This is a genomic window from Gorillibacterium terrae (assembly GCF_051594785.1).
Lineage (GTDB): Bacteria > Bacillota > Bacilli > Paenibacillales > NBRC-103111 > Gorillibacterium.
The window spans coordinates 1-417,940 of record NZ_JBPPGI010000004.1; the positions used below are offsets into that span (position 1 = coordinate 1).

A 417,940-nucleotide genomic window follows, 5' to 3' on the forward strand; every position below is an offset into this window, starting at 1 on the left:
CCCCCCTCAAGATGAGATTTCCCAATTCGTAAGACCCCTGGAAGACGACCAGGTTGATAGGTCCGAGGTGGAAGTGCGGCAACGCATGCAGCTGACGGATACTAATCGGTCGAGGGCTTATCCAAATGACACACCGGTAATAACATGTTCCACCGCGTTTGACTTCGCATCCGGTTTTCAGGGAATGAGTACCCCCGAAAGAACTTGTTTCCTTTTGGGACTAAACCTGATATACTGTCATAGTGTCACTAATCGAGTCCGTTCCCTGATAGCTCAGTTGGTAGAGCACTCGACTGTTAATCGAGTTGTCACAGGTTCGAGTCCTGTTCGGGGAGCCATATGGAGAGGTGTCCGAGTGGTCGAAGGAGCACGATTGGAAATCGTGTAGGCGTCAAAAGCGTCTCGAGGGTTCGAATCCCTCTCTCTCCGCCATCAACTCATTAGTGAAATTGAATAAGGCCCGTTGGTCAAGGGGTTAAGACACCTCCCTTTCACGGAGGTAACAGGGGTTCGAATCCCCTACGGGTCACCATATGGAGGCTTAGCTCAGCTGGGAGAGCATCTGCCTTACAAGCAGAGGGTCGGGGGTTCGATCCCCTCAGCCTCCACCATATGACTAACGCGGGGTGGAGCAGTCCGGTAGCTCGTCGGGCTCATAACCCGAAGGCCGCAGGTTCAAATCCTGCCCCCGCAACCAACTTATGATTATGAATCGTGGAGCCGTGGTGTAGAGGCCTAACATGCCTGCCTGTCACGCAGGAGAACGCGGGTTCGAATCCCGTCGGCTCCGCCATTTATAACCTAAGAAGGACAATTGTTGAGAAGGAATCCCATATGGCTCGGTAGCTCAGTCGGTAGAGCAGAGGACTGAAAATCCTCGTGTCGGCGGTTCGATTCCGTCCCGAGCCACCACTTGCGGATTCAAGCCGCTGTAGCTCAACTGGTAGAGCAACTGACTTGTAATCAGTAGGTTGGGGGTTCAAGTCCTCTCGGCGGCACCAGGTTTTTTATCGTGGAGGCTTAGCGAAGTGGCCAAACGCAGCAGACTGTAAATCTGTTCTCTGACGAGTTCGGTGGTTCGAATCCATCAGCCTCCACCACTTCAACCCTTTCCTTTATCTGTAGGGGCATAGTTTAAAGGTAGAACAAAGGTCTCCAAAACCTTTGGTGTGGGTTCGATTCCTGCTGCCCCTGCCAATTTTCATGCAGTGTCTTCATGGCGGTCGTGGCGAAGTGGTTAACGCATCGGATTGTGGATCCGACACTCGAGGGTTCAATTCCCTTCGACCGCCCCATTTCTAAGATGCTGGGGATTAGCCAAGCGGTAAGGCAACGGTCTCTGACTCCGTCACCCTAGGTTCGAATCCTAGATCCCCAGCCATATATTATGCGGACGTGGCTCAGTGGTAGAGCATCGCCTTGCCAAGGCGAGGGTCGAGGGTTCGAATCCCTTCGTCCGCTCCATTTTGTTTGTGGCGCCATAGCCAAGTGGTAAGGCAAAGCTCTGCAAAAGCTCTACCCCCAGTTCGAATCTGGGTGGCGCCTCCATTGTTTTTCTCATGTGTCTGCCCTGTGCCGGGGTGGCGGAATCGGCAGACGCACAGGACTTAAAATCCTGGGATGGGTGACCATCGTACGGGTTCAAGTCCCGTCCCCGGCACCAACCGAATATACTGTGTGCCCATAGCTCAGCTGGATAGAGCGTTTGACTACGAATCAAAAGGTCGGGAGTTCGAATCTCTCTGGGCACGCCATTATTAATTCAATAAGCCGGTGTGGCGGAATGGCAGACGCGCGCGACTCAAAATCGTGAGGGAAACCGTGGAGGTTCGAGTCCTCTCACCGGCACTTTATAAACGGAGCTGTAAAATTACTTAAAGTAATTTTGCAGCTCCGTTTTTTGTTTTTTCGATGAAAAATAGACTTCCGAACTTCCCTCGACGATTGTGTTTATTCCAGCAGGCCGAGGGAGACGTAATCGTGCATGCTGACGACCCCGTCGATGGGCAGGTCATGCTCTCTTTCGTACTTTTTCATCGCGTATTCGGTTAAGGCGTTGAATCGTCCGTTACAGACTCCTCCGTAATAATTTCCGGCCCGCAGCCGATTTTGCAGCAATAGCACCTCGCCGCCGATATCTCCCATCGCCAGTCTTCGGGGATCCCGGTGCGGTTCTCCCAATACATGCCCCAAAATGGAGACTTTCATCCCCACCTCCACATACTCGTAGAGCTCTTCCACGTGCCGGTTCAACATCCGAACGCAGCCATGGCTTGCGTCATGGCCAATGGAATCGGGGCGGTTGGTGCCGTGAATGCCGTAGGTACCCCACGGAACGTTCAGACCGATCCAGCGGGTGCCAAAGCCCGAGCCCCAGTTTTTGTGCTTGTTCACGACCACGTAGTCTCCGGTGGGTGTCGGAGTCCGGGGTTTTCCAAGGGAGATGGGATACTTCTTCAGGCGATTTCCGGCTGAATCCATAACCCAAAGTTCATTTTTGAGCGGATTAATCTGCAGGGTGGCGGCCGTGCGATCGGTGTCTGCTCGCGGCTTGGCAGGGACCGCATATGCGGGAGCTTGAAGACAGAAAGATAAGACTAGGATGACAATCCCCCAGCGCATTCGAGCCCCTCCATGTTCGGTAAATGATGCCTGTAGCCTTAACCTTTCGACTCACAAATATGCATCAAGCCGGTCCCCTCAACAGGCGAGGAAATCGGCTTGGATTTTCTAGACCCTCATGCAGAATCGGGCGATGGAAACGGCGACGAGGAGGAACGAGCCAAAAGCCGCAGACGTTCAGTCTTCCTTGGCCGCCCGTTCGTAGACCCGTACATAGTCGACGAGGAGGGCAGTCGGAAGCTTGGCCTTGGTGATATCGCCTCCCCAGGGACCGACCTCCGCCGAGATTTTCAGGTAAGCGGGACGCTCGGAAATGCCGCCTGCGTTGGTGCGCCAGATTTCTTGGTCATCGGCGAAAAAGATGTACTCCGTTTCGTTCCATTCCAGAGCAAACGTATGAAACCCTTCGTAGATCCCGGGAAGGTGTACGGCGCTTTCAACGGTCTGGTGATGCTCGCCGTAGCCGTTCCAATGGAGGGCGCAATTGATTTTGCTGTCGTGGAAATAAGGCGATTCAAAAATATCGATCTCGGTGCCGGTCTTGCCGTCCTCGGTCACTTCGAATACCCCGTCCGACATCAGCCAAAAGGCGGTCCAAAATCCTTCTTCGGCCGGAAGCTGGCAGCGGATCTCATAATAGCCGTAGGCCTGCCCAAACTTTCCTTTGGAGCGGATCGCGCCGGAATAGTAGCCGCCGTCCCGTTCGCTGATCCGGATGACCAGATGGCCTTCTCCGTCGACATAAGCGTCCTGATCGGACCATTTTCCTGTATGCCGCACTTCTTCGGGGCAGTGGGACCACTTGCCGGCGTCCAGCTCATGACCCTCGAACCGGTCTTCAAACGTGAGCGTCCAGCCTTTTTTGTTTGCGTTGGTAACGGATGACATGGTCGTTCCTCCTCTGAATGGATGGCTTAGCCGAGCACGATTTCGATGCGGTGGAGTTTTCCGTCTCCTTGGATCGGCAGGGTTGTGCCCGAAATCGCTTCGCCGTCTAAAGTAATTCGGGAAATACCGGATTGCACGCCATCCGGATTATGGATCACGATATCGTACACGTCTCCCCGGAAAGGCCGCCGGATGCGGCATTCCTTCCACTCGTGGGGAATAACCGGATTCACCGTGAAGGTTGCGTAGCCCGGATGAAAGCCGAGCATGTACTGCGTGGCCGAGCGGAATATCCAGCCGGCGGTTCCCGTGACCCAGGCGAACATCGTCTGACCGGCACGCGGGTTGTCTGGACCGAAGTACATGTTGGTCAGCGCGTAGGGCTCGCAGCCGGAGTGCTCGGACGGGTTATCCGGACTGTCCGGCATGATCTTGAGCATGGTCCGGTAAGCCGCGTCGCCCCGGCCGAGGCAGCAGTCGGCGACGATCTTGAAGGTGCCGCCGTGGCAGTAAGGCGCTCCGTTCTCCCAGATACCGGGAACGAAGCCGGTGAGCCGGCCGATCTCCGGTTTGTAGGAGGTATAGGTCGGCGAGAGCGTGAGCGGGCCGTAAGGCGAATCCAGCCGCTCGTCGATCGCCTTGAGGCAGGGAGCAATCCGCTCCTCCGGGGCGATCCCGGACATAAGGGCCCACGTCTGGCTGTTCAGGTAGATGCTGCCTTCGGCCTCGGTATGCGTGCCGACCTTGTCGCCGGCATCGTTGTACCCGGCCAGGTACCATTCGCCGTCCCAGCCGGTGTCGTTGACCGCCTCGCGAATTCGGGCGGCGCGCTCGCGCATTTCTGTAGCCGTGTGAACGTCGCATCGGATGGCTTCTGCCATCTCGGCCGTCTGGAGCAGCGCGTAATACAGCGCGATGGAAGTCCAGACGCTCTCTCCCTTGCCGCCGACGCCGATGCCGTTCAGTGAGTCGTTCCAGTCGCCGTCGTGCGCCCGCACCAGGCTACGCTCGCCGGTGTCTTCGGACGAATAGCGCACGGCGGTAAGGATATGTTCCCAAACCGTCGCTTCGCCTTCGTCGAGATAGGGGACTGTTTGATCCAAGAAGGAGCGGTCTCCGGTCTCCTTGAGGTAGGCGTTGACGGTCGGTGCGATCCAGGTGGGCCCATCGGAGTAGATATGCGGGTCCAGCGGCAGCCAGCCTCGGACGCAGCGTCCATCGGCATATTGGTAGCGCAGGGTTTCCAGGATTTTATCCTTGGCCAGCTCAGGGTTGAATGAAGCGATCGCCCAGGCGTCCTGAAGCTGGTCGCGGAAGCCTTTGCCGGTATCCCGACCCGCCTCGGCACAGAGTTGGACCTGCTGCTTGATCCAGGCGTTGACCAGATGATTGACTTTGGCATCGGGCGTCTCGATCACGATCGCTTCTCGAAGCGTTCTCCGCGATTCCAACAATTCGGCGAATTCGCGTTCAATGACGCCCGGAGCGAACAAGCTTTCCGCGAGCGCGTCGGCCCGCTCCATCGTATCCGTGGCCCCGATCAGCACATGAAAGCTTCGCTGTTCGCCCGGCTGAAGCGTGAAGGTATGTTCCAGAACGCCGATCAGATCCTCGTTGGAGGCAAGGCTGCCGCTGCAGCCGCCGCGTACCACTCCGTCGGGCGCGGCGAGGTGGCCGTAGGTACCGACAAAAGCTTTGCGCGACGAATCAAAGCCGCTTGCGGGCTCGCTGGCGGCCAGAAAGCCGCTGAACCAGCCATGGGTTCGGTCCTGCGTCGTGTTATGCGCCAGGATGAGATTGCGGCGGGGGTTAAATTCTGCGAACAGATTGGAGTAATAATTGCTGTAGATTTTGTAGCCGGTAAGCAGAAACTCGACGAAGGAATAGACCTTTACCGTCCGCTCCCGGTCGGACTGGTTGCCAAGCGTCAGCGTCCAGATCTCAGCCGGGTCCCGCTCATTGATAAAGACCCGGGCTTCCGCCGTGAGACCGGCCCGGGCGCCCGAGAAGCGGGAATATCCGAGTCCGTGAACACCCCGATACTCGTCCAGCTCCCGGCGAACGGGATACCAGCCCGGATTCCAGAACTCGCCGGTCTCCTCGTCGCGAATGTAGAAATAGCGGCTGCCGTTCTTCAGCAGGACGGCGCGACCCTTGCCCTCCGGGTCGATATAGGCGGCGGCGCGGTCTCCGTATGCGCCGAGGCCCCCGCCAGTCTGGTTGACGCCCGACAGCAGGCGAGAGTTCCAGAGGTAATTCAGCATCGGGCGGGGGGGATCAGGCCGGGTGAAGACAAACTCGGACCCGTCTTCGGAAAAATGGCCGAAATTCGGCATGCAAAAGCTCCTCCTTTGGAGTGGGGAACGTTCCCCATCGAATGTAAAAAAAGCGATCCTGCGCACTTGTCGCTTGATCGGGAGAAAGGGGTGAACGGCTTACGGCCGCTTCGGCGGGCAGCAGGAATTGCCTTCGCGGAGTTCGGGCGCAAAGAGGCGAGCGATCGGCGAGGACGGTTCGCCTCCTGTCGCCTCGGCGATCATCTCGACGGCGGCCTTGGCTACGTCGGAGAGCGGCTGGGCCACGGAGGTTAAGACGAGGGGGCCGGGTTTAAAGCTGAGCAAGCCGGCCAAGTGGTCGAAGCCCACCATGGACAGGTCGTCCGGAATGGAAACTCCGGCTTGCTGGAGTGTTCCCATCATCTCATAGGCGATGAGATCGTTGAAGACGAACAGGGCGGTCGGCCGTTCCGGCCGCAGGAGAAGCTCGCGGGCGGCAGCTTCGCCGCAGCCGACGGTACCCTCGGTGACGAGGACACTGGCAGGCGAAGGATCGAGGGCAAGCGTCTTCATGGCAGCCAGAAACCCGTCCCGCCGGTCGATGGCGACCCGGTGCCGAAGGTTGCCGGTGACATGCACGATGTCGCGGTGCCCGAGCCTGTGCAGATAACGGACGACCTGCGCCGCGCCATCCTGATTGTCCACCAGGACATTCGGGACGCCGGGCTGCTCGACATGGTTCTCGATCACGACAAACGGAAAGCTAACCGTCGTCAAATGCTCGATCACCGGAGTATCGGCCTCCGAGCTGCCGTAGAGAATGACGCCGTCGGCAGCCCCGCCCATGAAATACTGGATATAGTGCCGCTTCGCGTCCTGCCGCTCATTGCAGCTGCAGAAGACGAGGTGATACCCCGCTTCTTGGGCCCATAGCTCCAACTGAGCGGCCAGCTCCGTATAAACCGGCGACCGGAAGGAATCGTAAACCACTCCAATCACGCCGGTTTTGCTCGTAACCAGCGCCCGGGCGGCAATGTTCGGCGTGTAGCGGAGGGCTTCCGCGGCGGCCCATACCTTTTTGCGGGTTTCCTCGTGCACGCCGTATTGATGGTTGAGCACCTTGGAAACGGTGGTTTTGGACACACCCGCCCGCTTGGCGATATCCAGTATGCTGGCGATATCAAACACTCCTTTGAAATGGGACAAGCGTTTAGGGAACGTTCCCCATCCATAGTAAGTCAGAAGCCGGAAATACGCAAGAGGGGAAGGGCTAAGGGGCCTTGAACTCGAAGGACCCATGAATCGACGGACCAACGAATCGACGGACCAACGAATCGACGGACCAATGAATTGCAAATCGACCTGAAAAAAATGTCATAAGAAAACGAACTGCCGGAAACTTGCCGGTTCTGAACCGGGCTCGGCGCTATCTCCCTGCCGCTTCGCCTGCATCGACATAAAACAGCTCCAGGGACGGATGCTCGCCGTAATTGCCGAAGCCCCGACCGTACAGGGTCAGACCGCCCAGATGAAGGGCGTCGTCCTCGACGGAGAGGCGCAGGGTCCATTCCTTGCGGCGGATATCCACCTCGTTCAGGGTGATATCGGACAGCTTGACGCCGTCCATGAACGTGCCCGAATCCGTGAGGCGGAGCTGCTTCAGCAGGCCGTACTGGTTGGTGTGTGCGGGCCACCACGGAGGCGTGAATTTTCCCCGCCGGTCGCCGAAATCGCCGGGACTCGTCCAGGTGCCGAGCTTTACGCCATTGAGCGTAAAGGTGATGTCCGACGGATAATCCTCGCGGATTCCCGGAGCCTCCGAGCCGATCTCCATCCGCAAAAGTAATTCCTCGGGTTCCTGCGTGGACAGCAGGAAGTTGGGGGCTTTGTACTCGATAAAGCCCTTGCCGAACCAGAGGATCGCAGCGTGAATCCGTTCCGGGTCCCAGAAATAACGGGGGTCGTCAAAGCTGCCGATAATACGGTCGACGGTAGCCAGACCGCAGGTCGGCTCAATGTCAAAGTCCGCATAATGGCCGATCGGAATCGAGATCCGGTGGCTTTTGCGGATGCGGGCCTTGGACGCGGGAAACTCGACCTCGATGGAGTCGGCGGCGAGGGTGCAGATCTTTTGCAGACCGCTCTTGCCCGGAGCCATCCGCGTTTCGATCAATCCGGCGTCCGCCAGCTTGCGAACGTGCATCGTCATGATCGCGCTGGACAGGCCGGTCGCCGCAGCTAACTCCTTGATGTTGAGCGGCTCGTCGGCCAGCAGACGGAGGATACGGAGCCGAACCGGGCTGGCGAGCGCCTCGTAGACCGAAAGCGAGTGTTCGGATAAGTCGAGTTTCATGGAAATGCCGTCCTTTGCTGAGTATGATTAATAATTATATTACTCAAATGAATAGTATAAGGCAACTAAATCAGCAATCTTCCAGGTAAATTTGGATATTCGATTGACGAAGCGAAGAATGGGCTTTTATAATAGTTGTGTGATAGCTAAATTAATTAATATAATAGTTAACTAAAGGAGCGGAAACAGATGGCTTTGAAGGGTGTGCTGAACGCCGACGCCGGGAAGGGTACCATCAACCGGAATCTGTATGGGCATTTTTCCGAGCATTTGGGAAGATGCATTTATGAAGGGATTTGGGTGGGAGAGGATTCGGACATTCCCCACACGAACGGTATTCGCAACGATGTTGTGAAAGCGCTCAAACAGATCAAAATCCCGGTGCTTCGCTGGCCGGGCGGCTGTTTTGCCGATGAGTACCACTGGATGGACGGCATCGGTCCGAAGGAAACCCGCAAGCGGATGATCAACACTCACTGGGGCGGCGTGGTAGAAAATAACCATTTTGGAACCCACGAGTTCCTGGAACTCTGCCGCCAGCTTGAATGCGAGCCGTACATCAACGGCAATGTGGGGAGCGGAACCGTCCGCGAGATGTCCGAATGGGTCGAATACCTGACGTTCGGCGGAGAATCGCCGATGTCCGAGCTCCGCAAGCGCAACGGGCAAGAACAGCCTTGGGCGGTGACGTATTTTGGCGTCGGCAACGAGAATTGGGGCTGCGGCGGCAACATGCGGCCGGAATATTACGCTGACCTGTACCGCCAATACCAGACTTATATCCGCAACTATGACGGCAACCGGATTCACCGGATCGCTTGCGGCGCCAATTCGAACGATTACAACTGGACCGAAGTGCTGATGCGTCAGGCTGCTCCCTTCATGGATTCGCTCACGCTGCATTACTATACGCTGCCGACGGACAACTGGCAGGACAAAGGCAACGCGACGGGCTTCGGAGAAGTGGAGTGGTTCTCCACGCTGAAGCAGGCGCTTAAGATGGACGAACTGATTACCCGCCACAGCACGATCATGGATAAATACGATCCGGAACGCCGGATCGGGCTGATCGTGGATGAGTGGGGCACCTGGTACAATGTGGAGCCCGGCACGGTGCCCGGCTTCCTGTATCAGCAGAATACCATGCGCGATGCGCTGGTGACGGGCGTCACGCTGAACATCTTCCATGAGCACAACGAGCGGGTCCGCATGGCCAACATCGCCCAGATGGTCAACGTGCTCCAGGCGGTCATTCTGACGGAAGGCGAAAAGCTGCTGCTGACGCCGACCTACCACGTGTTCGACCTGTACAAGGTACATCAGGATGCCGAGCGGTTGGACCTGACGCTGGAGGCGGGCAGCTACACCCTGGATGGCCAGGAGCTTCCGGCCGTAACCGCCACGGCGTCCCGCGACGGCGAAGGCAAACTGCACATCAGCCTGTGCCACTTGAACCCGAACGCCGCCGCCACGGTGGAGCTCGATCTCCGCGGGCTCGCGGGCTCGTCGATGACGGCATCGGGAATAACGCTGAAGGGCAACTCGATCGATGCGCATAACACGTTCGAGCAGCCGGAAGCCGTGAAGCCGGAGCCGTTCGCAGACTTTGAGCTCCTGAACGGCAAGCTGACCGTCACCCTTCCGCCGATGTCGGTCACCGCGCTGGAACTGTCCCCCAACTGAGAAGGAGGAAGCGATGGCGAGGGAAACGGCCTGCAAGGCCTGCGGCGAGGAGTATCGCGTGACCGAGGAGCAGATCGCCCGTATCTTGGCTGCCCCGATGTTCTCCTCGGAGCTTTGCGTGTCCGAGGAGGAATACCGGGAGCGGCTCGAATGCTGCCGGACCTGCGTCAAGCTGGAGGGCGGCTTTACCTGCCGGGCATGCGGCTGCATCGTTCCGGTTGTCGCCAAGCTTAAAGGACGGACCTGTCCGCTCCCCGGCGGCGGCCGCTGGCCCAAGCCGATTGGTTGATCGCGCCGCCTACGGAGCGTGGAGTATAAGTAGAAACCGGACACCGCCGATGGAGGCGATGTCCGGTTTTATTGTTGGGGAGCGAGGCGGGTTTCTATGGGGAAGGCAACCCGGTAGGTAAAGCCGCCGGGAAGGGGCGATCATGCCGAAAAGCGCCTGACCTCGTAAGGTCAAGCGCTCGTTTCGCCAGAGTGTCGTCCCTTCGGCGGTCAGCCTTCCTCGCGGATCCAGACAAGCATTTCCTCGCCCGGCGACCGGTTGCCCCACAGGGTGTAGGGAACGGCCGTCACGGTCACCGGATGCTTTGCCGGCGGTGCAGAGGTGTAGAGCGAGTCTTCACGCTCCTCCAGCCGGAACCCCTCGGCCTGAAGGAAGACCGCCTCCGGACGCCAATCGCCCGCGATCTCGCGCAGCCCGCTGTCTGCCCGGAGGCTGAGCCCCGCCAGCAGCGGTCCGTTGTCCGCTTCTTCGAAGCAGTACACGAGCGGGCCGCGCTGCAGCGCGACACGGCCGACATCGGCCCGCACCTTCGGGCTCGCGTAGATCCGCCGCGGCGTCATATCCAGCGAAACCGTGAACCGGTCGCCTTCCTGCCAGCACCGCTTCAGGTAGGCGTACCCGTCGCGGATTTCCGGTTCGACCGGCTCTCCGTTCAGAGCGAAGGAAGTGCTCTGCGACCAGCCGGGAACGCGAATCGCCAGAGTGACGTCACCGGAGCCTTCCAGGGAGCTAACGGTAAGCCCCGCTTCGCCCTTCCAGGGGAGCTCACTGTTCAGCTTGACGGTCAGCTTGGTCCCGTCGAGCTCGCTGCGGGCTTCGCTGCCGATGAATAGATGCGTGTACAAGGTGTCGGCGGTTGCCGTGAACACATAGTGGGCCAGAGAAGCGAGCAGCCGGGCGACGTTCGGAGGGCAGCAGGCGCAGCCGTACTATTTCTGCCGAACGGCCTTGATGTGGTGTTTTCCGGGATTCTTCCGGCTGGCTTCGGGCCAGACCTCCATCGGGTTCACGTAGAAATAATGCTTGCCGTCGCCTGCGATTCCGGCCGTAACCGTGTTGTACAACGCACGTTCCAGGACGTCCGCATACTCGCCCTTCGCTTCCGCCTGCAGCATCCGGCGGGCGAAGAAGATCAGTCCGATGGAGGCGCAGGTCTCCGAATAGTTCGTGTCGTTGGGCAGATCGTGGTCGAAGGTAAAGGCTTCTCCGTGATGCGTCGAGCCGATGCTGCCGGTTACGTACATTTGCCGGTGGACGACGTTGCTCCACAGCCTCCGGCATGCCTCAAGCAGCTCCCGGTCGCCGCTCCGGATAGCCAAGTCGGCCATCGCCGTGTACATGTACACGGCCCGAACGGCATGTCCGGTGGCAACCTTTTGCTCCCGGACCGGCTTGTCGGCCTGAAGGTAGTCGAGTGCGGGCGGATGCGGCTGAACGACGCCGGGCGACCAGTGGGAGGTCTGGCCCCGTTCCTTCCACTCCTTGTGGAAGAAGCTCGGCTCCTGACCCCGCTCGTCGATCAGGAAGGCAGCGAGCCGGAGGTAACGGTCTTCTCCGGTAACCTCGTACAGCTTGACCAGAGCGAGCTCGATCTCTTGATGCCCGTCGTACCCGCGGACCTGGCCCGGCCCCGGCCCGAACCGGCGGTCGATGTGATCGGCCAGCTTCCGGGCGACCTCGAGCAGGGCGGTTTTGCCGGTGCTGCCGTAATAGGCCACGGCCGCCTCGATCAGATGGCCCGCGCAGTACATTTCATGGCAGTCGGCCAGATTGGTCCAGCGCTTGCCCGGCTCGGCCAAGGCGAAATAGGTATTCAGGTAGCCGTCCGGCTGCTGGGCGGCGGCGACGAGGGCGATGGCTTCGTCGGCGACCCGCTCCAGATCGGGATCGGGGGAGGCGGCGAGCGAGTAGCCGACGGCCTCCAGCCATTTATACAAATCGCTGTCCTGGAACACCCAGCCTCCAAAGGGGCCTTTCTCCAAACCGGCGGCCCGGCGGAAATTGGCGATGGCATGGCTCGGTTCCGCGTCGGGAATCCGGTCGTTCAGCGCCTCCCATTGATACGGGATGACGGTATCCCGGATGAGCGTCCGGTAAGGGGTCCAGTAAGGATCGTCGATGGCGATATCTTGAAGGCGCAGCGGTTTGGAGAAAACGGCAGGGTTGGCGGTATTCATGATTCACACTCCAATCGGATGGATAGGGTCTGCCTTCATGATAAAGGAGGAGTGCGGGTTTGTCGGTAGACAATCCGGTAGATAAGGTGTCAAAAAGCGATTTGTTTTAAGAGGCGCTCACTGCGCGATCGTCTGCCATCAGGGTGTTGTAAGCCGAACCGTCTGACCGGCGCCGATCTCCACCGGTTCGCCGTCGGCCGATACCCACAGCGTGATGGCGGAGGGATTGTGCAAGATGGTACCGTCCACCGTAAGCTGCAGACGGCCGAGCGCCTGCAGGTAGTCGACGATCTCGATGTTGGTCGCGTACCAGACGTCGAATCGGCCGGTCAACTTCGCGCAGAAGCGCTCGATGTCGTCCCAGTTGGCATTGTCCGCGAACTCGTAGCTGTGGCCCCATACATAGAAGAGGGACGGCTTGGTCATCCACGAGTTCGCCGGCTGATCCAGAAATTCGTCGGCCAGCTCCAGCATGTCGCGGTGATGGCAGGTCGGATGCCAGGTGAGCGGGTCCACGGGAAGATCGAAGCGTCGGGTCGCCTGAACGGTTCGGGAATACTGGATGCCGAGCGTTTTCAGAATGGATATGACGTCGGGGCTGTAGGTCCCGAAGGGATACGACATCCCGCGTACGGGGTAGCCGGCCAGGGCTTCCAGCCGGCGCCGGTCTTCCAGGACCTCGGTGATCACCTGCTCCCGGGGCGTCTGCTCCAGGAACGGATGGTTCACCGTATGAACGGAAATTTCATGGCCCCGGTAGAGGGCCTCCACCTCTTCCCGTTCGACGTAGCCGGGAAGGCCGAATTTGCCCGAATTGAGATGGAAGGTGCTTTTGATGCCGTGCCGGTTCAGAATCTCGACCAAACGGCGGTCGTGGGTTCTCCCGTCGTCGTAGCTGAGGGTCAGGGCTTTGGTAACCCCGCCGGGAAATCGGTTGAATGCCAGGTTCATGGGTTGTCCTCCTTATGTTTAGCCCCTTAAGGGGGCGGGTCTGCCTCAACGGGTGGAGCAGGCCGTCAATTCACCATCGCGAGAAATTGGCCGGCGCTGCCGGAAAGCGGAACGCTGCGCAGGGTCATGATGCCGATCCGGGTAGGCGGCAGCTTGATGTCGAGCCGGATTTCGAACAGCGAGCCGTCCTTCATTTCTTTTGCGGCAAATTCCCGGGTGACATAAGAGATGCCGAGCCCCCTCCGGGCGAACTCAATGAGCAGATCGACGCTGCCGACCTCAATCGCCGGCTTGATCGACAAGCCGTAGCTCTGTACAAGCTCAGTGATGGCTGTGCGCGCCCGACTGTTGCGGGAGAAGAGGATGATCGGGTAGCGGAGCAACTGTTCCAGCGACAGCGTCTTGCCTTTCAGCGCGGCATAACGGGCTCCGGCGACGAAGCACTCCTGCAGCTCAATCGTCTCCGCGACCGCGAGCTGGGGATCGACGATCGGCAGCCGCACCACGCCCATGTCGATTTGGCCTTCCTTGAGAAAGGAGATAATTTCCGGCGTCGTGCCGTGGTTCAGGTAGAGGCGGATGCCGGGGAACTGCTGGTGGTAGCGCTCCAGGTAGGGCAGCAGATAATGCTTGAACAGCGAATCGCTGCCTCCGATCCGCAGCTCGCCGCTCTCCAGATTTTTCAGCGCCGCCATCTTCTCCTCGGCCAAGGCGATGAGGAGCTGGGACTGCTCGATATAGGAATAGAGGACAGCCCCCTCCTGCGTCAGCGACACGCCTCGGGAGTTGCGCACGAACAGGGTCAACCCCATCCGGTCCTCGAGCTGCTTGATCGCGTGGCTCACACTCGGCTGGGTGAGGTACAGCTCCTTGGCGGCCTTGGACAGGCTGCCCGATTTGGCTGCCCGGAAAAAGACTTTGTAGAGCTCGTCATTATTTGCCATAGAAGTAATCTATACCTCCTCTGAAATCTATCGATTACGGGTATGGCTCTCACTCGTATTATAGTGGAGTTAAGAACCGCAAGCCAGCTATACCTTCGAAGCTCGAACACACGGGCTGTTTCGAGAACTTCACCGAAATTATCCGAAAGAAGGAACTTTACATGCCAGTTGTCCAAACCGTCGAGCAGTTGGCGGTCGATGCCATCCGTACGCTGTCCATTGATGCCATTAATGCGGCAAACTCCGGCCATCCGGGGCTGCCGATGGGTGCGGCGCCTGCCGCTTACGCCCTCTGGGCCGGAGTCTTGAACCATAATCCGAACCACGCCAACTGGTTCAATCGCGACCGCTTTGTTCTGTCGGCGGGCCACGGCTCGGCGATGCTCTACAGCCTGCTGCACCTGTCCGGCTATCGGGTGTCGCTCGAGGACCTCAAGCAATTCCGCCAGTTGAACAGCCTGACGCCGGGTCATCCGGAATACGGCCACACGGACGGCGTGGACGCCACGACCGGGCCGCTCGGCCAAGGCATCGGCATGGCCGTCGGGATGGCGATGGCTGAGGCTCATCTGGCCGCCCGCTTCAACCGCGAAGGCCTGCCGGTCGTCGATCACTACACCTACGCCCTTGCCGGCGACGGCTGCCTGATGGAGGGCATCTCCTACGAAGCCATGTCAATGGCCGGCCACATGAAGCTGGGCAAGCTGATTGTCCTGTATGATTCCAACGACATCTCGCTGGACGGTAAGCTGAACCTGTCGTTTGGAGAGGATATGAAGAAGCGCGCCGAGTCGGCCCGCTGGGAATACCTGCGGGTCGAAGACGGCAATGACGTCGGCGCCATCCGGCAGGCGATCGAGGCGGCGAAGCGCAACACCGACCAGCCGACCCTGATCGAAATTCGCTCCGTGATCGGATACGGCAGCAAGGTGGCGGGAACGAACAAAGCGCACGGCGCTCCGCTCGGCAAGGAAGAGGCGAAGGCCGTGAAGCAGGCGTACGGCTGGCCGACCGAGGAAGAATTCTTCGTACCCGACGAGGTCCGGCAGCACTTTGCGGCGCTAAAGGAGCAGGGAGCTGCCAAGGAAGCGGAGTGGAACCGCCTGGTCGAGCTCTACGGCAAGCTGCACCCCGAGCTTGGCCAAGCGTTCGCCCGCGCCGTGAAAGGCGACGTAGCGCTTGCGCAAGAGGACCTGCTGGCCTTTGATTCGGCCAAGGCTCTGTCCACCCGCGTAGCGAGCGGCGAAGCGATCAACCACTACCTGACCAAGGTGCCGGGGCTGTTCGGCGGCAGTGCCGACCTGTCCCACTCGACCATGACCCACATGAACGGGGAACCGGCCTTCGCGCTGGAGGATTATGCCGGGCGCAACGTATACTTCGGCGTGCGCGAGCATGCGATGGGCGCAGTCGGCAACGGCCTTGCGCTGCACGGCGGCGTCAAGCCGTTCGTCAGCACCTTCTTCGTGTTCAGCGATTACCTGCGCCCGTCGATCCGCCTGGCTGCCCTGCAAAAGCTGCCGGTCATCTACGTCTTCACGCATGATTCCATCGCCGTCGGCGAAGACGGTCCAACCCATGAGCCGGTCGAGCATTTGACCGCTCTGCGTACCATTCCCGGTCTGACGGTCATCCGTCCGACCGACGCCAACGAGACGGCGAATGCCTGGGCCTACGCTCTCCAGGAAGCGGAAGGGCCGGTGGCGCTGGTGCTCAGCCGCCAGAACCTGCCGGTGTACGAGTCGACGCGCGCCAATCTGGAAGGCGTGCGCCAAGGCGCGTATGTCCTCACCGAGACCGGCGGCACACCCGACGCCATCCTGATCGCCACGGGCTCGGAGGTCTCCCTTGCCGTCCGCACGAAGGCGGAGCTGGAGAAGGACGGGCTGTCCATCCGTGTCGTCGCGATGCCGAGCCGCGAGCGCTTCGAGCGCCAGTCCGCAGAGTACAAGGAAAGCGTGCTTCCCCGCTCGATCAAGAAACGTACCGTCATCGAGGCGGGCATCTCGCTCGGCTGGGAGAAATATGCCGGCTCCGAGGGAACGATTGTCTCGATCGACACCTTCGGCGCCTCCGGCCCCGGCGACGCCGTCATGGAAACCTTCGGGTTCTCGTCGGATCAGGTAGCCGCACGCGTCCGGGCAATGCTGAACGAGGACAAGTAAGCCGCTGATTGCTAGCCGTGCTCCTCAAACGGAGCCGGCTGCAACGGAGAATGAATGACAAATTCCCATAAAACCAAGGAGGTTGTTCCTATGAAGTTCTTTATCGATACCGCCAACCTGGCGGACATCAAGAAGGCGTACCGGATCGGCGTACTCTCCGGCGTGACGACGAATCCGTCGCTCGTCGCCAAGGAAGGCGTGAAATTCGAGGACCGCATCGCCGAGATTCTGCGCGAGGTTCCCGAAGTGGAATCCGTCTCCGCGGAAGTGACGCCCGACGCGCTGACCGCCGAGGAGATGATCGCCCAGGCGAACGAGCTGATCAAGATCAACGATTACGACAAGAAGATCACGATCAAGCTGCCGATGACGCTCGCCGGTCTCGAGGCATGCCGTTATCTGTCCCAGAAAGGCGTCAAGACCAACGTGACGCTGATCTTCACCGTCAACCAGGCGCTGCTCGCCGCGCGGGCGGGAGCGACTTACGTTTCGCCGTTCCTGGGCCGGCTCGACGATATCTCCGAGGACGGCGTCCAACTGGTGGCGAAGGTGGCCGAGCTGTTCCGCCTGCATCAGCTTCCCTCCCAGATCATTGCCGCTTCCGTCCGCCATCCCGACCATGTCACCCGCGTAGCGATGGCGGGCGCGCATATCGCCACCATCCCCTTCGCGGTGATCGAGCAGATCTCCAAGCATCCGCTGACGGATCAGGGCATGGAGAAGTTCGCCGCCGACTGGAAAAAAGCCGTTCAGTAATCGAACGGTCCTGCTTTACCGGGAAGGAAACAGCCAAGCCAAAGTAATCGGACGCTCCTGCTTTCCCGGGGGAAAAAACCAAGCTAACCAACCAAGGGTTCGCATGCGAATGTTGTCGCATGCGGGCTCTTTTTTTGTTAGGAAATGTCGAAATGTGTTATGTTATTTAACTAAAAATATTCAAACGTTAGGTTATTTAGGTTACCCGGACACCTCGCCCATGGGCTATAATGAGAACGGATACAGTTGTCCCAAAACGAATATCGGGAGGTAAACAAGTGAAATACGGTTATTTTGACGGGGAGCATAAAGAATATGTCATCACCCGGCCGGATACGCCGGCCCCCTGGGCGAACTACCTGGGCTCGCCGGAATACGGGGCGATCATCTCGGGGAATGCGGGCGGCTACAGCTTCGTCAAGTCGGGAGCCAATGGCCGGATCATCCGCTACCGTTTTAATTCCATCATGAGCGACCAGCCGGGCCGTTATATTTACTTGAGAGACCGGGAGAACGGCGATTTCTGGTCGGCTTCCTGGCAGCCGGTCGGCAAGAGCCTGGACCGTTATACGAGCGAATGCCACCACGGCACCGCTTATACGCGCATCGTATCGACGTACGACGATATTCAGTCGGAGACGCTCTATTATGTTCCGCTAAACAAGACGCATGAAGTCTGGCGCACCCGCATAACCAACACGGGAACGCGCCCGCGCAAGCTGTCGGTGACCGGCTACGTGGAATTCACCAACAGCGGCAACTACGAGCAGGATTCCGTCAACCTGCAGTACACCCTGTTCACCAGCAAAACGTATTTCCGCGGCAACAAGATTCTTCAGGCCATCAACGAAAATATCAAGGGCCACGCCGGTCCGGACGACAGCGACGAGAACGGAGCGGGCATCTGGCGGTTCTTCGGGCTGGCCGGAGCGGAAGCGGCGCGCTACGACGGAGACCGCGACATCTTCGTCGGCAACTACCGCGATTACTCCAACCCGTACGGAATCGAGAAGGGCTGCACGAACACTCTGAACTTCAATGGCAACTCCTGCGGCGCGCTGCAGTCGGACATCGAGCTGGCTCCGGGCGAAACCAAGGAGCTGATCTACCTGCTCGGCGCATACGCCGAACGCGGTGCGAACGCCATCCAGGCCCACTACCAGAATGCCGGCGTGGTCGACCGCGAATGGGAAGAGCTGAAGTCGTACTGGCATTCCCGTCTGAACCGGTTCCAGGTGAAGACGCCGTCGGATAACCTGAACCACATGGTCAATACCTGGAACGCCTACCAATGCTTCATCACCTTCGTCTGGTCGCGCGCCGCTTCCTTCCAATACTGCGGCCTGCGCAACGGCCTCGGCTACCGCGACACGGTGCAGGACATCCAGGGCATCATGCACCTCGATCCGGAGATGGCGCGCGAGCGGCTGACGCTCATGCTGTCCGCCCAGGTTTCGAACGGCGGCGGTCTGCCGCTGGTTAAGTTCGACCACAATCCCGGCCATGAGAAGACCCCGGACGATCCCGAATACGGAGCGGAAACCGGACATCCGGCTTACCGGGCCGACGATGCGCTGTGGCTGTTCCCGACGTTGATCCGCTATCTGAAGGAAAGCGGCAACTGGGGCTATGTGGACGAAGTGATTCCCTATGCCGACAAGGAAGCGGGCACGGTGTACGACCACATGAAGCGGGCGATCCAGTTCAGCCTCGACCGGATGGGTCCTCACAATATGCCGGCCGGCCTCCATGCCGACTGGAACGATTGCCTGCGCCTCGGCGCGAAGGGCGAATCGCTGTTCGTCGCCTTCCAGCTCTACATGGCCTACAATGTGTTCCAGGAGCTCGCCGAACGCAAGGGCAACGAGCAGGACGTCGCCTGGGCGATCAAGAAGCGCGAAGAGCTTGACCGGACCATCCAGGAGAATGCCTGGGAAGTCGACCAGTTCATCCGCGGCTTTATGGAGGAGGGCGGTGTCATCGGTTCCCGCGAGGACACGGAAGCAAGCATCTGGCTCGAACCGCAGACCTGGTCCGTATTGAGCGGAGCCGCCCGTCCGGAGCAGGCGAAGCTGGCCATGGACAGCGTCTACCAGAAGCTCAACACCAAATACGGCGCGATGGTCTGCTACCCGCCGATCAACCGCGACGGCCACCCGGTGCTGCTCATGTCCCTGTTCAACCCGACGACGAAGGAGAACGGCGGGATTTTCTCCCAGCCGCAGGGCTGGCTGATCCTGGCCGAATCCATACTCGGCAACGGCAACCGGGCATTCGAGTACTTCCAGGAGATCAACCCGGCGAGCATGAACGAGGAGGCAGACATCCGCAAGATCGAGCCTTATGTGCACGGCCAGTTCGTCGAAGCCGTCGACAGCCCGTTCTTTGGACGCGGCCATGTCCACTGGCTGACCGGTACGGCCTCGACCGTCATGGTTTCGCTGGCGGAAGGTATCATGGGCGTTCAGCCGCAGTTCGACGGCCTCAAGATCGACCCCTGCGTACCGGAGGACTGGAAGGAATTCAGCCTGTTCCGCGAATTCCGCGGCAAGGCGCTGAACATCCAGGTGCAGAACCCGCAGGGCGTTCAGAAGGGTGTGAAATCCATCGTGCTGAACGGCGAAGAGCTCTCCGGCAGCGTCATCCCCGAAGATCGGATGAAGGCGGAGAACGAAGTCGTCATCACCATGGGCTAGAAGGCGAAGATCCGGCTGACGCACGGCCGGAAGCGCCCGTTATGCAAACGCAAAGAACCATCCCCTCCGAGAGAAGGGAATGGTTCTTTTTGCTGTCGCTTGCGGCGAGCTCAGGATTCGCTGAGGCGGTTCTCCGGCTTCAAGCGCGGTTCGCCTGCGTCGCGCGCGGCGACGGACGGCCGAGTCAGCGAGTAGTACGCGCAGGCCAGGGCGAGCAGGACGACGACGCCGCCGACCCAGGCGGCGGAATGCACCGAGCCGGTGCGGCCGATGACGGCTCCGCCGATGGCCGAACCGAGCGAAATGCCGATCTGCAGCGCGGAGTTGCTGAAGCTCTGCTGGATGTCGGAATGGGCCGGATCGGATTCGATCAGGTAGCTCTGCTGCGCCGGCGACAGCGCCCAGCTCAGCGCTCCCCAAACGACCATAACGACGAGGAACAGCGGCAGCGAGAAGGTGGTAAACGGCAGCACGAACAGGATGAGGGCGAAGGAGGCGATCACGAGCAGGATGCTCTTGTGCGTGCCGATCCGGTCCGAGAGAGCGCCGCCGAACGCGCCGCCGCCCACTGCGGCGAGGCCGAACAGGAAGTACGCCGCGCTGATCCAGTCTCCGCTGAGACCCACCTGCTCCTTCAGGAATGGCGAGAAATAGGCGTACAGCGTGTAGTGGCCGGCCAGCGTGAACAGGGTTGCCAAGTGGGACGCGATGATCTTGCCGTTTGCCAACGCCTTCAACTGAACGGCGAGGGGCTGCGTCGCTTCGACGGGAATGGCGTCCAGGAAGAACGTGATCAGCAGCATCGATACCACGGCAAGGGCGGCGATCACGAAGAAAATGGTGCGCCAGCCGAAGGCGTTGCTGATGACGATGCCAAGCGGCACGCCCAGCACCAGCGAGGAGCTGATGCCCATATAGATCAGGCCGATCGCCCGCGCCCGGTGAGCGGGGGCGGCGACCTTGGCGGCCAAGGTAATCGAGAGGACGATGATGAGCGCCGTGCTCATGGCCGCGGCGATTCGGGCCGCCATCATGACGGCGTAATTCGGGCTGAGGCCGGTGGCGATGTTGGCGGCAATGAACACCAGAAGGGAAATCTGGTACAGCCGCTTGCGTTCGATCTTGGCCGTTAGAGCAAGCAATACCGGTCCGGCAATGGCGTAGATCAGGGCGAAGACGGTGATCAATTGGCCGGCCGTCGCCAGCGAGATGTTCAGATCGTCGGCAACAAACGGCAGAATGCCGCCTACGATCAGCTCGACCAGACCGGCGGATACGGCGGCGGCCGCAAGGACGATGACTCGGAAATTCATCGAAGCAACACTCCTTTCAAAGTTGAGGGCGCGCAAAAAATCCTGACTCCCCGAACCGGGCGGCACGCAGGCCGCGGTTCTTTGTAGTCAGGATGTATTGGTTCCTGGTAGAGACCCTCAAACCATATCTTTGAGGTATACAAATTGGAAGATGAGATTGTCTGAAAAACGCACTTACCTAAAATAGCATACCGGCCGGAGGATGGCAAGCCGATCGGATTGCCGTTTTCTTCCTTCCCGCCGCAGCAGGGACCCGGAAAATCGCCGCGCTCCGAAAGCAAACGGGTTGTTCTTTGCATGCGGATGCAAAAGTTGTCCAATCCTTGTATGATGGATGAGGAAGTGCAACTACCATTCCCAGGAGGATATGAGCAATGCCAACCCCCCATAATCAAGCAACCCAAGAAGAGATCGCGAAGATCGTACTGATGCCCGGCGATCCGCTGCGCGCCAAGTTCATCGCCGAAACCTATCTGGAGAACCCCAAGATGGTCAACCAGGTGCGCAACTGCTTCGCTTATACCGGCACCTACAAGGGCAAGACCCTTACGGTGATGAGCTCCGGCATGGGCATGCCCAGCATCGGCATCTACTCTTACGAGCTGTTCAAGTTCTACGGCGTGGAATGCATCATCCGGATCGGCAGCGCCGGTGCTTACACGGACAAGCTGAACCTGTACGACATCGTGCTTGCGGACAGCGCTTGGAGCGAATCCAGCTTCGCCAAATGCCAATCGGGCGACGACAGCGACGTTCAACTGCCGGATGCCGGCGTGAACGGCGTGCTCCAGCAAGCCGCCGAAAAGCGGGGCTATCCGATCACCACGGCGCGGATTCACTCCAGCGACGTCTTCTACGCCGAGGAGAACATGCCGACCTACAAGGAATACTACGAGGACAAAGCTTGCGTCTGCGTGGAAATGGAGAGCTTCGCCCTGTTCCACAATGCCAAGGTCACCGGCAAGAAGGCCGCCTGCATGCTGACGATCTCCGATTCGCTGGTCAATCACACGGCGACCACGGCGGAGGAGCGGCAGACCTCGTTCAACAAGATGATGGAAATCGCGCTGGACGCGGCCGCCGAACTCGCCTAAACGCAGGGAGGTGTGCCGCAACAAGCGGCGGGCCGCGCCAGGAAGTTCCGGGCGTCCGGCCGAAGGAAGAGAGCCGGACGCAGAGGACCAATGGACGGCTAACAACAGGTTGTTCCCAGTCGGCTTGAAGCGGCTTGGGGAACAACCTGTTTCTGTCTGTCGGGTTTTACTCGGGCGTCCGCAAAAAATTAAGGATTGACAAATGGGGAAGGGTGCCCCTAAACTGAGGTTGAAACCGGTCTCAAATTTTTTTAACGAAAAATGTTACCGATAACCCAAATTGCAGAAAGAGGAGGCATCAAGCCAACATGGGCGATGCCATCAGCATGCTGGCGGTCGATCTCGGGGCCAGCTCCGGGCGGGTGATCCGGGGAACCTTCGACGGAAAAGCTCTTCGCACGGAGGAGATCCGCCGCTTCGTCAACGAGCCCGTACGCGGAGAAGACAGCTTGTGCTGGAATGTGCCGCAGCTCTTCGAAGAGATCAAGGAGGGCATCCGGACCGCCTGCTCCTGCCGGGAGGCTCTTCCGGTGAGCCTCAGCGTAGACACCTGGGGAGTGGATTACGGACTCCTGGACCGGCAGGGGCGGCTCCTGGCCCCTCCCCGCCATTACCGGGACGGTCGGATGGAGCGCCACCGCCGGGAGCTGGAGTCTCTGCTCCCGCCCGAAGAGCAATTCCGGCTGACCGGCAATCAGCCGGCGGCGATCAACACGGTCTATCAATTGTTCGCCGACGCCCGGGAACGCGGGACGCTGGTCTCCGATGCCGACCGGCTGCTCCTGATGCCGGACCTGTTCCTGTATCTGCTGAGCGGCCGCGCGGCGGCGGAGCGGACGATTCTCAGCACGAGCGGCCTCGCCGATCCCCTTACCGGCGAGCCTGCGTCCGAGGTATTCGCCCGGCTCGGTCTGCCGGAGCGGCTAATCGCTCCGCGAGTCGCCTCGGGCACCGTCGTCGGCGAGCTGCGGCCCGAGCTGCAGGAGGAGCTCGGCTGCGGTCCGCTCCGCCTGATCGCCGGCGCTTCGCATGACACGGCCGCCGCCGTGGCCGCTCTGCCCGGTTCGGGCCGGGAGGACGCCGCCTTCATCAGCTGCGGAACCTGGTCGCTGGTCGGCATGGAGACCGAGCGGCCGCTGCTCCGCGAGGAAGCGTATCGCCGCGGCTTCACCAACGAAGGCTGCCACGGCGGCGGCAACCGCCTGCTGAAGAACATCACCGGCCTGTGGCTGCTGCAGGAGATGCAGCGGACGTGGGCGGCGGCGGGCGAGCCGCTCGGCTTTGGGGCGCTGGCCGAGCTGGCCGCCGCTGCGGAGCCGTCCAGCTTCCGGCTCGATCCGGATGACCCGCGGTTCGCGGCCCCCGGCGATATGCCCGAGCGAATCGCCGCCTGCTGCCGCGAGGCGGGGCAGCAGCCTCCGGCCTCCAAGGGAGCGATGGCCCGGCTGGTGCTGGAGAGCCTGGCCGATTCCTACAGCCGGGCCGTCCGCGAGCTTGAACAGCTGACGGGCCGGACCGTGCGTACCGTCCGGATGATGGGCGGCGGCGTTCAGAACCGGCTGCTCTGCCAGCTGACCGCCGACGCTTGCGGCCGGGAGGTCGCCGCCGGACCGGTGGAGGCCAGCTCGCTTGGCAACCTGCTTGTGCAGCTGGAGGCGCTGGGCAGGCTGAAGCCCGGCCAAGCCGGGGAGCTGGCCGCCGCCGCCGGTGTCGCGTACCACTCGCCGCGCCGCTGATCGGCGAAACGGCGTCGCACGAAGCCGTACCCGCAATCCCATACCACCTTACCTATAAAGGAGAAGTGCTTGCGATGGAGACGAAGCAGACGAACGATACGAAGGAAACGGCAGCCGAACGGGAGCGGAAACTGCGCCTCCTGATTTGCGACATCGGCCGCAATCTGTTCAACAAGGATTTCATTGCCGCCAACGACGGCAACATCTCGGCCAGACTGAACGAAGACGAAGTTCTCGCCACCCCGACCGGCGTCAGCAAAGGCTATCTCGAACCTCATATGCTGGTCAAGGTGAACCTGAACGGCGATATTCTGGAGGCTGCCGACGGATACCGTCCGTCCACCGAGGTGAAGATGCATCTGCGCGTCTATCGCGAACTGCCCGAGATGGGCGGCGTGGTTCATGCCCATCCGCCGTTTGCTACCGCCTTCGCGATCAAGGGCGAACCGCTGACCAAGATGATGATGCCGGAGTCGGTCATCGCCATGGGCGATATTCCGCTTGCGGCGTACGGGACGCCGTCGACCGAAGAGGTACCGGATTCGCTCGTTCCATTCTTCGGCAAGAAGTCGGCTGTGCTCCTGGAAAGCCACGGAGCCATCACCTGGGGCAAGGATGTCATGGCCGCCTATATGAACATGGAGCGGCTGGAATATACCGCCAAGCTGTCCTTCCTCACGCGCCTCATCGACGGCGAGCGCGAGCTGCCGCCGAAGCGGATCGAGGAGCTCATGGCGCTGCGGTCTTTCTACGGAATGTAACCGAATCGGAAAAGAGGAGCTCCCATGCTGAAGAAAATTCCGAAACAGCTCCCGCCCGAGCTGGTTAAGCGGATGATGGAGATGGGACACGGCGACGAGCTGGTGCTCGCCGACGCGAACTTTCCCGGTCATGCGCTGCATTCCTGCGTCGTCCGCTGCGACGGGATCGGCGTCCCCGAGCTGATGCAGGCGGTACTGGAGCTGATGCCGCTGGATCATTACGCTCCGCATCAAGCCGCCCGGATGGCGGTGGTGCCGGGCGATTCCGCTCCGGCCATCTGGGAGGAGTACCGCCGGATCCTGGCGGAGTACGACGCCGAGGCTTCCATCGGCGAGGAGGAGCGCTTTGCGTTCTACGAGCGGGCCCGTTCCGCCTATGTTGTCGTTCTGACGGGGGAGCAAGCCCCTTACGGCAATCTCATTCTGAAAAAGGGCGTCGTCACGCAGGACGTTTAACGAACGTCCTGCCCTTGTCTGCGCCAAACGGCTTTGCCGCTCTTTTTGACCACGCCGTCCCCGGCTTAACGGGGGCGGCTTTTTGCGTTTCAGGCGAAAAAGGAAATTCCTGCATACGAAGCGGCCCGGTGGAAATACTTAGGGGAAGCAAAGGGGGGGAGTCGGCATGGCGGAGCTTAAGCGCGATTTGCAGGAAAACCGGGCGCTGCTCACCTCTCTCATGGGAGAAAGCTCGGATTTTATCTTTCGCGGGTTCATGCTGTCCAGCGGACAGGAAGCCGCTTTGTTATACATCGACGGCTTAGTCGACAAGCAGACCGTTCAGGACAACCTCCTGACGGCTCTGCTCGAGTACAACTCGTCCGAGGAATTGACGGTTCAATCGGTGAAAAACCGGATTCTGGCCTTCGGTGAGGTCGCCGTAACCCAAACGGCGGAGGACGCGCTCGACCGGCTGCTCGCCGGCGGCGTCCTGCTCCTATTGAACGGCTCCGGGGAAGGGATCGTCGTCTCCGCTCCCGGCGTCAAGGAGCGCAGCATCAGCGAATCGAAGACCCAATCGATCGTGAAGGGGCCGCAGGATGCCTTTACGGAGGCGATCCGGACCAACACCGCTTTGGTCCGCAAGCGAATCAAGGATATCCGCCTCCGGCTGGTCAACATGCAGATCGGCGAGAAGACCAAGACCGACGTCTCGGTCATGTACCTGGAGGGGGTGGCCGATCCGAAGATTCTCTCCCGGATCATCGATCGGCTGCGGGCGCTCAAGAAGGATCGCATTCTCGAAGGCGAATACCTCGAAGAGCTGATTACCGAAGAAAAACGGCGGACGATCTTCCCGGTCATCTTCAATTCGGATCGTCCCGATGTGATTTCCGGAGGGGTTTTGGAAGGAAAAGTGGCGATCTTCATCGATGGAACCCCCTTTGTCCTGCTGGCTCCGGCGCTCTTTACCGACTTCATCCAATCCGCGGAAGATTATTACCAGCCCGCCTTGTTCAGCTCGCTCATCCGGATCCTCCGGTACGTCTCGCTCTTCATCAGCATGTTCGCCCCGGCCATCTACATCGCGCTCACCACCTTCCACCAGGACATGCTGCCGACGCAGCTTCTGCTGAGCCTGGCCGCGCAGAGGGAGGGCATTCCCTTCCCGGCCTTTCTTGAAGCCCTGCTGATGGAAATCACGTTCGAAATTCTGCGCGAAGCGGGCATCCGCATGCCGCGGACCATCGGCCAGGCCGTTTCGATCGTCGGCACGATCGTGGTCGGCCAGGCGGCTGTCGAAGCGGCGATCGTCTCGCCGGCGATGGTCATCGTGGTGTCCATCACGGCCATCGCTAGCTTTGTGATTCCCGCCTACAGCATGTCCATCCCCTTGCGCATGCTGCGGTTTGTGTTCATGGGCCTGGCCGCCGTCCTCGGCGTGTACGGCCTGACGATCGGCGCGATTTTGCTGACCGTCCATCTGAGCAGCCTGCACTCCTTCGGAGTCCCCTATCTGCGCCCGATTGCCCCGTTCAACAAGGAGGAGCAAAGCGATGCCGTTCTCCGGTTCCCGTTCCATAAGAAGACGAATTAAGCGCCTGCTCGCCCCGGCATTGGCGGCGATGGCTTGTCTTCCCCTTGCAGGCTGCTGGAACAGCCAGGAGCTGAACGACTTGTCCGTCGTGCTCGCGCTTGGCATCGACAAAGCGGAAAATGGGTATTCCGTTACCGTGCAGGTCGTCGATCCGAATCAGATGAGCCGCAACAAAAGCGCGAACCGGTCTCCGGTGACGGTATACAACGAGCAGGCCTCAACGATATTCGAAGCCCTGCGCAGAATGACCACCAAGGCTTCCCGCCGGATGTATATCGCCCATCTGCGGTTTGTCATCTTCAATGAAGAGATGGCGAGGAGCGGCATTGAGGAACCGCTCGATTTCCTGCTTCGGGATCACGAGGTCCGGCCCGACTTTTATATGGCCATCGCCAAAGGAAGCTGGAATGCCGCGGATGTGCTGAAGATGATGACGCCGACCGAGGTGCTGCCGGCGATGGATCTGTTCAAATCGCTGAAGGTATCGCAGCAGGCATGGGCGCCGACCACGGCGGTCAGTGTGACCGATTTCGTCGGGAACCTGGTCAAAGACGGCATCGATCCCGTATTGACCGGGCTCGGGTACATCGGCGATCTGGAGCAGGGCAAGACGGAAGCAAACGTGAAAGAACCGCAATCCCCTTTTGAATACAAGTACGAGGGCGTCGGCGTCATGCATGGCGATAGGCTGATCGGCTGGCTGAGCGAAAACGACAGCAAGGCGTACAACTACATTGTTAACCATATCACCAGCACCGTGGGAAAAATAACCAGTCCCGACAGCGGCAAGCCGTTCGATGTCGAGGTTACGCATTCGAGGGTCGAGATGGAGCCTTATCTCAAGAACGGCAAGCCGGCGATGAGGCTGAAATCGAAAATCGAAGGCGTGATCGGCGAGGTCGGCGGTCCGGCGAATCTCATGAACGAAGCGGTTCTGCTGCGCATGCAGGAGGCTGGGCGCATAAAATACGAGCAAATTTTGCAGCACTGCCTGGACCGGATACAGAGCGATTTCAAGGTGGATATCTTTGGATTCGGAGAGGCGTTTCACCGCAAATATCCCCGCCAGTGGCGGCGGTGGAAGGCCGATTGGCCCGACGAATTCGCCCGGATGCCGATCGAGCTGGAAACGGACTACGAGTTGAAACGAATGGGCAAGATTATCAGCCCGTTTCAGGGGAAGGAGTGAGCCGGATGCTGCTGGTCGTCCTAGCGGTTACCCTTGTCGCCGCGCTGGCCGAATACCGGAATTTGCTGAAACGGAAGCGTAAGCGCGACGTGGTTGTCAGCGCTTGCTTCCTGGCGGTCGGGGTGGCGGCGGGCCTTCTCGAGCAGGCGGGTATCCCCCTTCCCAGTCCGCTGGCGGGCATTGTCTTCATCTTCAAACCGGCGGGCGATTTACTCGACCGGATTCTTTCTTGACGCAAAAGAGGTTGGTGCCCATGCAGACCCTTTCCGGCAGACAAGCCGTCACGTGGTTTATGTTTTTTCAGATCGGGAGCTCCTTCCTGGTGCTGCCGTCCTCGCTCGCAGCCGCGTCCAGGCAGGATGCCTGGCTGGCGGTCCTCCTGGCCGCGGCGGCGCAGCTTCTGCTCCTTCCGCTGTACTATGCCATCGGAAAACAGATGCAGGGAGCGAGCTTCGTCGGGTATGTCGAATCCATCCTCGGCCGACGGGCGGGGCGGCTCGCAGCGGCCGCGGCGATCCTGCTGTACCCTTATCTCAGCATGGCGCTCACCCTGCGCAATCTGGGCGATTTCCTGGCGACGGATATCCTCGAAAATACGCCCCCGCATGTGACGTACGCCGTCATGCTGGCGGCGGTCATCTACGTGGTCCGCGGCGGCTTGTCCATCTGCGGGAGAACCTTCGAAACCCTGCTCGGGGTGGCGGTTCCGCTGCTTCTGCTCGTCTTCTTCGGCCTCGTGCCGAATGCCAAGCCGGAGAATCTGCTGCCCATCCTCGAGTTCGGTTGGAAGCCGGTCGTTCGGGGGGCATATCCGTTGTTTGCGTTTCCGTACCTGGAGACGGTCTTTTTCGTCTTTTTCGCGCCCCGTATGGATTTGGGCGTCTGGAAGAGGGCGCTGCTGCGGAGCATTCTGTTGAGCGGGGGAATCTATTTCCTCATGGTGCTCTTCTCTGTGGCGGTACTTGGCGCTGAGGTGGTGACGCGGTTAACCTTTCCGGTATATTTTGTCCTAAGGACTTTCGCCATCGGAGCGGTATTCGGACGTTTTGAGGTGCTCGTTTCCGTCTTGTGGTATATCTTCATTTTCGCCCGCTTGTCCCTTATGCTGTTCATCACCGTCTACGGGTTGGGCGAGGTGCTCCGTCTATCCTCTCCGCAGGTTCTGGCTATTCCGCTGTCCCTCATCGCTTTTCTCGCGGCGGAGCGGATCTGGCCCAACACGACCTATAATCTTGAGCTGCTTCCCGTTTGGTCGGCGTACGCGTTTGCACTGGGTTTTTTCTTCCCCCTGCTGCTGTGGCTGACGGGCCGCCTAAGGGAGCGGAAGAGGAGGGAGACGGCATGAAGCGCCATTCCGGACAGCAAAAAGGACCAGCAGCCGGCACCGGGCAGACGCTCTCCGTCCGGCAGGCGACCCTGTGGCTGATCATGTACGAGCTCAGCAGCGCCTTCCTGCTGCTGCCTGGGATACTGACGAAGGCGGCCCGACAGGACGCCTGGATGTCCGTCCTCGCTGCCCTCGGGTTGTATTTGCTGCTCGTGCCGGTCTATGCCGCAGCCTTTCGCCGACAGGGCGGGCAGACGTTCGTCGGCCGCGCCGTTCACTTGTTCGGAGGATGGGGCGGAAAGCTGTTCAGCGCCGTTTTCCTGCTGGCCTTTCCCTATTTGATCTTTGTCTTCACGCTGCGCGATCTCAGCGAGTTCATCGCGACGTCGGTGTTTCCGGAGACTCCCGCCCTCGCGATTGCCGGCGGCATGCTGATCGCTGTAATCTATGCGGTCCGGTCGGGCTTGCCCGCAATCGGGCGCACGGCCGAAGTCCTGTTCTTTTTGGTCCTCTTTCTCTTCGGTCTTGGGTACTTGTCGCTATTCCCGACGGCCCGGCCCGCCAATCTGCTGCCGATCCTGGAGTTCGGTCCGCTGCCGGTCTTCAAGGGGGCGATGGTTTTATTCGCTTTTCCGTATATGGAAACGACGATCTTCCTCTTCCTGGCTCCTTACCTGCGGGAGAGGCGGAAGTGGCCGTCCATTCTGATCCGCTGCTCTCTGGCAAGCGGCGGCATGTTCTTTCTCATGACCCTGCTGTCGGTCGCCGTCCTCGGCGAACGGGTGGTCGCCAATCTGGTCTACCCCAGCTATTTCGTCGTGGAAACGATCAGCTATCCGGATCTCTATGAACGGTTCGAGGTCATTGTGGCCGTCCTGTGGTACATCACGCTGTTCTTTCGGATGGCGCTCTTGCTGTTCATCACAGCGGAAGGGCTGGCGGAGGTCTTCAAGCTCTCGGACGGTAAAGCCCTGGTCCTGCCCCTCTCGCTGTTCGGCTTGGTTCTGAGCCTCCGGATCTGGCCCAATACCACCGCGCTTATCAGCGGCTTACTTGCCTGGTCCCTGTACGCCGTTCTATTTGGGATTCTGGTTCCTGTTCTGCTCCTGCTCGCTGGGCGGCTGCGAGGAAAATCCGGGAACGGGTAGAGGCGCAGGGGCACTTATCTCAAAAAGCCTGCCCCGCCGTGTCGGATTATTTTACATTGCCGGACGGCCTTGCGCTTACTATAATGGTAGGAAACGATAAAGGAGCGCCTTATGCCCATCAGCCGCAGCAAAATCGTCATCGTCGGCGCCGGCTCCGTCGGAGCGGCTGTCGCCTTTAATCTTACGATTAACCATACCTGCGACGATCTGGTGCTGATTGACCGCAACAAGCAAAAGGCTTGGGCGGAAGCCAAGGACCTGCAGCATTCGCTCGGCTACCGGGGCATTCGGATGAACGTCTCGGACGGCGATTACTCCGACTGCTCGGACGCCGATCTGGTGGTCCTGGCGGCGGCTCTTCCCTATGTGCCGGGCCAGAACCGTCTCGACCAGACCGAGCAGGCCGCCGGCGTCGTCCGCAGCATCGTCGAGCCGGTCATGGCGAGCGGCTTCCGGGGGATGTTCGTCGTGATCACGAATCCGGTGGACATCATGACCTACTGCGTCCAGAAATGGTCCGGACTGCCGGACAACCGGGTGATCGGAACCGGAACGGCGCTCGATTCGGCGCGCCTGAAGGTTCACCTGTCGGAGACGATGAACGTCGACCCCCAGAGCGTCTATGCGATCTGCATGGGCGAGCACGGCGATTCCCAGGTGGTGCCCTGGAGCCAGATCACGGTCGGCGGCAAGCGGTTCCTCGATATCCTGAAGGATAACCCGGACCGGTTTCCCGGTTTTGACTTGTCCGATCGAAGCCGGCACATCACGCAAATCGCTTACGATATCGTTCTGGCCAAGGGAGCGACCACCTTCGGCATCGCCGCCACCACGGTCCAGATCATCCAGGCTATCCTGCGGGACGAGAACAAGGTGATTCCCGTCTCCGCGATGCTGCACGGGGAATACGGAGAAAGCGGAGTATACGCCGGAATTCCGGCGGTTATCAACAATCAGGGCGTGAAGGAGCTCGTGGAGCTGCATCTGACCGAGGCGGAGCGAGCGGCGCTGAGCGAGTCCGTCCGGCTCATTCGCAGCTACTGCGAGAAGCTGGCTTAAAGCGCGCGGAGGGGGAGAAGCGATGATTTCGCAAGAGATGTACGAATTGGGCAGCAAACGGTCGGTGATCCGGGAAATATTCGAATTCGGCAAGCGGCGGGCCTCGGAGGTGGGAGCGGAGAACGTCTACGATTTCAGCCTGGGCAACCCGAATGCTCCCGCGCCGGCGGCCGTGAAGGAGGCGCTGCTGGCGCTCCTGAACGAGGAGGATTCGGTGGCGGTGCACGGCTATACCTCCGCGCAGGGGGATGCCGAGGTGCGCCAGGCCATCGCCGACTACTTGAACGGGCTGTATTCAACCGCGTACCGCGCCGATCAGCTCTACATGACCGTCGGAGCCGCAGCCTCGCTCAGCGTCAGCATGAAGGCGGTGGCCGAAGCGGGGGACGAGGTGATCGCGTTCGCCCCGTATTTTCCCGAATACAAGGTATTCGTCGAAGCGACCGGAGCGAGCCTGGTCGTCGTGCCGCCCAAGACGGACGATTTCCAGATTGAGTTCGGTGCGTTCGAACGGCTGATCACCCCGAAGACGAAAGCGGTGCTCGTCAACACCCCGAACAACCCGACCGGCGTCGTCTATTCCCGGGAAACGGTCGACCGGCTCTGCGCTCTACTGAAAAAGAAGGAAAGCGAATACGGCCATGCCATCTACCTGATCACCGACGAGCCTTACCGGGAGATCGTCTATGACGATGCGGAGGTGCCCTGGTTCCCCTCGCTCTACGCCAATACGCTCGTCTGCTACTCCTACAGCAAATCGCTGTCGGTGCCGGGCGAGCGAATCGGGTATGTGCTGGTCCCCGAAGAAGTGGAGGAGGCAGAGAAGGTTTATGCCGCCGTCTGCGGGGCAGGGCGGGCGCTCGGCTATGTCTGCGCGCCGAGTCTGTTCCAGAAGGCTATCGCCCGCTGCCTCGGCCAGACGGCCGACCTGTCCGTCTACCGCACCAACCGCGACACGCTGTACCGGGCGCTCGGCGAATACGGGTTCGAATGCGTGCTGCCCGAGGGAGCGTTCTACCTGTTCGTCAAGGCGCTGGAAGCGGACGCGAACGCGTTCTGCGAGCGGGCCCAACGGCACGACCTGCTGTTCGTGCCGGGCGACGGCTTCGGCTGTCCCGGCTATGTGCGCATCTCTTACTGCGTGCGCCCCGACACCGTCCGCCGGTCGCTGCCGGCTTTTGCCAAGCTGGCCGAGGAATACCGGACGGCCGTGAAGTAATGCGTCGAGCGGCCGCCCATGGCCGGGATTGCCCCTTATGCGGGCAGCCCCGGCCTTTTTGGCGTTTACGGGCCGAGCCCGCTCCGACTGCTGCGGGTGGTGGCGACGTCCGCCAGGCGCGGCTGTCAGACCCGAAGGCCCCTCAGCAGGGCGCGGATTCCCTGCGCGAGCTCGTCCTTGCCGGAACCGCGGACTTTCTGCTGGTAGAGATACAGGTCGGGGCTGACCACGGCGATCAGCGCGGTAGCGGCAAAATGCGGATCGACGGGACTCAGTTCCCCCTGATCCCGGGCTTGGGTCAGCAGGTCTTCCAAAAGCGCATGGAGCCGCTGAAAGAAGGGGTGCTCGAATTGGGTGAGCTGATGCTTGCCGGTAAATTCCGCTTTGATCGTCAGCAGCAGCCACGCATTGCGTTCAATAAAGCCGAGGATGCGGTCAACGGCCTGCAGCAGCCGCGCAAACGGCGAGTGCTCGGCAGAGGGCGGCAGCAGCTCCGTCTCCAGCTCGGTCAGGAAGCGGTCGGAGCTGTCCCGCAAGAGATCGGAGCAGATTTCGCCCTTATCGGCGTACCGCCGATACAGAGAGCCTTGGCCGATGCCCGCCCGCTGGGCAATGCCATACATGCTGGCGGCCTCCAGCCCGTCTTCCGCGAACAGCTCCCGGGCGGCCGCAAGGATGCGGTGCCGGTAGGGATCGTCGCCATGCGCTCGGGTCGTCCGCTTGCCGCGCGTGCGTGTGGACGCCTCCTTCGGTTCGGATGTCTTCTTCACGGGTACTCCTTCCTCCAATCGTCCGCTTCTCCAATCTGTAAAAATACGGATTGACACAGCGGACAATTGTCCGTAAACTGAATGATGCCATATCGGACAATTGTCCGCATTGTGAAATTCATTATACAGAGAAACCGGCGGACAGGTCAATGCGCGCTTCGCCGGTGTTCGGAGGAGGCAAGGAGAAGATGCAACAGACGGTTAAGGAGGAGGCGGAATTCCGCTTATCCGGCATTTTCGTTCCGCTGCTCGCCATCATCGCCGGCGTCTTCATGGTCGTGCTCGACAGCACCGCCATGAATGTAGCGCTGTCCAGGCTGGTTATCGATTTCAAAACGGACCTGACGACCCTCGAATGGGCGGTCACCGGCTATATGCTCGCCCAGGCTTCGGTGATTCCCCTCACAGGCTGGTTATCGGACCGCTTCGGAGCGAAGCGGGTGTTCCTGAGTGCGATCGTCCTTTTTACGATCGGCTCGATTCTCTGCTCCACGGCGAACAGCGCGGGGACGCTGATCGCCTTCCGCATCGTTCAAGGCCTGGGCGGCGGCTGCGTACTTCCGGTCGGCATGGCGTACGTCTATCGGCTCAGTCCCGTCAACAAGGTGGGTGTGGTGATGGGCATCATGGGCCTGCCGGTGCTGTTCGCTCCGGCGCTCGGTCCGGTCATCTCCGGCTGGCTGGTGGATTATCACTCCTGGCGGTGGATCTTCCTCTTAAATATTCCCGTGGGCATTCTCTGCGTGCTCATCGGCTTCTTCAAGCTTCCCGGTGCAAAGAGCAACCGCGCACTTCCAGGCATCGATAAGCTTGGCATGATCGTCGGACCGCTCGCCTTCGCCTCCTTGTCCTACGGCGTCAGCCAAGGCGCCCACGGCTGGGGCTCGGCGAGGACAATAATCGGACTCGCGGTCGGCGTCGCGCTGCTCGCCGCTTTCGCCGTGATCGAGCTGAGGGCCGAGAAGCCGCTGCTCGAGCTGCGCATCCTGCGGTCGGTCGATTTCACCGCCGGCCTCCTCGTCCAATGGATCGCCCAATTCGCCCTGTACGGCGGCTTGTTCCTGATGCCGCAGTTCCTGCAGCAGGCCCGCGGCTTCGGGGCCTTCGATACCGGCCTGACCATGCTTCCGCAGGCGATCGCGTCGGCCATTGTCATGCCGATCGCCGGCCTGCTGTTCGACCGGATCGGCGTCCGCTGGCTGGTCGTCTGCGGGCTGGGCTTGGTGTCCGGGGCGCTGTATCAATACTCTCATGTGGACCTGGCGACGCAGAGCCGCGATATTATCCTGCCGCTCGCGATGTGCGGCGCCGGGATGGGCCTGATGACGATGCCGATGAACACGCACCTGCTGAACAAAGCGCCCAAGGATCTGGTCAATCGGGTCACCTCGCTGACCAATTCCATGCAGCAGGTCATCAGCTCGCTGGCGGTCTCCACGCTGGTCACCCTGCTGACCCACCGGGCCGCCGTCCACACGGACGAGCTGAAGGCGGCGGCCGCTCAAGCCGGCAAGAGCGCTGCGGCGGCATCGCCGGAAGCCGTCGAGCGGGCGATGAAGACCGTGCTGGCGCAAGGCTTTGCCGATACGTTCCGGATCATGGTCTTCGTCGCCATCGGCGGTGCGCTGCTGGGGCTGCTGCTCCGCCGGGGGAAGAAGCCGGCGGAAGCGGCCGCGCCAGCCGCCGCCCAGCCGTCGGCGGCTGTCCGCTGATCGCGGGAACTCCTCCGCCAAGCCCGGCGGCCCGCTTGCAGGCGGTTAGCGTCGGCTCAGGAAGAGCTTTAAGCCGCAGCCTCCCCGGGGAAGCTGCGGCTTGTTCACTTATCTCCGCGTTGCCGGACGACGCAGACCGTTCTCCATCAGGAGAACCCGGCGGTCTTACCGGCCGCCCGGCTGCCAACCGCTGCCGTAATTCAAGGGATAATAAGCAGGCCCATATTCGTAAGGATACCCAGGCGGAGGCGGATAAGCAGCAGGGCCGATCATTCTCGCCTGAACCGCAGAGGCCGCACGGGTTGTGCCCGCGAGGGGCACGTTGGCAGCGGCCTGCATGCCTTGGACTTGACCGGCCGGAGTCAGCTTGCAGTCCTTCGGCGGTCCAATCACGACCGTTCCTTGAATCGGAGCGAGGGCTTCCTTGATTTTGGCTTCGTCCAGGCAGTACGAATGGGAGAGGATTTCCGCCGGAGTCAGGCGGAGAATATCGGAGCCGCCGATGAATTCCGGATACGGCGCGTCGAAGATGGCCAGTATGTGCGTATCGTCGGTTGTGGCGATCTCGTAATGCCACCAGCCCTGCGGAACGTTGGCCACCTGCTGCGGCTGCAGCGGAATGTTGATCAGCTTTTTGGTGAACGGGTTGATCAAGGAGACGACGGCGGAGCCGGAAACGAGGTAGACCAGCTCAGAAGCGTTCTGATGGAGGTGAGGCTCGACGATGTTGGACTTGCTGAGGAAGATATCCAGCAGCGACACATCGCCCAAGGTGTTGAGCTGCTTGCGGCCGAGCGCGTTGATATAATTGCGGCTGTCCTTGGTCATGAATCGGTTGCTGCGCAAATCATAGAAAAACTGTACGTCCGGTGAGGTAAAATCCATATAGGAGATCATGCGGGGGTGCCCTGCCTTTCCCTGTCCGCCGGTAGGCGGTTGCCTTGTTTTGGGATATCCTATGCGGACCGCCCAAGTTGGTGCCACTGGCCTACCCTTTCCATTGACGAAGGGCGCCCGCTGTGTAAAAATCAACCCATTGGCTTAAGGACGCTAGTCCACCGCCGCAGTCGGGAAAAGCCGTCTGGGGCGGCGAGCGGGATAGGTGGGAGTGAACAATCGTGGTAACCTTCGGTTTTGTCCGTCACGGCTTGACGGACTGGAATTCGGAATATCGGGCGCAGGGGCAGCATGACGTCCCGCTGAACGCAGAGGGCATCCGTCAGGCCCGGCTGCTCGGCAAGCGGCTTAAGGAGGAACAGTGGGACTGTCTCTACAGCAGCGATTTGGCGCGGGCGCGGGTCACGGCGGAGATCATCGCCGAAGCCATGGGCCTGCAGGTAACCGGCTTCGACCCGCGGCTCCGGGAGAAAACGCACGGACGGCTGGACGGGACGACCGTCGCCGAACGCATTGCCCTCTGGGGAGAGGATTGGGCCAAGCTCGATCACGGCGAGGAGAGCGTGGAGTCGATTCTCGAGCGAAGCATGGCGTTCCTGCGGGAGAAGGCGGAGCAGCACCCCGGCAAGCGGATTCTCGTCGTCAGCCACGGCGCCTGGATCGCCAGGACGGTGGAGCATCTGCTCCGGGTCGACGACATTCCCCATGTCGGCAATACCTCCATCTGCGTGCTGAGCGGCGGCGGTGAATCTTGGAGCTGCCTGCTGCCGCCCTGCGCCAAGCATCTGGACGTTCCCGCCGAATCCTCCGAGGACAGCTGCGCCGAATGAGCGAGCCTGCGGACGGACGAAGCCTGGCGAGCCGGGAGCCTTTCATCCGGCGGTTCGCGGCTGCTGCGGGAATCCGCCGGAGTGTTCGGCCGGACCGGCGAGTTTTGGAGCATTGCCGCAAAAGAGGGCCTTCCCTGGGGGAAGACCCTCTTTTTTTTGCGGCCGGCGGCTTAGCGGAAGCCGCCGTTATTTCTTCAGCACGTCGTGATCGACGTAACGCTCTCCGTTCAGCTCGCTCACCACGTTGACCGCGACCTTCGCACCGTCGCCCGCCGTGATGATCGTGTGGAGGCTCACGCCGGCGCAGCCTCCGGCCGCCCAGACGCGCTCCAGGCTGGTCTTTCCGGCGGAATCGGCCTGAATGACCGACTTGACGCGGGGCTCGGTTCCGGGCACTACGGCCGCACCCGCCGCCTCCGCCAGCTCGACGGACAGCCCGGTGGCCAGGATGACCTGGCTGGCTTCATAGGCCGCGTCCTCGGTGGCGACCTTGACGGCGGCCCCGTCCACGGTCAATCCCGTGGCTTTGGCTGCGATGAATTCGGCGCCGAACCGGGCCGCCTGTTGTTTGCCGGTCTCGACGAGATCGGGACCGCTGACGGCCGGCGCGCCGTAGTGATTTTCGATCCAGGCCCGCTTGGTGATGCTCTGGTCGCTGTCGATCACCAGAGTCTTCTTGCCCGCCTTGGCGGTGAACAAAGCCGCGCTGGCCCCAGACGGGCCCGCACCGATGACGATGACGTCGTACATGGCTGAATACGCCTCCTTGGATTCACGAAGAATAAGATACCTCGACAATCGTAGAATAGAACCGGAGCCGGGAAAAAGCAAGTTGGGAGAAGCCCCTATGCCGGAGGAGGCGGATTCGATATAATCAAGAAGGCGAGAAGCTTGCGTCAAGTATCCGGAGGTGAAGCGCATGCATGACTTTATGCTATTTTTGCATTTGATCGGGGTTGCGGTGTGGTTCGGTTCGCTCATCATGGCGGCCGTTCTGCTCACGCAGATGAAGAAACAGGCGGGAGAAGCCGAAGCGAAGATCGTCCGGACGGTGATCCGCGTCTTCAATACGCTGTCTCACCCGGCGGCGTTCCTCGTGCTGATCAGCGGATTCGGGATGCTGGGCACGGACGGCGGCCACGATGGCAAGGGAATGCCTTTCTGGCTGACTTACATGAGCTATGTAGGCACGATCGTCGTCCTGCTGTCCATGGCGGTTCTGTCCATCCTGGGCAGCAAGGTCGTCGCCAAGAAGCCGGTCGAGGGAGAGCCCTCCTTCCGCAAGGACAAGCTGTCGACCTTCCTGACCGTGGAGCTCGTGGTCATCGGGCTGATCCTGTCCATTCTGCTGATTCTCAGCTACCGGTTCTGACGGTGCCGCGGCAGCCGGCCAACCGCGGGCTGCTTCAGCATCGGGTTCCCCAAGACCGGCGGCAGCCGGTCTGTTTTCGCTTTGCACCGGGTTCTTCCCGGCAGCCTTAGATTGAAGGAGGAGCGGGCATGGACGAGATACGCAACCTGCGCAAGGACGAGATGGAGGAGTTTTTCCTGCTGTCGGAATTCGCCTTCCAATACGAATCGACCGAGGAGGAACGCCGGAGAAAGGCAGAGAAGCTGAATCCGGAGGATCTGTGGGGGTATTACCGGGAGGACAAGCTGGCCGCCAAGCTGGCGCTTATCCCGCTCGAGGTGGTCATCGGCGAACGCCGCCTTGCCATGGGCGGAATTGCATCCGTTTCCACCTGGCCGGAGCATCGGCGCGGCGGCCTGGTCGGCGAGCTGCTTCGGCATACGTTCCGGGTGATGCGGGAGCGGGGGCAGACCTTGTCGATGCTGTCTCCGTTTTCGTTTCCCTTCTATCGAAGGTTCGGGTACGAGATTTACACCGACGTGAAAACCTACGAGCTGGAGATGGCCCAGATTCCCCGGCTTCCCGCTCCCGGCGGCCGGTTCATTCGCACGCGCGACCTCCCCCTGCTCAAGGAAGTCTATGACGGGTTTGCCTGCGGCTACAGCGGCATGCTCGCCCGCAGCGACGACTGGTGGGAGGGTCTCCTGGAGGACCGCTCCCAGACGGTTGCCGTGTGGCTGAACGACGCCGGCGAGCCGCGCGGCTATCTCCGCTACCGGGTCCGCAACTCGGTGATGACCGTCCGCGAATGGGTCTACCGCGACGAGACCGCGAGGGCGGCGCTGCTCGCCTGGATCGCCAACCACGACTCCATGGCGGGGAAGGTGACGCTGAAGTCGCCGGCGGACGACGCGCTGTCCTTCCTGCTGCCGAACCCGCGCTTCAAGCAGGAGGCCGCTCCTTACTTCATGGCGCGGATCGTAGACGCGGAAGCGTTCCTGCGGCAGTATCCCTTCCGGCCGGGGACGCCGCTTGCGTTCCTCCTTCAGTTGGAAGATGAGCATGCGCCTTGGAACACCGGCCGTTTCCGCGTCGACATTGCCGAGGATGGTACGGCGGCTGTGACCAAGCTGGCGGATGGCGAGCCGAGTGCCGAGCCTTTGCTCAGTTGCGAGATTTCCACGCTCGCCGCGCTGTTCATGGGATACCTGGCGCCGACCGCCCTGCTGCGGCTGGGACGCATTGCCGTCGACAAGGAAACGGCGCTCCGCTTGGAAGCCCGGCTTCCCGGCCTCACTCCTTACCTGTCAGACCATTTCTGATCGCCCCGGCGGTCGATTCATCGAAATTTAATTTTCCTAATGAGGTGCCTCCGTGTCCAAATTATCCAAAGCCAAGGTACAGACCGCCGAGCCGGCGGATGGCTTCAGCAAGAGCGGCTTCATTCTCTCCGCGATCGGAAGTTCCGTGGGACTCGGCAACATGTGGCGATTTCCTTATCTCACGAGCGGCAACGGCGGAGCGGCCTTTTTTCTGCTTTTTATCATTTGTTTATTGGTCATCGGGCTGCCGCTCCTGCTGGCTGAGCTGTCCATCGGCCGGGGAGGCCGGGGCAACGCGGCTTCCTCCTTCCAGAACCTGTCCGGCAAAAAGGCCTGGGGCTTGTTCGGTCTGATCTCGGTGTTCGGTTCGGTGATCATCATGTCGTTCTACGGAGTGGTCACCGGTTGGACGCTGTACTACACCGTCCGCTCGTTCTCGGGCTTCCTCAGCCGGCAGACCGCCTATGCGGAAACCTTCCGCGCGTTCACCGGCTCCGGCTACGGTCCGGTGTTCTGGCAGTTGGCCGCGATGGCCCTCACCTGCTGGGTGGTGGCGCGGGGAATATCGGGCGGCATCGAAAAATTCAACAAGGTGCTCATTCCCGGCCTTGTGGTCGCTTTGCTCGTCCTGCTCGTCAACGGGTTGACGCTGTCGGGCGCCAAGGAAGGCATCGAATACTTCCTGAAGCCGGACTTTTCCAAGCTGACGCCGGAGTCGGCGCTCCTGGCCCTCGGCCACGCCTTCTTCTCCTTGTCGCTCGGAATGGGGACGATGGTGACCTACGGCGCTTATGTCAACAAGCGGCAATCGCTCAAGACCGCTTCCTTCGCCGTAGTCGGAGGCGATCTGCTCTATGCGCTCATCGCCGGCCTGATCATCTTTCCGACCTCTTTTACCTACGGGCTCCAATCGGAAGGAGGGCCCGGCCTCGTGTTCATCGTGCTGCCTGCGGCTTTCCACGCCATGCCGTTCGGCTCGGTGCTCGGCGGTCTCTTCTTCATCCTGCTGGCGATCGCGGCGCTGACCTCGGCCGTATCCATGCTGGAGGTGCCGGTCGCCTATGCGATAGAAAAATGGCGCTGGAGCCGGACCAAGGCGGCGGTGCTGACCACGGCGGTCTGCGTCTGCCTCGGCATTCCCGCCGCCCTCTCCGCAGAGGGGCCTTGGAAGGGATACGTCTGGCTCGGCCGCACCTTCTTCGATTGGCTTGACTATTCGGCCTCCAATATCCTACTCCCGTTCGGCGGGCTTCTCGTTACCCTCTTCGCCGGGTACGTCTGGAAGCACGCCGCCGAGGAAGCGGAGCTGCGGCCGCTTTGGGGCCGGATCTGGCGGTTTGTCCTGCGCTATCTCGCACCGGTGGTCATCGTGCTGATCTTCCTGTATTCCGCGGGTATCCTTAAGCTGTAACCTTTCGGCTCCCTCCGTCATAGTCTGGCTATAGCGGGCGGTCCCGCGCCGCTTCGGGCGCGTTCTTCACCGATTTGCCTCATTCCGCCTGCATATCCGAAGCCGGAGCCGGTTAAGAATCGGTAAAGGCGGAAGGAAGGAAGGATCGGATCATGGCGAAGGGACTAAACCCGGCCGACCGGACGGATCGGGTGCGGGAACAACAGGAGGACCGAAGCAAGCAGGCGACGCGCGTGCTTCTCGTATCCCTCGCGGGCATGCTGCTGACAGCGTGCGTGCAGGCAGTGATCTGCTTTTATTCGGGAAGCGCGGCGCTGCTCGCGGACACGATTCACAATTTCGGCGACGCGCTGACGTCGATTCCGCTGTGGGTCGCCTTCGCGCTCAGCCGGCGGCCGCCGTCCAAGCGTTTCCCCTACGGGCTCGGCCGCACGGAGGATCTGGCGGGACTGTTTATCGTCGCCGTCATCGTGACAAGCGCCGGACTGGCCGGCTACCAGTCGATCGAGCGGCTGCTTCATCCGTCCACCCAGACGCATCTGGGGGTCACCGCCGCCGCCGCGCTGATCGGCTTCGCCGGCAATGAAGTGGTGGCCGGCTATCGCATCCGGATGGGCAAACGGCTCGGCAGCGCCGCTCTCGTGGCGGATGGCCAGCATGCCCGGATGGACGGTATCACCTCGCTCGCGGTACTGGCAGGTGTGGCGGGCGCCTGGCTGGGCTACCCGCTGCTCGACCCGTTGGTCGGGCTGGGCATTACCGTCATGATCCTCTTCATCGGCTGGGATTCGGCAAAGCTGGTATTCACCCGGATGCTGGATGGCATCGAGCCGGAGACGCTCGACCGGGTTGCCCGGATTGCGGCGACGGTTACCGGCGTGCGCGGGGTCAGCGAGGTGAAGGCCCGCTGGAGCGGGCACGTCCTGCGCATCGAGCTGAGCGTCGCGGTGGCGACCGAGCTGAGCGTCCGGGATGGGCACCGCATCGCCCAGGAGGTCAATCATGTTCTCCTTCACGAACTGGAGCATGTGGGAACGGTGTACGTCCATATCGACCCCGAGGAGACCTCCGGCCCCGAATTCCACACCCATGAGATGCTGGATCGAAGCTGCCCCGGCGCAGCCGCCCTCTTGGAACGGGTGTCGGGCTGACGGGGCGGACATGTCCGCAGGCTTCGTGAGGGTCTGGAGATGACGAAGAAAGAGAACCGGCCTCTCGCGAGAGCGAGTCCACGGATAAACGAAGCGGAGTGTGCGGAGTCGTCCTGTAAAAGCGGCAGCGGTCGCCTTTGCCCACGGATTTCGACCGCGAAAAGCGGTTCCCATCAAAGAAATCCGGGGGCAACAGCGATGGAAAGGACGATCCGTATGCGAAGCGATGACGTTTTCAGTGGGCTTTCGCGGGAGCGGCCGGTTTTTTTGCGATTGGCGCGAAGTATGCTATCCTTTAGTAGGAAACTTACGAAAAAGGAGAGAGACTCGCGATGAAGAATGTGGCTTCAACGGTTAAGCTCAACAACGGAGTGGACATGCCGCAGTTCGGACTCGGCGTCTGGAGAGTCAAGGAAGGCTCGCAGGTCGTCGATTCGGTTAAGGCTGCCATCGCCTCCGGCTACCGCAGCATCGATACGGCCGCCGCTTACGGCAACGAAGAAGGCGTTGGACAAGCGATCCGCGAGAGCGGGGTTCCCCGGGAAGAGCTGTTCATCACCACCAAGGTATGGAACAGCGAACAGGGATACGAGTCCACGCTCGCTGCCTTTGAAGACAGCCGGCGCAAGCTGGGTCTCGATTATCTTGACCTGTACCTCATCCATTGGCCGGTCAAGGGCAAATATAAGGATACCTGGCGCGCGCTGGAGAAGTTGTATGCCGACGGCAAAGTGCGGGCGATCGGCGTGAGCAATTTCCATCCGCATCATTTGGACGATCTGCTCGCCGACGCCAAGGTCGTCCCCGCGGTCGATCAGGTTGAACTGCACCCGCTGCTCAACCAGGCCGAGCTGCGCCGCTATTGCGAGGGCAAGGGCATCCGGGTGGAAGCGTGGAGTCCGCTCATGCAGGGCAACCTGGACCACCCCGTGCTGACCGAGCTGTCCGTGAAGTACGGCAAGTCCCCGGCGCAGGTTATCCTCCGCTGGCACCTGCAGCACGGAATCATCGTCATTCCCAAGTCGGTGACGGAGTCGCGGATTCAAGAGAATGCCCGCCTGTTCGACTTCGAGCTGTCCGAGACCGATATGGCCCGCATCGACGGGATCAACGAGAACCGCCGGTTTGGCTCCGATCCGGACAACTTTAATTTCTGATACGCAATTGCCAAAAAGCAGCGCCTCCATTCGTCCACGACGGACCGGAGGCGCTGCTTTTGTTTCGCTTCAAGCCTTCGAACAAGCTTTTCGATCATGTCCCGCAGAGGGTCAAATTTCCTTGCCGCAGTGCGGGCAGAAGCGGAAGTCCTCCCGCAGCTTTCCGCCGCAGAAGGGACAGTAGCTGCCCTCGAACTTGCGGTCAGGGGCGGGGCGGGAATCCGATTCCGGCGAGGCTCCGTGCTCCGGATCGGCCCTGTTCGGATCGGCGGAGGATTGCGCCGTCCTCCATCCGGCATCCGCCGGCCGCTCTTGGGGATAGCGGTCGCTAACGAACCGGTCCAGCGGGTCGGGCTCCTCCCGCGAGTCCACGATGTCGAACAGCGACATCCGGTTCCGGCCGGAAGCGTTCTTGAAGTGATAGACCGCCTGGACGATCCCGGTCAGGATGAAGAGAACGCCGAACAGCGGAAAGATCAGGCTGATCGGTCCCGGCGCTCCCCGCGTGATGGAGAAGGCCATCACCGTCCAGAAAATGCCGAACAGCACCGCTACGATGCTGCCGATTCCGCTCAGGGCCGAAGGCCCTCTTCCAGGCTTAAAGCTTTTCATAAACCGAACCCTCCTGAATGCAGCGAATAGTATACATACTTGCTGATGATGGATAAAGTTTCAAAAACCTCCTGTTTCGCTTGTCCCCGGGTCCCGGCCTGGAGTAAGATAGAAGCGGAACGAACGCCTGTTCCGCGAATACCGCTCCCCAGGGGGTCAGCAGCATGCGATTTGACTTTCATCCCCGCGATTACCCGACCTCTCCCGGCTGCTATCTGATGAAGGACGAGGCCGGCACGATTCTCTATATCGGCAAAGCGAAGAACCTCCGGAACCGGCTCAGCTCGTACTTCCGGGGCACGCCGAAGCTGGAGCGAACCCGCAGCCTGGTGGCCGAGGTCGCCTCCATCGAAGTGGTTCTGGTTCATAACGAGGCCGAAAGCCTCTTTCTGGAGAACAACCTCATCAAGCTGCATAAGCCGAAGTACAACCGCGCCCTGAAAAAGGACAACAGCGGCTATGCCTATCTCAAGGTGACGAAGGAGCGGGTTCCCCGCCTGGACATTCATTACCGGACGCGGCGGTCAATGCCCGTTTCGGCCGGGCCGGGGGCAGTCGGCAGCCGGATGTTCGGTCCCTATCCGAACGGGAAATTCCGCAACGCCCTGCTCGAATTCGTCAACGAGCATTACGGGCTGCGCAGCTGCCAGCGGCTGCCCAAGCGGGTCTGCCTCTATTATCATCTCGGCAAATGCTCCGGCATCTGCGAAGGAATGATCAGCCGCGAAGCTTACCTGGAGCGGGTCGCCCAGGCGGAGCGGCTGCTCGCCAACCGCGAGAACGAGCTGATCGCCGAGCTGAAACGGGAGATGATGGAGCATGCCGAACGGCTTGAGTTCGAGCGGGCGGAGGGCTTGCGCCGGCAGATCGCTTCCTTGGAGCGGCTGCTGGTCAAGCAGGTGGTCGACCGCGACAGCGACGTCAACCAGGATGTGCTGTACTTTGGCGACGCGCATGTGATGATCGTCAGCCTCCAGGCGGGCATGATCCGCGCCATGTCGTTCGAGGCGCTCGACCGGGAGCCGGACCGGACAAGAACCGCGGAGCGGTTTCTCGCCGAGCGGTACGGCGGCGACCGGCCGCAGGAGCTGATCCTGTCCGGCTCCTGGGATCTGCGGCGGCTCAAGCAGGCGCTGAGGACCAAGGGAACGGCACCTGTGACCTTGACGGTGCCGAAGCGCGGGGACAAGCTGCGGCTGCTCGAGCTGTGCCGGCAGAATTACGAATACCGGGCCGCGGCGGCCGCTTCGGCGGAGCCAGAGGCCCGCAGCGCATTGCCCGGGAAATAGCTTCGCTATACAGATTGAACAAAAGAAAGCCGGAGAAGAGGAAGGTCGTGAAGAAGCGAAGCGTTCGCCTTTGATCCCGGATTTCCCCTAGAAAATGCATTCCGATAATCTGGGATCAACAGCGAATCGGAATGACATTCCATCTGCGCAGGCGTAAATAATAAGTTCAATCTATATAGGTTTATCGGTGGTTAAGCGGCAGGCTTCGCGGGTAATTTATGGCAGAAGCATGGCTTCAGCTATAAGCCAATCTGATTGCCGGGAGGCGTATGCGCAATGAAGGATGCGTCGAAGGAGCAGTACCGCAACGAGGATTTGAGAACGGTCGTGGAGCATGAAATCCTCGACAGCAGCGTGCCCGTCGAGGAGGCGGAGAACGGTTCTATGGCGCCGGACCTGGAGGATATGAAGCAGCTCGGCAAGGACATGGACCGAATGAAGACCAACCAGACCTTGAAGGAAGAAGGGCTTGTGCCCGATCCGGCGCAGGAGGAGTCCGAGTCGGAGAAATCGTAGACCCGTCGGGTCCAACAGACGAATAACCGACAAGTCCGGGACAACGGCCTTGCAGCACATGCTGCAGGGCTTTTTTATATTGACACCCGATATATCGCATGCTAATATAATGACATCAAATATATCGACATTAAGTATATTGACATCCGTTATAATGAAACCCGCAGAGGAGGCCGTGAAACGAACCGAAGAGCAAGCCATCGGAGAAGATCAACGGAGAAATCGACAACCCTTGGAATTACCGACCCGGAACGGCAGAGACCGTCGCCGGAAGAGCGGTTTGTACCCGTAGAAGAAAGGATGAGGTGCCCTGTGAAAAAAGATCCCGTCGAAGCCCTGCTTCCCTTAACCGAAGCTTTTTACTACATTCTGCTGGTGCTCCAGACCGGGCCTGCCCACGGCTACGGCATGATGCAGGAGGTTGAACGGCTGACGAACGGCCGGCTCAAGATCGGACCCGGAACGCTTTACACCGCGCTCAATACGCTGACCGCCAAGGGGCTGATCGAGAACACCCTGGAGTCCGATCCCGCCGACTCCCGAAGGAAGCTGTATGCGATCACGGCGCTTGGCAGGCGGACAGCCTTGGCGGAAATGGAACGGATGGAGGAGCTGGTGCGGCACGGCAAGCTCATTCTCGAAGGGAGAGACGAATCATGAATAAGAATGTGGTATACAAGAAGCGAATCTCGTTCGCTTGGGATTTCCGCAAGGAGGAAGAATGGATCAACCGCTGCTCGGAGGAAGGGTATCAGATGGACAAGATCGGGCTCACCCGTCGCCGGTTTCGCCGGGACGCCGAGCACCGCTACGTCTATCGGTACGACCTCCAGGACTTTAAGGTGACCGACCGGTCGAAATTCAAGCAGTACCTCGCCCTATACGCCGATGCCGGCTGGGACTATGTCGACAGCTTCCTGTGGTGGCACTGCTTTCGCAAGCCTTATGAGGAAGGCGTCGGCGAGGAGCTGTATACGGATTGGGCTTCCCGTCGCGATTTTTTTAGCCGGATCATCCGAATATCCCTCATGGTCGGATGGCTCAACCTGGGCATTTTTGCGCTGAACCTGATCCTTCTGCTGAGCATCGGCTCCGACTTGTCGGCCTGGGCCAATGCTTTCCGGGGCACCGTTATGGCGCTGAATGGCGGATTGGGGCTTATGCTCCTGGTGATCGCCCGAAAGCTGAAAACCGCCGTCTGGTAACCCGGCGGCATCCCATCAAAGCCGGGTAAGCCTCCTTTTCTATGAGAGAAGAGGAGGCTTTTGGCGTTTACGGCAGTCGATGGATGCACGTCCTTCCGTTCCCCGAAGGAGGTCTGAGCCCCTTCCCCGACCAAGGTCCAGTCCAAATACCGCCGCGGGTCCGTTTTGGCAAAACGCCGCATGACCTAGAATAAAGACATGAACAAAACGTCTTAACCACGAAAGGCGGTGAACCCATGAAACTGCAAAGCAAGAACACGTTCGCGCTTATCCTGATCGCCTGCGGCGCCCTGATCCTCTTCGGCAAGCTTGGACCGGTGCTCGGATGGTTTGTTAGCCTGCTCGTCCCGATCGCCCTGATCGGGTTCGGCTACCTCGGGATTCGGAACGGCAAGAAGCTGATCGGCGGCGTTCTTCTGTTCTTCGGCGCGATCATCCTGATCGGCCGGCTGACTCCCTTGATCGGCTGGGTCGTTGCGATTCTGCTGATCGCTTACGGAATCTCCGTGCTGACCAAGAAAAAGAGCTACTAAGAGCTGTTAATCCATAGAAATTGGAGTTGAGACCATGAGCGTCTGGAATCGGATGAGGGATATTACGGTGGCGACGTTGAACGACCGATTGGAGCAATCGGAAGATCCCGTCCGCCTGATCGACGGGTATCTCTCCTCCCTTAGGGAACAAATCCGCGAAGCGGAACGGCTGCACAGCGAATGCGCGAACCATGTGAACGCCGTACGCGGCCAATACCTGACGGCACTCTCCCTCAAGCAAAAGCGCGAGGAACAAGCGGTCATCGCCCTGAAGGCGGGAGAAGAAGAAATCGCCCGCATCGCCCTGCAGGAGAAGCTGCAGCAGGAAGAAATCTGCAATCAATACGGCCCTTTGTACCAAGAAGGCCAGGCCTCGCTCGCCGATCTGGAGAATCAGATCCGCCAGCTGAGGAACGACTACGATGAAATTGCCGCCCGCCGCAGCTACTACCAGGCGAGGATGGAATCGCTCCGGCTGCAGCGCCGGATGAACGAGCGGCTGACCGGCCTTGCCGGAAGTCCAACTCCCCGGGCCTTCCAGCGCCTCGATGAGCGCCTGAGCGACATGGAGCTGGAATCGCGCACCTTGAACGAAGTCCGCCGCTCCACCTCCCAGCCGTACAGCGGCTTCGGGAGCGGAAGCAGCCGGCTGGACGAAGAGATGAACCGGCTGATGCAGAAGCTCGGCAGCAAGCTGGAAGACAAAGGCGGCAAGCTGGAAGAGAAGCTGAGCCGGGAGATCACCAAGCTGGAGGAAACGCTGGAAGAAAGCCGCGTCAAGCTGGAGCAGAAGCTGGAAGAGAAGCTGTCCAAGCTGAACCGGATCAACTGAGCGCGTCTTCCGGAAGTACCGCACAGAAAGGCAGGTAGACATTCATGAACAAATTGTACCGGTCCCGCAGGGACAAGAAACTTGCCGGCGTCTGCGGCGGGCTGGCGGAATGGCTCAACGTCGACGCCACGCTGCTCCGCGTCGTGGTGATCATCACGGCCATCTTCTCCACGGGCTTCCCGGTCATCCTGATCTATTTCATCGCCAGCCTGGTGATTCCGAAGGAGCCGGGACCTTACGATCCGCCTTACCCGCCTGCCGGGTATTATGACCGCGACCGTTCGACCTATGGCGGCAACGGCGGCTTCGGCGGCAACGGCGGCCAGGGAGGTTTTGGCGGCTTCGGCGGGGGAAGCCCCGGCGCACCGGGAGGGAATGGCTCCTCCTACGGCAGCAGCAGCTCCTACGGCGGCCCGTCCGCTGCGGGAAGGCCGGCGGCCAAGGCCGACCAGCTGGATGAATTGATGAAGGAAGTCGAGAAGAAGGCCCTGCAGAAGGAAATTGAAGAACTCCGAGCCAAGCTCGGCCAATACGAAAACGACAAACCTAAAGGAGATGTGTAACCATGGGAGTATTCACCCGAATTAAAGATATGACGCGCGCCTCGATCAACGAAATGCTGGACAAAGTCGAAGATCCGATCGTGATGCTGAACCAATATCTGCGCGACATGGAAGAAGAGATCGCCCAAGCGGAGGTCACCGTCGCCAAGCAGATTGCCAATGAGCGCAAGCTGCAGCAGCAGCTGAAGGAAGCCGAGAAGCTGGCGAACGACCGCGAAGCCACGGCGCTCGCCGCCATGAAGAACGGCCAGGAAGCCGCAGCCCGCGCCGCGCTGGAAGAGAAGCTGTACTACGACCAGAAGGTGACGGATTACACCGGCCTCCATGCGCAAGCCAAGGCCCAAGCCGACGAAATTCTCAAGCAGCTGCATGAAATGAAGGATGAGTTCTACAAGATGCGCAACAAGCGCAACGAGCTGATCTCCCGCGCCCAACTGGCGAACGCCAAGAAGCAGATGGCCTCGGTTACCAATCAGGCCACGCTGGGCGGCGGCAACGCCTCCCGCGGCTTCCACCGCATGGAGGAGAAGATTCTGGAGCTGGAAGTGCAGGCCGAAGTGGCCCGTATGCCGTACACCCCCTCCTCCGCTCCCGGCACGTCCTTCAATGCCGCCGACGCGGTCAAGAAGGAGAAGATCGACGCTCAGCTCGCCGAGCTTAAGCAGAAGCTGAACAAGGCGGAGCCGGAACAGCCGGCCGGCGAATAATCGAGCGCGGCATCACTAAGGCGCGGCGGGTTTCTCCGAGACCGGCGGCGAGCGGTTGGCCCCCGTATCAAGAGCTCCTCTTGAACGGGGGCTTTTCGGCCGAATGCAAATGGTTCTTTTCCGGCCCGTCCGGTTTGTGATATGCTGTTGCGTGGCAGAGAAGGAGCAAAGAAGCCCCAGGCAGGAGGTGCGAGGATGGGAGATTCGCGAAACAACCGGCACAAAAACACGTATCTCGTCCTGATCGCGGCGGGGGGTTTCATTTTGTTCGAGCGCTTCATCGGCTTTTGGAACCTGGCCGGTCTTCTGCTGATCCTATACGGCATTCACGTTCTGCGCAGCGGACGCGGCGACAAGAAGGGCTATGCGCTCATCATCGCGGGGGCCTTCTTCGTGGCGGGCGGACCGCTCGCGCTATTCATCGGCATCGTGCTCATCTCCCTCGGATTGTTCTATAAGAAATCCAAGGAGTTTCACCAGGACGACAACTTCGTTCAGAAGCAAGGCCTGATCGGCAACCTCCGGTACGACCGGGAGCCTTGGGTGCTGCGGAATATGAGCGTCTGGCACGCCATCGGGGAGATGCGGTTCGACTTCTCGCTCGCGCTCCAGGAGGAGAAGGAAGTGACGGTGATCCTGCAGGGGCTGATCGGCACCTTGAACGTCATTCTGCCGGAAGACATGGCGGTTTCCGTCGAAGGCTCCGTGCAGGCGGGCTCGCTCAATGTCGGCGGCATGCGCAAGGACGGCATCGGCAACAGAGTGGTCTGGCAATCTCCGGGCTATGAAGGCGCCGATACCAAAGTGAAACTAATCGCCTCCTATCTCGTAGGAGAAGTGAACATTAAAGTGGTGTAATTCCAGAATCAGGACGCGAAAAGGAGGAGAATCCCGTGAATCGACGGTTGACCGGCATGGTTTGGCGAAGCTTGGCCGAATCCGTGCTCATCGGGTTTCTCCTCAGCGGCGTCCTGGTTTATTTTTTGTATACATACGGGCTTCTGAACACGGACGGGACGTGGGAGAAGGGGCTGCGCATCGGCCTCATTCTGTTCGGAACGGTCGCTTTGATCACGCTGTCCTATGGCTATTGGAGCGGGGCGCGTACGGCCCGCCGCCTGGATCAGCTCAGCGAGGTGATGCTCTCCTTGGAAAAAGGCAACCTCTCCCGCTCGGTGCCGCCGCTCGGCGAAGACGAGATCGGCGGGCTCGCCGAGCAGTTAAACCGGATCGGCCAGAAGTGGGAGGAGCAGGTGTCTTCGCTCCAGCGCCTCTCCAACAACAACGCCCAGCTCGCGGAGAAGGCCCGCTACTCGGCGATCATCGAGGAGCGGCAGCGACTCGCGCGGGATTTGCACGACGCGGTCAGCCAGCAGCTGTTCGCCATCTCGATGACGGCGACCGCCGTCGGCCGGATCATCGACAAGGATGTCGAGAAAGCCGCGCGGCAGATTCACTTGATCGAGGAAATGGCTTCGGTGGCGCAGTCCGAGATGCGGGCCTTGCTCCTACATTTGCGGCCGGTGCACCTGGAGGGCAAACGGCTGGCTCAGGGGCTGCGCGACCTGATCGCCGAGCTTCAGGCCAAGGTGCAGGTGGAGATCACCCTGGACATGGACGAGGAGCTGCAGCTGCAGAAGGGGATTGAGGATCACCTGTTCCGCATCGTCCAGGAGGCGCTCTCGAACGCCCTGCGCCACTCCAAGGCGTCCCGCCTGGAGATCCGGCTCTTCGTGGCCAGCGACAGCATCCGCCTGACGGTGCGCGACAACGGCATCGGCTTCGACCTGGACGAAGTGAAGCATGCTTCCTACGGCCTGGTGTCGATCCGCGAGCGGGTGACGGAGCTGGGCGGTTCGCTCAACATCGTGACCGCGCCGGACCGGGGCACGCGCCTCGAAATTCGCATTCCCTTTACCCTGGAGACGAAGGAGGACGAGAACGGTGGATAACGCAACCGGATGCGAATCGAACGAATCCATCAAGGTGCTCTTGGTGGACGATCACGAGATGGTCCGCATTGGCCTGGCCGCCGTGCTCAGCACGGAGGACGGCATTGAGGTGGTCGGCGAGGCCGGCAACGGCCTCGATGGCATCCGTCTGGCTCAGGAATACAAGCCGGACGTGATTTTGATGGACCTGGTGATGGACGGCATGGACGGCATCGAGACGACCCGGCGGGTGATGGGCATCTGCCCCGACTGCAAGGTGATCGTGCTGACCAGCTACCTGGATGATGAAAAGATGTATCCGGTGATCGAAGCCGGCGCTTTCAGCTACCTGCTCAAGACCTCGCGGGCGACGGAGATCGCCGATGCGATCCGCGCTGCGGCGAGCGGCCGGCCGATCATCGAGGCGCAGGTGGCCTCGAAGATGATGAACCGGTTCCGCCAGCCCCGCGCAGAGGCCGCTCCCCACGAGGAGCTGACCGAGCGGGAGATGGAGGTGCTCCGGCTGATCGCGAGCGGCAAGTCCAATCAGGAGGTCGCCGACGAGCTGTTCATCGGCATCAAGACGGTGAAGTTCCATGTGACCAACGTGCTGGCCAAGCTCGGGGTCGAGGACCGGACGCAGGCTGCCATCTATGCCATCAAGCACGGGCTTGCGGAATAGAGCGGGAATTTCGCGTCACGCTCTGCCCGGCTCACGAATCCGAAAAAGGTGTCCCCAAAGCCCGCTGCGGATGCAGGCTTCGGAGACACCTTTTTCTGTATGGAGCCTATGGCCGCTCAATCCGGCCCGCTTCCGACTCCATTAGTCCGCTTTCCGCGAAATCCACCAGGAATAGAAGAGGGGAATGACCGCGAGCGGAATCAGCGCGATGAGGATGACGGCCGGCATCCAATCGGTCGGCAACAAGGCGCCGATGGCTACCAATAAACCGGCGAGCACCCACAGCCGGCCGCCGAGCCGGTGGGTCTTGCGCCAGACCTCGGGGTCGCTCAGCGTCCAGGGCGTTCGGATGCCGATGAAGAAATTGTCCTTGATCTGCGGCATATAATTCCCCATGACGAGGAAGAGCAGGCCGATCCCGACCATGACGGAATTGGTCATGTTGATCTTGTGGCCGAGCCCGTAGAGGACGATGGCGACGAGCATGAGGTCGAGAAAGACGGCCAAGGCGATCCGAAAGATTCCGAAGGCGTTCTGGAACATGTCGTAATTGCCTTTGCGCGGATCGATGTGACGGGCCACGCCCAGCGCGATCGGCAGGAAGAGGCCCAGGCAAGCGAGAAAGCCGATGGCATTCAGCTTGCCGCCGTACCGGTCCACGTTGCCGTGGATGTCAAAATGCATCGGCAGCTGGTCCGGCAGCCGATTATAATTGACGACGGCAAACAAGATTGCGGCAAGCCCCAGGATGACGATCACCGTGTCCTGCCAGCTCCAGAATTGTTTTTTGTTCATGAATGAGGCTCCTCCTTATCGTTCTTCGAGGCATCCTTCCCGCCGCTTCCCGCCGACGTGACGGACAGGAACCAGCCGAGGACCTCTTGCAGAACGGTCATGTTCAGGGTATAGCGGATAAATTGCCCCTCCCGCTGATCCTGCACCAGGCCTGCGTGCTTGAGCGTGGCCAGATGGTGGGAGAGGCTGGGCTTCGACATGTCGAAGTGTTCGGCAAGCTCGCCCGCCGTCCGGTCCTTCTCGCGCAGAAGGTCGATAATTTTGCGCCGGGTCGGATCGGCCAGGGCTTTGAACGATTCGTTCATTCGGCCGGCCTTCTTTCTTTAATATTTAACTAATCGTCTAAATATAGAGTACCCGCCGGCTTGCTTTTTGTCAACATTTATGAAGAATGGGTAGTGACGACGGATTGGGTAAATGATGAACAAAGACACCGTTAACGGGAAGGAGGGTTTACCGTGACATTCGGAGCAAGGGTGCTCAAGACGGGAGTGGCGGTGACCCTGGCGCTCTACGCCAGCCTTCTGCTGGGGCCGAAGCCCTCGACCATCGCTGCGGTGGCCGCGGTATTCGCCATGCAGCCATCGATTTACCGCTCCTGGCGATATTTCTGGGAGCAGCTCCAAACCAATACGCTCGGCGCGATTCTCGCCGCAGTCGCCCTGCACTTTTTCGGCAATGCACCGATCGCCGTCGGGCTTGTCTGCATTCTGGTCATCATGCTCTGTCTGAAAATAAAGATGGAAGACACGCTGGGCCTTACCCTGGTGACGGTCATCGTGGTCATGGAGGCCCCGGCCGGCCAGCTCGATTTTGCGCTCAATCGGTTTCTGCTCAGCTGTATCGGCATCGCCTGCGCGTTCGCGGTCAATCTGGTGCTTCTGCCGCCCAACCCGCAAAAGCGGTATTCCGAGCAGCTTCAAAGTGTCTTCGACCGCATGTCGCTCCTGCTGCGAACGCTTGTCTCCGACGAGATCAAGGAGTCCGTCTTCCGCGAGGAGCGAAAAAAGTTGCGCGGGCAGCTGAAGGACCTGTCGGGCAAGTACGATCTGTTCGAGGAAGAACACCGAAAGCTGCGCCGTCCGAGCTACAGCAGCACCCGGCTGCTCGTCGTCTACAAGCAGATGCTGACGGCTTTGTCGCGGGGGGAGGAAATCCTGACGGTGGCGGAGGAGCATTATTTCCAGTCCGGCCGGCCGCAGAGGGCGGATGAGCGCTTCGACCGGCATCTCGAGCAGTTGATCAAGCAGCATGAGCTGATCCTGCTCCACTTCAACGGCAAGCTGAAGCCGGATGCGGCGAACGAGGCGTCGAACGAAGGAGCGAACCGCGAGTTCCTGCAGGAGATGCTGCGGCTGTCGACGGGTGGGGAGGCGACGGAGAGCGGAAATCCAGCCGCCTACGGGGAAGGTTCCGCTGCCGGCGAGGCCGCTGCCGCCGGAGAGCCGGAGCCGACGGACCGTGCCGAATCGGCCAGCCGTCTGCGGCTCGCGGTCGTGGCCGCCGCGGTCTACGATTACGGCTTCCAGATTGAGCGGCTGGGCCGGCTCGTCGGCCACGACCCCGGCGAAAGCGCCGCGGCGGCCGATCTGCCGCTGCTTAAGCGGTGGGGGTGGTGGAGGCGATGAATCCATCGAACGGGGGAGGATTGTCCCGTTACCGTGTCGTCCTCGGCTTCTTCTGCCTGTTGGCGTTCGCCGCGATCAGCGCGGCGATGCGCCGAAACTGGACGGAGCCGATGGACACGGCGGTGCGGGAGGCGATCCAGAGTGCGGCCTCCCCGGGACTCACCCGCTTTGCCCGCTGGCTCACGAATGCCGGCGAATTCACTTGGCAGCTCCTGGTCTGCTTAATGGGAGTCCTCTTCCTGCACTTTGCTACTCGCCGCCGAAGGCCGCCTTTGCTGCTGGCGGTTAACCTCGGCGGAGTCTGGCTGCTGAATCAACTTCTGAAGAACCTGTACCGCCGCGACCGGCCGACGATCCGCCATCTGGTGGAGGCGGGCGGGTATAGCTTTCCGAGCGGCCATTCCATGAGCTCGGCGGCCTTCTACGGCATGATCGGCTATCTGCTCTGGAACGCTTATCGGCGGAAGTGGCGAGGCGCCTGGATCTTCCCGCTGCTCGCCGTCGTTTTGACGGGGGCGGTCGGCTGGAGCCGAATCTACCTCGGGGTGCATTTCTTGAGCGATGTCCTCGCCGGTTATGCGGCGGGACTTCTCTGGCTGCTTCTGTGCCTGTCCGTCTACGAGCGCAATCCCGGGCGGGGCGGGTGACGGCCGGTGGCGTGGCACTCTCTTTTCCCGTGTGCTAAACTGAAGGTGTGAACGAAGTCACTCCACTCTTACATAAAGGATGATGAGCATGAGCGAGGTCAAGAAGGAAGCTGTCCGGTCCGAAGGGGCCGTCTTCATATTGTTCGGCGCGACCGGGGATCTTGCCAGCCGCAAGCTTTTCCCCGCCATCTACAGCCTCTACCGCGAGGGTAAGCTGTCGGACAAGTTCGCCGTGGTCGGGGTAGCGCGCCGTCCCAAGACGCGGGAGCAGTTCCGCAGCGACGTTTTTCATTCCATCCATGAATTTGCGCGCTACAAAGGCGTGGAGACCGATCCGGAGTGGATTCGCTTCGCCGAGCATTTCGAATACCTGTCCCTCGATACCAACGACACCGAGGGTTACGGCCGCCTGAACGCGATCACCCAGGAGCTGGAGGCCAAATTCGACATCGCCGGAAACCGGCTGTTCTACCTGGCGCTCGCGCCGAACCTGTTCGGCAGCGTAGCCCACAACCTCAAGGCGGGCGGCCTTCTGGACAGCCTCGGCTATCACCGGCTGGTCATCGAGAAGCCGTTCGGCTTCGACCTCGCATCGGCCACCGAGCTGAACGAGGAGATTCGCCAGGTGTTCCATGAGGAGGAAATTTTCCGCATCGACCATTACCTGGGCAAGGAAATGGTGCAGAACATCAACGTCATCCGGTTCGCCAACGCCATGTTCGAGCCTTTGTGGAACAACAAGCACATTGCCAACATCCAGATCACCTTAAGCGAGACGGTGGGCGTCGAGGATCGCGGCGGCTATTACGATCACTCCGGCGCGCTGCGCGACATGGGGCAGAACCACATGCTGCAGATGGTGACGATGATCGCCATGGAGGCCCCGGGACGGCTGCTGCCGGAGGATATCCGCGACGAGAAGGTCAAGGTGCTCCGCGCACTGCGCGGCTTCGCGGGTCCCGAGGAAGTGGCGAAGCGGGTCGTGCGCGGACAGTACGCCGCAGGCGAGATGAAGGGCGCGAAGAAGAAGGCGTACCGCGAGGAGGACAAGGTCAACCCGGACTCCGAGACGGAGACCTATTACGCGGCCAAGCTGTTCGTCGACAACTTCCGCTGGGCCGGGGTTCCGTTCTATGTCCGCACCGGCAAACGGCTGCCGGCCAAGACGACCGAGGTCGTCGTCGAATTCAAGAAGATCCCCGACAACGTGTATCTGGCGAAGAGCCAGAACCTGCTGCCGAACCTGCTCGTGTTCCGCGTCTCGCCGCTGGAGGGCATCTACCTGAAGATCAACGCCATGCAGCCCGGCTCGGAAGGGACGGTCATCCCGATCGCGATGGATTTCTGCCAGAGCTGCCAGGTGGGCATCAACACGCCGGAGGCTTACGAACGGCTTATCTATGACGCCACGCGCGGCGATTCGACCCACTTCACCCGGTGGGACGAAGTGGCGCTGGCATGGCAATTCGTCGACAGCATCGCCTCTGCCTGGGCCCAGGGCTCGGGCGAGCTGCTGCCCTATCCGGCCGGAACCTGGGGCCCGGAAGCGGCCGACCGGCTGCTGGGAGAGGACGGCTTCCACTGGTGGCCGGTCAGCGGCCAGGAGGAAAGCGACGTCATCTGGGTCGCTGCGACACCGATGTGAAGACGCAAGGGAGGGATACCGTGTTTACCTTTTACGACATTTCCATGACGATTAGGCCGGACATGCAGGTCTACAAGAACAAGGACGAGAAGCGCCCGGAATTTACCACGATGTCCGACCATGTGACGGGCAAGGCGCATGAGACGTGGATCGCCCTCGACGCCCATACCGGCACGCATATCGACGCTCCGCTGCACATGATCGCAGGCGGGGAGACGATCGAGACGATTCCGCTGGAAGCGCTCGTCGGCCCGGCCCGGGTGCTTGACCTGACCGGCGTCGCGGACGGCATCTCGAAGGCCGATCTGGAGCCGTTCGGCATTCAGCCCGGCGAATGGCTGCTGTTCAAGACGCGCAATTCCCTCTCCGACGAATTCGACTTCGAATTTGTCTATCTGAAGGAGGACGGAGCCGTCTACCTGAAGGAGATCGGCGTGAAGGGCGTCGGCACGGACGGGCTCGGCATCGAGCGCGCGCAGCCGAACTATGGCACACACCGTACGCTGCTCTCGGCGGGCATTCAGGTGGTGGAAGGGCTGCGGCTGGCCGAGGTGCCCGGCGGCTCCTACTTCCTGGTGGTCGCGCCGCTGAAGCTGACGGGAATCGAGGCGGCTCCGGCCCGCGCGTTCTTGCTCGGGAACTGAAGGGGCAGCCGGCTTCCGCCTAATTGAAAAGCCTCCGTGTCCGCCTAAGCGGATGCGGAGGCTTTCGTATGCGAGCATGCTAGGCGGCTTCAAGCGGTGAGCTGTCGGATGAGCGGCGAGCAGCACCCGAACCGGCCGGGAACGCCGGGAACAGCAGCCGGAGAAGCTGGGAACGCCGGGATCGCCAGGAATGGGAAGCCGGAGAAGAGGAGAACGGAAAAAGCGGAGAACCCCGGCGTCCTTTACCGTTCGGCGCTCTTGGCGGCCGCTTCCGCCGATTTCCCTCCGGGCCGGTAGACGAGCGCAATGCCGGAGCAGACGAGCAAGAGGGCGAACAGGTTCTTCCATTCGAGAATCGTCTCGCCGAGGAAGACGGCGGAGAGCAGAGCTCCGAATACCGGAATCAGGAAATTGTAGATCGATACCTGGCCGACCTTGTTGTGCTTGAGCAGCAGGTTCCACAAGCAGAAGGCGACCGAGGACAGGAGGGCCAGGTACAGAAGCAAAACGGCCGCGCGCGGCGGCATTGCGGCGATGCGGCCTCCGCCCAGCCATCCGGCCGCCGCGAGCGCGATCCCGCCGATCAGCAGGCTGTGCCCGGTCACCGCCATCACGTCGAGGCGGCGGGTCAGCCGTTTGCTGTAGATGGCGGCGATCGAGAAGATCAGCGCGGCCAGGATCACGAAGCCTTCCCCGTTCAGGCGAAAGGCGAAGTCGATCAGCCCCGAATGAAAATTGACGAGCACCACGCCGACAAAGCCGAGCAGGCAGCCGGCCAGCTTGTTCGCCGTCAACTTGTCGTTGGCATAGAGGAAATGGGCGAGCAGCACGCTGAAGAAGGTAGTCGTCGCATTCATGATCGAGCCTTTCACTCCGGTGGTATGCGCCAACCCGATATAGAAGAAGACGTATTGCGCTCCGGTCTGAAAGAGGCCGAGCGCCGTCACCCGCAGCCAATCCCGGCGGGCGAGACGGAAGACGCGGACGCCGAGCAGCCGGGCGGCGGCCAGGAGAGCGGCTCCCGCCAGGGTAAACCGGTATCCGGCGAACACGAGCTTGGCCGGAACGTCGTCCGTTCCGATGCCAAGCCATTCATAACCCAGCTTGACGCCGGGGAAGGCGCTGCCCCAGAGCAGGCAGCAGAGCGCCGCCGCGGCGGCGACAAAAGAGGTGCGGGTATAGAGAGTCTTGCGGGTCAATGGCGGTTCCTCCTTGCGGGTATCGGTAAGCACGGACAAGCTTCACCCATTATACGTCGAAGCCGCCGGGGTTGAGAAGGCGGATTCCGATCTTGACACGGTCCCGGGTTCGGTGCAATCTGGGAGGAGACCAAGAGGGGAGTCCGGACCCAAGGAAGATTCCGACAATCGGGCAGAGGGGGAGAAAAGAGGATGAACGATCAGATACAGGCGGAGCGGAGAGAGCCGGGGGGCCCGCCTTCCTCGGAGCATTCGGAGCATTCGGGGCATTCAAAGCATTCGGAGCATAAGGAAGAGCATTTTACCGCCTCGGATACGGTGCGGGACATCGTCATCGGCATGTCCGACGGCCTGACGGTGCCGTTCGCGCTGGCGGCCGGCCTGTCGGGAGCCTTGTCGCATACCTGGACGGTGGTCGTGGCGGGCCTCGCCGAGATCGCCGCCGGGTGCATCGCCATGGGGTTAGGCGGTTACCTGGCCGCCAAGACCGAGGAGCAGCATTACGCCGCCGAGGAGGCCCGGGAGCGCTGGGAGATTGTGCATCTGCCCGCGCGCGAGCGCCAGGAGGTGGAGGATGTCTTCCGCGAGTGGGGGCTGGAGGGCGAGGCGCTCGACAAGGCCACCGACGCCGTCATCGCCGACGAGGACCGCTGGACCGAATTCATGATGAAGCATGAGCTCGGCCTGGAAAAGCCGGAGCCGAAGCGCGCCCGCAACAGCTCGGTCACGATCGGCTTGTCTTATGTGGTCGGCGGACTCATTCCGCTGTCGCCGTATATCCTGATCGACGAGATGCACACGGCCTTGACCTGGTCGGTGATTCTGACGATCATCGCCCTCTTCGGCTTCGGCTTCGGAAAAGGAAAATTCATGGGCACACCCGTCTGGAAGAGCGCCTTCTCCACCACCCTGGTGGGCGGGATCGCGGCGGCGGTCGCCTTCGGAATTGCCCGGCTCATAGGAGGTTAATCGCCATGAACATAGCGGAATGGATCGATACGATTCAACACCGGGCGAAGGACTGCCCGTGCGGGAGCGAGCACCAGCCGGTGCGGCTTGAGGGATCCGTCCGGCGGGGCGCTCTGGACGACGTTCCGGGCTTCCTGCTCGGGCGGCAGGCCGGGCTCGTGACCCTGATTGCCGATGCGCGCACCTGGGAGGCGGCCGGCGCCCGGCTGGCGGAACGGCTCGAAGCGGCGGGGGTTGCCTGGGAACGGGTCCTCCTGACGGAAAATGCAAACGGCGATATCGCCGCCGACGAGGCGACGCTGGTCGAGGCCATGCTCGGAACGAGCCGGGAGAGCGAGGCGCTGCTTGCGATTGGCGGCGGCACGATCCACGACATCGTCCGCTTCGCCGCCGCGCAGACGGGCCGGTATTTTGTGTCCGTGCCGACAGCGGCTTCCGTCGACGGCTTCGTGTCGGCGGGCGCGCCGCTCCTTATCCGCGGCATGAAGACGACGATCCAGACGGCATCGCCGGAGGCGATCTTCGCCGACCTGGATGTGCTGGCGGCCGCGCCGCGGGAGATGACGGCGGCCGGCTTCGCCGACATGCTCGGCAAGTACACCTCCCTTGCCGATTGGCGCTTCTCCCGCGAGACGGCCGGCGAGCCGTTCTGCCCGCTCGCCTACGAGCTGACCGAGCAGGCGCTCCTCGACTGCGTCAGCCATGCGGACGAGATTGCGGCGGCCGACTTCGAGGGCCTGCGCATCCTCACCGAAGCGCTGATCGTCTCCGGCCTGTCGATGCAGCTCGTGGATCATTCGCGTCCGGCATCCGGCGGCGAGCATCACCTCTCCCACCTGTGGGAGATGGCGCTTCTGCGCGCGGGACGCCGCCAGATTCTCCATGGCGCCAAGGTAGGCGTGGCCAGTGTGATCGTGGCGGGGCTCTACCGCCGGTTGGCGGAGCTGGCCGGGCATCCTGCGGCCGACGGATCGGTCCACAGCCCGCATCTCGCGCTGTTCGCCGGCTTGCCCCGGCCGGAGGAGCTGGCCGCGCTGCTCGCCAAGGTCGGCGGCCCGTCCTCGATCGGCGAGCTCGGCATCACCCGGGAGCTGGCCGGCGAAGCGCTTGCTACGGCGCATAGCATCCGCAACCGCGCGACCGGCTTGCGCTACGCCAATGAACACGGCTTGCGTTTTCCGCTCGATGCCGGGTTGGAAGAGTGAGCGGTTCACGGTATAATGATGGGGTGTGTATTTTCTCAAGCGAAAGGATTTAACGGCTCATGACCAGTGCTTCCCATAAAGAAATCTCCCAGGAGGTCGCCAAGCGGCGGACCTTCGCCATCATCTCCCATCCCGACGCCGGGAAAACGACGCTTACCGAGAAGCTCCTGCTGTTCGGCGGCGCGATCCGCGAAGCGGGAACGGTCAAAGGGCGCAAGGCGAGCCGCCACGCCACCTCCGACTGGATGGAAATCGAAAAGCAGCGCGGCATTTCGGTCACCTCCAGCGTGCTGCAGTTCGACTATAACGGCTGCCGGGTGAATATCCTCGATACCCCGGGCCACCAGGACTTCAGCGAAGACACCTACCGGACGCTCACGGCGGCCGACTGCGCGGTGATGATCATCGACTCCGCCAAGGGCGTCGAAGCCCAGACGAAGAAGCTGTTCCAGGTGTGCAGCAAGCGGGGCATTCCGATCTTTACCTTCATCAACAAAATGGACCGCGAGGGCCGCGATCCGTTCGAGCTGCTGGAGGAGCTGGAGGAAGTGCTCGGCATCCGCTCGCATCCGATGAACTGGCCGATCGGTTCGGGCAAGCAGTTCAGCGGCGTCTACGACCGCGCCAAGACTCGGCTGGAGCTGTTCCAGGGCGGCGGCGGCGAGCATGTGAACGTGGAGGTCCGGAACGTCGAGGGCTTCCGCGATCCGCTCGTCAAGGAAATCGCCGGCGACTACCTGTACGGAAAGCTGTGCGAGGATCTGGAGCTGCTTGACGTGGCCGGCGATCCCTTCGACCAGGAGCGCGTGAACAAGGGCGAGCTGACCCCCGTATTCTTCGGCAGCGCCATCAACAATTTCGGGGTCCAGACGTTCCTGGAGAACTTCCTGGAGCTCGCGCCGACTCCCGCTCCCCGCGGAGTCGAGGGCGGCGGCTCGATCGACCCGCTCGCCGAAGGCTTCAGCGGCTACATCTTCAAGATTCAGGCCAACATGAACCCGGCGCACCGCGACCGCATCGCCTTCCTGCGCATCGTCTCCGGCAAGTTCGAGCGCGGTATGTCCGTGAAGCACGTTCGTGCCGGCAAGGAGATCAAGCTGTCGCAGCCGCAGCAGTTCCTCGCCCAGGACCGGGATATCGTCGAATACGCCTATCCCGGCGACATCATCGGGCTGTTCGATCCGGGCATCTTCCGCATCGGCGATACGCTGAGCCAGGTGGGGGACATCCGGTTCAACGAGCTGCCGACCTTCTCGCCCGAGCTGTTCAGCAAGGTAACGGTGAAGAACGCGCTCAAGCACAAGCAGTATCAGAAGGGGATCGAGCAGTTGACCGAGGAGGGCACCATCCAGGTGTTCCGGACGGTCAGCTTCGACGATACCATCCTCGGCGTCGTCGGGCAGCTGCAGTTCGAAGTGTTCGAGTACCGGATGCGCGGCGAATACGGCGTCGAGGTTCAACTGCAGCGGCAGACGTACCAGTTCGCCCGCTGGCTGGTCGGCGACGGCATCGACGCGTCCAAGTTCCGCGTCAACTCGATGCTGGTGAAGGACAAGAAGGACAACCCCGTCGCCCTCTTCGAGAACGAGTACGCGCTCCGTACGGCGATGGAGAAGCTTCCCGACGTGAAGTTCCTGGAGACGGCCCCCTGACGGGCGGTCGGCCCGGCGGCGACCAACCAATCAAATGCAACAGCGGCTCTCTCCGCTATAGCGGCTTTTCCCGGTTAGGGGGAAGCCGCTTTTTGGGTTATTGCGGGCGAACGTCCCCATGGATTTGGTAACCGCGGGCGAACGTCTCCGTGGGATTGACAAGTTTATTGTACTACACCTATAATACAAACAATGAAGAGAGGCGGTGAGGCCCTTGCTGGCATTCCACGAACTCAAGCTGAATACCAAGGACCCCGTCTACCAGCAGGTCGCTTTGTTCGTCAAGCGGCAGATTCTTCTCGGCCGGATCGCCTCGGGAGACCGGCTGCCCTCGCGCCGCGAAATCTCCGCGCAGCTCGGGATCAACCCCAACACCGTGCAGAAGGCGTTCAAGCTCATGGAGGAAGAGGGCTACGTGAGAACGGAAAGCACCCTCGGCTCGGAGATTTATGTCGATGCCGGTCTCCGGGAGCGGATCGAAGAGGAGCTGACGCGCGGCCTGGTCCAGGAGTTCATCGATTCGGCCAAGGAGATTCAACTGCCCTTCCAAAAGGTCGTTCAGCTCCTCAGCGAGCTGTGGGAGTAGACTCTCCGCCTGACGGCAAGACCGGGCACCGGGTTCGTCTATTCTTGTTGTATTATACCAATCATACAGATGGAGGGGATTCCATGACGCTTTACCGTTTGTACCGCTACGAATTCGGTCGGATGCTGCCGCTCGTGCTCGGGTTGGCCACCGCCACCCTCGTGCTTACTCCGTGGCTGGTCCGCGGACAGACGAAGGGCTGGAACCCGTACAGCCTTTTGACGCGCTATGAGGCGGTGCTGGCGGCCTCCGGAGCGACGAACCTGTTCTTCCTGCTCTTCGTTGTCCTGCTTGCCGGTTTTCTTGTGCAGGTCTACCGCGAGTATTTCCGCAGCAAGGGCGTCTACACCTGGATGACGCTCCCCGCCGATCGCTCCGCCTTGTACTTCGGCAAGCTGCTGGCTCTGATCACCGCCGCTCTCGTGCTGCTGGCCGCCGAGCTGTTGGCCGTGCGCCTCGGCTACGGGACCTTCAGCGACCGGATGCGGCAAGCGGCGGAGCGGGAGCCCATGACGAACGGGCTGTATCTCGCCTTCATCCGTTCCGATTATCTTCGGCTGCTGCTGCCGCTCACCCCGAGCCGGATTTTGTCCAGCGCCGCCTTGTTCTTCGTCCTCCTGACGGGCGTCTATTATGCGGCCCTGTGCGAGAGAAGCCGGGAGTGGAAGGGGCTTGCCGCGGTCATCGCCGTCCTGCTGTATGGCTTACGCCTTCTCTCCTACCGGCTGGCGGAATCGGGCCCCGCGCACCAGTACCAGCCCAGGACGCTCTATTCGAGCAGCCTGCTGCTCATCCTGCTCGCCGCCGGCTTTGTCGCACACAGCATCTGGCTGATCAAGAAAGGCGCCATCGCCTGAGGAAAGGAGCTGTCCACCTGATGGGCATCTGGAAAAAGTTCAAGAAGCACGCAGCGCTTCCGCTCCTGTCCGTATCCTTGCTGACCGTCGCATGGTCGGCCGTCGATGAGTACGGAAACCGCAACGGAGGCACGATTGAGCTGAGTGACCTGTCCGGGGACCGGCAAGAGCTAAGCGGTATGCGGCTATTGGGAGAGCTGGCCGACGGATACCAGAGAACGGCCTTTGCCGTCGGACGAGAAGGCGAGGCCACGGCGAGCACCCGGCTGAAGCCGCAGCCGGAGGCCGAGGAACCGGTCCGCTATTCGCCGGGAGCCCCGAAGTCCATCGGCCCATATCAATATACCGTTGCCGAAATGCAGCCGGTTCGCATCGCGGTGCGCTTGCTGGACAATCTCGGCTTGGTCTCCAATGTCAATCTGACAGCGGCTCTTGGCATCCGCAATCCCAAGACGGCCGGAACGAATTCCTCCCACTGGTCGAACCCCGCCGAATACGGCTTGGCCGGGAACGCCGCCAAGCTGTACTATACTCCGCCGGTAACGCGCGATTATGAAGGCACGACCGGGATATACGAATGGAATACCGCCGACTTCCGATTCGGGAAGAGCGGCGGAGGCAAGGACCTGCCGGCGGCGGTCGTGGCCGAATGGCCGCTAGTTCCGGCGAGCGAGGATGACGCAAAAGCGATGGATGTGATCGGCCTGGAGGCAGCGGGGGACCGGCTGGCGCTCCTTGCGGTCCAGAACGGGGAATTGCTGATCCGCGGTTACGATGCGGCTCGCCGTCAACCCATCGGCGAGCTGCGGATTCCCGATGCCCGTGTCGCGGAGGCGAGCGTGACGCCGGCTTCCCCTTCGGCCGGGACGATTCTGAGTGAACGGTATACCGCCTACGCCGATTCGGACAATCGGCTGCTTACGCTTGCGTTTGGACAAAACGCCGACCCGGAGGGCAAACGCGTGACGCGCTATTATACGATCAATTTGACGGACGGGGTCAAGCTGGTGAACGAGACCCGGATCATCCGCTCGGACCGATTGGAGGAAGCGTATTATCTGATCGGTGCAGGGACCGTCGCTTACCGGGAAGGGAAGCTGTATGTTGCCAGCCCCTTCGTGGACCGACGCGATGCAAAAACGGAATTAAAGCACATGATTTATTGGCCCAAGCTCTTCCTCGTCGAGGTTTACCGGGGGAACGACCCGCTGTACGAGGGCGAGCTGCTCACCGGTCTGCAGGAGGATTACGACTTCGCCTATCCGCAAGTGGATCAGGTTCAATACCGGCATCTGACGAACCTCCGGTTCGAGGCCGAGGGGAGGGAGGCGAAGCCATGATCGAGCTGACCCGCGCGCAAAAGCGTTACCGGGGCAGGGAAATCTCCTGCTACGTGGACCACTTGGTTCTGGAACGCGGCGAGATCGTCGGGGTGCTGGGCGATAACGGCAGCGGCAAGACCAGCTTTTTGAAGATGATCATGGGCCTGGGGCGCTTGTCGAACGGGACGGTCCGGGTGGACGGAAAGCCTCCGGCCGAGCAGTACGATCGGATGGCTTATGTGACGGAGGAAGGCAGCTGGCTGCCGGGAATGAGCCCGCGGGACTTCGGCGTTTTTCTCTCCGAATTCTTTCCCCGGTTCGATCCCGCCCGTTACCGGCGGCTGCTCGGTTCGTTCGAGCTGGAGGAGACGAAGCCGATCCGCTCGATGTCGAAGGGGCAGCGGGCCAAGGTGGAGCTGGCGGCCGGCTTCGCCAAGCGGGCCGATTATTTGCTGCTCGACGAACCGTTCCTCGGGGTGGACGGCACAACCCGGCGCCGGTTCCTGGGCGAGCTCGCCGCCGAGCTGACGGGAGAGGAGCTGGTGCTCGTGGCTACCCATTTTGTCGAGGACTTCGCCAATCTGTTCGACCGGGCGCTGCTCTTCCACGGAGGACGCATCCGCGAGAATATCCGCATTGACGATCTGCGGGAGCAGGGGGTGTCGCTCGCGGATCGGATGACCGAGGTCTCTCTCGGCAAGCGGGATCGAACCTATCTATAACCTTATCGGGCGCAAGCGGACGGTCTGCCCGGATCGTCCGCTTTTTTGGCGTTAAGGGGCAGCGGAACGAATCCGAGCCCTGGCCCGCATCGGGCCGCCTCCCGGCAAACTGAGGCGGGAGCCTTTCCACTTAAGCCCTTTCGGCGGCTTTGCCGCACTCATAAGATGGGGTGATGGGGAACGCGAGGAGGTTCCAGACTGCTTGCAGGGAGGCAAAAGTATGCGCATCCTGATGATCGCGCCGGGACCGATCCCGGTACCCCCTACCCGGGGAGGTTCGGTCGAAATCTGCATGAGCGCCATCGCCCGGCTGCTGAGGGAAGGCCACGATGTCGTCCTGGTGAGCCGGCAGTTCCCGGGCCTGGCATCGGTATCCCAGGAAGGGCGCTTGACCTTCCTGCGGGTGGTCGTCCCTCCAGGGGGCAGCTACATCCGTACGGTCATCCGCCGCCTGCGCGGCCAGAGCTTCGACCGCATTCAAGTGGATAACCGCCCCGTTTACGTACCGCTGATCCGCAAGGCATTTCCAGGCACGCCGGTCTCGGTGTTTCTCCAGTCGCTGACTTATACGCCGGCCGGCCGGCTGACCGCTTCTCGCCTCGGTCAGGCCGACCTCGTCCTTGCCAACAGCCGCTCGCTTCACCGACGGCTGGCGGCGCGGTTTCCGGCGATCAAGGGGAAGCTCCGCACGGTGCACCTGGGCGTCGAGTTCGAGCGGTTCCGGCCTCCCTTGCCGGAGGAACGGGCGGAGCTTCGGCGCATCCACGGCTTGGAGGACCGCTACGCCGTTCTGTTCGCGGGCCGGGTGATTCCGCGCAAAGGCCTGGACGTCCTGGTCCGGGCGGTGCGTGTCCTGCGCCGCACGGTGCCGAATGCGGTCCTGGTGATCGCCGGCACGAGCGGCGTGTCGGGCTATGGAAAATCCATCCGCCTGCTGGCCAAGCGGGAGCGGGTGCCGGTCCGATTCCTCGGCAAGCTGCCGCATACGATCATGCAGCATGCGTACTGGCTGGCCGACTGCTTCGTCTGTCCGTCCCAGCTGCACGAGGCGTTCGGGCTGGTCAATGTAGAGGCGATGGCGACGGGACTTCCGTGCGCCGCCTCGGCCATCGGCGGCATTCCCGAGATTATCGTCGACGGCGTGAACGGGTTGATCGTGAAGGAGTATCGCCGGCCGGAAGCCTTTGCCCGGGCGATCGCGCGGCTTGCAGCCGATCCGGCGCTGTCGGAGCGGCTCGGGATGGCGGCCTGCGCCACGGCGCGCGGGGCCTTCGGCTGGTTGCGGACGGCGGAACGGCTCGCGGAGCTGTACGGAGCGCCGGGGCCGCTCATCATGGCAAAGGAGGAGATGGTCTACCATGGAGAAACCGTCGAAGAAGAGGCCGAGGTACGTGGCGAGCAAATGGAAGAAAACGACGGCGCTGCGGGAATCGGAAGCGATCCGCCCCTATTTGCTGCCCCTTGAGAAAATGACCCGGAGCTCGGTCGCCGCCATGCTTGACAGGCATCGGACCGTATTCGTCAAGCCGGTATCGGGCATGCACGGCAAAGGAGTCGTCCGGCTCGAATGGGTGAAGGACGAAGAGAAGCCGTTTCGCTTTCAGGAAGGAACCAAAAAACGCTCCTTCCGGGAGCTGGATAGCCTTTACGATGCGGTCCGCGAGGTCGCGGCCGGACGCGCCTACCTGGTGCAGAAGGGCATCCGGCTTCTGCGCTACAAGGGACGTCCGTTCGATATCCGGGTGATGGTGCAGCAGAACCCGGCAGGCAAATGGGAGACGACCGGTATGCTCGGCCGCGTCGCCCAACCCGGGAAGATCGTCACCAATGTTCACAACGGCGGCAGGCTGGAGTTGGTTGAGACGCTGCTGAGGCCCTATGTCCCGGCCGACAAAATGGGGAGCACCGTTGCCCAACTGAAAAACCTGGGCCTTCGTGTGGCGGAGCACCTCGGACGCAAGTTTCCCGGCATCCGCGAGATTGGCCTCGACGTCGGGATCGGCTCCGATCTTTGGCCGTGGATCATCGAGGTCAACACCTCTCCGGCTTCCTTCATCTTCAAGCGGATGCCGGACAAGAGCGTATACCGGAGGGTCAGGGCGTACGCCATCGCCTACGGAAAGCTGCGCCGTAAACGGAAGGACGCCGGAAGGTCCGCAGGGGTGGGCAAGAAGGGAGCCCCTTCTTCACGAGCAACGTCGAAGAAGCAACGAGCCGCCAAGCTCATGCATCCCCCGCTGTCGAACAAAAGGACCGTCGGGGCGCTCCGGCGGCGATAGTGCTGCTTCTTCTGGGCAAACGAAAGGGGCTGCGGCTTGTGCCGCGGCCCCATCGTTTTAGGTCAGGCTTTTTTCCAAATGTTCGACCATGTGGGTCTGGAACTCAGGTTCGCTGTTCTTCCAGATATTCTCGAAGAGGACACCGAGACCCGGGAGCGCCTTTTCGTCGCCGTCGACGGAATCGGCGATCACCTCGCGCAGCTCTTCCTCCGATTTCCCTTTGACGCGCATGACGATGGCTTGCCGCAATGTGATGTTCATGGCAACCTCCGGTTCGAATGGCTTAACAACGTTATCGTACGGTAGCATACCCCGGTGCTAAGGCTTTTATCCGGACAAGCGATGGACCCGGCAGGCATGCTATAATGGAGCCTGATCAGGCAAGCGGCAGGAGGGACCAGTATGAAAAAGCAATTCGCCATCATCGGGATCGGCCGGTTCGGCTCCAGCGTCGCCCTTTCCCTCACCCAGCTCGGGTACGACGTTCTGGCGATCGATGCGGACGAAGCCAAAATCCAAAGCATCAGCCAGTGGGTGACGCACGCGGTGCAGGCGGACCCAACGGAGGAGGAAGCGCTTCGCGCGATCGGCATTCGCCATTTCGACGTGGTGGTGGTGGCCATCGGCCAGGACATTCAAGCGAGCATCCTGACGACGCTCATCCTGAAGGAGCTCGGGGTCCGAACGCTGATCGTCAAGGCCCAGAACGAGCTGCACGGCAAGGTGCTGCGGAAGATCGGGGCGGACAAGGTGATCTTTCCCGAGCGGGATATGGGCCAGCGGCTCGCCCATGCCCTCATCTCGCCGAATATTCTCGACTATATCGAGTTGTCTCCGGATTACAGCATCGTGGAAATTCGCGCGACGCCGCTGCTTATCGGCAAGAGCCTGAAGCAGCTCGACATCCGGGCCAAGTACGGCTGCAACGTCATGGCGATCAAAACCCTAGACGGCAAAATGAACATCACGCCGAGCGCCGACGATCTGATCCAGGCGACGGATATTCTCGTCGTCGTCGGCCGCAACGACAGCCTGAGCCGGCTGGAAAAAAACTATTCGGAATGAGGCGGAACGAACGATGAACATCACCTCGGCGCAAAATCCGCGTGTCAAGGAATGGAGCGAGCTGACGGCAAAGAAGGGACGCGACCGCCAGGGCCGCTTCCTGCTGGAGGGCGTCCACCTCATTCAGGAGGCGCTGGTGTCGGACATTCGGGTCAGGACCGTTCTGTATGATCTGGAAAAGGGAGTCTCGGAGGAGCTGCGACCTCTGCTCGACGGCCATCCGGAGGTCGAGCTGATCGGCGTAAGCCCAGCCGTGCTGGCCAAATGCTCCGAGACGGATACGCCGCAGGGCGCGGTCGGCATAGCGGACAAGCCGTCGTTCGGCCCGGAGGCGCTGTTTGCCGACCCGGCGGGCGTGGTCGTCGTGCTGGACGGCCTCCAGGACCCGGGTAACGTCGGCACGATCATCCGCACGGCGGACGCGGCCGGAGCCGCGGGCGTGCTGATCGGCCGGGGCTCGGCCGACCCTTACGCCCCGAAGACGGTGCGTTCCACCATGGGCTCGCTGTTTCACCTGCCCGTGGTGGAAGGAGCGCTGCCGCCGCTGCTCGAAGAGGCCGAGCGGCGGGGCGCCCTGGTGTTCAGCACCGGCATGGCGTCGGGGCTGACCTGCTACGACGCCGATCTGACCGGCGCCGTCTGGTTTGTGATCGGCAACGAGGGCCGCGGCGTCTCGGCCGAGGTCCGCTCGCATGTGCAGCGGGAGCTGTCCATCCCGATGCCGGGGCGGGCGGAGTCGCTGAACGCCGCCATGGCGGCGGGCCTGCTGCTGTACGAAGCGGTGCGGCAACGGCGCTCCTCTAGCTGACCCGCACGGCAACCAACGAACCAACAAAGGCGTGGACTCCCACTCGGAGAGTCCGCGCCTTGTCTTGTTATTCCGCCAATACCGTTCGCAGGTAGCGGCCGGTGTGCGAACCTTCCACCCTCGCAACCTGCTCGGGAGTTCCTTCGGCCACCACGGCGCCGCCTCCCGTGCCGCCCTCGGGACCGATGTCGATCAGGTAGTCCGCCGACTTGATCACGTCCAGGTGGTGCTCGATGACAATCACCGAGTGGCCTTTGTCCACCAGCTTATTCAGCGACAGGAGCAGCTTCTGGATATCCGCCAGGTGCAGGCCGGTGGTCGGTTCGTCGAGGATGTACAGGTTGTGCGAGCCCTTCTTGATCTTGGACAGCTCATAGGCCAGCTTCACCCGCTGCGCTTCCCCGCCCGACAGGGTGGTCGAGCTTTGTCCGAGCCGCATGTACCCGAGCCCGAGCTCGTCCATGATCTCCAGCTTATGGCGCAGGTAGCGGTTGTCGCGGAAGAATTCGCAGGCCTCCTCGACCGTCATCTCCAGCACGTCCGCGATGCTTTTGCCCCGGTATTTGATTTCCAGCCCTTCCTCCGAGAAACGCATCCCCTTGCACACCGGACAGATCGTCTCGATGTCCGCCATGAACTGCAGGCTGGTGACGATGATGCCGTCGCCCGAGCAATGCTCGCAGCGCGTCCCGTTCGCATGCGTCAGGCTGAAGTCGATCGGCTGATAGCCGCGGTCCATGGCCTCCGGCAGCGCCGCGAACAAATCGCGGATCTTGTCATAGATGCCGATATAGGTGGCCGGATTGGACTTGCTGTTGCGGCCGATCGGCGTCTGGTCGATGTTGATGATATGGTTCAGCAGGTCGGCCCCGAACAGGAAATCATGCTCGCCCGCCATGATCCGGGCGCCGGTCTTGTCGATCTTGAGCTGCTTGTAGAGGATCTCGTTGACGAGCGAGCTCTTGCCCGAGCCGGATACGCCGGTTACGCAGAGGAAGACGCCCAGCGGAATGTCGAGGTCGATGTTCTTCAGGTTGTTCTCCCGCGCTCCCTGGATGGTCAGGAAGTGGTCGCCCAGGTGGCGGCGCTTCTTCGGCACGGGGATCTTCGCTTTCCCGGACAGGTACCGTCCGGTTACGGACGCGGGTTCGCTTGCGATCGCCTCGACCGTCCCCTCGGCGACGATCTGTCCGCCGTGGATACCGGGGCCCGGCCCGATCTCGATGACATGGTCGGCGCATTGGATCGTCTCCAGGTCATGCTCCACGACGATTACGGTATTGCCGATGTCCCGCAGCTTCTTCATCGTCTCGATCACCCGCCCCGAATCGCGCGGATGCAGTCCGATGCTGGGCTCGTCCATGACGTACAGCATGCCCATCAGCTCGCTGCTGATCTGTGTGGACATCTTGATCCGCTGCATCTCGCCGCCCGAGATGGTGTCGCTGCGCCGTCCGAGGCTGATGTAATGCAGGCCGATTTCGATCAGAAGCGTGACCCGGGAATGGATTTCCCGGATGATCGACTCGGATACCTCGCGAACGGTTTCGTCGAAGTCGAGCGATTCCAGGAAGCGGTTCAGCTCGGGGAGCTGCATGCGGCCGAGCTCGTCGATGTTCTTGCCGCCGATCGTCACCTGCAGGCGCTGCTGCTTCAGCCGCGCTCCGCGGCATTCCGGGCAGACCTTCTCGATCATGCATTCCTTGATAAAGTTAGGCTCGAAGGCCTCGGTGGTCGTGCTTTTGCGAATGTAATTGCGGTACCAGCTCTCCATCTCGTGAACAAAGCCCCAGAACGGCCGGTCCCGGCCGACCAGCCAGTTGCGCTTGACCGAATTCGGCGGTTGGACCATCGGAACGACCTCGCCCTTTGTTCCGTAGAAGAGCAGCTCGTGAACCGCCTTGGGCAGATCGCAAAACGGCGTATCGAGGCTGAATTGGTACTTCTCGGCGAGGCTGTACATCATCACGCTGCGGTAGCTGTCTTTGCTGGACAGGTTGTAGACCGTATTCTTGAAGGCGCCGCGGTTGATGCTCTTCTCCGGAGCGACGACGAGAAAGCGCGGCTCCACCACATACGACATTCCGACCCCCATGCAGGTATGGCAGGCGCTGGCCGGCGTGTTGAAGGAGAAGTGGAACGGCTGCATGTCGCAGAGGAAATAGTGATGCTCGGGGCAGCCGAAGTTCCGGTAAAAGGAAGCGTCCGCACCGCCCACGACCTCGACCTTGATGAGAATATCCTCCTCCAGGGCGAGCATGGCCGCTTCGATGGTCTTGGTCAATTGGATGAACATGTCCGGCCGCAGGGTGAACCGGTCGATGACCAGTTCGATCCGGTAATTCCGGGATTCGTCCAGCTCCTTCTTCTCCGCCAGGGAGAACGGCTCCCCGTCGACGAGCAGCTGCTTGAAGCCCTTCTCCCGCAGCTGGTTGAAGGTATAGCTGTATTCTTCTCCAAATACCTTATGCACCGGGGCGCGCAGCTCGATGACGGTTCCGGTGGGCAGCGAGGCGGCATGCTCGGCGATCTGTGCGGCGGAAAGCTGCTTCAACGGGTGGGTGCATTCCGGGCATTGGCCGACGCCTGCGGTCGCATACAAGAGCCGCAGGTAATCGTTGATGTCGGTGACCGTGCCGACCGTGGAACGCGGGTTGTTGTTCAATTTCTTTTGTTCGATGGCGATGACGGGCGACAGGCCGCGGACGAAGTCCACCTTGGCCTTCTTCAACTGGCTGATTCGGCTCTTGGCAAAGGTGGAGATGGAGTCGAGGAAGCGGCGCTGGCCCTCTCCGTAAATGACGTCGAAGGCGAGCGACGATTTGCCGGAGCCCGAGACTCCGGTGATGACGGTCAGCTTGTCGCGGGGGATCTCGACGGAGATGTTCTTCAGGTTGTTCTGCTTGGCGCCGGAAATTTCGATTGTGCTGCGGACGGTCATGGTTCACTCTCCTTATGTAGGTAGGGCCTTACAGCGGCATCAGGGGATATATAAGAAGCCGATCTCCTCGACGGACGGCTTGCTCTTCGGGGTGATGCGGATCGTCTGGGACACCTTCTCGATCACGCCTTTGTCGGCGAGGTAGTCGAACAGCCCGATCAGGAAATGCCCGTCCGCATGGAACTGCTTGGACAACATGGTGACCGTCTTGATCTCCTGGTCGGCCATATACTCCAGGACCGGCCGCTTCACCAGATCGAGGCTGCGGTCCAGGTACCGGTCGATCAGCTCAATCCGGTTGCGGACTTCCTCCTCGTCGAAGTGGTGCGACATCGCCTCGCCGTATAACGGCTTCAGCCATTCGGGAGCGAGCTGAAGCGCCTTCTGGATCGACTCGCGCGAGGCCGGCTCGCCGCGCAGGCACAGCTCCATGTGCGCGATGGTCTCGGCTGCCTTGAGCAGGTAATACTGCGCATAGAGCGGGTCGCGGCGGGCGGTCAGCCACTTCTGGCACTTCTCGTAGATGCCTACAAGATCGGCCGCATAATAGAAAGCGGCCAGCGCCATGTCGTCGCTTCCGATGGCCTTAAGCTCCTCGAAGAATTCGGCCAGGCTGTCATCGGTGCAGTAAACGATCTTGCTCTTGGCGCTGAAGGAGTGGCCGAAAGAGCCGCCGATGTTGCGCTCCATCCCCCGGCGGAAGGAGCTGCGGGGCAGGACAGCCAGATTGAGCGTAATCCCGTCTTCCAGAATGCAATAGGACGGCTGCTTGATCGGCTGGTCGCGGATCACCACCGTCGTGTCGATATCGCTTTTCTCCCAGACGACGTCATACGCGACGCTGCCGCCGACAATGACGGCGATTACGTTCGGGTCGTCCTTAACCTTCTCCACAAAACTCTGTACCGCAGCTTGATAGCGTTCCTTAAGAAGTGCTTGCGTCCGTTCGTCCATACGGCTTGCTGATCCCTCCGTGTCTTCGAAATCGAGCATCTGTTCGCTTTTTCTCGGCTGTGGTAAGAGTATACAATAGGGAAAAAAGCCAAACCGGACAAAAATTGCTCAGTTAGGAGCTGCGAATGGACCACCGTCTGTATGAGATTCTCGTGCAAACCACCGAATTCATCGAAGATCACCTGCTGGAGGAGCTGAGTCTCGACCGGATCGCCGATCGGGTCAACGTGTCGAAGTTTCACCTGCTCCGTATCTGGAAGGGAGCCACCTCGACGGGACTCATGGAGTATGTCCGCCGCAGACGGATCGCTCTGTCGCTCGGAGACCTGCTCCGCGAATCCAGCACCTTGGAGTTTATCTCCTATAAGTACTCGTTCGGCTGCGAACGGACCTACACCCGCGTTTTCAAAGAGGAATATGGGATGAGCCCGGCCAAGTGGCGGCGAAATCCGTCGCCGGTCCGCATCCTGGACCGCTTCAATGCGGACTTCATGCAGCGGGCGGGGGAGGGCCTCATGTTCTTCCGGTCCATCACGGTGATGCCGGCCTTTACCATCGCAGGGCGGGAGCACCGGGTCGATGCGGAGGAGAACCGGAAGCGGTTCACCGCCAACCGGCTGGGCGTCGAGTTCTTTTACAACGAGCGGCTGCGCATCCTGAATCCGGTGAACAAGGACGTCTACATCGGGTACACGGCCGTCCCCGTGCCCTTCGAGGGTCATACGTTCTACCAGCCCTCGGTTCAGGTCGACAAGGCCAGCATCGTGCCGCCCGAGCTGAACGTCAAGCGGATCAAGACGCACAAATACGGCGTGTTCACCTATATGGGTCCGCATCGCCCCGAGGACATTACCGCGGACTCGCTTCAAACCATTTGGCAGCATGTGTCCGGTACGTGGATGCCAACCGTGAGGTTCGAGCTCGAACGCCCGTTTCATTTCGAACGGATCAATTACGCCCGGTGCAGCCGCCATTATTGCGAATGCGACCTGTACTACCCGATCGCGGAAGTATAAGAACAGCCAGGCGAACTATATAGACGAAACACAAGAAAGCCGGAAAAGTGGAAGGGCGTGAAGAAGCGAAGCGCTCGCCTTTGATCCCGGATTTCCCCTAATTATAGTTCATTCAGGAAACCTGGGATCAACAGCGATTCGGTTTGACATTCCAGCTGTGCAGGCTCAAAGGTTAAGTTCAGTCTATCTATATTCATGCCAATGTTTCCTTTTTGGAAGCGTTGGCTTTTTTGCGTCTGAAGCTCAATAGGCTAAACCATGAGCGAAAGAGGGCAAAAAATACCTTGATTAAATTATTACCTATCGTTAAAATAAATTTTAACGTTAAGCTATTTTTTTATTTAAGGGGGATGACCATGAAGGCTGCTGCAGGATGGAAAGAAGGTAACGGAGGACCGCCCGGGGAGGAGCGGCGGCAGGAAGGGAGTTCCGCTTCCGCAGGTGCCGCTTCGGCTGATGCTATGGGAAAAGGAGAAGCGGTTGAACCGGGAGCCGTGGAAACGGCTGAACCGGGGACCGCCGAAGCGGCTGCCGCCCGAAGCATGGCGGGAGAAGAGGCTTCGGTTTCTGCGGCAGAGTCCCTGCCCGCCGGCGTTTTGCCGGAGGAAGGCGACGAAGAAGCCAAAGTGGGCAAATCCGCTCTGCGGGAGCTGCTGCGCAATCGCGGCTATGTCACTCTGCTGCTGGCGAGCGTCATTTCCCGGTTCGGCGATTCCTTGGATTCCATCGCCTACAGCTGGATGGTCTATGAGCTGACCGGCTCCAAGGCGCTCATGGGCATCCTCTTCGGCGTCAACGCTTTGCCGAACCTGTTATTCGGCCCCTTCGCCGGCGTGCTGGTCGACCGCTGGCCGAATAAGCCGATCCTCATCGTCTCCGACCTCGTTCGGGGCTCGCTGGTATGCACGACGGCGCTGTTGTTCTTCACCGGTTCCCTGCAGGCGTGGCACCTGTTCGTGCTGACGATCCTGCAATCGACCATGGAAACCCTCTGCTCTCCGGCGGAAAAATCCCTGATTCCCGACCTCGTATCCAAACGGAGCCTGCTCGCGGCCAATTCTTACCTCTCCACCGCTTCGCGCATCTCCGAGCTGGCCGGACTCGGCGCGGCGGGGGTCATCATCGCCCTCCTCGGCATCTCCGGGTCCATCCTGGTCGACGGGTTCACCTTCCTCGGCTCCGCCGTCATCCTGCTGATCGGGCTCACCCGCCTCGCCCCCAAGAGCGGGGGCGGAGAAAAGCTTACGCCATCCCATTACTTGCACATGATGAAGGAAGGACTCCTGCTGATTCGCCGCAACCGGCTGCTCCTGGCCGCCGTCGTGACCGCCGCCTTCGTGAACTTTTGCCTGGTTCCGTTCAACGTGCTGATCCCGGCTTATTCCAAGGATGTGCTGCAGGCCGGTCCGACCGGTCTCAGTCTGCTGAGCGGAGGGCTCACCGTCGGCATGATCGCCGGAGGTCTCTGGATGGGCGCGCGCGGCAGCCGCTATGCCGGCTCCCGGCTGATTGCAACCGGGCTCATCGTCATCGGCGCGATGTATGCTCTCTTAACCGGAACGTTTTACTTGCCGCAGGCCGCCCGGCTGGCCGCCGCCGTCGCCGCCTGTTTCGTGATCGGCGCCGCCGTGCCCTTGGCCGGGACCCCGCTTACGGTGATGCTTCAGGACAAGACGCCGCGGGCGATGATGGGGCGGGTGATGGCGCTCCTGTCGATGCTCTGCTGCAGCGCCATGCCGCTCGGCGGCTGGTTCACGGCGGCGCTTGCGGACCTTATGCCGATGGCCGGCTTCTTCCTTATCATGGGCGGGCTGATCGTCGCTTCAGCCGTTCTCTTCCGCCGCAGCACCCGAGCTTTCTAAGCGCGTTCCGGTGAGGTATGATGGGGAAGAGGTGAAAGAGCTTGCCGACAAAACTGCTATCAAGCCTGGAAGAATTCAAAGCCATTTCCGATCCTTACCGCATGCAAATCATCGAGCTGTTAAGCGAAGCGAGCGAACCGATGACGGTCAGCGAAGTGGCTGCGAAGCTGGGCGATGTGCCCGCGAAGACCCATTATCATATGAAAAAGCTGGAGAAGGCCGGCATCGTCTCCATCGTCGAGACGAGAGAGGTGAACGGCATACTGGCGAAGTATTACCGCCCCACGGCGGATTCCTTTCAAGTGGATAAAACCTTTGGCCTGCTCCCGGGAGCGGAACGGATCTCCGCCGTCCAGACCAGCATCACCAGTCTCGTCAATACGTACAGGAAAGAGTGGCTCCGCCGCTTCGGCGACAAGGACCAGGTGTTCGGATCGGCTTACTATACCATGGTAAGTCTGACAGAAGAGCGGGCCCTCGAACTCAGCCGCCGCCTGGAAGGGCTGATGAAGGAATTCATCGGAGATGACAAGAAGGCGCAACCGAACGAGAAAATGTATCAGCTGTTCGTCAGCTTCTTCGGGGAAAAGCATTCCGGTGAAGCGCCGAATGAAGGGGACGACGGGCAAGACGGACCGAAGGCGAAGGAGGATTCTCCGCCGCCGACCGAGTGAGGCGAAGCTCCGGTCCTGTTAGTTCGCTTTCCTTGTCTGGTATCCCTGCCTAAACCGCTTCCCGCGAGACTACCGAAAAAGGCATTGCTTCGCTTTCGGATGGCCCCGTGGTATTTCCGTCCACTTGGCTTCGTTTCTCAGCGGCCTTGCCGCCTCCCGCCCGGGCCTTCTTTTCCCCGCCGACGCCGCATAAGGTAGAGATGACGGCCAGGTTGTCAGGCGGCGCGGGAGGAGGGGGACGATGAGCAGGCGCAGATGGAAGTCAAGGAGAACGCATGGGTCCAGCCGCAAGCGCATTGTTTGGATCGTCATGGCGGTGTTTCTCTTGTCCTTCGTGCAATCATTCGTCTTCATCGACCGCAACCTGAAACCGCCGCTGATGAACCTCGCCAAGGTCCGGCTGAAGCAGATGGCGACCCAAGCGATCAACACCGCCATCGCCGACCGGATCGCCCAGGAGACCAATTTCGATAAGCTGATCGATTGGCGAACGGACAAGGACGGCAAGGTAACCGGCTTCATGCTGAACTACACGGAGCATATGCGAATTACCTCCGACACGATCAACCGGGTGCAGAGCCTGCTGCTTGGTCTGAAACGCATGCCGGAGCATATTCCCCTCGGGATGGCGATGCACAGTCCGCTCTTCGCTTCGTTCGGTCCCGACATACCGGTTCGGCTGCAGCCGGCGGGAGCGGTAAAGGTAGACCTCAATACCCGCTACGAAAACGCCGGAATCAACATGATCCTGGTCGAGGTCTACATCCGGATTATCGCCGAAGTCAGCGTGATCATCCCGTTTGATTCCGAGCCCGAGACCGTCGAGACCGAGCTGCCGATCTCTTATCTGCTGGTCGTCGGAGATACCCCGATGTATTACTATGACAACAAAGGCAATCCGGTCGGCAATTCCAGTCCCCTGCCGCCGGGCGTCACGCTGCCCGGACTGACGCAGGGAAGCGGCTCGGGCTCCGCCGGTTCCGCCGCCTCCGGCACCGCTGCGTCGGGCAATACGGCAGGGGGGACGGGCGGTAGCGGCGGAGGGACCTCCATCCCGGCTACAACGGCCGGGAATGCCGGAACCGTACCGCTCCCGAACGCAGGCGGAGGAGCCGGAGCGGGAAGCGGCCGTCCTTGACCCCGATCCACCGGCGGAGCGCCAAACTCTGCGCACGAAGAAGACCCGATATCTGGATGATACCCAGACATCGGGTTTTTTTTGTCGGCTTAGGCGGTTCGGCCTGCCGGGTTATTTTGCCTTCAGGCGTTGGCGCTCCTCCCGCTCCCAACGGGCCAAAGAGGGATAAGGGTCAAAGGCCCACTCGGACCTGCCGGTGTCCTTGTAGAGCCCGTAGTGCAGATGGGGCGGGAATTTGCCGGAGGTTCCCGGCTTGCCGTACCCCGAGCTGCCCACCCAGCCGATCACCTGGCCGGGGCGAACCGGCGTGCCGATGTCGATCTCCTTGGAGAAGCCCGACAGATGAGCATAGTAATGGTAGACGTTGTTCAGGTCGCGGATGCCGATCCGCCAGCCGCCGTAATTGTTCCAGCCCTTCACCTCGATAATGCCGTAGCAGGTGCTTCGGGCGGGCACGCCGTAGCCGGCGAAGATATCCGTACCCTCGTGCATCCGTTGTCCTCCCCAGCCTCGGCTGGCGCCCCAAGTGCTCCGATAGGTATATTCGGAGCGCAGCGGGACGGGGAAGGCATGCTCCTGCAGATCGAGGCGTCCGAAGGTCTCGTAGATTTTGGCAAACTGGTCGATTCGGCCGATGCCGCGGTCGCCGAACGTCCGGTGCAGGGCGGCGTCCCACTGTGCCGCTCCTCCGGCGGAGGCGCTCATGTCCTGGACGAAGGCGAACAGGGTGTCCAGCTCGTTGCGCCGATCGGCCCGGCCGTCGCCGGATCCGTCCCGCCCTTTGCCGCCGAACAGCTCGATATGGACGGGGTCGGTATCGTCGGCGGAGGGGTTGAGCAGTCCGACCCACAGCGGCAGCGGGTACCGCCCATTCATTTCGGGCGGATTGCGCCTGCCGGAGGGGGCGGTCGCGCGATGGTATTGGTCGGCGGCGGCGAGCCGGTACCAGGGAATGCCGGTCGCCAGACTGAGCTGGTCGAGCAGCGCGCGCCGCTCTTCGGGAGTCGGCTCCTTTTCCGGTTCCGGCACGGCCGATTTCACTGGTGGAGCATGCACGGCGCTGGAGCTGGCCAGGGCTGCGCTGCCCGGAACGGCCGCGAAGGCAAGCAGACTGGCCGCGGCGAGAAGCACGGTTCGGCCGAACCGCCGTTCGGGTCGGTTGGTCATGGTTATCTCCTGCCTTTTAACTGAAAATCGGAACAAATCCGGTCTGTTCGTTAGCATGTTCAGGAGAAACCGAAATATCCCGAATAGCGGGTGCGGACGGGACGAATGGCTTTGGGAATTGCAGGAAGGACGGCTTGGGTGCCGGATGCAAACGTCAAAAACAAAAAAAGCCTCCTCCCGCCCCGAAGGTTCTCAAAGGGAAGGAAGAGGGATCGCGGAAGAAGGATCGCTTTCGTGCCTTGCATGGCCGGGGGCATTCGATACGCGGAAGCGTCCGTCAAGGAGCGGGAACCGGGTCCGGGCCATCCAGAATCAGCTGATAAAACTGGATATCGTGCCAGACTCCGAACTTCAAGCCCGTCTGCGGCAGAGTACCGGCCAGCCGGAAGCCGAATTTCTCGTGCAGCCGCACGCTGACTTCATTGCCGACGGTGATGCAGGCGATGACCGAATGGTACCCCAGGGCTTGGCCCCGCTGCAATATCTCGTTCAAGAGCGTTTTGCCGATTCCGCGGCCTAGACTGTTGGGGTCCAAGTAAACGGAGCTTTCCACGGTCGGCTTATAGGCGGGCTTGGCGCGGAAAACGGACAAGTAGGCGTATCCGGCCACCCTCCCGTCCGCTTCCGCGACGATCAGCGGGTAATCGCCGCCGTAGTGGGAGAACCAATCCAGCCGTTGCTCCAACGTCTGCGGCTCGAGGTCGAAGGTCGCGGCGGAGGCGGCGATGTAGTGATTGTAAATGCGAAGCAGTTCGGGCACATCCTCCCGGACGGCTTCCCGGATGACGATCGTCATGACTCATTCCCCTTTATGCGTGTAAAGCACTGAATTTCTCCAATTATACTCCGGTAGGCGAGAAAGTGGAATGTTGAATTTTTCATGGTATAATACGAGAAAGGAATTTGTCGGAAACCCCGGCGGGAGAGTGCCGGATGGAGGTGCGAGCTTTGTTTCACGTTGGCGGGAATGTCTATGAGCTTGTGAAGGAAAACAAGAACGGCTGGAACCTCGAAATGTTCCGCAACCGGTACAGCGAAGTGCTGGAACGCTACGATTACGTCGTAGGGGATTGGGGCTACAACCAGCTTCGCCTGCGCGGTTTCTATAAGGAGAACAACCCGCGGATGACCAAAGACTCCTCGATCGCGAATCTCGAGGATTACATTAACGAATATTGCAATTTCGGATGCGCTTACTTCGTGCTGGAAAAGGTCGGCCAAAGCGATCGCACCGCCGAGGAACAGGGAGAATCAGCCGTGGGCGAAACGCCGCCCCCGACGAATGTCTTCGAGGGCAGCACGCGGATGGACCGGCCGGACCGCTATAACCGCAGCGGCGAACCGCGGCAGGTCAAGATCGTCCGTCCGGAGAAGCCGGTCCGCGAGCGTTCGGACGGCGCGCGCGGCGGCCACGGCCGCGATGACCGCGGCGGCCAGTCGGGCGGAGCGGACCGCGAGTCGCGGCAGAACGGCGACCGCGTGCAGTGGCCCGACCGCAAGTCTGCGCGCACGGACGGAGACCGCCCGGGCCGCGCGCCAAGAGGCGGCCAGGACCGCCCGGACCGGGGCGGCCGGCAAGATCAGCGCGGCGGTCGGAACGATTCCGCCGCCCGGCCGAACCGCGGCGGCGATCGACCGCAGCAGGAGCGCCAGCAGCAGCGGCACGCCGACCGGTTTGACCGGGGAGCCGCCGAGCACGCGGCGGGCGATTCGGCCGTACGCGGCGAACGTTCGGACAAGCGTCCGCCGCGCCGCCCGAATCCGGAGCGGCCTTCCGGCGAATCGCCGGCCGTGGCCGAGACTTCTTCCACGGCCGAGCGCCGTCCCGGACCGTTCCGCAAGCGGCGGCACGGCGGCGGGCACGGCCCCGGGCACAACGCTTCCGGCGAGCCGGGCGGAGCGAATCCGCGCCCGCCGAAGCAGCAGCGCCCGCCGGGACCCGGCACCCCGCCAGGGTCCAGCCATTGACGTGACGCTTCCCTTGGAGGGAAAGCGTGGGGATTCCGGAGGCACGGCCGGCTGCTCCGGCCCTAGCCTTTGAGCCAACACAGCAGGCTCGCACCGTTTTTACCATAAGCATGTCAGACAAATTCAAACGGCCTTAGCCCTGAATGCCAAGGCTAAGGCCGTCTCGCTTTTCCTGCAGTTGATCTTTTCGCTCTTCCCTATTTCCCGGAATTCGAGCCCCCGCAATATTCAGACCCGAAGCGAGCCGCGAAAGCCTCTGGCGCCATAATAAGAGTCCGCGCCGTTGTGATACACGAAGACCCTTCCATAACGGAAATCGCCAAAGATAGCACCGCCGAGCTTGCGGATATCGGCAGGCGTTTTCAACCAGCTTGAGGTTTTCGTATCGAACTCCCCCAGCTTCTGCAGCTCCCGGTACTGCTCCTCCGTCAGCAGCTCGATGCCGAGATCGGCCGCCATTTCCAAGGCGCTGGTTTCCGGTTTGTTTTGCTTTCTGGCGTTCCGGGCTTCCGGGTCGTAGCAGACGCTTCTGCGCCCTTTGGGGCTTTCAGCCGAGCAGTCATAAAAAAGGTATTCGTTCGTCTCCGCGTCATACCCTACCACATCCGGTTCGCCGCCGGTTCGTTCCATCTTATAGAGGGAACCCCATTTTTCCGAATGGGCTTCCAGCTTGCGGAGGACGTCGGCCCATTCCAATCCCGCGTGGCGGTTTTTGTTTTTCTCAAACCGGGCCTTCAGCGCGCCAAACAGCTCGTCTTTTTGTTCGGCGGTTAACTCTCCTTTTTCACTTGCCATCCTAATCCCTCCTTAACCCCTTCTCGTTCCGGATATAAACAAACTCTCCTCCAGCAGCAGGATTTGTTCGTTAGCCTGTCTACAAGAAGGAGAGCCTGTCCCTTAACGGTGGGCTTGTTGATGGTTGGCTTGACTGGGAACGGCGTCGGCTAGAAATCGGTGGTCGGCTCCTGTCCGATGAACGCCCGCTGAACGCGGGTCCAGAACGGATAGGGGCGGTAGCGGGCGAAGCGGATCTTTTCTTCGGCCACGCTCGCTCGTATGGAGACCACGTCCTCGCGCTGCGAGCCGAGGTGGTCGAGCGACAGCACCATCCGCTTGCCCGCCTGCGGATAAATGTCGCAGTGGTGGTGCTTGGGTAGGACGAGCGGAGAACCGACCGTCCGGAACAGGCGGTTGTTGATCGAAGCGATCTCGGTGATTTGCAAACAGGGAATGGAGGGATGGATGACCGCTCCTCCCAGGCTCTTGTTGTAGGCGGTGCTTCCCGACGGACTGGAGATGCAGATGCCGTCTCCGCGGAACGTCTCGAAGATCACATCGTTCACGTCCAGTTGGGCGACCATCGTCTCTTCGATGCCCTTGAGGGTGAATTCATTCAGCGCCAGATGAGTTTCCAGCCCGGTCTTGGTGCGGATTTCAATCGAGAGCAGCGGGTATTCCACCATTCTCGTCGCGTTCTCTTCGAGCGGTCGGGCCATTACCCGGGCCATGGTCTCGAGTTCCTCCGGCTTCCAGTCGGCGAAGAAGCCGAGCCTGCCGGTATGCAGTCCGACGAAGGCCAGCCGGTCGAGCTGATCCTTGTACCGGTGAAAGGCCTGCAGCATGGTCCCGTCGCCGCCGATCGAGAGCACCGTATCCGGCTTGTCCTCGTCCAACGTCAGCCCAAGGCTGTCCGCCAGCCGGGTAAAGCGTTCGTGCAGCGCGACGGACACCCCGTCGCCGCGGTTGATGATGAAGTACTTCAAGCCCGCATCCTCCTTACCGAATCCCTTCTATCATAGCAAAAAGCGGACATAAAACAAACGCCGCCCGGAAAGGGCGGCGCGATAAGGCCTTTCGGGCGGTCAATGCACGGTAGAGAAGCCGAGCGGCAGCTCGAACCGGTGGGCGAACAATGGATGATTCGGACGCACCCGCACCGAGTAATGCTCCAGGTGATGCAGGTGGGAGGGGATTTCTCCCCGGAAGAGGGCTTTGCCGGGGCCATCCTCACCGAGCAGCGTCAGCGGTGCGTGTACCGGCTCCCAGATCCCCTGCGAATTATCCGCATAGTAGACGATCTCGGCATACACCGCACCTGCCGGAAGCTCGCCTAAGGCAAGCCCGACGTCCACCTTCTTCTGGCCGGGAGCGGCCGGTTCGGCGGGCCGATCCTCGACGAACGTTACGGTCACATTCGGCCACTCCCGGGCGGCCAGCTTCTTGTAGGCGGCGAGCTCCGCCGCGAGGACGTACCCGTCGGCCGCAAACCCGGCGAACCGCTCCATCGCGGGAACGTAGAATTCGCGGGTATAGTCCTGCACCATCCGGTGGGTGTTGTATTCAGGCGCCAGCGTCTCAATGGAACGCTTCATCTTCGCCACCCAAGCGTGCGGGCAGCCGGAATTCCCTTCGGCGTAGTAAAGCGGCACGATCTCGTTTTCCAGACGGGAATAGAACGAGTCGGCGTTCTGATATTCCTGGGCCTGCCAATCGCTGTGCGGGTCGGATTCGATCGCCCAGCCGTTGGTGCCGTCGTAGCCCTCCTCCCACCAGCCATCGAGGACGCTGAAGTTGAGAACGCCGTTCATGGCCGCCTTCTCGCCGCTCGTGCCGCTGGCTTCCAGCGGGCGAAGCGGATTGTTCAACCAGATGTCCACGCCCTGCACGAGGCTGCGGGCGAGCCCGATGTCGTAGTTTTCCAGCATGACGATCTTGCCGCGGAATTCGCTCAGCTGAGAGACGCGGTAGATCTCGCGGATCAAGTCCTGGCCGGGAATATCGGCCGGATGCGCCTTGCCGGCAAAGACGAACTGGACCGGGCGGGTCGGGTGGTTGACGATCCGGCTCAAGCGAGGCAGGTCCTTGAACAGCAGGTTGGCCCGCTTGTAGGTGGCAAACCGGCGGGCAAAGCCGATGGTGAGGGCGTCGGGATTCAGCAGCCCCGCGGCTTCCGCAACGCGCTCCGGGCTCTCTCCGCCGCGCTGCCGCTGTTCGCGCAGGTTCGCGCGGGCTACCTCGATGAGCTGAAGCTTCTTCTCCCGGTGGACATTCCACAGCTCCTCGTCGGGAATGGAACGGACCCCGTGCCAGTTCGCGGCGTCAGCCTGGTCGTCCCGCCAGCCCGCCGCCAAGTGGCGGTCGTAGAGCTCGGCCAGCTCGGGGGCGGTCCAGCTCTCGATATGGACGCCGTTCGTGACATGCCCGATCGGAACCTCGTCGACCTCGAAGCCGCCGAGGAAACCGTGGAACATCATCCGGGAGACATGGCCGTGCAGCTTGCTCACGCCGTTTCGCAAGGCGGCGCAATTCATCGCCAGGTAGGTCATGTTGAACTGCTGCTTCGCGGAATCGAAGCCGAGGGCGATCACCGCGTCCCGATGAGGGCCGAAGACGGGGAGGAAACCATCCAGGTAGCGGTGGAACAAGTCGGTCGGGAACGTGTCGTGACCGGCCGGAACCGGGGTGTGGGTGGTAAAGATCGTGCTGGCCCGCACCAGCTCCAGAGCGGTCTCGTAGGAGACGCCCAGCGCCATATACTCGCGGATGCGCTCCAGCGAGAGGAAGGCGGCATGCCCTTCGTTGATGTGATAGACGGTCGGATGAAGACCGGCTGCCCGCAGCGCGCGGACGCCGCCGACGCCCAGAATCAGCTCCTGGGCGATGCGCATCTCTTGCCCGCCGCCGTACAGTTGGGAGGTGAGCTCGCGGGTCTCCGGCCGGTTCTCTTCCAGATCGGCATCGAGCAGGTACAAGGTCACCCGGCCGATCTGCGCCGCCCACACCTTGAGCGTGACCGGTTCCTGCCCGATCAGCACCTGAACGGTCAGATCCCGGCCGTCGGCCGCTTTGACCGGAAGAACCGGATGATCGGCGAAATCGTGGTCCACCCGCTCGGCCGTCTGGCTGCCGGAGGAATCGAGCTTTTGCCGGAAGTAGCCTTTGCGGTACAGGAGGCCGACGCCGGTCAGCGGCAGCCCCAGGTCGCTCGCCGACTTCAGGTGGTCGCCGGCAAGCACGCCGAGACCGCCGGAATAGATCGGCAGCGATTCATGGAAGCCGAATTCCGCGGAAAAGTAGGCGATGCCTCCCGCCGTGGAGCCGGGGTATTGCTTCCGGTACCACGGATCGGCGGCTTTGTAGGCGGACCAGGCCGCCACAACCTCGTCAAACCGGGACAGGAAGCTCTCGTCGGCGGACAGTCTCTGCCAGTCTTGGTCGGAGAGTCGCTGCAGCAGCCGCACCGGGTTATACGAGACTTCCTCCCACAGAGCGGGAGAAGCCTGACGGAACAGCCGGGCGGCGCTTGGGTTCCAGCTGAACCACAAATTGCCCGCAAGCTCGGACAACGGCGCAAAGCGCTCCGGAATCGATTGTTCGTGGGCCATAACGGCGAACACCTCTTTCTCGTCGTGGTCCGATCGGTGACCGGAGTCTCCACAGGGATGATTTATTTTTGTCTATTATACATGCGATTCGAAAACCATTGCAAAACGACAAGGAAGCCAAGCAAAAGAAGGAGGGCGGTCAGCGCCGCGGCGGAAGCCGGAAAAGCGGCGAACCGGGTCAGCCGGAGAGCCGTTTCGCCCGGACCGGACCCGGACCAGAACGCGGGCAGCGCCGTCGTCCAGCCGGAGGACGGAGCCCCCTCCGGGAGAAGCGGTCCCGCGAGCAGGAAGACCAGCAGGACGGCGAGTATGCCGTGAAGGAGACGCGCAGCCAGGAACGGCCAGTAGCGCAGCGGCGTCTTGGTGAGCAGGCTCATGACCTGGGCATGGACGGACAAGCCCGCCCAGGACAGCACGAACGCGGCGGCCGCGATCCGGAAGACAAGCGGAACGCCGGCTGCAAGTCCCGCGGCGTTGGCGCCGAGGGTGACCTCGAACAGGCCGCCGGCGATCGAGTCGGCCAGCGTGCCCGGGAGACCGGCAGCGCCGAGCAGCGCGGCGAGCGGCCGGGTGAGGGCGAGGAGCAGGCCGCTTGCGCGCAGGGCGCCGAGAAGCGCCGAGAAGAACACCATCAGGCCGCCGACGACCAAGATCAGCTTGAGCGAGGACGCGACCGCGTCGCCGAGCAGTTGCCCGAGCGGCCGGCCGTCCCGAAGCCGGGCGGCATGCATGGCCCGGAAGGAGCGGACGAAGAGGCTCCTCCGCCGGAAGTCCTGCCCCGAGGCGGACGCTTGTCCGGACGGATGTATGGAAGCGGGCTCGGACCGGGCCGGCTTTCGCCCGTGGAACCGCATCAGCAGGCCGAGCAACAGGGCGGAGCCGTAGTGGGCCGCCGCCAGGAGCGGTGCGACCCGGGCATCGCCGAAGAAGCCGACGGACACGGCGCCGATCAGGAAGATCGGGTCCGAGGAGGTGGTGAAGGCAACCAGCCGCTCGCCCTCGTCGCGGTCGAGCAGCTTCTGCTCCAGCAGCTGGGAGGTCAGGCGGGCGCTTACCGGATAACCGGAGGCGAAGCCCATCGCCATCACAAAGCCGCCGATGCCGGGAATCCGAAACAAAGGCCGCATCAAGGGATCGAACAGCGTGCCGAAAAAATGAACGATGCCGAAGCCGAGCATGACCTCGGAGGCGAGAAAGAACGGGAACAAGGCGGGAAACAGAACGTCCCACCAGATGGCGGTGCCCTGAATGCCGGCCTTCAGCGTCGCCGCCGGGTCGGACAGGAGGAGGACCGCAAGCACGAGCAAGCCGATTGCCGCAAGCAGACCCGAGCGTTTGGGGGAGTGCCGCATGAACCAAACCACCTTCCAGCCTTGCCGAAATGGACAGCCCGGACCGGGCTGTCCTCTTCCATCTATATGACCGCGCCTGCGCTCCCATTCCGGCGGAAGGCCGTCTGTGCCGAAGCCGTTTCCTGTGATAGAATAGAACAGACGGCAGCCGCCGCCTGAGATTCGGCAACACGCGAGGAGCTGCAAGGGTCTGTTCCCGATCAACCGTCGAAGGCTTACAATAGCGGGCGATGGGGCGGGTCGGATTGAAGCAGCTTCGGAGAGGAAGTAACGGCAATGCTGGAACCTTTGTATCAAGTCACCGAGAAGTGCGGCTACTGCGAAACGGAATTCCGCACCTCCAAAGTCCGCTCAAGCTTCAAAAAGGCTTCGTTTACCGACACGGATTTCTTCTGCCGGTACAAGTCGATTAACCCCGATTACTACATCGTGGCCGTCTGTCCGTTTTGCGGCTATGCGTTCTCGGAGAATTTCTCGGACGGGCTGTCCCCGGCCTTCCGGACGAAGTTTGAGCTGACCGTCCGCAAGAACTGGCAAGGCGGCAGCTTCGGCGGCGAGCGAAGCTGGGACGATGCGCTGAGGACGTTCAAGCTGGCGCTCTTGTGCGCCCAGATCAAGCAGGAGAAGGACCGCGTGGCGGCCGGCCTGCTGCACCACATCGCCTGGCTATACCGGGAGAAGGGCGACGAAGAGCAGGAACGGCGGTTTCTGGAGCTCGCGCTCGAAGCGTATATCAAGGTCTACGAATTGGAGGGAATTAGCGTAAACAATGCCCGGCTGATGTATCTGCTGGGCGAATTGAACCGGCGGCTGGGCAATTACAACGAAGCGGTCCGCTGGTTCGACCGTGTGGTGAACGACAAGAAAATCCTGGATTCCGCCATGATCCGGGCAAGCCGTGATCAATGGGCGGCGACCCGGCAGGACATGCTGGAGCGATCGCAAGCGTCGGAAAATGCAGAAACGGGCCGTCCCTGAGGGGCGGTCCGTTTCTGCATTCATCCGAATTCTAGGTAAGGTTGACCCGGGCGGCTCCGTCGTCCAACGGATCGGCGTAGAACGTGAAGCGGTTTTTCCCGGATTTCTTGGATATGTATAAGGCTTTGTCCGCTTTTTCGATCAAGGCCTTCAAATCCTTGGTCACGCCGTCCGACAAGGCCACTCCGATGGAGATGGTGATGTTGCGGACGGAATACTGCTCCTCCAGCGAGAAGGTATGCTCCTCTACCGTTCGGCAGAGCCGCCCGGCGACCTCGCAGAGGCGCTCCGGGTCCTGCTCGTGGCAGAGGATGATGAATTCCTCGCCGCCGTAGCGCGCTACGTAATCGCCGATGCCGATGGTCTGCTGGAGGATCGTGCCGACCTCCCGCAGCAGGTCGTCCCCCTGCAGGTGGCCGAAGGAATCGTTGTAGAGCTTGAAGTCGTCGATATCGACCATGAAGATGGCGATCCGCTGGCGGCGGATGGCTCCCTTTGCCATATTCATGAAATTATACAGGTTAGGCAGCCCCGTGAGTCCGTCCTGGTTGGCCTGCAGCTCCAGACGCCGCTGGACCAGCTGGCTGCGGTTCTCGTCGTTGAACATGACAATAAGGATGACCAGCACGGCGGACGAGACGGCGAAGGCGATCAGATTCGAGGTTACCCACCACTGGGTCCGGACGCCGGAGTCGTAAGCCCAGTCGCTGAGGCGGACCAGCAGCAGCAGCCCGCTGATGGAGATCCCGTCGGAGACCCGCAGGGGGGCGGTCGGGTCGTTTCGGATCCCCCGGTGGAAGAGGGAGCTGATCAGCACCGGCAGCAGCAGCTCCCGAAGGAGCTGGAAAACGGTCATGTCCTGGACGGCTGCCCCGAACAGAGCGGGAACGATCACCGAGAGAAGTCCTGTCCCGAGACCGTATCGCATGGAGGCCATCACGAGTGGAGCGTACCCCAGGCTCAAGTCGATCCGGGCACCGGGAGGAATCATCATCACCAGCACGGCAGCGATGCCCGTGAAGAGCGGTACGGCGATATATTCGTATGCTTCCGTCCGTTTTTTCAATTTGACGACTAGATAGCTCATGGTGATCAGCGCGCAGGCGTTCGTTATCATGGATAGATAATCGTTCACGGCATCCACTCGTTTTACAGGGGATTTTTGGAAAAGGCTGCTGGCTTCTATTATATCTGATTTTCCAATGGGGAAAAAGTCCCAATAATAAAAAAGGGACGAATGGAAATCCGTCAATGGTCCTGATTCTGGGGATTTTTCCGCTTGGGAATCGTCCGATCCGCCAACAGGTAATCGCCGTCGGCGTCAACCAGCTTAAGCCGGTTGTAGCAGCAGGGAAAGATGAGCAGCTTCTTCTTGCCTTCCCGGAGTTCCTGCAGCTCCTCGGGCTTGAGGGGAAGCAGGACATTCCGCCGGGAGCAGAAAGGGCACTCCAGCACGTAGATATCGGAGCCGAACGCTTCGTAGGGCCAGGTTCGTTCGAAGGGGACCATCATTTAAGGTTCCTCGGGCGCGTCGGCGTCTTTTGCGGCGGCTTCGTCTCCGGAAGACGGGCGGGACAGCTCGGCCAGCTTTTGCAGGAGAATGTGCTGGGGCATATGCATGAGCTGCTCGACGGGCACCTTGAGCGCCGCGGACAGCTTGAGCGCCGTATCGGCGGAAATTTTGAGCGGTTGCATGAGAAAATCATCCTTTCGGCCAAGGCTGGCTTCATGCTCTCCATTAAAACATGGCTTGCCTTCGGTTTCAAGTCCGTTCATTTCCGTATTGCAGTCGGATGTGTTTTAATGGAAATGAGAATGAAAAGCCATGACGTCGGGCAAACGGATGTCGGAAGGGAGCATGCTATGCAAAACAAGCTGAATCCGGTGTGGGAGCTGGATAATTTCTTTCCCGGGGGTAGCGAATCCAAGGAATTTGAGATGTTCCTGAGCGAGCTGAAGGAGAAGGCCCTGGCCTTCCGCAGCCGTCTGGAACAGGCCGAGAGTCCGGTTACGCCGGAAGCCGCCGCCCCGTATGCGGAGCTCGTCGGGGAGCTGCAAACGATCATGGGCGGAATCTACGAGGGAGAGTCCTTTACGGGCTGCCTCGCCGCCCAGAGTCAAGCCGACCGCAAGGCCGTCGCACTGTCCGCGCGCGTGCAGGACGTCAACTCGGTGTTCCAAGCGGCGCTGGCTCAACTGGACCGCTTCTTGTCGGGAATCCCGGATGCGGTCTTCGAAGCGCTCGTGCGGACTCAGCCTTGGTCGGACGCCGCCTTCTACCTGCAGGAGCGCCGGCAGCTTTCCAAGGAAAAGCTGGCGCCGGAGCTGGAAGCGCTGGCGAGCGAGCTGGCCGTCGACGGCTATCACGGCTGGAGCGAGCTGTACAACACGACGGTGAGCAAGATCCGCATTCCGTTCGAGGAGAACGGCAAGACGGAGCTCTTGTCCGCCGGCCAGGCGTTCAACAAGCTGCACAGCCCGGATCGGGCCGTACGGACCGAGCTGTTTAAGCGCTGGGAAGCCGCCTGGGCGGAGCAGGCGGATTTCTGCGCCGACGCACTCAATCACATCGCCGGCTTCCGCTTGCGTCTCTACGGGCAGCGCGGCTGGACCTCCGTCCACCAAGAACCGCTCGCCATTAACCGCATGACGCCGGAAACCCTGGACGCCATGTGGGGAACCGTGACGAAGAACAAGGAAATCTTCATCCGCTTCCTGGAGCGCAAGGCAAAGCTGCTCGGCGTCGATCGCCTGGCCTGGTACGATGTCGACGCTCCGGTCGGCCAAACGGAGAAGAAGGTCAGCTACGAGGAAGGGGCGGCCGTCATCGTCGAGCAGTTTGGCACCTTCAGCCCCAAGATGGCCGAGTTCGCCAAGTTCGCCCTGGAGAACCGCTGGATCGAGGTGGAGGATCGCCCCGGCAAGCGGCCCGGCGGCTTCTGCACCTCGTTCCCGATCGAGGAAGAGACCCGCATCTTCATGACCTATTCCGGCACATCCGACAATGTCTCCACCCTTGCGCATGAGCTCGGGCACGCCTTCCATGACCACGTCATGAAGGGGATGCCGGTCGTCGCGAAGAATTACGCGATGAATGTCGCCGAGACGGCTTCGACGCTGGCCGAGACCATCGTCAGCGATGCGGCCATCCGCGCGGAGAAGGACCGGGAGGCAAAGATCGCCCTCCTGTCGGACAAGATTCAGAACGCTACGGCGATGTTCCTGAACATCCATGCCCGCTTCCTGTTCGAGACGAACTTCTATGCGGAGCGGGAGAAGGGCATTGTGAGCGTCGAACGGCTGAACGAGCTGATGACTGCCGCCCAAGAGGAAGCCTACTGCGGCGCGCTCAGCGAATACCATCCCTACTTCTGGGCGTCCAAGCTGCATTTCTATGCCACGGACGTGCCGTTCTACAACTTCCCGTACACCTTCGGCCTGTTGTTTGCCTCCGGCATTTACCAGACGGCCCGGGACGCGGGCGGCAGCTTTGAAGACCGCTACATCGCGCTTCTGCGCGACACGGGCAGCATGACGGTCGAGGAGCTCGCCTTGAAGCACCTCGGCGTCAACCTGCAGCAACCCGAATTCTGGCAGCGGGCGATCGATCTCTTTGCAGCCGATGTGGAGGAGTTCTTGGCGCTGACGGAAGAAGCGTAACCGTCCCGCGCTGCCCGCCGGGGAGAAAGGCGGGAAGAGAAAAGGCAGAACCGGACGGCCTTCGGGCCGGACGGTTCTGCCTTTTTGCACGCGGAAGGGATTCTTGCGCACGCTTGCTTGATTTAGAAGTTGAAGACTTCGATGGTCCGCTGAAGCTGCTTGGCTACGTTGGTCATCCGTTCCGACTGCTGAACCATGTCGTCCACCAGCTCGATCTGTTCGTTCAGCGAAGCGGACACCTCTTCGGTTCCGGCGGCCGATTCCTGGGTGATGGCGGCGATGCCTTCCATCGTCTTGGAGATAGCCTGGGCCTTGGACAGCATGGTATCGCTCTGGGCGGCGAAGTTGACGATCAGCTCGGTGACGTAGTGAATGTTGGTTGCGATTTCTTTAAACACGGTCTCGGTGTCCCGGATATGGGCGGTCTGCTCTTGAACGACCTCTTCGTTGATCTCGATGTGATGGATGGCTTCCTGAACGCCTTGCTCGATGTGCTTGACGAGGTTGAACACCTCCCGCGTCGATGCCGCCGATTCTTCGGCCAGCTTGCGCACCTCTTGGGCGACGACGGCGAAGCCCTTGCCGTGCTCGCCGGCGCGGGCGGCCTCGATGGACGCGTTCAGCGACAGCAGGTTGGTCTGCTCGGCGATATCGGAGATGGTGCGGGTGATGCGGGTAATGCCGCTCGCTTGCTTGGCCAGCTCGTTGATCGTCACGGCGACGTTGGAGGTGGCTTCCACATTGCGCTTCATGCCTTCGCCCTGGCTTTCCACGGCCTTTCGGCCTTTTTCCGCCAGGTCGACCATGGCTTTCGATTTTTCCTTCATATTGATGGAAGAATCGACATAATTCTGTACCGAATGGCGGATGTCCTCGATTTCTACGGTGATGTTGCCGACGCCCTCGGACACTTCGCCGGCGCCCGAAGCAATTTCGCCTGCAGAGATCGTTACTTGCTTCAACGCTTCGGTGATGGACTGGTTCTTCAGGTAGTTCTTATGGCTGGTGTCGGCGACCTGTTTGGTGATGCCGATGGTATCCTGAAGGAGGCCCTTCAGCTTGTCGGTCATCTTATTGAAGGAATCGCCCAGCTCCCCGATGCTGTCGTTCGTATGTATGGTCAGCTGCTTGGTGAAGTCCCCTTTGGCGATGTCGAGCGCGAGACGGGAAACGTTCTCGATCGGTTCTGTAAGCGCTCTCTCAAGATACAAAAGAAAAGGATACGCAGCGGCCAGGATCACCAGCACCACTCCGAGGTTCGCGACAAGGCCCAGCTTGGAGAAAATCAGGAAAACCACGGAATAAACCACGAGCATCGCGTAGCTTCCGGCGTAAAGCTTTTGTTTAAACGACATCTTCTCGAGCCAAGACGACATCATGCATCTCCCCTAACTTTTGGTAGAAATCGGAACGCGTTCATTATAGCACGCGAGGCTCAGAACGGTCTATGAATTTGGTCCCAACTTCTCAAGAAAGCCGGAGAATCGGCGAATATAATGGAGAAAATATGGTTTTTCGAGAGAAGGAGGCGTTTTGAGCGGTGCTCGTCAATTGCAAGCGTTGCGGCAAGCTGATGCTTCAGAATCCATCCTCCTGCTGCGAGAACTGCAGCCTGTATTACGATGAAACTTACCGGGAGATCCGCCGGTTTCTCTCGGCTCACCCGCAGGTGAACGCCTACGAAGTTCATCGGGAAACCGGAATCCCCTTGTCAGTGGTGCTTGAACTGATGCGTTCGTCCTGATCGGACCGATTGACCAAATTTGTAAGATATTGTTGAAGAACCGGGACTTTTATCATATAATAAGACTTAAGCCCCATGATTAGACATAATATTACATTTTTAGCCTTCTCATCTCACCCCATGACTGGAGGGAAATTAGTGATTGAAGAATTATCGCTCCCGAGGCAGATTGATTTTGTCTTTCGGGAGATTGGAGACGAGCTGATGCGGTTGTCTTCCGGAACGGTGTTCATTCAGATTCGCAACAACCTGGTCGGCAAGTTCGGCATCAAGCATCATCCCCTGGAAAGCCGCGACGGCCGCATGGAGCTTCACGACGAAGGCGGCCTGACCCGGGAGCAGGTCTCGATGTTCCGCCAGATGGCGATCGACGCCCTCCGCTTCAAGGCCAATTGGACACACGGTGAAATTTTCTATGAATTCGCCTTACAGAAGGCGAGGCTGTGCGCCAGCGTCCAGTATGAATCGAACTATAACTTTGCCAACATCCTGTCGCGCAAGGATTCCAAGAAATTCGGCTTCGTTCCGCTGCCTCAAAGCTGACTTCGCCCATGAAAAAAGTCCTGGTCCGCGTTTTCCGCGGCCAGGACTTTGTGCTTTGCTTAGCGGCTAAATCCGGAACCGGATTGGCCTGCCAGGGATTGCTCGGCGATCTCGACCAGTCGGCGGGTGATATGTCCCCCGATTGCACCGGTATCGCGCGTTGCCATGTAGCCATAATAACCATCCTGCGGAATCTGGATGCCCAGTTCCTGAGCGACTTCATACTTCAGTTGGTCCAAAGCTTGGCTGGCTTGTTGAACCACAAGGGTGTTGCTGTTGCGGCTTTGTCCTGCGCCCATCTCTTAATCACCTCCAGTAATGGGTAGTATGGACGAATTCCGGGGAAATACTCATTCGGGCGAAAATGAGTTGACGCTCCGGGGAACAGCGGATTATAGTTAGTTCATCCTACAAGGAAAACTTTAACATTGAGGTGTTTACTTCCACGTGAATTCATTCAGACGCTTCCTCTTGCCGGTCCTCTGCTTTGTCCTCCTCGCGGCGTCGGCGCCCGTATATGCCGACTCTTCGTCCGCCTCGCAGACCGATTCCTCCGCTTCGGCCTCCCGGATCGAGGACGTGCTCAAGCTGATCCAGAGCTACTACCTGCGCAACGTCACGGAGGAAGATCTTGTGAAGGCCGCGATCCAGGGCATGCTGGATGCTCTCGACGACCCGTACAGCGAGTATTTCACGGCCGCGGAAGCCGAAGAATTTTTCAATTACATAAACGGAACCGATTACGAGCTCGGCCTGTACCTGAAAGCGGTGGACAGCCGGATAAAAGTGACCGAAGTGCAGCCGGGATCGGCGGCGGAGAAAGCCGGCGTGCGGGCGGGCGATTTTGTCGTCTCCCTGAACGGCAAGAAGGTGACGGTCGACAACTTTGCCAAAGCGTATTACGAAGCGTTGCCCAAGGATAATTCGGGCAAGCTGACCGTCGAGGTGCTTCGCGGAATCCGCACCGTCACCTGTACGCTCGACTTAACCAAGGTGGAGTACCCGCTCGCCACGGCGTCGCTGTTTTCCGGCAATATCGGGTATATCTCCCTAAATTCGTTCGCTGAGCGCACCGTAACGGAGCTGGACAAGGGCCTCGCCGATCTGAGGGCGAAGGGCATGAAGTCGCTGATCCTGGATCTGCGCGGCAACGGCGGCGGCGATGTTCAGGCGGCGGAGGACATCGCCAAGCGCTTCATCAAGGAAGGTACGTTCGTATTCCTGACCGACAACACGGGCGAGCTGTACGAGGACAAGATCGAGGGGGGCACTCCGATCGGCGTGCCGGTTTACCTGCTGGTCGACGAGAATACCGCCAGCGCCTCCGAGATGCTGGCCGGAATGCTTCAGGATCACGGCGTCGCCAAGCTGATCGGAACGACCACGTACGGCAAGGGCGTCATCCAGCAGGTGCAGGAATTCGAGCCGGACGGCGCCATGCTGAAGCTGACCACCTATGAATACTTCACTCCGCTCAAGCACGAAGTCAATGAAGTGGGCATCACGCCCGATATCGAGGCGGACGATCCCTTGTCCCAGCTCTTCACCGCGCTGCGCGAAGCGGGCGCGGCCCGGTTCACGACAGAGATTCGGAAGGACAGCTATACGGTTAACGGGGTAAGCTTCGATCTCTCCATACCGGTCGTACAGAAGAACGGCAAGACGTACGTGATGGTTCGTCTTGCGGCCCCGGCCCTTGGCGCACGGGCGGAATGGAAGGGCGGCAAGTCGCAGACCCTGACGCTTACGAAGGCCGGTAAGACGGCCTCCTTCCCGCTCGCCTCGGGCAAGGCGATTCAGCAGAACGGCTATACCTTCCTGGATGTCAGCGAGCTGGCGAGGCTGTATCCGGGCTTCACCTGGAAAAAGACGGCCGACGGCTTCCTGTTGACCACCGCCAATTGACATTTGCCGGTCGAAGGGTATAATGAGACACAGTTTGGAATAGGTCAAAGCGATGACAGGAAAGAGTAGGCGGATGCGGTCTCTCCAGAGAGCCGGCGGCGGTGCAAGCCGGCGGGACGGTCCGAGCGAATGGGTCCTGGAGCTTTAAGCCGAAACGGAAGCTTTCCCCGGTATGCCTTGGGCACGGAGGGCTCTCGCAGTAGGCGGCGCGGTCGGGCTCTCCGTTAACGGAGCCGTTCAGAGGCTGGTTAGCGGCCGGGGCATGCCCCGCGGCCGATTGCAGCGAATGAGGGTGGCACCACGGTCTATCGTCCCTTTTAGCGGACGATAGGCCTTTTTTGCGTTCAGAACGACGACCACAGCAGGAAATCAAGATGAATCGGGAAAGGGGAACTTAGCATGAAACGGTTTCTTTCTGGCATTAAACCGAGCGGAGAGCTCAACATCGGCGGCTACGCGGGAGCGCTCCGGCAATATGTCGCTATGCAGCAGGAGAGCGACGCGGAAAATTTCTATTTTGTCCCGGACCTCCACGCCGTGACGGTGCCGCAGGACCCGAAGGAGCTGCATCAGCGCTCCAAGGAAATCGCGGCCTACTACATTGCGGCCGGTGTCGATCCGAAGAAGTCGGCCATCTTCCTGCAATCGCAGGTATCGGCCCACGCCGAGCTCGGCTGGTTGATGGAAACCCAGGCTTACTTCGGCGAACTCAGCCGGATGACCCAGTTCAAGGACAAGTCGGAGGGCAAGGATGCGGTCAGCTCCGCGCTGTTCACGTACCCGGCGCTGATGGCGGCCGACATTCTGCTCTACCAGGCGACGCACGTCCCGGTCGGCGAGGACCAGAAGCAGCATGTCGAGCTGACCCGCGACCTGGCGAACCGTTTCAACAACAAGTTCGGGGATGTCTTTACGGTGCCGGAGCCGATCATTCAGGAAGTCGGCTGCCGCATCATGAGTTTGGACGATCCAGGGAAGAAAATGAGCAAGAGCAACCCGAACAAGAGCAGCTACGTGCTCATGCTCGACGAACCGGATACGATCCGCAAGAAGCTGGCCCGGGCGGTGACGGATTCCGACATGCAGGTGCGCTACGACTGGGAGGCGAAGCCCGCGGTCAGCAACCTGCTGGAGATCTATTCGGTGTTCTCCGGCGAAGAGATTCCGGTCATCGAAAAGCGGTACGAGGGGCAAGGGTACGGGGCGTTCAAGAAAGAGCTGGCCGAAGCCGTCATCGCCAAGCTTACTCCCATTCAGGAGCGCTTCCGCGAAATCGTCGATTCCGAGGAGCTTGTCTCCATTTTGAAGGACGGCGCTGAACGGGCGGCCGCCATCGCGGACGAAACCCTGCGGAAGGCCAAGCAGGCGATGGGATTCGTCGTATTCTAGGGTTTCGGCCACATCCGAAATAAAAGCGTTCTGCCATCCCGGGAAAAAGCGGGTGGCAGAGCGCTTTTTGTGTTCGTGCGAGTTACCGGGAATCGACTAACCGCATCAGGCCGTGTCCGGACGAAGCTTCTTTTCCAGCCGGGAATCGCTCACCCAGCCGACATAGGAATACAGCACCTTATAGTCCTCATCCATGCGGAGCACGGCTATGAACGGGTACTGCTTGCGGTACTGATAGCGGACGTCGATCCACCGGACCTCATAGCCGCCGGGGCGTTCACGGACTTGCGCACAGGCGTAACTGGAGAAGTAGAGAAACGCGGCGACGTCCGGATGCGCCTTCGAGGCTTCGATGGCGGGATGGCTGTCGCAGGCAATTTTGTCGATCCACCGCAGCTTCCCGCCGCGGAGGTCGCCCACGACGAAGGTGCCGTCGGTGCGGCGTTTGACGACGTTCCAGGCGGTGTAGTTCACCGTCGGAAACAAGTGGATGCGGTCGCCCTCGTGAAAATCGGTGTCCTGCGCGGCCGCATACTTTTCCAGGGAAAAGTGCTGCAGGGTGCGGAACGCATAGTAAGCGGCGATCAGGCCGTACAGCACCGGAAAGATCGTCTGGGGCGGCGCCGCATGCAGCGCCCACAGCGCCAGCGCTGCGAGATGGGTGAAGAAGATGAACGGATCGAAGATGTGAATGATGTTCCAGGCGATCCATTTGTCGGTGAAGGGCTTGGCGGCCTGCGTTCCGTATGTGTTGAACATGTCGGTGAAGACGTGAAACGCGACCGCGCCGAGCACCCAAAGCCCGACGTGCCAAAGCGGCAGCGGCGGGAAGATCAGGCCGATGGCGCCGGTGATCAGAATCGACCACAGGACGAGGGCCGGCAGGGAGTGCGAGGTTCCGCGGTGGTTGCGGACATAGATGGCATTGCCGCGGAAGCGGAGCAGACCGTCCGCATCCGGAGCCTGCGAGCCCAGCACGGTCCCGAGCATGACAGCCACGGTAGCGGCGGTGCTGCCGGCAATCGCCGGATCGACCTGGGCGAGCCCGGCAAGGCCGAGCCCGATGACAAGGTGGGTTCCGGTGTCCATAATGAGCCTCCTGTCTGGGACTTTTCCGAGTATAGTGTATCATTTTCTTACCCAAAAAATGAAACTGCGAACGGCTCATTCTATGCGGCTGCCGGAAGGGCGGATCGGGGAGGGTGCCGGGGATCGGAGAAAATAAGAAAAACGCCCAGCCGGATAGGCGGGCGTTGCTTATAGCGGAGGCGCGGCTTCAGCGAGGCAGCGGAACACCGGGAGGATAGAAGTAATTCAGCGGTTCATCGAACGTGATGTAGTCGAGGTTGACCATGAGCAGCAGGTAGCGTCTGCCCGTCTCGGGGTCGCTGATGATGATGTGGTCGCGGCCGGCGGCCTCCAGCTTGCCCTTGAAGACCTTGGCGTTCCATTCTGCGTTGTTCTCGAACGTCATGTAGATGGTCGCCGTCTTGCCCAGATTCAGCCGGAGGATATTCTCGATGTAGGATTCCTCGACGTTGCCGGCGGAGAATGATCCGGGCGCCGAAGTGCCGGAGGGGGCGATCGGCGTTCCCGCCGGAATCATGGGAACCTGCCCCATTCCCGCCATCTGTTGGGCGGTCGCAGGCGTTCCTGCCATCTGGAGTGCGGCCGCAGGCGTTCCTCCATAGCCGGGTATGTAACCGGTCATGGCTTGATTGCCGGCGGCCGGTTGGCCTCCGTAGGGCATATAGCCCGCCCCCTGGGGCCGATACGAAAACCTTTCCGCATCATAAAAGCTCATTCTTCACGTTCCTCCTTTTTGGTTGTGCCTGCTGCCGCAAACGGCCCTGGCGGATTAGAAAACGTCCGGACTGTCTTCGGAAGCGGGAGAAGAAGCAGGGGCTCATGCCCTTGCCGGTGAACAACGGATGGTTTCCCCTTTACCAAGCATATGGGCTGCCGTCCCAAACCGTTCCTGCTCTGGAAAGAAAAATATTTCGAAAAGTGTGATAAATATTACAGATTTTCGACAGTTGGCCTTGGGAGTTTGTCAGGAGCCACCCTCGCTTGGTATGATGAAGGAAGAAGGATACAGAGAAGGAGGGCATTATCGGTGAGCCGCGATCTTAGTGCAATTAATCCGATTAACCTGGAACCGGCGGAGAATTCCGCATCGGCAAAGCCTTACACCTGGAAGGATTTTGTATATATTACCAAGCCGGGGATCCTCTTCAGCAACCTGATGACGGTCTTCGGCGGATTCTGGCTCGCTTCGCAATGGACGATCGACGGTCTACTGCTCTTATGGACGCTCCTCGGCACGACATTGGTTATGGCCTCGGGTTGTGTGCTGAACAATTACCTGGACCGGGAGATGGACAGCAAGATGTCGCGCACCAAAACCCGGGCGCTGCCGTCGGGCCGACTGACCGCGCGGGCGGTCGTCGCTTACGGCATCGTTCTCGGCGTGGGCGGACTCGCCATGCTGTATACGCTGGTCAGTCCGCTCGCCGCGCTTCTCGGGTTCATCGGGCTGTTCGTGTATGTGGTCGTCTATACCGCCTGGCTCAAGCGGACCTCGGTCTGGTGCACGACCGTGGGTGCGATCTCCGGCGCCATGCCGCCGCTCATCGGCTATGTCGCCGTGACCGGCAATCTGGACCTCATCGCACTCTTCTTGTTCGGGACACTGTTCCTGTGGCAGCCGCCCCATTTTTGGGCGCTCGGCATTCGCCGCAAGGAGGAGTATCGGGCCGCCGGATTTCCCATGCTGCCGGTAGTCCGCGGCACCGCCGCCACCCGCGTGAGCATGATCCGGTACGCCGTTCCGCTCGTGCCGGTATCGATGATGCCTTACCTGTACGGGGCCGTCGGGCCGGTGTATCTGGTCGTGGCCGCCGCGCTCGGTCTCGGCTGGCTGTATGTCATCGTCAAGGGCTTTAAGGTACCCGAGGCCGACGAGAACAAGTGGGCCACGAAGGTGTTCGTCTATTCGATCAATTACCTGATGATCTTGTGTCTCGTTATGGTGCTGGACACGACAGGCGGCTTCTTGGCTAACCTGTTCCAGTAAGGCAGAAAAACAACGGACCCGTCTCCCGCGGCCAGGCTCTTGATCCTGCGCCTTCTTGGGGAAACGGGTCCGTTCGTTTACTCTCCGCGCGTGCGGCGGGAGCGGCGCTCGGCTGGGTCCGGAATCGCGGCGGGCGGGATGTCCGCCAGGTAATCGCCTAAGCCGGCCTTGTCCAACTGCTGAACGAGGTATTCCTCCGGGGTCCCTTCCACGCCGGCATATCCGCGGCGGGTGTAAATCTGCTCGGCGTCGGGGAACGCGTCGTTCAGGAGGTAGCGAATTTTCTTGCCGGAGGAATCGTTGTCCGTAAACAGGTAGACCGGCCGATCGCCCGCCTCGCGGCGAAGCCGATGGAGCTGCTCGGTTCCGGGCGTCCCCATCGTGCAGAGAATTCGCACGCCCGGTTTCAGCACACGGGCGAGGCGGCTCCGGTCGTTCTTGCCTTCTACGATAATCACGATTTCCGGTTGCGGCGGGATCGTCATCGGCATCACCTCGCTTCTATCTTACCCCAGCCGGATGCGCATGGGATCACCGCCGACGGAAAAGTCAAAAAAGCCGCCCTCCCCGAGGGAAGGATTGTCCCGGGGATGCGGCTTTTCGAATGGACCGGTTTGGCGGGACTCGGGTCCCGCCAATTTGCCCGACCGGCGCTTTTCTTAGAACGCCAACGTGCGGAGGATAATCACCAGCAGGATGAAGAGAACCAGGACAAACGCGAAGTACGAACCTCCGAATCCGGCAACAGCGCCCATGAGCCACACCCCTTTCGCCGGCCAGCTAAGCCGTGTCTTACATCCTTAACCTATGCCGGCAGCGGCCTGTCCGCCTGTGCGCATACCTATGCGTCGGGTGCCCATCTTTGATGCGCCGGGAATGGGAGGCCGCAGGGTCAAGCGGGAACGGACCTTCGGATACGGCCGAGGGGCATCAGCGCGAGTCCCGTTATCAGGATGAGAAAGGCCAGGTAATACGGGGAAATTTCCGTCCGCCATTGCCCGGCAAGAACCGGTCCGCAGAAGGAGCCGATCGAGAAGGAGATCGACAACAGCGAGAAGGCTCGGCCGTATTTGCCGCTCGGGGTCATCTCGGCGAGCAGGGCGGCAATCGAGGGGAAGATCATCCCCTTGGCGGCTCCGATCAGGAACAGGGACACGGTCAGCGGCAGCGGCCATTCGACGGCGAGTCCGTAGAAAATAAGCGCGAGCGCCAGACCTCCGATCAGCGTCCGGCCGAAGGCCGAAAACCGATTCAGGAACAGCAGGCTGAGCGAAAACAAGGCACCGACGCTGACCACGGTGAACAGCATGCCGGTGGTCAGCAGCGAGCCGTTCGCGTGCGCTCCGAGGGGCAGTTCGAAGAAGAGGATGCCCTGGGCGCAGGATAAGCCGATCGGCATGCCGAAGAACAGCCAGGGAATGGGCGCATTCTCGGACGGTTCCGCCTCCGCGGCGGCGGCTGCGGGCCGGGAAGGCGCGCCGTGGACATGCGACAGCGGCGATGCGCGGCGCAGACCTTCGCCGTCGGTTGCGTCGCGGGTTGCCGGGAGCCTAACCTCCCGCAGCGAGAAGAGCGTAACGAGGCCGGTGACGATCAGCAGAACCCCAAGCAGGAAGAAGGAGCGGGTAAAGCCGAGCTTTGCCACCAGCAGCGCTCCGGCCGCCGGGGAGACGACGGAGGCGAGCGTGTGAACCAGGCCGTTGCCGGTCATGAGGCGGCTCTGCTGGACCTTGTTCCGCGCGAGGCCGGCCAGCATCGCCATGCTGGCCGGAGAGAGAAACGCAAGCACGAAGCCGCTCGCGGAACGGACCGCCAAGAGCTCCCAGGGGTCATCCACGCCCGCCTGCAGGATCAGCAGGACGCCGCCGCCGATCAGACTGGCGGTGATGAAGGCTTTGCTGCCGAACCGGTCGACGCCGTACCCCGCAAGCAGATTTCCGGGCAGGTGCGTGATCGAATACATCCCCATGATGAGCCCGATGAACGAGGGGACGGCGCCCATCGACAGGGCGAAGGGCGAGAGAATCGGATATTGGGCGTGGAGATCGAACATGGCGACGAAGAGGAACAGATACAGCCAAATCGCGGTTTTCATAAATCACCTGCCTGTTTGAAGGGTCTCTCTAAGATGTACGCCGGATTTTCGGGGGGTAGTACCACTTTTGGCCGTCTCCCCGGGGGGTTGCTCTTCCCGCCCGTATCGCTTAAAGGGAAAGCTACCGTTCTCCCCCCGCGGGATGATATGATAGAACAAATTCCCCCAAAAGGATGGGCTCATTCCATGGATCAATTCTCTTCGTTCCTCGCCGACCGCTGGTATATCGTTCTGATCGCTATCCTGGTCATTCTCCTGGTCCTTCGGCTGGTGAAAACGATCGTCAAGTGGATTCTGGTCCTGGCGATCGCGGCGGCGGCTCTGTATTACGGCTATCATTATGAAGGCAGTCTCGACACGTTGAAGCAAACCGTCGTGACGGAGGCTTCGCAGGCATTGCAGGAGCAGGCTTCCGCCCTGATGAAGAAGGAAGCGGCCTCCGCCAAGTATGTCAAAAACAAAGACGGCTCTTATACCGTTACGACGAATAGCTTGAAGGTGGAGGGCAAGCCCGGCGAAGACGAAGTGACGGTCACGGTGCTGAAGCAGTCGTTCCCCATGAAAGCGAGCGCGGTAAAGGCGTTCGTGGAAGCCGCAGCCCGGAACCAGCCTTGACCGCGGCCGTTCAACGCGGTTGGGCGTCCGGTCGCCCGGCGCAGGAGAGGAGGTATCCCCATCATTGACGATATAAGAACGATCTTCTTCGGCAATGCGGTTTCCGCCGTGCTCGTGCTGATCGTCCTGTTCTCCGCTCTGGCCGGGGCCGCCCGGGGAGCCAACGGCTCCGCCCGCCAGCTCATCCGGTTTGCAGTGGACACGGCCTTGACCGTTCTGGCGATGCTGATCGCCTGGAAGGCTGCGGAGACGCTCTCGCCGATGCTGGCCGAATGGCTGGCGGGGCGGAACATCCGGATTCCCGACGGGGAGATTAATGCGTTTCGCCAGTTCTACTATACGGCTGTCACGAGCGTGCGCGATTTTCCGCTGCTGCGGGGTGCCTTGCTGTTCTTCGTCGTTTATCTGATTGTCCGGGGTTTTCTCGGCAGCATGTCCTTCTTGGGCAGCGGCTTGACCCGCTCCCGGCGGGAGCGGGCAGTCCGCAGCAGCCCGGGCCTCGCCTCGCTCAGCAGCTTGACGGGCGCCATCCTCGGCGCGGTAACGGGTGCCGGCAGAGCGGTTCTGTTCGTGGCGATCCTGTTCGCTTACACCGCCCTGTTCCCGCAAACCGCCGCTTCCGACTATATTCAAGAGTCGAGGGTCTACCGGGAAGGTGCCGAGCGCATCGTGAGTCCGCTCACCGGCGATTGGCTGCAGAACCGCCTGCCCGTATTCACGGAATCCGTGAAGAACGAGATGTCCCAGATTCTCCAGCGACGGTATGAAGTCGAGGATGCCGCTGTCCCCGGCAATATTGCCGAGGCGGCAGCCCGGGTCACCGAGCGGGCGGATACCGACGAAGAGAAGGCTCGGGCGCTCTATGAATGGGTCGGCACGCGGGTCCGCTACGACTGGAACAAGTATAATTTGTATGTGGAGAAGCGGATTTGGCAAGAGCAGACGCCGGAGGACACCTTCCGCACCCGGGAAGGCGTCTGCATTGATTATTCCCGGCTGTATGCCGTCATGGCCCGATCGGCGGGGCTTTCCGTGCGCGTGGTTACCGGAATGGGGGCGGACGGAACCGGCGGCTACGGGCCGCATGCCTGGAACGAAGTCCGGCTCGAGGGCAAGGGATGGGTGCCGCTGGACACCACGTGGGTGTCGAGCGGGGGCAATTGGTTTAATCCGCCCGACTTCGCCTCGACCCACATTCCCGACCGCCAAATCTAAGGGGAGGTACGCATGGAAAATCCGATTGCAAGCCCATTGGCAAAGCCGCTAAGCGCCTATAAAGCGCTGTTCTTTGACGCGGGAGACACCCTCATTACCGTTCCCGGCGATCTGAACCTCTTTCATTCCTATCTGACGGGACGCTCTCTCTTCCGCGACGAGGAACGGGTCGGTCAGGCGCTGACCGCCGCCATCCGCAAGCATTACGTGGAGAAGCCGCTCGCGCTGGACGATGCCTGCTCGCCGGAATCGGACCGCTTGTATTGGACCGGCATCTACAAGGATGTGCTCGCCCAATTGGAGGCGTCTGCGGAATGGGACGAGCGGCAGATCGAGGAATGCAGCCTCGGGCTGTACGAGGAATTTTTGTCTCCGAAGCATTACCGTCTGTTTCCGGACGTTGCAGCCAATCTGGAGCGGCTTCGGGCGCGCGGCTTCCGGCTCGGGCTGGTGTCCAATTTCTCCGGCAGCTTGCGGGATATCCTGGAGGACAAAGGAGTTCTCGGCTATTTCGATCCGGTGGTGATCTCGGTCGAGGTCGGGATGGAGAAGCCGGGGCCGGGCATCTTCCGGCTGGCCCTTTCGCTTGCGGAGCTGGAGGCATCCGAGGTACTCTATATCGGGGATCACGAGGTAAACGACATCTGGGCCCCGGCTCAGGTCGGAATTGACTCGGTTCGGATCAAACGGTACGATTACCATACGGGAGCGGGGATTTCCTCGCTGGATGAATTGATTTAGAGGTAACGAAAGGAAGGACGCGGCATGCAGAACTCCCCCGAGCTTGACGACAATTCCCAAAAACGCGAAGGGAAGCTGCGCAGGCACTTTTCCATCCGCATCAATATGTTTTTCTTTGCAACCTTCCTTCTGTTCTCGACCTTGATCATCAAGCTGGCTTACATTCAGTTTGTCGAAGGGCCGCAACTCAAGGCGCAGAAGGACGACGCCACTCAGGTCCCCTTGTACATTCCTCCGGTACGCGGCAATATCTACGATGTCAAAGGCGCACCGATCGCCACTTCCCGCTCGACGGAAACCTTATTCATGCAGCTCTCCAAGGACGATACCCATGAGAGTCTCCTGCGCACCGCGAAGACGCTGGAGATGGTTTTCGCCAAGTACGGGGCGAAGACTACGGAGCCGCTCAAAGCCGAGGACATTTTCAACTTGATGGATACGTTCTTTACGTACGAGGGCGGCGAGCGGGCCCCGAAGGATTACTTTTATTCGCCGCGCCGGATCAAGACCAACCTCACCAAAGAGGAGATCGCCTACATTTCCGAGCATAGGGACGAGCTTCCCGGTCTGGACATCTCGGAGGAGAGCGTCCGCGAATACGAAGAGGACCCGAACAAGCAGGTGGCGGTTCAGCTCGTCGGATACCTGCGCAAGTTCAGCGGCGTCACCGGCACGGACAAAAAGGGGACACTGGCCGACTTTTACCGAAATAAAAATGAAGAGGGTTACGAAGACCGCGAATTCGTCGGCGTCGATGGCCTGGAATTTATGTATCAAGACGTGCTGCGCGGCGTCAACGGCAAGAAGGTCTACCCGGTCAACGCCAACAACCAGATCATCGGCGATCCCGAGATCACCTATCCGGTCAAGGGGCAGAATCTCTACCTGACCATCGACCGCGACGTGCAGCTCGCCGCGCAGAATGCCATCAAGGATACCTTGGCCACTCTGCAAAAGTCCAACAAAAAGTACGAGAAGGACGGCAACAATGCCAAGATGGGCTATGCGGTGGCGATGGAGGTCGATACCGGCCGGGTCGTGGCCATGGCGAGCTACCCGGATTATATGCCTTCCGATTGGGACAACATGACCGACCAGAAGTACATGAGCATCATGAACCTGATCCCGAATGGGGCGATCCGTGACCGGCGGATCAACTCACAGGACGAGAAGCTGCTCGCGCGCAGCGCGTCCTCGCTGGTGCCGCTCGGTTCGACGATCAAGCCGCTGTCGGTGCTGCTCGGCCTGCGCGAGGGGCTGTTTGGTCCAAATGATACCTATTACGATTCCGGAGAAATGAGATTCGGGAAAGACGGAAGCGGAGTCGTACACAATTCGGAACCGCACGGCAGTCAACTGCTCACGCCGTCAAAAGCCATCGAAGTCTCCTCGAATACCTTTATGGCGAAGATGATCGGTTTGAACCTGTACGAACGGTACACCTACTACCAGAACAAAGGAACCACTCCGCTCGATGTTTGGGACAAATACATGAAAGCCTTCGGTCTTGGCGTAAGCACGGAGAGCGGCCTCCCGTTCGAATCGGTTGGCATTCGCGATTATAAGGACGACACAAGCTCCAGTACCCAAAGCGTGTTGGTCATGTCTTCCTTTGGGCAAGGCGGCAAATACACGACGCTGCAGCTTGCCCAGTATGCGACGATGCTGGCCAATCGGGGCAATCGGATGAAACCGCTGTTCGTCGATAAAATCACCACTTACGACAACAAGGTTGTGCATACCTATAAAGACGATGTGAAGGTCTTGAACACAGAGAAGTTTACAGACCAACAGTGGAACACAGTCATCAGCGGCATGAAGTCGGGAGTTGAGGGGTTTGATGATTTCCCGATCTCGTTTGCCCGTAAGACGGGGACGTCGCAGTCCTTCATCGCCGGAAGAAGAGATTTGAACAACGCGGTATTCGTCACCTTCGCTCCGGTTGAAAAGCCGAAGCTGGCCATCGCCGTCGTGGTGCCGGAGGGCGGCTACGGACGGTATGGAGCCGCCCCGATCGCCCGCAAGATCTATGACGCATATTTCGGCTTCAAGCCGAAAACGGACCAGACCTCAGGAACGACCGGCACAGCGGGAGCGGCTGGAGCCGGTACGACCGGCGGCGGCCAGGGAACCGCCGGAGCCGCCGGCACCGGTGCAGGGACGACCGGAACCGGCCAGCAAAAGGTGGACGGCGTCACTCGCGTGAACCCGTAGGATTCCGTTGCTTTGCCCCTTTGCGATTGTTCAATCGGCGTTGCCGCTTGAGGCTCTGCGCAGTCGGGCTCAACCTAAAAAGCCTTTCCCGCTCAAACGGGAAAGGCTTTTTGTTCTCAGCGGCCGCGGAGCCGGGCCGTCTTATTTCAGAACGATCCGTTCGGACAAGGCATCCCAGCCGAGCGTCTTGCCGGTTAACCGGCTGAATGCCGCCAGCGGCAGATAGACCGTTCCATTATCGAGAACGACGGTGTAAGCGGCCGGTTGGCCGTTGAGCTTTGCGGTCAACGCCGTTTTGTCGATCTCGATAACGGTTTTGCCGTAGACCAGCTTGGAGGTCGTCGCCCCTCCCGCAGAGCTGGCCCCGAGCGCCTTGGCCAGGCTGGAAGCCGGGTACAGCACCTCGCCCGTACCGCTTGCCTTAACCTTCGGATAAAGGTACTTCGCTTGCAGCGCCGCGGATTGCTTGGCCAAATCGACGCCGGTCACGGCGGCCGCCCCCTTGGCAATCTGCGTGTTGTCGATCTGGCCCTTGACCTTGTCGGCAATCGGGCCGTACGCCCAGACCCCGACATCGACGGCGGAGTGGCCGTGGCCGGACCAGCCGACCAAGAGGCGCTTGGAGACGACCGCGTTGTAGGCGCCTTCCCGCTTGTAGGAAGAACCGTCTCCCGCCAGGATCGACTGGACCTCGTCGTCGCTCAGGTCGGTGAAGCCGTTGTTGTCGGCGACGATGCGGCGGATGTCCTCCGGCGTTTTGGCGGCCGCAAGCGCCCCGGCGATGGATTCGGACGAGTGCTTCTGCTTGTCCCAGAGGTCGATGTTCAGCTCGTAAATGTCGTCGCGGGACAGCGACAGCCCGCCGGTCTCATGGTCGGCTGTGACGACGACGTAGGTGTTTCCGTTCTTCTTGGCGAAGTCGATGGCGGTCTTGAAGGCGGCATCGAAATCGAGCACCTCCTGCACCAGCGTCGGCAGGTCGTTGGCGTGTCCGGCATGGTCGATCCGGCCGCCTTCGATCATCATGACGAAGCCGTCCTTGTCCTTCGCCAGGATCGACAGCGCCGAGGCGGTCATCTGGGCGAGGCTCGGGATGTCCGCCGTGCGGTCGGGGGTATAGGCGACGTGGGAGTTGCCGAACAGGCCGAGCGCCTTGGTTGTGGAGCTCGGCAGGGCCTTCAGCGATCCGGCGGTTTCCACGATGGCGTATCCCTTTGCCTTGAAGTCGGGCAGGATGTTTTTGTCCGTGCGCTTTCCCTTTTCGCCTTGGGTTACGAAGAACTGCTTGCCGCCGCCGAACAGCACATCCACGCCGCTGTCGAGGTATTGGGAAGCGATGGCCGATTCGTTGTCGCGGTTGCGCACATGGGAGGCATAGACGGCGGGAGTCGCATGGGTGATGCGGGCGGTGGTGACGAGTCCCGTCGCCTTTCCGCTCGCCTCGGCGGCTTCGATGATGGAGGCGAAGGGCTTGGCCACCTCTTCGTTCGATACGCTGATCCCGGCGTTGTAGGTCTTGTGTCCGGTCGCAAAAGCCGTTCCGGCGGAAGCGGAATCGGTGACGACCCCCGAGACCAGGGTCCCGCCGTCCTCGCCCTTGTCGGCATAGGTGGTGGCTTGTCCGACGTAATAAGGGTCGAGGGCCAAGTGCGGGATTTGCTTTTTATATTGCTGGTAGTACCGGGCTGCCGAGACTTGGGCCGGCCCCATGCCGTCCCCGATCAGAACGATCAGATTCTTCGAGGCCGGTTGGCCCGCTTTGCCGACCGCAGGCTCGGCCGCTTGCACCAGGCTGCCGGTAGAGAGGACGAGGCCGGCCAGTCCGCAGAGAACCGCTTTCTTTGACCAAGGTTTCATTTTTCCAAATCCCTCCTAATCGACTGATGGATCCTCTTCAGTGTAGGGAGCGATTGTTCTCGCGATGTAAACCGATCGGCAGGTTTTGGTAAAAGTTTTTCCGAAAACCGGAAGGGTCTGGAAATCGGCGTCCACCGAAACGACCCAGAGGACGCTTTCCCATCGTCCAAACGGGCAGGATTGAAAAATATGTGGCCGAATTTCCACCCTTCGCGGTGCCTGTGGTATACTTATGTATCGAAAAAATAGAGCCGGCGCGCCCGCCGGACCCGTCCGTTCCTGGCCTGAGCAGGCAAGGGCCGGACGGTCTGAATTGGAGAGTGGAGAGCGATGTGCGGAATTACCGGCATGATGCTGTTTAACGGCCTTGCCCCATCGAGAGAAACCTTGCAGCGGATGACAGACGTGATCGCCCACCGGGGACCGAACGACACCGGCTTCCTGACGGATGCGGGAGTGGGTCTCGGCTTCCGGCGGCTGTCCATCATTGATATCCGCGAAGGGCATCAGCCCTTGGCGAACGAAGACGAATCGGTTTGGATCATCTTCAACGGCGAAATCTATAACTACAAAGAGCTGCGTTCGATGCTGATCGACCGCGGCCATACCTTCCGCACGGCATCCGACACCGAGACCATCGTCCACCTGTACGAGGAATTCGGCGAGGACTGCGTGAAGATGCTGCGCGGCATGTTCGGCTTTGCCATCTGGGATATGAAGAAGCGCAGGCTGCTCGCCGCCCGCGACCATTTTGGCATCAAGCCGTTTTATTACCACCACACAGCGGAGCGGTTTGTATTCGGCTCCGAGATCAAGAGCCTTCTTCAAGCGGAAGGGATGGAGCGCTCCGTCCGTCCGGAAAGCCTGCTGAACTACCTGACCTTCCAGTACGTGCCGGAGCCGGACACGATGTTCTCGGGCATTCAGAAGCTGCGCCCCGGACACTACCTGACGGTGACCGAGGACGGCCGGATGAACGTGACGCGCTACTATGATCCAATGTTCGAGCCGGAGGACCGGCCGTTCGAAGAATACGTGGAGGAGATCCGCGTCCGCCTGAAGGATTCGGTCGAACACCATCTGGTGAGCGACGTCGAGCGCGGCTGCTTCCTGTCGAGCGGCATCGACTCGACCGCCATGGCCGCCCACATGAGCATGTTCGAGTCGATCCGGACCTTCTCCGTCGGCTTCGAGGGAGCGAACAATGAGACCGTGATCGCCGAGCAGACGGCGAAGGCGCTCGGCACGAAGCATTTCTCCAAGGTCATCACCGAGCAGGAATACTTCGACAGCCTGCCAAAGGCCGCCTGGCATCAGGACGAGCCGGTTGCCGACCCCTCGGCGATCGCCCTGTACCACCTGGCGGAGCTGGCCCGCCAGCATGTCACGGTCGTGCTCTCCGGCGAAGGCGCCGACGAGCTGTTCGGCGGCTACCGCATCTACCGCGAGCCGCTGTCTCTGAAGCCGCTCGCATGGCTGCCCGCGCCGCTCATGCGGGCGCTGCACCAGCTCGCCGCCCTCTTGCCGCAGGGCTTCACCGGCCGCAACTACCTGCTGCGCGGGACGACGCCCCTCACCGAGCGGTTCCTCGGCAACGCCAAGATCTTCACCGAGGACATGAAAGCCTCGGTGCTGGCAAGCCACGCCGATCTGCTCGGCACCTACAAGAACCCGATTCAGATCGCCGGCGACTACTACGACAAGACCCGCCACCTTGACCCGGTCAGCCGCATGCAGTACATCGACATGAATCTGTGGCTGCCCGGCGATATCCTGATGAAGGCCGACAAGATGACGATGGCCCACTCGCTGGAGCTGCGCGTGCCGTTCCTGGACAAGGAAATGTTCGAGCTGGCGCGGAGAATTCCGGTCAAATACCGGCTCGCCGAAGGCACCACGAAGTACATCTTCCGCAAGGCCATGGAGGGCATCATCCCGGACTTCATCCTCAACCGCCCGAAGCTGGGCTTCCCGGTTCCGATGCGCGACTGGATGAAGGGACCGCGCGGCACCCAGGTGCTGGAGCAGATCGAAGCCGGCAAGATCGGCGAGTTCGTCCGCTTCTCGGCGGTCGAGGAGATGCTGGCCAAGCACCGCAAGGGGCAAGGCGATTACGCCCGCCGCTTGTGGACCATCTACATGTTCGCGCTCTGGCATGAGACCTATCTGCTGCCGGGAAGCGCGGGACAAGGAGGAACCCGTGACATCAAAGTCAGCCAAGCCTTATAGTCTGATCGCGCTCGACATGGACGGAACCGTCCTGGACGAGAACAGCCAGATCACCCCGGAGAACCGCAAATGGATTCTCCGCGCGATCGAGCATGGAGTCACCGTGATGTTCGCCACCGGCCGGGGCCTGCAAAGCGTCCAGCCGTTTGTTCAAGAACTCGGACTCACCTCACCGATGGTCGCCGTGAACGGCAGCGAGGTGTGGGAAGCGCCGGGCCTCCTGAAGACCCGGCATGTCATGGACCCGGTCTGGATCAGGGAAATGGTCGACCTTGCGGTGAGACGGGACACCTGGTACTGGGGCTACGCGGTGGAAGGCTTGTTCAACAAGGAACGCTGGGTCGAGGACATCGGCAGCATGGAATGGCTGAAATTCGGCTTTTACGTGGAGGATGCCGCTCTGCTGGGCGAAATCCGGGCAGAGCTCGAGACGACCGGCCGGTATGAGCTGACCAATTCCCATCCGTTCAATATCGAGGTCAACCCGTCCGGCGTCAGCAAGGAGAGCGGCCTGCTCGAGGTCTGCGCCATGCGGGGCATCACGATGGACGAGGTCATCGCCATGGGCGACAGCATGAACGACCTGAGCATGATCCGGGCAGCCGGGCTCGGGATCGCCATGGGCAACGCTCAGGAGGAGGTCAAGGCGGCCGCCGATTACATCACCGCGCTTAACACCGAGGACGGCGTCGCGAAGGCGATCCGGAAATTCGTGTTTGGAGAAGAACGGTAGCTCGGAATCCATTCTTATCGGAAAAGAGGGATGACGCATGGCGGTTGTCGGTTGGCTGCTGATTATCGCGCTGTTTGTGATCGGGATGATCGGAACGGTTTATCCGGTGCTCCCGAGTGTGGTGGCCGTGTACTTCGCTTTCTTCGTGTACGGCTGGTTTTTTGGATTTCAGGAATTCGGCTTCTGGTTTTGGGCGCTGCAGACGGCTATTTTCCTCGGGATTTTCGTGGGGGATTATGTGATCAGCGCGCTCGGTGTCAAAAAATTCGGCGGCTCCCGCGCGTCCGTCGTCGGAAGCACGGTCGGGATCATCGTCGGCCCGTTCGTGCTGCCCTTTCTGGGGCTTATCCTCGGTCCCTTTCTGGGAGCGGCCGCCGGGGAGTTGCTGACGGGGGCCAGCTTCGGCAAATCGATGAAGGTCGGGGTCGGCTCGCTCGTCGGAATCTTTTCCAGTGCGGTGGTTAAGATTATCCTTCAGATCATCATGATCGTTCTGTTCCTCATTTGGATTCTTTAACCCGGCTTAAGTCCGGCCCAGCAGCGCCAACACTCTACCTGAGGTGAATTCGATGATTAACGTAACCGTCTGGAACGAATTCCTGCATGAAAAAGAACCCGGCATCGTTGCCGAGCTGTACCCGAAAGGCATTCACGAAGCCATTGCGGCGGGCCTCGCGGGCGACGAGCTGACCATCCGCACCGCCACCCTGGACCAGCCCGAGCACGGCTTGACCGAGGAAGTCCTGAAGGAGACGGACGTGCTGCTCTGGTGGGGGCACATGGGGCATGACCGCGTCTCGGACGAGATTGTGAACCGGGTTCACGAGCGCGTGCTGAAGGGCATGGGGCTGATCGTGCTCCATTCCGGCCACTTCTCCAAAATCTTCAAGAAGCTGATGGGCACCTCCTGCGATCTGCGCTGGCGGGAAGTCGGCGAGAAGGAACGGCTGTGGGTTGTCGATCCGGCGCATCCGATCGCCGAAGGCATCGGCCCGTTCTTCGAGCTGCCGCACGAAGAAATGTACGGCGAACACTTCGACATTCCGGCTCCCGACGAGCTGGTCTTCGTCAGCTGGTTCGAGGGCGGCGAGGTATTCCGCAGCGGCTGCACCTATCACCGCGGACAGGGCAAGGTGTTCTACTTCCGCCCGGGCCATGAAGCTTATCCAACCTATTACAATGAGAACGTGCTGCGCGTGCTGGCAAATGCCGTGCGCTGGGCCGCTCCCCGGCACGGAGCGAGCCCGATCTACGGCCACAACCAACCGCTCGAGGACATCCGCACCCCTAATCCGCTGGCCGAATAACCGCCGCTTTAGTTCAAGTTACGGCGGCGCACTCCGCCAGAAGGAAGAAGGTTGCTTGGCTTGTCGAAGAAGGATTCCTTGGTCAAAGGCACGCTGATCTTAACGCTGGCCGCGTTCGTCGCCCGGTTTCTCGGGTTCGTCCAACGCATTCCGCTGCAAAACCTGCTCGGCGACAGCGGCATGGGCACGTATACGATCTCGTATAACGTCTATTTCATTTTCTTTACGATCGCCACGGCCGGCTTTCCGAGCGCGGTCAGCAAGCTGGTCTCCGAGCGGATGGAGCTCGGGCGTAAAGCGGAGGCGGAGCGGGTGTTTCAGGCGGCCATCTGGTTTGCCGTGATTTCCGGCTGCCTGATGACGGTGCTGCTCTATTTCTTCGCGCCGGTACAGGCCAGTTGGAGCAAAGACCCGAGCGCGGTCGGCCCGATTCGGGCGATCGCTCCGGCGCTGCTTCTGTTTCCGCTCGCCGCGATCATCCGCGGTTATTTTCAAGGCCGCCAGCACATGATGCCGAACGGCCTCTCGCAGATTTTCGAGCAAATTCTTCGCGTCTCCACGGCGGTGTTCTTCGCTTACTGGTTTATCCACGTCGTCGATTGGGGACTGAACTGGGGCGTCACCGGAGCTTCGTTCGGAGGCGTAGCGGGAACCATCGGGGCAATCGCGGTCCTCTTGCTCTATCTCGTTCGGCTGCGCCGCAAGGATGAAGAGGAAGGCATGGTGCCGACCGAGCGGGAGCTGCTTGCGGCAAGCCGTATCCGCTATACCTCCATCTACAAAGCCCTGCTCATCATTTCGGTTCCGATCGTCGTCTATTCGGCCGCCGTGCCGATGGTCAACATCATCGATTCGACGATCGTCAAGCCGCTGTTGATCAGCAGCCTCGGCGACCAGCGGGCTCAGGACATCCTCGGCCAACTGGGCGGCCGGGCCCAATCGCTCGCCGGTCTGCCGATCGTGCTGGCGATCGCCATCAGCCAGTCGATCGTGCCGATCATCTCGGCGGCGTTCGCCAAAGGCGACAACCGGCTGGTCGCGAAGCAGGCGGGACGGGCGCTGCAGCTCGCCGTGCTCTCCGGCTTGCCGTTCGTCATCCTGATTACGGTCGGCGCGGCTCCGATCAACTCGCTGGCGTTCGGCAACGCCAACGGGACCAACCTGATCGCGTTCCTCACCGTGACGGCGATGTTCCAGATTCTCATGCAGACCTCCGGCGGCATTCTGACCGGTATGGGCGTGATGAAGCCGCTGGTCGGCCACGTGGTCATCGGCCTCGCCGTGAAGCTGGCGGTCAGCTACCTGCTGTCGCCGTTCATCGGCATCTACGGCATCATGGGCGGGACCGCGTTGTGCTTCATCGTCATGGCCTGGCTAAACCATCGCAGCCTGCAGCAGCGGGTAGAGGGCTTCCGCATCTTCACGCGCGGCCGCTGGACCCGGCTGTACTTCGCCACCGCGGTCGTGGCGCTGGCCGGATGGCTCGTCGCCTGGCTGTCGGGCAAGCTGATATCCGGACTTCCCTACCGGATCGATTTCTTCCTGCAGTCGGCGCTCGTCGGAATCGTCGTCATCGGCCTCTATCCGGTGATGCTCGGCGTGGCCAAGGTGGTCACGCGCGAGGACCTGGCCACTTACCCGGCTTCGGTGCAGCGGCTCGTGGCGAAGGCCGGTCGGCTGATCGGCTTCAAGGCTTAAGCGCTTAGCACGGGCAGCCGGCCCAAGCTCAGAGCTTGGACGGTGCGGCCCAAGTCTTGGCCGCGGCCGCCGCTTCCTGCGCCTTCAGCACCACCAGGTGCTCGCGGTCCATCATCCAGGACGCAGGGGCCTTCAGCGCGCTGAAATGAGCGAGCGCGCTCATATCGCGGAACCAATCGGCCGGAACGGCCGGCTCCACCGGCCGGTTCGGCCAAACGGAAGCAAGCGGCGGGCTGTAATAGCGCGCCGGCTTGCCGGACGCCTTCGTCTCCTCGCGGGACGGAGGCGTTTCTTTGTCCGGGGTGAAGACCTCCGGCCAGTAGTCCGACCGCGAGCCGGTGTGCGGCACGGCGTCCGCGAACTGCCGAGAGCCCTTTTGCACGGCGGTTACGCCGAACAAGAGAGCGTACAGCTTGCGGCCGAAGCGGATGCGCTCCTCCAGATTGGGGAAGTCCTCCAGAGCCATTCCCGCGAGCCGGACCTTGCCGGTGTCGGGCGCCACATAGGGGAAGAGCGTCTGGTTCACATGCAGCAGCGAATCGAGCCGGAAGAACGGCTGCTCCAGCACTTCCTTGGCGAAGAACGGGTTCTCGATCACCCGCCCCTGGATGAAGTTCTGCTCGTTGACAATCAGCCCCACAGTCAGGGGCACGGGGTCGCCGGTCTCGGCAAAATCGTCCCAGAGCGGCGGCATGAACGACGAGATGTCGAGCCGGCTGAGGAGCGGGGTCAGCCTTCGGCCGCGCCGCTTGCCTTCCTGGTACAGCAGGAGCTGCGGGTAGGCGTCCTGGAAGATGAGGGCGTTGGCCCGCTCCAGCATCTGATAGAGGGCGTCGATCTGCCGCCAGCCGAGCAGGCGGGGAAGGAGGCCGCCCTTCAGGTCGGTCATGTTCCATCCGGCATTGCGGGACACCATGTGGGCGAGAAAAGCCCAGTGCAGCTCGGGATGCCGGGTATACAGCCGATGATAAGCGAACGTGCGGGTGAGGTTGTTGCGGTTCATCCTCGCCGTTTCCTGGCGAATCCAGGCCAGAATCGCCAGATCGGCATCGCCGGAAGCCGGAAGGCTCCATTCGGAGGCGTAAGGGGGAGCCGGCGCTTCAACCGGCGACGGCGGCTCTAGAGCCCCATCGTCCGGATCGGCGGACGGGTCGGCCAGCTCGGCGGAGACTTCCATGGCCAGCGATTCCGATTCCTGGAAGACGTCCCGGCCGTCCCGGCGTGCGCGGGCGTCGAAGCGGAGGGACTGGGCGGTTTGCAGAGCGGAGCGCAGCCTGTCCTGAATCCGTTCGGCCGTCTTGGCCGTGAGGGTGACGGGAAGCGGCTCCCGGGTCGGTTTCCCGCCGTCGCTGCGCGGGCGGGAGGGAGCGGCATCGGGAGGACGGCGGTCCGGACGGCCTTCCGCTCTCGGAAGGCGCAGCAAGGCGGACAAGCGGCGGCGAAGCGGGCCAAATGGGTTCATAGTGCTCGGTTCCCTTTCCGTTGCGATTTTTGACGGTCCTTCGGTTATTTTTGCCAACTTTTCTCCATTTCATCAGTCAACGGGGTTATGGGCGGACCGGGTTTGACAAGGCAAGCGAATCGGTGCAAGATCATAGGGATAACCCATCAGGGAGGGATCGCGCATGCGCCAGATTCATCAAGAGGAAGAGTTCCGCAGCCAGATTGCGGAGGAAAAGCCGACCGTGGCCGTTTTCAAGGCGGTCTGGTGCGGGGATTGCCACTTCATTGACCCCTTTATGCCGGACGTGGAAGCGAAATACGGCGACCGGATTTCTTTCGTTCATGTGGACCGCGACGAGCTGCCCGAGCTTTGCAGCGAGCTGAACATCCTCGGCATTCCCAGCTTTATCGCGTTTGTCGGCGGACAGGAGCTCACCCGCTTCGTCAGCAAGCTGCGCAAAACCCGCGAGGAGATCGAGGACTATCTGGACAAGACGCTTCAGGTGGCCGACGCCTATCGGGGAACGGCAGGCAAGGAAGCGTAAGCTAGGACTGGGCAAGAATGAGGAACCGGCCTGGACCGCAACCCGAGAGAACCGCCGTCGGAACGGTTCGCGGCACCGCTGGAACGCAAGCTCATCCGCATCGCGGCAAGCAAGACGCCGTTCGGCTCCGCACAGCCGGGCGGCGTCTTGCTTTTTTTGAAACCGTTCGGCAAAACCGATATAATGAGCATGGTACCGCCCGGAGAACGGGCGAATTTCTTATTTGGCTCGGCTTCGAACAACGGCTTCGAACCGGGCCCGGACTACATACGCCAAAAGGAGCTCATCCATGCATCGTAACTTGCGTCAATATATTGAATTGCTGGAGCGGGAGAAGGAAGTGGCCATCATCTCGGCTCCGGTCGATCCCTATCTGGAGATCGCCGAGATCCATCGCCGGGTGATCGACGAAGGGGGACCGGCGCTGCTGTTCACGAACGTGAAGGGAGCCTCGTTCCCGGTCGTGACCAACCTGTTCGGCACCTCCCGGCGGATGGAGCTGGCGTTCGGAACCCGTCCGGAAAAGCTGGTTCAGCAGGCGGTCGGAGCGCTGGAACGCCTGCTGCCGCCGACGCCGCTCGCCGTTTGGCGGGAGAAGGGGCTCCTGTGGGAGCTGCTGAAGGTGGGCACCAAGAAGGCCGTCTCGGCGCCGATCTTGGGCGCGGTGCGGGAGACGGACCCGCTGAAGGGGCTGCCGGCGCTGACCTGCTGGCAGGAGGACGGCGGTCCGTTCGTCACGCTGCCGCTCGTCTATACGGAGAGCCCGGTCAGCGGCAACGGAAACCTGGGCATGTACCGGATGCAGATCTATGACGATGCCACCACCGGCATGCACTGGCAGATTCACAAGGGCGGCGGCTTCCATTACAGCGAGGCGGAGGCGCGGAACCAAGCGCTGCCGGTCACGGTCTTCCTCGGCGGACCGCCCGCCCTGGTGGCGTCGGCCGTAGCGCCGGTGCCGGAGATGATCCCGGAGCTCCTGCTCGCCTCGCTCATCCTCGGCGAGAAGCTCGGCATGACGGCCGCGCCGGACGGCGGCCACCGGCTGATCGCCGAGGCCGAATTCGCCATCCGCGGCCGGGTTCAGCCGCATGTCCGCCGCCCGGAAGGGCCGTTCGGCGACCATTACGGCTATTACTCGCTGACGCACGATTTTCCGGTGCTGTCCGTGGAGCGCATGTACCACCGCAAGGATGCGGTCTATCCCGCGACCATCGTCGGCAAGCCACGGCAGGAGGATTACTACCTGGGCGAATTCCTCCAGCGCCTCCTGTCGCCCGCTTTCCCCATGGTGATGCCGGGCGTGCGCGAGCTGTGGACCTACGCGGAATCGGGCTTCCATCCGCTCGCTGCGGCCATCGTCCGCGAGAGCTACCGCCGGGAAGCGCTGGCCAATGCCTTCCGGGTGCTGGGGGAAGGCCAGCTTACGCTGACCAAATTCCTCGTCGTCACCGACCAGCACGTTCCGCTCGACCGGTTTGACGTCCTGCTCGAGGCGGTGCTGGAGCGGTTCGACCCGGCCGAGGACCTGTTGATCTTCAACCACACGTCGCACGATACGCTCGACTACACCGGCCACCGCCTCAATCACGGTAGCAAGGCGATCCTGCTCGGCGTCGGCGAGCCGAAGCGGGCGCTTCCCGGCGAATACCGGGGCGGAGTCGTGCCCGGCATTCGCGGCGCGGAGGTGTACTGCCGCGGCTGCTTGGTCGTCTCCGGTGCGGCCTATGCCGAAGACCCGGCGCTGCCGGAACGGCTCGCGACCGAACAGGCGGAGGCCTTCGGCGATTGGCCGCTGGTTATCCTGGCAGATGACGCCTCGGTTGCGCGCAACCAGACTGCCTTCCTGTGGACCGTCTTTACCCGCTTTAACCCGGCTGCCGATATCTATGCCCGCACCTTCGTGGAGCGCCATCACATCGGCTACCGGCTGCCGCTCGTCATCGACGCCCGGATGAAGCCCGGCTATCCCGACGAGCTGTTTCCCCGGGAGGACATCGTCAAGCAGGTAGGAGAGCGGTGGAAGGAGTATTTTCCCCGGAGCTAATACCGGATACCGCGCGGAGGGGCGCATAGCGGCGACCGGAGCGAGGGACAATGAGGCTTTAGGGACAAACGGACAGCGAGGAGGAACGGCATGCTGCGCTTCATGTTCGGAGAACCACGAAGGCTCGATTCGGGCGAGCTGGCGGAAGCAAACCGCTGGCTGAAGCACTACCTGGAGGAACATCCGCCCGCAGACAAGAAGGAGGAGCGGCGGGCGTTTCGCCTGTCCGTCATGGCCAAGGGCCTGTACCGTTCGCTGGACGAGCTGGAGCAGAGTCTGTATGCCTGCCGCCGATTTACCGATCTCGTCACCAGCGCCTATATGGAAGAGATGGACGAATCGGAAGAAGACGATTATCACCGCTCGGTCTATTTCTATAAGAACGCGTTGATTCGAATCTTCTCCGTGCTCGACAAGCTGGGCGAATTCCTGAACGAACGGTTCGATCTGCACACGGAGGCGATCAAGGAAAGCTATTCGTATTTCACGGTGCTCCGGCGCATGCACGACAGCAAGACGGCAGCGGCGCTCGAGGAGCGGCTGTTCGAGGAAAAACAGCGCCATCAGGATGCGCTGCTCCGGTTGAAGAAAATCCGCAATCTGGAGATCCATGCAATCAACGAAGAGCTGACCGACGACCTGCTGCTCTTGCCCGGCTCGAAGCGGACGCCGGTGGAGAACCTGCAGGAGAAGCTGAAGGACTTGGAAGAAGGGTACGGAGCGGCCTGCCGGGCTGTGGGCGAGGTGTTTCGCTACCTCGGCAAAGGCCGGGCCTGACCGAAGCGCCGGCTCAATTCGGGAGGAGGGGACAGGGGAGAGTGGGGACTCGCAAAATCGCCCTGATCACGGGCAGCGCCCGGGGCTTAGGCAAGCGCACCGCCTTGACGCTGGCGGCAAGCGGCTGCGACATCGGCCTCAATTACCGGACGAGCGGCGACGAAGCCGAACGCCTGAAGGAAGAGATCGAGCGGATGCACGGCGTGCGCTGCTCGGCCGTGCAGGCCGACATGACCGTTCCGGGCGATCCGGAGCGGCTGGTGACGGAGACGGCCAACCGGCTCGGGCCGATCGACATCCTGGTGAACAATGCCGGTCCGTTCATCCGCGAGCGGCGGCTGTTCGCCGATTATACGCCCGAGGAGGTCCGGTATCTCTTGTCCGGCAACCTGGGCAGCGTGATCGAGCTGGATGCGCTGGTTCTGCCGGGGATGCGGCAGCGCGGCTGGGGCCGGATCCTGCATTTCGGCTTCGGGCGCGCCGCGGAGGCTCCCGCTTGGGTCCACCGGGCCGTATACGCCGCCGCGAAGGTCGGGCTCGTGTCCTTCACGAAGTCGCTGGCCGTCGAGGAAGCGAAGAACGGCATCACCGTGAACATGATCTGCCCGGGCGACATCAAGGGTGACAACAAGGAGCGGCTGATCCGCGAGGCGGAGCTGCTGCGCGACGAGGAATCGCCGCGCGGCCGGCCCGGCTCGGGCGAGGATGTCGCCCGCGTGATCGCTTTCCTGTGCCAGGCGGAATCGGATTTCATCACCGGCAATATCCTGGACGTGTCCGGCGGGCTCGATCCGATTCGCTCGCTGTCCGGCGGGATGCAATCCCGGGCGGACTGAGCCGCCGTTTGCGGCAAGGATGCTTGGCCGGGTGCATCCGGACAGGCGAGCCACGTCTGAACGCGCCTTGCCGCAGTCCTGGACACTCGCGCAAAAAAAGCCCGCATCCGGTTGGATGCGGGCTTTGGTATGGCGATCAGAATACCTGAACAACCTCTTCGATGCCTTCGACTTCCTCGACAAGGGCGCGTTCGATACCGGCCTTCAGCGTGATGGTCGAGCTGGGGCAACTGCCGCAGGCACCCTGCAGACGCAGCTTGACGATACCGTCCTCCACATCGACGAGTTCCACGTCGCCGCCGTCGCGCTGCAGGAACGGGCGCAGCTTGTCGAGCACTTCCTGTACCTGATCGTACTGGGTTTGGGTCGTTTCGCTCACTTGGATTCAACTCCTTTCCTTCGTTCCCTTATTATATTACAATGAGGGCGAAAAATAAAACGGGCCGGGAGGCAATCATGCGACCGATCATCGAATTTTGTTCCAGCAACATGCACCATGGCACGGACCGCGTGATGGCCGCCTTGGAAGCGAATCCCGAGTACGATGTGATCGAATACGGCTGCCTCGGCAACTGCGGAGAATGCTACGCCATGCCTTACGCGCTCCTGAACGGAGAGATCGTGGCGGCGGACAGCGCCGATGAGCTGCTGGAGCGCATCCTGACGAAAATCCGCGAGGCGGAAGAGCTGGAGAAGCTCTTTGGCGATTAGGATGCCCGCGTCAGCCGAAATGATGCCGGGACATCCACAGCACGCCGCTTTTCAGCGTGCGCGGAATTTTACCGACCAGCACCGTATGCTCGCCCATCACGCCGAAACCGGCTTTTTTGCCGAGCGACCCGAGAACGCCCTTGAGCTTGATTCTGTCGAGCCGGGGCGTTTCGTTGTTCCAGAGGGCGAGCAGCACCTCGGCGATCTGCTTGCCCTGGCCCTCGGCCGCCTGCGCGCTGGGAGAGAAGGCGAGGCTCGCGCAATCGCCCGCCACATAGACCTCCGGGTGACCCGGCACCTGGTGGAGCGCATTCAAGAGAATTCGCCCGCCGGCGTCCTTCGGCAGGTCCAGCCGCTGCACCGCCGGACTCGGCTGAATGCCCGCCGTCCAGACGATTTCGTCCGACTCGATCTCCTCGTCGCCGTTATACAGACAGCCCGGCTCCACGCGGCACAGCGACACCTGCCCGCGAAGCTCGACGTCGTGGCGGACAAACCATTCCCGCGTATAATGCTGCAGCTTGGCCGGAAACGAGGAGAGAACGCCTGCGCCTCGATCGAGAATGCGGATGTTCAGATCGGGCCGGCTCTCCCGGAGCTCGGCCGCCAGCTCCACGCCGCTTAATCCCCCGCCTACGATGGATATCTGCCCGTAGGGGCGGACGTCTCCCAGCCGCTGATAGGCCACGCGCGCCGCGCTGAAGCTTTGGATGCCGCAGGCATAGTCCGCCGCTCCGGGGACGCCGTGGTATTTGTCGGTGCAGCCGAGCGCGATGATCAGATAGTCGTAGTCCAGCGCATCCTGTCCGGCGAGGCGCACCTGCCGGGCGGCGAGATCAATCTTCTCGATCTCCCCGAACCGCTTGACGAGCCGGGGGTCGTCGGGAAACGCCACCCGAAGCTCGCGGTCCGCCACGGTGCCCGAGGCGAGCGCATAGTACTCCGTCTTGAGGCCCTGAAAGGGCATCCGGTCCACCAAAGTAATGCCGACATCGTCGGGCAGGCCCTTTTCCAGCAGCTCGTGGATCACCGTCAAACCGCCGTAACCGCCGCCCGCCACTAGCACGTTTCGCATCCGCTTATCCGTCTCCCTCCGCCGGGGGACGCCCGCGAGCGGACATCCCGCCTTGTCCGTTCGATCCGTTGCCTGGCTTACGCCTCGGGGGCGCAGCCTGCCTCAGTAAACCTTGACTTCCCCATAGAAGGTGTCCCGCTCCACCGGAATCCGATCGGCGGATTGGATCAGATGGATCAGGTCGTTCTTGGTCAGGCCTTCCGGCGACAGCGCGCCGGCCGAGTGGCTGACCCGCTCCTGCACGATCGTGCCGTGCACGTCGGAGGCGCCGAAGTGCAGCGCGATCTGGGCAATCTGCGTGCCCAGGTTGATGAAGTAGGCTTTAATGTGCGGGATGTTGTCGCACATGAGGCGGCTCACCGCAATGGTGCGCAGGTCGTCGTAGGCGGAGACGCGCCGCGTAAGGCCCATCGATTTCTTGGCGGGCTGAACCGCGTTGGGAATGAAGACCATGAATCCGTTTGTCTCGTCCTGCAGCTCGCGCAGCAGCATCATGTGGGTCAGCCGCTCCTCCAGCGTCTCGATGGAGCCGTACAGCATCGTGGCATGGGTTTTCATGCCCATTTGGTGGGCGGTCCGCTGTACCTCCAGCCACTGCTCGGTGGTCGCCTTGCCGACGCCCATCTTTTGCCGGTACCGCTCGGAGAGGATCTCCGCTCCGCCGCCGGTCAGCGTGCCGAGCCCCGCGTTCCGCAGCGTCTGCAGCACCTCCCGGTAGCTCAGTCCCGACAGCCGGGAGAAGAATTCGATCTCCGCTGCCGTATGGGCCTTAATCGTCACCTGCGGATAGCGCTCCTTGAGTGCGCGGACATACCCGACGAAATACTCGAAGGGAACGTGGGGGTTGTGGCCGCCGGTAATGTGAAATTCCCGCGTGTCCGGCCGGATGTGCTGGTCGATGTAGGCGAACATCTCCTCCGGCGTGACGGTGTAAGCGCCTTCCTCGCCCTCGTCGCGGCGGAAATGGCAGAAGGCGCAGTGCGCTTCGCACACGTTGGTGAAATACAGGCTCATGTTTTCGATAAAATAGACCTTTTTGCCGTTCTTGCGCAGATTAACCTTGTTGGCCAGCATGCCGAGCGTGGCCAGATCGTCCGATTGGTAAAGAAACAGCCCCTCGTCCAGCGTGAGCCGTTCTCCGTGCTCGACCTTTTCGGCAATGGCGGCCATGCGTTTTTCCGGTGTAGGAATTACGATGCTCATGATTACACTCCTTGCCTATCTTCCGACTTGGTAAAATCATCAATCTAGAATAATTATAAACGCCTCCGAGAGGAGGGGCAAATCAAAGCGGAGCCGCCTTGAGGGTGGAACGGAAACGGGGTATACTGAAATGAGAAGAATTATCAACAATAAGGAGGAAGCTCCCATGATCGATATATCGGCAACGGCCATCGACAAGATCAAAGAGATGCTGGAGGGCGAAGGCAACCCCAAGCTGTTCCTGCGCCTCGGCGTGAACGAGGGCGGCTGCAGCGGCTTCACGTACCAGATGGGACTCGACGACGAGCGCGGCGAGGGAGACGAGGCGATGGACTTCGACGGCCTGCCCGTCGTCGTCTCCAAGGCGGACCTGAAGTACCTGAACGGCCTCAAGGTGGATTACCAGGATGCCGGACTGTCCGGCGGCTTCACCATCGACAACCCCAACGCCGTCGCCACCTGCGGCTGCGGCTCCTCGTTCCGTACGCGCGAGGACGCGGGGCAGGCGGAGAAGTGCGATTGATCAATGGCTTTATAGCAGCGTTTGGCCCGTAATCGCCGATAAGGATGGCTTCGGGAAAAGCACCCGGAGGCAGCTTATGTGAGTTGAAAAACGCCGACCTAAACGGGATATCCGTTAAGTCGGCGTTCTTTCTTATCCTTTCTTCCGTTCTTTTACGTCGAGATACGATTTTAACGCGTCCTGCAGAATCCGCGAAAAGTTAACGTTGTTCTCTTCGGCCACATCATTTAACCATTTCGGTATCGTAAGCGTCTTTTTAACGGCCTTTTCCGCCATCTCATCGCGAAATGGCGGCATCCAAACCTCGATTAATGCAATAGTCTGGTTCATTTCGTTAACGATATCGACAGCGCGACTTGCGTCCGGAATATCTTCGCCGTCCTGCTCCATTCCGTATAGGTGCAGGGCTAAGCATTCTTTCGCCATTTGCAGCGCTTCCTCGTCGTTGTCCCCGCATGTTTGCGCGCCAGGTAAGTCCGGAAAGCTGACGGAGATACCTTCGAGTGCATAGTCGAATACGGCCGGATAGATATAGCGGTCTTTTGTCATCTCTTGTACCTCCATATACTTAGGGCTTTTAAAGCCCCGCCTGCTTCAAAATGCTTTTTACCAACCCTTGCGGATTCTTCGGGTGCGGCACCGTTCCTTCACCGGGCTCATGCATCCTGTCGTCTCCCGATAAACAAAGAATAGCACGTGCGAATACACGTGTAAATAACATAACCCGAGTTTTCTAAGAGAGTGAAAATCACAAGTTGACGAACGATCGGCTTGCTCTGCTATCTCCATTGTTTCTCCACATATTTGGTATAGTCTGGTTCTGCCATACATTTCCCTTTGGGAGGACCTCCGAATGAACATGACGCATTATATGTCCTTGCTCGCAGACAACCAGCCATGGAATCTGATTCTCTTCATGGCCATACCGGTGATCTTCGCCGAGACGATCACCGTCACGGAATTTGTCATCCTGTTCGGCAAACACCTGCACGGCCGGCTAAGGGCGTTTAACCGGGTATGCAGCATACTCGCCGGTCTCTACTTCACGGGCATCTTCCTCTACCTTTTTCCGACCGCCTTCGTGCCGCTGACGATGAACGGGGAATGGCACACCTGGGTCGACGTGGTGGCGGTGGGCTTCTACCTGAGCGGAGTTGTCTTCCTGCTCCCCCTGGCGCTTCTCGATCTCGGTCTCATCGGGCGCAAGCGCTCGGAGGAGTCGAGGATGAAGCTGCATTTTACCTTGGTCAGCGGTTTCTTGGTCGTTGCCCACATTGCCATGATCTTCGGCATGGTCAACCCTGAAATCGTCGGCGGCATGCCGGGGATGCACGGGATGTAAGCCTCGGATCGGCTCGCGCGTTCCAGCCATTCCCTCTGCCCAAGGGACAAGCCGCTCCCGTATAATAGGGGAACAGAATGCACACGCGCGTCGGCGCACGGAGGCCTTGCTATGAATGAGCGTCACCCTTCCCCCCGCTTGAGAACCGGAACGGCTTATCTCACCCGGGAGGGATTTCTTTTTGCCGGAAGCTATTATTCCGGTCCGTTTGCCATCCGCATGAACTGGTATGCCCAGGAAGAAGGGCGGGAGGTAGACGTGACTTACGACGAGAGCGCGTATCCCCCGGAGGAGCTGCTGCTCATGGAGGCGGTAAGCGAGGACGGCGAATCGGATACGCTGAGGCTGCTGGACAAAATGGGTCCGAATTCCGAGCGGATACGGGCCTATCAAGCGAAGCTTCGGCAGCTCATGGAGGAGCGGGCGAACCTTCGGTGAGCTTTCGGAGCGCGAGCTTCGCTGGCTTTTGCTGCAGCGGCCCGGTATACTTTTCCTTATGAACCGCCGAATGAACCGAGATAAGGAGAGTTACCCGTGCGCGAGTTGTCCGACAAGCTGTTCATGCTCTCGTTGTTCCTCTTGATCGTCGCTTTTCTGGTCGCCGGCTTCGGTCCCAACCAGGCCATCAAGGGCGATTCGGAGGATCAGGACGAGGAGCCGAGAACGCGATTCGAGAAAAAGCTGGAGAAACAGGACAAGCGGCTGAAGGCGGTCTGGAGGTCCAAGCTGCTGTGGATTGCCGTCGCCGGAATGGTTCTGTCCGTCATCGTCAGCTTTCTGTAAAAAAGGCCGGAGCCCCCGGCCTTTTTTCGCATCCTTCGGGTGCTTTGTCCGTTGCCTTGGCGCTTCTCATGCATACACCGTAGTAACGGGGATGGAAAAGGAGGGACAGCCATGACCCGACAGGAATTTATCGCGGCCATCGGACCCATTGCGGTGAAGCTGCGGCTGGACGGCTCCCCCGTCTTCGCTTCGCTGCGCGTGGCGCAGGCCTTGAACGAAACGGGAGGCGTCATTCCGTCCTGGAACAATGTGGTGGGCTTCAAGGTCGGCAGCGGCCAGGTTACCCCTTACTGGAAGGGGCGGTCCGTCAACACCCGAACCTGGGAGGTGGTGGACGGCGTCCGCTACAACGTCACCGCCAATTGGCGGGCGTACGATTCGGTGGAAGACGGCTTCCGCGATCAGGACCTGCTGTTTCGCCTGAGCCGTTACGAGCGGGTCCGCCGGGCGAAGACGCCGGAGGAGCAGGCGCTGGCGCTGCAGCTCGGGGGCTACGCAACCGACCCGGATTACGCGCAGAAGCTGATCCAGATCATCGCGAATAATAACTTGAAGCGCTTTGACGAGGAGGTGGAGGATATGCTGGAGGAATTGACCGCACAGATCGTCAAGCTGCAGGCCGATCTTCAAGCCACGCGGACACAGCTCGCCGCGGCCCAGTCGCAGCTCAAGGCCTTGCAAAGCCTGGAGCAGCAGGACCCTCCCGCTTGGGCCAAGGAAGCCATGGATGCGGCCGTCGCCGCCCGGCTGGTCGATACCCCGAAGGGAAGCTTGGATTTCTACCGGACCATCACCGTCCTGTACCGGATGAAGCTGTTCGGCCCCGGCAAGCCGGCAAGCTGATCTGCGGGAGAGTCATGAGGGAGGCAGGAGCGTTTCGCCGACAGGGACGGCGGGACGCTCTTTTCTTGTCGGCACCGGTTCGCTATGATAAAAGAAAACCGGATTGTCCCCAAAGGAGACCCGCGAGCCGCCCATGTCCGTATCCATCCTGGTCACCCTGAACTCCAATTACCTGCATCCCCTCAAGGTGATGCTGAAATCGCTGTTTCTGCAGCATCCCGAAACGCCGTTCGCCGTTTATCTGCTTCATTCCAGCATCCGCCCGGAAGAGCTTGCCGAGCTCAACCGCTATATCGGCGGCCACGGCCACGAGCTATTCGCCATCCGGGTGGAGAGCGGCTATTTCGCCGAGGCGCCGGTGGTGAAGCATTATTCCAAGGAAATGTACTACCGGATTCTCGCTTTTCGCTTCCTTCCGCCCGAGCTGGACAAGATTCTCTACCTCGATCCCGACCTGTTGATCCTGAACGACATCCGGCCGCTGTACGAGACCGAGCTCGGCGGGCACCTGTTCGCCGCCGCTTACCACGACCGGATTCCGCTGACCGAGCTCAACCGGCTGAGGCTGAAGGCGCAGGAGCTGCCCGCGTACTACAATTCGGGCGTGCTGCTGATGAACTTGCGGAGGCAGCGGGAGGCGGTGCGGGAAGAAGAGATTTTCGCGTATGTGAAGGAGAACAAAAAGCGGCTGATCCTGCCCGATCAGGACGTGCTGAACGCGCTGTACTCCACCTCGATTCGCGACCTGGACGAGGTTCGCTACAATTACGATGCGCGCTTTTACCGCTATTACAAGCTGGCGAGCGGCGGCAAGGTCGATATGGATTTCGTCGTTCGGCAGACGGCGATCCTGCATTTCTGCGGCAAGCGCAAGCCCTGGCTCAAGAACTATTCCGGCCCGTTTCATTCGCTGTACAAGCATTACGAGAAGCTGGCCGTTCCGGATTGACCGGATGAAGGGCTAAGCTGGAACGCGCCAAGAAAAGGCCACCGCTTGCTGACCGAATAAAGCAATGTGACCCTACTAAAAAACCTTTCGGCTTCGGGCCGAAAGGTTTTTTGGGCTTGAGCGCCGCATCGCGCCTCGGCCTCATCCGCTAGCCTTGGCTGACGCCGGAAAGCCCTCGATTCAGGAATCGCCGGCGGTTCGTCCGTTCACCAGCTTGCGCCCGGTGATCCAAGCCTTCGCCTTGTCGCGGTGCTCGTCCTTCACCTTGGTGGACAGCGTCTTGATCGCCCCGGCGAGAATCGCCGCATCGTCGGTCCAGCCGACCAAAACAAAGATATCGGGGATGACGTCGATCGGGAGAATGAAATAGGCCAGCCCGCCAAAGGCGACGGCTTTCGCCCATTTGGGCGTCTTCGGATCGATCGCGCAGTAATAGAGCGCGACGGCTTCCTGCAGGAACGGAAGCTTGGCCGCGTGGGTTTTCAGCTTGATCCAGAAATTGGCGCGGACGTACTCTTCGTCGGTCTGGCCTTCCGGCCGGACTGCGAGCGGTTGTTCTTCCTCCGGCAAATCCTCCACCCGGACGGGTTGCCTCGGAGCCCGGGAGAACGGGAAGCGGCCGCCTGCCGATGCTTTCATGGCATTCACTCCTTGAGAGGGATGGATGGGGCAATGCGGATGCATGGGCTTGCGCATCCTCCCTTTTTATCTCCTTACCCGTTTGGGCGATGGCCGCAAACAGGGAGATTCCGTCAATGCCCCTCCTCGGCTATATATACGGGAAAGGCATGGGCGCAGTTTCGGCATACGGCGACATGGGCGCAGGCTCCGAGCGTCAGGTCGGGCAGCCCGTTCGTGCGCGACACGTCCTCGATCGGCCGGTAGGGCGAGTAAGGGCCGAACAGATCGTTGTAGCGGCCTTGGTCCTCTGCGGCTTGACCGCAAATCGGACAGCGGGCCGAGAGCGTGCGAAGCCCGTTGCAGACGGGACAGACGGAGGCGGAAGCGGGAAGGTCCGGCAAGGTCGTCGCCTCCTAAGTCGGATCGGAATCGCCGCAAGGACGGCGTCCCTCCTAGTCTATCCCGCCGCAGCGCAAAAAAGCCGCTCCCGTTGTCGGGAGCGGCGGTTAACCGGCCGGATTACAGCTTCATGTTGCTGCTGTGCCCGGGGGAGAGCTTCGCGCTCGGATCGATGTACACCTTGGCGTTGTTGACGGCGGTCGGCGCTTCGCCGAAGCCGACGGCGATCAGCTTGAGCTTGCCGGGGTAGGTGGTGATATCGCCCGCGGAGAAGATGCCGGGAATGTTGGTCTCCATCCTTGAATCGACGACTACGCAGTGGTCCTCGATCTGGAAGCCCCATTCGGAGATCGGGCCGAGGGCCGAGACGAAACCGAAGTTGACGATGACGTCGTCCACCGGCAGCTCGGATTCTTCTCCGGTCTTGACGTTCTTCAGCGTCACGCTCTCGATCCGGTCGGCGCCGGTAAGCGCCGCAATCTCCGTCGGGGTGACGACGTTGACCTTGGACTTCATCAGCATCTCGACGCTGTGCTCGTGGGCACGGAACTTGTCGCGGCGGTGAATGAGCGTCACCTGCTCGGCGATCGGCTCCAGCATCAGCGCCCAGTCGACGGCGGAATCCCCGCCGCCGCTGATCAGCACCTTTTTGCCGGCGTAGGAGGCCAAGTCCTTGACGAAGTAGTGCAAGTTCTTCTTCTCGAACCGTTCCGCATCCGCCAGCTCCAGCCTCCGCGGCTCGAAAGCGCCGATTCCGGCGGTGACGATGACGGCGCGGGCGCGGTGTACGGCTTTGTCGGTGGTGATTTCGAAGAGCCGCTCCTCCAGCTTTTCCACGAGGGCGACCTTTTCTTCCAGCCGGACGTCGACGGGAAAATGGTTCATCTGCTCCTGCAGGTTATCGATCAGCTCTTGCCCGCGGATCTTGGGATAGCCGGCGACGTCGTAGATGTATTTTTCCGGGTAGAGGGCGGCGAGCTGTCCGCCCAGCTGCGGCATGCTTTCGATCAGCTTGACGGAGGACTGGCGCATCCCGGCATAAAACGCGGCGAACATCCCGATGGGCCCGCCGCCGATAATGGCGATGTCAACAATTTCTTCTTGCGTGGTCACGTGACTCTAGCACCTCCAGGGCGTTTGCGTAGGAACTCGAATTTATTATATACAATCCCCGCCGGGAAATGAAACCGAAGCGCCAATGCAGGTGTAAAATTCATCACAAATCACAAAGAAATATGGAAGGGCAAAGTTTGCTTTACTCCGGGCAAACGGGGTATGATGGAAGGGAAAAGTCTTGCTATTTTGCCCTTCAAGGGATATCATTTTTAGGATTGAAAAGGGGAACGTCGTACCGGCCGGGAGCCGGCTGTCATTCGGTGAAGTTCGGCCCGCCGGGAACCTTATAGAGAGAAAACGTTAGATTACATTGGGACGGAAAGGATTAGGAGAGATGAGCCGTATACCCCGCATAGTCATTCTCGGAGCCGGTTACGGAGGTGTGGTTACCGCAATTCGGCTGCAAAAGCATTTGAACTACAACGAGGCTGACGTGACGCTTGTCAATAAGCACGAGTATCACTACATCACGACGCATTTGCATATGCCCGCGGCCGGAACCGACAAGCCGGAGAATGCCCGGGTCGACATTTCCAAGCTGATCGACGAATTCAAGATCGACTTCGTGAAATCCACGGTGGCGCAGATTCGTCCGCAGGATAAAAAGGTGATTCTCGAGGACAGCACGCTGTCCTATGATTATTTGGTGATCGCGCTCGGCGGCGAGCCGGAAACCTTTGGGATTCCCGGGCTGAAGGAGCATGCGCTCAGCATTCGCAGCTTGAACAGCGTCCGCTACATCCGTGAGCACATCGAATTCCAGTTTGCCAAGTTCAAGCAGGAGCCGCAGCGCAAGGACTACCTGACCTTCGTCGTCGGAGGAGCCGGCTTCACCGGCATCGAATTCCTGGGCGAGCTGGCCGACCGGCTGCCCAAGCTGTGCCGCGAATTCGACGTCGATCCGTCGCTGGTTCAGATCATCAACGTGGAGGCCGCGCCGACCGCGCTGCCGGGCTTTGACCCGGAGCTGGTGGAGTATGCGACCAACGCCTTGAAGGAGAAGGGCGTGGTGTTCCGCCTCGCTACCGCCATCAAGGAGTGCACGGAGGACGGCGTGATTCTGGCCAGCGGCGAGACGATCAAGGCCGGAACCGTCGTTTGGACGGGCGGCGTCCGGGGCAACAAGCTGCTGGAGGACGCCGGCTTCGAGACCATGCGCGGCCGGGTCGTTGTCGACTCGTACCTGCGCACCAAGGAATACGACCATGTCTACGTGCTCGGCGATTGCTCGATCGTGCTGAACGAGCAGGGCAAGCCGTACCCGCCGACCGCCCAGATTTCCATTCAGCAGGCCGAGGTGTGCGCCCATAACCTGATCGCCACTATCCGCAATTCGCCGCTGAAGGAATTCGCTTACCACAACCGCGGAACCGTCGCTTCGCTCGGCAAGGGCAACGCCGTCGGCGTCGTCGGCAAGTACAAGATGAAGGGGTACAAAGCGGCGATGATGAAGAAAGTTATCGACGTCCGTTATCTCTATATCATCGGAGGCATCCCGCTGGTTCTCAAGAAGGGCCTCTAAGGAAGGAGGGCCGCCCATGCGGCATTGCAGCGTTCAGGTCCGGGGGCTGTTGACCCGCGACGAGCTCGACCGCTACAACGCTCTTCTCGAGGTCGGCTCGTTCCTGGAGTCGCAGAAGCGGTACGACCTGTCCTACACCGTTCAGCAGGAAGTCGACCGGTTGGTCCAACCCGCCATCGAGCGGTTGAAGGAGAAGGGCCGCCAGCGCGACCGGGCCGACGAGGAATACTTGGCCTCCTTAAGGGCGCAGGCGGAAGAAGCGGACGATTAGGCGCTCGCCCCGACATTGATGTCTTTACAAAGTAAAACGCGTTTCATCGGCAGCCTTCCCGGAAGGGAAGCTGGACGAGGAAACGCGTTTTTTGACGTTCGTGGCGTTTGTTTGATGTTCCTGAAAAAGGAAACTTTCGCTCCGCTTCAGTTTTTGAAGCTGTGGATCGGGGCGGGAATGCGGCCGCCGCGGGCGATGAACGGCTCGCAGCTGAATCCGTTCACGGCCATCACCGGCGCATAGCCGAGCAATCCGCCGAATTCGACCATCTCGCCGACGTCCTTGCCGATGACCGGGATGATGCGGACGGCGGTGGTCTTCTGGTTGATCATGCCGATCGCCGCTTCGTCGGCGATGATGCCGGAGATCGTTTCCTTCGTTGTGCTGCCGGGGATGGCGATCATGTCGAGTCCGACGGAGCAGACGCAGGTCATGGCTTCCAGCTTCTCCAGCGTCAGGGCGCCCTTCTGAACGGCCTCAATCATCCCGTGATCCTCGCTGACCGGGATGAAGGCGCCGCTCAGGCCGCCGACGTAGGAGGACGCCATGACGCCGCCCTTCTTGACGTTGTCGTTCAGGATGGCGAGCGCCGCCGTGGTGCCGGGCGCACCGGCCTGTTCCAGCCCCATCACCTGGAAGATCTCGGCGATGGAATCGCCGATCTCCGGCGTCGGGGCGAGGGAGAGGTCGATGATGCCGAACGGCACGCCGAGCCGCTTGGACGCTTCCTGGGCGACGAGCTGGCCGACGCGGGTAATCTTGAAAGCGGTCCGCTTGATCGTCTCGCAGAGGGTCTCGAAGTCCTGCCCCTTCGCTTCCTCCAGCGCCCGCTTCACCACGCCGGGTCCGCTGACGCCGACGTTGATGACGCATTCGCGCTCGCCGACGCCGTGGAAGGCTCCGGCCATGAACGGGTTGTCTTCCACCGCGTTGCAGAAGACGACCAGCTTGGCGCAGCCGATGGAATCGCGCTCGGCGGTCAGCTCCGCCGTCTGCTTGATGATCTCGCCCATCAGCTTGACGGCATCCATGTTGATGCCGCTGCGGGAAGAGCCGACATTGACCGAAGCGCAGACCCGATCGGTGACGCGGAGCGCCTCCGGGATGCTCTCGATCAGGATGCGGTCGCCCTTCGTACAGCCCTTCTGCACGAGCGCCGAGAAGCCGCCGATAAAGTTGACGCCGACCTGCTTGGCGGCGCGGTCGAGCGCTTCCGCCACCGGCACGTAGCTGTCCGTCTTGAGGCTGCCCGCGGCGATGGAAATCGGCGTCACGGAGATGCGCTTGTTGACGATCGGCACACCGAATTGCTTCTCCAGGTCCTCGCCGGTTTTGACGAGGTGCTCGGCGGAGCGGGTGATCTTGTCGTAAATGTTGTCGCAGAACACGTTGAGCTCGGAATGCGCGCAGTCCATCAGGCTGATGCCCATGGTGATGGTGCGCACGTCCAGGTTCATCTCGCGGATCATTTTATTGGTTTCCTGCACTTCCACCAGTGAAATCAAGGCGAACGAGCCCCCTTTGAATTTTAATAAAATCTGACGCTCGGCAAGCGCCGGACTCCGCAACCGAGCGAAATTCTGCCCGGCGAACGCCGGACTCCGCGGTCTAGTTCCGAAAAGCGCTCGGCCATCGCCGGATTCCGCAGTCTAGAGCGAGGTTCCGATCGCTGTTGTTTTGCGGGGCCTGATTGGAAGAAGAGCTTCAAGGTGGGCCCCGAAAAACAAAGGCGACCGCTGCGCTTCTCCACCCCGCTCCGACCGCTCCATCCTTATTCGCAGCAGTCGATTCTGCCCGACGAACGCCGGATTCCGCAGTCTAGAGCGAGGTTCCGATCGCTGCGCTTCTCCACCCCGCTCCGACCGCTCCATCCTGGTTCGCCGAATGCAATAGCGTCGCCGTTTCCGGCGGATCAGATCCGGTGCATGATGTTGAAGATATCCTCGTGCTGCAGCTTGATCTCTACGCCCAGCTCCTGACCGACCTGCTGCAAATCCTCGACGAGCGACTCCAGGCTCTTCGCCGCGTTCGAGATATCGACGATCATCATCATATTGAAATACCCCTGGATAATCGTCTGCGAGATGTCCAGGATGTTCACCTGCTGCTCGGCCAGATACGTGCAGACCTTGGCGATGATGCCCACCCTGTCTTTTCCCAGAACCGTGATAATGCCCTTCACCTGAATACAGCCTCCCTCGACGGATAAGCGATAGATGTCCACGCGGACACGCGCCTCCATATTTCAACCATTATGGCAAATGCGGCGGAAAGCTTCAACCAAGGATTTTTTGTCGGTGTGATGAATGGCGGCGATGGAGTGAAATCTGCGGGCTTCACGAGCGGCAAAAAAGCGCGGCACTTCCCCGCGAAGGGAATCGCCGCGCTGTTCTTGTCTGCCGGAAGGCTAATCGAGCCGCCTCCAGCCAGGCAATTATTTAATGCCGAGCCAATCGCCGAGGCGCCCGGAATCCAGTCGGTTGCCGACGTGGAAGCCGCCGAAGTCGCCGTAGCGGGCGCTCACCTCGTCGAAGCGCATTTCGTAGACGATCTTCTTAAACTGAATCGGATCGTCGGAGAACAGGGTGACGCCCCATTCCCAATCGTCGAGGCCGACGGAGCCGGTGATGATCTGCTTGACCTTACCGGCGTAATTGCGGCCGATCATGCCGTGGCTGCGCATCATCGTCCGGCGCTCCTCCATGCTGAGCATGTACCAGTTGTCCGAGCCTTGGCGGCGCTTGTTCATCGGGTAGAAGCAGATGTGCTCGGTCCGCGGCAGGGTCGGCTTGAGGCGGGCGACAATGTCCGGGTCCTCCATCGGATCGACGCCGGGCTTGGCCAGGTAGTTCGAAAGTTCGACGACGGACACGTACGAGTAGGTCGGAACGGTAAATTCGGCGATCCGCGACCGATTGAAGGCCAGCTCAACCTTCTCCAGCTCCTGCAGGGTCGGGCGCAGATGCATGAGGACGAAATCGGCCTTTTGGCCGACAATGCTGTAGAGGACGGTGCTGCCCTGGCGGGAAGATTCACTGAGCGCCCATTCGTCGAGCAGGTTTTTCCATTCGGTCAGGGCTTCCTTCCGGCGTTCGGCGGGAGCGGCCTTCAGCGCCGTCCAGTCGATCCGGCGGAAATCGTGTAGGGCGTACCAGCCCTCCAGGGTTAGAACGGCTTCATTCATCAGATAACACTCCTAACGGCTCAGGTTGACGGTAAACGTGCTATCCCGATTGTAGCGCAATCGCAGGAACGAGGGCAAACCGCCAGGGAGGCATGAGTGGGAAGGCCCGGTTCACACGCCAGGCGGAAAAGGCGGGAGGATTTTTTATCGAAGGCCGAATAAGCTTTGTGCTATGCTTGTGGTAAATCGAGGGAACGGGCCTTTTCGGTTTGGAAGAGGCTTCAAGTATTCGAGATAAAGGTGGAGCTTCTAGTGAAAAAAGGCGGGATCCATCTGTTAATGGCTGCGGTCGTGCTCATTAGCGGCTGTTCTTCAACCAAAAACCTCGACAGCAGCTCATTGAAAACCTTCCGCAAGCAGATGAACCGGGATATTCCCGGCATGACTTCCTTTAAAACGGTAGCCAAACCGACCAGGGTGCTGTTCCGGTGCGCGTTTAAGAAGGAACCCGAAGCCACGGTGCAAATGGATGTGGTCAAGCGGACGGATGACTATATGCGTACCGATGCTTTCAAGACGGAAGTGTTGGAAGCGTACTTTAAGTCATTCAGCAAAGACCGCATTCTCCCCGATATCGTCATTCCCATGGACACGGACCGGGACGGCGAAGCGAATTTTGAGTACTATGCCGCATTTGAAAAAAATGGCGAGTGGTCTTGGCATTATAACGATTATAAGGGCAAGCACCAGAAAATCGAATTACCTTAGCGCGAAAAGCTTAAACAAGAAGCCAAAGAATGAAAAAAGTAGCTGAGCGACCTTTCGCTTAGCTTCTTTGGTTTGGCTTCACCGTTGTCTTTTAATAGAAGGTTCTGAGCGGGAGAAAGTACCCGGCCTCCAGGCTTACATGGGACAAGCCTCGAAGCGGAAAATAGAGGAATAGGAAGATCCATAAACGAAAATCTATTTCCATAAAAAGCGTTTACATATATACAAAAGGAAATGGAAAATGCTAGAATAGAGTTAGCGGTAAACTTTGCTCCTGCAAGCGGTTTTGAGGTTTTCGTGAAGCCCGGCTGCAGGGTGTTTGATTAAACGGAAACGAGGTGAGCTGCAATTTTTTAAAGAGAATCACTGTCGTATAATCCAAATTTGAATGGAGGGCGTGGAAATGGTTTCGAAAAGAAAAGTAACTCCCGTTTGCCTGCTCGTCGCGGTATTGATGATCGTCTCTGGCTTATCCGGCTGGACTCCGACGGCAAAAGCGTTCGCTCAACTGAATGCTTCGCAGATCGTCCAGCAGATGGGGGCGGGCTGGAACCTGGGCAACCAGCTGGAGGCAAGCTCCAACGGAATTCCGAGCGAGACAGCTTGGGGCAATCCGACCATTACGAAAACGCTGATTCAAAAGGTAAAAGCCGCAGGCTTTAAAACGATCCGCATTCCGGTTTCCTATTTGAACTATATCGGGAGCGCGCCGAATTATACGATTAACGCGACGTGGTTGAACCGGATTAAGACGGTCGTAGACTATGCCTACAGCGAAGGCTTGTACGTCATTATCAATATTCATGGAGACGGTTACAATTCGGTACCCGGCTCCTGGCTGCTGGTCAACGGCGGCGATCAGACGACGATTAAGGCCAAGTATCAGAAGGTTTGGCAGCAAGTGGCCGCCACGTTCGTCAACTATGATGAGCATCTGATCTTCGAGTCGATGAACGAGGAGTTTGACGGGACTTATGGAGCGCCCAATTCCGCGTACTACGCGAACCTGAATGCCTATAACCAAATCTTCGTGGATACGGTTCGGAAGACGGGCGGCAATAACAGCGCGAGATGGCTGCTGATCCCGGGCTGGAATACGAACATCGATTACACGACTGGCAATTACGGCTTTGTGCTGCCGACCGACACCTATCGGTCCTCTACAGTGCCGAGCAGCGAGAAGCGGATCATGATCTCCGCCCATTACTATTCGCCCTGGGACTTCGCAGGCGAAGAGTCGGGTACCATCATCCAGTGGGGCGCAACCGCGACCAACCCGTCCAAGAAATCGACCTGGGGACAGGAGGATTACTTGAACGCCCAGATGAAGGCCATGTACGATAAGTTTGTGACGCAGGGGTATCCGGTGGTCATCGGCGAATTCGGCTCGATCGATAAAACGGCCCTCGACAGCACGAACAACACGTATCGGGCCGCCTATGCCAAAGCCGTCTGTGCGGCGGCCAAGAAATACGGGGCCGTTCCGGTCGTCTGGGATAACGGATACAACGGCCAGTACGGGTTCGGGCTGTTCAACCGCTCGACCAACACCGTCACGCAGCAGGGAATTATCAATGCGATCCTGAGCGGGATGAATTGATTCGCAGATTTAGAACCAAGGAGCCAAGCGGTTTGTTCTCGCTTGGCTCTTGTTTTTTTGCGTTCCGCGCCGGACCCACATCGTTTCTCCATATTCCGCTGGTACTCTAGATTCTGCAACAAGAAAGCGTCCTGAAAGGAGAATGGCGATGGATTGGTCCTGGCTTACCTTATTGGCTTGTCCGTTGATGATGGTCGTGATGATGCTGGGAATGATACGGGGGAAGGGACACGGCGCACCGTCGGACAACGCATCGCCGCAACCCGGCGTTCAGGCTCAGTTGGATGAGCTTAAGCAAGAGAACGAGCGGCTGAAGCAAGAGATGCGGAGGCTCACTCCGTAACAGAACCGGTACGATAATTCCCGAAGGAGGAAAAATCATGAACTGCTGCGGTCATTCCCACGACGCAGGAACTCACCAAGCGAACGGCCAGCCTGCGGGGCGGTCCCGCAAACGCAATTGGATCATGGGGATCGGCTGCGCGCTTCCGGCGATTCTTGTCGGACTCTATTTGGCCGTGAACGGCGGCGCGGGAGCCGGCGGCCCGGCGCGTTCGGTTCTGCCCTATCTGGTCATGCTGATCTGTCCGCTGTCCCATCTGGTTCTGATGCCGCTTCTGGCCAAGCGCCGCCGCTAGCCTTTTGTGCGGGAAGCAAGCGCGAGGCGGTCGTGGTATTATGAAGGGATAGAATTCAATCGGAAAAGGTGGGTGCCGCATGTCCCAGCTTCGGGTGCTGGTCGTGGATGACGAATGGAAAATGCGAAACCTGCTGCGGATTTTCTTGACGCGGGAGGGGTTCGAGGTCAAGGAGGCCACCAACGGACATGAGGCGCTGCAGCTCGCGCGGCAAGAAGCCTTCGATGTCGTCCTGCTCGATGTGATGCTGCCCGACATGGACGGATGGCAGGTGTGCAAGAAGATTCGCGAGAGCAGCCGAGTCCCGATTCTGATGCTGACCGCGCGTTCCGAGACGAAGGACAAGGTATACGGGCTTGGCATCGGAGCGGACGATTATTTGACCAAGCCGTTTGAACCCGAAGAGCTTCTGGCCCGCGTCTATTCGCTGATCCGCCGCTCCGCCAATCTGCCGGTTCCCGATACCCGGGAAGCCGCGCTGGAGTTTCCTCGGCTTCGGATCTTGCCGCAGGGAAGGGACGTCCTTATCGCCGGCCGTCCGGTCGAATTTACGCCGAAGGAATTCGATCTGCTCGTCATCCTGGCGAGCAGCGAGCACCGCGCTTTCACGAGGGACGAGCTGGTTCAGTTGATCTGGGGAGAAGAATACGAGGGAGAAGTGCGCGTCGTCGATACCCATATCAAGAACATTCGGGAGAAGGCGCAAAAGGCGGGGCTCGGCTACAATCCGATCCAGACGGTTTGGGGCATCGGCTACAAGTTCAACGGGACGGTTCCTGCGCATGGCGAAGAATAAAATCGGCCTCAAGCTGGGCCTCGTCATTCTGACCGCCTTCGCCGTGGTGATCCTTTTGCTCGGGTGGACGACCAACCGGATGTTCACGAACTTTTACACGGCGGAGATGCGAACCGAGGCGGAGGAGCTTACCGCCCATTTCGCCGCCATGAGCGAATCGCCGGAGCTGATGTCCGAGGAAGCGCTGCTGACCTTTGCCGATTTCTCCAACGTCCGCGTTCTGTATGTTTCCCGCCAAGGGCAAATCGTGGCGCATTCCGGCCCGGACGAGGCTTTGGACCCGATGCTCGTCAAGTCGGAGGAGCTCGCCCCTCTGTTCGCCGGCGGAAAGATGGAGCGGGAATATACCGATGCCAAGGGAGAGCGCTATTACCTGGCAGCCCGGGCGGTCTTGAACAAAACCGGAGAGCCCGGGCAAACCGCGGTATACGTCCTGTCCTCCACCCGGCATATGGACGAATCCATCGCAGCGGTCCGCCGGGTGCTGGCGCTTGCGGGGGCGGGGGCCTTTTTGCTGGCGCTCGGCATCACCTGGATCATCGCCATTCGGGTGTCGAGTCCGCTGCTGGCTATGCAAGCGGCCACCCGGAGCATGGCGGCGGGCGATCTGGAGACTCGGCTCGCGGTGCATGGCAAGGACGAGATGGGTGCGCTCGCGGAGTCGATCAATCACCTGGCGATCGGGCTGCAGCGGTACCGGGATTCGCGCCAGGAGTTTTTTGCCAACATCTCGCATGAGCTTCGAACGCCCATTGCGTACTTGGAAGGGTACGCCGAGGTGCTCCGTAAGGGCCTCTACGAATCGGAAGCGGAGAGAGACGCTTATCTCGATATCGTTCACGAGGAAGCCGTTCGTCTCCAGCGGCTGGTGGACGATCTGTTCGAACTGGCCAAGATGGAGGAAGGCAAAATCAGCTTATCTCTGGAATGGATCGATCTCGCCGAATTGGCGCAGAGCGCCGTTCAGAAAATCAAGCTGAAGGCCGACGAAAAGCGGCTGACGCTGCAAACGAAGCTCAACTCCCAGGTACCGCTTCTCTATGGAGACGGTCTCCGGATGGAGCAGGTTCTCTTGAACCTGCTGGAGAACGCCGTTCGGTATACGGAGAAGGGCTCCATCCTCGTCGAGCTGGACGAACGGCCCGAATACGCTTTTATGGCGGTGGAGGATACCGGGATCGGCATTCCCGAAGCGGAGCTTTCTAACATCTTTGAACGCTTCTATCGCGTGGAGAAATCCCGGTCGCGGCAGCATGGCGGGACCGGCCTCGGGCTGCCGCTCGCGAAGAAGCTGGTCGAGCTCCAAGGCGGACAACTGCTCGTATTCAGCCAACCGGGACGCGGAACCCGGTTTGAGATCCGCTGGGCGCCCGAGCGCGGGGAGGAACAACCATGAAAAAAGCGGACTGGCTGATCGCGGCCGGGTTTCTCGCCATGGGAACGGTTTGTCTATTCTTATCGGCTTCGTCGTTTCACGGGATGCCGATGAGGAGAATGGGGATGGGCCGGCTCCCCTGGGGCCGGGCTTGCCTGGCGGCGATGATCGTCGCCGGGATGGTCGGACTCGCTTATTGGATTTGGATTTCAATGCACAACAAAAAAAACGGTTCATGACATCCAGAGGAGGATAACGGATATGAAAAAGAAAAAAATTGGACTTGGCCTTGCGGCGTGCGCTTTGATTCTAAGCGCAGGGACGGTTGTGGCCTCGGCGGCTTCGGGAACAGACGGGGTCTTTTCCGCTCCGGGCAGCGGCGGTTCCTTCTTCGAACGGATGCTGCCGCATGCGAGGCAGATGCACCCGGCTCTCTCGGACGAGCAGCTTCGGGAGATGGCGGCGGGCTGCAGCCGGACGGGCGAAACCGGCCGATTCGGCATGATGAACGGACGCTGAACGAACTTAATGGGAACAGGGAAATAGCCCTCGCCTAGACCGCGGGGGCTTTTCATTTTATCCCCGTGCTTTGAGGCAAATCAGGATAGTCCTGCCTAAACCTGCGGAAAAGAGGAAAATCTTTTTTGTCGCCGCGCCCCCCTGACGTGTCGATTTGTGTGGTAGAATGGTAGAACGATATCTGCGCGAGAATGGGGTTTTGCTGTCATGCGCATGACCAATATGCTGCACTTTACCGAGAATCACCGGTTCTGCGTATTTCGGGACTTTTCCCTGAGCAGCCTGGATTATAAGATGCTGACCAAGATGTATCAGCCGATGGTCGGCGCGTTTGCCATCGGGGTTTATTCGACGTTGTACCAGCAGTTGGAGGGCGACCGCGTCGGCTTCTCCTCGCTGGAGCAGCAGCGGACGCTGTTCCTGTCGTTGGACCTGGAGCCGGGCGAACGCGGCCGCAAGATCTTCATTGAACAGACCTCGAAGCTGGAGGCGGTCGGCCTCCTGCAGACCGTGCGCCGCTTCTTGCCGGAAAGCGACGATTACGTATTCGAGTACCAGCTCTATGAGCCGCTGTCACCGGCGGAATTTTTCCGCAATCAGCACCTGACGTACCTCCTGCGGGACAAGGTAGGCAAGTTCACGCTCCTGTTCCTGAAGGACGAGCTGGTGGCGAGCGAGCCGGAGGGCTTCACGGACGCCAACGGCGAGAACTTGTCGGTGCCGTTCTACGAGCTGTTCCGGCTGAACACCCAGGTGTTCGACTACGAGCTGGAGCAGGGCTTCGCCGAGGCGGCGACGACCCGCGATTCGAAGGTCAAGCTCGACGTCGTCTCCAAGGGCTTCGCCTATGCCGATATCATCCAGCGCTTCCCGCGCGGATCGCGCAACCGCGATTACGTCGAAGCGCTCAAATACCGCCAGGACCAACTGGCGGAGATCAACATCATCGCCAAGAAATACGACCTGACGCTGCAGGAGACCTGCCGCCTGCTCGACGAGGACTCGGTCTTCGACGAGGACGGCTCGCTGCGCCATGATGTGCTGCAGTACAAGTCCAATCTCTATTTCCGCCAGGGCAAAAAACGCGAGGACGAGCTGGAGCGGACCTTGAACAAGGTGGTCCCGCTGCGCCCCGCCGAGGAAGACGGCGCCGAGGAGAAAGTGGTGGAGATGGCCTACTACCTCGAGGTGCCGACGATCTTCCAGGGCCAATGCGACCAGCACCAGTACAACATGATCATGCGCAACGACCCGTACACGAAGGTGCTGAAGCGGTTCTTCTCGCAGGGCAGCGTGCCGGACGGCGTGCTCGACGTGTTCGAGAAGATCGACCTCAACTACAAGCTGCCGGAGGAAGTCATCAACGTGCTGATTCATTACATGCACGTCAGCCGCCGTTCCTGGGCCAAGTCCTCCATCGAGGCGGTGGCGTCGGACATGCTCGGCAAGCAGGTGCTCACCTACGAGCAGGCCGTCGAGTATACGCGCGACCGGGCCAAGCTGAAGGAGCGGACGGAGACGGCGGCTTCAGGCAAGGGCGGCACGGGAGGCCGGGGATCCGGCGGGCGCGGCCGGGGCAAGCAGAAGCCGGCGCTGCCGACCGTCAAGAACGGCGGCAAGGCCGGAACGAAGCTGTCCGCCGAGGAATTCGAGGAAATGGTCAAGTGGGCCGAGAAGCTGGACGGAAATCCGTGATTTTCGGAAGAGCGCAATCGGTCGAAGCAGCGTAGAAAGGAGGGGCCGGCATGGAGTCGTTGTCGCACGCCCTGAAAGGAATGATCAAGCCGGAGTACCGCCGCATGGCAGAAGAGAAGAGCCGCGAGCTGATGGCCGATCCGCTGTTTCGGAAATGGAGCGCGCGGTACCCGTTCGTCACCGACGAAGACCTGAAGCCGCACCTCAACGCCGTCTATCAATTTCTGAAGGAATACAAGGTCTGCACGACGGCCTGTCCGGGTCTGGCGAATTGCCCCAATGATTTGCAGGGCCACTATACGACGCTCGTCGCCGAGCAGGACGGCGGGGAGACGAAGATCTACGACCAGCGCACGCCCTGCAAGCGATTCAAGGCCTTCGAGGCGCAGAACGCCGTGCGCCGCCGCATCCGCAGCTTTTATGTGGACGACCGGGCCCTCAACGAAGGCTATTCCCATTCGGAAATTCTCAAGATCGATCCCGACCGGGCGGCGGAAGCCAAGCGGATCATCGAATACGTGCAGACGACCAAGGAGAAGGGGCTCCAGCCGTACGGCCTCTATCTGGAGGGCGAGCACGGAGTGGGCAAGACCTTCCTCATGTGCTACCTGCTCTACGAGCTGGCCAAGTCGGAGCTCGGCGGGGTCATCGTCTACATGCCCGATTTTGCCGAAGACCTGAAGTCGATGTTCGAGGAGCCTCAGCGGCTCAAGGAAACCATCGATCTGCTCAAGGAGACCGACCTGCTGGTGTTCGACGACATCGGTGCGGAGAACCTCAACCCATGGCTGCGCGACCATGTGCTGGGCTCGATCCTGAATTACCGGATGGACCGCAAGCCGACGTTCTACACGTCCAATCATGACCTGGCTACGCTGGAACGGCATTTTGCCTTCACCAGCCGCGACGGCGAGGACGAATCGCGCGGCCGTCGGCTGATGGAGCGCATCCGCCCGTTCGTCGAAGTCGTCCCCCTGAACGGCAGCAACAAACGGGGCATGGGACGGACGCGGGGATAAGCGGCGCGAGGGCCATTCCGACTGAACGTAAAGAAGCTTCCCGAATCGCCAAGGCGGTTCCGGAAGCTTCTTTGTTATCGCCAGCAGGCCCGGGGCTTAGGAGAAACGGATGTCGGCGATGCGCCCCTTTTCCTCGAAGCCCAAGCTGCGGTATAGTAGGTTTGCCGCAGGATTCTTCACGTCCGCATACAGCGTCGGAATTAAGCCTTCGGCCAAGATGAGCGAACACAGACCGGCCACAGTGGCCCGGGCATATCCCTGATTGCGGAATGGCCGGGGAGTGTACACTTCATTGATTCGGGCCAGGCGCGGTCCGCGATGGGCGATTTGGGCCATGGAGACGGGGCGATTATCAACCCGCCAAAGATAGAGATTTCCCCTATGAATGGCATTCTCCGCCTTCGACCGCAGACTCTGTGGGTCATCTGCGATACCAAGTGCATCTGTCGAAAAGCCGGCCATGAATTGGGCGACTTCGTCGATATTCCGTTCTTCGGCCGGGTGCAGGCTGCCCTGGGTGGGCTCGGGCAGTATCAGCTTGGGACAAAGGTAAGACTCCGTAAGCAGATATAGGTGACCGCTGAGTCCAGTGGCTTGGCCGTAGATTCGGGAAAAGCGCTCGGCGGTATCCGGCTCTCCGATGATGCCGGGATGGCGAACTCCTGGGAAGTAAAGCAATTCCTGAACCCGTTCGTTCTTGTGCTCCTCCGTCAGCTCCTTTGCCAGCCACAGCCAGCCGCTGCGTCCTTTGTTCTGGACGAACAGCATTGTTTCATCGGGCGTTTTCAGGCACAGCGCGTCCTGCGCTTCACAGATCGGTTTGACCATCTGATACGGAATCTCGTCTCGGAGGAACGGAGCACGATCCAGCATCGGATCGCTCCGGTCGAAAGTTTGCAGCATCCCCAATTCGCTTCATCTCCCTTGATCTTTCAAAACATCCTTTGAGCCGCTGCACGGATCGAGCGGCCCCCCCTTTGCGTCGCTTCAAGTGTTTTCCATTCTAGTGCGGCCAAAATAGTCCGTCAACCCGAAAAACGGAGGAGATTTGCGCATGGACAAACGCCTCACCTTTAACGAAGATCCGGAGGCATACGAGAAATGGCGGCCGCGCTACGTCGGCGGCTTGTTTGAGGAGATTTTCGCTTATGCGAAGCTTGCGGCCGGGAGCATTGCCATCGAGGTCGGCATCGGAACCGGGCAGGCGACGGAGCCGTTCCTGAAGGCGGGCTGCCGGATCACGGCCATCGAGTTGGGCGAAGAGCTGGCGAGGTATTCCGCACGGAAGTTTGCCCGGTATCCTCATCTCCGCGTCGTTCAGCAGGCCTTCGAGGATTATGCCGGTCCTCTTGGCGAGACCGACCTGCTCTATTCGGGAACCGCCTTTCATTGGATTCCTGAGCCGCTCGGGTACGACAAGGCTTATGCGTTGTTAAAGCCCGGCGGCACACTTGCTTTGTTCTGGAATCATGCGACGGTCAGTCCGGCGAACCTTGCGCTGAAGCAGGCGGTGGATGAGGTGTACCGCGATTATTTCCCGAAGTCGTCCAAGCCCATCGAAACCCTGAGCGAACATAGCGAACGGATCGGCTTAGGCATCGAACGGGCGGGCTTTGCCGATTACCGGCTCAAGCTGTTCCATAGCGAGCGGCAGTTTGGCGTGGAGGAGTACGTCGGGCTGCTGCAAACCTATTCGGATCACCGCCATCTGCCGCCGGAGGCGAAGAGGCCCTTCGAAGCCGGATTGCGCGAAGCCATTCATGCTCACGGCGGGACGGTGATCGTCCGGGACACCATCGACCTGCATCTCGGACGCAAGCCTAGCTAGGTTCTTCTCGCGCCATCATCGCCAGCGTTCTTCGCTTGCCATTCCCGCGGTAATCCCTGACCCGAGCGACCATCCGCCGCAAGGCCCGGAGCGCAAGCGAAGTCAAATCTGCCTCAAGCACTCCGTGCTACTCTATGAGTGAAAGGAGGAAGCACTCTTGTACGAATGGAACGAGATGGTGCAGCTCATGGTCAATTGGGTCGATGAGCACTTGGGGGATACGGAGATGCCAACACTATTGCAGATGTCCGAGCAGCTTGGCTATTCGCCGTATCATTGTACTCGACGGTTCCATGAGCTGACCGGTATGACGCTCCGTGATTACATCTGGCAGCGTCGGATCAGCCGAGCTGCCATGGAGCTAAGAGATTCGGATGCGCGCATTCTCGACGTGGCGGTTCAATTCGGCTTTTCCTCGCAGGAGGCGTTTTCCCGGGCGTTCGTTAAAGCGTTCGGCCTGCCTCCAGCAGCCTACCGCCGGCTTCAGGTACCGATCCGCCTCGCCGTTCGTCAGGAGGTGTTCTCCCCTTATCACCATCAGATGAAGGAGCGAGAGGCAATGAGCAATCCGCAATTCGCAGCAAAGGAAGTCCAAATTCTTACGGAAACCATTCCGGCACACCAATTCGTCGGCATTTGGGACCCCGAGGTCAACAATTACGGCGATTTTTGGCAGAATGGCCATTCCATCGATGATATTTGCGGCCAACTGGAGAGCATGGCTCCCCGGTCGCTTCCCGGCCAAATTTCCCAGACGGCCGGGTGGTTTAGCCTTGGCGAGAAGACGGACCAAGGCCAAAGCCGAGGCTACCTGTACGGCATCCTTCTGCCCTTGGACGACAAGGGCGAACTGCCGGAAGGGATGGAAAGTCGGGAGTATCCCGAGTCGGACTATCTGGTGTTCTTTCACCCGCCGTTCGACTACCTTCGACGGAACGCGGAGGTCATGGCGGCCGTGGAGGACTTGGCTTGGTCTTATGATCCCGCCGAGCGAGGGTATGCCTGGGACGACTCGCGTCCTGCCTATCAGCGGCACTACCCGGAGGTCTACGGCTACGCGGTCGTGCGGCCGGTCAAGCGGCTTGGCTGAGTCAAGTGTCTGGTCGCAAGCCTTACCGTTCGCGTGAAAAGGGGCGAAATCCCGTCAATCTGCGGGACTTCGCCTTTCTTATGTCGCGGCGAGCAGGGATTTCAGGAGGAGAATAGAGATGAGAATCGAAGAGGCACGGGAGTATGCGGTACGGGGGTTAACCTATCGAATCCGTTCCGCGGCGCGGGAGGATGCGGCGGAATTGGCTCAGGTACGCCTGCAGATTGACGGAGAAACCGAGAACATGGATCGGGAAAGCGGCGAAGCGTACCTCGATCCGTCCGGCTTCGAAGCGCTGATCGTCCAGGACACTGTGCTGGAGCGCAACCTGTTCCTGATCGCAGAGGCCAATGGCCGAATCGCCGGGTTTTCCCGGTGTGAGGGGAGCTCCTTGAATCGGCTGAAGCACAAGGTCGAATTCGGTGTATGCGTCCTGCAAGCTTACTGGGGTCACGGGATCGGCCGAAGCCTATTGGCCGAATCGATTGCCTGGGCCGATGCCAACGGCTTGAAGAAAATCTCGCTGAGCGTGCTGGAAACGAACGAGAAAGCCATCCGGCTCTACCAAAGCCTGGGCTTCGAGATGGAGGGGTGGCTGAGGAAGGACAAGCTTCTGGCGGACGGCCGCTACTACGATACGCTCGTGATGGGGCGCTGGCGGGACTAGCGGTTCGCCCCAACAGTGTCCCTATGGCGGCGGGCCCCGATAGGCCGAAAGCGTCCTGCGCACGAAAAAAGACAAGCCGGCAGTACTTACGCGGCTTGTCTTTTGGGTTAGGGGCGCTGTCGATTAGACCTCGACGGCCGAGTCGGATTGCACCCGGGGCTGAATATAGCCTTCGGCCTTCAGCAGCTCGGCGATCAGCACGCCGCCGCCGGCGGCGCCGCGCAGCGTATTGTGCGACAGGCCGACGAATTTGTAATCGTAGAGGCCGTCTTCGCGCAGCCGACCGGCGGAGATGCCCATGCCGTTCTCGATGTCGCGGTCCAGCTTCGTCTGCGGCCGGTTCTCCTCTTCGAAGTAGGTGATGAAGGAAGCGGGCGCGCTCGGCAGCTTCAGTTCCTGCGGGCGTCCGGCGTAGGTTCTCCAGCGCTCGAGGATCTCTTCCTTGGACGGCTTGGTCTCGAAGGAGACGAAGACCGTGGCCAGGTGGCCGTCCGTGACCGGCACCCGGATGCACTGGGTGGTGATGACGGGTGCCGTCGCCTTGACGATCTCGCCGTTCTCGACCGTGCCCCAGATGCGCAGCGGCTCCTGCTCGCTCTTCTCTTCCTCGCCGCCGATATAGGGAATGACGTTGTCGAGCATATCCGGCCAATCGGTGAAGTTCTTGCCGGCTCCGGAGATCGCCTGGTAGGTGCTGGCGACGACCTGCGTCGGCTTGAAGTCGCGCAGCGCATGCAGCAGCGGAACATAGCTCTGGATCGAGCAGTTCGGCTTGACGGCGATGAAGCCGGTCTCGGTGCCGAGGCGCTCGCGCTGATGGCGGATGACCTCCAGGTGCTCCGGGTTGATCTCCGGCACGACCATCGGCACGTCCGGCGTCCAGCGGTGCGCGGAGTTGTTGGAGATCACCGGCACGCCGGCCTTGGCGTAAGCCTCTTCCAGCGCCTGGATATCCGCCTTCTTCATATCGACGGCGCAGAAGATCAGATCGACGTGCGGGGCGATTTCCTCCACCTTGGAGGCGTCCTGCACGACGATGGTTTTAACGGTTTCGGGGATCGGAGTGGAGAGCTTCCAGCGGCCCTGAACCGATTGTTCGTACGGCTTGCCCGCCGAGTTGGCGCTCGCGGCGATCGTCGTCACCTCGAACCAAGGGTGATTCTCCAGAAGCGCGATGAACCGCTGGCCGACCATGCCGGTGCCGCCGACGATTCCGGCTTTGAGCTTCTCTGCCATGAGGCTATTTCATTCCCTTCGCAAGCGGCTGTCTTCAGCCGTTTCATTGTACTGAATTGTAAAGGAAAAGCCGGGAACATACAACCCATAATCCTGCAAAATGGGCGGGAAAAGACTGGCTTCCCATCCCCGGGCCGCGGAACGTCTTGCTCCATGGCGGCAGCTACTTTGCGGCCTCGGCCAACTGGGCTTCGATGGACTTGTGTACCTCGTCGGATGTGAATCTTCCCGATGAGGGCAGACGGGACGTATCCTGAATGGCATGGACGAACAGCAGCGTTTTACCGTTCCAGTCAAAATAGCGCGTTTGAAGATCGAACAGCTCCGTCCGTTTCATTACCGGACGCGGGGAGTCGGCGGGCAGCGGCAGGCCGAAATAGTAATGGATTCGCATGGTAGGCCTGTTCTCGCCGCCGACGCCCGGTTGGACCAAGTCGCTCAGAGCATAGCTGTGTTCATTCGGAACGTCCAATACATAAGTGCTGAAAACCCCGCTCTCTTTCCAGAGGCCGAGCGGGGTTCGGTTTAAACCGATCACGCCGATGCGGTCGCGCGAGGCGAGCAGGATGACCCGGGTGTCGGGCTTGCCCATGATCGGCTCCCGCTCCTCCAGAAGGATATCGGCGGGCGAAAATCCGTACTGATGGAGCTGTCCGGCGAACGAGTGGCGATACAGGTAAACCGCGCTTTGCGCGACGACGGCGATCACGAGGATCGAGACGCTGAGGATGCGAAGTAGTTTCATCCGGGCACTCCTTGCCGGGAGGATTTGGCAATAGTTTACCATACCGGTGCCAAATGGGCGATAGGCGGCAGGCTGTCTTCTGCGGACCCGGTGCCGGTTTTTGGCGGGTGGGTTCCGGATCAAGCAAGCGTCGGACCCGATCCCGTTTGCCGAGCGAAACTCCCTTTAAGGCCTTTCGCGGACCCTTTTCGGCTTGCTTTACTTGTCTGCCGGAAATGGGTAAGATAGATAAGTAGCGACATCTGGAGCTTATCCTGCGATAGGCCCTTACTTTAGAAAAGGAGGATCAACCATGGCAATCGTCAACGTATCGGACCAAACCTTCGGCGGTGAAGTGGAAGGCAAAGGAACCGTACTGGTGGATTTCTGGGCACCGTGGTGCGGCCCTTGCAAAATGATTGCGCCGGTCCTTGAAGAGCTGGACCAAGAGTTTGGAGATAGCGTGAAAATCGCCAAGCTGAATGTGGATGACAACCCCGAATCCGCATCGCGTTTCGGAGTAATGAGCATTCCTACCTTGATCGTATTCAAGGACGGCCAGCCGGTCGACAAGATCGTCGGCTTCCAGTCCAAGGATGCGCTGAAGAACGTCGTCTCCCGCCATCAGTAAGAGCGGGCGGCTTCGGGCGCCGGTTGGAAGGGACTTTGCGGTCCCGCACTCCGGCAGCCCCGCGCTCAGGCGCAACCAAGCAGGCGGAGGACACCGGCGGTGAGGCCGGACGATTCCCCTGCTCTTTTTTATGAGAATGAGGTGAACATATGATCGCGTCCGTACCGGAGAACATCCGCCACAAGCTGGCTCTTTTGCCGGACCAGCCGGGCTGTTACCTGATGAAGAATCAGGACGGCAAAATCATCTACGTCGGCAAGGCCAAGGTGCTGAAGAACCGGGTCCGGTCTTATTTTACCGGCAGCCACAACGGCAAAACGCAGCGGCTGGTGAGCGAGATCCGGGACTTTGAATATATCGTCACGGCGAGCAACATGGAGGCGCTGATCCTCGAATGCAACCTCATTAAGAAGCATTCGCCGCGCTACAACGTGCTGCTGAAGGACGACAAGACATACCCTTACATCAAAATCACCAACGAAGAGCATCCCCGCCTGGAGGTGACCCGCAAGGTCGTGGGGGACAAGGCGAAATATTACGGCCCTTATCCCAATGCTTATGCCGCCCACGAAACCAAGAAGCTGCTCGACCGGCTGTATCCCCTGCGCAAGTGCCGGACGATGCCGCCGAAGGTCTGCCTGTATTACCACATCGGCCAATGCGTGGCTCCCTGCGAATTTGACGTCCCGCCCGAGACCTACCGCGATATGCTGACGGATATCCAGAGGTTCCTTTCCGGAGGACACCGGGAAATCCGCAAGGAGATCGAGAAGAAAATGCACGAGGCGGCGGAAAACCTTGAATTCGAGCGGGCCCGCGAGTTCCGCGACCAGATCGCGAGCATCGATGCCGTCCTGGAGCAGCAGAAGATCACCACGCTCGACCGGGTGGACCGCGACGTCTTCGGCTACGCCGTCGACAAGGGCTGGATGTGCGTGCAGGTGCTGTACATGCGGCAGGGCAAGATGATCGAGCGGCACGCTTCGGTGTTCCCTTATTACGGGGAGGAGTACGACGACTTTCTCTCCTTCGTGACCCAGTATTACAGCAGCAACCCGGCGATTCCGCGCGAGGTGCTGCTGCCCGCCGCCCCCGGGACGGAAGTGGCCGGGGAGGAGACCGAGGCGGCAGCCGGGCAGGCTGTCGAAGCGGACGGCGCTGACGCCGGAACAGCGGACGGCACAGAGCTTATTGTAGCGGCCGATGCCGCGGCCGACGATGCGCTCGCGGGCATCGACGAAATCGGTGAAATCAACGAGGAAGCGTTCGGAGACGAAGCGGAGGACGACGAGGACTCGGCCGAGGAAGCGGCCGAGGAGGCGGACAGGGAGGCCGCGGAAGGCGCGGTCCGCAGCACCGGCGACCTGAAGGAGCTGCTGGAGACCTGGCTCGGGATCAAGGCGCATATTCCCCGCCGCGGCCGCAAGCGCAAGATGGTCGCCATGGCGGAGAAGAACGCGCGGATGTCACTCGACGAGAAATTCCGCCTGATCGAACGCGACGAAGCGCGCACGGTCAAGGCGGTGGAGAACCTCGGCGAGTACCTCGGCACCGGGCCGATTCGCCGCATCGAGGCGTTCGACAACTCGAACATCCAGGGCAGCGATCCGGTCTCGGCGATGGTCGTCTTCACCGACGGCAAGCCCGACAAGAAGGAGTACCGCAAGTACAAGGTCAAGACGGTTCAGGGACCGGACGATTACGAGACGATGCGCGAAGTCGTCCGCAGGCGCTATGAGCGGGTGCTGAAGGAAGGGCTGCCGCTGCCCGACCTGGTCGTCATCGACGGCGGCCGGGGCCATATCTCTGCGGCCGCGGACGTGCTGGAGAACGAGCTGGGGCTGTTCCTGCCCGTCTGCGGGCTCGTGAAGGATGCCAAGCACAAGACGGCGGAGCTGATGGCGGGCGATCCGCCGCAGGTCGTGCCGCTGCCGCGCGACAGCCAGGAGTTCTACCTGCTGCAGCGGATTCAGGACGAGGTGCACCGCTTTGCGATCACCTTCCACCGCGAGATCCGCGGCAAGTCGATGGTCGTCTCCCAGCTCGACGCCATCCCCGGCATCGGCGAGAAGCGGCGCAAGCAGCTGCTCAAGCATTTTGGCTCGCTGAAAAAAATCCGAGAGGCCGCAGTCGAAGACTTTCGGCCTCTCGGAATCGGGGATAAGCTCGCGACGACCATCCTCCGGGCGCTGCGCCAGGAGGATGGCCCTGCGGGTTCCGAGGCGGGTCCGGATGCGGACCCGCCGGCGGAATAAAGGTAGCTAAGGGAGGGCCGGCGATCAAGCCGGCCCTTCCGCTTGTTCCGAAGAACGGCGATGAAACCGGCCGTGCAGGAAGCGGATGACCACGGCGACGAGCAGCGGCGTCGCCATATAGAAGAGGCCGAGCAGGATGGCGCCGACGGTCTTCTCCGCCGTCATATAGGACAGGCTCATGAGGATGATGTCCATCGAGACGTGTGCGAAGATGGCGGTATACAGACCGTAGCGGAGGAACACGTAGCCGAAGATGAGCCCCAGCGCCGTTACTTCGAACAGGCGCGTATAATTGGGGTAGAAGGCGTAAGCGGCATGGCCGGCCGCCCAGACGAGCGCCGGCAGCAGCACGCAGAGGAAGCGGACGAGCTGCCGGCCGACGCGGCTCTTGCCTTCCGGCAGCATCTTGCGGAACAGCGCGATCCCGAACAGCCGGAACGCCAGCTCTTCGCCGATCCCCGCGTACCAGGCTAGCGTCGGAAACAGCCAGGGCCAATAGAGGTTATCCAGCGACTGGGACGGGTCGCTGACGGAGAAGGTATCGAACGCCTCAAAGGCGAACAGGAACAGCACCTGCTGGACGCCCATGATAAAGATGCTGATCAGGTAACCGCGTCCCATGCTGGCATAGACGTGACGGCCAAACCCGTCGTCCTTCCAGCGCGGCCAGGGGTTCCAGCCCCTTTCCCGCCAGAGGACGTCGCCCGACACGGCGTTGAAGTAGACGGACACGGCGAGCAGCGCATAGATGACGAGGCTCGAGAAGAACAGCAGGCTGTCGCTGATCGAAGCGAGCTGACTCGGCGCGACGCTGGCCTTCTGGGCGGGCAGGCTGTTGTAGGTGTAGAGGCTGATCGCCGACAGGAACACCAGGCTGAACAGGATGCCGCGGCTGAAGCGGGCGTTCTTGCGCTTGACGATCATCAGAATGAGTCCGACCAATCCGAAGATAAAGGCGCCGGCCATGTAGAGGAAGCTGTAGACCGCAGCGCCCCGGTCCTGGCCGTTCAGCCAGGAGACGAAATCGGCGGGAAGCTGGAAGGAGGGAGCCGATTGGGTGATCCCGGTCTGGTTGGAATGGACGTTTACGACGACCTTGGCTTCGCCGATGGAAAGAGCTTTTGCCGTAAAGGGAATCTTGAGGGAAACGTTGCCGAATGAAGCGATCTCGGAATCCGGAACGCCCATCGTAAAGTCCGACGGATTGAAGCCGATGGCCCGCAGGCCGTTCTCCGCCTGATTGGGTGTGCCTTGCTCCACCACGGGAGCCTGCTCGGAAAAAGGCTTGGCGGCCTGGAAGCCGAACACGCGGGCTTCGTCCAAGCCGACCAGCACGTAGACCCGCTGTCTGTCTCCGACGGCGAGCTCGACCCGCCAGAATTCAAGCGGCAGCGTCTTCTTGAGCTTCTTGTCGTACTCGTCCAGAAGGTCGTTCTTGGCGAGATAGGCTTCCGTCTTCTTGTCGGTGATATAGACGGTTTCTTCCGCCCGGGCGGGCGGGCCGGACATGTGGCTGCCATACCATTCGAGGGCTTTGGCCTCCGCCGTTGCTTGGGTAACGGGGGGCTGGGAAGGCATGCTGTCGGGATTGTCTTCTCCCTGGATGCCGTACCAGGCGACCACGGAGAGGTACAGGGCGACGCCGATCAGCGCCAAAATCAGGAGCTTGCGGTTAAGCCGGATTGAGAACAAGCCTTTTCCTCCTTCAAGTCGTCCTATCGTCCTGAGAACACTTTCCTGTTTATTATAACCGCTGCCAATCGGCGGAGTCCATGACCGGCAAGCGCTCCCCTCTCGGGCGGCAGGCTTCGGCGGGACGCCTTCCGGAAAAGGCATTGGAAAATCGGCGGCTGCGGGCTATAATCTATTTCATTATGGATAAGAACGCAGTAGGGATAAATAAATGGAGACGGACCATCATTCCGAACGAAGGGAGGAGCAGCCCTATGGCCGTAAAATCTAGCCTAAGCCGCGGTGCGCGCCGCCTATTCGTCCGGCTGACCCCGCCGCAGATTCTGGTCACCGGCTTCGCCCTCATCATTCTGACCGGCGGATTTCTGTTGATGCTGCCCGCTTCATCCGCTTCGGGACAGGCTACTCCGTTCCTGGACGCGCTGTTCACCTCGACCTCCGCCACCTGCGTGACCGGGCTGGTCGTGGTCGACACCGGCCTGCACTGGAGCCTGATGGGCAAGCTGGTCATTCTGCTGCTGATCCAGGTCGGCGGGCTCGGCTTCATGACGATGGCAAGCCTCATCATGCTCGTCTTCCGCCGGAAGATTTCCTTGCGGGAGCGGCTGATCCTGCAGGAAGCCCTCAACCAGAGCAGCATGGCGGGCATCGTCCGGCTGATCCGCCGGGTGTTGCTCTATGCCCTGGTGGTGGAAGGGACAGGAGCGCTTCTGCTCGCGTTCCGCTTCTCCTTCGATATGCCTCCCGGACAAGCGCTGCTCTTCGGCCTGTTTCACGGGGTATCGATGTTCAACAACGCCGGGTTCGACTTGTTCGGGCCGCTCACCGGTCCGTTCAGCAGCCTGACCTCCTATGCCAACGATCCGCTCGTGAACCTCGTGGTCATGCTGCTGATCGTCATCGGCGGCATCGGCTTCGTCGTCATCGCCGAGCTGAACGATTACCGCGAGAGACGCCGTCTCTCGCTGCACACCAAGGTGGTGCTGACCTCGACGGTTCTTCTGATCGGGATCGGCGCTGTGGTGTTCTATGTCTTCGAATACACCAACCCGCTCACGCTCCGGCCGCTTCATCCGGGGGGCAAGGTGCTCGCCTCGTTCTTCGCCTCGGTGACGCCCAGGACGGCGGGAGCCAACACCATCGACGTGACGGGCATGCGCCAGGCCTCGCAGTTTTTTACCATCATCCTGATGTTCATCGGGGCGTCCCCCGGTTCCACCGGGGGCGGCATCAAGACCACCACCTTCTCGATCCTGATCGGTGCGATGATCGCCATGCTGCGCGGCAAGGAGGACATCGTCTTCTTCCGCAGCCGGCTGGCGAAGGACCGCATCTACAAAGCGATCACCCTGACGCTGTTTGCCCTCATGCTGGTGGTCGCCGTCGCGATGGTGCTGTCCACCACCGAGGATGTGAACTTCCTGCGCATCCTGTTCGAGGTGACCTCGGCGTTCGGAACGGTGGGGCTGTCCATGGGACTCACGCCTCACCTGACCCTCGTCGGCAAAATCCTGATTATCTTCATGATGTTCCTGGGCCGGTTGGGCCCCCTGACCTTGGCCTACGCCCTTCAGCCGAAGCCGGAGAAAGAACTGTTCCGGTACCCCGAGGGCAAAATAACGATCGGATAGCGGCCTGAACGCGCGGCAAGCGCATGGCCCCGAGATGAAAGCGGAGGACGAGCGAAATGGGAAAAAAGCAATTTGCGGTCATCGGATTGGGACGGTTCGGGGCCAGCCTCGCCAGAGAGCTGTTTCAATTGGACTATGAGGTGCTCGGCATCGACCGGGACGAGGAGCGGGTGAACGACATGAGTCCCTACCTGACCCATGCGGTGGTGGCGGACGCCATCGACGAGGGAACCTTGCGCTCCTTGGGCCTGCGCAACTTCGACTGCGGCGTGGTGGCGATCGGCAGCGATGTTCAGGCGAGCATCATGACCGCGATCCTATTGAAGGACATCGGCGTGAAGACCGTGGTGGCGAAGGCGGTATCGAAGATTCACGGCAAGGTGCTGGACAAGATCGGCGTGGACCGCGTCGTCTTCCCCGAGCGCGACATGGGCATCCGCGTTGCCCACCAGCTCGGCACGCCGAATCTGCTCGATTACATCGAGCTGTCCAAGGAGTATACGATCGCCGAGCTGGCGGCGACGCCGGAGATCGCCGGGCAGACGCTGCGCGAGATCAATCCGCGCGCCCGGTTCGGCGTCAGCGTCGTCGCGCTCTTCAACCGCAGCGGCCGGGTGGTCATCGCTCCCGAGGCGGAAGAGCGGGTCGAGCTTGAGGATGTCCTGGTCGTGATCGGCACGAATGAACAGATCGAACGGTTCGAGGTCGAGATCGCGGACCGGTAGGGAGCGACTGGCCGCAAAACCAAGGGATTGAGACGATCATCAAACGGTCAGAGGCAAGGAAGGGACCTTCGCGCGTTCGGCCCAGTAAGCCTGCGCCTTCTCCACAAAACGTTGCAAATGCGGCGAAGCGGCCGCCTCCTCGGTGAAGATGAGGGAGGTGGTGCGCTTCGCCGCTTCCAGTTCCGGAAGCTGGCGCAGCGCGAGCTCTCCCGATTCCAGGAGCTGCCGCCGCAGGTAGGACATCGGCAGCAGGGTAGCCGCCCGAAGCGACGGGACGAGCCGGAGGATCGCCTCGAAGGAATCGATCTCCATCCGCATGTCGGGCGTGAGGCCGTTCGCTTCGAACAGTTCATCCACCAGCGTCCGGTACCAGGTGCCGCGGGAGAACAGGATCATCGGCAGGCCGTTCAGGTCCTTCATTTCGATCCGGTCTTGGTCGAGGAGCGGATGGCCGGCGGGCAGCAGGAGCGCCAGATGGTCGTCGAACAGCGGCACCGAGCGGACGCCCGCCTGGTCGGCGCGGGAAGCGACGAGGCCGATGTCGACTTGCTTCTCTTTCACGAGCGCGATGATCTCATGGGTTTTGCCGGTCACCGCTTTGATCTCCGTCTCCGGATAAGCTTCGGCATACGCCGTGATCAGGTCGGGCAGCGTCGTTTGCAGGGTGGTCAGACTCGCCCCGATCGTCAGCGCCAGCGGGGCCGTGCCCTCGCGGATGCGGCCGAAGGCGTCCCGCAGCTCTTTTTCCAATGCTCGAATTTTGACGGCATATTCATAATAGATTCGCCCTGCCCGGGTCAGCCGCAGCCGCTTGCCCTCGCGGTCGAACAGGCGCAAGCCGAGCTCCTCCTCCATCGCCATGATCTTCCGCGACACGGCGGGCTGAGACAGGTTCAGGGCAGCCGCCGCCCGATTCACGCTGGCCTCCTCAACCACTGCGGCAAAGACCTCGAAATCGCTCACCGCCATCCTCCTCTCTTATGCCATTTGGTTATCATTCATTATACAAGATTGACATTTCCATTATAAGAGCAAAAGGAGTACTATGAAATTAGTCACAGCGAATGTTAACATTTTGACAATTCGGTGAACGCTGCATCAATTGCTTGCGGCAGGGTTATTTGTTGTAAGAGGGGATATGTAAGGATTTAAGAGAAAGTCGGAAAAGATGACCATGGACGCGTGGGAGGCGGAGCGATGAAGGGGAATTCGTATTATTTTCGCAAGATTCACTCGCTGCTCGGAGTAGTGCCGATCGGGTTCTTTTTGCTGGAGCATCTGATCACGAACTATTCCGCTTACAACGAGGGAGCCGAGGGCTTCAACGAGAAGATCGAATGGATCAACAGCCTGCCGCTCGTGCTCGGCTTGGAGATTTTGTTGATTTGGCTGCCGATTCTCTATCACGGAATCTACGGCTTGTATGTGGCGTTTACGGCCAAAAACAACGTCAAGCGCTACGGGTACTACCGCAATATCATGTTCATGCTCCAACGTGTAACCGGTGTCATTACGCTTGTCTTCATCGGCTGGCATGTCTACGAGACGCGGATTCAACTGGCGCTCGGCCATGTGACGCACGAAGAGCTCGGCATCCGGATGCACGAGATTCTGACGCAGCCCGTTTCTTTTGCGCTATACATAATCGGCACGATTGCGGCTTCCTTCCACTTTACCAACGGCATGTGGTCCTTCCTGGTGAGCTGGGGCATCACGGTGGGCCCTCGGGCGCAAAGAATCTCGGGCTACATCTGGTTTGCGCTGTTCCTCGTCATTTCGGTCATGTTCGTGTTGACGCTCGGCGCCTTTACCGGATCGGAGTTTGAAAAAGCAGCCACGGCAGCCGCGGCGTTGAAAGGACAGGTGATGTAGCATGGCGGCGAATAAACTCATCGTGGTCGGCGGCGGCCTCGCCGGACTCATGGCGACCGTCAAGGCGGCGGAGGCCGGAGTGCCGGTCGAGCTGTTCTCCTTCGTGCCGGTCAAGCGCTCGCACTCGGTTTGCGCCCAGGGCGGCATCAACGGAGCGGTCAATACCAAGGGCGAGGGCGACTCGACCTGGGAGCATTTCGACGACACGGTCTACGGCGGGGACTTCCTCGCCAACCAGCCGCCGGTGAAGGCGATGTGCGACGCGGCTCCCGGCATCATCCACCTGATGGACCGGATGGGCGTCATGTTTAACCGGACGCCCGAGGGCTTCCTCGATTTCCGCCGGTTCGGCGGAACGAAATACCACCGCACGGCGTTTGCCGGGGCGACCACCGGGCAGCAGCTGCTCTATGCGCTCGACGAGCAGGTCCGCCGCCACGAAGCGGCGGGACTGGTCACCAAATACGAATTCTGGGAATTCACCTCGGTTGTCCTGGATGACGAGGGAGTCTGCCGGGGGATCACGGCGCAAGACCTGCGCTCCATGGAGCTGCGGGCCTTCCCCTCGGACGCGGTCATTCTGGCGACCGGGGGCCCGGGGATTATTTTCGGCAAGACGACCAATTCGGTCATCAACACGGGTACGGCGGCCAGCGCGGCCTACCAGCAGGGCGTCTATTACGCCAACGGGGAGTTCATTCAGATTCACCCGACGGCGATCCCCGGCGACGACAAGCTGCGGCTGATGTCGGAGTCGGCGCGCGGCGAAGGCGGCCGGATCTGGACCTACAAGGACGGCAAGCCCTGGTACTTCCTGGAGGAAAAATACCCCGCCTACGGCAACCTCGTGCCGCGCGATATCGCCACCCGGGAGATTTTCGACGTCTGCGTCAACCAGAAGCTTGGGATTAACGGCGAGAATATGGTCTACCTCGACCTGTCGCACAAGGACCCGAAGGAGCTGGACATCAAGCTCGGCGGCATTCTCGAAATCTACGAGAAATTCATGGGCGAGGACCCGCGCAAGATTCCGATGAAGATTTTCCCGGCCGTCCATTATTCGATGGGTGGGCTGTGGGTCGATTACAACCAGATGACCAACATCCCCGGGCTGTTCGCGGCAGGGGAATGCGATTACACCGTCCACGGCGCGAACCGGCTCGGCGCCAATTCGCTCGTCTCCTCGATCTTCGGCGGCATGGTAGCCGGTCCGAAGGCGATCGAGTACATGCAGGGATTGGCGAAGCGCGCGGAGGATGTGTCTTCGCGGCTGTTCGAAGCCGAGCGCGACCGGCAGGCCGACACGTACGAGCAGCTGCTGCGCCTCGACGGCACCGAGAACGCCTACCAGATTCACCGCGAGCTGGGCGAGATGATGACCGAGAACATGACCGTCGTCCGCTACAACTCCAAGCTTCAGGCGACCTTGGATAACCTGGACACGCTCCGCCAGCGTTACCGGCGCATCAGCATGACGGACACCGCCCGCTGGAGCAACCAGGCCGTCGCCTTCACCCGCCAGCTCGGCAACATGCTCGTGCTGGCTCAGGCGATGACGAAGGGGGCGCTGCTCCGCAACGAGAGCCGCGGGGCGCATTACAAGCCGGAATTCCCGGAACGCGACGACGAGCATTTCCTCAAGACGACGAAGGCGCGGTATACGCCGGACGGCCCGGAGATCGAATACGAGCCGGTCGACGTCTCGCTGATCCCGCCGCGCAAGCGCGACTATACGACCGACAAGAAGAAAGGAGCGCACTGATATGGCAGACAGAACGGCAAACGCAGCCCGGCCGCAGGCGAGCATGGCGGAAGCGGCCCTTCCTCTCGAGCTGGAAGCGGTCGATGCCCGGGACCGCACGGGAACGCCGGCCGCCGTCTCGGCTGTCAAACGAACGGTCAAGCTGATCGTCACCCGCCAGGACGACCCGAAATCTCCAGCCTACACCGAAGAATTCGAGGTGCCGTATCGGCCGAATATGAACGTCATCACGGCGCTGATGGACATTCAGCGCAACCCGGTCAACGCCGGAGGCGCGAAGACGACGCCGGTGTGCTGGGAGTCCAATTGCCTGGAGGAGGTGTGCGGCGCCTGCTCGATGGTGATCAACGGCAAGCCGCGCCAGGCCTGCAGCGCGCTCGTCGACAAGCTGGAGCAGCCGATCCGGATCGCGCCGATGAAGACGTTCCCGGTGATCCGCGACCTGGTGATCGACCGCGGGCGGATGTTCACCGCGCTGAAAAAGGTCAAGGCCTGGATTCCCATCGACGGCACCTACGACCTCGGTCCCGGACCGAGGATGGCGGAGGCCAAGCGCCAATGGGCGTATGAGCTGTCCAAATGCATGACTTGCGGCGTCTGCCTGGAAGCTTGCCCGAACGTCAATGACCGCACGAGCTTCATCGGACCGGCCGCCATCTCCCAGGTGCGGCTGTTCAACGCCCATCCGACCGGCGAGATGAACAAGCACGAGCGGCTCGATGCGCTCATGGAGGACGGCGGGATCGAGGGCTGCGGCAACTCGCAGAACTGCGTCCGTTCCTGTCCGAAGGGCATCCCGCTGACCACCTCGATTGCGGAGATGAACAAAGACACGACCAAGCAATTATTCAAGAAGTGGTTGGGGCTGTAGGGCAAAGCGGACCGGAAGAGCAAGCCGGTCTGCAGAAGAAAGGCATGGCTCGGAGAAGAAAGCCGCAGCCCGGGGGAGAAGGCAAGCCCGAAGTAGAATGGCGCGGCTTGAAGGAGAAGGCCGGTCCGGAGAAGCGGGCCGCAGTCCGGGAGAAGGCCGGACCGGGCGATGGAAGAGGTCCTCGGAAAGACGAAAAGCGTTCTTCCCTTCGCGGATTGCGAAGGGGAGAACGCTCTTTTTGCTGCGAATCAAGCGGTTGTCCCATCGGCCGGCTGCTCGGTCTGCTTCGGTTGCGGCAGCAGACGGGAAGGCTCCCCGGCGCAGTGAACCTCCAGCCGGTGCAGGGCGCGGGTGGATGCCACGTAGAGCAGCTTGGCGTCCCGCTCCGTGGCTTCGTAATGGAGCTCATCGACGTCGGCCAGGATAACGGCGTCGAACTCCAGTCCCTTCGCCAGGTAGACGGGAACGACGGACAGCCCGCCCTCGTAGCGGAGGTTGCCCGCGTGGATCAGGTTGGCGGGCATGCCCCGCCCGGCCAGCTCGGCGTGGGCCCGGGCGGCTTCCTCCGCCGTGCGGGTGATCACCGCTGCGGTGTTGATGCCGCCTTCGGCGAGCAGGCCGGAGACCGCCTCCGCCAGAGCGGAGAGGCGCTCAGCCGGCTCGACCCGGCGAAGCCGCACCGGCTCCCCGGTGCGGAACACCGGGACGGCCAGCGAATCGCCAAGGCCGCCGTTCGTGAGCACGCCGTTGGCGAATTCGATGATCTCCGTCGTCGACCGGTAGCTGCGGTCGAGCCGGTAGAAGCCGCGGCCTTCTTCGGGGAACTGCTCGAGGAATTCCTCCCAGCGGTGAATGCCGCGGTAATCGTGAATCCCCTGGGCCAAGTCGCCCAGGATGGTGAACGAGCCGGTCGGCACATGCTGCCGGAGCACGGCAAGCTGGAAGGGGGAGAAGTCCTGGGCTTCGTCGATGACGGCGTGATCGAACCGGTCGTTCCCCTCCACGCCGTACCAGCGGTTATGGATATGCAAGAGGGGAGCGAGGTCCTCCTCGGCGACGGTTTTCTTGCGCAGCCCCTTGAGCGTCGGCTCCGCGATGCTGGCAGGAACTCCTGCGGCGGATGAACCGTCCGCCTCAAACAGCCGGGCGTAAAAGGTAAGCGGCGTATAAGCGGGCCACTGCTTCAGGTAGGTCTTGAGCTTGGCGTTCGCCTTGCCCTTGCGGTCCTTGCGCACCTTCGGATCGCCGATCTGGTCGAGCTGCATCTCCAGCCAGCGGCGGATGCGGGCTTCGCCGCGCTGGCGGCGTTTCAACAGCGGATAATGGCGGATTTCTTCATAGAACCATTTACGGATCTGCGCCGCCCGCAGCACCTTCCCCTCCCAGGGGCTGTAGTCCAAGTCGGGGATGTAGGACGCTTCATAGCGGTCGAGCTCGGCGTCGATCCGTTCCCGGAAGGCGAGAGAGCCCTTGAACCGGCCGGCGGGCGGTTCGGATGCGGCTGCCGGTTCGGCCGCGGTGGTCAGGGACTCGGGCCCGCCGTTCTCACCGGCGGGTTCGGCCGTCCGAGCCGCTCCGGCAGCGGCTTTGCGGCCCTTCTTGGCCGCAGCCGCGGCCGAGCTCCCCGGCAGCCGGAAATGCTCGTCGTACGAAGCGGCCGCGTCGACCAGCTTGAGCGGCTCGTTCAGCCGGTCGAGCGCCCATTCCGGGAAGGTGGTCTGCTTGATGTGGCCGACCCCGAGCTCGGGCAGCACGCCGGAAATGTAATCGAGGAACATCCGGTTCGGCGCAAAGATGATCATCCGCTCGGCCCGCATGCTCTCGCGGTAGCGGTACAGCAGGAAGGCGAGCCGGTGCAGCGCGACCGTCGTCTTGCCGCTTCCCGCGACCCCCTGGATGATCAGCGCCTGGTTGCGGTCGGCGCGGATGATCCGGTCCTGCTCCGCCTGGATCGTCGAGACGATGTCGCGGAGCTTGTTGTCTTTGTTTTCGCCGAGGCGATAGAGCAGGAAATCATCTGACACCCCGGCGCCGATCCCCTCTTGGCCGCGCACGAAGGCGTCGACCAGCCGCTGGAGCTCGCCTTGGCGGATCAGCAGGTTCCGCTTCAGGTGAACGTCGCCTTCGACGGTTCCGTCCGGCGATTCGTACGAAGCGGTGTCCTCGCCGCCGGTGAACGAGTAATACAGCTCGGCCACAGGCGCGCGCCAATCGATGACGAGCAGCCTGCCGTCATCGGAGCGCTCGAGGCCCCGCTTGCCGATATAGAGCGGCATCGGCTCGGGCTTGCCCTTCTCCTGGTAATCCAGCCGGCCGAAGTACGGCTCGTCGGCGGTTCTTGCCAGCTGCTGGCGGCTCTCCTCGCGGACGCCCTCCAGCACCTGCTCGGTGTAATCGTCCCCGCGGTACCGGGGGACCGCTTCCAGGCGTGCCCGCTGCGCTTGGATTTCTTGCGATGTCGTGCGCAGCCGCGACACTTCTTCCAGATAGGCACTTTGATTCGCGTCTGTCAAAATCAGTTACCTCCATGGATCATTCTTGCCGTTCCCTTGGAAAGACAGAAATTTACTATAGCACAACGGCAGCGGGCGAGCAACGGAATCGGGAGATTCGGACGCCCTTCCCCCGCGTCTTCGGTAGGCTGGCAGGTTGCGGTCTTTTCGCCGGACAGGGCTCCCTTTAGACGGTTGCGCAGACCGCTTCCGTAAACCGGCCGAGCAAGGGATGCTCTCCCTCCCGGAGGGTGACAAACTGGATAAACGGCCGCTCCAGCTCATCTGCCGGGAAGATTTCCGCCGGATAAGCGGGAGGCAGGACGCTGTAAGGCAGCAAGCTAATGCCCAGCCCCAGAGAGACGGCCTTCAGGATCGCTTCGACCGAATCCATGGCGAGCGTCTCCGGCTGTCTGGAGGTATGGCGCAGCGTCCAGGCCTCCAGGCGCTGCCGATAGGGACAACCGGGGAAATCGGCCACCACGATCGGCTGTCCGGCCAGCTTGTCCGGCGGCGTGCCGGGTGCGGCGATCAGCGCGAGCGGCTCGGGGAAGACGAGAATCGTCTGCAAGCGCGGGTGCTCGAGCCCGGCATGGACGAAGGCGCCGTCCAACTGGCCGTCGGCCACGGCTGCGGCCAGCTCGGATTGGGTGGAGACGGTGACGGACAGCCGCGCTTCCGGGCAGATTTCCTTGAGCCGCGCAAGCCAGCCCGGAAGCCGTCCGGCGGCGATCGTCTGAATCGCTCCGATGCGCAACACGGCGGCGTTCTTTCGCAAGAGGCTCTTGGCGTTATCCAGCAAGCCGAGAATCCGGTCGGCGTACCCCAGCAGCTCCTTGCCCTCCGCCGTCAACGTGACCCCTCTGCTGTGGCGGATGAACAAGGCTGTCCCCAATTCCTCCTCCAGCTTGCGGATATGTGCGGTGACTCCCGATTGCGCGTAGTTCATTTTATCGGCCGCGCGTGAAATGGACTGCGCATGGGCTACCTCCCGGAAGATGCGCAATTCCAAGCTTTCCATCCGGCTTCCTCCCATCTGCTCCCGTGATGCCCGAGATCGTTTTTTCTTATTATACCTTTTCCCTGCAACCCGGTACCCTGGAAGCAGACCTTACGAGATCCAAAGGAGGACGACGGAATGGAATATCGGGACAAGGTCGTGGTGGTTACCGGAGGAGCGACCGGAATCGGAAGGGCGATCTGCCGGAAGCTCGCGGAGCAGGGAGCCAAGGTGATCCTGAATTACGCCCATTCGGAAGCGGAGGCCGAAGAGACAGCGGCGCTCCTCCGGGAGTCGGGCGGCGAGGTGACGCTCATCCGAGCCGATGTGGCGGACGACGCGGCGGTGCGGGAGTTGGTCCAGCGGGCGTCTGCGCTCTACGGCGGCATTGACGCCCTGGTCAATAATGCCGGGATAACCCGGCAGTTGGAGTTGTCCGATCTGGAGGGCGCAACGGAGGAGATGTGGGATTCCCTCTGGAGCGTCAACGTCAAGGGAGCGTTCTATTGCGCCCGCGCGGCGGCTCCGGCGCTCAGGGAACGCAGAGGAGCCATCCTGCAGATGGGCAGCATTGCGGGGATTACCGGCTCGGGCTCGTCCCTGCCGTATGCGGTCACCAAAGCGGCTCTGCATGGGCTGACCAAATCGCTCGCCCGGGCCCTGGCTCCGGAAATCCGGGTGAACGCTCTGGCTCCGGCTGCCGTCGCGACCCGCTGGTGGCAGGGGGAGGAGGAGAAGATGCGCCGATTGAGCGGCAGCCTGCCGCTTGGACGCATTTCCACACCTGAGGATATCGCCGAGCTCGCCTTGGCGGTGCTGGCCCAGGAATCGCTGACCGGCCAGATCATCAGCCCCAACAACGGCATGGTGATCTGAGAAGCTCCCTCGTCAAAAAAAGAGCGCCCCGCCGGGACACCGGCAGAGCGCTCTTCTTCGTGGAAATCGGATGGAGGCCGGAAAGCGGCCGTTGTTGAAAATCGGGAATCGGGTCTGTGGATCGCCTCACCGGAAACTGGTATTGACCGCCTTCAGCAGCACGCGAATGTCGCGGTTGTACGGGGTTACCGGGGCGATCGGCCGCTTGATGCCCATCAGCGTGTAGACGGCGATGCGGGCGGCGCGGACGGAGTACTCCTCGGTGAAGACCATGTCCTCGGGGATTTCGACGAACTGGCTGATCAGCGCCAGGTTGGTCGAGCCCTCCGGCACGACCTTCGGCCGGTCGGTCATCTTGCGCGGCTGGAACAGGGCGTCGATGTACGGCATGTTGCAGGGAATCACATTGATGATATCCTCCATGAGGGCATCCTTATCGTCTTCCCAGTGCAGATGATGCAGCAGCTCGGTCAGCATCTCCTCGCCGGTGCAGTCAAGCATCGGCTTTTTGACGTAATCGCCGGGCTTCTCGGGGTACAAGCCATAGCCCCAGAAGATCGTTTGGTCGGCCGGCTGGTTGATGAAGTGGGGCTGGTGCGCCACGACGATCGACATCCGCCAGGTCGAGTCCTTGAAGGTCATCAGCGCGCCGCTGCCGGGCACGTTCCGCGAAAATTGCTCGATCTTCTTCAGCAGCTTGTTTCCCTTCGAGGTGACCGTGAACGAGGTCCAGCGGGTTTCCTTGTCGTTGCCGAAGAACGGCTGCGGGTTGCCGAGGCGCGGGCCCTTCTTGGCGACCAGGTTTGCCCACAGGTCGCCCGACAGCGGCCGCTCGGGGGTATACGGAGCCGGCGTATGCAGATCGCCGAGGGTGGCCGAGTCGGTGATGCTGGCGTTGGTGACGATGCACAGGTCGCCTTCGTTCAGGCGAAGGACGCCCGGGCCGTTCAGGCCGTCATAGCGGATCGCCGTCACCGTGATGCCGTCGCCTTCGGCAAAGTCGAGGTCGGTGACGCGGCAGTGCAGCGAGAAATCGACGCCGCGCTCCTCGAGGAACTTTTGCAGCGGCACAATGAGGGAATCGTATTGGTTGTACGGAGTGCGGGTTACGCCCTCCAGCGTGTTGATGCGGGAGAATTCGAAGATCATCCGGTTCATGTACCGGCGGAACTCGAACAGGCTGGACCACTCCTGGAAGGCGAAGGTCGTCTGCCACATGTACCAGAAGTTCGTCTCAAAGAACGAAGGATCGAACCAGTCGGAAATCTTCATCCGATCGAGCTTCTCTTCGGGCGTGCGGATGAGCTTGAGCATCGCCATCCGGTGGGCCATGGTGAAGCCCATGCTCGTCACGTCCAGCACCCGGCCGTCCTTGTCGATCAGCCGCGCATTGGCATGGGTCGGATGGGCGTGGTCGAAATCGAGAATTTCCTCGCTGACGGTCTTGCCCGGCTCGTAGATGGACGGGATCGAATGGAACAGATCCCAGAAATTCTCGTAGGTCTCCTCATTCAGCATGCGTCCGCCGCGGCAGACAAAGCCCTTCTGCGGAGTGCCGATGCCGTCGTTCGAGCCGCCGAGCAGCGGCAGGCCTTCGATGACATGAATGTTCCTGCCGTCCATTCCGGCGTCGCGGATCAGATAGACCGCCCCGGCCAGGGAGGCGAGGCCGCCGCCGACAAAATAGACTTGCTTCGCTTGCGTTTCGTTCGCCATGATGGATAACCTCCAATGGGTTTAGGTTGTCACGCTGCTTACATAACCCATCATAAGAACGGCGAAGCGCCGGGAAAATAGACAATCGGCGCCGGGTGTCCAAACTTTGAACACCGGGCGCCGATTGTCAAAAGGGTTTAGGGATGCGGTTGTTCAAGGGTGGAGGCGCCGGTGTCAAACTTCTCCAGGTTCCGGCGGAATTCTCCCTCCAGCAGGCGGCTGAGCCGGGCGATGAAGACGGCGGGCTCCTCGCGCATGTCGGCGCGAATCCAATCGAGCGCGAGTCCGACGAAGGCGTATTTGTAAAAGTCGGCGATGAAGGCCTTGTATTCGGCACTGACCTTCAGGCCGCTGGAGCTTTCGTCGATCACATCGAACAGCAGGCCGTGCGTCATGCGGTACAGGTACGTCTCCAGCAGTTCCCGGCCGAGCGACCGGTACGCGTTGACGGTGAACGCCTTGTTGGCCCGGGCGTATTCCAGCATGCGGAGGAAGCCCTCCTGCCAGGTGTCGTACGTCTTCTTGTCGCCCAGAGCCCGCTCGGCGTCCTGATCGAACAGCCAGCGAAGCAGATCGTAGACGTCCTGGAAGTGATAGTAGAAGGTCTGGCGATTCACGCCGCAGTCCTCCGTGATGTCCTTCACGGTGATCTTGTCCAGCGTAGTCTTCTCCAGCAAATGCTTGAGTGAGCCCGCGAGGGCTCTTTTGGTCGTCTGGGACATGACAGGACTCCTTGTCTGAGGAATGGTCGTTTAGGTATTGATGACAAAAACCGTCACCGTTGAGATATATACTGGTTATAAGCCCGCCGAGAGGACGAGGCATTCCTTTAAACGATAGGAGCGATCACGATGAGCATGCAAGCGACTCCCTTTATCCAGCTTGACGGCAAGGCGGCCGAAGCCATCCGGTACTACGAGAAGACCCTGGGGGCAAAGGCGGTCTTTGCCCAGACCTTCGGGGAGGCGCCGGACGGATCGGGCGAGCGTCTGCCGGAGGAAGCCCGCAGCCGGGTGGCGCATTCCGTACTGAAGCTGGACGGCGCGGACCTGTTCGTGGCGGACGCGGCACCCGGTCAGCCCGCCGAGACCGGCGGGCTGGTGCAGGTCTGCCTGACCGTTCCCGATGCCGAAGCCGCCAAGCGCTTGTTCGATGCGCTGGCGGAGGAAGGGCGGGTTCTGCTGCCGCTGCAGCCGGTGCATTTCAGCCCCGCTTACGGGATGGTGACCGACCCGTTCGGCGTGACCTTCCAGGTTTTCACCCGCCGCTGACCTTCGGTTCCGGCGGCGTCATTCCTCAAGCCGGGCTAAGCCCGGCTTTTTGTCATTGGAATCGGACGGCGAGCTCGCCGAGCCGCTGCCGGATCGCTTGCTTCAGCTCGTCCGGTCCGAGGAGAACCGCCTCTCTGCCGAGCACGAGAAACCACTCGGCAAAGAAAGGGATGTCGCTGCGGGCCATCTCCATGGCAAGCGTGCCGCTGCCGTCCGGATTCCGGCGGAGAAGGGGCGCGAGCCACGGCTCGCTCTCGCAGCGGGCCATCCCTGCCGGGGTAAGCTCGGCCTTTAAGAGGAGCGAGGATTCCCCTTCGTCCGCTTTGCGGCTACGGAGCCGATCGTCGTCCGCTGCAATCGGCTCCGTACCGGAGGCATCCTCCGCAGCATCCATGATGCGGTCGCAGCGGAACACGCGGAGGCCTTTGCGCAGGAAGCAGTAGGCGTGACAATACCAGAACCCGTTGCTTGCGTACAGGCGGATGGGTTGAATCATCCGACCCGACGGTCCTCCCTTGCTGACGTAAGTGACGGCGAGTACCTTGCCCCGAACGGCGGCGTCCAGCAGCAGGGGCAGGAACGGCGCTTCGGCGCCGCGTGCCGGAACCAGAAAGTCGACCCGCTCCTTCATCCGGTCAAGGCGATCCCGCATGTCGCCGGGCAGGTGCAGATAGAATTTGGACAGGGCAGCGGCCGATTCCGCCGTGAAGGGCAGCGAGGAATAGTGGCGCAGGGCATGCACGGCGAAGAAGACGGCAGCCGCTTCCTCCTCGGTGAACGCGATGGGCGGCAGCACCCGTTCCCGCAGCACCTGATAGCCTCCGTGCGGACCGGGCTCCGAATAGAGCGGGACTCCAAGCTCGCTCAGCTCCTGCAGATCCCGCAGGATGGTGCGCTTCGATACGCCAAACTCGTCGGCCAGCTCCCGCACCTTGAACCGGCGCTTGCGGTTGACCGTCATCATCAGCTCCAGCAGCCGCTTGGACTTGGGCATCTCGGGCACCTCCTTACCGGTTCAGCCTGTAAGCCTTCGGAGACAGCCCGAACACCTTGGAGAACTGCCGGGTGAAGTAATTGCTGTCGTTGAATCCGCATTGGTAGGAAATCGCCGTGATCGGAAGCTTGGTCTGCTTCAATAAAACGCCGGCGCGGTCCAGACGCAGCCGGATCAGATAGGACATGGGCGTCGTCTGATAATACGATTGAAAAATCCGATTCAAGTGCCGGACGGAGATCGTGGAATGGGCGGCGATACCTTCTAAAGTGATCGGTTCGAGGTAATGATCTTCAATAAACGAAACGGCATTCGCCAAATGCATCAAGTTGCCGGGCATGCTTTTCTCTTGGCTGTCGTATTGCCTGGACAGGTAGACGACAAGCTCCATAAACCGGGAAAGCAGCATCGTCTGATACCCTTGTTGCTTTGCGGTATACTCGTCGATCATGACCGAGATGAGGGAGGAGACGTAGTCCAGATCGGAGAGGGGAAGATTCAGCATGCTGGCGTACGGATGCAGATTGCGATAAAACGGTTCGATCACGAACAGGGCCTGATAGCCGTTGGAGACTCGAAGGTCCGGGCCGATGGAGCGCAGGATTTCGGGCTTGTACATAATATTGCAGATTTTGAATTCATGGGGGTCTTTGTACGCATGGACGGCTTCTCCGCTGACGACAAATACGTTCCCCTTCTTGATAAAATACGTTTCGCCGTTGACGATATGGGTGGCGTTGCCGCTCAGCACGATCACGAGCTCGGAAAATTCAAAATGCCGATGCGGGAACAAATCGTCGTCGTGTCCGCCGTATTGTATGAAGAAGGGGAATTGTTCATCTTTCGTAAACCAATCCAGGTAGACGTAGTGCATGACCGGTTCCCTTCTCACAGGCGAAATGACGTTATGTCTATATCATGCTATAGGGGAGTCCATAAAATCAAGGAGCCAAAGGCGGCATCGCAATAGACTGAACGTACGGCGATTGCTCGGCATGCCCGGATGGCCGCCAATATAACCAATGGAGGGAATCAGCAAGATGCCAAATCCTTATTTGCCCAACTGGGAGTATATTCCTGACGGAGAGCCGCGGGTATTCGGCGATCGGGTTTATGTATACGGCTCGCATGACTTGGCGGGGTCGGACCGGTTCTGCGATTATACCTTAAAGGTATGGTCGGCCGATATTCACGACCTGAACAACTGGACCTGCCATGGCGACAGCTTCCATACGCGCGCCGACCGGGACCACGATAGCGACACGCCTTGGACGGACCGCGAGCTATACGCACCTGATGTGGTCGAAAAGGACGGGAAGTATTATCTCTATGCCTATATCGTCGGATCGGAGGGTTGTGTGGCGGTAAGCGACAGGCCCGAGGGGCCCTTTAAGCTGATCTCCACCTATCGGGTACCGGAAGGCGCTGCGCCCATTCTGGAGGAGAGACAATTTATCGATCCCGGCGTCCTGGTCGATGACGACGGCAGGGTTTATATCTACTGCGGATACCTCAGTTCCTATATGGCGGAAATTCGGCCGGAGAATATGGCCGAAGTGATACCGGGTTCTTTTCGGCCGGATATTCTTCCCGTCGAGGAACCGTTCGGCTTTTTTGAAGCCTGCTCGCCTCGAAAGGTGGGGGAGACGTACTACTTGATTTATTCGCCCAAAATGGGCAGTCGGCTCGATTATGCGACGAGCGATTCTCCCGTCGGGCCCTTCACATACCGCGGCACGATTGTCGATAATGGGGTCGATTACCCCGGCGGCAACAACCACGGCTCCATCTGTGAGATCGACGGACAATGGTATATCTTCTATCACCGAATGACCAATAACACGGTCATGTCGAGACGGGGCTGCGTGGAGCGGATTGAGATTCTTCCGGATGGAAGCATTCCGCAAGTGGAGATGACTTCGTTAGGCTTCGATCAATCGCTCTCTCCTTACCGGTTCACCCCGGCGGATCTGGCCTGTGTCTTGACGGGCGGTTGCTTTATTACGGAGAAAAATGCCATCGATCGAGCTGTCGTCCAGATTACGAGCGGATGCGTCATCGGATTCAAGTATTATGACTTCGGAGTCGACTACTCCAGCAAAACCATGGACTTTACGGCCAAGCTCCGGGGATGCGGAAACAAAGGGAACTTGAAGCTTGTCCTGGATGACCCCGAGTGCGGCGAAGTCATCGGCTCTTGCAGCATCGGTCCGGACGATGCTGTCCTCCATGCGGCAGTTAAGGCGGTCACCGGCAGACATTCGCTGTTCTTCGTGTTCGAGGATGGGTACAGCGGATATTTCGGACAGTTCTTCGAGGGAAGGACGCTTTGCGAACTGGAAGGGTTTGTGTTCCACAAATAGCGCCGTCGCCCGGAAAGAAGGGGCGAAACGGATTGGGTTCCGCCGCCGCATCGGCAGCTGCCGCGCAAAAAAAAGATGCCCGCCAACGGGGCGGGCACGGAATGTATTGAAAAAAGGGGGTCTTGTTAGTTATTCTAACCCCGCCTTGTTAACCGGACGTAACAGCAGTATTTCAATTGTGTTACAAATGGACGGCTGTGGGGCAAGCCTCGCATCGCTTCGGGTCATCCGTTATAATGATGCCAAACCGGCAAGAGAGGGAGGACAACCAAATGGACGGAAAAATCATTAAATGGGGAATACTGGGCGCAGGCTGGATCTCCGGCAAGTTTGCCCGCGATTTGGCCTTTGCGGAAGGGGCGGAGCTGGCGGCGGTGGCCGCGCGGTCGCTCGACAAAGCGCAAGCGTTCGCGGAGGAGCACGGGATTCCCCGGGCATACGGCAGCTACGCGGAGCTGGCTATGGACCCGGAGATCGATATCGTCTATATCGGCACGATTCATCCCGCCCATAAGGCGGATCTGCTGTTGTGCCTGAACGCAGGCAAAGCCGTGCTGTGCGAGAAGCCGTTCACGATGACGGCCGCGGAAGCGGAGGAAGCGGCGAGGGCCGCCGAGGAACACGGCGTCTTCCTGATGGAAGCGATGTGGACGCGTTTCCTGCCGCCGATCCGTAAGGTGCGCGAGTGGCTCGACGAAGGAAGGATCGGCGAGGTACGGCTCGTCAAGGCCGACTTCGGGTTTGACGCAGGCTGGAATCCCGAGGGCCGGCTGCTGAATCCGCAGCTCGGCGGCGGGACGCTGCTCGATGCCGGCATCTATCCGATTTCCTTCGCCTCCTTTGTCTTCGGCGAACAGCCGAAGCGGATCGCAAGCAACGTCCGGATCGGCGAGACCGGAGTGGACGAGCAGTTCAGCCTGCTGTTCGACTATGGAGACGGCAAGACGGCCCAACTGAACGCGGCGGTGCGGCTGCCGATCGGCAACGAAGCCTGGATCGTCGGCACGAAGGGCCGCATTCACCTGTCCGGCTTCCTGAATGCCCGGACGGCGGAGCTGTATGCGGATGGAGAAGACCCGGCCGTGTTCACGGACGACCGGGAGGCGGACGGATATGCGTTCGAAGCGGAGGCGGCTATGGCTTGTCTGCGCGCAGGCAAGCGCCAGCATGAGGCGATGCCGCTCGCGGAGACGGTCGACATCATGCGGACGCTGGACCGGATTCGCGCGGACTGGAAGCTGACTTATCCCTTTGAATGAGAGCCCCTTCCGCGCTGAGCGGGACGGAGATCACCGATTCCTAGACAAACAGGCCAACCGGGCTTCCGGTTGGCTTCTTCGTTTGCTAGGGATTGTCTTGATGGAGGCGGCGATAGAAGGTGGGAGCCATCCCGAACTGCTTGGTGAACTGACGGGTGAAATAGTTGCTGTCGTTAAACCCGCTTTCATAAGAGAGCAGAGTGACCGGCAGATTCGTTCGCTTCAATAATTCGCTCGCATGCTCGAGGCGGAGCTTCTGAACGTATTCCAGCGGAGTGATCTGGTAATGCGACTTGAAGAGCCGGTTCAGATGGCGGACCGAGATTTGCGACTCGGCGGCGAGCTTCTCGATGGACAGCGGTTCGAGGTAGTGATCCTCCAGGTAGGAGACGACCCGGGCCAGGTGTATCAGGCGGCTTTCGCTGCCGCCGTTCTGCTTCTCATAGCGGCGGGACAGGTACACGATCAATTGCAGGAAGCCGGCCGACACCATGGTCTTGAAGGCTTGTTCCTTCTCCTCGTATTCCCGGACCAAAGCGGAGACGTGGGCGCTGACGAATTCCAGGCTGGTCAAATCCAAGCTGAGCCGGCTCTTAAAAGGCAGCTCCTCGCGATAGGCGGGCTCGATCACGAACAGTGCCTGATAGCCGATCGAGCGGTTCAGATCGCTGCCGAAGGAGTGCAGCAGTCCGGTTTTGTACATGATGTTGCAGATCTTAAAGCGCTGCGGGTTCCGGTACCCATGCGGGGTGGCGCCCTTGATGACGAAGACGTCTCCCTTCTTGACGAAGGTTTCCTCGGCATTCACGCTATGTGTGGCCGATCCGCTCAGGACGATGACCAGCTCGGAAAAGTCCGCATGGATATGCAGGTTCGTATCGTCTTCGTGACCGCCATACTGGATAAAAAAGGGGAATGAATCATCAAGCGTAAACCATTCCAGATACACCTTATTCCGCATGACGGTCTCCTTCCATTCCAAGGGTCCTAAGGGGTTGTCCGATTTGTGCTACTCGATGACTAATTTGTGAAGGCCGCCCGATGGCCGAATCGGTAAAATAACTTAGAAACAGCCGGCTGGTGCGAAGCAGAAGACGAGAACAATGGCATTGTGGAAGCGATTGCAGGAAAGAGGCGATTTAACCGAACGCTTATCCAGGTTCGGGTGATGATGCCAGTTATGAGAATTTTATCATGAACCACTGGAGACCTGCCAGACAAAATTGTTATCGGTAACAAAAAAGGGGGAATACCATGAAACCGGCTGTCGATACCCGGCTGCAGCCCGCACGCGCCAAAGGCGTTCACATTCCTGAGCGGTACCGGCTCTTCTTGTTTGCGCTGCCGCTCCTTGCGCTTGTGTTTCTGTTCAGTTATTTGCCGCTGTACGGATGGGTCTACGCTTTCTTCAATGTCCGTCCCGGTTATTCTCTGTGGTCCTCGGATTTCGTCGGGTTGAAGTGGTTCCGCTCGATCGTATCGAATCCGACCCAATCGAAGGAAGTCCTCCGCGTCCTGAAGAACACGATGGGGATGAGCTTCCTCGGGATCGCCACTTCCATTTTTCCCGTCATCTTCGCGATCCTGCTGACGGAGATCAAGTCCACCAAATTTAAGAAAGCGGTTCAAATCCTGACGACCTTGCCGAACTTCATCAGTTGGGTTCTGGTGTTCAGCATCGCCTTCATGCTGTTCTCGGTGGACAGCGGCCTGGTCAATCACCTGATGATCCAGTTGGGCTTCCAGGAGAAGGGCGTCAACTACCTTGCCTCCGGCAACCACATCTGGCTGAAGATGACCTTATGGGGGCTATGGAAGGGGCTCGGCTGGAGCGCGATCATGTACATTGCCGCGATCACGTCCATCGACCAGGAGCTGTACGACGCCGCCCGCGTCGACGGCGCGGGACGCTTCCGGCTGATGTGGCACATCACCGTACCCGGCGTCATGCCGACTTACTTCGTTCTGCTGCTGCTGTCCATCGGCAATTTCATCAACAACGGGCTCGACCAGTATTATGTCTTCCAGAATCCGATCAACAAGAATACGATCGAGGTCCTGGACCTGTACGTCTATAATGTCGGCTTGCTTGGGGCCAACTTCTCCTTCGCCACGGCGATCAGCATGTTGAAATCCCTGGTCAGCGTCACCCTGCTGTTCATCGCCAACCGATTGTCCAAGATCGTGCGCGGAGAATCGATCATCTAAACGGAAAGGAATGGGGGCTCCACATGGTTGAGAAACGCAGTGTCGGCGACCGTCTCTTTGAAGTCCTGAACCATCTGTTTTTCGCGCTCTTCACCCTGCTTTGCGTCTTCCCCTTTTACTACTTGTTCATCCAAACGATCAGCAACAACGATCTGAGCGCCCGCGGGCTCGTGACGTGGTACCCGAAGGGGCTTCATTTCTCCAATTATACGAAGGTGCTGGAGATTAAGGGCCTGGCCAACGCTGCCGGCGTATCCGTAGCGAGAACGGTGATCGGAACGGTGCTGACCGTCCTGGGCTCCGCCTTTCTCGCCTACCTGTTTACGAAGCGGAAGATGTGGGGGAGAACCTTCTGGTACCGGTTTGTCGTCGTGACGATGTATTTCAACGCCGGGATCATTCCGTGGTACATCATCATGATGAACCTGCATATGACGAATAATTTCCTGGCTTATATCCTGCCTGCGATCATCTCGCCGTTCTATGTCATTCTCATCAAGACGTTTATCGAATCCCTGCCGGGCGCCCTGGAGGAGAGCGCGGAGCTGGACGGGGCGGGCATCTGGACCCTGTTTACCCGGATCGTCTTCCCGCTGGTGACGCCCATTGCGGCGACGACCGCCATCTTTGCCGCCGTCGGCCAATGGAACTCGTTCATGGATACGGTATTCCTGATGACGAAGCCGAAGTATCACACCCTGCAATACGTGCTGCTGAAATATTTGAACGAATCCAACTCGCTCGCCGCCATTATCCGTTCCCAGGGGACGGCGAACGTCGATCTGACGAACATGCAGACTCCGAACTCGATCCGCACCACCGTGTCGATGATCGTTGTGCTGCCGATCCTGTGCGTGTATCCGTTCTTCCAGCGGTACTTTGTCAAGGGGATTCTGATTGGCTCCGTAAAGGGGTGACCCTGCGCCATTTCAAGGAGGTGAGGCCGGGACCGCTACGGAACGCAGTTCGGCTATCGGGCTTTGGCAACTCATTTAATGACTTATGAAAAAAAGGGAGGCAACACACGCGTGGCAAAGATGAAAAAAGCGGCAATGACGGTTCTTTCCCTGGCGCTCATGACTTCGCTGGCGGCTTGTAATTCCGGCAAGGACGAGGCTTCCTCCTCTCCTTCGGCTTCGGCCGGGGCGGCCACAGGCTCCGAAGCGCCCGCACGCCCGGAAATCACCCTGGACGTGTTCTCGCTGACGTCCAACTTCAGCGGCGAACAGCCCGGCTGGTTCGCCAAAGTGGTGAAGGACAAGTTCAACATTAAGCTGAATATCATGTCTCCGCAGCTGGAAGGCGCCGACGCCAAATTCAGCGCCCAGATGGCGTCGGGCAACCTCGGCGACATCGTCATCTTCGGCGGAGCCGACCAGAAGTGGCAGGATGCGATCAAAGCGGGTATGCTCCTCGACTGGACCAAGGATGGCCTGCTGGAGAAATACGGCAAGAACCTGCAGAAGTACGCCCCGAAGGCGCTGGAGAAGAATAAGGTCAACTACGGCGGCGGTCAGAGCATCTACGGAATCGGCATCGATGTTGGTCCGGAGCAGGAAGGCCCTTCCGAAGCGAAGGAGCTGAATGCGCATCCGAACCTGCGCTGGGATCTGTACCAGCAGATCGGCAGCCCCGAGATCAAGACGATGGAAGATTACCTGCCGGTTCTGAAGAAGATGCAGGAAGCCCAACCGAAGAGCGATTCCGGACGCCCGACCTACGCCTTCTCCCTGTGGGGAGACTGGGACGGCAACATGATGATGCATGCCAAAGCCTGGGCGATTCTGAACGGCTATGAAGAAGGCGACGGCTTCAACCCCGGCGGCTTCACGCTCGTATCCGCCGACAAGGACGAGGCTCAGGGGATTCTCGACGAAGGCGGCCTCTACCTGCGCGCCTTGAAGCTTTACTTTGACGCCAACCAGATGGGTCTCGTCGATCCCGACTCCCTCACGCAGAAGTTCGAAGACGCCTCGAACAAGATGAAGGACGGCCAAATCCTGTTCTCCATGTTCTCCTGGCAGGACGATGTCTACAGCACGCCGGAACGGCTTGCCGCGGGCAAGGGCTTCGAGCTCGTTCCGTTCTCGGAAGAACGCGACTTCTCCAATGGCTTTAACCCTTACGGCGGCGACCGTTTCTGGTCGATCGGCTCCAAGACGAAGTATCCGGAGCGCGTAATGGAATTCATCGATTGGATGTATTCGCCGGAAGGCTACATGACCTCGAACTATGGCCCCGAAGGCATGGTCTATGAGCTGAAGGACGGCAAGCCGGTATTGACCGCGCTCGGCGAGCAGGCGCTTCCGGCCAACGATACGCCGATTCCGAATGAGTTCGGAGGCGGCAACTGGAAGGACGGCCGCAACCAATTGACGAACAGCTTCAAGTTCACGGCCGTCAATCCCGAGACCGGCGAACCGTACGACTATCAGCTGTGGTCGTCTCAGCTGGCCAAGCCGTCCAACAAGGTCGACGAAAGCTGGACCAAGGCGATGAACGCCACGTCGGCCAAGGACTATCTGGAGAAGAACAACAAGCTGGCGATTCAGAAGGCGATCTTTACCGGCACGGCGCCGGCCACGTATCCGGATGACCTGGAGCAGAAGCGTGGTCAAGTGGCGACGGTCATCAAGGAATACTCCTGGAAGATGATCTTTGCGAAGGATCAAGCCGAGTTCGATAAGTTGAAGAAGGACATGATCGACAAAGCCAAGGGACTCGGCTACGACGACGTGCTCAACTTCAACCTGGAACAGAACAAGAAGGTATTCGAATACCGCAAGGCGAAATAAGCGGTTCATTCCGTTAAGCCTCAACCCATCACGGCCTTGGTCCGGAGATTCTTTCCGGATCAAGGCTTTTTTCGATGCTCGATGGGATAAGCCAATACCCCGCTAGGTTAATTTCAGTCTATGTAGCGGACGTGCTGGGGCTGCTGGCAAGAGGATCGTCTTGCGGCCCCCGATTGAATCGGCTACGATAAGGGATACAGGAAAAAATCGAACCCGGTCCGAATCTGCTAAGGGAGAGCTAGTTCATGGGATGGCGCAACAACCGGTTTTTACGCTGGCTTTATTGGCCCGATTGGCGCATGGAAGCCAAGATGTTTGTCGTGTTCCTGGTGCTGCTGATCATTCCGATCGGCATCGTGACCCAGCTTTCGGCCGAACGCTATTCCCGGTCGATTGAAACGAACACCGTCTCGTACACCTCCCAGATTGCCATCAAGATGCTGGACAAGCTGGACGACTACATCGAGGATATGAAGAAGATTTCGATCATTCCCTCCTACCTGGACGCCATTCAATCGGGGCTGCGCCAATCGAACGAGTTTTACGGCGATCAGAAGCAGGCCGGGACCCTCAATCCGGGCGCTGGGCTGGACACCGGGATGAGCAACAGCGTGCTCACCGACATGGAGCGCAGACGGCTGGATATGCAGGTGCAGATCGAGAACAGCATCTATTTCATCACCAACCTTAAGACCGGCACCAATACGGTTTATCTGTTCGATCTGCATGGGAATCCTTACTATGTAATGAAAAACAGCATTCCCCGCAGCGACCTGGCCAAGGCCTACCCGGACTGGAAGCGGATGGCGGAGACGGCCAACGGAGCCCCGAGGCTCACCAGCACGCAGGAAGTATCCGATGCGATCAACCGCAAGCGGATCGTCTTTACCGTCGTTCGGCAGATCATCGACACCTCCTTCTCGCCGATCGGCATGATCGCCATTGATGCCAATATCAGCGTGATCGAGAATATCGTCAAGGACCTGGACCTGACCACCCACGGCACGACGCTGATTCTGGACGAGCAGAACCGGGTCATCTACGACAGCCAAAAGCAATACCTGACGCAAAATCTGGGCGAACGCGAGGCCTGGACGCAGAAGCCCGGCTCCGAAGGAAGCTTCCATACGACGGTCAACGGTCAGAAGGAGCTCATCATCTACCGCAAGTCGCCGGAAACCGGTTGGCGAATCTTCATCAGCATTCCCCAGAAGCAGCTCATGGCGGAGGCCGACCGCATCCGCCGCAACACGCTGGTCGCCGGCACCGGCTTCGTCTCCTTCGCCATGCTGATCTCGATCATCCTCATCTATGCGCTGAACCGGCCCCTGCGGTCGCTCGTCGGCAAGATGAAGGAGGTCCAGCGGGGCAACCTGAACGTCATGTTTCCCGTCCGGCGCCGCGATGAAACCGGTATGGTCGGCATGGCCTTCAACCGGATGATTCAACGGGTCGGACAATTGATCGAGGAAATTCACCGGATGGAGCAGCGCAAGAAGAAGGTCGAGCTGGAATCGCTCCAGCATCAGATTAATCCGCACTTCATTTATAATACCTTGGAATCGATCCGCATGACCGCCGTCCTCCACGACGACACCGAGGTGGCGGATATGTCCCGGCTGCTCGGGAAGCTGCTTCGCTACAGCATCCACCAGGGCATGGAGACGGTCCCGGTGACGCAGGAGTGGGAGCACCTGGAGATGTATGTGGGGCTGCTCAACTACCGGTACGGCAACAACCGGTTCGAACTGACGCTTCCCGCCGACGACCTGTCACGGGTCCGGGTGATCAAGCTGATGTTCCAGCCGATTGTCGAGAACTCGATCAATCACGGACAGGATAATCAGAACTCGAAGATGGCGATCGTCATCGGCTATGAGCGGGAAGGAGACGACGCCGTGTTCACCATCACCGACAGCGGCGTCGGCATGAGCGAAGCAACCTTGGCGGAGCTCCGGGAGTCTCTGGACGGAGTGGATACGGAAGACGGCAAGCGCAAGGGGATCGGAATGCGCAACGTGCATGAGCGAATCCGGCTGCGCTACGGCAGCCGGTATGGGCTGTCGATTGACAGCGTCGTCGGGCAAGGAACGAGGGTAACGATTCGCCTGCCCTACGAGGATTCGAGCGGTTGAGGAGAGATGACAGCAATGTTGAACATCATGGTTGTGGACGACGAAGAGCGGATCCGCCTCGGGCTGGCCAAGTTGATTGAGCTGTCCGGCGACGAGTTCCGCGTCATAGGAATCTACGAGAACGCGCTGGAGCTTTTGGAGCATCTGGAGGAAGAAGAGCCCGATCTGGTCGTGACCGATATCAAGATGCCGCAAATGGACGGGCTTCGTCTGATCGAGCGGATCCGCGAGCGAAAGCCCTCGGTCTCGATCGCGATCATCAGCGGCTTCAGCGAGTTCGATTACGCCCGCCAGGCCATCCGGCTCGGGGTGGAAGAATACCTGCTCAAGCCGGTGGATACCGACGAGCTGAACGCCCTGCTGGAGCGGGTGCGGTTGAAGCGGATTCGGGAGCGGTCGCAGCAGATTACCGCCAAGGACGATTACATTCGGCTGCTTGCGATCAACGGGCCGGATAAGCTGACCGATGCGCTCAAGGCGGAAGCGGAAGCGGCGCTGACCGAGCATCCGCTCTTCCGCGACTATTACGCCTGTTTCGTTCTGCGTGCGTCCGCCGATCGCATCCAGGAGCGCATTCGCAGTTGGAGCTCCGGCCTCAACCGGGAGACCCGTGTGCTGTCCTGGGAGCTGAACGAGACGGTGCTGCTGGTGTCCATTCGCCCCGACGACAACACGGAGACGATCCGGTCACTGGGCGCCGGCCTCCTCGCCAACCTGCCCGTCAATGTGCATGTCCGGGCGGGCACAAGCGGCATCTATTCCAGCCCGCTCGCCCTGAACGAGAGCTACCACGAGGCATTGACCGCTCTGCACTACGCCTGGTACGAGGAGGGCATCCGGGTGCTGGCCTCGGCGGACAAGCTGGCGAAGCGCGCCGATGAGGCCAGCAGCACACTGCATCGGCTGATCGACCGGGATTTTCGCTCCGCTCTTCATACGCTGGACAGCGAGCGGGCGGAGGCGGCGATCAAGACCTGGATTCACGAAGCGGGGCAGACCCATTTGCCCTGGACGCTGCTGAATGAGCACAGCGCGCTCCTGCAGACGCTGGTTCGGGATGAGAAGGCGGAGCGGGGCTTCTCCCAGGAGGAGGAGACCGAGGCCATTTATCCGGCGGGCTACGCCGATTGGCATGAATTTGGACGGGCGCTGCTGCAATTTGTGCAGGAGCAGACCAAGCTGCTGAGCGAGCTTCAGCAGGACAATCGGATCATCGAGACGGTCAAAGGATACATCCAGGAGCATTACACGGAGGAGATTGAGCTCAGCAAGCTGGCGGAGCTGGTTTTTTTGACCCCCAGCTACCTGAGCAAGCTATTCCGGGTCAAGACCGGCGAGACGATTACCGATCTGATTATCTCGCTAAGAATCGAGCAGGCGAAACGGCTGCTCGCGACCGAGCTCAGTCTGAAGACCTATGAGGTGGGGGAAAGAGTCGGCTACGCGGACCCGGCATATTTTAACAAAGTGTTCAAGAAGATCGCCGGACTCACACCGAAGGAGTACCGCGACCGCGTCCGGATTTGACCGGTGAACTTGTTTTCGCGTTTGTTAGCTTAATTGAAGACAAAGAAAACAAACAAAATCCATTATAATATGCTGTAAAACAACTTATAATAAACGTGAAAGCGTTATCGGGCTTTCCCCGCAGGGAAGGTCTTTTTTTTCGCTCATTGGGTTCAGTATGTCAACGAAAGCGGGGTTAAATCATGTTCAATCTCAGCTACAAAGCACAGCGTACCGTGATCCTGGTTGGTTTTCTTATCATCCCGGTCGCCTTGCTGCTCGTGCTGTCGTACCTCCCGGCACTATCCCTCGTGTATTACAGTTTCACCGACTGGACGGGCGTCGGCTGGAACATGCACTGGGTCGGGTTCGACAACTACAAAGAAATCTTCACCAGGCCGGATATCTTCTCGGCATTTAAAGTAAACGCATACTATTTTGTCGGGGGTCTCATCCAAACCGCCCTGGCGCTTTTCTTCGCCGTCATATTGAGCGGCAAACTGAAGGGAAAGAACGTGTTCCGGGCGATTCTGTTCCTTCCGTATGTGCTGCACAGCGTAGCAACCGTTATCATGTTCAAGAACGTCTATCATATGGAATACGGTTCGCTCAATATCTTCCTCGGGGCCATCGGGCTGGATACCTTGCAGCAATCGTGGCTCGGCAATTCGCATCTCGTTAACTTCTCGCTCGCCTTTATCTCGATGTGGAAGTTCATGGGCCTCAGCATGATCATCTTCATCGGCGCGCTGCAATCCATCCCCGGCGATATGTACGAATCGGCGCGGATCGACGGAGCAAACTCATGGCAGCAGTTCCGGTACCTGACGCTGCCGAGCATCAAGAGCGTCCTCCAGCTGCAATTGATCCTCACCTTGACCGGTGCGCTGGCGGCATTCGAAATTCCTTACGTCATGATGCTTGGGGCGAACGGGACATCGACCTTCGTCATCCAGACGGTCGATATGGCCTTCAAGTTCCAGAAGGCGGGACTCGCCTCCGCGATGGGTGTCGTCCTCATGCTGATCGTCCTCATTGTCATCATGATCCAGCGCAAATTACTGCCGGGAGGAGAAGATTAAGATGGAGGTCAAACAATCCAAGGTCGTCACGACCCTTAAATACTTGCTGCTGATCGCCGCGGCGTTCATCGTTTTCTTCCCGATCTACTCCGTTATCATCGGCGCCTTCAAAACGCAGGTGGAGTATTATCAGTCCGGCATGGCTCTGCCGAAGAATTTCGGCAACTTCGCCAACTTCACCAAGGTTCTGAAGATCGGCAAGCTCATTCCGAGCTTCGGCAACACGCTCGTCATCCTGCTGATCTCGCTCGCCGGCAACATCCTGTTCGGTACCATGGTCGCTTATGCGCTCGGCCGCTTTAAGTTCAAGCTGCGGGGGCCGATCATGGGGCTCTATCTCGGCGCACAGCTGATTCCGACCATCACCACCCAGGTCTCCACGTTCAGCATCATCAAGTTCTTCGGCCTCTACAACACGATGGGGGCACCGATTCTCCTGTACCTGGGCGCCGATGTGCTGCAGATTGTCATCTACCTGCAGTTCATCAACAGCATCCCGAAGGACCTGGACGAGAGCGCGATGATGGAAGGCGCGTCCCTGTTCAAGATCTACCGGTCGATCATCTTCCCGCTGCTCGCTCCGGCGACGGCGACGCTGGTCATCCTGAAGACCATCTCGATCTACAACGACTTTTACACCCCGTACCTCTACATGCCCAGCCAAAAGCTGCGGGTGGTCTCGACGGCGATCTACTCCTTCGTCGGACCGAATGCGGCCCAGGTCAACGTCATTTCGGCGGGGATTCTGCTGATCTTCATCCCGACCGTACTGATCTTCCTCTTCCTGCAGAAGTTCATCTTCTCGGGAGTCACGAGCGGCGCCGTCAAAATGTAACCCGGTTCGGCCAAACGCCCTTATCCGCCAGTTGGTGGATAAGGGCGTTTTTATTGGTTCATACTAAGACCGTCGGCGGTGCTAACAACAAATGAAGTTAGCATAATTGATAACAAGAAAAACAAACGAAAACCATTTTTCTTCGCTTTGTAAACGCTTATACTGATCCATGAAAGCGAATTCAAAGCGCTTTTCAAAAAAAGCGCAAAATCCATGTTTGGGGGTTGAACAAGGAATGAATAAAAAAACCATTGGGGTAGGTATGGCGTCCGTGATGATGGTGTCGCTTCTGGCGGCCTGCGGCTCCAACAATTCCTCGGAATCGGCTTCACCGTCCGCATCCGCTCCTAGCGGATCGACCGCTCCTAGCGCATCCACGGCTCCTGCGAGCGATCTCAGCGGCAAGATCAAGGTATTGACCCACCGCACCGACATGGTCAACGACGGTACCCTTGACTCGTATGCCAAGAAGTTCAAGGAAAAATACCCGAAGGCCCAGATCGAATTCGAAGGCCTGACCAACTATGCGACGGATATCAAAGTCCGCCTGACCACCGGCGAAGCCGGCGACGTCAACATGCTGGACGGCGGCATGCCGACGAGCGAACTGCCCAAATACTACGAAGCCCTTCCGGAGGCGCTGTTTGAAAACGCGTACTTCGCCGACGTCCGCGAGCTGGACGGCAAGCGTTACGGGATCGCGACCGGCGTTAACACCCAAGGGATCGTGTACAACAAGAAAGCCTTCGCCGCAGCCGGCATCGACAAGGTTCCGACCACGCTCGACGAACTGTATGCCGACGCTCAGAAGCTGAAGGACAAGAACATCATTCCGCTGTACATGAACTACGGCGCGCAATGGCCGATGACCAACTGGGGCCAGAACTCCTACTGGTATGTAGCGGGCGACGCCAAGTACACCGATACGCTGGTTAAGACCGATACGCCGTTTACGGTTGACGGCCCCTACGGCAAGCTGATGACCATTGCCCGCACGTTCGTACAAAAGGGCTGGACGGAAAAAGACCTTTCCACGAACAACTGGGAAATGTCCAAGGGTGAAGTCGCTTCCGGCAAAGCCGCGATGTACTTCCTCGGCAACTGGGTCATCCCGCAGGTCATCACCGCCGGCGCCGCTTCCGAAGACATCGGGTTCTTCCCGCTTCCGTACGACAACAGCGGCAAGTACAATGTACCGCTGGGCGGCGACTACTTCATCGGCGTAAGCAAAGACAGCAAGAACAAGGAACTCGCTACGGCTTGGGTTGAATTCTTCGTCAAGGAATCCGGCTATGCCGACTACTCGGGCTTCCTGCCGGTCTACAAGGACAAGGAATCCAATGTAGCTCAGATGACCGAATTCAAGTCCTACAATCCGAACTTCATCGAAAGCACCGCAACCGATCCGAAGTTCAACGAAATCGCCAACAAGGCGGAAATCGCCGTCAGCACCGGCGCTGTTGAGCAAGAGCTGATCAAGGCCGCCGACCTGCAGAAGGCGTTCGATGGTCTGAACAAGAAATGGGCCGACGCTCGCAAGGCGCTCGGATACTAAACGAAGTCCGCATCAGAAAAGGCGGGCCAGCCGGAATCTTCCGGTTGGCCCGCTTTTTTTAACATGACGGGCGAAAAACTTTCGCTTCCGCCGCCGGTCAAAACATTGTATCCTTATCCGTAGCCCCTAGATGAAAGAGGAACCTCCCGATGAAATCCGGCTTAAGAACCCGCCTCGGACTGGTCGTCGGCGATACGGCTTGGAATAATTTTCGGCTCGATTTTCTCGCCACGCTCGTCTTCAGCCTGTTCAATATCGTCTACAACCAGTTTTATATGCCGATGGCCATCCGGCAAGGAGCCTCCGATCTGGAGATCGGGCTCTTGTCGGCTTCTCCCGCCATTGGCTTGTTGTTTTCCCCGCTTTGGACGGGGTGGATCGAACGGTTCGGACCGCGCCGGTTCTTCTTCCTGCCCAACCTGATCGGGCGGCTGCTCATCATCCTGCCCGCCTTGTTCGGTGCGCCTGCCGTATATGTAGCGACGGCGCTCGTCTTTCAACTGCTCATGGGCATGCAATCGCCCGCCTATGCTGCTCTGCTCACGCGAATCTACCCGGCCCGCCAGCGCGGCAAGCTGCTCGGGCTGGTGCGCGTCGGAATGAGCGTGCTGATGATGCCCATGGCGCTGATCATCGGCAGGTGGACGGATCACGCGGGCCCGCGGCCCGCGCTGCTTGCAGCCGCAATCGCCGGGGCGCTGTCGCTCCTCATTTTCCGCGGCGTCCGCAATGAGGACGGGGTGGAAGCGCCGCCCGTTCCGGCGGTGGCCGAGCCTCAGTCCGGGTGGCGGGAACGGTTCGCCATGCTTAAGGGAAACCGGCCGCTGATGGTCTTCTTTGCCGCGACCACCTTTGCCGGGTTCGGCAACATTCTGGCGAATCCGCTGTACCAGAAAATTCAGGTACAGGAGCTGGAGCTGACCAACAGCCAGATCGGCGTGGCCCGGCTCGTGTATTACGCCTTCCTGCTGATATCTTATTACCTCAGCGGCTGGGCGCTCGATCGGTTTCCGCCCAAGCGGACGCTGGTGTACGGCCTGGGCGCCGTCATCCTCGTCCCGCTGCTGTACGGGCTTGTCCCGAGCTTCGGCTCGGTGATCGCCGCGAGCGGCATTCAAGGCATCGCCGATGCCATCTGGGATATCGGCGTGTTGGCCTTCGTCTTCAAGATCGCCCCCGGGCGGGAAGCGAACGTGTTCAGCATCCATCTGATGCTGTTCGGCATCCGCGGCACGATCGGCCCACTGCTCAGCACGAGCCTGGTCGGAACCGTGCCTTACTCCGTGATTTTATCCGGTGCTTCGCTGTGCGGGCTCATCGGAACGCTTCTGCTCGTGCTGGTCAAGGATAAGCGTCCGGAAGCCGTTCAGCGCTCCCAGACATCGTGATATTCCGAATGGCGGCGGAATTGGGCGTCCGCATAGGAGCAGGCGGGAATGATTTTCTTGCCCTCCTCCCGGGCCAATTCCACCACCCGTTTGACCAGCTTCTCGGCGATGCCCTGACCGCGCAGACGCGGGTCTACAAACGTATGGTCCAGCACCAGCGTGGCGTCGCCGCTGGGGCGGAAGGTAACCTCCGCGATCACCTCTTCGCCCTCTCGAACGACAAATCCGTTTCCTTCTCGCACCATCTCATGGTCCTGCATGGGAATGCCTCCTTTGCGCGCTGCCTTTAGAAAGCGCGTTTTCCTTATTTTACACCTCAGCCGCCGGGATGACTCGCTTAGCGTGGGTAAGTTGGGCGGCAGTGGCGCATCTCTTGGACGATCAAGCCGGAAGGAGAGACAGGAATGATACGGGCCGTACTGATCGACGATGAAAAACTGGCCTTGCTTCAGTTGGAACGCTCGCTGAAGGAATGGGGCGACATCGAAATAGAGGCAACCTTCACCAATCCGATTCAAGCGCTGTCGGAGCTGCGGGAGCTTCGGCCCGATGTCATTTTCCTCGACATTGACATGCCCGGTCTGGACGGCTTACAGACGGCCGACCGTATCCAGCAGACCGATGCGGATGCGGAGATCGTGTTTGTCACGGCCTATGACCGGTTTGCCATAGAAGCCTTCGAGCTGAACGCGCTCGATTATCTGCTAAAACCGCTTGACCGCCGAAGATTGGCCAAGACGGTGGACCGGCTGCGGGAAGCCTGTGCCGAAACCGGCGAGGAGACGCCGCCTCCGCCCGGGATTGCCATCCGCTGCTTTGGATCGCTGCGCGTGGACACCCAAGAGGCCTCGGAGGAGCGGGTTCGCTGGCGGACCTCGAAGGGACAGGAGCTGTTCGCGTACCTCCTTCATTACCGGAAACAGCAGGTATCGAAGGAGCGCTTGATCGAACTGCTTTGGCCCGAGTCCGATCCCAAGAAAGCCTCGGCCCACCTGTACACGACGATCTATCAGGTGAGGCGAAGCCTGAAGCAGGCTCAGGTGCCGGCGGAAATTCGCAGCGTGAGCCGGGGGGATGGGTATATGCTGGTGCTTAACGGGATCGAGGTCGATGCGGAAGCCTGGGAGAGCGACATCCAGCGGTTGGGCCCGATCGACGAATCCAACTGGGCGGCGGCGGTTCAACTGCTCAACCGGTACGAAGGAGACTATCTGGGCACGAGCGGCTATCTGTGGGCCGAGAACGAACGGCAGCGGCTGCTCGCCCTATGGCTCGGCAAGGCCCTTCTCGTTGGAGCCTTTTTGGTTCACAACCGCAAACTCCTGCAGGCCGCCGTGGTGTACCGGCGGGTGCTGGAGCTCCAGCCCTTTTCCGAGGAGGGGCATCTGGGCATGCTTCGCACCTACGCCAGTATGGGAGAACGCTCGCTGGTCATCAGCCACTACCGGGATTGGGCCGACCTGATGAAGGAAGAGCTGGGCATTGCGCCGGACGGCAAGATCGCCAGGTGGTATGACGCCTGGATTCATAGTAAAGTATAGGCAAACGGCTGAACGGTTGCGGGAGGAGGATGCCCATGTGGAAAAAGTTTGCGTATCTGCTCGTCATCGCGGGTCTTATCCTCATGATCTGGCCGAAGGCAAGGGAATGGGCGGATGACTACCGGCAGCATCAATTGCTGGAAGAGGCGAGAGCGGCGATGGCGGATGCGGAAGATCCGCCATCGCGGGAAGCCGATTATGAGCAGTTGTCCCAATTGTTCGCTCAGGGGGCGGGAGAGGAAGGCAGCCCGGCGCCCTCTGCCGAGCCCGACCCTACGCCTGCGAAAGCGAAAGCAATCAAGGGGGCGATCGCCATTCTCCGCATTCCCAAGATCGAGCTCGAGCTTCCGGTACTGGAAGGGGCGACCAAGGCCAATATGAAGGTGGGGGCGGCTCATATGAGCGAGACCTCTCCCTTCGGCGAGATCGGCAATGCCGCCATCGCGGCCCATCGGGCCTTTACGAAGGGCCGGCTGTTCAACCGGCTGAACGAGTTGGAGGTCGGGGATGCCCTGGAGCTGGAGCGAAAGGGACAGGCCGAGGAATACCGGGTCTTCCGGGTGGTGCGGGTGCTGCCGACCGATTTGTCGGTGCTGGAAGGCAACGGCAAGGATCGCATCATCACCCTGATCACCTGCGATCCGATGGATACGGCCACGCACCGGATCATTGTTCAGGCGAAGCCTGCCCCGTAGGGGAGGTTCTGAGTAAGGGCAAGACTGAACAAATTCTGAACATTTTCGCCGCAACGCTGCATAAAAAAAACCGTCGGCGCTGCCGCCGACGGCTCTTCATGGCTTCCATTTCTCATAAACCCCATATCGGACCATCTCGTGATGGATCTCCGCCGGAAGGATTCCGGGAAGCTCATCCGGCTGTACCCACTTCCAATCCGTGTGCTCTTCGGACAACCGAACTTCACCGCCCTGGTGAAAAGCTTCGTATGTCAGTAGCACCAACTGCCGCTCGGGACCGGTGAAAAAAGTCGTCGCGTACAGCAACTCGCCTATGGTGACGGTCAAGCCGGTTTCTTCCTCGATCTCCCGGCGGAGCCCTTCCACCAGGGTCTCGCCGAATTCCAGCTTGCCGCCGGGCCATTCCCACGTTCCGGCTCCGACTTCGTCCTTGGGGGTTCTTTGGACGACCAAGAGCCCTTTCGGGGAGCGTATGATTCCTTTCATGGCTACGACAATCTGCCGCCGCTGCGTCATGGCCCGCCTCCTTGAATCTTCTGTCTTTCGGTTTCGCCTCCGCAGGATAACAGAAATTGGCCGTTCTGTAAAACCGTCATAACCGTGGCTTCTTCCGCAGAGAAAAGCTTGGTTGCAGAGAAATAAAGTGTTGATTTCGTCAATCGAGTATGGTATTCTATAAGAGTTGACGCGGGGTGGAGCAGCCCGGTAGCTCGTCGGGCTCATAACCCGAAGGCCGCAGGTTCAAATCCTGCCCCCGCAATTGAATCGCAGCCCTTCGCTTCGGCGGAGGGCTGTTTGCTTTTATGTGGCCTTATGGCCGGACAACAAGCGTGCAACGTTTAAGGAACCCTGCCTAAAGCCATGGGCGGGGACAAAAAAATCGAAAGAAGGATTGCCGGGTCTTGTGAATCCGGTTACAATAGAAATGCGCTTAATTTCCGGCAACGGCCGGAATGCGGGGGAACCAAGTCTTTGGGGCGAATTGCCGATTACCGGCATAGGGAACCATCCATCCCGAGCCCGTCAGCTAACCTCGTCAGCAGTAGATGGGTCCATACTCCTAATCGAGACCGCATGCGAAAAGACCCTCTTATGAAGGGTCTTTTTCTGTTTGCATCGGCCCTTCTGGCTGAGTTACGGCTGTCTCTTCGTTGTCCCTTAACGCCATTCCATGCGGGAAAGGAGGCCGGAACGGATCGGAGATCCACGCAGGCGCAGCAGGCGCATCACGCCCACGTGAGGAGGAACGATCCATGGCGAAAGCCGATTACATGCTTCGGTTGGACAAGCTTCGCAAGTATTTGCCGGAGGAGGAAATTCGCAAGCTGGCTCCGGTGGCGGACCGTTATGCGTTTCGAGCGAATGCCTATTACCTGAACTTGATCGATTGGGAGAACCCGGCGGACCCAATCCGCCGGTTGGTGGTTCCGAATGAGGGCGAGCTGGCGGAATACGGCTGCCTCGACGCATCCGGCGAGGAGGCGAACTACGTCGTACCCGGTTGCCAGCACAAGTACGGGGCGACCGCCTTGCTCGTCGTGTCCGAGACCTGCTCCGCCTATTGCCGGTACTGCTTCCGCAAGCGGCTGTTCCAGCGGAACGGACAGGAAGCGGAGACCCATCCGGAGCCGGGGCTTGCCTATATCGCCGAACATCCCGAGATCAGCAATGTCCTGCTGACCGGCGGCGACAGCCTGATGCTGTCCTCGGAAAGGCTGCTTCAGATTCTGGATAAACTGGCGGACATCCCTCATGTGCGCATCATCCGTCTGGGCTCCAAGCTGCCGGTGTTTCAGCCGATGCGCATCTATGAGGACGAGGAGCTGCTGAACGGAATCCGCCGGTACAGCACGCCCAGCCGGCGCATTTACCTGATGGCGCATGTCGATCATCCCCGCGAGCTGACGGCCGAAGCGATTCGCGCTTTCCGGGCGATGCAGGAGGCTGGCGCCGTTGTGATGAACCAGACGCCGATTCTGCGCGGCATCAACGACGACGCAGCGGTGCTGGGCGAGCTGCTGGACCGCCTGTCCTGGGAAGGAATCGCCCCTTATTATTTCTTCATTAACCGGCCGGTCGCCGGCAACCGGGATTTCGTCGTCCCGCTGGAGCGGGCGTACCGCCTGACCGAGGAGGCCAAGGCGAGAACGTCTGGCCTGGGCAAACGGGTGAGGCTGGTCATGAGCCATGCCTCCGGCAAGATCGAAATCCTGGCCATCGAGCACGGCAAGGCGTTCTTGAAATATCACCAGTCCCGTGACGGCCATTACGGCAAGCTGATGCTGCTCCATTGCCCGCCGGAGGCCGCCTGGTTCGACGAACTTCCGGGATCGGAGGACCATTGGGCTCCGGGCGGAAGGGACGATTTGGTTGAATCTCAGGAAGCGGAAATGGACATTTGAGTTAAGTCACGGGAAGAGCTATACCTGCAAACCGGCGAGGGATGAGAACACCAAAATATCTTTATCATAAAGAGATATGGACTTATGACGCTGTAAATGACACCATGACAGTAACTAATACTTTACAGCGAAATAATTAATGGAGGGATTAAACAGCTTGAAAATAAAAGTCGAGAAACTAAATGAATTTTGTGAAAACTCAACAGTGAGTTTTTCAACAGAATACGGAAATGCCACAGCTAATTGGGATGGTGACTTACCCGAAGAAGGAAAGGAATATTTTGCTGAAATCGAAATCGGTGAGACATTTGTATTAGGAACTAACTTGAAGCTATGTGACGAAAATAAATTCTCTATTGGGATGGAAAAGGAGTCTGTATTTCTTACTGGTTTTTTAGAATCAGTGGAAAAAGATGGATATGCAGTCTTACGAGTGGGAGATTCTATCGTCTCCATAGAAATTATGGATGCGATACCTCCTGAAAGTTTTGTCATGGTTATCTCAAATGAAGTGACTTTATTTGATGTAAAATATTAGTATTTAATATTATTAGACCTTGATAGGCTTCGTGCCTTTCAAGGTTCTCTTTTTTGGACGGGGTGGGTGACGAATAAACCCATCATTCAACCAATAACACATCTAACTCATGTAATACCCGTATAAAGATTTCTTGAAGACGTTTGTAGGTACGATAAGGCTTGAATTGTTAACCTAAATAGCGCTATACCGATACAAAAACCAGGTTGATTATGGTCAGATTCCACTATGATTGACCTGTTTTTTATTAGCTTCGTTTTCTGCGGGTTTTTCAAAATTCATCGCATCCGAACATTACCCTAACTCGATTTAGACGCTAAGAAGGCAATCCATCGAAAAGTCATTGCAACTAATCGGAGGGATAGCCCGACTTTTATAGTGTCAGGAAGCAACAAAACTTTTTTCAACGGGAAGGTCAAGTGTAAAGGCTAGCCACCGACAGACTCATTCCTATAATACAAGTGGTAAATCCGTCAAAAGTTTTGCCAGTGGGGGAACTATGAACAACGTACAACTTTCTGTAGATAAGATAGCTGTTCAGTATCAAATGTAACGGTAGATTTCTACAACCGAATAGCATTGTCATTCCGAGATTGATTCGTCATCCGTCATAAAGGATATGAATATCATTGGAATTTGGGCATGGGAGATGCTTACTTGTACTTGCGGTATCAGACTTGTTATTAGAAGAAGTCAAGGGAGTACACACTTTAAACGAATCCTGACTATTTGAATAAGTTTCACCGACTGCTAGATACCCTTTATGCTCACACACAGGAGGTTTACTTCTCTCGATGTAAGTTAATGACATATGACTTTCCGTATGCCATTGATTAAGAATGGATGGAAAGGTGTAACACCAGAGGGGATGGCCAAAAATACAAGTTCGAGGGAATACATTGAACCTGAAACTGGAATGAGAGTAAGATTTGACCCCGGCAAACCTGGGGCAAATGGATTTGAAGGAAAGGACCATTGTCACATATACAATCGTGATGGGTCTACGAAAGCAGATTATTCTCTTGATGTTAACAGCAATCCTGTTGCTAAAGGCTCAAGAGCATCTCACATCTTGCCATATTAGGAGGTGTTAATATTAAACCAATTGAATTTTTGATTACATACGACTTGCATGACAGCATTATTGAGAATATTGAATATCTTCCCTATGAGAAAAAAGTTAGAATTGAATTGGAGTTCTGTCTGTGGAAGCAAGTTTATTACAATGAATCTGAACCTGAAATGCAGAAAGGTTTATTAATCTTCACGGGTGTTGACTCGTTTCAAATCGACCCTCCGTCGTTTATGAGTGACAGTAATGAAATTCTTGAAGTAAAAATTCAGGATGAAAGTGGTATTGTCGAAATTATTGTTACGGACAACGGTGATGTTGGGAAGATCGATATTGTGGCTTTTGATGTTTTCTGGGAAGTTGCTAGCTAAAGTAGATTGCTGTATTTCTAAAGTACAGCCTGCGAAGACAAGAACACCCCCCGCTAAACTGAGCGGAGGGCGTTCTTTTCAGTTCGAACTAGGGCGTGTCTGAAACCTCATTTTCACGAAAAGTTTTTGAAGATGGTGGTGGTTTAAAGTTAATTGCGGTGGTGATAGAATACTGCAATACCATCCTGGAAGTAGATACCACGGAGAAATCATCAGGAAAAACAGGTACACAACGTTATGATACGCAAGGCAATTTAATAGGATGCGGTGAACTTATGGAGCTACATCAAAAAATTGAGCAAATATTCCTAGAAATGAATTTAAAAAGGTATTCCTAAATGGTAATTCACTGATGCGCCATAACGAAATATATTGCAAGATAAGCTTTATAAAGGGTTTTAGTTCATATGTTATTGAATTTGCCAATAGTTATGATGAAGCGGTTAATAATGTGTTTGAGGATGGAGATATTTATCCCGTTTCACTAGGTGAAAATGAACTGCTTAATAAATTACGCCATGATATAAAAATATATTATCTTAATGATTAGATTCAATAGGAACCTTGAATGGCTAAATGACTTTACTTCTACGGTTATTTCCAAGATTGAACACAACTGAACAATACCCCCTTAATTCTATGGGAAGCCAAAAAGTTGCACTTCTTTATTTGAGAAAGTAGGGGAGATAAAAATGCTGGAATCTGGTTTGCATGATATTCTGCAAAATTTTGATTTTACGGACAGTATTGTCACGGAAGTGAAGTGGGCCGATAATCTCATCGATTTGATTGTGAATGTTGATTATTATTGGGATTTGCAAGAAGGGAGGGATACTACCAGAGTATTAAAGCTTGTCTTCAAAGAATGCATAAGAGCAGATTTTCAACTTAACACAGAACTTCCTTTACTCAGTAACAAGGTTAACATCGACAGTCTCTTTACGATTGTTCTTATTAAAGAACTGTCAGAGCAAGAGACAATCACGGATAAACAAATCAGGGTGGGCATTTTTACCGCAGATTATTCAAAACCATGGTTGTCGGTAGTATGTACGAATGTAATTTTAGAGGAATAGCACTATCTTTGAACGTGTTTAACATCGTACCTGTACACCCGCAAAGACAAGAACGCCCCCCGCTAAACCGAGCGGAGGGCGTTCTTTGTAAGGCAGTCGTGTTTCGAAAGGTGATGGAAAGACGTTGATAAGTCAGACAATCCTGTAAGGCCTTCCTTAAAGGCCAGCTTTACAAACCCCGCCTACAGCGGAACCCGCTGCATGACCTTTTGCCGGAAGAAGACCCAATCGCGGTAGCCGATCTCGCGCAGCTTCTGCTGAACCTGCTCAAATTCGTCGCCGATCCGGGAGGGGTGATGCGAATCCGAGCCGAAGGTGATCGGAATGTGATAATAGAAGGCCCGCTCCAGCATCTCGTCGGACGGGTACCAGCCGCCGCAGTCCTTGGTCTTGCCGGAGGTGTTGACCTCGATGGCAACGCCGGCCTTTCCAATGGCGGCGAGCGCTTCGTCGAGCGCCTTGGACGGAATGGCGGAGAATTCGGGAAAGTAGCCCTTCAATCCGTCGGTGTGCCCGAGGACCTGGAACAGCCCGCTTTCCGCAGACTGCCGGATCAACCGGTAATAGCCTTCCTTGACCTGCGCCTTCTCAAAGTCGGACAGCCCGCTCCACCGGTTCCGGTTGAAGATGCCGACCCCGTCCTCCGTCTGGTGGACCGAGCCGATGATGTAGTCGAACGGGTAAGGCGCGAACGCATCGCGGTACAGCTCCGCATGCTTCGGGTAAAAGTCCGACTCCATGCCGAGCAATACCTCGATCCGGCCGCGATATTCTTCCCGCAGCTTCAGAACTTCGGAGATATAGGCGGTGAACTCGCTCTTGGCCATCGCCAAGCCCGGTGCGGGTTGATCCTCCTCGCGGGCAAAGTAAGGGGAGTGGTCGGAGATGCCGATCACCTGAAGGCCCTTGGCGATGGCCGATTCGATATAATCGCGGATAATGCCGTCTGCGTGGCCGCAGCGCTCATGATGGGTATGCAGATCGAATTTCAAAACGTAGAGGACCTCCCTTTATTCGCTGCCGAGAAACTGGGTCTGGGGCATGCCCTTCAGATCGTTCAGGAACTGGAGCATGGCGGAGCTCAGGTAGCGGCCTGTCTTATACATCACGACGACCGGCTGGCTCGTTTCGATCTCGTCGAGGTTCACGAGCCGCAGGGTTCCCATGCGCAGCTCGCTTGCGACGGTGTTCTTGGCGATGATCGCGGCGCCGAGGTTCAGCTCCACGACCCGTTTGACTTCCTCGCTGCTGGACAGCTCCATGACGACCTGGGGGTTGATCTCCAGCTCCCGGAACAGCTTGTCGGTAAACCGGCGGACCGCCGTGCCCGGCGTCATCAGGATGAGCGGCAGGTGATGCAGGTCGTTGGCGGTCGCGTGCCCGACCGAGGCGAGCGGATGGTTCGGCGAGACGACCAGCTCGAAGGTGTCATAGTAGAGCACGGAGGTTTCCACGGTCGAGCTCTTGTCGAACAGGTACGAGATGCCGATGTCGACGCTGCCGTTCTCGACGGCGCTCAGAATCTGCGAGGAGGTCATCGAATGGATCGACGGCTTGATGAGCGGGTACTGGTTCTGAAAATAAGACAGGACCCGCGGCAAAATCTGGACGGCGATCGATGCGGTGGTGCCGACGCTGATATTGCCCTGCGGCGTGTTCTCCATGTCCGCCAGCCGCTGCTTCAGATCTTCCACCGTGTGCAGAATCCGGTAGGCGTGCTCGAGGAAGACCCGGCCGCTGTCCGTCAGGGTAACCGGCTGGTTGCGGTCGACCAGGACCGTGCTGAACTCGTCTTCGAGGCTCTTGATCTGAGCCGATACAGCCGGCTGCGTCAGGTTCAGCAGCTCGCCCGCTTTACGAAAGCTCATGGTTTTGGAGATGGTGATCAGGGTTTCCAATTGGTTGATATTCAAGCAGCAGCCTCCCTTGCCTATAATCATTGATTATTATGATTTTGGGCTTCATAAATAATTCTTTTCGTTATTTGTATTATAGGGGATGGGCCGATCCCCCGCAATGAGGGCATTTTCAACATTTTATGAAGAAATCGCCTTACGCTCCGTCCGGCCAGTCCAGCAGATGCCGCAGAATCGCTTCCGGCCGGACTCCGGCCGAGCGCATCTGCTCGTCCGGGTCCGTACCGGCGGCGATGCCGGTGAGCACCCAGGCGGTCCGGCAGCCGGCCGCCAGGCCGCCGGCGATATCGGTGCGCAGGTTATCGCCCACCACCCAGATCTCGCCCGGCGGCAGGCCGAGCTTCTGCACCGCATAGTCCATGATGATCGGCGAAGGCTTGCCGATCCAGACCGGCTCGCGGCCGGATGCGGCGCGGATCGCGGCCGCGAGCGAACCGGAGCCCGGCGTCAGCCCGAGCTCCGTGGGCAGCTGCAGATCGGGGTTCGTGGCGATGAACGCCGCCCCGGCGCGGATCGCCGCGCTCGCCGCATGCAGCTTGGCGTAGCTGAAGGCGCGGTCGATGCCCTGGATGACCGCGTCCGGAGGCTCGGCGGCGGGATCGTCCACGAGGACGAGGCCGGCCGCCTTCAACGCCCGGAGCAATCCGGCCTCGCCGATGGCGTAGACGCGGCTGCCGGGAGCCGCGTCCGCCTGATAGCGGGCGGCGGCCTGAGCGGAGGTGAGCACGTCCTCCGGCTCGGCGGGAATCCTTGCGACCTCCCGAAGGTGGCGGGCCACTTCTTCGGGGGTGCGGGAGGAATTGTTGGTGACGAACAGGTAAGGCGAGCCTTCTTCCTTCAGCTTGGCCAGGAAGGGGGCGGCTTCGGGAATCGGTTCGGTTCCGGCATACAGGGTGCCGTCCAGGTCGATGATATAGCCAGGCACGGATGATCCATCCTTTTCGGGTTGAATGGGGAAACGGGTTTCCTATCCCTCCATCATACCAAAAAAACCGTCCGGGCGGGAAAACCGGACGACTCGCATGGGACAGGGCCGGCGCGCAGAAGAGAAACGGGAGTCAAGCTGCGCAGGACGGGTAAAAAGGTAATGAACCCGCGTGTGGCAATCTGGCTTATGAAACCGGAGGAGGGAATGAAGATGGAGAAGAGGAAATTCGGCAAGACCGATATGATGGTCAGCGTGCTCGGCTTCGGCGGAGCGGAGATCGGTTCGCTTCAGCCGGGCGATCCGGAAGCGGCGAAGCAGGTCGACCGGCTGCTCGGCAGCGCCATCGACGCCGGATTGAACGTCATCGATACGGCGGAATGCTACGGCAACAGCGAGGAGCTGATCGGCCAAGCCGTCTCCGGCCGGCGGCAGGACTACTACCTGTTCACCAAATGCGGCCATGCGGCGGGGCTTCCATATGAAGACTGGGACCCGAAGCTGCTGGCCGAATCCATCGACCGCAGCCTCAAGCGGCTGAAGACCGACTATGTCGATCTGATCCATCTGCACAGCTGCTCCGAGGAAGTGCTGAAGCGGGGAGAGGTAATCGAGGTGCTGAAGCGGGCCAAGGAGGCCGGCAAGACTCGCTACATCGGCTACAGCGGCGAGAACGAAGCGGCCTTGTACGCCATTCGTACCGGCGAATTCGATTCGCTGCAGACCTCGGTCAACCTGGCCGACCAGCGCGGCATCGACCTGATCCTGCCGGAAGCGCGCGAGCGCGAGATGGGCATCGTCGCCAAGCGGCCGATCGCCAATGTCGCCTGGGCTTCCGGAGCGGAGCCGCCGAAGAACGAATACGCCACGGAGTATTGGAAACGGCTCCGCAAGCTCGATTACGGCTTCCTGCAGGAGCATCCGCAGGACGCAGTGGCGACGGCTTTGCGCTTCACGCTGGCAATGAACGGCGTCTGCACGGCCATCGTCGGCACGAACAACCCCGACCGATGGGGCCAGAACGCCTCGCTGCTGGAAAAGGGCCCGCTCGCGCCCGGCATCATCCGCGAGATCCGCGAGCGTTGGGCAAACACCGCGGAGGACGGCTGGGTCGGTCAAGTCTAACGTTGACTCCTCCGCCTGTTCAGGGAAGCGAAGAGCGCAAGCCGCGACCGTTCCGCGATCGGGTTGCGGCTGCGCACCGCCCGGAGCCCAGGCCGACCGTCTGCCGAAGGGCAGCCGCAGCGGCTTGGCCGCCCCGGGCTTTTTGCTGCGTTTTATGCGGAAGCCGGGTGTTCATGCTATGATAGAGCCATCTGAACTCACATTGGCAAAAGGAGCTTGTGCAAGACATGACAACAGCATTCGAAACCTGGCCGCTTCCCCGGCGGTTTATCGACAATATGCGGAAGGCCGGCATCACCGAGCCGACTCCGATTCAAGAAGAAGCGATTCCGGTCATTCTGGAGGGCCGGGACGTCATTGCCCAATCGCAGACGGGCACCGGCAAGACGCTGGCTTATCTGCTGCCGGTGATGGCGCGCCTGGAGGAGGACGCGAAGGCGACCCAGGCCGTCATTCTGGTGCCGACCCGCGAGCTCGGCATGCAGATTGTCCAGGAAGCCGAGAAGCTGGCGGAGGGCACCGGCCTGCGTGTTCAGCAGCTGATCGGCGGCGCCTCGCTGTCCCGCCAACTGGAGAAGCTGAAGCAGCATCCGCAGCTCGTGGTGGGTACGCCCGGACGGGTGCTGGAGCTGATCACGAAGCGGAAGCTGAGCCTGCACCGCGTCCGGTCCATCGTCGTCGACGAGGTGGACCAGGTGTTCGACCTCGGCTCCAAGGCCGAGGTGGACAAGATTCTCGGCAGCGCGCTGCGCGACCGGCAGATTCTGTTCTTCTCGGCGACGATTACCGCTGCGATCCGCAGCTTGGCCGGGAAGTGGATGAAGGGGCCGGCGGAGCTTGCCGTGAAGCCCGAGGAACGGGCGGCTTCGACACTGACCCACTACTACCTGGTGGGGGACGAGCGCGACAAGATCGACCTTCTGCGCCGGGCGGTTCGCCATTACAATCCCAAGGCGGCGATCGTCTTCATCGGCGACACGGAGGACATCGCCGAGGTGGCGGCCAAGATCCGCTTCACCGGCTTGTCGATCGAGGCGCTGTACGGGGATTCCGGCAAGCAGGAGCGGGCCAAGGTGATGAACGGCTTCCGCGAAGGCCGTTTCCAGCTGCTGCTGGCCACGGATGTGGCGGCGCGCGGACTGGATTTCCCCGGCGTGACCCATGTCATCAATTTCGACCTGCCGGTCGATGCCGAGCATTACGTTCACCGCGCCGGACGGACCGGAAGAATGGGACGGACCGGTACGGTGATTTCCCTGCTGACAGAGCGTCAGCGCTTCATTGTGGACAAATACGCCAAGGCGCTCGGCGTTACGTTCGAGGAGCGCAAGCTCTACGGCGGCCAGTCGCTGGCTCCCGCAGACCTGCGCGGCGGACGCGGTCCGAGCCGCAGCGCCGCACGTCCGGGCAAGCCGGAGCGGGTTAACCCCGCCTCGGCCAAGACGGCCGGCCCGGCGAATACCGCAAGCGTTCGGCCGGCGCGAACGGCCGAACGGGCGGAGGAGCCGAAGGCGTCTGCGCCGGAGAAGCCCAAGCGGGCGGCGGCCGCGGGAAATTCTCCGCGGAGCAAGAGCACCCGAGATCGCGACCGCAAAGCGAAGGGCGCGCCCAAATGGCTTAAAGAGAAGCAGGAGCGGGACAAACGCTCCTAAAGCGAACGAATGACGGAACAGTGGAGGGCATCATGGATAAGCCGGTACTGCGGGAAAAGAAAATGGAATACGCGCTGATCGATTTCATCTTTCCGTTCTCGATCATTCCCCGCATGCAGAAGGAATTCAAACAGAAGCTTCTGGATGACGGGTTCGAGCGGTTCCAGCTGGAGAATTTGGAGCTGGAATCGCGCTATTACGGATCGGAGTTCCGCGTCTCGCACCGCAACATGGAGCGCTACTTTCTGCCGTTCACCAGCAATGTGCTGTTTCCGCACAGCGAGGACGAGGATTCCTTTCAACGGTACTCCCGCCGGATGGATACGGAATGCGTGCTGAAAAGCCTGTACAACAGCACGCCGTTCCGCATCCTGTCGGCCGACGTATTCCTGTGTCCCTTTTCGCTCGGCTTCATTACCGTCCGCACCCAAATCACCAAAGAAAACCTTCTCTACACGGAGGCGCTGGAATTTGCCAACCGGTTCCGCGTGCTGCAGGACATCAGCCTGCCCGACGACCTCACTTACTTGGAGTGCGGCGGAAAGGTATACAAAGAGGTCGAGGACTTTATCTTTAAGGTGGTGGCCGCAAGCACGCTGCCGTTTCTGGATAGCTCCGAGCAATCGGGGGCGTATTTCGAAACCATGCCGTTCTTCGTCGACGAGCGGATGTTTGTCCAGGCGTTCTACAACTTCGAGGAGGGCACCGAGATCGACCGGGAGGACCTGTACCGGGCGGCGAGGATCGACGGCCTCAGCCTCATGGGCAAGCCGAACATCAGCTCGAGCAACATGGCTTACATCAATGCCTACCTCGACGAGCACGCCTACGAGCGTTGGGCCCCCAACACGTATTACGCCATGGATGATAACTCCTTCTGCTGCCTGAGCAGCCGGGGCGGGTCGCTTCGGCAGATGCTGGTCGACCAGATGTACGGCGAGTACTATTACGGCCTCCTGCTGAACCTGTTCCACAAAATCGTTCTGCTTAAGCTGAGCAACTGCTACTCCTCGGTCCGCTATGACCGTAACCCGGACGACATCGAGGATTTGATCGGCCAGATCACCAAATTCTCGTCCAAGTACTTTTTCCTGGAGCTCGTCACCCAATCCCAGGGCCGGGAAATCTTCATCCAGCTTCGCCGTCTGTTCGGCAACAACGGCTTGTACGAGGAGGTCAAGCAGACCCTCAACGACCTCTACAAGTATCAGGCCGAAACCACCGACCGGCGCACCGGGAATCTGGTGATGATCTTCACCGTTTACACGGTCATCAGCGGGATCTACGGCATGAACCAGGTGATCGAGGACTTGAAGGGCCCCGTGATCGATTGGAGTGTGCTGCGCGACTATTCCGTCTTCCAGTACATCGCCCTCGTCGTGACCATGACGGGGGTCGTGACCGGGATCGTCCTCGGCGTCCGCATGGTGTTTCTCGCGACGCGGACCTGGCTGAAAAAGTATCGGCACGGCCCGTTCTGAAGAGACGGACTGCGTAGACGGCCCGAACGAGGTGTAAGAAGGAGTAAGGGTCCGCTCGAATAAGCGGCTTCCGCCCGGTCGATCGGGGCGGGGCCGTTTGGCGTCTCTGGCGAGAAAAGCGGACTCGACTAGCCAGCCTGTCGGGAGGGATCTGCGATGACCAAGCTGTCACTGAATACATGGAGTTTGCAAAAGGTGCTCGGTCCGCTGCGGACCGTCGAATGGGACGAGGAAGCCCAAGCGCATAAATTGGCGGAGGAGGACGCGCCGGAAGAGATGTCGCTCTTGGAGTTGCCGAAGGCGCTGCGGGAAAAAGGCTTTGCCGCCGCCGAAGTGAGCTATGCCCAATTCCGCGATACGTCGGAGCGTTATCTGACGGAAGTGGAGAAGGCGTTCACGGACGCCGGAGTGGAGTTCGCCTCGCTCCTGCTCGATTACGGCGACCTGTCGAGCGGCGATCTCTACCGCCGCAATGCCGATATCGCCTGGACGAGGGAATGGCTCGGCCGAGCTTCGCTTGCCGGAGCCAAGCGGGTCCGAGTCAGCCCGGGCGAAGCCCCGCCGGATGACGAGCTGGCGCTGGAGCGCTCCGGAGAGGCGCTTCGCGAGCTGTCCAAAGCCGCCGAGGAGCTTGGGGTGCGGCTTGTGATCGAGAACATCGGCCGGCTCGGCTCGACCGCCGTCAACTGCTTGTCGCTGCTCGGCCGCTGCGAAGGACGCCTCGGCTTCACCGCCGATTTCGGCAATTTCCCGGAGGACAAGTACCGCGAGCTGCACTACGTGCTGCCCCGGGCGGAGACGGTCCATGCCAAAGCGCGGATCCGGGAAGGAGACCGGATCGACGAGGAGGATTTCCGCAGGTGTCTGGAGCTCGCGGCCGATTCCGGTTTCGACGGCATCTGCTCCCTCGTCTACGAGGGACAAGGCGATCCCTGGTCCGGCATTGAGCGGATTCGCCGCTTGACGTCTCCTTTACTCGAAAAGAGCGGACAAAGCCACTCGCGGGGCTGAAAGCGGAAGCGTCCCGACGGGAGGAGTGGTACAGCCCAGCTATTAAAAAGTCTCTGCCATCCCTCGGGCGGGAAGGCAGAGACTTTTTTGCGGACACGGTGGGACGGTGCCGCACAGGAACGGGCGGAGTCCGTTTATGCTTGCGCGGAAGCGTCCTTCGCCGCTTCCAGGTCGAGCACGCCCCGGTGGATCAGATCGAACAGCTCCGGAACCGCCTCTTCCTCGATGCACGAGAAGGCTACGCGCAGATCGGTATCGCCGAGGGCGATCGTCCCGATGCCGTATTGCTCGAGCAGATGCCGGCGCAGCGGCTCCGAGGCGACCGTCTTCAGCTTCAGGCACATGAAGTAGCCGGAGTTAAACGGGTAGTAGTCCCAGGCGGCTTCGTACTTGCCGCTGTCGAGGACCTCCTTGACCCGGTTGGCGCGGCCCTTCATGACGGCGAACTTCTCCCGCCTCTGTTCCTCGAAGCCCGGCGCGTTCAGCGCCCGGAGAACGAAGGTCTGCGAGGGATGCGGGCCGCTGGAGATGGTGGCGCGGATGATGCCCATCGTCTTCTGCTCCAACGCTTCCAGGACGCCGGTGCTGTCGCTGCCGTAGGTGATGAAGCCGACGCGGAAGCCCCAGGCGTATTCTTCCTTCGTCGCGCCGTCGATCTTGATCGGCAGGATGCGGGGATGCAGGCCGCACAGCTGGCCGAAAACGGATTCGTGCAGAGAGTCCTCGAAGAACAGGCCGAAGTAAGCATCGTCGGTGACCACGACGAGGTTGATGCCGGCCTCGGCGCCTTCCCGGACCGCCGCGACGATGGCCCGGCCTTCCTCGGCGCCCGGCGTGTAGCCGGTCGGGTTATTGGGGAAGTTCAGCACGACGATGGCTTTGCCGCGGGGGGCGGCCGCGAGAATGGCCTGCTTCAGCCCTTCGTCGTTAAAGCGCCCGTCACCGTTATAGAGCGGGTATTCCACCATCTCGGCACCCCGGCGGACGCCGAAGGTCAGCTCGTAATTTTCCCAGTTCTTATCGGGAATGATCACCGCATCGCCGGGACCCGCGAACAGATCGGCCACGATGCTGAGGCCGTGGGTGAGGGCGTTCGTCACGATGGGATGGCTGAACGCTTTGCCCTCCATAGAGGGATTGTCGGCGACCATTTTCTTTTTCCAAGCGGCTCGAAGCTCGGGTTTGCCGGAAGCCGGAGCATAATCGTACAGGTCCTTCGGCTCGTAAGCGGACAGGGTATCTTGAATGACGCCCAGGTGCATGGCTTGACCGCCTTCGAGAGCGGTGCCGATCGTGGCATTGTAGCGGCCGGCTTTCGCCTTGGCTTCCGCCGATTGGCTGAGGATGCCCAGCTTGGGAAAGTAAATGTTTTGTCCCAGGTCCGATAGCATCTCGAACACGTGGGGATTGCCTGCGCGGAGCGTCTCATTCAACTTTGCGGCCTGCGGGTTCATGGGTTGGCGTCCTTCCTTCCGGTGAGTTCGTTCGGGGGCTAGCATATCGGCCTCCATTATAGCATCTTCACGGTAAAGCGTCACTTCGCCGTACGGCGGATTCAAGCTTCGGATTTCCGCTTTGCATGCGGGCAGAAGCGGGCCATCAGCTCCGCCGTCTCCGCATCCAGCGGCCGTCCTCGCCCGCGCAGCTTCTCCTGAATCGTCTCGCGCGGCCCTTCCTTCAGGTTCTGTCCGAATTTAAACTTGGCGCTGATGTCCGTCACGGCGATTTTCACGACCGCGACGGCCCGGAGAGCGGAAGCGTAGCGGGGATCGGAGGCGTCGATCGGGGCGTAGCCGCCTTCGGGCTGCAGCTTGCGCATGAAGGCGCCGAGAATCTCGGCCTTGCGGGGCAAGTCATCCACGGGACGGGCTTCGCCGCGAAGGAGGACCGATTTGAAAAAGGCGGTTGCCGGACAAGCGAGCTCGGGATCGCTGAAATAGGAAGGAATCAGGGCGTATTCCTCGGCCACGGCAAAGGTGACGCGGGGATCGGCAGCCAGGTTGGCCATCTTGCGACCCGCTTTGCTGCCGTGAAAGAACAGATTTCCTTCGTAATAGACATAGTTGAGCGGAACGATCTCCGGCCAGCCCTCCAAGCCGTTCATTCCCAGGTAGCCGAAGCTCTGAGCGGCCAGAAACTCCCGGATCTCCTCCTCTTCTTCGACGGAGAATTCCTTGCGGCGCATGCGCGTTCCCCCTTGGCGATCATTTTGCTTCACTATAGCAAAAAAAGGACCGTCCGGGAACAAGAAGTTCTCCGGGCGGTCCGAATGATTGGGGAGAGGTTTGCCTTGCGGCGTTTGCGGCAAAGGGACGACTTTGATAAGCTTAGATACCGGACGGCTTTCATCCGGCGCTTTGCGTCCTTGCCGGGTCCGGCAACGGTGCCGGCGAACAGCGAATCAGTTGGCTTCGTGCCAATCCCAGTGCTTCGCGTAAGAAGGGTTATGATAAGAACGCAGCGGGCCGAGAGCGGCTTCCGCCTGGTTCCGGGCATGTTGTCTCGCTTGGGAAAGCTCGTTGTAACGGTCCAAGGCAACCTTGTCTTCCGGGTAAAGGCCCAGGTGAAGGGTCAGCTGGAGCATGGAAACATCCGCGGTCTGCAGGTCCTTCAGCAGTGTCAACGGCTTTTGGGCAGTTTGTTTCATTCTGGAGGTCTCCTTTACCTGATTGGAATAGAAGCTCTTCATGCACTCCTTCGTCATGACCGGCTGCCGGATGCGAACGGTTTACCAAGCCTCCTCTCCTGAGGACTCGCCTTGCCGCAGCAGGCGGATGACAGAGGGTTAATTCTTGTTATTACCCGCATGAGCGGAGAATGAAACGGGTTTTTGCCCATTTTTCCATTTGTATGAAGCATTCGGCATTTTCTTTCCTGTCCCCGGCACAAATCCGGCTCGGCCGGGTAAATATAGAATGATCGGCGGCAGCCCGGCGGGATGGGCGAAGGGAGGCGGTTTCGGTTGCGTCTAAAAGTGATGACCTTCAATATTCATCACGGCCAAGGCATGGACGGCGTTCTGGATCTCGGCCGGATCGCCGAGGACGTCCGCCGCTCCGGCGCGGATGTGGCGGCCCTGCAAGAGGTGGACCGCTTCCACCCGCGCAGCCACTTCCAGGATCAGCTTCGGCGGATCGGCCGCAGGCTGGAGATGAAGCATGCCTTTTCCCCGAGCATCAATTTCGGATTCGTTCAATACGGCAACGGGATTCTGTCCCGCTATCCGGTTCTGAATAAGCAAGTTCTGTATCTGCAGGGAGTCAACGAACGGCGCAGCATCCTCTCGGTTCGCGTAGATACTCCCGAGGAGCCGCTTACCCTCGTCAACGTGCATTTTGGCGTGATGGAACGCGAGAAGGCACAGCAGTTCCCCTTCCTGCTGAACCTGTTAAAGCAGACGGAAGGCCGCTGTGTCCTGATGGGCGATTTCAATATGGGGGAGAAGCATCCCTTGATGGATATGCTGAAGCCCGTCTGGAACAAGGTTACCCCGGAGCCGTTCGCGCCGACGGTACGCTCCGGCCGGGAAATCGATCACATCTACTGCAATTTTCCGTTGACGCGGGCTTACGCCTATGTACAGCCGACGGAGGCTTCCGATCATCATGCCGTCGTGGCCGAATTGGGTTGGTAACGGGCGGATTCGGCAGTCGGCCGGGTCGGGCTTGGGGCGTAGACAAAAAACGGCCGCTTCCTTGGGATAGCGGTCTTTTCATTGATGGGAGCGGCGCGGACCAAGCTTCGATCAAATCCATGAAATGCGGATTGACGCTGCGCCGGGGAAGTGGTATGGTTGTAATACCAAGTAAACCAATAAGGATTTAATAAATAAATGCCATCCGGCCCATCCGGGAGAAAGAGGGACTTCCATGGAGACCACATTTCAAATTCGCCATAGCGAATGGACGCTCGCCGCGACCTTGCACCGTCCGGAACCAGAGGAGCGCCTGAGCGGCGCGGCGCTTACCCCGCTCGTCGTCATCTGCCACGGGTTTGTCGGCAGCCGGATCGGAGTCGATCGCCTGTTCGTCAAGACGGCGCGGGAGTTGGCGGCGGCCGGACACGCCGTCCTGCGCTTCGATTACGCCGGGTGCGGGGAGAGCGAAGGCGATTACGGCGCGGGCGGTCTTGACGCGATGGTGGCCGAGACGCGCGCCGTTCTCGATCACGCGCTCGCTATGCCGGGCATCGACAAAGAAGACATCACGCTGCTCGGCCACAGCCTGGGCGGCGCCGTCGCCATTCTGACCGCTTCGGTCGATAAGCGCGTGAGCAAGCTGGTGCTGTGGTCGCCGGTCGCGAATCCCTTCGGCGATATCGTGCGCATCGTCGGCAAGGACGTCTACGAGTCGGCCCTCGCAGAGGGGCGGGCGGACTATCTCGGGTATGGGCTGACCGCCGGCTTCTTCCGCTCGCTCAGCGCCCATCATCCCTTTCAGGAAGCCCGGAAGTTCAACGGGCCGATTCTCCTCGCCCACGGCACGGGCGACGAGGTGATTCCGGTCGATTACAGCTTCCTGTATCAAAAGATCTTTCGCATCCGGCGGGACGGCTGCTGCGACAAAGAGCTCGTTCCCGGCGCCAACCATACCTTCTCGTCGGAAGAGAGCGTAACGGCGGTCATCGAGCGGACCCGGAACTGGCTGGTGGGCCAGTCGGGACCGAAGAGCCGCATTATTTGAAGGGGGCCGGACCATGGCAAAACCGCTTGAAGTGGATGACGAGTGGAACGAGCGGATTCTATCCAGCTTAAACGGCATGGAATACGGGGCCGTGCAGATCATCGTCCATGACGGGAAGATCGTGCAGATTGAGCGAACGGAGCGCAAACGCTTCGACTCCGCTTCCGAGAAAAGGTCGGAAGCGGCGGCCCGGGAGGGGGCCAGAGGGCCGCGCTGACGGCCGTCTCCCCGCCGACACAGAAAAGCCCGCTTTCGCGACAGATCCGGTGAACCATCCGGATGCGGCGGAAGCGGGCTTTTTCGCGCTGTGCGGGACGCGGCTTACGAGAGGGCATCCCCCGACCACTCGCGCAGCTTGGCGTCGGAGGGCAGATAGTAGGTGACCACGCCGATCAGCGGCAGGAAGGAGCAGGCCTTCATGACGGCCGGAAGGCTGGTCAGGTCGATCAGCGAGCCGAGCGCGACGGCTCCGACCGCTCCGAGCCCGAAAGCCAGGCCGGTGATCAGGCCGGATACGGTGCCGATCTTGCCGGGAATCAGCTCCTGCGCGTAGACTACGGCGACGGAGAAGCTGGACAGCAGGATGAAGCCGATGATCAACAGCAGGACGAACTGCACCGGCGCGGAAGCGTAGGGCAGCGCGAGCGCGAACGGCGCAGCCCCCAGCATCGAGAAGAACAGCACCGCCTTGCGGCCGAACCGGTCGGCGAGCGGCCCGCCCGCGAAGGTTCCGACGGCGCCCGCCCCGAGGAAGGCGAACAGATAATACTGCGATGCGTTGTCCGACAACCCCCGATGCTCCACCAGGAACGAGGTAAAGAAATTCAGAATGCTCGCATGGTACCACGACCGGACGAAGACGAGGAAGATGAGCAGCCACAAGGCTGCGGCGATCTGCCGTTTACGTTCCTTCGTCATGACGACCGGGCGCGAGGAACGGGCCTTGCGCGCCCCGAGCGCCAGCTGCTTACCGTACCAGCGGGCGACATAGCACTGGACCAGCACGGCGAGTCCGGCAACCAAGGTGAACCAGATCGCTCCCGGTTGACCGAGCGGAAGCAGGATGAACAAGGTGAACACCGGGGCAAGCGCCTGGCCGCCGTTGCCGCCAACCTGGAAGATCGATTGGGCGAGTCCGCGCCGGGGACCCGCCGCCAGGTTGGCGACCCGGGAGCCTTCCGGATGAAAGACCGCGGAGCCGATCCCCACCAGCACAACCGACAGCAGCACCATCGGATAGCTGTGGGTTAGGGCCAGCAGCAGCATGCCGAGCAAGGTGGACACCATACCGAGCGGAAGCAAGAGCGGCATCGGCTTGCGGTCTGTGTACATCCCGACGATGGGCTGGATGATCGAGGCGGTGAAATTGAGCCCGAAGGCGATGAAGCCGAGCTGGGTATAAGACAGATGCAGCGATTCCAGGAAGATGCGATTCATCGCCGGAAAGACGGCCTGAATCGAATCGTTCAGGAGATGCACCAGACTGATCGCAAACAAGACGCGGTAAACGGTGGGATCGCCGGCCGTGCGGGCGGCGGCTTTCGATGCGGTCAAAGACAATCCAGTCTCCTCCTCCGGGTCGCTTAAGCCTCGCGCGAAGTCGTTCCGGCCCGGCTAAGACGGCCGAGCCGTTCGCCCATCTTCACGACGTTGCCGGTCATCAGATCGGCGCGCGGCTCGAAGATTCCGTTCTCGAGAAGGAGGACCACGGTCGAACCGAATTTAAAATACGCCAGCTCGTCGCCCGCGTGAAGCTGTTCGAGCAGCGGGCTTGCATAGACGATTCCGCTGACGTTGAGAGCGCCGACCTTGACGACGGCTACCTCGCCGTATGGGGTGTGCAGGTAGGTGACGAGGCGCTCATTGCGGCTCAGCACCCGTTTCATGTAGCGCAGGCCGAATTCGTTCACGGGGTAGACCCGCCCGGAGATGCGTTCCTTCTCCAGAATCCGTCCGTCCGCCGGGCAGTGGATGCGGTGGTAATCGGTCGGACTGAGATAAAGCACGAGGTAATACCCGTTGCGGTAATTGATCATTCGCGGAGAATGGTTAAGCAGCTCGTCCACGGTGTAATCCTGTCCCTTGATGTTCAGAAGCTGGCCGTCCTGCACCGGTCCCATGCCGGTGATCCGCGCATCGACCGGGCTGACGATCGCATCGGAGCCCGCTTCGACGGGACGCAGGCCGGGCTTCAGCCTTCTGGTGAAGAAGTCGTTCAGCGAGCCGTATTCCGTCCAGTCCTTTTCGGCATCCTCCAAAGGAATTCCGTAGGTGCGCGCGAACCAGGGAATGAGCCTGCGGCTCATGCGGGCTTCCGCAAACGCTCCGGTGATTCTCGACACGGTTTTGCGCGAGGACAGCTCGGTTAACAGTCGAAAAAAATGGTTGGACACAGTCTCACCCGTTTTCTGAAGTAGCATCCTTCAATCGCGTTCCTGCTTATCTTGCCACAGTTCTCCCTTCTCCGCAACGCCTCATAAAGAAAGGAACCCGCAGGCAACGGGCCGCGGGCTAACGAGAAATATATCATTAAAAGGGGGGTCGAGAATTAGTATATGCCCTGAACATTAAAGGGCGATTAAACGCAGATTACAGATGCGTTACAAATTTTTTCATCTTCCTCCGAGGGGCAATCACCCACGCGGGCGCATATGGTACAGGAGATTCTGTATGCGGAAGGGGAACCTCTATGGATAAAGGAAAACGGCGCGGAAAGGAAAAAGAGAAACGGATTCAGGGATATCGCTACGACGCCCGAACCCAGGAATTAAAATGGCTGGACAAGGCGATTCGCAGGAACCCGTGGGAGGATGAACTGAACGAGATCGCCTTGCCGGAAGAGCCGGCGCCCTCCGTTCAAGTGAGCGGTGAGTCGGTGCCGGCACCGTTATCCACTGTCGGCCGGTTGGAGGAAGCTCCCGCCGCCTCGGACACGGTGCAGGACGCCGCCCTCCCGCTTGAAGCAGCGGCGGCGGTTCAAGAAGCAACGGCGACTACCCCGCCTTTCGCCGTTCCGGTCCCCGAAATCCCGCCTGCCCCGGCCTTCGATGCCGCAGCGGTAAACCGGCCGCAGCTCGAAGCCATGCTCGCGGATCGCAAGCAGGAGTTCGATTTGGCGCCTCTCGTCTATACGGACGATCTGGTAGACGGGGCCGTGACGCGCGAGAAGCTGGCGGTCGGGGCGGTGGACGGCAGTCGGATCGCGGAGCAATCCCTGGACGCCGGGCATTTTTCCGACGCCAGCGTGGAAAGCCGACACTTGGCCGACGGGGCCGTTACCTCCTCGAAGCTGGCTGCCGATTCGATCCACGATCTGCATATGGCTGAGGGAACCATCAGCGGCAGCCGGCTGCGCAACCGTTCAGTCGGCGGGGATAAACTCGCGGACGGCTCCATCACCGGCGATAAGCTGGCGGACCGCGTGATCGGCCCGGAAAAATTGGCTTACGGCTCCATTACCTCCCGGCATCTGCGCGACAGCATCATCACGAGCGAGCTGCTTCAGGACCAATCGGTCACTTCGGAGAAGCTTCACAGCGGATCGGTGAACTCGGCCCATCTGGCGGCCGGATCGGTGAACTCGGCGAAGCTCTCCCCCGGGTCGGTGACGACGGAGAAGCTGCGGACCGGCGCCGTGACGGAGGAAAAGCTGGCCGAGAACAGCGTCGGCTTCGACAAGCTGAAAGCCCGATCCGTCTACGCCGAGCATATCGCCACCGGCTCCGTAGCGAACGAACACCTGGCGAGCGGCTCCGTAACCACCGAGAAGCTCGCAGCAGGCGCGGTCGGGCATTTGCAGCTCGCAGCCGAATCGGTAGCGGCGGAGCATCTCATCGACTTTGCCGTGGAAGAACGCCACCTGGCAAACGGAGCGGTAACGGCGTCGAAGCTGGCGGAAGAAGCGGTACTGACCCGCCATCTCGGTGAAGGCATTGTCGGGACCCGGGAGCTGGCGGAACGGTCCGTCACCGGCGACCGGCTCGCAGAGGAAAGCGTCACTTCATCCAAGATCGGCTCCGGAGCGATCGGCTCCCGCCATCTGGCCGAAGGCTCGATTGCCTCGTCCCACATCCGGCAGGGTGAGATCAAGCGGGAGCATCTCGCGGACCGCCTGGTCGACAGCTCCAAGCTCCAGAAGGAGGCCGTTCAGGCGGAGCATCTGGGAGACGGAGTTCTGGAAAGCCGCCATCTCGGAATGGAAACGATCCGCAGCCATCACCTGACGGCGGACGTGATCAAATCGCTGCATCTGAACGACCAGTCCGTGACATCCGGCAAGCTGGCGGATCGTTCCGTCGACGGCAGCAAGCTGGCGCCCGAGTCGGTCGCCACGGTGCATCTGGCCAAGGGAGCGGTAAAAGACGACATTTTGGCCGACGGCAGCATCGCTTCCCGGCATTTGTCCGAAGGCAGCATCGGTTCCGTCCAGCTCGCCGAAAATGCCGTGTCCGCGCAGCATTTGCAGCCGGGCGTCATCCAGACGGAGAAGCTGAAGGATTCGGCGGTCACGACCGCCAAGCTGGCCACCGGAGCCGTCACCGGCGAGAAGCTGGAGGTGGAAGCGGTGAGCTCCACTCACCTGAAGCCCGCCTCCGTCCGGTCGCGCCATCTGTCCCTCGGCTCCGTCCAAAACAGCCACATCGCCGCCAAATCGATTGAGGCAAAGCATCTCGGCTTGGACAGCGTGGGAAGCGAGCACCTGCAAGCGGGCTCGGTGGAAGCCCGCCACTTGGGCAAAGCCAGTGTGGGCGGCGACCGGCTCCAGCCGGAATCGGTGGAGATCCGGCACCTCTGCGCGGACAGCGTAGGCAGCGATCAATTGCGGGCCGGCTCGGTCGAAGCGCGGCATCTGCGGGTAGATAGCGTCGGAAGCGACCAACTGCTGGCGAATTCGGTCGCCACGCGGCATCTCGGAGCGGACAGCGTGGGCGGGAATCAGCTGCAATCCGGTTCGGTGGAAGCGCGTCATCTCAGCGCAGACAGTGTAGGGAGCGAGCACCTGCAAGCGGACGCGGTGGAAGCGCGGCACCTCAGCGTGGACAGTGTGGGCGGGGACCAGCTGCAATCCGGCTCGGTGGAAGCCTGGCACCTGAACGCCGACAGCGTAGGCAGCCGCCAGCTGCAGCCGAACGCGGTCGAGGCGCGGCACTTGAATGCCGGCAGCGTAAGCGGCGAGCATCTGCGGGAGGGCTCGGTGGAGGCGCGGCATCTCAGCGCCGACAGCGTAGGCGCCGATCACTTGCAAGCGGGCGCGGTCGAAGCCAAACACCTGAGCGAGGACAGCGTGGGCGGGGACCAATTGCAATCCGGCTCAGTGGAATCCTGGCATCTGAACGCCGACAGCGTGGGGAGCCGCCAGCTGCAGCCGGACGCGGTGGAAACGCGGCACCTGAGCGCCGACAGCGTGGGGAGCGCGCACTTGCAAGCGGGCTCCGTAGAAGGACGGCACCTCAGCGCGGACAGCGTAGGGAGCGAGCAGCTGCAAGCGGACGCGGTGGGAACGCGGCACCTCAGCGCAGACAGCGTAGGGAGCGAGCAGCTGCAAGCGGACGCGGTGGGAACGCGGCACCTCAGCGCAGGCAGCGTGGGAAGCGAACAGCTGCAAGCGGACGCAGTCGAGGCGCGGCATCTTGGCGCGGACAGCGTAGGGAGCGGCCACCTGCGTCCCGGCTCGGTGGAGCTGCGGCACCTGGCCGCGGACAGCGTGGGGAGCGAGCAGCTTCAGGCGGTCGCGGTGGAAACGCGGCATCTGAGCGCGGACAGCGTAGGGAGCGAGCAGCTGCAAGCGGACGCGGTGGAAGCGCAGCACCTGAGCGCGGACAGCGTGGGTAGCCGTCAGCTGCAGCCGAATGCGGTGGAAATGCGGCATTTGAATGCCGACAGCGTAGGCAGCGTTCAGCTGCAAGCGGACGCGGTGGAAGCGCAGCACCTGAGTGCGGACAGCGTGGGTAGCCGTCAGCTGCAGCCGAACGCGGTGGAAATGCGGCACTTGAACGCCGATAGCGTAGGGAGCGAGCAGTTGCAAGCGGACGCGGTGGAAGCGCGGCACCTGAGCGCGGACAGCGTAGGGAGCGAGCAGCTGCAAGCGGACGCGGTGGAAGCGCGGCATTTGAACGCCGACAGCGTAGGCAGCGTTCAGCTGCAGGCGGACGCGGTGGAAGCGCGGCACCTGAGCGCGGACAGCGTAGGGAGCGAGCAGCTTCAGGCGGACGCGGTGGAAGCGCGGCATCTGAGCGCGGACAGCATAGGGAGCGAGCACCTGCGTCCCGGCTCCGTGGAAATGCGGCATCTGAGCGCAGACAGCGTAGGCGGGGTTCAGCTGCAGCCGGATGCGGTGGAAGCGCGGCACCTGAGCGAGGGCAGCGTCGGAAGCGAGCACCTGCGCCCCGGCACGGTGGAGGCGCGGCATCTCGGCAAGGGGAGCGTAGGCAGCGTTCAACTGCAGTTGAACGCGGTCGAGGCCCGGCACCTGAGCGGCGAAAGCGTGGGCAGGGGGCAACTGCAAGCCGGGTCGGTGGATGCTCGGCATTTGAGAAGCGACAGCGTAGGCGGCGATCAGCTGCAGTCCGGTGCGGTGGACCTTGTTCATTTGGCGCCGCGGCTTGCCGCGATGATCGAGGAGGCCGTTCAAGCCGCCCTCCGTCTCACTGCCATCGAGGCGGCACCGGTGCCTGCCGAGCCGCAACACGCTGAGCTTCCGTTGTGCGGCTTGGTCGAATTCCGATTGGAAGCATGGGAGGAGCGAATGCTGATTCCGATCGCCTTCCCGAAGGAGTTCGACTCGCAGGGGGTTGTCGTGACCGCGAATTCCAGCAGCTCCTCCTGCCTTGTCGCCGTGAAGGAAACCTATTCGTCCGGCGCGATTCTCGAAGCGGTCCGGCTCGTCCCGGACGACGATCTGGAAGGGATCGTCCATTGGATCGCCATGGGCAGTCCGCTCACCGTTGCCTTGGTCCGGGAACCGGCAGAGGCGGAAACGGCGGTGATCTCCGCTGTCGAATCCGTTCCGGTCGAACCGGCCTCGACCGCAGGCTTGCCGGAGCAGGAGATCGAAGACTTGCTTCTCGGCGAGCAGGCCGAGGAAAGCCAGTCATGGCCGCAAGGGTTCCTGTTCGATGCAGAGACGGTCGAACTCCAGACCGAGTCGGAAGGCGCGATCCCGGAATCCGCACCCGAAGGCGTGTTACCGGAAGCCGATGCGGAAGGCAAAATACTGGAATCCGAATCGGAAGGTGCAATTCCGGAATCCGATGCGGGAGGTACGATACCGGAACCCGAATCGGAAGGCGCGATCTCGGAAACCGAGGTGCAAGGCGCGATTCCGGAAGCCGATGCGGATAGCACAATCCCGGAAGCCAACGGAGACGGTTTCGTCCCTTTCCCGGAAGCCGATCTGGAGGATGGCCCAGGCAACCGGGACTAGAATCGATGATTAACCGGCAGCCTTCCCGATAAAAAAACCGATCAACCAAAAGCGAGCGGTTCTCCGCTCGCTTTTTTTGCTTTTTCCGGCTTTCGGCCAGTCCCGATTCATTTGGGTTTTCCGCCCCGTCTGAATGCCGTGTCCGCATCCATCCCGGGACATACAATGGCAAAAAAGACCCACAGGCTCCAGCAAAGGAGAAGAGTGTCTTTGAAACCCACAGCTTCGATTCGAAACAAGGCCAGCCGCCCGGGAGGTGCGGTTCACCCGCATGTATCGGTCATCATCCCGGTGATGAACGAACGGAGGACGCTCGGCCGGGTCCTTCGCGAGGCCAAGCGGGTCCATCCGCGTACGGAAGTCATCGTCGTGCTGAACGGCTCGCGGGACGGCTCGGAATCCGTAGCCAGGCGGCACGGCGTTCGGCTCATCCGTTTCGGTCAGGCGCTCGGCCATGACGTCGGCCGGGCCGTGGGGGCCGAAGCGGCCCGCGGCGAGGTTCTGCTGTTCCTGGACGGAGACATTGCGGTGTCCGCCCGCGAGCTTAAGTCCTTCATCCGGGCGGTCGAACGGGGCGCCGATGTCGCCCTCAACGCTTACGGCGGTCCCGACGTGATCAAGCGTCCGCATCCGGTAAATGTCGCCAAGCGTGCGCTCAACGCCTTTCTTGGCTTGCCCGTCCTCCGCGGGTCGTCCATGACCGCCATTCCGCATGCCTTGAGCCGGCGGGCGGTCGCCCGAATCGGCAGCCGTAGTCTGGCGGTGCCGCCGTCGGCGCAAACGAAGGCGCTTCTCGCCGGTCTCTCCGTCGCCGTGGTTCGGCGGGTAGAGGTCGGCAAGTCCAATCCCTTGAAACGGCGTCCGAGCGGGACGCTGACCGCACTCATTCTGGGCGATCACCTGGAAGCCGTCCAGGAGCTGGTGGAGCAGAGAGGAGAGCGGGGGGGCTTTCCCGACGGAGGGCGCAAACGAAATTATCTGGTCTAATATAGGCCGTGTCCGCCATGAAAAAGGAGGTGCAGCCGCGTGGTCGCCAATCGTTCATCCGGCGGGAAAACCCGACCGAGCCGGGCAGGGAAAGGCGGAAGCCGCCGCCCGGCAAGATCCGCACTACCCGCTCGCCGGAGGTCGCGGGCTCCGGGAGCCCCCAAACCTTCGAACCGGCAGCGGACGACGCTGCCCATAGCCCGCTCCCCGATCGGGCTGTCGATCAAGCAGACCGTCAGTGCCATCCTGCTGGCCGACGGTCCGGGTCCGCTTGCGGCGATCACGGATCAACTTGCCCGGCTCCCCGTCGGAGAGATCCTCGTCGTTCTCGAAGGAGCCGGTAACGATTCGCTCCAACCGCTGCTCCATCATCCGGCGGGACCGCTCCTCCTTTCCTATCCCGAGCCGCTCGGCCCCGGCGTCGCCCGGTCGATCGCGGCCCGGGCGGCCGAAGGGGATCTGCTGCTGTTCGTAGGCGGCGCCTCCGTCATTCCCGCCGAGGAATTGGTTCCCCTGCTGGTGCAGACCGCTGCGGGCGCCGACCTGGCTCTGAACGATATCGGTCCGCGGATCGGGCCGTTTGCCGAGTGGGAACCCGAGGTCAACGCTCAGGCATGCCTCAACCGACTGCTCGGAAGAGCGGAGCTCGCCGCCAACTCGCTGGCGGTGCTGCCGCATGCGATCAGCCGCCGCGTGCCGGAAGCGGCGGGGTATCCCGCCCTTGCCATTCCGCCTCTCGCACAGGCTCTCGCTCTGCGCGCCGGTCTGCGCGCTTGCGCGCCGGCCAGCATCCGTTTGCCGGCCATGAGTCCGGCCGTTCGAAGGGAGAAGCAGCAGGTTGCGCTGGGCGATCACATCGAGGCCATATCGACGCTGATGCGGCAATCGGGAGCCCGGCTGAATTACCCGGACACCCTGCGCAAGCGGCATATCGGGGAGGCGATTCCATGATTCCGGGATGCATCGGTATCCTGTGGCTGGCATCGGGACTTGCACAGGAAGCGGAAGAAACCCTGGCTGCCATCGCCGCCCACACTCCCGAACAGCACGAGCTTCTGGCGCTGGTTCGCGGCACGCCGGAGCTGGCTGCCGCCTGTGCGGCAGCGAAGGCTCCCTTGCTTCGCGTACCCGCCGAAGAGACAGCCTGGCGGGCGGTTCGCCGGGCGATGAGGTTCCTTCCGGGGGAATACCTGCTGGTTCTGGCAGGAGGCATCCGACCGGAGCCGGGCTGGTTGGGATCGCTCCTCGCGCAGCTTGATTCCGAGCCGAACTCGGCTGCCGTCCTGAGCCGAAGCCCTGCCGGCGGGTCCGCGGAGGACCGGGAGCTCCCTTGGCAGTGGGTCCTCTTTCGCCGGGAGGCCTTGGCAAAGGCAGGGCTGCTGGCGCGGCAGACGGGCTTATCGCCGGAAGAAGCCGAGAACCGGCTAAGAGAAGCGGGGTACAGCATCATCTCCACCCCAAGAAAGGAGACCGATCAGTGAAGACGGAACGGATGCCGGTATCGGAGCAGGCGGCGGACGCCGACTGGTTGTCCATCCGCGACCGGGCGGTGAACGAAACGCTTCTGGAGAAAGGAAAGACCCTTCCGGTGCGCGCACCTTTGCAAGCCGCCGTCGCCGGCGGTACGCCCGCCGCATCGAGGGAGGCGGCGGGCGCTTTGTCGGCTCTGGTCTCCCGCTGCACCGTATGCGGCGGAGAAGAGGAGCCGGATCAAGCGTTGCTTGCTCTCTGTCCGCAGCTGGTGCTGCTGCTGGCCGGAGGGCGGCCGCCCCGTCCGGAGACCCTGCACCGGCTGCGGGAATCGGGCAGCCGCATCGCAGCTTGGACGGCCGGCCCGGCGGATGAAACGGAAGCCCGGGCCGGCGGCCGGTTGCCGGACGAGGTGCTGGCCGCTTGCGATTATCTGTTCCTCGCGGATTCTTCCCGCGAACGCGGCTTGATCCGTTCTGGCGGACCGGCGGCGTTTGAGCTTCCGCCCGCGGCGAATCTGCCGCTGTACGCTCCGGACGAACCGGGAGAGGCTTACCGCAGCGAGGTGCTCGTGCTGGGAGCGGAGGCGGTGGAGGCGGGACGCCTTGCTCGCATTCTGCAGCCCATGGCGATGCGGGTTCCCGGCCGCCGACTGCTCCTGCTGAACGGCGGCGATCTGCCGCCCGTTATGGGGTGGCGCCAAGTCGAAGCCGCGCCGCAAGAAGCGGCCCGGTATGTCAACGGCGCAGCCGTCGTCGTGAATCTGGCGCCGGATGAAGCAACGGGCCGCCCGAACGCCCGGACGCGCTACCTGCAGCGGCTTTACGACGCCGCGGCCTGCGGTGTTTTGCTGTTGACGCCCTACGCGCCGGAGCTGATGGCCCGGTATGCGCCGGGACAAGAGATCGCCGCGTATGCCTCGGTCGAGGAGCTCGTGCAGCTGACGGCGCACTACCTGGAGGAGGAAGAAGAGCGCCGGAGCCTGGCGCTCGCGGCGCTTAGGCGCACGTGGCGCTGCCATACCGGCAGCGAGAGGATGGAGCAGCTGCTGCTCTCGGCCTGTCCGGACCTCAGCCTCCCTGGAGAAGGTCTCTCCGTCCGGGGGGAAGCCGTCTCGCGATTCGGCTTCCCACTTGAGCCGGCACCTGCTGCTTCCGCAGCAAGCGGAATCCCAAGCCGTCCGGCCAAGCCGCGAAGGGCTGCCGGTCCCGTCAACCGCAAATCGGCGGCGGCCAAGCCAAAGCCGACAGCGAAGCCCAAGGCGAAGGCTCCGGCCGTTAAAGCCGTCCGCAAGGCATCCGCAGCGCAGGGCAAGGGAGGCAAGCCGCGCCGGAAGGCCGCTGCCGTCCCGGTTTCCGCTTCCCGTTCGCCCGCTTCCCGTGCGTCTGCTTCCCGTGCGCCCGCTTCCCGTGCGTCCGCCTCCCGTGCGTCCGCTTCCCGTACGCCCGCGGCCCGCGCCTTGCCCTCGGCCGCCGCCAAGCGCCCGGCTCCGGAAGCGATTCGAAAGGTTCGCGTTCCCGCCTCCGCCGGAAAGCACAAAGCCGGTTCGCCGCCTTTTCTCGCCAAGGGCTTGAGCCCGGTTGTGCGCAAGGCCCTGGTCGCGGCTTCTCCAAGGCGGCCCGAACCGGCCAACCGGGCCAAATCGGCGCGAAAAACGGCGTGACTCCGAGCTTGGACGGGCGGCTGCCTTTTTCCCGGTCTCCCCTCCAGGTGTCCTATACATCCGAAAGTGGCCCCGCATCCAATAACGGGAGACGACTTGCCGCTAAAGTCGTGCGAATGCGCCGGTTCGCCGGCAGACGGAGGAGTGTCCATGAGGATTGTCACGGTACTTGGAACGAGGCCTGAGGTGATTCGCCTCAGCCTGATCATTCAAAAGCTCGACCGGCTGGCCGAGGAGCATACCCTCGTCCATACCGGGCAGAACTTCACCCCGACGCTGCGCGACGTTTTCTTCGCCGAGCTCGGGCTGCGCGAGCCCGACTATTCGCTGATGCGGGCCGAGCAATCGCTCGGCGGCCAGTTGTCCGTGATGTTCCGGGAGCTGGAAGCCATTCTGCAGGAGAAGCGTCCGGACGCGGTGCTCGTCCTCGGGGATACGAACAGCGCCCTCTCGGCCATCCTCGCTGAACGAATGGGCATTCCCGTCGTTCATATGGAAGCCGGTAACCGGTGTTACGACAATGCGGTCCCCGAAGAGAAGAACCGCCGAGTCATCGACGCCATCTCCAGCTATAACCTGCCGTATACCCCGGGAAGCCGGGAAAACCTGCTGCGCGAGGGTGTCGCCCCGGGCCGCATCCTGCTGTCGGGCAACCCCATCTTCGAGGTTCTGACGCATTACGCGGAGCGGATCGCAGAGAGCTCCATTCTCGAGCGGCTCGGGTTGATTCCGGGTGAATATTTCGTGGCCACGCTGCACCGGGCGGAAAACGTCGACCACCCGGCCCGATTGGCCGAGATCGTGGGCGGGCTCAACCGGGTAGCGGCCGATCACGGCAAACGGATCGTCTGCAGCCTTCATCCCCGCACGAAGTCCCGCCTGGCCGCTTCTTCGCTGACCTTTCATCCTTTGATCGAGCTTCACGAGCCGTTCGGCTTCTTCGATTTCGTCCGGCTGGAGCAGGCGGCATACTGCGCCCTGACCGACAGCGGAACCGTTCAAGAGGAATGCTGTCTGTTCCACGTTCCGACCGTGACCATCCGCCGGACGACCGAGCGGCCGGAGACGGTGGATTGCGGCAGCAACGCGGTGTCCGGGCTTCATGCCGAACGAATCGGGCAGGCGGTACGGACGATGACGTCGCTGCCGCGCGCGTGGAGCATCCCCGCCGGCTACGAAGCTCCGGATGTGTCGGATAAGGTCTTCAAGTTCTTAAGCACATGCTGGCAAGGAGGCCTGAGGAATGTTTACCAATAAAAGCATCTTCATCACGGGGGGGACGGGATCTTGGGGGCATGAGCTGGTCCGGCAGATGCTGGAAAAGGACCCCAAGGAAATCGTCATTTTCTCCCGCAATGAGACGAGTCAGGTCGCCATGAAGCGGGAATACGAGGACCCGAGGCTGCACTTTGTCATCGGAGACATCCGCGACCGGGAAGCGTTGGTCTCCGCCAGCGCGGGCGCGGACTATATCTATCACCTCGCTGCGCTGAAGCACGTTCCGGTCTGCGAGGAGCAGCCTTACGAAGCGATCAAGACCAACATTATCGGAACGCAGAATGTAATCGAGGCCGCGATCGAGAACAAGGTCAAAAAAGTCATGTACATCTCGACCGACAAGGCATCGAACCCTTCCAACCTGTACGGCATGACCAAGGCGGTCGGCGAAAAGCTGATCATCCAGGCCAACCTGCTGAAATCGCAAACCCGGTTCGCTTGCGTGCGGGGAGGCAATGTGCTCGGAACCAACGGAAGCGTGATTCACCTGTTCCTCAAGCAGATACGGACGGAAAACCGGGTGGGCATCACCGACCGGCGGATGACGCGGTTTTTCCTGACGCTGGAGGATGCGATCGGTCTGTTGTTCAAAGCCACGGAAGACAGCCTCGGCGGCGAGACGTTCGTCCTCCTGATGCCGACCTGCCGGATCATCGATCTCGCCGAGGTGCTGATCGAAGCGCTCGGCAAGCCTAATGTGCGGATCGAAGAGACGGGCATCCGACCGGGAGAGAAGATCCACGAAATCCTCTACTCCGAGTTCGAAAGCCGCTCGACGGTCGTCTACGACCAGCAGTATCTGGTGGTTCTGCCTTCCCTGGATATTCCCGGCGTCAAGGAGCATTACCGCCACTGCCCGCAGGTGAACGAGGCCGTCTACAGCTCCGCCGACCTGCTGATGACCAAGGACGATATCCGCAAGATGCTGGTGAAGGGCAGGTTCCTTCCATGAAGCTGCTGATTCTGGGCGGCAGAGGGATGGCCGGGCACGTCATGGTGCAGTATTTTTCCGGCAAGCCGGACGTAACGGTGTTCTCCACCAGCCGCGACCCGAACGATCCGACGGGATTGTACCTAGATGTGAACGAAGAGAACGGAGTGGAGCGGCTGTTTGAGCTGGTCCGCCCCGATGTGACGATCAACTGCATCGGCCTGCTCAACGAGGATGCCGCCCGGCGCGAAGGGGAAGCCCTGCGGGTCAACGGGCTCCTGCCGCACCGTCTGCGCCGGCTGGCGGACCTGACCGGCGGCAAGCTGGTGCACATCAGCACCGATTGCGTGTTCAGCGGCTTGCGGGGAAGCTACGGCGAGAACGATTTGCCGGACGGCGAATCGGCCTACGCGAAGACGAAGGCGATGGGCGAGGTACGCCAGGCGCCCCACCTGACCGTCCGCACATCGATCATCGGACCCGAGCTGAAGGACGGCATCGGTTTGTTTCACTGGTTCATGCAGCAGCGGGGTACCGTCACCGGGTATCGTCGGGTGCCCTGGAACGGGGTCACGACGCTGGAGCTGGCCAAATCGGTCGAGCGGATGCTCGAAGAGGACATCGAGGGACTCGTGCATCTGACCGCACCCGCTCCGATCAGCAAGCATGACCTGCTGCTGTTGATCCAGGAGGTATTCGACAAGCGGGACGTCACCGTCGTCCCCCGCGACGAGCCGGTGCTGGACCGCACCCTGCGGAACACCCGGTGCGACTTTCACCCGCGGGTGCCGGATTATCCCGTTATGCTGGCCGAGTTGAAAGCCTGGATGGAGGCGGGGGCGAATGGCAAACGAAGCTGAGCCGCCGATTGCCTTGATCACGGGGGCCGCCGGATTTGTCGGCGGCCACGCCGTTTCCGGCTTCGCCGAGATCGGCTACCGGCCTGTGCCGGTTGCCCGCAGCGGCGGCGTAACCGACGCTTGGTCCTGCGATTTGACGGACCGGGCTGCGGTCCGGGAACTGATCCGCTCCGTTCGTCCCGACCGGGTGCTTCATCTGGCCGGACGCAACCACGCCGGAGATTCCTGGCGGGACCCTGCCGGATACCTGGAGAGCAACGTGATGGCGACGGTCTACCTGCTCGACGCGCTGCGGCAAGAAGGGAGCAATGCCCGTGTGCTGGTCGCCGGCTCGATGCTGAGCGTGCCGCTCGGCGCGCAGCCGCAGCCGCCCCATCCCTACAGCCTGAGCAAGTCGCTGCAGGAGCTTGCCGCCCAATCCTGGCAGCATCTGTTCGGCGGCGAGCTCCTGGTCGTCCGTCCTTCCAACCTGATCGGTCCGGGACCCTCCGGGGGGATCTGCACCCGGCTGGCTGCTTGGATCGCCGACCGCGAGAGGGGCGGCGAGGCGGCCTTCCGCCTGCAATCCCTGGCCGAGCCGAGGGATTACCTCGATGTCCGCGATGCCGTGCGGGCGTTCGGCCTCTTGCTGGAGCAGGGGAAGGCGGGCCGCGTCTATCCGCTCGGTTCGGGCGTGTCCCGCACGCTCGCCGATGTGCTGGCCGCATTCCGTGAGCTCAGTCCGGCCGCCGACGAGGTGCAGACGCCGGACTCCGCTATGCCGATGCAGACGCCGGACTCCGCCAAACGGTCCGCTTCTCCATCGGCAGCGGTGGAGGCCCGGGCGCTCCGGCGGCTGGGCTGGCAACCGACCATCCCCTTCCGGAAGTCGCTCCTGGATACCTTGACCGATTACCGAGGAGGGAAAGGAGTTCGCGTATGGGAGACCTCGTAACCATCGTCATTCCTTTTTACAACGACCCCTATGTGCCGAACGCCATCCAGAGCGCCCTCAACCAAACCTATCCGAATGTGGAAGTCCTCGTCGTCAACGACGGGTCGACCGCCTACACGGAGCTCATTACGCCTTACCTGCCTCGCATCCGTTACATCTCCAAGCCCAACGGGGGAACAGCCTCCGCTCTGAACGAAGGCATCCGCCATGCGAACGGCCGCTACATCGCCTGGCTCAGCTCCGACGACCGGTTTTATCCGAACAAGCTGGAGCGGCAGATTGCGTTCATGCAGGCGCGGCAGGCCCGCATCTCGTACACCAACTTCGACCGGATCAATGCGGTCGGCCGGGTTACGCAGCGTTCGGTGAGCGTCCGGTTCAAGTCGGCTGTCGGCTTTTACCAGCATTTTCTGAAGGGCAATCCGGTCAACGGCTGTACGGTGGTGGCGGAGAAGAGCCTCCTGCATGAGCTCGGGCTGTTCGACGAGAAGCTGCTCTATACCCACGACAACGACCTCTGGCTGAAGGTGCTGCTGAACCGGATTGACTTCTTTTTTCTCGATGAGCCGCTCACGCAGTACCGGATGCACGGAAGCATGGGCACGTACCGGTTTAAGCCCGCAATCCGGCAGGAGTTCCTCCGAATGCAGGCTCGGCACATTCCGCTTCTTCAAAAAGTCATCCGCGCGCTCAAGAAGGAACTGGGCATCCGGTAAAAACGAAGTCTACGGCACGGGATCAGCGCGCGCCGAGCTCCGTCGCCATGGCTATGAAGTTGCGCGCATAATCGGCAGGGGAGAACCGGCTCGCGACATGGTCGCGGGCCTGAGTGCGTATCGCCTCCCGCTTGGCGGGATTGTCGAACAGCTCGGACGCCTGGGCCACGGCGCTGTCATAGTGATCCTGGGGATAAAATTTGCCGGTGACGTCATGGATGACAAAGCTGCGCACCCCGTCCGAGTCGGAGGTGAGCACCGGACAGCGGCAGCTCATCGCCTCCAGCACGGCGAAGCCGAATCCTTCCAAGCGGGATGTGGAAATGAGGAGACCGCCGGAATCGCCGATTTGCGAGAGGTAGTGGGCCATGTAGGCATGGGGAACATTCGGAATGAGGCTGAGGCGCGGCGTCAATCCGAGCTGTTTGACCCGCTCGTAAAACTGCTTGGTCTCGCCGGGCAGGCTTAGGTTGGTATCGAGGAACATGTACAGCCGAAGCGTCGGATAGCGGGCGGCCAGCCGGCTGCCGATCTCCAGGAAGCCGCGCCAGTTCTTGTTCGGCTCCAGGCGGCCGATCCAGGCGGCGACCGGTGCGTCCAGCGGAGCGAGCGGCGTGTAGCCGAATTGTTCGGCATCGAACGGGTTGGCGAAGCTAAAGTGCCGCTTTTTCGGATAGATTTGCTGAAACAGCTCGATAAGGTGGGCGGTTGGCGGATACAGCAGGGCATTCGCTTCGCTCTTGACGGCGGGAGCCGCCAGATTGAGCGCGCGGGCGGCGGTCGGAGGATCGCCGAACCCCTGGCCTTCGAAGACGATCGGCCCTCGGTAGCCCAGACGGCGGAGCCTGCGCAGCAGCTCGGAATCGGACGTTACCACGATCAGGTTGAACTTTTCCCGCCGCAGCAGCCGCCGGATCGATGCATCCCGGTTCGTCACGTGAATGGGACAAGGCGCCGGGTTGGCCAGTCCGGCTCCTTTTTGCAGGTAGAGGAGCTGACACGAGACCCCGGCATTCTGCAGCGCCGTGGTCCGGATGCGGTTCAGCGTTTCCATCCCGCCGCTCGGAACATAAAACGTAAATAAGATTTTCATCGGTCTCCTCCAATATCCGGGTCTTCCTTGCGACTGCTCCAGTATATGTGGGGAAACGGCGGAGGTTGATTCCTTTCTCCTTCGACCGATTCTTCCCTTCCTGCATACCGTAAAGAGAGCGGAGCAGTCGGCAATTCCGCGGCTCAAGCGGCAGCGAAGGAGGAAACGAAAGAGATGGAAAGGCAAGTGAGCGAATTCATCCGTCACGCAGCCAAAACCCAGGCCAGGGTAGCCGATATTCTGGCCGCCGAGCAGCCGCTCACCGATCATGCAGCGTCTTTGATCGGAGCGCTGACCGGGCTTCCCGGCGAAACCGTCGAGGAGCGGCAGGAACGGGCGATGGCGTTGACCAAAAATTTGTCGGTCTACCTGAGCAGCCTGGCCGAACTCGAGCTGGCCCTGGCCGATCAGATGGAGATCATTCTCCGGGAGTGGAACAATCAGGAGGAGTGAGCAGGAGGACAGGGGGCAAACCGCATGGGAAGATTGAACGATTACGAGCAGATGCTCGACTCGGCCGGGCAAATGCAGGCCCTGATCGCCAAGCTGCTGAACGCGAAAGCGGGAGAAGCCAAGCTCAACCAAGGCTGGATTTCGGCCCAGCTGCTCGCCGCCGAGCTGCCCGGTCCGGACGAGGTGCACAGCCTGGCTCTGGAAATGCACGACCAGATGATCGAAATCTTGGACGGGATTACCAAGATGGAGGTCGGCTTGTCCCGCGGGCTTAAGGTTCTGCTCGGCCAAGAGGAGGAAGCGTCCGGCATGGGGGATGCGTTCGGAATCGGCGGCCGGCCGCCCGGCTGATGGACGCCCGCCGCCGGGAGAACCGGCTCCGGCTGCATCTGTTGCAGTCGCTGGCCATGAGCGAACGCGCTTTAGCCCGTCTTATGCTCCAGACGGCGGAGGCGCTGGAGGCGCATCCCGTGGCGGACCGGGGCGGGAGCGAAGCCCGCCGGGGGGCGAACCCTGCCGGTCTTGCCGGGCAGCCGGGACAAGGCGCAGCCGCCGATCTGCGCCGGATCGAGCGGCGGCTCCAGGCGATCTCGCGCAGCCAGGAGGCGCTCCTTGCCGGGATAGGCGGCATCCGGATCCGGCATCCGCGGCGAAGTCCGCCCGGCCCGATCTGGTTTCCGGGGCGGGACGCAGCCGAAAGCGGGACCCGTCCGCGCACGGTCCGGAAGTGACGGCGGAATGTGCCGCGGTAGAGAATCAAAGCGACGAAAAGCCGCATCCCGCCTATTTTTATCGGGGACCGCACCATCGATTTCACGCATTCATAAGATGGTTTGACTGTATCCCTAACCCTTGTAACCATCCAAATCCCGAGCAAGGAGGGGTGACATAATTGAAAGGCGACCATAACAGCAAGTTCCTGCTGACGCACCGCGAGCGCGAAGTATTCGAGCTGCTCGTCCAGGACAAAACGACCAAAGACATTGCCGGACAGCTGTTCATCAGCGAGAAAACCGTACGCAACCATATCTCGAACGTGATGCAGAAGCTGAACGTGAAAGGCCGTTCGCAAGCGGTTGTCGAGCTGATCAAGCTTGGTGAACTAAAAATCTAGCTTGTCCAACCGGCATTCGTCGGTCTCACCCCCGAAATCCCCCGCTAGCGTCTTCCCGCCGGAAGGAAGACCTTAGCGGGGGTTGTTCGTTTTGGCGCAATCGGCAACAATTCCGGTCGAAGGATGGGAGCGGGAGTGGTATCCTGATGACAGGGCGGAAGCGAGTCCGGCCCAAGTCACCCGAAAGGAAGCCTGTCATGAAGATTGTAGTGCTGGAACCGCTCGGAATATCCGAAGGATCGACCGCCGAACTGGCGGAGACCCTCCGGTCGAGAGGACATGAAGTGATCGTGTACGAAACCCGGACCGGAGAAGCGGAGGAGCTGATCCGGCGGGCGAAGGATGCGGATGCCCTGCTGATCGCCAATCTCCCCCTTCGCCGCGAGGTGATTGCCGAATGCCTGCGGCTCAAGTTCATCTCCGTGGCGTTCACGGGGGTGGATCATGTGGATTTGGAGATCTGCCGCGAGAGGGGAATCGCCGTCAGCAACGCTGCCGGTTACTCCACGCATGCCGTAGCGGAGCTGGTGTTCGGCCTGGCCATCGCCGTTCTGCGGAACCTGGTGCCCTGCGACCGCGAGACGAGGCGTGCCGGAACCAAGGACGGACTGATCGGCGGCGAGCTGTTCGGGAAGACCTTCGGCATCGTCGGCACCGGAGCGATCGGCCTCGCCGCCGCCGGGATCGCCGCCGCCTTCGGCTGCCGGGTGCTGGCTTACAGCCGGTCGCAGCGGCCGGAAGCGCTGGCGGACGGCATCTCTTATGTCAGCCTGGACGAGCTGCTGCAGGCGAGCGACATCGTCTCGCTCCATGTGCCGCTCACCGACGAGACCCGGACCTTGATCGACGAGAATCGGCTCGCGATGATGAAGCCGACCGCCGTTCTGATCAATACGGCGCGGGGACCGGTCGTCGACAACGCGGCGCTCGCCCGCGCACTGAACGAAGGCCGCCTCGCCGGGGCGGGCATCGACGTGTTCGAGACCGAGCCGCCTCTCGACCCGGGACATCCGCTGGCGTCCGCGAGGAATACGGTGCTGACTCCGCATGTGGCCTTCGCCACCCGGGAGGCGCTTCAGACACGGGCGCAGATCGCCTTCGCGAACGTGGAAGCTTGGCTGAATGGCGAGCGGGCGAACCGGATTCTGTAAGAAATCGGTCCGCCGCCCTTTCGTTCCATGCCGAAGACCCTTCCTTCCGACAGTCCGGGAGGAAGGGTCTTTGCGCTCCTAAGGATATCTCGGCGGCGATCAGGGATTCAGCTTCACCGAGCTGTCTTCGACGCCGTCCAGGTGGATGTAGCTGCGCTCGACGAGCTTGGCGACATTGGTGTCCTTCTTCAGCAGACCGAGACTCTGCAGGTCCTTGGCGGTGACTTCCAGCGCCTCCTTCGCCCCGCTGCCCGAAGGACGGAAGTCATAGGTGGCGAGCACTTCCCCGTTCAGTTTGGGGTCTCCCGGCACCCATTTCTTGTCGACTTGGATCTGCGCGGCTTCAGCGGGATGCTCCGCGACCCAATGCGCGGCCTTCTGGATGGCCCGGGCATACTTGGCGGCGGCTTCCGGATGCTGCTCAATGACATCCCGCCGTAGGTAGGCGACGCAGCAGTATTCGTTCTTGAAGAAAGGGTCCGTCGCGGTATTGAGCAGTTCAGTAAGGTTCTGATCCTTCTCGGCGACGATCGCCTGCGGGTCGCTGTGGGCGATGGCGTCCACCGCTCCGTTCTTCAATGCAAGCGGCAGATCGGCGGCCGAATAGTTGACGAATTCGACCTCCAGCTTCTTCTCGTCGACGCCTACGCCGGCTTTGGCGAGCGCTCGGCGGGCGACGACTGCGGGGCTGGAGGCGAGGCCGGGGACGCCGATCTTCTTTCCCTTCAAGTCGGCGAGGGTTTTTATCGAGCTGCCCGAAGGCACGAGAATCCGGATGCAGCCCGTATGGACGCCGGTGACGAACTGGATGTCCAGGCCGTTCTCGATCGGCTGGATCATCTTGGCCAGCAGGCCGAAGCTGGCGTCGATCTTCTTGGCAGAGATGAGTTCCAGCGAGGTTGCCGAATCCACCTTGGTGGTGGTGAATTTCAAGCCTTCCTCGGCGAAGAAGCCTTTTTCGATGGCGATGTGCAGCGCCGCTTCGCAGAGCCCGCCGCCAAAGCCGATCTGCAGAACGTAGTCGTCCTTAACCGGTGCGGCGGCCAAAGCGGCTCCGCTCGAGGCGGGCGAAACGGCGGCTCCCGTCGCCGCCGGAACGGAGACGCCGGGCGAAGGGCTCGGGTCGGCCGATTTGGCCTCCTTGGCGCAGCCCGCGAGGGTGGCGAATGCCAGCGTGAAGGCCAGGCCGAAGGCGGCCGCCTTGCGGATTCGCCGTACCCGCTTTTTTGATTTTGAGGTCATGGTTTAGTCTCCTTTTGATCCCATAGGAATAATGGGTTATGGGTCAGGCAGGAAGCCGGTAAGGTTCTTCCGAGGGTTCTTCCTGCCCGCTCAATGGCAGTCCAGCTTGGGCGTCGCTGCGGTGACGGGGCGACCGGTGTTGGAGGGGCCCGCGTCCAGGCCGTTGGCGGTCCCCGGCGATGCGGCGGCAGAGGAGACGGTGCCAAGGCTGGCGGAAATCCCAGCCGACGAATCGCCGGCCTGTGTGCTACCCCAGGCGGACGGCGCGGAAACGCCGGACGGCGGCGTCGGCTCGCCGGTTCTTATGCCCGATGCGCACCCCGCGGCCCCGAATACCGCGGCTGCGAGCAGCATACCGGCAGCGGCGAAACGGAGTGCCCGCGGCCGTCGGGCCGACTCGTTGCAGATGTTCATCCTGCGATTCTCCTTTCTATCGCCGAAGGCGGCTACAGGTAATAGGCGGGCTCCTCCACCCGGCCGGCAAAATCGAGAAGCTCCAGAATCCGCGAACGCAGCCGCAGGAATTCGGGGTTCCCCCGCGCCCGGGGCCGGGCGAATTCCACCGGAATCGCGGTCTCGATCCGGGCGGGCCGGGTGGTCATGACCAGAATTCGGTCGGAGAGGTAGATGGCTTCGTCGACGTCGTGGGTCACCATGACCATCGTCGTCCCGCGCTCCTTCCAGATGCGGAGCAGCTCCTCCTGCATGCTCATGCGGGTGAAGGCGTCGAGCGCGCCGAACGGCTCGTCGAGCAGCAGCACCTTGGGATGATTGACCAGGGCCCGGGCCAGCGAAGCCCGCTGCGCCATCCCGCCGGAGAGCTGGTGAGGGTACGATTTGCCGAAGCCCGCAAGTCCCACCAACTTGAGGAACCGTTCGACATCGGCCTTCTTCTCCCTGTAGACGCCCCGCGCCTTAAGGCCGAAGGCGACGTTGTCCAAGACCGTCAGCCAGGGAAACAGCGTCGGGTCCTGAAACACCAATCCCCGCTCGTAACCCGGAGAGCGGATGGGAGCGCCGTCCAGCGCGATTTCTCCCTCATCGGGTTGGAGCAGTCCGGCGATCAGCCGCAGCAGCGTGGATTTGCCGCAGCCGGAGGGGCCGATTAAGGAGACGAACTCGCCCGGCCGGATGACGGTATTGACCCGGCTGAGCGCGGTCACCTCCTCGCCCGAGGGCTGCCGGAAGACTTTTCGCACGTCCCGAATGACGATTTCTCCGCTTTCGCATCGGCCGCCTGATTCCGGCCGCTTCGGAGCGTTCACTACCATTTGATCACGCCCTTTTGCCACAGAAGCACCCGGTCGCGCAGCTTGAACAAGAGCGTGATGAGCACAGAGAAGCAGATGGCGATCAGGAGCAGTCCGGCATAAACGTTGGCGTAGGAGAGCATTTCCTTCTGCCAGTTGATGTACCAGCCGATGCCGTACTTGACGCCGAGCATCTCCGCGGTCATCAGGGCGATGAAGGAAGCACAGGCTCCGTTGAAGATGCCGATGAACATGCTGGGCATGGCGGCCGGAATCCCGACGCGGAAGATCTGATAGCGGGAGCCGGCGCCGAGCGTGCTGGATACCTCAAAATACGAATTCTGTACGTTGGAGACGCCGCTCGAGGTCATGACGGTGGTGGGAAACCAGACCGCGAAGGCGATCATGAAGACGCTGGCCGAATAGCTGGTCGGAAAGACCACGAGCACGACGGGAATCCAGGCGGTGGCCGGAATCGGCCCCAGTACCTTGATCAGCGGATTGACCCAATAGGCCCACGTCTTGCTGAAGCCGACGGCAATGCCGGTCGCGAGACCCGCCGCCGCACCGAAGAGGAAGCCGGTGAACAGCAGCTTGGCGGAATGGCCGATGCAGGTGAGGAGGAACCCGGCATCCTCGACGATGACCGCAAGGATTTTGTCGAGCGGCGGAAAATAGAGGGCCGGCAGCAGAGCGGTTTTGAGCGTAACGTAGTTGAGGGCGTTCAGGAAGGTGACGGCCCCGGCGAGGAAAAAAGCTTGGTGGCGGAACCCCGAGTTGGCAGGCCGACGGATCGTATCGCGCAGAGCGAAGCCGAGCGAGACAACCCCGAAGGCCAGCAGCAGGAACAGATAATAAGGGTGGGGCGGCGAATAAATTCCCTTCGACGGTACTGCCGTTTGCACGGCCACGGCCGCGGCTGCGGCGAGCGCCGGCAGCCATGACCGAAGACGAAGAGGCAGGCGGGGAACGGAGCGCGGCGCTGGGCGTTCCTCCTCGGCCCGAGGGGCGGGCTCGGTCTTGCCGATGAAGACGGGAACGGCGGCAGGGTCCGACGGCAGCGAAGCCCCCGCCTTCGGCACAGCCTCCGGGCGGGCTTCCGCCGGGGCGGACGCAGCTCCGGACGCCGCATTGCCGCGAAGCCGGTCGGCGGTCTCCTCGGCTTGAAGCGCGCCTTCTGCGGCGAGGGGAGAGGCGGTTGATTGGGCCATGACCGGAAATCACTCCTTTTTTACGGGATCGGACGGGCAGAAGCAGACTTGCAGGATCAGATTGGCAGCAGCGGACTTGCGGGAGCTTGCCGATTCCGACTTATACGAAGATCGGACCGGATGCGGGCCGGCTAAGCCTCATGCCCGGGCCGGGTCCTCCGCCGAAAGCGCGGATTGGTCGATGTACCGGAACGGATGCTCCTCGAACCAGGAGTCGCGGTAGGGCAGCTTGGCGTTCACGCCAAGATTGGCGTTGTACGCCGGGTTGCGCATCAGCCGGGCGACGCGGGAAGCGACCTCGAACACCCCTTGGTAGCCGAGGTAGTCGTTGCTCTGCCCGAACAGCGGGAAGATCGGGAAGCCCTGCTTGGAGGCTGTGCTGTTGCAGCCGCCGTGGCCGACGAACAGATCGGGCTTCAGCCGGTTTAGCAGGTTGGCCTGCTCGAATACCTGCCCCGCGCCGATGTTGAACGAAGCCTCCTTCGCTTCCGGTACGTCCTCGAGGAATTCGTCGAGCAGAAGCTCTCCGAATTTATCGAAATGATAGCCGCGCAGCCCGATCACTTCCATTCCGAGGTTATGCAGCAGCTCGGCGGTCGTCATGATGCGGATTTCTCCGCCGGTGAGAAACACCTTCTTGCTGGCGAGCTGCCGGCGATACGGAACGAGGGCCTCGTCGAGCAGCTTGGTCTCGGCGGCGATCAAGCGTTCCGCCCGCTCCTCAATGCCGAAGAAGGCGGCGATATCGCGAATCCATCTGTTGGTATTGGCGATGCCGATCGGAATCGTCCGCAGGACGAACGGGACGTTGTACTTGGTGAGGAAATGCTCGACGAAGTAATCGTCGTGCGTGGCGCAGATGCTGACATTGAGCGCGGCTTCGTAGGAATCGGCGAAGTCGTCCGGATGGCTGAAGCAGGGCAGCACCCGCACCTTCAGGTCGAGCGCGTTCAGGATGCGGATCAGCTCGACTTCGTCGACCCGGCTCATCGACCCGACGTTGAGCAGGTTGACCGTGCGGCCGATGCGCGCCTGGCGTTCGGCTTCGGCCAGCGGATCGGGACTGGGCTCGCGCTTGACCTTGAGCTTATCCTCGCCGACCAGGTTGCGCAGAATGCCGTGGTACACCGCGTCATAAGCGGTCGCCTGGATCTTGGTTCGGAAGCCTTCGCAGTGGATGGGGACGATGCGGGCGCTCACTTGCTGCTGCAGATCGTCGAGCACGCTGTCGATGTCGTCGCCGATCAGCGCGGGTACGCAGGAATTCATCACCAGAATGGCCTCCGGCCGGAATTCCTTCTCGGCCAGGAGCACGGCCTCGCGCAGCTTTTTCTCGCCGCCCTGGATGACGTCGACCTCGTCGAGGTTGGTGCTGATCCAGCGGAGCCCCCGGGCCGAGGCGCTGCGCATCTGCTGGAAGACCTTGTTGATGCCGGCCATCTGCAGCATATTGGCGCCGCAGCCGCCCGGACTGTGGACGATGACGACGGAGTCGCGCATCGAGGCGACCATGCCGAGGCTCAGGCTGAGCTGGCAGCCCTGCGTCTGGGAGAAGGTGCGCTTGGTGTTGAACAGGCAGCCGCCTTTCTTCGATTGGTCGGACAGGTCGCAGCAGGAGCCTCCGTACGCCCCGCAGGCGGCGAGCCGGTCCTCGCGGATGGGAGGCGCCTTTTGATCGAGGTAATCCATGGGTTTCTCACTCCTTCATATTGGGATGGGCGATAGGGTCGGAAGGCCGTTCAGCGGTGGGCGACGACCAGGCTGAGGATGTCCTCCGCCAGGGACAATCCGCCCTTATAGCCCGCGTAAGCCCGGTTCAACACGATGCGGTTGGTGATCGGGTAGCTGACGGCGAGCAACGGCACCTTGAACTGCTCCGCCACGTCGCGCTCCATGACGCTGCCGACCAGGAAGCCGGGGCTGAAGCCCTCGTAATACCGCTGCCCGTTCGACTGCGGCCAGTGGCGGTTGATGTGCTTGCCGACATTGTTGCCGTTCGGGTCGAACACGACCTCCGGAGCGAGGCCGGAACGGAAGCCCCCGAAGCGGGCCTGCAGCCGCTCCCGCTGCTCGGGCTCCAGCGGGTCGGTGACGACGGCGAGCTCCGGCAGCCAGCCGAGGTCGTCGGCGAGGAAGCGGGTAACGGCCTGCGCGTAGTTCACGTCTCCGACGACGACGGCATAGCGCTGAAAATCGAGGTCGTTGTAGGAGTCGGACAACCGCTGCAGGAAGTCGTAATACACCCGGCGCTCTCCCGCGACAACTTGGTCGACTTGGTCCGGCTCCAGCCCGAGCGCCTCGCCGACCGCGAGCAGGAAGGCGGCGGTGGCATGGTCGCCGATCGGCAGCGGCAGCGTCAGGAAGGGGACGCCGTGGACCTCCTCGTAGGTCTCGGCGGTGGCCTGGCCATAGACGTCGGACACGACGAGGTTCAGCGAAGCCCGCGCCGACTGCCGCAGGTTCTCGATCGTTTCCCCGGTGCCGAAAAAGGTATTGACGGTGAGGCCGAGCTTCTGCAGCAGCTCCTTCAGCGCGTCGAGGTTGCCCTTCCAGAACACGTCCTGCAGCGGGACGATGCCGAACAGGTTTACGGTCAGCGCATCCTTGGCGGCCGTAGGCTCGACGAAGTCGCGGACGAGCGCTTGCAGCACGTCGTCGTACCCTTGGTAGGAATTGCCCTTGAAGCTGGTCGTTTCGGTTCCATATACCGGATGATCGCTGTTTGCGAATTGTTTCACAACCGAATGCACATCGTCGCCGATCATTTCCACCATGCAGCCGGTGACCACGAAGTAGAGGTCGCCGTCCATGATCTTCAGCGTATTCTCGATCTGCTCGGAGAGCCGTTCCTCGCCGCCGAACACGATGTCGCGTTCGGAGACGTTCGAGCTCGGCAGCGCATTGCCGCCGCAGTAGCTGCCGCCGTGGTAGCCGGACGCTCCGCTCAAGGCTCCGGCCAGATTGCCGCCGCAGCCCGGCGAGCTGTGCAGGATCGGAATCGCCCGCGGCAGCGCCTGCACCGTGCCGATCGCGCCCCCCAGTGCGCAGGTGAATCTCGGCCGTTCGATCACTTGGCTCATCGGCTCGCGCTCCTTTCGGCGGGCTCCTGGAAGAGCACGGTGGAGAGGTAACGCTCGCCCGTATCGGGCAGCAGGACGACGATCGTCTTGCCGGCATTCTCTTTGCGCTTGGCCAACCGGAGAGCTGCGAATGCGGCGGCCCCGGAGGAGATGCCGACGACCAGCCCTTCCGTGCGGGCCAGCTCGCGCGCCGTATCCAGCGCTTCCTCGTTCTTTACCCGATAGATTTCATCGACGACATCCCGGTTGAAGATCTTCGGCACGAAACCGGCACCGATGCCTTGAATTCGGTGCGGGCCGGCAGCGCCGCCGGAGAGGACGGGCGAGTCGTCCGGCTCGACGGCGACCACCTGCACATCGGACTTGCGCTCCCTCAGTGCTTCGCCGACGCCGGTCACCGTTCCGCCGGTGCCGACGCCGCCGACGAACAGGTCGACTTCGCCGTCGGTATCCCGCCAGATTTCCTCCGCCGTCGTGCGGCGATGAACCTCGGGGTTCGCCGGGTTGTTGAACTGCTGCGGCACGAACGAGCGGGGCAGCTCGGTCGCCAGCTCTTCGGCGCGGCGGACGGCTCCGCGCATGCCCTCGGCTCCGGGCGTCAGCACCAGTTCGGCGCCGAGCGCCCTGAGCAGGTTCCGCCGTTCGATGCTGAACGTATCCGGCATGGTCAGGACCAGCCGGTAGCCGCGCGAGGCGGCGACGAAGGCGAGGGCGATGCCCGTGTTGCCGCTGGTCGGCTCGACGATTACGGTGTCCGGCGTCAGCAGGCCGTCGCGTTCGGCCGCCTCGATCATGGCGAGGCCGATTCGATCTTTGACGCTGCCCGCCGGATTGAAATATTCCAGCTTCGCGACGATCCGGGCGTGCAGCTCGTGGGAGCGGGCAAACCGGTTAAGTTCCAACAGCGGGGTGTTGCCGATCAACTCCGTGAGGCTTGCGGCGATTTTGGCCATTGCGAATCATTCCCTTCTATTACTAGAATCCTTGCGTGCAGGAGCGGCCCCAGGGGCGCTTCGGATTAGAGGTTGCCCACGGCCTGGGGGGTGACGACGCCGCTTTCCAAGGCCACCAGTTGCTCTTTCGTCTCCATCGGCTAGACGGAAAGAGCAACCAGTTGCTCCCCCCACTTAGCCGCCCATTCGCGCAGCTCACTCACTTCCATGGGGGCGGGAACCCGGGAGACCTCATGCTCGTCGATCTTGCGGGCGAGCTCGCGGTAGATCCTCGCCTGCTGCGAATCCGGCGCTGCCTCGATCGTCGTCTTGCCCTGCAGCTCGCTTTGCGTGACGGTGACGGAGCGGGGCACGTATTCCATCACCTGGGTCTTCGTCCGGGCGACAAAGTCGTCGATGATGGCCTTCGAGTAAGGAGCGTTGATCGAATTGGCGATCACGCCTCCGAGCAGGGCCCCGCCGGAATTGGAATACTTGTGGATGCCCTTGAACAGGTTGTTGGCGGCGTAGACCGCCATGAAGTCGGCGGATGAGACGGTAAACACATGCTCGGCGATTCCTTCGCGGACCGGCACGGCGAAGCCGCCGCAGACGACGTCCCCGAGCACGTCGTAGATGACGTAATCGAGATCGAGCTCCTCGAACACGCGCTGCTGCTTGAACAGCTGGACGGCGGTGATGATGCCTCGTCCGGCGCAGCCGACGCCCGGAGCGGGGCCGCCCGCTTCCACGCAGTAGATGCCGTTGAAGCCTTGGAAAATCACGTCGTGGGCATGGAGCTTGGTTTTTTCCCGGAGGGTGTCGAGGACCGTGGGGATGTATTCGCCGCCGCGCAGCGTGTTGGTCGAGTCGCTCTTCGGGTCGCAGCCGAACTGCATTACCTTGTATCCCGCGGTGGACAGGGCGGCGCTGATGTTGGAGGTCGTCGTCGATTTGCCGATCCCGCCTTTGCCGTAGATGGCGATTTGTTTAAGCTTCTTGGGCATGTTCTTCACTCCTTGGTTGTGGTCGGGTTGAACTGCAGAGGAATGGGGTTCACAAGAGCGGAGGAATCGGGGCTTGCCGGCGCTGTCCGGCTGCGGCTGCGGCTAAGGTGCGCAGCCAGCTTGCCGAGCGCGCTCTCCACCGGGCCGGCGGTCTCAAAAGCCAGCACGCCCCGCTTCGCCAGCGCCTTCTCGGCAGCCGGGCCGATTCGGGCGACGAGGGCGAAGCGGCAATCGGCGAGCGCAGCGGCCGCTGCGGCCAGCGCCTCCGTTTCATGATCGCCGTTGCCGCAGGCGCGACGGACAGGGCGGTCCTCCGCCAGCTCCGTGCGGCCGTCTTCTCCGATCCGGTAGATCAGGAACCGTTCCGCGCGGCCGAAATGCTGATTGACGGCGAGGCCGTCCACACTGGCGACGGCGACTTGAATGGTCATAACGCAGGGCTCCTCTCGGCTTGGTTGGTCTGCACATCCCTGCCGCTTCAGCCGTGGGAGAAGGTCTCCTCGAACGGCTGCCCGTAGAGCAGCGGTCCGAGGTCGCGCTTCGCCCCGGGAATGCCGCACGCATCGGCGCGGCACTGCCGGCAGTGCCGGAAGACTGGCAGATGCCGCTCGGCGGCGGCCCTTGCTTCCGCAAGCTGGAAGCAATCGGGGGCAGGGAACCCGCTCATTTTGTGCTGCGGGATGAGCGGGATAAGGTTAAGGAGCGTGGCGCCTGCGGCCCGGGTGCGGCGGGCGATCTCTTCCACATGCCCGTCGTTTACGCCGGGAATGAGCACCGTATTGATCTTGATCACGATGCCCGCTTCGGCGGCCCTGCGGATGCCGGCGAGCTGGGCGCGGATCAGCGTCTCCGCCGCTTCCCGGCCTTGAAGGAGCCGGCCGTCCAGCACGACGGCGGAGCAGATCCGTTCGAGAACGCCGGGATCGACCGCGTTCACGGTCACCGTAAGCGTCGCCACTCCGGCGGCGGCGATCCGTTCCGTATGGCGCTCCAGCAGGAGGCCGTTCGTGCTGAGACAGTAAATAAGGCCGGGGTGATCCCGGCGGATTCGCTCGAAGGTCTCAAGCGCATGCGGCGTCGCGAGCGTATCTCCGGGACCGGCGATCCCGGCCACCGTCAGCTCCGGACAGAGCTCGAGGGCCTTGGCGACGAGCTGGGAAGCCTGCTCGGGGGAGAGCAGCCTTCCCGCTACGCCGGGACGGTTCTCGATTTTGTTGAAGGCGCGCTTGCAAAACCTGCACCGGATGTTGCACGCAGGGCTAACCGGCAGGTGAATGCGGCCGCGGGTAAAATGCCCTTCCTCGCTGAAGCACGGATGCCTTCTGACCAAATGCCCGAAAAGGTCGGCCGTTTCCTCGCTTGCGGCTTGCGCCATGGTCCATCTCCCCATTCGGGCCGGCGGACTGGATGAAGCGAAAAGGCCGGACTCGCCGCTTCGATCAAGCGGTAGAGTCCGGCCTCTGGCGTTCCAGTCAGCGCGGCGCTTATTTAATTCCTACATAACCAATAAGATTATGGGGTTAATCGTAGTCGAGGGCTCACGCCTTGTCAACGGATGGAGTGGAAGTGTCACCAGTTTGTAAAAAGCCCAAAAAAAGTTACCCAAGTGTAAGAGTTGTCATTGCAAATCGCCGCTTGAACGCATTGAAGCGAGCTGCCCCATCATCGACGGCAGGCGTCCGACTTGCCTTGGGTTAAAGGCGCTTCGTCACAGGCTCCGAGACTTCGCGGCGAAGCAGGGCGATCTCGTGCCGGTAAGGGGCGTCCTTGTATTTGACCGGACCGATGGAGGGCGTCTCCAGCAGCATGGGGAGCCCGCTCAACTGCGGATGGTGAACGACATAATCGAGCGCCTTCAGCCCGATTCGGCCATGGCCGATGTTCTCGTGGCGATCCTTCCGTGAGCCTCGCTCGTGCTTCGAATCGTTGATATGGAGCACCTTGAGCCGGTCGAGCCCGATCACGCGGTCGAATTCCGCCAGGATGCCGTCGAAATCTTCGGCCACCGGATAGCCGGCGTCGTGAATATGGCAGGTATCGAGACAGACGGACAAGCGGTCGTTGTTCGACACCGCATCGATCATCCGGGCCAGCTCCTCGAAGCGGACCCCCAGCTCGGTGCCCTTGCCCGCCATCGTCTCGAGCGAGATTTGCACCTGGCTTCGCTCGGCCAGCACTTCATTCAAGCCCTCCGCGATTTTGCGGAGGCCCGCGTCCCCGCCCGCTCCCACATGGGAGCCGGGATGCAGCACAAGCTGGCTTGAGCCGAGCGCTTCCGTCCGAACCAACTCTTCCCGCAGAAAGGAGACGCTGTGGGCGAACACCTGCGGATTCACCGTGTTTGCGAGATTGATGAGAAAGGGGGCATGGACGACAATCTGCGAGATCCCGTGCCGGCGCATGTGCTCGTGTCCGGCTTCGAGGTTATAGGCCTCAATCGGCTTGCGCCGCGAGTTTTGCGGAGCTCCGGTGTAGATCAGGAACGTATTGGCACCATACGAGGCGGCTTCTTCGCTCGCTTGCAAGAGCATCTTCGGGCCGCCCATCGAGACGTAGGAACCGAGGAGTAAGGACATGTCGGGCGCTCCTTTCCAAAGACCTTCATTCTAGCACGGCAGCCGGTGACTTTTTAAGCGGGAAACGCTGGGTACCGCGAGGAAAGCGGAGAATACTCTAGCATTCGGGAGGAAAATCGCTGCAAGCTTTACAATAGTTTAAGATTTTGTGAGCAAATGCAGGCCGATTCCGGTTTTATCCCGGTTTTTGTCGAGTTTAATTGATATTGCCATCCATTATAGGTATAATCAATTTTGTTTGTTGGAAAGCACAGCCCTATTGAACTGGAGGAATGCTATTTTGGGTAAGGCGTTGATTATTGGCGCTGGCGGTGTAGCGAGTGTCGTCGTGCACAAGTGCTGCCAGAATCCGGACGTATTTGAGGAAATTTGCATCGCGAGCAGGACGAAGGAGAAGTGCGACGCCCTGAAGGCCAAGCTTACCGGCGGGCGCACGAAGATCCAGACTGCTCGACTGGACGCCGATAACACGGACGAGGTCATCGACCTGATCCGCAGCTTTCAGCCGGATGTCGTCATCAATGTCGCTCTCCCTTACCAGGATCTGAGCATCATGGACGCTTGCCTGGCAACCAAAGTCCACTACGTGGACACGGCTAACTACGAGCCGCCCGATACGCCGAAGTTCGAATACAAATGGCAATGGGCTTACAAGCAAAAGTTCGAAGAAGCCGGCATCACCGCTCTCCTCGGCAGCGGCTTCGACCCGGGCGTGACCGGCGTGTTCACGGCTTATGCGCAAAAGCACCATTTTGACGAAATTCATACCATCGACATTCTCGACGCGAACGGCGGCGACCACGGCTATCCCTTCGCCACCAACTTTAACCCGGAGATCAACATCCGCGAGATAACGGCGAACGGCCGCTATTTCGAGAACGGCGAATGGATCGAAACGGCTCCGCTGTCGGTTAAGCAATCCTACGACTTCGACGAGGTTGGACCGAAGAATATTTACCTTTTGTACCATGAAGAGCTCGAATCGCTGGCCGTTAACATAAAAGGCGTGAAGCGCATCCGCTTCTGGATGACCTTCTCGGACAATTACCTGACCCACCTGAAGGTGCTGGAAAACGTCGGCATGACCTCCATCGAGCCGATCGAGTTCGAGGGCAAGGAAATCATCCCGCTGCAGTTCCTGAAGGCGATCCTGCCGGACCCGGCCTCGCTCGGACCGCGCACGAAGGGCAAGACGAACATCGGCTGCATCATCCGCGGCGTGAAGGACGGCAAGGAGAAGACCTACTACGTCTACAACGTCTGCGACCATCAGGAAGCCTATGCCGAAGTCGGCTCCCAGGCAATCTCCTATACGACCGGCGTTCCGGCGATGATCGGCGCCATGCTGATCCTCCAAGGCGTCTGGAAGAAACCCGGCGTCTACAACGTCGAAGAGTTCGATCCGGACCCGTTCATGGACGCGCTGAACAAGCACGGACTGCCCTGGAAAGAAGACCTGGCGCCCGTCCTGCTGGACGAGGTGTAAGATGGACATCGATATCCGTTCCCTGCCTTCGCCTTGCTACCTCGTGGACGAACGGTTGATCCGGCGCAATCTGGAGATTCTGAAATCCGTCCAGGACCGGACCGGCGCCAGCATCCTGCTCGCGCAGAAGGGGTTCTCGATGTTCGAGCTGTACCCGCTGATCGGCGAATACCTGAAGGGCGTCACCTCCAGTTCCCTGTTCGAAGCCCGTCTCGGCTACGAGGAAATGGGCAAGGAGGTCCACGTGTACGCTCCGGCGTATGTGGACGGCGAGTTCGACGAGATGCTGACGTATGCCGATCACATCGTGTTCAATTCGTTCGACCAATGGAACCGGTTCAAGGATAAAGTCAAGAGCTATCCCGGCAAAACGATCGAATGCGGCATCCGCGTCAATCCCGAGTATTCGGAAGTGGCGACGCCGCTCTACGATCCGTGCTACGCCTATTCCCGGCTCGGCGTCACCCGGGCGAACTTCCGCCCGGACGAACTGGAAGGGCTGGACGGCCTGCATTTCCATGCGCTCTGCGAGCAGAACTCGGATACGCTGGAGCGGACGCTCGCAGCCGTGGAGGAGAAGTTCGGCGAGTTCCTGCCGGGGATGAAATGGCTCAACTTCGGCGGCGGCCACCACATCACCCGCCCCGATTACGACATCGAGCGGCTCGTCCGCTGCATCACGCACATCCAGGACAAGTACGGCGTCCACGTCTACCTGGAGCCGGGCGAGGCGATCGCGCTGAATACCGGCTACCTGGTGACCACGGTGCTGGACACGATCGACAACGGGATGAACCTGGCCATCCTCGACACCTCCGCCACCTGCCACATGCCGGACGTGCTGGAGATGCCGTACCGCCCGACGATCCTCGGCGCCGGACAGCCGGGCGAGTTCGCCCATACCTACCGGCTCGGCGGGCTGACCTGCCTGGCGGGCGACGTGATCGGCGACTATTCGTTCCCCGAGCCGCTGAAGGCCGGCGACAAGCTCGTCTTCACCGACATGGCCCACTACACGATGGTCAAGAACCACATGTTCAACGGCGTCAATCTGCCGTCCATTGCCCTCTATCGCGAGGGGGAAGGCAGCAAGGTCGTTCGCCGCTTCCAGTACGAGGACTACCGCAACCGGCTGTCATAAGCAATCGCAGGCGGGCTGGCGACAGTCCGTCGGCTGGCCGCAAGCAGACCGCAAGATAAGCGCAAACAGACCGCAAGATAAGCGCATGCAGACCGCGAGCTGAACAACCGCAAGCGCTCTAAAGCTTTGCGTGGTTCGAAGCGCCCTTTCCCCGGAATAGCCCGGGGGAAAGGCGCTTTTTGCCGATTTATTCGGACCGCATCCACCTCGGCCAGGGCCCCTCTTTGCAAACGAAAAGAAAAGGAGGTATAATCAATAAGAGAATTAGTACCAGGTACTAATACCAAATACTAAACTAGGCAGGTGGCAGAGATGGGATACGGCGCCAGAATCAGCGCGATCGGGTCTTATGTGCCGGAACGGCGGCTCGGCAACCGCGAGCTGGAGCAGATGGTGGAGACGAACGACGAATGGATCGTCCAGCGGACCGGCATCCGCGAACGGCGAATCAGCCGCCCGGATGAATATACGAGCGATTTGGCCTGCGCCGCCGTGCAGGATCTCCTCCGGCGTTATGGAAAGGACGCCGGCGACATCGATCAGATCATCGTAGCCACGAGCACGCCGGATTTCGCTTTCCCTTCGACGGCTTCCATCCTTCAGCACCGTCTGGGGATTCCTCTCACGGCGGGGGCGTTCGATTTGAGCGCCGCCTGCGCCGGCTTTGTCTATGCACTGCATATGGCCCATGCGCTTGTCGCATCCGGGCTGCACCGTAAGGTGCTGGTTGTCGGAGCGGACGCGCTGTCGAAGATCACGGACTACAGCGACCGCAGCACCTGCATTCTGTTCGGCGACGGGGCGGGCGCCGCGCTGGTCGAGACGGCCGAAACCGACCGCTTCCTGAGCCATCACCTGGGCAGTGACGGCAGCGGAGCCCAGCAGGTCTACCGCACCGGCTTGGCCAAGCAGGTCAACGGCGTGGAGCTGAATGACAGCGGCTGGCTGGTGCAGAACGGCCGCGAGGTCTTCCGCTGGGCGGTGCGGACGGTGCCGCAGGGAGTCGAGGAGGTGCTGCGCAAGGCCGGCATCGGCATGGAGCAGGTGGATTGGTTCATTCCGCACAGCGCGAACCTGCGGATGATCGAGCCGATCTGCGAGCGGCTGAATTACCCGCTGGCTCAGTCGCTGTACAGCCTGGTGAAATTCGGCAATACCTCCGCCGCCAGCATTCCGCTCGCGCTGGACCTTGGGGTCCGCGAGGGCAGGGTGCGAAACGGCCAACTCGCTCTGCTCTACGGCTTCGGCAGCGGTCTTGCTCACGCCGGGCTCTTGCTGAGACTCGATCTGGACGACAGCGTGGCGGCTCCGGCTCCCTTGTGACCGAAGGGGAGAGCCGACCGAACGAAGCTGCGATTCCAGACGGTGCGGCAGAACGTAAACAGTAAGAATCCCCGCCTTGTATGACCAGCGGGGATTCTTTCCGTCTTCCTTTAAAAAACGAGGATGACCCCTTCCACCCGAACTCCGCCCGTTCCACTATTGGCAATTCTGAGCCGAAACGTTCCGGGAGGAAGCACGAAGGGCAGGACGACGATGCGGGTTCCCGTCACCGTGATGCTGTTGGTCACCGGCAAGCCGGTTCCGGCATTCACGAGTTGATACCGGACGACAGGTGTGGCGGTACTTCCGGTCGCTCGGCTTTGAGATACAATCACTTCTCCGTTGTTTACGAGTTGGGTGACCCGGAACGATCGGGTCACGACCGACGTCCCCGGGAAAATCGTCGGGAACAAAAACGTGATCAGTTGACGGATGAGGGTCGTGCTCCGCTTAAGCGCCGTTCGAAGTGAACCTTTCACCGTATTCACCTCCCCTCCGCTTGGGATTGGGGACGGCAGCGCCGAACCTCTAAGACTATGCTATGTGCGTCCTTTTATTCGGTTTAGACTTGGGAGAAAGATAGATGACTGTTCGGAGCGGGCAGGTTGGAAAAGTGCAGAATCCCCATGCGAATATCGTTAGGGTAATGGGAGTATTGTTGGCTTTCCGCTGTTCGGCATTGTGAGTAAAATAAAGGTGAAACTTAACCTTCATCCCAATCGAATCCGAGGTGCAGCATGCCGAAAAAACTAACGTATACCCCTCCCGCCAACGGGTATCCCGAGTGGAACAACAACCCGGACCTATTCCAAATCGGCCGAATGGACGCCCATGCCTTTTTCCTGCCTTACCCTTCCGCGGAGGAAGCGCTGAAGAACGACCGGACCGCGACGCCGTTCGTGCGGTCTTTGAACGGCGACTGGAGGTTTCATTTTGCCGAGAATCCGGACAGCCGCCCTGCGGACTTCTATCGGGAGGACTTCGATGCGTCCGGCTGGGACACGATTCCGGTCCCCTCCCACTGGCAGCTCCAAGGCTACGATTTTCCCCAATATACGAATGTCGTTTATCCCTGGGTCGGCCACGAGGACTTGAAGCCGCCGTTCGCGCCGACGAAGTACAACCCGGTCGGCTCTTACCTCCGCACCTTTACCGTTCCGGCCGAATGGAGCGGCCAGCCGGTGTTCGTCAGCTTTCAGGGGGTGGAGTCCGCCTTCTACGTCTGGCTCAATGGGGAACTGGTCGGCTACAGCGAGGATACGTTCACACCGGCGGAATTTGACCTTACGCCTTATCTGAAGGAAGGCGAGAACCGGCTCGCCGTCGAGGTATACCGCTGGTGCGACGCGAGTTGGCTGGAGGATCAGGACTTCTGGCGGCTGTCGGGCATCTTCCGCGAGGTCTACCTGTATACGAAGAAGCCTGTGCATGTCTACGATTTCTTCGCGACGCCCGCGCTGGATTCGGTTTACCGGGACGGCTCTTTGCGGGTGAAGGTACAGGTGCGCAATTACGACGCCGCCAATCGGGGACGGCATAGCCTGACCGCCCGGCTGTACGACCGCAGCGGTAAGCCGGTGCCCGGTGCCGAGGCGCGCCACGGCTTCTCCGTGGATGACCGGGAAGCCGTCGAATTCGAGCTGACCTTGTCCGTGGAAAACCCGCTCAAATGGAGCGCCGAGCAGCCGCACCTGTATACGCTCGTGCTGGAGCTGACGGCCGAAGACGGCGAACGGCTGGAGGCGGCTTCCCACCGGGTAGGCTTCCGCACGTTCGAGCTGAAGGACGGGTTAATGCGGATCAACGGCGAACGGATCGTTTTTCTCGGCGTCAATCGGCACGAATTTTCCTGCGACAAGGGCCGTGCGGTCGGAGAGGCGGAGATGCGGCGGGATATCGAGCTGATGAAGCGGCACAACATCAACGCCGTGCGCACGTCGCACTATCCCAACCATCCGCTCTGGTACGACCTGTGCGACGAGTACGGCCTCTATGTGATCGACGAGACGAACCTGGAGACGCACGGCAGTTGGGCCTACGGGCAGCCTCCCCAGGAGGAGCGCGACACCGTGCCCGCCGGCAAGCCGGAATGGACGGCGAATGTGCTCGACCGCTGCAACTCCATGCTGCAGCGCGACAAGAACCATCCGTCCGTCGTGATCTGGTCGCTCGGCAACGAGTCGTGGGGCGGCCGCAACTTCGTCCTCATGCACGATTATCTCAAGGCCGCCGACCCGAGCCGGCTCGTCCATTACGAGGGCGTATTCCATCACCGGCCGAGCTCTTCGGCGAGCGACATCGAAAGCCACATGTACACTTCCCCTGAGCGGGTGGAGCAGTATGCCAGGATGGACCGGTTCGATCCCCAGCTGGAGCAGCTCGGCAACGGCACCGGCAAGAAGCCGTTCATTCTCTGCGAATACAGCCATTCGATGGGCAATTCGACCGGCGGGCTGTTCAAGTACGTCGACTTGTTCCACCGGTATCCGGTGCTTCAAGGCGGCTTCATCTGGGACTGGATCGATCAGGCGATCCGGTCGAAGACGCCGGAGGGAACGGAGTACCTGGCCTACGGCGGCGACTTCGGCGAGACCCCGCACGACGGCAATTTCTGCGGCAACGGGCTGATCTTCGCGGACGGCACCCCATCGCCGAAGCTCGCCGAAGTGAAGGCGGTCTATCAGAACCTCCACTTCCAGGCTGTGGATCTGCGCAAGGGCGCGGTGCGCGTCGAAAACCGCTACCGGTTCACCGACCTCGACGCATTCGAGCTCGTCTGCACTCTGGAGCGGGATGGCGAATGCGTTGCCGAGCGCCGCGGCAGCTATTCCCTTGCGCCGGGAAGCGCGGAGACGCTGTATTTCTCCTGGCCGCAGCCGGAGAATCCCCGGCCGGGCGAGGAGTATGTCGCGACGCTTTCCGCCGTGCTGAAGGAAGATACGCTCTGGGCAGCAAAGGGCCACGAAGTGGCGTTCGGCCAATTCGTGCTGCCGGTAACGCCGGCAGCGGCCGCCACGGAAGCCGCCGAAGGCGCATCCGTGGCCGAAGCAGAGGCCGGCGAACGTGCTGCAGCTGGTGACCGTGCCGATGCGGCGCGAGAGCCGCTGCGGATCGGCCGGCAGGGCGGCTGCGAGGTCGCCGAAGGCGCGGGCTTCCGGATCGCCTTCGATGCGGCGACGGGCAGCCTGGAGTCGTGGCAGCTCGCCGGAACCGAGCTGCTGGCCGATGGAGAAGGCCCGGCGCCGTACTTCTGGCGGGCCTATACCGACAATGACCGCGGCAACGGGCTGCCGGCGCGCGCCGCCGTCTGGCGGAGCGCCGGGGCAGAGCGCCTCGCCGTCGGCGCCTCGTTTGAACGAACGGACGGCGGACTCACCGTCCGTCAGGAGTTCCTGCTGCCGGAAGCCGCACAATCGCGCGTCCGCGTCGAGTACCGCGTCGCGGCCGATGGAACGGTCCGCGTGCGGCAGGAGCTGACGCCGGGGCCGGGGCTGCCGGAGCTTCCGGCGGTGGGCATGCGCTTCAGCCTGGACGGGAGCTTCGACCGGCTGGAGTGGTACGGGCGCGGTCCGGACGAGAATTACTGGGACCGCCGCACCGGCGCGCGCATCGGCAAGTTCCGGGCCTCCGTGGCGGAGCAGGTAACCCCTTACCTGCGTCCGCAGGAATGCGGCAACAAGACGGAGGTCCGCTACGCCCGGCTGACCAACTCGGCCGGAACGGGGCTGGAGGTGCGCGGCTGCCCGCTCGTCGAGCTGTCGGCGCTGCCGTACTCGCCGGAGGAGCTGGAGGCGCATGACCATCCGTATAAGCTGCCCGAGAGCCGAAGGACCGTGGTCCGTGTCAACGAGCGCCAGATGGGCGTCGGCGGAGACGATTCCTGGGGAGCGCGGACGCATCCGGAATTTACGCTGTATGCGAACCGGCCTTATGTCTATGAATATGAATTGAAGGGAATCCGGGACGGAAACGTCTGATTCTCACCCCGGACCGTCCCGCTTGTCGGAGTATAGGAACAAAAGAGGCCTTCGATTTTCGTGCTCTCGCGCGGAACCGAAGGCCTTTCTTCCTATTCCTCTACCGCAGCAGCGGGATTCTTGCTAGAATAGGACAATCGCTTAGCGAGGGAGAGGGGATGCAAGATGGAAATTGTTCAAGACGATTTAAGCGGAGCGGAGGTGCGCTCGCTCATCGAGGAGCATTTGCGGCATATGGCGTCCTTGTCGCCGCCGGAGAGCACGCATGCGCTCGATGTGGAGAAGCTGCGGCAGCCGGATGTCACCTTCTTCAGCGCCTGGGAGAATGGGGAGCTGCTCGGCATCGGAGCGTTGAAGGAGCTGGACGGCGGGCACGGCGAGATCAAATCCATGCGGACGGCGAACGGCCAACACCGCAAGGGAGTCGCCCGCAGCCTTCTGAGGCGAATTCTCGAGGAAGCCGGACACCGCGGCTACCGGCGGGTCAGCCTGGAGACCGGAGCGCGGTCGATCCCCGCGTTCCATGCCGCCCACGCGCTCTATGAGAGCTTTGGCTTCCGGGAATGCGGCCCGTTTGCCGCTTACTGGGACGACCCCAACAGCTTGTTCATGACGCTGGAGCTGAGCGGAGCGGCGGAAGGGAAGTCCGTCTCATAGAGTGGATGGGAGGAGAAGCCTCTATTCCCGCCTTCAAGAAGACAGAAAGGAGCTTGAGCGACAACGGGTCGCCCAGCTCCTTTTCTGTCTTCTATATGACCGCCGGTTACTTCTTGTCCTGCCGCAGGCTGCGGCGGAGAATTCGGTAACCGAGCGGATCAAGCGGAATCGACAGCTTGCCTTCGTAGGGAGTGACTTCCTCCCCGGACAGCGCATCGGTCCAGCCTTCCGCTTCGATCGGATGCTCGATGGTCGTCGGACCGATCGTGTTGTTCATCCAGATCAGGAAGTGGTCGTCTTCGTCGATCCGTTCGTAGACGATCCGCGTGTCGTTCATATCGGCCTTCAGGAAGCGGAACCGTCCGTCGCGCAGCACCTTGTTCTCCTTGCGCAGGTTGATGAGCAGCTTGTAGAAGTCATAGAGCTCGTTGTCCTGCTTTTCGGGGTCCCATTCCATGCACACCCGGCAGCCGGGATCGGGTCCGCCTTTCAGCCCGATTTCGTCTCCATAGAAGATACAAGGCGTACCGATGTATGTCATGAGGAAGACGATGGCGAGCTTCAGCTTGCGTTTGTCTTCGCCGCATACCGTCAGCGCCCGCGGGGTGTCGTGGCTGCACAGGAGGTTGAAGACGACCTCGTTGGCCTGCTGCGGGTAACGCATCAGCAGGCAGCCCATGTTGTTCGCGAACGTGAAGCCGTCGACTTGGCCGGAGACGAAGAACTCCAGCACCCGGTTGGAGAACGGATAGTTCATGACGGAGTCGAACTGGTCGCCGAGCAGCCAGTTGATCGAATCGTTCCAGACCTCGCCGATGATATAGGCTTCGGGATTGGCTTCCTTGACCACCCGGCGGAACTCGCGCCAGAAATGATGGTCGATCTCGTTGGCGACATCGAGCCGCCAGCCGTCCAGCTTGATCTCCTCGATCCAATAGCGGGCGACGTCGAGCAGATACTCCTTGACCTCGGGATTGGCCGTGTTAAATTTGGGCATGTTGCCGAAGAAGCCGAAGGTATCGTAGGTGGGAATCCCGTCTCTGACCGCGATGGGGAACTCCCGAACATGGAACCAGTCCGCATACTTGGAGTTCTTGCCCTTTTCCTGCACGTCCTTAAAGGCGAAGAAATTCTCGCTGCAGTGGTTGAACACGGCGTCCAGCACGACCCGGATGCCGCGCTTGTGGCATTCCTCCACGACCTTTTTCAACAGCTCGCTGTCTCCGAAGTGAGGGTCGACCTTCTTGTAATCGATCGTGTCGTACTTGTGATTGGAAGACGACTCGAACAGCGGCGTGAAGTAGATCGCGTTGATGCCGAGATCGCACAGGTAGTCGAGTTTGTCCAGAACGCCTTGCAGGTCACCGCCCATATGGTTGAGCGGGTCGGGAGGGGTGCCCCAGGGCTGAACGCTTTCCGGATCGTTGGACGGGTCGCCGTTGCAGAAGCGATCGGGGAAAATCTGATAGAAAATCGCATCCTTGGCCCATTCGGGAGGCGTGAACACGTCGATCTCATGGATGTAGGAATACTCGAAATACCCGCCCGGCGGAGTCGGTTCGTTATGGGTGATACCGGTCTCGATCATCCAAACCGTTTCATTGCCGGCCGAGATTTTGAAGCCGTAGTTCATTCGTTTGAATTCGGGACGGAACCGGCCCTCCCAATAGTCGAACATGGCATCGGAGGCGATTTTCTGCAGCGGATCGGTCTTGGTCGTTTTCCCCCAGTCGTATTTGTCCCCCCAGACGGCTTCGACGCGTTCGACGTCGTCCCGCTTCGTCCGGAGGCGCAGATGAATCGTGCGGTTGTCGTAGGCGTAGGCCCAACTGTCTTTGGTAAAATGATAAAAGGCTTCCAGATGCATCGGTCCTCATCTCCTCGGAGTGAATGAATCGACAATGGCGGTCATCGTATGCGTATGTAGGAAACCGACGTGCGCTTCCGTGACAGATTGCCTACCACCCTATTACCCCGGATGGATCAACTCAGAATCAGCGGCGGGGTTTGCGCGTCCGGTGCGGCGACCTTACAATGGGATTAAGAAGAAATTTACCGCGATCGGTCGCACAAAGAGGAGAATGAACCTTATGGCAGAGGCATGGTACGAGAAAAGCTTCGGGCAGGACTACCTGCTCGTCTACAAGCATCGGGATATGCAGGGGGCCCAGGCGGAGGCCAGCCGGATGGCGGGCTGGCTCACGCTTGCGCCGGGAGCAAACATCCTCGATCTGTGCTGCGGCATGGGGCGCCACTCGCTGGCGCTGGCCGAAGAGGGCTACCGGGTGACCGGCATGGATCTCTCCGAGGTGCTGCTCGCCGAGGCTCGCCGGCTGGACGAGCGCGGCCAGGTTGAGTGGGTCCGGGGAGACATGCGCCGGGTCCCTCTCCAGGGTCCCTATGACGGGGTAGTCAATCTGTTCACCTCGTTCGGTTATTTCGAGACGGATGAGGAGAACGGGGCCGTGCTTCGGGAGATCGGGCGGCTGCTCGCGCCGGGCGGCCGCTTCCTGATCGACTTCCTGAACGCCCGCTTCGTCGAACGCCATCTCGTGCCTTCCTCGGAACGGCAGGACGGAGCCATCACCATCCGGGAGAGCCGCTCGATCGAGAACGGCTATGTCTGCAAGCGCATCGTGCTGTCCGAGCCGGGCAAGCCGGACCGTTGCTACCGGGAACGGGTGCGGCTGTACGGGCTCGACGACTTCAGGCGGCTTCTGGCCGGAACCGGTCTCAAGCTCGATCAGGTCCACGGCGATTACGACAGCGGAACCTACTCCGAGGAGGAATCCAAGCGGCTCATTCTGGTCGGAACGAAGGAGGGCGCGTAGATGACGGAGCGCGTCCCTTACGACCGGCCGGGCGCTCTGCTGTTCGCCGCGACATCGCCCGCATCCCCGTCATCCTTAGCGCCGGGCGGCCTCAGCGGCGGATCGGGGCAGTCTCCGTCCGCCCGGCCGGAGGAAGAGAACGCAGCCTCTGCACGGCTTTTGCCTCCTGGCGAGGCGGGACTGGCCGGCTCGATCGTCCGCGTGCGGATTCCGCTCCCCTTCCCCCTGCGCTGGGTGAACAGCTACCTGATCCCGGACTCGTCGGAAGCGGGAGCGGACCGCGGCTGGTCGCTCGTCGATCCCGGCCTTCATACGCCCGAAGCAATAGCGGTCTGGGAGCGGGTTCTGGCGGAGCTGGATCTGAAGCCCGCCAAGCTCTCCCGCATCGTGCTGACCCACCATCATCCCGACCATTACGGGCTCGCCGGATGGTTTCAGCAGCGGAGCGGCGGCGCTCCCGTTCTCCTGTCGCCGGAGGGACGGCGGCAGGTCGAACGGCTGTGGGGACCGGGAACGCCGCTTGCCGGGGAGACGTTGCGGCTGTTTGAACAGCATGGGCTCGGCTCCGCCAGGCTGGCGGACATGCGGACCCATCTGGAGAGCTTCCTGCTGCAGGTCAACCCGCAGCCCGAGCTCACGGAGCTGCGGGCCGGCGAATGCGTCCGCATGGGCGGCGCCGATTGGCTGGCCATCCACACGCCGGGTCATGCGTTCGGCCACCTTTGCCTGTATCAGCCGGAGGAGCGGCTGATGCTCGCGGGCGACCACGTGCTGCCGCGAATCACGCCCAACATCAGCTTCATCCCCGGGGAGGACGGCGATCCGCTCGGTTCGTATCTGCGTTCGCTCGCCGAGATCGCCCACTATCCCGTGCAGCTTGCGCTTCCCGGCCACCGCGATCCCTTCCCCGACCTTCCCGGGCGCGCGGCCGAGATCGCCCGCCACCACGAGGAACGCCTGGCCAAGATGGCGGCGGCGCTCGCCGTGCCGCTGAGCGCGGCCGAGCTGTGCGAAGCCTACTTCGGAAAGGAACTGACGGTGCATTCACTGCGGTTTGCCCTGTCGGAGACCATCGCCCATCTGATTCGGCTGGAAGCGCTCGGTCTCGCCGAACGAGAGGAGCGGGACGGTCTCATCCGCTATCGGGCCTGCCGCGTCGGGGAAGGCCGGAAGTAGCGGACCGCCGGGCGGGCTGCCGCATTCACTGCACCGTCATCCATCCATTGCCTGCCTCCGGTGCGGGAAGCCCCAACGATTGCCGCGCCGCAGTTCAACAGCCGCTCCGCCGATCCTTCGGCGAAAGCGGCTGTTTTCAATCGGCGGGAGCGCCGTCCGCTCCGGTGAGCGAAGCGCCGACGGTTTCTCCGGCGCCCGGCAGGCCCGAGCGCTCCTGCTCCGCCTTGGCCTGCTGCCGGTGAGCAATATAGCTGCAGGCCGAAGCGGCCACCGCTCCGACGAGGTCATCGAGGAAGGTGTGGCATTCGTTGTCTGTTCGGTCGTTCAGCTTGGCCAGGATGCCCGGCTTCAGCTTGTCCAGGTAGCCGTAGTTGGTGAAGCCGATGCTTCCGTAGACATTGACGATCGACAGGGCGAGCACCTCGTCGCAGCCGAACAGCTTCTCGTCGTTCTCGATCAGCTCCTGCAGCGGCGAATCGAGCTGGCCCTTTTCGGCGAAGCGGTCGATCTGGATGCCGAGCAGGATTGCATTCTGCACCTCGCGCTTGGACAGAACGCGGTTGACCGCGGCGGTGCATTCGTCCGCGGTGAGCGCCGGGTAATATTCCTTCTGGGCGTCCAGCACCAGCTTGGCGATCTGCTCCGTTTGAACGCCCCGTTCGACCAGCCATTCCCGGGCCGCCCGCTCCACCTTGACGCTGTCCAGATTGTATTTGACGGTCATGAAGTCGCTCCTTCCTTTGGATCCGTGTTGCGCTTGACAATCTCTATCATTGTAGCCAATTCCCGGTATAAAATGCGCAGGGGCTCGTATACATAGAAGGGAAACCAGCTCGTACCATGGATATAAGGAGGAATCATCCGATGAAATTCGGCAAACCGGTCCGCATCCTGCCCGCCGCCTTCGCGATTCTCTTGGCCGCAAGCGGCTGCTCGCTGAAAACGCAGGAGTCGCAGGCGATCGATCCGCCCCCCGACGAAGCACAGGTGATGATGAACCAATCGGACGCGGCCGCCAAGGCCGGACAAGCCGCGGCGGGACAGGTTGTCCTCACGGGAGCGGCGGTGAGCCAAAAAGCGGGCTCGGCGGCGGAGCTCTATGTCAAGGACTCCCGGGGCTACGTGGTTCCGATCAGCGTGCCGCTGCCCGAGAGCGGGAATCGTCCGCTCACCGCCCTGCAGTACCTGGTGGAAGGCGGACCGGGAGAAGCGCTCTTGCCGGACGGCTTTACGGAGCTCGTACCGAAGGGTACCCAGGTGCTCAGCTTATCGGTGGACAAAAACCGGCTGGCAACGGTCAACCTGTCCGCCGAATTTACCCATTACAACGCCTTGGACGAACGGCGGATTCTGGAGGCGCTCACCTGGACGCTGACCGGGTTCCCGACGGTCGAGAAGGTGAAGCTCTTGGTGGAGGGCCAGCCGCTGCCCCAGATGCCGGAAGACGGCACGCCGCTCGATCAGCCGCTTGACCGCAGCATGGGCATCAACCTCGAGCTCGCTCCCGGCGTAAGCCCGATGCATTCCACGGCGGTCGTGCTCTACTTCACCAACCGGACGGAAAAGCAGTTCGCTTACTACGTGCCGGTCACGAGGCTGACGAGCCGGACGAACGACATCGCCAAGGCGACCCTGCAGGAGCTGGTCAAAGGACCGGACGTCGCTACGGGGCTTATGACCGCCTTGTCGGCGGAGACAAAGATCCTCGGGGTGAACGAGGCGGACGACAACAGCCTGATCCGCGCCGACCTGGGCAGCGCCTTCCTGGATCAGGACCAGAAGGCGACTCCCGAGGCGGTGGAGATGGTGGTGCTCTCGCTGACGGAGAACACGAAGGCCAAGCAGGTTCAGCTGTCCGTCAACGGCAAGCCGGCCGTCAGCGCCCTCGACAACACGGCCTATTCGCAGCCCGTAGAACGGCCGGAAGCGATTAACCCGTTCAAGAGCTGAAGCGGACCGGGAATAAATCGGGAGCCGGAATCCATAATGGGGAGGAGAGGAGTTTCCGGAAGACGGAGATGCTTTTCCTCCCCTGCTTTGGTAAAATAGCGAAAGAAACGCGGCCAGGCTACATACGGCCCGTACGGAAAGATGGAGGATCCCGATGAGACACGATGGAAGACAACAGGATGAAATTCGGCCGGTGGCCATTACACCGTCCTTTATCAAGCATGCGGAGGGTTCGGTGCTGATCGAGGTGGGCGACACGCGGGTCATCTGCACCGCGACTGTGGAGGAGCGCGTTCCTCCGTTTATGAAAGGACAAGGGAAGGGCTGGGTGACGGCGGAATATTCAATGCTGCCGCGCGCGACCCAAACCCGCAACCAGCGCGAAGCCGCCAAGGGCAAGCTCGGCGGGCGCACGATGGAAATCCAGCGGCTGATCGGCCGTGCGCTGCGCTCGGTCGTCGATTTGGACAAGCTCGGCGAGCGGACGATCACCCTTGACTGCGATGTCATTCAGGCCGACGGCGGCACCCGCACGACCTCCATCACCGGCGCATTCGTGGCGATGGTTCAGGCTCTTCATAAGCTGCACGTCCAGAAGCCCTTCGCCAAGTTCCCGGTGACCGATTTCCTCGCTTCGATCAGCGTCGGGGTCGTCGGTGAGACGCCTCTGCTCGACTTGAATTACGAGGAGGACTCCAAGGCGAAGGTCGACATGAACGTCGTCATGACCGGCGGCGGCAAATTCGTCGAGGTCCAGGGAACGGGCGAGGAATCGCCGTTCAGCCGCGAGGAGCTCGATGCGCTGCTCCGTCTGGCGGAGCAGGGGATCGGTTCGGCCATCGCGGAGCAGAAGAAGGCGCTCGGGCCGCTGGCCGAGCTGGTTGGGAGGTAAACCGGTGACGGAGAAGACAGCCAAGGCGATTCTCATCGCCACCCGCAACAAGGGCAAGGCCGGCGAGTTTGCGGCCCTGTTCGGCGCGCTGGGCTACGAGGTGCGGACCCTGCTCGATTACCCGGAGCTGCCGGATATCGTCGAGGACCAGGATACCTTCCTCGGCAATGCGCTGAAGAAGGCGCGGGAGATCGCCCAGCGTCTCGGCATTCCGGTGCTGGCGGACGACTCCGGCCTGGAGGCGGAAGCGCTGGGCGGCGAGCCCGGCGTCTATTCCGCCCGCTACGCAGGAGAGCCGACCGACGACGCGGCCAACAACGCCAAGCTGCTGCGCGAACTGGCGAAGCGGATGGAGGCCGCCCCGCTTGCGGAGGACGGCGGACCTCTCGTCTACGGCGCCGCCCGGTTCATCTCGGTGCTCGTCCTCTATGACCCGCAGGACGGAACCTGGATTCATGCCGAAGGAACTTGCCCCGGCTACCTTCTGGCCGAGGGCCGGGGAACCAGCGGGTTTGGTTATGACCCGCTGTTTTATCTGCCGGCCTACGGCAAGACGCTGGCGGAGATGACGATGGACGAGAAGAACCGCGTCAGCCACCGCGCCGCCGCGCTGGCCAAGCTGGCCGAACTGCTGAAGCGGGATTAACCGTCCCATTCGCTCCCAATTGGGAAAAAAAGTCTTGGAAGCCCTGCCCTGCCCGTTCCATAATGGAAGGGGAAACCGGCGAAGGGGCTCCAAGGCTTTTTTGTCGTTTCCTTACAGAAGGGAGTGGTTCTTGCATGAAAACTCTGGTGATTGTCGACGACGAACCGTCCGTCCTGAACGGCCTTACCCGATTCGTGGACTGGCCGTCGCTCGGCATCGAGCTCGCGGGCACGGCCGATGACGGCGACACGGGACTCGCCCTTATCCTGGATCGTAGGCCCGACATCGTGCTGACCGACGTGAAGATGCCCAAGCTGGACGGAACGGAGATGGCCGTCCGGCTGCGCAGCCAGCTTCCCTCCGCCAAGATCGTCTTCATCAGCGGACACAACGACACGGATTACCTCAAATCGGCACTGCAGGTGCAGGCCGTCGATTATATCTTCAAGCCGATCAGCCGCCGGGAACTGACGGAGGTGCTGAACAAGGTGGTCGCCGAGCTGGACGCCGAGGAGCGCGAGCGGGAGCTGGTGAACGAGATGCAGGTGAAGCTGACGCAGAGCATGCCGCTCCTGCGCGAAAAATTCCTGCTGTCCGCCATTACCGAGGGCGTCCAGGTAGCCCGATCCGAGGAAAGGCTGGCGTTCCTGGAGTTATCCTTTCTTCAGGCCGAGAGGTACCTCGTGCTGGTGGTGCTGCTCGACGACCTGGCCGACACGATGGAGCCCCGCTCGGAGCGGGACAAGCAGCTGCTGTCCTATGCCGTGCTCAATATCATTCAGGAGCTGATTCACCGCGAGACAAAGGGCATCGCCTTCGAGAAGGCGCTCGGCGAATACGTGGCCATCCTGACCGTCCGGGGAGGGGACGAGGAGGCGGAAGACGAAGCGTCGACCGAGAACGGGCTGCTCGCCCTGGCCGAAGCCATCCGCGGCAACCTCGGCCGCTGGCTGAAGCTGAGCGTCACCATCGGCGTCGGCGAGGAAACGGGCCGGCTCGCGGAGCTGCCGCTGTCGTACAAGCAGGCGAGGGAAGCGGCCAGCCAGAAGTGGTACCTCGGCAAGAACCGGATTCTCACCGTGGACAGCATGGAGGTGGCCGACAGCAGCCGTTTCCGGTTGGAAGCGGATACGGAGGAGGCGGTGCTGTCGCTGCTTCGCGCAGGCGACGCGGACGGCCTGCAGGCCCTGCTTGCCGGCATCTTCGAGCGCCTGGCGCACAACCGCTCTCCCGGCTTCGCCTACGAACGCAACGCCGCCCTGCATCTGGTGCTGCTCTCCGGCCGCGTGCTGCTGGAGGGAAACCTGTTGACCGAGGAATGGGAACAGCGGGAGCTTGCAGTGTGGGAGCGGGCGCTCAAGCAGGAGACGCTGCTGGATTTGCAGCGCCTGACCGAAGCCTACCTGCTGGAGCTGTGCGCGGCCGTGGGCCAGAAGCGCCGGGGCCGGGCGGGCAATGTGATCGAGCGGATCGAACGCCTCATCGGCGAACGCTACCGGGAAAACCTGACGGCGGCGGAGATCGCGGCCGGGGTCTACCTCAGCCCGACGTATGTCAGCCTGCTGTTCAAGCAGGAGACGGGAGAGACGCTGTTCGAGTACCTGACCAAGGTGCGGATCGAGCGGGCAAAGGAGCTGCTGCTCGACCCGCAGACGAAGTTTTACGAGGTCAGCGAAGCGGTGGGCTATTCCGATCCGAGCCATTTCAGCAAGGTGTTTAAGAAGATGACCGGACTGACGCCGAGCGCCTTCCGGGACCGCCAGATTTAGGAGGCTAACGCCCATGCCCAAACTGCCCGCCGCGTTCCGCCGAATGAAAGCCTTGCTGCTTGATCTCGCCCAGGGGCTGTTCGCCGCCAAGAACTGGATCATCGCTTACGTGCTCCTGATCTTCGTGCCGGCGACCGTGTTTCTGTTCTCGTACTACCAGCGCTCCTCGAACATTCTTGAGGAAGAGGTCACCGCTTCGATGCAGCAGACCGTCAAGCAGGCCTCGCTCAACCTGTCCTACAAGCTGGAGCATATCCGCGACACGTCCAATTCCGTGTTCATGAACCAGACGCTGTACAAGAATCTGGTCAAGCAGGAGCAGGTGGTGGCCCAGCTCGATCAGTTGGCCAATCTGCGCAATTTGGCCGAGACGGCCAAAGCCAACACCGATATCTACCGGGTCCGGTTCTTCGTCGATCCATCGCGTCTCTACGCACGGGATAACATCAACGTCTTTCCCTTCGATACGCTCGAAGCCTACTCCTGGTACCCGGAGGTCAAGGCTGCGAACGGGATGATCGTCTGGACGGGCGTCTACAAGCAGACCTATACGGACAGCGGCGAACAGAGCATCTTCTCCGCAGTCCGGCTGCTGCGTAACCCGCAGCGGTTCGACGAGCAGGTCGGCGTTCTCGCGGTGGACGTTCCCGAGCAGGTGCTCGGCACCATTCTCGGCGAGATGCGGTTTTCTTCCCGCTATGCCCCGTTCCTGCTGGATGCGTCGGGACGCGTGGTGTACCGGTCCGCCGCGCCGGAGGAGGCCGGCGATGTCCGCACCGAGCCGCCGTCCGAAGCCCTCGCGGCCGTCGGCCGGTCGCCGGAGGGCATCGCCGCCTTTGGAGACGGCGAGACCCGCGGCTACGCCATCTTCGCCTCCGTCGGAACCACCGGCTGGAAGCTGGTCGCCCCGGTTTCCAAATCCGAGCTGTCCCACCGCTCCGCTTCGCAGGGACAAGCGGCGGGAATCGCCACGATCATCGGCATGACCGTGCTGTATCTGCTGCTCGCGTTCCTGTTGTTGACCTTCACGGTGCAGGGGATGAAGAAGCGGGTGCAGACGATCATCGGCACGATCCGGCTGGAGGGGGTGGAGTGGCTGGAGGAGCGGCGTCCCGTGCCCCCCGGCGACTTTCGCCTGCTGGAGCGCAGCGTCGACCGCCTCGTCCGCCGGGTCAACGGCCTGATGGAGGAGTCCTACAAAGCCAAGGTTCAAGAGCGCGAAGCGCAGCTGCGCGCCCTCCAGGCCCAGATCAATCCGCATTTCCTCTACAACGCGCTCGATATGATCAATTGGTCGGCCATCGCCCACGGGGCGGAGGACACCAGCCAGATGATCGAGGCGCTCGCCCGGTATTTCCGTCTCAGCCTGAGCAAGGGGCAGGATACGGTCGGCATCGCCGAAGAGCTGGAGCTGGCCCGGGTGTATCTCGATATCCAACAGAACCGGTTTCCCTCTACCTTTGCCTACGAGATTCAAGAAGGGCCGGAGCTGAACGGCTACCGCATTCCGAAGCTGACGCTCCAGCCGCTGGTGGAGAATGCGCTCCTTCACGGCATCCGCAAATCTCCCGCCAAGCAGGGGACGATCCGCATCCGGGCGTGGCTGGATGAAGACGGCATCCGGCTCACGGTCGCGGACGACGGGACGGGGATGGACCCGGAATTCGCCCGGCGGCTGCTCACCGAGCCGCGTCCGGACCTGCGCACGGACGGCTCGGGAACCTCTTACGGCCTCTATAACGTGAACGAGCGGATTCGCTTTTTCTGCGGCGACGGCTACGGCCTGTCCATCGAGACCGCGCCGGGAACCGGCACGACGATTACGGTCCATCTGAAAGCAATTCCGATGGATGGCGAAGAAGCAGTAGCGAGAGACCAGAAATAGTAGGTTTACCCTCTACAGGCGTCCCGGGGAGCTTTCGTATAATGAGGCCATAAGCAACGGAGGTGTGCCTCGATGAATGCGGAAGTGCAAGTCCTGACGGAAAGCGGCGTCGGCCCGGTCGGCCGAAAACGCGCGAGAAAGCGCGAGGGCAGGTGGAGGTTCGCGTGGCGAAACCGCGATTACTACCTGCTCCTGATCCCCGGTCTGCTCTTTCTGTTGTTGTTCAAATACGCCCCGATGTACGGCATCGTGATCGCGTTCCAGGATTTCAATATTTTTGACGGAATCAAAGACAGCCCGTGGGTGGGGCTGGAGCATTTTCAAAAGCTCCTGCACTCGGAGGAATTCGCCGCCGTCTTCACCAACACGCTGCTGATCAGCGTCTATAAAATCGTCATCCTCTTTCCGATCCCGATCTTCCTCGCCCTGATCCTGAACGAGGTTCGCCTGATGGTCTTCAAGCGAACGATTCAGACGATCGTCTATCTGCCCCATTTTCTCTCGTGGGTGATCATCTCCGGCCTCTTTGTCACTATCCTGTCTCCCTCGGGCGGGCTGGTCAACCATCTGATCGAGGCCATCGGCGGCAAGCCGGTCAACTTCTTCATGAGCAACGACTACTTCCGCAGTCTGGTCGTCTTCACCGCCGGCTGGAAGGAGGTCGGCTGGAACGCCATCGTCTTCATCGCCGCCATCGCCGGGATCGAGCAGGAACAGTACGAAGCGGCGGCAATCGACGGAGCGGGCCGCATCCGCCGGATGATTCACATCACCCTGCCGGGCATTCTGCCCACGATCGCCCTCATGTTCATCCTGCGGCTCGGCTCGGTGCTGGATGCCGGGACGGAGCAGATTCTCACCATGTACAATCCGATCGTCTACAAGACCGGCGACGTCATCGGTACCTATGTCTACCGGGTCGGCCTCGGCAAGATGGATTACAGCTTCAGTACCGCCGTCGGCCTGTTCAACTCGGTGGTCGGGTTCATCCTCGTCGTCGCCGGCAACTTCGTCAGCCGCAAGCTGCTGAACCGCGGGATCTGGTAAAAGGAGGCCTCTCAACATGAAACGAACCGCAGGCGACTGGCTGCTGGATACGTTCGCTTACGTCTTTCTCATTGCAATCAGCCTGATGATGCTGCTGCCCATCCTGAATGTCTTCTCGAAGGCGGTCAGCGAGGAATGGGCGATCGTCTCCGGCAAGGTCGGGATTTTCCCCGTCGGCTTTCAGCTCGACACGCTGCGCGAGGTCGTCACCTCGTCCACATTCAGCCATGCGTTCCTCTTGTCCGTAGGCATTACCGTCGTCGGAACCGTGCTGTCGATTCTTTTTACCGCGGTTACGGCCTATCCGCTGTCCAAGCGGTTTCTTCCCGGAATTTCCTTCGTGATGGTGCTGTTCGTCTTCACCATGCTGTTCAGCGGCGGGCTGATTCCCAATTACCTGCTGATGCGCCAGCTCCATCTCATCAATAATCTGTGGGTGCTCGTTCTGCCCGGCCTCATCGGGGTCTTCAATCTGCTCGTCATCAAAAGCTACTACGAGAGCTTGCCGGAAGCGCTGGAGGAGTCGGCGCGCATCGACGGCGCGAAGACCTACACCATCCTGTTCCGCATCATCCTGCCGCTTTCCCTGCCGGTGATCGCGACCATTGCCCTGTTCTACGCCGTCGGCTACTGGAACGATTATTTCGGTCCGATGATCTACATCAACGAATCGACCAAACAGACCCTCCAGCTCTATCTGCAAAGTGTGGTCATGGAGGCCGACACGTCCACGGCGCTCAACAAGAGCGCAGAGGATATGATGAACATGTCGCCGGAGGGCATCCGTTCCGCAACCGTCATCGCGTCTACCGTCCCGATTCTGATCGTCTATCCTTTTCTGCAAAAGTACTTCATCAAAGGCGTTCTGATCGGCTCGGTCAAGGGCTGACCGGTCCGGTCTCCACCAGCAGTCTCTTCTTCCCGATGAACACGCTACCGCGGAGCGTTTCATACATCCGTTTTGCAGGCAAGATCACCACTGCATAGAACATGACATGAGGGGGATATCAAATGGCAATTGCGAACAAGAAATGGCTGACCTCGGCGCTGTGCGTCGGTCTGGCGGTATCCGTAAGCGCTTGCGGTTCATCGAAGAACGCTTCTCCGTCCGCCGATCCGTCGGCGTCTGCGGGAACGTCCGCCGCTCCGACCAAGGCCGCGAGCGAAGCCAAGCCACAGCTTCACGCGCTGAACATTTGGATGAACGAGGATTACAACACGTATCCGGTCGCCAAGCTGATCGAGGAGAAGACGGGGTACAAGGTCAAATACGACATGCTTCCCCAAGACAAAGTGAACGACAAGCTCAACCTGCTGATGTCTTCCGGCGAATCCTACGACCTCGTGACGATCAATGCCGACCGTTCCCTCTACGGCGATTATGCCAAGAAGGGCGCCCTGATCGACCTTGGACCGCTCATCGACCAATACGGTCCCAATATCAAGGCCAAGCTATCGCAGGAATCCTTGGACGCCCTGAAGATCGACGGCAAAATCTACGGCATCGGCAACCGCTCTTCGGCGTTCGCCAGCTACGGCCTGATGATCCGGACCGACTGGCTGGAGAAGGTCGGCTTGCAGGCGCCGACCACGGTCGAGGAATTCACGGCGGTTCTGAAAGCGTTCAAAGACAAAGACCCGGGCGGCAACGGCGACAAGGGCGCTCCCTTCACCATCACCGGCGAAAGCCCCATGGTGGCCAACCTCACCGGCGCCTTCAACCTGGCGAACTACTGGACGGACGTGGACGGCAAGCTGGTGCCGCCGCCGCTGAATCCCGGGTTCGAGGGCTACCTGACCTACATGTCCGGTCTGTACAAGGACGGCCTGCTGGATAAGGAATTTGCCGTCAACAAGGACGCGACGATGAAGGAGAAGTTCACCAGCGGCAAGATCGGCGTCGCCCCGATGGCCTGGTGGGACATTCCGACGGTGACCGACGCGCTGCAGAAGAATTTCCCCGATGCCAAGATCGCCTTCCTGCCGGCCCTGAAGGGACCGGACGGCAAGCAGGGACTCGGGATGAGCGCCGGTTTTGACCGAATTTCCTTCATCCCTAAATCTTCGGAGCATCCGGAAGACACGATCAAATGGATCAACGCCAAGCTCGAAGACAATCTGTTCAAGGAGATCGCCATCGGCGAAGAAGGCAAGCACTACACCGTCAAAGACGGCTCCTACAGCCCGATTCTCCCGGCGTTCAACGATGAACGCAACCAGGCCAACAACTACCTGACCGGCATCGACGAGAAGAATTACCCGACGTACTGGCAGGCCCGCGTGAAGAAGGACATGCGCTTGTTCGAAGGCTTCAATTACCTGAACAACGTGCTTCCGGCCGAAGCGCGCGTGCTCGATCCGACTTCGCTCGCTCCGTCTATGCCGATCAATTCCAAGAACGCGGCGTCCATGAACCAGATGCTCAACGATTACCTGGTCAAGGTCTTCGTCGGCGAAGAAAAGGTCTCCGGCTTGTCGGATTTCGTGAAGAAGTTCAATGCCGCCGGCGGTCAGGAGAATTATGACGAGATGAACGCCTGGTATACCACGGCGAACAAGTAAGGCAGTTTCCGTCCAATCGAAACGGTTGAAATGCGCTCCCCGGGAAGGTACGGCTTTCGTCCCCGCCCGGGGAGTTGATTACGGAAAGCGAGGGATGAAAGGCGCATGAGCAAGTACACCATGAAAAGCAAAGAAATTCCCTTCCACGATTCGTATGAGGTCATTGTCGTCGGCGGAGGACCTGCGGGCTGTACCGCCGCAGCCGCCGCGGCGCGCGAGGGAGCCCGGACCCTGTTGATCGAAGCCACCGGCAGCCTGGGAGGGATGGGGACGAACGGTCTTGTTCCGGCGTGGTGTCCCTTTTCGGACAAGGAGAAGATCATCTACCAGGGTCTGGCGCAGAAGGTATTCGATTCGCTGAAGGCCGTCATGCCCCATGTCCGCAAGGAGCAGGTGGACTGGGTGCCGATCGATCCGGAGAAGCTGAGGCGGATCTACGACGATCTGGTCACGGAGGCTGGAGCGGAGGTCCTCTTCCAGACGATGCTGGCGGGAGTGGAAACCGACGGGAACGGCGGAGTCGAAGCGCTGCTCGTCCTCAACAAAGGCGGCTTGCAGGCCTATCGGGCCGACGTCTATGTGGACTGCACGGGCGACGGCGACGTGGCCGCCTGGGCGGGAGCGGACTATCAGATGGGCGACGCGGCGACCGGCGATCTGCAGCCGGCCACGCATTGCTTCGTGCTCGGCAATGTCGACGAGTACGCGTACTTGAACGGGCCCAATCTGCACGGGGAAAATCCGGACAGCCCGATCTTCGGGGTGCTGGCCTCCGGCCGGTATCCGCTGATTCCGGATTCTCACCTGTGCAACAACCTGATCGCGCCGCGCGCGGTCGGCTTCAACGCCGGCCATCTGTGGAAGGTCGACAACACGGATGCCCACTCCCTCTCCAAGGCGCTGATTCAGGGCAGGAAGATGGCCGAGCAGTACCGCGAAGCGCTGGCGGAAGCCCGGCCGGCGGCGTTCGGGGCTTCGTATGTGGCGAGCACCGGCACGCTGATGGGTACGCGCGAGTCCCGGCGGATCATCGGCGACTACGTCCTGACGGTCGAAGACTACGTCGAGCGCCGCAGCTTCGCCGATGAAATCTGCCGCAACAGCTATTTCATCGACGTGCACGGCACGGAGGAGATGGAGAAGCACTCCGACCGCGCAACGCTGCACATCAAGCATTACGGGCCGGGCGAATCGCACGGCATCCCGTACCGCTGCCTCACGCCCCGCTCGCTGCGCAACCTGCTCGTCGCCGGTCGCTCGGTATCGTGCGAGCGGCGGGTGCTCGGCAGCGTGCGGGTGATGCCGGTCTGCCTTGCCATGGGCGAGGCGGCGGGTCTCGCCGCAGCGCTCGCAGCCAAGCTGCCGGGCGGCGATGTCCACGCCGTCGACGTCCAGCTCCTGCGCCGCCGCTTGAAGGAAGAGGGCGGCTACCTGCCCGATGTCGAGCAGGCGGAGCCGGCCGGGCGGTAACAGCCGGGCGATACCGGCGGCGTTATCCGCGGAGCGAAGGAAGAGTCCGGATTTGCCGAAGAGGTCCGGACTCTGCTTTTCCATCTTTATGTAACCGCTTTCCCTATTGAAATTTGCCGAGACTGCCTCATCGCCTTTGCCAGAGATTCCAGAAAGCGACTTCCGTAGAAAAGAGGGATGGTATGGGTAAAGCAAATCGCATCTGTTCGAAAGCCGCCATGGGGTTCCTTGCGGCTTGCACGCTCTTGTTCGGCTTACCGCTTCAGTCTGCCGCTGTTCATGCGGAGGATTTGCCCCTGCCGTCGTCCGGCAATTCCGTCTCGCAGGACCCCTATGAATGGAGCCCGGTCGCCATCGGCGGAGGCGGCTACGTGACCGGGATCGTAGCGCATCCGAAGGAACAAAATCTGGTTTATATCCGGACGGACGTCGGCGGCCTGTACCGCTGGAACGAAGCGGACAAGAGCTGGCGGCAATTGATCGGCTTTGCCGACCGCAGCCAGGTCAACCTGTACGGCGTGGACAGCATCGCCATTGACCCGAACAACCCCGATCTTCTGTATGCGGCTCTGGGCAAGTACGATTACTATTCGCCGAGCGATATCTACAAATCGGCCGATAGAGGGGAAACCTGGACCCGGACCGGACTCCTGGCAGAAGGCAAGGACGTGCCGATGTATGCCAATGGCGCGGGCAAAACGGCCGAGCGCTTGTCGGTGGACCCCAATGACAGCAACGTCGTATATTACGGCTCTCACACCAAGGGGCTGTTTCGCAGCGAAACTGCGGCAGACGGCGGCTGGACCAAGGTAGATTCCTTCAGCGCCTATACAAGCGACAACTCGAAGAACGGCGTCACCTTCGTGCTGTTCGATCCGGCTTCGGGCGGCAAGGGACAGCGAAGCCAAGTGCTGTACGCAGGCGCCTACAATTCGGGGATCTATGTCAGCCGGGATGCCGGGGGTACCTGGAGCCTGCTGCCGAACAGCCCGGCCAAGCCGAACCGGGCGCTGCTCGGACCGAATGGCGACCTGTATGTGGCGCACAGCCTGGGGCTGGCCCGTTATGACGGGAAGACATGGACCGACCTCACTCCTTCCGGGGAGAAGGGAAAGAACTTCGGTTCGGTCACGATCGATCCGCAGAACCCGCAAATCCTGATGACGGCCCGAAAGCTGAGCGAGCACAACAACCCCATCTACCGGTCAATCGACGGAGGAGCCACTTGGACGAAGGTGAATTATACGCGCGACATTAAGACCAAATGGATGCCGGATTGGCATTGGTCGTCCGATACGTCCGCGGTGCTCATCGATCCGTTCGATTCCAACCGGGTATGGATGACCGATTGGTACTATGCCTGGAGGACGGACGACATCACGGCTTCTCCCTCCGTGTGGACGAACGACGCCGTCGGCCTGGAGACGACCGTCAATGTCGCCAATCTGACCAGCCCGCCGGGAGGAGAGGTCCTTCTCCACAGCGGAGTCGCCGATGTCGGCGGCTTCGACCATCGCTCCTTGACGGAGTTTCCCGCCTCCTCGTATTTTGCAGGCTCGGGAGGTTTGAATCTTCTCACGACGACCGGCGTCGATGTCTCGGAGAATAACCCCGATCATGTCGTGCGAGTCGGAACCTACGGGTGGAACGGGGACGGCCGTCCCGATCCCGGGAACGGCGGGATTTCGCTGGACGGGGGCCAGACGTATAAGCCGTTCGCGACCCTGCCGTACCCCGCTGCCCAAGGCGGAAAGGTGGCGGTGTCGGCTTCGAACCCGAATAATATTGTCTGGATGCCGCAGCGAAGCGACGTATACGTGACGATGGATGCCGGCAAGAGCTGGCAGCGAAGCGCCGGAGCTCCGGCCGGGCTATTGACCGGCACGGATATTTTCGGAAACTACTATCAGCCTATAGCCTCGGATAAAGTGAATGGCAGCTTCTTCTATCTCTATGACAAGACAGGTCAATTCTACAAGAGCGTGAATGGCGGAATCTCATGGAAAGCGGCCGGCGCCCTGCCGCAGCAATCGACCGCCTGGCACACGGTGGAAGCCGCGCCGGGAATCATGGGTGAGGTCTGGGTCGGCTTGAATGAACAAGGGCTCTACCGCTCCGGCGATGCCGGCGAATCGTTCGTCAAAGTGGCGGGAGTGGAGACGGCTTTTCTGTTCAGCTTCGGCAAGAGCGCTCCGGGCCGGCTCAATCCCTCCGTGTTCGTCTACGGCAAAGTAAAGGGATATGCCAAAGAGGCGATTTTCCGATCCGACGATATGGGAGAAACCTGGGTGAAGGCGAGCGTGGATGAGCCGTTTCCCGGTAACGATCCCAATGCGATGACCGGCGATCGGCAGGTTCATGGCCGGGTCTATGTGGGGACCAACGGAAGCGGGCTGCTCTACGGAGCGCGGACCGAGCCGGTCGCCCCGCCCGTTTACACGGAAACCGAGCCGCCGTCCGTTCCCGAAGGGCTGAGGGCAACGGCCTCCCGGAAAACCTCGATTGACCTCGCCTGGAATCCTTCTGTTGATACCGGAGGCTCCGGGATTAAAGGCTACCGAATTTCGACCGGCGATGGCCGGGTCCTCGCCGACACCTATGGCACAGCCTACAGCGTATCCGGTCTGGAGGCGGAGAGCGCGTATGCCTTCAAGGTGCAGGCGATCGATTACGCCGGCAATCTTTCGGAAGCCAGCGCTCCGCTGTCGGCAGCCACCGGAGAGGCCGTGGACACGAATCCGCCCGCGACACCGACCGGGCTCCGCGCGGTTCAGTCCACCGTCGTTCGCATCGACCTCGCCTGGGACGCCGGGCTCGACGCGGATCTGCTCGGGTTCACCCTTTACCGCGGGTCGACTCCCGATTTCGTTCCGTCCGAGAGCAACCGGATCGCTCAAGAGCTGCCGTCGCCCCGTTACACGGACAAGACCGGCATAGAGCCGGAGCATACTTACTATTACAAGGTGCAGGCGGTCGACATTCAGCGGCAGGTGTCCGGGTTTACGGATGCGCTGGCCGTAAGGACTCCGGCGGACGAGCGCGTCGATCTTATCGTCGACAATCTGGACGCCGGCTTTCAATCGGAGAGCCCCTGGTCGGTTAGCAGTTATTCGGCTTCGCGCTTTGGCTCCAATTATTTTCACGATGCCAATACTCCCAACCGTTGGGCGAAATGGACTCCCTACATCACCGTCCCGGGGGAATACAACGTCTATATGCTCTGGAACGCCGTAGGGGACCGGGGACATGATCTGCCGCTTGAGATCGCTTATGACGGAGGAGTCGATACAACGAAGAAAATCACCCAACAGTACAACGACAACCGATGGGTGCTGATCGGAACCTATCGCTTCCAGCCGGGGTCTGGCGGTTACGTCAAAATGACGACGAATGGAACCGGTTTCGCCATTGCCGATGCGGTGAAGTTCTCGCTTGCCTCGGCGGACCCGTTCGGAGCTACCCACGACAAGGAGAATCCCGGTACGGGCACCGCGCCGGTCATCCGGCTGGATCAGCCGTCCGGAACCGTCACGGATTCCGTCTACCGGGTATCCGGACGGACGAAGGCAGGGGTTCTGCTGAACCTTGCCTTGAACGGCGAAGAGTTCGCCACCCCCTACAAGCAGGCTTATGTCAATGCTTTCGAAGTGCTGCTGCCGCTTAAAGAAGGAGCCAATACGTTGACGGTGGAGGCGGTCGACCGAAACGGCTTGAAGTCCTCGGCCTCCTTGTCTCTGCAACGCGAAAAGCCGGAGACGCCGGTAACCGGAATCGAGATCGATGCGAAGGAAGCGCCCAAGCCGGTCAAAGTCGGAGACCGCTTCCCGTTGTCCGCTTCCGTCTTGCCCGCGAATGCGACGAACCGGAACCTCGTCTTCACGTCCAGCCATCCCGAGGTCGCGACCGTTACGGACGCGGTCTATCATCCGGAGGACGGTCGGACGAGCGTGTGGGTGACAGCGGTAGGAGCCGGAGAGACCGACATTGAGGCCCGCAGCTCGGAAGGAGGCTTCCTTGCGGTCTACGGAGTCACGGTGGAGGCGGGTGATCCATCGAACCCCGGCAATCCCGGCAATCCCGATGAATCGGCTCCGGGAGAGGTCGAGAACGTTCGGGCCATTGCCGAAGACGGCGCTTTGACCTTGACCTGGACGGATCCGACTGCTCCCGATTTGGCCACGATTCGAATCGTGGAAGAAGGAGGTTCTGTCGCGGATGCGGTGTATGCCGCCCCGGGCGAACAGCGCTACCGGATCGCCGGGCTGATGAATGGGAAGGCCTATTCGTACCGCATTGCGGCCTTTGATGCGGCCGGGAACGGTTCGAAGGGCGTAATGGTATCCGGAACACCGGTGGCTTCTCCGGTTGTGCCGAATCCGTTCCCCGTCATTCTCCCTCCCCAAGCGGAGTCGATTAAAGACGGGGTCTTGACGGTCAAGGCCGTCCTCTCCGCCAATGGGACCGCTGAGCTTGTGCTCCAGGCAGATGAGGTAGAGAAGGCGGCTGCGCAGGCGGCCGCTCTTGACGGGGTGCTGACGATTGCCGTGTCCGCTCCCGAGGCCTGGAAGGCATTGAGCGTGGAGCTGCCCGTCGGCATTTTGAAGGGAAGCTCCATGGATGCGATCAAAACCATGAAGGTAGATACGGGAGGCACTGCCGTGTCGACAAGCGCTTCGCTGCTTCATCGGAGCGAGGGATTGCCGCGGAAGGCGACGTTGACTATCGGCAAGGCAGAGCCGACGGAAGGGTCCGCCAAGCTTCCGGGACAGGCGGAAGCGCTGAGGGTGTTTGACCTTGCCTGGAGCGCGGACGGCGCCCCCATTGCCGCATTTGGCAGCTCCCAGGTAAATGTCGAGCTGGCGGTGCCTCTTGCCTCCGGACAAGAAGCGCATAAGGTGGTCGTCTACCGTCTGGATGAACCGGAAGGCGCTCGAATGGTCGCGGGCAGCAGGTATGAGTTGTCGGCGGCGAAAGTCCGGTTCGAGCCAGCTCACCCCGGCCGCTATGCCATCGCCTATCGGGAGCTTTCCTTCTCCGATCTCGGCAAATTCGCTTGGGCGAAGGAGAGCATCGAAGCCCTCTTGGTCCGGGATGTCGTCCGCGGAACCGGTTTGGGCCGCTTCCAACCGGGCGAGCCGATCACCCGCGCCGAATTCGTTTCCATGCTGGCGAATGCTTACGGGCTCATCGATCCGAAGGCCGTCACGAGCTTCGGGGATGTGGATGCAGGCAGCTGGTACTATGCCGCCGTCGCCTCCGCCGAGCAAAGCGGTCTCGTGCTCGGTAAGACGGACGGCAGCTTCGGAGCGGAGGAAGCGATCACCCGCCAGGATGTGGCGGTGCTGACCGCTCGGCTGCTTGACCGAATGGAAGGGCCAGCCGTCGAGGCGGCGAGCGACAGCTCCGATTCCGCCTTTGCCGATTGGGCTTCCATCCGGCCATATGCGCTCGACGCCGTTCTCAAGCTTCAGCGATTGGGCCTCGTTCAGGGGCTGCCCGATGGGCGGTTCGCTCCGCTCTCTCCGACCACCCGAGCGGAAGCGGCAGTCCTGCTGTATCGTCTGCTTGTACACTTCTAAACTCGTTTGCCCGATTTGCGGCCTTGGTCCTGAATGGCAGGGACTGAGGCCGTTTCTTTTCGCTCGCGCAGGTGAAATGTCATTCCAATCACGGTCGATCCCGGATCAAAGGCGAACGCTTCGGTTCTTCACCAAAAAAATTTTGCTATTGCTTCACCGACTAATGCGTGATACTATATAGTGGTAGTAAGTAATACAGAATATCAGTCACACAGAATAGCAAGGGGTGTTGGCGCTGGAAAACTTAACGGAAATGCTCAAAGGCGTGCTGGAGGGCTGCGTCCTCGAAATCATAAGCCGCGAGGAAACCTACGGCTACGAGATCACGCGGCGGCTGAACGCGCTCGGCTTCACCGATGTGGTGGAGGGAACGGTATACACGATTCTGGTCCGGCTGGAAAAAAGCAAGCTGGTGGAGGTCGCCAAAAAGCCCTCCGATATGGGACCGCCGCGAAAGTTTTTTACGCTCAACGAAGCGGGGCATGAGGAATTGCGGAGGTTCTGGGGGAAATGGGAATTCGTCTCGTCCAAAATGAACGAATTAAAGGAGAAGAGACCATGAACTTTTGGGAAAAAATCACCGGCAGCGACATGACCAAAGAATATAAAGCTTATGAGGCGCGGGCCCAAAAGCTGCCGGGCGATTATCAAGCGGCGTGGGAGCAGATTAAGACCCAGCTTTGGCAGCACTCGGACTTCACCGGCCGCAACCTCATGCCCATCCTGGACGGCGTGCTTGGCTTGCTCGAAGAAACGGCGGCGGACGGTCAGGGTGCCCAAGAGGTGTTGGGCGACGATATCCAGGGCTTCTGCTCGGCTCTGGTCGGAGAAGAAGGGGCAAAGTCTTATCGCGACAAGTGGCGCCGGCAGCTCAACGCAACGATCGCCAAGAAATTAGGCAAATAGGAGGGATAACATGAACATACGGGATATCCTCGAAGGCAAAAGAGAATGGCGGGCGCACGTCGCGCGCGTCAAGGCGCTTCCGCAAGAGTATCAGATTGTCTACAAAGAGATCCAGAAGTATCTCTTTAAGGTGGGTCCGGTCGAACTGACCGAGGGGACGGATTTGCTCTCGGGGATTGTCGATCTGTTTGAGGAAGGGGCGGCCATGGGCAAAGGCGTGCTCGACGTGACGGGCAGCGATGTAGCGGCTTTCTGCGACGATCTGATCAAGGATTCCAAAACCTACGCCGACCTGTATCAGGAATCGGTGAATCAAAAAGTGAACGAGGCCATGAACAAAAGCATGGGCCCTAAATTGAAATAAGGGGGGGACGGGATGGATAAAGCGGTAGAAGTAAAGGGCCTGCGAAAGGCTTACAAGGACGCGGAGGTTCTGCGGGGCGTCGATTTGGCCGTAAAGCGCGGCGAGATTTTTGCCCTGCTCGGCGCAAACGGCGCGGGGAAGACGACGATGGTCAAGATTCTGACCACGCTGCTTAAACACGATGGAGGCAGCGCTGCCGTAAACGGCTATGACGTCGCATCGCAGCCCGAGCATGTCCGGCAGTCGATCAGCCTGACCGGGCAGTTCGCCGCCGTGGACGAGATTTTGACCGGTCGGGAAAACCTGGTCATGATCGCCAAGCTGCGGCATCTCAAGAACCCGCGCCAAATCGCGGAGGAGCTGCTGAACCGCTTTGGGCTGACCGATGCGGCCGAACGCAAGGTGTCCGCTTATTCGGGAGGAATGCGCCGCAGGCTCGACATCGCCATGAGCCTGATCGGTCAACCGCCGCTGATATTCCTCGACGAGCCCACCACCGGGCTGGACCCCGAGGCTCGCCTTGAGGTTTGGAAGACGGTCAAAGAGCTGGCCGGCCAGGGCACGACGGTATTCCTGACCACGCAGTACTTGGAGGAAGCGGAGCAGCTTGCCGACCGGATTGCCATCCTGCATGAGGGCCGCATTATTGCGGAGGGCACGCTCTCGGAGCTCAAGCAGCGGTTTCCGGCCGCGAAGGTGGAATACGTGGAAAAGCAGCCGACCTTGGAGGAAATCTTCCTCGCTCTCATCGGCAAAAAGGAGGCGGTGTAAATGGAAGCGGCCAAAAGACACGGTTTCAGCGATATGGGAGTGATGCTTGGACGCTCGATGCGCCACATTTTCCGCAGCATGGACACCATCTTCACCGTCTGCCTCACTCCGGTTGCGATGATGCTGCTGTTCGTGTATGTGTTCGGCGGCGCCATTCAAGCCGGCACGGATCATTACGTCAATTATTTGCTGCCCGGCATTCTGTTGATTGCGATCGCGAGCGGCATCGCCTATACGGCTTACCGCCTGTTCCTGGATCGGCAGAGGGGGATCTTCGAACGGTTCCATTCCATGCCGATTGCGCGTTCCGCCGCTCTCTGGGGGCATGTGCTGACTTCGCTGGTATCGAATGCGATCTCGGTTGCCGTCATCCTGCTCGTTGCGCTCCTCATGGGCTTTCGCTCATCGGCGGGCCTTCTCTCCTGGCTTGCCGTGGCCGGTATCCTCGCCCTGTTTACCCTGGCCCTGACGTGGATCGCCGCCATTACCGGCTTGACCGCCAAAACGGTGGACGGCGCAAGCGCCTTTTCCTATCCGCTGATCTTCCTTCCCTTCATCAGTTCGGCGTTCGTGCCGACCGAATCGATGCCGGCGGCCGTTCGGGCCTTCGCCGAAAATCAGCCGGTGACGGCCATCGTGGAAGCCATTCGCGCGCTCCTCGCGGAGCAGCCCGTCGGAAATGAACTTTGGACGGCGCTCGCATGGTGCCTGGGGATTCTGATCGTCGCCTATTGGGTTGCGATGCGTCTCTACAACCGGAAAGCCGCGTAAGGGTCGTGCGAGCGAGCCTCCCGCCCAAGCGTAAGCATCGCTCAGCTCAAGCAACCTCCCGCATGGACGTGGAGTAAACACCCGCTCCATTCAAGCAAGCCTCCCGCGTCGGCAGGAGGCTTGCTTGTTCGCGGGACTAGATCCCGAGATAATCGCTTATTCACCGCCTCGCTTTACACGATCCGCACCCGATAAGCGCGGAGCCAGGTGTCCATCTGCCCGAGGTAGGCAAACAGCTGCGGGCCGCTCATCAGTTGGCCGAACCAGGGAATGTGGATCGCCGTGTCGGACGATTCGGCCAGGCTGCGGACATGCTTCACGTCGATCAGCGGCAGGAGAGGCGAGGAGGCATCGTCGAGGATCTCCAGCACCCATTGCTTCACCGCAGCGGTATAGGAAGGGTTGTGCGTCTTCGGATACGGGCTCTTCTTGCGGTAGAGGACGTCATCCGGCAGCACGCCGGTGAGCGCCTTGCGAAGAATGCCCTTCTCCCGGTCGCCCGCCGTCTTGATTTCCCAGGGAATATTGAACACGTAATCGACCAGCCGATGGTCGCAGTACGGCACGCGCACCTCCAGGCCCGCCGCCATACTCATCCGGTCCTTGCGGTCGAGCAAAGTCGGCATGAACCGGGTGATGTTGAGGTAGGACATCTCGCGCATCCGGTTCTGCGCCTCGGTCTCTCCGGCCAGTCGGGGCACCTCGGCGATGGCCTGCCGGTAGCGGTCCAGCACATACTCGCGCGGGTTCAGCTGGGCCGCGAGGTCCGGGTTCAGCACCGAGACGCGGGTATCCATCTGCAGCGACCAGGGGAAGGTGCCGGCGTTCAGCGCCTCCTCGCGGTGGAACCACGGGTAGCCGCCGAAGATTTCGTCGGCCGCTTCGCCGGAGACCGCCACGGTCGCATGCTTCTTGATCTCGCGGCAGAACAGCAGGAGCGAGCCGTCCACGTCCGCCATGCCGGGCAGATCGCGGGCGAGCACGGCGTCCTTCAGCGCTTCGACCAGCTCCGGCGTGTCGAACTCGACGTTGCGGTGATCGGTGCCGAGATGGGCGCTGATCCGCTTGATCCAGGGCGCGTCGGGATTCGGCTGGAACGCGCTCGACTGGAAGTGCTTATCGTTGTCGACGTAATCCACCGAGAAGGTCGGCACGATCCCCTGGCCGGTGCTGGCGTAATACGACACGGCCAGCGACGTCAGGGCGCTGGAATCGAGCCCGCCGGACAGCAGGGTGCAGACCGGCACGTCGGAGAGCAGTTGGCGCTCCAGCGTGTCTTTGAGCAGCTCGCCGATTCTGGCGGCGGTGGCGGCGACATCGTCCTCATGCGGACGGCTTTCCAGCTTCCAATACACCGAGCGGGTGATTCCGCTGCGGCTGACGGTCATGCAATGGCCCGGCTTCAATTCGCTCAGGCCCCGGTAGACGCCATGGCCGGGCGTACGGGCCGGGCCGACGGCGAATACCTCGGACAGCCCTTCGGCGTCGACCTCGGCCGCAAAATCCGGGTGGGCGAGAATCGCCTTCGGCTCGGAGCCGAAGAGAAAAAACTCGCCCATGTCGGCATAAAACAGCGGCTTGACGCCGAGCCGGTCGCGGACGAGAAACAGCTCCTCCTCCGCCTCGTCCCAGATGGCGAAGGCGAAGATGCCATTGAACCGGTCCACGCAGGCCTTGCCCCACTCGATATAAGCCTCCAGCAGCACTTCGGTGTCGCAGGTCGTGCGGAAGCGGTGGCCGCGGGCGAGCAGCTCCTGTTTTAACTCGGGGGCGTTGTACAGCTCCCCGTTATACACGACGATGCAATCCTTGTCGCCTTTCGGCCGGATCATCGGCTGAGCGCCGTTTTCCGGGTCCATGACGCTTAAGCGGCGATGCCCGAAGGCGCAGCGGGGGGAGAGCCATTCGCCCGCCGCGTCCGGCCCCCGGGGCGCGAGCGTGTCGGTCATCGCCTCCACCGTTTCGGAGAACCGGGTCAAATCACGCCGCCAGTCCACCCATCCCGTGATTCCGCACATGAGCTTCCATCCTTTCCGCGAAGCGGTTTTATCCATATTTGTCCGTGAAAAAGCCATAGACCTCCGAAAGGAGCTTTCGGCGGTTCTGCTCTCCCAAGGTATGCGGAAAATGGGCGAATGTTGTCTGTCCCAGGCAGGCGGGACAACCGGCGCACAGCAAAAAAGACCGCCAAGGGCGGTCTTCATCTCGCTATAGACGCAGAAGCGTCATAGAATATGAAACTCGCAATCGCTTCGGGAATAATCGACTCCGTTCACGCGAACGCGCTTCGGGTCAAAGCGCTCCAAAATTCCCGGGAAGACGAGCGTGACGTGATTGCGGCGCTGAAGGACCAGGACCTTCCAATCCAACAGGGCGGCGGCAAACAGCTCGGAATCGGTCACGAGCAAGCGGGGAGAGGAATTCATGGCGGACCTCCAATTTAACCTGTCTATTACCCTATTCTACCGAACCCGAACCGGGAATAGAACCTTTTTTCTGAAATGTTCACAAATTGGCGACAAGCAAACGGAATATTTTTCCAGAATCAGATGCGGCAGGTGTAGCCGAACCGGACAAGATCATGGTATGATCGGCATGGAAAAAGAATGGAAGGGGTGTAGGCGGTGGCCCGCAAGCAAACGCGCAATGCCAATGGGAAGTATTTTATACCGGCTTTTCTGGGAGGGTTGATCGTTCTTCTCGGACTTCTGATCTTCCTGAACCGGTACACCGAGGCGAAGGATACCAAGGCGCAGGCCGATCTGCTGAAGGACATGCCCAACTGGACGCAGATTCGCGGCGACATCGACATCTCGAAGGGCATCGAGTACGACAAGCAGCCGTATCTGGGCAGCCCCGACGCCAAGGTCAAGGTGGTGGAAGCCGCCGACTTCAAGTGCCCGGCCTGCGCCAACTGGACGACCGGCGACATGAAGAAGTTTAAGGAAGCCTACATCGATACCGGCAAGGTACAGTTCTTTTTCATGAATTATCCGTTCATCGACCGGGATTCGATTCTGGCTGCGAGCGCAGGCGAGGCGGTGTTCCATCAGAGCAACGAGGCCTTCTGGCAGTTCACGGAGAAGCTGTACGCCCAGCAGGGGGACGAGAAGACCATCTGGGCCACACGCGACTTCCTGACCGACTTCGTCAAGAAGAACGTGACGGGCATCGATTACGCCAAGTTCGAGGAAGACTTGAAGAACGACACGTATATGCTGGATGTGAAAAAGGATTTTAAAACCACCGGAAGCATGGGCGTCAACGGCACCCCGCAGTTCTTCGTCAACGGCGTCCATCAGCCCGCTCCGGCGAGCGGCGAGAAGAAGACGACCTACGAGCGGCTTACGGAAGCGGTGGACGCTGCTCTGGCCAAATAAGAGCGGCGGAAGCGGTCGGCGCGGAGTTTGGCCAAGGGAGAGCGATGGACTCAAGCGAAAGCGAAGGTCGGCTCTTGCGCGGACATCGGCTGGCGAATGGGGTTGGAGCGTAACCGGGTCGGTTGAGCTACTCGAAGTCCGCGGCAGTGCGGCGGGGACGAGCCGGTTGAAATCGCGTCGGAGCAGAGCATCTGCTTCGGCGCTTTTTCCTGTCAAGATGGTCAAAGATGGTCAAATGTGCTGAAAGCATGAAATTGTGCCAACCCGGGAACCGGAAACCGGGGAGAATCAACCGTTTTGCCGGAAGAACGCCGTTGTCCGGAACCGAGCGCGGTCTTATAATGATGCTAAAGGTCAATAAAGGTCAAATCATTGCCGCCCAATGCCGGACTTTGGATTCCGGCAAACGGGTAATGCTAGGCATAGAGATTCGAGCAAGCATGGAGGGATGGATATGGACATCAATCAATACACCCAGAAGCTGCAGGAAGCCGTCGCCTCGGCTCAGACGCTCGCCGCGTCGAACGGCCACGCAGAGATCGACAGCCTGCACTTGCTGAAGGCGCTGCTGGGTCAGACGGACGGCGTGCTTCCCCGGCTGCTGCAAAAGCTGGAGGTGTCGCCCGGCGGACTGGCCCGGCGGACGGAAGAGCGGCTTGCCAAGCGGCCGAAGGTCAGCGGCTCCGGCGGCGACGTCCGCCGCTATGCGTCCGCTTCGCTCGTCCGCGTGCTGGAGCAGGCCGAGGAGGAGGCCCGGCGGATGCAGGACGAGTACGTCGCGGTGGACCACGCCGCGCTCGCTCTGGCGGCGGAGGCGGAAGCGGGCGGCAGCCGCGAGCTGCAGGAGCTGTTCCGCGCCGACGGCCTCACCCGCGACAAGCTGCTGAAGGCGCTTGCGGAGATCCGCGGCAGCCAGCGCGTGACGAGCCGCGATCCGGAGGCGACCTACGAGGCGCTCGCCAAGTACGGGCGCGACCTGGTGGCGGAGGTGCGCGCCGGCAAGCTCGACCCGGTGATCGGCCGCGACGCGGAGATTCGCCGGGTGATCCGCATCCTCTCGCGGAAGACGAAGAACAATCCGGTGCTGATCGGCGAGCCCGGCGTCGGCAAGACCGCGATCGTCGAGGGCCTGGCGCAGCGGATCGTCCGCCGCGACGTGCCGGAGGGCTTGAAGGACAAGACGGTCTTCTCGCTCGACATGTCGTCGCTCGTCGCGGGGGCCAAATTCCGCGGCGAGTTCGAAGAGCGGCTGCAGGCGGTGCTGAAGGAGATCAAGGAGAGCGACGGCCGGATCATCCTGTTCATCGACGAGCTGCATACCATCGTCGGCGCCGGCAAGACCGAAGGCGCGATGGACGCAGGCAACATGCTGAAGCCGATGCTCGCGCGCGGCGAGCTGCACTGCATCGGCGCGACGACGCTGGACGAATACCGGACGTACATCGAGAAGGACCCGGCGCTGGAGCGCCGCTTCCAGCAGGTGCTCGTGGCCGAGCCGGACGTCGAGGATACCATCTCGATCTTGCGCGGACTGAAGGAGCGCTTCGAGGTCCACCACGGCGTGAAAATTCACGACAGCGCGCTGGTGGCGGCAGGGGTGCTGTCCAACCGGTACATCGCCGACCGCTTCCTGCCGGACAAGGCGATCGACCTGGTCGACGAGGCCTGCGCCATGATCCGCACCGAGATCGACTCGATGCCGTCGGAGATGGACGAGGTGACCCGCCGGATCATGCAGATGGAAATCGAAGAGGCGGCGCTCAAGAAGGAGACCGACGAAGCGAGCGGGCGGCGGCTGAACGCCCTCCAGCGGGAGCTTGCCGACCTCCGGGAGAAGCATCTCGCCATGAAGGCCCGGTGGGATAAGGAGAAGGAATCGATTCAAGGCGTCCGGGCCATCAAGCAGAAGCTGGAGCAGGCGAGGAAGGCGCTGGCCGACGCCGAAGACCGCTACGATCTGGAGAAGTCGGCCGAGCTCAGCTACGGCATCATCCCCGGCCTAGAGAAGGAGCTGAGGCTGGCGGAGGAGGCCGCCCAGCAGGAGCAGGATAGCCGGCTTCTGCGGGAAGCGGTCACCGAGGAGGAGATCGCCGACATCGTCTCGCTCTGGACGGGCATCCCGGTAAGCCGCCTCGTCGAAGGCGAACGCGCCAAGCTGCTGCAGCTGGAAGCCCATCTGCATGAGCGCGTCGTCGGCCAGGACGAAGCGGTGGGGCTCGTCGCCGATGCCGTGCTGCGGGCCCGGGCGGGGATCAAGGACCCGCAGCGGCCGATCGGGTCGTTCCTGTTCCTTGGCCCCACGGGAGTCGGCAAGACCGAGCTGGCCAAGGCGCTGGCCGTTGCGTTGTTCGACCGGGAAGAGAACCTGATCCGCATCGACATGTCGGAATACCTGGAGAAATTCAGCGTCTCCCGGCTGATCGGGGCGCCTCCGGGGTATGTCGGGTATGAAGAGGGCGGACAGCTGACCGAAGCGGTCCGCCGCCAGCCGTATTCCGTCATCCTGCTCGACGAAATCGAGAAGGCCCATCCCGACGTCTTCAACCTGCTGCTGCAGGTATTGGACGACGGCCGTCTGACCGACTCGCAGGGCCGGGTCGTCAATTTCAAGAACACGATTCTCATCATGACGTCCAACATCGGCTCGGCCCACCTGGTTCAGGGCACCGACGCAGACGGCCGTCTCTCCGAGGAGGCCCGGAACCGGGCGATGGGCGAGCTGCGCGCGCAGTTCCGGCCGGAATTCCTGAACCGCGTCGACGATATCGTGCTGTTCAAGCCGCTTGCCCTGCCGGAGATCGAGTCGATCGTCGGCAAGCTGACGGCCGAGCTGGAGGCCCGCCTCGCCGAACGGCAGATCCGGCTCGTGCTGGATGCCGATGCCCGCCGGCTGATTGCCCGCCAGGGCTTCGATCCGGTCTACGGCGCCCGGCCGCTCAAGCGGTTCATCCAGCGTCACTTGGAGACCCGCATCGCCCGGGCGCTCATCGCGGGGGATGCCGCGGACGGCTCGACGCTGACGGTGCGCGCCGAGGGCGGCGAGCTTGCCATCGCGATCACCCGCCCCGATCCGGAATCGGCTTCCTCCTGACAGCGTGCAACCGATCGGGTCTCTCTTGCCGGATGCCGGTTTATTTCCTTCCCAACGCCTTGTCTCCAACTTTTTTGGAGACAAGGCGTTCTTTTTTTGCATTCGAAGCGGATATCCCTAATATCTTCCATTGACATCGTCCCAAAAGCGGCTACAATAATTTTAATTAATCCAATAAGGTTAATCGGATTAACGCTTTGTTCCGATGGTCATTCGTCTGAAGTGTCGGCCTGGTCCGGATTCATCTGCCCGGATAAGGCGGCGCTCGTTAGGTACAAAGGGGGAGTCGGGTTCAGCAAGCAATGGAAGATGGAAGGTTGCCGCCTGTTCATACGTTTCACCCTTACTAGAATCCATGGAGGTGCGAGACATGAATCGCAGAACACTCATCATCACCCTGGGCGCGCTCGCCGTCGCGATCAACGTGATCGCCGGCACGGTCGTCAGCAGCCTGAAAATCCCCTTCTTGTTCCTCGATACGGTCGGCACAATCTTCGCCGCTGCGGTCTTCGGTCCGTTCTGGGGAGCGCTCGTCGGGTTGATTACCAACCTGGTGTTGGGCGTTACCTCCGGCTATACGGCGATCCCGTTCGCGCTGGTCAACATCATCGTCGGTCTGGTGGTCGGCCTCTTGGCCCGCCGGGGCGGCTACCGCTTCGGCCCCGCCCTCGTCTCCGGCCTCCTGCTCGGCGTTCTCTGCCCGGTCGTCGGAACCGCCATCGCCATCGGCCTGTTCGGCGGGCTCACGGGCGGAGCCCAGGACGTCTTCGTGCTCTGGTTGAAGCAGGCGGGGTCCAGCGTCTTCGCCTCCGCGTTCCTGCCCCGCCTCGCGGACAATCTGATCGACAAGGTCTTATCGGCGCTGCTTGTGTACTACGTTGTGAAAAACCTGCCGCAAACCCTATTGAAGCCGCAGACGGCGAGAAAGCGGGTCGGCCGTGCAGCGTAGCCGGCGGATTCTGGTCGCTTCGCACTGCGTCATCAACCAAAACGCGGTGGTCGGCGGAGAAGCCCGCAGCCCCGGCATCATGAAAGCGGCAGTCGATTGGGCCGACGAACAGGGCTTCGGAATCTTTCAGTTGCCATGTCCGGAATTTACCTTCCTCGGACCGGAACGGCCGCCGATGACCGTCGAGGAATACGACACGCCGGAATTCCACGCCCATAACCGCCACATTCTCCTCCCGGCGGTGGAGCAATTGAAGACTTACCAGGATTACGGCTATACGATCGTAGGCGGACTCGGCATCGCGGGCAGCCCGTCCTGCGATCCGGGCAAGGGCGTGTTTATGAACGATTTTCTGGCGCTGGCCGACGAGCATGGCGTCCGGATCGACTTCTTCTGGCAGATTCCGAATACCGCCGAAGGGCGTTTCGATCCTTCAGACGAGGAGAGCGTGTTCGGACCGGTTTCGGCGGGAGGGCGTCTTGACGGCGTCCCGCCGTCCGGGAAGAGCGGGACCGGCGAAGGAGGGGAACGCGAATGATCGATGTGCGGGAGGTGACCTTCTCCTATAGGGAACCGGTGGACGAGGAAAAGCCGGAGCGGCCGGCTCTGTCCGGGGTATCGCTCGAGGTGCGGCCGGGCGAATTCGTGGCGCTGCTCGGGAGGAACGGCTCCGGCAAGTCGTCGCTGACGCGGCTTCTCAACGCTTTGCAGCAGCCCGCCGAGGGCACGGTGCTCGTGGAGGGGCGGCCGACCTCCGACCCGAAGCTGACCCAGGCGATTCGCCGCACAGTGCAGATCGTGTTTCAGAACCCGGAGAATCAGCAGGTCGGGCTGACGGTGGGGGAGGACATCGCCTTTGGCCTCTCCAACATCGGGTGGCCCCAAGCCGAAATGGCCGAGCGGATCGCCTGGGCGACCCGGCTGGTCGGCCTCGCCGCCGGGGAGGACCGGCCGGTGAGCGGACTGTCCGGCGGCGAGAAGCAGAAGCTGGCGCTCGCCTCGGTGCTCGCCCTTGCCCCGCGCTGCCTCATCCTCGACGAAGCCACCTCGATGCTTGACCCGGTAGCCCGCCGCCAGTTCGTCGAGACGCTGCATCGGGTGCGGGAGGAACAGCCCTTTACCTTGATTTACATCACCCATCATCTGGAGGAAGTGATGGCGGCGGACCGCTGGTACCTGTTCCGCTCCGGCGAGATCGAAGCCTCGGGCACACCCGCCGAGCTGGCGGACCAACCGGCGTTGCTCGCGGCCTGCGGGCTGGAGCTGCCGTATGCCCGCCGTCTCTCCTTCCTGCTCCGCAGCCGCGGCATTCCGGTGTCCGCCAATCCCGATGCGGAGGAACTGCGGAGGCTGCTATGGAAATCGCGCTGAACGAAGTCAGCTTCAGCTATGCGGCGGCCAAAAAGCGCGCCAAAGCCGGCGTCGAGCTTCCCTGGGTTCTGAGAGACCTGAGCGTCGAGGTGCGCTCGGGGGAGATGCTGGCGATTGCCGGCCGCTCGGGCTCAGGCAAGTCGACGTTCCTGCAGCTGCTCAAGGGCTTTCACGTCCCGACGCGCGGGCAGGTGCTGTTGGGCGGTACCGATCCCCATCAAGCCCGACAGCCCGAGCGGTTCGACCGGATCGGGTTCATTTTCCAGTATCCGGAGCACCAGCTCTTCGCGAACACGGTGTTCGACGACATTGCCTTCGGCCTGCGCAGCCGGAAGCTACCGGCCGCCGAGGTGGAGCAGCGGGTGAGGCGGGCCATGGAAGCCGTAGAGCTGGATTATGAGACCTTCCGCAGCCGCAGCCCCTTCGAGCTGAGCGGCGGGGAAAAGCGGCGGGCCGCCATCGCCGGGGTCGTGGTGCTGGAACCGGAGGTGCTCATTCTCGACGAGCCGACCGCCGGTCTGGATCTGCAAGCCCGTCGGGCTCTGTTCCGGCTGCTTGGCTCGCTCCGGGAGAACCGGGGGACAACGGTCATCTGGGTGAGCCATCAACTGGAGGAGATCCTGGAATACGCGCCGCGTCTCGTGGCGCTCGCGGACGGCCGGTTTTTGGCCGACGGCGAGCCCCGTCGGCTGCTGACCGACCCCGGCCTGCTGGCCGCTTTCGGCTGGGAGGAGCCGCTCGCTTTGGCGCTTTCCCGGCTGCTCCGGGAGTTCGGCGACGAAGCCGAATCGGCCCTCCGCGAAAGGGCGGACGCCGGAGGGGCGGGCTGGACGCCGACCCCGGAAGAAGCGGCGGACGCGATCGCGGCGCTGCTTTCGCCGGCCAAGCGGCCGGCGGTGCGATAGACGAGGAGGGGATGAAGTTTGGCTGCTGCTTTTTTGTTGTACCAGAAACGGGGATCGGCGGTCGAGGGCTGGGACCCGCGCGTAAAAATCACCGCCTCGCTGCTGCTCGGAGCCGCCCTGTTGATCACGAAAGAGCCGGCTGTCAAGACCGGCCTGCTGGCGGTGCTCGTGCTGCTCTGGGGCCTGGCGAGGCTGCCTTGGAAGACGCTCGGCTACACCCTGCTGACGTTGACGCTCTTTTTCGCTTCGACGCTGATCTTCCAAGCCGTTCTGTCCGTCCGGCCGGATGAGACGCTGATCCGCTGGGGCGCAATCCGGTTTTCCGCCGAAGGGGCGCTTCGCGGCGTGCTGCTGTGCGAGCAGATTGCCGGGATCGTGCTGCTGCTGTCGCTGCTCGTGCGCACCACCTCGCCGATCCATCTGGCGGAGGGGCTGGAGCTGCTGCTGAAGCCGCTCGCCCGCCGGCGCCTGCCGGTTCATGAGGCGGTGATGATGTTCCAGATCGCGCTGCGGTTTCTGCCGATTCTGGCGGACGAATTCGACAAGATCAGGAAATCGCAGCTCGCCCGCGGCGGAGGCTTTCACCGAGGCGGTGTGCGCGCCCGTTTCGGCGGGGTGTTTCCGATGCTGATGCCGCTGTTCGTGACGTCCATCATGCGGGCCCAGGACCTTGCCGTGGCGATGGAATCGCGCTGTTACCAGGGCGGCGACGGTCGAACGCCGATCCGTGCCTATCGGTTCGCCGACGCCGATTACGCGGTGCTGGCGGCTGCCTTTGTTGGACTTGCCGCTGCGGTTGTTTGGTAACGGGAAAGCCCGCTCTCTTCCTTTTTGGGTGGGGGCGGGCTTAGACCGGTCGATTCGGCTCAAAAAAAGGTTGCTTCCTCTGTCGGCAATGTGCTATTATAATCCTGTTTCGCTTAAGGTGCATGCGGGTGTAGTTCAATGGTAGAACGCCAGCTTCCCAAGCTTGAGGCGAGGGTTCGATTCCCTTCACCCGCTCCATAATGAATGATTCGGTTGTGGTTTGCTCTCGTCCGGTACCCCTTAAGCGTCTATCCGATGTCCCAGTAGCTCAGTTGGATAGAGCACACGCCTTCTAAGCGTGTTGTCGGGGGTTCGAATCCCTCCTGGGACGCTCTATGCACAACCGCAAATTCGATATAAAACCAAGCAAATGGAAGACTCCACTCCGCGCTATCGGCGGATTCGGAGTCTTCTTCAGTTAGGAGGGCCGCCGGCGATTTTTTTTCGGTCCCCATGCTTTGGCCGGCACGAGGCTTTGCTTTTTTGCCCGCAAACGGCTACGATCTTGTCTAGGACAGACCTGCGTAAGAGAGCATCGGCAAGAAACGGGGTGAGTTCCATCACAGACAGAGGAAAGGAAGACCGGGGACTGTCCGCGGAGCGGGACCGGATGGACAATGTGGTTCTGTTTCCGCCCACGGTCGATTACTACCAAATCGAGCTGACCAAAATGCTGGAGACGGAGCGCTATCAGGAGGCGTCGGAGCTGCTGCGGTTTCTGCTGCGGGTGGAGAGCGGCGACCCCCGCAACCGCGAGGAGTGGGAGACGCTCCTCGAGTGGATCACCACCCTCATGGCCGAGGCGGACGAGGCCGGAAGAAGCGTGGAGGCGAACGCCGAGGCCGAGTCGGAGGAAGAGCAGATGCGCCGGGAGACCGAGCGGCGAAGGACGGCGGACGAAGGCTATGTCGGCCGGCTGCTGGAAACGCTGAGAACCGCGGGCTCCCTGGACCAGATTCTGCTGGCCCTGGGGCAGCTCGTCTACGTCCAGCATCCCGATATCAATCCCGCCCTTGTGCAGTGGCTGGAGACCGCGCGGCTGCATCCGTACATTCACTTTCGGGCGCTGCAGACCTTGAAGCGGCGGGGAGCGACGGGGCCGGTGCGGATTCAAACCCAAGGGGAAACCCGAGAGCTCGCGATCGAAGACACGCCGCTCGGCGTCTGGGAATTTCCCGAAGCCATCACTGCGGTGCTGAAGCGGGTGCAGGAGCACAGCGAGATCGGCGAGCCGGCGCTCGGCTTCTTCGCCGAGGAGACCTGGGCGGAGTTTCTGGCCTTCGTGTTCGCCTCGCCGCTATACGGCCGTCTGACCGAGCTCGACGAAGACAGCCGGGAGGCTTGGGCGGCGGCGCTTCATGAGTCCCTGCGCCGGGCGATGGACGGCGGGCCCGGCGAGGGAGAGGCACTGAAGCAGTACCGGGTGACCGAAGCGCGGACGATGGAATACAAGCAGGCCGAGCAGGCACTGGGCGCCTTCATGCGGCTGCAGAGCCGCCCCTGAGTCGCGCTTCGGAAAGAAGGCTTCGGGATATTTTATCCGAAATGGCGCACGGCCGCAGAACTTGTCTTGAAATGGCAAGGGCTTATGTTTATAATGGAATGGTTAAAGACCGAACGAAAAACGACGCAGGTACATTTTTTGGAGGGGAAAGCATAAAATGAAAGCAAGCTGGGAAAAAATAGAGAAGAATCAGGGCATCCTGACCGTTGAAGTCGAGGCGGAGCGGGTTGCCGTTGCGTTAGACAAGGCTTTTAAAAAGGTTTCCGGCAAGGTTTCCATTCCCGGATTCCGCAAGGGCAAAGTGCCCCGTTCGCTGTTTGAAGCCCGTTACGGCGTGGAGAGCCTGTACCAGGACGCCCTGGACATCCTGCTGCCCGACGTCTACGTGGAAGCGATTGAAGAGACGAAGATCGAGCCGGTCGACCGTCCGGAGATCGACGTACAGGAAATGGCCAAGGGCCAAGCCCTGAAGTTCACCGCCAAGGTAACCGTCAAGCCGGAAGTCGAGCTGGGCGAGTACAAGGGCATCGAAGTTGAAGAGAAGACCTCCGACGTTACGGCGGAAGAAGTCGAAGCCGAGCTGAAGCGGATGCAGGAGCGCCACGCCGAGCTGGTTGTGGCCGAAGAAGGCGAAGAAGCGAAGAACGGCGACATCGCCATCATCGACTTCGAAGGCTTCGTCGACGGCGTCGCGTTCGAAGGCGGCAAGGCCGAGAAGCACTCCCTGGAGCTGGGCTCGAACAGCTTCATTCCGGGCTTTGAAGAGCAGGTCGTCGGAATGAAGAAGAACGAAGAGAAGGACATCAACGTCACCTTCCCGGAAGAGTATCACTCCGAAGACCTGAAGGGCAAAGCCGCCGTCTTCAAAGTGCTGCTCCATGACATCAAGCGCAAGAACCTGCCGGAGCTGGACGACGAGTTCGCCAAGGACGTCAGCGAGTTCGATACGCTGGACGAATACAAGGCCGACATCGAGAAGAACCTCAAGCAGCAGAAGGAAGAAGCCAACAAGCGCGACCGGGAAAACGCCATCGTGGCCAAGGTAGCCGAGAACGCAACCGTGGACATTCCGGAGATCATGGTCGACAACGAAGTGGACAACATGTTCAAGGATTTTGCCAACCGCCTGCAGCAGCAGGGCATGAACATGGAGCTGTACACCCAGTTCACCGGCCAGACGGAAGACGTGCTGAAGGGCCAGATGCGGACGGACGCGGAACGCCGCGTACGCAGCAACCTGGTGCTGGAAGCCGTTGCCAAGGCTGAAGGCATCGAAGCCGGCGAAGAGGACCTCGAAGGCGAGCTGTCCCGCATGGCGGAAATGTACCAGCGCAGCGTGGAAGAAATTCGCTCGATCTTTACGGCGAACGGCATGATCGACAGCATCAAGACCGATCTCGCCATCCGCAAGACGATCGATTTCCTGGTGGAAAACAGCAAGACCGCCGCATAAGGAGCCTTCCCGTCTAACAGGTGTCCCGAAGAACTGAATGCTTATGCCGGCCCCAAGCGGGCGCGGTTCATCCGGAAAGGCGTCGCGGGGCGGCGCTTTTCTTGCAGAATCGGGGAGCTAGCAAGCTCCGAGACGTTTATTCCGGGCGACTTCGGGTAAGAATGACAGAGGCATCCAAACATGATAAGATGAACATGTAAATCTGGCTGATTTCAAGCGAAGGGGTTGCTGTCGATATGAGTCTGATTCCTATGGTTGTGGAACAAGAGGCCCGCGGCGAGCGGTCCTACGACATCTATTCACGTTTGTTGAAAGACCGGATTATCTTTATCGGAGACGCCATTGACGACAACGTCGCCAACCTGGTCATCGCGCAGCTCTTGTTCCTGCAAGCGGCCGATCCCGAGAAGGATATCAGCCTGTACATCAACTCCCCCGGCGGCTCGGTTACGGCCGGAATGGGGATTTACGACACCATGCAGTTCATCAAGCCCGACGTATCCACCATCTGCGTGGGGATGGCGGCCAGTATGGCGTCCCTCCTGCTTACCGCCGGCGCCAAGGGCAAGCGGTTCGCTCTTCCGAACAGCGAAGTGATGATTCACCAGCCGCTCGGAGGCGTGCGCGGACAGGCGACCGACATCAAGATTCACGCCGATTGGATCATCAAGACGAAGCAGAAGCTCAATCAAATTTATGTCACGCATACGGGTCAGCCCTACGAGAAGATCGATCGGGATACCGATCGCGACAACTTCATGTCTGCTGAGGATGCCAAGGCTTACGGGTTGATCGATGAGGTCATCACCCGAAAAGATATTGTTTAACAAGGGGTGATCCAATGTTTAAATTCAACGAAGAGAAAGGCCAGCTGAAGTGCTCGTTCTGCGGGAAATCCCAGGATCAAGTGCGCAAGCTGGTAGCGGGTCCGGGTGTCTACATCTGCGACGAGTGCATCGAACTCTGCACGGAGATCGTGGAGGAAGAGCTCGGCCACGACGAAGAGCTCGACCTGAAGGACGTGCCGAAGCCCAAGGATATCCGCAACATCCTGGATCAATATGTGATCGGACAGGATACCGCCAAGAAGTCCTTGTCCGTTGCCGTATATAATCACTACAAGCGCATCAATACCCAGGGCAACAAGGATGAAGTGGAGCTCGCCAAGAGCAATATTCTCCTCCTCGGACCGACGGGCAGCGGCAAGACGCTGCTGGCGCAAACCCTGGCCAAGATTCTCAATGTACCGTTCGCCATCGCCGACGCCACGTCGCTGACGGAAGCCGGATACGTCGGGGAGGATGTCGAGAACATCCTGCTCAAGCTGATCCAGGCGGCCGACTATGATGTGGAGAAGGCGGAGCGCGGCATCATCTACATCGACGAAATCGACAAGGTGGCCCGCAAGTCGGAGAATCCCTCCATTACCCGCGACGTCTCCGGCGAGGGCGTGCAGCAGGCCCTGCTGAAGATCCTCGAGGGCACGGTCGCTTCCGTTCCCCCGCAGGGCGGACGCAAGCACCCGCATCAGGAGTTCATCCAGATCGACACGACGAACATCCTCTTCATCGTGGGCGGCGCCTTCGACGGGCTGGAATCGATCATCAAGCGCCGCATCGGCAAGAAGGTGATCGGCTTCGGCACCGACGGACACAAGACCGATCTGAAGCCGGGCGAGTACCTCTCGCTGGTGCTGCCGGAGGACCTGCTCAAATTCGGGCTCATCCCCGAATTTGTCGGCCGGATTCCGGTCATCTCCACGCTGGAGCCGCTCGATGAGGCTGCGCTGGTGCGCATCCTGACCGAGCCGAAGAATGCGCTCGTCAAGCAGTACCAGAAGATGCTGGAAATGGATAATGTGAGCCTCGAGTTCACGCCGGAGGCCCTGGACGCCATCGCGAAGGAAGCGATCAAGCGCAGTACCGGCGCGCGCGGACTCCGCGCCATTATCGAAAGCATCATGCTGGATGTGATGTTCGACGTGCCTTCCCGCACCGACGTCTCCAAGTGCGTCGTCACCAAGGAAACGGTGCAGGAGAAGGTTTCGCCGCTCATTACCACCAAGGATAACAAGAAGAAGGAAGAGAGCGCCTAAGCGCTTTATTCCTGATCTGATTAAGCCATCCACACCCTCCGTTTCGGTCTGCCCCTCGGGCTTCCGGAACGGAGGATGTTTGGCATAGGGGGAGAATAATCGGATGGTTCATCGCAAGGATACAAGACCGGTGCGTGTGGGGAACCTGACCATCGGGGGCAGCGACCAGGTGGTCATTCAGAGCATGTGTACGACCAAGACGGCCGATGTCGAGGCCACGGTGGCCGAGATCCTGCGGCTCGAGGAAGCGGGCTGCCAGCTCGTCCGCGTGACCGTCAACAACATGGAGGCCGCCGAGGCGATCAAGGAGATCAAGCAGCGGATTCACATTCCGCTCGTGTCCGATATTCATTTCGATTACCGGCTCGCGCTGAAGGCGATCGAGAACGGGATCGACAAGGTGCGGATCAATCCGGGCAACATCGGCAAACGGGAAAAGGTCGAAGCGGTGGTCCAGGCCTGCAAGGAGCGCGGCATTCCCATCCGGATCGGCGTGAACGCGGGCTCGCTGGAGAAGCATCTGCTGGACAAGTACGGGTATCCGACAGCCGACGCCATGGTGGAAAGCGCCCTTTATCACATCGGCATCCTGGAGGAGCTGGATTTTCACGATATCATCGTCTCTCTGAAGGCCTCCGACGTTCCGATGGCCATCGAAGCCTACACCAAGGCCGCAGCGGCGTTTAACTATCCGCTTCACCTCGGCATCACCGAGTCGGGTACGTTATTCTCCGGCACAATCAAGAGCTCGGCCGGCCTCGGCGCACTGCTGTCGCTCGGAATCGGCTCGACGGTGCGGGTGTCGCTCAGCGCCGACCCGGTGGAGGAGATCAAGGTGGCCCGCGAGCTGCTGAAGGTCTTCGGCCTCGTGTCGGACGCGCCGACGTTGATTTCCTGCCCGACCTGCGGACGGCTCGATATCGACCTGTTTGCCATTGCCAATGAAGTGGAAGCCTACCTGGCCAGTATCCGCGTGCCGATTAAGGTCTCGGTGCTCGGCTGCGCCGTCAACGGCCCGGGAGAAGCCCGTGAGGCCGACATCGGCATTGCCGGAGCCCGGGGAGAGGGCCTGCTGTTCCGCTACGGAGAAATGATCCGCAAGGTGCCGGAGGCGGAGCTGGTCGCCGAGCTGAAGCGGGAGATCGACAAGATTGTTCGGGAATACGAGGAGACCGGGGAAATCTCCGGCCGCCGCCATAACAAAGAAGCGGCCGTCCGCCCGTAGGCGCCGGCCGCGGGCGTCCTTCGACGCTCCAGGTGGAACGGGAGATTCCGTTCCTCAGGAATCGGGAAGGCAGCGCTCCAGCAGCAAGTAACCGGATATCGCGGAGGCCAAGGCTTCCGCGATTTTTTTTTGTTCGGCGGGATCGGTTAATCGGGCGCGGTCCGACGGGTTGGAGAGGAAGCCCATCTCGACGATCACGGTCGGCGCGTTGATTCGCTTCAGCAGGTAGTAGGTCTTGCCGGGAAAGGGAGCCAAGTGAGTACCGGCGGAACGGTTCAACGATTCCTGCAAAACGCGGGCCAGGATCAGGCTCTTCGGGTTATTTGGCTGGTAGAGGACGATCGGACCTTTGCGCGAGGGACGACGGGCCCAGTTGACATGGAGGCTGACCACAGCGGAAGGCTCCAGGACGCTCGTCAGGCCATAGCGCTGGCCGAGATCGCGCAGATGCCGGGAGCGGGTTCGCTGCCAGCGGTTTTCCTCGCTTAGGGCATAGTCGCCGACCCGATTGAGCACGCAGTCGATCTTGCGGGCTTTCAGTTCCTTGCGCAGGAGCAGAGCCACCTGCAGGTTGATGTCCTTTTCCAGAATGGTTCCTTCGAAGGTTCCGCCGTCAATGCCGCCATGGCCGGCATCCAGCAGCACCTCGGCGGAGGGCAGAAGCGGGTCGCCGCTGGAGGAGGGGAGCGAATGCTCCGGCGCAGGGGTTGCCAGCGCCTCGGAGGGAACGGAGGAAGCAAAGGCAATCAGGATGACGGCGATCCCCAGGAATGAGCGCAGAAAAGGGTTTTTCAAGGCGGTTCCTCCTTCGGCAGAAGCTGCCGGACTCGGCCGGCTGTCATGGGGTTAGTGTATCCTTCGGGCCTGATTTCATGAGCGAGCCAGACTCGGTTTTCCCGCATCCCCTGGGCTCTGCCTTTCCGCAGGCGGGCCCTTTCCTTTTGCAAAGCAGGGTTATCGTGGAAAGCGGCGGGAAATACTAGCCATAGAAGCCTCGGCCGAACCGGGGAATGGCGATTTGAAGGAGGAAGCCTTATGGGACTCAGTTTGGCGCTCATGATCATTCAGGTGTTCTTTGCCGTGGTCATCGGCCTGTACTTCTGGAATCTGCTGCGAGGCCAGCAAACAAACCGGAGCGCGGTAGACCGCGAATCCAAAAAGGAGCTGGAGAAGCTGCGCAAGCTGCGTTCAGTGTCGCTCTCCAAGCCTCTGTCCGAGAAGACGCGGCCGAGCTCGCTGGATGAGATCATCGGGCAAAAGGAAGGATTGCGGGCGCTGAAAGCGGCCCTATGCGGACCGAACCCCCAGCACGTGCTCATCTACGGGCCTCCGGGAGTGGGCAAGACGGCGGCGGCGCGGGTGATTCTCGAGGAAGCGAAGAAGAACGCTTTCTCGCCGTTCCGGCAGGACGCCAAATTTGTGGAGACCGACGCCACGGTGGCCCGCTTCGACGAGCGGGGCATCGCCGATCCCCTGATCGGCTCCGTCCACGATCCGATCTACCAGGGAGCGGGAGCCATGGGGGTCGCCGGCATTCCCCAGCCGAAGCCGGGAGCGGTCTCCAAGGCGCACGGAGGGATTCTGTTCATCGACGAGATCGGCGAACTGCATCCGGTGCAGATGAATAAGCTGCTGAAGGTGCTGGAGGACCGCAAGGTGTTCCTCGAGAGCGCCTACTACAACTCCGAGGACGCCAATATTCCGGGGCATATCCACGATATCTTCCAAAACGGCCTGCCCGCCGATTTCCGGCTGGTCGGCGCGACCACCCGCACCCCGCAGGACATTCCGCCGGCGATCCGCTCGCGCTGCATGGAGATTTTCTTCCGGCCGCTCACTCCGGATGAGATCGGGGTGATCGCCGAGAATGCGATCCGCAAGATCGGCTTCCCCGACCGGCCGGAAGCGGTCGAGGTGGTGAAGCGCTATGCGACGAACGGCCGCGAAGCGGTCAATGTGATCCAGCTCTCCGCCGGGCTGGCCCTCACGGACAAGCGCAGCGACATCACGGCGGCCGACGTTGAGTGGGTCGTCAACAGCTGCCAGATTCCGCCGCGCCCGGAGCGCAAGGTGCCGAACGAGCCTCGCCCGGGCTTCGTCAACGGGCTGGCGGTCTACGGCCCCAACCTCGGCGCGCTGCTCGAGATCGAAGTGACGGCGGTTAAGGCGGCGGTTCCCGGGGCGGGAACCTGGAACGTAACCGGCGTCGTCGACGAGGAAGAGCTCGGCGGAGGCTCGCGCACGCTGCGGCGCAAGAGCATGGCGCGCGGCTCCGTAGACAATGTGCTGACCGTCCTGCGCGGCCTGGAGTTCCGGCCGCAGGATTACGACCTGCACATCAATTTCCCCGGCGGCACGCCGATTGACGGACCTTCCGCCGGAATCTCCATGGCGACGGCGATCGTATCGGCGATGCTGGATATCCCGGTCGATAACCGGCTTGCCATGACCGGCGAGATGAGCATCCTCGGCAAGGTCAAGCCGGTGGGTGGGGTCGTGCCGAAGGTCGAGGCCGCCTTCCAGGCGGGAGCCGACAAGGTGATTATCCCGAAGGAGAACTGGCAGGAGCTGTTCAGCGGCCTGGAGGGCGTCCGCGTCGTCGCGGTCGACACGATCGAAGAAGTTCTCCAGGAGGCGCTCGGGGTGAGCGTCCGCACGGAGAAGACATCGGGCTTCGCGTCGTTCGCCGAGCCATCGATGCCGACGGCGCTGCCCTTCCTGCAGGCGGAACGCTTGAAGGGGCTCGGCCGCGGATCGGATACGACGACCTCCGGCTGACCGGCTTATCGTCCGGAACCGGGGGCGTTAACCGGACAGGGACGGCTCGACCCGGGAACGAGCGGCCCGACAACAGGCGGGAGGACGCGGCCGTTTGCCGAAGGTTCTCCTGCCTGACCCGTCTCCGGCGGGCGAAGGGGCGAAGGCGCGCGTTGGTGTTTTACCGGGACATCTGATAAAATAATCCTACATTCAGAGGACTGCGCAGAACCGCATGCCGGAGAAACACAGCAGAAACGCGCCCCGGCCGGGGCACCGGCGATAAAGTCCTGAAAAGGAAACAGGACGCAGATCCTAAAGCCAAAGACCACTGGAGGTGTAGCATGGGGCAGAACAAGACGAAGGCGAAGCGCATGCCTTTGCTGCCTTTGCGGGGGCTCTTGGTATACCCGAGCATGGTCCTGCATCTGGACGTCGGGCGGGAGAAATCGGTGAAGGCGCTCGAGCAGGCCATGGTCGAGGAAAGCCTGATCCTCCTGTCCTCGCAGTCCGAAATCAACATCGAAGACCCGACCCAGGAGGACATCTACCGGATCGGCACCGTGTCGAAAGTCCGGCAGATGCTCAAGCTGCCGAACGGAACGATCCGCGTGCTCGTGGAAGGGCTTATCCGGGCGGAAGTGCTCGAATACCTAGACAATGAAGATTACTACGAAGTGCTGCTGCAGGAGCTGCCGGAGGAGACGCAGGTCGACTCGGAGGTCGACGCCCTCATGCGCACGGTGCTGACCCAGTTTGAGCACTATATCAATCTTTCCAAGAAAGTCACACCGGAGACGCTGGCGGCGGTGTCGGATATCGACGAGCCGGGCCGGCTCGCGGACGTCATCACGAGCCACCTGTCCCTGAAGATCAAAGACAAGCAGGACATTCTCGAGACGGTGGACGTCAAGGACCGCCTCGGCAAGCTGCTCGATATCCTCGGCAATGAGCGCGAGGTGCTGGAGCTGGAACGCAAGATCGGCCAGCGGGTCAAGAAGCAGATGGAGAAGACGCAGAAGGAATATTACCTGCGCGAACAGATGAAGGCGATTCAAAAGGAGCTCGGCGAGAAGGAAGGGCGCGCCGGCGAGATCGAGGAGCTGCGCGGCCAGTTGGAAGAGGCCGAGCTTCCCGAGAAGGTCCGGGAGAAGATCGAGAAGGAGATCGACCGCCTGGAGAAAATGCCCGCCGCCTCCGCCGAGGGCGGGGTGATCCGCACCTACATCGATTGGCTGCTGGCGCTGCCCTGGCTGAAGCAGACGGAGGATGACCTCGATCTGGCGCGGGCGGAGGAGATTCTGAACGAAGATCACTACGGGCTGGAGAAGCCCAAGGAGCGCGTGCTGGAGTACCTGGCCGTGCAGAAGCTGGTGAAGAAGCTGAAGGGGCCGATTCTCTGCCTCGTCGGCCCTCCCGGTGTCGGCAAGACCTCGATCGCCCGCTCGATCGCCCGCTCGCTCGGTCGGGAGTTCATCCGCGTCTCGCTCGGCGGCGTGCGGGACGAGGCGGAAATCCGCGGCCACCGGCGCACGTATGTCGGCGCCATGCCGGGCCGCATCATCCAGGGGATGAAGAATGCCGGAGCGGCCAATCCCGTCTTCCTGCTCGACGAGATCGACAAGATGGCGAGCGATTTCCGCGGAGACCCCGCGGCGGCTCTCCTCGAGGTGCTCGATCCCGAACAGAACAGCACGTTCAGCGATCATTACATCGAGATGCCGTTTGATCTGTCGAACGTCATGTTCGTGACCACCGCGAACGCGGTGCACAACATTCCCCGTCCGCTCCTCGACCGGATGGAGATGCTGCACATTCCCGGCTACACGGAGGTGGAGAAGCTCCACATCGCCGAGCGGTACTTGCTGCCGAAGCAGAAGAAAGCGCACGGCCTGGAACCGGAGATGCTGCAGATCGGCCAGGATACCCTGCTCGCCGTCATTCGCAGCTACACGCGGGAGGCCGGCGTGCGCAACCTGGAGCAGCAGATGGCCAGCCTCTGCCGCAAGACGGCCAAGGAGATTCTGCAGAACGGCGGTGCGGCGGTTACGATCCGGCCCGAGGATCTCAAGGGCTACCTCGGCGCCGCCAGGTTCCGCTACGGCATGGCCGAAGCGGAGGACCAGATCGGCGCCGTCACCGGCCTCGCCTGGACCGAAGTCGGCGGCGACACGATGGTGATCGAGGTCAGCGTAATGCCGGGAACCGGCAAGCTGACGCTGACCGGCCAGCTCGGCGATGTCATGAAGGAATCCGCGCAGGCGGCCTTCACTTACACCCGGTCGCACGCGGAGGAGCTGAAGCTGCCGGCAGATTTCCACGAGAAGCATGACATCCACATCCATGTGCCGGAGGGGGCGATTCCCAAGGACGGTCCATCGGCCGGAATCACGATGGCGACGGCGCTCATCTCGGCCTTGACCCAGGTGCCGGTCTCCCGCGAGGTCGCCATGACCGGCGAGATCACCCTGCGCGGCCGGGTGCTGCCGATCGGCGGTCTCAAGGAGAAGTCGCTTGCCGCCCACCGGGCCGGAATCAAGACGATTCTCTTCCCGAAGGACAACGAGAAGGACCTGGAGGAGATTCCCGAGAGCGTTCGCCAGGACATCCGGTTCATCCCGGTCGGGCAGCTTGCCCAAGTACTGGAGCATGCGCTGGTGCAGGAAGTCCGCGTGCATTGACGCGCAAGGTCGATAAGAAGCCGGATGACAGACGGCCGGCTTGAATAAAACGAAAGTCATTGGTGAAAGAGGGACAGGAATGAAGGTCAAACAGGCGGAATTCGTCATCAGCGCCGTTGGACCGGGCCAATATCCCGAGGACGCCCTGCCGGAGATCGCTCTAGCGGGGCGTTCGAATGTAGGCAAGTCTTCGCTGATCAACCGGCTTCTCGGCCGGAAGAATCTGGCGCGGACGAGCTCCCAGCCCGGAAAGACACAGACGCTCAACTATTACCGGATTAATGATTTCTTTTATTTCGTCGATGTGCCCGGGTACGGGTACGCCAAGGTATCCCGTTCGGAGCGCGCCGCTTGGGGCCGGTTCATCGAACGCTACTTGCTCGGGCGCGAGCCGCTGCGCAAGGTGCTGTTAATCGTCGATGTCCGCCACCCCCCGTCCAAGGACGATCAGGCGATGTACGAATGGCTGGCGCACAACGGCCTGCCGATTGCCGTAATCGCCACCAAGGCGGATAAGATTCCCCGGAGTCAGTGGCAGAAGCACGTCAAGCTCGTTCGCGAGACGCTGGGCATGCCCAAGGGCGATCCGGTGATTCTGTTCTCCTCGGAGACCGGGCAGGGCCTGGACGAGCTGTGGAAGCTGCTGGATGAAACCGTGGATTGGACAGATCAAGAAAAACCCGAAAACGAGCCGAAATAAGCGCTTTCATCATGAAAACGGGCGCTGCCCGCTCCTGCCGATCCTGCAAGCCCCTGCGGCGTATAGTATAATAATCCCAATGACCATGACCGCAAGTGAGGGATCGGGAAATGGCGGAAGGGATAGCAGCGATCTATGTAAAGGCTAGGCTGGAAGTCACGGAACGGGAGCTGGACGGCTTGATCGCGCTCTTTCGGGAGCGGAGAACGTACCCGGAGGTCCGGGTGCTGGAGAACGGCAGCCAGGAGATCGCCTTTCCGCGCAGCGAACGGCCGGATGCACAGGAGGGGCCGGTGCTGGAATTCGAGAAGGAGGACGGCAGGTACGTCTGCCAAATTTCCTGTCGTCTGGTCAATGCCCGTTTGGCCGGCGCGCTAAGGCTGGCCGTCACCAAGTACAAGGGAAACGGACTCTTTCATCGCTACGGCGACGGCTTCATGATGGCGTATGAATACCGGCTGGGGACGGTCGTCAAGATCACCGAGGTCAAGGGCGGCATCGCGACCGTTCTCTATCAATATAACGCGGTGGAACGCGAGCTGGAGGACCTGTTCCGCAGGGACAGCGTCGAACGGGAAATCGTTCTGCTCCGCCTGGAAATCGACCGGCTGCTCGATCTGCGCACCCGCCTCGGCACCGCCGAGGCCAAGCGGATCATCGACCGTCAATTGTGCGGGCTGGCCGCTTCCCTGAATCGTTTGGAATCGTAGGATAACTCATGTCGTTTCGCCCAAAAAGAACAGCCCCTGCTTTTTCAACTCCGCACTCGAGTGCGGGGATGAAGAAGCGGGGGCTTTTGACGTTCTGGCGGACGGGAGGGCGAGGTACGGTCATCGCGCACCGGAACGAAGCTGCTTCAAGCCGGAAGCGTAGGCGGCGAGGGCAAAGCGGAAGGATGCGTCCGGGTGCTGGGGGAGACCGAACCCGCCTTGCTTCTCCAAGAGAACGAAGCCGTGGAGCAGGCTGCGGATACCGCGGACTGCATGGATCGCTTCATCCGGAGACAACCGGTAGGGGGCCAGGGCCTTCAGGCCGAGGCCAACCACCTGCTCGGCAGCGGCTTGAAGCGGGGGATCATCGGGCGCGGGAGCCCGCTGGATGGCCTCGTATAGGCCGGGATGCCGGCGGGCAAAGGCCAGATACCCCTCACCGTACCGGTAAACCGCCTCTTCTCCGGCTGCCTCTTCTTCCAGCCGGCGGGTCAATTGTTCGGTGAGCCGGGTCAAGCCGTCCAGCGCCAAGAGCCTTCTCAGCTCCGGCAATCCGGCAATGTGGTTGTAGAGCGACGGAGGGCGGATGTTCAGCTTGTGGGCGAGCGTCGCCAGCGTGAGCGCTTCGAAGCCTTGGGAATCGGCGAGCTCCGAAGCCGCGGCGAGGATCGCCGCTTGATCAAGGCCGCTGCGCGGTGACATGGCTCGCTCCTCCTCGCTTCGCGGCGAATTCGGCGATAGCCCGCTCCATGGACGGAACCGGATGCGCGAGCATCGAGCCGTGGCCGACGGCAAGCAAGGTGGGCCGGAGCGCAAGCAGCTTGCGGGCGGAAGCAAGCGCGGCGTCGGCGTTCCAGGTGGCAAGCGCCGGAAAAGGGAACCAGGGACGCAGATGGCCGCTGACGGCCAGTCCGCCCCGGATTTGAAAGGCATCTCCGACGATCAGGGAGCCACTTCTGGTATCGAGGAACGCCATGGAGCCCGGCGTGTGGCCCGGAGCCGCGACGGCGAGCAGCGATCCGATCCGATCCCCATCCTGCAGCCGGACGTCGGGGCGAGTCGTAACATGCTTGGGCAGATCCCCCCGAATGGGGGTCTGCGGCTCATCGGCATCAAGCGACCGGTCTCCCTTCAGGAGCCGCTCATCCCGTGCCGACAGGTATACCTGTGCGCCGGGATGAACGGCCTTTACCCGGTCGAGCGAGCCGACATGATCGCCGTGGGCGTGGGTGAGCACGATGCGTTCAATCGGTTTGCCGATTCGCTCTGCGGCTGACAGAATGCCGTTTCGGCTGAACGGCATGCCGGTATCAATCAACGTCAATCCGTCCGCTTCCTCGACGAGGTAGACATTGACCGGGAACAGGCGGGGGAGAAACGTCAGTTGGTGGACGGTTCCCAGGGTTATGGTTCGCATGGAGATCACTCCTTTAAAACTAATGTCATTAGCATAATCATAACTATGACCATTAGTTTTTGTCAAGCGTAACCAAGCGAACAAAGCACGACTAAATTCCTACTTTACAAATCGGGATACATAAAATTATAATAGCCATGCCGGCTTAATTCGAGTTATTTTATCGGAATTATGTTTATTTCACACAGTTGAATCGTTGGGGGAGGCCTATCTTAAAAATGAAGAAACGTTGGATTGCCTTGTTATCACTTACTTTGGCTCTGTCTGCGGCCCTGTCGGCCTGCGGAAAAGACGGCGGCAGCGCCGCCGGAAACAGCTCTTCGCCCGCAGCCGGCACGGCCGGGGCGACGACGGCCGCGAGCGCAGCGCCTTCGGCCAGCACGGCTCCCGCCGAAGCGGCGAACGGCCTGCAGCTGGCTTCGGATCTATCCAAGCTGCCGGAAGCCGCCAAGAAGCGGACGGACACGGTCATCGTCGGCCTCACGGACCCGAGCGGCGCTTTTACCCCGTATTTCACCCAGAGCGGCTATGACGGTAACGTCAACTCGCTGCTGTTTGCTCCACTGGTCACGGTCGACAACAAGGGCGTGCCGGTGGCTGCTCTCGCCGAGAGCTGGGATATCTCTCCGGACCAGCTCACCTACACCTTCCATCTCCGCAAGGATGCCAAATTCAGCGACGGCTCGCCGCTGACGGCGGACGACGTGGCGTTCACCTGGACTCTCTTGCACGACAAAGCGTATGACGGCGACACCGACTTTTCGCTGGTGAAGGTCAAGGGCGGTTCGGCCTACAAGGACGGATCGGCCACGAGCGTCGAAGGCATCAAGGTCATTGACCCCCAGACCATCTCGGTGACCCTGGAGCAGGTCAACGCGACCGCGCTTCTGTACTTGGGCGGCGAGGTGCTGCCGAAGGCGTATTACGGCAAGGACTACAAGCAGGGCAACCTGGACGCACTGAAGGCCCTGATCACCAAGCCGCTCGGGAACGGCCCCTACAAGCTGGAGAAATTCATCCCCGGCCAGGAAGTCCGCTTTGTCGCCAACGAGAACTATTACGCGGGCAAGCCGAAGATCGAGCACTTCATCTATAAGACGACCGACGGCGATACTTGGCAGTTCATCGAGACGGGCGAGCAAGACTTCGGCGGCTTCTCCGCCACCCAGGACAACATCGACAAGCTGAAGAAGCTCGGCTTCCTCAACCTCCAACCCTACATCGCCAACAACTACGGCTACATGCAGTTCAACCATGAGCACGAAGCGCTGAAGGATAAGCGGGTCCGCCAGGCGCTCACCTACGGCCTTGACCGGAAGACCATCTACGTCGACTCCAATCAGGGAGCCGCGCAAGTGGCCAACATCCCGGCTTCCCCGGTGTCGTGGTCCTATACGGAGGACGGGATCAACCCTTACAACTACGATCCGGAAAAAGCCAAGGCCCTGCTGGACGAAGCCGGCTGGACGGTGGGATCGGGCGGCATCCGCGAGAAGGACGGCAAGAAGCTGACGATCCATTTCATCGGCTCGAAGAAGAAGACGACCGACGTGCTGATCGCGGTGGCCAAAGAAAACTACGCCGCCATCGGAGTGGACTTTCAGCCGGAGCAATTCGCGGACTTCAACGCCCAGATCACCAAGTACGACAGCGGCGATTACGACTTGGTCGCCTTCTCCACTTCGCTGTTGACGGACCCGGCCGACGGGGTTGTGGATTTCCTCAACGGCAACGTCAAGGGCTACGACAACCCGAAGGTCAAGGAGCTGTACAACAAAGCGATCGCCACGACGGACATCGAGCAGCGCAAGGCGATCTACAAGGAGCTGTACCAGGTCGTGAACGACGATCTTCCGTACATGTTCACTTCCTACAACAAATCGGTCTACGGCTACAACGGACGCATTCAGGGCATCGAAGTAAATCCGTCCCGCGGCATCTCGGTCAGCTTGCCGAACTGGACGCTGAGCCCGGCCAATTAATCAAGCGGACATCCCCTGCCTCGTCAACGGGAGCAGGGGTTGTCTTGTGAAGGAGCCGAAACATGAGCACCTATCTGACACGGCGCATCGGCTATATGCTGTTGATTCTCTTCGCCGCCTCGCTGATGATCTTCCTGTTGTATGCCTTGACGCCGGGCGATTTCGTCACGAGCAACATCAAGCTGACGGCCGCCCGCAAAGCGGAGCTTCGGGAACTGTACGGACTGAACAAGCCGGTGCTGGAACGCTACGGCATCTGGATCAAGAATGCGTTTCACGGCGACTTCGGCTTCTCGCTCGCCCAGCAGAAGCCGGTGCTGACGCTGTTTCACGAGTACATCTGGAATTCGTTTCTCCTGGCCGCCACGTCGACTTTCTTCACCTGGGTGTTGGCAGTCATCATCGGCGTCGTCTCCGCCTATAAGCAGTATTCCTGGTTCGATACGCTCGTGATGATCTTCATCTTCGCGGCGATGTCGATTCCATCGTTCTTCATCGGGCTGTTCTTGATCAAAATCTTCGCCGTCGACCTGAAATGGCTGCCGCCCGGCGGCATGCTGACCACGGGCAGCAACGCCGAGGGCATGGCGTACGTCCGCGAGGTGCTGCGCCACATGACGCTGCCCGTCGTCGTCATGACCCTGCTCGGCATCGGCTCGCTGACCCGTTATTTCCGCAGCAATATGATCGACGTGATCAAGCAGGACTTCATCCGCACCGCCCGGGCCAAAGGGATGACCGAGCGGACCGTGCTGTACCGGCACGCCCTGCGCAACGCGCTCCTGCCGGCGATCACGCTGATCGGCTTCGAGCTGCCCGGCCTGTTCGGCGGGTCGCTGATCATCGAGAAAATCTTCAATTGGCCGGGGATCGGCCAGCTCTACATGCAGTCGTTCAGCGTCCGGGATTACCCGCTCCTGATGGGGTTCACGATGTTCATCGCCATCCTCACGGTCATCGGAACGCTGCTGTCGGACATTCTCTACCATGTCGCCGATCCGCGGGTGAAGCTGTGAGGAGGAACCGCTAACCATGTCTACCCTTCCGGCTATGGGCCGAACCGAAGCCGGCCGCAGCAAGCCGCCCGCGCCGCGCTCCTCGCTCTGGCGGCAGTCGATGCGCCGGCTGATGAAGAACAAGCTGGCCGTCTCGGGGCTTGTCTTCCTGATCTTTATGTTTCTTATCTGTTTCCTCGGGCCGCTCTTCTCGCCCTACGCCGACAACAAGATCAACACGACGGTCATGAACCATGCGCCGTACGCCAAGCATTGGCTGGGCACGGACCTGCTCGGGCGCGACGTCCTGACCCGCCTGTTGCAGGCGGGCCGCATCTCGCTCACGGTCGGCATCGCCTCGATGCTCCTGTCAGTGTTCATCGGCTCGCTGCTCGGGGCGATCGCCGGGTATTACCGCGGCGTCGTCGATCAGGTGATCATGCGGATCGCCGACCTCCTGCTGACGGTGCCGAGCCTGCCGATCCTGTTCATCTTCGGCGCTCTCTTGTCCGAATGGAAGGTGCCGACGGATTACCGCATGTACATGGTCATGCTGATGCTGAGCTTCGTCGGCTGGCCGGGGCTCGCCCGCCTCATCCGCGGGCAGATGCTCAGCCTGCGCGAGCGCGAGTTCATGCAGGCGGCCACAGTGCTCGGCCTGCGCGACCGGCGCAAGCTGATCCATCACCTCCTGCCCAACCTGTTTCCGCTGATCATCGTGGTCGCCACGCTCAACATCGGCGGAGCGATCCTGAGCGAATCGGTGCTGAGCTTCTTCGGGCTCGGGGTGATGCCGCCGACGCCGACCTGGGGCAACATGATTGACGCGGCCAATACCATCATCGACTTCGAGAAGCACCCGTGGCTGTGGATTCCGCCCGGCGTCTCGATCTTTCTCACCGTCATTGCCATCAATATTTTCGGGGACGGCCTGCGGGATGTGCTCGACCCCAAGCAGAAAAAGTAGGTGAATCGCAACATGTCCAATGTTATCGAGGTGGACAACCTCAGCACGCGGTTTGAAACGGAAGACGGGGTGGTCAAAGCCGTCGACGGGGTGAGCTTCCGGGTCCGCTCTGGGGAGACGGTCTGCATCGTCGGAGAATCCGGCTGCGGCAAAAGCGTCACGGCCATGTCCCTGCTCGGCCTGGTGGAAGGCACCTCCGGCCTCGTTACCGGCGATCGCGTCGCTTTCGGTGACCGCGACCTGCTGCGCGTGAGCCCGAGCGAGCTGCGCACGATCCGCGGCCATGAGATCGCGATGATTTTCCAGGAGCCGATGACCTCGCTCAATCCGGTGCTGACTATCGGCGAACAGCTGATGGAGCCGCTGCGCGAGCATTTGCGGATGAGCCGCAAGGCCGCCCGGGCCAGGGCGATCGAGCTGATCGGGCGGGTAGGCATTCCCCGCGCCGAGCAGATCTTCGCCTCTTACCCGCACGAGCTCAGCGGCGGGATGCTGCAGCGGATCATGATCGCCATGGCGGTGTCCTGCGGCCCGCAGCTGCTCATCGCCGACGAGCCGACCACGGCGCTCGACGTGACCATCCAGGCGCAGATTCTCGACATGCTGCGCGAGCTGAAGGACGAGACGGGGATGTCCATCCTGCTCATCACCCACGACCTCGGCGTGGTGGCGGAGATGGCGGATTACGTCATCGTCATGTATTCGGGCAAGATCGTCGAGGAGGGCGAGGTGAGCGAGCTGTTCGAGCGGCCGCGCCACCCGTACACGCAGGGGCTGCTGCGCTCCAAGCCGGTGCTCGGCCAGCGGGCGGAGGAGCTGTACTCCATCCCCGGGCAGGTGCCCGATCCGCTCGAGCTTACGCCCTCCTGCTATTTCCACGACCGCTGCGCCCACTGCATGGACATCTGCACGCGCCGCGAGCCGGAGCTGAAGACGCTGGCGGGCGGGCAAAAGGTCGCATGCTGGCTATACGAACCCGCGGAGGTGGAGACCCATGGCTGAGGCGCTGCTCGAAGTCGAGCACCTCAAAAAATACTTCCCGGTGAACGCCGGATTTCTCGGCCGCACGGTCGGTCAGGTGAAGGCGGTGGACGATGTCAGCTTTCACATCCGCGCCGGCGAAACCTTCGGCCTCGTCGGCGAGTCCGGCAGCGGCAAGAGCACCGTCGGCCGGACGATCCTCCGGCTGACCGACAAGACGGCGGGCGAGGTCCGCTTTCGGGGCCGCGACCTGCACCGGATTCCCGAGCCGGAGCTGCGCAGCCTGCGGCCGAAGCTGCAGCTGATCTTCCAGGACCCGTACAGCTCGCTGAATCCGCGCGTCCGGGTAGGCGACGCCATCGGCGAGGCGCTCTTGGACCACGGACTCGCGCCGAGGGGCGAGATCCGCGAGCGGGTACTGGAGACGCTGGCCGCCTGCGGTCTGTCGTCTTATCACATCGACCGCTTCCCGCATGAATTCTCCGGCGGCCAGCGGCAGCGGATCGGCATCGCCCGGGCGATCATCCTGAATCCCGACCTGATCGTCGCCGACGAGCCGGTGTCCGCGCTCGACGTGTCGATCCAGGCGCAGATCATCAACCTGTTCCGCCGCCTGCAGGAGACGCGAGGGCTGACGTATCTGTTCATCTCCCACGACCTCAGCGTGGTCGAGCATCTCTGCTCCCGCATCGGCGTGCTCTACCTCGGCACGATGATGGAAACGGCCTCGCGCGACGAGTTGTTCGAGCGGCCGCTGCATCCGTACACCAAGGCGCTGCTGTCGGCGGTGCCGGTGCCGATACCGAAGCTGAAGCGCGAGCGGATCGTGCTGAAGGGCGACATTCCGAGCCCGGCGAACCCGCCTTCGGGCTGCAAGTTCCACACCCGCTGCCCGCTTGCCGTCGGCCGCTGCCGCGAAGAAGTTCCCGAGCTGCGGAACGTCGGAAGCGAGCATTACGTGGCTTGCCATCTGGTCTGACGGAAGGGCTGGAGCCGGAACGGCGCTCGAAGAAACGGAGAGTGCGTGCCATCCCAGCGCGTTCATGGCGTACCGGCCTCGCCGCCTTTATCCAATCACACCCTCACCCGACCCTTCCCGCCTGCGGCGGGAAGGGGTTTGGCGTTGAATCGTTATCGGCCAGGCCGTTCGTTAACCGGCTATCCGCATGCCGTTCGTTAACCGGCTATCCGCATGCCGTTCGTTAACCGGCTATTCCGCCACGCCGTTCGGCAAGCAAGCGGCTCCCGGCGTCATGGCTTGCCCTCCCGGTTCATACCTATGGGGTAACGAGACATGGGAGGCGACGGAAGATGCGTCGAAGAAGAACGGGGAGAAGCGGCTTGCTCGCCGCACTGGTGCTGATTCTGCTGACGGCGTGGACGGCGGCGCGCGTCTACGAATGGGCCGGGTCGAGCGAGCGCGAGCCGAAGGCGGTGCTGTATCTGCTGCAGGTGTCGGCCTTCCAGCAGCAGATGCTGGCGGGCGAGCTGCAGGAAGCGGGAAGCCTGCAGGAAACCGGGCAGCTCGCCGCGCTGAAGCGCGCGGTTTACTCCGCCCAGTACAGCCACGAGCGGCTGCTGCGGGCTGCCGACAATTCGGCCGCTCCGCCGGCCATGGGGTTGTACCGCGAGCTCCTCTCCTGCCTGACCGGCTTGGAGCTGTCCGGCCGCCGGCCGCTGACCGAGGCCGAGAAAGCCATGCTGACCGGAGCGGCGGAGCCGGTCAAGGCGCTTGCCGGAGCTTATGCCGCCATGCTCGGCGAGGACCGGGAATGGAACCGCAAGGAGATGGAAGACCTGAAACGGCGGGATGCCGAGCTGGTGGAGTATCTGGAACGCAGCGCGTTCAAACTGGAATCCGCATCATAAGGGATCGGAATCGTCAAGGACTTTGGACACATCTTTTTCAAAAAGTCGGTCGAAAACCGCAAACTTTGCTTTTTTGTCTATGATATAATGAGGAAACAACCACGAAAGCAGGTGAATGACGGTTTGCATATCTTAACGGTGGGACTTCATTATCGGACAGCCCCTGTGGAGCTGCGGGAGAAATTCGCCTTGTCCGGCGCCGACCTGCCGGAGGCGCTGCAGGATCTGAAAGAGACGCCCAGCGTGCTGGAATGCGTCATCCTGTCGACCTGCAACCGGACGGAACTGTACCTTGTTGTCGACCGCAAGAAAATGTGCGGTAACTATATACGCTCGTTCCTGGAACGCCGCTTCGGCGTCTCCCGGGAGGAATTCAATCCCCATCTGTTCATTCTGGAGGAAGAAGCGGCGGTCCGACATCTGTTTCAGGTCGCCTGCGGCCTCGATTCGATGGTGATCGGCGAGACGCAGATTCTCGGCCAGGTGAAAACGGCCTTCCAGTGCGCCCAGGCGGAGAAGACCACCGGCACGCTGTTCAATCGGCTGTTCAAGCAGGCGGTGACGCTGGCCAAGCGCGCTCGCACGGAGACCTCGATCGCGGACAACCCTGTGTCTGTCAGCTACGCGGCAGTGGAGCTCGGCCGCCGGTTCTTCGGCACCTTCAGCGGCAAGCGCGTGCTGATTCTCGGCGCCGGCAAGATGGGCGAGCTGACGGCCAAGCATCTGCAGAGCGGCGGAGCAGCGGAGCTTGCGGTGATGAACCGCACCTTCGAAAAGGCGGAGGAGCTGGCCGCCCGCTTCGGCGGCCATGCGGTGCCGATGGCTCTGCTCGGCGAAGAGCTGGCGGCGGCGGATATCGTCATCAGCTCGACCGGCTCGAACGCGAACGTGCTGTCGCGGGCGGACGTCGAGGCGATCCTGCCGGGTCGCAGCGGCCGGTCGCTGTTCCTGATCGACATCGCGGTTCCCCGCGATATTGACCCGGCTGTTGCCAAGCTCCCCGGCGTGCGCCTCTACAACGTGGACGATCTGGAATCGATCATTGAAACCAACCTGGAGGAGCGCCGCAAGGCCGCCGAGCTGATCGAAGAGATGATCGGCGGGGAATGCGCCGACTTCGAGCACTGGCTGAAGACGCTCGGCGTCGGCCCGGTGATTCACGCCCTGCAGGAAAAGTCGGGGCGCATCCACGAAGATACCGTGGACAACCTGCTCCAGAAGCTGCCGCATCTGAGCGAGCGGGATCAGACGGTTATCCGCCGGCTGACCAAGAGCATCGTCAACCAGATGCTGCGAGACCCGATCATGCGGATCAAGGAGATGGCCGGCGAAGAGAGCGGGCCGGAGGCGATCCGGCAATTCGTCAAGCTCTTCGCTCTGGAGGACATGCTCCATGAGCGGGAGGACGGGGAGACCCGGGAGGCCGGGCCCTCGAGGTTCGCTGCGGAGGCAGACCAGGCGAAGGCGGAGCTTGCGCCCTTGACCGAGGAAGCGGCGGCCGGCAGCATGGTGATCGCATAACCCGTTTAAGCACAAAGAAACCTGCCTCTCGCGGGAGACTGCCGAACGAATGCAGATTCGTTTCGGGGCCTTCGCCAGTCGGGCAGGTTTTGTTGTGTCGATCAGATGCCGTCCATCCGGCGCTCCAGATGATGAACGTGGCGGGAGCGGACGATGAGGAAATAGACGAGCTGGGCCCCCGCAAAGACGACGGAAGCGGTCAAGAGGGGAGGCAGAGACAGCGGTAGGTTGGCGCTCTGCAGAATCGGCCGCAGCACCACGAAGGTCTGGATGGTCGAGATGGCCGTGGGGAGGAAGAACAACAGCGCGATCTGCGTCGTCACCGACCGCTTCATCTCCGAGACGGCGAGCCCAATCCGCGACAAGGAGCGGTAATTCTGTCCGTCCCGGGACAGCTCCGCGAACAGCTTGAAATAAAGGAAGCTGGCCGAGGAGACGGAGAAGATGGCCGAGATAAAGAGACAGATGAAGCCGATCATCGACATGGTTTCCTGGGTATACAGGTAGGAATCAGCTCGCATGCGATAGTAGCCCCTCTCCTGGGCAGGCTTCTTCGACCAAATCTCTGCAAGCTTTTGGCTGAACTCGACCTCCGGATGATGCCGGTCGGGATAATCGAGCCCGTCCCAGGCCGGGACGTGGTAGCTCGTCACAGTGGTCATGCTCAACCGGCGGTCCTTTTTCTGGGCATCGACCAGCTTGGCGAACAAGCCGTCTTCCACAATAAGCAGGTTAGAGAAGGACGGGTAACCGCCCAGCCGCTTGATCGGAAGCTCTTCAACCCGAAGGAGCATGCGAGCGGCCTTCAAATCCACGGAGCGGACTGCGAGCGCCGGGTTTGAGCTTCCCTTGATGTAGAGACTCCGGTCTTCGGACCAGCCTCCGGCGGGCTTCGGCGGAGCCGGGTTCTCAGCGCTTGCCGGAAGCAGGGGGTAGAGCCGCTCGAAGTCGCTGCGGGACATGAACGACACATAACGCGAACGGCCGGAGACTTGGATCGGGTACATAAAATCTCGGGTAGTCGCCTTCTGGAAGGCGATGTGTTCCTCCGCGAACAAGGCTTCGATTTCCTTTTGCTCCGCGGCTGTTTTCGCCGAAGGCGAGTAGTCCGGATAGGTCAGGGCGAAGGGGGCGTTTCGGTAGAGCTGGCGATTCTCATACCGGGCGGACAGGACCAGGCTGATGCTCATGCAGGCGATCGAGATGGCAACCGTGACCATGAACAGCATGCGGGCATTGTCCTTCAGCTTGTAGGTGAACTCCGAAATCCACAGCAAGTTCGTCCGTTTCCAGAACAGACGGCGGCTCCGGCGAAGCACAGTGAAGATCAGGACGGAGAGCTGGGTGTAGAAGAAGTACGTTCCCGTGATCCCGAGAACGGCTGCCGCCAACATGGCTTCCGGGGTAAAGCCATATTCGTACAGGAAATAGAGCGCCGACCCCAGCAACAGGACGGTCAAAAGAGACAGGAGCACCGAGGCGCGCGGTTCTTTTTTCGGCCGACTCGTACCCGTCAGCAGCTCGACCACCCGGCTCTTGCGGATGAACATCAGGGTGAACAGGGATAGAAAGAAGAACAGCGCAAGAAACGCGCTCGAGGTGAGCAGGATGGCTTTTCCGGGCCAATAGAACGGCAGGTCCTCGAGCCCCATGAAGCGGGAGCTGAAGAGCAGGAACAGCTTGGACAGCAGCAGCCCCGCGGCCATGCCCGTCACGATGGAGGCGGCGCCGATGATCATGTTTTCCAGGAAGATGAGCCGGTTAAGCTGCCCGGACGAGGCGCCCAGGATCGTGAGCAGGCCGAATTCGCGGTTGCGCGCCTTAAGAAACACGCTGATCGAGTAGAGGACGAACAGAAACGAGAAGACGAAGACGATCCATTCCGCAATGCGGATGCCGGCCTGCGTCATCTTGCCCATGTCGGACTCCGCCACACCCGGATGATAGAGAAATACGGCGTACGAGAAGAAGATCGTCACCATGAAGGCGCTGCTCAGAAAATAGGCGAGGTAGGCGCGGCCGTTGCGCCGGACGTTATGAAAGGCGAATTGAGGAAAGTTCATTCGCATTCCCTCCCCAAAACGACAGCATGTCGATGATGTTCTGGAAAAACGCCTGGCGGCTGTCGCCCCGGCAGATTTCGCCCGCGAGTTTGCCGTCCTTAATGAAGACGACGCGGTGGCAGTAGCTTGCCGCGAGCGGATCGTGGGTAACCAGCATGAGGGTCGTTCCGTCGGAGCGGTTCAGCTCCTCCAGCGTCTCCATGACCGTGCGGGAGGCGTTCGAATCGAGCGAGCCAGTCGGCTCATCGGCCAGCACCAGCGAGGGCCTGGCGATGATTGCCCGGGCGATGGCCGTCCGCTGGCGCTGCCCGCCGGATAACTCGTAAGGACGCTTGTTCAGAATCGCTTCGATCCCGAGCCGTTCAGCGGCTTGCTTCAGCCGGACTTCCATCTCCGCCGGCCGTTTTCCTTCCAGCGTGAGCGGGAGGATGATGTTCTCGGCGACGGTCAAGGTGTCGAGCAGATTGAAGTCCTGGAAGACGAATCCGAGCTCGGTCCTCCGAAAGACGGCCAACTCCTTGCGCTTCATGCGATGCGGGTTTTTCCCGTTGATGAGCACCTCGCCGGCGCTCGGCGAATCGATGGTGGAGACCAGATTGAGCAGGGTGGTCTTGCCGCTGCCCGATGGCCCCATGATGCCGACGAATTCGCCCGGGTCGATGGACAGATGGATATCGGACAGCGCCTCCGTGGCAACTTTTCCCGGATAGACCTTGCTGACCGAGGTAGCTTTCAGGATTTCCACGTTTATCAAGCTTCCTTTCGTAAGCCGTTCAAGGGTTGATGTCGGCTGATGTCCCGTTCAGTGTACATAACCGCCCGGGCGGCCCGCTATGGAACAGGCTTACGATTTCCTTACAGCTTTGTAAGGTTGTCTGCGGGAATCGGAGAGTGCGGAAATCGGAGGGTGACAGTGGTGCCCGCTCCAAGCTCGGAAGCGATCGACACCTCATGACCGAGCCGGTTGCAGATTTCCTTCACCAAGTATAGGCCCATTCCGGTGGACTCCGTATACTCACGGCCTCTTTCTCCGGTGTAGGAGGGGGAGAATACCCGTCTCAGGTCCTCCTTGGCGATGCCGATCCCTTCGTCGCGCACGGTGAGCTCGGTGAAACCGTCCGGCTCCGCCGGATTTCGGGCGCCGATGGTCACGGTTTTGCCGGGACCGCCGGAATAGTTCACCGCGTTGGTGAGAATCTGTCCGAGCAGGAATAAGAGCCATTTCTCGTCGCTGTAGACCTGCAGTTCTGGATCGATTATCAGGTTCGCTTGAATTCCTTTGCGGATGAAGAGGCTGCGGTTCTCCTTCACCGCTTGGGCGGCTGTACGCAGAAGCGGCACGGGGCGGATGGCGAAATCCTGCTCGAAGCGCTCAAGCCGCGCCGTATACAGCACCATCTCCAAGCCTTTTTTCAGGCGATCCAGCTCCTCCTGAATGCTGTCTCCGGTGTCGTCGTCCATCTCCCGGGCGGTCAGCTGGAGGACGGAGACCGGAGTCTTCATCTGGTGGACCCAGCGGTGGACGAAGGCCAGGTGCAGCTCCATGCGGCTTCTCTCGGCGGTCAGCTCGTCCCGGTAGTGCTTCTCTTGCAGCAGGAGCAGGCGGTCCATCGCTTCGGGCAGCGGGGCCGTGTCGCTCTCCCGGAACAGGGCTCCGTTCCAGTCTCCGTCGAAGTCTTCGGCGCTGAGCCGATTGTAGAAGCTCCGGTGCGTCAGGTAGCGGAACGCCAGGTAGACGACGAGCACGGAAAAGCTGAGCAGCAGCCCGTAGAGCACGAGCCGAATCTGAAAATGCACGTCGAGCAGGGCGTAGAGCAGCGGAATCAGGAAGGCTTGCAGGGCGTAGAACGACAGGAGCGGGATATGCTCCTTCCAAAACAGCTTCATGGGAGCCTCCCGGACAGGTCGGGCTCATCCGTTTGGAAGCGATAGCCGGACCCTCGCACGGTCTCGATCGAATGTTCCCGTCCGAGCTCCCTCAGTTTCTTGCGGATGCGGGTCACGTACACGTTCAGTGTGTTGTCGTCGACGAAATGCTGATCCTCCCAGAGCAGATCGAGCAGCTTCTCTCGGCTGACGACCCGGCCGGCCCGCTCCAGGAGGGCGAGCAGGAGCAGGACTTCCTTCTGGCTTAGCTCCACCTCTCCGGCGTCTCCCTTCACGAGCAGCCGCTCGGGATATAACCGCAGACCGGCCGCTTCCACCAGCCGTTCCTCCTGGCGGGCGGACAGTGAGCCGTAAGCCCGGCGAAGATGGCTCCCCACCTTGGCGGTGACGAGCTCGTAATGAAACGGCTTGGTCAGGTAATCGTCGGCTCCGTTCTCGAGGGCAAGGACCTGGTCGAGATGGCCTTCGCGGGCGGAGATGAACAGGATCGGGCAAGTCGTCTCCGCGCGGAGCTGGCGGCACCAGTAAAAGCCGTCGAAGCGGGGCAGGTTGACGTCAAGCAGCACGAGATGCGGCGACACGGCCCGGAAGGTCTCCATCACCTTGCCGAAGTCCTCGACTCGCTCTACGCGATATTGGTATTTTTCCAGATGCTTTTGCAGCATCGCAGCCAGCTTCCTATCGTCTTCCACCAGCAGCAGGGTAAACAAGCCGGATTCCCCCTTCCGTACTATCCAATCTTCAGGGTACACGATCCCCGCCGAAAGCAAAAGCTTGTCTTTCGAGCAGGCGCGAGTGCGGGTGGAGAAGCGGAATTAAGGTGTGCGGGGCTGACTCGGGACGAGGACGAGGCGTAGGACGAGGCGAGAGGTGAGGCGAAGGACGGACGCGGGCGGGACGAGGACGACGCGTGGGGTGAGGCGAGGGACGGACGCGGGGCGGGACGAGGACGACGCGTGGGGTAAGGCGAGGGACGGACGCGGGACGTGGGACTTGGGACGTGGCGTGGGACGAGGCGAGAACGGGCGTGGGATGAGGCGAGGACGGACGCGGGACGGGACGAGGACGGACGCGGGGCGGGACGAGGACGACGCGTGGGGTGAGGCGAAGGACGGACGCGGGTCGGGAGGGCCGCCTGCCGGAGCGTGCAACCGGCAAATCGTTTGTGGTATCTTGAGGACAAAAGGACAGGAGGCGGCGGAATGGAAAACGGCGGCTATCCCTTGGTTTTGCGGCTGGCAGGGAAGAAGGTGCTGGTGATCGGCGGCGGTCCGGTCGCCGAGCGCAAAACAGCGTCCCTGCTGGCCTCCGGAGCGGACGTTGCGGTGATCGCGCCGACGGTGACTCCGGCGCTGGCGGACTGGGCGGCAGCGGGGAGGATCGCCTGGCAGGCGAGGGAATACCGCAGCGGTGACGCGGCCGAGAGCGGATCGCTGCTCGTCTTCGCCGCCTGCGGGGACCGCGGCGCAAACCGCCGCGTCTGCGCCGAGGCCGAAGCCGCCGGTCGGCTGTGCAACAATGCCGACGAGCCGGAGGAAGGCAGCTTTACGGTACCCGCCGTCGCCCGGCAGGGCGGGCTCACGGTTGCGGTCTCGACCGGAGGGGCGAGCCCGACGGCCGCGCGGATGATCGCCGCCGAAATCGCGGACCGCTACGGCGGGGATTACGCCGTCTATATGGCGTTCCTCCGCGAGGTGCGGGAATGCGTATTGGCGGCGACCGGAGACCGGGCGCTTCGCCGCCGGCTGCTTCGGGAGGCCGCCGACGCAGCGGCGCTCGCCGCGATCCGGGACGGTACCTTCCCGGATTACCGGGAAGCGGCACTGCGCCGTATCCGGAAGGAATTAGGGTGCTAAGCGGGCCGGCGGCGGGGGGCCGCGCGATTCGGCTTTCGCCTCGGAATCAGGTATAATGGAATAATTATCGGGAAGGAGCCGGCTATGCGAACCATCAAGGTAGGGACGCGGCAGAGCGCACTGGCGCTCACGCAGACCGGTCAAGTCGTCGACAGGCTGCAGCAGCTTGCGGCGGAGACCGGCTTCGAATGTCGCTTTGAAATCGTGAAAATCGTTACAAAAGGCGATCGGATTCTCGACGTCACCTTGTCCAAGGTGGGCGGCAAAGGCCTGTTTGTCAAGGAAATCGAACAGGCGCTCTTGTCCGGCGAGATCGATATGGCCGTTCATAGCATGAAGGATGTCCCCTCGGAGCGCCAGCCGGGTCTCGTGCTCGGAGCCGTGCCCAAGCGGGAGGACCCGCGCGACGTTCTGATCACGAACGGCCCGAAGGAGCTTGACGCGCTGCCGCAAGGTGCCCGCGTCGGCACGAGCAGTCTCCGCCGCCAGGCGCAGCTCCTGGCGAATCGGCCCGACCTGCGGGTGGAGCCGGTGCGCGGCAACATCGATTCGCGGCTGCGCAAGCTGGAAGGAGAAGGCTTCGATGCGATCGTGCTCGCCGCCGCCGGGCTAGCCCGGATGGGCTGGGGCGATCGCATCAGCGGGTATTTGCCGCCGGAGCTGTGCATTCCGGCCGTCGGTCAAGGGGCGCTCGGCATCGAATGCCGCGCCGACGACGCCGGCCTTCGCGGGCTGCTGGCCCAGCTGCAGCATGAGCCGACGGCGCTGGCCGTCCGCGCCGAGCGCGCGTTCCTGGCCCGCCTGAACGGCGGCTGCCAAGTGCCGATCGGCGCGCATGCCGTGCTCCTGGAGCCGGACGCGGCAGGCTCGGCCTCGCCGGCTGCGGAAGCCGCACCGGCGATCCGGCTGGTCGGCATGGTCGGCCGACCCGACGGCAGCGAGCTGTACCGCAGCTCGGTCAGCGGGACGGACCCCGAGCGCCTCGGCCGGGAGCTGGCCGAAGAGCTGCTCGCAAGAGGCGGCGGCCGCATCCTCGCCGAATACGGGCTGGCAGCGGAGGAATCCGAGACTTCGCCGGAGGAGGTCTGACCATGGAGCCTGACAAGGAGAACCGCTTGAAGAACGCTTCCGCGCCCCTTAAGGGCAAGGTCTACCTGGTCGGCGCGGGTCCCGGCGACCCGAAGCTGATCACCGTGCGCGGCCTGGAGGCCATCGCCAAGGCCGACGCCGTCGTCTACGACCGGCTGGCCAACCCGGCGCTGCTCAAGCATATGAAGCCGGGGGCGGAGCGGGTGTATGTGGGCAAGCGGCCGGACCGGCATACGCTACACCAGGAGGCGATCAATCAATTGCTCGTCGATCTGGCGCTCTCCGGCAAGACGGTGGCGCGGCTGAAGGGAGGCGACCCGTCCGTGTTCGGGCGGGTGGGCGAGGAGGCGGAGCTGCTCGCCGAGCACGACGTCGCCTTCGAGATCATCCCCGGCATCACCTCAGCGATCGCCGTTCCGGCGTATGCCGGAATCCCGGTGACGCACCGCGATTTCACCTCGTCGCTCGCCGTCGTGACCGGCCACGAGTGCAAGAAGCTGACCGACACCAACATCGATTGGTCGAAGCTGTCGACCGCTACGGGCACCCTGATTTTCCTGATGGGCGTGAAGAGCCTCGGCATGATCCGCGATACCCTGCTCGCGAACGGCAAGCCCGAGGATACGCCGGTGGCGGTGATCCGCTGGGGCACCCGCCCCGAGCAGCGGACGCTGACCGGGACGCTCGCGACCATCGTCGGGCAGGTCGAAGAGGCGGGCCTGGAGTCGCCGGCGATCATCCTCGTGGGCGAGGTGGTGACCCTGCGCGACAAGCTGGCCTGGTACGAGAAGAAGCCGCTGTTCGGCAAACGCATCCTGGTCACCCGCACCAGGACACAGGCGAGCGGACTCGCCGACCGGATCGACGAATGGGGCGGCGAAGCCTTGGAGCTCCCGGTCATGCGTCTGGAAGCGCCGACGGACCCGGCCGTTCTCGCCGAGCTGGACGCGGCATGCTCGCGGCTCGCCGAGTACGATTGGGTCTTCTTCACCAGTGCCAACGCCGTCGATTTCTTCTTCGAACGGCTGGCCCGGCTCGGCCTCGATATCCGGGCCATGGCCCGCGCCCGCGTGGCGGCGGTCGGGTCGAAGACGGCGGAGGCCCTGCGCGAACGCGGAATCGTCGCCGACCTCACGCCGGACAAATTCCAGGCCGAGACCCTGCTCGCGGCGGCGGCTCCCGAGCTGAAGGCCGGGCAGAAGGCGTTCCTGCCTCGCTCCGGCCTGGCCCGCCGCGTCCTGCCGGACGGCTTGCGGCAGCTTGGCCTGGAGGTGATCGAAGCGGACCTCTATGTCCCGGTTCCCGCCAGCGAGAGCGGCGAGGACCTGCGCCGCACGATTGCGGACGGCGGCCTGACGGCGGTGACCTTCACCAGCTCTTCGACGGTGAACAGCTTCCTTCAGCTCGTCCGGGCGACGGAGGATGAAGCTCTGCTCGCCTTGGCGCTGGCCGTTCCCGCCGTCTGCATCGGTCCCATCACCGAACAAACCGCCCGCGAAGCCGGCTTCCGAACGGTTCTTACTTCGAAGGAAGCGACCGTGGAATCGCTGGCTGACGCTTTGCAAAACCTGTAAAGAAGGAACCGAGCTGAGTCGGTTCGGTCCTTTTGGCCCCATCGTGCTTGTCCAATCCCAAGGAGGTTGTATACGTGAGTTTCCCCGTTGTTCGTCATCGCCGCCTGCGCACCTCTGCGGCTCTCCGCAACTTGGTTCGCGAGTACGCGTTTACCGTTCACGATCTCATCTATCCGCTGTTTGTCACCGAAGGCACCGGCATTAAGCAGGAGATTTCGTCCATGCCGGGCGTCTATCACTTCTCGCTGGACCGCCTGGATGAAGAAATCGCCGAAGTGGCGGCCCTGGGCATACCGGCCGTTTTGCTGTTCGGCATTCCCGGCTCGAAGGACGCCGTCGGCTCCTCGGCCTACGACGAGGAAGGCATCGTTCAGCGGGCTACCCGCCAGATCAAGGCTGGCCACCCGGAGCTCCTGGTCGTCGCCGATACTTGCCTCTGCGAATTCACCGACCACGGCCATTGCGGAGTGGTGCACACCGACGAATGCACCCACGAAGCGGTGATCGACAATGACGAATCGCTGACGCTTCTCGCCCGCACGGCCGTATCCCAGGCCCGCGCCGGAGCGGACATCATCGCCCCGTCCAACATGATGGACGGCTTCGTCCAGGCGATCCGCACCGCTCTCGACGAGGCGGGCTTCGTTCATACCCCCATCATGTCCTATGCGGTCAAGTACGCCTCCGCCTATTACGGACCTTTCCGCGAGGCCGCTCAATCCGCGCCGAAGTTCGGCGACCGCAAGACGTATCAGATGGACCCGGCCAATGCCCGCGAGGCGCTCCGCGAGGCGGAGTCCGACGTGCTGGAAGGGGCGGATATGCTGATCGTCAAGCCGGCGCTCGCTTACATGGACATCGTCCGCAGCGTGCGGGAGAATTTTGACCTGCCGGTGGTGGCCTACAACGTCAGCGCCGAGTATTCCATGGTCAAGGCCGCGGCGCAGAACGGCTGGATCAACGAACGGGCGATCGTGCTGGAAACCTTGACCGGCCTGAAGCGGGCCGGAGCCGATATGATCATCACCTACCATGCCAAGGACGCCGTCCGCTGGCTGAAGGAAGGCTGACTATGGCCTTCAACGATTCGTTCCTGCGGGCCTGCCGCCGCGAACCCGCCGACCGGGTCCCGGTCTGGTATATGCGGCAGGCGGGCCGCTACGATCCCGAATACCGGGAGATTAAAGAACGCTACAGCCTGCTGGAGATCTGCCGAAAGCCGGAGCTGGCCGCCCGCGTCACGATGATGCCGGTGAACAAGCTCGGCGTGGACGCGGCGATTCTCTATTCCGATATCATGAACCCGGTCGCGTCGATCGGCATCGATTTCGACATCGTCCGCGACGTCGGACCGGTGGTGCATAATCCGATTCGCAGCAAGGCCGATGTCGAACGGCTGAAGCCGATCGACGTCGAGAGCGACCTCGGCCATGTGCTGCGCACGATCGAGCTGCTGAGCCGGGAGCTGACGGTGCCGTTGATTTCTTTTGCCGGCGCTCCGTTCACCATTGCCAGCTATCTGATCGAAGGCCGCCCCGCTAAGAATTACCGACTGACCAAGCAGATGATGTTCGGCGCGCCCGAGGTTTGGTTCGCCCTCATGGACAAGCTGGGCGATATGTGCATCGCCTATCTGCGCTCCCATGTCGCCTCCGGCGCCAAGGCGTTTCAAGTGTTCGACAGCTGGGTCGGTGCGCTCGCGCCGCAGGACTTCCGGACGTTTGTCCGCCCGACGGTCGAACGCATCTTTGCCTCGCTGGCCGATCTGCCGGTGCCCAAAATTTATTTTCCCGGCGTAGGCTCCGGCGAATTGCTGCCCGAGCTCACCTCTCTTGCCGCCGACGTAATCGGGCTTGATTGGCGCGTCTCGGTTGCGGAAGGACGCAGGCGGACGGGACATGCGTTCGCCGTTCAGGGCAACCTTGACCCTTACGTGCTGACCGCGCCGATGGACGTGATCCGCGAGCGGACGAGGACGATCCTGGACGAAGGGATGCGCGAGCCCGGCTTCGTCTTTAACCTGGGCCACGGGCTGTTTCCGCAGGCGGATCTGGGCAAGCTGAAGGAACTGACGGCTTATGTGCACGACTATTCCCGCGAGCGCTTAGCGGCAGAAGCCGCAAGAGACACGGACAAACGGACGGTGGCAAGCGAATGAGCGTTAGACGGATCGGCGTATTGGTTATGTCCTACGGAACGCCGGAGAGCATGGATCAGATTGAAGCGTATTATACCCATATTCGGCACGGCCGGGCTCCGAGCCCGGAGCAGCTCGCCGAGCTGACCGCCCGCTACGAAGCGGTCGTCGGCGGCGTTTTCCCGCTTCGGGAGAACACGAACCGGCAGGTGGAGCAGCTGGAGCGGATGCTGAATGAAACCGGCGGCGAGGACGTAGAGTTCATCTGCCGCCAGGGACTCAAGCATGCGTACCCGTTCGTTCCGGACGGCGTAGAAGCCCTGTTCCGCGAAGGCGTCTCGGAAGCCGTCGGCATCGTGCTGGCGCCGCACTATTCGCGGATGAGCGTAGGCGGCTACATCCTGGAAGCCCGGACGAAGGCGGAGGAGCTGGGCCTGCCGATTCGCTTTGTGGAGAGCTACTACGATCACCCTTCGCTCATTCTGGCCCTGACGGAACGGGTGCAGGCCAAGCTGGATGAGTTCGTTCAGGCGGGGTATGCCCGCGAGGACGTGAAGGTGCTGTTCTCTGCGCACAGCCTGCCCGCCTCGATCGTGGAAGCGGGGGATCCTTACCCGCAGCAACTTCTGGAAACGGCAAAGCTGGTCGCGGATGCGGCCGACGTGAAGGACTGGTCCTTCGCGTGGCAGAGTGCAGGCCGAACGCCGGTTCCCTGGCTCGGACCGGATATTCTCGAGGTGCTGCCGAAGCTGGCCGAAGCCGGCGTTCGCGCCGTGCTTGACTGTCCGGCCGGTTTCGTATCGGATCACCTCGAGGTGCTGTACGACCTCGATATCGAATGCGTCCGCGCGGCGGAACAACTCGGCATCCGCTTTGCCCGCACGGAATCGCTGAATACCGACCCGCTCTATCTCGGGACGCTCCGGGACAAGATTGAAGAAGCCGTCGCGGCCAAGGCCGACGCCGGTTCCGGCCGCTGAAGCGAACGTGGCGCCGGAGAAACGAAGGAGGGGTTTGAGGTGAAGAGTGAACCATCCGCGAAGCAGGTGGTCATCGTCGGCGGGGGAATCACCGGACTGACCGCGGCCTTCTATGCAAGCCGGTACGCGGCGGACGCGGGACTGCCCGTCGCCGTTACCGTTCTGGAGAAGAGCGGCCGCTTGGGCGGCAAGGTCCAGACCGTCCGGAAGAGCGGCTTTACCATTGAAAAAGGGGCGGATTCGTTCCTGACCCGCAAGCAGCCGATGATCGACCTGATCCGCGACCTCGGCATCGAAGACAAGCTGGTCGGTCAGGGCAGCCGGGGCAAGCGCTCGTATTTCCTGCACCACGGTCAATTTTACCCCGCTCCCTCGGGTATGGTGCTGGGCATTCCGACCGACTTGTCCGCCTTCATGGAGACGGGTCTGGTCTCGCCGGACGGCAAGGCGCGGGCGCTCGAGGACCTGTCGCTGCCGAAGCGGGAGGACGACGGCGACGAGTCGCTCGGCGGGTTCCTGGAGCGGCGGCTCGGCGCGGAGATGGTGGCGAGCGTGGCGGAGCCGCTGCTCGCCGGCATCTATGCGGGGGATCTGTACAAGCTGAGCCTGGACGCGACGTTCCCGCAGTTTAAGGAAGCCGAACGGCATTACGGCAGCGTCATCCAGGGCATGCAGGCGAACCAGGCAAGCGGCCGCAACCAGCCGTCGAATCCGCCGAAGGCCGCAGCCGGCAGCGCGTTCCTGTCCTTCGGCAAGGGGCTCGGCACGGTCATCGACAAGCTGGAGCAGGCGGTGCTGGACAGCGGAGCCGTGATTCTGCGCGAGACGGACGCCGTGCGGCTGGAGCGGATCAAGGGCAAGCCGGAGCTTGGGACGCCGGGTTACCGCGTGCACCTGAACCGGGGGGATTACCTGGAGGCCGATGCGGTGATCGTGACGCTGCCGACTTACGAATACCCCGGCCTGCTGCCGCACCTGCCGGGACTCGTCCGGCTCTCGGAGCTGCCCTATGTGTCCGTGGCGAACGTGGTGCTCGCCTTTAACGGCGACGACGTGCCGCCGACCTTCGACGGCTCGGGCTTCGTCATTTCCCGCAAGGAAGGGCGCTTTATCACCGCCTGCACCCTGACCTCGCTCAAATGGGAGAACACGGCTCCCGCCGGCAAGACGCTGCTGCGCTGTTATGTCGGCCGCGCCGGCGACCAGGACTGGGTCAAGCTGTCGGACGAGGAGATCGTAGGGCGGGTGCGCGCCGAAGTGAGGGAACTGCTCGGCATCGAAGCCGAGCCGCTCTTCCACGAGCTCACCCGTTTGTATCGGTCGATGCCGAACTATCCGGTCGGTCATCTGCAGCATATTAAGTCGGCCCGCGAGGAGCTGGCCGGGACGATGCCGGGGGTCCATCTCACCGGAGCGGCGTTCGACGGCGTCGGACTGCCGGATTGCGTCCGGCAGGGACGGGAGACGGCCGAGACGGTGGTGATGCAGCTTCGTAAGCAAGCTGCCGCCGGTTCCGTCCGCGAGAATTAACGAGAGATTTGCATGAATACAGCGGGTAAAGGAGGTTGTCTGATGGCTGGACGCATCGATACGAAATCGCGCGCGGCATTCGAGGAAGCGAAACGGGTGATCCCGGGAGGGGTGAACAGCCCGGTCCGTGCGTATAAAGCGGTGGGGCTGACGCCCGTTTTCGTGGAACGGGCCGCCGGAAGCCGAATCTATGATATCGACGGTAACGTCTTCATCGATTATATCTGCTCGTGGGGGCCGCTCATTATGGGCCATGCCCATCCGGAGGTGGTTGCCGCGCTGAAGCGGACGGCGGAGAACGGGACGAGCTTCGGCGCGCCGACCGAGCTGGAGACGGCAATGGCCAAGCTGGTCGTCGAACGCGTGCCGTCCGTGGACATCGTCCGCATGGTCAACAGCGGCACGGAGGCGACGATGAGCGCCATCCGGCTCGCCCGCGGGGTGACGGGACGCAGCAAGATTCTCAAATTCGAAGGCAGCTACCACGGCCACGGCGATTCGCTGCTGATCAAGGCGGGGTCCGGCGTCGCCACGCTCGGCTTGCCCGACAGCCCCGGCGTGCCGGAAAGCATCGCCCAGAACACGATCGCCGTCCCTTACAACAATCTCGATGCCGTCCGGCTCGTCTTCGAGAAATTCGGCGAGGAGCTGGCCGCCGTCATTGTCGAGCCGGTCGCCGGCAACATGGGGGTCGTTCCGCCCCTGCCCGGCTTCCTCGAAGGCCTTCGCGAGCTTACCCGCCAATACGGCGCCTTGCTGATCTTCGACGAAGTGATGACCGGCTTCCGCGTCGACCGCGGCTGCGCCCAGTCGCGGTTCGGCATCACGCCCGATCTGACCACCTTCGGCAAGGTGATCGGCGGCGGTCTGCCCGTCGGCGCTTACGGCGGCCGCCGGGACATCATGGAGCGGATCGCCCCGAGCGGACCGATCTACCAGGCGGGAACGCTGTCGGGCAACCCGCTCGCCATGGCCGCCGGTTTCGCGACCTTGAGCCTGCTGACGCCGGAGGTGTACGAGCGGCTGGAGCAGGCGTCCGCCCGCCTCGCCGAGGGCTTCCTGGCCAACGCCAAGGAAGCGGACATCCCACTGACGGTCAACCGCGTCGGCTCGATGGTCTGCCCCTTCTATACGGAAGGCCCCGTGATCGATTATGCGACCGCCAAGGCGTCGAACACGGAGCGGTTCGTTAAGGTTTTCGCAGGTCTCCTGGACCGGGGAATCAGCATCGCGCCTTCGCCGTTCGAAGGCATGTTCGTCTCCGCCGCGCATAGCGACGAAGACATCGAGGCAACCCTCGATGCCCATCGCGCCGCCCTGCTGGCGCTGTAAGCTTTAAGCCGTCGCCGCAATCGACGGCGTTTTGGCCGGCCGCCGTTTACCCGGCGGCGCGCGGCCCGACCGAAAGGATGAAGCCCGTGAACCTCTTGACCAAATACAACTTTTTCGGCTTGCCGCTCGGCCTTTTGCTCCTGATGGCGCTGTTTGGAGTCGCCTTGCTCATCCTGACCTTCCGGAAGGGGGAGCGGGGATGACGGAATACGGCAGACGGGCAGGCGAATGGCTCGAGCTTCCGGCTCCCCTGCCTCCAGACCGGGAGCTTGCCTCCTGGCTTCTGGAGGATCTGGGCTTTCAGCCGCAGGAACTGCGGCAGCTGGCCGTTCCCGACGCCGTCCGGTTGAAGGGCAGCCGGGTCTACCTGAGGCTGTTTCCCGGCGAAGAAGCCCAATACGAACCGGAATGGGACCTTCCCGAGCCGGAAGTGCTGTTCGAAGACGATTTTTGCCTGGTGGTGAACAAGCCGGCAGGCATGCCGGTCCATCCGGTCGAAGCCGGGGCGCGGGGCTCGCTGGGAGGAGCCGTCGCCGCTTATTATGCGGCGAGCGGCCAGGCCGTCCGCATCCGTCACATCCACCGGCTCGACGCGGACACGACCGGCCCTGTGCTGTACGCCAAGAATGCGTTCGCCCAGAGGCGGCTCGACGAGGAAATGCGGGCGAAGGCGGTGGAGCGCTTCTACCTGGCCGTCGTCCAGGGAGTTCCCCGGCGAAGGAAGGGCACGATCGACGCCCCCATTGGAAGGGATCGCCACCGATCGGGCTATCGCCGCGTCTCCCCGACGGGAGAGAAGGCCGTCACCCATTACGAGGTGATGGAAACCTACCACGACGCAAGCCTGATCAAGCTGCGCCTGGAGACAGGCCGCACGCACCAGATCCGCGTCCACCTGGCGCACATCGGCCATCCGCTCGTGGGGGACAAACCGTACGGCGGGCGGCCGGACGCGCTTAACCGCCAGGCTCTGCACGGGGCGGAGCTCGCCTTCCGGCATCCGTTTACGAGAGAGCCGGTTCGGGTCGTTGCTCCCTATCCGGCCGAATTTGCCGCGCTGCTCGAGGAGCTGCGGCGCCCCTCCGTCTAAAAAGTTGGCATGCTCTCTTCCGCGGGTCCATATAATGGGTAGGGAAAGGATAGCACGATGCGGGAGGGAGGAGGAACGGATGACGGAACAGGGTTCCGGACTGCGTTTCGATATCTATGAGAGGGTGCATTTGCCGGAAGGACTGGACGGCATCGAAGAGTTAGAGGAAGCGGAGCTGGTTCCCCACATTCAGGTGGTGGAAGAGGACGATTATGCGGTCATCAAAGGCAATCTGTGGCTGACCGGCGCCTACCGCGGGGACAGCGGATTGTCCGGCCAGACCCTGGAGCATCTCATCCCCGTGGAGATCACCATGCCGCAGAACCGGATCAGCCGGCTGGAGGATGTCCGGGTGGAGATCGACCAATTTGATGTGGAGCTGCTCACGGGCCGCAGCCTGAATGTGACCGGCGTGTTGTCCCTGCACGGCTTGGAAATGCTGTCCTATACGGAACGGGCGGACGAGGAAGGCTCGGAGGAAGAAACGGTGTTTTCCTATGAAATTCCCGTGCCGGACCGGGCTTATGCGGCCGTTCGGTCGGAGGAACCGGCGGGAAAGGCCGAAGAGAACGAGAACGCCGGGCTTGTTGAGAACGCGGAGAATGAGGAGAACGAAGAGCCGGAAGGCTTCGCGGTCGATCCGGCCATTCAGGAATGGGTCGTCGAGGAAGCGGACAACTTGCAGCCCTTGTTCGTTCAGCCGGAGGCGGAGAAACCGAAGAAGGCGGCTCCCGCTGCGGAGGACAAGACCAACTCGGACAACGGAGGACTTTTCGGAAATCCCGTATTCACCGGCGAGTCGGAAACGGAGAACGCGGAGAACGAAAACCCGCCGGGCCTTTGGGGAGCGGAGGCGGCGGAGAACGAGGCCGCCGAACCGGCTGACCGTCAGGAGGTCAAGGTGGCGATCTCGGCCAAGCCGAACGAGCTGTCCCATCTTCATGCGCTGGTCCGGCCCGAGGCTCCCGCCTCGACGGCAGAGAACGTCAAGGAACCGGCCGTCAGCGCATCCGAGGCGGTCGAGTGGAAGAAGCTGTTCATTCGCGAGAAGGAAGTAGGCGCGTTTAAGCGCATGCGCATCTGCATCGTCCAGAAGGAAGAGACCATCGAAGACATCGCCGATCGCTATAAGCTGAGCGCCCGCGAGCTGGCGTTCTACAATCAGCTCGGCGGCCAGCCGGTGGGCGAAGGGCAGGTTCTGGTCATTCCGTCCTGACTCTCCCGGGCGCTTGCCGAGCTCTTGCCGGTTTCTTGCTAGGATGCTTTAACCGCAAAGCGACAAAAGGTACTAGTGTCCTCATCTCCTTGAGGAACAGTACCTTTTTCGATGAATCGGCCCTTTTTTCAAGAGCCGCAGGTCTGGACTAGCGTTCAATACACGTTGAACAAGAAGCCCAAATAGGCGAGAAAGAACACGAACATCAGGAACACATCGAAGGGATTGGGCAGAAACAGCGTGCGGATGAATTGGATGCAGATGATCGGAAACAGGGCCGCTTGCAGGGTAAAGCGGATTTTCCACCACCATTTTCGCATGGGACACCTCGATTTTGGGCAAGATGGGTAGGGGAGCGCGGATGCGTCAAAGGCCTTGATAGGCAGGGGAAACGTTGACTCCTCTCTGAAATATGTATATGATAAATGAAACGGAAAGACCTCATAAACCCAATTTGCAAGGAACGGGAAGAGTAGGCGAGGGAGAGTCCCTTCAGAGAGCGGACCGGCAGGTGCTGGAAGGTCCGCAGGGAGCATCCGCCGAAGGTCGCCCGGGAGCATGCGAGAACGCGGCAGTGCGTACCCTATGCGCCGACTGTCGTCGTTACCCGCCGGCCGCAGCCGTTATCTGCGTCGAGTGCCGTGGGCAGCCGGTTGGAATCGGTTTGGTCGCGGAATGAAGGTGGTACCACGGAGAGCAGAAGCGCTTCGTCCTTTTGAGGACGCAGGGCTTTTTTTTATTTTCCTTAAGCTTATTACAGGAGGTCGCCAGACTATGACGGAACATCAGCAAACGGCCGCGCCGGGCACCGCCCCGGACGAGATGCCGACCACGTACGATCCCAAGCGGGCAGAAGAAAAATGGTATGACATTTGGGTGAAGGAAGGCTACTTTCAAGCGGGGAAACGCCCCGAGGCTGAGCCCTACACCATCGTGATTCCGCCCCCGAACGTGACGGGGATGCTGCACATCGGCCATGCCCTCGATCTGACGCTGCAGGACATTCTCATCCGCACCAAGCGGATGCAGGGCTTTGACGCCCTGTGGGTGCCGGGGATGGACCATGCGGGAATCGCCACCCAGGCCAAAGTGGAGCAGAAGCTGCGGGAGGAAGGCAAATCCCGCTACGACCTCGGCCGCGATAAATTCCTGGAGGAAGTCTGGAGCTGGAAGGACAAATACGCAGCTCGGATCCGCGAGCAGTGGGGCAAGGTCGGCGCTTCGCTCGATTATTCCCGCGAACGCTTCACCCTGGACGAGGGGCTGTCGGCCGCAGTGCGCGAGGTGTTCGTCCGGCTGTACGAAAAAGGCTTGATCTACCGCGGCAAATACATCATCAACTGGGACCCGGCCGCCCGCACGGCGTTGTCGGACATTGAAGTGGAATATAAGGAAGTCCAGGGGGCGCTCTATCATCTGCGCTATCCGCTCGCGGACGGCAGCGGCTCGATTGTCGTCGCCACCACCCGCCCGGAGACGATGCTCGGCGATACGGCGGTCGCCGTCCATCCGGACGACGAACGGTACCGGCATCTGATCGGCAAAAAGCTGATCCTGCCGATCCTCGGCCGGGAGATTCCGATCATCGCCGACGAGTACGTCGAGAAGGAATTCGGCAGCGGCGCGGTGAAGATCACGCCGGCGCACGACCCGAACGACTTTGAAGTGGGCAACCGCCACGGGCTGGAGCAGATCCTCGTCATGGACGAGACCGCCGTCATGAACGCGAATGCGGGACCGTATCAGGGCTTGGACCGCTTCGCCTGCCGCAAGAAGCTGGTCGAGGACCTGAAGGAAGCGGGTGTGCTCGTCAAGATCGAGGAGCATGTCCACCAGGTCGGCCACAGCGAACGCTCCGGCGCGGTCGTCGAGCCGTACCTGTCGACGCAGTGGTTCGTCAAGATGAAGCCGCTGGCCGAAGCCGCCATCGCCGCCCAGAACGAAGGACGCGGGCCGGTCTTCTGGCCGGACCGCTTCGAGCGCACCTACCTGCACTGGATGGAGAACATCCGCGACTGGTGCATCTCCCGCCAGCTCTGGTGGGGACATCGCGTTCCGGCTTGGTACTGCGAAGCATGCGGCGAGATGCACGTCTCCCGCGAGGACCTCGCGGCCTGCCCAAGCTGCGGCAGCGGCCAGCTGCGTCAGGACGAGGATGTGCTCGATACCTGGTTCAGCTCGGCGCTCTGGCCGTTCTCGACGCTCGACTGGCCGCAGCAGACGGCGGATCTGGCCCGGTATTTCCCGACCCAGGTCCTGGTGACCGGCTACGACATCATCCCGTTCTGGGTATCGCGGATGATCTTCAGCTCGCTGGAGTTCACGGGGCTGAAGCCGTTCGACAACGCGCTGATTCACGGCCTCGTCCGCGACGCCGAAGGCCGCAAGATGTCCAAATCGCTCGGCAACGGCGTCGATCCGCTGGAGGTCATCGAGCAGTTCGGGGCCGATGCGATGCGGTACATGCTGTCCACCGGAATTACCCCGGGCCAAGATATGCGCTTCCGTATCGAGCGGGTGGAGCAGGCCCGCAACTTTGCGAACAAGATCTGGAACGCTTCCCGGTTCGTGCGCATGAACCTGGGCGAGCTGCAGGCCGATCAGATCGACCTGTCCGGCCCGCTCGGAACCGCCGACCGCTGGATTCTGCATCGGCTGAACGAGACCGCCCGCGAGGTAACGCGGTTGATCGACGCCTACGAATTTGGCGAAACCGGCCGGGTTCTGTATAATTTCATCTGGGATGATCTCTGCGACTGGTACATCGAGTTCAGCAAGCTTTCCCTGTATGGACAGGACGAAGCGGCCAAAGCGGCGACCCGCTCGGTGCTGGCCTTCGTGCTGGACCGCACGCTCCGGCTACTGCATCCGTTCATGCCGTTCCTCACCGAGGAAATCTGGCAGCACTTGCCGCACGAGGGCGAGACGATCACGCTCGCGGCTTGGCCGACCTACGACCCGGCCTTCGAGGCGGCGGACGCCGTCCGCGAGATGGAGCTGCTCATGGACGCGATCCGCGCCGTGCGCAACATCCGCGCCGAAGTGAATGTGCCGATGAGCAAGAAAATCGACCTGCTCGTCCGCCCGGCCGACGGCGAGAGCGCCGATATCCTGACCCGCAACGCCGATTACCTGCGGCGCTTCTGCGGCACGAACGCGTTCGAGATCGGCCTTGAGCTCACCGCGCCCGACAAGGCGATGAGCGCCGTGGTTACCGGCGCAGAGCTGTACCTGCCGCTGTCGGGGCTGATCGACATCGCCCAGGAGGTCGCCCGTCTCAGCAAAGAGCTGGACTCGCTGCAGGGCGAAGTGGACCGCATCGAGAAGAAGCTGGCGAATGAGGGCTTTGTCTCGAAGGCGCCGGCCCGTGTCATCGAAGAGGAAAAAGCCAAACTCGCCGATTACGCCGAGAAGCGGGCCAAGGTAGCCGCCCGGATGGCGGAGCTGAAGGCTTAAGGAAGGATCGGAATGGAGCGGAAACCCCGGTTTTTCCGCTCCTTCCCCATGAAAAACCGGACCGAACCAAGCGGAAGCTTCATATAGATATAAAGGATGCGAGGCAGATGAACGGAACTTCAGAAGAAGGGGCGGACAAGGCCGAATCCGCTTGCTTCCAAACGTACGGCGAGGCCGTCGACTGGATCAACAGCCAGGTCCCGCTGCTCGGCATTCGCCAAGGCTTGGGCCGAATGGAGCGGCTGATGGAGCTGCTCGGCCACCCCGAGCGGCGGCTGCGGTTCATCCACGTCGCCGGCACGAACGGCAAAGGCTCCACCTGCGCGTTTCTCACGGAAGCGCTGCTGCGAAACGGGTACGACGTGGGCACCTTCACGTCGCCGTATATCACCAAATTCACCAACCGTCTGCAGTATAACGGTCGCGACATTTCCGAGGAGGACCTGCTAAGGCTGGCCAATCGGGTGAAGCCGCTCGCCGACGAGCTGGCGGCGACCGAGCTCGGGGCGCCGACGATGTTCGAGCTGGTGACGACGATCGCGGTCCTGTATTTTGCCAGCGTGGTGTTTCCCGACTACGTCGTCTGGGAAGCGGGGCTCGGCGGAAGGCGCGATTGCACCAACATCGTCACTCCCGTGCTGTCGATCATCACGAACATCGGGCACGATCACATGGAGATCCTCGGCGATACCGTCGCCAAGATCGCCGAAGAGAAGGCCGGCATCGTCAAGCCGGGCGTTCCGCTCGTCAGCGCAGTCGAGCAGGAGGATGCGCTGGAGGTAATCCGCGGGGTTTGCCGGGAGAAGAAATCCACGCTCTATCTGCTGAACCGCGATTATCGGTATGCCGCGGAAGAAACCGAGGCGGGCAAGCAGCGGATGACCTTCGAAGGCCCATTCCGCCGCTATCCGGCGCTGCCGGTTTCCCTGAACGGGCCGCATCAGTTCAAGAATGCGGCGGTGGCGATGATGGCCCTGGAGGTCCTGCGTCAATACCAGGCGGTTCAATTGGAAGAAGAGCCGCTCTATGCGGCGTTCGGACACACCCGCTGGCCGGGACGGCTGGAACGCGTGAGCGACCGGCCGCCGCTCCTGCTGGACGGGGCGCACAATCCGGAAGGCGGAGCCGCGCTGGCCGAGGCGTTGCGCGAATCGTTCCGGTACCGCAAGCTGCATCTGATGCTGGGCATGATCGCGTCGAAGGACCATGACGGCTTTCTGCGGCAGGTGCTGCCGCTGGCGGACACCGTTGTGTTCACGGAACCGGACTATCACAAAAAATTGCAAGCCGCCGCTCTAGCGGAGAAGGCGGACCGAATCCTTCGCGAGCTTGACCTGGCGCCGAAGGTATCCGTTCACTCGGATTGGAAGACGGCGCTGGACGCTCTCTTGGCCGAATGCGAAGAAGGCGATCTCGCGGTCGTGTCGGGCACGCTCTATCTTATCTCCGACGTGCGAAGCTGGGTCCTTCATCGGTCCGAATCAGAAAAAGGTTGGTGAGCTTACGTGAATCAATTGGAGCATGTTCATTTTATCGGAATCGGCGGGTACGGCATGAGCGCCATCGCCAAGGTCATGCTGGAGATGGGGTATGAAGTATCCGGCTCGGATCTGGTTCAGCAGGAGCTGACGGAGAAGCTCGCCGCCAAAGGAGCCCGCGTGTTCATCGGCCATGAGGCCGAACATGTCCGCGGCGCCGATCTCGTTGTTTATTCCACGGCGCTTTCGAACGACAACGTGGAGAAGCGGGAAGCCGAGGAGCGGAACATTCCGATCCTGCACCGTTCGCAGATGCTTGCGCGGCTGATGAACGAACGCAAGGGCGTGGCGGTTGCCGGCGCCCACGGCAAGACGACCACCTCCTCGATGCTGGCTCTCGTCCTGGAAGCTTGCGGACAGGACCCGACGTATATCATCGGCGGCGAAGTGATGAACCTTGGCAGCAACGCCAAGGCCGGCAAAGGCGATTACGTCGTCGCGGAAGCCGACGAGAGCGATGGTTCTTTTCTCCAATACCATCCGCAGCTGGCGGTTGTGTTGAATATCGAGGCCGACCACCTGGAGCATTACGACGGCAAGTTCGAGAACCTCAAGCAGGCGTACCGCAAATTCCTCAGCCAAGTGAAAGACGGCGGCTACGCGGTCGTCAACGCGGACGACGTCCACCTGCAAGCATTCTTGCCCGAGCTGGACGGCAAAGCCATCACCTACGCCCTGGAGCGGGAAGCGGACTTTACGGCCCACAACCTGGAGCTCGGGGACCGCAAGAGCACCTTCGAGGTGCGTCATAACGGCAAACCGCTCGGAACCTTATCGCTCTCCGTTCCGGGAAAACATAACGTCTACAATGCGCTCGCTACGCTGATCGTCAGCCTGCAGGCCGGCTTGACGTTCGAGCAGGTCGCTTCGGCGATCGTGCAGTTCCGCGGCGCCAAACGGCGTTTCCAGGTGCTGGGCGATACCGACGGCATCCTGGTGATCGACGATTACGCGCACCACCCGACGGAAATCCAGGCGACGATCAGCGCCGCCAAGGCCACGGGCAAGCGCATTATCGCCGTGTTCCAGCCCCAGCGGTATACGCGGACCTACTTCCTGTTCGAGCAGTTCAGCCGGGCATTCCCGGAAGCGGACGAGGTGATCATCACCGACATCTACAGCCCCGCCGGGGAAAAGCAGATCGAAGGCATCAGCTCGGCCAATCTGGTGGAGCTAATCCGCAAGAACAGCAACGAGCATGTCCGCCATATTCCCACCAAGGAAGGCGTGCTCGACTTCCTCAAGGAGCACGTCGAGAGCGGCGACCTGGTGCTGACCATGGGAGCCGGGGACATTTGGAAAGCGGCCGACGGGCTCGCTTCCTGGCTCGCCAACAAATAATCACCGGCTTCTCCTATGCGCCGTTTCCCCCTTTGCTCGCGGGGAAACGGCGTTTTTTGGGTTGGCGCATTTGCTGTCGAATTACCGAGCGGTCTATGGTACGATAAGGAAAATTCCATTCCCACGAAAAGGAAAACCCGCCATGATGCCTCGTTCGATCCAGTCGATGTGCTTGCTGTTAATTCTCGCCGTCGGGCTGTCCGGCTGCGCTCCGCAAAAGGCCCGCGTCGAGACACCGCTGACCTCCATCTCCAGCTTTCAACCGGTGGGAGATGCCATTTGGGCGCTCGACTTCGACCACCGGTTCCTGATTCGGTCCTCGGATCAAGGGAAGCATTTTGCCAAGGTAACTCCCCCGGAACTCGGCAAGGAACGGATGCTCAGTTTGTTTGCTCTTAACGGCAAGCAGGCCTGGGTCCTGGATAGCGCGGGCAACGTCTATCGGACGCTGAACGGAGGCAAGGATTGGAAGAAAGCAAAAGGCTCGCTGGCGGTAAACGATAATATAGCCTCTGTGCCGTCCCTGTTTTTCCTCGATGTTCTGCACGGCTGGATTCAGACGGGCATTCAGCTCTATCGCAGCGACGATGGAGGCGACTCTTGGAACCAGATTCAATCAAACCTGCCTTTCGGCTTTGGCCTGGTCTTCACTTCTTCGGAGAATGGCTGGCATTCACGTACAGACGGGCTGTTCCGAACGGCGGATGGCGGGAGCAATTGGGAGCAGGCGATGCAGGCCGACGAGGAGACTCTTGCGCAGCAGGCATTTTTTTTCGGCAAAAAGCATGGGCTTCTATTAAGCTATCAGGCCGGAGGTGACCAGAAGCTGTCCGCAACCTCCGACGGCGGCAACACCTGGAAGCCGACAGCGGCCGTACCGGTCTTATCCGCAACGGCCGGCGAGCCGATTTCCCTGTCTTATAGCCTGACGGACGCCGATCACTTCGCCGCCTATTATCATGACGATAGCCGGGTGCTCGGCTTGTTCGTCACCTCGGATCAGGGAGCAAACTGGCAAGCGGTCAAGCTTCCTGGGCAGACGGAGCAGCGGGTTCCGCTTCTGCTGCAGAACAAGGTGCTGCTCCTGCATCTCGAAGCAAATGGCCTTGAGATCGAATCGCTCCGCTTGGATAAGAAGAATGCGGACTGGGAGACATACCGTCCGATGATCGTCGAGTGAACGGGGAAAGGAGCCGATAAGCAATATGCGAATTCGCGTTTGGAGACAAACGGCGTGGCTTGTTCTGTTGACGGTCCTGTTCCTGGCGGCCTCGGCGGGCTGTTCCCGGACCAAAGAAACCGAAAAGCCGCTCGCGGCTTTGTTTCCGGTGTATGCGGGAACAGACGCCATCTGGGCGGTGGACGAGCAAGGGCGGATTCTGCGCTCCACAGACCGGGGAAAGCGGTTCTTTCGGTCAGGGCCGGTTGAGATGCCTGCCGAAAAGCCGAAGGATGTTTATTTTCTTTCTTCCAAGAAGGGATGGATCATCGATGCGGGCGGGCAGCTTTACCGCACCTTCGACGGCGGAAGCCATTGGAAGAAGCTGAGTGATCTGAGCCGTCTGGGTAAGGTGATGTCGGTAGCGGACTTCTCGTTCTATGACGCTTTGCACGGGTGGATCAACCTCGGCGGCAGCCTGCTTCAAACCGAGGACGGCGGAGAGACCTGGGTCGAGCGGGTCGACCAGTTTTCCGGCTGGACCCTGAAGTTCACCACCATCCTAGAGGGCTGGTCCCTCTCCGACCTGGGGCTGATGAAGACGCAAGACGGCGGCCGCAACTGGAAGCTGGTGCAGCCCCGCACCGGGGACGAGCTTCAGAGCGTGAGCTTCTCCGACCGCCGCCACGGCTCATTGACGACCTACCCCACAACGGGCATGGACCAGGCGGCGAAGAATCTTCTCCTGTTAACCTCCGACGGCGGACAGACCTGGAGTGCCCCGCCGTCTCTGCCTGCCGAACTGGAAGAAAGCGAGTCGACGATGCCGGCTATCCGGTTTTGGGGAGCTTATGGGTTTGCCGAATCTGGCAGCGGCAAAGCGCGGCAGGCCTATTACACGGCGGATGGGGGAGCCCACTGGCGGGCATTCGATCTTCAGGCGGGTACGGAAGCGACCCTACCTTGGATTCTGGAGGATGGAATGCTTCTGTTCCTGGTCCAACAACCGGCAGGAGCTTCCTTTGCCGTTTGGAATCCCGGTGCGAAAGCTTCCGGATGGTCGCAGTACCGTCCGGTTCTCGTTGAACCCGCCCCCTAGCATATTTAGCAGGCTTGTTTCATATACATCTGTTCTATATGAGACAAGGGAGCGAGAAGGATGAACAAGGCCAGACTCACCTACCGCTTTGACCGGACAGGCTTGAAGGAAGAAGGGACCCAGACGGCTTCTCCGAAGGAACCTTGGTACCGGGACGGAGAGCCGGAGGAGGCCCGCGGGCCGATTCAAGAGCCTCGCTCGACCCATGCGGCTTCCCCGAAGGGCGGCGATTCTCCGTTCCCGGCGGAATGGCGGTCGGAGCAGGAACGGGAAGCGGCGGCGTCGGAGCGGCGGCGGGAGCGGGAAGAGGAGCTGCGCCGAAGCCGTCAGGAGGCTTGGGAGTGGTCCGACTCGCCTCAAAGCCGCCGCAGTGAAGCCGGGCAGCCGAGCTACGGGTCGTATGAGCGAGAATCCGGCCATGCTCCGCGCCGGGACGAATCGGAACCGGGCCCGAGCCGGTCCGGCAAGGTGGTTCCTCTTTACGATGAGGAATGGATGAGCCACGAGCCTACCCGTCGCTATCCTTCGGACCCGACGCCGGGCGAACGGCACCGGGAACGGAGCCGCGCCTACGAGGAGGAAACCTTCCGTATCGAGAGCCTTATTCGGGAAACGGAGCAAAAGGCTCGCCGCGACCGGGACCATTACTCCTATGAATCCCGGGAGCACGGCTCAGGCTGGAGCGACTCCCCGCCCCCTGCTCCTCGCCGGTATCCGGATTCGCGGGTATCCGAGGATCGATACGGCTCTCCAGGCGAATACGGTCCTTCCAAAGACTACGGCTCCTCCCACGACTACGAATCTTCCTTCGACTACGAACCGCCTCGCAGCTACGGTTCCTCCGGACGCTACTCCGATTACCCGAGGCCGGAGATCGAGGAGTCGCTGCTCTACCCGGAAGCCCGGCGGGTACGCCGCCGCAATCTGGCCTGGCTGAAGGTGACGGCGTCCTTGGCCGGTGCGCTTCTGGTTGGCGGCATGCTCGGCTATTACGTGCTTACGCTGTTCAACGGTTCGTCCGTCAAGGACGATGTGGCGCCGACAGGCGGCAGCGGGGCGGCGATCGTTCAGACAGACCCGGCGAAGGAGGGAGCAGCTCCGGACAGCGCTTCAACCGGCGGCGATTCGGCTGCCGCCGCTGTCCAGGCCAACGTCTCCATTCCCGAGAAGACCTTCGTCCTGCTGCAGAACGGCAAGTTCACTACGGCGGATACCGCCGATTCGGCCGCCAAGGCCCTGGATGGAGGCGGGTATGCCGCCGCGACGGAGACGGGCGATTCCTATTTTGTCTACGCCGGCATCGCCGGGGACCGGGAGAGCGCCCGGATCCTGGAGAACAAGCTGAAGGCCAGCCGCTTCGACGTCTATGCGAAGGAATATAAGCTTCCGGCGCTGAGTCGGGTCGAATGGAACGGAGATACCGCACCGCTCGAAGCCTACCTCGCCGAAACCAACCGCGTTGCCCAGATGATAGCCGGGCTGACGCTGGTCCATCTGGACGAGGAGTCGGCCACGCCGCTCGACGCAACCTCGCTCGCTGCGATCAAGAAATCGCACCAGACCTGGACGCAAAAGGCGGCTGCGGTCAAAACGGGAGCTCCGGAGAGCGCGAAGCCCCTGCTGCAAAAGATGGACAATGCCGTCAATACGGCGGAAAAATCGCTGGAGGCCTACAGCAAGAATCCCTCGACCTCGCTGCTGAATCAAGCCCAAGCCAATCTGATGGCCTGCATTCTCGCGGAGCATCAGCTGCTGGACGCCATCGGCGGCTGATGAGCGGAGCGCGTTATCCTCCTAGGAACAGCCGGGACCGCCTGAAGCGGGTCCGGCTGTTTTCATGCGTTGATTGTCAGACAGTTGAATCCTCCGTATAATAGACGAGGACTCATCTGACAATATTCTACATATTTCCGAATGGCGAGGCGGCGCATGAAAAAGACGAATTTTACCCTCACCCTGTTTCTGATCGTGGGTCTGATGACCGGATTGATCCTGACGGAGCTGCTCGCGTCGGTCAAGGGCATCGCGTTCCTGACGAACACCGCCCAGATCGACTGGCACCCGAAGGCGGACTTTCACGTGCTGAAGTACGACATCAACCTGACCATCCGGCTGAATCTGCTCTGCATCGCGGCTATGATCGGGGCCTTTCTGGTATATCGCAAACTATAAGTGGACCGGAGGCGGACTTTTTGACAACCAACCGAACGCTCTATTTGGCATCCTCTTCACCTAGACGGCAGGAGCTCGTCCGGATGCTTGGCCTGCCTTACGAAATTCGTTTCAGCGATGCCGATGAAACGACGGAGCCCGGACTCGCGCCTGCCGCGATCGTCGAATCGCTCGCTCTTCGCAAGGCGCTGACCGTCCACGCGGCGGCTCAGACGGGACCGGGGGCTATCCTCGGAGCGGACACCATCGTCGTGGTGGACGGAAAGGTGCTGGGCAAGCCCAAGGATGACGACGAGGCCTGCGCCATGCTGGCGTCGCTTCAGGGGCGAACCCACGAAGTATACAGCGGCGTCGCCTTGGTCGAAGCCGGCTGGGACGGAGCCGACGGCCTCGACAGAGCCGAGGTTCGAGTCCGCTTGGCCGAACCGCCGGATGAAACGGTCGGTCCGTTCGCCGGCTTCCGCAGGCTTGCGGCCGATGCGGATTCTCCGGGAAAGCCGCTGATGCTCAGCGGCCATTCCGTCAGCCGGGTGACGTTCCGGCCGATGAGCGGTGAAGAGATTCGGGCCTACGCGGCCACCGGCGAGCCCCGGGATAAGGCCGGGGCCTATGCGGTACAGGGCATAGGCGCAATTTTTGTGGAGCGGCTCGAAGGGGATTTCTTCAGCGTAATGGGCCTGCCGCTCAGTCTTCTCTACCCGATGCTGCGCCGCTTCGGGTTTCATCCGCTCGCTTGACCGAACGGGGTTACAAGGAAGCCTCCTTCTTGACCGGCTGGGAAACGCCGGGTTATCAAGAAGGAGGCTTTTTTCACAGGATTTGCTCCATTCCAACGGGCTGCTTCGTCTCATCTATAGGTCGCCTTCCTTGCTTGGCCGGGAAAAGCGCCCGACCACGGCGGTCGACTCCACCATGTTGATGAACGCGGAGGGATCGACGGTCAGCACCTGGCGCTTCAGAGAAGCAACCTCATACCGGGTGGTCACGGTCATGAGCATCGAGTTGCCTTCCTCGCTGTATCCGCCGCGCGTCTCCATGCAGGTGATGCCGTGAGGAAGACGGCGCAGGCAGGCGAGCATCTCGTCCCGCCGTTTGGTGATGATGAAGCAGGTGATTTTGATGTGCCGCACGTGGATGAGGTCGACGAATTTTCCTTTGATGTAGATGGAAAGCATCGAGAACAGAGCCAGGTCCCAATTCTTGTAGAACCCGAGGATGAGAATCACCGCCCCGTTCAGCAGCAGGAGAACCGTTCCGAGCGGGAAATCGCGCTTGCGGGTCACCGCTGAGCCGATGATGTCAAAGCCGCCGGTGGAGCCGCCGGCCCGCAGGGAAAAGCCGACGCCGATCGCCGTGATAATACCGCCGAACACCGCCCCGAGCAGCGGATCGCGGGTAAGCGGATAAGCGGGAATCCACTCCATGAACCAGGTGGTGGACAGGACGGAGATAAGCGAGAGCAGGATGTAGCGGCGGCCTACGGCACGCCAGCCCCAGACGACGAGCGGTACGTTCAGGATGAAGTAGAGCAGGGAGATGTTCCAGTCGGTCACATAGCCGATGATCGACGCTACGCCGGCGACTCCGCCCGACAGGAGCTGATGCGGAATCAGAAACAGCTCAAGCCCGGCTGCCAGCACCAGCGAGGAGACGAGCACGATGAGGACTTCGCGGACGATGACCCATGGGCTCTCCCCGCCTGCGACTTGTTCGGACCACCGTTTCATAGCTCACCCTCCATCTGCCTAATGCGAAGATTGACCGGATCAAAAGTCAGTCCGTGGCTTTCATTAGTGTAAGCTTTGGACGCTTGCCGTATCCGCCGACAGGGTCATTCGCTCGGAGACGGCGGCCGAAAAGGGGGCGGAGCGCTTCTTTGACGATTAAGGGGGAGGGTCCGGAGCTTGGGCGATTTTGGGATTTGTAACCGTCTCACTTCATGCTATAATAAATAGATGTTTTCAAGGACAAAGGCCAAAACCATGAGAAAGAGGGCTTTCATGGACAACCTTACGGTCATGCATACGACGCTGCGCGAATCCCCGCCGGACGAACGGCCGCGGGAGAAAATGCTGGAACGGGGGCCGGATGCGCTCAGCAACGCCGAGCTGCTCGCCATTCTGCTGCGGACGGGTTCCGCCCGCGAGACAGCGGTCGGTCTGGCCGGCAAGATCCTGAAGGAATGCGGATCACTCCGCAGCCTGGTGAACATGAGCGTCGAGGAGATGACCCGCATCAAGGGCATCGGTCCCGTCAAGGCCGTTCAGATCAAGGCGAGCCTGGAGCTGGGCAAGCGCGTTTCCCGGCAGCAGGCCTTTCATGATTCGCCTCTCATCCGCTCTCCCAAGGACGTAGCGGCGCTCCTGCTTGAGGACATGCGCTATTTGCAGAAGGAACATTTCGTCTGTCTGTTTCTCAACACCAAAAACCGCGTCATTGCGCAGGAAACCTTGTCCATGGGCAGCCTGAACGCTTCCATCGTGCATCCGCGCGAGGTGTTTCTTGCTGCCATCAAACGGAGCAGCGCCTCCATCATCTGCGTACATAACCATCCGAGCGGCGATCCGACGCCGAGCCCCGAAGACATTGATTTGACCGTACGGCTCGTCGAAGCGGGCGAGATTATCGGCATCGACGTGCTCGATCATATTGTGCTGGGTGACCAAGGATTTGTAAGTTTGAAGGAAAAAGGGTACATGTAATATAATGAGACTAGCAATCGAGGATTGCGCCAGAAGGGAGCTTGCTGTTTATGTTTTCGACGAAGGATTTGGGGATTGATTTGGGAACGGCCAATACCCTGGTATATGCCAAAGGAAAAGGAATTGTCGTGAGGGAGCCCTCCGTGGTCGCCCTCCGTACCGATACGATGAAAATAGAAGCGGTCGGCGAGGCCGCGAAGAAGATGATCGGACGCACGCCGGGCAACATCCGCGCCGTTCGGCCGATGAAGGACGGGGTCATCGCCGATTTCGAGACGACGGCAATCATGATCAAGTATTTCATCAACCAGGCTCAGAAGCAGCGGGGCATGTTCAGCCGGCTGCCTCATGTCATGGTCTGCGTACCTTCCGGAATCACCGCCGTCGAGAAGCGGGCCGTCGAAGACGCGACCAAGCAGGCGGGAGCCCGCGAAGCCTATACGATCGAGGAGCCGTTTGCCGCGGCGATCGGAGCCGACCTGCCGGTATGGGAACCGACGGGCAGCATGGTCGTGGACATCGGCGGCGGTACGACGGAGGTCGCCGTCATTTCCCTCGGCGGCATCGTCACCTGCAAGTCGATCCGCATCGCCGGGGACGAGATGGATGAAGCCATCACCCAATACATCAAGCGGATGTACAACCTGATGATCGGCGAACGGACCGCCGAGCAGATGAAGATCGAGATCGGCTCCGCGCTGCCGATGGACAAGGGCGAGACCATGGAAATCCGCGGCCGCGACCTGGTAAGCGGCTTGCCGAAGACGATGACGATCACCTCCGACGAAGTGACCGAAGCGCTGGCCGATACGGTCAACGCCATCGTCGACGCCGTGAAGGTGACGCTGGAAAAATGCCCGCCGGAGCTTGCGGCCGACATTATGGACCGCGGGATCGTGCTGACCGGCGGAGGCGGCCTCCTGCGCAACCTGGACAAGCTGCTGTCGCGCGAGACCGGCATGCCGGTGATGGTGGCGGAGAATCCGCTCGACTGCGTCGCCATCGGAACGGGACGCGCGCTGGACAACATCCACCTGTTCAAGAACAAAGGAAACCAGACCGGACGCTCGAAGCGCTAATTTGGGCTCCGCCGCCCGGCGGATGCCTTGCGGCGGGGTATCAGCAAACAGAGGGTGACCGCATTGTACAAGCTTATGGGGAATAAGAGGCTGCTCGTGCTGATGGTCTCCCTGATTCTATTCTTCGTCCTGTTCGGACTGACCCTTTCCCGGGAGAAAATCACCGGTCCGGAAAAGTTTCTTCGGGATACGGTGGCCTGGACGCAGAGCCTCTTCAACCGGCCCGCCCGCTTCGTTGCGGACGTGGTTCAGGATATTCGCGACATCCGCACGCTCTATGCGGAGAACAAAACGCTTCGGCTGACGCTCACGCAGTATGCGCGGGATACCATGAAGCTGAACGAGCTGGAGGCCCAGAACCTCAGGCTGAAGGACCTGCTCGGCTTCACCGAGAAGCAGAAGGCCGCCAATAACTACAAATATCATCCGGCCGAGGTCACGGCGTACAGCTCAGACCCGTACAGCAAGGTGATTACCGTAAACGTCGGCGCCCGCGACGGCGTGAAGAAGGACATGGCCGTCATTTCGATCGACGGGCTTGTCGGACGAGTCATGGACACGGCGGATTTTACCTCCAACGTCCAGCTTCTGACCGCGATTGACTCGGTCAAGGCCACCGACAGCGCCTCCGACAAAGCGGAGACGTCGGCGCCGACGAAGGCGATTTCCGCGACGGTGAAGGGGAAGGAGTCCGATTCCTTCGGCGTCGTCAGCTACGATCCGGATTCCGGACTGCTCGTCATGTCGAAGATCAGCCCGAGCGACCCGATCGCCAAGGGCGATACCATCATCACATCGGGAATCGGCGGAGTCTTTCCGAAGGGGATCGTCATCGGATCCGTGCTGTCCAAGGAAGTGGATAAGCTGGGGATCAACTACATCGCCTACGTTCAACCGGCTGCGGATTTCATTCATCTCCGGGAAGTCCTCATCGTTGAGATACCCGAGTAAGGAGGTCCCATGCGCCGCAGTCTGCTCGTTCTCATCATGCTGGCGGTTTTTCTGATCGAGGGGACCTGGGTGAACTGGCTGCTGCCCGCCGATTGGCAGTCCCGCATCCTGGTTGCTCCTCATCTCGTTCTCTTGCTCGTCATCTTTATCGGCGTCTACTGGAACCGGCACTACGGGCTGTTCTTCGGCCTCGGGTTCGGTCTTTTGCATGATATCGTCTTTTACGGTCCGATGATCGGCACCTTTTGCTTCGGGTATGGCCTTGTCGGCTATGCGGCCGGACTCTTTCCGTTTCGCACCGAGCGAAACATTCTTACCACCCTATTCATAGTGGCCGCGGGGAATTTCGGATTCGAGTGGCTGATCTACGGCATCTACCGGCTGATGAACGTCATTCACACCCGGCCGGAATGGTCGTTCCTCCACCATATCCTCCCCAGTATCGCGGCAAACCTGCTTGTGGCGATCGTCTTCTACGTTCCGTTGCGCAAGCTGATGGAGCGGGTTCGGCGGCCCTTGCAGGTAAAGGAGCAGGAATGAACAAACCGATGAAGGGCAAACCGCAAAAAGATCCGCCGGCCGCTTCGGCGGCCGCCGGAAAACGGGCCGTCACCATCAAAGGCGTCAAGGACGGCCTTGTTTTTCATTTTGACGACGCCTGCCGATACACGGAGCTCGTGGAGGATCTGCGCCACAAGCTCGGCAAGACGCATGATCAGATTCTCAGCGGTCCGCCGATTCAGGTTCGGATCAAGCTCGGACGCAGGCGGCTGAACGAAGCCGAACGGGCGGAAATCCTGGAAATCATCGCCGGCCGGGAGAATTTGATCGTGCAAGCGATCGAAACCGATCCGGAAGCACCGGCGCCGTCCGATCCGATGAAGGAGTTGAAGATCATCAAGGGCGTCGTCCGGTCGGGTCAGACTGTCGAGCATGATGGACACCTCATGCTGCTCGGCGATGTCAACCCGGGCGGAGCCGTGCTTGCGGCCGGCGATATCTATATCCTCGGAGCTCTGCGGGGCATGGCCCACGCCGGCTACCAAGGGGATCGCAGCGCCATCATCGCCGCCTCGCTGCTCGGGCCGACCCAACTGCGAATCGCCGGGATCATCAGCCGGCCGCCGGACGAATGGGGATTCGACCGGGAGAAGGAGTCGACCATGGAGTTCGCCTGCATCCGCGAGGACGTCATGGTGATCGACAAGATCAACCAGCTTCAACGGCTCCGGCCGGATGCGCAAAACATGCTGTTGAATGGGGAGTGAGCATATGGGAGAAGCGATCGTGGTCACCTCGGGGAAAGGCGGCGTCGGCAAGACGACGACCTCGGCCAACCTGGGGACGGCGCTTGCGCTGATGGGCAAGAAAGTGTGCATGGTGGACACGGATATCGGCTTGCGCAACCTCGATGTCGTCATGGGGCTGGAGAACCGCATCATCTACGATCTCGTCGATGTCGTGGAAGGCCGCTGCCGCTTGCCCCAGGCGCTCATTAAGGATAAACGCTTCGACGAGCTGTACCTGCTGCCCGCTGCCCAGACCAAGGACAAGAACGCGGTGTCTCCGGAAAGCGTACGCGAGCTGATTCTGGAGCTCAAGAAGGATTTTGATTACATCGTCATCGATTGCCCCGCCGGCATCGAACAGGGCTTCCGCAATGCGGTAGCCGGGGCGGACAAGGCGATTGTGGTGACCACGCCGGAAAACGCGGCGGTCCGCGACGCCGACCGCATCATCGGACTTCTTGAGAAGGAACGGCAGATCGAATCGCCGAAGCTGATCATCAACCGCATCCGCCCGAACATGGTCAAGAGCGGCGACATGCTCGGCATCGACGACATCTGCCAAGTGCTCGCCATCGATCTCGTCGGGATTGTGCCGGATGACGAGTATGTCATCAAGGCGGCCAACTCCGGCGAGCCGACGGTCATGAATCCGAACTCGCGGGCTGCCATTGCGTACCGCAACATAGCCCGGAGAATTCTCGGCGACACCGTGCCGCTTATCTCGCTGAACGAGAAGCCCGGAATGATGACCAAGGTCAAGAAATTCTTCGGGATCGGATAAGGCGTCGCCATGACTTTGCTGAATAAGCTCAAGAAACTCGATTGGACGATTGTCTTTATTCTGGCGCTGTTTGCCGTCATCGGCACAATGATGATATACAGCGCTACCTTGAATAGCTCAAAATACCACAGCCTGCCCAAGAAGAATGTTCTGTTTTTCATAATGGGTCTGGTGTTGATGCTGGGTACGTCTCTGATCAATTACCGCCATCTGTTCAAATGGTCCTGGTGGATTTACGGCATCGGCATCGCCCTGTTGATCGGAGTATATCCCCTTGGGAAGGTCCAGGGAGGAGCCCACGGCTGGTATGATCTGAAAGTCATCCAGCTGCAGCCGGCCGAACTGATGAAGTTTATCCTCATCATCTCGATCTGCGCCTTCCTCATCAAGCGGCAGGGGGAGAAGCTGGAATTCCTGCGGGATGTCGTGCCGATCGGCTTGATCGGCGGATTGCCGTTTGTGATCATCGCCATCTATCCCGACTTGGGGAACGCCGTTATCCTGGCGGTGCTCATGCTGGGGCTGTACTGGATCGGCAACATCAAGCTGTCCCACCTGCTGATCGGCGTGTCGGTGCTCGCGCTGCTGCTGGGCGGATTCTTCTACGCCTTTAAATACCACCATGACGCTTCGGCCAAAGTCGTGAGCGATTTGGGGTTTCAGCATTTTGTCAAGCGGATCGATACGTTCATCAACCCGGACGACGAAAGCAGGAGCAAGACGGAGAACTATCAATCGAAAAACTCCCTCAAAGCCATTGGCTCCGGGGGGATTACCGGCGACGGCTTTACCGAAGGCAGAATGGTCCAATCCGGGAGCATTCCCGTCGTCTACACCGACACGATCTTCGTCGTGGTCGCGGAGGAATTCGGGTTCGTGGGTTCGGCGGCGCTCTTGATGCTGTATTTTCTTCTGCTGTACCGGATGATCATGGTCGCGATGGAAAGCAAGGACCGAGGCGGAGGCTATCTGATCATCGGCATCGTAACACTGTTTGCCTTTCAGATATTCCAGAACATCGGCATGCTGCTCGGGCTGATGCCGATTACCGGCATTACCCTGCCGTTCATCAGCTACGGCGGCTCCTCGCTGCTCGTCAACCTGCTGGGCATGGGGCTCGTCCTCAGCGTACGGATTCACCACGATCAGCCCATCGACAGCGAAGAAGCCTTATAGCGCCACCCTGTATCGTTATCCAACAGCCAAGTCCCCGGACTTGGTTTTTTTGTTGTCCCCGAACGGAACGATGCTCCTGTTTCCCTGGACCGCCTTCGGCTCTGTCCGGCGGAACGCTTGCCCATTTTGGCGAAAAGTCTACGGCGCGTACCTCGGTGCTGAATATGGTGTACCGAAGAGGGGGAATGAAACATGCGCGTCGACTTGGGCTGCGGACGAAGCGTTCACAGGGGATGCGTCGGACTGGACCGCACGGCCTTCGAAGGGGTGGAGGCGGTGCACGATTTTCGGGAGCCGCTGCCGTTTCCGGACAATTCCGTCGATTTCCTCATCGCGAGCCGCAGTCTGGAGTATGCCGACGATCTTCCGGCTGTGCTGAAGGAGATCTATCGGGTTTGCCGCCATCTGGCTGTCGTGTGCATCCTGGCGCCGCATTCGGCTTCATCCTTTCATCTGGCCGATCCCGGTTCGAAAAGCCGCTTCAACGAGTTTACACCGTTTTACCTGACGCCGAGCCAAAACCACGGCGAGCTCTATTTCCCGAGGGATTATGCCTCCCTGCCGCTTTATCTGGAGCCCGATGCGTTCTCGAATCGGGAGGACCCGGATTATGATTTCCGGCTGCTGCGGATGGAGGTGTTCTATCTCGACGACTACGCCAATCCGCTGTTTGATGCGGAGGAGCGGCTGCAATTGCTGCAAAGCCAGTGGAATGCGGCGGGCGAGATTCTCTATCATTTTGCCGTGGTCAAGGAACCGCTTGCTCCCGGCGATCTGATGCGCCTGATCGTCGGCGGTTTCGAAGAACCCGACCGGGTGGCCGAGCGCCGCCGTACCGATTCGGCAGGAGCCGTTCCGGTGTCCGGCGAGCCGCCGCTTGCGGCAAATGGAGGCGCCGCGTCGGAACCGGGCAGCCCCCTGCTGCGCGAGGAGGCGAGGATCGGGCCGGCGCCGCCCGCGCGAAGGAAGAGCAGCCGCCCTTCTGCGCCGAAGAAGCGGACTAGGCCCCCTGTGCCGGTTCGGGCTGGCTCGGGGCCGAAACCGCGTCCGGCCCAAAAAACGGGCTCGAAAATAGGAACCAAAAGCCGCAAACGCCCCTGACCGAAAGCCGCTTCCCCGCCAAGCCCTCCGTTCCCCCTTGCTGCGATCTGTCATGGCCGCCGACCGGGCTTCATAGGATGATATAAACAAGCCTGCAGGGGGGAATTGCGGTGGCACAATCAGAGGGCCCCAATCGCAATCGGCGTGCGGAACGCACCGGTCCGGCGAGCGATTGGGGCAATGCAGCGAACCGGACGGAGGAAGGGGAGCGCGGCGGGAACGGGAGATCGGAGGGGCGGCCGAGAAGGCCGTGGACCGACGACGAGATTCGCGAAGCCCAGTCTGTGCAGCAGCGGCTTCGGGCCGGATTCATCCGGGAGGAAGGCTATCTGATTCCCCCGGAAGAACCCGTGGAACGCGACCCCGAGGCGGTCTGGAAGGAGAAGGAGCGCCAGCTGTTTGGCGCCGGGGGAGGAGGCATGCTCACTCCCGGAGGGGACGAGCCCGGAAGCCGACTTCGCCTGGGGCATACGCTGCGGATTCAACTGGCCGCGAGCCTGGTGCTATTCGCCGCTGTATGGGCTATCTTCCAGGTAAATACGGCCAAAACGGAACCGGCGCGGCAAGCGGTGCGGGTTATCATGACCAAGGAATGGAATTTTACCGCTGTCTCGGCTTGGTACGAGAAGCGTTTCGGTACGCTGCCGTCCTTCCTGCCCGCCTTCCACGGCAAGGAGAACGAGGCCGCCAAGGTCAATGCCGGACAGGCGGAGCCCTTTGCCGTGCCGGTAACGGCAGCGCTCGATTCCCGGTTCACCGACGATACGCCTTGGGTGGGGTTGGCCGCTGCGGCCGGAACGCCGGTCAAGGCCATCGACGGAGGAATGGTCGTCCGCGCAGAAGAGGAGGCGGACGGGGAGCTCAGCCTGACGCTTCGCCATGCGGGCGGAATCGAATCGACGTATACCGGACTCGAAGAGCTGAAGCTGCAGAAGGGCGACTGGGTCCAGAAGGGGGAGACGGTCGGCCGGATTTCCCGCAACGCCAATACCGGACAAGGCGCTTTCCGGTTCGCATTGAAGAAGGACGGGCTGTTCGTCGACCCGGCGGAGTGGGTCCATTTTGATTAAATGCTTCGGAACGGTATACCGGGTCCACCCGCTTTTTGTGCTGCTGATGCTGCTGTCCGCCATGACCGGCTATTTCCTGGAGCTCCTCACGCTGTTCGGCGTCGTCTTGATCCATGAGCTGGGACATGTCGCGGCGGCCAAGTCGTTCGGGTGGCAGGTGCAGGAAGTGAAGCTGCTCCCCTTCGGCGGAGTAGCGGTCGCCGACCCGGGTTCGGGTGCGCCTGCCCGGGAAGAATGGATCGTCGCTCTCTGCGGACCTCTGCAGAATGCGCTGATGATGGGCCTCTCGCTCGCGATCCTCGCGGCAGGCTGGGGCGACTCCGCCTGGTGGGCCTATTTTCTCCAGGCCAATCTCCTGATCGCTCTCTTCAACTTGCTGCCGATCTATCCGCTGGATGGGGGAAGGATTCTGCTGGTCGCCTTGGGCAAGCTGGTTCCTTACCACCGAACTCTGGTTCTCGGCACCCGGATCAGCTTGGGGCTCAGCCTGCTGCTCGTTCTGGCTTCGCTCACGCCGAAGCTATCCGGCGGACTCAACCTCAATCTGCTCGCCGTCGGCCTGTTTCTCGCCGCCACCAACTGGTACGGCTTGAAGCAGCTTCCCTTCCTGTTCCTCCGCTTCCTGATGGGACGCGAGGCGGCAATCCGGCGCTTCTTGGACGGAGGGACCGAGGTGGAGCATGTGGTCGTGGAAAGCCGCTGCACGCTGCTCGGGGCGGCCAAGCAGCTCATGCGGGACAAGTATCACCTGATCTGCATCCGCGGCAGCGGCGGGAGGGTGGAGCGTATCATCCCGGAACAGGCGCTTCTCCAGGTGTTTTTCGACGGGGAAAAAACCGACCGTGCGGTTTCCGAGGTGTTCCTGTAAAATAGGGAGAGATTCGTACCGAGGTGAACCGATGAACAAGCTAGTCGTGGAATGGGACAAGGGCGTAAGCCGGGTAGCGCTTCTGGAAAACGGGCGCCTGGCGGAATATTACCTGGAGGGGCCGGAAGAGAAGGAGCGGGCGGGCAACATCTTCAAGGGGCGGGTCGTCAACGTGCTGCCCGGAATGGATGCGGCGTTCGTGGATATCGGGCAAGGCCGCAACGCCTTTCTCTACCGGGACGACCTGTTGTCTCCCCACTACGAAGGAACCGAAGGGCGCAAGCCGGGAATTAATCAGCTCGTCCGCGTGGGCCAGGAACTGCTCGTGCAGATCAAGAAGGAGGCGCAGGGCAGCAAGGGTGCGCGGGTAACGACGCGCTTTACGATTCCGGGCCGGGCGCTGGTCTATATGCCGGAGGCGGGCTACACGGCCGTCTCCCGAAGAATCGCCGCCGCCGAGGAACGCCAGCGCTTGAAAGCCGCCGGCGACCGCTTGCGGCGGGACGGCGACGGAATCATCCTCCGGACGGTCGCCGAAGGCGTCTCCGAAGAGCGGCTGGAGCGCGAATGGGAGTTGCTTCGCGGGCTGTGGCGGACGGCGGCCGACAAGGCTCGGACGCAGTCGGCCCCGTGTCTGGTCTACCGCGATCTCGATCTTATCCCCCGGCTGGTCCGCGATCTGTTCACCGACCGGGTGGACGAGCTCGTATTGGACAATGCCGCGCTCGCCCAGCATTTGATCTCGCTGCTGAAGGCCATGGCGCCCGAGCAGGCGGCGAAGGTCGTCATTCACCGGGACAAGCGGCCGCTGTTCGAGTCTTATCCGATCGAACGCGAGCTGGAACAGGCCATGCGGCGGAAAGTTCCGCTGGCGAGCGGAGGCTATCTCATCGTCGACAAGACGGAAGCGATGACGGTGATCGATGTGAATACCGGCGGCTTTACGGGCCATGTCGATTTGGAGGAAACCGTCTTCCGCACCAATCTGGAGGCGGCGGAGGAAGTCGCCCACCTGCTCCGCTTACGGGACTGCGGCGGCATGATTCTGGTGGATTTTATCGATATGCTGCAGGAGGAGCACCGCCAGGCGGTCAGGGACAAGCTGGAACGGGCCGCGGAGCATGATCGGGGCAAGCTCCAACTGCTCGGCTGGACCCGGCTCGGGCTGTTCGAGCTGACCCGCCGTAAGCGGCGCCAAGGACTGGATTCGCTTTTCCACGAGATTTGCGCCGCCTGCGAGGGAACCGGCCGAATCCCCCGCGGGCAGGGGAGCGGTCTTCCGTCGCGCCCCGGGCATTGACGGCTTTTCTTGCCGATTTTCCTTGCAGATTATCGGGCGAATGTGATATCATAGATCAGTGTGTTGCAAAACATGCCCCAACCGCACGAAACGGGTTCAAGCGCGAACGGCGGATTTTCCGCGAAGTTGCCACCTGTTATAGGCGAGTCTTAGACATGAGGAGGTGCAACAAGATGTACGCGATTATCGAAACCGGAGGCAAGCAGTACAAAGTCCAAGAGGGCGATGTGCTCTTCATCGAAAAGCTGACGGCTGGCGAAGGCGAGTCCGTTACCTTTGACCGCGTCCTGGCCGTATCCGGCGAAGCCGGCCTTACGATCGGCGCTCCGCTGGTAGCCGGTGCTACCGTATCCGCCAAGATCGAAAAGCACGGCAAGGGCAAGAAAATCCTGGTTTATAAATACAAAGCCAAGAAGAACTACCGCCGCAAGCAAGGTCATCGTCAACCCTACACCAAAGTTGTGATCGACAAGATCCAAGCATAAGGCTGGGACCAGCGATGATTCAAGTTCGCGTTGAACGCAGCAAGGCCACCGGCGCTATCCTCTCGTTCCGGGTCAAAGGACATGCCGGCTATGCCGCACCCGGCGAAGATATCGTCTGCGCCAGCGTATCGGCCGTCACGGTCGGAACGGTCAATTCGATCGAGAAGCTGACCGGAGTCGTGGCCGATGCCCAAGTCCAGAAGGGATTCTTGAATGCCCGATACGCTCCCGAGCTGTTCGGCGAAGATCATCCCGAGGGGGCGCAGGTCCAATTGCTGTTGGAGTCCATGGTAGTCATTCTTCAGGAAATCGCTGAATCGTACGGTGACTATATGGCAGTAACCATTCAATCTCGGTAAGAAGGAGGTAGACCCAAATGTTGAAACTTGATCTTCAGCTGTTTGCGTCCAAGAAGGGCGTAGGCTCTACGAAGAACGGCCGCGACAGCATCTCCAAGCGCCTTGGCGCCAAGCGTGCGGACGGCCAAACGGTAACCGCAGGCAGCATCCTGGTGCGTCAGCGCGGAACGAAGATTCACCCGGGCAACAACGTCGGCATCGGTTCCGATGACACGCTGTTCGCACTCGTGGAAGGCGTTGTGAAATTCGAACGCTGGGGCCGCGATCGCAAGAAAGTGAGCGTCTACCCGGCAGCGGCAGCTCCGGTTGCCGCAACCGTCGAACGTTAATCGATAGGAACGTGAAGCGCCTCGGCTGAAGAGCCGAGGCGCTTTTTGCACCGGGAGCGACAGCGGCGGCCTGACGTGAGTTTGTCTATCCTTTCCAATCTCGCCTATGGTATACTTTGGGAAGTGTGTTTTTGATGCCGTCATCGAGCGGGAGAGGGATTATGGCGATGGGAAAAGACAAGGCGTGGCAGCTTCCGGCCATTCTGACCGGAGGACTTGGCCTCACGGTCGGATTGCCGTGGCTGCCCGGAAGAGCGGCGGCTGCCCTCCTGACGGCCGGTGCGGTCTGGTGGCATGCGCGGCGATCCGCCGCCGAAGAGCGAACTCGGCAGGATGACCGACTGCTTCGGGTCCTGTCCGTCTACCGGCATGACTGGATGAATCACATCCAGGTGCTGATGGGTTACATCCGTCTGAATAAGGTCGAACGTTTGACCGATTATATGGACAAGATAAGCGGGAAGGTCTTTGAGGAAAGCTACCTGTCGAGGATGGGGGTATCGGAGCTCGCGGTGTATTACTACGAGTTCCGGGCGGAGAAGCGGCATCTGGAGCTCGAATTTGAGATCGAGCGGGACATCGATCTGTCCCGGCTTCCGTTAAAGGGCCGTCCGGCCGCCGCCTTTATCCGCGATGCGGTTGAGTTCTTTTCCGGGGAAGCCGCCAACGATTGCGCCGACTCGGGCTCGCTCAGTCTGGCTTTCGACGAGGAGAACGAGTGCCTGCTGCTCGATTTTGCTTATTCCGGCTGTTTGAGTCCGGATGCGAAAGCGCAGTTTGCCGGCTTGCTGGACAATCATCGGCGCCATGGCTTGCAGGCGGAGCAGGAATGGAGGGAGAAGGAAGCGGCGGTTGCCGTAATCCTTCCCTTTTCAGGGAAATGAGGAGATCACATGTTTGTCGATAAAGCGAAAATCTATGTAAAAGGCGGCGACGGCGGCGACGGAATCGTGGCCTTCCGCCGGGAAAAATACGTGCCGGAAGGCGGACCCGCGGGCGGCGACGGCGGTCGGGGCGGCGATGTCATCTTTGTGGTGGACGAAGGGCTGCGCACCTTGATGGATTTCCGCTACCAGCGCCATTTCAAAGCGGAACGCGGCGTCAAGGGCCGCAACAAGAACATGCACGGCGCGAATGCGGAGCATCTGATCGTGAAGGTGCCGCCGGGCACGCTCGTCCTGGACGAGGACACGGGCGAATTGGTCGCGGATCTTACCCGCCAGGGCCAGCAGATGATCGTCGCCAAGGGCGGCCGCGGCGGGCGGGGAAACACCCGCTTCGTCACGACGGCGAACACCGCCCCCGAGATCGCCGAACGCGGCGAGGAAGGCGAAGAGCGCAACCTGATCCTCGAGCTGAAGGTGATGGCCGACGTCGGCTTGGTTGGTTTCCCCAGCGTGGGCAAATCGACGCTGCTGTCGGTCGTTTCGGCGGCCCAGCCGAAGATCGGAGCCTATCACTTTACCACCATTACGCCCAACCTGGGCGTGGTGGACGTCGGCGACGGACGCAGCTTCGTGATGGCGGATCTTCCGGGGTTGATCGAAGGCGCCCATACCGGGATCGGGCTCGGCCATGAATTCCTGCGCCATGTCGAACGGACTCGCGTCATTATCCACGTGGTGGACATGTCCGGCTCCGAAGGCCGCGATCCGTTCGAGGATTGGGTGAAGATCAACGAAGAGCTCAGCCTCTACAACGAAAAGCTGAAGGATCGGCCGCAGATCGTGGCCGCCAACAAGATGGACATCCCGGAAGCGGCCGAGCTTCTGGCGGAATTCCGCGAGAAGGTCAAGCAAGCCGGCCATGCCAACCTGGTGATCCTGCCCATCTCGGCGGCTTCGCGCGAGGGCATTCAGGAGCTCCTGTACAAGGCGGCGGATCTGCTCGACGCCATTCCCGACGAGCCGGCCCTGGAGGCGATTGAAGAGCTGGACGAGCGGAAGGTCTACCGGTACAACCGCAAGGACGAACCGGACGATATCGTCATCCGACGCGAGAACGATCTCTTTATCGTCGAGAGCCCCAGCTTGGAGCAGGTGCTGAAGCGGATGCAGCTGCACACCCAGGACGCGCTGCTCCGGTTCGACCGGATTCTTCGCAGCCGCGGCGTCAACGAAGCCCTGCGCAAAAAAGGGGCGGAAGACGGCCATTTTGTCCGGATCGGCGATTTCGAATTCGAGTTTGTGGAGCACGAATAAAGCTTCGCTGGCGGAAAGAGGATTTCTGCTTTCCAGATTCCGCTTGTTGGTCTATACTAAGGAAAGCCATGGAAGTTTGTCATCTGGCAAACAGGGCTCAGTTGAATTCGAACAGACGGAAGCACCGTCTTTTTCTCCGCGACGAGCGGGGAGGAGGGCTGTGCTTTTTTTGTTATCACGCGGTGTCGATTCCGGAGGAATTTGTGCGAAATGGCACCGGGGACGAAACGGATTTTGTGCTATGATCGGATGGATGAACCTGACGGAGCATCCATGAACTGCAAGGGAACTTCAAATGCCTATAGGAGTGAATGAAATGAACAACACCCACCTGCGGACGAAGAAAATAGCCAAGGCGGGAGCCGCGCTGCTCCTGGTCGCCAGCGTCACCCTGACGAGCGGAGCCGCCGTTACCGCAAGCGAGCCGGGCGGCGCAGCCGTCTCTGCCGTTTTAGCCGGTTCAGCCGCCGTTCAAACGGGCAGCTTCTCGGACATCGCCAAGCATTGGGCGAAATCGTCCATCGAGCAAGCGGCGAAGAAGGGATACGTGAACGGGTACGAGGACGGCACCTTCCAGCCGAACCGGCAGATCAGCCGGGCGGAGTTCACGAAGATGCTGGTGAGTGCGCTGGGGTTGACCGTGGGAGAAAAGAGAGACGGCGAGCCGTGGTATGCGCCGTATTTCGCCGCGGCTTCGAAAGCGGAGATCGCCTCGGCGTCGGAGTTCAATAACAACGTGGACAAGCCGCTGACGCGGGTGGAGATGGCTCGGCTGGCGATGAAGGCGCTGGGGAAGAAGCTGACGGGGTATGAGCCAGAGAGATTTGAAATAGGTCATACCTTCGACGAATTCAAGGCATATGGCGATGATCACTTCAATCCGAAGAAGTATTTGTATTACGCTACACAAGCTGGGGTCATCGGTGGTGTAGCTCGTGGTGTGATTGCGCCAGATAACTCCACGACTCGTGCGGAGTCGATAACCGTGATCGAGCGGGTTCTGACCGTTAAAGGCGGCGGTAAATTGGCGGTGGACAAATATGCCGTACAAGCAGCTGAATTATACTGGCACAAAACCAATGTATTCAGTGTGATGCCGGAATTTTTTATATCTAAAGATGCGACAGTAAACTATGATCCGAACAAGCTCGTTGTGGAATCGGAAGACAAAAATTACAAGTCGGTGATCGACTCAATCGTCGCCATCGACCTTGCTGATCCGAATGATCCCAACCTGAAGCTACTTCCTTCCGTGAAAAAACTGAGGTGGTATGCAAGACCAAATAAACCAGGTATTCCTTTGGATAAGTTCATGAACAGCTATCTTCTTTTCATTCAGGGGCATGTCGTTAAGGCAGATGGTAAATATGCTAGATATGCGGGTTCAAGTAAGATTGATACCTACATTGATCGTCCTTTTACTGCGAATATTGAAGATTTTTGGAATGGGAAGCTGGTCAATATTGCTTCAGTTTTTGTGGAAGGTGGACAGATTGACGATCGAGAGTTGTACCTCTTTCCCAAGAAGGGATTAACGTATGACCCCACAGAAGGTTCACTAACAATTTATCTTGAAGTTCCCGGAACCGGGATCATTCAACACGATTCAGTTCTCAGCGGTTGGCCAAGCTTCTGAGTGGGGGAATTTGGATGACCGGAAAAAAGCAACTTGGAATTGGGATCGCTGCGCTTGTAATTATCTCCATTGTGGCTCAGCTACTCGTTCAATGGGCCGGAGGAAGTGTGGCCCATGCGGAATCCGTTAGTGTTCCTATTCAATATGACAAAGTTAATCGGCTGGATAATGGAAGCTTCAGTGCAAACAATTCAGCAAAAGGTCAAATATCCTATACTCCAAAGTCTGGGTATACAGTGAAACAAGCTTATTACAAGGATCTAAAAACAGGTAACAATGTACAACTTATTTTAAATGACTCCGATTCAACCTCCGTTACGATTCAAGGCGTCCCGATCACAGTTACATCAAAGAGTAACGACAATCTCAGTTACTATGCTTGGGATCGTTACAGCGGATCGTCTTCGAATGTATGGAGAGCTACGCTAGATGGCCAAGCTGTCTCAGCTCCGGTTACCTCTGAGACGAGCAGGCTGAAGCCGGCCGGCACGGTATCGTATAGCATTGTAGACGGTTATAAGGTTCCGGATTATCCCGGCGTGATCGGAAAGGGACTAGAATTTCCCAATAAGATTTCGGAAGAGTATAAAGTAGACGAAGGGCAAAGTATTCAAAAAAATACGGTCATTGACTCATCTGTCGTCGCGATGCCAACGGTAAAGGACATTGATGCTAACCCTGACTATTACCGTGAGTTGAAAGTAATTATTAATGGCGTATATGAAATCAAACAATTCATGAATATCCCACAATCAAAAATATTAAATCAGCGTATTGTTCCGGAAAGTAGCACACGATACAAAATCGTCTTCGATCTGCAGATGGACTTCCAGGATAAGTACCGCCCACTTGACGCACCGGCAGCGGCAACTATGTACTACATCATGGGCTATACCACGACGGTGAAGTCCGTCACCTACCGATACCCCTACGATGTGACCGTGGAAATCGTCAAAGAGGATAAAACGGAGACTTCGCCGCCAACCACAACGGCTCCTCCCGGCAACACGCCGGAGCCAGCTAGCATCACCGGTGATTTCGATATCCTTCCCGGCAATTCCATCACCTACCGGGATTCTGTGGCCCTTCAGCCGAGGGACATCAAGACGACCGGGAATTGTACTTATCGGTATCAAGAGTTCTACTTGGAGAATGGGGTCACCTGGTCGTCAGGAAAACAGACGGACAAGGAGAAGCGAATAACGTTCACCTACCCGGATAATTACCCGGCGGCTATCAGCGCCGGCACGGTTACGGTGAAAATGAAGGTGACCGGAACCAGTTGCTCGTCCGACTGGATTACCAAGAGCTTCACGGTCAAAGCTCCGGCGAATAACAGCCCCCCGGACTTCAAGGTAGGCTGGGTCGATCCAGCCAATCCAAAGAAGATACTATCCCAGGCCATTGTCGGTCAAAAGCTGGACCTGATCTTCATCAATGACCCAGACGTCCCCACGCCCATTGACCCGGACGGGGACGAAATTTATTGGGACGGGTTCGACTTCACAGGTGCAACACAGCCATGGGTGAAGGACATCCCCAACAAATCGCATGAGTACATCGATGGCAACCATGATCTCGTCATGGACACGCCAGGCTACTTTTACGTGAAGGCTTCGATGCACGACTCCCTGGGAGCAGCGGCGACCCGGCAGGCAACGATTATGGTTGTGCCTCCCAATCCGGTCCCCGTCATTGATGGACCCAGCTCGGTGGTGGAGGGGCGTCCGATTAACCCGAATTTTAATGCAGACCGAAGCTACAGTCCCATGGGACGAACGATCGACCACAGCAAGGATGTATGGGGCAACAAAAAATCGGTCTATCCCACACCCGGAACCGAAACGATCACACTGGACGTGACGGACTCGGATGGACTGAAGTCGCTTCCGGAAGCGCAAGCGAAATTCAATCTGACCGTCAAACCGGACCTGCCCCCGGTGCCGCGGCTCGACTATCCGTCCATGTCCTTACGGAACATGGATGTGAAATTCACCGACACCTCGTACAGTCCGGACAACGACCAAATCGTCGAGCGGAGAGTGAGCTATTGGTACGACGCCAACAACGATGGAAGGCAGACGGTGGAGGCGACCGTTCCCGTCACGCTGGACGCCAACAATTCGTTTACGCTGCACCCGAACCGGATCGGCAAGTACTACATTACCTTGTACGAGAAGGAAGACTGGGGACGCAGCGCGACGCAGACCTTCGTGTTCGATGTGATCAACGACAGCCCGATGGTCTCGTTTGATGTGTACTCGGTGGTGCAGGAGCCGACGGTCATGCCGAACGTGCCGATCAGCACGGATACCATGCTGAACTGGAACAGCACAAACTTGATTGGAGATAAAGCATATAAAGGGTGGGCCAAGCTTTCTGATGGTTCTTTGGGGTCAGTGAGTCCGTTCGCAATATATGATGATCAGCGGTACCCTGCATTGTACACATCGGTAAGACCGGACAATTATCGTGTGCTAGGTTCTTATTCTTACACTAAGACTCCTCATGGGTGTCAGGGTATCAGAGGTTCGGAAGCAATTTCTCCCGATTACTATTACTCCTACTCGACATGTCGATATACAGGCAGTACAGGCGGCACTGGGGAGATTCGCCCCTTCGATTCCAGTAAACCGATAACATCGTTTAGATGGAGCGACTCCTGGCACACGTGGTACATGGATATACCCAACAATACCATCTCATATGAGGATGAATATGGGTATATCATGGGATATCGCTTGTCAACTATTTTCGGGCCTAGGAATTACGGCGAATATCCGGATCCGGATATTCGCTACGAGAGTAGGTATCTCACCGATCCCAGTACCCCGGCTGCAGACGGCAATCCTTTTTCGACAAAAGGCTTCAACGGCGTCGAGTTCAACACCTCTTTTTACTCTGTCGATCCCTATTTTAACAACAATCCCGATTATTATAAGCGTACGTACTCCTGGTATGACCGGCTTAATCCAACGTCACAAACTTATCTTAATCCGGAGAGTTATTTGAAAATAAATTTTAATTCCATCATCATGCCAGACGGCGGCGTATTAACCATTTCTTACAAGAGTACCGGCACCTACAGCGGAATAAACTACCTAAACCGCTACGATAAAGATCTCAATCTGGTCTGGACCGTTCCATTTCCGTCAGGAGTTAACATGAATAACGGTTATTCCATATTTCCGACAACGGATGGATCAAAAATTTACCTCAGCGGCGGTTATTTGAGTGCCGGCTATTCCGTATTCGTTCTGGATGCTGCCACCGGATCGACGCTGACCACGAAAGCCATGCCGGCGAGTGGGACTTGGGGAACCGCACCTGCTCTAGGGAAATGGGCTCAGTATTTCACCTACGTCACAACGGACGCAACGTATCCTTATGCGAGGACACAATACATCATGGACCAGGATTTAAACATCATCCGGTCGTACCCTGTGCCGGCGGGAGTGGGTTACTATCTATTCAGTGCTGGTTCGGACGGAGTCGCGACAGTGATGAACCGTGGACAACTGACAAGCTACGATTTTCTAACAGGAAATATTATTGCAACGGCCGATTTCTCTAGTTATCTTCCTGACGTTTCGTATATTTCCTCCTCTTCGATAGCTGCTCTATCCGATGGGTACGCGATGATTCATATGTCCGGAGATGAGAGGTCGAATTCTAACTACACCAATTACGTCGATATTTACATTAAATCTGACTCAGCTGTAGGTTCAGCTCAACTCACGGAAAGTGATCTATGGTCTCCCAGTTCCGCTTCCCTGTCCGACTTCAGCCTTTCTTATAAGATGCAGACCAACCCGAGGACGTACGACAACATGGAAATGTTGAAACGTCCCTCCGGATTCAACTTCCGCATTCAGGACCGGTTGAATATGTACCGGGTCGAGCAGATCAACAACACGCTGAATTTGGTGAAGATCGTAGGCGGCAACCGACAGGTGCTGCAGACGGTGAACTACAATTTCAAGTACGGAACGTACTATACGTACAAAATCACAGCGATGGGGAACAACATCAAGGTCTATATCGATGGGGTTCCGTATATGGAGGTCACGGACAATCAGTTCGCTTCGGGGAAGTACGGACCGTTTACCCAAGCGGAGCGGGTCCGGTTTAAGGACGTTTCGTATATGGACTTGTCCTCCATGTCCGGGAGTTCAGCGAATTCGGCCGGCGCGGTCGTCGTCGGCGATGGCATTCTCTACAACAAGTACCTGACCGATACGGAGAATGACCCCGAGGCCGCGCCGCTGGCGCAGTGGACGTACACCCAAACCTCGCAGCGCTTCCTGGATGCCGGGGATGGCAAGTCGGGCGTGTCGGCTTACAGCGGCAGATCGTTCAATTTGCCGCTGACCGCTCTCGACAAGGTAGGTCTCTATGCGATCACGTGGAAGGCGACGGACGATCCCCATCCCGATTACCGGTATCCGTCATCGGTGTTCGGTGATTACCGGAAGGGTTCGAACACCTACACGGCTTACCTGAACGTTCACCGGCGGCCGATCGCCAAGTTTACCGTGAGCGTGAACAGTTCAGGCTCGTTTGTTTGGAACGACCAGAGCTATGACCCTGACCGCTGGCTCAGTTCGACGAACTACTCGACGGAGAATACCGGTATCAACTATGCGGCAACCCGCGGCATTACCGAGTACCGGTATCAATACACGTCGCCAAGCGGACAAGTAGGGTATGGCAAGGTGATCCATCCTCAAGAAGTGGGAGCGTACACCCTGGGGACGGCCGTTAAGGACGAATTCGGTGCATGGAGCGACTGGGCTTACCAAACGGTCGGTGCGCCGAAGGTGATACCCAACACACCCCCGACGGCCACGCTGACGTATCCGACTGGTACCCAGTCCAATCCGACCATCGTTGGCCTGAGACCGACGCTTACCTGGATGCAGCAGGACGCCGACGCCGGCACCACTTTCTCGGCCTACCAGGTGGTGATCCAGAACGCATCGGGAGGCACCGTCCTAGACACGGGATCGCACCCGCAAGGGACCACCTCCACAAGCGGCTTCTATGCGTTGACTCAGGACCTGCCGACTTCTACGCCGCTGAACGTACAGGTGCGGGTTAACGACGGGGAAGCCTGGTCGGGATGGTCCAACATCGGCTGGATGAAGGTGAATGTTGCTCCGACGGTGCAGCTCACGAGCCCTGCGGGTACGCAGTCGGCTCCGCAGAAGATCCTCGACAACCTTCGGCCTAAGCTCATGTGGAATGCGGCCGACGTGGACGGCGATCTGACGAAGGCTTATCAGGTCCTTATTACGGGTGAGGATGGGAGGACGGTCTATTCTTCCGGCTCCGTCTCCGTCAACTGGTCGCTCGGCAGCCAATCGATGACGGTACCGACCGACTTGCCGACGAATGTACCGCTGAAGGTCATCGTGCGGGTTTACGATGGGCGTCTCTGGTCCGACTGGTCCAACGAAGGCTGGCTGTTCATCAACCGCAGACCGTTCGCCCTCATCACCTACCCGAGCGGGACAGCCAGTGCACCGACCGTGGTTTCGCGTTATCCGTCCATCGTCTGGACGCAGAGCGACCCCGACCCGGGGGCGACGTTCCCGCTGTTCCGCGTCCAGGTCTACGAGCTTAACGGAACCCGCGTCTATGACTCTGGGAATCTCGCCGGCGAAGCGGGCAGCGATACGTGGAGCACGCGGGCCCATGAGCTGGCCAAGGCCCTGTCGCCTGGGACGGTCTATAAGGCCCAGGTTCGGGTGTATGATGGCTACGACTGGGGGGAAGATTCGCCCTTCGCCTATATGCGGATCAACCAAGCGCCGTCGGCAACGCTCGCCATTCCCGCTCCCATCTATGAGCAGGATACGCCTACGTTCTCACTTGCCGTATCCGATCCCGACGGCGATGATCTGCGTGTGCGGGTGGAGGGGATTCGGGACGGTCAGCCGGAAGAACTGGTTCAGTGGGCGTTTGTCCGGTCGGGATCGACCCAGACGTTCGAGTATGGACCGCTGACGGCGGGCATGCAAGCGATCCGAGTAACCGTCACCGATCCGCTGGGGGAGACATTCACGAAGACGTGGAGCTTCCCGGTGCTGCCGCTCGGGATCACGGGAACCGTCCGCCATACGCCAGACTGGGAGGCCATCCGGCAAAATTGGAATGCCAAGCATCCGCAGGCGATCCGGTCCGCGTCGACCTTCTGGGCAGGGGAAGCGCTGGTACTGAGCGCTTCTGTAACCGACACCGGAACCGTAACCCGGCCGGTCCGGGTGACCGCGAAGCTGCGGACGAACGGCCTCTCCCTGACGCTAAAGGGAAGCGATGGAGTCCATTTCGGCGGGACGCTGAACGATCCGGCGCTGACCCGGCTTCAGGATGGAGAACATTGGCTCCGCTTTACGGCAGAGTGGTCGAATGGTGCGGTGACGGCAACGGATGTGGCCTTTACCGTTAAAGGCAGCCTTTACGAGGCTGTAGTGAATCAGACCCGACATTGACCGCTATGGAGCAATCTTGGGCAAACGGCCGCTTCCTCGGAAGCGGCCGTTTGCGGTTCATTTCTGGATAATTCCGAACGGTCCTCGGGAAGCTTCCAGGTCCTCGGTCTCTTTTAAACCCTTTTGTTTTCGGAGATGGCTTCGACAGGATCAGGCAACACGAGGGACAAGCATAATGTCCATTTCCCACCTAAGTAGACGGAACAAAAGAAAGTCCGAGAAGGGGAAGGCCGTGAAGAAGCGAAGCATTCGCCTTTGCTAGCGTTCTTTCCCATAAACAAGTTCATTCAGGAAATTAGGGATCAACCGAGATCGGAATAACTTTCCCTCTGCACAGGTAGGTGTTACGTTCCGTCTAGTTAGCTAACAGCGAGCAGCAGCGAGGCGGAGTGCATATGCACCATTGGAAGTCCCGACCGCGTTCAAATCACCTGGGGGTCCAGCAAAGGGATCCAGCGGATGCCGGGAAGAGCCTGGTCCACCCCTTGCGCCTCCAACGGGCCCTGTGCCTCCAACGGGCCCTGCGCCTTAAGCGGCCGCTGCCCCTCAAGCGGCCCTTGCCCCTCTTTGGGCTCCGACCAGCCGGCCGTACCGACCCAGGGATGCGGGGCCGGCCCGAATTCGAAGTAATGGGCGAGCAGCGCCCGGAATACAAAGGCCATCTCCCGATCCTCCCGCAGAACCTCTTCCCGGTGAATCCAGTGCAGCGTTCCTTCCCGCGTATCGGTATAATCCCGGCGGTGCGTCGCCGAGGTGAAGAAGAATTGCTGGCGCAGCTCGTCTTCCTTCAGCCTCAACAGCACGTATTGCAGCCGGACGTCCGTTAAGTCATCCGGCCGAAAGCCGGTCTCTTCTTCGGTCTCGCGGAGGCACGCGGCGAGCGGATCGGACAGTTCTTCCGGTTCCAAATGACCGCCCACCGCCCCCCACATGCTGGGGTGGAGCAGGCGCTCCGGAGCGCGCTTCATCAGCAAGAGATCGTTTCCATTAAAAATCAGATTGACGGCCATGAGCCGAAGCTTCATCGCAGGTCGCTCTCCTTTCCGTTCGGCGGTTGTTCCGACCCTGCCGTTTTTCGTTCACCCAACCTCCGGTTTGTCCGCTTCCCGTGGACATGAGGTTAGGTTCGAATGGACTCTCTCCATTTTACCACACCCGGCCGATTTCGCCGCTTGCAGCCGTTTTTGTCAGTCCGCCAAGAAAAAGTGATTGCGGCCTCCCGTTGTCTTCCGCTATAATGTCCTCTAAGTATAAACAAGAGTCTTTTCGAGGAGGACGTCGACCGGGTGGAACCGCAAGGAAAGGAACGCTACTATCTCGTAAAAGAAGATATTCTGCCCGAAGCCCTGCTGAAGACGATTCAAGCCAAGGAGCTGCTCGTCCGGGGAAGGGTGAAGACGGTCGGGGAAGCGGTGGACCGGGTTTCGTTGAGCCGAAGCGCCTTTTACAAGTATAAGGACGGCATTCACTCGCTCAGCCAACTGGACCGGGAGAATCTGGTAACGTTGTCGTTCGATCTGGAGCACCGCTCCGGCATCTTGTCCCGCGTGCTCGGAATGATTGCCGGCCGGGAGGCCAATGTGCTGACGATCCATCAGTCCATCCCGTTGCAGGGGATGGCGAACGTCATGATTACAGCGGAGATTTCGCAGATGAAGGGAGAGCTGGACGATCTTCTGGCGGCGGTCCGGGAGATTGACGGCGTGAAGGCATCGGCGGTTATCGGCCGAGGATGATGGAGGCGAAGGGGAGTCGAGGGGCATGAAACCGATAAAAGTAGGACTGCTCGGCCTGGGAACGGTCGGCACGGGCGTAGTCCGCATTGTGGAAGGCCATCAGGAGGATTTGGTGCGGCAGATCGGAACAGGGGTCGAGATCAGCCGTATTCTTGTGAATGACGTAACAAAAAACCGGACCATTGCCATTCGTCCGGAGCAGTTGACCGAGAACGTCGAAGATATTTTGACCGACCCGGAGATCGACGTGATCGTCGAGGTCATGGGCGGACTCGATCCGACCAAGGACTACGTGATGCGGGCGCTCGCAAACGGCAAGCACATCGTCACGGCCAACAAGGACCTGATGGCGCTTTGCGGCACTGAGATTCTCGCCCAGGCGCAAGCGTACAAGCGCGACATCCTGTACGAGGCGAGCGTCGCCGGAGGCATTCCGATCATTCGGACGCTGACGGAGGGTTTTTCCTCCGACCGGATCTTAAAGATCATGGGCATCGTCAACGGGACGACCAATTACATCCTGAGCAAAATGAGCCGGGAAGGCGCCGTCTACGCGGAAGCGCTGCGGGAGGCGCAAGAGCTGGGCTATGCGGAGGCGGACCCGACCTCCGACGTCGAAGGGCTGGACGCGGCGCGCAAAATGACCATTCTCTCGCGGCTCGGCTTCCATGTCAACGTCGAGCTGGCGGACGTATCCGTGCGGGGAATCTCCCGGGTGACGCGGGAGGATATCGCCTACGGGAAGACCCTTGGCTACGAGGTCAAGCTGCTCGGCATCGCGGAGCGCACGGAAGAAGGGGTCAGCGTCAGCGTCGAGCCGACGATGGTCCGGCTGAGCCATCCGCTGGCCAGCGTGAGCGGCGTGTTCAACGCCGTGTATGTCTTCGGCGAGTCCGTCGGCGAGACGATGTTCTACGGGCCGGGAGCAGGCGAACTGCCGACAGCCACCTCAATCGTCGCGGACCTGGTGGCGGTCGCCAAGAACCTGCGGCTCGACGTGAACGGCGGCCAATTGCCGCCCAGTTACCAAGAGAAGCGGCTGCGGACGCCGGAGCAGATCGTCTCCAAGTATTTTCTGCTCCTGCATGTGGCCGATAAGGCGGGGGTACTCGCGCGCATCACGCAGATCTTTGCCGATCACGAGGTGAGCCTGGAGTCGGTCTTCCAGCACCCGAACGCAGCGTCGCCGCACGCCGAGATCATCATCATCACCCACAACGCCGTCAAGGCGGGCATGCAGCAGGTGCTGGCCGATTTCGAACGACTGGATGTCGTTCATGAGATCCGCAGCGTCTACCGGGTGGAAGGATAAGGAGCCCGCATGAACAGTCCAATGGAAAACAATTGCATGGCCGAAGAGCGGAAGCTTGCGGCTGTGAACGAGGGAGCCGGACATCCGGATCACGGCGCCGTTATCGTCCGAGTGCCGGCAAGTACCGCCAATCTGGGGCCGGGCTTCGATTCGCTGGGCATGGCGCTGGAGCTGTATGCTTGGGTAGCGATGAGCCGAGCGGCGGAAACCGTCGTCCATCTGCACGGCAAAGAGATGGAAGGGCTGCCGACCGGCAAGGACAACCTGCTCTACGAGGTGGCCGCCCGAGTGTTCGAGCGGGCGGGCCTCGCCGCGCCGGAGCTCGAAATCTCCGCCTACAGCGAGATTCCGCTGACGCGCGGGCTCGGCAGCAGCGCTTCGGCGATCGTCGGCGCGCTGGCCGCCGCGAATTCGCTGCTGCCCGAGCCGCTGCCGCAGGAGGAGCTGTTTCGCCTCGCCTGCGCCTTGGAGCATCACCCCGATAACGTAGGCGCGTCGCTGTTCGGCGGTCTCGTCGTGGCCTATTGGGATGGCGCATCGGCGCGGCATCTGAGCATCGAACCGCTTCCCCACCTGGAAGCGTTCGTCGCCATCCCGGCCTTCGAGCTGTCCACCCGCAAGGCGCGCGAGGTGCTGCCCGAGAGCCTGCCGATGAAGGATGCCGTGTTCAACATCGGCCATTCGAACCTGCTTGTGGCGGCCTTTTGCACCGGCCGCTACGAGTTGATCGCGGACGCCATGCAGGATGCGCTGCATCAGCCCTACCGGGCGGCGCTCATCCCGGGCATGCCCGAGGTGCTCGCCGGCGCGGCCCGCCACGGGGCGCTCGGAGCGGCGCTGTCGGGCGCCGGCCCGACGCTGATCGCCTTCGCGGATGCCCGCGAGGGCCGGGCGGACGAGCTGATCGGCTTCCTAAGGCAGACGATGGCCGCGCACGGCATCGAGGTGGACATCCGGCGGCTGAAGCCGAGCCGGGAGGGCGTTCGCGTGTTGACTCGCGCGGGCAATCATCGTACATTTATGGAAACCGTTCGGAAGGGGTAGCAGGGAATGAAGCGCATTGCCGTATTGGGGCCGTTCGGAACGGTGACCGACGAATCGGCCCGGTATTTTTTCCGGGGGGCGGAGGGGGATTACGAATTTATTCCCTACAAGCAGATCTCCGAGGTCTTCCGGGCGACGGCAAAAGGAGAGACCGACTGGAGCGTCATTCCCATCGAGAATGCGATCGACGGCTCGGTAAGCCTCCATATGGATTACCTGATCCATGAGAACAGCCTGCCGATTCAAGCGGAATGGATTTACCCGTCGATCCAGAACTTGATCGGACGCAGGAATACGACGGACCGCGAGAGACATGGTGGCACCGGCGTCGCGATGGACGAACCGTCCGCGGAGGTTGGGGGCGAGCCGAAGCCGTATGCGGACGTCCGCAAGGTGATTTCCATTCCGGTCGCCATCGCCCAGTGCCGCAAGTTTCTCGGCACCGAGCTGCCGGATGTGGAGCTGGAGCATGTGGCGAGCACGGCGGAGGGAGTCCGCCTCGTGAGCACTTCGGAGGACGCGAGCGTTGCTGCAATCGGCACCCGGCTTGCGGCCAAGCTGTACGGGCTGGATATTCTCGCCTCGGATATCACCGATCATCAGAACAACTACACGCGCTTCGTGCTGGTGGGAGAGGAAGCTCCGGCGCTGCCGGAAAGCCCGCTCCGCAAGACGACGCTGATCGTTACGCTGCCGGAGGATTTTCCCGGCGCCCTCCATCAGGTCCTCGCCACCTTCGCTTGGCGGCGGATCAACATGACGAAGATCGAATCGCGGCCGACGAAGCTGAAGCTGGGCAATTATTATTTTTACATCGATGTCGAGGAAACGCTGGATTCGGTACTCTTGCAGGCGGCGCTCGCCGAGATCGAGGCTCTGCGCTGTCAGGTCAGGGTGATGGGCTCGTACCCCACCTATCCTTATCAATCCGCCGCCCGCGAGGAAACATCCGTCGCAGAAGGTTGAATAAGATCGGAACGGGGAGCTTTGCGGTTCTCCTTCCCGTCCAGACGCCAGGCATCCCGTTATGGGGTGTCGGCGTTTTTTTGCGTTGGGCGTCTGTCCCGGCTTGGAGAACGGCCGATTTATTACGCGATGAGGGGAATGGCCCGAAATTTTTGGGCATACGGATGTCAAATGCCCAGTTTCGCGCATAGACTGTAATGAAAATCTGGGCAGGAACCCGCAAGCACGCTGGACCGAACGCGCCGGCCTCCGCCTGCATGCCGACCTTACCGTTTCCATAACCGAAGGAGGGAACTGTGTTGAAAATCCATGTGGTGAAAGCCGGGGATACGCTGTTTGAGCTGGCCAAAAAATACAATGTCAACCTCGACAAGCTCATTGCCGCGAATCCCGGGTTGGCCGATCCCGACAAGCTGGAGATTGGCATGAAAATTAAAATTCCGTCGGGCTCGGTACCGGTCACGCCGGAGGGCATGCACGCCCATACCGTAAAGCAAGGGGATACGATGTGGAAGCTGTCCAAAGCGTTTGGAGTCTCGCTGAAAACGCTGATCGACGCCAATCCTCACATCGCCAATCCGAACATATTCATGACCGGCCAGGTGGTCCATATTCCCAAGCAGACCTCGGCGGGCGGGTCGAACGCCGCTCCGAACGCCAATTTGTCTCCGGCCGAAATGGTTCCGAAAACCAATACCGCGCCGATCGTCACCGGACCGAAGGCGAACACGGCGCCGGTCGAACAACCGAAGGCCGAAACGGCCCCTGCCGAGCAGATCCCGAAAGCGAACACGGCCCCGAAGGCGAACACAGCCCCGAAGGCGAACACGGCTCCCATCGCGGAAGCTCCCAAGGCCAATACCGCGCCGGTCGAAGAGAAGCCGGTCGAGAACGTGAAGGCGGAGGAAACCAAGCCGGTTGAGAACGTGAAGGCGGAGGAAACCAAGCCGGTCGAGAACGTGAAGGCGGAAGAAACCAAGCCGGTCGAGAACGTGAAGGCAGAGGAAACCAAGCCGGTTGAGAACGTGAAGGCGGAAGAGACCAAACCGGTCGAGAACGTCAAACCGCAGGTGAAACCGATCGAGAACGTCAAACCGACGGAAAACCTGAAGCCCCAGGTTAAGCCGATGGAACCCTCAAAGCCGTCCGTTTCGCCGGCCTCGACGGCGAAATCTTACGGCGCGTCCCCGGCCTCGACGGCAAAGCCTGCCGCCAGCATTCAGCTTCCCCAGCTTCCGACGATGGCGGACCTTCCCTCGTATCCCGAGAGCACGTCCCCTTCCGCCATGTCTTCGGGAACGCCGTCGAGCTTCTATCACTCGGAGCAGTTGTTCATGCAATATCAGGTACCGGCGGTGGAAGCCTTCGCCGAATCCGGCCCTTCGACGGCTGCCAATAACGCAGGCTGGCCCGGGATTTCGCCATACTCGGCCAATTCGGTGAACCCGCTTGCCCAGGGAGGCATGCCTTCCAAGGAGAACGCGGCGATCTCGCCGTACGGGTACGGCCAGCAGATGCTGTATTCCGCCGACCAAACGCCCGCTCCCGGAGCCTGCGGCGAATATCCGACCCAAATTTCGCCTTATAAGACCTTCGCGGGCGGCTGCGGCTGCCAAGGAGGGGCATCTCCTTACAGCTACAGCTATCCGCAGGCGAGCGTTTCCCCGACTTCGTTCTATCCCTGGACGGACGGCGGAAACAACGCGTTCCAACCGCAGGCTGTAGCAGGCATGGAAAATTCGCCGTACATGGCCCAATCGGCGGAGAACAACGCCTGGTACACGCCGCAGGCCGTAGCAGGCATGGAAAATTCGCCGTACACGGCCCAATCGGCGGAGAACAATGCTTGGTACACGCCGCAGGCCGTAGCAGGCGCAGAGAATTCGCCGTATTCGCCGTACTCCGGCGGCTACGAGCCGAATTACTCCAACTCGGCTCAAGCGACTCCTTACAGTCCGTATGGGGCCTATTCGGATAACGGGGCGGCCCAGTCTTACTCGCCTTACGGCAATCAAGTTTCCCCGGCCGCGATGACGGGCAAACCCGAGTGGGGCTCCGCAGGTGCCGGGAGTGCGGCAACCGCGGACACTTCTTATGCCCAGTCCGGCTGGGGGCTGCCCGCCGGGTATCCGGCCGGGTTCCCCGGCGCCTATTCGCCGTCGGCTTATCCGGGGGCGGGAATGTTCCCGGGAAGGGTGCCGGGCGTCTACAACCCGATGTCCGGCCCGATTCCCTATCCTTCCGGCGACTACGGCTTTCAGCCGGGCTTCCGCGAAGAACCCGCTGCAAGCTCGCAGCCCGCTGCAAGCACCGAGCCCGCCGTGTTTACGGACGCGGTCGAGAGCGGCAAGAAACCCGCTTCCCGCAAGCGGAAGGCTCCGGCGAAAGCCTCGGTTCACGCGCTGGTTCGCCGGAGCAAAAAAGTGCCGGCGAAACGGGAAACGGCCAATACGCCCTGGATCAACCAATACCGCTAAGCCGGTATTTGCGGCGGTCTTCCCCTAAGCGGGAGCGATAAACCATGGAATACATCCCCTTCCTCCGGGAGAAGCTAAGAAAAACACCGGAAGAAGGGGATTCGCCATGCGGATGTCCAACTGGATGAAGAAAATCAAGAAGCAGCTCCGTTCCCGCAAGCGTTCCATTTCACTTGCCGCTTTCCTTCTGCTGCTCGGTGTGTCTTGGAGCGGGAGCGGTGGGAGCGCTATGGCCGAGCCGGCATATACCGAGCCGGGCCCCGTCGGCACGCAAGCGCTCGAGGAAATCGCCCGGGACGACCTGGCCCGCCAAGCGGTGCTGAGGCGGATTTATGTCTGCGGCGAAGAGACGATCGCGCTCGGAAGCCTGACACGGCGCGAGCTGCTGGAGTATGCCGCCCGGCACCCGGCGTACGTCCCGGCGCTTCAGCCGGATGGGACGGCCGTTTTCACGGAGACGGTCCAGGATTTGTCGCCCGATTGCAAGCTGAACGCGTTCTTCGGCATCGACGCCGATGGCAATCTGAGCCTCTTTAGCGGCCTGCCCGAAGAAAAGCGCGTGATCCGGACTTTTTTTCAGCTCAATGTGGAGGATGTGCTGAGCAGCCTTCCCCGGGAAGCCTGGGACCAGCTCCATTCCGGCATTCCGGTGCGGGATTTGGAGGAATACAACAGCGTGCTGTCTACGTTCAGCGACTTTGCCGCGGGCGCGTAGGACTATATTTCTTTTGAAGAAATGCAGGAGAACAACATCATTCCGGCTTTGAGGCCGCTCGGTGCGCATCGCTTTCGGATGCCTTTCGGGCTGCCTTTTTTGTGTAAAAAAACATGGGGGTTCCTGCAACTGCGAAGGGAGAAGGAACGTTTTATTCTTGTGGAGCGGCCGAGAACGGGCGAATTGCCGGTGTGAGTTTGACGGCCACCTGCAAGTCAATGACATTTTCGTATGCCCAGTATCCATATCGGGAGGCGGTTGGGATTAAAATCAAGAGAGGAATTTGGCTGCTTTTTGCGTTCATTCTCTGCGCCGTTATGGTTTCCGCATGTTCCCGCTCGACCACTACGGTTAAGGCAACCAGCCCCAGTCCCGGACAAACGCAAGCGAATTGGCTGTCCCAAAAGATCGGGGATTTCACCAAGAATACGTTCCGGTTTGTCGAAGAGTTTAAAATCGACCAGCAGCAGGACTCCTATACGATTACCCTCCGCTTTGTTCCCGAGGTGGGCTCGGCTCCGGCAAAAGAAGACATCTACCGCTCCATGGCCGAATACGCGTGGAGCATTCATCGGTTTTTCCCGGAGGTGCACCGGTATGAATTCCATGTGCTGTGGGATGAAAAAACCAAGCAGGATGCCATCGAGGCGGTCCTTGAAGAGAACGAGGTTAAGCAGCTGGATTCACGCTTCTATGACGTGAAGATGAGCCAGCAAGCGCAGCCTGCGGTTTCTTGGCGCACGATCTTTACAACCATAACGGAAAGCGCCACGGCTAAAAAATGGCATGATAAGGAAACGGGGGCTTGAAGGAGAACCGGGTACTGTCCACCGCAAGAGGACGGTGCCCGGTTTCTGGTTTGATGGCCGCAGGAGCGAGAGAAGAACGCGCGAACCCGAAAACGCATTTGGCGTTCTATTCGCGGTTGCGATCTGTTATAATGAGGGATACATATGTTCGCTTCACGAGGGAGAGAAGGGTTTTGCGCATATTGGGAATCGATCCGGGCTATGCCATCGTGGGCTTCGGATTCATTGACAAGAACGGAAGCCGGCTCACGCCGGTGCAATATGGCAGCATCCAGACGGAGGCGCATACCGATCCGAGCCAACGGCTGAAGGACATTTACGAATCCGTGGTGCACCTGATCGACAAATACCAGCCGGAAGCGCTGGCCATCGAGAAATTGTTCTTCAACCGCAACGTCACGACGGCCATGACCGTAGCCGAAGCGCGGGGAGTCACCATTCTCGCCGCTGTCCAGAAGGGTCTGCCGGTCGCCGAATATACGCCTATGCAGGTCAAGCAGGCGATCGTCGGCTACGGCAAGGCGGAGAAGAAGCAGGTGCAGGAGATGACCCGGATGTTTCTTAATCTGGCGCAGGTACCGAAGCCGGACGACGTGGCGGACGCGCTGGCGATCGCCATCTGCCATGCCCATTCCTCGACGCTGACCGATAAAATCAACGGGGTGCTCGGACGATGATCGATTATTTAAAGGGGATATTGGCCCACCGGGAAAACGACTATGTCGTGGTGGATGTGAACGGCGTCGGGTACCGCGTATTCTGCGCCAATCCGTACGGCATCGAAACCGGACCCGATTCGCGGGTAACGCTGTATATTCATTACCAGGTCCGCGAGGACGCCCATCTCTTGTTTGGCTTCTCCAGCCGCGAGGAGCAGGCCCTGTTCCGCAAGCTGCTGGACGTAAACGGCGTCGGACCGCGGGTGGCCCTCGGCATCCTGTCCGCCGGGCAGCCCGCCGCGATCATCTCGGCGATCTATCAGGAGGATATCACGTTCCTGACGAGGCTGCCCGGCATCGGCAAGAAGACGGCGCAGCGGATCATCCTGGATCTGAAGGACAAGCTGGGCGACCTGTCCGCGGGCGGGCTGGAGACCCTGGGACTGGGCGCCTCCGCTCCCGCGGGCAAGCCCGCCGCCGGGCCGTGGGGCGAGGCCAAGCAAGCGCTCATGGCGCTCGGCTATACGGAAGCGGAGGTCGACCGGACGCGTCCCGCCGTGATGCAGAATGCGACCGGCGACGAGACGGTCGACGCGCTGATCAAACGGGCGCTGACGGCGCTGTTCCGGGGATAGCCGGACCGCCGGAGGAAGGAGGAACGCGAAGTGGAAGACCGCATTATATCCGCCAACCTGATGATGGAAGACCAGGGCATGGAGCTCAGCCTCCGCCCGCGCTACCTGGCCGAGTACGTCGGTCAGCAGCAGGCGAAGGAAAACCTGAAGGTCTACATCGAGGCGGCCAAGCAGCGCAAGGAAGCGTTGGACCATGTGCTGCTGTACGGACCGCCGGGACTCGGGAAGACGACCTTGTCGAACATCATCGCCAACGAGCTCGGCGTGAACGTCCGCACCACCTCCGGGCCTGCCATCGAGCGGCCGGGGGACTTGGCGGCGATTCTGACCAATCTGCAGAGCGGCGACGTTCTGTTCATCGACGAAATTCACCGCCTGCATCGCACCGTGGAAGAGGTGCTGTATCCGGCGATGGAGGATTTCGCCCTCGATATCATCATCGGCAAAGGACCCAGCGCCCGGTCGGTACGGCTTGACCTGCCGCCGTTCACGCTGGTGGGGGCGACGACGCGGGCGGGGCTCTTGTCGGCGCCGCTGCGCGACCGCTTCGGCGTGGTTTGCCGCCTGGAATACTACACGAGCGACGAGCTGGAATTCATCGTCAGCCGCTCGGCGGACATCCTTCAGGTGGAGATCGTCGGAGAAGCGGCGCGGGAGATCGGCATGCGCTCCCGCGGGACGCCCCGCATCGCCAACCGGTTGCTCAAGCGGGTGCGCGATTTCGCCCAGGTGATCGGGGATGGCATCATCACCCTCGACATCGCCCAGTCGGCGCTCAAGCTGATGCAGGTCGATCCGCTCGGACTCGATCAGATCGACCACAAGATGCTGCGCTCCATCATCCTGAATTTCAAGGGCGGCCCCGTCGGGCTCGACACCATCGCCGCCACCATCGGCGAGGAGAGCCAGACGATCGAGGACGTCTACGAGCCGTATCTGCTGCAGATCGGCTTCCTGCAGCGGACGCCGCGCGGCCGGACGGTGACGCCGCTCGCTTATCGCCATCTCGGCCTGCAGCCGCCGCACGACGCGGCGGGAGGACAAGCGTCATGGAACCTCTGACGCTGTTCTACGACGGCCGCTGCCGGCTGTGCCTGCGCACGGTAGCCGCGCTCGGCCGTCTGCATCTGCGCGTCCGGCTCGTGCCGATCCCGCTGCAGGAGGCGCGGGCCGAGCAGCTTCCCGCCGGCGTGACGCGGGACCAGCTCCTGGCCGAGCTGCACGCGGTGGACGCGTCCGGCCGGCTCTATCGCGGCGCGGACGCCGTGACGCGCATCCTGCGCGAGGCCCGCGGCCTCGGCTGGCTTGCCGCCGTCGGCCGTTGGCCGCTGTTCGCGCCGCTGGCCGACGCCGCGTACCGGTGGCTGGCGAAGCACCGCTACCGGCTGTTCGGCACGGTGGACGAATGCGCCGACGGCTCGTGCGAGGTGCACGGCCGCGGTACGCGCCGGTAAAGGATTTTTCATCGCCGATTAGCCCTTTTTTAGCGCCAAGATTCGACCGTTTGAAGAGGAGTCCGCCGTGCGGACTCCTCTTTGTTTTGGCAAAAGAAAGCAACTTTTGCCGGAAGCCGGCGTCTAATGTTGGGGAGCAGGCGGGATAAGTCTGCCCCCGTTGCCCATTGCCAGTATTCACCTTGTACATACGAAGTTTCGAACGCCGGTCCGGTCCTCGGCTGGACCGGCTGCCCAATAGACCAGCAGGAGGAATGCGAGCATGATGAATTCGCAACGAGAGACGAACAGCGGACGCAAGCCGCTGATGAGACGGATGGCCGTCGGCTGCTTGGCGGCGGGCCTCATCGCCACCTCCTTCGGAGCGGGACCGATCGCGCCGCCTGCGGCCGTCGCCGCATCCGCCGTGACCGTTCCGGATCTGTTCCGCGTCGCCCTTTATATCGATTCCGGGAAATTCCATACCACGATTCCGACCGCCGGGTTTACGGCGGACAAGGGATTGAAGGTCGGCGTGCGGGGGGCGGCGGGTACGCCGACTTGGCTCACCGTTCCGGCCGGAACCGTCTTCCGGGCGGGGCTCGACCAATACCGGGTGGCGGTGCTGACCACTTCGACCTTCTCTCAAGCGAAGTCGGCCGCGACCGCCCTCGGGAGCAAGTATTCGCCGTCGATTTACCGCAACGGTACGGCTGCCGCTCCGGTCTATCAAGTGTTGACCGGCGGGTACGCCACCTCTGCGGCGGCCGCCGCCGCCATGGCCGAGATCGCCAAGCTGCCCGCCGCGGCTTCCTGGTCGGCGGGACTCGCCGTCACCGGACCGCTCCGCCTGAGCGCCGGTACGTTCGGGACGGAGAAGGAAGCGCGCGACAACGCCGCTCTCCTCAAGAGCGCCGGGCTGCCGGTCGATCTGGCGATCACCGGAACGGGCGACGGCAAGCTCAGCTATTCGCTGTGGGCAAGTGCGGCGTCCGCCGCCGACGCCGCCCGCCAAACCGCTATGAAGGGCCAGTTGGAAGCCGCTGTTCCCGGAATCTCGTTGACTCCCGTCGATACCTCCACCCTGCCTTACCTCATGGAGAAGGAAGACGTCACAACCACGGCGGCGGGTTCCGGCGGCGCCATCGTCGATTTATTCAATCCGAACGCGCAGAAGCTGCTCCTCTCCTCCGCCGGCGGCAAGATCACGATGAAGGAGAAGGGACTTTCCTACAACGGAACCTTCGAGCTGTCCCAGTGGAACGGCAAGCTCGCGGTCATCAACGAGCTGCCCTTCGAGCAATACCTCAATTCGGTGGTGCACGCCGAACTCGGCCCCGGCTATCCGATCGAGGCGCTCAAGGCGCAGGCCGTTGCGGCGCGCACCTACTCCGTCAAGGCGGGCATGCGCTATGAGATCGCCAATCTCACGGATACCACGCTCGACCAGGCTTACTACGGCAAGGAAGCCGACGATGTGACCAAGGCCGTCCAGGCTACCGCCGGAGAAGTATTGATGAGCGGCGGAACGCTGATCGACGCCCTATTCTCGTCCAATGCGGGCGGACAGACCGCGGACGGGACCGAGGTGTGGGGCAATGCCGTCGGCTACCTGAAGAGCGTTGCGAGCCCCGATACCTATCCGAACCAAGGCAAGCTCCCCTGGTTCCGGATCGTAACCTCCTCCGGAACGAGCGGCTACGTGCGCTCCGACCTGCTCCAGGCTGCCGGGGCCAAATCGCTCGCGGGCTTGCCGCTCTATAACGCGGTTACGACCGACAGCGTCAACATCCGCACGATTCCGTCCGCCACGGATTCGATCAGCCCGGTGCTCGGCAAGCTGTCTCCGGGCGAGCAGGTCGCGGTCATCGGCCAGGCGGCGGAATCGACCGCGTATTCGTGGACCCGGCTGTTTACGGCCGCCCAGCTTGCGCCGAAGATCAACGCATACAGCCCGCTCGCCAGCCTGAGCACTCTGCAGGTGAGCCGCACCGGCGTGTCCGGCCGGGTCCTGGCGCTGCAGGTGAACGGCGCGGAGGTGGCGCTCAAAACGCCGGACAGCTACCGGACGATGCTGAACGGGCTTCCCTCCACCAAGTTTGAAATCGAAGAGACGGGACGATATACTGTAATAGGCGCGAACGGAGCCCGGCGGGATTATGCCGGAACCGGAGCCGCTCTGACGGCGGTGAACGCCCAAGGGACCAAGCAGGCCGCAGGCTCGCAATTCCTCGTGCTGAACGGCCAGGGAAAAGCGCGTCTCGCCACGGCGGACGCTCAGTTCCTGTTCACCGGCTACGGCTACGGGCACGGCCTCGGAATGTCCCAATACGGGGCGATCGGGTTCGCGCAGCAAGGCAAGGATTACAAGTATATCCTCGCCTATTACTACAGTGGCGCCACAATCGTTAAGCCATAAGGAAGGACATCCATGAACGTCGATCTGTTTGATTACGACCTGCCCGAGGAGCTGATTGCCCAGACTCCGCTGGCGAACCGCACGGAGTCCCGGCTCATGACCTTGAATCGGACGACGGGCGAGGTCGGGCATCACCGTTTCTATGAGTTGGATCAATTTTTGAAAGCCGGGGATTTGCTCGTGTTGAACGACACACGGGTGATTCCAGCCCGGCTTTTTGGTTTGAAGGCCGACACCGGAGCGAAGGCCGAGGTTCTCCTGCTCCGCGAGCTGGGGGAGAACCGCTGGGAGGCGCTCGTGCGTCCCGGCAAGAAACTGAAGGCCGGCGCCCGGATCGTCTTCGGCCTGGAGTCGGAGGAACTCGCGGCGGCAAATGCTCCGGCTGCGCCGGGCAATCCGCCGCAGCCCCTGCCCTCCCCAAAAGCGCCGCTTGTCGCCGTGGTCGAAGAAGAGGGCGATATGGGCGGGCGCATCATCCGGTTCGAATACGAGGGGATCTTCCCCGAGATTCTCGACCAGCTGGGCCAGATGCCCCTGCCGCCTTATATCAAGGAGCGGCTGGAGGACAAGGAGCGCTACCAGACCGTCTACGCCAAGCATGAAGGCTCGGCCGCCGCACCGACCGCCGGGCTGCATTTCACCAAGGACTACCTGCGGCATCTGGAGGAGCGAGGCGTCCAGATCGCCTACCTGACGCTTCATGTCGGGCTTGGCACCTTCCGCCCGGTATCGGCCGACAAGGTGGAGGAGCATGACATGCACGCGGAGTATTATGTGCTGCCACCGGAAACCGCCGAAGCCTTCAACCGGACGAAGGCGGCGGGAGGACGGGTGGTCGCCGTCGGCACGACCTCGGCGCGCACGCTGGAGACGGCCGCCCGGGACGCGGCGGCGGCGCAGGGAGAGGAGGGCTTTCGGCTTTCCGCCTGCTCCGGCTGGACGGACATTTTCCTCTATCCGGGTGTGCCGATCCGCGCCATCGACGGGCTGGTTACCAATTTCCATCTGCCGAAATCGACGCTCCTCATGCTGATCAGCGCTCTCGCCGGGCGGGAAAACGTCCTGCGCGCCTATGAGGAAGCGGTGAAGGAGCGCTATCGCTTTTTCAGCTTCGGGGACGCCATGCTGATCTATTGATTCGGCCGCTGCAACGTGAAAATTCAAATAAGATGAGGGATTCTGCCATGGCAGCCGTTACCTATGAATTGATCAAGACCTGCAAGCAAACCGGAGCGCGGCTCGGCCGGCTCCACACCCCGCACGGGGTCATCGACACGCCGACGTTCATGCCGGTCGGCACCCAGGCCACCGTCAAGACGATGAGCCCGGAAGAACTGAAGGAGATGGGCGCCGGGATTATCCTTAGCAACACCTACCATCTCTTCCTGCGGCCGGGCCACGAGCTGATCCGCCAGGCGGGCGGTCTGCACAAGTTCATGAACTGGGACCGCGCCATCCTGACCGACAGCGGCGGCTTTCAAGTATTCAGCCTAAGCGACATCCGCAAGATCACGGAGGAGGGCGTGCATTTCCGCTCGCACCTGAACGGGGACAAGCTGTTCCTCTCGCCGGAGAAGGCCATGGAAATCCAGAACGCCCTCGGCTCCGATATCATGATGGCCTTCGACGAATGCGCGCCTTACCCGGCCGAATACGAATACGTCAAGCCGTCGATGGAGCGGACCACCCGCTGGGCCGAACGCTGCCTGAACAGCCATACCCGTCCGCATGATCAGGCGCTGTTCGGAATCGTCCAGGGAGGCATGTACGAAGACCTGCGCAAGCAGAGCGCCAGGGATTTGACTTCCCTGGATTTTCCGGGGTATGCTATTGGTGGTCTGAGCGTTGGCGAGCCCAAACCGCTCATGTACGAAGTTCTGGAGACGACCTTGCCGCTCATCCCGACGAACAAGCCGCGCTATCTGATGGGCGTCGGTTCGCCGGACGCTCTGATCGAAGGAGCGATCCGGGGCATCGACATGTTCGACTGCGTGCTGCCGACGCGGATTGCCCGCAACGGCACGGTGATGACGAGCGGGGGACGGCTGATCATCAAGAACGCCAAGCATACCGACGATTTCGGACCGCTCGATCCGGAATGCGATTGCTATACCTGCCGGAATTATTCCCGCGCGTACATCCGGCACTTGATCAAAGCGGACGAGACCTTCGGCATCCGCCTGACCACGTACCACAACCTGCATTTCCTGCTGAACCTCATGAAGCAGGTCAGGCAGGCGATCCAGGAGGACCGGCTGCGGGACTTCCGGGATGAGTTTTTCGACAAGTATCAAATGGATGAAAAAGGCTTCTAACCGACACGAGATCCAGCATTCAGAAGGAGGACATTTGTATGTATTTAGCAGCAGGCACCGCCAACTCGGCGGGCTATTGGTCCATTCTCTACATCGTGGCAATGTTCGCGGTGCTGTACTTCCTCATGATTCGTCCGCAGCAGAAGCGGCAGAAGAAAACCGCAACCATGCTGAACAGCCTCAAGAAGGGCGACAAGGTTGTCACCATCGGTGGCTTGCACGGCACGGTGCTCGACATTCTGGACGACACGGTCGTCCTGCGGGTGAACGAAGCGACGAAGATGACCTTCGACCGTTCCGCGATCCGGACGATCGCTTCCTCCTCGGCGGAAGGCAAATAAGAACCGCTCTGCGGCGCGGTTCGCAGGATATGGCAAAACCAGGACACCCCCGAAAGCCTTGCGCTTCGGGGATGGGTCCTGGTTTTTGCTTTCGGTGCGGCTTGTGTCCGCTTCCGAAGGCTTACTTCTTGAGATTGACGCCGACCATGCCGCCGACGGCCCCCACGGCAAAAGCGACGGCCACCGCCGCCAAGGCGGACATGTGGAAGCCGCGGTCGAATCCCAGGAAGCCGATCAGGTAGAGGAGCAGGGCATAGAGGAGCCCGGTCGCTCCTCCGGCGTACCAGCCCTTGGAACCCGAATGCTTGCCCGCCGCCCCGCCGCCAAGGATGGCGGCAATCAGGTGGATGACGACAGCGGCGGTAGGCAGCGAGCTTTCCTTCTGGCCGCTGAACGCCAGGATCAGCGACAAGATGAGCGCTCCGGCGGCCATGAGGCCGAACGCCCAGATGAGCCCTCGTACAATGGGAAGCCCGAGCCGATGCTTTTCGCTATGAACCATGTTCACGAATGTTTCCTCCCCGGCTGCCGCCCGCGGGCGGCGCGCATTCTTTTCCCTACATCATATGGGCAAGCCATCGTGCTTATGACAAGCTTTCCGCATCACCGGGGCCCCCGCCGGTTGAAGAGGGGCAGCTTCCGCATATCGTCGCGGTCGATGAGCCGAACGAGCGGCAGGGAGAACAGGTAGACGGCGGAAGCGGCGGTTATGGCGAAGAGAAACCGCAGGAGGGGGCTGTCAATGAACGGCGCGTCCATCCCCCACTTGCAGATGAAGCCCGTCACGGCGATGAGCAGGCTCACCTTGAGAAAATCCCCCGAAGGCATCGAGAACCGGAGGAGCCGGGCCAGGCTGTTCCAATGAAGGATCGTCACCAGCATCATGTTGAAGCTGATGGCCAGCACGGCGCCGAGGATTCCAAACTGCGGCCGGGAGGCGAGGAAGAAGATCAGGCCGAGCTTCACCACCGACCCGATCAGCGTGTTGACGAGCGCTTTGCCGGGCTGGTTCAGGGCTTGCAGCGAAGCCTGCAGCGGACCTTGGCAATAGAGGAACAGGGCGGCGGGAGCCAGCATTTTCAGCATGACGCCGATCTCGCTGTCGCCGTAAAGGTAGTAGCAGATCGGATCGGCCAACACATACAGGAACACAGCGAACGGCGCGCCGCTGACCAGCGCCAGCTTGATCGATTGGTAGAGCCGGGAATGGATCGTCTTCACATCGCCGCGGGCATTCGCCTCCGAGAGAGTGGGGACGAGCGAGACCGCAAGGCTGTAGGTCAGGACGCCGGGCAGGAAGAGAACGGGCATAATCATTCCCTGCAGCGCCCCGTATTGCGAGGTGGCGGCTCCGGCGGCGATGCCGGCGAGGGCAAGGCTCTGGACCGTCAGCACCGACTCGATAAAATACGAGAAGGAGCCGACCAAGCGGCTGGCCGTGACCGGCACCGAGACCTGAATCAGGCGGGTCAGCAGGCTTTTTGACCCCTCGTACCGGGTTCGCCCGCCGGCTGCGGGAGCGGAGGGCTCGGCCGGTTCTGCGGCGCGGCCCCGCTTGCGGTCGCGGCGAAACTGGAGCAGCAGAACGGCAATGCCGCCGACCTCGCCGATTAGCGTCCCCGCCATCGCTCCGCCTGCGGCGTATTCGATCCCGTACGGCAGCAGGAGATAAGAGAATACCAGCATCCCGACAATCCGCGTCAGCGTCTCCGAGAGCTGGGAGGCGGCGGTGGGGATCATATTCTGCTTTCCCTGAAAATACCCGCGCAGGACGGAAGAGACCGCGGCGATGGGGATGATCGGACACATCCACATGAGGGGATAGCCGACCCGCCGGTCGGTGAACAGGCTGCCCGCAAGGGTGGGAACCAGCGCCAGCACGGCGAGGGCGGCCGCCGCGCCGAACAGGAGCGTGAAGAGCACCGAGAGCCGCAGGATGCGCGCCACCCGTACCTTGTCGCGGCGCGATTCCGCTTCGGCGACGAGCTTGGCCACGGCAAGCGGAATTCCGCCCGTAACCAGCGTGAGCACGAGCATCAGGAAGGGGAAGGCCATCTGATAGAGGCCGACGCCTTCCGCGCCGACGACCCGCGGCAGAACGATGCGGGGGATGAACCCGAGCAGCCGGTTGATGATGCCTGCGGCCAGCAGGATCATCGTTCCTTGGATGAAGCTTTGCTTAACCTTTTCCACGAGTTTTCTCTTCCTCCCATCCGCAAAGTAGAGTATAGTGGGATGGGGGCCAGGACATGCGCTTGGCTTATCCCTATACCGGATACTACAGCGTATGCGGGACCTGTCCTTTCTCATGCCGATAATTCCGGACGAGGGAGGAATCCGGCGCGTGCGCGTCGAATCTAGAAGCTACATAGGGAGTTGCAAGGATGGGAGGGATACGGGCTTGGAAGCGGACGAGCAGGTGCACGACGGCCGGGAAGACGAGCTCCTCGGCATCGCGGAGAAGCTCTGCCGGATGAAAGCCGCCGAATTCGCCATGCTGGGGTATGACCAGGTCACCCCGGACGATGTCTGGGCTTGTATCAGCGCCCGGTATCAAAAAAACGGCTTTCCGATGCTCCACCGGATGGTCAACGATATTTTGTCGCTCAAGGCAACCGAGTTTATGAACTGGATGACCATGCAGGCGTTCAAAGGCGCTCTTTTTTAAGCCAAGCTCAGACACAATCGACCGAGCAGGCCGGCCCAACCCGTGACGGTTTCCCCGCTGCGGGGGCTTTTTTTTGGCGGACGCATCGACGGGTAACGCTTTCACTTGGAAATTGACGGGTTTTTTGCAGGTGAGTATAATAGGAATATTGGATATTGAAGGGAGCTTGTACCGTAGAACATGAATAAGAAAAAGTTTGTCACCTTTCTCGTTACCATCATTCTGATCCTGGCCGTCGTTGCGGGGACGTCCCCGTCCATCGTCAAGAATGTGCGGCTCGGTCTGGACTTGAAGGGCGGCTTTGAGATTCTGTACCAAGCCAAGCCGCTGGAAGCCGGGCAGAAGGTCACGCCGGAGAGCTTGAAGGAAACGGCCCACAGTCTGGAAGACCGCGTAAATGCTGCCGGAGTCGCCGAACCGGAAATCACCACGGAAGGCTCGGACCGCATCCGCGTCCGCATCGCCGGCGTGGTCGATCAGACGGAAGTGCGTAAGACCCTGAAGGAGCCGGCCCGCCTGACCTTCCGGAACTCCGCCGGAGACATCGTGATGGACGGCAGCGATTTCGTGCCGAACGCCGCCAAGGTCGTATTCGACCAATACAACCAACCGATCATTACGATCGAAGTGAAGGACAAGTCCAAGTTCGCCAAGGTCACGAAGGAACTGACCGGCAAGCCGATGTCCATCAACCTCGACGAACGCTCGCTCGGCGCACCTGTCGTACAGGGCGAAATGACGGAGGGCAAAGCGCAGATCACCGGCTATTCGCTGGACGAATCCAAGAACATTCGCGATACGATCAATCTGGGCGCGCTGCCGCTGCAGTTGACCGAGAAATATACCAACGCCGTCGACGCCACGCTCGGCAAGCAGTCGATGAACAACACGCTGCTCGCGGGCGGCATCGCCTTCGTGCTGATTCTGCTGTTCATGGCCTTTTACTACCGCGTCCCCGGACTTATCTCCTGCGTGACCCTGATCGTCTTTACCTGGCTGCTCCTCGTGGTGTACCTGCTCCTGAACGCCACGCTGACCTTACCCGGAATCGCGGCCTTCATCTTGGGGATCGGGATGGCGGTCGACGCCAACATCATCACGGCAGAGCGGATCAAAGAAGAGCTTCGTTCCGGCAAGACGATTATGTCCGCATTCCGCGCCGGCTCGAAGAACTCGTTCCGCACCATTATCGACGCCCACGTCACTACGGTCGTCGCGGCTGCCGTTCTGTTTACGCTCGGAATCGGTACGATCAAGGGCTTCGCTCTGACACTGATCTTCAGTATTCTCATGAGCCTGTTCACGAACGTCTTCCTTTCCCGCCTTCTGATACAGATGCTGGTTAAGAGCGGCGCCGTCAAAAAGTCGACTTACTTCGGCGTTAAGGAGGACGAAATCCATGCACTTTAAGTACAACTTCCACATCGACTTCATGAAGCACAGCAAGAAATTCATGCTGTTCTCCATCATCGTGACCTTGCTCGGCGTCGTGTTCTTATTCTCGGAGGGACTCAACCGGGGCGTCGATTTTAAGGCGGGAACCACGCTCGATATCAATGCCGGCAAGACGATCGAGAAGGCCAAGGCCAAGGAGATCATCACGAACGCCGGAGAACCCACCGGCATCATCACTCCCGGCGGCGAACGCGTCTCGATCCGCTTCGACAAGGTGCTCTCCCAGGACGAAGTCATCAAGATCAAGCAAGGCTTCGTTACCGCCTATGGCGATAAAGTCAGCCTGGAAGAAAATACGGTCGATACCTCCCTCGCCGATGAACTGGCTCAGAAAGCCATCTATGCGGTTCTGATCGCCTCGGTGTTCATCATGATCTATGTGGCGATCCGGTTTGAATGGCGGTTCGCGGTGTCGGCCATCGTCGCGCTTCTCCATGATGCGTTCTTCGTCATCAGCGTGTTCTCGATCTTCCACCTCGAAGTCAATCTGACCTTCGTCGCGGCGATCCTGACCATCGTCGGCTATTCCATCAACGATACGATCGTTATCTTCGACCGAATCCGCGAGAACCTACGGTTCGCGAAGATCAAGAACTACGACGATCTCAAGCATCTGGTCAACGCCAGCGTCTCTCAGACGCTGACCCGTTCCATCAATACCGTGCTCACCGTCTTTGTCGGCGCGCTCTTGCTCTTCATCCTGGGCGGCGAATCGATCCGCAACTTCTCGCTCGCCATGCTGATCGGGCTGCTCTGCGGAGCGTACTCGTCCATTCTGATCGCAAGCCCGCTGTGGGCCATGCTGAAGAAGAACTCGCTTCACTCGGGCCGCAAGACGGCAGCCCCCGCCAAATCCTAAACGATTCGGTTTGAAAGAGGGACGCAGGGAGATTGGCTTCTGCCTGCGCCCCTTTCCTGTTCTTATTTTTCGGATTTTTTGATCGATAAGGGGTGCAAGCTGGCAATGAAGCGGAAGCATCACAGGGCTCGTTCCGCCCGAACCACCGCAATCCGCACCGTCGTTCTCGCCGCCGGCAAGGGGGCTGCCGGACTGCTGTCCGGAAGCATGGCGCTTCTCATGGACGGAATCGGCACGCTGTCCCACAGCCTGGCTCCGCTCGCGCGGTTTGCTTCACACAAGAAGGGGCCGGTTCGTTCGGAATCGTCGCTGCTTCGGACTCTGCCGGTGCCGTTTGTTATGGCCATCGCCGTCTACCTGTTTCTCGGCTTCGAGGGTGTAACCCATTCCCTGGAATCGCTGCTATCCGACGCGCCGGCTTCCCATTCGCAGACCTACCGGCTGATCGGTCTGGCTGCGGCGGCCGTTTGCTCCGTGCTGCATGGAGCGGCTTGGCTGCGCGGCGACAAAAAATCCTCCGAGATGGCCCGGGTATTGAGAGCCGGGCTGCTGCCGTCCCTGCTGGCGCTTCTCGGCAGCATGGGCCTCGTCTTCTCCGATTCGCTCGGCAACGGCGGCGCTTACCGGCTGGATGCGGCTTGCGGGCTGGCTATCGGGATGCTGATCCTGGTAAACGGATGGAAGCTGGCTACCCGGCAAACGTCCGATTCGATTCTGCCCGGCCGCGGCCATCGGGACGTGGAGGAATTGATCAAGGCCGCCCAGGAGGTTAGGGGCATCATTATGGTGGATGCCCTGGAAGCGAGAGAGGACGGCCATTATGTGGCTGTGGTGGTGACGGTGAGCGTCAACCCGCACATTTCCGTCTTTGAGGGACAGGAGATCGCACGGGCGCTCAGCAGCCACCTGACCCATGAGTTCCTGCATCTGTCGGAGGTGACGGTGATCGTCCACCCGTACGACAGAGGCTATCCTTACAATAACGGCATCGGCTCGGAGCATCCTGTCTTTCCTCCGATGGTGCACTAGAGAGAGTTGGGTAAGCGATGATACCGTCAAGAGCAAGATGGAAGATCGGTGAGGCGGACGAAGCCGCTGCGAACGAGCTGTCCGCCCGCCTTGGCGTGGATGAACTGGTGGCGCGGCTGCTTGCGGCCCGCGGCTGGACCGACCCCGAGGAGGCGGCCCGTTTTCTGGACGCGGAAGGGGAAGACCTGCACGACCCTTATCTCTTGGACGGCATGACCGAGGCCGTCCGGCGCATCCGGTCGGCGATGGAGAAGAAGGAGAAGATCCGCATCTACGGCGATTACGACGCCGACGGGGTCAGCAGCACCGCGCTGATGTCCCGTCTGTTCCGGTCACTCGGCGCCGACTTCGACGCGTACATTCCCCACCGCGTGAACGAGGGGTACGGCCTCAACCGCCAGGCGATGAAGCTGGCCGCCGAAGCGGGAATCTCGCTGATCGTCACGGTGGATACCGGCATCAGCGCCCGGGAAGAAATCGCCTATGCCGGGGAACTCGGCATCGATGTGGTGGTGACCGACCATCACGAACCGCCCGCCGAACTCCCGGACGCCGTCGCCGTGGTCAACCCGAAGAAGCCCGGCTGCCCGTATCCGTTCAAGGGGCTGGCCGGAGCGGGGGTAGCCTTTAAGCTTGCCCAGGCGCTCGTCGGCCGGGTCCCCGATGAGCTGGCGGATATCGCGGCGATCGGAACGGTGGGCGACCTCATGCCGCTCACCGGCGAGAACCGCAGCTTGGTGAAACGGGGGCTCGCGCGCATGCGTTCCGGCTCCTATGCGGGAATCAAAGCCTTGTTCGAGGTGGCGGGCATCGACCGGAATGCGGTCAATGCCGGTCACCTCGCCTTCGCCCTCGCGCCCCGGATCAACGCCAGCGGCCGCCTGGAAGCGGCTGATCCCGCGCTTCGCCTGCTGGTCACCGATGATTCGTCGGAAGCGGGCGAGCTGGCCATGAGCCTCGATCTGCTGAACCGCGAGCGGCAGCGGATCGTCGACGAGATTGCAGCGGAGGCGCTGGAGCTGGCCGGGCGTGAGGCTGAGCCGAGTGGCGTGCTGGTCGTCGCGAAGGAAAGCTGGAACGTCGGCGTGATCGGCATCGTCGCCTCGAAGCTGCTGGAGCGCTTCTATCGGCCGACGATCGTGCTGTCCATCGATCCGACCACCGGCATGGCCAAAGGCTCGGCGCGGTCGATCGCCGGCTTCGATCTGTACGAAGCCCTCACCGCATGCGCCGACCTGATGGATCACTTCGGCGGCCATCAAGCCGCCGCCGGAATGACGATCGCCGCGGCCAACCTGCCCGCGTTCCGCGAGCGCCTGGGCCGGATCGCCCGGGAGAAGCTCTCGGCCGAGGATTATCAGCCGGTCCTGGCGGCGGATATCGAATGCGGCCTGGAGGACGCGACACTCGGGCTGATCAAGGAACTGGACCGGCTCGCTCCCTTCGGAGCCGGGAATCCCGCTCCGCGCTTCGTGTTCCGGAACCTTCGCATCCTGGATCAGAAGTCCATGGGCAAGGAGAACCGGCACCTGAAGCTGCAGGTGGTTCCTTGGACGCCGAAGGGCAGCCAGAAGCCGGTCGCCGTCGATGCCGTCGGCTTCGGCAAAGGCGAGCTGCTGGACCGGCTGTCCGCCACCGACCGGCTGGAGCTGCTCGGCGAATTGTCGCTGAACGAATGGAACGGCAAGGTCAAGCCGCAGATTCTCATTCAGGATTTGCGGGTGCCGGGCGTCCAAGTGTTCGATTTCCGGGGCGCGGCGCGGAGCGACCGCCGCTGGGCCTCCGTCGCCAAGGAGGCCGGGATCGGCGTGGTGCTGTTCTCGCCGGAAGAGGCCGAGACGGTTCCCGAGCCGCTTCGGCGCACGGCTTCGCTCTGGTTGTACCAGCGGGACCGCGGAATGCGGCTGCTGCAAGAGGCTTCGGCTTCCGCGGATTCCGGGCATCCCGGCTTCGACGAACTGAAAGGGCTGGTCTTCCCGGCTTTGCCGCCTTCCCGCAGCGCCCTGAAATTCGTCCTGCAGGAGGCGAAGCAAGCGGACCGGCTCTATCCGGTGTTCGCCTTTTCGGACGAAGCCTCGGTTCTGCCGAACCGGGAGATGTTCAAACAGATTTATTCCACCCTGCGCCGGGAAGGCTCGGCGCGCCAAGGGGGGATCGAGCCGATTCCCTACTTGAGCCGACGGGCCGGGCTTCCGGTCCCGACGGTAAGATTCATCCTCGACGTGTTCGAAGAGCTGGAGCTGATCGAGCAGGTGAGCGGCGATTATCGCTGCTCGGTCTCCCCCGCCAAGCGGGACCTGGCAGAATCTTTGCGCTACCAGGAGCGCCAGCAGCTGCGCCGGGTGGAAGAGGAATTGCTGTACAGCACCGCGAACGATTTAACCCGGCTGCTCACCGAGCTTCGGGAGGAACGATAAGCGTTAGGCATGAAGGTTGAAAAACCATAACGGAGGGAACCCCCATGGAGTTGAAAGAGTACATTCGCAATATCCCCGATTTTCCGCAGCCGGGCATTCAGTTCAAGGACATCACCACCCTGCTGCAGAACGGCGCGGCTTATCGCCAAGCGGTCGATGAGTTCCGCGATCATTACCGCGGGAAGGGAATCGAAGTAGTTGCCGGTCCCGAGGCCCGCGGCTTCGTCGTCGGCGCTCCGCTCGCCTATGCGCTGGAAGCCGGCTTCATTCCGATCCGCAAGAGCGGCAAGCTGCCGTACCAGTGCATCGAAGCCGAATATTCGCTGGAATACGGCAAGGATAAGCTCGCTATGCACATCGACGCGATTAAGCCGGGGCAGAAGGTGCTGATCGCCGACGACCTGCTGGCGACCGGTGGCACCATCGCCACCACCATCGAGCTGGTCCGCCGTCTCGGCGGCGACATCGTCGGAGCGGCGTTCCTGATCGAGCTGGAATACTTGAACGGCCGCGAGAAGCTCGACGGCATTGAAGTCTTCTCGTTGATGAAGTTCTAAGTCATCCAAGCGAGTGGAATCTCTCAAAGGACGAAACCCAAAGATGCTTCTAGACCCACAGTCGTGATATGCTCCCCGAAAGGTAGACAGGTGAAATATCAAAACCTGTTACCTGTAGGGGAGCTTCTTTGTGTCCACAAAAGAATATAGTGTGGAATAAAAATACACGATTCTTCAAGAGATCGAGAGTAGGCACGTGGGGCTGAGAAAAGCCGCATATATTACAAGTGGTTCAATCACCGAGCCAGCTCACGCGAACTAGCTTAATCATGCGAAAATATTAATTACGTATCTATCAGACGTTCGAGCAGTTCCCAAAAGATGTCCATGACTACATTCGTTTTTCAATTACGAACGACCTCAGGCAAAATTAAACGGCCTCTCTCCCATGGAATTCAGGGCGAAGGCCGTTTAACCGATTTTTATTTTTTGTGCTGTCTACCTGACGGGGGGCAACTCACTTTCAATACAATTTTGCACGCTATTGCGTTTTTTCGATTAGTGCCCGTAATTCCTTATAGTTGCTCTGGTTATCCTTTGCCCATTTTGCATAATTTGAGGGTGAGATTTTAGCGAATTCCACCTTTTGGTCCGGTTCGAGGAGACTCTCCAAGGCTGGAACGAGGGAAGTGTTGCCTTGCTCCATTTGATCAAGAATGAGGGGGATAACCGGGATACCGAGTTTGGCAATTTCATCGGAACCTTTCTTTTCGGCAACAAGTTTGTTGAAGTTCTCCGGCAAATCGCTCAAATGAGTTTTCCAACGACTCGACCATTGTTTTGCGTTTACCCAACCGAAGTGGTCTCCTTTCAAGTCCACTTTGGCAATCCGTTCGCCTGCGATCGCAAGAATGTACTCGCGCAATCCGCTTTCCTTACTTTCATCCACGAGTTTTTCCAAAACAGGTAAAGCAGCCGGACCTATGTTTACGATTGCGTTGAATTCTTCGTTGTCTTTCACATAATCATAAGGGTTCGAACTGGAAGCGAGAGCAGGATTGGTTACTTTAAGTTGATCAATTCTCTCCATCATGGCATTCACGTTTTTGTTGACTTCTTTTTCAGCTGCGGAAACATGTGAACGGGTGAACAAAGTGAACGATAATAAGGCAATTATGACCACGCCAACAGAAAACAAAATTGTCTTTTTAGTCCTCAATATTACCCCTCCTGAATTAATAGTACCCCATAACCCATGCGCCATAATAGGGATTGCCTAGAGCGGACCATTGATCCGATCCAGTGTTATAAGGCGCCCAGCTTCCATGCTTGAACCGCTCCAATCCTCCCCACTTTGCAATAGTGCTTGATCCTAAAGCAGCTGAGGATCCCTATCAAAAAAAATGGTTGATTCCGTATACTCATATAGACAACTGTGTGCATCCTTTTGTTAACCATATTTTTTTCTTTTTCTTTAGTCCCGGAGGTTCAGGACGCTTGCCTTCACGGCGATCAACTCCGTTTATACGCATGTCCCGTAAAGGTATGCCCGCTGATAATACCCCCATCGAATCATTCCGCGCTTACCTAAAGACGGAAACGTTTGCAATTCTCATTCAAGCGAAACGAAACAACCTGTCGCCGAATGGGTTTCGGCGACAGGTTGTTTTGTTGGTTAAGTACTTTTATTTGGGGGCCAGTTCCGTTTCCTCCGTGAGCCCACAGCTCTTTTTTCAGAAATTCGAAAACCTTACCGTTCTTCGTTATCCAGCTTCAGCACTTCGAACAGCTTGAACAGCAGGCTCAGGATAATGGCGACGACGGTGGCGAGCGCCATGCCCTTCAGCTCGAAGTGGCCCAGAGTGAACTTGGCGCCGCTGATGCCGATGACCAGTACGACGGCGGTGAGGATCATGTTGATCGGCTTGTCGTAGTTGACTTTCGATTCCACCAGCATCCGGATGCCGGAGACGGCGATGATGCCGAACAGCAGGATCGAGACGCCGCCCATGACCGCAGCCGGAATGGCCATGATCAGCGCGGCCAGCTTGCCACAGAAGGCGAGGACGATGGAGAAGAGGGCGGCACCCCCGATCACCCACGTCGAGTAGACCTTCGTCATGGCGAGCACGCCGATATTTTCTCCGTACGTAGTGTTGGGAGTCGAACCGAACAGGCTGGACAGCACCGTAGAAATGCCATTGCCAAGCAGCGAGCGATGCAGGCCCGGGTCTTTGTTCAGATCCTTGCCGACGATGTTGCCGGTAACGACCAGGTGCCCGATATGCTCGGCGATGACAACGAGGGCTGCAGGCAGGACGATCAGGAAGCTGGACAGATCAAAATGCGGGGTGTAACGGGTGGGAAGGTCGAACCACTTGGCATTCTGTACGAGATCCCATTGGACCAGGTCGAAGAAAACGGGGGCGGACAGAATATAGCCGACGATGATCGCGATGAGGATCGGAATGATCTTCATGAAGCCGCGGAAGAGGATATTGCCGAAGATGATGATCGCCATCGTGATGACCGCGACGATGACGGTGTGGGGATCGATATGGAAATCGGCCGCTTTGACGCCTTCATCGGGGATGAATCCCGCCATGCGGGCCGCGACGGGAACGAGCTCAAGGCCGATGACGGCGACAATGGCGCCCATGGCTGCCGGCGGGAAGACGACGTCGATCCAGCCGATGCCGACTTTGCCGACCAAGAGGGCGACGATGATGAAGATGACGCCGACGCCCATAAAGCCGAATAACGCATCTTCGTAGGAACCGGTGCCGCCGGGGCCGAGAATGACAAAGACGGGAGAGAGAAAGGCGAAGCTCGAACCGAGGTAAGCGGGGATTTTGCCTCTGCAAATGAAAAGATAGAGGAGAGTGCCGATGCCGTTCATCAGCAAAATCGTGGCGGGATTTACATGGAAAAGATTGGGAACCAGAACATTCGAGGCAAACATGGCGAACAGATGCTGCAGGCTGAGCGGAATGCTCTCGACCAGCGGTGGTCTTTCATTCACTTGAATCACGCGCGACAAAATACTTCCCCCTTAAGATCATAATTTGTTGCCGGGTATCGAAAAATATGCCTCGACTATCTTAGCAGAAAACCTTAGTCCGTGCCTAGTGTCTAATTTATGCCCAAATTTTCGGCAGGAACATCGGTTTTCTTGACGAAGCGGGACGGCAAGGGCATAATTGAAGCTAAACCAGTTATCCGGGAAAGGGTCTCAGCATGGGCATTGAGCAACTGATTCAGAAGGCATCCGCCTATATCAAGAACAGCGACCTCGTCCGCATCCGGGAAGCCTATGAGTTTGCCGACCAGGCGCATCAGGGGCAGCTCCGCAAGTCGGGCGAGCCTTATATTTTGCATCCGCTTGCGGTGGCCGACATCCTCATTAACATGCAGATGGATGCGACCTCGATCATCGCGGCCCTCCTCCATGACGTCGTGGAAGACACCACCGTGTCGCTCGATGCCGTGCGCCAGCAGTTCGGACCGACCTGCGCTTCCATCGTGGACGGCCTCACGAAACTGGAGAAGATCAAGTTCAAGTCGAAGGAAGAACACCAGAACGAAAACTACCGGAAAATGTTCGTGGCCATGGCCCAGGACATCCGGGTCATTCTCATAAAGCTGGCCGACCGCCTGCACAACATGCGCACCCTGAAATACCAGTCGGAGGAAAGCCAGCGGCGGATCGCCGAAGAGACGCTGGAGATCTTTTGCCCGATTGCGCACCGGCTCGGGATTTCGGCGATCAAGTGGGAGATGGAGGACATCGCCCTCCGCTACCTGAACCCTCAGCAGTATTACCGGATCGCCAACCTCATGCAGAAAAAGCGCACCGAGCGCGAGCAGTACATCGAGAACGTCATCGGCATGATTCGCGAGAAGGTCGGCGAGATGGGCATCGAGAGCGACATTTCGGGGCGTCCCAAGCACATCTACAGCATTTATAAGAAAATGTCGGAAAAAAGCAAGCAGTTCAACGAAATCTACGACCTGCTCGCCATCCGGGTGATCGTCGACAACATCAAGGATTGTTATGCTACGCTTGGTATCATTCATACGCTGTGGAAGCCCATGCCCGGACGGTTCAAGGATTATATCGCCATGCCCAAGGCGAACATGTACCAGTCGCTCCACACCACCGTCATCGGCCCGAACGGGGAGCCGCTCGAGGTACAGATCCGCACCTGGGAAATGCATCGCACGGCCGAATACGGGATCGCGGCCCACTGGGCCTACAAGGAAGGAACCGTCGTTCCCGACGGCACCTTCGAGGAAAAGATGAACTGGGTGCGGGAAATCCTCGAGCTGCAAAGCGAAGCCAAGGACGCCTCGGAGTTCATGGAATCGCTGAAAATGGACTTTTTCTCCGACCTCGTCTTCGTGTTTACTCCGAAGGGCGAGGTTATTGAGCTGCCCGCCGGTTCGGTGCCGCTCGACTTCGCGTACCGGATTCACACCGAGGTCGGCAACCGGACGATCGGAGCCAAGGTCAACGGCCGCATCGTGCCGCTCGACTACAAGCTGAAGAACGGCGACATCGTCGAGATTCTCACCTCCAAGCACTCCTACGGACCGAGCCAGGACTGGATCAAGATGGCCGGTTCCTCCCATACGCGGAGCAAGATCAAGCAATACTTCAAGAAAGAGAAGCGCGAAGAGAACGTAGAGAAGGGCCGCGAGGCCGTCGAACGGGAGCTGAAGCGCCTGGGCTTCGATCCGGGGGCGCTCATGACCGACGACAAGCTGCAGGAAGTGGCCTCGAAGTACAACTTCAACGACATCGACGATATGCTGTCCGCTGCGGGCTTCGGCGGCATCACTCCGGCGCAGATCACCACCCGACTGACCGAGAAACTGCGCCGGGAAGCCGAAGCGGACAATCTGCTCCAGCTCACGAGCGAGCTGAAGGAGGTCAAGTCGGCGCCGGAGAAGGAGAAGAAGAGCCGGCCGACGCACGGCGTGCGGGTGAAGGGCGTGGAGAACCTGCTGGTGCGCTTCGCCCGCTGCTGCAATCCGGTTCCGGGCGACGAGATCGTCGGCTACATCACCCGCGGCCGCGGCGTATCGGTACACCGCGCAGACTGTACCAATCTGCCCTCCACGACGGACGATGAGAACCGTCTCATCGAGGTGGAATGGGCCGAGGATGCCGAGGCCAACTACACAGTCGAGATCGAGATCACCGGCCACGACCGCCGTGATCTGCTGCGCGAGGTGCTGCAGGCGGTTTCGGAGACGAAGACGACGATCTCCGCCGTCTCCGGCCGCTCCGACAAGAATAAGCTGGCGCTGATTCACATGACGATCCTGATTCACAACATCGACCACCTGACTTCGGTCGTGGACAAGATCAAGCGGATCCGCGATGTCTATTCGGTGCAGCGGATTATGCAGACGTAATCGATTCTGGAGGGAAGCGGCTCATGAGAGTGGTGATCCAGCGCTGCAAGCGGGCGCGCGTTACCGTGGAAGGAAAGGTGACGGGGGAGATTGGGTCGGGCCTGATGGTGCTGGTCGGCGTCACCCATGAAGATACCGAGAAGGATGCGAAGTACCTGGCCGACAAGGTGGCGGGGCTGCGCATCTTCGAGGACGAGGAAGGCAAAATGAACCGTTCGGTAACGGACGCTGGCGGCAGCGTGCTGTCGGTGTCCCAGTTCACCCTGTACGGGGACGCCCGGAAAGGCCGCCGCCCGAGCTTCATTGAAGCGGCAAGGCCCGAACAAGCCGAGGGCTTGTACGAGGCCTTCAACGCGTTCGTCCGAGCGAATGGCCTGGAGGTTCAAACCGGCGTATTCGGAGCCGACATGGACGTGGAGCTGGTGAACGCAGGACCGGTGACGATCCTGCTGGACAGCCGGGAGTGAGCATGGAAGACTTTCAGGATCGCCTTTGGCTTCCGCGAGTCCCGTTTTGGCGGGATACGCGGACGCAGGCGGTCCTTTTTTTATACACCGGGAACCGTTCCGGGGCTTAGGGTGTCTATATCGGCAGGGGGGAGTCCATTGGAGGAATACGAGCATCTGCTGCACGCCGGGAAAATGGACGCCATCACGTTCGACCGCCTGATGAAGGAATTCGGGCAGGACGTGTGGAGCTACGCCTATTTCCTCACCCGCGATTATCATTTTGCGAACGATATCTCGCAGGAGGTCTTCCTCCGGGTCTACCGCAGCTTCGCCTCCTTCCGCGGCGAGAGCTCGATGCGGACCTGGCTGCTGAAGATTACCCGCAACCTCAGCCTGAATTACCGGCGGACCGCCTTCTTTCGGCGGGTGCGGGTTCAGGCTGAAGTGGAGCCGGGCATTCGCTCCCGTTCGGCCGAGGAGGAGTTCATCGAGCAGGAAATCCGCGATGAACTCTGGAAGGTGATCCTGGGCTTGCCTGCCGGCTTCCGGGAGGTGCTGCTGCTGGAAATCCGTTATGGCTTTACGATGAAGGAGATCGCGAAGCTGACCGGCGTATCGGAAGGCACCGTCAAGTCGCGGCTCTCGCGGGCGCGGCGGAAGGTGTCGGCGGCGGTTCAATCAGCAGAGCAAAAGGAGGGCGAGCGGGCATGAACGACGAAAAGCCGGAATGGTACGAGCGGATTGCGCCGGAGCCGTTTGCGCATCCGCCGTTTACGGATGCGGCGGCCCGGCAAGTGAAGGCGCGCCTGTCGGGCAATCGACGCGGCAGGCGTCCGGCCCGGCGGACCGTCTGGGCGAGCGGTGCCGGGCTCCTGATCGTGCTGCTGCTCGCCGGATTTTGGGCGAACGAGCGGCTCCAACACAGCGCCGCAGGCGGGCCTTCCCCGGGGGCTTCCGCTGCGATTGCCGGCAGCGTCGGCCAGCGGACCGGGCAAGCGGCAGTGGAGTATGTGCGAAGCCGGGTGAACGCCGTTCGCAGCGTGGAGGAGCTGGAGGCGCTCGTGGGAAACCGGTCCCAAGCGGTAACGGAGCTTTCGATCGGCGGGAAAGCGGCGGATCAAGGAACCGGAGTCTGGCCGAATCTGCTCGGCCGGAAGAACGCGGGCACCTACCGCTATGATTTCGGTGTAGCGGAGGGGTACTCGCCGCAGGCAGCTACTCCTTCTCAAGACTGGTACGACTATGAAGGGCTGGAGTCCGGCAAAGTTGCCGGTTCCTTGCTGGTCCAAATTCAGGGCAATGAGGTTATCCCGCTGAGCCTCGCGTACACGCCCTCCAATCAGCATGGAATTGTTAAGGAGAGTCTGCTCGACTCCTCCGCATCCGAACCGCTGGCGTCCTCGCCTCCCGGAGACAGCGGAGAGCCAACCGGCGAGTCTCCCTCTGCATGGGATTGGGAATGGGGCATGACGGTGAGCGCCGCCGATTTCCCGGATGAGCTGAAAGGCCTTCATATGCTGGACGAGCGTAAGGGCTGGGCTTACGGCATGGCCCTCTGGTTCACGGAAGACGGCGGGGAGCACTGGACGAAACGCTCTCCCAAAGAACTGGGATTCGGATACACAGCCATCGATCCGGCCTTTGTCGGTTCTTCGCATGCTTGGTATGTGACGCCCAATTCGGCCCTCGAATCCAGAATGCCGACGCTGGTCGTGCACCGGACGGCGGACGGCGGCAAGACCTGGGCGAACGCCGATTTGCCGCTTACGGAGCCCGGGGGCGAATGGAAGACCATCCGCATCGTCTTCGCGGACGAGAAGAACGGATGGGTTCTCTTGACGGGTCAGACGGAAGCGAATGCCGGGACGAAGAAGGTGCTCTTCCGGACAACTGACGGCGGAGCGACGTGGGCCCGGAGCCTGCAGACGGAAGGCGGAAGCGATTCGCTCGAAGGCGTGCAGGGCGTTCCCAATGGAATCGTGTTTCGCACTGTGCTCGAGGGATTTTTGACGACCACCGGCTTCGACGCGCCCTATGTTTACCGAACCGCCGACGGAGGCCTTTCGTGGAATCGGGAACAGGCCGGATTCCAAAGCCAGCGGGGAGACGCGCTGCCTCCGATGTTCTTCGGGGAAGATCGGCTGGAAGGCGTGCTGCCGGTTTGCCAGTTCGGCCAAACCTGGTTTTATCGCACTTCGGACGGAGGACAAACATGGGGGAGTCCGGTCTCCGCTCCTGCCGTCTTCTCCCCTTCCCATCCCGAAAGACTAATGTTCGCCGATGCCGACCACGGCTTTTATCTGGAGGACAACGGGGGCTTCAGTTCTTTAATGGCAACGACGGATGGGGGCGGCTCCTGGCGGAACATGGGGATCACACTCATCGGCGAACAACCGTCGCTGCAATTTATTTCCCCGGAAATGGGCTGGTTGACAAGCGACGCCTCACTCGTGGGCATTACTCATGGCGGAAATGCGTTTCACACCTACCGGAACCGGACGCTGAAGTGAAACCGGGCGGATGCCTCCGCCGATCATCGGGCATACTGTTGCCGAGGTCAGTCTCGCGAAGGAGGAGCCGTCCGTGCATCTCTCGGCGAAAGAACGGCAAATTCTGGCCGCTTCCCGGCGGGTGATCGGGATCAATCTGCAGGAAGCCCACAATGCCGAAGCCTCGAATGACTTCGGCAGCCTCGGCGATCCGGCGACAAGCCGCCGCAAGCCCAAAGGCGAAGGTCCTTATCCCGGTCGATAGATCGAACAAGTCCGCTCTTCCCCGTGAAGAGCGGGCTTTTTTTGACGTAGGCTTCCCATTCCCTTTGACCCTGGGCAGGCCGTTCGCTACAATGGAGAGACGATCTTTTTCAAGCGAGGAAATGGAGTTGGATAAACCGCATGAACATCCTGGTGAGACGAACCGGCTTCGCCGATCATCAATTGGAGTTGTTTCACCTCGTTAAGCAATTTTTCGAGGAGGCCGAACTGTTCTACGATCCCGAGCCTGGGGCGGAAGTGCCCGAGTGCGATCTGGAATTGACGCTTCATGCCGCGGTACAGGAGGAGGCAGTCACGGTGAGCGCGACGCTCCGTGCGCTGACCGAACGGGCCGGGTTTGCTTCCGAGCCTCCGTTTACCGCAACCCATACCAGGCCTTTGCCGGCTCGGGAGCAGGAGGAGCTTCGCCGCACGGTCAAACGGGCCGTAGGGTATGTCTCCGCTCTGCTTCTTCAGGAAGCTACCGGCATCCGACTGCCGTGGGGCATCCTGACCGGCGTCCGCCCGACCAAGCTGCTGCATAATCTGCTGCGAAGCCAGACCCGCGAGGAAGCCCTTCGCATTCTGCGCGACGATTACCTCGTGACGGAGGAGAAGGCGCGTCTGGTCACCGAGATCGCGGAACGCCAACTGAGTGTCATCCCCGACCTGTTTCACCTGGACGATGAGGTGAGTGTCTACATCGGCATCCCTTTTTGCCCGACCAAATGCGCGTATTGCACCTTCCCGGCCTATGACATCCGCGGCAACAACGGGTCCGTCGATGGGTTCCTGGAGGGGTTGAAGTATGAAATCCGCGAGACCGGAGCCTGGCTGAAGGAGCGGAAGCTCGGCATCACCACCCTGTACTTCGGCGGCGGCACGCCCACCAGCATCGAAGCGGATCAGCTCGATTTGCTGTTCGAGGAGCTGCACCGCTTCTTTCCGGGAATGGAGTCCATCCGCGAGTTGACGGTCGAAGCGGGCCGTCCCGACACGATCACGCCGGACAAGCTCGCCGTACTGAACAAGTGGGGCGTCGACCGGATCAGCATCAACCCGCAGAGCTTCACCCAAGCGACGCTGGACACCATCGGGCGGCATCATACCGTCACGGAAACGGTGGAAAAGTTCGAGCTGGCGCGCGGGCTCGGCATGTCGAACATCAACATGGACCTCATCATCGGCCTGCCGAACGAAGGGCTCGACGAGTACCGCCATTCGTTGAACCGGACGGAGGAGCTGCTGCCCGAGTCGCTGACCGTGCATACCCTGTCGTTCAAGCGCGCCTCGCGGATGACTCAGAACAAGGAGGACTACCGCGTAGCGGAGCGGGATGAGGTGCAGGCGATGATGGACCTGACGAACGAATGGACCGCCGACCACGGATACGTGCCTTATTATTTGTACCGCCAGAAGAACATCCTCGGCAGTATGGAGAACGTCGGCTATTCGTTCCCGGGCATGGAGAGCCTGTACAACATCCTGATGATGGAGGACCGCCAGACCATCGTCGGCCTCGGCTGCGGCGCGGTGAGCAAGCTGCTCCATCCGGCGGCAAGCGACGAGCAGCGCGGGCATGAAAAGATCGAGCGGTTCCCCAATCCGAAGGAACCGCACGCGTACAACGAGCATTACCGGGAATACACGGAAAAGAAGCTCAGGCTACTCGATCAAGGCTACGGCCATCGGGCGGACGCGGCAAAAAGCGTTTTGTAACGCAACTGTAATCTGTCCTTCATGTTCCTTTAATGTCGGGCGTCTATACTAAACCCATGACCCCCTTTTGAATAGAGTACGGCTTAGAGGCCGGCGGCGCGGTGCCGCTTGGCCTCCTTTTTTTGCAGTTGCAGGCGGGCATCCGGGAAGGTCCCAAGCTCCCGCAAAATTGACGGCTTGACTTTCCTTTCGGGTAACGTATACAATCGTATACAATAACAAAAGCTGACACACCGATTCGACGATGGGACAAAGTAATCCGGTTGACGGCCTCTACAGAGAGGAAGCCTTGGCTGCAAGCTTCTGTGGCGCGTACGGATGAAAGACCTCCCGTAGAACCGGCGGCGAACACCGGAAACGGACCCGGCCCTTAAGGCGGACGTTTGGAGGACCAGTAGCCGTCTGGCGCACACCGGGCGTTAACCGGACAATGAGGGAACGTCCCGGCCGTCGAAGGCTCTCGTTCGCGTCTGGTTCCAGACCGCGGCGCGAGAGGCGGCGAACGTTCCGAATCAAAGGTGGTACCACGGGTGACTGCAACAGTCCTCGTCCTTGGCGAATGTCAAGGGCGGGGGCTTTTCTTATCCCCGGATAATCTGGCGGAAGTTGAGCAAGTATGGAGGGAGTCGACATGAATTTCCAGAAGCCGAAAGGCACCCCGGATTTCCTTCCGGGCACCGTAGAGAAATGGCAATACCTCGAGAACACGGCGCGCGGGCTGGCCGAGCTGTACCGATACCGCGAAGTACGCACCCCGATCTTCGAGCACACCGAGCTGTTTAAGCGGGGCGTGGGCGAGACGACGGACGTCGTGGAAAAGGAAATGTACACGTTCGCGGACAAAGCCGACCGCAGCATCACACTGCGGCCGGAGGGAACGGCGGGCGTGGTCCGCGCTTACGCGGAGAACAAGCTGTACGCCGACCCGGACGTGACCAAGCTGTATTACGCCGGGCCGATGTTCCGCTACGAGCAGCCGCAGGCGGGACGGATGCGCCAGTTCCACCAATTCGGCATCGAGGCGCTCGGTTCGGCGTCGCCCGCAATCGACGCGGAAGTCATCGCGTTCGGCTATGACTACTGCCGCAAGCTCGGCATCCGCGAGGTCCGGGTGGAGATCAATTCCGTCGGCACGGCGGACATTCGGGCCCGCTTCCGCTCCAAGCTGCTGGCGTTCCTCGAGCCGATGAAGGAGGAGCTGTGCCGGGACTGCCGGAGCCGGATGGAGCGGAATCCGCTGCGCGTGCTCGACTGCAAGATCGACCAGCACCGCTTCGACGGCGCGCCGTCGATCCTGGACGAGCTGGATGAGGACAGCCGGACGCACTTCGAGCAGGTCCGCGGCCATCTGGACGCGATGGGTGTACCGTACGAGGTCAACCCGCGGCTCGTGCGCGGCCTCGATTATTACACGCTCACCGCGTTCGAGTACAAGGCGGCCGGAATCGGCGCCATCGACACCATCGGCGGAGGCGGCCGTTACAACGGCCTCGTCGGCCAGATCGGCGGCGAGGAGCACGATCAGCCCGGCGTCGGCATGGCGCTCGGCCTGGAGCGCGTGCTGCTTGTGCTGGAAGCGCAGGGAGCGGCGATTCCCGACTACGCTCCGCTCGACTTGTACCTGATTGGCCTGGGCGAACGCGCCGAAGCCGAGACGGTCCGGCTCCTGCACGAAGCGCGGGCGGCGGGGCTCGCGGCCGACAAGGATTACCAGGGCCGCAAGATGAAGTCGGCGATGAAATCGGCCGACCGGCTGGCGGCACGCGAGGTGGCGATCCTCGGCGACGACGAGCTCGACGCCGGCGAGATCAGCGTCAAGAATATGGCAAGCGGCGAGCAGCGCAAGCTGCCGTTGAACGAGTTTATCCGCGTCCTGGCGGAGGCGAAGCGGCAAGCCGCCGACGAAGGGCGCTCCTAACCCGGTTAGCTTCGGGAATAGACCAATCCATAATTGTGGGGGAGAACCAACATGACATTGGCAAGAACGCATCAATGCGGCCTGCTCACCAAGGAGCAGATCGGACAAGAGGTTACGCTGAACGGCTGGGTGCAGCGCCGGCGCGACCTCGGCGGCGTACTGTTCATCGACCTGCGCGACCGCAGCGGAATCGTGCAGATCGTCTTTAACCCGGATTATTCCGGGGACGCCCTGAAGATCGCCGACCGCGCCAGGACCGAGTATGTCCTGGCGGTCAAGGGCACGGTCATCGCCCGCAGCGCCGACACGGTCAACCCGAACCTGAAGACCGGCGATATCGAGGTGCGCATCACCGAAATCGAGATTTTGAACTCGGCCAAGACGCCTCCCTTCTTCATCGAAGACGGTGTCGAGGTGGACGAGGCGCTGCGGCTGAAATACCGCTATCTCGACTTGCGTCGTCCGGAGATGCAGCGGACGCTGTACCTTCGCTCCAAAGCGGCCAAGGTGTTCCGCGACTTCCTCGACGAGAACGGCTTCCTCGAAGTGGAGACGCCGATCCTGACGGCCAGCTCGCCGGAAGGCGCACGCGATTACCTCGTTCCGAGTCGCGTGCACGAAGGAGAATTTTACGCCTTGCCGCAGTCGCCGCAGATTTTCAAGCAGCTCCTGATGGTCTCCGGCGTGGAGCGCTACTACCAGATGGCCCGCTGCTTCCGCGACGAAGACCTGCGCGCCGACCGGCAGCCGGAGTTCACCCAGATCGACATTGAGACCTCGTTCATGGATGAACGCAAGCTCCAGGACATGATGGAAGAGCTGATGGTCCGCCTGTTCCGGGAAACGAAGAACATCGAGATTCCCCGTCCGTTCCAGCGCCTGACCTGGGCGGAAGCGATGGACAAATACGGCTCCGACAAGCCGGACCTGCGCTTCGGTCTGGAGCTCGCCGACGTGTCCGACCTGGTGAAGGACAGCGGCGTCAAAGTATTCGCCTCCGTCGTGGCCGGCGGCGGCATCGTCAAGGCGCTGAATGCCAAGGGCTGCGGCTCCTGGAGCCGCAAGGAGCTGGACGATCTGGCTCCGTTCGCCTCCCGGTACGGCGGCAAGGGCCTCGCCTGGATTCAGGTCAAGGAAGGCGAATGGAAGGGGCCGATCGTCAAGTTCCTCACGGAAACGGACATCGCCGCTCTGACCGAACGCCTGGGAGCAGAAGAAGGCGACGTGCTCATCTTCTCCGCCGATAAATTTAAGGTCGTCAACGATGTCCTCGGCAACCTGCGCCTGAAGATCGGCCGCGACCTCGGCCTGATCGACGAATCGGCGTACAAGTTCGCCTGGGTCGTCGACTTCCCGCTGCTCAGCTACGACGAGGAAGCCGGACGCTATGTGGCCGAGCATCACCCGTTCACCCGCCCGAAGGACGAGGATCTGCACTACTTCGACACCGAACCGCTGAAGATTCGCGCCCAAGCCTACGATATCGTGCTGAACGGCTACGAAGTCGGCGGCGGCTCGCAGCGCATTTACCGCCGGGACGTCCAGGAGAAAATGTTCGACGCCCTCGGCTTCACTCCGGAGCAGGCGAAGGCCAGCTTCGGCTATCTCATGGAAGCCTTCGAATACGGCACCCCGCCGCACGGCGGCATCGCCTTCGGCTTTGACCGGTTGGTCATGCTGCTCGCCGGACGCACCAACCTGCGCGAGACGATCGCTTTCCCGAAGACGGCCAGCGCCACCGATCTCTTGACGAACGCGCCGACTCCGGTCGACGACAAGCAGCTGGAGGAGTTGTCCATCCGGATCGCCTTGAAGCAGGCGGCCGCCAAGCCGGCCGCGAACTGAGTCAGGCTGCAGGTTCCCGGCCGGAAGCCGGAGCGTAAGCTTCGCGGCCGGAACCGACTGGACCCCGATCACCGCAAGGAGGTTAAGAGAAGCCCATGCTGCACCAATTTTCCCGCAACGAGCTGGCGATGGGGCCGGAGGGCCTCGCCGTCCTGAAGAACTCCACGGTGGCCGTGCTCGGCATCGGCGGCGTCGGCTCGTTCTCCGCCGAGGCGCTGGCCCGCAGCGGCATCGGCCGGATCATCCTGATCGACAAGGATGTCGTCGACATCACCAACGTCAACCGGCAGATTCATGCGCTGCTGTCCACCGTCGGCCAGCCGAAAGCGAAGCTGATGCAGGACCGCATCCGCGACATCAACCCCGACTGCGACGCCGTCGCGCTGCAGATGTTTTACACGGAAGAAACTCACCGTGACCTGTTCGACAATTACAAGCTCGATTACGTCGTCGATGCCTCCGATACGGTCGAATACAAGATTCACTTGATTATGCAATGCCTGGAGCGAAAAATCCCCGTGATCTCCAGCATGGGAGCGGCCAACAAGATGGACCCCACCCGCTTCCGGGTGGCGGACATCTCCAAGACGACGGTCGATCCGATCGCCCGGGTCATCCGGCATCGGTTGCGCAAGGCCGGCATCAAGAAAGGCGTCAAGGTGGTCTTCTCCACCGAGGAGCCGATCATTCCGCGCGAGGACATCACCCAGCAGATCGCTCCGGCGAACGCGAAGACCCGCAAAGCGAAGATGCCGCCCGCGAGCAACGCCTTCGTGCCGTCCACGGCGGGGCTGATCATGGCGAGCGTGGTCGTCCGCGAGCTGCTCGCCCAGGCCGGCGGCGATTGGATGGCCGAGCGCAAGGGCATCCAGCGCGACTAGAGACGGGGCGGGCAAGCCGGAACCCGTCCGAACATGGTATAATGCAAGCATGCAGCGGTTCTGCGCCCGAAGCGCGCCGCGCATGCTTTTTCTTTTTTTAGGATACGAGAAGGCGGTTGAGAGCGAATGGATTTGTTCAGCTATCAGGCGGAACAGGAGCCTGCGGGCAAGCTGCTTGCCGATCGCATGCGCCCGGAGACGCTGGAGGACTATATCGGACAGGAGCATTTAGTCGGCCAGGGCAAGCTGCTGCGGCGGATGATCGAGGCGGACCGCATCTCGTCCATCCTGCTGTACGGGCCGCCCGGGACCGGCAAGACGACGCTCGCCCACATCATCTCGCGCCGGACGAACAGCGATTTCGTCAAGCTGAACGCCGTGGATGCCTCCGTCAAGGACGTCCGCGAGGTCATTGAGCAAGCGCAGTCGAACAAGGCGCTCTACGGCCGCAAGACGATTCTGTTCCTCGACGAGGTGCACCGCTTCAACACGGCGCGGCAGGATGCCCTGCTGCCGGCGGTGGAGCAGGGCACGATCATCTTCATCGGCGCTACGACCGAAAACCCGTTTCATCATGTAAACGGGGCGCTTCTGTCGCGGTCGACGCTGTTTCAACTGCACGCGCTCAACGAGGAGCATTCGTATATCGCCTTGAAGCACGCCCTTGCGGATAAAGCCAGGGGCCTCGGCTCGCTGCCGATCACGGCGGACGAGGAGGCCCTGCGGCACATCGCCCGCATGGCGAACGGCGACATCCGGCGCGCGCTGAACGCGCTGGAGATCGCCGCCCTCACGACCCCGCCCGAGGCGGACGGGGCCGTCCGAATTACCCTGGCGGCCGCGGAGGAATCCGTCCGCCAGCCGACGGTCAAGGCGGACCCGTCGACGCAGTACGACGTCTTGTCCGCCTTCCACAAGAGCGTACGCGGCTCCAGCGACGCCGCGCTGTTCTGGTTCCTCTATGCCGTCGAGAAGCTCGGCATGGACCCGATGACCTTCTTGCGGCGGCTGATCGTCGCCTGCAGCGAAGACATCGGCCTGGCCAACCCCCAGGCGATGGTCCAGGCCGTCACGGCCATGGACGCCTACCACAAGATCGGCTGGCCGGAAGCCAAGTACAACGTCGCGCAGGCGATTCTCTTCGCGGTGGAGAGCCCCAAATCGAACAGCGTCGCCATGACCATCGGCAAGATCGAGGGCGCGTTCGAGCAGGTCGGCACCGCCGAGGTGCCACTGCATCTGCGCGACGCCCATTACCGGGGAGCCGAGAAGCTCGGGCATACCGGGTACAAATACCCGCATGATTATCCGGGGCACTATGTCGAGCAGCAGTACCTGCCCGAACCGCTCAAGCATGCGGTGTTCTTTCAGGCGAGCGGACAGGGCACGGAGGAGAAGATGCGGCAGAACCAGGAGCGCCGCCGCCGGTCGGGGCCGGAGTGAGGCTCGCATCTGGCTCTTAGGCGTCATCTGGGGAGGGAGTGAGGCTGGCATCGTCCGCCGTGCCCTTTGGCCGCTTCCCGTATAAACGACGTCACGTGGACTAGCTTCATCCGTTCGGCCTAATAAACAACCCCCTGCGACGGTTCGCAGGGGGTTGTCTGTGTGGTGATCCGGGCGTCCGAAGCCGCGCCGGGGTTATTTCAGCTTGACCACCCGGTCGATCGTGCCGCCGCCGAGGCAGACCTCGCCGTCATAGAAGACGACGGCCTGCCCCGGGGTTACCGCTTTTTGCGGCTGGCCGAAGACCACGTGGATCGTGCCATCCGGCAGGGTCTGGACATGGACCTGCTGATCCGGCTGGCGATAGCGGAACTTGGCCGTGCAGGCGAAGCCGGCGGCGGAGCCTTCCGGCGGGTAGCCGCCGATCCAGTTGACGCCCGTCGCCGTGAGCGAGGTGGAATAGAGCCGGTCGTCCTGCTCGCCCTGGACCACATACAGCACGTTGTTCTCCAGATCCTTGTCCGCCACGAACCAGGGCTCGCCGGTGCCGGAGCCGCCGATGCCGAGGCCCTGGCGCTGGCCGAGCGTGTAATACATCAGCCCGTCATGGCGGCCCTTGACCTCGCCCTCGTAGGTCTTCATCTCTCCCGGCTGGGCCGGCAAGTATTGGCTCAGGAACTCGCGGAAATTGCGTTCGCCGATAAAGCAGACGCCGGTCGAGTCCTTCTTCTTCGCCGTGGCGAGCCCGGCCGCTTCCGCGATCTCCCGGACCTTGGGCTTCGGGAGGTGTCCGATCGGGAACATCGCCTTGGACAACTGGTACTGATTCAGCGCGTTCAGGAAATACGTCTGGTCCTTGTTGCCGTCGACGCCGCGCAGGAGCCGGTAGAGGCCATCCGCCCCGCGTTCCACCCGGGCATAGTGGCCGGTCGCGATATAGTCGGCTCCGAGCTCCAGCGCTTTCGCGAGAAATTCGCCGAACTTGATTTCACGGTTGCACATCACGTCCGGATTGGGCGTGCGGCCCTTGCGGTATTCGTCCAGAAAATAGCTAAAGACTTTATCGTAATATTCCTTCTCGAAATTGACGGTATAACAGGGGATGCCGATCTGGGCGCATACCCGGCGGACGTCGGCGGCATCCTCTTCGGCCGTGCAGACGCCGAACTCGTCGGTGTCATCCCAATTCTTCATATAGATGCCGATGACCTCATAGCCTTGCTCCTTGAGCAGCAGGGCGGCGACGGAGGAATCCACGCCCCCCGACATGCCGAGCACGACCCGGGTCTTGCGGTTGTCTGACATCGGTTTTTCCTTCCTTCCCAAGAGACTCGCCTCATTGTACCACATTCGCAGCGAAAAGTTAGCCCGGTGCATTTTCACCTGCCGCCGTTTATGGTAACATATCCGATAGGCATTGATGGTCTTCAGACAGCCGAGCGCGTTAAAACCGGTGAATTTCGGCCAAAATGAGGAGAGCGGGCCATCCGCAGATTTCCTCCCAACTTAATCAAACGAGGTGCCATTTTGAAAATATCGACTAAAGGACGATACGGACTCACCATTATGATGGAGCTTGCCGCCCGAACCGGCGAAGGACCGACCTCCCTCAAAAGCATTGCCGAGCGGAACAACCTGTCCGAGCATTACCTGGAGCAGTTGATCGCTCCCTTGCGCAACGCCGGGCTCGTCAAGAGCATCCGCGGCGCTTACGGCGGCTATATCCTGTCGAAGCCGGCCGCCGAGATCACGGCAGGAGATGTTATCCGGGTGCTCGAAGGGCCGATCAGCCCGGTCGACTTCACCGATGAGGACGACCCCGCCAAGCGCGACCTCTGGATGCGAATCCGCGACAGCATCGCCGAAGTGCTGGATTCGACCACGCTGCAGTCGCTCGCGAACTACCACGACGAAGGCAAGTATTCGAATTACATGTTCTATATCTAGAAAATGGAAAGACCCTTCGAGCCATCTGCGGCTTTGAAGGGTCTTTTGCCTATAATCGATTGAGCTTGCTTTCAGGGGCTTCGCCACGCTCGACAAGTCTTATATTCTCGATAAAGAAATCATATCTTTTCTTATGAAATTTCCGGCCATCGGGCATTCCCGCAGTATGGGGAGTGAGGATCACATTGCCCAGATTCCGCAGCTCACTGTCGACCGGAAGCGGTTCCGATTCATATACATCCAGGCAAGCGCCTGAAATATCCCCGTTTTTTAAGGCATCGATCAAGTCTCTTTCGTTGACAATCCCGCCGCGGGCTGTGTTGATAAAAAGAGCGCTGCTCTTCATTTTCTCAAATGCCGCTTTGTTGATCAACTGTTTGGTTTGTTCATTCAGAGGTACATGCACACTGACTATATCCGATGTGCTTAGAAGAGTATCGAAATCCGTCATTTTCACAAACCCGTCGGTTTGAAAAGCGGCCTTTCTTGCATAAGCCTGTACATTCATATCAAACGCCCTGCAAAACGCAGCGACTTTTTTCCCGATGGCACCCAAACCGATAATCCCGACCGTTTTGCCCGTTATCTCACTCCCTGTGTACTCCAGTTGATTCTCATCCCTTTTGTTTTTCATGAAGCTATCAAGGAATGGTATGTTTTTATAATAAGACAAGATCAGGGCCATTACATGCTCGGCCACGGCCTGTGCATTCACTCCTGCCGCGTTGGCTACCCAGATGCCGAGCTCTGTACAGGCAGGGACATCGACATTATCAAATCCTGCACCCGTCTGTACTAATTTTAATTTTTTGGCGTTAGACAGCAGGCTGTGATCCACTTTAATATGTTCAGGGATGAGGACCTGACAGTCTTCAATATGGTGAAGCATTTCCTCTCCGGGCGGGACAATAACCACGTTCCATTCTTGCGGAAAATGCCTTGCAATCTTTGATTGTGCGGTCTCGTTAAAATGGCCGACGATGAGAATCTTCATGGCTAAACCACCTTTCACGTTGAAGCAAACCGGATAGGCTGGCCCCTTGTTATTGTAATGACAATTTTAAACATAAAGATTAATGATGTAAATTCTGCAGCTTGCCAGGGCGGCCTTCTTCTTGTAGAATACTGAATAAACGTTCAGGATCTGGAGGGGACGACCGTGAACAAGAAGCAGCTGCAGACGGAGCAGACGAAGAAGAAGGTGGCCGATGCGGCCCGGGCGCTCTTCATCCAAAAAGGCTATAAGGCCACCTGCGTCGACGAACTGGTGAAGGCGACCGGCTGCAGCGCCGGCAACATCTATTATCACTTCAAAAGCAAGGAAGGCTTGTTTCTCTACCTGATCGACGAGTGGAACCGGGAGTGGGAGGAAGCCTGGGCGGCCAAGCAAGCGCATTACCCGACCACGGCGGCCAAGCTGTACGGCATGGCGGAGGATCTGGCGCTTGATCAGGTCAACCACCCGCTGTCCAAGGCGGCGGATGAATTTTTCAATCAGACGGACAAAGTCTCGGATGCGGTGGAGCATATCGAGCGGCTGGTTCAGGGCTATATCGACTTCAACATCCAATTGCTCCAGGAAGGAATCGACCGGGGCGAATTTGAGGATCGGGATGTAAAAGGGCTGGCGATCGTGCTGGACAGCCTGTTTTCCGGGCTCGGCCAGCATTCGCGCTCGATGAAGCGCGAGGAGACGCTGGCAGCCTACCGGCTCGCGATGGATGTGTTTCTGCACGGGGTCGCGAAGAAGGAGCGCCGTTAAGGTCACTGAAAAATGCAGCGAAGTGTCCGGAATCGTCCTGTTAAAGCGGCAGCGGTCGCCTTTGCCCACGGATTTCAACCGCAGAAAGCGGTCCTATTGAAGAAATCCGGGGGCAACAGCGATTGAAAGGACGATCCGGAGGCGAAGCAACGATTTTTAAGTGTCCTTTTCCCATGCGCTCGCTTTTTTACAAAGATTTAGAACGAATATTCAGTATGGTTCAGACCAAGCGGGGGGATACCAACATGACAATCTTGTTTAAGCAGCGGGGAGCGATCCTCATCTTGATGCTGAATCTGTTTCTGGTCTTCACGGGAGTCGGCCTGATCATCCCGATCATGCCCAAATTCATGAGCATGCTGGGCATCAGCGGCAGCGTGGTCGGCCTGCTCGTCGCCGTCTTTTCGCTGACGCAGTTCCTGTTCTCGCCGGTGATCGGCCGGCTGGCGGACACCTTCGGCAGGAAGCGGATGATCGTCATCGGCATGATTCTGTTTGCCGTCTCCGAATGGATGTTTGGCTTTGCGAACAGCCGGGAGCTGCTGACGGTCTCCCGGATGCTCGGCGGCGTCAGCGCCGCGATGATCATGCCGGCGGTCATGGCCTACGCGGCGGATATTACGACCCCGGAAGAACGCGCGACCGGCATGGGCTACATCAACGCCGCCATTACCACGGGCTTCATCATCGGCCCCGGCATCGGCGGTTACCTGGCCGAGCTCGGCATCCGCGTGCCTTTCTATGCCGCTGCGGGCGCAGGTCTGGCCGCGGCCGCCATCACCCTGTTCGTTCTTCGCGAGACGCTCTCGGCGAAGGAGGACGGCTCCGAAGCCGCCCCGGACGCGGGACCCCGGGTCGGCCTGTTCGCCCAATTGAAGAGCTCCTACCGCGAACCGTATTTCATCAGCTTGATCATCGTGTTCGTCATGTCCTTCGGACTGGCCAATTTCGAGACGGTATTCGGCTTGTTCGTCGACCACAAGTTCGGGTTTGAGCCGAAGGATATCGCTTCGATCATTACGTTCGGCTCGATTGCCGGGGCGGTGGTCCAACTGACCGCCTTTGGCTGGATCCTGCAAAAGTTCGGCGAGAAGCGGGTCATTTCCGTCTGTCTCCTCGTCGCCGGCCTGTTCATCCTGCTGACGCTGTTCGTTCACCGGTATTTCTTGATCTTCGCCGTCACGTTCATCGTGTTCCTCGCGACGGATATTCTCCGTCCGGCGATCGGAACGCAGATGTCGATGCTGGCGAAGGACCAGCAGGGGTATGTGGCCGGCCTGAACTCGGCCTTCACCAGCCTCGGCAACATTGTCGGTCCGCTTGCGGCCGGTGCGCTGTTCGACTGGAACCTCAACTTCCCTTACACGCTCGGCGGGGTGGTCCTCCTCCTCTGCTTCGGCCTGTCGCTTCGCACCGGCGGCAAGCGGCGGCGGGCCGCGGCGGGCAACCGGCTGCCGGTGTAAAGGCAGCCCCGGACAGATACCGGGAAATCCGCCCCGGATTGCGGGTTTAAGCCGATTCTGCTACACTCTTTTCGATATGAACCGCGACAAGCAAGCGGGGAGCAGACTCTCCGCAAGTTCGATCAGACGGCTTGCCACGAAAGCTGGAGGCTATCCTATATGGAAAAACCCATTTATCTGGACCATGCCGCCGCGACTCCGATGCATCCGGAGGCGCTTCAGCGCATGTTACCCTATATGACGGAACAGTTCGGGAACCCCTCGAGCGTTCATTCCTTCGGCCGCGCCGCCTTGGCGGCCGTGACGGAAGCGAGAGAGAGCATCGGCGCCGCCCTGAACGTATCGGGACGGCGCATCCTGTTTACGAGCGGAGGAACGGAGAGCGACAACCTCGCCATCTTCGGCCTGGCCGCCCGAAAGGAGTACCGCGGGCATGTGATCACTACCCGGACCGAGCACCACGCCGTGCTCCATGCCTGCGAACGACTGGAGCAGCTCGGCACAGACGTCACCTACCTGCCGGTCGATGCGACCGGACGGCTTCAGCCCGAGCAGGTTCGCGCCGCGCTGCGTCCCGACACCTTCCTGATCACGGTGATGCTCGCCAACAACGAGACCGGGACGCTGCAGCCGATTGCGGAGATCGGACAGATCGCCCGCGAAGCGGGAGTGCCGTTTCACGTCGATGCCGTGCAGGCGTTCGGCTCGCAGAAGATCGACCTGGCCAAGCTGCCGGTCGATCTGCTCAGCCTGTCCGCCCACAAGATCGGCGGCCCCAAGGGGATCGGCGCTCTGTATGTGGGGGACAAAATTCGGCTTCAGCCGCTGCTCTACGGCGGAACCCAGGAGCGCAGCCGGCGGGCGGGAACCGAGAACGTCCCCGGCGTCGTCGGCTTCGGCACGGCGGCGGCCCTCTCCGCCGGGCATCTGGAGGAGCGGCGCGCTTACCTGGAGAGCCTGCGGACGCTCATGCTGACCGAGCTCGCGCGGCTGCTGCCGCCCGACTCGTTCGCCGTCAACGGCCATCCGTCGGAGCGGCTGCCGCATATTCTCAATCTCAGCTTTCCGGGCCACCCGGCGGAGACGCTGCTGATGAACCTCGACCTGGCCGGCGTCTCGGCGGCCAGCGGTTCGGCGTGCACCTCCGGATCGCTCAAGCCCTCCCATGTTCTCACCGCCATGGGATTGCCCGCTTCGCGGGTGAACTCTGCGGTCCGGTTCAGCTTCGCTCCGGTCACGACGGAAGAAGAAATTCTCCGGGCCTCGCAAATCGTTGCAACTTTCCTACGGCGTCGTTCGTAGTTAAATAAAATGGCTTTTTTTGAAACCCGGCCATGAAAGCCGCATAACTTTCCCCCGGACAAGGCAAGCTAGGGATGAATTTTCCAGCCAGGAGCCGAGGGAGGGGTGCCGGTTGTTTAAGGGCCGCGATCTTGTCGGTCTGCCCGTCATCGAGGTAGCCTCGGGACAGAAGATCGGAACCGTGCAGGATCTGATGTTTGACCGCTGGACCGCCTGTTGCCTACTGCTGGAGACGCGCGTCTGGTTCAAGTCGCCGCGGGCGGTGGAATGGAAGGAAGGCGTGTCGGTGGGCGAGGATGCCGTCATCCTGCCGCGGGGTATGGTCGTCCGCGACTGTCCCGCATCGACGGAGACTACGTTTTTTCTGTTGAAGGAACGAAATATCACCGGAATTCCCGTGTTGTCAAGAAATGGACAAGAATTAGGTGTGATTGAAGATGTTTATATCGCTTCAGAATTGGATAAAAGAATATTAGGCTTTGAATTGTCGGAAGGCTTTCTGACGGATGTGACGGAAGGGCGGAAATGGCTCCCTTTTCCCGACAAGATTACATTCGGCAAGGACGCCGTGATCGTCCCGGTGCAGAGTCGCCAGGACATTAAACCGCTCACTACTGAGGAGATAGGGTGATTAAGGAATGCGTTGTCCAAATTGCAATTCCAAGGATATCGGGAAGATCGGCTCCCACCAGTTCTACTGCTGGGGCTGCTTTATTGAACTCACCGTCAACGGCGAGAAAATGTCGGTGTATCAAGTCGAGGAAGACGGAACCTTGAGCTCGCTCGACGACCTGTTCTTCGAGGAAGTGCCCATCATGACGCAGATCCAGGCCAATGGCTAAAACGGCAGTTTTGGCCTGCGCATTCCAGGCGCTCGGGCTCTGAAAGGCGGTTTGCCGACGGCAAGCCGGTTTTCCGAACCCGGGCGTTTTTCCTGTGTCCGGATTTCCTTCGCGGCCCGGGAGAGGCCTCTGCCGAAAGGGATTAACCGGACAAGATTCCACATATACTGTAAAGCAGGCCAGTCTTGTCTGCCGGAGGTGTGTCGGAGTGGAATCCTTGCCGAATAACCGTTGGTTCAAAATTCTCGTGCTGGTCCTGCTCGGGCTGCTCATCGTGTTCATGCTCGTTCAGATCAAGCCGCTGCTGCTCTCGATTTATCATTTTTTAAGCGCCGTGCTCGCTCCGTTCTTGATCGCCATGATCATTTCGTACGTTCTCAATCCGATTGTCTGCCTGTTGAACGAGCGGAGCAAGGTGCCCCGCAGCATGGCGGTGCTGCTGATCTACGCCGCCTTCATCACCTCGTTCGCGGTCATCATGGCGAACCTCATTCCGATGTTCGTCCGTCAGTTGACCGAGCTGAACGAGCATCTGCCGCAGTTTACCGCCAAGGCCCAGAACCTGATGGCCCAGTTCAACGACAACCGTTACGTGCCCGACAGCGTCCGCGCGGGCATCAACCGCTCCCTCGGCAAGCTGGAAAGCGGCATTTCCGCCGGGATCTCCGGGTATATCGACCGCATCGGAACGACGCTCAACACCGTGTTCATCGCCTTCATCGTGCCGTTCCTGGCTTTCTATATCCTGAAGGACTTCGGGAGCATTCAGCGGGGCGTGCTCACCTTCGTACCGAAACGGCACCGCCGCCACGCCGTCCGCTTGCTGTCGGAGGTCGATGAAGCGCTGGGCAGCTATGTCCGCGGGCAATTCCTCGTCTGCATCATTGTCGGCGTGATGGCATGGGCGGGGTTCTGGCTGATCGGTCTGCCGTATCCGCTGCTGTTTGCCTCGGCCGTCGCCCTCACCAACATCATCCCGTACCTTGGCCCGTATATCGGCGCGGCTCCGGCCCTTCTGTTCGCCCTCACCCTCTCGTGGAAAATGGTGCTGTACGCCGCGCTCGTCAACTGGCTCGTCCAACTGCTGGAGAGCAACGTCATCTCGCCGCAGGTGGTGGGACGCACGCTGCACATGCATCCGCTGACCATCATTCTGGTGCTGCTCGCCGGAGGGGAGATTGCGGGGGTGTTGGGACTGATTCTGGCCGTCCCGTTCTATGCCGTCGTCAAGGTGCTGGTGCAGTACCTGCTGCAGTATTACATCCGGCGAAAAACCGTCTAAAGCCGCTTGCCGGAAGGGGAGCCGCTTCTCCGATGGAGGAGCGGCGTTTTGACGCGGGGCTGCGACCGGGCCGATATTGTCCCATTTGACTCGCTTCTTCGAAAAGGGCTATAATCGAGAGTGGATTAATTTCTCTTTTCGGGGAGGAGACCGGTTATGAGCAAGGATTTGAAGGCCAACTCGTATAAGTTTATCGTGACGGGGGACTCCATCTCCAAGGGAGTCATCTACGACGACATCAAGGGCAAATACCGCGTGCTGGAAAACAACTACGTTTCCATTCTCCAGAATAAGCTGAAGGGCATGGTGCAAAATACCGCCCGGTTCGGCAATACCCTCATCAAGGGCGTGGGGCGGCTTAAGCACGACGTGGAGAACGAGAATCCCGATATCGTCCTGATCGAGTACGGGGGCAACGATTGCGACTTCAATTGGAACGAAATCGCCGACGATCCCGAACGGGAGCACAGCCCGAAGACGGATTTCCATCTGTTCGAGCAGATGCTTAAGGAAACGATCCAGTTCCTCAAGAACAATAAAATCATTCCGGTGCTCATGACCCTGCCGCCGCTGAATGCGGAGCGGTATTTCAAATGGGTCAGCAAGAGCGATCCGAACGCGGAGCAGAATATCTTGCAGTGGCTCGGCAGCGTAACCAAGATCTACTGGTGGCAGGAGCGCTACAACTCGATGGTCATCAAGGTCGCGGAGGAGACGCGGACCAAGTGGATCGACATTCGCGGCGCTTTCCTCCAGGACCCCGACTACAGCAAATACCTCTGCGTGGACGGCATTCATCCCAACGAGGCGGGACACCGCATCATCGCCGACAAGGTGCTGGAATACGTCGGCAGCCGGTACGCCTATCTGCTGAAGGAAGGTGCGGGACCCGCTCCGGCCTAGAGGCTCGGGCGGCTCGCCGTTGACAAGCTTTCGGCATCCCGCTATAATTCTTACGATACGCAATAGGTGGAAATCGAAGATGAAACCCATACGGCCATTGCCCGTCCGGCAGAGAGAGAGCCTCGCCCGGAACGGATTCGACGCCCTGCCAGCCGGCCGGTGCGAAGTCCGTCCGGTCGGCTGAGAAGGCTCTTCGGCGAAGGATGCCCGTGCCAGTTTTGGAGAGTGAAGACCCTTCACCGGTTGGACCCGTTAGCGTCCTTGAAGGAGACCGGACGACGCGCGCCTGCCGCGGCGGAAGAGCCGGTAACCAGGGTGGTACCGCGAACGCAATTCGTCCCTGCTGATAAGCAGGGGCGTTTTTTGTTGTTATCCGATTCAATTCGATTTTATCCATTCAAGGAGGAACGAACCAAGATGAAAGCCAGCGTCATTCGCCAGAAGTGGGTCGACTTTTTTGCCGAGAAAGGCCACAAGATTGAACCGAGCTCGCCGCTCGTGCCCGTGAACGATCCGTCGCTCCTATGGATCAACGCCGGGATGGCTCCGCTGAAGCCGTACTTCGACGGCCGCGTGAAGCCGGAGAATCCGCGGATCGCCAACGCCCAGAAGTGCATCCGCACCAACGATATCGAAAATGTCGGCAAAACCCGCCGTCACCACACGTTTTTCGAGATGCTGGGGAATTTCTCCATCGGCGATTATTTCAAGACGGAAGCGATCGCTTGGGCTTGGGAATTCCTTACCGGTCCCCGGTGGCTGGGCCTCGACCCGAACCGGATCTCCGTCACCGTCTACAAGGACGACGAGGAAGCCTTCCGCCTGTGGAACGAGCAGATCGGCATTCCCGCCGAGCGGATCTACAAGCTGGATGACGACAACTTTTGGGATATCGGCGAAGGCCCCTGCGGTCCCTGCACCGAAATCTTCTATGACCGCGGTGACAAGTTCGGCGATCTGAACGATCCCGAATGCTGGCCGGGCGGCGAGAACGAGCGCTTCCTGGAGGTCTGGAACCTCGTCTTCTCGCAGTTCAACCACAACAAGGACGGCAGCTACACGCCGCTGCCGAACAAGAACATCGACACCGGCGCCGGCCTCGAGCGGTTCGCTACCGTTCTCCAGGACGTCGATTCCAACTTCGACACCGACCTGTTCCTGCCGATCATCGAAGAGACCTGCCGCCTGGCCGGCGTACGCTACCATGAGGACGCCAAGACCGATGTCGCCCTCAAGGTGATCGCCGACCACATCCGCTCCGTCTCCTTCGCCGTCGGCGACGGCGTGCTGCCCTCCAACGAAGGGCGCGGCTACATCATCCGCCGCCTGCTCCGCCGTGCAGTCCGCTACGGCAAGACGATCGGCTTGGACAAGCCGTTCCTGTATTTGCTCACCGGCAAGGTCGCCGAGATCATGGGCGTCTATTACGGCGAAGTCGTCGACAAGCAGGAATTCATCGCCAAGATCATCCGCGGCGAGGAAGAGCGGTTCCACGAGACGCTGAGCGACGGGCTGGTACTGCTCGCCGGTCTCGCCGAGCAGGCGAAGCAGGACGGCCTCGGCGCCATCTCCGGCCAGGAAGCCTTTAAGCTGTATGACACCTACGGCTTCCCGTTCGACCTGACGGAAGACTTTGCCGCCGAGCACGGCCTTACCGTCGACCGCGAAGGCTTTGACGCGGCGATGGCCGAGCAGCGCGAACGCGCCCGTTCCGCCCGTCAGGAGACGGAGAGCATGAAGGTGCAGGGCGGTCCGCTCGCCGATTACACGGAGAAATCCGAGTTCGTCGGCTACGGCGAATGGAGCGTGGAGACCCAGGTACAGGCAATCGTGTTCGGCGGCGAGCTGGTGGACCGCGTGACCGCCGGCAGCGAATGCGCCGTCATCCTCGACCGGACGCCGTTCTATGCGGAGAGCGGCGGCCAGGTGAGCGACCGCGGCACGCTGAGGACGGAGACGCTGCGGGCGGAAGTCACGGATGTGGCGAAGGCCCCGCACGGTCAACATGTGATGACCGTCAAGGTGCTCGCCGGCACGCTGGCGAAGGGCGACACGGTCGAAGCTGAGCTCGACCGGGCGAGCCGCGCCGACATCGTCAAGAACCATACCGCGACGCATCTCTTGCACAAGGCGCTCAAGGAGGTGCTCGGCGGCCATGTCAACCAGGCGGGCTCGCTCGTTGCACCCGAGCGGCTGCGCTTCGACTTCTCCCATTTCGGTGCTATAACTGCCGAGGAGCTGAAGGATATCGAAGAGCGCGTTAACCGCCAGGTGTGGCTCAACACCGCGCTGAACATTTCCCAGAAGCCGATCGACGAAGCCAAGGCGATGGGCGCGATGGCCCTCTTCGGCGAAAAATACGGCGATGTCGTCCGCGTCGTCCGCATCGGCGATTACAGCCTGGAGCTGTGCGGCGGCTGCCACGTGAACTCGACGGCGGAGATCGGCCTGTTCAAGATCGTCAGCGAGAGCGGCATCGGCTCCGGCGTCCGCCGGATCGAAGCCGTTACCGGCCGCCACGCCTACCGCTATCTCGAAGAGCAGCTCGGCCTGCTGGACCAGGCGGCGGCGCTCCTGAAGACGAACGTGCCGGACGTGCCGAAGCGGATCGAAGGCCTGCAAGGCCAAATCCGCGAGCTGAGCCGCGAGAATGAATCGCTGAAGGGCAAGCTGATGAGCGCCGAGGCCGGTTCGCTCACCGATCAGATCAAGGAGGTCGCGGGCATTCGCGTATTGGCCGCCCGCGTCGACGCCCCGGACATGGACGCGCTGCGGACGCTGGCCGACCAGCTCAAAGCGAAGCTCGGCTCGGGCATCCTCGTGCTCGGCTCGGGCAGCGCCGACAAGGTCAACCTCGTCGCGCTGGTAACGCCGGATCTGACGGCGAAGGGCTTCCACGCCGGCAAGATCGTCAAGGTGGCGGCGGCCGTATGCGGCGGGGGCGGCGGAGGCCGTCCCGACATGGCCCAAGCCGGCGGCAAGGATGCCTCCAAGCTGGCCGAAGCGCTGGACCAAGCGCTGGCCGCCGTCGAGGCCCAAGCCTCCGCGCAGGCGTAACGGGGAGGCTCGGCAGGACAAATCGGCGGAGGACTTGGGCCTCCGCCGGTCTCCTGTGGGGGCAACCGGGAAAATTCGGAACGATTTTTCCAAGAATTATGCCCTTTTTTGCTCGGGAAGACCGATTTTTATGGATATAACGGGAATAAATGCTTTAATATAGACGTAGGGAACTCCCTTGCGATTGCCCAACCATTTTCCCGGGAGGTGCCGGTGATGAGCTCAATGGATAAAACGATGAAGTTCGATGTCAAGGCGGATGCGGTCGAAACCTCTCCGCGGGAAGTGCTGCTGTCCGTATACGAGGCGCTTCAAGAGAAGGGGTATAACCCGATCAACCAGATCGTCGGGTATCTGCTGTCCGGCGACCCCGCCTATATTCCGCGGCACAACAACGCCCGCAGTCTCATCCGCAAGCGCGAGCGGGATGAGCTGATCGAGGAGCTCGTCCGCTCCTATCTGAAACAGGAGAAGCAGCCGAAGTGAGAATAATGGGTCTGGATTATGGAGATAAAACCATTGGAGTCGCCGTGAGCGACGAGCTGGGCTGGACCGCCCAAGGCGTCGAGGTCATCCGCAGGAAGAGCAAGGAAGAGGACCGGGAGCGGCTCGCCGCGCTGATCCGCGAATACGGCATGGACGAGATCGTCGTCGGTATGCCGAAAAACATGAACGGGACCATCGGGCCCAGGGGCGAGGCGAGCCGCGAATTTGCCGAACGCCTGCACGCCTGGTTCGGTCTTCCGGTGCATCTGTGGGATGAACGATTGACTACCGTGGCCGCACAGCGTACATTAATAGAAGCGGACGTGAGCCGCAAGAAGCGCAAAGGCGTCATTGACAAAATGGCGGCGCAGCTGATCCTGCAAGGCTTTCTCGATTCTAAGACGAAGAGGTGACGTTCACGATGGAAAACGACGACCTGAAGAATGCCGGTCCCGACGCAGGGGACAGCACCGAAGAACCGGAAATTATCTACATTCCGGATGAGGACGGCAACGAAGAAGAATTCGAAGTCATCATGAAGTTCGAGGTCGACGGTTCCGACCGCCAGTACATGATGGTCGTGCCCGTGGATTCGGCCGACGACGAAGAAGCCGAGGAAGTATACGCCTTCCGCTATGAGGAAGACGGGGATGATCTGAAGCTGTTTACGATCGATGACGAGGAAGAATGGGATATCGTCGAAGAGACCTTCAATACGCTGATGGCGGAGCTGGAGGAAGAGGAGAACGGATGATGAGCGGCTATCGCCCTGAAGACGTCAAACGGCTCTCCCTGGTGAAGGATGCCTTCGGCGAGACGGTCGAGCTCGAGGATGAGGCCGGCCGCGGCCAAGTCTTTCAGGTGCTGGACGAATTCTCGGTCGGCGGCTCCGCATATGCCATCGTGCAGGACGAGCGCCTGCAGAAGGATGAGGAGTTCGAGGTATTCCGGATTCTGCAGAACGCAGACGGGAGTCTGGAGCTGGAGACGGTCGACGACGATGAAGAATGGGAAGCCATCGCCGAGCTGTACGATGAAATGACGGTTTCCTTCGAAGATTGAAGAGTCAAGAACGCTGCTTTTTCGAAAACGCTATCAATGAAATTTGCGGAAAGAGCGGCCGCTGCCGCTCTTTCTCCATGTCTACCTTGTTCATGTGGAGGTTCTCTATGGCCCGTACACCCAAACCGCGGCGCAAGCGGCGAGCTGCCCGCATTCTACTGTCACTGTTCCTTCTCCTCCTGCTGCTCGCCGGCGCAGGGGCGCTTTACCTATGGAACGGCCTGCAGCCGACGAAGCCGGCTGCGGCCGTGCGCGTGGAAATTCCGTCCGGCACCGGTACGTTGAAGATCGCCGAAATCCTCGAGACGAACGGCCTCATTCGCAATCGTCAGCTGTTTGCCGTCTATCTCAAATACAAGGGAGAGGGCTCCCGGTTCCAGGCCGGGATGTACGACCTGACTCCCGGCTCCACGCTGGATCAGCTCATCGCCAAGCTGAACGCCGGGGACACCGTGAAGGCGGAGATGATCCGCTTCACCATCCCGGAGGGCTACACGGTCGAGCAGATCGCGTCCAAGCTGGAGGAAGCGGGCTATGTCAAAGCGAGCGATTTGCTCGCGCTCGACAAAGCCCCGGCCAAGCTCAAGCTGAAGCTGCCGCAAGGCGCGGATGTGACGGGCGCCAAGCTGCGGTTCCCGCTCGAGGGGTATCTTTTCCCCGAGACGTATGAGATGAAGAAAGGCAGCACGGCAGCGGAAATCCTGGAGCGGATGGCGGAGGAGACGGCGGACAAGCTGGCGGCGATTCCCGACCTGGACAAGAAGCTGGCCGAGCGCAAGCTGACCGTCCACCAGCTGCTGACCGTCGCTTCGCTGGTGGAAAGGGAAGCGGCGGTTCCGGCCGAGCGGCCCCAGATCGCGGGGGTCATCTACAACCGCCTGAAGCAGGACATGCGGCTGGAGATCGACGCCACCGTACAGTACGCCCTCGGCGGGACGAAGGAACGCTTGTACGAGAAGGACCTGCAGGTCGAAAGCCCGTACAATACGTACCGCAACACGGGGCTGCCGCCCGGTCCGATCGCGAACCCCGGCCTCGCCTCCATCGAGGCGGCACTGAATCCGAAGGCGTCGGAGTACCTGTTCTACGTGACGAAAAAAGACGGCTCGCGCGAGCATCTGTTTGCCAAGACCTACGCCGAGCATCTGAAAAACATCGAGGAGAGCAAGAAGCAGGCGGGCGAGTAAATCGCCGCTGCGCGCCTCAAACTTACCGGCCGCCCGGGACGTTCGTCCCACCGGGCGGTTTTTTTTCGGCCGGATGCTTCGCGATGTGTGGCATGAAATTGTGACATTTGTTATAGTAGAGGATATGTTTTTGCACGAGGAGGAGGCAGCAGCGTGGCGAAGAAACCGGAATTGGTGACGCCGGCCGCGGATCTGGAACAAGCGGCCAGGTTTCTGCGCGCGGGCGCGGACGCCGTTGTGATGGGAGACGAACGGTTCGGCATGCGATTGCCGGGCCGGCTAAATATAGCCGACATGGCCGAGGCGGCCCGGCTGGTGCACAGCCTGGGCGGCAAGCTGTACGCGGCTGCAAACGCCCTGCTCGTAAACGAGGCGGCGGATGACCTGCCGGCGTATTTGCGGCAGGCCGCGGAAAGCGGCGCGGACGCAATCGCCTTCGGGGATCCGGCGGTGATTCAGGCGGCGCGGGAAGCGGGGGTGACGCTCCCCCTGCATTGGTACGGGGAGACGTTGTCCACCAACTACGAGACCGCCAACTATTGGGGAAATCGTGGGGCAACCCGGGCCTTCGCGGCCCGCGAACTGAGCCTGGAGGAGCTGACGGAGTTCAAGCGCGGCAGCCGGATAGAGGTTCAGGTTCAGGTGCACGGCATGACCAACATCTATCATTCGAAGCGTCCGCTGGTCGGCTTGTACCGCGAGCACCAGGGCTTGAGAGACCCGGACGAGGCGTTCGGCCTGGACCGCAACCTCTCGCTGATCGAAGCCGAGCGCCCGGACGAACGCTTTCCCGTCTACGAGGATGCAAGCGGCACGCATATCATGAGCTCGGACGACCTCTGCTACCTGGAAGCTCTGGGCGAGCTGATGGAAGCGGGAATCGACAGCTTTTACGCCGAGAGCCTCTTCAAGTCGGCCGACTATCAGGAGAAGGTGCTCAGCGTTTACCGCCGGGCGATCGACGCCTGGGCGCTCGACCCGACGGACTGGCTTCGCGAGGAATGGCTGGATGAACTGGAGCGGCAGCAGCCCGACGAGCGGCCGCTCAGCTTCGGCTTCCTCTACAAGCAGCAGGTGTATTGAAGAAAGGGGATGGAACGAATGGCTTTGGCTCAGCCGGAAACGGCAAACGGCGCTAAGGAGAAGCCGGCTCTGCGCAGACCGGAGCTGCTCGCGCCGGCCGGCAATCTGGAGAAGTTGAAATTCGCGGTCCGCTACGGAGCGGACGCGGTCTATATCGGAGGGCAAAAGTACGGGCTGCGGTCGAACGCGGACAACTTTACCCTGGAGGAAATGAAAGAGGCGGTCGAGTTCGCCAAGCCTTACGGGGCGCGGGTGTTCGTCACGACGAATATCATCGCCCACAACGAAGACATCGCCGGAGTAGAGGACTACCTGCGCGGGCTGGAAGCGGCCGGAATCTCGGCGATCATCGTCGCCGACCCGATGATCATCGAGACCTGCCGCCGCGCCGCGCCGGGACTGGAGGTTCATCTCAGCACCCAGCAGTCCACGCTCAATTGGCGGTCGGTCCGCTATTGGAAGGACGAAGGGGCGGACCGGGTCGTCCTCGCCCGCGAGACGAGCTTTGCCGAGATCGCGGAGATCAAGCGGCATGTCGACATCGAGATCGAGACCTTCGTGCACGGAGCCATGTGCAGCTCGTTCTCCGGCCGCTGCGTGCTGTCCAACCACTTTACCGGCCGCGATTCCAACCGAGGCGGCTGCTGCCAATCGTGCCGCTGGAAATACGATTTGTACGCCGGCGAGGAGGCACTGTTCGCCGAAGGCGACGATCCGTTCGCCATGGGCGCGAAGGACCTGTGCATGCTGGAGCACATTCCCGAGCTGATCCGGTCCGGGGTGGACAGCTTCAAGATTGAGGGCCGCATGCGGAGCATCCACTATGTCGCCACGGTGGTCAACGCCTACCGGCAGGCCATCGACGCTTACCTCGCCGATCCGGAGCACTACCGGACCGACCCCAAGCTCGTCGAAGAGATCGCCAAGGCGGCCAACCGTCCGGTGAACACCGGCTTTTATTTCGCTGAACCGGGCCATGCGGACCATATCTACACGCCCGAGGAAAAAGGCGTGCCTTACGATTTTGCCGGCCTGGTGCTGGAGTACGACGCGGCGAACGGTACGGCTCTGATCGAGCAGCGCAATCACTTCAAGCCCGGACAAGAGATCGAATTCGTGGGACCGGGAGGCTTGTTCTTCCGCCAGCGCGTCGAGGACCTGCGGGACGAGGACGGAAATCCGCTCGACGCGGCCCGTCACCCGCTGCAAAAAGTGCGGTTTCCTGTCCAACAGCCGGTCCGTCGGTTCGACATGATGCGGAAGAAGAATCCGAACTGATCGGGATTCCCGTTTGAAGAGCCCCCTTCAGGGGCTTTTTTTGCTTTCTTTGACCTGACGCGCGGTTCCGGATTTTTGAGGACTGTGGGGGAGGAAGGGAGGAAACCGACGAAGGCTGTCGAATAGATTAGGTGCAAAGGCTAGGTTGCGAATCCTGTCGTTTTCGTTAAATGGGCTGCGGATCGGCGGGAAAGAAGAACTAAATGTAGGACGGTGGGCAGGTATGAGTCAGAAAGAAGAAAAGAAACGCGGAGCTGAAAAAGTCAAAGAGTTGAAGGCGAAAGAGAAAGCGCTTACCAAAGGGGTTAAGGACAAAATGTCCCTCAACCCGGCCCGTTCGGTTGGAGTCAAGCTGTTTCTCGCGTTTTTCAGTGCCATCTTCATCATTGTGCTCGCGGTCGGTCTGTTCTCTTATGCTCAATCGAAGAAGATCATCCAAGACAAGGTGGATCAGGCCAACCGGCAAACGATCACGCAGGTGGCGGACAAGCTGGAGCTCGGCCTCGGCATGTACGAGAGCGAATCGATGAAGATCATCGCCGATACGGATATGGCCTCGCTGCTGTCCCAATGGAAATCGGCCGGAGAGAAAGGCGACAACGACAGCGCGTATACCCAGTTGACGACCGTGCAGGCCATCGGCAAGAAGCTGTCCTCCATCGTTCTCGCGAACAATACGATTTCCAGCATTCACATTCTGCCGATGAGCGATCTCCTGCCGATCAGCACCGGCTCCTTCGGCGGAGCGGCGGGCAAGGGAGACTACCAATCCGAAGACTGGTTCAAGCGGACCCTCGATGCCGGCGGCCGCGTGGTTTGGCTGGATGCCAAAGAGAAGGGCTATTCGAATATGTCGCCTAACCCGGCGGTGGGGATGGCCCGGCAGTTGACGATCACGAGCACGGGGGACCGGGAGCAGGTGCTGATCTTTGAAATTCCGGTGTCTGCGCTCGGAAGCTATCTGTCCAATATCAACTTCGGCGAGTCGAGCCATACGCTGATTGTCAGCGATTCCGGCAATGTCGTTTATTCGGCCGACCCGGCCCAGATCGGGAAGGCGGCCGCCGTCAAGCTGGACGCGAACCTGCTGGAAGGCAGCACGGAAGCGGCGGGCAGCAAGACGATGACCGTCGACGGCAAGCAGCAGTTGGTCGTCTTTAAGAAGATGGCCGATAACGGCTGGTCCATCATCTCCACCGTTCCGGTATCCGAGATGCTCAAGGACACGAAGGCGATTCGCAACATTATGTGGCTGTCGGTGCTGGCCGCAGTGCTCGTCGCGATCGGCGTCGGCTTCCTGGTGGCGAACATGATCGGCAAGCCCTTGCGGGTCATGCGCACCCTGATGCACCAAGCGGAGCAGGGCGACCTGACGGTAGCGGTGAAGGGACGCCCCCGGGCCGACGAGATCGGCCAGCTCGGCAAGAGCTTCAACCAGATGATGGGCCAGATCACGAGCCTGGTGGACCAGACGAACAAGTCGGCCTCGCAGGTGCTGTCGACGGCGGGCGAGCTCTTGAACGCGGCAAAGCAGACGACGACGTCTGCGAAGGAAATCGCGGTGGCGACCGAAGAGATCGCGAATGGAGCGTCGAGCCTGGCGGTCGAGGCGGAGCGCGGGAATAACCTGACGCACGACATCGGTGACAAGATGAAGCAGGCGGTGACGACGAACCGGCG

At 60.7% G+C, this 417,940-nt stretch carries 375 protein-coding genes, 20 tRNA genes, 1 rRNA gene, 1 pseudogene, 2 riboswitches and 1 other annotated feature; of the genes and pseudogenes, 295 read left to right on the top strand and 102 right to left on the bottom strand.

Translation table 11 applies throughout. From position 1 onward, the window contains the following. The 18 genes from ACSEXS_RS14960 to ACSEXS_RS15045 all read left to right on the top strand — a co-directional run. Positions 1-125, top strand: a 23S ribosomal RNA gene (locus ACSEXS_RS14960); the annotation flags it as partial. 137 nt (positions 126-262) lie between these two features. Further along, positions 263-338: transfer RNA gene (locus ACSEXS_RS14965), tRNA-Asn, on the top strand. A 3-nt stretch (positions 339-341) separates the two neighbouring features. Beyond that, positions 342-432 (top strand) — tRNA-Ser (locus tag ACSEXS_RS14970). 25 nt (positions 433-457) lie between these two features. Continuing rightward, positions 458-532 (top strand) — tRNA-Glu (locus ACSEXS_RS14975). Positions 533-535: 3 nt separating this feature from the next. Then, positions 536-611 (top strand) — tRNA-Val (locus ACSEXS_RS14980). Between the two features lie 9 nt (positions 612-620). Beyond that, positions 621-697 (top strand) — tRNA-Met (locus tag ACSEXS_RS14985). 19 nt (positions 698-716) lie between these two features. Then, positions 717-793 (top strand) — tRNA-Asp (locus ACSEXS_RS14990). A 43-nt stretch (positions 794-836) separates the two neighbouring features. Beyond that, positions 837-912, top strand: a tRNA-Phe gene (locus ACSEXS_RS14995). Between the two features lie 13 nt (positions 913-925). Beyond that, positions 926-1,001 (top strand) — tRNA-Thr (locus ACSEXS_RS15000). A 13-nt stretch (positions 1,002-1,014) separates the two neighbouring features. Continuing rightward, positions 1,015-1,100 (top strand) — tRNA-Tyr (locus tag ACSEXS_RS15005). Between the two features lie 23 nt (positions 1,101-1,123). After that, a tRNA-Trp gene (locus tag ACSEXS_RS15010) sits at positions 1,124-1,197 on the top strand. Positions 1,198-1,219: 22 nt separating this feature from the next. Further along, positions 1,220-1,295: transfer RNA gene (locus tag ACSEXS_RS15015), tRNA-His, on the top strand. A 12-nt stretch (positions 1,296-1,307) separates the two neighbouring features. Continuing rightward, positions 1,308-1,381: transfer RNA gene (locus tag ACSEXS_RS15020), tRNA-Gln, on the top strand. A gap of 8 nt (positions 1,382-1,389) precedes the next feature. Next, positions 1,390-1,464: transfer RNA gene (locus tag ACSEXS_RS15025), tRNA-Gly, on the top strand. Positions 1,465-1,474: 10 nt separating this feature from the next. Then, positions 1,475-1,548, top strand: a tRNA-Cys gene (locus tag ACSEXS_RS15030). A gap of 26 nt (positions 1,549-1,574) precedes the next feature. Beyond that, positions 1,575-1,663, top strand: a tRNA-Leu gene (locus tag ACSEXS_RS15035). A gap of 14 nt (positions 1,664-1,677) precedes the next feature. Beyond that, positions 1,678-1,754 (top strand) — tRNA-Arg (locus ACSEXS_RS15040). Between the two features lie 15 nt (positions 1,755-1,769). Further along, positions 1,770-1,848, top strand: a tRNA-Leu gene (locus ACSEXS_RS15045). Positions 1,849-1,950: 102 nt separating this feature from the next. On the opposite strand, the gene ACSEXS_RS15050 is transcribed toward ACSEXS_RS15045, so the two are convergent. The 5 genes from ACSEXS_RS15050 to ACSEXS_RS15070 all read right to left on the bottom strand — a co-directional run bounded on the left by ACSEXS_RS15050 (position 1,951) and on the right by ACSEXS_RS15070 (position 8,139). After that, positions 1,951-2,622, bottom strand: a complete 672-nt coding sequence (locus ACSEXS_RS15050; protein ID WP_438434055.1) for a L,D-transpeptidase family protein — start codon at positions 2,620-2,622, stop codon at positions 1,951-1,953. Positions 2,623-2,799: 177 nt separating this feature from the next. Then, positions 2,800-3,510, bottom strand: coding sequence for a glycoside hydrolase family 16 protein (locus ACSEXS_RS15055; protein ID WP_438434056.1), 711 nt, complete (start codon positions 3,508-3,510; stop codon positions 2,800-2,802). Positions 3,511-3,536: 26 nt separating this feature from the next. Further along, positions 3,537-5,846 carry a GH36-type glycosyl hydrolase domain-containing protein gene (locus ACSEXS_RS15060; RefSeq protein ID WP_438434057.1) on the bottom strand — a complete coding sequence of 770 codons (2,310 nt, stop codon included), beginning with the start codon at positions 5,844-5,846 and terminating at the stop codon, positions 3,537-3,539. 99 nt (positions 5,847-5,945) lie between these two features. After that, positions 5,946-6,992 carry a LacI family DNA-binding transcriptional regulator gene (locus ACSEXS_RS15065; protein ID WP_438434058.1) on the bottom strand — a complete coding sequence of 349 codons (1,047 nt, stop codon included), beginning with the start codon at positions 6,990-6,992 and terminating at the stop codon, positions 5,946-5,948. Positions 6,993-7,212: 220 nt separating this feature from the next. Beyond that, entirely contained in the window at positions 7,213-8,139 is a 927-nt protein-coding gene (locus ACSEXS_RS15070; RefSeq protein WP_438434059.1) for an ArsR/SmtB family transcription factor, read from the bottom strand. 189 nt (positions 8,140-8,328) lie between these two features. On the opposite strand from ACSEXS_RS15070, the gene ACSEXS_RS15075 reads away from it, so the two are divergent. Both ACSEXS_RS15075 and ACSEXS_RS15080 read left to right on the top strand, forming a co-directional pair. After that, on the top strand, positions 8,329-9,822 hold the full coding sequence (locus ACSEXS_RS15075; RefSeq protein ID WP_438434060.1) for an alpha-N-arabinofuranosidase: 1,494 nt from the start codon (positions 8,329-8,331) through the stop codon (positions 9,820-9,822). 13 nt (positions 9,823-9,835) lie between these two features. Then, positions 9,836-10,111 carry a hypothetical protein gene (locus ACSEXS_RS15080; RefSeq protein ID WP_438434061.1) on the top strand — a complete coding sequence of 92 codons (276 nt, stop codon included), beginning with the start codon at positions 9,836-9,838 and terminating at the stop codon, positions 10,109-10,111. Positions 10,112-10,320: 209 nt separating this feature from the next. Here the strand turns inward: ACSEXS_RS15080 and ACSEXS_RS15085 are convergent. The 3 genes and pseudogenes from ACSEXS_RS15085 to ACSEXS_RS15095 all read right to left on the bottom strand — a co-directional run bounded on the left by ACSEXS_RS15085 (position 10,321) and on the right by ACSEXS_RS15095 (position 14,183). Continuing rightward, positions 10,321-12,288 (bottom strand): annotated as a pseudogene (locus ACSEXS_RS15085) (glycoside hydrolase family 127 protein). Between the two features lie 138 nt (positions 12,289-12,426). Beyond that, complete coding sequence (locus ACSEXS_RS15090) at positions 12,427-13,239, bottom strand: polysaccharide deacetylase family protein (RefSeq protein ID WP_438434062.1); 813 nt, start codon at positions 13,237-13,239, stop codon at positions 12,427-12,429. Positions 13,240-13,304: 65 nt separating this feature from the next. Continuing rightward, a complete protein-coding gene (locus ACSEXS_RS15095; protein ID WP_438434063.1) occupies positions 13,305-14,183 on the bottom strand; it encodes a LysR family transcriptional regulator in 879 nt (292 codons plus the stop codon). A 161-nt stretch (positions 14,184-14,344) separates the two neighbouring features. Between ACSEXS_RS15095 and tkt the strand changes: the two genes are divergently transcribed. The 3 genes from tkt (at position 14,345) to ACSEXS_RS15110 (ending at position 19,800) form a co-directional block, all read left to right on the top strand. Beyond that, positions 14,345-16,348 (top strand): transketolase, encoded by a 2,004-nt coding sequence (tkt, locus tag ACSEXS_RS15100; RefSeq protein WP_438434064.1) that lies wholly within the window; start codon positions 14,345-14,347, stop codon positions 16,346-16,348. 90 nt (positions 16,349-16,438) lie between these two features. Next, positions 16,439-17,104, top strand: coding sequence for a fructose-6-phosphate aldolase (gene fsa / locus ACSEXS_RS15105; RefSeq protein WP_438434065.1), 666 nt, complete (start codon positions 16,439-16,441; stop codon positions 17,102-17,104). A 278-nt stretch (positions 17,105-17,382) separates the two neighbouring features. After that, positions 17,383-19,800, top strand: a complete 2,418-nt coding sequence (locus ACSEXS_RS15110; RefSeq protein ID WP_438434066.1) for a glycoside hydrolase family 94 protein — start codon at positions 17,383-17,385, stop codon at positions 19,798-19,800. 110 nt (positions 19,801-19,910) lie between these two features. Here ACSEXS_RS15110 and ACSEXS_RS15115 read toward each other — a convergent pair whose 3' ends face one another. After that, positions 19,911-21,113: an MFS transporter gene (locus tag ACSEXS_RS15115; protein ID WP_438434067.1), complete on the bottom strand. Its 1,203-nt coding sequence runs from the start codon at positions 21,111-21,113 to the stop codon at positions 19,911-19,913. A 64-nt stretch (positions 21,114-21,177) separates the two neighbouring features. Further along, a riboswitch (purine riboswitch) is annotated at positions 21,178-21,276 on the bottom strand. A gap of 211 nt (positions 21,277-21,487) precedes the next feature. Between ACSEXS_RS15115 and deoD the strand changes: the two genes are divergently transcribed. From deoD to ACSEXS_RS15170, 11 genes are all read left to right on the top strand, one after another. Continuing rightward, positions 21,488-22,207, top strand: a complete 720-nt coding sequence (gene deoD, locus ACSEXS_RS15120; RefSeq protein ID WP_438434068.1) for a purine-nucleoside phosphorylase — start codon at positions 21,488-21,490, stop codon at positions 22,205-22,207. Between the two features lie 308 nt (positions 22,208-22,515). Further along, positions 22,516-23,943 (top strand): rhamnulokinase, encoded by a 1,428-nt coding sequence (locus tag ACSEXS_RS15125; protein WP_438434069.1) that lies wholly within the window; start codon positions 22,516-22,518, stop codon positions 23,941-23,943. Positions 23,944-24,017: 74 nt separating this feature from the next. Beyond that, positions 24,018-24,704 (top strand): class II aldolase/adducin family protein, encoded by a 687-nt coding sequence (locus tag ACSEXS_RS15130; protein ID WP_438434070.1) that lies wholly within the window; start codon positions 24,018-24,020, stop codon positions 24,702-24,704. Between the two features lie 24 nt (positions 24,705-24,728). Next, on the top strand, positions 24,729-25,160 hold the full coding sequence (locus tag ACSEXS_RS15135) for an RbsD/FucU family protein (RefSeq protein ID WP_438434071.1): 432 nt from the start codon (positions 24,729-24,731) through the stop codon (positions 25,158-25,160). A gap of 166 nt (positions 25,161-25,326) precedes the next feature. Then, complete coding sequence (locus ACSEXS_RS15140) at positions 25,327-26,739, top strand: spore germination protein (protein ID WP_438434072.1); 1,413 nt, start codon at positions 25,327-25,329, stop codon at positions 26,737-26,739. After that, on the top strand, positions 26,699-27,928 hold the full coding sequence (locus ACSEXS_RS15145) for a Ger(x)C family spore germination protein (protein WP_438434073.1): 1,230 nt from the start codon (positions 26,699-26,701) through the stop codon (positions 27,926-27,928). The genes ACSEXS_RS15140 and ACSEXS_RS15145 overlap by 41 nt, the downstream gene beginning before the upstream one ends. A 5-nt stretch (positions 27,929-27,933) precedes the next feature. After that, on the top strand, positions 27,934-28,161 hold the full coding sequence (locus ACSEXS_RS15150; protein WP_438434074.1) for a hypothetical protein: 228 nt from the start codon (positions 27,934-27,936) through the stop codon (positions 28,159-28,161). A 20-nt stretch (positions 28,162-28,181) separates the two neighbouring features. Further along, positions 28,182-29,273 carry a GerAB/ArcD/ProY family transporter gene (locus ACSEXS_RS15155; RefSeq protein WP_438434075.1) on the top strand — a complete coding sequence of 364 codons (1,092 nt, stop codon included), beginning with the start codon at positions 28,182-28,184 and terminating at the stop codon, positions 29,271-29,273. Continuing rightward, positions 29,270-30,403, top strand: coding sequence for a GerAB/ArcD/ProY family transporter (locus tag ACSEXS_RS15160; protein ID WP_438434076.1), 1,134 nt, complete (start codon positions 29,270-29,272; stop codon positions 30,401-30,403). Before ACSEXS_RS15155 ends, ACSEXS_RS15160 begins: the two co-directional genes overlap by 4 nt. 111 nt (positions 30,404-30,514) lie before the next feature. Continuing rightward, positions 30,515-31,462, top strand: a complete 948-nt coding sequence (locus tag ACSEXS_RS15165; RefSeq protein WP_438434077.1) for an L-lactate dehydrogenase — start codon at positions 30,515-30,517, stop codon at positions 31,460-31,462. A gap of 22 nt (positions 31,463-31,484) precedes the next feature. Continuing rightward, positions 31,485-32,681 carry a pyridoxal phosphate-dependent aminotransferase gene (locus ACSEXS_RS15170; RefSeq protein WP_438434078.1) on the top strand — a complete coding sequence of 399 codons (1,197 nt, stop codon included), beginning with the start codon at positions 31,485-31,487 and terminating at the stop codon, positions 32,679-32,681. Between the two features lie 125 nt (positions 32,682-32,806). Here the strand turns inward: ACSEXS_RS15170 and ACSEXS_RS15175 are convergent, their stop codons facing one another. Continuing rightward, positions 32,807-33,451, bottom strand: a complete 645-nt coding sequence (locus tag ACSEXS_RS15175; protein WP_438434079.1) for a TetR/AcrR family transcriptional regulator — start codon at positions 33,449-33,451, stop codon at positions 32,807-32,809. 188 nt (positions 33,452-33,639) lie between these two features. Here ACSEXS_RS15175 and ACSEXS_RS15180 point away from each other — a divergent pair, with 188 nt between their 5' ends. Then, positions 33,640-35,163 (top strand): DHA2 family efflux MFS transporter permease subunit, encoded by a 1,524-nt coding sequence (locus tag ACSEXS_RS15180; RefSeq protein WP_438434080.1) that lies wholly within the window; start codon positions 33,640-33,642, stop codon positions 35,161-35,163. A gap of 165 nt (positions 35,164-35,328) precedes the next feature. On the opposite strand, the gene ACSEXS_RS15185 is transcribed toward ACSEXS_RS15180, so the two are convergent. After that, a complete protein-coding gene (locus tag ACSEXS_RS15185) occupies positions 35,329-36,060 on the bottom strand; it encodes a cupin domain-containing protein (protein WP_438434081.1) in 732 nt (243 codons plus the stop codon). A gap of 221 nt (positions 36,061-36,281) precedes the next feature. Here ACSEXS_RS15185 and ACSEXS_RS15190 point away from each other — a divergent pair, with 221 nt between their 5' ends. Beyond that, positions 36,282-36,890, top strand: coding sequence for a histidine phosphatase family protein (locus tag ACSEXS_RS15190; RefSeq protein WP_438434082.1), 609 nt, complete (start codon positions 36,282-36,284; stop codon positions 36,888-36,890). A gap of 186 nt (positions 36,891-37,076) precedes the next feature. Here ACSEXS_RS15190 and ACSEXS_RS15195 read toward each other — a convergent pair whose 3' ends face one another. Beyond that, positions 37,077-37,640, bottom strand: a complete 564-nt coding sequence (locus tag ACSEXS_RS15195; protein WP_438434083.1) for an NAD(P)/FAD-dependent oxidoreductase — start codon at positions 37,638-37,640, stop codon at positions 37,077-37,079. A gap of 169 nt (positions 37,641-37,809) precedes the next feature. On the opposite strand from ACSEXS_RS15195, the gene ACSEXS_RS15200 reads away from it, so the two are divergent. The 5 genes from ACSEXS_RS15200 to ACSEXS_RS15220 all read left to right on the top strand — a co-directional run bounded on the left by ACSEXS_RS15200 (position 37,810) and on the right by ACSEXS_RS15220 (position 43,282). After that, entirely contained in the window at positions 37,810-38,262 is a 453-nt protein-coding gene (locus tag ACSEXS_RS15200; RefSeq protein ID WP_438434084.1) for a hypothetical protein, read from the top strand. 128 nt (positions 38,263-38,390) lie between these two features. Beyond that, entirely contained in the window at positions 38,391-39,563 is a 1,173-nt protein-coding gene (locus ACSEXS_RS15205; RefSeq protein ID WP_438434085.1) for a GNAT family N-acetyltransferase, read from the top strand. A gap of 52 nt (positions 39,564-39,615) precedes the next feature. Continuing rightward, on the top strand, positions 39,616-40,974 hold the full coding sequence (locus tag ACSEXS_RS15210; protein ID WP_438434086.1) for a sodium-dependent transporter: 1,359 nt from the start codon (positions 39,616-39,618) through the stop codon (positions 40,972-40,974). Between the two features lie 152 nt (positions 40,975-41,126). Then, positions 41,127-42,125: a cation diffusion facilitator family transporter gene (locus ACSEXS_RS15215; protein WP_438434087.1), complete on the top strand. Its 999-nt coding sequence runs from the start codon at positions 41,127-41,129 to the stop codon at positions 42,123-42,125. A 332-nt stretch (positions 42,126-42,457) separates the two neighbouring features. Then, positions 42,458-43,282 (top strand): aldo/keto reductase, encoded by an 825-nt coding sequence (locus ACSEXS_RS15220; RefSeq protein WP_438434088.1) that lies wholly within the window; start codon positions 42,458-42,460, stop codon positions 43,280-43,282. Between the two features lie 111 nt (positions 43,283-43,393). Here ACSEXS_RS15220 and ACSEXS_RS15225 read toward each other — a convergent pair whose 3' ends face one another. Continuing rightward, the gene (locus tag ACSEXS_RS15225) at positions 43,394-43,894 is read right to left on the bottom strand and encodes a zinc-ribbon domain-containing protein (RefSeq protein ID WP_438434089.1); all 501 of its coding nucleotides are present in this window, start codon (positions 43,892-43,894) and stop codon (positions 43,394-43,396) included. 164 nt (positions 43,895-44,058) lie between these two features. Between ACSEXS_RS15225 and ACSEXS_RS15230 the strand changes: the two genes are divergently transcribed. The 11 genes from ACSEXS_RS15230 to ACSEXS_RS15280 all read left to right on the top strand — a co-directional run bounded on the left by ACSEXS_RS15230 (position 44,059) and on the right by ACSEXS_RS15280 (position 52,152). Then, complete coding sequence (locus tag ACSEXS_RS15230) at positions 44,059-45,183, top strand: GIY-YIG nuclease family protein (protein ID WP_438434090.1); 1,125 nt, start codon at positions 44,059-44,061, stop codon at positions 45,181-45,183. Positions 45,184-45,459: 276 nt separating this feature from the next. Beyond that, positions 45,460-45,699 carry a hypothetical protein gene (locus ACSEXS_RS15235; protein WP_438434091.1) on the top strand — a complete coding sequence of 80 codons (240 nt, stop codon included), beginning with the start codon at positions 45,460-45,462 and terminating at the stop codon, positions 45,697-45,699. 312 nt (positions 45,700-46,011) lie between these two features. Continuing rightward, a complete protein-coding gene (locus tag ACSEXS_RS15240; RefSeq protein ID WP_438434092.1) occupies positions 46,012-46,359 on the top strand; it encodes a PadR family transcriptional regulator in 348 nt (115 codons plus the stop codon). Further along, positions 46,356-46,904 carry a DUF2812 domain-containing protein gene (locus ACSEXS_RS15245; protein WP_438434093.1) on the top strand — a complete coding sequence of 183 codons (549 nt, stop codon included), beginning with the start codon at positions 46,356-46,358 and terminating at the stop codon, positions 46,902-46,904. Before ACSEXS_RS15240 ends, ACSEXS_RS15245 begins: the two co-directional genes overlap by 4 nt. A gap of 236 nt (positions 46,905-47,140) precedes the next feature. Continuing rightward, the gene (locus ACSEXS_RS15250; RefSeq protein WP_438434094.1) at positions 47,141-47,437 is read left to right on the top strand and encodes a LiaF transmembrane domain-containing protein; all 297 of its coding nucleotides are present in this window, start codon (positions 47,141-47,143) and stop codon (positions 47,435-47,437) included. Positions 47,438-47,471: 34 nt separating this feature from the next. Beyond that, on the top strand, positions 47,472-48,269 hold the full coding sequence (locus tag ACSEXS_RS15255; RefSeq protein WP_438434095.1) for a PspA/IM30 family protein: 798 nt from the start codon (positions 47,472-47,474) through the stop codon (positions 48,267-48,269). A gap of 44 nt (positions 48,270-48,313) precedes the next feature. Next, positions 48,314-48,832 (top strand): PspC domain-containing protein, encoded by a 519-nt coding sequence (locus tag ACSEXS_RS15260; protein ID WP_438434096.1) that lies wholly within the window; start codon positions 48,314-48,316, stop codon positions 48,830-48,832. A 2-nt stretch (positions 48,833-48,834) separates the two neighbouring features. Further along, positions 48,835-49,539: a PspA/IM30 family protein gene (locus ACSEXS_RS15265; RefSeq protein ID WP_438434097.1), complete on the top strand. Its 705-nt coding sequence runs from the start codon at positions 48,835-48,837 to the stop codon at positions 49,537-49,539. 195 nt (positions 49,540-49,734) lie between these two features. After that, on the top strand, positions 49,735-50,397 hold the full coding sequence (liaF, locus tag ACSEXS_RS15270) for a cell wall-active antibiotics response protein LiaF (RefSeq protein WP_438434098.1): 663 nt from the start codon (positions 49,735-49,737) through the stop codon (positions 50,395-50,397). A gap of 56 nt (positions 50,398-50,453) precedes the next feature. After that, on the top strand, positions 50,454-51,491 hold the full coding sequence (locus ACSEXS_RS15275; protein ID WP_438434421.1) for a HAMP domain-containing sensor histidine kinase: 1,038 nt from the start codon (positions 50,454-50,456) through the stop codon (positions 51,489-51,491). Next, on the top strand, positions 51,484-52,152 hold the full coding sequence (locus ACSEXS_RS15280; RefSeq protein ID WP_438434099.1) for a response regulator: 669 nt from the start codon (positions 51,484-51,486) through the stop codon (positions 52,150-52,152). The genes ACSEXS_RS15275 and ACSEXS_RS15280 overlap by 8 nt, the downstream gene beginning before the upstream one ends. Positions 52,153-52,293: 141 nt before the next feature. Here ACSEXS_RS15280 and ACSEXS_RS15285 read toward each other — a convergent pair whose 3' ends face one another. After that, positions 52,294-52,947 (bottom strand): SdpI family protein, encoded by a 654-nt coding sequence (locus ACSEXS_RS15285; protein WP_438434100.1) that lies wholly within the window; start codon positions 52,945-52,947, stop codon positions 52,294-52,296. Beyond that, a complete protein-coding gene (locus ACSEXS_RS15290) occupies positions 52,944-53,252 on the bottom strand; it encodes an autorepressor SdpR family transcription factor (protein ID WP_438434101.1) in 309 nt (102 codons plus the stop codon). Before ACSEXS_RS15290 ends, ACSEXS_RS15285 begins: the two co-directional genes overlap by 4 nt. Before the next feature lie 153 nt (positions 53,253-53,405). Between ACSEXS_RS15290 and ACSEXS_RS15295 the strand changes: the two genes are divergently transcribed. From ACSEXS_RS15295 to ACSEXS_RS15310, 4 genes are all read left to right on the top strand, one after another. Continuing rightward, complete coding sequence (locus tag ACSEXS_RS15295; RefSeq protein ID WP_438434102.1) at positions 53,406-54,575, top strand: FUSC family protein; 1,170 nt, start codon at positions 53,406-53,408, stop codon at positions 54,573-54,575. After that, positions 54,572-55,222, top strand: a complete 651-nt coding sequence (locus ACSEXS_RS15300; protein ID WP_438434103.1) for a phosphatase PAP2 family protein — start codon at positions 54,572-54,574, stop codon at positions 55,220-55,222. The genes ACSEXS_RS15295 and ACSEXS_RS15300 overlap by 4 nt, the downstream gene beginning before the upstream one ends. 88 nt (positions 55,223-55,310) lie before the next feature. Beyond that, positions 55,311-56,867 carry a glucose-6-phosphate dehydrogenase gene (zwf, locus tag ACSEXS_RS15305; RefSeq protein WP_438434104.1) on the top strand — a complete coding sequence of 519 codons (1,557 nt, stop codon included), beginning with the start codon at positions 55,311-55,313 and terminating at the stop codon, positions 56,865-56,867. 20 nt (positions 56,868-56,887) lie between these two features. After that, a complete protein-coding gene (locus ACSEXS_RS15310; protein ID WP_438434105.1) occupies positions 56,888-57,511 on the top strand; it encodes a cyclase family protein in 624 nt (207 codons plus the stop codon). A 242-nt stretch (positions 57,512-57,753) separates the two neighbouring features. Here ACSEXS_RS15310 and ACSEXS_RS15315 read toward each other — a convergent pair whose 3' ends face one another. Continuing rightward, complete coding sequence (locus ACSEXS_RS15315) at positions 57,754-58,710, bottom strand: DMT family transporter (RefSeq protein ID WP_438434106.1); 957 nt, start codon at positions 58,708-58,710, stop codon at positions 57,754-57,756. Positions 58,711-58,902: 192 nt separating this feature from the next. Between ACSEXS_RS15315 and ACSEXS_RS15320 the strand changes: the two genes are divergently transcribed. The 9 genes from ACSEXS_RS15320 (at position 58,903) to ACSEXS_RS15360 (ending at position 68,302) form a co-directional block, all read left to right on the top strand. Next, positions 58,903-59,679, top strand: coding sequence for a VIT1/CCC1 transporter family protein (locus tag ACSEXS_RS15320; RefSeq protein WP_438434107.1), 777 nt, complete (start codon positions 58,903-58,905; stop codon positions 59,677-59,679). A 5-nt stretch (positions 59,680-59,684) separates the two neighbouring features. Then, on the top strand, positions 59,685-60,884 hold the full coding sequence (locus ACSEXS_RS15325; RefSeq protein WP_438434108.1) for a sn-glycerol-1-phosphate dehydrogenase: 1,200 nt from the start codon (positions 59,685-59,687) through the stop codon (positions 60,882-60,884). A gap of 59 nt (positions 60,885-60,943) precedes the next feature. Continuing rightward, entirely contained in the window at positions 60,944-62,536 is a 1,593-nt protein-coding gene (locus ACSEXS_RS15330; RefSeq protein ID WP_438434109.1) for a peptide chain release factor 3, read from the top strand. A 205-nt stretch (positions 62,537-62,741) separates the two neighbouring features. Continuing rightward, the gene (locus ACSEXS_RS15335) at positions 62,742-63,122 is read left to right on the top strand and encodes a GntR family transcriptional regulator (protein WP_438434110.1); all 381 of its coding nucleotides are present in this window, start codon (positions 62,742-62,744) and stop codon (positions 63,120-63,122) included. Positions 63,123-63,205: 83 nt separating this feature from the next. Next, complete coding sequence (locus ACSEXS_RS15340) at positions 63,206-63,979, top strand: hypothetical protein (RefSeq protein WP_438434111.1); 774 nt, start codon at positions 63,206-63,208, stop codon at positions 63,977-63,979. A 20-nt stretch (positions 63,980-63,999) separates the two neighbouring features. Then, positions 64,000-65,319: a hypothetical protein gene (locus ACSEXS_RS15345; protein ID WP_438434112.1), complete on the top strand. Its 1,320-nt coding sequence runs from the start codon at positions 64,000-64,002 to the stop codon at positions 65,317-65,319. Beyond that, positions 65,316-66,023 (top strand): ATP-binding cassette domain-containing protein, encoded by a 708-nt coding sequence (locus ACSEXS_RS15350; RefSeq protein ID WP_438434113.1) that lies wholly within the window; start codon positions 65,316-65,318, stop codon positions 66,021-66,023. Before ACSEXS_RS15345 ends, ACSEXS_RS15350 begins: the two co-directional genes overlap by 4 nt. Positions 66,024-66,243: 220 nt before the next feature. Continuing rightward, on the top strand, positions 66,244-67,488 hold the full coding sequence (locus ACSEXS_RS15355; protein ID WP_438434114.1) for a glycosyltransferase family 4 protein: 1,245 nt from the start codon (positions 66,244-66,246) through the stop codon (positions 67,486-67,488). Then, positions 67,415-68,302 (top strand): YheC/YheD family protein, encoded by an 888-nt coding sequence (locus tag ACSEXS_RS15360; RefSeq protein WP_438434115.1) that lies wholly within the window; start codon positions 67,415-67,417, stop codon positions 68,300-68,302. The genes ACSEXS_RS15355 and ACSEXS_RS15360 overlap by 74 nt, the downstream gene beginning before the upstream one ends. 57 nt (positions 68,303-68,359) lie before the next feature. Here ACSEXS_RS15360 and sspI read toward each other — a convergent pair whose 3' ends face one another. Continuing rightward, positions 68,360-68,563, bottom strand: coding sequence for a small acid-soluble spore protein SspI (gene sspI / locus ACSEXS_RS15365; RefSeq protein ID WP_438434116.1), 204 nt, complete (start codon positions 68,561-68,563; stop codon positions 68,360-68,362). A gap of 141 nt (positions 68,564-68,704) precedes the next feature. Between sspI and ACSEXS_RS15370 the strand changes: the two genes are divergently transcribed. Both ACSEXS_RS15370 and ACSEXS_RS15375 read left to right on the top strand, forming a co-directional pair. After that, on the top strand, positions 68,705-69,367 hold the full coding sequence (locus ACSEXS_RS15370; protein ID WP_438434117.1) for a potassium channel family protein: 663 nt from the start codon (positions 68,705-68,707) through the stop codon (positions 69,365-69,367). Positions 69,368-69,380: 13 nt separating this feature from the next. Further along, complete coding sequence (locus ACSEXS_RS15375; RefSeq protein WP_438434118.1) at positions 69,381-70,175, top strand: TrmH family RNA methyltransferase; 795 nt, start codon at positions 69,381-69,383, stop codon at positions 70,173-70,175. A gap of 67 nt (positions 70,176-70,242) precedes the next feature. On the opposite strand, the gene uvrA is transcribed toward ACSEXS_RS15375, so the two are convergent. Beyond that, entirely contained in the window at positions 70,243-73,116 is a 2,874-nt protein-coding gene (uvrA, locus tag ACSEXS_RS15380; protein ID WP_438434119.1) for an excinuclease ABC subunit UvrA, read from the bottom strand. Between the two features lie 39 nt (positions 73,117-73,155). Then, on the bottom strand, positions 73,156-74,070 hold the full coding sequence (locus ACSEXS_RS15385) for a nucleotidyltransferase (RefSeq protein WP_438434120.1): 915 nt from the start codon (positions 74,068-74,070) through the stop codon (positions 73,156-73,158). A gap of 125 nt (positions 74,071-74,195) precedes the next feature. On the opposite strand from ACSEXS_RS15385, the gene ACSEXS_RS15390 reads away from it, so the two are divergent. From ACSEXS_RS15390 to yunB, 4 genes are all read left to right on the top strand, one after another. Next, positions 74,196-75,086 carry an AraC family transcriptional regulator gene (locus ACSEXS_RS15390; RefSeq protein WP_438434121.1) on the top strand — a complete coding sequence of 297 codons (891 nt, stop codon included), beginning with the start codon at positions 74,196-74,198 and terminating at the stop codon, positions 75,084-75,086. Positions 75,087-75,442: 356 nt separating this feature from the next. Beyond that, positions 75,443-76,948: an MFS transporter gene (locus tag ACSEXS_RS15395; RefSeq protein WP_438434122.1), complete on the top strand. Its 1,506-nt coding sequence runs from the start codon at positions 75,443-75,445 to the stop codon at positions 76,946-76,948. A gap of 41 nt (positions 76,949-76,989) precedes the next feature. Beyond that, positions 76,990-77,622 (top strand): ArsR/SmtB family transcription factor, encoded by a 633-nt coding sequence (locus tag ACSEXS_RS15400; protein ID WP_438434123.1) that lies wholly within the window; start codon positions 76,990-76,992, stop codon positions 77,620-77,622. A 241-nt stretch (positions 77,623-77,863) separates the two neighbouring features. After that, entirely contained in the window at positions 77,864-78,760 is an 897-nt protein-coding gene (gene yunB / locus ACSEXS_RS15405; RefSeq protein ID WP_438434124.1) for a sporulation protein YunB, read from the top strand. Between the two features lie 111 nt (positions 78,761-78,871). Here the strand turns inward: yunB and ACSEXS_RS15410 are convergent, their stop codons facing one another. Beyond that, positions 78,872-79,927, bottom strand: a complete 1,056-nt coding sequence (locus ACSEXS_RS15410; RefSeq protein ID WP_438434125.1) for a M23 family metallopeptidase — start codon at positions 79,925-79,927, stop codon at positions 78,872-78,874. Between the two features lie 277 nt (positions 79,928-80,204). Then, a complete protein-coding gene (locus ACSEXS_RS15415; protein ID WP_438434126.1) occupies positions 80,205-80,723 on the bottom strand; it encodes a GNAT family N-acetyltransferase in 519 nt (172 codons plus the stop codon). Positions 80,724-80,860: 137 nt separating this feature from the next. Here ACSEXS_RS15415 and ACSEXS_RS15420 point away from each other — a divergent pair, with 137 nt between their 5' ends. Further along, positions 80,861-81,895: a YutD family protein gene (locus ACSEXS_RS15420; protein WP_438434127.1), complete on the top strand. Its 1,035-nt coding sequence runs from the start codon at positions 80,861-80,863 to the stop codon at positions 81,893-81,895. A 228-nt stretch (positions 81,896-82,123) separates the two neighbouring features. Here the strand turns inward: ACSEXS_RS15420 and ACSEXS_RS15425 are convergent, their stop codons facing one another. From ACSEXS_RS15425 to ACSEXS_RS15440, 4 genes are all read right to left on the bottom strand, one after another. Continuing rightward, positions 82,124-82,690: a DUF4256 domain-containing protein gene (locus tag ACSEXS_RS15425; protein WP_438434128.1), complete on the bottom strand. Its 567-nt coding sequence runs from the start codon at positions 82,688-82,690 to the stop codon at positions 82,124-82,126. A gap of 149 nt (positions 82,691-82,839) precedes the next feature. Next, positions 82,840-83,658, bottom strand: coding sequence for an NAD kinase (locus ACSEXS_RS15430; RefSeq protein ID WP_438434129.1), 819 nt, complete (start codon positions 83,656-83,658; stop codon positions 82,840-82,842). 99 nt (positions 83,659-83,757) lie between these two features. Further along, on the bottom strand, positions 83,758-86,280 hold the full coding sequence (glgP, locus tag ACSEXS_RS15435; protein WP_438434130.1) for an alpha-glucan family phosphorylase: 2,523 nt from the start codon (positions 86,278-86,280) through the stop codon (positions 83,758-83,760). A 62-nt stretch (positions 86,281-86,342) separates the two neighbouring features. Beyond that, on the bottom strand, positions 86,343-87,632 hold the full coding sequence (locus tag ACSEXS_RS15440; RefSeq protein WP_438434131.1) for a nucleoside recognition domain-containing protein: 1,290 nt from the start codon (positions 87,630-87,632) through the stop codon (positions 86,343-86,345). A gap of 276 nt (positions 87,633-87,908) precedes the next feature. Here ACSEXS_RS15440 and ACSEXS_RS15445 point away from each other — a divergent pair, with 276 nt between their 5' ends. Continuing rightward, entirely contained in the window at positions 87,909-88,610 is a 702-nt protein-coding gene (locus ACSEXS_RS15445; protein WP_438434132.1) for a DUF2225 domain-containing protein, read from the top strand. A 31-nt stretch (positions 88,611-88,641) separates the two neighbouring features. On the opposite strand, the gene ACSEXS_RS15450 is transcribed toward ACSEXS_RS15445, so the two are convergent. The 3 genes from ACSEXS_RS15450 to ACSEXS_RS15460 all read right to left on the bottom strand — a co-directional run bounded on the left by ACSEXS_RS15450 (position 88,642) and on the right by ACSEXS_RS15460 (position 90,305). Further along, a complete protein-coding gene (locus tag ACSEXS_RS15450) occupies positions 88,642-89,745 on the bottom strand; it encodes a GGDEF domain-containing protein (RefSeq protein WP_438434133.1) in 1,104 nt (367 codons plus the stop codon). 113 nt (positions 89,746-89,858) lie between these two features. Continuing rightward, positions 89,859-90,119 carry a hypothetical protein gene (locus ACSEXS_RS15455; RefSeq protein WP_438434422.1) on the bottom strand — a complete coding sequence of 87 codons (261 nt, stop codon included), beginning with the start codon at positions 90,117-90,119 and terminating at the stop codon, positions 89,859-89,861. A gap of 3 nt (positions 90,120-90,122) precedes the next feature. Beyond that, positions 90,123-90,305, bottom strand: a complete 183-nt coding sequence (locus ACSEXS_RS15460) for a YycC family protein (protein WP_438434134.1) — start codon at positions 90,303-90,305, stop codon at positions 90,123-90,125. Positions 90,306-90,473: 168 nt separating this feature from the next. Between ACSEXS_RS15460 and ACSEXS_RS15465 the strand changes: the two genes are divergently transcribed. After that, positions 90,474-92,270, top strand: a complete 1,797-nt coding sequence (locus ACSEXS_RS15465) for a M3 family oligoendopeptidase (RefSeq protein WP_438434135.1) — start codon at positions 90,474-90,476, stop codon at positions 92,268-92,270. A gap of 122 nt (positions 92,271-92,392) precedes the next feature. On the opposite strand, the gene ACSEXS_RS15470 is transcribed toward ACSEXS_RS15465, so the two are convergent. Further along, positions 92,393-93,649 carry a methyl-accepting chemotaxis protein gene (locus tag ACSEXS_RS15470; RefSeq protein ID WP_438434136.1) on the bottom strand — a complete coding sequence of 419 codons (1,257 nt, stop codon included), beginning with the start codon at positions 93,647-93,649 and terminating at the stop codon, positions 92,393-92,395. Positions 93,650-93,810: 161 nt separating this feature from the next. Here ACSEXS_RS15470 and ACSEXS_RS15475 point away from each other — a divergent pair, with 161 nt between their 5' ends. Continuing rightward, positions 93,811-94,014, top strand: a complete 204-nt coding sequence (locus ACSEXS_RS15475) for a hypothetical protein (protein WP_438434137.1) — start codon at positions 93,811-93,813, stop codon at positions 94,012-94,014. A 138-nt stretch (positions 94,015-94,152) separates the two neighbouring features. Next, the gene (locus ACSEXS_RS15480; RefSeq protein WP_438434138.1) at positions 94,153-94,557 is read left to right on the top strand and encodes an O-methyltransferase; all 405 of its coding nucleotides are present in this window, start codon (positions 94,153-94,155) and stop codon (positions 94,555-94,557) included. 59 nt (positions 94,558-94,616) lie between these two features. Here ACSEXS_RS15480 and ACSEXS_RS15485 read toward each other — a convergent pair whose 3' ends face one another. Continuing rightward, positions 94,617-94,856 (bottom strand): alpha/beta-type small acid-soluble spore protein, encoded by a 240-nt coding sequence (locus tag ACSEXS_RS15485; protein ID WP_438434139.1) that lies wholly within the window; start codon positions 94,854-94,856, stop codon positions 94,617-94,619. 148 nt (positions 94,857-95,004) lie between these two features. Between ACSEXS_RS15485 and ACSEXS_RS15490 the strand changes: the two genes are divergently transcribed. Both ACSEXS_RS15490 and trpS read left to right on the top strand, forming a co-directional pair. After that, entirely contained in the window at positions 95,005-96,462 is a 1,458-nt protein-coding gene (locus tag ACSEXS_RS15490; RefSeq protein WP_438434140.1) for a S41 family peptidase, read from the top strand. 399 nt (positions 96,463-96,861) lie between these two features. Further along, positions 96,862-97,851 carry a tryptophan--tRNA ligase gene (gene trpS, locus ACSEXS_RS15495; protein ID WP_438434141.1) on the top strand — a complete coding sequence of 330 codons (990 nt, stop codon included), beginning with the start codon at positions 96,862-96,864 and terminating at the stop codon, positions 97,849-97,851. 105 nt (positions 97,852-97,956) lie between these two features. Here trpS and ACSEXS_RS15500 read toward each other — a convergent pair whose 3' ends face one another. After that, on the bottom strand, positions 97,957-98,940 hold the full coding sequence (locus ACSEXS_RS15500) for a metal-dependent hydrolase (RefSeq protein WP_438434142.1): 984 nt from the start codon (positions 98,938-98,940) through the stop codon (positions 97,957-97,959). 187 nt (positions 98,941-99,127) lie between these two features. Beyond that, entirely contained in the window at positions 99,128-99,655 is a 528-nt protein-coding gene (gene gerQ / locus ACSEXS_RS15505; protein ID WP_438434143.1) for a spore coat protein GerQ, read from the bottom strand. 312 nt (positions 99,656-99,967) lie between these two features. Between gerQ and cyoE the strand changes: the two genes are divergently transcribed. Beyond that, the gene (cyoE, locus tag ACSEXS_RS15510; protein WP_438434144.1) at positions 99,968-100,927 is read left to right on the top strand and encodes a heme o synthase; all 960 of its coding nucleotides are present in this window, start codon (positions 99,968-99,970) and stop codon (positions 100,925-100,927) included. 77 nt (positions 100,928-101,004) lie between these two features. Here the strand turns inward: cyoE and ACSEXS_RS15515 are convergent, their stop codons facing one another. The 3 genes from ACSEXS_RS15515 to ACSEXS_RS15525 all read right to left on the bottom strand — a co-directional run bounded on the left by ACSEXS_RS15515 (position 101,005) and on the right by ACSEXS_RS15525 (position 103,022). Continuing rightward, positions 101,005-101,412, bottom strand: a complete 408-nt coding sequence (locus ACSEXS_RS15515) for a toprim domain-containing protein (RefSeq protein WP_438434145.1) — start codon at positions 101,410-101,412, stop codon at positions 101,005-101,007. A 174-nt stretch (positions 101,413-101,586) separates the two neighbouring features. Beyond that, complete coding sequence (gene yjcZ / locus ACSEXS_RS15520) at positions 101,587-101,682, bottom strand: sporulation protein YjcZ (RefSeq protein ID WP_438434146.1); 96 nt, start codon at positions 101,680-101,682, stop codon at positions 101,587-101,589. Positions 101,683-101,819: 137 nt separating this feature from the next. Further along, on the bottom strand, positions 101,820-103,022 hold the full coding sequence (locus tag ACSEXS_RS15525) for an MFS transporter (protein WP_438434147.1): 1,203 nt from the start codon (positions 103,020-103,022) through the stop codon (positions 101,820-101,822). A gap of 186 nt (positions 103,023-103,208) precedes the next feature. On the opposite strand from ACSEXS_RS15525, the gene ACSEXS_RS15530 reads away from it, so the two are divergent. The 4 genes from ACSEXS_RS15530 (at position 103,209) to ACSEXS_RS15545 (ending at position 107,807) form a co-directional block, all read left to right on the top strand. Further along, a complete protein-coding gene (locus tag ACSEXS_RS15530; RefSeq protein ID WP_438434148.1) occupies positions 103,209-103,637 on the top strand; it encodes a hypothetical protein in 429 nt (142 codons plus the stop codon). 108 nt (positions 103,638-103,745) lie between these two features. Continuing rightward, positions 103,746-104,852, top strand: a complete 1,107-nt coding sequence (locus tag ACSEXS_RS15535; protein WP_438434149.1) for a transglutaminase domain-containing protein — start codon at positions 103,746-103,748, stop codon at positions 104,850-104,852. Positions 104,853-104,864: 12 nt separating this feature from the next. Beyond that, the gene (locus ACSEXS_RS15540) at positions 104,865-105,593 is read left to right on the top strand and encodes an HAD-IA family hydrolase (protein WP_438434150.1); all 729 of its coding nucleotides are present in this window, start codon (positions 104,865-104,867) and stop codon (positions 105,591-105,593) included. Positions 105,594-105,617: 24 nt separating this feature from the next. Beyond that, on the top strand, positions 105,618-107,807 hold the full coding sequence (locus ACSEXS_RS15545; RefSeq protein ID WP_438434151.1) for a peptidoglycan D,D-transpeptidase FtsI family protein: 2,190 nt from the start codon (positions 105,618-105,620) through the stop codon (positions 107,805-107,807). A gap of 141 nt (positions 107,808-107,948) precedes the next feature. Here the strand turns inward: ACSEXS_RS15545 and ACSEXS_RS15550 are convergent, their stop codons facing one another. Next, complete coding sequence (locus tag ACSEXS_RS15550; RefSeq protein WP_438434152.1) at positions 107,949-109,664, bottom strand: alkaline phosphatase; 1,716 nt, start codon at positions 109,662-109,664, stop codon at positions 107,949-107,951. Between the two features lie 330 nt (positions 109,665-109,994). Here ACSEXS_RS15550 and asnB (ACSEXS_RS15555) point away from each other — a divergent pair, with 330 nt between their 5' ends. The 5 genes from asnB (ACSEXS_RS15555) to ACSEXS_RS15575 are packed head-to-tail and all read left to right on the top strand — an operon-like array spanning position 109,995 to position 115,631. Continuing rightward, entirely contained in the window at positions 109,995-111,893 is a 1,899-nt protein-coding gene (gene asnB, locus ACSEXS_RS15555; RefSeq protein WP_438434153.1) for an asparagine synthase (glutamine-hydrolyzing), read from the top strand. Beyond that, positions 111,865-112,626: a Cof-type HAD-IIB family hydrolase gene (locus ACSEXS_RS15560; protein ID WP_438434154.1), complete on the top strand. Its 762-nt coding sequence runs from the start codon at positions 111,865-111,867 to the stop codon at positions 112,624-112,626. Before asnB (ACSEXS_RS15555) ends, ACSEXS_RS15560 begins: the two co-directional genes overlap by 29 nt. A 37-nt stretch (positions 112,627-112,663) precedes the next feature. Then, positions 112,664-113,143 carry a DUF456 domain-containing protein gene (locus tag ACSEXS_RS15565; RefSeq protein ID WP_438434155.1) on the top strand — a complete coding sequence of 160 codons (480 nt, stop codon included), beginning with the start codon at positions 112,664-112,666 and terminating at the stop codon, positions 113,141-113,143. 52 nt (positions 113,144-113,195) lie between these two features. Further along, positions 113,196-113,933, top strand: coding sequence for a ThuA domain-containing protein (locus ACSEXS_RS15570; protein WP_438434156.1), 738 nt, complete (start codon positions 113,196-113,198; stop codon positions 113,931-113,933). A gap of 60 nt (positions 113,934-113,993) precedes the next feature. Continuing rightward, entirely contained in the window at positions 113,994-115,631 is a 1,638-nt protein-coding gene (locus ACSEXS_RS15575; protein ID WP_438434157.1) for a putative polysaccharide biosynthesis protein, read from the top strand. Between the two features lie 28 nt (positions 115,632-115,659). On the opposite strand, the gene ACSEXS_RS15580 is transcribed toward ACSEXS_RS15575, so the two are convergent. Further along, a complete protein-coding gene (locus tag ACSEXS_RS15580) occupies positions 115,660-117,093 on the bottom strand; it encodes a DUF2515 family protein (protein WP_438434158.1) in 1,434 nt (477 codons plus the stop codon). A 163-nt stretch (positions 117,094-117,256) separates the two neighbouring features. Here ACSEXS_RS15580 and ACSEXS_RS15585 point away from each other — a divergent pair, with 163 nt between their 5' ends. From ACSEXS_RS15585 to ACSEXS_RS15600, 4 genes are all read left to right on the top strand, one after another. Continuing rightward, complete coding sequence (locus ACSEXS_RS15585) at positions 117,257-117,619, top strand: thioredoxin family protein (protein ID WP_438434159.1); 363 nt, start codon at positions 117,257-117,259, stop codon at positions 117,617-117,619. A 289-nt stretch (positions 117,620-117,908) separates the two neighbouring features. Next, positions 117,909-119,666 carry a UbiD family decarboxylase gene (locus ACSEXS_RS15590; RefSeq protein WP_438434160.1) on the top strand — a complete coding sequence of 586 codons (1,758 nt, stop codon included), beginning with the start codon at positions 117,909-117,911 and terminating at the stop codon, positions 119,664-119,666. Positions 119,667-119,756: 90 nt separating this feature from the next. Further along, on the top strand, positions 119,757-120,443 hold the full coding sequence (locus ACSEXS_RS15595; protein ID WP_438434161.1) for a Cthe_2314 family HEPN domain-containing protein: 687 nt from the start codon (positions 119,757-119,759) through the stop codon (positions 120,441-120,443). Positions 120,444-120,484: 41 nt separating this feature from the next. After that, entirely contained in the window at positions 120,485-121,279 is a 795-nt protein-coding gene (locus ACSEXS_RS15600) for an SDR family oxidoreductase (RefSeq protein ID WP_438434162.1), read from the top strand. A 136-nt stretch (positions 121,280-121,415) separates the two neighbouring features. On the opposite strand, the gene ACSEXS_RS15605 is transcribed toward ACSEXS_RS15600, so the two are convergent. Continuing rightward, positions 121,416-121,658 carry a NifU family protein gene (locus tag ACSEXS_RS15605; RefSeq protein WP_438434163.1) on the bottom strand — a complete coding sequence of 81 codons (243 nt, stop codon included), beginning with the start codon at positions 121,656-121,658 and terminating at the stop codon, positions 121,416-121,418. A gap of 77 nt (positions 121,659-121,735) precedes the next feature. On the opposite strand from ACSEXS_RS15605, the gene ACSEXS_RS15610 reads away from it, so the two are divergent. After that, on the top strand, positions 121,736-121,990 hold the full coding sequence (locus ACSEXS_RS15610) for a YuzB family protein (protein ID WP_438434164.1): 255 nt from the start codon (positions 121,736-121,738) through the stop codon (positions 121,988-121,990). A 10-nt stretch (positions 121,991-122,000) separates the two neighbouring features. Here ACSEXS_RS15610 and ACSEXS_RS15615 read toward each other — a convergent pair whose 3' ends face one another. Next, complete coding sequence (locus ACSEXS_RS15615) at positions 122,001-123,065, bottom strand: NAD(P)/FAD-dependent oxidoreductase (protein WP_438434165.1); 1,065 nt, start codon at positions 123,063-123,065, stop codon at positions 122,001-122,003. Between the two features lie 102 nt (positions 123,066-123,167). Next, entirely contained in the window at positions 123,168-124,268 is a 1,101-nt protein-coding gene (gene mqnE, locus ACSEXS_RS15620) for an aminofutalosine synthase MqnE (RefSeq protein ID WP_438434166.1), read from the bottom strand. Positions 124,269-124,434: 166 nt separating this feature from the next. Here mqnE and ACSEXS_RS15625 point away from each other — a divergent pair, with 166 nt between their 5' ends. Next, complete coding sequence (locus tag ACSEXS_RS15625) at positions 124,435-124,791, top strand: HesB/IscA family protein (RefSeq protein ID WP_438434167.1); 357 nt, start codon at positions 124,435-124,437, stop codon at positions 124,789-124,791. A gap of 132 nt (positions 124,792-124,923) precedes the next feature. Here the strand turns inward: ACSEXS_RS15625 and ACSEXS_RS15630 are convergent, their stop codons facing one another. Continuing rightward, entirely contained in the window at positions 124,924-125,340 is a 417-nt protein-coding gene (locus ACSEXS_RS15630) for a type II toxin-antitoxin system HicB family antitoxin (protein ID WP_438434168.1), read from the bottom strand. 304 nt (positions 125,341-125,644) lie between these two features. On the opposite strand from ACSEXS_RS15630, the gene ACSEXS_RS15635 reads away from it, so the two are divergent. The 5 genes from ACSEXS_RS15635 (at position 125,645) to ACSEXS_RS15655 (ending at position 128,708) form a co-directional block, all read left to right on the top strand. Further along, complete coding sequence (locus tag ACSEXS_RS15635) at positions 125,645-126,133, top strand: DUF6803 family protein (RefSeq protein ID WP_438434169.1); 489 nt, start codon at positions 125,645-125,647, stop codon at positions 126,131-126,133. Positions 126,134-126,244: 111 nt separating this feature from the next. Further along, the gene (locus ACSEXS_RS15640; RefSeq protein ID WP_438434170.1) at positions 126,245-126,571 is read left to right on the top strand and encodes a hypothetical protein; all 327 of its coding nucleotides are present in this window, start codon (positions 126,245-126,247) and stop codon (positions 126,569-126,571) included. A 96-nt stretch (positions 126,572-126,667) separates the two neighbouring features. Continuing rightward, positions 126,668-126,916 (top strand): hypothetical protein, encoded by a 249-nt coding sequence (locus ACSEXS_RS15645; RefSeq protein ID WP_438434171.1) that lies wholly within the window; start codon positions 126,668-126,670, stop codon positions 126,914-126,916. A gap of 111 nt (positions 126,917-127,027) precedes the next feature. Next, positions 127,028-127,759, top strand: coding sequence for a glycoside hydrolase family 73 protein (locus ACSEXS_RS15650; RefSeq protein WP_438434172.1), 732 nt, complete (start codon positions 127,028-127,030; stop codon positions 127,757-127,759). A gap of 133 nt (positions 127,760-127,892) precedes the next feature. After that, positions 127,893-128,708, top strand: coding sequence for a glycosyltransferase family 8 protein (locus tag ACSEXS_RS15655; protein WP_438434173.1), 816 nt, complete (start codon positions 127,893-127,895; stop codon positions 128,706-128,708). A 180-nt stretch (positions 128,709-128,888) separates the two neighbouring features. Here the strand turns inward: ACSEXS_RS15655 and ACSEXS_RS15660 are convergent, their stop codons facing one another. The 3 genes from ACSEXS_RS15660 to ACSEXS_RS15670 form a co-directional block, all read right to left on the bottom strand. Beyond that, complete coding sequence (locus tag ACSEXS_RS15660) at positions 128,889-129,347, bottom strand: YkvA family protein (RefSeq protein ID WP_438434174.1); 459 nt, start codon at positions 129,345-129,347, stop codon at positions 128,889-128,891. Between the two features lie 113 nt (positions 129,348-129,460). Beyond that, positions 129,461-129,730: a hypothetical protein gene (locus ACSEXS_RS15665; RefSeq protein ID WP_438434175.1), complete on the bottom strand. Its 270-nt coding sequence runs from the start codon at positions 129,728-129,730 to the stop codon at positions 129,461-129,463. A 118-nt stretch (positions 129,731-129,848) separates the two neighbouring features. Next, entirely contained in the window at positions 129,849-130,841 is a 993-nt protein-coding gene (locus ACSEXS_RS15670; RefSeq protein WP_438434176.1) for an NAD(P)/FAD-dependent oxidoreductase, read from the bottom strand. A gap of 337 nt (positions 130,842-131,178) precedes the next feature. Here ACSEXS_RS15670 and ACSEXS_RS15675 point away from each other — a divergent pair, with 337 nt between their 5' ends. After that, positions 131,179-132,366: an NAD(P)/FAD-dependent oxidoreductase gene (locus tag ACSEXS_RS15675; RefSeq protein ID WP_438434177.1), complete on the top strand. Its 1,188-nt coding sequence runs from the start codon at positions 131,179-131,181 to the stop codon at positions 132,364-132,366. Positions 132,367-132,382: 16 nt separating this feature from the next. Then, complete coding sequence (locus tag ACSEXS_RS15680; RefSeq protein WP_438434178.1) at positions 132,383-132,637, top strand: hypothetical protein; 255 nt, start codon at positions 132,383-132,385, stop codon at positions 132,635-132,637. Between the two features lie 146 nt (positions 132,638-132,783). Here the strand turns inward: ACSEXS_RS15680 and ACSEXS_RS15685 are convergent, their stop codons facing one another. From ACSEXS_RS15685 to hemQ, 3 genes are all read right to left on the bottom strand, one after another. Then, positions 132,784-134,139 carry a PFL family protein gene (locus ACSEXS_RS15685; protein WP_438434423.1) on the bottom strand — a complete coding sequence of 452 codons (1,356 nt, stop codon included), beginning with the start codon at positions 134,137-134,139 and terminating at the stop codon, positions 132,784-132,786. Between the two features lie 410 nt (positions 134,140-134,549). Continuing rightward, on the bottom strand, positions 134,550-134,819 hold the full coding sequence (locus tag ACSEXS_RS15690) for an ACT domain-containing protein (protein WP_438434424.1): 270 nt from the start codon (positions 134,817-134,819) through the stop codon (positions 134,550-134,552). A 252-nt stretch (positions 134,820-135,071) separates the two neighbouring features. Next, positions 135,072-135,821 carry a hydrogen peroxide-dependent heme synthase gene (gene hemQ, locus ACSEXS_RS15695; RefSeq protein WP_438434179.1) on the bottom strand — a complete coding sequence of 250 codons (750 nt, stop codon included), beginning with the start codon at positions 135,819-135,821 and terminating at the stop codon, positions 135,072-135,074. Between the two features lie 252 nt (positions 135,822-136,073). On the opposite strand from hemQ, the gene ACSEXS_RS15700 reads away from it, so the two are divergent. From ACSEXS_RS15700 to zapE, 10 genes are all read left to right on the top strand, one after another. Further along, a complete protein-coding gene (locus ACSEXS_RS15700; protein ID WP_438434180.1) occupies positions 136,074-136,529 on the top strand; it encodes a hypothetical protein in 456 nt (151 codons plus the stop codon). Between the two features lie 403 nt (positions 136,530-136,932). After that, a complete protein-coding gene (locus tag ACSEXS_RS15705; RefSeq protein ID WP_438434181.1) occupies positions 136,933-138,129 on the top strand; it encodes a glycoside hydrolase family 5 protein in 1,197 nt (398 codons plus the stop codon). A gap of 148 nt (positions 138,130-138,277) precedes the next feature. Then, a complete protein-coding gene (locus tag ACSEXS_RS15710; protein ID WP_438434182.1) occupies positions 138,278-138,472 on the top strand; it encodes a DUF2933 domain-containing protein in 195 nt (64 codons plus the stop codon). A gap of 37 nt (positions 138,473-138,509) precedes the next feature. Beyond that, positions 138,510-138,767 (top strand): hypothetical protein, encoded by a 258-nt coding sequence (locus tag ACSEXS_RS15715; RefSeq protein ID WP_438434183.1) that lies wholly within the window; start codon positions 138,510-138,512, stop codon positions 138,765-138,767. A 79-nt stretch (positions 138,768-138,846) separates the two neighbouring features. Continuing rightward, a complete protein-coding gene (locus tag ACSEXS_RS15720) occupies positions 138,847-139,563 on the top strand; it encodes a response regulator transcription factor (protein ID WP_438434184.1) in 717 nt (238 codons plus the stop codon). Next, positions 139,550-140,959 (top strand): sensor histidine kinase, encoded by a 1,410-nt coding sequence (locus ACSEXS_RS15725; RefSeq protein ID WP_438434185.1) that lies wholly within the window; start codon positions 139,550-139,552, stop codon positions 140,957-140,959. Before ACSEXS_RS15720 ends, ACSEXS_RS15725 begins: the two co-directional genes overlap by 14 nt. Continuing rightward, positions 140,956-141,177: a hypothetical protein gene (locus ACSEXS_RS15730; RefSeq protein ID WP_438434186.1), complete on the top strand. Its 222-nt coding sequence runs from the start codon at positions 140,956-140,958 to the stop codon at positions 141,175-141,177. Before ACSEXS_RS15725 ends, ACSEXS_RS15730 begins: the two co-directional genes overlap by 4 nt. A gap of 22 nt (positions 141,178-141,199) precedes the next feature. Next, positions 141,200-141,457 (top strand): FAD/FMN-containing dehydrogenase, encoded by a 258-nt coding sequence (locus ACSEXS_RS15735; RefSeq protein ID WP_438434187.1) that lies wholly within the window; start codon positions 141,200-141,202, stop codon positions 141,455-141,457. 207 nt (positions 141,458-141,664) lie between these two features. Then, entirely contained in the window at positions 141,665-143,152 is a 1,488-nt protein-coding gene (locus ACSEXS_RS15740; RefSeq protein ID WP_438434188.1) for a replication initiation and membrane attachment family protein, read from the top strand. Between the two features lie 50 nt (positions 143,153-143,202). Continuing rightward, positions 143,203-144,171: an AFG1/ZapE family ATPase gene (gene zapE / locus ACSEXS_RS15745; protein WP_438434189.1), complete on the top strand. Its 969-nt coding sequence runs from the start codon at positions 143,203-143,205 to the stop codon at positions 144,169-144,171. A gap of 96 nt (positions 144,172-144,267) precedes the next feature. Here zapE and ACSEXS_RS15750 read toward each other — a convergent pair whose 3' ends face one another. Continuing rightward, a complete protein-coding gene (locus ACSEXS_RS15750) occupies positions 144,268-145,074 on the bottom strand; it encodes a GNAT family N-acetyltransferase (RefSeq protein WP_438434425.1) in 807 nt (268 codons plus the stop codon). 151 nt (positions 145,075-145,225) lie between these two features. On the opposite strand from ACSEXS_RS15750, the gene ACSEXS_RS15755 reads away from it, so the two are divergent. From ACSEXS_RS15755 to ACSEXS_RS15765, 3 genes are all read left to right on the top strand, one after another. Further along, the gene (locus ACSEXS_RS15755; protein ID WP_438434190.1) at positions 145,226-145,999 is read left to right on the top strand and encodes a class I SAM-dependent methyltransferase; all 774 of its coding nucleotides are present in this window, start codon (positions 145,226-145,228) and stop codon (positions 145,997-145,999) included. 157 nt (positions 146,000-146,156) lie between these two features. Further along, positions 146,157-147,089 (top strand): helix-turn-helix transcriptional regulator, encoded by a 933-nt coding sequence (locus tag ACSEXS_RS15760; RefSeq protein ID WP_438434191.1) that lies wholly within the window; start codon positions 146,157-146,159, stop codon positions 147,087-147,089. A 118-nt stretch (positions 147,090-147,207) separates the two neighbouring features. Then, entirely contained in the window at positions 147,208-147,756 is a 549-nt protein-coding gene (locus tag ACSEXS_RS15765) for a GNAT family N-acetyltransferase (protein WP_438434192.1), read from the top strand. A 123-nt stretch (positions 147,757-147,879) separates the two neighbouring features. On the opposite strand, the gene asd (ACSEXS_RS15770) is transcribed toward ACSEXS_RS15765, so the two are convergent. Further along, positions 147,880-148,992, bottom strand: a complete 1,113-nt coding sequence (gene asd, locus ACSEXS_RS15770) for an aspartate-semialdehyde dehydrogenase (RefSeq protein ID WP_438434193.1) — start codon at positions 148,990-148,992, stop codon at positions 147,880-147,882. Between the two features lie 163 nt (positions 148,993-149,155). Next, the gene (locus ACSEXS_RS15775; RefSeq protein ID WP_438434194.1) at positions 149,156-149,737 is read right to left on the bottom strand and encodes a hypothetical protein; all 582 of its coding nucleotides are present in this window, start codon (positions 149,735-149,737) and stop codon (positions 149,156-149,158) included. A gap of 292 nt (positions 149,738-150,029) precedes the next feature. Between ACSEXS_RS15775 and trxA the strand changes: the two genes are divergently transcribed. Together trxA and uvrC are read left to right on the top strand one after the other, a co-directional pair. Further along, positions 150,030-150,347 carry a thioredoxin gene (trxA, locus tag ACSEXS_RS15780; RefSeq protein WP_438434195.1) on the top strand — a complete coding sequence of 106 codons (318 nt, stop codon included), beginning with the start codon at positions 150,030-150,032 and terminating at the stop codon, positions 150,345-150,347. A 149-nt stretch (positions 150,348-150,496) separates the two neighbouring features. Further along, positions 150,497-152,602 carry an excinuclease ABC subunit UvrC gene (uvrC, locus tag ACSEXS_RS15785; protein WP_438434196.1) on the top strand — a complete coding sequence of 702 codons (2,106 nt, stop codon included), beginning with the start codon at positions 150,497-150,499 and terminating at the stop codon, positions 152,600-152,602. 24 nt (positions 152,603-152,626) lie between these two features. Here the strand turns inward: uvrC and ACSEXS_RS15790 are convergent, their stop codons facing one another. Next, a complete protein-coding gene (locus ACSEXS_RS15790) occupies positions 152,627-154,294 on the bottom strand; it encodes a CPBP family intramembrane glutamic endopeptidase (protein WP_438434197.1) in 1,668 nt (555 codons plus the stop codon). Positions 154,295-154,548: 254 nt separating this feature from the next. Between ACSEXS_RS15790 and ACSEXS_RS15795 the strand changes: the two genes are divergently transcribed. Then, positions 154,549-155,925, top strand: coding sequence for a TrkH family potassium uptake protein (locus ACSEXS_RS15795; RefSeq protein WP_438434198.1), 1,377 nt, complete (start codon positions 154,549-154,551; stop codon positions 155,923-155,925). A gap of 56 nt (positions 155,926-155,981) precedes the next feature. After that, positions 155,982-156,650, top strand: coding sequence for a potassium channel family protein (locus ACSEXS_RS15800; protein ID WP_438434199.1), 669 nt, complete (start codon positions 155,982-155,984; stop codon positions 156,648-156,650). Between the two features lie 39 nt (positions 156,651-156,689). Here ACSEXS_RS15800 and ACSEXS_RS15805 read toward each other — a convergent pair whose 3' ends face one another. After that, a complete protein-coding gene (locus ACSEXS_RS15805; RefSeq protein WP_438434200.1) occupies positions 156,690-157,613 on the bottom strand; it encodes a LysR family transcriptional regulator in 924 nt (307 codons plus the stop codon). Between the two features lie 234 nt (positions 157,614-157,847). Here ACSEXS_RS15805 and ACSEXS_RS15810 point away from each other — a divergent pair, with 234 nt between their 5' ends. Genes ACSEXS_RS15810 through sdhB form a run of 3 tightly spaced genes read left to right on the top strand, consistent with a single transcriptional unit; the run spans position 157,848 to position 161,155 of the window. Then, the gene (locus tag ACSEXS_RS15810) at positions 157,848-158,522 is read left to right on the top strand and encodes a succinate dehydrogenase cytochrome b558 subunit (protein WP_438434201.1); all 675 of its coding nucleotides are present in this window, start codon (positions 157,848-157,850) and stop codon (positions 158,520-158,522) included. A 1-nt stretch (position 158,523) separates the two neighbouring features. Further along, the gene (gene sdhA, locus ACSEXS_RS15815) at positions 158,524-160,284 is read left to right on the top strand and encodes a succinate dehydrogenase flavoprotein subunit (protein ID WP_438434202.1); all 1,761 of its coding nucleotides are present in this window, start codon (positions 158,524-158,526) and stop codon (positions 160,282-160,284) included. Between the two features lies 1 nt (position 160,285). Beyond that, positions 160,286-161,155 (top strand): succinate dehydrogenase iron-sulfur subunit, encoded by an 870-nt coding sequence (sdhB, locus tag ACSEXS_RS15820; RefSeq protein ID WP_438434203.1) that lies wholly within the window; start codon positions 160,286-160,288, stop codon positions 161,153-161,155. A 248-nt stretch (positions 161,156-161,403) separates the two neighbouring features. Here the strand turns inward: sdhB and ACSEXS_RS15825 are convergent, their stop codons facing one another. Both ACSEXS_RS15825 and ACSEXS_RS15830 read right to left on the bottom strand, forming a co-directional pair. Next, positions 161,404-163,668: a HelD family protein gene (locus ACSEXS_RS15825; protein ID WP_438434204.1), complete on the bottom strand. Its 2,265-nt coding sequence runs from the start codon at positions 163,666-163,668 to the stop codon at positions 161,404-161,406. A 166-nt stretch (positions 163,669-163,834) separates the two neighbouring features. After that, entirely contained in the window at positions 163,835-164,668 is an 834-nt protein-coding gene (locus ACSEXS_RS15830; protein WP_438434205.1) for a LysR family transcriptional regulator, read from the bottom strand. A gap of 117 nt (positions 164,669-164,785) precedes the next feature. Here ACSEXS_RS15830 and ACSEXS_RS15835 point away from each other — a divergent pair, with 117 nt between their 5' ends. Then, positions 164,786-165,523, top strand: coding sequence for an SDR family NAD(P)-dependent oxidoreductase (locus ACSEXS_RS15835; protein ID WP_438434206.1), 738 nt, complete (start codon positions 164,786-164,788; stop codon positions 165,521-165,523). Positions 165,524-165,649: 126 nt separating this feature from the next. On the opposite strand, the gene ACSEXS_RS15840 is transcribed toward ACSEXS_RS15835, so the two are convergent. Together ACSEXS_RS15840 and ACSEXS_RS15845 are read right to left on the bottom strand one after the other, a co-directional pair. Beyond that, positions 165,650-167,239: an oleate hydratase gene (locus ACSEXS_RS15840; protein ID WP_438434207.1), complete on the bottom strand. Its 1,590-nt coding sequence runs from the start codon at positions 167,237-167,239 to the stop codon at positions 165,650-165,652. Positions 167,240-167,376: 137 nt separating this feature from the next. After that, a complete protein-coding gene (locus ACSEXS_RS15845; protein ID WP_438434208.1) occupies positions 167,377-167,961 on the bottom strand; it encodes a TetR/AcrR family transcriptional regulator in 585 nt (194 codons plus the stop codon). Between the two features lie 129 nt (positions 167,962-168,090). On the opposite strand from ACSEXS_RS15845, the gene ACSEXS_RS15850 reads away from it, so the two are divergent. After that, a complete protein-coding gene (locus tag ACSEXS_RS15850; RefSeq protein ID WP_438434209.1) occupies positions 168,091-168,510 on the top strand; it encodes a VOC family protein in 420 nt (139 codons plus the stop codon). Between the two features lie 52 nt (positions 168,511-168,562). Here the strand turns inward: ACSEXS_RS15850 and ACSEXS_RS15855 are convergent, their stop codons facing one another. Further along, on the bottom strand, positions 168,563-169,504 hold the full coding sequence (locus ACSEXS_RS15855; RefSeq protein ID WP_438434210.1) for a helix-turn-helix transcriptional regulator: 942 nt from the start codon (positions 169,502-169,504) through the stop codon (positions 168,563-168,565). A gap of 13 nt (positions 169,505-169,517) precedes the next feature. Continuing rightward, positions 169,518-170,378 carry a helix-turn-helix domain-containing protein gene (locus ACSEXS_RS15860; protein WP_438434211.1) on the bottom strand — a complete coding sequence of 287 codons (861 nt, stop codon included), beginning with the start codon at positions 170,376-170,378 and terminating at the stop codon, positions 169,518-169,520. 166 nt (positions 170,379-170,544) lie between these two features. Between ACSEXS_RS15860 and ACSEXS_RS15865 the strand changes: the two genes are divergently transcribed. Next, positions 170,545-171,867 (top strand): family 43 glycosylhydrolase, encoded by a 1,323-nt coding sequence (locus tag ACSEXS_RS15865; RefSeq protein ID WP_438434212.1) that lies wholly within the window; start codon positions 170,545-170,547, stop codon positions 171,865-171,867. A gap of 272 nt (positions 171,868-172,139) precedes the next feature. Then, positions 172,140-173,126 (top strand): Gfo/Idh/MocA family protein, encoded by a 987-nt coding sequence (locus ACSEXS_RS15870; RefSeq protein WP_438434213.1) that lies wholly within the window; start codon positions 172,140-172,142, stop codon positions 173,124-173,126. 85 nt (positions 173,127-173,211) lie between these two features. On the opposite strand, the gene ACSEXS_RS15875 is transcribed toward ACSEXS_RS15870, so the two are convergent. Then, positions 173,212-174,087, bottom strand: coding sequence for a helix-turn-helix domain-containing protein (locus ACSEXS_RS15875; protein ID WP_438434214.1), 876 nt, complete (start codon positions 174,085-174,087; stop codon positions 173,212-173,214). A gap of 293 nt (positions 174,088-174,380) precedes the next feature. Between ACSEXS_RS15875 and ACSEXS_RS15880 the strand changes: the two genes are divergently transcribed. The 9 genes from ACSEXS_RS15880 (at position 174,381) to ACSEXS_RS15920 (ending at position 186,630) form a co-directional block, all read left to right on the top strand. Next, entirely contained in the window at positions 174,381-175,334 is a 954-nt protein-coding gene (locus ACSEXS_RS15880; RefSeq protein WP_438434215.1) for an ABC transporter permease, read from the top strand. Between the two features lie 23 nt (positions 175,335-175,357). Next, positions 175,358-176,251: a carbohydrate ABC transporter permease gene (locus tag ACSEXS_RS15885; RefSeq protein ID WP_438434216.1), complete on the top strand. Its 894-nt coding sequence runs from the start codon at positions 175,358-175,360 to the stop codon at positions 176,249-176,251. 120 nt (positions 176,252-176,371) lie between these two features. Next, complete coding sequence (locus tag ACSEXS_RS15890) at positions 176,372-178,129, top strand: extracellular solute-binding protein (protein ID WP_438434426.1); 1,758 nt, start codon at positions 176,372-176,374, stop codon at positions 178,127-178,129. 245 nt (positions 178,130-178,374) lie between these two features. Beyond that, a complete protein-coding gene (locus ACSEXS_RS15895) occupies positions 178,375-180,264 on the top strand; it encodes a sensor histidine kinase (RefSeq protein ID WP_438434217.1) in 1,890 nt (629 codons plus the stop codon). Positions 180,265-180,279: 15 nt separating this feature from the next. Further along, positions 180,280-181,791 (top strand): response regulator, encoded by a 1,512-nt coding sequence (locus tag ACSEXS_RS15900; protein WP_438434218.1) that lies wholly within the window; start codon positions 180,280-180,282, stop codon positions 181,789-181,791. A gap of 182 nt (positions 181,792-181,973) precedes the next feature. Next, positions 181,974-182,852 (top strand): carbohydrate ABC transporter permease, encoded by an 879-nt coding sequence (locus tag ACSEXS_RS15905; RefSeq protein ID WP_438434219.1) that lies wholly within the window; start codon positions 181,974-181,976, stop codon positions 182,850-182,852. Between the two features lies 1 nt (position 182,853). Then, positions 182,854-183,687: a carbohydrate ABC transporter permease gene (locus ACSEXS_RS15910; protein WP_438434220.1), complete on the top strand. Its 834-nt coding sequence runs from the start codon at positions 182,854-182,856 to the stop codon at positions 183,685-183,687. A gap of 235 nt (positions 183,688-183,922) precedes the next feature. After that, positions 183,923-185,242 carry an ABC transporter substrate-binding protein gene (locus ACSEXS_RS15915; protein ID WP_438434221.1) on the top strand — a complete coding sequence of 440 codons (1,320 nt, stop codon included), beginning with the start codon at positions 183,923-183,925 and terminating at the stop codon, positions 185,240-185,242. 149 nt (positions 185,243-185,391) lie between these two features. After that, positions 185,392-186,630: an MFS transporter gene (locus ACSEXS_RS15920; RefSeq protein WP_438434222.1), complete on the top strand. Its 1,239-nt coding sequence runs from the start codon at positions 185,392-185,394 to the stop codon at positions 186,628-186,630. Here the strand turns inward: ACSEXS_RS15920 and ACSEXS_RS15925 are convergent. After that, positions 186,609-186,890 carry a GNAT family N-acetyltransferase gene (locus ACSEXS_RS15925; protein ID WP_438434223.1) on the bottom strand — a complete coding sequence of 94 codons (282 nt, stop codon included), beginning with the start codon at positions 186,888-186,890 and terminating at the stop codon, positions 186,609-186,611. The genes ACSEXS_RS15920 and ACSEXS_RS15925 overlap by 22 nt on opposite strands. A 144-nt stretch (positions 186,891-187,034) precedes the next feature. Here ACSEXS_RS15925 and ACSEXS_RS15930 point away from each other — a divergent pair, with 144 nt between their 5' ends. Together ACSEXS_RS15930 and ACSEXS_RS15935 are read left to right on the top strand one after the other, a co-directional pair. Next, positions 187,035-188,171: a response regulator gene (locus ACSEXS_RS15930; RefSeq protein ID WP_438434224.1), complete on the top strand. Its 1,137-nt coding sequence runs from the start codon at positions 187,035-187,037 to the stop codon at positions 188,169-188,171. Between the two features lie 35 nt (positions 188,172-188,206). Next, positions 188,207-188,866: a class D sortase gene (locus ACSEXS_RS15935; RefSeq protein WP_438434225.1), complete on the top strand. Its 660-nt coding sequence runs from the start codon at positions 188,207-188,209 to the stop codon at positions 188,864-188,866. Between the two features lie 96 nt (positions 188,867-188,962). On the opposite strand, the gene ACSEXS_RS15940 is transcribed toward ACSEXS_RS15935, so the two are convergent. Then, positions 188,963-189,382, bottom strand: a complete 420-nt coding sequence (locus ACSEXS_RS15940; protein WP_438434226.1) for an NUDIX hydrolase — start codon at positions 189,380-189,382, stop codon at positions 188,963-188,965. Positions 189,383-189,552: 170 nt separating this feature from the next. Here ACSEXS_RS15940 and ACSEXS_RS15945 point away from each other — a divergent pair. The 6 genes from ACSEXS_RS15945 to ACSEXS_RS15970 all read left to right on the top strand — a co-directional run bounded on the left by ACSEXS_RS15945 (position 189,553) and on the right by ACSEXS_RS15970 (position 194,325). Beyond that, positions 189,553-189,626, top strand: a tRNA-Met gene (locus ACSEXS_RS15945). 158 nt (positions 189,627-189,784) lie between these two features. Then, a riboswitch (cyclic di-AMP (ydaO/yuaA leader) is annotated at positions 189,785-189,923 on the top strand. Positions 189,924-190,119: 196 nt separating this feature from the next. Then, positions 190,120-191,268: a KamA family radical SAM protein gene (locus tag ACSEXS_RS15950; RefSeq protein WP_438434227.1), complete on the top strand. Its 1,149-nt coding sequence runs from the start codon at positions 190,120-190,122 to the stop codon at positions 191,266-191,268. Positions 191,269-191,425: 157 nt separating this feature from the next. Then, positions 191,426-191,806, top strand: a complete 381-nt coding sequence (locus ACSEXS_RS15955) for a hypothetical protein (RefSeq protein ID WP_438434228.1) — start codon at positions 191,426-191,428, stop codon at positions 191,804-191,806. A 1,128-nt stretch (positions 191,807-192,934) separates the two neighbouring features. Continuing rightward, positions 192,935-193,249 carry a hypothetical protein gene (locus tag ACSEXS_RS15960; RefSeq protein ID WP_438434229.1) on the top strand — a complete coding sequence of 105 codons (315 nt, stop codon included), beginning with the start codon at positions 192,935-192,937 and terminating at the stop codon, positions 193,247-193,249. A gap of 95 nt (positions 193,250-193,344) precedes the next feature. Next, on the top strand, positions 193,345-193,587 hold the full coding sequence (locus ACSEXS_RS15965; protein WP_438434230.1) for a hypothetical protein: 243 nt from the start codon (positions 193,345-193,347) through the stop codon (positions 193,585-193,587). 354 nt (positions 193,588-193,941) lie between these two features. Then, positions 193,942-194,325: a hypothetical protein gene (locus ACSEXS_RS15970; RefSeq protein WP_438434231.1), complete on the top strand. Its 384-nt coding sequence runs from the start codon at positions 193,942-193,944 to the stop codon at positions 194,323-194,325. 182 nt (positions 194,326-194,507) lie between these two features. On the opposite strand, the gene ACSEXS_RS15975 is transcribed toward ACSEXS_RS15970, so the two are convergent. The 3 genes from ACSEXS_RS15975 to ACSEXS_RS15985 form a co-directional block, all read right to left on the bottom strand. Continuing rightward, entirely contained in the window at positions 194,508-195,317 is an 810-nt protein-coding gene (locus ACSEXS_RS15975) for a histidinol-phosphatase (RefSeq protein ID WP_438434232.1), read from the bottom strand. Positions 195,318-195,335: 18 nt separating this feature from the next. Continuing rightward, entirely contained in the window at positions 195,336-196,238 is a 903-nt protein-coding gene (locus ACSEXS_RS15980; RefSeq protein ID WP_438434233.1) for a LysR family transcriptional regulator, read from the bottom strand. Positions 196,239-196,377: 139 nt separating this feature from the next. Continuing rightward, a complete protein-coding gene (locus ACSEXS_RS15985; RefSeq protein ID WP_438434234.1) occupies positions 196,378-197,166 on the bottom strand; it encodes a TIGR01457 family HAD-type hydrolase in 789 nt (262 codons plus the stop codon). 213 nt (positions 197,167-197,379) lie between these two features. Here ACSEXS_RS15985 and ACSEXS_RS15990 point away from each other — a divergent pair, with 213 nt between their 5' ends. From ACSEXS_RS15990 to ACSEXS_RS16005, 4 genes are all read left to right on the top strand, one after another. Next, positions 197,380-198,291, top strand: a complete 912-nt coding sequence (locus ACSEXS_RS15990; RefSeq protein ID WP_438434235.1) for an aldo/keto reductase — start codon at positions 197,380-197,382, stop codon at positions 198,289-198,291. Between the two features lie 227 nt (positions 198,292-198,518). Then, positions 198,519-199,943 (top strand): DEAD/DEAH box helicase, encoded by a 1,425-nt coding sequence (locus ACSEXS_RS15995; RefSeq protein ID WP_438434236.1) that lies wholly within the window; start codon positions 198,519-198,521, stop codon positions 199,941-199,943. Positions 199,944-199,975: 32 nt separating this feature from the next. Beyond that, on the top strand, positions 199,976-201,424 hold the full coding sequence (locus ACSEXS_RS16000; RefSeq protein ID WP_438434237.1) for a hypothetical protein: 1,449 nt from the start codon (positions 199,976-199,978) through the stop codon (positions 201,422-201,424). A 156-nt stretch (positions 201,425-201,580) separates the two neighbouring features. Then, positions 201,581-202,435, top strand: coding sequence for a sugar phosphate isomerase/epimerase family protein (locus ACSEXS_RS16005; RefSeq protein ID WP_438434238.1), 855 nt, complete (start codon positions 201,581-201,583; stop codon positions 202,433-202,435). 134 nt (positions 202,436-202,569) lie between these two features. On the opposite strand, the gene ACSEXS_RS16010 is transcribed toward ACSEXS_RS16005, so the two are convergent. From ACSEXS_RS16010 to ACSEXS_RS16020, 3 genes are all read right to left on the bottom strand, one after another. Further along, complete coding sequence (locus ACSEXS_RS16010) at positions 202,570-203,889, bottom strand: aminotransferase class I/II-fold pyridoxal phosphate-dependent enzyme (protein ID WP_438434239.1); 1,320 nt, start codon at positions 203,887-203,889, stop codon at positions 202,570-202,572. Positions 203,890-203,990: 101 nt separating this feature from the next. After that, entirely contained in the window at positions 203,991-204,620 is a 630-nt protein-coding gene (locus tag ACSEXS_RS16015) for a pyridoxamine 5'-phosphate oxidase family protein (RefSeq protein WP_438434240.1), read from the bottom strand. Between the two features lie 216 nt (positions 204,621-204,836). Then, entirely contained in the window at positions 204,837-205,082 is a 246-nt protein-coding gene (locus ACSEXS_RS16020; RefSeq protein ID WP_438434241.1) for a spore coat protein CotJB, read from the bottom strand. A gap of 315 nt (positions 205,083-205,397) precedes the next feature. Between ACSEXS_RS16020 and ACSEXS_RS16025 the strand changes: the two genes are divergently transcribed. The 3 genes from ACSEXS_RS16025 to ACSEXS_RS16035 all read left to right on the top strand — a co-directional run bounded on the left by ACSEXS_RS16025 (position 205,398) and on the right by ACSEXS_RS16035 (position 207,334). Further along, positions 205,398-206,069: an endonuclease/exonuclease/phosphatase family protein gene (locus ACSEXS_RS16025; protein WP_438434242.1), complete on the top strand. Its 672-nt coding sequence runs from the start codon at positions 205,398-205,400 to the stop codon at positions 206,067-206,069. Positions 206,070-206,304: 235 nt separating this feature from the next. Then, entirely contained in the window at positions 206,305-207,117 is an 813-nt protein-coding gene (locus ACSEXS_RS16030) for an alpha/beta hydrolase family protein (protein WP_438434243.1), read from the top strand. Positions 207,118-207,130: 13 nt separating this feature from the next. Next, the gene (locus ACSEXS_RS16035; RefSeq protein ID WP_438434244.1) at positions 207,131-207,334 is read left to right on the top strand and encodes a YezD family protein; all 204 of its coding nucleotides are present in this window, start codon (positions 207,131-207,133) and stop codon (positions 207,332-207,334) included. Between the two features lie 104 nt (positions 207,335-207,438). Here the strand turns inward: ACSEXS_RS16035 and ACSEXS_RS16040 are convergent, their stop codons facing one another. Then, positions 207,439-208,671: an MFS transporter gene (locus tag ACSEXS_RS16040; RefSeq protein ID WP_438434245.1), complete on the bottom strand. Its 1,233-nt coding sequence runs from the start codon at positions 208,669-208,671 to the stop codon at positions 207,439-207,441. A gap of 29 nt (positions 208,672-208,700) precedes the next feature. After that, positions 208,701-209,510 carry an archaetidylserine decarboxylase gene (asd, locus tag ACSEXS_RS16045; RefSeq protein ID WP_438434246.1) on the bottom strand — a complete coding sequence of 270 codons (810 nt, stop codon included), beginning with the start codon at positions 209,508-209,510 and terminating at the stop codon, positions 208,701-208,703. A gap of 296 nt (positions 209,511-209,806) precedes the next feature. Here asd (ACSEXS_RS16045) and ACSEXS_RS16050 point away from each other — a divergent pair, with 296 nt between their 5' ends. The 10 genes from ACSEXS_RS16050 to ACSEXS_RS16095 all read left to right on the top strand — a co-directional run bounded on the left by ACSEXS_RS16050 (position 209,807) and on the right by ACSEXS_RS16095 (position 223,379). Continuing rightward, on the top strand, positions 209,807-214,540 hold the full coding sequence (locus tag ACSEXS_RS16050) for a WIAG-tail domain (protein WP_438434247.1): 4,734 nt from the start codon (positions 209,807-209,809) through the stop codon (positions 214,538-214,540). A gap of 204 nt (positions 214,541-214,744) precedes the next feature. Next, the gene (locus ACSEXS_RS16055; RefSeq protein ID WP_438434248.1) at positions 214,745-215,527 is read left to right on the top strand and encodes a glycosyltransferase family 2 protein; all 783 of its coding nucleotides are present in this window, start codon (positions 214,745-214,747) and stop codon (positions 215,525-215,527) included. A 39-nt stretch (positions 215,528-215,566) separates the two neighbouring features. Further along, positions 215,567-216,478 (top strand): hypothetical protein, encoded by a 912-nt coding sequence (locus ACSEXS_RS16060; protein WP_438434249.1) that lies wholly within the window; start codon positions 215,567-215,569, stop codon positions 216,476-216,478. Continuing rightward, positions 216,475-217,008 carry a glycosyltransferase family 2 protein gene (locus ACSEXS_RS16065; RefSeq protein WP_438434250.1) on the top strand — a complete coding sequence of 178 codons (534 nt, stop codon included), beginning with the start codon at positions 216,475-216,477 and terminating at the stop codon, positions 217,006-217,008. Before ACSEXS_RS16060 ends, ACSEXS_RS16065 begins: the two co-directional genes overlap by 4 nt. Next, on the top strand, positions 217,005-218,660 hold the full coding sequence (locus tag ACSEXS_RS16070; RefSeq protein WP_438434251.1) for a glycosyltransferase family protein: 1,656 nt from the start codon (positions 217,005-217,007) through the stop codon (positions 218,658-218,660). Before ACSEXS_RS16065 ends, ACSEXS_RS16070 begins: the two co-directional genes overlap by 4 nt. Positions 218,661-218,810: 150 nt before the next feature. Next, positions 218,811-219,917: a non-hydrolyzing UDP-N-acetylglucosamine 2-epimerase gene (gene wecB, locus ACSEXS_RS16075; RefSeq protein ID WP_438434252.1), complete on the top strand. Its 1,107-nt coding sequence runs from the start codon at positions 218,811-218,813 to the stop codon at positions 219,915-219,917. Next, a complete protein-coding gene (locus ACSEXS_RS16080; protein ID WP_438434253.1) occupies positions 219,904-220,890 on the top strand; it encodes a polysaccharide biosynthesis protein in 987 nt (328 codons plus the stop codon). Before wecB ends, ACSEXS_RS16080 begins: the two co-directional genes overlap by 14 nt. Further along, on the top strand, positions 220,887-221,729 hold the full coding sequence (locus tag ACSEXS_RS16085; RefSeq protein WP_438434254.1) for a dTDP-4-dehydrorhamnose reductase family protein: 843 nt from the start codon (positions 220,887-220,889) through the stop codon (positions 221,727-221,729). Before ACSEXS_RS16080 ends, ACSEXS_RS16085 begins: the two co-directional genes overlap by 4 nt. Continuing rightward, positions 221,713-222,663 (top strand): NAD-dependent epimerase/dehydratase family protein, encoded by a 951-nt coding sequence (locus ACSEXS_RS16090; RefSeq protein ID WP_438434255.1) that lies wholly within the window; start codon positions 221,713-221,715, stop codon positions 222,661-222,663. Before ACSEXS_RS16085 ends, ACSEXS_RS16090 begins: the two co-directional genes overlap by 17 nt. Then, a complete protein-coding gene (locus ACSEXS_RS16095) occupies positions 222,648-223,379 on the top strand; it encodes a glycosyltransferase (protein WP_438434256.1) in 732 nt (243 codons plus the stop codon). The genes ACSEXS_RS16090 and ACSEXS_RS16095 overlap by 16 nt, the downstream gene beginning before the upstream one ends. A 22-nt stretch (positions 223,380-223,401) precedes the next feature. Here the strand turns inward: ACSEXS_RS16095 and ACSEXS_RS16100 are convergent, their stop codons facing one another. After that, positions 223,402-224,472 (bottom strand): glycosyltransferase family 4 protein, encoded by a 1,071-nt coding sequence (locus ACSEXS_RS16100; RefSeq protein ID WP_438434257.1) that lies wholly within the window; start codon positions 224,470-224,472, stop codon positions 223,402-223,404. Between the two features lie 174 nt (positions 224,473-224,646). Here ACSEXS_RS16100 and ACSEXS_RS16105 point away from each other — a divergent pair, with 174 nt between their 5' ends. The 5 genes from ACSEXS_RS16105 to ACSEXS_RS16125 all read left to right on the top strand — a co-directional run bounded on the left by ACSEXS_RS16105 (position 224,647) and on the right by ACSEXS_RS16125 (position 227,190). Beyond that, the gene (locus ACSEXS_RS16105; RefSeq protein ID WP_438434258.1) at positions 224,647-224,925 is read left to right on the top strand and encodes a hypothetical protein; all 279 of its coding nucleotides are present in this window, start codon (positions 224,647-224,649) and stop codon (positions 224,923-224,925) included. A gap of 24 nt (positions 224,926-224,949) precedes the next feature. After that, positions 224,950-225,276, top strand: a complete 327-nt coding sequence (locus ACSEXS_RS16110; protein ID WP_438434259.1) for an alpha-helical endospore appendage domain-containing protein — start codon at positions 224,950-224,952, stop codon at positions 225,274-225,276. Then, positions 225,276-225,656 carry a hypothetical protein gene (locus tag ACSEXS_RS16115; protein ID WP_438434260.1) on the top strand — a complete coding sequence of 127 codons (381 nt, stop codon included), beginning with the start codon at positions 225,276-225,278 and terminating at the stop codon, positions 225,654-225,656. Before ACSEXS_RS16110 ends, ACSEXS_RS16115 begins: the two co-directional genes overlap by 1 nt. A gap of 161 nt (positions 225,657-225,817) precedes the next feature. After that, positions 225,818-226,039 (top strand): helix-turn-helix domain-containing protein, encoded by a 222-nt coding sequence (locus ACSEXS_RS16120; protein ID WP_438434261.1) that lies wholly within the window; start codon positions 225,818-225,820, stop codon positions 226,037-226,039. A gap of 197 nt (positions 226,040-226,236) precedes the next feature. Beyond that, complete coding sequence (locus tag ACSEXS_RS16125) at positions 226,237-227,190, top strand: NAD(P)-dependent oxidoreductase (RefSeq protein WP_438434262.1); 954 nt, start codon at positions 226,237-226,239, stop codon at positions 227,188-227,190. A 99-nt stretch (positions 227,191-227,289) separates the two neighbouring features. On the opposite strand, the gene ACSEXS_RS16130 is transcribed toward ACSEXS_RS16125, so the two are convergent. The 11 genes from ACSEXS_RS16130 to ACSEXS_RS16180 form a co-directional block, all read right to left on the bottom strand. Continuing rightward, entirely contained in the window at positions 227,290-228,432 is a 1,143-nt protein-coding gene (locus ACSEXS_RS16130; RefSeq protein WP_438434263.1) for an ABC transporter substrate-binding protein, read from the bottom strand. A gap of 90 nt (positions 228,433-228,522) precedes the next feature. Further along, entirely contained in the window at positions 228,523-228,846 is a 324-nt protein-coding gene (locus ACSEXS_RS16135) for a hypothetical protein (protein ID WP_438434264.1), read from the bottom strand. Positions 228,847-228,878: 32 nt separating this feature from the next. Next, positions 228,879-229,703, bottom strand: a complete 825-nt coding sequence (locus tag ACSEXS_RS16140; RefSeq protein WP_438434265.1) for an ABC transporter ATP-binding protein — start codon at positions 229,701-229,703, stop codon at positions 228,879-228,881. Then, positions 229,697-230,893, bottom strand: a complete 1,197-nt coding sequence (locus ACSEXS_RS16145; RefSeq protein ID WP_438434266.1) for an ABC transporter permease — start codon at positions 230,891-230,893, stop codon at positions 229,697-229,699. The genes ACSEXS_RS16140 and ACSEXS_RS16145 overlap by 7 nt, the downstream gene beginning before the upstream one ends. Before the next feature lie 138 nt (positions 230,894-231,031). Beyond that, a complete protein-coding gene (locus ACSEXS_RS16150; RefSeq protein WP_438434267.1) occupies positions 231,032-232,582 on the bottom strand; it encodes a nitrogenase component 1 in 1,551 nt (516 codons plus the stop codon). 50 nt (positions 232,583-232,632) lie between these two features. Continuing rightward, positions 232,633-233,973 (bottom strand): nitrogenase component 1, encoded by a 1,341-nt coding sequence (locus ACSEXS_RS16155; protein ID WP_438434268.1) that lies wholly within the window; start codon positions 233,971-233,973, stop codon positions 232,633-232,635. Continuing rightward, positions 233,970-234,926, bottom strand: coding sequence for a cysteine synthase A (gene cysK, locus ACSEXS_RS16160; protein ID WP_438434269.1), 957 nt, complete (start codon positions 234,924-234,926; stop codon positions 233,970-233,972). The genes ACSEXS_RS16155 and cysK overlap by 4 nt, the downstream gene beginning before the upstream one ends. Positions 234,927-235,066: 140 nt before the next feature. Continuing rightward, a complete protein-coding gene (gene nifH / locus ACSEXS_RS16165) occupies positions 235,067-235,912 on the bottom strand; it encodes a nitrogenase iron protein (protein WP_438434270.1) in 846 nt (281 codons plus the stop codon). Positions 235,913-235,917: 5 nt separating this feature from the next. After that, positions 235,918-236,343, bottom strand: a complete 426-nt coding sequence (locus tag ACSEXS_RS16170; protein ID WP_438434271.1) for a NifB/NifX family molybdenum-iron cluster-binding protein — start codon at positions 236,341-236,343, stop codon at positions 235,918-235,920. A gap of 47 nt (positions 236,344-236,390) precedes the next feature. Continuing rightward, complete coding sequence (locus ACSEXS_RS16175; protein ID WP_438434272.1) at positions 236,391-237,287, bottom strand: radical SAM protein; 897 nt, start codon at positions 237,285-237,287, stop codon at positions 236,391-236,393. Positions 237,288-237,606: 319 nt separating this feature from the next. Continuing rightward, positions 237,607-238,488 carry a deoxyribonuclease IV gene (locus tag ACSEXS_RS16180; RefSeq protein WP_438434273.1) on the bottom strand — a complete coding sequence of 294 codons (882 nt, stop codon included), beginning with the start codon at positions 238,486-238,488 and terminating at the stop codon, positions 237,607-237,609. A gap of 280 nt (positions 238,489-238,768) precedes the next feature. Between ACSEXS_RS16180 and ACSEXS_RS16185 the strand changes: the two genes are divergently transcribed. The 3 genes from ACSEXS_RS16185 (at position 238,769) to ACSEXS_RS16195 (ending at position 242,438) form a co-directional block, all read left to right on the top strand. Next, positions 238,769-239,974: a saccharopine dehydrogenase family protein gene (locus tag ACSEXS_RS16185; protein ID WP_438434274.1), complete on the top strand. Its 1,206-nt coding sequence runs from the start codon at positions 238,769-238,771 to the stop codon at positions 239,972-239,974. 1 nt (position 239,975) lies between these two features. Next, the gene (gene nspC, locus ACSEXS_RS16190) at positions 239,976-241,115 is read left to right on the top strand and encodes a carboxynorspermidine decarboxylase (RefSeq protein ID WP_438434275.1); all 1,140 of its coding nucleotides are present in this window, start codon (positions 239,976-239,978) and stop codon (positions 241,113-241,115) included. Between the two features lie 312 nt (positions 241,116-241,427). Next, positions 241,428-242,438: a ketoacyl-ACP synthase III gene (locus ACSEXS_RS16195; protein ID WP_438434276.1), complete on the top strand. Its 1,011-nt coding sequence runs from the start codon at positions 241,428-241,430 to the stop codon at positions 242,436-242,438. Positions 242,439-242,548: 110 nt separating this feature from the next. On the opposite strand, the gene ACSEXS_RS16200 is transcribed toward ACSEXS_RS16195, so the two are convergent. Next, positions 242,549-242,917, bottom strand: a complete 369-nt coding sequence (locus tag ACSEXS_RS16200) for a hypothetical protein (protein ID WP_438434277.1) — start codon at positions 242,915-242,917, stop codon at positions 242,549-242,551. A gap of 258 nt (positions 242,918-243,175) precedes the next feature. On the opposite strand from ACSEXS_RS16200, the gene lacZ reads away from it, so the two are divergent. Then, on the top strand, positions 243,176-246,415 hold the full coding sequence (gene lacZ, locus ACSEXS_RS16205; RefSeq protein ID WP_438434278.1) for a beta-galactosidase, LacZ type: 3,240 nt from the start codon (positions 243,176-243,178) through the stop codon (positions 246,413-246,415). A 165-nt stretch (positions 246,416-246,580) separates the two neighbouring features. Continuing rightward, positions 246,581-247,072 (top strand): GNAT family N-acetyltransferase, encoded by a 492-nt coding sequence (locus ACSEXS_RS16210; protein ID WP_438434279.1) that lies wholly within the window; start codon positions 246,581-246,583, stop codon positions 247,070-247,072. A 106-nt stretch (positions 247,073-247,178) separates the two neighbouring features. Here ACSEXS_RS16210 and ACSEXS_RS16215 read toward each other — a convergent pair whose 3' ends face one another. After that, positions 247,179-248,939, bottom strand: coding sequence for an alpha-glycosidase (locus ACSEXS_RS16215; RefSeq protein ID WP_438434280.1), 1,761 nt, complete (start codon positions 248,937-248,939; stop codon positions 247,179-247,181). 223 nt (positions 248,940-249,162) lie between these two features. On the opposite strand from ACSEXS_RS16215, the gene ACSEXS_RS16220 reads away from it, so the two are divergent. Beyond that, positions 249,163-249,903 carry an SAM-dependent methyltransferase gene (locus tag ACSEXS_RS16220; RefSeq protein ID WP_438434281.1) on the top strand — a complete coding sequence of 247 codons (741 nt, stop codon included), beginning with the start codon at positions 249,163-249,165 and terminating at the stop codon, positions 249,901-249,903. Then, a complete protein-coding gene (locus ACSEXS_RS16225; RefSeq protein WP_438434282.1) occupies positions 249,904-251,079 on the top strand; it encodes an MBL fold metallo-hydrolase in 1,176 nt (391 codons plus the stop codon). It abuts the gene before it with no gap. A 136-nt stretch (positions 251,080-251,215) separates the two neighbouring features. Here ACSEXS_RS16225 and ACSEXS_RS16230 read toward each other — a convergent pair whose 3' ends face one another. After that, positions 251,216-251,803, bottom strand: a complete 588-nt coding sequence (locus ACSEXS_RS16230) for a phosphatidylglycerophosphatase A family protein (protein WP_438434283.1) — start codon at positions 251,801-251,803, stop codon at positions 251,216-251,218. A 140-nt stretch (positions 251,804-251,943) separates the two neighbouring features. Here ACSEXS_RS16230 and ACSEXS_RS16235 point away from each other — a divergent pair, with 140 nt between their 5' ends. The 15 genes from ACSEXS_RS16235 to ACSEXS_RS16305 all read left to right on the top strand — a co-directional run bounded on the left by ACSEXS_RS16235 (position 251,944) and on the right by ACSEXS_RS16305 (position 271,691). Then, a complete protein-coding gene (locus ACSEXS_RS16235; RefSeq protein WP_438434284.1) occupies positions 251,944-253,029 on the top strand; it encodes a GerMN domain-containing protein in 1,086 nt (361 codons plus the stop codon). Positions 253,030-253,183: 154 nt separating this feature from the next. Then, on the top strand, positions 253,184-253,921 hold the full coding sequence (rph, locus tag ACSEXS_RS16240) for a ribonuclease PH (RefSeq protein ID WP_438434285.1): 738 nt from the start codon (positions 253,184-253,186) through the stop codon (positions 253,919-253,921). Between the two features lie 4 nt (positions 253,922-253,925). Beyond that, positions 253,926-254,567 (top strand): RdgB/HAM1 family non-canonical purine NTP pyrophosphatase, encoded by a 642-nt coding sequence (gene rdgB, locus ACSEXS_RS16245; RefSeq protein WP_438434286.1) that lies wholly within the window; start codon positions 253,926-253,928, stop codon positions 254,565-254,567. Between the two features lie 134 nt (positions 254,568-254,701). After that, on the top strand, positions 254,702-256,336 hold the full coding sequence (locus tag ACSEXS_RS16250; protein WP_438434287.1) for a response regulator transcription factor: 1,635 nt from the start codon (positions 254,702-254,704) through the stop codon (positions 256,334-256,336). A 13-nt stretch (positions 256,337-256,349) separates the two neighbouring features. After that, complete coding sequence (locus ACSEXS_RS16255) at positions 256,350-258,221, top strand: cache domain-containing sensor histidine kinase (protein WP_438434288.1); 1,872 nt, start codon at positions 256,350-256,352, stop codon at positions 258,219-258,221. A gap of 72 nt (positions 258,222-258,293) precedes the next feature. Beyond that, entirely contained in the window at positions 258,294-259,268 is a 975-nt protein-coding gene (locus ACSEXS_RS16260) for an ABC transporter permease (protein ID WP_438434289.1), read from the top strand. Positions 259,269-259,284: 16 nt separating this feature from the next. Then, positions 259,285-260,157, top strand: a complete 873-nt coding sequence (locus ACSEXS_RS16265; RefSeq protein WP_438434290.1) for a carbohydrate ABC transporter permease — start codon at positions 259,285-259,287, stop codon at positions 260,155-260,157. 122 nt (positions 260,158-260,279) lie between these two features. After that, positions 260,280-261,830 carry an extracellular solute-binding protein gene (locus tag ACSEXS_RS16270; RefSeq protein ID WP_438434291.1) on the top strand — a complete coding sequence of 517 codons (1,551 nt, stop codon included), beginning with the start codon at positions 260,280-260,282 and terminating at the stop codon, positions 261,828-261,830. 105 nt (positions 261,831-261,935) lie between these two features. Next, positions 261,936-263,300, top strand: coding sequence for an FAD-dependent oxidoreductase (locus ACSEXS_RS16275; RefSeq protein ID WP_438434292.1), 1,365 nt, complete (start codon positions 261,936-261,938; stop codon positions 263,298-263,300). A 182-nt stretch (positions 263,301-263,482) separates the two neighbouring features. Beyond that, positions 263,483-268,879, top strand: coding sequence for an S-layer homology domain-containing protein (locus tag ACSEXS_RS16280; RefSeq protein ID WP_438434293.1), 5,397 nt, complete (start codon positions 263,483-263,485; stop codon positions 268,877-268,879). A 253-nt stretch (positions 268,880-269,132) separates the two neighbouring features. Further along, a complete protein-coding gene (locus tag ACSEXS_RS16285; protein WP_438434427.1) occupies positions 269,133-269,441 on the top strand; it encodes a PadR family transcriptional regulator in 309 nt (102 codons plus the stop codon). After that, the gene (locus tag ACSEXS_RS16290; protein ID WP_438434294.1) at positions 269,438-269,785 is read left to right on the top strand and encodes a DUF1048 domain-containing protein; all 348 of its coding nucleotides are present in this window, start codon (positions 269,438-269,440) and stop codon (positions 269,783-269,785) included. The genes ACSEXS_RS16285 and ACSEXS_RS16290 overlap by 4 nt, the downstream gene beginning before the upstream one ends. Positions 269,786-269,795: 10 nt before the next feature. Next, positions 269,796-270,149, top strand: a complete 354-nt coding sequence (locus ACSEXS_RS16295; RefSeq protein ID WP_438434295.1) for a DUF1048 domain-containing protein — start codon at positions 269,796-269,798, stop codon at positions 270,147-270,149. A 12-nt stretch (positions 270,150-270,161) separates the two neighbouring features. Next, positions 270,162-270,920: an ABC transporter ATP-binding protein gene (locus tag ACSEXS_RS16300; protein WP_438434296.1), complete on the top strand. Its 759-nt coding sequence runs from the start codon at positions 270,162-270,164 to the stop codon at positions 270,918-270,920. Continuing rightward, the gene (locus ACSEXS_RS16305) at positions 270,921-271,691 is read left to right on the top strand and encodes an ABC transporter permease (RefSeq protein ID WP_438434297.1); all 771 of its coding nucleotides are present in this window, start codon (positions 270,921-270,923) and stop codon (positions 271,689-271,691) included. It abuts the gene before it with no gap. A gap of 173 nt (positions 271,692-271,864) precedes the next feature. On the opposite strand, the gene asnB (ACSEXS_RS16310) is transcribed toward ACSEXS_RS16305, so the two are convergent. Beyond that, positions 271,865-273,709 carry an asparagine synthase (glutamine-hydrolyzing) gene (gene asnB / locus ACSEXS_RS16310; protein WP_438434298.1) on the bottom strand — a complete coding sequence of 615 codons (1,845 nt, stop codon included), beginning with the start codon at positions 273,707-273,709 and terminating at the stop codon, positions 271,865-271,867. Between the two features lie 207 nt (positions 273,710-273,916). Further along, a complete protein-coding gene (locus ACSEXS_RS16315) occupies positions 273,917-274,117 on the bottom strand; it encodes a hypothetical protein (RefSeq protein WP_438434299.1) in 201 nt (66 codons plus the stop codon). Positions 274,118-274,315: 198 nt separating this feature from the next. On the opposite strand from ACSEXS_RS16315, the gene ACSEXS_RS16320 reads away from it, so the two are divergent. The 14 genes from ACSEXS_RS16320 to ispG all read left to right on the top strand — a co-directional run bounded on the left by ACSEXS_RS16320 (position 274,316) and on the right by ispG (position 288,471). Continuing rightward, positions 274,316-275,071, top strand: coding sequence for a DsbA family protein (locus tag ACSEXS_RS16320; RefSeq protein WP_438434300.1), 756 nt, complete (start codon positions 274,316-274,318; stop codon positions 275,069-275,071). Positions 275,072-275,525: 454 nt separating this feature from the next. Further along, positions 275,526-278,162: an ATP-dependent chaperone ClpB gene (gene clpB / locus ACSEXS_RS16325; protein ID WP_438434301.1), complete on the top strand. Its 2,637-nt coding sequence runs from the start codon at positions 275,526-275,528 to the stop codon at positions 278,160-278,162. 370 nt (positions 278,163-278,532) lie between these two features. Then, positions 278,533-279,111 (top strand): CD3073 family putative ECF transporter S component, encoded by a 579-nt coding sequence (locus ACSEXS_RS16330; protein WP_438434302.1) that lies wholly within the window; start codon positions 278,533-278,535, stop codon positions 279,109-279,111. Further along, positions 279,101-279,649 (top strand): CD3072 family TudS-related putative desulfidase, encoded by a 549-nt coding sequence (locus tag ACSEXS_RS16335; protein ID WP_438434303.1) that lies wholly within the window; start codon positions 279,101-279,103, stop codon positions 279,647-279,649. The genes ACSEXS_RS16330 and ACSEXS_RS16335 overlap by 11 nt, the downstream gene beginning before the upstream one ends. After that, positions 279,646-280,482 (top strand): ATP-binding cassette domain-containing protein, encoded by an 837-nt coding sequence (locus ACSEXS_RS16340; RefSeq protein ID WP_438434304.1) that lies wholly within the window; start codon positions 279,646-279,648, stop codon positions 280,480-280,482. The genes ACSEXS_RS16335 and ACSEXS_RS16340 overlap by 4 nt, the downstream gene beginning before the upstream one ends. Further along, a complete protein-coding gene (locus ACSEXS_RS16345; RefSeq protein WP_438434305.1) occupies positions 280,467-281,387 on the top strand; it encodes an energy-coupling factor ABC transporter ATP-binding protein in 921 nt (306 codons plus the stop codon). The genes ACSEXS_RS16340 and ACSEXS_RS16345 overlap by 16 nt, the downstream gene beginning before the upstream one ends. Positions 281,388-281,405: 18 nt before the next feature. Beyond that, positions 281,406-282,194, top strand: coding sequence for an energy-coupling factor transporter transmembrane component T family protein (locus ACSEXS_RS16350; protein ID WP_438434306.1), 789 nt, complete (start codon positions 281,406-281,408; stop codon positions 282,192-282,194). Between the two features lie 124 nt (positions 282,195-282,318). After that, positions 282,319-282,392: transfer RNA gene (locus tag ACSEXS_RS16355), tRNA-Gly, on the top strand. A 59-nt stretch (positions 282,393-282,451) separates the two neighbouring features. Further along, positions 282,452-282,525: transfer RNA gene (locus ACSEXS_RS16360), tRNA-Arg, on the top strand. Between the two features lie 279 nt (positions 282,526-282,804). After that, entirely contained in the window at positions 282,805-283,698 is an 894-nt protein-coding gene (locus ACSEXS_RS16365) for a hypothetical protein (RefSeq protein WP_438434307.1), read from the top strand. A gap of 157 nt (positions 283,699-283,855) precedes the next feature. Then, positions 283,856-285,151, top strand: a complete 1,296-nt coding sequence (tig, locus tag ACSEXS_RS16370; protein WP_438434308.1) for a trigger factor — start codon at positions 283,856-283,858, stop codon at positions 285,149-285,151. A 236-nt stretch (positions 285,152-285,387) separates the two neighbouring features. Next, positions 285,388-285,978 carry an ATP-dependent Clp endopeptidase proteolytic subunit ClpP gene (gene clpP, locus ACSEXS_RS16375; protein ID WP_438434309.1) on the top strand — a complete coding sequence of 197 codons (591 nt, stop codon included), beginning with the start codon at positions 285,388-285,390 and terminating at the stop codon, positions 285,976-285,978. A 14-nt stretch (positions 285,979-285,992) separates the two neighbouring features. Further along, positions 285,993-287,246 (top strand): ATP-dependent protease ATP-binding subunit ClpX, encoded by a 1,254-nt coding sequence (gene clpX, locus ACSEXS_RS16380; RefSeq protein WP_438434310.1) that lies wholly within the window; start codon positions 285,993-285,995, stop codon positions 287,244-287,246. A 103-nt stretch (positions 287,247-287,349) separates the two neighbouring features. Further along, positions 287,350-288,471: a flavodoxin-dependent (E)-4-hydroxy-3-methylbut-2-enyl-diphosphate synthase gene (gene ispG / locus ACSEXS_RS16385; protein WP_438434311.1), complete on the top strand. Its 1,122-nt coding sequence runs from the start codon at positions 287,350-287,352 to the stop codon at positions 288,469-288,471. A gap of 54 nt (positions 288,472-288,525) precedes the next feature. Here the strand turns inward: ispG and ACSEXS_RS16390 are convergent, their stop codons facing one another. Further along, positions 288,526-289,266 (bottom strand): N-acetylmuramoyl-L-alanine amidase family protein, encoded by a 741-nt coding sequence (locus ACSEXS_RS16390; RefSeq protein WP_438434312.1) that lies wholly within the window; start codon positions 289,264-289,266, stop codon positions 288,526-288,528. A 240-nt stretch (positions 289,267-289,506) separates the two neighbouring features. On the opposite strand from ACSEXS_RS16390, the gene lonB reads away from it, so the two are divergent. The 4 genes from lonB to ACSEXS_RS16410 all read left to right on the top strand — a co-directional run bounded on the left by lonB (position 289,507) and on the right by ACSEXS_RS16410 (position 295,319). After that, complete coding sequence (gene lonB / locus ACSEXS_RS16395) at positions 289,507-291,249, top strand: ATP-dependent protease LonB (RefSeq protein WP_438434313.1); 1,743 nt, start codon at positions 289,507-289,509, stop codon at positions 291,247-291,249. Between the two features lie 323 nt (positions 291,250-291,572). Then, positions 291,573-293,909 (top strand): endopeptidase La, encoded by a 2,337-nt coding sequence (gene lon, locus ACSEXS_RS16400; RefSeq protein ID WP_438434314.1) that lies wholly within the window; start codon positions 291,573-291,575, stop codon positions 293,907-293,909. 79 nt (positions 293,910-293,988) lie between these two features. Then, positions 293,989-294,609, top strand: coding sequence for a ribosome biogenesis GTP-binding protein YihA/YsxC (gene yihA / locus ACSEXS_RS16405; RefSeq protein ID WP_438434315.1), 621 nt, complete (start codon positions 293,989-293,991; stop codon positions 294,607-294,609). 110 nt (positions 294,610-294,719) lie between these two features. Further along, the gene (locus ACSEXS_RS16410) at positions 294,720-295,319 is read left to right on the top strand and encodes a hypothetical protein (protein ID WP_438434316.1); all 600 of its coding nucleotides are present in this window, start codon (positions 294,720-294,722) and stop codon (positions 295,317-295,319) included. Positions 295,320-295,439: 120 nt separating this feature from the next. Here ACSEXS_RS16410 and ACSEXS_RS16415 read toward each other — a convergent pair whose 3' ends face one another. Further along, the gene (locus ACSEXS_RS16415; protein WP_438434317.1) at positions 295,440-296,021 is read right to left on the bottom strand and encodes a TetR/AcrR family transcriptional regulator; all 582 of its coding nucleotides are present in this window, start codon (positions 296,019-296,021) and stop codon (positions 295,440-295,442) included. Continuing rightward, positions 295,999-296,736 (bottom strand): MBL fold metallo-hydrolase, encoded by a 738-nt coding sequence (locus ACSEXS_RS16420; RefSeq protein ID WP_438434318.1) that lies wholly within the window; start codon positions 296,734-296,736, stop codon positions 295,999-296,001. The genes ACSEXS_RS16415 and ACSEXS_RS16420 overlap by 23 nt, the downstream gene beginning before the upstream one ends. Before the next feature lie 218 nt (positions 296,737-296,954). Between ACSEXS_RS16420 and ACSEXS_RS16425 the strand changes: the two genes are divergently transcribed. The 7 genes from ACSEXS_RS16425 (at position 296,955) to hemA (ending at position 305,051) form a co-directional block, all read left to right on the top strand. After that, complete coding sequence (locus ACSEXS_RS16425) at positions 296,955-298,718, top strand: ABC transporter substrate-binding protein (RefSeq protein WP_438434319.1); 1,764 nt, start codon at positions 296,955-296,957, stop codon at positions 298,716-298,718. Positions 298,719-298,780: 62 nt separating this feature from the next. Further along, complete coding sequence (locus ACSEXS_RS16430; RefSeq protein WP_438434320.1) at positions 298,781-299,734, top strand: ABC transporter permease; 954 nt, start codon at positions 298,781-298,783, stop codon at positions 299,732-299,734. Positions 299,735-299,750: 16 nt separating this feature from the next. Then, positions 299,751-300,680 carry an oligopeptide ABC transporter permease gene (gene opp4C, locus ACSEXS_RS16435; RefSeq protein ID WP_438434321.1) on the top strand — a complete coding sequence of 310 codons (930 nt, stop codon included), beginning with the start codon at positions 299,751-299,753 and terminating at the stop codon, positions 300,678-300,680. A gap of 12 nt (positions 300,681-300,692) precedes the next feature. Beyond that, on the top strand, positions 300,693-301,682 hold the full coding sequence (locus ACSEXS_RS16440) for an ABC transporter ATP-binding protein (protein WP_438434322.1): 990 nt from the start codon (positions 300,693-300,695) through the stop codon (positions 301,680-301,682). Beyond that, positions 301,675-302,640, top strand: a complete 966-nt coding sequence (locus ACSEXS_RS16445) for an ABC transporter ATP-binding protein (RefSeq protein WP_438434323.1) — start codon at positions 301,675-301,677, stop codon at positions 302,638-302,640. Before ACSEXS_RS16440 ends, ACSEXS_RS16445 begins: the two co-directional genes overlap by 8 nt. A 332-nt stretch (positions 302,641-302,972) precedes the next feature. Further along, positions 302,973-303,530 (top strand): hypothetical protein, encoded by a 558-nt coding sequence (locus ACSEXS_RS16450; protein ID WP_438434324.1) that lies wholly within the window; start codon positions 302,973-302,975, stop codon positions 303,528-303,530. 123 nt (positions 303,531-303,653) lie between these two features. Further along, a complete protein-coding gene (gene hemA / locus ACSEXS_RS16455; RefSeq protein ID WP_438434325.1) occupies positions 303,654-305,051 on the top strand; it encodes a glutamyl-tRNA reductase in 1,398 nt (465 codons plus the stop codon). A gap of 101 nt (positions 305,052-305,152) precedes the next feature. On the opposite strand, the gene ACSEXS_RS16460 is transcribed toward hemA, so the two are convergent. The 4 genes from ACSEXS_RS16460 to ACSEXS_RS16475 form a co-directional block, all read right to left on the bottom strand. Beyond that, entirely contained in the window at positions 305,153-307,114 is a 1,962-nt protein-coding gene (locus ACSEXS_RS16460) for an FtsX-like permease family protein (protein ID WP_438434326.1), read from the bottom strand. Next, positions 307,086-307,859: an ABC transporter ATP-binding protein gene (locus tag ACSEXS_RS16465; RefSeq protein WP_438434327.1), complete on the bottom strand. Its 774-nt coding sequence runs from the start codon at positions 307,857-307,859 to the stop codon at positions 307,086-307,088. The genes ACSEXS_RS16460 and ACSEXS_RS16465 overlap by 29 nt, the downstream gene beginning before the upstream one ends. A gap of 110 nt (positions 307,860-307,969) precedes the next feature. Further along, positions 307,970-309,001, bottom strand: coding sequence for a sensor histidine kinase (locus tag ACSEXS_RS16470; protein WP_438434328.1), 1,032 nt, complete (start codon positions 308,999-309,001; stop codon positions 307,970-307,972). After that, complete coding sequence (locus ACSEXS_RS16475; RefSeq protein ID WP_438434329.1) at positions 308,998-309,711, bottom strand: winged helix-turn-helix domain-containing protein; 714 nt, start codon at positions 309,709-309,711, stop codon at positions 308,998-309,000. Before ACSEXS_RS16475 ends, ACSEXS_RS16470 begins: the two co-directional genes overlap by 4 nt. Before the next feature lie 492 nt (positions 309,712-310,203). Here ACSEXS_RS16475 and ACSEXS_RS16480 point away from each other — a divergent pair, with 492 nt between their 5' ends. The 10 genes from ACSEXS_RS16480 (at position 310,204) to ACSEXS_RS16525 (ending at position 321,805) form a co-directional block, all read left to right on the top strand. Continuing rightward, positions 310,204-310,857, top strand: a complete 654-nt coding sequence (locus ACSEXS_RS16480; protein WP_438434330.1) for a precorrin-2 dehydrogenase/sirohydrochlorin ferrochelatase family protein — start codon at positions 310,204-310,206, stop codon at positions 310,855-310,857. Positions 310,858-310,941: 84 nt separating this feature from the next. Beyond that, a complete protein-coding gene (hemC, locus tag ACSEXS_RS16485) occupies positions 310,942-311,946 on the top strand; it encodes a hydroxymethylbilane synthase (protein ID WP_438434331.1) in 1,005 nt (334 codons plus the stop codon). Positions 311,947-311,948: 2 nt separating this feature from the next. Continuing rightward, positions 311,949-313,520, top strand: a complete 1,572-nt coding sequence (gene cobA, locus ACSEXS_RS16490) for a uroporphyrinogen-III C-methyltransferase (RefSeq protein WP_438434332.1) — start codon at positions 311,949-311,951, stop codon at positions 313,518-313,520. Positions 313,521-313,594: 74 nt separating this feature from the next. Further along, positions 313,595-314,590, top strand: coding sequence for a porphobilinogen synthase (gene hemB, locus ACSEXS_RS16495; RefSeq protein ID WP_438434333.1), 996 nt, complete (start codon positions 313,595-313,597; stop codon positions 314,588-314,590). 2 nt (positions 314,591-314,592) lie between these two features. Further along, on the top strand, positions 314,593-315,678 hold the full coding sequence (hemE, locus tag ACSEXS_RS16500) for a uroporphyrinogen decarboxylase (RefSeq protein WP_438434334.1): 1,086 nt from the start codon (positions 314,593-314,595) through the stop codon (positions 315,676-315,678). Then, complete coding sequence (gene hemH / locus ACSEXS_RS16505) at positions 315,675-316,637, top strand: ferrochelatase (RefSeq protein ID WP_438434335.1); 963 nt, start codon at positions 315,675-315,677, stop codon at positions 316,635-316,637. Before hemE ends, hemH begins: the two co-directional genes overlap by 4 nt. A gap of 39 nt (positions 316,638-316,676) precedes the next feature. Then, complete coding sequence (gene hemG / locus ACSEXS_RS16510) at positions 316,677-318,167, top strand: protoporphyrinogen oxidase (protein ID WP_438434336.1); 1,491 nt, start codon at positions 316,677-316,679, stop codon at positions 318,165-318,167. A 42-nt stretch (positions 318,168-318,209) separates the two neighbouring features. Further along, positions 318,210-319,499 carry a glutamate-1-semialdehyde 2,1-aminomutase gene (gene hemL / locus ACSEXS_RS16515; protein ID WP_438434337.1) on the top strand — a complete coding sequence of 430 codons (1,290 nt, stop codon included), beginning with the start codon at positions 318,210-318,212 and terminating at the stop codon, positions 319,497-319,499. A gap of 199 nt (positions 319,500-319,698) precedes the next feature. Then, complete coding sequence (locus ACSEXS_RS16520) at positions 319,699-320,589, top strand: RluA family pseudouridine synthase (RefSeq protein WP_438434338.1); 891 nt, start codon at positions 319,699-319,701, stop codon at positions 320,587-320,589. A 79-nt stretch (positions 320,590-320,668) separates the two neighbouring features. Beyond that, positions 320,669-321,805 (top strand): LysM peptidoglycan-binding domain-containing protein, encoded by a 1,137-nt coding sequence (locus tag ACSEXS_RS16525; RefSeq protein WP_438434339.1) that lies wholly within the window; start codon positions 320,669-320,671, stop codon positions 321,803-321,805. A gap of 155 nt (positions 321,806-321,960) precedes the next feature. Here the strand turns inward: ACSEXS_RS16525 and ACSEXS_RS16530 are convergent, their stop codons facing one another. Beyond that, the gene (locus tag ACSEXS_RS16530; protein ID WP_438434340.1) at positions 321,961-322,125 is read right to left on the bottom strand and encodes a YszA family small membrane protein; all 165 of its coding nucleotides are present in this window, start codon (positions 322,123-322,125) and stop codon (positions 321,961-321,963) included. 454 nt (positions 322,126-322,579) lie between these two features. Here ACSEXS_RS16530 and ACSEXS_RS16535 point away from each other — a divergent pair, with 454 nt between their 5' ends. The 8 genes from ACSEXS_RS16535 (at position 322,580) to ACSEXS_RS16570 (ending at position 333,307) form a co-directional block, all read left to right on the top strand. After that, entirely contained in the window at positions 322,580-325,261 is a 2,682-nt protein-coding gene (locus ACSEXS_RS16535) for a valine--tRNA ligase (protein WP_438434341.1), read from the top strand. Positions 325,262-325,368: 107 nt separating this feature from the next. Then, a complete protein-coding gene (locus tag ACSEXS_RS16540; protein WP_438434342.1) occupies positions 325,369-326,760 on the top strand; it encodes a bifunctional folylpolyglutamate synthase/dihydrofolate synthase in 1,392 nt (463 codons plus the stop codon). 6 nt (positions 326,761-326,766) lie between these two features. Continuing rightward, positions 326,767-328,140: a UDP-N-acetylmuramate--L-alanine ligase gene (gene murC, locus ACSEXS_RS16545; protein WP_438434343.1), complete on the top strand. Its 1,374-nt coding sequence runs from the start codon at positions 326,767-326,769 to the stop codon at positions 328,138-328,140. Positions 328,141-328,282: 142 nt separating this feature from the next. Next, positions 328,283-329,320, top strand: coding sequence for a WD40/YVTN/BNR-like repeat-containing protein (locus tag ACSEXS_RS16550; protein ID WP_438434344.1), 1,038 nt, complete (start codon positions 328,283-328,285; stop codon positions 329,318-329,320). A 25-nt stretch (positions 329,321-329,345) separates the two neighbouring features. After that, complete coding sequence (locus tag ACSEXS_RS16555; RefSeq protein WP_438434345.1) at positions 329,346-330,398, top strand: WD40/YVTN/BNR-like repeat-containing protein; 1,053 nt, start codon at positions 329,346-329,348, stop codon at positions 330,396-330,398. A 60-nt stretch (positions 330,399-330,458) separates the two neighbouring features. After that, entirely contained in the window at positions 330,459-332,171 is a 1,713-nt protein-coding gene (locus ACSEXS_RS16560) for a hypothetical protein (protein ID WP_438434346.1), read from the top strand. Positions 332,172-332,327: 156 nt separating this feature from the next. Next, positions 332,328-332,570 (top strand): DUF4321 domain-containing protein, encoded by a 243-nt coding sequence (locus ACSEXS_RS16565; protein WP_438434347.1) that lies wholly within the window; start codon positions 332,328-332,330, stop codon positions 332,568-332,570. 20 nt (positions 332,571-332,590) lie between these two features. Next, positions 332,591-333,307: a Maf family protein gene (locus tag ACSEXS_RS16570; RefSeq protein WP_438434348.1), complete on the top strand. Its 717-nt coding sequence runs from the start codon at positions 332,591-332,593 to the stop codon at positions 333,305-333,307. 114 nt (positions 333,308-333,421) lie between these two features. Here the strand turns inward: ACSEXS_RS16570 and ACSEXS_RS16575 are convergent, their stop codons facing one another. Then, positions 333,422-334,297, bottom strand: coding sequence for a YitT family protein (locus ACSEXS_RS16575; protein ID WP_438434349.1), 876 nt, complete (start codon positions 334,295-334,297; stop codon positions 333,422-333,424). 273 nt (positions 334,298-334,570) lie between these two features. On the opposite strand from ACSEXS_RS16575, the gene radC reads away from it, so the two are divergent. From radC to ACSEXS_RS16665, 18 genes are all read left to right on the top strand, one after another. After that, a complete protein-coding gene (radC, locus tag ACSEXS_RS16580; RefSeq protein WP_438434350.1) occupies positions 334,571-335,272 on the top strand; it encodes a RadC family protein in 702 nt (233 codons plus the stop codon). Positions 335,273-335,322: 50 nt separating this feature from the next. Continuing rightward, positions 335,323-336,351 carry a rod shape-determining protein gene (locus ACSEXS_RS16585; protein ID WP_438434351.1) on the top strand — a complete coding sequence of 343 codons (1,029 nt, stop codon included), beginning with the start codon at positions 335,323-335,325 and terminating at the stop codon, positions 336,349-336,351. Between the two features lie 63 nt (positions 336,352-336,414). Continuing rightward, positions 336,415-337,302, top strand: coding sequence for a rod shape-determining protein MreC (mreC, locus tag ACSEXS_RS16590; protein WP_438434352.1), 888 nt, complete (start codon positions 336,415-336,417; stop codon positions 337,300-337,302). Positions 337,303-337,311: 9 nt separating this feature from the next. After that, the gene (gene mreD, locus ACSEXS_RS16595) at positions 337,312-337,842 is read left to right on the top strand and encodes a rod shape-determining protein MreD (protein WP_438434353.1); all 531 of its coding nucleotides are present in this window, start codon (positions 337,312-337,314) and stop codon (positions 337,840-337,842) included. Then, complete coding sequence (gene minC / locus ACSEXS_RS16600; RefSeq protein WP_438434354.1) at positions 337,839-338,570, top strand: septum site-determining protein MinC; 732 nt, start codon at positions 337,839-337,841, stop codon at positions 338,568-338,570. The genes mreD and minC overlap by 4 nt, the downstream gene beginning before the upstream one ends. 4 nt (positions 338,571-338,574) lie before the next feature. Next, complete coding sequence (gene minD, locus ACSEXS_RS16605) at positions 338,575-339,372, top strand: septum site-determining protein MinD (RefSeq protein ID WP_438434355.1); 798 nt, start codon at positions 338,575-338,577, stop codon at positions 339,370-339,372. 9 nt (positions 339,373-339,381) lie between these two features. Further along, positions 339,382-340,548, top strand: coding sequence for an FtsW/RodA/SpoVE family cell cycle protein (locus ACSEXS_RS16610; RefSeq protein WP_438434356.1), 1,167 nt, complete (start codon positions 339,382-339,384; stop codon positions 340,546-340,548). Between the two features lie 192 nt (positions 340,549-340,740). Further along, the gene (locus ACSEXS_RS16615; protein WP_438434357.1) at positions 340,741-341,649 is read left to right on the top strand and encodes a methyltransferase domain-containing protein; all 909 of its coding nucleotides are present in this window, start codon (positions 340,741-340,743) and stop codon (positions 341,647-341,649) included. Positions 341,650-341,759: 110 nt separating this feature from the next. Then, positions 341,760-342,719 carry a peptidoglycan DD-metalloendopeptidase family protein gene (locus ACSEXS_RS16620; protein ID WP_438434358.1) on the top strand — a complete coding sequence of 320 codons (960 nt, stop codon included), beginning with the start codon at positions 341,760-341,762 and terminating at the stop codon, positions 342,717-342,719. Then, on the top strand, positions 342,712-343,587 hold the full coding sequence (locus ACSEXS_RS16625) for a M50 family metallopeptidase (protein WP_438434359.1): 876 nt from the start codon (positions 342,712-342,714) through the stop codon (positions 343,585-343,587). The genes ACSEXS_RS16620 and ACSEXS_RS16625 overlap by 8 nt, the downstream gene beginning before the upstream one ends. A 31-nt stretch (positions 343,588-343,618) precedes the next feature. Next, positions 343,619-344,887, top strand: a complete 1,269-nt coding sequence (locus ACSEXS_RS16630) for an Rne/Rng family ribonuclease (protein WP_438434360.1) — start codon at positions 343,619-343,621, stop codon at positions 344,885-344,887. Between the two features lie 69 nt (positions 344,888-344,956). Further along, positions 344,957-345,047: a sequence feature (ribosomal protein L21 leader region), on the top strand. Between the two features lie 13 nt (positions 345,048-345,060). Then, the gene (gene rplU, locus ACSEXS_RS16635; RefSeq protein ID WP_438434361.1) at positions 345,061-345,372 is read left to right on the top strand and encodes a 50S ribosomal protein L21; all 312 of its coding nucleotides are present in this window, start codon (positions 345,061-345,063) and stop codon (positions 345,370-345,372) included. A gap of 14 nt (positions 345,373-345,386) precedes the next feature. Next, positions 345,387-345,731, top strand: a complete 345-nt coding sequence (locus tag ACSEXS_RS16640; protein WP_438434362.1) for a ribosomal-processing cysteine protease Prp — start codon at positions 345,387-345,389, stop codon at positions 345,729-345,731. 17 nt (positions 345,732-345,748) lie between these two features. Continuing rightward, complete coding sequence (rpmA, locus tag ACSEXS_RS16645) at positions 345,749-346,060, top strand: 50S ribosomal protein L27 (RefSeq protein ID WP_438434363.1); 312 nt, start codon at positions 345,749-345,751, stop codon at positions 346,058-346,060. Between the two features lie 161 nt (positions 346,061-346,221). Further along, complete coding sequence (locus ACSEXS_RS16650) at positions 346,222-346,944, top strand: Spo0B domain-containing protein (RefSeq protein ID WP_438434364.1); 723 nt, start codon at positions 346,222-346,224, stop codon at positions 346,942-346,944. Positions 346,945-346,953: 9 nt separating this feature from the next. After that, complete coding sequence (obgE, locus tag ACSEXS_RS16655) at positions 346,954-348,261, top strand: GTPase ObgE (RefSeq protein ID WP_438434365.1); 1,308 nt, start codon at positions 346,954-346,956, stop codon at positions 348,259-348,261. Positions 348,262-348,577: 316 nt separating this feature from the next. Then, positions 348,578-349,897 (top strand): S-layer homology domain-containing protein, encoded by a 1,320-nt coding sequence (locus ACSEXS_RS16660; protein WP_438434366.1) that lies wholly within the window; start codon positions 348,578-348,580, stop codon positions 349,895-349,897. A gap of 872 nt (positions 349,898-350,769) precedes the next feature. Next, the gene (locus tag ACSEXS_RS16665) at positions 350,770-356,391 is read left to right on the top strand and encodes a glycoside hydrolase family 78 protein (protein ID WP_438434367.1); all 5,622 of its coding nucleotides are present in this window, start codon (positions 350,770-350,772) and stop codon (positions 356,389-356,391) included. Between the two features lie 422 nt (positions 356,392-356,813). Here ACSEXS_RS16665 and ACSEXS_RS16670 read toward each other — a convergent pair whose 3' ends face one another. Next, a complete protein-coding gene (locus tag ACSEXS_RS16670) occupies positions 356,814-357,416 on the bottom strand; it encodes an NUDIX domain-containing protein (RefSeq protein WP_438434368.1) in 603 nt (200 codons plus the stop codon). A 261-nt stretch (positions 357,417-357,677) separates the two neighbouring features. Between ACSEXS_RS16670 and ACSEXS_RS16675 the strand changes: the two genes are divergently transcribed. The 15 genes from ACSEXS_RS16675 (at position 357,678) to yajC (ending at position 373,252) form a co-directional block, all read left to right on the top strand. Continuing rightward, positions 357,678-358,127, top strand: a complete 450-nt coding sequence (locus ACSEXS_RS16675) for an ACT domain-containing protein (RefSeq protein ID WP_438434369.1) — start codon at positions 357,678-357,680, stop codon at positions 358,125-358,127. A 25-nt stretch (positions 358,128-358,152) separates the two neighbouring features. Beyond that, on the top strand, positions 358,153-359,439 hold the full coding sequence (locus ACSEXS_RS16680; RefSeq protein WP_438434370.1) for a homoserine dehydrogenase: 1,287 nt from the start codon (positions 358,153-358,155) through the stop codon (positions 359,437-359,439). Between the two features lie 9 nt (positions 359,440-359,448). After that, positions 359,449-360,483: a homoserine kinase gene (gene thrB, locus ACSEXS_RS16685; RefSeq protein WP_438434371.1), complete on the top strand. Its 1,035-nt coding sequence runs from the start codon at positions 359,449-359,451 to the stop codon at positions 360,481-360,483. A gap of 6 nt (positions 360,484-360,489) precedes the next feature. Then, positions 360,490-361,449 carry a prephenate dehydratase gene (pheA, locus tag ACSEXS_RS16690; RefSeq protein WP_438434372.1) on the top strand — a complete coding sequence of 320 codons (960 nt, stop codon included), beginning with the start codon at positions 360,490-360,492 and terminating at the stop codon, positions 361,447-361,449. Positions 361,450-361,748: 299 nt separating this feature from the next. After that, positions 361,749-363,926: a LysM peptidoglycan-binding domain-containing protein gene (locus ACSEXS_RS16695; RefSeq protein WP_438434373.1), complete on the top strand. Its 2,178-nt coding sequence runs from the start codon at positions 361,749-361,751 to the stop codon at positions 363,924-363,926. Between the two features lie 106 nt (positions 363,927-364,032). Further along, positions 364,033-364,641: a BofC C-terminal domain-containing protein gene (locus tag ACSEXS_RS16700; protein WP_438434374.1), complete on the top strand. Its 609-nt coding sequence runs from the start codon at positions 364,033-364,035 to the stop codon at positions 364,639-364,641. A gap of 191 nt (positions 364,642-364,832) precedes the next feature. Then, positions 364,833-365,450 (top strand): hypothetical protein, encoded by a 618-nt coding sequence (locus ACSEXS_RS16705; protein ID WP_438434375.1) that lies wholly within the window; start codon positions 364,833-364,835, stop codon positions 365,448-365,450. A gap of 173 nt (positions 365,451-365,623) precedes the next feature. After that, positions 365,624-366,127, top strand: coding sequence for a crossover junction endodeoxyribonuclease RuvC (gene ruvC, locus ACSEXS_RS16710; protein WP_438434376.1), 504 nt, complete (start codon positions 365,624-365,626; stop codon positions 366,125-366,127). Beyond that, positions 366,124-366,744 (top strand): Holliday junction branch migration protein RuvA, encoded by a 621-nt coding sequence (ruvA, locus tag ACSEXS_RS16715; protein ID WP_438434377.1) that lies wholly within the window; start codon positions 366,124-366,126, stop codon positions 366,742-366,744. The genes ruvC and ruvA overlap by 4 nt, the downstream gene beginning before the upstream one ends. 30 nt (positions 366,745-366,774) lie before the next feature. Next, positions 366,775-367,806 carry a Holliday junction branch migration DNA helicase RuvB gene (gene ruvB / locus ACSEXS_RS16720; protein ID WP_438434378.1) on the top strand — a complete coding sequence of 344 codons (1,032 nt, stop codon included), beginning with the start codon at positions 366,775-366,777 and terminating at the stop codon, positions 367,804-367,806. Beyond that, on the top strand, positions 367,794-368,198 hold the full coding sequence (locus tag ACSEXS_RS16725; protein WP_438434379.1) for a thiol-disulfide oxidoreductase DCC family protein: 405 nt from the start codon (positions 367,794-367,796) through the stop codon (positions 368,196-368,198). The genes ruvB and ACSEXS_RS16725 overlap by 13 nt, the downstream gene beginning before the upstream one ends. 262 nt (positions 368,199-368,460) lie before the next feature. Continuing rightward, positions 368,461-370,596, top strand: coding sequence for a SpoIID/LytB domain-containing protein (locus ACSEXS_RS16730; protein ID WP_438434380.1), 2,136 nt, complete (start codon positions 368,461-368,463; stop codon positions 370,594-370,596). A 12-nt stretch (positions 370,597-370,608) separates the two neighbouring features. After that, the gene (gene queA, locus ACSEXS_RS16735; protein ID WP_438434381.1) at positions 370,609-371,733 is read left to right on the top strand and encodes a tRNA preQ1(34) S-adenosylmethionine ribosyltransferase-isomerase QueA; all 1,125 of its coding nucleotides are present in this window, start codon (positions 370,609-370,611) and stop codon (positions 371,731-371,733) included. Positions 371,734-371,780: 47 nt separating this feature from the next. After that, the gene (tgt, locus tag ACSEXS_RS16740) at positions 371,781-372,911 is read left to right on the top strand and encodes a tRNA guanosine(34) transglycosylase Tgt (protein ID WP_438434382.1); all 1,131 of its coding nucleotides are present in this window, start codon (positions 371,781-371,783) and stop codon (positions 372,909-372,911) included. Between the two features lie 38 nt (positions 372,912-372,949). Next, the gene (gene yajC / locus ACSEXS_RS16745; protein ID WP_438434383.1) at positions 372,950-373,252 is read left to right on the top strand and encodes a preprotein translocase subunit YajC; all 303 of its coding nucleotides are present in this window, start codon (positions 372,950-372,952) and stop codon (positions 373,250-373,252) included. A 121-nt stretch (positions 373,253-373,373) separates the two neighbouring features. On the opposite strand, the gene ACSEXS_RS16750 is transcribed toward yajC, so the two are convergent. Then, entirely contained in the window at positions 373,374-373,754 is a 381-nt protein-coding gene (locus tag ACSEXS_RS16750; RefSeq protein WP_438434428.1) for a TIGR04086 family membrane protein, read from the bottom strand. A gap of 101 nt (positions 373,755-373,855) precedes the next feature. Next, positions 373,856-375,409: a stage V sporulation protein B gene (gene spoVB, locus ACSEXS_RS16755; protein WP_438434429.1), complete on the bottom strand. Its 1,554-nt coding sequence runs from the start codon at positions 375,407-375,409 to the stop codon at positions 373,856-373,858. A 244-nt stretch (positions 375,410-375,653) separates the two neighbouring features. Between spoVB and ACSEXS_RS16760 the strand changes: the two genes are divergently transcribed. From ACSEXS_RS16760 to ACSEXS_RS16785, 6 genes are all read left to right on the top strand, one after another. Then, entirely contained in the window at positions 375,654-375,920 is a 267-nt protein-coding gene (locus ACSEXS_RS16760; RefSeq protein WP_438434384.1) for a post-transcriptional regulator, read from the top strand. A 180-nt stretch (positions 375,921-376,100) separates the two neighbouring features. After that, a complete protein-coding gene (secD, locus tag ACSEXS_RS16765) occupies positions 376,101-377,330 on the top strand; it encodes a protein translocase subunit SecD (RefSeq protein WP_438434385.1) in 1,230 nt (409 codons plus the stop codon). Then, positions 377,320-378,234, top strand: coding sequence for a protein translocase subunit SecF (secF, locus tag ACSEXS_RS16770; protein WP_438434386.1), 915 nt, complete (start codon positions 377,320-377,322; stop codon positions 378,232-378,234). Before secD ends, secF begins: the two co-directional genes overlap by 11 nt. A 105-nt stretch (positions 378,235-378,339) precedes the next feature. Next, positions 378,340-379,263, top strand: a complete 924-nt coding sequence (locus ACSEXS_RS16775) for a cation transporter dimerization domain-containing protein (RefSeq protein ID WP_438434387.1) — start codon at positions 378,340-378,342, stop codon at positions 379,261-379,263. A gap of 17 nt (positions 379,264-379,280) precedes the next feature. Further along, positions 379,281-381,680 carry a single-stranded-DNA-specific exonuclease RecJ gene (gene recJ, locus ACSEXS_RS16780; protein ID WP_438434388.1) on the top strand — a complete coding sequence of 800 codons (2,400 nt, stop codon included), beginning with the start codon at positions 379,281-379,283 and terminating at the stop codon, positions 381,678-381,680. A 44-nt stretch (positions 381,681-381,724) separates the two neighbouring features. Next, positions 381,725-382,237 carry an adenine phosphoribosyltransferase gene (locus ACSEXS_RS16785; RefSeq protein WP_438434389.1) on the top strand — a complete coding sequence of 171 codons (513 nt, stop codon included), beginning with the start codon at positions 381,725-381,727 and terminating at the stop codon, positions 382,235-382,237. Positions 382,238-382,718: 481 nt separating this feature from the next. Here the strand turns inward: ACSEXS_RS16785 and ACSEXS_RS16795 are convergent, their stop codons facing one another. Next, a complete protein-coding gene (locus tag ACSEXS_RS16795) occupies positions 382,719-383,396 on the bottom strand; it encodes a hypothetical protein (RefSeq protein WP_438434390.1) in 678 nt (225 codons plus the stop codon). 531 nt (positions 383,397-383,927) lie between these two features. Continuing rightward, positions 383,928-385,217, bottom strand: a complete 1,290-nt coding sequence (gene uraA, locus ACSEXS_RS16800; RefSeq protein ID WP_438434391.1) for a uracil permease — start codon at positions 385,215-385,217, stop codon at positions 383,928-383,930. Between the two features lie 197 nt (positions 385,218-385,414). Here uraA and ACSEXS_RS16805 point away from each other — a divergent pair, with 197 nt between their 5' ends. The 10 genes from ACSEXS_RS16805 to ACSEXS_RS16850 all read left to right on the top strand — a co-directional run bounded on the left by ACSEXS_RS16805 (position 385,415) and on the right by ACSEXS_RS16850 (position 398,606). Next, the gene (locus ACSEXS_RS16805; protein ID WP_438434392.1) at positions 385,415-387,598 is read left to right on the top strand and encodes a RelA/SpoT family protein; all 2,184 of its coding nucleotides are present in this window, start codon (positions 385,415-385,417) and stop codon (positions 387,596-387,598) included. A gap of 23 nt (positions 387,599-387,621) precedes the next feature. Beyond that, positions 387,622-388,065: a D-aminoacyl-tRNA deacylase gene (gene dtd, locus ACSEXS_RS16810; RefSeq protein WP_438434393.1), complete on the top strand. Its 444-nt coding sequence runs from the start codon at positions 387,622-387,624 to the stop codon at positions 388,063-388,065. Positions 388,066-388,203: 138 nt separating this feature from the next. Continuing rightward, positions 388,204-388,758 carry an RNA polymerase sigma factor gene (locus ACSEXS_RS16815; protein ID WP_438434394.1) on the top strand — a complete coding sequence of 185 codons (555 nt, stop codon included), beginning with the start codon at positions 388,204-388,206 and terminating at the stop codon, positions 388,756-388,758. Further along, positions 388,755-390,557, top strand: a complete 1,803-nt coding sequence (locus tag ACSEXS_RS16820; protein WP_438434395.1) for a WD40/YVTN/BNR-like repeat-containing protein — start codon at positions 388,755-388,757, stop codon at positions 390,555-390,557. The genes ACSEXS_RS16815 and ACSEXS_RS16820 overlap by 4 nt, the downstream gene beginning before the upstream one ends. Before the next feature lie 10 nt (positions 390,558-390,567). Then, a complete protein-coding gene (locus tag ACSEXS_RS16825) occupies positions 390,568-390,801 on the top strand; it encodes a hypothetical protein (RefSeq protein ID WP_438434396.1) in 234 nt (77 codons plus the stop codon). Between the two features lie 140 nt (positions 390,802-390,941). Then, positions 390,942-392,519 (top strand): coproporphyrinogen III oxidase, encoded by a 1,578-nt coding sequence (locus ACSEXS_RS16830; protein WP_438434397.1) that lies wholly within the window; start codon positions 390,942-390,944, stop codon positions 392,517-392,519. A gap of 631 nt (positions 392,520-393,150) precedes the next feature. Then, positions 393,151-394,437 (top strand): histidine--tRNA ligase, encoded by a 1,287-nt coding sequence (hisS, locus tag ACSEXS_RS16835; RefSeq protein WP_438434398.1) that lies wholly within the window; start codon positions 393,151-393,153, stop codon positions 394,435-394,437. A gap of 51 nt (positions 394,438-394,488) precedes the next feature. After that, entirely contained in the window at positions 394,489-396,282 is a 1,794-nt protein-coding gene (gene aspS, locus ACSEXS_RS16840) for an aspartate--tRNA ligase (protein ID WP_438434399.1), read from the top strand. Positions 396,283-396,377: 95 nt separating this feature from the next. Further along, on the top strand, positions 396,378-397,163 hold the full coding sequence (locus ACSEXS_RS16845) for a tRNA threonylcarbamoyladenosine dehydratase (RefSeq protein ID WP_438434400.1): 786 nt from the start codon (positions 396,378-396,380) through the stop codon (positions 397,161-397,163). 126 nt (positions 397,164-397,289) lie between these two features. Then, the gene (locus ACSEXS_RS16850; protein WP_438434401.1) at positions 397,290-398,606 is read left to right on the top strand and encodes a replication-associated recombination protein A; all 1,317 of its coding nucleotides are present in this window, start codon (positions 397,290-397,292) and stop codon (positions 398,604-398,606) included. Positions 398,607-398,801: 195 nt separating this feature from the next. Here ACSEXS_RS16850 and mnmA read toward each other — a convergent pair whose 3' ends face one another. Continuing rightward, positions 398,802-399,911: a tRNA 2-thiouridine(34) synthase MnmA gene (gene mnmA, locus ACSEXS_RS16855; RefSeq protein WP_438434402.1), complete on the bottom strand. Its 1,110-nt coding sequence runs from the start codon at positions 399,909-399,911 to the stop codon at positions 398,802-398,804. Positions 399,912-400,133: 222 nt separating this feature from the next. Between mnmA and cymR the strand changes: the two genes are divergently transcribed. Continuing rightward, complete coding sequence (gene cymR, locus ACSEXS_RS16860) at positions 400,134-400,553, top strand: cysteine metabolism transcriptional regulator CymR (RefSeq protein ID WP_438434403.1); 420 nt, start codon at positions 400,134-400,136, stop codon at positions 400,551-400,553. Between the two features lie 49 nt (positions 400,554-400,602). Here the strand turns inward: cymR and ACSEXS_RS16865 are convergent, their stop codons facing one another. Beyond that, positions 400,603-401,547, bottom strand: coding sequence for an NAD(P)-dependent oxidoreductase (locus ACSEXS_RS16865; RefSeq protein ID WP_438434404.1), 945 nt, complete (start codon positions 401,545-401,547; stop codon positions 400,603-400,605). A 165-nt stretch (positions 401,548-401,712) separates the two neighbouring features. On the opposite strand from ACSEXS_RS16865, the gene ACSEXS_RS16870 reads away from it, so the two are divergent. From ACSEXS_RS16870 to ACSEXS_RS16945, 16 genes are all read left to right on the top strand, one after another. Beyond that, positions 401,713-402,315, top strand: coding sequence for a TetR/AcrR family transcriptional regulator (locus ACSEXS_RS16870; RefSeq protein ID WP_438434405.1), 603 nt, complete (start codon positions 401,713-401,715; stop codon positions 402,313-402,315). Between the two features lie 245 nt (positions 402,316-402,560). After that, positions 402,561-403,778, top strand: coding sequence for an MFS transporter (locus tag ACSEXS_RS16875; RefSeq protein ID WP_438434406.1), 1,218 nt, complete (start codon positions 402,561-402,563; stop codon positions 403,776-403,778). 159 nt (positions 403,779-403,937) lie between these two features. Then, positions 403,938-405,080, top strand: coding sequence for a cysteine desulfurase family protein (locus tag ACSEXS_RS16880; RefSeq protein WP_438434407.1), 1,143 nt, complete (start codon positions 403,938-403,940; stop codon positions 405,078-405,080). A 112-nt stretch (positions 405,081-405,192) separates the two neighbouring features. Next, on the top strand, positions 405,193-405,711 hold the full coding sequence (locus ACSEXS_RS16885) for a PRC-barrel domain-containing protein (RefSeq protein ID WP_438434408.1): 519 nt from the start codon (positions 405,193-405,195) through the stop codon (positions 405,709-405,711). 7 nt (positions 405,712-405,718) lie between these two features. Beyond that, the gene (locus ACSEXS_RS16890) at positions 405,719-405,922 is read left to right on the top strand and encodes a YrzR-like zinc ribbon domain (protein WP_438434409.1); all 204 of its coding nucleotides are present in this window, start codon (positions 405,719-405,721) and stop codon (positions 405,920-405,922) included. 208 nt (positions 405,923-406,130) lie between these two features. Next, on the top strand, positions 406,131-407,204 hold the full coding sequence (locus tag ACSEXS_RS16895) for an AI-2E family transporter (RefSeq protein ID WP_438434410.1): 1,074 nt from the start codon (positions 406,131-406,133) through the stop codon (positions 407,202-407,204). Positions 407,205-407,360: 156 nt separating this feature from the next. Beyond that, positions 407,361-408,107: an SGNH/GDSL hydrolase family protein gene (locus tag ACSEXS_RS16900; RefSeq protein ID WP_438434411.1), complete on the top strand. Its 747-nt coding sequence runs from the start codon at positions 407,361-407,363 to the stop codon at positions 408,105-408,107. 417 nt (positions 408,108-408,524) lie between these two features. Continuing rightward, on the top strand, positions 408,525-411,164 hold the full coding sequence (alaS, locus tag ACSEXS_RS16905; protein ID WP_438434412.1) for an alanine--tRNA ligase: 2,640 nt from the start codon (positions 408,525-408,527) through the stop codon (positions 411,162-411,164). A gap of 216 nt (positions 411,165-411,380) precedes the next feature. Next, positions 411,381-411,650 carry an IreB family regulatory phosphoprotein gene (locus ACSEXS_RS16910; RefSeq protein ID WP_438434413.1) on the top strand — a complete coding sequence of 90 codons (270 nt, stop codon included), beginning with the start codon at positions 411,381-411,383 and terminating at the stop codon, positions 411,648-411,650. Next, positions 411,647-412,063 (top strand): Holliday junction resolvase RuvX, encoded by a 417-nt coding sequence (gene ruvX / locus ACSEXS_RS16915; RefSeq protein ID WP_438434414.1) that lies wholly within the window; start codon positions 411,647-411,649, stop codon positions 412,061-412,063. Before ACSEXS_RS16910 ends, ruvX begins: the two co-directional genes overlap by 4 nt. An 8-nt stretch (positions 412,064-412,071) precedes the next feature. Continuing rightward, complete coding sequence (locus ACSEXS_RS16920; RefSeq protein ID WP_438434415.1) at positions 412,072-412,404, top strand: DUF1292 domain-containing protein; 333 nt, start codon at positions 412,072-412,074, stop codon at positions 412,402-412,404. After that, positions 412,404-412,712: a DUF1292 domain-containing protein gene (locus tag ACSEXS_RS16925; RefSeq protein WP_438434416.1), complete on the top strand. Its 309-nt coding sequence runs from the start codon at positions 412,404-412,406 to the stop codon at positions 412,710-412,712. Before ACSEXS_RS16920 ends, ACSEXS_RS16925 begins: the two co-directional genes overlap by 1 nt. Positions 412,713-412,819: 107 nt before the next feature. After that, entirely contained in the window at positions 412,820-413,899 is a 1,080-nt protein-coding gene (gene mltG / locus ACSEXS_RS16930) for an endolytic transglycosylase MltG (RefSeq protein WP_438434417.1), read from the top strand. A gap of 153 nt (positions 413,900-414,052) precedes the next feature. Beyond that, a complete protein-coding gene (locus ACSEXS_RS16935) occupies positions 414,053-414,982 on the top strand; it encodes a peptidase U32 family protein (protein ID WP_438434418.1) in 930 nt (309 codons plus the stop codon). 18 nt (positions 414,983-415,000) lie between these two features. Next, entirely contained in the window at positions 415,001-416,260 is a 1,260-nt protein-coding gene (locus ACSEXS_RS16940; RefSeq protein WP_438434419.1) for a peptidase U32 family protein, read from the top strand. A 223-nt stretch (positions 416,261-416,483) separates the two neighbouring features. Beyond that, the coding region (locus ACSEXS_RS16945; protein WP_438434420.1) for a cache domain-containing protein at positions 416,484-417,940 on the top strand (1,457 nt) is incomplete at its 3' end.

Excerpts from the sequence above, each read along its gene's own strand:
- thrB (WP_438434371.1), top strand. The coding sequence starts at position 359,449 with ATGAACAGTCCAATGGAAAACAATTGCATGGCCGAAGAGCGGAAGCTT.
- tgt (WP_438434382.1), top strand. The coding sequence starts at position 371,781 with ATGGCAGCCGTTACCTATGAATTGATCAAGACCTGCAAGCAAACCGGA.
- ACSEXS_RS16270 (WP_438434291.1), top strand. The coding sequence starts at position 260,280 with ATGGCAATTGCGAACAAGAAATGGCTGACCTCGGCGCTGTGCGTCGGT.
- asd (WP_438434193.1), bottom strand. The coding sequence starts at position 148,992 with ATGGCAGAGAAGCTCAAAGCCGGAATCGTCGGCGGCACCGGCATGGTC.
- ACSEXS_RS16900 (WP_438434411.1), top strand. The coding sequence starts at position 407,361 with ATGAGCAAGGATTTGAAGGCCAACTCGTATAAGTTTATCGTGACGGGG.
- nspC (WP_438434275.1), top strand. The coding sequence starts at position 239,976 with ATGGACATCGATATCCGTTCCCTGCCTTCGCCTTGCTACCTCGTGGAC.
- ACSEXS_RS15050 (WP_438434055.1), bottom strand. The coding sequence starts at position 2,622 with ATGCGCTGGGGGATTGTCATCCTAGTCTTATCTTTCTGTCTTCAAGCT.
- ACSEXS_RS15275 (WP_438434421.1), top strand. The coding sequence starts at position 50,454 with ATGGTTTGGCGAAGCTTGGCCGAATCCGTGCTCATCGGGTTTCTCCTC.
- mqnE (WP_438434166.1), bottom strand. The coding sequence starts at position 124,268 with ATGAGCATCGTAATTCCTACACCGGAAAAACGCATGGCCGCCATTGCC.
- ACSEXS_RS15235 (WP_438434091.1), top strand. The coding sequence starts at position 45,460 with ATGAAGGATGCGTCGAAGGAGCAGTACCGCAACGAGGATTTGAGAACG.
- queA (WP_438434381.1), top strand. The coding sequence starts at position 370,609 with ATGAACGTCGATCTGTTTGATTACGACCTGCCCGAGGAGCTGATTGCC.
- ACSEXS_RS16175 (WP_438434272.1), bottom strand. The coding sequence starts at position 237,287 with ATGGCGCAAGCCGCAAGCGAGGAAACGGCCGACCTTTTCGGGCATTTG.
- ACSEXS_RS16080 (WP_438434253.1), top strand. The coding sequence starts at position 219,904 with ATGTTTACCAATAAAAGCATCTTCATCACGGGGGGGACGGGATCTTGG.
- ACSEXS_RS15795 (WP_438434198.1), top strand. The coding sequence starts at position 154,549 with ATGGCCGTAAAATCTAGCCTAAGCCGCGGTGCGCGCCGCCTATTCGTC.
- ACSEXS_RS15595 (WP_438434161.1), top strand. The coding sequence starts at position 119,757 with ATGCTGCGCTTCATGTTCGGAGAACCACGAAGGCTCGATTCGGGCGAG.
- trpS (WP_438434141.1), top strand. The coding sequence starts at position 96,862 with ATGAAACGGTTTCTTTCTGGCATTAAACCGAGCGGAGAGCTCAACATC.
- ACSEXS_RS16260 (WP_438434289.1), top strand. The coding sequence starts at position 258,294 with ATGAATGCGGAAGTGCAAGTCCTGACGGAAAGCGGCGTCGGCCCGGTC.
- ACSEXS_RS16925 (WP_438434416.1), top strand. The coding sequence starts at position 412,404 with ATGAGCGGCTATCGCCCTGAAGACGTCAAACGGCTCTCCCTGGTGAAG.
- ACSEXS_RS16340 (WP_438434304.1), top strand. The coding sequence starts at position 279,646 with ATGATCGATGTGCGGGAGGTGACCTTCTCCTATAGGGAACCGGTGGAC.
- ACSEXS_RS16155 (WP_438434268.1), bottom strand. The coding sequence starts at position 233,973 with ATGAGCCAAGTGATCGAACGGCCGAGATTCACCTGCGCACTGGGGGGC.
- lonB (WP_438434313.1), top strand. The coding sequence starts at position 289,507 with ATGGGACTCAGTTTGGCGCTCATGATCATTCAGGTGTTCTTTGCCGTG.
- ACSEXS_RS16305 (WP_438434297.1), top strand. The coding sequence starts at position 270,921 with ATGGAAGCGGCCAAAAGACACGGTTTCAGCGATATGGGAGTGATGCTT.
- ACSEXS_RS15390 (WP_438434121.1), top strand. The coding sequence starts at position 74,196 with ATGGACCACCGTCTGTATGAGATTCTCGTGCAAACCACCGAATTCATC.
- ACSEXS_RS15635 (WP_438434169.1), top strand. The coding sequence starts at position 125,645 with ATGAACATGACGCATTATATGTCCTTGCTCGCAGACAACCAGCCATGG.
- ACSEXS_RS16525 (WP_438434339.1), top strand. The coding sequence starts at position 320,669 with ATGACGGAACAGGGTTCCGGACTGCGTTTCGATATCTATGAGAGGGTG.
- ACSEXS_RS16555 (WP_438434345.1), top strand. The coding sequence starts at position 329,346 with ATGCGAATTCGCGTTTGGAGACAAACGGCGTGGCTTGTTCTGTTGACG.
- hemE (WP_438434334.1), top strand. The coding sequence starts at position 314,593 with ATGGCCTTCAACGATTCGTTCCTGCGGGCCTGCCGCCGCGAACCCGCC.
- ACSEXS_RS16085 (WP_438434254.1), top strand. The coding sequence starts at position 220,887 with ATGAAGCTGCTGATTCTGGGCGGCAGAGGGATGGCCGGGCACGTCATG.
- ACSEXS_RS16105 (WP_438434258.1), top strand. The coding sequence starts at position 224,647 with ATGGAAAGGCAAGTGAGCGAATTCATCCGTCACGCAGCCAAAACCCAG.
- secD (WP_438434385.1), top strand. The coding sequence starts at position 376,101 with ATGAATAAGAAAAAGTTTGTCACCTTTCTCGTTACCATCATTCTGATC.
- ACSEXS_RS16520 (WP_438434338.1), top strand. The coding sequence starts at position 319,699 with ATGACGGAATACGGCAGACGGGCAGGCGAATGGCTCGAGCTTCCGGCT.
- ACSEXS_RS15530 (WP_438434148.1), top strand. The coding sequence starts at position 103,209 with ATGGATCAATTCTCTTCGTTCCTCGCCGACCGCTGGTATATCGTTCTG.
- ACSEXS_RS15900 (WP_438434218.1), top strand. The coding sequence starts at position 180,280 with ATGTTGAACATCATGGTTGTGGACGACGAAGAGCGGATCCGCCTCGGG.
- ruvA (WP_438434377.1), top strand. The coding sequence starts at position 366,124 with ATGATCGATTATTTAAAGGGGATATTGGCCCACCGGGAAAACGACTAT.
- ACSEXS_RS15885 (WP_438434216.1), top strand. The coding sequence starts at position 175,358 with ATGGTTGAGAAACGCAGTGTCGGCGACCGTCTCTTTGAAGTCCTGAAC.
- tkt (WP_438434064.1), top strand. The coding sequence starts at position 14,345 with ATGCCAGTTGTCCAAACCGTCGAGCAGTTGGCGGTCGATGCCATCCGT.
- ACSEXS_RS16145 (WP_438434266.1), bottom strand. The coding sequence starts at position 230,893 with ATGGCCCAATCAACCGCCTCTCCCCTCGCCGCAGAAGGCGCGCTTCAA.
- ACSEXS_RS15135 (WP_438434071.1), top strand. The coding sequence starts at position 24,729 with ATGCTGAAGAAAATTCCGAAACAGCTCCCGCCCGAGCTGGTTAAGCGG.
- ACSEXS_RS15215 (WP_438434087.1), top strand. The coding sequence starts at position 41,127 with ATGGCGAAGGGACTAAACCCGGCCGACCGGACGGATCGGGTGCGGGAA.
- ACSEXS_RS16110 (WP_438434259.1), top strand. The coding sequence starts at position 224,950 with ATGGGAAGATTGAACGATTACGAGCAGATGCTCGACTCGGCCGGGCAA.
- ACSEXS_RS16445 (WP_438434323.1), top strand. The coding sequence starts at position 301,675 with ATGGCTGAGGCGCTGCTCGAAGTCGAGCACCTCAAAAAATACTTCCCG.
- ACSEXS_RS16880 (WP_438434407.1), top strand. The coding sequence starts at position 403,938 with ATGGAAAAACCCATTTATCTGGACCATGCCGCCGCGACTCCGATGCAT.
- ACSEXS_RS15870 (WP_438434213.1), top strand. The coding sequence starts at position 172,140 with ATGGACGGAAAAATCATTAAATGGGGAATACTGGGCGCAGGCTGGATC.
- ACSEXS_RS15150 (WP_438434074.1), top strand. The coding sequence starts at position 27,934 with ATGCTGCTGGTCGTCCTAGCGGTTACCCTTGTCGCCGCGCTGGCCGAA.
- ACSEXS_RS16220 (WP_438434281.1), top strand. The coding sequence starts at position 249,163 with ATGGCAGAGGCATGGTACGAGAAAAGCTTCGGGCAGGACTACCTGCTC.
- dtd (WP_438434393.1), top strand. The coding sequence starts at position 387,622 with ATGAGAGTGGTGATCCAGCGCTGCAAGCGGGCGCGCGTTACCGTGGAA.
- ACSEXS_RS15230 (WP_438434090.1), top strand. The coding sequence starts at position 44,059 with ATGCGATTTGACTTTCATCCCCGCGATTACCCGACCTCTCCCGGCTGC.
- ACSEXS_RS15425 (WP_438434128.1), bottom strand. The coding sequence starts at position 82,690 with ATGGCAAGTGAAAAAGGAGAGTTAACCGCCGAACAAAAAGACGAGCTG.
- opp4C (WP_438434321.1), top strand. The coding sequence starts at position 299,751 with ATGTCTACCCTTCCGGCTATGGGCCGAACCGAAGCCGGCCGCAGCAAG.
- ACSEXS_RS16010 (WP_438434239.1), bottom strand. The coding sequence starts at position 203,889 with ATGAACCCGCAGGCCGCAAAGTTGAATGAGACGCTCCGCGCAGGCAAT.
- ACSEXS_RS15615 (WP_438434165.1), bottom strand. The coding sequence starts at position 123,065 with ATGCGAAACGTGCTAGTGGCGGGCGGCGGTTACGGCGGTTTGACGGTG.
- aspS (WP_438434399.1), top strand. The coding sequence starts at position 394,489 with ATGACATTGGCAAGAACGCATCAATGCGGCCTGCTCACCAAGGAGCAG.
- ACSEXS_RS15255 (WP_438434095.1), top strand. The coding sequence starts at position 47,472 with ATGAGCGTCTGGAATCGGATGAGGGATATTACGGTGGCGACGTTGAAC.
- ACSEXS_RS16130 (WP_438434263.1), bottom strand. The coding sequence starts at position 228,432 with ATGACCTCAAAATCAAAAAAGCGGGTACGGCGAATCCGCAAGGCGGCC.
- ACSEXS_RS15460 (WP_438434134.1), bottom strand. The coding sequence starts at position 90,305 with ATGCAACCGCTCAAAATTTCCGCCGATACGGCGCTCAAGCTGTCCGCG.
- ACSEXS_RS16560 (WP_438434346.1), top strand. The coding sequence starts at position 330,459 with ATGAACAAGGCCAGACTCACCTACCGCTTTGACCGGACAGGCTTGAAG.
- yunB (WP_438434124.1), top strand. The coding sequence starts at position 77,864 with ATGAGCAGGCGCAGATGGAAGTCAAGGAGAACGCATGGGTCCAGCCGC.
- ACSEXS_RS15410 (WP_438434125.1), bottom strand. The coding sequence starts at position 79,927 with ATGACCAACCGACCCGAACGGCGGTTCGGCCGAACCGTGCTTCTCGCC.
- ACSEXS_RS15115 (WP_438434067.1), bottom strand. The coding sequence starts at position 21,113 with ATGAATTTCCGAGTCATCGTCCTTGCGGCCGCCGCCGTATCCGCCGGT.
- lacZ (WP_438434278.1), top strand. The coding sequence starts at position 243,176 with ATGCCGAAAAAACTAACGTATACCCCTCCCGCCAACGGGTATCCCGAG.
- ACSEXS_RS15245 (WP_438434093.1), top strand. The coding sequence starts at position 46,356 with ATGAATAAGAATGTGGTATACAAGAAGCGAATCTCGTTCGCTTGGGAT.
- minD (WP_438434355.1), top strand. The coding sequence starts at position 338,575 with ATGGGAGAAGCGATCGTGGTCACCTCGGGGAAAGGCGGCGTCGGCAAG.
- ACSEXS_RS15970 (WP_438434231.1), top strand. The coding sequence starts at position 193,942 with ATGCTGGAATCTGGTTTGCATGATATTCTGCAAAATTTTGATTTTACG.
- rph (WP_438434285.1), top strand. The coding sequence starts at position 253,184 with ATGAGACACGATGGAAGACAACAGGATGAAATTCGGCCGGTGGCCATT.
- ACSEXS_RS15095 (WP_438434063.1), bottom strand. The coding sequence starts at position 14,183 with ATGGCAAATAATGACGAGCTCTACAAAGTCTTTTTCCGGGCAGCCAAA.
- ACSEXS_RS15300 (WP_438434103.1), top strand. The coding sequence starts at position 54,572 with ATGAATCCATCGAACGGGGGAGGATTGTCCCGTTACCGTGTCGTCCTC.
- ACSEXS_RS15385 (WP_438434120.1), bottom strand. The coding sequence starts at position 74,070 with ATGGACGAACGGACGCAAGCACTTCTTAAGGAACGCTATCAAGCTGCG.
- ACSEXS_RS15910 (WP_438434220.1), top strand. The coding sequence starts at position 182,854 with ATGGAGGTCAAACAATCCAAGGTCGTCACGACCCTTAAATACTTGCTG.
- ACSEXS_RS15160 (WP_438434076.1), top strand. The coding sequence starts at position 29,270 with ATGAAGCGCCATTCCGGACAGCAAAAAGGACCAGCAGCCGGCACCGGG.
- ACSEXS_RS15075 (WP_438434060.1), top strand. The coding sequence starts at position 8,329 with ATGGCTTTGAAGGGTGTGCTGAACGCCGACGCCGGGAAGGGTACCATC.
- ACSEXS_RS16670 (WP_438434368.1), bottom strand. The coding sequence starts at position 357,416 with ATGAAGCTTCGGCTCATGGCCGTCAATCTGATTTTTAATGGAAACGAT.
- spoVB (WP_438434429.1), bottom strand. The coding sequence starts at position 375,409 with ATGATCCTGCTGGCCGCAGGCATCATCAACCGGCTGCTCGGGTTCATC.
- ACSEXS_RS15585 (WP_438434159.1), top strand. The coding sequence starts at position 117,257 with ATGCGCCAGATTCATCAAGAGGAAGAGTTCCGCAGCCAGATTGCGGAG.
- fsa (WP_438434065.1), top strand. The coding sequence starts at position 16,439 with ATGAAGTTCTTTATCGATACCGCCAACCTGGCGGACATCAAGAAGGCG.
- alaS (WP_438434412.1), top strand. The coding sequence starts at position 408,525 with ATGAAAGCCAGCGTCATTCGCCAGAAGTGGGTCGACTTTTTTGCCGAG.
- ACSEXS_RS16585 (WP_438434351.1), top strand. The coding sequence starts at position 335,323 with ATGTTTTCGACGAAGGATTTGGGGATTGATTTGGGAACGGCCAATACC.
- ACSEXS_RS16180 (WP_438434273.1), bottom strand. The coding sequence starts at position 238,488 with ATGTCCTTACTCCTCGGTTCCTACGTCTCGATGGGCGGCCCGAAGATG.
- tig (WP_438434308.1), top strand. The coding sequence starts at position 283,856 with ATGAAAGCAAGCTGGGAAAAAATAGAGAAGAATCAGGGCATCCTGACC.
- ACSEXS_RS16680 (WP_438434370.1), top strand. The coding sequence starts at position 358,153 with ATGAAACCGATAAAAGTAGGACTGCTCGGCCTGGGAACGGTCGGCACG.
- ACSEXS_RS16300 (WP_438434296.1), top strand. The coding sequence starts at position 270,162 with ATGGATAAAGCGGTAGAAGTAAAGGGCCTGCGAAAGGCTTACAAGGAC.
- sspI (WP_438434116.1), bottom strand. The coding sequence starts at position 68,563 with ATGAACATCACATTGCGGCAAGCCATCGTCATGCGCGTCAAAGGGAAA.
- ACSEXS_RS16805 (WP_438434392.1), top strand. The coding sequence starts at position 385,415 with ATGGGCATTGAGCAACTGATTCAGAAGGCATCCGCCTATATCAAGAAC.
- zapE (WP_438434189.1), top strand. The coding sequence starts at position 143,203 with ATGGAGTCGTTGTCGCACGCCCTGAAAGGAATGATCAAGCCGGAGTAC.
- hemH (WP_438434335.1), top strand. The coding sequence starts at position 315,675 with ATGAGCGTTAGACGGATCGGCGTATTGGTTATGTCCTACGGAACGCCG.
- ACSEXS_RS15165 (WP_438434077.1), top strand. The coding sequence starts at position 30,515 with ATGCCCATCAGCCGCAGCAAAATCGTCATCGTCGGCGCCGGCTCCGTC.
- ACSEXS_RS15415 (WP_438434126.1), bottom strand. The coding sequence starts at position 80,723 with ATGACGATCGTCATCCGGGAAGCCGTCCGGGAGGATGTGCCCGAACTG.
- ACSEXS_RS15995 (WP_438434236.1), top strand. The coding sequence starts at position 198,519 with ATGACAACAGCATTCGAAACCTGGCCGCTTCCCCGGCGGTTTATCGAC.
- ACSEXS_RS15935 (WP_438434225.1), top strand. The coding sequence starts at position 188,207 with ATGTGGAAAAAGTTTGCGTATCTGCTCGTCATCGCGGGTCTTATCCTC.
- ACSEXS_RS15225 (WP_438434089.1), bottom strand. The coding sequence starts at position 43,894 with ATGAAAAGCTTTAAGCCTGGAAGAGGGCCTTCGGCCCTGAGCGGAATC.
- ACSEXS_RS16035 (WP_438434244.1), top strand. The coding sequence starts at position 207,131 with ATGGCAAAACCGCTTGAAGTGGATGACGAGTGGAACGAGCGGATTCTA.
- ACSEXS_RS15465 (WP_438434135.1), top strand. The coding sequence starts at position 90,474 with ATGCAAAACAAGCTGAATCCGGTGTGGGAGCTGGATAATTTCTTTCCC.
- ACSEXS_RS15445 (WP_438434132.1), top strand. The coding sequence starts at position 87,909 with ATGCTGGAACCTTTGTATCAAGTCACCGAGAAGTGCGGCTACTGCGAA.
- ACSEXS_RS15640 (WP_438434170.1), top strand. The coding sequence starts at position 126,245 with ATGAATGAGCGTCACCCTTCCCCCCGCTTGAGAACCGGAACGGCTTAT.
- ACSEXS_RS16615 (WP_438434357.1), top strand. The coding sequence starts at position 340,741 with ATGCGCGTCGACTTGGGCTGCGGACGAAGCGTTCACAGGGGATGCGTC.
- ACSEXS_RS15570 (WP_438434156.1), top strand. The coding sequence starts at position 113,196 with ATGATTAACGTAACCGTCTGGAACGAATTCCTGCATGAAAAAGAACCC.
- ACSEXS_RS15810 (WP_438434201.1), top strand. The coding sequence starts at position 157,848 with ATGAAGGGGAATTCGTATTATTTTCGCAAGATTCACTCGCTGCTCGGA.
- ACSEXS_RS15625 (WP_438434167.1), top strand. The coding sequence starts at position 124,435 with ATGATCGATATATCGGCAACGGCCATCGACAAGATCAAAGAGATGCTG.
- ACSEXS_RS15140 (WP_438434072.1), top strand. The coding sequence starts at position 25,327 with ATGGCGGAGCTTAAGCGCGATTTGCAGGAAAACCGGGCGCTGCTCACC.
- ACSEXS_RS16345 (WP_438434305.1), top strand. The coding sequence starts at position 280,467 with ATGGAAATCGCGCTGAACGAAGTCAGCTTCAGCTATGCGGCGGCCAAA.
- yjcZ (WP_438434146.1), bottom strand. The coding sequence starts at position 101,682 with ATGGGCGCTGTTGCCGGATTCGGAGGTTCGTACTTCGCGTTTGTCCTG.
- ACSEXS_RS16440 (WP_438434322.1), top strand. The coding sequence starts at position 300,693 with ATGTCCAATGTTATCGAGGTGGACAACCTCAGCACGCGGTTTGAAACG.
- ACSEXS_RS15370 (WP_438434117.1), top strand. The coding sequence starts at position 68,705 with ATGAAAAAGCAATTCGCCATCATCGGGATCGGCCGGTTCGGCTCCAGC.
- ACSEXS_RS15195 (WP_438434083.1), bottom strand. The coding sequence starts at position 37,640 with ATGTACGACGTCATCGTCATCGGTGCGGGCCCGTCTGGGGCCAGCGCG.
- secF (WP_438434386.1), top strand. The coding sequence starts at position 377,320 with ATGCACTTTAAGTACAACTTCCACATCGACTTCATGAAGCACAGCAAG.
- ACSEXS_RS15325 (WP_438434108.1), top strand. The coding sequence starts at position 59,685 with ATGAACATAGCGGAATGGATCGATACGATTCAACACCGGGCGAAGGAC.
- liaF (WP_438434098.1), top strand. The coding sequence starts at position 49,735 with ATGGGAGATTCGCGAAACAACCGGCACAAAAACACGTATCTCGTCCTG.
- ACSEXS_RS15610 (WP_438434164.1), top strand. The coding sequence starts at position 121,736 with ATGCGACCGATCATCGAATTTTGTTCCAGCAACATGCACCATGGCACG.
- ACSEXS_RS16095 (WP_438434256.1), top strand. The coding sequence starts at position 222,648 with ATGGGAGACCTCGTAACCATCGTCATTCCTTTTTACAACGACCCCTAT.
- hemQ (WP_438434179.1), bottom strand. The coding sequence starts at position 135,821 with ATGAATGAAGCCGTTCTAACCCTGGAGGGCTGGTACGCCCTACACGAT.
- ACSEXS_RS15925 (WP_438434223.1), bottom strand. The coding sequence starts at position 186,890 with ATGCAGGACCATGAGATGGTGCGAGAAGGAAACGGATTTGTCGTTCGA.
- ACSEXS_RS16285 (WP_438434427.1), top strand. The coding sequence starts at position 269,133 with ATGCTCAAAGGCGTGCTGGAGGGCTGCGTCCTCGAAATCATAAGCCGC.
- clpX (WP_438434310.1), top strand. The coding sequence starts at position 285,993 with ATGTTTAAATTCAACGAAGAGAAAGGCCAGCTGAAGTGCTCGTTCTGC.
- rplU (WP_438434361.1), top strand. The coding sequence starts at position 345,061 with ATGTACGCGATTATCGAAACCGGAGGCAAGCAGTACAAAGTCCAAGAG.
- ACSEXS_RS15740 (WP_438434188.1), top strand. The coding sequence starts at position 141,665 with ATGCGCATGACCAATATGCTGCACTTTACCGAGAATCACCGGTTCTGC.
- ACSEXS_RS16830 (WP_438434397.1), top strand. The coding sequence starts at position 390,942 with ATGAACATCCTGGTGAGACGAACCGGCTTCGCCGATCATCAATTGGAG.
- ACSEXS_RS16275 (WP_438434292.1), top strand. The coding sequence starts at position 261,936 with ATGAGCAAGTACACCATGAAAAGCAAAGAAATTCCCTTCCACGATTCG.
- ACSEXS_RS16065 (WP_438434250.1), top strand. The coding sequence starts at position 216,475 with ATGATTCCGGGATGCATCGGTATCCTGTGGCTGGCATCGGGACTTGCA.
- ACSEXS_RS15205 (WP_438434085.1), top strand. The coding sequence starts at position 38,391 with ATGGACGAGATACGCAACCTGCGCAAGGACGAGATGGAGGAGTTTTTC.
- ACSEXS_RS15565 (WP_438434155.1), top strand. The coding sequence starts at position 112,664 with ATGGCGGTTGTCGGTTGGCTGCTGATTATCGCGCTGTTTGTGATCGGG.
- ACSEXS_RS15440 (WP_438434131.1), bottom strand. The coding sequence starts at position 87,632 with ATGCGGCACTCCCCCAAACGCTCGGGTCTGCTTGCGGCAATCGGCTTG.
- ACSEXS_RS16195 (WP_438434276.1), top strand. The coding sequence starts at position 241,428 with ATGGGATACGGCGCCAGAATCAGCGCGATCGGGTCTTATGTGCCGGAA.
- ACSEXS_RS15485 (WP_438434139.1), bottom strand. The coding sequence starts at position 94,856 with ATGGGCGCAGGACAAAGCCGCAACAGCAACACCCTTGTGGTTCAACAA.
- ACSEXS_RS16480 (WP_438434330.1), top strand. The coding sequence starts at position 310,204 with ATGGAAAACGGCGGCTATCCCTTGGTTTTGCGGCTGGCAGGGAAGAAG.
- ACSEXS_RS16210 (WP_438434279.1), top strand. The coding sequence starts at position 246,581 with ATGGAAATTGTTCAAGACGATTTAAGCGGAGCGGAGGTGCGCTCGCTC.
- ACSEXS_RS16430 (WP_438434320.1), top strand. The coding sequence starts at position 298,781 with ATGAGCACCTATCTGACACGGCGCATCGGCTATATGCTGTTGATTCTC.
- ACSEXS_RS15920 (WP_438434222.1), top strand. The coding sequence starts at position 185,392 with ATGAAATCCGGCTTAAGAACCCGCCTCGGACTGGTCGTCGGCGATACG.
- ACSEXS_RS15580 (WP_438434158.1), bottom strand. The coding sequence starts at position 117,093 with ATGAACCCATTTGGCCCGCTTCGCCGCCGCTTGTCCGCCTTGCTGCGC.
- rpmA (WP_438434363.1), top strand. The coding sequence starts at position 345,749 with ATGTTGAAACTTGATCTTCAGCTGTTTGCGTCCAAGAAGGGCGTAGGC.
- ACSEXS_RS16550 (WP_438434344.1), top strand. The coding sequence starts at position 328,283 with ATGATGCCTCGTTCGATCCAGTCGATGTGCTTGCTGTTAATTCTCGCC.
- clpP (WP_438434309.1), top strand. The coding sequence starts at position 285,388 with ATGAGTCTGATTCCTATGGTTGTGGAACAAGAGGCCCGCGGCGAGCGG.
- ACSEXS_RS16295 (WP_438434295.1), top strand. The coding sequence starts at position 269,796 with ATGAACATACGGGATATCCTCGAAGGCAAAAGAGAATGGCGGGCGCAC.
- mnmA (WP_438434402.1), bottom strand. The coding sequence starts at position 399,911 with ATGTCAGACAACCGCAAGACCCGGGTCGTGCTCGGCATGTCGGGGGGC.
- ACSEXS_RS15220 (WP_438434088.1), top strand. The coding sequence starts at position 42,458 with ATGAAGAATGTGGCTTCAACGGTTAAGCTCAACAACGGAGTGGACATG.
- ACSEXS_RS16910 (WP_438434413.1), top strand. The coding sequence starts at position 411,381 with ATGAGCTCAATGGATAAAACGATGAAGTTCGATGTCAAGGCGGATGCG.
- ACSEXS_RS16845 (WP_438434400.1), top strand. The coding sequence starts at position 396,378 with ATGCTGCACCAATTTTCCCGCAACGAGCTGGCGATGGGGCCGGAGGGC.
- ACSEXS_RS16725 (WP_438434379.1), top strand. The coding sequence starts at position 367,794 with ATGGAACCTCTGACGCTGTTCTACGACGGCCGCTGCCGGCTGTGCCTG.
- ACSEXS_RS16650 (WP_438434364.1), top strand. The coding sequence starts at position 346,222 with ATGGCGATGGGAAAAGACAAGGCGTGGCAGCTTCCGGCCATTCTGACC.
- ACSEXS_RS15525 (WP_438434147.1), bottom strand. The coding sequence starts at position 103,022 with ATGAAAACCGCGATTTGGCTGTATCTGTTCCTCTTCGTCGCCATGTTC.
- ACSEXS_RS16255 (WP_438434288.1), top strand. The coding sequence starts at position 256,350 with ATGCCCAAACTGCCCGCCGCGTTCCGCCGAATGAAAGCCTTGCTGCTT.
- ACSEXS_RS15710 (WP_438434182.1), top strand. The coding sequence starts at position 138,278 with ATGGATTGGTCCTGGCTTACCTTATTGGCTTGTCCGTTGATGATGGTC.
- ACSEXS_RS15860 (WP_438434211.1), bottom strand. The coding sequence starts at position 170,378 with ATGCACTACGTCTACCTGGATTGGTTTACGAAAGATGAACAATTCCCC.
- ACSEXS_RS16170 (WP_438434271.1), bottom strand. The coding sequence starts at position 236,343 with ATGACCATTCAAGTCGCCGTCGCCAGTGTGGACGGCCTCGCCGTCAAT.
- ACSEXS_RS16665 (WP_438434367.1), top strand. The coding sequence starts at position 350,770 with ATGTACTACATCATGGGCTATACCACGACGGTGAAGTCCGTCACCTAC.
- ACSEXS_RS15375 (WP_438434118.1), top strand. The coding sequence starts at position 69,381 with ATGAACATCACCTCGGCGCAAAATCCGCGTGTCAAGGAATGGAGCGAG.
- ACSEXS_RS15830 (WP_438434205.1), bottom strand. The coding sequence starts at position 164,668 with ATGGAAAGCTTGGAATTGCGCATCTTCCGGGAGGTAGCCCATGCGCAG.
- ACSEXS_RS15330 (WP_438434109.1), top strand. The coding sequence starts at position 60,944 with ATGACCAGTGCTTCCCATAAAGAAATCTCCCAGGAGGTCGCCAAGCGG.
- yihA (WP_438434315.1), top strand. The coding sequence starts at position 293,989 with ATGAAGGTCAAACAGGCGGAATTCGTCATCAGCGCCGTTGGACCGGGC.
- ACSEXS_RS16890 (WP_438434409.1), top strand. The coding sequence starts at position 405,719 with ATGCGTTGTCCAAATTGCAATTCCAAGGATATCGGGAAGATCGGCTCC.
- ACSEXS_RS15720 (WP_438434184.1), top strand. The coding sequence starts at position 138,847 with ATGTCCCAGCTTCGGGTGCTGGTCGTGGATGACGAATGGAAAATGCGA.
- ACSEXS_RS16290 (WP_438434294.1), top strand. The coding sequence starts at position 269,438 with ATGAACTTTTGGGAAAAAATCACCGGCAGCGACATGACCAAAGAATAT.
- ACSEXS_RS16265 (WP_438434290.1), top strand. The coding sequence starts at position 259,285 with ATGAAACGAACCGCAGGCGACTGGCTGCTGGATACGTTCGCTTACGTC.
- ACSEXS_RS15170 (WP_438434078.1), top strand. The coding sequence starts at position 31,485 with ATGATTTCGCAAGAGATGTACGAATTGGGCAGCAAACGGTCGGTGATC.
- ACSEXS_RS15290 (WP_438434101.1), bottom strand. The coding sequence starts at position 53,252 with ATGAACGAATCGTTCAAAGCCCTGGCCGATCCGACCCGGCGCAAAATT.
- recJ (WP_438434388.1), top strand. The coding sequence starts at position 379,281 with ATGATACCGTCAAGAGCAAGATGGAAGATCGGTGAGGCGGACGAAGCC.
- ACSEXS_RS15080 (WP_438434061.1), top strand. The coding sequence starts at position 9,836 with ATGGCGAGGGAAACGGCCTGCAAGGCCTGCGGCGAGGAGTATCGCGTG.
- asnB (WP_438434298.1), bottom strand. The coding sequence starts at position 273,709 with ATGTGCGGAATCACGGGATGGGTGGACTGGCGGCGTGATTTGACCCGG.
- ACSEXS_RS16415 (WP_438434317.1), bottom strand. The coding sequence starts at position 296,021 with ATGTCACCGCGCAGCGGCCTTGATCAAGCGGCGATCCTCGCCGCGGCT.
- ACSEXS_RS16410 (WP_438434316.1), top strand. The coding sequence starts at position 294,720 with ATGGCGGAAGGGATAGCAGCGATCTATGTAAAGGCTAGGCTGGAAGTC.
- ACSEXS_RS16020 (WP_438434241.1), bottom strand. The coding sequence starts at position 205,082 with ATGAAACAAACTGCCCAAAAGCCGTTGACACTGCTGAAGGACCTGCAG.
- ACSEXS_RS15930 (WP_438434224.1), top strand. The coding sequence starts at position 187,035 with ATGATACGGGCCGTACTGATCGACGATGAAAAACTGGCCTTGCTTCAG.
- ACSEXS_RS16470 (WP_438434328.1), bottom strand. The coding sequence starts at position 309,001 with ATGAAGCTGTTTTGGAAGGAGCATATCCCGCTCCTGTCGTTCTACGCC.
- ACSEXS_RS15550 (WP_438434152.1), bottom strand. The coding sequence starts at position 109,664 with ATGAAACCTTGGTCAAAGAAAGCGGTTCTCTGCGGACTGGCCGGCCTC.
- ACSEXS_RS15355 (WP_438434114.1), top strand. The coding sequence starts at position 66,244 with ATGCGCATCCTGATGATCGCGCCGGGACCGATCCCGGTACCCCCTACC.
- ACSEXS_RS16530 (WP_438434340.1), bottom strand. The coding sequence starts at position 322,125 with ATGCGAAAATGGTGGTGGAAAATCCGCTTTACCCTGCAAGCGGCCCTG.
- gerQ (WP_438434143.1), bottom strand. The coding sequence starts at position 99,655 with ATGAGCTTTTATGATGCGGAAAGGTTTTCGTATCGGCCCCAGGGGGCG.
- ACSEXS_RS15845 (WP_438434208.1), bottom strand. The coding sequence starts at position 167,961 with ATGTCCCAGACGACCAAAAGAGCCCTCGCGGGCTCACTCAAGCATTTG.
- trxA (WP_438434195.1), top strand. The coding sequence starts at position 150,030 with ATGGCAATCGTCAACGTATCGGACCAAACCTTCGGCGGTGAAGTGGAA.
- ACSEXS_RS16015 (WP_438434240.1), bottom strand. The coding sequence starts at position 204,620 with ATGCGCCGCAAGGAATTCTCCGTCGAAGAAGAGGAGGAGATCCGGGAG.
- ACSEXS_RS15200 (WP_438434084.1), top strand. The coding sequence starts at position 37,810 with ATGCATGACTTTATGCTATTTTTGCATTTGATCGGGGTTGCGGTGTGG.
- ACSEXS_RS16820 (WP_438434395.1), top strand. The coding sequence starts at position 388,755 with ATGAACGACGAAAAGCCGGAATGGTACGAGCGGATTGCGCCGGAGCCG.
- ACSEXS_RS15725 (WP_438434185.1), top strand. The coding sequence starts at position 139,550 with ATGGCGAAGAATAAAATCGGCCTCAAGCTGGGCCTCGTCATTCTGACC.
- minC (WP_438434354.1), top strand. The coding sequence starts at position 337,839 with ATGAACAAACCGATGAAGGGCAAACCGCAAAAAGATCCGCCGGCCGCT.
- ACSEXS_RS15540 (WP_438434150.1), top strand. The coding sequence starts at position 104,865 with ATGGAAAATCCGATTGCAAGCCCATTGGCAAAGCCGCTAAGCGCCTAT.
- nifH (WP_438434270.1), bottom strand. The coding sequence starts at position 235,912 with ATGCCCAAGAAGCTTAAACAAATCGCCATCTACGGCAAAGGCGGGATC.
- hemL (WP_438434337.1), top strand. The coding sequence starts at position 318,210 with ATGGCTGGACGCATCGATACGAAATCGCGCGCGGCATTCGAGGAAGCG.
- ACSEXS_RS15515 (WP_438434145.1), bottom strand. The coding sequence starts at position 101,412 with ATGACGATCCCGCCGCAACCGGAAATCGTGATTATCGTAGAAGGCAAG.
- ACSEXS_RS15420 (WP_438434127.1), top strand. The coding sequence starts at position 80,861 with ATGGAGGTGCGAGCTTTGTTTCACGTTGGCGGGAATGTCTATGAGCTT.
- ACSEXS_RS15650 (WP_438434172.1), top strand. The coding sequence starts at position 127,028 with ATGACCCGACAGGAATTTATCGCGGCCATCGGACCCATTGCGGTGAAG.
- ACSEXS_RS15395 (WP_438434122.1), top strand. The coding sequence starts at position 75,443 with ATGAAGGCTGCTGCAGGATGGAAAGAAGGTAACGGAGGACCGCCCGGG.
- ACSEXS_RS15875 (WP_438434214.1), bottom strand. The coding sequence starts at position 174,087 with ATGCGGAATAAGGTGTATCTGGAATGGTTTACGCTTGATGATTCATTC.
- ACSEXS_RS15130 (WP_438434070.1), top strand. The coding sequence starts at position 24,018 with ATGGAGACGAAGCAGACGAACGATACGAAGGAAACGGCAGCCGAACGG.
- ACSEXS_RS16875 (WP_438434406.1), top strand. The coding sequence starts at position 402,561 with ATGACAATCTTGTTTAAGCAGCGGGGAGCGATCCTCATCTTGATGCTG.
- ACSEXS_RS15660 (WP_438434174.1), bottom strand. The coding sequence starts at position 129,347 with ATGAAAGCATCGGCAGGCGGCCGCTTCCCGTTCTCCCGGGCTCCGAGG.
- cysK (WP_438434269.1), bottom strand. The coding sequence starts at position 234,926 with ATGGCCAAAATCGCCGCAAGCCTCACGGAGTTGATCGGCAACACCCCG.
- ACSEXS_RS16575 (WP_438434349.1), bottom strand. The coding sequence starts at position 334,297 with ATGAAACGGTGGTCCGAACAAGTCGCAGGCGGGGAGAGCCCATGGGTC.
- ACSEXS_RS16660 (WP_438434366.1), top strand. The coding sequence starts at position 348,578 with ATGAACAACACCCACCTGCGGACGAAGAAAATAGCCAAGGCGGGAGCC.
- ACSEXS_RS15750 (WP_438434425.1), bottom strand. The coding sequence starts at position 145,074 with ATGCTGCAAACTTTCGACCGGAGCGATCCGATGCTGGATCGTGCTCCG.
- ACSEXS_RS16425 (WP_438434319.1), top strand. The coding sequence starts at position 296,955 with ATGAAGAAACGTTGGATTGCCTTGTTATCACTTACTTTGGCTCTGTCT.
- ACSEXS_RS16100 (WP_438434257.1), bottom strand. The coding sequence starts at position 224,472 with ATGAAAATCTTATTTACGTTTTATGTTCCGAGCGGCGGGATGGAAACG.
- ACSEXS_RS15950 (WP_438434227.1), top strand. The coding sequence starts at position 190,120 with ATGGCGAAAGCCGATTACATGCTTCGGTTGGACAAGCTTCGCAAGTAT.
- ACSEXS_RS15905 (WP_438434219.1), top strand. The coding sequence starts at position 181,974 with ATGTTCAATCTCAGCTACAAAGCACAGCGTACCGTGATCCTGGTTGGT.
- ACSEXS_RS16865 (WP_438434404.1), bottom strand. The coding sequence starts at position 401,547 with ATGAAGATTCTCATCGTCGGCCATTTTAACGAGACCGCACAATCAAAG.
- ACSEXS_RS16365 (WP_438434307.1), top strand. The coding sequence starts at position 282,805 with ATGGACAATGTGGTTCTGTTTCCGCCCACGGTCGATTACTACCAAATC.
- ACSEXS_RS16420 (WP_438434318.1), bottom strand. The coding sequence starts at position 296,736 with ATGCGAACCATAACCCTGGGAACCGTCCACCAACTGACGTTTCTCCCC.
- cobA (WP_438434332.1), top strand. The coding sequence starts at position 311,949 with ATGGAGCCTGACAAGGAGAACCGCTTGAAGAACGCTTCCGCGCCCCTT.
- ACSEXS_RS15545 (WP_438434151.1), top strand. The coding sequence starts at position 105,618 with ATGCAGAACTCCCCCGAGCTTGACGACAATTCCCAAAAACGCGAAGGG.
- ACSEXS_RS15500 (WP_438434142.1), bottom strand. The coding sequence starts at position 98,940 with ATGGACACCGGAACCCACCTTGTCATCGGGCTCGGCCTTGCCGGGCTC.
- ACSEXS_RS16535 (WP_438434341.1), top strand. The coding sequence starts at position 322,580 with ATGACGGAACATCAGCAAACGGCCGCGCCGGGCACCGCCCCGGACGAG.
- ACSEXS_RS16115 (WP_438434260.1), top strand. The coding sequence starts at position 225,276 with ATGGACGCCCGCCGCCGGGAGAACCGGCTCCGGCTGCATCTGTTGCAG.
- clpB (WP_438434301.1), top strand. The coding sequence starts at position 275,526 with ATGGACATCAATCAATACACCCAGAAGCTGCAGGAAGCCGTCGCCTCG.
- ACSEXS_RS16250 (WP_438434287.1), top strand. The coding sequence starts at position 254,702 with ATGAAAACTCTGGTGATTGTCGACGACGAACCGTCCGTCCTGAACGGC.
- deoD (WP_438434068.1), top strand. The coding sequence starts at position 21,488 with ATGCCAACCCCCCATAATCAAGCAACCCAAGAAGAGATCGCGAAGATC.
- ACSEXS_RS16050 (WP_438434247.1), top strand. The coding sequence starts at position 209,807 with ATGGATAAAGGAAAACGGCGCGGAAAGGAAAAAGAGAAACGGATTCAG.
- ACSEXS_RS16315 (WP_438434299.1), bottom strand. The coding sequence starts at position 274,117 with ATGAATTCCTCTCCCCGCTTGCTCGTGACCGATTCCGAGCTGTTTGCC.
- sdhB (WP_438434203.1), top strand. The coding sequence starts at position 160,286 with ATGGCAGACAGAACGGCAAACGCAGCCCGGCCGCAGGCGAGCATGGCG.
- ACSEXS_RS16000 (WP_438434237.1), top strand. The coding sequence starts at position 199,976 with ATGGATAAGCCGGTACTGCGGGAAAAGAAAATGGAATACGCGCTGATC.
- ACSEXS_RS16785 (WP_438434389.1), top strand. The coding sequence starts at position 381,725 with ATGGAGTTGAAAGAGTACATTCGCAATATCCCCGATTTTCCGCAGCCG.
- ACSEXS_RS15340 (WP_438434111.1), top strand. The coding sequence starts at position 63,206 with ATGACGCTTTACCGTTTGTACCGCTACGAATTCGGTCGGATGCTGCCG.
- ACSEXS_RS16825 (WP_438434396.1), top strand. The coding sequence starts at position 390,568 with ATGCCTCCGCCGATCATCGGGCATACTGTTGCCGAGGTCAGTCTCGCG.
- ACSEXS_RS15320 (WP_438434107.1), top strand. The coding sequence starts at position 58,903 with ATGAACGATCAGATACAGGCGGAGCGGAGAGAGCCGGGGGGCCCGCCT.
- ACSEXS_RS15155 (WP_438434075.1), top strand. The coding sequence starts at position 28,182 with ATGCAGACCCTTTCCGGCAGACAAGCCGTCACGTGGTTTATGTTTTTT.
- ACSEXS_RS15715 (WP_438434183.1), top strand. The coding sequence starts at position 138,510 with ATGAACTGCTGCGGTCATTCCCACGACGCAGGAACTCACCAAGCGAAC.
- ACSEXS_RS16215 (WP_438434280.1), bottom strand. The coding sequence starts at position 248,939 with ATGCATCTGGAAGCCTTTTATCATTTTACCAAAGACAGTTGGGCCTAC.
- ACSEXS_RS15730 (WP_438434186.1), top strand. The coding sequence starts at position 140,956 with ATGAAAAAAGCGGACTGGCTGATCGCGGCCGGGTTTCTCGCCATGGGA.
- ACSEXS_RS16150 (WP_438434267.1), bottom strand. The coding sequence starts at position 232,582 with ATGGATTACCTCGATCAAAAGGCGCCTCCCATCCGCGAGGACCGGCTC.
- ACSEXS_RS15285 (WP_438434100.1), bottom strand. The coding sequence starts at position 52,947 with ATGAACAAAAAACAATTCTGGAGCTGGCAGGACACGGTGATCGTCATC.
- ACSEXS_RS15735 (WP_438434187.1), top strand. The coding sequence starts at position 141,200 with ATGAAAAAGAAAAAAATTGGACTTGGCCTTGCGGCGTGCGCTTTGATT.
- ACSEXS_RS16450 (WP_438434324.1), top strand. The coding sequence starts at position 302,973 with ATGCGTCGAAGAAGAACGGGGAGAAGCGGCTTGCTCGCCGCACTGGTG.
- ACSEXS_RS16630 (WP_438434360.1), top strand. The coding sequence starts at position 343,619 with ATGAACAAGCTAGTCGTGGAATGGGACAAGGGCGTAAGCCGGGTAGCG.
- ACSEXS_RS15250 (WP_438434094.1), top strand. The coding sequence starts at position 47,141 with ATGAAACTGCAAAGCAAGAACACGTTCGCGCTTATCCTGATCGCCTGC.
- mltG (WP_438434417.1), top strand. The coding sequence starts at position 412,820 with ATGGCCCGTACACCCAAACCGCGGCGCAAGCGGCGAGCTGCCCGCATT.
- ACSEXS_RS16090 (WP_438434255.1), top strand. The coding sequence starts at position 221,713 with ATGGCAAACGAAGCTGAGCCGCCGATTGCCTTGATCACGGGGGCCGCC.
- ACSEXS_RS16775 (WP_438434387.1), top strand. The coding sequence starts at position 378,340 with ATGAAGCGGAAGCATCACAGGGCTCGTTCCGCCCGAACCACCGCAATC.
- ACSEXS_RS16540 (WP_438434342.1), top strand. The coding sequence starts at position 325,369 with ATGAACGGAACTTCAGAAGAAGGGGCGGACAAGGCCGAATCCGCTTGC.
- ACSEXS_RS15835 (WP_438434206.1), top strand. The coding sequence starts at position 164,786 with ATGGAATATCGGGACAAGGTCGTGGTGGTTACCGGAGGAGCGACCGGA.
- ACSEXS_RS15890 (WP_438434426.1), top strand. The coding sequence starts at position 176,372 with ATGAAAAAAGCGGCAATGACGGTTCTTTCCCTGGCGCTCATGACTTCG.
- ACSEXS_RS15590 (WP_438434160.1), top strand. The coding sequence starts at position 117,909 with ATGCATCGTAACTTGCGTCAATATATTGAATTGCTGGAGCGGGAGAAG.
- uvrC (WP_438434196.1), top strand. The coding sequence starts at position 150,497 with ATGATCGCGTCCGTACCGGAGAACATCCGCCACAAGCTGGCTCTTTTG.
- ACSEXS_RS15090 (WP_438434062.1), bottom strand. The coding sequence starts at position 13,239 with ATGAACCTGGCATTCAACCGATTTCCCGGCGGGGTTACCAAAGCCCTG.
- ACSEXS_RS15125 (WP_438434069.1), top strand. The coding sequence starts at position 22,516 with ATGGGCGATGCCATCAGCATGCTGGCGGTCGATCTCGGGGCCAGCTCC.
- ACSEXS_RS15880 (WP_438434215.1), top strand. The coding sequence starts at position 174,381 with ATGAAACCGGCTGTCGATACCCGGCTGCAGCCCGCACGCGCCAAAGGC.
- ACSEXS_RS16125 (WP_438434262.1), top strand. The coding sequence starts at position 226,237 with ATGAAGATTGTAGTGCTGGAACCGCTCGGAATATCCGAAGGATCGACC.
- lon (WP_438434314.1), top strand. The coding sequence starts at position 291,573 with ATGGGGCAGAACAAGACGAAGGCGAAGCGCATGCCTTTGCTGCCTTTG.
- ACSEXS_RS15470 (WP_438434136.1), bottom strand. The coding sequence starts at position 93,649 with ATGATGTCGTCTTGGCTCGAGAAGATGTCGTTTAAACAAAAGCTTTAC.
- ACSEXS_RS15800 (WP_438434199.1), top strand. The coding sequence starts at position 155,982 with ATGGGAAAAAAGCAATTTGCGGTCATCGGATTGGGACGGTTCGGGGCC.
- ACSEXS_RS15755 (WP_438434190.1), top strand. The coding sequence starts at position 145,226 with ATGGACAAACGCCTCACCTTTAACGAAGATCCGGAGGCATACGAGAAA.
- ACSEXS_RS16700 (WP_438434374.1), top strand. The coding sequence starts at position 364,033 with ATGCGGATGTCCAACTGGATGAAGAAAATCAAGAAGCAGCTCCGTTCC.
- ACSEXS_RS16030 (WP_438434243.1), top strand. The coding sequence starts at position 206,305 with ATGGAGACCACATTTCAAATTCGCCATAGCGAATGGACGCTCGCCGCG.
- ACSEXS_RS16640 (WP_438434362.1), top strand. The coding sequence starts at position 345,387 with ATGATTCAAGTTCGCGTTGAACGCAGCAAGGCCACCGGCGCTATCCTC.
- ACSEXS_RS16610 (WP_438434356.1), top strand. The coding sequence starts at position 339,382 with ATGACTTTGCTGAATAAGCTCAAGAAACTCGATTGGACGATTGTCTTT.
- ACSEXS_RS16280 (WP_438434293.1), top strand. The coding sequence starts at position 263,483 with ATGGGTAAAGCAAATCGCATCTGTTCGAAAGCCGCCATGGGGTTCCTT.
- yajC (WP_438434383.1), top strand. The coding sequence starts at position 372,950 with ATGTATTTAGCAGCAGGCACCGCCAACTCGGCGGGCTATTGGTCCATT.
- ACSEXS_RS15705 (WP_438434181.1), top strand. The coding sequence starts at position 136,933 with ATGGTTTCGAAAAGAAAAGTAACTCCCGTTTGCCTGCTCGTCGCGGTA.
- ACSEXS_RS15855 (WP_438434210.1), bottom strand. The coding sequence starts at position 169,504 with ATGCCCAAGTCCAAGCGGCTGCTGGAGCTGATGATGACGGTCAACCGC.
- ACSEXS_RS16730 (WP_438434380.1), top strand. The coding sequence starts at position 368,461 with ATGATGAATTCGCAACGAGAGACGAACAGCGGACGCAAGCCGCTGATG.
- ACSEXS_RS15940 (WP_438434226.1), bottom strand. The coding sequence starts at position 189,382 with ATGACGCAGCGGCGGCAGATTGTCGTAGCCATGAAAGGAATCATACGC.
- zwf (WP_438434104.1), top strand. The coding sequence starts at position 55,311 with ATGAGCGAGGTCAAGAAGGAAGCTGTCCGGTCCGAAGGGGCCGTCTTC.
- ACSEXS_RS15765 (WP_438434192.1), top strand. The coding sequence starts at position 147,208 with ATGAGAATCGAAGAGGCACGGGAGTATGCGGTACGGGGGTTAACCTAT.
- ACSEXS_RS16565 (WP_438434347.1), top strand. The coding sequence starts at position 332,328 with ATGAAAAAGACGAATTTTACCCTCACCCTGTTTCTGATCGTGGGTCTG.
- ACSEXS_RS15070 (WP_438434059.1), bottom strand. The coding sequence starts at position 8,139 with ATGAAACTCGACTTATCCGAACACTCGCTTTCGGTCTACGAGGCGCTC.
- ACSEXS_RS15260 (WP_438434096.1), top strand. The coding sequence starts at position 48,314 with ATGAACAAATTGTACCGGTCCCGCAGGGACAAGAAACTTGCCGGCGTC.
- ACSEXS_RS15060 (WP_438434057.1), bottom strand. The coding sequence starts at position 5,846 with ATGCCGAATTTCGGCCATTTTTCCGAAGACGGGTCCGAGTTTGTCTTC.
- ACSEXS_RS15850 (WP_438434209.1), top strand. The coding sequence starts at position 168,091 with ATGAGCATGCAAGCGACTCCCTTTATCCAGCTTGACGGCAAGGCGGCC.
- ACSEXS_RS16140 (WP_438434265.1), bottom strand. The coding sequence starts at position 229,703 with ATGGTAGTGAACGCTCCGAAGCGGCCGGAATCAGGCGGCCGATGCGAA.
- ACSEXS_RS15915 (WP_438434221.1), top strand. The coding sequence starts at position 183,923 with ATGAATAAAAAAACCATTGGGGTAGGTATGGCGTCCGTGATGATGGTG.
- ACSEXS_RS15680 (WP_438434178.1), top strand. The coding sequence starts at position 132,383 with ATGCGGCATTGCAGCGTTCAGGTCCGGGGGCTGTTGACCCGCGACGAG.
- ACSEXS_RS16850 (WP_438434401.1), top strand. The coding sequence starts at position 397,290 with ATGGATTTGTTCAGCTATCAGGCGGAACAGGAGCCTGCGGGCAAGCTG.
- ACSEXS_RS15990 (WP_438434235.1), top strand. The coding sequence starts at position 197,380 with ATGGAGAAGAGGAAATTCGGCAAGACCGATATGATGGTCAGCGTGCTC.
- ACSEXS_RS16920 (WP_438434415.1), top strand. The coding sequence starts at position 412,072 with ATGGAAAACGACGACCTGAAGAATGCCGGTCCCGACGCAGGGGACAGC.
- ACSEXS_RS15055 (WP_438434056.1), bottom strand. The coding sequence starts at position 3,510 with ATGTCATCCGTTACCAACGCAAACAAAAAAGGCTGGACGCTCACGTTT.
- ispG (WP_438434311.1), top strand. The coding sequence starts at position 287,350 with ATGGTTCATCGCAAGGATACAAGACCGGTGCGTGTGGGGAACCTGACC.
- ACSEXS_RS16940 (WP_438434419.1), top strand. The coding sequence starts at position 415,001 with ATGGCTTTGGCTCAGCCGGAAACGGCAAACGGCGCTAAGGAGAAGCCG.
- ACSEXS_RS15145 (WP_438434073.1), top strand. The coding sequence starts at position 26,699 with ATGCCGTTCTCCGGTTCCCGTTCCATAAGAAGACGAATTAAGCGCCTG.
- hisS (WP_438434398.1), top strand. The coding sequence starts at position 393,151 with ATGAATTTCCAGAAGCCGAAAGGCACCCCGGATTTCCTTCCGGGCACC.
- ACSEXS_RS16750 (WP_438434428.1), bottom strand. The coding sequence starts at position 373,754 with ATGGTTCATAGCGAAAAGCATCGGCTCGGGCTTCCCATTGTACGAGGG.
- ACSEXS_RS15345 (WP_438434112.1), top strand. The coding sequence starts at position 64,000 with ATGGGCATCTGGAAAAAGTTCAAGAAGCACGCAGCGCTTCCGCTCCTG.
- radC (WP_438434350.1), top strand. The coding sequence starts at position 334,571 with ATGGACAACCTTACGGTCATGCATACGACGCTGCGCGAATCCCCGCCG.
- wecB (WP_438434252.1), top strand. The coding sequence starts at position 218,811 with ATGAGGATTGTCACGGTACTTGGAACGAGGCCTGAGGTGATTCGCCTC.
- ACSEXS_RS16235 (WP_438434284.1), top strand. The coding sequence starts at position 251,944 with ATGAAATTCGGCAAACCGGTCCGCATCCTGCCCGCCGCCTTCGCGATT.
- ACSEXS_RS16330 (WP_438434302.1), top strand. The coding sequence starts at position 278,533 with ATGAATCGCAGAACACTCATCATCACCCTGGGCGCGCTCGCCGTCGCG.
- ACSEXS_RS15655 (WP_438434173.1), top strand. The coding sequence starts at position 127,893 with ATGTCCGTATCCATCCTGGTCACCCTGAACTCCAATTACCTGCATCCC.
- ACSEXS_RS15840 (WP_438434207.1), bottom strand. The coding sequence starts at position 167,239 with ATGGCGAACGAAACGCAAGCGAAGCAAGTCTATTTTGTCGGCGGCGGC.
- ACSEXS_RS16135 (WP_438434264.1), bottom strand. The coding sequence starts at position 228,846 with ATGAACATCTGCAACGAGTCGGCCCGACGGCCGCGGGCACTCCGTTTC.
- ACSEXS_RS15895 (WP_438434217.1), top strand. The coding sequence starts at position 178,375 with ATGGGATGGCGCAACAACCGGTTTTTACGCTGGCTTTATTGGCCCGAT.
- ACSEXS_RS15865 (WP_438434212.1), top strand. The coding sequence starts at position 170,545 with ATGCCAAATCCTTATTTGCCCAACTGGGAGTATATTCCTGACGGAGAG.
- glgP (WP_438434130.1), bottom strand. The coding sequence starts at position 86,280 with ATGGCCCACGAACAATCGATTCCGGAGCGCTTTGCGCCGTTGTCCGAG.
- mreD (WP_438434353.1), top strand. The coding sequence starts at position 337,312 with ATGCGCCGCAGTCTGCTCGTTCTCATCATGCTGGCGGTTTTTCTGATC.
- ACSEXS_RS15455 (WP_438434422.1), bottom strand. The coding sequence starts at position 90,119 with ATGGTCCCCTTCGAACGAACCTGGCCCTACGAAGCGTTCGGCTCCGAT.
- ACSEXS_RS16005 (WP_438434238.1), top strand. The coding sequence starts at position 201,581 with ATGACCAAGCTGTCACTGAATACATGGAGTTTGCAAAAGGTGCTCGGT.
- asnB (WP_438434153.1), top strand. The coding sequence starts at position 109,995 with ATGTGCGGAATTACCGGCATGATGCTGTTTAACGGCCTTGCCCCATCG.
- ACSEXS_RS16225 (WP_438434282.1), top strand. The coding sequence starts at position 249,904 with ATGACGGAGCGCGTCCCTTACGACCGGCCGGGCGCTCTGCTGTTCGCC.
- ACSEXS_RS15265 (WP_438434097.1), top strand. The coding sequence starts at position 48,835 with ATGGGAGTATTCACCCGAATTAAAGATATGACGCGCGCCTCGATCAAC.
- hemC (WP_438434331.1), top strand. The coding sequence starts at position 310,942 with ATGCGAACCATCAAGGTAGGGACGCGGCAGAGCGCACTGGCGCTCACG.
- obgE (WP_438434365.1), top strand. The coding sequence starts at position 346,954 with ATGTTTGTCGATAAAGCGAAAATCTATGTAAAAGGCGGCGACGGCGGC.
- ACSEXS_RS15180 (WP_438434080.1), top strand. The coding sequence starts at position 33,640 with ATGCAACAGACGGTTAAGGAGGAGGCGGAATTCCGCTTATCCGGCATT.
- pheA (WP_438434372.1), top strand. The coding sequence starts at position 360,490 with ATGAAGCGCATTGCCGTATTGGGGCCGTTCGGAACGGTGACCGACGAA.
- sdhA (WP_438434202.1), top strand. The coding sequence starts at position 158,524 with ATGGCGGCGAATAAACTCATCGTGGTCGGCGGCGGCCTCGCCGGACTC.
- ACSEXS_RS15630 (WP_438434168.1), bottom strand. The coding sequence starts at position 125,340 with ATGACAAAAGACCGCTATATCTATCCGGCCGTATTCGACTATGCACTC.
- ACSEXS_RS15775 (WP_438434194.1), bottom strand. The coding sequence starts at position 149,737 with ATGAAACTACTTCGCATCCTCAGCGTCTCGATCCTCGTGATCGCCGTC.
- ACSEXS_RS15350 (WP_438434113.1), top strand. The coding sequence starts at position 65,316 with ATGATCGAGCTGACCCGCGCGCAAAAGCGTTACCGGGGCAGGGAAATC.
- ACSEXS_RS15675 (WP_438434177.1), top strand. The coding sequence starts at position 131,179 with ATGAGCCGTATACCCCGCATAGTCATTCTCGGAGCCGGTTACGGAGGT.
- ACSEXS_RS15185 (WP_438434081.1), bottom strand. The coding sequence starts at position 36,060 with ATGATCTCCTATATGGATTTTACCTCACCGGACGTACAGTTTTTCTAT.
- uvrA (WP_438434119.1), bottom strand. The coding sequence starts at position 73,116 with ATGACCGTCCGCAGCACAATCGAAATTTCCGGCGCCAAGCAGAACAAC.
- ACSEXS_RS16460 (WP_438434326.1), bottom strand. The coding sequence starts at position 307,114 with ATGAACTTTCCTCAATTCGCCTTTCATAACGTCCGGCGCAACGGCCGC.
- ACSEXS_RS16230 (WP_438434283.1), bottom strand. The coding sequence starts at position 251,803 with ATGACCGTCAAATACAATCTGGACAGCGTCAAGGTGGAGCGGGCGGCC.